Origin of the sequence: Desulfonatronum lacustre DSM 10312, assembly GCF_000519265.1 — a bacterium.
Taxonomy (GTDB): domain Bacteria; phylum Desulfobacterota; class Desulfovibrionia; order Desulfovibrionales; family Desulfonatronaceae; genus Desulfonatronum; species Desulfonatronum lacustre.
Window position 1 is genome coordinate 2,133,712 of sequence record NZ_KI912608.1, and the last position, 461,373, is coordinate 2,595,084.

General features: G+C 59.9%; 403 protein-coding genes, 12 tRNA genes and 1 pseudogene (2 of these 416 cut by a window edge). 239 read left to right on the forward strand and 177 right to left on the reverse strand.

Annotated elements, in window-relative coordinates; translation table 11 throughout:
- From dxs to DESLA_RS0110140, 5 genes are all read left to right on the forward strand, one after another.
- On the forward strand, window positions 1-993 hold the end of the coding sequence (dxs, locus tag DESLA_RS19905; protein WP_245590037.1) for a 1-deoxy-D-xylulose-5-phosphate synthase. 1,056 nt of this gene lie to the left of the window's left edge; 993 of the gene's 2,049 nt are visible here — the last part of the coding sequence; its start codon lies beyond the left edge, outside the window; it ends in the stop codon at window positions 991-993.
- Window positions 994-1,006: 13 nt separating this feature from the next.
- On the forward strand, window positions 1,007-1,207 hold the full coding sequence (locus DESLA_RS0110125; protein ID WP_028572353.1) for a DUF2905 family protein: 201 nt from the start codon (window positions 1,007-1,009) through the stop codon (window positions 1,205-1,207).
- A gap of 55 nt (window positions 1,208-1,262) precedes the next feature.
- On the forward strand, window positions 1,263-2,849 hold the full coding sequence (gene zwf, locus DESLA_RS19910) for a glucose-6-phosphate dehydrogenase (RefSeq protein ID WP_245590038.1): 1,587 nt from the start codon (window positions 1,263-1,265) through the stop codon (window positions 2,847-2,849).
- 221 nt (window positions 2,850-3,070) lie between these two features.
- Window positions 3,071-4,084 carry a DUF933 domain-containing protein gene (locus DESLA_RS0110135; RefSeq protein WP_028572354.1) on the forward strand — a complete coding sequence of 338 codons (1,014 nt, stop codon included), beginning with the start codon at window positions 3,071-3,073 and terminating at the stop codon, window positions 4,082-4,084.
- Between the two features lie 213 nt (window positions 4,085-4,297).
- Entirely contained in the window at window positions 4,298-5,074 is a 777-nt protein-coding gene (locus DESLA_RS0110140) for an RNA methyltransferase (RefSeq protein WP_051434579.1), read from the forward strand.
- A gap of 53 nt (window positions 5,075-5,127) precedes the next feature.
- Here DESLA_RS0110140 and DESLA_RS0110145 read toward each other — a convergent pair whose 3' ends face one another.
- A complete protein-coding gene (locus tag DESLA_RS0110145) occupies window positions 5,128-5,682 on the reverse strand; it encodes a C40 family peptidase (RefSeq protein ID WP_051434580.1) in 555 nt (184 codons plus the stop codon).
- Between the two features lie 115 nt (window positions 5,683-5,797).
- On the opposite strand from DESLA_RS0110145, the gene DESLA_RS0110150 reads away from it, so the two are divergent.
- The gene (locus DESLA_RS0110150; RefSeq protein WP_156932926.1) at window positions 5,798-6,241 is read left to right on the forward strand and encodes an NfeD family protein; all 444 of its coding nucleotides are present in this window, start codon (window positions 5,798-5,800) and stop codon (window positions 6,239-6,241) included.
- A 27-nt stretch (window positions 6,242-6,268) separates the two neighbouring features.
- Here the strand turns inward: DESLA_RS0110150 and DESLA_RS0110155 are convergent, their stop codons facing one another.
- The 12 genes from DESLA_RS0110155 to DESLA_RS0110205 all read right to left on the reverse strand — a co-directional run bounded on the left by DESLA_RS0110155 (window position 6,269) and on the right by DESLA_RS0110205 (window position 17,820).
- Window positions 6,269-6,712, reverse strand: a complete 444-nt coding sequence (locus DESLA_RS0110155; RefSeq protein ID WP_028572358.1) for a hypothetical protein — start codon at window positions 6,710-6,712, stop codon at window positions 6,269-6,271.
- A 212-nt stretch (window positions 6,713-6,924) separates the two neighbouring features.
- Window positions 6,925-9,138, reverse strand: coding sequence for a polyribonucleotide nucleotidyltransferase (pnp, locus tag DESLA_RS0110160; protein ID WP_028572359.1), 2,214 nt, complete (start codon window positions 9,136-9,138; stop codon window positions 6,925-6,927).
- An 88-nt stretch (window positions 9,139-9,226) separates the two neighbouring features.
- Entirely contained in the window at window positions 9,227-9,496 is a 270-nt protein-coding gene (gene rpsO / locus DESLA_RS0110165; protein ID WP_028572360.1) for a 30S ribosomal protein S15, read from the reverse strand.
- 82 nt (window positions 9,497-9,578) lie between these two features.
- Window positions 9,579-10,523: a tRNA pseudouridine(55) synthase TruB gene (gene truB / locus DESLA_RS0110170; RefSeq protein WP_035261676.1), complete on the reverse strand. Its 945-nt coding sequence runs from the start codon at window positions 10,521-10,523 to the stop codon at window positions 9,579-9,581.
- 32 nt (window positions 10,524-10,555) lie between these two features.
- Window positions 10,556-11,560, reverse strand: coding sequence for a DHH family phosphoesterase (locus DESLA_RS0110175; protein WP_035262985.1), 1,005 nt, complete (start codon window positions 11,558-11,560; stop codon window positions 10,556-10,558).
- Complete coding sequence (gene rbfA / locus DESLA_RS0110180) at window positions 11,550-11,885, reverse strand: 30S ribosome-binding factor RbfA (protein WP_035261678.1); 336 nt, start codon at window positions 11,883-11,885, stop codon at window positions 11,550-11,552. Before rbfA ends, DESLA_RS0110175 begins: the two co-directional genes overlap by 11 nt.
- The gene (locus tag DESLA_RS19915; protein WP_051434581.1) at window positions 11,885-12,223 is read right to left on the reverse strand and encodes a DUF503 domain-containing protein; all 339 of its coding nucleotides are present in this window, start codon (window positions 12,221-12,223) and stop codon (window positions 11,885-11,887) included. The genes rbfA and DESLA_RS19915 overlap by 1 nt, the downstream gene beginning before the upstream one ends.
- Before the next feature lie 13 nt (window positions 12,224-12,236).
- On the reverse strand, window positions 12,237-15,221 hold the full coding sequence (gene infB, locus DESLA_RS0110190) for a translation initiation factor IF-2 (RefSeq protein WP_028572364.1): 2,985 nt from the start codon (window positions 15,219-15,221) through the stop codon (window positions 12,237-12,239).
- Entirely contained in the window at window positions 15,211-15,639 is a 429-nt protein-coding gene (locus DESLA_RS22435) for a YlxR family protein (RefSeq protein ID WP_337833218.1), read from the reverse strand. The genes infB and DESLA_RS22435 overlap by 11 nt, the downstream gene beginning before the upstream one ends.
- Entirely contained in the window at window positions 15,521-16,999 is a 1,479-nt protein-coding gene (gene nusA, locus DESLA_RS19920; protein ID WP_084032009.1) for a transcription termination factor NusA, read from the reverse strand. The genes DESLA_RS22435 and nusA overlap by 119 nt, the downstream gene beginning before the upstream one ends.
- Window positions 17,000-17,150: 151 nt before the next feature.
- A complete protein-coding gene (gene rimP, locus DESLA_RS0110200; RefSeq protein WP_245590039.1) occupies window positions 17,151-17,570 on the reverse strand; it encodes a ribosome maturation factor RimP in 420 nt (139 codons plus the stop codon).
- A 174-nt stretch (window positions 17,571-17,744) separates the two neighbouring features.
- Window positions 17,745-17,820, reverse strand: a tRNA-Gly gene (locus tag DESLA_RS0110205).
- Window positions 17,821-17,928: 108 nt separating this feature from the next.
- Here DESLA_RS0110205 and flgF point away from each other — a divergent pair.
- From flgF to fliW, 11 genes are all read left to right on the forward strand, one after another.
- Window positions 17,929-18,705: a flagellar basal-body rod protein FlgF gene (gene flgF / locus DESLA_RS0110210; RefSeq protein ID WP_028572366.1), complete on the forward strand. Its 777-nt coding sequence runs from the start codon at window positions 17,929-17,931 to the stop codon at window positions 18,703-18,705.
- Window positions 18,706-18,740: 35 nt separating this feature from the next.
- Window positions 18,741-19,523, forward strand: coding sequence for a flagellar basal-body rod protein FlgG (gene flgG / locus DESLA_RS0110215; protein WP_028572367.1), 783 nt, complete (start codon window positions 18,741-18,743; stop codon window positions 19,521-19,523).
- 36 nt (window positions 19,524-19,559) lie between these two features.
- Entirely contained in the window at window positions 19,560-20,543 is a 984-nt protein-coding gene (flgA, locus tag DESLA_RS19925) for a flagellar basal body P-ring formation chaperone FlgA (RefSeq protein ID WP_051434582.1), read from the forward strand.
- Window positions 20,544-20,614: 71 nt separating this feature from the next.
- The gene (locus DESLA_RS0110225) at window positions 20,615-21,355 is read left to right on the forward strand and encodes a flagellar basal body L-ring protein FlgH (protein ID WP_245590040.1); all 741 of its coding nucleotides are present in this window, start codon (window positions 20,615-20,617) and stop codon (window positions 21,353-21,355) included.
- Between the two features lie 185 nt (window positions 21,356-21,540).
- Window positions 21,541-22,662: a flagellar basal body P-ring protein FlgI gene (locus DESLA_RS0110230; RefSeq protein WP_028572369.1), complete on the forward strand. Its 1,122-nt coding sequence runs from the start codon at window positions 21,541-21,543 to the stop codon at window positions 22,660-22,662.
- Window positions 22,663-23,865, forward strand: a complete 1,203-nt coding sequence (locus tag DESLA_RS21770) for a peptidoglycan DD-metalloendopeptidase family protein (protein WP_051434583.1) — start codon at window positions 22,663-22,665, stop codon at window positions 23,863-23,865. It begins immediately after the preceding gene.
- A 68-nt stretch (window positions 23,866-23,933) separates the two neighbouring features.
- Entirely contained in the window at window positions 23,934-24,413 is a 480-nt protein-coding gene (locus DESLA_RS0110240) for a flagellar protein FlgN (RefSeq protein WP_028572370.1), read from the forward strand.
- 9 nt (window positions 24,414-24,422) lie between these two features.
- Window positions 24,423-26,522, forward strand: coding sequence for a flagellar hook-associated protein FlgK (flgK, locus tag DESLA_RS0110245; RefSeq protein ID WP_028572371.1), 2,100 nt, complete (start codon window positions 24,423-24,425; stop codon window positions 26,520-26,522).
- 28 nt (window positions 26,523-26,550) lie between these two features.
- Window positions 26,551-28,056: a flagellar hook-associated protein FlgL gene (flgL, locus tag DESLA_RS0110250; protein ID WP_028572372.1), complete on the forward strand. Its 1,506-nt coding sequence runs from the start codon at window positions 26,551-26,553 to the stop codon at window positions 28,054-28,056.
- A gap of 25 nt (window positions 28,057-28,081) precedes the next feature.
- The gene (gene csrA, locus DESLA_RS0110255; RefSeq protein WP_028572373.1) at window positions 28,082-28,321 is read left to right on the forward strand and encodes a carbon storage regulator CsrA; all 240 of its coding nucleotides are present in this window, start codon (window positions 28,082-28,084) and stop codon (window positions 28,319-28,321) included.
- Window positions 28,297-28,776, forward strand: coding sequence for a flagellar assembly protein FliW (gene fliW / locus DESLA_RS19935; protein ID WP_035261682.1), 480 nt, complete (start codon window positions 28,297-28,299; stop codon window positions 28,774-28,776). Before csrA ends, fliW begins: the two co-directional genes overlap by 25 nt.
- A gap of 10 nt (window positions 28,777-28,786) precedes the next feature.
- On the opposite strand, the gene flgM is transcribed toward fliW, so the two are convergent.
- The 16 genes from flgM to DESLA_RS19950 all read right to left on the reverse strand — a co-directional run bounded on the left by flgM (window position 28,787) and on the right by DESLA_RS19950 (window position 47,741).
- The gene (gene flgM / locus DESLA_RS19940) at window positions 28,787-29,092 is read right to left on the reverse strand and encodes a flagellar biosynthesis anti-sigma factor FlgM (RefSeq protein ID WP_051434585.1); all 306 of its coding nucleotides are present in this window, start codon (window positions 29,090-29,092) and stop codon (window positions 28,787-28,789) included.
- A 77-nt stretch (window positions 29,093-29,169) separates the two neighbouring features.
- On the reverse strand, window positions 29,170-29,586 hold the full coding sequence (locus tag DESLA_RS0110270) for a DVU0524 family FlgM-associated protein (RefSeq protein WP_028572374.1): 417 nt from the start codon (window positions 29,584-29,586) through the stop codon (window positions 29,170-29,172).
- A gap of 97 nt (window positions 29,587-29,683) precedes the next feature.
- Window positions 29,684-30,826, reverse strand: a complete 1,143-nt coding sequence (locus DESLA_RS0110275; protein WP_035263007.1) for a L,D-transpeptidase family protein — start codon at window positions 30,824-30,826, stop codon at window positions 29,684-29,686.
- A gap of 255 nt (window positions 30,827-31,081) precedes the next feature.
- Window positions 31,082-32,404 carry a L,D-transpeptidase Cds6 family protein gene (locus DESLA_RS0110280; RefSeq protein ID WP_028572376.1) on the reverse strand — a complete coding sequence of 441 codons (1,323 nt, stop codon included), beginning with the start codon at window positions 32,402-32,404 and terminating at the stop codon, window positions 31,082-31,084.
- On the reverse strand, window positions 32,404-33,924 hold the full coding sequence (gene malQ, locus DESLA_RS0110285; RefSeq protein WP_245590041.1) for a 4-alpha-glucanotransferase: 1,521 nt from the start codon (window positions 33,922-33,924) through the stop codon (window positions 32,404-32,406). Before malQ ends, DESLA_RS0110280 begins: the two co-directional genes overlap by 1 nt.
- Before the next feature lie 4 nt (window positions 33,925-33,928).
- Window positions 33,929-35,935 (reverse strand): 1,4-alpha-glucan branching protein GlgB, encoded by a 2,007-nt coding sequence (glgB, locus tag DESLA_RS19945; RefSeq protein ID WP_084032013.1) that lies wholly within the window; start codon window positions 35,933-35,935, stop codon window positions 33,929-33,931.
- Window positions 35,932-39,264 carry a maltose alpha-D-glucosyltransferase gene (gene treS / locus DESLA_RS0110295; protein ID WP_028572378.1) on the reverse strand — a complete coding sequence of 1,111 codons (3,333 nt, stop codon included), beginning with the start codon at window positions 39,262-39,264 and terminating at the stop codon, window positions 35,932-35,934. Before treS ends, glgB begins: the two co-directional genes overlap by 4 nt.
- Window positions 39,265-39,513: 249 nt before the next feature.
- Window positions 39,514-40,737, reverse strand: a complete 1,224-nt coding sequence (locus DESLA_RS0110300) for an SPOR domain-containing protein (RefSeq protein ID WP_028572379.1) — start codon at window positions 40,735-40,737, stop codon at window positions 39,514-39,516.
- Between the two features lie 263 nt (window positions 40,738-41,000).
- Window positions 41,001-41,885 carry an ATP phosphoribosyltransferase gene (gene hisG / locus DESLA_RS0110305; protein WP_028572380.1) on the reverse strand — a complete coding sequence of 295 codons (885 nt, stop codon included), beginning with the start codon at window positions 41,883-41,885 and terminating at the stop codon, window positions 41,001-41,003.
- On the reverse strand, window positions 41,886-42,257 hold the full coding sequence (gene hisI, locus DESLA_RS0110310) for a phosphoribosyl-AMP cyclohydrolase (RefSeq protein ID WP_035261686.1): 372 nt from the start codon (window positions 42,255-42,257) through the stop codon (window positions 41,886-41,888).
- 272 nt (window positions 42,258-42,529) lie between these two features.
- Window positions 42,530-43,657 carry a 23S rRNA (adenine(2503)-C(2))-methyltransferase RlmN gene (gene rlmN / locus DESLA_RS0110315; protein ID WP_028572382.1) on the reverse strand — a complete coding sequence of 376 codons (1,128 nt, stop codon included), beginning with the start codon at window positions 43,655-43,657 and terminating at the stop codon, window positions 42,530-42,532.
- Window positions 43,654-43,854, reverse strand: a complete 201-nt coding sequence (locus DESLA_RS0110320) for a DUF2283 domain-containing protein (RefSeq protein ID WP_028572383.1) — start codon at window positions 43,852-43,854, stop codon at window positions 43,654-43,656. Before DESLA_RS0110320 ends, rlmN begins: the two co-directional genes overlap by 4 nt.
- 5 nt (window positions 43,855-43,859) lie before the next feature.
- Window positions 43,860-44,114, reverse strand: coding sequence for a hypothetical protein (locus DESLA_RS0110325; RefSeq protein ID WP_435050750.1), 255 nt, complete (start codon window positions 44,112-44,114; stop codon window positions 43,860-43,862).
- Entirely contained in the window at window positions 44,111-45,442 is a 1,332-nt protein-coding gene (locus DESLA_RS0110330) for an HD domain-containing protein (RefSeq protein WP_028572385.1), read from the reverse strand. Before DESLA_RS0110330 ends, DESLA_RS0110325 begins: the two co-directional genes overlap by 4 nt.
- Window positions 45,443-45,467: 25 nt before the next feature.
- Entirely contained in the window at window positions 45,468-46,736 is a 1,269-nt protein-coding gene (locus DESLA_RS0110335) for a dihydroorotase (RefSeq protein ID WP_028572386.1), read from the reverse strand.
- Between the two features lie 3 nt (window positions 46,737-46,739).
- Complete coding sequence (locus DESLA_RS19950; protein ID WP_084032212.1) at window positions 46,740-47,741, reverse strand: aspartate carbamoyltransferase catalytic subunit; 1,002 nt, start codon at window positions 47,739-47,741, stop codon at window positions 46,740-46,742.
- A 302-nt stretch (window positions 47,742-48,043) separates the two neighbouring features.
- Here DESLA_RS19950 and DESLA_RS0110345 point away from each other — a divergent pair, with 302 nt between their 5' ends.
- The gene (locus DESLA_RS0110345; protein ID WP_035261689.1) at window positions 48,044-50,668 is read left to right on the forward strand and encodes a PEP/pyruvate-binding domain-containing protein; all 2,625 of its coding nucleotides are present in this window, start codon (window positions 48,044-48,046) and stop codon (window positions 50,666-50,668) included.
- A gap of 201 nt (window positions 50,669-50,869) precedes the next feature.
- On the opposite strand, the gene DESLA_RS0110355 is transcribed toward DESLA_RS0110345, so the two are convergent.
- The 3 genes from DESLA_RS0110355 to DESLA_RS0110365 form a co-directional block, all read right to left on the reverse strand.
- A complete protein-coding gene (locus tag DESLA_RS0110355) occupies window positions 50,870-51,781 on the reverse strand; it encodes a dihydroorotate dehydrogenase (protein ID WP_028572388.1) in 912 nt (303 codons plus the stop codon).
- The gene (locus DESLA_RS19955; protein ID WP_169732617.1) at window positions 51,778-52,683 is read right to left on the reverse strand and encodes an iron-sulfur cluster-binding protein; all 906 of its coding nucleotides are present in this window, start codon (window positions 52,681-52,683) and stop codon (window positions 51,778-51,780) included. Before DESLA_RS19955 ends, DESLA_RS0110355 begins: the two co-directional genes overlap by 4 nt.
- Window positions 52,684-52,869: 186 nt before the next feature.
- Window positions 52,870-53,130 (reverse strand): DUF493 family protein, encoded by a 261-nt coding sequence (locus tag DESLA_RS0110365; protein WP_028572389.1) that lies wholly within the window; start codon window positions 53,128-53,130, stop codon window positions 52,870-52,872.
- A gap of 507 nt (window positions 53,131-53,637) precedes the next feature.
- On the opposite strand from DESLA_RS0110365, the gene DESLA_RS0110370 reads away from it, so the two are divergent.
- The 6 genes from DESLA_RS0110370 to DESLA_RS0110395 all read left to right on the forward strand — a co-directional run bounded on the left by DESLA_RS0110370 (window position 53,638) and on the right by DESLA_RS0110395 (window position 60,622).
- Window positions 53,638-54,630, forward strand: coding sequence for a TRAP transporter substrate-binding protein (locus tag DESLA_RS0110370; protein ID WP_028572390.1), 993 nt, complete (start codon window positions 53,638-53,640; stop codon window positions 54,628-54,630).
- Window positions 54,617-55,276 (forward strand): TRAP transporter small permease, encoded by a 660-nt coding sequence (locus tag DESLA_RS19960; RefSeq protein ID WP_084032014.1) that lies wholly within the window; start codon window positions 54,617-54,619, stop codon window positions 55,274-55,276. The genes DESLA_RS0110370 and DESLA_RS19960 overlap by 14 nt, the downstream gene beginning before the upstream one ends.
- Entirely contained in the window at window positions 55,264-56,538 is a 1,275-nt protein-coding gene (locus DESLA_RS0110380; RefSeq protein WP_245590042.1) for a TRAP transporter large permease, read from the forward strand. The genes DESLA_RS19960 and DESLA_RS0110380 overlap by 13 nt, the downstream gene beginning before the upstream one ends.
- Window positions 56,539-56,631: 93 nt before the next feature.
- Window positions 56,632-57,765 (forward strand): glycerate kinase family protein, encoded by a 1,134-nt coding sequence (locus DESLA_RS0110385; protein WP_028572392.1) that lies wholly within the window; start codon window positions 56,632-56,634, stop codon window positions 57,763-57,765.
- Between the two features lie 147 nt (window positions 57,766-57,912).
- Window positions 57,913-59,739 carry a triose-phosphate isomerase gene (locus tag DESLA_RS0110390; protein WP_028572393.1) on the forward strand — a complete coding sequence of 609 codons (1,827 nt, stop codon included), beginning with the start codon at window positions 57,913-57,915 and terminating at the stop codon, window positions 59,737-59,739.
- Window positions 59,726-60,622: a septal ring lytic transglycosylase RlpA family protein gene (locus tag DESLA_RS0110395; protein ID WP_245590043.1), complete on the forward strand. Its 897-nt coding sequence runs from the start codon at window positions 59,726-59,728 to the stop codon at window positions 60,620-60,622. Before DESLA_RS0110390 ends, DESLA_RS0110395 begins: the two co-directional genes overlap by 14 nt.
- Here the strand turns inward: DESLA_RS0110395 and DESLA_RS0110400 are convergent.
- A complete protein-coding gene (locus DESLA_RS0110400) occupies window positions 60,609-60,899 on the reverse strand; it encodes an integration host factor subunit alpha (RefSeq protein WP_028572395.1) in 291 nt (96 codons plus the stop codon). The genes DESLA_RS0110395 and DESLA_RS0110400 overlap by 14 nt on opposite strands.
- 118 nt (window positions 60,900-61,017) lie before the next feature.
- Window positions 61,018-61,434, reverse strand: coding sequence for an HIT family protein (locus DESLA_RS0110405; RefSeq protein WP_028572396.1), 417 nt, complete (start codon window positions 61,432-61,434; stop codon window positions 61,018-61,020).
- Window positions 61,435-61,639: 205 nt separating this feature from the next.
- On the opposite strand from DESLA_RS0110405, the gene DESLA_RS0110410 reads away from it, so the two are divergent.
- From DESLA_RS0110410 to DESLA_RS0110495, 18 genes and pseudogenes are all read left to right on the forward strand, one after another.
- Complete coding sequence (locus tag DESLA_RS0110410; protein WP_035261693.1) at window positions 61,640-62,707, forward strand: elongator complex protein 3; 1,068 nt, start codon at window positions 61,640-61,642, stop codon at window positions 62,705-62,707.
- Window positions 62,708-63,013: 306 nt separating this feature from the next.
- Window positions 63,014-63,148 carry a 50S ribosomal protein L34 gene (gene rpmH / locus DESLA_RS0110415; protein WP_028572398.1) on the forward strand — a complete coding sequence of 45 codons (135 nt, stop codon included), beginning with the start codon at window positions 63,014-63,016 and terminating at the stop codon, window positions 63,146-63,148.
- Between the two features lie 65 nt (window positions 63,149-63,213).
- Window positions 63,214-63,522: pseudogene (rnpA, locus tag DESLA_RS23690) on the forward strand (ribonuclease P protein component); the annotation flags it as partial.
- A gap of 58 nt (window positions 63,523-63,580) precedes the next feature.
- A complete protein-coding gene (gene yidD / locus DESLA_RS19965) occupies window positions 63,581-63,868 on the forward strand; it encodes a membrane protein insertion efficiency factor YidD (RefSeq protein WP_051434587.1) in 288 nt (95 codons plus the stop codon).
- Window positions 63,869-63,871: 3 nt separating this feature from the next.
- Window positions 63,872-65,566, forward strand: a complete 1,695-nt coding sequence (yidC, locus tag DESLA_RS0110430) for a membrane protein insertase YidC (RefSeq protein WP_028572400.1) — start codon at window positions 63,872-63,874, stop codon at window positions 65,564-65,566.
- A gap of 75 nt (window positions 65,567-65,641) precedes the next feature.
- Window positions 65,642-66,331, forward strand: coding sequence for an RNA-binding cell elongation regulator Jag/EloR (gene jag / locus DESLA_RS19970; RefSeq protein ID WP_051434883.1), 690 nt, complete (start codon window positions 65,642-65,644; stop codon window positions 66,329-66,331).
- Window positions 66,328-67,806 (forward strand): tRNA uridine-5-carboxymethylaminomethyl(34) synthesis GTPase MnmE, encoded by a 1,479-nt coding sequence (mnmE, locus tag DESLA_RS0110440; protein WP_028572401.1) that lies wholly within the window; start codon window positions 66,328-66,330, stop codon window positions 67,804-67,806. Before jag ends, mnmE begins: the two co-directional genes overlap by 4 nt.
- On the forward strand, window positions 67,763-68,278 hold the full coding sequence (locus tag DESLA_RS22445; RefSeq protein ID WP_084032015.1) for a SoxR reducing system RseC family protein: 516 nt from the start codon (window positions 67,763-67,765) through the stop codon (window positions 68,276-68,278). The genes mnmE and DESLA_RS22445 overlap by 44 nt, the downstream gene beginning before the upstream one ends.
- Before the next feature lie 319 nt (window positions 68,279-68,597).
- Window positions 68,598-68,870, forward strand: a complete 273-nt coding sequence (locus DESLA_RS22905) for a hypothetical protein (protein WP_156932928.1) — start codon at window positions 68,598-68,600, stop codon at window positions 68,868-68,870.
- Window positions 68,871-68,889: 19 nt separating this feature from the next.
- Entirely contained in the window at window positions 68,890-70,647 is a 1,758-nt protein-coding gene (gene hmcA, locus DESLA_RS0110450; protein WP_028572403.1) for a sulfate respiration complex hexadecaheme cytochrome HmcA, read from the forward strand.
- 23 nt (window positions 70,648-70,670) lie between these two features.
- Window positions 70,671-71,765 carry a sulfate respiration complex iron-sulfur protein HmcB gene (hmcB, locus tag DESLA_RS0110455; RefSeq protein WP_028572404.1) on the forward strand — a complete coding sequence of 365 codons (1,095 nt, stop codon included), beginning with the start codon at window positions 70,671-70,673 and terminating at the stop codon, window positions 71,763-71,765.
- Window positions 71,762-72,934 (forward strand): sulfate respiration complex protein HmcC, encoded by a 1,173-nt coding sequence (hmcC, locus tag DESLA_RS0110460; protein ID WP_028572405.1) that lies wholly within the window; start codon window positions 71,762-71,764, stop codon window positions 72,932-72,934. The genes hmcB and hmcC overlap by 4 nt, the downstream gene beginning before the upstream one ends.
- Before the next feature lie 20 nt (window positions 72,935-72,954).
- Window positions 72,955-73,131, forward strand: coding sequence for a sulfate respiration complex protein HmcD (gene hmcD / locus DESLA_RS23205; protein WP_337833219.1), 177 nt, complete (start codon window positions 72,955-72,957; stop codon window positions 73,129-73,131).
- 153 nt (window positions 73,132-73,284) lie between these two features.
- Window positions 73,285-73,962, forward strand: coding sequence for a sulfate respiration complex protein HmcE (hmcE, locus tag DESLA_RS0110470; protein ID WP_028572406.1), 678 nt, complete (start codon window positions 73,285-73,287; stop codon window positions 73,960-73,962).
- Window positions 73,963-74,001: 39 nt separating this feature from the next.
- On the forward strand, window positions 74,002-75,408 hold the full coding sequence (gene hmcF / locus DESLA_RS0110475) for a sulfate respiration complex iron-sulfur protein HmcF (RefSeq protein ID WP_028572407.1): 1,407 nt from the start codon (window positions 74,002-74,004) through the stop codon (window positions 75,406-75,408).
- A 42-nt stretch (window positions 75,409-75,450) separates the two neighbouring features.
- A complete protein-coding gene (locus DESLA_RS0110480; protein ID WP_028572408.1) occupies window positions 75,451-76,350 on the forward strand; it encodes a universal stress protein in 900 nt (299 codons plus the stop codon).
- 168 nt (window positions 76,351-76,518) lie between these two features.
- Complete coding sequence (gene divK, locus DESLA_RS0110485; RefSeq protein ID WP_028572409.1) at window positions 76,519-76,872, forward strand: DVU0259 family response regulator domain-containing protein; 354 nt, start codon at window positions 76,519-76,521, stop codon at window positions 76,870-76,872.
- Between the two features lie 343 nt (window positions 76,873-77,215).
- Window positions 77,216-79,165: a hybrid sensor histidine kinase/response regulator gene (locus DESLA_RS0110495; RefSeq protein ID WP_035261696.1), complete on the forward strand. Its 1,950-nt coding sequence runs from the start codon at window positions 77,216-77,218 to the stop codon at window positions 79,163-79,165.
- A gap of 42 nt (window positions 79,166-79,207) precedes the next feature.
- Here the strand turns inward: DESLA_RS0110495 and DESLA_RS19975 are convergent, their stop codons facing one another.
- The 6 genes from DESLA_RS19975 to DESLA_RS0110530 form a co-directional block, all read right to left on the reverse strand.
- The gene (locus DESLA_RS19975) at window positions 79,208-79,600 is read right to left on the reverse strand and encodes a response regulator (protein WP_051434590.1); all 393 of its coding nucleotides are present in this window, start codon (window positions 79,598-79,600) and stop codon (window positions 79,208-79,210) included.
- A gap of 138 nt (window positions 79,601-79,738) precedes the next feature.
- On the reverse strand, window positions 79,739-80,122 hold the full coding sequence (locus tag DESLA_RS0110505) for a NifB/NifX family molybdenum-iron cluster-binding protein (protein ID WP_028572411.1): 384 nt from the start codon (window positions 80,120-80,122) through the stop codon (window positions 79,739-79,741).
- A gap of 67 nt (window positions 80,123-80,189) precedes the next feature.
- A complete protein-coding gene (locus tag DESLA_RS0110510) occupies window positions 80,190-81,077 on the reverse strand; it encodes an ATP-binding protein (RefSeq protein WP_028572412.1) in 888 nt (295 codons plus the stop codon).
- Window positions 81,070-81,987, reverse strand: coding sequence for a nucleotide-binding protein (locus DESLA_RS0110515; protein ID WP_028572413.1), 918 nt, complete (start codon window positions 81,985-81,987; stop codon window positions 81,070-81,072). Before DESLA_RS0110515 ends, DESLA_RS0110510 begins: the two co-directional genes overlap by 8 nt.
- Window positions 81,984-82,853, reverse strand: coding sequence for a NifB/NifX family molybdenum-iron cluster-binding protein (locus DESLA_RS23445; protein ID WP_245590044.1), 870 nt, complete (start codon window positions 82,851-82,853; stop codon window positions 81,984-81,986). Before DESLA_RS23445 ends, DESLA_RS0110515 begins: the two co-directional genes overlap by 4 nt.
- A gap of 708 nt (window positions 82,854-83,561) precedes the next feature.
- Window positions 83,562-84,875: a sigma-54 interaction domain-containing protein gene (locus tag DESLA_RS0110530; protein ID WP_028572415.1), complete on the reverse strand. Its 1,314-nt coding sequence runs from the start codon at window positions 84,873-84,875 to the stop codon at window positions 83,562-83,564.
- 507 nt (window positions 84,876-85,382) lie between these two features.
- On the opposite strand from DESLA_RS0110530, the gene DESLA_RS0110535 reads away from it, so the two are divergent.
- From DESLA_RS0110535 to tmcB, 7 genes are all read left to right on the forward strand, one after another.
- A complete protein-coding gene (locus tag DESLA_RS0110535; protein WP_028572416.1) occupies window positions 85,383-86,312 on the forward strand; it encodes a universal stress protein in 930 nt (309 codons plus the stop codon).
- Window positions 86,313-86,315: 3 nt separating this feature from the next.
- Window positions 86,316-88,031, forward strand: coding sequence for an FAD-dependent oxidoreductase (locus tag DESLA_RS0110540; RefSeq protein ID WP_028572417.1), 1,716 nt, complete (start codon window positions 86,316-86,318; stop codon window positions 88,029-88,031).
- 629 nt (window positions 88,032-88,660) lie between these two features.
- Complete coding sequence (locus DESLA_RS19985; protein WP_245590045.1) at window positions 88,661-91,042, forward strand: PAS domain S-box protein; 2,382 nt, start codon at window positions 88,661-88,663, stop codon at window positions 91,040-91,042.
- Between the two features lie 140 nt (window positions 91,043-91,182).
- Window positions 91,183-91,584, forward strand: coding sequence for a cytochrome c3 family protein (locus tag DESLA_RS19990; protein ID WP_035261699.1), 402 nt, complete (start codon window positions 91,183-91,185; stop codon window positions 91,582-91,584).
- A 106-nt stretch (window positions 91,585-91,690) separates the two neighbouring features.
- Window positions 91,691-92,965 (forward strand): electron transfer complex subunit TmcD, encoded by a 1,275-nt coding sequence (gene tmcD, locus DESLA_RS0110560; RefSeq protein WP_028572418.1) that lies wholly within the window; start codon window positions 91,691-91,693, stop codon window positions 92,963-92,965.
- Window positions 92,966-92,969: 4 nt separating this feature from the next.
- The gene (gene tmcC, locus DESLA_RS0110565; RefSeq protein WP_028572419.1) at window positions 92,970-93,629 is read left to right on the forward strand and encodes a TmcC family electron transfer complex membrane anchor subunit; all 660 of its coding nucleotides are present in this window, start codon (window positions 92,970-92,972) and stop codon (window positions 93,627-93,629) included.
- A gap of 18 nt (window positions 93,630-93,647) precedes the next feature.
- Complete coding sequence (gene tmcB / locus DESLA_RS0110570) at window positions 93,648-94,967, forward strand: electron transfer complex ferredoxin TmcB (RefSeq protein WP_028572420.1); 1,320 nt, start codon at window positions 93,648-93,650, stop codon at window positions 94,965-94,967.
- A 262-nt stretch (window positions 94,968-95,229) separates the two neighbouring features.
- Here tmcB and DESLA_RS23590 read toward each other — a convergent pair whose 3' ends face one another.
- Window positions 95,230-96,474, reverse strand: a complete 1,245-nt coding sequence (locus DESLA_RS23590; RefSeq protein ID WP_337833220.1) for a (Fe-S)-binding protein — start codon at window positions 96,472-96,474, stop codon at window positions 95,230-95,232.
- A 25-nt stretch (window positions 96,475-96,499) separates the two neighbouring features.
- Window positions 96,500-97,156, reverse strand: a complete 657-nt coding sequence (locus DESLA_RS0110585) for a hypothetical protein (protein WP_028572423.1) — start codon at window positions 97,154-97,156, stop codon at window positions 96,500-96,502.
- A 303-nt stretch (window positions 97,157-97,459) separates the two neighbouring features.
- On the opposite strand from DESLA_RS0110585, the gene DESLA_RS19995 reads away from it, so the two are divergent.
- From DESLA_RS19995 to DESLA_RS20010, 7 genes are all read left to right on the forward strand, one after another.
- Window positions 97,460-97,936, forward strand: coding sequence for an RrF2 family transcriptional regulator (locus tag DESLA_RS19995; protein WP_051434591.1), 477 nt, complete (start codon window positions 97,460-97,462; stop codon window positions 97,934-97,936).
- A gap of 509 nt (window positions 97,937-98,445) precedes the next feature.
- On the forward strand, window positions 98,446-98,922 hold the full coding sequence (locus tag DESLA_RS20000) for an RrF2 family transcriptional regulator (RefSeq protein ID WP_084032018.1): 477 nt from the start codon (window positions 98,446-98,448) through the stop codon (window positions 98,920-98,922).
- A 131-nt stretch (window positions 98,923-99,053) separates the two neighbouring features.
- Window positions 99,054-100,292, forward strand: a complete 1,239-nt coding sequence (gene sqr / locus DESLA_RS0110600) for a type III sulfide quinone reductase, selenoprotein subtype (RefSeq protein ID WP_028572424.1) — start codon at window positions 99,054-99,056, stop codon at window positions 100,290-100,292.
- Window positions 100,293-100,310: 18 nt separating this feature from the next.
- Window positions 100,311-100,958: a DUF1641 domain-containing protein gene (locus tag DESLA_RS0110605; RefSeq protein ID WP_028572425.1), complete on the forward strand. Its 648-nt coding sequence runs from the start codon at window positions 100,311-100,313 to the stop codon at window positions 100,956-100,958.
- A 78-nt stretch (window positions 100,959-101,036) separates the two neighbouring features.
- Complete coding sequence (locus DESLA_RS0110610) at window positions 101,037-101,390, forward strand: response regulator (protein WP_028572426.1); 354 nt, start codon at window positions 101,037-101,039, stop codon at window positions 101,388-101,390.
- Window positions 101,391-101,459: 69 nt separating this feature from the next.
- The gene (locus DESLA_RS20005; RefSeq protein ID WP_051434593.1) at window positions 101,460-103,454 is read left to right on the forward strand and encodes a hybrid sensor histidine kinase/response regulator; all 1,995 of its coding nucleotides are present in this window, start codon (window positions 101,460-101,462) and stop codon (window positions 103,452-103,454) included.
- Window positions 103,435-105,303 (forward strand): PAS domain-containing sensor histidine kinase, encoded by a 1,869-nt coding sequence (locus DESLA_RS20010; RefSeq protein ID WP_051434594.1) that lies wholly within the window; start codon window positions 103,435-103,437, stop codon window positions 105,301-105,303. Before DESLA_RS20005 ends, DESLA_RS20010 begins: the two co-directional genes overlap by 20 nt.
- A 32-nt stretch (window positions 105,304-105,335) precedes the next feature.
- Here the strand turns inward: DESLA_RS20010 and DESLA_RS0110625 are convergent, their stop codons facing one another.
- The 5 genes from DESLA_RS0110625 to DESLA_RS0110645 form a co-directional block, all read right to left on the reverse strand.
- Entirely contained in the window at window positions 105,336-106,814 is a 1,479-nt protein-coding gene (locus DESLA_RS0110625) for a dihydrolipoyl dehydrogenase family protein (protein ID WP_028572427.1), read from the reverse strand.
- A 22-nt stretch (window positions 106,815-106,836) separates the two neighbouring features.
- Window positions 106,837-107,544 (reverse strand): TVP38/TMEM64 family protein, encoded by a 708-nt coding sequence (locus tag DESLA_RS0110630; RefSeq protein ID WP_028572428.1) that lies wholly within the window; start codon window positions 107,542-107,544, stop codon window positions 106,837-106,839.
- Window positions 107,545-107,635: 91 nt separating this feature from the next.
- Window positions 107,636-108,631, reverse strand: a complete 996-nt coding sequence (arsS, locus tag DESLA_RS0110635; protein ID WP_211239048.1) for an arsenosugar biosynthesis radical SAM (seleno)protein ArsS — start codon at window positions 108,629-108,631, stop codon at window positions 107,636-107,638.
- Window positions 108,632-108,651: 20 nt separating this feature from the next.
- Window positions 108,652-108,984 (reverse strand): arsenosugar biosynthesis-associated peroxidase-like protein, encoded by a 333-nt coding sequence (locus DESLA_RS0110640; protein ID WP_028572430.1) that lies wholly within the window; start codon window positions 108,982-108,984, stop codon window positions 108,652-108,654.
- Window positions 108,985-109,023: 39 nt separating this feature from the next.
- The gene (locus DESLA_RS0110645) at window positions 109,024-109,842 is read right to left on the reverse strand and encodes a DUF547 domain-containing protein (RefSeq protein ID WP_211239049.1); all 819 of its coding nucleotides are present in this window, start codon (window positions 109,840-109,842) and stop codon (window positions 109,024-109,026) included.
- A 198-nt stretch (window positions 109,843-110,040) separates the two neighbouring features.
- Here DESLA_RS0110645 and DESLA_RS22910 point away from each other — a divergent pair, with 198 nt between their 5' ends.
- Window positions 110,041-110,280 carry a hypothetical protein gene (locus DESLA_RS22910; protein WP_156932930.1) on the forward strand — a complete coding sequence of 80 codons (240 nt, stop codon included), beginning with the start codon at window positions 110,041-110,043 and terminating at the stop codon, window positions 110,278-110,280.
- Here the strand turns inward: DESLA_RS22910 and DESLA_RS0110650 are convergent.
- Window positions 110,261-112,345 carry a molybdopterin-dependent oxidoreductase gene (locus tag DESLA_RS0110650; protein ID WP_028572432.1) on the reverse strand — a complete coding sequence of 695 codons (2,085 nt, stop codon included), beginning with the start codon at window positions 112,343-112,345 and terminating at the stop codon, window positions 110,261-110,263. The genes DESLA_RS22910 and DESLA_RS0110650 overlap by 20 nt on opposite strands.
- Window positions 112,346-113,257: 912 nt before the next feature.
- Between DESLA_RS0110650 and DESLA_RS0110665 the strand changes: the two genes are divergently transcribed.
- The 8 genes from DESLA_RS0110665 (at window position 113,258) to DESLA_RS20025 (ending at window position 123,024) form a co-directional block, all read left to right on the forward strand.
- The gene (locus DESLA_RS0110665) at window positions 113,258-113,782 is read left to right on the forward strand and encodes a 4Fe-4S dicluster domain-containing protein (RefSeq protein ID WP_028572433.1); all 525 of its coding nucleotides are present in this window, start codon (window positions 113,258-113,260) and stop codon (window positions 113,780-113,782) included.
- Window positions 113,783-113,843: 61 nt separating this feature from the next.
- Window positions 113,844-115,013: a sulfite exporter TauE/SafE family protein gene (locus tag DESLA_RS0110670; RefSeq protein WP_028572434.1), complete on the forward strand. Its 1,170-nt coding sequence runs from the start codon at window positions 113,844-113,846 to the stop codon at window positions 115,011-115,013.
- 81 nt (window positions 115,014-115,094) lie between these two features.
- Complete coding sequence (locus tag DESLA_RS20015) at window positions 115,095-115,715, forward strand: hypothetical protein (RefSeq protein WP_051434595.1); 621 nt, start codon at window positions 115,095-115,097, stop codon at window positions 115,713-115,715.
- An 86-nt stretch (window positions 115,716-115,801) separates the two neighbouring features.
- The gene (locus tag DESLA_RS0110680) at window positions 115,802-116,725 is read left to right on the forward strand and encodes a phosphate/phosphite/phosphonate ABC transporter substrate-binding protein (RefSeq protein WP_028572435.1); all 924 of its coding nucleotides are present in this window, start codon (window positions 115,802-115,804) and stop codon (window positions 116,723-116,725) included.
- Between the two features lie 96 nt (window positions 116,726-116,821).
- Window positions 116,822-118,915: an ATP-binding protein gene (locus tag DESLA_RS0110685; protein WP_028572436.1), complete on the forward strand. Its 2,094-nt coding sequence runs from the start codon at window positions 116,822-116,824 to the stop codon at window positions 118,913-118,915.
- Entirely contained in the window at window positions 118,915-119,277 is a 363-nt protein-coding gene (locus DESLA_RS0110690; RefSeq protein ID WP_028572437.1) for a response regulator, read from the forward strand. The genes DESLA_RS0110685 and DESLA_RS0110690 overlap by 1 nt, the downstream gene beginning before the upstream one ends.
- 13 nt (window positions 119,278-119,290) lie before the next feature.
- Window positions 119,291-121,882 (forward strand): PEP/pyruvate-binding domain-containing protein, encoded by a 2,592-nt coding sequence (locus DESLA_RS20020; RefSeq protein WP_051434596.1) that lies wholly within the window; start codon window positions 119,291-119,293, stop codon window positions 121,880-121,882.
- On the forward strand, window positions 121,879-123,024 hold the full coding sequence (locus DESLA_RS20025) for a protein-tyrosine phosphatase family protein (RefSeq protein ID WP_084032214.1): 1,146 nt from the start codon (window positions 121,879-121,881) through the stop codon (window positions 123,022-123,024). The genes DESLA_RS20020 and DESLA_RS20025 overlap by 4 nt, the downstream gene beginning before the upstream one ends.
- A gap of 211 nt (window positions 123,025-123,235) precedes the next feature.
- On the opposite strand, the gene mtgA is transcribed toward DESLA_RS20025, so the two are convergent.
- On the reverse strand, window positions 123,236-124,090 hold the full coding sequence (gene mtgA / locus DESLA_RS0110705) for a monofunctional biosynthetic peptidoglycan transglycosylase (RefSeq protein ID WP_245590046.1): 855 nt from the start codon (window positions 124,088-124,090) through the stop codon (window positions 123,236-123,238).
- Between the two features lie 309 nt (window positions 124,091-124,399).
- On the opposite strand from mtgA, the gene rdgC reads away from it, so the two are divergent.
- Entirely contained in the window at window positions 124,400-125,521 is a 1,122-nt protein-coding gene (gene rdgC / locus DESLA_RS0110710) for a recombination-associated protein RdgC (protein ID WP_028572439.1), read from the forward strand.
- Window positions 125,522-125,663: 142 nt separating this feature from the next.
- On the opposite strand, the gene DESLA_RS0110715 is transcribed toward rdgC, so the two are convergent.
- The 4 genes from DESLA_RS0110715 to DESLA_RS0110730 form a co-directional block, all read right to left on the reverse strand.
- Window positions 125,664-125,739 (reverse strand) — tRNA-Thr (locus DESLA_RS0110715).
- Window positions 125,740-125,866: 127 nt separating this feature from the next.
- Window positions 125,867-126,325 (reverse strand): hypothetical protein, encoded by a 459-nt coding sequence (locus DESLA_RS0110720; RefSeq protein WP_028572440.1) that lies wholly within the window; start codon window positions 126,323-126,325, stop codon window positions 125,867-125,869.
- A 79-nt stretch (window positions 126,326-126,404) separates the two neighbouring features.
- Entirely contained in the window at window positions 126,405-127,277 is an 873-nt protein-coding gene (locus DESLA_RS20030) for a menaquinone biosynthesis protein (RefSeq protein WP_051434597.1), read from the reverse strand.
- A 68-nt stretch (window positions 127,278-127,345) separates the two neighbouring features.
- Window positions 127,346-128,017, reverse strand: coding sequence for an adenylate kinase (locus DESLA_RS0110730; RefSeq protein ID WP_028572441.1), 672 nt, complete (start codon window positions 128,015-128,017; stop codon window positions 127,346-127,348).
- Between the two features lie 188 nt (window positions 128,018-128,205).
- On the opposite strand from DESLA_RS0110730, the gene DESLA_RS20035 reads away from it, so the two are divergent.
- From DESLA_RS20035 to DESLA_RS0110755, 5 genes are all read left to right on the forward strand, one after another.
- Entirely contained in the window at window positions 128,206-131,145 is a 2,940-nt protein-coding gene (locus tag DESLA_RS20035; protein WP_035261705.1) for an insulinase family protein, read from the forward strand.
- A 171-nt stretch (window positions 131,146-131,316) separates the two neighbouring features.
- On the forward strand, window positions 131,317-131,712 hold the full coding sequence (locus DESLA_RS0110740) for a cytochrome c3 family protein (RefSeq protein ID WP_028572442.1): 396 nt from the start codon (window positions 131,317-131,319) through the stop codon (window positions 131,710-131,712).
- Window positions 131,713-131,848: 136 nt separating this feature from the next.
- The gene (locus tag DESLA_RS0110745; protein ID WP_156932932.1) at window positions 131,849-133,573 is read left to right on the forward strand and encodes a coiled-coil domain-containing protein; all 1,725 of its coding nucleotides are present in this window, start codon (window positions 131,849-131,851) and stop codon (window positions 133,571-133,573) included.
- A 116-nt stretch (window positions 133,574-133,689) separates the two neighbouring features.
- Window positions 133,690-133,884 carry a hypothetical protein gene (locus DESLA_RS0110750; RefSeq protein ID WP_028572444.1) on the forward strand — a complete coding sequence of 65 codons (195 nt, stop codon included), beginning with the start codon at window positions 133,690-133,692 and terminating at the stop codon, window positions 133,882-133,884.
- 19 nt (window positions 133,885-133,903) lie between these two features.
- On the forward strand, window positions 133,904-134,653 hold the full coding sequence (locus DESLA_RS0110755) for a ubiquinone/menaquinone biosynthesis methyltransferase (RefSeq protein ID WP_028572445.1): 750 nt from the start codon (window positions 133,904-133,906) through the stop codon (window positions 134,651-134,653).
- On the opposite strand, the gene DESLA_RS0110760 is transcribed toward DESLA_RS0110755, so the two are convergent.
- Window positions 134,650-134,841 carry a DUF2065 domain-containing protein gene (locus DESLA_RS0110760; protein ID WP_337833221.1) on the reverse strand — a complete coding sequence of 64 codons (192 nt, stop codon included), beginning with the start codon at window positions 134,839-134,841 and terminating at the stop codon, window positions 134,650-134,652. The genes DESLA_RS0110755 and DESLA_RS0110760 overlap by 4 nt on opposite strands.
- 101 nt (window positions 134,842-134,942) lie before the next feature.
- Between DESLA_RS0110760 and mqnB the strand changes: the two genes are divergently transcribed.
- From mqnB to lon, 7 genes are all read left to right on the forward strand, one after another.
- Window positions 134,943-135,737, forward strand: coding sequence for a futalosine hydrolase (gene mqnB / locus DESLA_RS0110765; protein WP_035261708.1), 795 nt, complete (start codon window positions 134,943-134,945; stop codon window positions 135,735-135,737).
- A complete protein-coding gene (locus tag DESLA_RS20040) occupies window positions 135,725-136,549 on the forward strand; it encodes a 1,4-dihydroxy-6-naphtoate synthase (RefSeq protein ID WP_035261711.1) in 825 nt (274 codons plus the stop codon). The genes mqnB and DESLA_RS20040 overlap by 13 nt, the downstream gene beginning before the upstream one ends.
- Before the next feature lie 396 nt (window positions 136,550-136,945).
- Window positions 136,946-137,029 (forward strand) — tRNA-Leu (locus DESLA_RS0110775).
- A 226-nt stretch (window positions 137,030-137,255) separates the two neighbouring features.
- Window positions 137,256-138,602 carry a trigger factor gene (gene tig, locus DESLA_RS0110780; protein WP_028572448.1) on the forward strand — a complete coding sequence of 449 codons (1,347 nt, stop codon included), beginning with the start codon at window positions 137,256-137,258 and terminating at the stop codon, window positions 138,600-138,602.
- Window positions 138,603-138,807: 205 nt separating this feature from the next.
- A complete protein-coding gene (clpP, locus tag DESLA_RS0110785; protein WP_028572449.1) occupies window positions 138,808-139,404 on the forward strand; it encodes an ATP-dependent Clp endopeptidase proteolytic subunit ClpP in 597 nt (198 codons plus the stop codon).
- A gap of 8 nt (window positions 139,405-139,412) precedes the next feature.
- Window positions 139,413-140,660: an ATP-dependent Clp protease ATP-binding subunit ClpX gene (gene clpX / locus DESLA_RS0110790; protein ID WP_028572450.1), complete on the forward strand. Its 1,248-nt coding sequence runs from the start codon at window positions 139,413-139,415 to the stop codon at window positions 140,658-140,660.
- 34 nt (window positions 140,661-140,694) lie between these two features.
- On the forward strand, window positions 140,695-143,157 hold the full coding sequence (gene lon / locus DESLA_RS0110795; protein ID WP_051434598.1) for an endopeptidase La: 2,463 nt from the start codon (window positions 140,695-140,697) through the stop codon (window positions 143,155-143,157).
- 487 nt (window positions 143,158-143,644) lie between these two features.
- On the opposite strand, the gene DESLA_RS0110800 is transcribed toward lon, so the two are convergent.
- Window positions 143,645-143,720, reverse strand: a tRNA-Lys gene (locus DESLA_RS0110800).
- Window positions 143,721-143,862: 142 nt separating this feature from the next.
- On the opposite strand from DESLA_RS0110800, the gene DESLA_RS20045 reads away from it, so the two are divergent.
- Window positions 143,863-145,755: a protein-disulfide reductase DsbD family protein gene (locus DESLA_RS20045; protein ID WP_169732619.1), complete on the forward strand. Its 1,893-nt coding sequence runs from the start codon at window positions 143,863-143,865 to the stop codon at window positions 145,753-145,755.
- A gap of 43 nt (window positions 145,756-145,798) precedes the next feature.
- Here the strand turns inward: DESLA_RS20045 and DESLA_RS0110810 are convergent, their stop codons facing one another.
- Window positions 145,799-146,872, reverse strand: a complete 1,074-nt coding sequence (locus tag DESLA_RS0110810) for a glycosyltransferase (RefSeq protein ID WP_028572452.1) — start codon at window positions 146,870-146,872, stop codon at window positions 145,799-145,801.
- Between the two features lie 143 nt (window positions 146,873-147,015).
- Here DESLA_RS0110810 and DESLA_RS21780 point away from each other — a divergent pair, with 143 nt between their 5' ends.
- The 3 genes from DESLA_RS21780 to DESLA_RS0110830 all read left to right on the forward strand — a co-directional run bounded on the left by DESLA_RS21780 (window position 147,016) and on the right by DESLA_RS0110830 (window position 151,403).
- Window positions 147,016-148,461 carry an ATP-binding protein gene (locus DESLA_RS21780; protein ID WP_156932933.1) on the forward strand — a complete coding sequence of 482 codons (1,446 nt, stop codon included), beginning with the start codon at window positions 147,016-147,018 and terminating at the stop codon, window positions 148,459-148,461.
- An 88-nt stretch (window positions 148,462-148,549) separates the two neighbouring features.
- Window positions 148,550-149,176, forward strand: a complete 627-nt coding sequence (locus DESLA_RS0110825; RefSeq protein WP_028572453.1) for an XTP/dITP diphosphatase — start codon at window positions 148,550-148,552, stop codon at window positions 149,174-149,176.
- Window positions 149,177-149,594: 418 nt separating this feature from the next.
- A complete protein-coding gene (locus tag DESLA_RS0110830; RefSeq protein ID WP_028572454.1) occupies window positions 149,595-151,403 on the forward strand; it encodes an N-acetylmuramoyl-L-alanine amidase in 1,809 nt (602 codons plus the stop codon).
- 281 nt (window positions 151,404-151,684) lie between these two features.
- Here the strand turns inward: DESLA_RS0110830 and DESLA_RS0110835 are convergent, their stop codons facing one another.
- From DESLA_RS0110835 to DESLA_RS20055, 3 genes are all read right to left on the reverse strand, one after another.
- Window positions 151,685-152,848, reverse strand: coding sequence for an NAD(P)/FAD-dependent oxidoreductase (locus DESLA_RS0110835; protein WP_028572455.1), 1,164 nt, complete (start codon window positions 152,846-152,848; stop codon window positions 151,685-151,687).
- Window positions 152,849-152,871: 23 nt separating this feature from the next.
- Complete coding sequence (locus DESLA_RS0110840) at window positions 152,872-154,260, reverse strand: deoxyribodipyrimidine photo-lyase (protein WP_028572456.1); 1,389 nt, start codon at window positions 154,258-154,260, stop codon at window positions 152,872-152,874.
- Window positions 154,261-154,578: 318 nt separating this feature from the next.
- Window positions 154,579-155,328 carry a polysaccharide deacetylase family protein gene (locus DESLA_RS20055; protein ID WP_051434601.1) on the reverse strand — a complete coding sequence of 250 codons (750 nt, stop codon included), beginning with the start codon at window positions 155,326-155,328 and terminating at the stop codon, window positions 154,579-154,581.
- A 42-nt stretch (window positions 155,329-155,370) separates the two neighbouring features.
- Here DESLA_RS20055 and DESLA_RS0110855 point away from each other — a divergent pair, with 42 nt between their 5' ends.
- Window positions 155,371-156,579, forward strand: coding sequence for a glycosyltransferase family 4 protein (locus tag DESLA_RS0110855; RefSeq protein WP_156932934.1), 1,209 nt, complete (start codon window positions 155,371-155,373; stop codon window positions 156,577-156,579).
- Here DESLA_RS0110855 and DESLA_RS0110860 read toward each other — a convergent pair.
- Window positions 156,530-158,581 (reverse strand): SpoIIE family protein phosphatase, encoded by a 2,052-nt coding sequence (locus tag DESLA_RS0110860; protein WP_028572458.1) that lies wholly within the window; start codon window positions 158,579-158,581, stop codon window positions 156,530-156,532. The two genes, DESLA_RS0110855 and DESLA_RS0110860, sit on opposite strands and share 50 nt — an antisense overlap.
- Before the next feature lie 92 nt (window positions 158,582-158,673).
- On the opposite strand from DESLA_RS0110860, the gene alr reads away from it, so the two are divergent.
- The 3 genes from alr to DESLA_RS0110875 are packed head-to-tail and all read left to right on the forward strand — an operon-like array spanning window position 158,674 to window position 163,776.
- Window positions 158,674-159,828 (forward strand): alanine racemase, encoded by a 1,155-nt coding sequence (gene alr / locus DESLA_RS0110865; protein ID WP_156932935.1) that lies wholly within the window; start codon window positions 158,674-158,676, stop codon window positions 159,826-159,828.
- Window positions 159,829-159,835: 7 nt separating this feature from the next.
- Complete coding sequence (locus DESLA_RS0110870) at window positions 159,836-162,241, forward strand: MFS transporter (protein ID WP_028572460.1); 2,406 nt, start codon at window positions 159,836-159,838, stop codon at window positions 162,239-162,241.
- Window positions 162,238-163,776, forward strand: coding sequence for a glutamate-cysteine ligase family protein (locus DESLA_RS0110875; protein ID WP_051434602.1), 1,539 nt, complete (start codon window positions 162,238-162,240; stop codon window positions 163,774-163,776). The genes DESLA_RS0110870 and DESLA_RS0110875 overlap by 4 nt, the downstream gene beginning before the upstream one ends.
- 161 nt (window positions 163,777-163,937) lie before the next feature.
- On the opposite strand, the gene DESLA_RS0110880 is transcribed toward DESLA_RS0110875, so the two are convergent.
- The 4 genes from DESLA_RS0110880 to DESLA_RS0110895 all read right to left on the reverse strand — a co-directional run bounded on the left by DESLA_RS0110880 (window position 163,938) and on the right by DESLA_RS0110895 (window position 167,784).
- Complete coding sequence (locus tag DESLA_RS0110880) at window positions 163,938-165,101, reverse strand: ABC transporter substrate-binding protein (protein WP_028572462.1); 1,164 nt, start codon at window positions 165,099-165,101, stop codon at window positions 163,938-163,940.
- Between the two features lie 180 nt (window positions 165,102-165,281).
- Window positions 165,282-166,019 (reverse strand): acetolactate decarboxylase, encoded by a 738-nt coding sequence (budA, locus tag DESLA_RS0110885; RefSeq protein ID WP_028572463.1) that lies wholly within the window; start codon window positions 166,017-166,019, stop codon window positions 165,282-165,284.
- Between the two features lie 65 nt (window positions 166,020-166,084).
- On the reverse strand, window positions 166,085-167,056 hold the full coding sequence (locus tag DESLA_RS0110890; RefSeq protein ID WP_028572464.1) for a UDP-glucuronic acid decarboxylase family protein: 972 nt from the start codon (window positions 167,054-167,056) through the stop codon (window positions 166,085-166,087).
- A 53-nt stretch (window positions 167,057-167,109) separates the two neighbouring features.
- Window positions 167,110-167,784, reverse strand: coding sequence for a TMEM165/GDT1 family protein (locus tag DESLA_RS0110895; RefSeq protein WP_211239050.1), 675 nt, complete (start codon window positions 167,782-167,784; stop codon window positions 167,110-167,112).
- A gap of 211 nt (window positions 167,785-167,995) precedes the next feature.
- Here DESLA_RS0110895 and DESLA_RS0110900 point away from each other — a divergent pair, with 211 nt between their 5' ends.
- Together DESLA_RS0110900 and DESLA_RS0110905 are read left to right on the forward strand one after the other, a co-directional pair.
- A complete protein-coding gene (locus DESLA_RS0110900; protein WP_028573522.1) occupies window positions 167,996-168,271 on the forward strand; it encodes an AbrB/MazE/SpoVT family DNA-binding domain-containing protein in 276 nt (91 codons plus the stop codon).
- Window positions 168,255-168,584 (forward strand): type II toxin-antitoxin system PemK/MazF family toxin, encoded by a 330-nt coding sequence (locus DESLA_RS0110905; RefSeq protein ID WP_051434603.1) that lies wholly within the window; start codon window positions 168,255-168,257, stop codon window positions 168,582-168,584. Before DESLA_RS0110900 ends, DESLA_RS0110905 begins: the two co-directional genes overlap by 17 nt.
- A 78-nt stretch (window positions 168,585-168,662) precedes the next feature.
- Here the strand turns inward: DESLA_RS0110905 and DESLA_RS0110910 are convergent, their stop codons facing one another.
- Window positions 168,663-169,295, reverse strand: coding sequence for a peroxiredoxin (locus DESLA_RS0110910; protein WP_051434604.1), 633 nt, complete (start codon window positions 169,293-169,295; stop codon window positions 168,663-168,665).
- A gap of 321 nt (window positions 169,296-169,616) precedes the next feature.
- Between DESLA_RS0110910 and DESLA_RS20060 the strand changes: the two genes are divergently transcribed.
- Entirely contained in the window at window positions 169,617-170,789 is a 1,173-nt protein-coding gene (locus tag DESLA_RS20060) for a glucokinase (RefSeq protein WP_051434605.1), read from the forward strand.
- On the opposite strand, the gene DESLA_RS20065 is transcribed toward DESLA_RS20060, so the two are convergent.
- The 6 genes from DESLA_RS20065 to ald all read right to left on the reverse strand — a co-directional run bounded on the left by DESLA_RS20065 (window position 170,790) and on the right by ald (window position 176,872).
- Window positions 170,790-171,218 (reverse strand): thioredoxin family protein, encoded by a 429-nt coding sequence (locus tag DESLA_RS20065; RefSeq protein ID WP_051434606.1) that lies wholly within the window; start codon window positions 171,216-171,218, stop codon window positions 170,790-170,792. It lies immediately after the preceding gene.
- 62 nt (window positions 171,219-171,280) lie between these two features.
- The gene (locus tag DESLA_RS0110925) at window positions 171,281-172,663 is read right to left on the reverse strand and encodes a sigma-54-dependent transcriptional regulator (RefSeq protein WP_035261718.1); all 1,383 of its coding nucleotides are present in this window, start codon (window positions 172,661-172,663) and stop codon (window positions 171,281-171,283) included.
- Between the two features lie 39 nt (window positions 172,664-172,702).
- Window positions 172,703-173,845, reverse strand: coding sequence for a tetratricopeptide repeat protein (locus DESLA_RS0110930; protein ID WP_028572469.1), 1,143 nt, complete (start codon window positions 173,843-173,845; stop codon window positions 172,703-172,705).
- Between the two features lie 256 nt (window positions 173,846-174,101).
- Window positions 174,102-174,758 carry an outer membrane lipoprotein periplasmic chaperone LolA gene (lolA, locus tag DESLA_RS0110935; protein ID WP_028572470.1) on the reverse strand — a complete coding sequence of 219 codons (657 nt, stop codon included), beginning with the start codon at window positions 174,756-174,758 and terminating at the stop codon, window positions 174,102-174,104.
- A gap of 46 nt (window positions 174,759-174,804) precedes the next feature.
- Window positions 174,805-175,368, reverse strand: coding sequence for a bifunctional pyr operon transcriptional regulator/uracil phosphoribosyltransferase PyrR (gene pyrR / locus DESLA_RS0110940; RefSeq protein WP_035261721.1), 564 nt, complete (start codon window positions 175,366-175,368; stop codon window positions 174,805-174,807).
- Window positions 175,369-175,774: 406 nt separating this feature from the next.
- Window positions 175,775-176,872, reverse strand: coding sequence for an alanine dehydrogenase (gene ald / locus DESLA_RS0110945; protein ID WP_028572472.1), 1,098 nt, complete (start codon window positions 176,870-176,872; stop codon window positions 175,775-175,777).
- Between the two features lie 261 nt (window positions 176,873-177,133).
- Here ald and DESLA_RS20070 point away from each other — a divergent pair, with 261 nt between their 5' ends.
- Both DESLA_RS20070 and DESLA_RS23325 read left to right on the forward strand, forming a co-directional pair.
- Window positions 177,134-179,719: a heavy metal translocating P-type ATPase gene (locus DESLA_RS20070; protein WP_084032022.1), complete on the forward strand. Its 2,586-nt coding sequence runs from the start codon at window positions 177,134-177,136 to the stop codon at window positions 179,717-179,719.
- 88 nt (window positions 179,720-179,807) lie between these two features.
- Window positions 179,808-180,116, forward strand: coding sequence for an IscA/HesB family protein (locus DESLA_RS23325; RefSeq protein WP_084032023.1), 309 nt, complete (start codon window positions 179,808-179,810; stop codon window positions 180,114-180,116).
- Window positions 180,117-180,150: 34 nt separating this feature from the next.
- On the opposite strand, the gene DESLA_RS22915 is transcribed toward DESLA_RS23325, so the two are convergent.
- Complete coding sequence (locus DESLA_RS22915; RefSeq protein ID WP_028572474.1) at window positions 180,151-180,459, reverse strand: hypothetical protein; 309 nt, start codon at window positions 180,457-180,459, stop codon at window positions 180,151-180,153.
- Window positions 180,460-180,508: 49 nt separating this feature from the next.
- Between DESLA_RS22915 and DESLA_RS20080 the strand changes: the two genes are divergently transcribed.
- Together DESLA_RS20080 and DESLA_RS0110975 are read left to right on the forward strand one after the other, a co-directional pair.
- Entirely contained in the window at window positions 180,509-180,868 is a 360-nt protein-coding gene (locus DESLA_RS20080) for a hypothetical protein (protein WP_035261724.1), read from the forward strand.
- 89 nt (window positions 180,869-180,957) lie between these two features.
- Window positions 180,958-183,612 carry a TIGR03960 family B12-binding radical SAM protein gene (locus tag DESLA_RS0110975; RefSeq protein ID WP_028572475.1) on the forward strand — a complete coding sequence of 885 codons (2,655 nt, stop codon included), beginning with the start codon at window positions 180,958-180,960 and terminating at the stop codon, window positions 183,610-183,612.
- Window positions 183,613-183,815: 203 nt separating this feature from the next.
- Here the strand turns inward: DESLA_RS0110975 and DESLA_RS0110980 are convergent, their stop codons facing one another.
- Together DESLA_RS0110980 and DESLA_RS21785 are read right to left on the reverse strand one after the other, a co-directional pair.
- On the reverse strand, window positions 183,816-185,360 hold the full coding sequence (locus DESLA_RS0110980) for a sensor histidine kinase (protein ID WP_156932936.1): 1,545 nt from the start codon (window positions 185,358-185,360) through the stop codon (window positions 183,816-183,818).
- Between the two features lie 56 nt (window positions 185,361-185,416).
- Window positions 185,417-187,639, reverse strand: coding sequence for a PAS domain S-box protein (locus DESLA_RS21785; RefSeq protein ID WP_211239051.1), 2,223 nt, complete (start codon window positions 187,637-187,639; stop codon window positions 185,417-185,419).
- Window positions 187,640-188,251: 612 nt separating this feature from the next.
- Here DESLA_RS21785 and rplM point away from each other — a divergent pair.
- The 4 genes from rplM (at window position 188,252) to DESLA_RS21790 (ending at window position 192,626) form a co-directional block, all read left to right on the forward strand.
- Entirely contained in the window at window positions 188,252-188,680 is a 429-nt protein-coding gene (gene rplM, locus DESLA_RS0110995) for a 50S ribosomal protein L13 (RefSeq protein WP_028572479.1), read from the forward strand.
- A 12-nt stretch (window positions 188,681-188,692) separates the two neighbouring features.
- A complete protein-coding gene (gene rpsI, locus DESLA_RS0111000) occupies window positions 188,693-189,085 on the forward strand; it encodes a 30S ribosomal protein S9 (protein WP_028572480.1) in 393 nt (130 codons plus the stop codon).
- 401 nt (window positions 189,086-189,486) lie between these two features.
- The gene (locus DESLA_RS20090; protein WP_051434607.1) at window positions 189,487-190,452 is read left to right on the forward strand and encodes a DUF58 domain-containing protein; all 966 of its coding nucleotides are present in this window, start codon (window positions 189,487-189,489) and stop codon (window positions 190,450-190,452) included.
- The gene (locus DESLA_RS21790; RefSeq protein WP_051434608.1) at window positions 190,449-192,626 is read left to right on the forward strand and encodes a transglutaminase TgpA family protein; all 2,178 of its coding nucleotides are present in this window, start codon (window positions 190,449-190,451) and stop codon (window positions 192,624-192,626) included. Before DESLA_RS20090 ends, DESLA_RS21790 begins: the two co-directional genes overlap by 4 nt.
- 61 nt (window positions 192,627-192,687) lie before the next feature.
- Here DESLA_RS21790 and DESLA_RS0111015 read toward each other — a convergent pair whose 3' ends face one another.
- The 4 genes from DESLA_RS0111015 to DESLA_RS0111030 all read right to left on the reverse strand — a co-directional run bounded on the left by DESLA_RS0111015 (window position 192,688) and on the right by DESLA_RS0111030 (window position 195,638).
- A complete protein-coding gene (locus DESLA_RS0111015; RefSeq protein WP_028572481.1) occupies window positions 192,688-193,458 on the reverse strand; it encodes a purine nucleoside phosphorylase YfiH/LACC1 family protein in 771 nt (256 codons plus the stop codon).
- Entirely contained in the window at window positions 193,455-194,036 is a 582-nt protein-coding gene (locus DESLA_RS0111020) for a 5-formyltetrahydrofolate cyclo-ligase (RefSeq protein WP_035261727.1), read from the reverse strand. Before DESLA_RS0111020 ends, DESLA_RS0111015 begins: the two co-directional genes overlap by 4 nt.
- Complete coding sequence (ahcY, locus tag DESLA_RS0111025) at window positions 194,036-195,343, reverse strand: adenosylhomocysteinase (RefSeq protein WP_028572483.1); 1,308 nt, start codon at window positions 195,341-195,343, stop codon at window positions 194,036-194,038. The genes DESLA_RS0111020 and ahcY overlap by 1 nt, the downstream gene beginning before the upstream one ends.
- A gap of 219 nt (window positions 195,344-195,562) precedes the next feature.
- Window positions 195,563-195,638 (reverse strand) — tRNA-His (locus DESLA_RS0111030).
- A gap of 316 nt (window positions 195,639-195,954) precedes the next feature.
- On the opposite strand from DESLA_RS0111030, the gene murA reads away from it, so the two are divergent.
- The 8 genes from murA (at window position 195,955) to DESLA_RS0111070 (ending at window position 203,491) form a co-directional block, all read left to right on the forward strand.
- On the forward strand, window positions 195,955-197,208 hold the full coding sequence (gene murA, locus DESLA_RS0111035) for a UDP-N-acetylglucosamine 1-carboxyvinyltransferase (protein WP_028572484.1): 1,254 nt from the start codon (window positions 195,955-195,957) through the stop codon (window positions 197,206-197,208).
- A 68-nt stretch (window positions 197,209-197,276) separates the two neighbouring features.
- Window positions 197,277-197,353 (forward strand) — tRNA-Arg (locus DESLA_RS0111040).
- A gap of 198 nt (window positions 197,354-197,551) precedes the next feature.
- The gene (locus tag DESLA_RS0111045) at window positions 197,552-198,085 is read left to right on the forward strand and encodes a hypothetical protein (RefSeq protein WP_028572485.1); all 534 of its coding nucleotides are present in this window, start codon (window positions 197,552-197,554) and stop codon (window positions 198,083-198,085) included.
- Between the two features lie 19 nt (window positions 198,086-198,104).
- Window positions 198,105-198,986, forward strand: a complete 882-nt coding sequence (locus DESLA_RS20100) for a patatin-like phospholipase family protein (protein WP_051434609.1) — start codon at window positions 198,105-198,107, stop codon at window positions 198,984-198,986.
- A 42-nt stretch (window positions 198,987-199,028) separates the two neighbouring features.
- A complete protein-coding gene (gene mutL, locus DESLA_RS0111055) occupies window positions 199,029-200,999 on the forward strand; it encodes a DNA mismatch repair endonuclease MutL (RefSeq protein WP_028572486.1) in 1,971 nt (656 codons plus the stop codon).
- Between the two features lie 187 nt (window positions 201,000-201,186).
- Window positions 201,187-202,599: an RtcB family protein gene (locus tag DESLA_RS0111060; protein ID WP_337833222.1), complete on the forward strand. Its 1,413-nt coding sequence runs from the start codon at window positions 201,187-201,189 to the stop codon at window positions 202,597-202,599.
- Between the two features lie 81 nt (window positions 202,600-202,680).
- A tRNA-Pro gene (locus DESLA_RS0111065) sits at window positions 202,681-202,757 on the forward strand.
- 185 nt (window positions 202,758-202,942) lie between these two features.
- Window positions 202,943-203,491, forward strand: a complete 549-nt coding sequence (locus tag DESLA_RS0111070; RefSeq protein WP_028572488.1) for a type I restriction enzyme HsdR N-terminal domain-containing protein — start codon at window positions 202,943-202,945, stop codon at window positions 203,489-203,491.
- 99 nt (window positions 203,492-203,590) lie between these two features.
- Here DESLA_RS0111070 and DESLA_RS0111075 read toward each other — a convergent pair whose 3' ends face one another.
- From DESLA_RS0111075 to DESLA_RS0111085, 3 genes are all read right to left on the reverse strand, one after another.
- On the reverse strand, window positions 203,591-204,025 hold the full coding sequence (locus tag DESLA_RS0111075) for a PIN domain-containing protein (RefSeq protein WP_028572489.1): 435 nt from the start codon (window positions 204,023-204,025) through the stop codon (window positions 203,591-203,593).
- On the reverse strand, window positions 204,015-204,245 hold the full coding sequence (locus tag DESLA_RS0111080; protein WP_028572490.1) for a hypothetical protein: 231 nt from the start codon (window positions 204,243-204,245) through the stop codon (window positions 204,015-204,017). Before DESLA_RS0111080 ends, DESLA_RS0111075 begins: the two co-directional genes overlap by 11 nt.
- Window positions 204,246-204,449: 204 nt before the next feature.
- On the reverse strand, window positions 204,450-205,151 hold the full coding sequence (locus DESLA_RS0111085; RefSeq protein WP_028572491.1) for a zinc dependent phospholipase C family protein: 702 nt from the start codon (window positions 205,149-205,151) through the stop codon (window positions 204,450-204,452).
- A gap of 250 nt (window positions 205,152-205,401) precedes the next feature.
- Here DESLA_RS0111085 and DESLA_RS0111090 point away from each other — a divergent pair, with 250 nt between their 5' ends.
- The 4 genes from DESLA_RS0111090 to DESLA_RS0111105 all read left to right on the forward strand — a co-directional run bounded on the left by DESLA_RS0111090 (window position 205,402) and on the right by DESLA_RS0111105 (window position 210,544).
- Window positions 205,402-206,400, forward strand: coding sequence for a DnaJ C-terminal domain-containing protein (locus DESLA_RS0111090; RefSeq protein WP_028572492.1), 999 nt, complete (start codon window positions 205,402-205,404; stop codon window positions 206,398-206,400).
- 24 nt (window positions 206,401-206,424) lie between these two features.
- A complete protein-coding gene (locus DESLA_RS0111095) occupies window positions 206,425-206,742 on the forward strand; it encodes a chaperone modulator CbpM (RefSeq protein ID WP_028572493.1) in 318 nt (105 codons plus the stop codon).
- Window positions 206,743-206,808: 66 nt separating this feature from the next.
- Entirely contained in the window at window positions 206,809-209,415 is a 2,607-nt protein-coding gene (clpB, locus tag DESLA_RS0111100; RefSeq protein WP_028572494.1) for an ATP-dependent chaperone ClpB, read from the forward strand.
- Complete coding sequence (locus tag DESLA_RS0111105; protein ID WP_084032025.1) at window positions 209,408-210,544, forward strand: DUF1786 domain-containing protein; 1,137 nt, start codon at window positions 209,408-209,410, stop codon at window positions 210,542-210,544. Before clpB ends, DESLA_RS0111105 begins: the two co-directional genes overlap by 8 nt.
- Here the strand turns inward: DESLA_RS0111105 and DESLA_RS0111110 are convergent, their stop codons facing one another.
- From DESLA_RS0111110 to DESLA_RS0111120, 3 genes are all read right to left on the reverse strand, one after another.
- Entirely contained in the window at window positions 210,545-210,937 is a 393-nt protein-coding gene (locus tag DESLA_RS0111110; protein ID WP_028572496.1) for a PAAR-like domain-containing protein, read from the reverse strand.
- A 145-nt stretch (window positions 210,938-211,082) separates the two neighbouring features.
- A complete protein-coding gene (gene xth, locus DESLA_RS0111115) occupies window positions 211,083-211,847 on the reverse strand; it encodes an exodeoxyribonuclease III (protein ID WP_028572497.1) in 765 nt (254 codons plus the stop codon).
- A 9-nt stretch (window positions 211,848-211,856) separates the two neighbouring features.
- Window positions 211,857-212,540 (reverse strand): metallophosphoesterase, encoded by a 684-nt coding sequence (locus DESLA_RS0111120; protein ID WP_028572498.1) that lies wholly within the window; start codon window positions 212,538-212,540, stop codon window positions 211,857-211,859.
- A 195-nt stretch (window positions 212,541-212,735) separates the two neighbouring features.
- On the opposite strand from DESLA_RS0111120, the gene DESLA_RS0111125 reads away from it, so the two are divergent.
- The 3 genes from DESLA_RS0111125 to rsgA all read left to right on the forward strand — a co-directional run bounded on the left by DESLA_RS0111125 (window position 212,736) and on the right by rsgA (window position 215,107).
- Window positions 212,736-213,137, forward strand: coding sequence for a VOC family protein (locus DESLA_RS0111125; RefSeq protein ID WP_028572499.1), 402 nt, complete (start codon window positions 212,736-212,738; stop codon window positions 213,135-213,137).
- Between the two features lie 495 nt (window positions 213,138-213,632).
- A complete protein-coding gene (locus DESLA_RS20105) occupies window positions 213,633-214,040 on the forward strand; it encodes an RNHCP domain-containing protein (protein ID WP_051434610.1) in 408 nt (135 codons plus the stop codon).
- A complete protein-coding gene (gene rsgA, locus DESLA_RS0111135; RefSeq protein WP_028572500.1) occupies window positions 214,037-215,107 on the forward strand; it encodes a ribosome small subunit-dependent GTPase A in 1,071 nt (356 codons plus the stop codon). Before DESLA_RS20105 ends, rsgA begins: the two co-directional genes overlap by 4 nt.
- A 47-nt stretch (window positions 215,108-215,154) precedes the next feature.
- Here the strand turns inward: rsgA and cls are convergent, their stop codons facing one another.
- Window positions 215,155-216,609: a cardiolipin synthase gene (gene cls, locus DESLA_RS0111140; RefSeq protein ID WP_028572501.1), complete on the reverse strand. Its 1,455-nt coding sequence runs from the start codon at window positions 216,607-216,609 to the stop codon at window positions 215,155-215,157.
- 175 nt (window positions 216,610-216,784) lie between these two features.
- Here cls and DESLA_RS0111145 point away from each other — a divergent pair, with 175 nt between their 5' ends.
- Entirely contained in the window at window positions 216,785-218,146 is a 1,362-nt protein-coding gene (locus DESLA_RS0111145) for a glutamine synthetase family protein (protein ID WP_245590047.1), read from the forward strand.
- Window positions 218,147-218,212: 66 nt separating this feature from the next.
- Here the strand turns inward: DESLA_RS0111145 and DESLA_RS0111150 are convergent, their stop codons facing one another.
- The 5 genes from DESLA_RS0111150 to yajC all read right to left on the reverse strand — a co-directional run bounded on the left by DESLA_RS0111150 (window position 218,213) and on the right by yajC (window position 224,044).
- Window positions 218,213-219,286, reverse strand: a complete 1,074-nt coding sequence (locus DESLA_RS0111150) for a KamA family radical SAM protein (RefSeq protein ID WP_035263079.1) — start codon at window positions 219,284-219,286, stop codon at window positions 218,213-218,215.
- Window positions 219,287-219,622: 336 nt separating this feature from the next.
- The gene (locus tag DESLA_RS20110) at window positions 219,623-220,669 is read right to left on the reverse strand and encodes an ADP-ribosylglycohydrolase family protein (RefSeq protein ID WP_051434611.1); all 1,047 of its coding nucleotides are present in this window, start codon (window positions 220,667-220,669) and stop codon (window positions 219,623-219,625) included.
- 209 nt (window positions 220,670-220,878) lie between these two features.
- Window positions 220,879-221,964: a protein translocase subunit SecF gene (gene secF, locus DESLA_RS0111165; RefSeq protein ID WP_028572504.1), complete on the reverse strand. Its 1,086-nt coding sequence runs from the start codon at window positions 221,962-221,964 to the stop codon at window positions 220,879-220,881.
- Between the two features lie 15 nt (window positions 221,965-221,979).
- Window positions 221,980-223,581: a protein translocase subunit SecD gene (gene secD, locus DESLA_RS0111170; RefSeq protein WP_028572505.1), complete on the reverse strand. Its 1,602-nt coding sequence runs from the start codon at window positions 223,579-223,581 to the stop codon at window positions 221,980-221,982.
- Window positions 223,582-223,696: 115 nt separating this feature from the next.
- Window positions 223,697-224,044 (reverse strand): preprotein translocase subunit YajC, encoded by a 348-nt coding sequence (gene yajC / locus DESLA_RS0111175; protein ID WP_028572506.1) that lies wholly within the window; start codon window positions 224,042-224,044, stop codon window positions 223,697-223,699.
- Between the two features lie 673 nt (window positions 224,045-224,717).
- Between yajC and DESLA_RS0111180 the strand changes: the two genes are divergently transcribed.
- Window positions 224,718-225,056 (forward strand): P-II family nitrogen regulator, encoded by a 339-nt coding sequence (locus tag DESLA_RS0111180; RefSeq protein ID WP_028572507.1) that lies wholly within the window; start codon window positions 224,718-224,720, stop codon window positions 225,054-225,056.
- A 71-nt stretch (window positions 225,057-225,127) separates the two neighbouring features.
- Window positions 225,128-226,381 carry an ammonium transporter gene (locus tag DESLA_RS0111185; RefSeq protein WP_035261734.1) on the forward strand — a complete coding sequence of 418 codons (1,254 nt, stop codon included), beginning with the start codon at window positions 225,128-225,130 and terminating at the stop codon, window positions 226,379-226,381.
- A gap of 89 nt (window positions 226,382-226,470) precedes the next feature.
- On the opposite strand, the gene DESLA_RS20115 is transcribed toward DESLA_RS0111185, so the two are convergent.
- From DESLA_RS20115 to DESLA_RS0111235, 10 genes are all read right to left on the reverse strand, one after another.
- The gene (locus tag DESLA_RS20115; RefSeq protein WP_169732620.1) at window positions 226,471-227,826 is read right to left on the reverse strand and encodes a beta-barrel assembly-enhancing protease; all 1,356 of its coding nucleotides are present in this window, start codon (window positions 227,824-227,826) and stop codon (window positions 226,471-226,473) included.
- Window positions 227,827-228,038: 212 nt separating this feature from the next.
- On the reverse strand, window positions 228,039-229,286 hold the full coding sequence (gene rho / locus DESLA_RS0111195; protein ID WP_028572509.1) for a transcription termination factor Rho: 1,248 nt from the start codon (window positions 229,284-229,286) through the stop codon (window positions 228,039-228,041).
- A 675-nt stretch (window positions 229,287-229,961) separates the two neighbouring features.
- A complete protein-coding gene (locus tag DESLA_RS0111200) occupies window positions 229,962-230,504 on the reverse strand; it encodes a CarD family transcriptional regulator (protein ID WP_028572510.1) in 543 nt (180 codons plus the stop codon).
- 83 nt (window positions 230,505-230,587) lie between these two features.
- Window positions 230,588-231,244 carry an aminoacyl-tRNA hydrolase gene (gene pth, locus DESLA_RS20120; RefSeq protein WP_051434612.1) on the reverse strand — a complete coding sequence of 219 codons (657 nt, stop codon included), beginning with the start codon at window positions 231,242-231,244 and terminating at the stop codon, window positions 230,588-230,590.
- A 183-nt stretch (window positions 231,245-231,427) separates the two neighbouring features.
- Entirely contained in the window at window positions 231,428-232,039 is a 612-nt protein-coding gene (locus DESLA_RS0111210) for a 50S ribosomal protein L25/general stress protein Ctc (RefSeq protein WP_028572511.1), read from the reverse strand.
- A gap of 25 nt (window positions 232,040-232,064) precedes the next feature.
- On the reverse strand, window positions 232,065-233,018 hold the full coding sequence (locus DESLA_RS0111215) for a ribose-phosphate pyrophosphokinase (protein WP_028572512.1): 954 nt from the start codon (window positions 233,016-233,018) through the stop codon (window positions 232,065-232,067).
- 21 nt (window positions 233,019-233,039) lie between these two features.
- Window positions 233,040-233,114, reverse strand: a tRNA-Gln gene (locus DESLA_RS0111220).
- 27 nt (window positions 233,115-233,141) lie between these two features.
- On the reverse strand, window positions 233,142-234,020 hold the full coding sequence (ispE, locus tag DESLA_RS0111225) for a 4-(cytidine 5'-diphospho)-2-C-methyl-D-erythritol kinase (RefSeq protein ID WP_028572513.1): 879 nt from the start codon (window positions 234,018-234,020) through the stop codon (window positions 233,142-233,144).
- Between the two features lie 96 nt (window positions 234,021-234,116).
- Window positions 234,117-235,535 carry a DegQ family serine endoprotease gene (locus DESLA_RS0111230; RefSeq protein ID WP_337833223.1) on the reverse strand — a complete coding sequence of 473 codons (1,419 nt, stop codon included), beginning with the start codon at window positions 235,533-235,535 and terminating at the stop codon, window positions 234,117-234,119.
- 137 nt (window positions 235,536-235,672) lie between these two features.
- Window positions 235,673-236,332 (reverse strand): Ig-like domain-containing protein, encoded by a 660-nt coding sequence (locus DESLA_RS0111235; RefSeq protein WP_028572515.1) that lies wholly within the window; start codon window positions 236,330-236,332, stop codon window positions 235,673-235,675.
- Window positions 236,333-236,478: 146 nt separating this feature from the next.
- On the opposite strand from DESLA_RS0111235, the gene DESLA_RS0111240 reads away from it, so the two are divergent.
- The 7 genes from DESLA_RS0111240 to DESLA_RS20135 all read left to right on the forward strand — a co-directional run bounded on the left by DESLA_RS0111240 (window position 236,479) and on the right by DESLA_RS20135 (window position 244,012).
- Window positions 236,479-237,726 carry an ABC transporter substrate-binding protein gene (locus tag DESLA_RS0111240; RefSeq protein WP_028572516.1) on the forward strand — a complete coding sequence of 416 codons (1,248 nt, stop codon included), beginning with the start codon at window positions 236,479-236,481 and terminating at the stop codon, window positions 237,724-237,726.
- A gap of 5 nt (window positions 237,727-237,731) precedes the next feature.
- Window positions 237,732-239,759 (forward strand): ATP-binding protein, encoded by a 2,028-nt coding sequence (locus DESLA_RS0111245; protein WP_337833224.1) that lies wholly within the window; start codon window positions 237,732-237,734, stop codon window positions 239,757-239,759.
- Window positions 239,760-239,773: 14 nt separating this feature from the next.
- On the forward strand, window positions 239,774-240,502 hold the full coding sequence (locus DESLA_RS0111250) for a response regulator (RefSeq protein WP_028572518.1): 729 nt from the start codon (window positions 239,774-239,776) through the stop codon (window positions 240,500-240,502).
- 33 nt (window positions 240,503-240,535) lie between these two features.
- A complete protein-coding gene (locus DESLA_RS20125) occupies window positions 240,536-241,099 on the forward strand; it encodes a TlpA family protein disulfide reductase (protein WP_028572519.1) in 564 nt (187 codons plus the stop codon).
- A 72-nt stretch (window positions 241,100-241,171) separates the two neighbouring features.
- On the forward strand, window positions 241,172-242,932 hold the full coding sequence (locus DESLA_RS21795) for a rhodanese-like domain-containing protein (protein WP_084032027.1): 1,761 nt from the start codon (window positions 241,172-241,174) through the stop codon (window positions 242,930-242,932).
- Window positions 242,929-243,408 (forward strand): MauE/DoxX family redox-associated membrane protein, encoded by a 480-nt coding sequence (locus tag DESLA_RS0111265; RefSeq protein WP_028572520.1) that lies wholly within the window; start codon window positions 242,929-242,931, stop codon window positions 243,406-243,408. The genes DESLA_RS21795 and DESLA_RS0111265 overlap by 4 nt, the downstream gene beginning before the upstream one ends.
- 286 nt (window positions 243,409-243,694) lie before the next feature.
- The gene (locus DESLA_RS20135; RefSeq protein ID WP_156932937.1) at window positions 243,695-244,012 is read left to right on the forward strand and encodes a hypothetical protein; all 318 of its coding nucleotides are present in this window, start codon (window positions 243,695-243,697) and stop codon (window positions 244,010-244,012) included.
- 216 nt (window positions 244,013-244,228) lie between these two features.
- Here the strand turns inward: DESLA_RS20135 and DESLA_RS0111280 are convergent, their stop codons facing one another.
- The 5 genes from DESLA_RS0111280 to DESLA_RS23545 all read right to left on the reverse strand — a co-directional run bounded on the left by DESLA_RS0111280 (window position 244,229) and on the right by DESLA_RS23545 (window position 249,608).
- The gene (locus DESLA_RS0111280; protein WP_028572522.1) at window positions 244,229-244,954 is read right to left on the reverse strand and encodes a 4Fe-4S dicluster domain-containing protein; all 726 of its coding nucleotides are present in this window, start codon (window positions 244,952-244,954) and stop codon (window positions 244,229-244,231) included.
- Between the two features lie 13 nt (window positions 244,955-244,967).
- Window positions 244,968-248,006: a formate dehydrogenase-N subunit alpha gene (gene fdnG / locus DESLA_RS0111285; RefSeq protein WP_084032028.1), complete on the reverse strand. Its 3,039-nt coding sequence runs from the start codon at window positions 248,004-248,006 to the stop codon at window positions 244,968-244,970.
- A 37-nt stretch (window positions 248,007-248,043) separates the two neighbouring features.
- Window positions 248,044-248,271 carry a hypothetical protein gene (locus DESLA_RS0111295; RefSeq protein ID WP_028572525.1) on the reverse strand — a complete coding sequence of 76 codons (228 nt, stop codon included), beginning with the start codon at window positions 248,269-248,271 and terminating at the stop codon, window positions 248,044-248,046.
- Window positions 248,272-248,357: 86 nt separating this feature from the next.
- Entirely contained in the window at window positions 248,358-249,215 is an 858-nt protein-coding gene (locus DESLA_RS20140) for a transposase (RefSeq protein ID WP_035261743.1), read from the reverse strand.
- Window positions 249,216-249,485: 270 nt separating this feature from the next.
- Window positions 249,486-249,608: a hypothetical protein gene (locus DESLA_RS23545; protein WP_281172408.1), complete on the reverse strand. Its 123-nt coding sequence runs from the start codon at window positions 249,606-249,608 to the stop codon at window positions 249,486-249,488.
- On the opposite strand from DESLA_RS23545, the gene DESLA_RS0111305 reads away from it, so the two are divergent.
- The 8 genes from DESLA_RS0111305 to cmk all read left to right on the forward strand — a co-directional run bounded on the left by DESLA_RS0111305 (window position 249,598) and on the right by cmk (window position 256,911).
- A complete protein-coding gene (locus DESLA_RS0111305) occupies window positions 249,598-250,062 on the forward strand; it encodes a universal stress protein (RefSeq protein ID WP_028572526.1) in 465 nt (154 codons plus the stop codon). The genes DESLA_RS23545 and DESLA_RS0111305 overlap by 11 nt on opposite strands.
- 54 nt (window positions 250,063-250,116) lie before the next feature.
- Entirely contained in the window at window positions 250,117-251,175 is a 1,059-nt protein-coding gene (gene pilM / locus DESLA_RS0111310; RefSeq protein ID WP_028572527.1) for a type IV pilus assembly protein PilM, read from the forward strand.
- Complete coding sequence (locus tag DESLA_RS0111315) at window positions 251,172-251,756, forward strand: PilN domain-containing protein (protein WP_028572528.1); 585 nt, start codon at window positions 251,172-251,174, stop codon at window positions 251,754-251,756. The genes pilM and DESLA_RS0111315 overlap by 4 nt, the downstream gene beginning before the upstream one ends.
- The gene (locus DESLA_RS0111320) at window positions 251,749-252,390 is read left to right on the forward strand and encodes a type IV pilus inner membrane component PilO (RefSeq protein WP_028572529.1); all 642 of its coding nucleotides are present in this window, start codon (window positions 251,749-251,751) and stop codon (window positions 252,388-252,390) included. The genes DESLA_RS0111315 and DESLA_RS0111320 overlap by 8 nt, the downstream gene beginning before the upstream one ends.
- Window positions 252,391-252,416: 26 nt before the next feature.
- On the forward strand, window positions 252,417-253,052 hold the full coding sequence (locus DESLA_RS21800; protein WP_084032029.1) for a pilus assembly protein PilP: 636 nt from the start codon (window positions 252,417-252,419) through the stop codon (window positions 253,050-253,052).
- Between the two features lie 235 nt (window positions 253,053-253,287).
- Window positions 253,288-254,958 carry a type IV pilus secretin PilQ gene (locus DESLA_RS0111330; protein ID WP_169732621.1) on the forward strand — a complete coding sequence of 557 codons (1,671 nt, stop codon included), beginning with the start codon at window positions 253,288-253,290 and terminating at the stop codon, window positions 254,956-254,958.
- A gap of 137 nt (window positions 254,959-255,095) precedes the next feature.
- A complete protein-coding gene (hisC, locus tag DESLA_RS0111335) occupies window positions 255,096-256,208 on the forward strand; it encodes a histidinol-phosphate transaminase (protein ID WP_035261745.1) in 1,113 nt (370 codons plus the stop codon).
- Entirely contained in the window at window positions 256,201-256,911 is a 711-nt protein-coding gene (gene cmk, locus DESLA_RS0111340; protein ID WP_051434614.1) for a (d)CMP kinase, read from the forward strand. Before hisC ends, cmk begins: the two co-directional genes overlap by 8 nt.
- Here cmk and DESLA_RS0111345 read toward each other — a convergent pair.
- From DESLA_RS0111345 to DESLA_RS0111355, 3 genes are read right to left on the reverse strand one after another with little or no spacing between them, the layout of a single operon-like run.
- Window positions 256,908-257,108: a hypothetical protein gene (locus tag DESLA_RS0111345; protein WP_028572534.1), complete on the reverse strand. Its 201-nt coding sequence runs from the start codon at window positions 257,106-257,108 to the stop codon at window positions 256,908-256,910. The two genes, cmk and DESLA_RS0111345, sit on opposite strands and share 4 nt — an antisense overlap.
- Window positions 257,089-257,886: a nucleoside triphosphate pyrophosphohydrolase gene (mazG, locus tag DESLA_RS0111350; protein ID WP_028572535.1), complete on the reverse strand. Its 798-nt coding sequence runs from the start codon at window positions 257,884-257,886 to the stop codon at window positions 257,089-257,091. The genes DESLA_RS0111345 and mazG overlap by 20 nt, the downstream gene beginning before the upstream one ends.
- Window positions 257,883-258,464, reverse strand: coding sequence for a CvpA family protein (locus DESLA_RS0111355; RefSeq protein ID WP_169732622.1), 582 nt, complete (start codon window positions 258,462-258,464; stop codon window positions 257,883-257,885). The genes mazG and DESLA_RS0111355 overlap by 4 nt, the downstream gene beginning before the upstream one ends.
- A 397-nt stretch (window positions 258,465-258,861) precedes the next feature.
- Between DESLA_RS0111355 and DESLA_RS0111360 the strand changes: the two genes are divergently transcribed.
- From DESLA_RS0111360 to DESLA_RS0111485, 24 genes are all read left to right on the forward strand, one after another.
- A complete protein-coding gene (locus DESLA_RS0111360; protein ID WP_028572537.1) occupies window positions 258,862-260,796 on the forward strand; it encodes a DUF294 nucleotidyltransferase-like domain-containing protein in 1,935 nt (644 codons plus the stop codon).
- 24 nt (window positions 260,797-260,820) lie between these two features.
- Window positions 260,821-261,555: a 3'-5' exonuclease gene (locus tag DESLA_RS0111365; RefSeq protein WP_084032216.1), complete on the forward strand. Its 735-nt coding sequence runs from the start codon at window positions 260,821-260,823 to the stop codon at window positions 261,553-261,555.
- A 165-nt stretch (window positions 261,556-261,720) separates the two neighbouring features.
- On the forward strand, window positions 261,721-261,972 hold the full coding sequence (locus DESLA_RS0111370) for a DUF4212 domain-containing protein (protein ID WP_028572539.1): 252 nt from the start codon (window positions 261,721-261,723) through the stop codon (window positions 261,970-261,972).
- A 72-nt stretch (window positions 261,973-262,044) separates the two neighbouring features.
- Window positions 262,045-263,820, forward strand: a complete 1,776-nt coding sequence (locus DESLA_RS0111375) for a sodium:solute symporter family protein (RefSeq protein WP_028572540.1) — start codon at window positions 262,045-262,047, stop codon at window positions 263,818-263,820.
- 206 nt (window positions 263,821-264,026) lie between these two features.
- Window positions 264,027-266,360, forward strand: coding sequence for a PAS domain-containing hybrid sensor histidine kinase/response regulator (locus DESLA_RS21805; protein WP_169732623.1), 2,334 nt, complete (start codon window positions 264,027-264,029; stop codon window positions 266,358-266,360).
- Between the two features lie 441 nt (window positions 266,361-266,801).
- Complete coding sequence (locus tag DESLA_RS20155; protein ID WP_245590049.1) at window positions 266,802-268,853, forward strand: vWA domain-containing protein; 2,052 nt, start codon at window positions 266,802-266,804, stop codon at window positions 268,851-268,853.
- A 116-nt stretch (window positions 268,854-268,969) separates the two neighbouring features.
- Complete coding sequence (locus DESLA_RS0111390) at window positions 268,970-269,722, forward strand: ABC transporter ATP-binding protein (RefSeq protein ID WP_028572541.1); 753 nt, start codon at window positions 268,970-268,972, stop codon at window positions 269,720-269,722.
- A 30-nt stretch (window positions 269,723-269,752) separates the two neighbouring features.
- The gene (locus DESLA_RS0111395; protein WP_156932938.1) at window positions 269,753-271,582 is read left to right on the forward strand and encodes an ABC transporter permease; all 1,830 of its coding nucleotides are present in this window, start codon (window positions 269,753-269,755) and stop codon (window positions 271,580-271,582) included.
- 28 nt (window positions 271,583-271,610) lie between these two features.
- On the forward strand, window positions 271,611-273,230 hold the full coding sequence (locus tag DESLA_RS0111400) for an SUMF1/EgtB/PvdO family nonheme iron enzyme (RefSeq protein ID WP_035261748.1): 1,620 nt from the start codon (window positions 271,611-271,613) through the stop codon (window positions 273,228-273,230).
- Between the two features lie 108 nt (window positions 273,231-273,338).
- Complete coding sequence (locus DESLA_RS0111405; protein ID WP_028572544.1) at window positions 273,339-274,004, forward strand: YMGG-like glycine zipper-containing protein; 666 nt, start codon at window positions 273,339-273,341, stop codon at window positions 274,002-274,004.
- Window positions 274,005-274,057: 53 nt separating this feature from the next.
- Window positions 274,058-274,630, forward strand: a complete 573-nt coding sequence (locus DESLA_RS0111410; protein ID WP_028572545.1) for a hypothetical protein — start codon at window positions 274,058-274,060, stop codon at window positions 274,628-274,630.
- 9 nt (window positions 274,631-274,639) lie between these two features.
- Window positions 274,640-276,049 (forward strand): S41 family peptidase, encoded by a 1,410-nt coding sequence (locus tag DESLA_RS20160; RefSeq protein WP_051434617.1) that lies wholly within the window; start codon window positions 274,640-274,642, stop codon window positions 276,047-276,049.
- Window positions 276,050-276,395: 346 nt separating this feature from the next.
- A complete protein-coding gene (locus DESLA_RS0111420; RefSeq protein ID WP_156932939.1) occupies window positions 276,396-277,112 on the forward strand; it encodes a hypothetical protein in 717 nt (238 codons plus the stop codon).
- A gap of 141 nt (window positions 277,113-277,253) precedes the next feature.
- Window positions 277,254-279,905 (forward strand): nuclear transport factor 2 family protein, encoded by a 2,652-nt coding sequence (locus DESLA_RS0111425; protein WP_156932940.1) that lies wholly within the window; start codon window positions 277,254-277,256, stop codon window positions 279,903-279,905.
- 416 nt (window positions 279,906-280,321) lie between these two features.
- On the forward strand, window positions 280,322-281,473 hold the full coding sequence (locus DESLA_RS21810; RefSeq protein WP_051434618.1) for a PD40 domain-containing protein: 1,152 nt from the start codon (window positions 280,322-280,324) through the stop codon (window positions 281,471-281,473).
- A gap of 155 nt (window positions 281,474-281,628) precedes the next feature.
- Entirely contained in the window at window positions 281,629-283,623 is a 1,995-nt protein-coding gene (locus tag DESLA_RS0111440) for a beta propeller repeat protein (RefSeq protein WP_156932942.1), read from the forward strand.
- A gap of 69 nt (window positions 283,624-283,692) precedes the next feature.
- The gene (locus tag DESLA_RS0111445; protein WP_028572549.1) at window positions 283,693-285,012 is read left to right on the forward strand and encodes a hypothetical protein; all 1,320 of its coding nucleotides are present in this window, start codon (window positions 283,693-283,695) and stop codon (window positions 285,010-285,012) included.
- 113 nt (window positions 285,013-285,125) lie between these two features.
- Window positions 285,126-286,577: a hypothetical protein gene (locus DESLA_RS0111455; RefSeq protein WP_028572550.1), complete on the forward strand. Its 1,452-nt coding sequence runs from the start codon at window positions 285,126-285,128 to the stop codon at window positions 286,575-286,577.
- Window positions 286,574-292,639 (forward strand): Ig-like domain-containing protein, encoded by a 6,066-nt coding sequence (locus tag DESLA_RS0111460; RefSeq protein ID WP_028572551.1) that lies wholly within the window; start codon window positions 286,574-286,576, stop codon window positions 292,637-292,639. Before DESLA_RS0111455 ends, DESLA_RS0111460 begins: the two co-directional genes overlap by 4 nt.
- A gap of 105 nt (window positions 292,640-292,744) precedes the next feature.
- Window positions 292,745-294,745: a TolB family protein gene (locus DESLA_RS0111465; protein ID WP_028572552.1), complete on the forward strand. Its 2,001-nt coding sequence runs from the start codon at window positions 292,745-292,747 to the stop codon at window positions 294,743-294,745.
- Window positions 294,746-294,866: 121 nt separating this feature from the next.
- Window positions 294,867-296,549, forward strand: a complete 1,683-nt coding sequence (locus DESLA_RS0111470; RefSeq protein WP_156932944.1) for a hypothetical protein — start codon at window positions 294,867-294,869, stop codon at window positions 296,547-296,549.
- Window positions 296,546-298,024, forward strand: a complete 1,479-nt coding sequence (locus DESLA_RS20170; RefSeq protein ID WP_051434619.1) for a radical SAM/SPASM domain-containing protein — start codon at window positions 296,546-296,548, stop codon at window positions 298,022-298,024. The genes DESLA_RS0111470 and DESLA_RS20170 overlap by 4 nt, the downstream gene beginning before the upstream one ends.
- A 31-nt stretch (window positions 298,025-298,055) precedes the next feature.
- A complete protein-coding gene (locus DESLA_RS0111480) occupies window positions 298,056-299,072 on the forward strand; it encodes a hypothetical protein (RefSeq protein ID WP_156932945.1) in 1,017 nt (338 codons plus the stop codon).
- Between the two features lie 39 nt (window positions 299,073-299,111).
- On the forward strand, window positions 299,112-300,464 hold the full coding sequence (locus DESLA_RS0111485) for a M48 family metalloprotease (protein WP_028572555.1): 1,353 nt from the start codon (window positions 299,112-299,114) through the stop codon (window positions 300,462-300,464).
- 346 nt (window positions 300,465-300,810) lie between these two features.
- Here the strand turns inward: DESLA_RS0111485 and amrB are convergent, their stop codons facing one another.
- On the reverse strand, window positions 300,811-301,614 hold the full coding sequence (gene amrB, locus DESLA_RS0111490) for an AmmeMemoRadiSam system protein B (RefSeq protein WP_028572556.1): 804 nt from the start codon (window positions 301,612-301,614) through the stop codon (window positions 300,811-300,813).
- Window positions 301,615-301,971: 357 nt separating this feature from the next.
- On the opposite strand from amrB, the gene groES reads away from it, so the two are divergent.
- The 3 genes from groES (at window position 301,972) to DESLA_RS0111505 (ending at window position 305,198) form a co-directional block, all read left to right on the forward strand.
- Complete coding sequence (groES, locus tag DESLA_RS0111495; RefSeq protein WP_028572557.1) at window positions 301,972-302,262, forward strand: co-chaperone GroES; 291 nt, start codon at window positions 301,972-301,974, stop codon at window positions 302,260-302,262.
- Between the two features lie 71 nt (window positions 302,263-302,333).
- Entirely contained in the window at window positions 302,334-303,980 is a 1,647-nt protein-coding gene (groL, locus tag DESLA_RS0111500; RefSeq protein WP_028572558.1) for a chaperonin GroEL, read from the forward strand.
- A 207-nt stretch (window positions 303,981-304,187) separates the two neighbouring features.
- A complete protein-coding gene (locus DESLA_RS0111505) occupies window positions 304,188-305,198 on the forward strand; it encodes a GGDEF domain-containing protein (RefSeq protein ID WP_051434620.1) in 1,011 nt (336 codons plus the stop codon).
- Window positions 305,199-305,217: 19 nt separating this feature from the next.
- Here the strand turns inward: DESLA_RS0111505 and hflX are convergent, their stop codons facing one another.
- The 3 genes from hflX to DESLA_RS0111520 form a co-directional block, all read right to left on the reverse strand.
- The gene (gene hflX, locus DESLA_RS0111510; RefSeq protein ID WP_245590050.1) at window positions 305,218-306,738 is read right to left on the reverse strand and encodes a GTPase HflX; all 1,521 of its coding nucleotides are present in this window, start codon (window positions 306,736-306,738) and stop codon (window positions 305,218-305,220) included.
- A gap of 125 nt (window positions 306,739-306,863) precedes the next feature.
- Window positions 306,864-307,475: an IMP cyclohydrolase gene (locus DESLA_RS0111515; protein ID WP_028572561.1), complete on the reverse strand. Its 612-nt coding sequence runs from the start codon at window positions 307,473-307,475 to the stop codon at window positions 306,864-306,866.
- A gap of 208 nt (window positions 307,476-307,683) precedes the next feature.
- Complete coding sequence (locus DESLA_RS0111520; protein WP_028572562.1) at window positions 307,684-308,247, reverse strand: tetratricopeptide repeat protein; 564 nt, start codon at window positions 308,245-308,247, stop codon at window positions 307,684-307,686.
- Between the two features lie 260 nt (window positions 308,248-308,507).
- Here DESLA_RS0111520 and flgB point away from each other — a divergent pair, with 260 nt between their 5' ends.
- The 11 genes from flgB (at window position 308,508) to DESLA_RS0111580 (ending at window position 318,419) form a co-directional block, all read left to right on the forward strand.
- The gene (flgB, locus tag DESLA_RS0111525) at window positions 308,508-308,918 is read left to right on the forward strand and encodes a flagellar basal body rod protein FlgB (protein WP_028572563.1); all 411 of its coding nucleotides are present in this window, start codon (window positions 308,508-308,510) and stop codon (window positions 308,916-308,918) included.
- A complete protein-coding gene (gene flgC, locus DESLA_RS0111530) occupies window positions 308,918-309,355 on the forward strand; it encodes a flagellar basal body rod protein FlgC (RefSeq protein WP_028572564.1) in 438 nt (145 codons plus the stop codon). Before flgB ends, flgC begins: the two co-directional genes overlap by 1 nt.
- Window positions 309,356-309,391: 36 nt before the next feature.
- Window positions 309,392-309,697, forward strand: coding sequence for a flagellar hook-basal body complex protein FliE (gene fliE, locus DESLA_RS0111535; RefSeq protein ID WP_028572565.1), 306 nt, complete (start codon window positions 309,392-309,394; stop codon window positions 309,695-309,697).
- Between the two features lie 130 nt (window positions 309,698-309,827).
- A complete protein-coding gene (fliF, locus tag DESLA_RS0111545) occupies window positions 309,828-311,429 on the forward strand; it encodes a flagellar basal-body MS-ring/collar protein FliF (protein WP_028572566.1) in 1,602 nt (533 codons plus the stop codon).
- A 1-nt stretch (window position 311,430) separates the two neighbouring features.
- Window positions 311,431-312,432, forward strand: a complete 1,002-nt coding sequence (gene fliG, locus DESLA_RS0111550) for a flagellar motor switch protein FliG (RefSeq protein WP_035261753.1) — start codon at window positions 311,431-311,433, stop codon at window positions 312,430-312,432.
- Window positions 312,419-313,141 (forward strand): FliH/SctL family protein, encoded by a 723-nt coding sequence (locus DESLA_RS0111555; protein ID WP_028572568.1) that lies wholly within the window; start codon window positions 312,419-312,421, stop codon window positions 313,139-313,141. The genes fliG and DESLA_RS0111555 overlap by 14 nt, the downstream gene beginning before the upstream one ends.
- Window positions 313,141-314,466, forward strand: a complete 1,326-nt coding sequence (locus DESLA_RS0111560; RefSeq protein ID WP_028572569.1) for a FliI/YscN family ATPase — start codon at window positions 313,141-313,143, stop codon at window positions 314,464-314,466. Before DESLA_RS0111555 ends, DESLA_RS0111560 begins: the two co-directional genes overlap by 1 nt.
- Window positions 314,463-316,052, forward strand: a complete 1,590-nt coding sequence (locus DESLA_RS20175; protein ID WP_084032033.1) for a cobyrinic acid a,c-diamide synthase CobB — start codon at window positions 314,463-314,465, stop codon at window positions 316,050-316,052. The genes DESLA_RS0111560 and DESLA_RS20175 overlap by 4 nt, the downstream gene beginning before the upstream one ends.
- Window positions 316,053-316,054: 2 nt before the next feature.
- Window positions 316,055-316,714, forward strand: a complete 660-nt coding sequence (locus DESLA_RS0111570) for a precorrin-8X methylmutase (RefSeq protein WP_028572570.1) — start codon at window positions 316,055-316,057, stop codon at window positions 316,712-316,714.
- A 69-nt stretch (window positions 316,715-316,783) separates the two neighbouring features.
- The gene (locus DESLA_RS20180) at window positions 316,784-317,932 is read left to right on the forward strand and encodes a cobalt-precorrin-5B (C(1))-methyltransferase (protein WP_035261757.1); all 1,149 of its coding nucleotides are present in this window, start codon (window positions 316,784-316,786) and stop codon (window positions 317,930-317,932) included.
- Window positions 317,933-317,984: 52 nt separating this feature from the next.
- A complete protein-coding gene (locus tag DESLA_RS0111580; RefSeq protein ID WP_028572571.1) occupies window positions 317,985-318,419 on the forward strand; it encodes an MOSC domain-containing protein in 435 nt (144 codons plus the stop codon).
- Between the two features lie 146 nt (window positions 318,420-318,565).
- Here the strand turns inward: DESLA_RS0111580 and DESLA_RS0111585 are convergent.
- The 14 genes from DESLA_RS0111585 to DESLA_RS20190 all read right to left on the reverse strand — a co-directional run bounded on the left by DESLA_RS0111585 (window position 318,566) and on the right by DESLA_RS20190 (window position 327,514).
- Window positions 318,566-318,643: transfer RNA gene (locus DESLA_RS0111585), tRNA-Glu, on the reverse strand.
- 13 nt (window positions 318,644-318,656) lie between these two features.
- A tRNA-Gln gene (locus DESLA_RS0111590) sits at window positions 318,657-318,730 on the reverse strand.
- Window positions 318,731-318,834: 104 nt separating this feature from the next.
- On the reverse strand, window positions 318,835-319,182 hold the full coding sequence (locus DESLA_RS0111595) for a hypothetical protein (RefSeq protein ID WP_028572572.1): 348 nt from the start codon (window positions 319,180-319,182) through the stop codon (window positions 318,835-318,837).
- A gap of 19 nt (window positions 319,183-319,201) precedes the next feature.
- Entirely contained in the window at window positions 319,202-319,777 is a 576-nt protein-coding gene (locus tag DESLA_RS21815; RefSeq protein ID WP_051434621.1) for a DciA family protein, read from the reverse strand.
- Window positions 319,778-319,843: 66 nt separating this feature from the next.
- A complete protein-coding gene (gene metK, locus DESLA_RS0111605; RefSeq protein WP_028572573.1) occupies window positions 319,844-321,013 on the reverse strand; it encodes a methionine adenosyltransferase in 1,170 nt (389 codons plus the stop codon).
- Window positions 321,014-321,026: 13 nt separating this feature from the next.
- A complete protein-coding gene (locus DESLA_RS0111610; RefSeq protein WP_051434622.1) occupies window positions 321,027-321,680 on the reverse strand; it encodes a DUF502 domain-containing protein in 654 nt (217 codons plus the stop codon).
- 26 nt (window positions 321,681-321,706) lie between these two features.
- Window positions 321,707-322,045, reverse strand: coding sequence for an aspartate 1-decarboxylase (panD, locus tag DESLA_RS0111615; protein WP_245590051.1), 339 nt, complete (start codon window positions 322,043-322,045; stop codon window positions 321,707-321,709).
- 28 nt (window positions 322,046-322,073) lie between these two features.
- The gene (gene panC, locus DESLA_RS0111620; protein ID WP_028572576.1) at window positions 322,074-322,925 is read right to left on the reverse strand and encodes a pantoate--beta-alanine ligase; all 852 of its coding nucleotides are present in this window, start codon (window positions 322,923-322,925) and stop codon (window positions 322,074-322,076) included.
- A 72-nt stretch (window positions 322,926-322,997) separates the two neighbouring features.
- Entirely contained in the window at window positions 322,998-323,780 is a 783-nt protein-coding gene (gene truA, locus DESLA_RS0111625) for a tRNA pseudouridine(38-40) synthase TruA (RefSeq protein WP_245590052.1), read from the reverse strand.
- 4 nt (window positions 323,781-323,784) lie between these two features.
- Entirely contained in the window at window positions 323,785-324,441 is a 657-nt protein-coding gene (locus tag DESLA_RS22920; RefSeq protein ID WP_028572578.1) for a MotE family protein, read from the reverse strand.
- Entirely contained in the window at window positions 324,401-324,844 is a 444-nt protein-coding gene (gene fliJ / locus DESLA_RS0111635; RefSeq protein WP_028572579.1) for a flagellar export protein FliJ, read from the reverse strand. The genes DESLA_RS22920 and fliJ overlap by 41 nt, the downstream gene beginning before the upstream one ends.
- Window positions 324,845-324,847: 3 nt before the next feature.
- Window positions 324,848-325,588 (reverse strand): adenosylcobinamide-GDP ribazoletransferase, encoded by a 741-nt coding sequence (locus DESLA_RS0111640; protein ID WP_051434623.1) that lies wholly within the window; start codon window positions 325,586-325,588, stop codon window positions 324,848-324,850.
- Window positions 325,589-325,646: 58 nt separating this feature from the next.
- Complete coding sequence (locus DESLA_RS0111645) at window positions 325,647-326,552, reverse strand: NAD(P)-dependent oxidoreductase (protein ID WP_028572581.1); 906 nt, start codon at window positions 326,550-326,552, stop codon at window positions 325,647-325,649.
- 86 nt (window positions 326,553-326,638) lie between these two features.
- On the reverse strand, window positions 326,639-327,514 hold the full coding sequence (locus DESLA_RS20190; protein WP_051434624.1) for an Mrp/NBP35 family ATP-binding protein: 876 nt from the start codon (window positions 327,512-327,514) through the stop codon (window positions 326,639-326,641).
- 219 nt (window positions 327,515-327,733) lie between these two features.
- Here DESLA_RS20190 and DESLA_RS0111655 point away from each other — a divergent pair, with 219 nt between their 5' ends.
- Complete coding sequence (locus DESLA_RS0111655; protein WP_028572582.1) at window positions 327,734-328,825, forward strand: NAD(P)H-dependent flavin oxidoreductase; 1,092 nt, start codon at window positions 327,734-327,736, stop codon at window positions 328,823-328,825.
- 218 nt (window positions 328,826-329,043) lie between these two features.
- Here DESLA_RS0111655 and DESLA_RS22925 read toward each other — a convergent pair whose 3' ends face one another.
- On the reverse strand, window positions 329,044-329,202 hold the full coding sequence (locus DESLA_RS22925; protein ID WP_156932946.1) for a hypothetical protein: 159 nt from the start codon (window positions 329,200-329,202) through the stop codon (window positions 329,044-329,046).
- Here DESLA_RS22925 and mgtE point away from each other — a divergent pair.
- Window positions 329,201-330,577: a magnesium transporter gene (mgtE, locus tag DESLA_RS0111660; protein ID WP_028572583.1), complete on the forward strand. Its 1,377-nt coding sequence runs from the start codon at window positions 329,201-329,203 to the stop codon at window positions 330,575-330,577. The two genes, DESLA_RS22925 and mgtE, sit on opposite strands and share 2 nt — an antisense overlap.
- 111 nt (window positions 330,578-330,688) lie before the next feature.
- Here the strand turns inward: mgtE and DESLA_RS0111665 are convergent, their stop codons facing one another.
- Window positions 330,689-332,455 carry an ABC transporter ATP-binding protein gene (locus DESLA_RS0111665; protein WP_028572584.1) on the reverse strand — a complete coding sequence of 589 codons (1,767 nt, stop codon included), beginning with the start codon at window positions 332,453-332,455 and terminating at the stop codon, window positions 330,689-330,691.
- A 48-nt stretch (window positions 332,456-332,503) separates the two neighbouring features.
- Between DESLA_RS0111665 and DESLA_RS0111670 the strand changes: the two genes are divergently transcribed.
- Entirely contained in the window at window positions 332,504-333,610 is a 1,107-nt protein-coding gene (locus tag DESLA_RS0111670; protein WP_028572585.1) for a glycosyltransferase family 9 protein, read from the forward strand.
- Here DESLA_RS0111670 and DESLA_RS0111675 read toward each other — a convergent pair.
- From DESLA_RS0111675 to mutT, 6 genes are all read right to left on the reverse strand, one after another.
- Window positions 333,582-334,916, reverse strand: a complete 1,335-nt coding sequence (locus tag DESLA_RS0111675; protein WP_028572586.1) for a 3-deoxy-D-manno-octulosonic acid transferase — start codon at window positions 334,914-334,916, stop codon at window positions 333,582-333,584. The genes DESLA_RS0111670 and DESLA_RS0111675 overlap by 29 nt on opposite strands.
- 75 nt (window positions 334,917-334,991) lie before the next feature.
- Window positions 334,992-335,936, reverse strand: a complete 945-nt coding sequence (locus tag DESLA_RS0111680; protein ID WP_028572587.1) for an aminotransferase class IV — start codon at window positions 335,934-335,936, stop codon at window positions 334,992-334,994.
- Between the two features lie 299 nt (window positions 335,937-336,235).
- A complete protein-coding gene (locus tag DESLA_RS0111685) occupies window positions 336,236-337,261 on the reverse strand; it encodes an aspartate-semialdehyde dehydrogenase (protein ID WP_028572588.1) in 1,026 nt (341 codons plus the stop codon).
- 194 nt (window positions 337,262-337,455) lie between these two features.
- A complete protein-coding gene (gene metF, locus DESLA_RS0111690) occupies window positions 337,456-338,331 on the reverse strand; it encodes a methylenetetrahydrofolate reductase [NAD(P)H] (protein WP_028572589.1) in 876 nt (291 codons plus the stop codon).
- 65 nt (window positions 338,332-338,396) lie between these two features.
- Window positions 338,397-339,602, reverse strand: a complete 1,206-nt coding sequence (locus DESLA_RS0111695) for a type II secretion system F family protein (protein ID WP_028572590.1) — start codon at window positions 339,600-339,602, stop codon at window positions 338,397-338,399.
- A gap of 46 nt (window positions 339,603-339,648) precedes the next feature.
- Window positions 339,649-340,068, reverse strand: coding sequence for an 8-oxo-dGTP diphosphatase MutT (mutT, locus tag DESLA_RS0111700; RefSeq protein ID WP_035261764.1), 420 nt, complete (start codon window positions 340,066-340,068; stop codon window positions 339,649-339,651).
- Between the two features lie 119 nt (window positions 340,069-340,187).
- On the opposite strand from mutT, the gene DESLA_RS0111705 reads away from it, so the two are divergent.
- Window positions 340,188-340,264: transfer RNA gene (locus DESLA_RS0111705), tRNA-Arg, on the forward strand.
- Window positions 340,265-340,371: 107 nt separating this feature from the next.
- Complete coding sequence (locus DESLA_RS20195; protein ID WP_051434625.1) at window positions 340,372-340,575, forward strand: hypothetical protein; 204 nt, start codon at window positions 340,372-340,374, stop codon at window positions 340,573-340,575.
- A 145-nt stretch (window positions 340,576-340,720) separates the two neighbouring features.
- Here the strand turns inward: DESLA_RS20195 and DESLA_RS0111715 are convergent.
- The 7 genes from DESLA_RS0111715 to DESLA_RS0111750 form a co-directional block, all read right to left on the reverse strand.
- Window positions 340,721-340,812, reverse strand: a tRNA-Ser gene (locus DESLA_RS0111715).
- Between the two features lie 304 nt (window positions 340,813-341,116).
- Window positions 341,117-341,542 (reverse strand): Holliday junction resolvase RuvX, encoded by a 426-nt coding sequence (gene ruvX, locus DESLA_RS0111725; RefSeq protein WP_028572592.1) that lies wholly within the window; start codon window positions 341,540-341,542, stop codon window positions 341,117-341,119.
- Between the two features lie 16 nt (window positions 341,543-341,558).
- A complete protein-coding gene (locus tag DESLA_RS0111730; RefSeq protein ID WP_028572593.1) occupies window positions 341,559-342,965 on the reverse strand; it encodes an NAD(P)-dependent malic enzyme in 1,407 nt (468 codons plus the stop codon).
- 44 nt (window positions 342,966-343,009) lie between these two features.
- Window positions 343,010-346,603, reverse strand: coding sequence for an FAD-binding and (Fe-S)-binding domain-containing protein (locus tag DESLA_RS0111735; RefSeq protein ID WP_028572594.1), 3,594 nt, complete (start codon window positions 346,601-346,603; stop codon window positions 343,010-343,012).
- Window positions 346,604-346,710: 107 nt separating this feature from the next.
- Window positions 346,711-349,053 carry a carbamoyltransferase HypF gene (gene hypF / locus DESLA_RS0111740; protein ID WP_028572595.1) on the reverse strand — a complete coding sequence of 781 codons (2,343 nt, stop codon included), beginning with the start codon at window positions 349,051-349,053 and terminating at the stop codon, window positions 346,711-346,713.
- A gap of 136 nt (window positions 349,054-349,189) precedes the next feature.
- Window positions 349,190-349,672, reverse strand: a complete 483-nt coding sequence (locus tag DESLA_RS0111745) for a chemotaxis protein CheW (RefSeq protein ID WP_028572596.1) — start codon at window positions 349,670-349,672, stop codon at window positions 349,190-349,192.
- 76 nt (window positions 349,673-349,748) lie between these two features.
- On the reverse strand, window positions 349,749-351,776 hold the full coding sequence (locus DESLA_RS0111750) for a methyl-accepting chemotaxis protein (RefSeq protein ID WP_028572597.1): 2,028 nt from the start codon (window positions 351,774-351,776) through the stop codon (window positions 349,749-349,751).
- 388 nt (window positions 351,777-352,164) lie between these two features.
- Between DESLA_RS0111750 and rpsU the strand changes: the two genes are divergently transcribed.
- The 6 genes from rpsU (at window position 352,165) to DESLA_RS0111780 (ending at window position 359,505) form a co-directional block, all read left to right on the forward strand.
- Complete coding sequence (gene rpsU, locus DESLA_RS0111755; RefSeq protein ID WP_028572598.1) at window positions 352,165-352,368, forward strand: 30S ribosomal protein S21; 204 nt, start codon at window positions 352,165-352,167, stop codon at window positions 352,366-352,368.
- Complete coding sequence (locus DESLA_RS0111760) at window positions 352,365-352,811, forward strand: GatB/YqeY domain-containing protein (protein ID WP_028572599.1); 447 nt, start codon at window positions 352,365-352,367, stop codon at window positions 352,809-352,811. The genes rpsU and DESLA_RS0111760 overlap by 4 nt, the downstream gene beginning before the upstream one ends.
- Before the next feature lie 23 nt (window positions 352,812-352,834).
- On the forward strand, window positions 352,835-355,180 hold the full coding sequence (locus tag DESLA_RS0111765; RefSeq protein WP_028572600.1) for an endonuclease MutS2: 2,346 nt from the start codon (window positions 352,835-352,837) through the stop codon (window positions 355,178-355,180).
- A 65-nt stretch (window positions 355,181-355,245) separates the two neighbouring features.
- Window positions 355,246-357,042, forward strand: coding sequence for a DNA primase (gene dnaG, locus DESLA_RS0111770; RefSeq protein WP_028572601.1), 1,797 nt, complete (start codon window positions 355,246-355,248; stop codon window positions 357,040-357,042).
- Window positions 357,042-358,808, forward strand: coding sequence for an RNA polymerase sigma factor RpoD (gene rpoD / locus DESLA_RS0111775; RefSeq protein WP_028572602.1), 1,767 nt, complete (start codon window positions 357,042-357,044; stop codon window positions 358,806-358,808). Before dnaG ends, rpoD begins: the two co-directional genes overlap by 1 nt.
- A 31-nt stretch (window positions 358,809-358,839) precedes the next feature.
- On the forward strand, window positions 358,840-359,505 hold the full coding sequence (locus DESLA_RS0111780; RefSeq protein WP_028572603.1) for a thermonuclease family protein: 666 nt from the start codon (window positions 358,840-358,842) through the stop codon (window positions 359,503-359,505).
- 64 nt (window positions 359,506-359,569) lie between these two features.
- Here DESLA_RS0111780 and DESLA_RS0111785 read toward each other — a convergent pair whose 3' ends face one another.
- The 3 genes from DESLA_RS0111785 to DESLA_RS0111795 are packed head-to-tail and all read right to left on the reverse strand — an operon-like array spanning window position 359,570 to window position 362,456.
- Window positions 359,570-360,010 carry a host attachment protein gene (locus DESLA_RS0111785; RefSeq protein WP_028572604.1) on the reverse strand — a complete coding sequence of 147 codons (441 nt, stop codon included), beginning with the start codon at window positions 360,008-360,010 and terminating at the stop codon, window positions 359,570-359,572.
- Between the two features lie 59 nt (window positions 360,011-360,069).
- On the reverse strand, window positions 360,070-361,866 hold the full coding sequence (locus DESLA_RS21820; RefSeq protein ID WP_051434626.1) for a sensor histidine kinase: 1,797 nt from the start codon (window positions 361,864-361,866) through the stop codon (window positions 360,070-360,072).
- The gene (locus DESLA_RS0111795; protein WP_169732624.1) at window positions 361,863-362,456 is read right to left on the reverse strand and encodes a ferritin-like domain-containing protein; all 594 of its coding nucleotides are present in this window, start codon (window positions 362,454-362,456) and stop codon (window positions 361,863-361,865) included. The genes DESLA_RS21820 and DESLA_RS0111795 overlap by 4 nt, the downstream gene beginning before the upstream one ends.
- Before the next feature lie 107 nt (window positions 362,457-362,563).
- Here DESLA_RS0111795 and DESLA_RS0111800 point away from each other — a divergent pair, with 107 nt between their 5' ends.
- The 13 genes from DESLA_RS0111800 (at window position 362,564) to recR (ending at window position 377,978) form a co-directional block, all read left to right on the forward strand.
- Complete coding sequence (locus DESLA_RS0111800) at window positions 362,564-363,583, forward strand: Lcl C-terminal domain-containing protein (RefSeq protein ID WP_028572606.1); 1,020 nt, start codon at window positions 362,564-362,566, stop codon at window positions 363,581-363,583.
- Between the two features lie 188 nt (window positions 363,584-363,771).
- Window positions 363,772-364,239 carry an NADH-quinone oxidoreductase subunit NuoE gene (nuoE, locus tag DESLA_RS0111805; RefSeq protein WP_028572607.1) on the forward strand — a complete coding sequence of 156 codons (468 nt, stop codon included), beginning with the start codon at window positions 363,772-363,774 and terminating at the stop codon, window positions 364,237-364,239.
- The gene (gene nuoF, locus DESLA_RS0111810) at window positions 364,236-366,104 is read left to right on the forward strand and encodes an NADH-quinone oxidoreductase subunit NuoF (RefSeq protein ID WP_028572608.1); all 1,869 of its coding nucleotides are present in this window, start codon (window positions 364,236-364,238) and stop codon (window positions 366,102-366,104) included. Before nuoE ends, nuoF begins: the two co-directional genes overlap by 4 nt.
- A 57-nt stretch (window positions 366,105-366,161) precedes the next feature.
- Window positions 366,162-366,410, forward strand: a complete 249-nt coding sequence (locus DESLA_RS0111815) for a type II toxin-antitoxin system HicB family antitoxin (protein WP_028572609.1) — start codon at window positions 366,162-366,164, stop codon at window positions 366,408-366,410.
- Window positions 366,410-366,628, forward strand: a complete 219-nt coding sequence (locus DESLA_RS22460) for a type II toxin-antitoxin system HicA family toxin (RefSeq protein ID WP_084032039.1) — start codon at window positions 366,410-366,412, stop codon at window positions 366,626-366,628. The genes DESLA_RS0111815 and DESLA_RS22460 overlap by 1 nt, the downstream gene beginning before the upstream one ends.
- A gap of 88 nt (window positions 366,629-366,716) precedes the next feature.
- Window positions 366,717-369,242: a sulfide/dihydroorotate dehydrogenase-like FAD/NAD-binding protein gene (locus tag DESLA_RS21825; RefSeq protein WP_051434627.1), complete on the forward strand. Its 2,526-nt coding sequence runs from the start codon at window positions 366,717-366,719 to the stop codon at window positions 369,240-369,242.
- Between the two features lie 51 nt (window positions 369,243-369,293).
- Window positions 369,294-370,754 carry an NADPH-dependent glutamate synthase gene (gene gltA / locus DESLA_RS0111830; RefSeq protein WP_051434628.1) on the forward strand — a complete coding sequence of 487 codons (1,461 nt, stop codon included), beginning with the start codon at window positions 369,294-369,296 and terminating at the stop codon, window positions 370,752-370,754.
- A gap of 36 nt (window positions 370,755-370,790) precedes the next feature.
- A complete protein-coding gene (gene gatB, locus DESLA_RS0111835) occupies window positions 370,791-372,221 on the forward strand; it encodes an Asp-tRNA(Asn)/Glu-tRNA(Gln) amidotransferase subunit GatB (protein ID WP_028572611.1) in 1,431 nt (476 codons plus the stop codon).
- 39 nt (window positions 372,222-372,260) lie between these two features.
- Window positions 372,261-373,292 carry an S-methyl-5-thioribose-1-phosphate isomerase gene (gene mtnA / locus DESLA_RS0111840; RefSeq protein WP_028572612.1) on the forward strand — a complete coding sequence of 344 codons (1,032 nt, stop codon included), beginning with the start codon at window positions 372,261-372,263 and terminating at the stop codon, window positions 373,290-373,292.
- A gap of 15 nt (window positions 373,293-373,307) precedes the next feature.
- Window positions 373,308-374,759 carry a ribosome biogenesis GTPase Der gene (gene der / locus DESLA_RS0111845; protein WP_028572613.1) on the forward strand — a complete coding sequence of 484 codons (1,452 nt, stop codon included), beginning with the start codon at window positions 373,308-373,310 and terminating at the stop codon, window positions 374,757-374,759.
- 302 nt (window positions 374,760-375,061) lie between these two features.
- Window positions 375,062-376,951 carry a DNA polymerase III subunit gamma/tau gene (gene dnaX, locus DESLA_RS0111855; RefSeq protein WP_028572614.1) on the forward strand — a complete coding sequence of 630 codons (1,890 nt, stop codon included), beginning with the start codon at window positions 375,062-375,064 and terminating at the stop codon, window positions 376,949-376,951.
- A gap of 97 nt (window positions 376,952-377,048) precedes the next feature.
- Entirely contained in the window at window positions 377,049-377,360 is a 312-nt protein-coding gene (locus DESLA_RS0111860; RefSeq protein WP_028572615.1) for a YbaB/EbfC family nucleoid-associated protein, read from the forward strand.
- A gap of 12 nt (window positions 377,361-377,372) precedes the next feature.
- Entirely contained in the window at window positions 377,373-377,978 is a 606-nt protein-coding gene (gene recR, locus DESLA_RS0111865; protein ID WP_028572616.1) for a recombination mediator RecR, read from the forward strand.
- Between the two features lie 176 nt (window positions 377,979-378,154).
- Here recR and DESLA_RS20210 read toward each other — a convergent pair whose 3' ends face one another.
- Window positions 378,155-379,618 carry a M23 family metallopeptidase gene (locus DESLA_RS20210; protein WP_169732625.1) on the reverse strand — a complete coding sequence of 488 codons (1,464 nt, stop codon included), beginning with the start codon at window positions 379,616-379,618 and terminating at the stop codon, window positions 378,155-378,157.
- Window positions 379,619-379,958: 340 nt separating this feature from the next.
- Between DESLA_RS20210 and DESLA_RS0111875 the strand changes: the two genes are divergently transcribed.
- Entirely contained in the window at window positions 379,959-380,912 is a 954-nt protein-coding gene (locus DESLA_RS0111875) for a membrane protein (protein ID WP_028572617.1), read from the forward strand.
- A 20-nt stretch (window positions 380,913-380,932) separates the two neighbouring features.
- Here the strand turns inward: DESLA_RS0111875 and DESLA_RS0111880 are convergent, their stop codons facing one another.
- From DESLA_RS0111880 to DESLA_RS20230, 5 genes are all read right to left on the reverse strand, one after another.
- Window positions 380,933-381,151 (reverse strand): hypothetical protein, encoded by a 219-nt coding sequence (locus tag DESLA_RS0111880; protein WP_028572618.1) that lies wholly within the window; start codon window positions 381,149-381,151, stop codon window positions 380,933-380,935.
- A complete protein-coding gene (locus DESLA_RS20215) occupies window positions 381,151-382,344 on the reverse strand; it encodes a response regulator (protein ID WP_051434630.1) in 1,194 nt (397 codons plus the stop codon). Before DESLA_RS20215 ends, DESLA_RS0111880 begins: the two co-directional genes overlap by 1 nt.
- A gap of 236 nt (window positions 382,345-382,580) precedes the next feature.
- Entirely contained in the window at window positions 382,581-383,321 is a 741-nt protein-coding gene (locus tag DESLA_RS20220) for a TIGR04282 family arsenosugar biosynthesis glycosyltransferase (protein WP_051434631.1), read from the reverse strand.
- Window positions 383,318-384,049, reverse strand: a complete 732-nt coding sequence (locus DESLA_RS20225; protein WP_051434632.1) for a TIGR04283 family arsenosugar biosynthesis glycosyltransferase — start codon at window positions 384,047-384,049, stop codon at window positions 383,318-383,320. Before DESLA_RS20225 ends, DESLA_RS20220 begins: the two co-directional genes overlap by 4 nt.
- A gap of 3 nt (window positions 384,050-384,052) precedes the next feature.
- The gene (locus tag DESLA_RS20230) at window positions 384,053-386,539 is read right to left on the reverse strand and encodes a Lon protease family protein (RefSeq protein ID WP_084032041.1); all 2,487 of its coding nucleotides are present in this window, start codon (window positions 386,537-386,539) and stop codon (window positions 384,053-384,055) included.
- Between the two features lie 427 nt (window positions 386,540-386,966).
- On the opposite strand from DESLA_RS20230, the gene DESLA_RS0111905 reads away from it, so the two are divergent.
- The 22 genes from DESLA_RS0111905 to DESLA_RS0112010 all read left to right on the forward strand — a co-directional run bounded on the left by DESLA_RS0111905 (window position 386,967) and on the right by DESLA_RS0112010 (window position 405,334).
- The gene (locus DESLA_RS0111905; protein ID WP_028572619.1) at window positions 386,967-387,242 is read left to right on the forward strand and encodes an AtpZ/AtpI family protein; all 276 of its coding nucleotides are present in this window, start codon (window positions 386,967-386,969) and stop codon (window positions 387,240-387,242) included.
- A complete protein-coding gene (locus DESLA_RS0111910; RefSeq protein ID WP_035261769.1) occupies window positions 387,208-387,639 on the forward strand; it encodes an ATP synthase subunit I in 432 nt (143 codons plus the stop codon). Before DESLA_RS0111905 ends, DESLA_RS0111910 begins: the two co-directional genes overlap by 35 nt.
- A 5-nt stretch (window positions 387,640-387,644) precedes the next feature.
- Window positions 387,645-388,337, forward strand: coding sequence for a F0F1 ATP synthase subunit A (atpB, locus tag DESLA_RS0111915; protein WP_028572621.1), 693 nt, complete (start codon window positions 387,645-387,647; stop codon window positions 388,335-388,337).
- 69 nt (window positions 388,338-388,406) lie between these two features.
- Complete coding sequence (gene atpE, locus DESLA_RS0111920; RefSeq protein WP_028572622.1) at window positions 388,407-388,730, forward strand: ATP synthase F0 subunit C; 324 nt, start codon at window positions 388,407-388,409, stop codon at window positions 388,728-388,730.
- A 108-nt stretch (window positions 388,731-388,838) separates the two neighbouring features.
- Window positions 388,839-389,498 carry a redox-sensing transcriptional repressor Rex gene (locus tag DESLA_RS20235; RefSeq protein WP_051434633.1) on the forward strand — a complete coding sequence of 220 codons (660 nt, stop codon included), beginning with the start codon at window positions 388,839-388,841 and terminating at the stop codon, window positions 389,496-389,498.
- Entirely contained in the window at window positions 389,498-389,995 is a 498-nt protein-coding gene (gene rfaE2 / locus DESLA_RS0111930; protein ID WP_035261772.1) for a D-glycero-beta-D-manno-heptose 1-phosphate adenylyltransferase, read from the forward strand. The genes DESLA_RS20235 and rfaE2 overlap by 1 nt, the downstream gene beginning before the upstream one ends.
- A 145-nt stretch (window positions 389,996-390,140) precedes the next feature.
- A complete protein-coding gene (locus tag DESLA_RS0111935) occupies window positions 390,141-391,487 on the forward strand; it encodes a TrpB-like pyridoxal phosphate-dependent enzyme (protein ID WP_028572624.1) in 1,347 nt (448 codons plus the stop codon).
- A gap of 773 nt (window positions 391,488-392,260) precedes the next feature.
- A complete protein-coding gene (locus DESLA_RS0111940; RefSeq protein WP_028572625.1) occupies window positions 392,261-393,277 on the forward strand; it encodes a DUF3089 domain-containing protein in 1,017 nt (338 codons plus the stop codon).
- Window positions 393,278-393,417: 140 nt separating this feature from the next.
- Window positions 393,418-394,587: an ATP-binding protein gene (locus tag DESLA_RS0111945; RefSeq protein WP_028572626.1), complete on the forward strand. Its 1,170-nt coding sequence runs from the start codon at window positions 393,418-393,420 to the stop codon at window positions 394,585-394,587.
- A gap of 25 nt (window positions 394,588-394,612) precedes the next feature.
- Window positions 394,613-394,711, forward strand: a complete 99-nt coding sequence (locus DESLA_RS23695; protein ID WP_084032221.1) for a chromate resistance protein ChrB domain-containing protein — start codon at window positions 394,613-394,615, stop codon at window positions 394,709-394,711.
- A gap of 45 nt (window positions 394,712-394,756) precedes the next feature.
- A complete protein-coding gene (locus DESLA_RS0111950; RefSeq protein WP_035261774.1) occupies window positions 394,757-395,209 on the forward strand; it encodes a pyridoxamine 5'-phosphate oxidase family protein in 453 nt (150 codons plus the stop codon).
- 633 nt (window positions 395,210-395,842) lie between these two features.
- Entirely contained in the window at window positions 395,843-396,580 is a 738-nt protein-coding gene (locus tag DESLA_RS0111960) for a hypothetical protein (protein WP_211239052.1), read from the forward strand.
- Window positions 396,580-397,800: a class I SAM-dependent methyltransferase gene (locus DESLA_RS0111965; protein ID WP_028572629.1), complete on the forward strand. Its 1,221-nt coding sequence runs from the start codon at window positions 396,580-396,582 to the stop codon at window positions 397,798-397,800. The genes DESLA_RS0111960 and DESLA_RS0111965 overlap by 1 nt, the downstream gene beginning before the upstream one ends.
- Before the next feature lie 81 nt (window positions 397,801-397,881).
- Window positions 397,882-398,247 carry an SH3 domain-containing protein gene (locus DESLA_RS0111970; RefSeq protein WP_028572630.1) on the forward strand — a complete coding sequence of 122 codons (366 nt, stop codon included), beginning with the start codon at window positions 397,882-397,884 and terminating at the stop codon, window positions 398,245-398,247.
- 152 nt (window positions 398,248-398,399) lie between these two features.
- The gene (locus tag DESLA_RS0111975; RefSeq protein ID WP_084032042.1) at window positions 398,400-399,485 is read left to right on the forward strand and encodes a YiiX/YebB-like N1pC/P60 family cysteine hydrolase; all 1,086 of its coding nucleotides are present in this window, start codon (window positions 398,400-398,402) and stop codon (window positions 399,483-399,485) included.
- A gap of 224 nt (window positions 399,486-399,709) precedes the next feature.
- Window positions 399,710-400,399, forward strand: a complete 690-nt coding sequence (locus DESLA_RS20240) for a DNA alkylation repair protein (protein WP_211239053.1) — start codon at window positions 399,710-399,712, stop codon at window positions 400,397-400,399.
- A 389-nt stretch (window positions 400,400-400,788) separates the two neighbouring features.
- Complete coding sequence (locus tag DESLA_RS22930; RefSeq protein ID WP_156932949.1) at window positions 400,789-400,953, forward strand: hypothetical protein; 165 nt, start codon at window positions 400,789-400,791, stop codon at window positions 400,951-400,953.
- 351 nt (window positions 400,954-401,304) lie between these two features.
- Window positions 401,305-401,667: a hypothetical protein gene (locus DESLA_RS0111990; RefSeq protein WP_156932950.1), complete on the forward strand. Its 363-nt coding sequence runs from the start codon at window positions 401,305-401,307 to the stop codon at window positions 401,665-401,667.
- A 328-nt stretch (window positions 401,668-401,995) separates the two neighbouring features.
- Window positions 401,996-402,844, forward strand: a complete 849-nt coding sequence (gene dinD / locus DESLA_RS0111995; RefSeq protein WP_028572633.1) for a DNA damage-inducible protein D — start codon at window positions 401,996-401,998, stop codon at window positions 402,842-402,844.
- A 69-nt stretch (window positions 402,845-402,913) separates the two neighbouring features.
- Window positions 402,914-403,087 carry a hypothetical protein gene (locus DESLA_RS22935; RefSeq protein WP_156932951.1) on the forward strand — a complete coding sequence of 58 codons (174 nt, stop codon included), beginning with the start codon at window positions 402,914-402,916 and terminating at the stop codon, window positions 403,085-403,087.
- Window positions 403,088-403,177: 90 nt separating this feature from the next.
- Window positions 403,178-403,792, forward strand: a complete 615-nt coding sequence (locus tag DESLA_RS0112005; RefSeq protein ID WP_028572634.1) for a LysE family translocator — start codon at window positions 403,178-403,180, stop codon at window positions 403,790-403,792.
- Between the two features lie 135 nt (window positions 403,793-403,927).
- Complete coding sequence (locus DESLA_RS0112010) at window positions 403,928-405,334, forward strand: heterodisulfide reductase-related iron-sulfur binding cluster (RefSeq protein WP_028572635.1); 1,407 nt, start codon at window positions 403,928-403,930, stop codon at window positions 405,332-405,334.
- 28 nt (window positions 405,335-405,362) lie between these two features.
- Here DESLA_RS0112010 and DESLA_RS20245 read toward each other — a convergent pair whose 3' ends face one another.
- Together DESLA_RS20245 and DESLA_RS0112020 are read right to left on the reverse strand one after the other, a co-directional pair.
- Window positions 405,363-407,567 (reverse strand): sigma-54-dependent Fis family transcriptional regulator, encoded by a 2,205-nt coding sequence (locus DESLA_RS20245; RefSeq protein WP_051434634.1) that lies wholly within the window; start codon window positions 407,565-407,567, stop codon window positions 405,363-405,365.
- Complete coding sequence (locus tag DESLA_RS0112020; RefSeq protein WP_051434635.1) at window positions 407,564-408,520, reverse strand: substrate-binding domain-containing protein; 957 nt, start codon at window positions 408,518-408,520, stop codon at window positions 407,564-407,566. The genes DESLA_RS20245 and DESLA_RS0112020 overlap by 4 nt, the downstream gene beginning before the upstream one ends.
- A gap of 337 nt (window positions 408,521-408,857) precedes the next feature.
- Between DESLA_RS0112020 and ispG the strand changes: the two genes are divergently transcribed.
- From ispG to DESLA_RS0112040, 4 genes are all read left to right on the forward strand, one after another.
- Window positions 408,858-409,979 (forward strand): flavodoxin-dependent (E)-4-hydroxy-3-methylbut-2-enyl-diphosphate synthase, encoded by a 1,122-nt coding sequence (gene ispG / locus DESLA_RS0112025; RefSeq protein WP_028572637.1) that lies wholly within the window; start codon window positions 408,858-408,860, stop codon window positions 409,977-409,979.
- 14 nt (window positions 409,980-409,993) lie between these two features.
- Window positions 409,994-411,724, forward strand: a complete 1,731-nt coding sequence (locus DESLA_RS0112030) for a proline--tRNA ligase (protein WP_028572638.1) — start codon at window positions 409,994-409,996, stop codon at window positions 411,722-411,724.
- A gap of 189 nt (window positions 411,725-411,913) precedes the next feature.
- Complete coding sequence (gene xseA, locus DESLA_RS0112035) at window positions 411,914-413,266, forward strand: exodeoxyribonuclease VII large subunit (protein WP_028572639.1); 1,353 nt, start codon at window positions 411,914-411,916, stop codon at window positions 413,264-413,266.
- The gene (locus DESLA_RS0112040; protein WP_051434636.1) at window positions 413,266-414,165 is read left to right on the forward strand and encodes a M23 family metallopeptidase; all 900 of its coding nucleotides are present in this window, start codon (window positions 413,266-413,268) and stop codon (window positions 414,163-414,165) included. The genes xseA and DESLA_RS0112040 overlap by 1 nt, the downstream gene beginning before the upstream one ends.
- Before the next feature lie 24 nt (window positions 414,166-414,189).
- Here DESLA_RS0112040 and DESLA_RS0112045 read toward each other — a convergent pair whose 3' ends face one another.
- The 3 genes from DESLA_RS0112045 to DESLA_RS0112055 are packed head-to-tail and all read right to left on the reverse strand — an operon-like array spanning window position 414,190 to window position 417,064.
- On the reverse strand, window positions 414,190-415,539 hold the full coding sequence (locus tag DESLA_RS0112045) for a protein kinase domain-containing protein (protein ID WP_028572641.1): 1,350 nt from the start codon (window positions 415,537-415,539) through the stop codon (window positions 414,190-414,192).
- A 2-nt stretch (window positions 415,540-415,541) separates the two neighbouring features.
- Window positions 415,542-416,270, reverse strand: coding sequence for a metallophosphoesterase family protein (locus DESLA_RS0112050; protein WP_028572642.1), 729 nt, complete (start codon window positions 416,268-416,270; stop codon window positions 415,542-415,544).
- A gap of 32 nt (window positions 416,271-416,302) precedes the next feature.
- Window positions 416,303-417,064 (reverse strand): SDR family NAD(P)-dependent oxidoreductase, encoded by a 762-nt coding sequence (locus tag DESLA_RS0112055; protein WP_028572643.1) that lies wholly within the window; start codon window positions 417,062-417,064, stop codon window positions 416,303-416,305.
- Between DESLA_RS0112055 and DESLA_RS0112060 the strand changes: the two genes are divergently transcribed.
- The 5 genes from DESLA_RS0112060 (at window position 417,063) to DESLA_RS0112080 (ending at window position 420,598) form a co-directional block, all read left to right on the forward strand.
- A complete protein-coding gene (locus tag DESLA_RS0112060) occupies window positions 417,063-417,305 on the forward strand; it encodes a hypothetical protein (RefSeq protein ID WP_028572644.1) in 243 nt (80 codons plus the stop codon). The two genes, DESLA_RS0112055 and DESLA_RS0112060, sit on opposite strands and share 2 nt — an antisense overlap.
- 47 nt (window positions 417,306-417,352) lie before the next feature.
- Window positions 417,353-418,315 (forward strand): cation diffusion facilitator family transporter, encoded by a 963-nt coding sequence (locus tag DESLA_RS20250; RefSeq protein WP_035261779.1) that lies wholly within the window; start codon window positions 417,353-417,355, stop codon window positions 418,313-418,315.
- Window positions 418,316-418,520: 205 nt separating this feature from the next.
- Window positions 418,521-418,712 carry a hypothetical protein gene (locus DESLA_RS20255; RefSeq protein WP_035261782.1) on the forward strand — a complete coding sequence of 64 codons (192 nt, stop codon included), beginning with the start codon at window positions 418,521-418,523 and terminating at the stop codon, window positions 418,710-418,712.
- 12 nt (window positions 418,713-418,724) lie between these two features.
- Window positions 418,725-419,612 carry a DMT family transporter gene (locus DESLA_RS0112075; protein ID WP_028572645.1) on the forward strand — a complete coding sequence of 296 codons (888 nt, stop codon included), beginning with the start codon at window positions 418,725-418,727 and terminating at the stop codon, window positions 419,610-419,612.
- A gap of 107 nt (window positions 419,613-419,719) precedes the next feature.
- On the forward strand, window positions 419,720-420,598 hold the full coding sequence (locus tag DESLA_RS0112080; protein ID WP_028572646.1) for a pirin family protein: 879 nt from the start codon (window positions 419,720-419,722) through the stop codon (window positions 420,596-420,598).
- A gap of 287 nt (window positions 420,599-420,885) precedes the next feature.
- Here DESLA_RS0112080 and DESLA_RS22940 read toward each other — a convergent pair whose 3' ends face one another.
- Both DESLA_RS22940 and sqr (DESLA_RS0112090) read right to left on the reverse strand, forming a co-directional pair.
- Window positions 420,886-421,494, reverse strand: coding sequence for a hypothetical protein (locus DESLA_RS22940; RefSeq protein WP_028572647.1), 609 nt, complete (start codon window positions 421,492-421,494; stop codon window positions 420,886-420,888).
- Between the two features lie 12 nt (window positions 421,495-421,506).
- Complete coding sequence (sqr, locus tag DESLA_RS0112090; RefSeq protein ID WP_028572648.1) at window positions 421,507-422,766, reverse strand: type III sulfide quinone reductase, selenoprotein subtype; 1,260 nt, start codon at window positions 422,764-422,766, stop codon at window positions 421,507-421,509.
- 808 nt (window positions 422,767-423,574) lie between these two features.
- Here sqr (DESLA_RS0112090) and DESLA_RS0112100 point away from each other — a divergent pair.
- From DESLA_RS0112100 to DESLA_RS0112140, 8 genes are all read left to right on the forward strand, one after another.
- Window positions 423,575-426,139, forward strand: a complete 2,565-nt coding sequence (locus tag DESLA_RS0112100) for a molybdopterin-dependent oxidoreductase (protein ID WP_156932952.1) — start codon at window positions 423,575-423,577, stop codon at window positions 426,137-426,139.
- Between the two features lie 12 nt (window positions 426,140-426,151).
- Complete coding sequence (locus DESLA_RS0112105; protein ID WP_028572650.1) at window positions 426,152-426,904, forward strand: 4Fe-4S dicluster domain-containing protein; 753 nt, start codon at window positions 426,152-426,154, stop codon at window positions 426,902-426,904.
- A gap of 18 nt (window positions 426,905-426,922) precedes the next feature.
- Window positions 426,923-428,038: an NrfD/PsrC family molybdoenzyme membrane anchor subunit gene (nrfD, locus tag DESLA_RS0112110; protein WP_028572651.1), complete on the forward strand. Its 1,116-nt coding sequence runs from the start codon at window positions 426,923-426,925 to the stop codon at window positions 428,036-428,038.
- 315 nt (window positions 428,039-428,353) lie between these two features.
- Window positions 428,354-429,040: a TorD/DmsD family molecular chaperone gene (locus DESLA_RS0112120; protein ID WP_028572653.1), complete on the forward strand. Its 687-nt coding sequence runs from the start codon at window positions 428,354-428,356 to the stop codon at window positions 429,038-429,040.
- 44 nt (window positions 429,041-429,084) lie between these two features.
- Window positions 429,085-430,275, forward strand: a complete 1,191-nt coding sequence (locus tag DESLA_RS23330; RefSeq protein WP_051434637.1) for a cytochrome c biogenesis protein CcdA — start codon at window positions 429,085-429,087, stop codon at window positions 430,273-430,275.
- Between the two features lie 25 nt (window positions 430,276-430,300).
- Complete coding sequence (locus tag DESLA_RS0112130) at window positions 430,301-430,660, forward strand: hypothetical protein (protein ID WP_156932953.1); 360 nt, start codon at window positions 430,301-430,303, stop codon at window positions 430,658-430,660.
- A gap of 59 nt (window positions 430,661-430,719) precedes the next feature.
- On the forward strand, window positions 430,720-431,550 hold the full coding sequence (locus DESLA_RS20260) for a phosphate ABC transporter substrate-binding protein (RefSeq protein ID WP_169732626.1): 831 nt from the start codon (window positions 430,720-430,722) through the stop codon (window positions 431,548-431,550).
- A gap of 86 nt (window positions 431,551-431,636) precedes the next feature.
- Window positions 431,637-432,086, forward strand: coding sequence for a hypothetical protein (locus DESLA_RS0112140; RefSeq protein ID WP_028572656.1), 450 nt, complete (start codon window positions 431,637-431,639; stop codon window positions 432,084-432,086).
- Window positions 432,087-432,109: 23 nt separating this feature from the next.
- On the opposite strand, the gene DESLA_RS0112145 is transcribed toward DESLA_RS0112140, so the two are convergent.
- The 9 genes from DESLA_RS0112145 to DESLA_RS0112185 form a co-directional block, all read right to left on the reverse strand.
- Complete coding sequence (locus DESLA_RS0112145; RefSeq protein WP_028572657.1) at window positions 432,110-432,538, reverse strand: arsenate reductase ArsC; 429 nt, start codon at window positions 432,536-432,538, stop codon at window positions 432,110-432,112.
- Between the two features lie 27 nt (window positions 432,539-432,565).
- Window positions 432,566-433,867 (reverse strand): permease, encoded by a 1,302-nt coding sequence (locus DESLA_RS0112150; RefSeq protein WP_028572658.1) that lies wholly within the window; start codon window positions 433,865-433,867, stop codon window positions 432,566-432,568.
- A 275-nt stretch (window positions 433,868-434,142) separates the two neighbouring features.
- The gene (locus DESLA_RS20265) at window positions 434,143-434,625 is read right to left on the reverse strand and encodes a thioredoxin family protein (RefSeq protein ID WP_028572659.1); all 483 of its coding nucleotides are present in this window, start codon (window positions 434,623-434,625) and stop codon (window positions 434,143-434,145) included.
- Between the two features lie 81 nt (window positions 434,626-434,706).
- A complete protein-coding gene (locus tag DESLA_RS0112160; protein WP_028572660.1) occupies window positions 434,707-435,411 on the reverse strand; it encodes a cytochrome c biogenesis CcdA family protein in 705 nt (234 codons plus the stop codon).
- A gap of 93 nt (window positions 435,412-435,504) precedes the next feature.
- On the reverse strand, window positions 435,505-435,942 hold the full coding sequence (locus DESLA_RS0112165) for a thioredoxin family protein (RefSeq protein WP_245590053.1): 438 nt from the start codon (window positions 435,940-435,942) through the stop codon (window positions 435,505-435,507).
- Window position 435,943: 1 nt separating this feature from the next.
- The gene (locus tag DESLA_RS0112170; RefSeq protein ID WP_028572662.1) at window positions 435,944-436,177 is read right to left on the reverse strand and encodes a thioredoxin family protein; all 234 of its coding nucleotides are present in this window, start codon (window positions 436,175-436,177) and stop codon (window positions 435,944-435,946) included.
- Window positions 436,178-436,256: 79 nt separating this feature from the next.
- Window positions 436,257-436,601 (reverse strand): ArsR/SmtB family transcription factor, encoded by a 345-nt coding sequence (locus DESLA_RS0112175; RefSeq protein ID WP_028572663.1) that lies wholly within the window; start codon window positions 436,599-436,601, stop codon window positions 436,257-436,259.
- A gap of 156 nt (window positions 436,602-436,757) precedes the next feature.
- Entirely contained in the window at window positions 436,758-437,861 is a 1,104-nt protein-coding gene (gene arsB / locus DESLA_RS0112180; protein ID WP_028572664.1) for an ACR3 family arsenite efflux transporter, read from the reverse strand.
- A 28-nt stretch (window positions 437,862-437,889) separates the two neighbouring features.
- On the reverse strand, window positions 437,890-438,261 hold the full coding sequence (locus DESLA_RS0112185; RefSeq protein ID WP_028572665.1) for an ArsR/SmtB family transcription factor: 372 nt from the start codon (window positions 438,259-438,261) through the stop codon (window positions 437,890-437,892).
- Window positions 438,262-438,915: 654 nt separating this feature from the next.
- Here DESLA_RS0112185 and DESLA_RS20270 point away from each other — a divergent pair.
- From DESLA_RS20270 to DESLA_RS0112200, 3 genes are all read left to right on the forward strand, one after another.
- Window positions 438,916-440,040 carry an NAD-dependent epimerase/dehydratase family protein gene (locus DESLA_RS20270; protein ID WP_035261788.1) on the forward strand — a complete coding sequence of 375 codons (1,125 nt, stop codon included), beginning with the start codon at window positions 438,916-438,918 and terminating at the stop codon, window positions 440,038-440,040.
- Between the two features lie 238 nt (window positions 440,041-440,278).
- Window positions 440,279-441,709, forward strand: a complete 1,431-nt coding sequence (locus tag DESLA_RS20275; protein ID WP_051434639.1) for an alkaline phosphatase family protein — start codon at window positions 440,279-440,281, stop codon at window positions 441,707-441,709.
- Between the two features lie 16 nt (window positions 441,710-441,725).
- Window positions 441,726-443,897, forward strand: a complete 2,172-nt coding sequence (locus DESLA_RS0112200; protein ID WP_028572666.1) for an ATP-dependent helicase — start codon at window positions 441,726-441,728, stop codon at window positions 443,895-443,897.
- Window positions 443,898-443,909: 12 nt separating this feature from the next.
- Here DESLA_RS0112200 and DESLA_RS20280 read toward each other — a convergent pair whose 3' ends face one another.
- The 9 genes from DESLA_RS20280 to thiL all read right to left on the reverse strand — a co-directional run bounded on the left by DESLA_RS20280 (window position 443,910) and on the right by thiL (window position 453,600).
- A complete protein-coding gene (locus tag DESLA_RS20280; protein ID WP_245590054.1) occupies window positions 443,910-444,725 on the reverse strand; it encodes a class I SAM-dependent methyltransferase in 816 nt (271 codons plus the stop codon).
- A gap of 149 nt (window positions 444,726-444,874) precedes the next feature.
- A complete protein-coding gene (gene ilvD / locus DESLA_RS0112210) occupies window positions 444,875-446,542 on the reverse strand; it encodes a dihydroxy-acid dehydratase (RefSeq protein ID WP_028572667.1) in 1,668 nt (555 codons plus the stop codon).
- Between the two features lie 55 nt (window positions 446,543-446,597).
- Window positions 446,598-446,996, reverse strand: a complete 399-nt coding sequence (locus DESLA_RS0112215; RefSeq protein ID WP_028572668.1) for a type II toxin-antitoxin system VapC family toxin — start codon at window positions 446,994-446,996, stop codon at window positions 446,598-446,600.
- Window positions 446,993-447,232 carry a type II toxin-antitoxin system Phd/YefM family antitoxin gene (locus DESLA_RS0112220; RefSeq protein WP_028572669.1) on the reverse strand — a complete coding sequence of 80 codons (240 nt, stop codon included), beginning with the start codon at window positions 447,230-447,232 and terminating at the stop codon, window positions 446,993-446,995. The genes DESLA_RS0112215 and DESLA_RS0112220 overlap by 4 nt, the downstream gene beginning before the upstream one ends.
- 82 nt (window positions 447,233-447,314) lie before the next feature.
- Complete coding sequence (locus DESLA_RS0112225; RefSeq protein ID WP_028572670.1) at window positions 447,315-448,193, reverse strand: cell division protein FtsX; 879 nt, start codon at window positions 448,191-448,193, stop codon at window positions 447,315-447,317.
- A 20-nt stretch (window positions 448,194-448,213) separates the two neighbouring features.
- The gene (gene ftsE / locus DESLA_RS0112230; protein WP_028572671.1) at window positions 448,214-448,894 is read right to left on the reverse strand and encodes a cell division ATP-binding protein FtsE; all 681 of its coding nucleotides are present in this window, start codon (window positions 448,892-448,894) and stop codon (window positions 448,214-448,216) included.
- 13 nt (window positions 448,895-448,907) lie between these two features.
- Complete coding sequence (locus tag DESLA_RS0112235; RefSeq protein WP_245590055.1) at window positions 448,908-451,172, reverse strand: vitamin B12-dependent ribonucleotide reductase; 2,265 nt, start codon at window positions 451,170-451,172, stop codon at window positions 448,908-448,910.
- A gap of 133 nt (window positions 451,173-451,305) precedes the next feature.
- Window positions 451,306-452,469 (reverse strand): ABC transporter substrate-binding protein, encoded by a 1,164-nt coding sequence (locus DESLA_RS0112240; RefSeq protein ID WP_028572673.1) that lies wholly within the window; start codon window positions 452,467-452,469, stop codon window positions 451,306-451,308.
- A gap of 111 nt (window positions 452,470-452,580) precedes the next feature.
- Window positions 452,581-453,600: a thiamine-phosphate kinase gene (thiL, locus tag DESLA_RS0112245; RefSeq protein WP_051434892.1), complete on the reverse strand. Its 1,020-nt coding sequence runs from the start codon at window positions 453,598-453,600 to the stop codon at window positions 452,581-452,583.
- Between the two features lie 244 nt (window positions 453,601-453,844).
- On the opposite strand from thiL, the gene DESLA_RS20285 reads away from it, so the two are divergent.
- The 4 genes from DESLA_RS20285 to DESLA_RS20290 all read left to right on the forward strand — a co-directional run bounded on the left by DESLA_RS20285 (window position 453,845) and on the right by DESLA_RS20290 (window position 459,876).
- On the forward strand, window positions 453,845-456,577 hold the full coding sequence (locus DESLA_RS20285; RefSeq protein WP_051434640.1) for a UPF0182 family membrane protein: 2,733 nt from the start codon (window positions 453,845-453,847) through the stop codon (window positions 456,575-456,577).
- A gap of 69 nt (window positions 456,578-456,646) precedes the next feature.
- Window positions 456,647-456,874 (forward strand): hypothetical protein, encoded by a 228-nt coding sequence (locus DESLA_RS0112255; protein ID WP_245590056.1) that lies wholly within the window; start codon window positions 456,647-456,649, stop codon window positions 456,872-456,874.
- Between the two features lie 584 nt (window positions 456,875-457,458).
- Window positions 457,459-457,980, forward strand: a complete 522-nt coding sequence (locus tag DESLA_RS22475; protein ID WP_084032046.1) for a Spy/CpxP family protein refolding chaperone — start codon at window positions 457,459-457,461, stop codon at window positions 457,978-457,980.
- Window positions 457,981-458,061: 81 nt separating this feature from the next.
- The gene (locus DESLA_RS20290; protein ID WP_169732627.1) at window positions 458,062-459,876 is read left to right on the forward strand and encodes a two-component system sensor histidine kinase NtrB; all 1,815 of its coding nucleotides are present in this window, start codon (window positions 458,062-458,064) and stop codon (window positions 459,874-459,876) included.
- A gap of 23 nt (window positions 459,877-459,899) precedes the next feature.
- Here DESLA_RS20290 and DESLA_RS0112280 read toward each other — a convergent pair whose 3' ends face one another.
- Window positions 459,900-461,132: a M24 family metallopeptidase gene (locus tag DESLA_RS0112280; protein ID WP_028572677.1), complete on the reverse strand. Its 1,233-nt coding sequence runs from the start codon at window positions 461,130-461,132 to the stop codon at window positions 459,900-459,902.
- A gap of 23 nt (window positions 461,133-461,155) precedes the next feature.
- Window positions 461,156-461,373 carry the 3' end of a cyclic dehypoxanthinyl futalosine synthase gene (gene mqnC, locus DESLA_RS0112285; RefSeq protein ID WP_035261793.1) on the reverse strand. 811 nt of this gene lie beyond the right edge of the window, so the window shows 218 of its 1,029 coding nt (coding positions 812-1,029); the start codon falls outside the window, past its right edge; it ends in the stop codon at window positions 461,156-461,158.

Here is a 461,373-nt window from a genome sequence, read left to right on the forward strand (position 1 = left end):
ACCGGCGAAGCCAAGAAGATTTCCGCCTGCCTGCCGCCCTACACGGAAATCTTCGGACGAACCCTGGTGGACCTGGCCGCGAAAAACGACAAGATCGTGGCCATCACCGCGGCCATGCCCGAAGGCACCGGGCTGAACTATTTCGCGGACGCCTATCCGGACCGTTTCTTCGACGTGGGCATCTGCGAGCAGCACGCCGTGACCATGGCCGCCGGACTGGCCTCCCAGGGCTACAGGCCGGTGGTGGCGGTCTACTCCACTTTTCTCCAACGCTCCTACGACCAGGTGGTCCACGACGTCTGCCTTCAGAACCTGCCGGTAACCCTTTGCCTGGACCGGGCCGGACTGGTGGGCGAGGACGGAGCGACCCACCACGGCACCTTCGATATTTCCTTTCTGCGCCACATCCCCAACCTGCTGTTCATGGCCCCCAAGGACGAGGCGGAACTGCAACGCATGCTGGTCACGGCCCTGAATCACCCCGGCCCGGCCGCCATTCGCTACCCTCGCGGCGTGGGCGTGGGCGCACCGTCTCAGGACGACCCCTCACCGCTGTCCCCGGGCCAGGGCGAAACCCTGCGCGACGGAGGAGAGGCGGTGGTCGTGGCCCTGGGCAGCCGGGTGCATCCCGCACTGGAAGCCGCCGGGGAATTGGCCAAAGAAACGGGTCGCGAGGTCGCCGTGTTCAACGCCCGGTTCATCAAGCCGCTGCCCAAAGCCCAATTGCTGGAACTGGCTCGAACTCACTCCCGGATGCTGATCGTGGAGGAAAACGTGGTGGCCGGCGGCTTCGGGTCCGCGGTGCTGGAACTGTTCGCGGCCCAAGGCATGCTCCGCGGCCAGCGCATTCGCTTGCTGGGCATCCCGGACGTCTTCGTGGAGCACGGTCCGCAGCGAATGCTGCGCAAGCAACTCGGCCTGGACAAAACCGGGATCAAGGATGCGCTGGGCGAGCTCTTTGCCGCGGCACCTCTGAGTCAAAAGGATAGCTGACTCGACGGGGCGCATGTCCAAATTCCTGATCCTGATCACCGTCTTTCTCATCGTCACCGGCTTGTTCCGGCCGCTCCTCCGAAAACTCCGCCTGGGCAGACTTCCCGGCGATTTTCTGATTCAGCGAGGCAATTTTCGGCTCTACCTGCCCGTGACCAGTTCCATCCTGGTCGGCCTGGGCCTGACCGTTCTGATTTGGCTGTTTCGTCACTGACCGATCCCCGGCCCCACGCCGCGTCCCCGCCCCAATTCCTAACAGGAGCACTCCGATGACCAAGCAAGACCTTCGGGATCTGTTCGTCCAGACCTCCGTTCAGCCGGATTCCCGGTCAACCGTCGCCATGCCCGACCCCAGCCCCGGCACCGGTCGCCACCTGCCCCCATGCATCATCGTCGTGTTCGGGGCATCCGGCGACCTGGCCATGCGCAAGCTTTTTCCCGCCTTATACCACCTCCACGGCGGAGGCCACCTGCCGGACCATTTCGCCATTGTCGGATGCAGCCGGACCGAATTCGACGATCCCGGATTTCGCGACCAAGTCCGAAAATCCCTGCCATCTCCGGACAATGGCGACCAGGAGCGCCGCGACGCCTTTTTGCGATCCATCTGCTACCAGCAACTGCAATACGACAATCCGGACGACTACATGGCCCTGAGTCGCCGTCTCGAATCAGTGAGTAGCCTTTTCGGTACCCAGGGCAACACGCTGTTCTACCTGGCCGTTCCTCCGCAACTCTACCCAGAGATATCCACCCGGCTCGGTGAGAGCGGCTTGGCCCAGGAAAAAGACAGGACCCATGAATGGTCCAGGGTGGTCCTGGAAAAGCCCTTTGGCCACGACCTGGAATCGGCCAAAACGCTCAACGACGTGCTGCACCGACATTTCGATGAACACCAGATATTTCGCATCGATCACTACCTGGCCAAGGAAACCGTGCAGAACGTGCTCATGTTCCGGTTTGCCAACACCATTTTCGAGCCGCTCTGGAACCGCAACTACATCGAATACGTGGGCATCACCGCGGCGGAAACCCTGGGCGTGGAGAAACGGGCCGGGTACTACGAGCAGGCCGGGGTGCTCCGGGACATGTTCCAGAACCACATGATGCAACTGCTTTCCCTGGTGGCCATGGAACCGCCGGCCCGTTTCCAGGACGAGCCGGTCCGCGACGACAAGACCAAGGTCTTTCGCTCGTTGCGGCCTTTTGAACTCCAGGGCAAATTCAGCGACCTGGTCCTGGGCCAGTACGCCGCGGGTCGAATCGACGACAAAGACGTACCCGGGTACCGGGACGAGGAGAACGTCGCCCCGGACTCCCTCACCCCCACCTACGCCTTGCTGCGCTCCTATATCGACAACTGGCGCTGGCAGGGCGTGCCGTTCTACATCTGCTCCGGCAAGCGCCTGGCCAAAAAATTGAGCCGGATCATCATCCAGTTCAAGGACGTCCCCCACGCCATGTTCCGGCACATTCTCGGCGAGCAAATTTCCTCCAATCGTCTGATCCTGGGCATCCAGCCGGACGAAGTGATCAACCTCACCTTCCAGGCCAAGATTCCAGGAATGAACAACATCCTGCGTACCGTGACCATGAATTTTGACTACAACCAGGAGGGTAAGACCGTCATCAAGGACGCCTATGAAAAGGTGCTCATGGACTGCCTGCTGGGCGACCAGATGCTGTTCTGGCGTCAGGACGCGGTCCGGCTCTGCTGGGCCTACCTCACCCCGATCCTGGAACTGTGCGAGTCCTGCGGAGACCGGGCCAAACACCTCAACTTCTACCCGGCCGGCGGATGGGGACCGGAAGAGGTCGCCACGCTGTATCCTGATTATCTCAAAGACCACGCCTGACATATCGAAATCGAAAAAAGCAACTGTCGCCACCATGCATTGGATCCAGCCCGCTCAAGACCGATTTCGATCACGATTTCGATTTCGATCGCCATGAGGTACCGAGCCGGTCCGGATCCATGGGGCAATCCTGCCCTGGGCCGCGACGACGGAGCGGTCTTTGACAATCCACCCGGATGCCCCTAAGCCGCATCTGCATCGCAACCATTTGGGAGTCATCCATGAAAACTGCATTGATCGGATTTGCCGGGGCGGGCAAGAGCGAACTGTTCGCGGCCCTGGCCGGAGCGGCGGCCGTGCCCTCCGGGCGGGCCATGGTCAAGGTTCCTGAACCGCGCCTGAGGCCCCTGACCGAACTGTATAAACCACCCAAGATCACGTTTACGGAAATCGAACTGCTGGACCTACCCGGCGCGGCCGGGGCCAAGGGCGGGGGCCTGGGGGACCGGGTGCTCAACGAAGTCCGACCCTACGACTGCCTGCTCGCGGTCCTGGACGGCTTCTCCGGCGCGGCCGAGCCCCTGGACCAGCTTCAGGCCATGGAGGCGGACTTTCTGATCGCCGACTTGGCCGTCGTCGAAAAACGCCTGGAACGCATCGCCCAGGACAAGAAAAAGACCAAGCTTCTTCACGATCCGGAAGAGGAAGCGGCTCTGCTACAGGCCAAGGAACACCTGGACCGGGAGCGCCCCTTGCGGGAGAACGAGGCTCTGCTGGCCCTGCCCAAACTGCGCGGCTTCCGCTTCCTGTCGGCCAAGCCCGTGCTCTGGGCCTGGAACGTGGGTGAAGACAGGCTGGCCGACGTCACGGTCCCGGAAGCCGGTCCCGGAATGGTGCATATCGCCGTTTCCGCCCGCCTGGAAAGAGAGTTGGCCGAGTTGCAGGACGATGAGGAACGCCAGGCTTTCATGCAGGACCTGGGCATGAATCGCTCGGCCCTGGATCTGGTGGTCGGGGGAGTATACAACTTGCTCGGCTTGATCACCTTTCTTACTGCCGGAGAGAAGGAAGTCCGGGCCTGGCCCTTGCGGGCCGGCCAGCCGGCCCAGGAAGCCGCGGGCGTGATCCATTCGGACATCCAACGCGGCTTCATCCGGGCCGAAGTGCTGGGCTGGGAGGATTTCCTGGCCTGCAAGACCTTCAAAACCGCCAAGGAACGCGGCCTGCTGCGCCTGGAGGGCAAGGAATACGTCGTTCGGGACGGGGACATCATCGAGTTCCGGTTCAACGTCTAATACCAATTCCACTTCGTCAATGCGTTTTTCGCTTGAGAAAATGCAGTTATCGGGGTCGGCGTCGGGATCGGTATCGGGATCGATACTGTTTGTTCGCCAACAATCCTCATTCGACTCCGATACCGATTCCGATACCGACCCCGAATGAGAAGCTTTGAATTAGAAATGGACTAAGCCGATTGCCGGGATCAAATGCACCAGGAATCGCCTTCCATGCCTCTCGACCACGATCCCGCGGCGGCCCTGCTCCGTCAGCGCCTGGCCGTGGTCCTGTTTCGCCCCAAGTTCGCTGAAAACGTGGGCTCCACGGCCAGGGCCTGCCTGAACATGGGCTGTGAGCGGATTCTGTTGGCGGCGCCTCGGGACTACGCCCAGGAGCGGGCCAGGCCGCTGGCCACGGTCCACGCCGAGCCGCTCCTGGATCAGGCCCGGATCTTCGCGGACCTCCCCTCGGCACTGGCCCCGTTCACCCAGGTCTACGGCACCACGGCCCGCCTGGGCGGTCGGCGCGCGACCCTGCTCTCCCCGGCCCAGGCCGCCCGCCAAATCGTCGGACAAATTTTGGAAGGCCATGACGTGGCCCTGCTCTTCGGACCGGAAGACCGCGGGCTGACCAACGCCGAGATCGACCGCTGCTCCCACCTGATCTCCATTCCCACGGCCACGGCCACCGTCTCCTTGAACCTGGCCCAGGCCGTTTTGCTGATCCTCTACGAATGCCTGCAAGCCGCCCGAGGCGCACCGTCACCGATCCCCAAGCCCCTCCAAGCCGACTTCGTCGACCACGCCGAGCAGGAAGCATTATTCGCGGCCCTGCGACATCTCCTGACGGCGATCGACTTCCTCCCCAAGACGAACCCGAATTATGGGATGCTCAGGCTGCGCCGGCTCTGGCATCGTCTGGGAATGCGACGGAGCGAGTATGCCTTGCTGATGGGAATCTGCCGTCAGATGCAGTGGGCCTTGGGAAACAAAAAGAAAGAAGGGTGAAGACGGAGGGAGAGAGAAGAGAGAACTCGTGGAGCAAAAAGGACGTGACGACTTCAGAGAACCCGGCGTACGGCAATCAAACGTTGTTGCCAGTAGCTGGCGAACAGGCTTTCCTCCCGAACCCGTTGGCCCGGTCTAGGACTGTGGACGAAGGTGCCTCGTCCCGTGGCGATGCCCACGTGGTACGATCCCCGCATGCCAATGCGAAAAAAAACCAAATCTCCAGCCTGAAGCTGTCTCAAGGGAACCGAAACACCGGACCGCGCCTGCTCCCGCGCCGTGCGAGGCAATTCCACGCCATGCTTGCCAAAGATCCAGACCACGAGCCCGGAACAGTCAAACCCGCTGGTGGGGGACGTTCCTCCTCGGACATAGGGCCGCCCGTTCTTGCTCAAGGCGGTCTGGACCACGGACTCGGCCACGCTGCCGGGAATAGCGGGGCGGGGCGGCGGATGTCTGGCCCCGCAACCAGCCAGGGTGGCCAGGAAGGCAAGCGGCAAAAGCAGGACCGCGAGCCTTTGAAGACTCGTCCTGATATTCAGGCGGACCAGGAGAGTGAAAGCTCCCGACGCCGCGAAAGCGTTCTTGGAAATGGCGGAATTCCTCATGCGTTGGGGCGTTGTTTACGGCATATCCCAATTCAAGGCAAACCCGCGAGAACCGACTTGAGTTTGCCGCGTTCGTCTTCTATCTTCCCCTACTTTGGCCGAAAAAGCTTCGGCCTTGCCAAACCCGGTCAAACGTCGCGCCACCATGGAACACTGCCGCAGCAATCCCGCCTGGAGCAGAAAAACGCTGCTCCGATACGCTTTGTTCCAGGTTCCGGGCATCATCCTGGTCGGGGTCTTCTTGTGGGTGCTGCACGCGCTCCTGGGCGTCTCCGCAAGGATTGCCTGGGTGCTCCTGCTGCTCTGGTTGGTCAAGGACGCCCTGATGTTCTTTTTCGTCTGGCCGGCCTACCAGGGGAGTGAAGGCGATGGATGGTATTCCCTGGTCGGTTTGCGGGGCGAAGTCCGTCGTCCGCTCCGGCCCGAGGGCTATATTCGCATCCGCGGAGTGCTCTGGAAGGCCAGGGCCGAGGACCAAACCGCGCAGATCCCTCCAGGAACGCAGGTTGACGTGGTAGGCCGGGACGGCATTCAACTGATTGTCCGTCCCAGGCCGTGAATCTCTCCCTCGCCGATCACGCCACGACTATTCCGGTACGCACCACTCGGCTTCCCGCGCGTCCGCGAAGGCCAACACCCGCTCTTCACGCAGAAAATAGCAATACTCCACCGGCACGTAGGCCTGCCGCTCCGCATCCTTGAGGCTCATCCGCACCAGACCGACAAACCCCGCCAGGTTCACTTCCTGGACCGGGGCCACGCCTTCCGAAGGGGGGCGGACCACGATATTGCGCAGAACCAAGTCTCCGGGATAGGTGTCCGCGATATGCTCGATGACGATGTCGCGAAAAGCCGCGGGGAACGGACCGGGGTCCGCATGGTCCGGGTCAGCGGTCAGGGAAACGTGTCGCGTTCCGGATTGCGATTCAGGCTGATATCCGGGCTGTGTTCCGGGGGCACAGGCCAAAAGCCCTCCAAGCAGGATGGACAGGAGTACGGAGACGGATGCGACGAAGCGAAAAGCGGACATGGGAACCTCCGGAAGCGATACGGTTGAAGGTGGCGTGAAGACTCCGCCCCAGGCCGGCGTCAGGCCGAGGTCCTCGCGCCGACGCGGCATATTGCCCAATACGCAACACTTTCAACAAGAGCAATCGTCCACCAATGAAAAAAGGCGCATAACGCGCCTTTTTTCGATCCTGAACGGTGCTTGCACCGTCAAGCTTTCGTTCAATCAAGCTGCTACCGACGACCGCGATCGCCACGACCCCGATCATCCCGGCCCCGGCCGCCGTCGCGGCGTGGGCCGCCGGAAGGCCGGGCCGCGGAGGACATGTCGAAGACCTCGCCGCGCTCTTCCATGATCACGGCCTTGCGGGACAGGCGGACCCGACCCGAAGATTCCACCTCGATCACCTTGACCTTCAGTTCCTGACCGAGTTGGACCACGTCCGCCACTTCCTCCACCCGCGACGTATCCAGTTGGGAAACGTGCACCAGGCCTTCCACTCCGGGCAGGATCTCCACCACCGCGCCGAATTCGATGATCTTCTTGACCCGACCGGTGTAGTCCTTGCCGATTTCCGGAACCTGATTGTAGAACGTGACCATTTCCACGGCCATGTCCAAGGCGTCCTTGGTCGGAGCGAAAATGGATATCTTTCCGGAATCGTCGATATCCACGGAAGCCCCCGTGGCCGCGGTGATCGCCTTGACGGTCTTGCCGCCGGGGCCGATGACCTCGCGGATCTTTTCCGGGTTGATGTGCACCACGCTGAGTTGCGGGGCGTAGGGCGAAAGCTCCGTCCGGGGCTTGTCCAGCACGCCGTTCATTTCCTTGAGAATATGCAGCCGGGCATCACGAGCCTGCTCCAAGGCCCTGCTGAGCACGTCCGTGGGAATTCCGGCGATCTTGATGTCCATCTGGATCGCTGTGATGCCCTCGGCGGTCCCGGCGACCTTGAAGTCCATGTCTCCGAGATGGTCCTCGGCACCAAGGATGTCCGTCAGGACCAGGTAATCCTCGCCTTCCTTGATCAGGCCCATGGCGATCCCGGCCACGGGTGCCGAAATAGGCACGCCCGCATCCATCAACGAAAGGGATGCGCCGCAGACAGTGGCCATGGACGAAGAACCGTTGCTCTCCATGACCTCGGAAACGATGCGCAGAGTGAACGGGTAATCCTCGGGCTGGGGCAGGACCGGGGTCAGGGCACGCTCGGCCAGTTGTCCATGGCCGATCTCCCGACGGCTGGGGCCGCGCAGCATCCGGGCCTCGCCAACACAATAGGGCGGGAAATTGTAGTGCAGCATGAACCGCTTGGTGCTCCCCCCGGCCAGAGTGTCCAGGCGCTGCTCGTCCCGGGTGCTGCCCATGGTGGCCACGGCCAGAGCCTTGGTTTCACCGCGGGTAAACAGGGCCGAACCGTGGGTTCTGGGCAACAGACCGACCTGGATGTCGATGGGCCGAACCGTGGTCAGATCCCGACCATCCAGGCGGATGTGCTCGCGGTGAATCCGGGCGCGCATCACCTCTTTCTCCAGGACTTCCATGATTTCGTCCACCTGGGAGCCCACGGCCTGGATGTCCACGCCTTTTTCCACCAGGGCTTGGATCACTTCCTGATGCACGGCCTTCTGGGCTTCCTTACGCGCGGCCTTCACCGGAATCTGCAGAGCGGTTTCCAGTTTGCCCTGGGCCAAATCGCGGACCATGGTGGTCAGGTCCGGATCAATGATGGTCAGTTTGGGCGCGATCTTGGGCTTGCCGATCGCGTCCCGCATCTCGTCCTGCAGGTCCAGCAGGGGAATGACCTGCTGCTGACCCCACTCCAGGGCCTTGGCGATCAGGGATTCCGGAACAAAGGTCGCCCCGGCTTCCACCATGACCACGGCGTCGCGGGAAGCGGCCATGACCAGATTCAAGGTGCTTTCCGTCAAATCCTTGAAGCTGGGATTCAGCACGAACTCACCGTTGATGCAGCCGACCCTGATTCCGGCGATGGGCCCCAGGAAGGGAATCCGGGAGATGTGCAGGGCCGCGGAAGCGCCGGTGAGCGCCAGGACGTCCGGGTCGTTGTCCGGGTCTGCCGATAAAACCGTGGCGATGACCTGGATTTCCATGGGAAATTTTTTCGGGAACATGGGCCGGATGGGTCGGTCGATGACTCGGGATACCAGAGTTTCCCGGTCGCTGGGACGGCCGATCTCTCTCCGGAAAAAGTTTCCGGGGATCTGGCCCGCGGCATACGACATTTCCTGATAATTCACGGTCAAGGGCAGGAACGAAACTTCCCGGTCCAGGGCCTGGGCCACGGCCGTGACCAGCACGACGGTGTCGCCGCACTGCACCCAGACGGCGCCGTCGGCCTGATTGGCCATTCTTCCGGTTTCAATGATGAATTCCTTGCCGTTCAGGTTCGTCGACAGGCGTGTGCAGTTCATGAGATCATTCATAATACGTAGACATATCCTTGGCTGAAAAGAAGTGAACGGAGCCCCGGCAAGGCGATGGCCGCCGGGGCTCCAAAGGCATGCGCGAAAACTACTTGCGCAGTTTGAGTCGTTCGATCAGATCGCGGTAACGCTGCACGTCCTTCTTCTTGAGGTAGTTCAGCAGTCCCCTGCGCTTCCCGACCAGCTTCAACAGCCCGGTCCGGGAGTGAAAGTCCTTTTTGTGGGTCTTGAAATGCCCGGTCAATTCGTTGATGCGGTGGGTCAACAGGGCCACCTGCACCTCGGGCGAACCAGTGTCGCCCTCCTTCAACCGGTACTCCTCGATCACTTTGGCTTTATCTTCGATACTCATGACCACAGCGGATTCCTCCTTGTTTGTTCCCTTCGGGAAATGATTCGGGTCCCGGAAAACGACTCGCGTTCGGCTCCGGGTCCTGGGGCTAAAACAAGCCGCGCAGGATGGTCCATTGCAACAAGCCGTCCGCTTCGCGCGACTCGACCAAGGCCAGAGGCTGTTCCCGGTCATCCAGAAACAAGGCCCTCGTGCCCGGAGCCGGAGGCTGTTCGCCCTGCGGGCCATTGCCGGAAAAATTCCAGGGCAATCTTCCGCCATGACGGACGATCCGGGCCTGCTCCGGAGAAAGGATATGTTGCGAAAAATGCGGCAAGGCATCCCGCAACGCGATCACTTTCCCCGAAAACGACTCCGGCTCCTCCAACACGGCCTGGAGGCCGTGGGCCTGGTCAAGGGCGAAGGGATGGCTGCGCTCCCGGATCAACTCTTCCAGCACGGCCCCGCAGTGCAGGCGTTTCCCCAGGCTGTGGACCAGGGAACGGATATAGGTGCCGGCGGAACACTCCACCCGGAAGCGCACCAGGGGAAGGTCCATGGAAAGAACCTCCGCCTGAAAAATTTGAATCGGTTTTCGTTTCACCGGGACGTCCCGCCCGGATCGACTCAGGGCATACAACGGCTTGCCCTGGTGTTTGGCCGCGGAATAGGGAGGCACCTCCTGCTCGGTGAGCCGCTCCCACTCCAGAACGGCGGCGCGTATTCGCGGGGCGTCCGCCTCCGCGGGGTCAATGGAGTTCAAAACCTTTCCCAAAATGTCGTAGGTATCGGTTTCAACGCCCAAACGCAACACGCCCTGGTACAGCTTGCGACCCTCCGTCAGATAGGAGGCGATTTTCGTGGCCTGGCCCAGAAGGACCAGCAAGACTCCCTGGGCCAACGGATCCAGGGTCCCGGCATGACCGATCTTCCGCTGCCCCAGGGTGCGCTTGATCCGTTCCAGGCACTGCGTGGACGAGGGCCCGGACGGCTTGTTCAGGACCAGCACGCCGTGGGCTTGGTCCGGTTTTCGCGTCAAGGTCTCGGAATCCATTCGTTGGACAGGTTCCATACGAGGCGGAGACGTCACAATGCGGCGGAAGGATTTTTATCCGCCAAGGCGAAATACTGACGGACCATCCGCACCAGAAGTGCTTCCGCGTCCTCCAGGGGATGATGCAATTCGCCGCCGGAGGCGTTCTTGTGTCCACCACCGCCCACGGAGGAAGCGATTTCCTCCACATCCGTGTCACCGGAGGAACGAAGGCTGAATTTGATCTTGCGGGGCTCGTCTTCGCGCAGGCTGACCGCGATTTGCACCCCCTTGACCCGCCGGATGTAGTCCACCATGTCGTCGCAATCCTCGATGGTGGCTTGTCGCTCGTCGCGAAAGGTCTTGGGAATGGAAAGCACCCCGATTCGCCCGTCATCGAACAATCTGGCCCGACTCAGGACGTCGCCCATCAGCTTCAATCGGTTTAACCGCCACTGGTTTTGCAACAGGGCGTTGAACCGTCCTGGATTCAGCCCTTGTCGGATAATGGTCGCCGCCAGCTCCAGCACCTTGGGTCCGGTATTTTCGTAGCTGAAGGATCCCGTGTCCGTGGTCAAAGCAAGGTAAACGGCTTCACCCAGAGGACCGCTCAGGGGGATGTCCAATTCCTGAGCCAGGTAACCGATCATCTCCCCTACGGAGGACCGATCCGGCTCCACCAGGTTCACCGCGCCGAAATCCCGGTTGCTGACATGGTGGTCGATGTTGATCGTGCGCTCCAGAGGCAGGCGGCCGGCCAAGTCCTTGCCCACACGCTTGACGTCGCCGCAGTCCAGCAGAACATACCATCGCGGTTCCCAGTCCGGATAAACCTGTTGCAAGGGCTGGGAGAAGCGCAACCAGGAGAACCGATCCGGCACCGGGGACTCGTTGTACAGCCAGTACGTTTTGCCCAGTGCCTTCAGCAGCCATCCCAGGGCCACTGTGGAGCCCAGGGCATCGCCATCCGGATTGTTGTGCCCGGCCACCAGAAAATTGTCGCCTTCGCGCAACAGGCGCAACACACGGGCCCAACTGTCCGCCGTACTACCTTTCATGGTGACCGTCATAAACCATGTCCTCCAGAAAGATGTCCCGTTCGAAGCGCAGATCCGGGGTGGAGCGCAGATTCAGGCGTTTGCCCAGCAAGGTGCGCAGATATCCCTTGGCCTTGCCCAGGGAGACGGCGATTTCCTCCAGCCGGACCGGATCATCGGTACAGGTATAGAACACCTTGGCGATGCTTAGGTCTGAGTTGAGCCGTACCCCGCTGATGGTGACCAGTTCCAGCCGGGGGTCCTGGATCTCCTCCTGGAGCAACTGAGCCAGTTCCCTCTGGATCATGTCCGCGAGGCGAATTGATCGCCGGGACGGACCGCGCATTACCATGAGCCTCCTTCCAGCAGGTCCGCGCGGATATCTCCGGGGTCCTGCGTTGATCGAAATATTTCCGTGTTGCCCTGGACGAATTCCACCGGCGCGGCAGCCTCGGCCAGGGACATGGCCTTGTGCAGCCGACTTTCAACCCGGGCCGCGTCGTTGGAAATCGTGACAGCCCCAAGGATCAGCCGTTCATGCTCGTCCATGGCCTCCACTTCGGACACGGCGAGATTGAACTTGTTGCGCAGCTTTTGTTTCAGACTCTGGGCCACCTTGCGCTTGCCCTTGAGGGAGTCGTTCCCATGCAGCCGGAACTCCAACCGCAGGACGCCGATGATCATGGGGCGGACATGCTCACAGCGTCGCCGCTTCCGAGACTTCCTCAAAAGCCTCGATCACGTCGCCGACCTTGATGTCGTTGAAGTTGGCCAGCCCCACGCCGCATTCAAAGCCCTTGAGCACTTCCTTGGCGTCTTCCTTAAAGCGCCTCAGCGAGCTGAGTTTGCCGGTGTAGATCACCACGCCCTCGCGCAGCAGACGAATCTTGGCGTTGCGCAGCAGCTTGCCGTCCATCACCGCGCACCCGGCCACCATGCCGATCTTGGGCACGCTGAAGGTCTGGCGAACTTCGGCCTGCCCCAGGTAGGACTCCCGGATAATCGGCGAGAGCATTCCGGTCATGGCGTCACGGATGTCGTTCACCAGGTTGTAGATGATGTCGTAAAAGCGGATTTCCACGCTCTCGGACTCGGCCACTTCCTTGACCTTGGCCACGGGCCGGACGTTGAAGCCGATCACGATGGCCGAAGAGGCCGCGGCCAGCATGACGTCGGATTCGGTGATGGCCCCGGCGCCGGAGTGGACGATCCGCACCCGGACCTCGTCCGTGGACAGCTTGAGCAGGGACTCGGAGACCGCCTCGGCGGACCCCTGCACATCGGTCTTGATGACCAGATTCAGGAACTTGGCCTCGCCGGCCGCCTTGGAGGCCAGGAAGCTGTCCAGGGTGACCTTGGTGGCCTTGGCCAGGGCCTTTTCGCGCTCCTTGGTCATGCGGGACTGGGCGATCCGGCGGGCGATTTTTTCATCCGCCACCACCACGAATTCGTCCCCGGATTCCCCCAGACCGTCAAAGCCTTGCACTTCCACCGGAAAGGCCGGACCGGCTTCCTTGATCTTCTTGCCCTTGTCGTCGAACATGGCCCGGACCTTGCCCTGGTACAGGCCGCAGACAAAGACGTCGCCGTCGCGCAGGGTCCCTTCCTGGATCAACACCGTGGCCACCGGCCCGCGGCCCTTGTCCAGACGGGCTTCCACGATCCGCCCCCGGGCTCGCTTGGTCGGATTGGCTTTGAGATCCAGAACCTCGGCCTGGAGCAGAACCATTTCCAGCAGTTCGTCCAGACCGATGCGCTGTTTGGCCGAGACGTTGGCGAAAATCGTGTCTCCGCCCCAGGCTTCGGCCAGCAGCCCCATTTCGCTCAACTCGCGGATCACCCGTTCCGGGTTGGCGTCTTCCTTGTCGATCTTGTTCACGGCCACGACGATGGGCACCCCGGCGGCCTTGGCATGGTTCACGGCTTCCTTGGTCTGTTCCATCACGCCGTCGTCCGCGGCCACCACCAGGATGACCAGGTCCGTGACCTGAGCTCCACGGGCACGCATGGCCGTGAAGGCTTCGTGACCGGGCGTGTCCAGAAAGGTCACCGCGCCGCGATTGGTCTCCACGTGATACGCGCCGATATGCTGGGTGATCCCCCCGGCCTCGCCCTTGGTCACGTTGGACTCGCGGATGGCGTCCAACAGAGAGGTCTTGCCGTGGTCCACGTGGCCCATGATGGTCACAACCGGAGAACGCGCCACGAGATCTTCCGGCTTGTCCTCTTCACGGATGTGCGTGAACCCTTCTTCCATGAACCCGACCTGCTCCACCTCGTAGCCGAACTCCGCGGCCACCAAGGTCGCCGTATCCATGTCGATGGATTGGTTGATGGTGGTCATCACGCCCATGGAAAACAGGGTCTTGATGATCTCCTGGGCCTTGAGCCCCATCTGCTTGGCCATCTCCGAAACCCGGATGGCCTCTTCCATGCGGATTTTACGCTTGGCGGCCTTGATCGGCTGGGTTCCGGCCTGACCGGCCTGACCTTCGGCTTCGTGACGAAACTTAGGGCGCGACCGCTTGGCCCGGAACTTGCCGCCGGTCCGATCCTGAACCGGAGTGGTTTTCTTCTTTTTCCAGGACGGATCACCGCGGTCCTGTTCTCCGAGCACCGTAGGCTGGGTGATCTCCACAGTGCGTTTGCCCTTTTTCTTCTTCTTCCGATCCGAGGCGCTATCGCCCTGCGCACCGGCGTCCGCCCCGGCCCGGGCAGGCGCTTCCGCAGCGCCGGGCGTCCGAACCGGAGTGGGGGTGTACGGCTTGCTTTCGGGCTTATAGGAAAAGTCCGGCTTGGCTTCCGGCTTGGAAATGATCCGCACCTGCGGTCCGCTCTGGATCAACGGCTCGCGCTTCCGCGGTTTCCGCTTCTTCGCCTTTTCACCGACGGCTTCCGATGCAGCCGCATCGGACTCTTCGCCGGTGGCCGCCTCGGCGGGAGCCGCGGCTTCCACGTCCTCAGTTTTTGCATCACCCGTCGCATCCTCGCCGGATACGAATCCGTCGTCGGACGTGACGCCCTCCGTCCGTGTATCCACCGTACCGGAAACATCCGACACATCCGGCATATCCGACACATCCGGCACATCCGGCATATCCGACACATCCGGCACATCCTGCGCGGCTGGAGTATCCGACGCAACACGCGCCGCCGTCTCTTCGGAGGCAGGTGTGGAAGGGGCATCCGCCCCGACTTCTTCTGCGCCTGGTTCTTTCATGTCCGGGGCGACAGGCTCTTCGGATGTGCCGATAATCCGTGCCGGGGGAGCGTCCACGGTCTTTTTTCCAGCCCGACGCTGAGCCGGCGCAGCGGCCTCGGTCGCATCCTCAGCTTTCTCCGCCGCTCCCTTGACCGCATCCTGCTCCAAACCATCCGTTCTCTCGGGAGCCGGGACATCCTCGGGCTGATCTCCGGAGGCGTCCGAAGCTTCCTGGGCGTCCGGCTTGGCGACCTTCCGTCGCCGCCGCAAAATGACCCCGGGTTGGATCTCCCGCTGCTGAACATCGACAGGGGCGTCCTTGCGCTGCATTCTCTCTCGAACCTGGGCGGCCTCCTCTTCGGAGATGCTGCTGACATGGCTTTTCACCGGGATGTCCAGCTCGCGCAAGACTTGCAGCAATTCCTTATTGCTGACCCCAAGTTCAGAAGACAATTCCATAATGCGTATCTTATTGGCCATGCATTTCTCCCTTGCACCGCTTCCGACGTTTCCCTGTCGACGTCAATTTATCTAAACATAATAAATGATTGCATACATAAAACCCCCGCCCGGGCAATTGCTGGCGGAGATCAACAAGAGCCCCTTGATCCGAGTTGCGCACGAAACGGCGCAACTCGATCTTGGGAGCTTTCCGGCGGCAGACGACGCACGTCCGTAGGGGCACGTGCCCGACGCGTTTTTCCGGCTGGTCTGCCAATGGGTCTCCCAAAGATTCTCCTAAAAGTTCTCCGGAAGAGCCGTTGGCCGCCCCTTGCGACTCATTCTCGATCACGCTCCGCCTCGGGATCCGCGCTTGGGTCCGTCTCCCCGACGAAAGCGACTTCAGCCCCTTCGATGAAAGCTGCTTCAGTCTCTTCGTTCGCATCAGCGGATTCATCCGCATCTTCCCCGGACTCGCCTTCGGATTCTGCCTCATCGAGATCAGGATCAGCAACCGCCTCCGAAACGGAGTCGGCGGCCTCTTCGTCGCTCTCGCGGTCCTCGCTCTCATCGTCTTCAGGACGTTCGATCAAGCCAAGGAAATTGATGGCCGAACGGACATCGGCGACCTTGGCCTCGTCCAGTCCCTGAATCGTCAACAACTGCTCGTCGTCGGCCTCGGCCACGGCCGTGGGGCTGTTGAAGCCGGCGGCCAAAAAGGCTTCCAGAGGCACTTCGGCCACGCTGACCAATTGCTCCAGGCCCTGCCGATCCTTGTACATGGTCCCGTAGCGACTCTCCGTAAAAATATCGATCTTCCAACCCAACAGTTTGGCGGCCAACTTGACGTTCTGTCCCTTGCGCCCGATGGCCAGGGTAAGCTGATCGTCCGGGACCACGACTTCCAGGACGCCGTCCTCCTCGTCCACGGTAATCCGGGAAATCCTGGCCGGGGACAAGGCGTTCACGGCGTAGGTGGTGATCTCCGGGCTCCAGACGATGATGTCGATCCGCTCGCCGCGCAGTTCCTGGACGATATTCTGGATTCGCGAACCGCGGACCCCGACGCAGGCGCCCACCGGATCCACGTCGCGATCCGTGGACATCACCGCCACCTTGGCTCGGCTACCCGGGTCCCTGGCCACGCCCATGATCCGCACGAAGCCATCTCCCACTTCCGGCACTTCGCGATGAAACAACACGGTCAGGTAATCCGGGTGCGACCGGGAAACAATGATCTGCGGGCCGCGCCCTTCCTTGCGCACGTCGAAAAGCAGGGCCTGAATTTGATCCCCGCGCCGGAACCGCTCCTTGGGAATCTGCTCTTCCTTGGGCAACAAGGCCTCGGTTCGGCCGAGGTTGATGATCCAGCCGGAACGATCCCGGCGCTGGATGGACCCGCTGACGATCTCCCGCTTGCGGTCCTTATATTCCTCGTAAATGATTTCCTGCTCCGCCTCACGCATCCGCTGGATGATGACCTGCTTGGCGGACTGGGCGGCGATCCGGCCCAGGTCTTCCACTTTCAGTTCAAAACCGAGTTCGTCATCCAGCTGAACATTAGGGTCGTGATGCTTGGCGTCCTCAAGCAGAATCTCGCTGACCGGATCGACGACCTCTTCCACCACCCGCTTGAACTGATAGACGTCGAAGCCGCCCTTGTCCTCGTTGAAGGAGACCTCGATATCCACATCTTCGCCCAACTTTTTGGTCACCGAGGACCGCACGGCCCGTTCCAGGGTGTCAATGAGAAGATCCTTGTGGATTCCTCTGTCTTTACTGATTTGCTCAATGGCCTTGCGCAGTTCGGCGCTCATCTCATCCTCCAGGATAATATCAGGGCCGGGGCCGTTTCGCGCCTCCGGCCGACAACAATTATCATTGTTTTCGGCAATCCTTCATATGTGTCGAAACCCTGCGCCGATTCACAAAGCCCTCTCCGTACCGGAGTCGTCCGGCGGGTTCGGGTCAAAACGCATGGATCAAATGAATCTTCTTTATTTGGTCCCAATCCAACGCAATCGGTGCGCCGTTTTCCACAAGCGTGACCATCGGGCCGTCCACCGCGGACAGTTCGCCGCGACAGGTTTTGCGTCCTTCCAGCGGTTCATGGAGCTGGGCCTGGACGGTCCGCCCAAGGTAGCCTTGGAGTTGCTCCGGCTTGAAGAACCGACGCTCCAGGCCGGGCGAGGAGACCTCCAGGTTAAAAGCGCCGGGAAGTCGCTCGTCGATTTCCAGAGCAGGGCCAAGCTGGCGGCTGACCATGGCGCACTGATCAATGGTCGCTCCGCTCTCCGCATCGATATAGATGCGGATCAACGCCTTGCGGCCCAGGGGCAGATACTCCAACCCCCAAAGTTCCAGGCCGAGGCCGTGAACAACGGGCAAAACCAATAACTCCAGATGGCGAAGGATTTCTTCCGACCGAGCGCGGGAAGAAGGGGGAGAAGTCTGCATGGCTGTCTAAAAATCCCAAAAAAAAAGTGGACCACATGGCCCACCCCGTTCGTCGTCTCTGCTGCGCGGCCGGGCCGCTACCGATCAGGATGCTGCGAATAAAGATGGAGCGGGCGACGGGAGTCGAACCCGCGACACCAAGCTTGGGAAGCTTGTACTCTACCAGCTGAGCTACGCCCGCCCGCGAAACGCAATCGTTCATATGCTCAAGGGCCCAGAACTTGTCAAGCATCCAGACCAGAAAAAATGGCTTGGAATTTGCTTGCATCCAAAACCAGGAGGAATCGCGATGCAGACCAGTATGTATAACGCCCTGTTCGGCGCCCTGACCCAGGAACACCGCTTGGCAAATACCGCCAACAATTTGGCGAACGTGAACACCACGGGCTACAAGCGTGAAACCATGGCCTTTCGGGACGTCTTCATCCGTTTCGGCCACGGCATGCTGGACCCCATTTCCGCCATCAACGAAAAATCGCTGCTTCCTGTCCCGGACGAAATGGCCCAGAACCGGATCGCCCTGACCCACATCGACTTTGCTCAAGGATCGGCCAAGGAGACCGGCAATCCGTTGGACGCGGCGCTTCAAGGCGAAGGCTTCTTCAAAGTCCGCACCCTGGAGGGAGATTTCTACACCCGCAACGGCAACTTCCGCCTGACCCCGGGCGGCGAGTTGGTCACGGGGCAAGGCTTCCCCGTGCTCGTGGACGGCGGCCCCGTGAACCTGGAGCCCAACGCCCGGATCGTCATCGGTCCCGATGGAGCAATCCAGGCCAATGGCGAGCCCGTAGGCAATTTTGACCTGGTGACCTTTGAAAATCCACAGGTATTGGAAAAACTGGGCCAAAACATGTTCCGACTCCGTCCCGGAGTCCAGGCCGCCGAACTGCCCGCGGACAACGCCACCGTGATGCAGGGCTACCTGGAAGGGGCGAATGTGGAAGTGGTCAGCGAAATGGTCAACATGATCGAGGCCCACCGCAGTTTCGAAGCCTACCAGAAGGTGATGCACACGGCCCAGGAAGCGGACCAGAAGGTCATCCGGGAAGTGGCTTCACCCCGATAGCAATAATACACTGAAATAGATGGAGGAAAACCTCAATGATGCGCTCTCTATGGACGGCGGCCTCGGGCATGATGGCCATGCAGATGAACATCGACGTCACGTCCAACAACCTGGCCAACGTCAGCACCACGGGCTTCAAAAAAAGCCGGGCCGAATTCGAAGATTTAATGTACCAGACCATGAAGATCGCCGGGGCGGCCAATGCCGCCGGAGACCGGATTCCCACCGGGCTTCAGGTGGGCATGGGGGTTCGCCCCGTGACCGTGCACAAGGAATTCACCACCGGGTCTTTCCAGAACACCGGCAACCCCTTGGATCTGGCCATTGAAGGCGACGGGTTCTTCCAGGTGGATGTGAACGGCGAGTTCGCCTACACCCGGGCCGGGGCCTTCAAATTGACCAACGAAGGTCAGGTGGTCACGGCCAACGGCTACGCCCTCCAGCCGGAGTTCATCGTGCCCCAGGATACCCAGAACATCGTGGTCACGGAAAACGGACGCATCGTGGCCATGGACAGATTCGGCGAGGAGTTGGCCGGTGCGGACATCCCCTTGTTCACCTTCGTCAACCCGCCCGGCCTGAACAGCATCGGTCGAAATATGTTTCTGCCCACCGAAGCATCAGGAGATCCCATTGAGGGGGTTCCCGGCGAGGAAAACGTCGGTACTATTGCCCAGGGTTTTCTGGAAGGCTCCAACGTGGACATGGTCGAGGAGATGGTTCGGCTGATCACCGGCCAGCGGGCCTATGAAATCAACTCCAAGGCCATCCAGACCTCCGACCAGATGCTCCAGACCGCCACGCAGCTTAAGCGGTAGTTTTAGTGGGAAGGTAAACAGATGAGAAGGCAGGCCATGCAAACTTCTCTCACTCGTCTCTTTCTGGCTCTTGTGCTCTTGACTGCGGCCGGCCTGAGCGTCCTTGCCGAACCCAGCGCGGCCCAGCGCGGCTACTGGCATTACATGATCCAGCCCGTGGCCGCGGTCCAGGGCGAGGTGGTCCGGTTCGGGGACATCGCCGTGCCGTTGACGGATCATGGCCGCGCCCAATGGACGAACCTCGCCGACCGGCCCATGTGGCCCGCTCCGGACAGCGGCAAAACCATGACCTTCTCCCAGGACCGACTGGCCGGAATGCTTCGGCAGTACGTCGGTCACGCCGCCGCCTCCACGCGCATTCCCGGCCAGGTCGTGATCCAGGGTGGGGGGCAGGTGGTGCTGGAGGAAGAGCTGCGGTCCCGCGTCGTCACTTTTTTGACCCCAAAAGTCCGCCAACTGGGAGAAGAAATCACCGTTCGCGACTTTCGCCTTCCGAGCCATATTTTTCTGCCCCACATCCAGGACACCCTGGAGCTGGAACTGGCCGCGGACCCGCAACCCGGACGCAACAGTCTGCGCTTTTTGGTCCGCTCCGTGGACGAGCGAATCACCCGCCGTCTCACCGGCACGGTCTTTCTGGACGTCTGGCAAACCGTGCCCACGGCAGGTCGCCCGTTGAACCGGGGAAATCCGCTGGCCCTGGACGACGTCACCTTTCAGCGCAAGAACCTGGCCTATTTGCGGGAACAGGTCTGGGACGGGACCGGCGGACCATGGCAGATTCGCTCCCCGGTGGGCATGGACCAGGTCATCTACCTGTCCGCCCTGGACCCCTTGCCCGCCGTACGCCGCGGAGAAGTGATCACGCTGGTCTATGAGGGCGAGCTGGTCCGGTTGCAGATCCAGGTCCAGGCGCTCCAGGACGGAGCCATTGGGGAAACCATCACGGTGCGGAATTTGCAGAACAACAATGAAGTCCTGGCCCGGATCCGAGATCACGAAACCGTGATGGTCAGGTAAGCCGATGCGTGACCGTGCGACGCTCCCGAGCCGAAGAACCGACCAAAGCAAGCAAACACGAGGATAATGCGATGACCGACAAAATACTCTCCATACGCCCAGCCGTAGCCGTGCTCATGCCCCTGGCAATGCTCCTCGGGCTGAGCGGGTTTGCCTGCGCCCCGGCCAGCACTCAAAGCATGCCGAGCCCGATCCTGACCCAAACCGTGGACTACCCCCAACCGGCCGAACTCAATCCCGGTTCGCTGTTCAACCCGGCCAGCGCGGAGCTGCTCTTCGCGGACAATCGGGCCAGGCGGGTGGGAGACATCGTCCGGATCAAGGTCGTGGAGGAAAGCAAGGCCACGAACAAGGCCACCACGGACACGTCCAGAGAGTCCGACATCGGCATGGGCATTGAGCACCTTTTGGACCAGCGGCTGATCAACGCGGGACTGCCGGTCTTGGGCATTGAGCGAGGCCAGTTTGGAGAAACTCCGCTGATCAGCGCCAGGACCTCCAACTCGTTCAAAGGCGACGGGGAAACCAAACGGGAATCCACCATCACGGCCACGGTCGGCGCACGGGTGGTCAAGACGCTTCCCAACGGCCTGATGCAGGTGGAGGGCGCCCGGGAAACCCGAGTGAACAACGAAACCCAGATCGTCGTGGTTCGGGGGCTGGTCCGGTCCACGGACATTGATCCGGACAACACCATCCTCTCCACCCACATGGCCGACGCGACCATCGAATTCTACGGCATGGGTGTTCTGGCGGACAAACAACGGCCCGGATGGCTGACCCGGATCCTGGACAATGTCTGGCCGTTTTAAGGAAAAGTATACGAAATCAGTATTTAATCGTTGTCGAAATCGCAATCGAAATCGAACTAAAATATTGATTTCAACGCATTGAAATGTCTTTTTGCAACATCGATTTCGATCACGATTTCGACCTGATCCCGATACGTGCGAGCAGGACAAGACCTTTGCCCCGGCGGCAATCCGGAGGAAATAGTATGTGGAAGAGGTATTTCAAGGCTTCAGCCGTGCTGGTTCTCGCCATGGGCTTCTTGTTCGCGCTGATGGGAACGAATCCGGCCCAGGCCAGCGTCCGGATCAAGGACATCGCCACCGTGGCCGGCGACCGCAGCAACCAATTGGTGGGTTACGGCCTAGTTGTCGGTCTGTCGGGTACCGGCGACCGCCGAGGCGCGGAGTTCACCATCCAGTCCATGTCCAACATGCTGGAACGGATGGGGGTGCGGGTGGATCGCTCCAGGTTGCGGGTGCGTAACGTGGCCGCGGTGATGGTCACCACCCAAATGCCGGTTTCGTCCCGGGCCGGTTCCAGCCTGGACGTGTCCGTGTCCTCGGTGGGCGACGCCACCAGTCTTCTGGGCGGCGTCCTGCTGATGACCCCGCTGCGCGGCGTGGACGGCCAGACCTACGCCCTGGCCCAGGGCCCCTTGCTCCTGGGCGGATTCAGCGCCGGCGGCGACGCGGCCCAGGCCCAGAAAAACATCACCACCGTGGGTCTGATCCCCAACGGAGCCACGGTGGAACGCTCCGTTCCCTTCCAGTTCAACCAACAGGACAACGTGGTCCTGCATCTTCAGACCAAAGACTTTTCCACCGCGGTCCAGGTTGTGGACCGGATCAACGCCAACTTCGGCACCCCTTTGGCCCGGGCCATGGATGTCTCCACCATCGAAGTGGACGTCCCGGACATGTACCAGGGCAATCTGGTTCCCTTCATCGCGGCCCTGGAGGGTCTGCCCATCACCCCGGACTCACGGGCCCGGGTCGTGGTGGATGAGAAGACCGGCACCGTGGTCGTGGGCCAGAACGTCCGTTTGTCCAAAGTCGCCGTGGCCCACGGGAATCTGCATATCGTCGTGGCCGAACGCCCGGAAGTGGTCCAGCCTCAACCCTTCTCCCTGGGTCAGACCGCCGTGGTCCCCCGCACCGAACTGGGCATTCGCGAGGAAGACCGCCGCCTGACTCTCCTTGAAGGGGCCACGCTGCAAGACCTGGTCAACGGCCTCAACGCCATCGGCGCGACGCCCCGCGACCTGATCTCCATCCTGCGCACCCTGAAGTCCGCCGGAGCGCTGCACGCGGACGTGGAGGTGATCTAAATGATCGGCCTGCCGGATACGAACACCCTGCTGCTCGGTCACGGGCAGAACGATGTTCACCGGCGTTTCGACGCGCTCCGGGGACTGCGCTCCGGTGAATCGACCGAAGATTCCCAACGGACCTCCCAAAAAGGCGACCCGCAAGACGCGGCGACCGCCAAGCACGAGAGCAAACTGCGGGAGGCCAGCCAGGACTTCGAGGCCATGTTTCTGCATCAGTTGATCAAGCAGATGCGGGCCACGGTCCCCCACCATGACCCCCTGCGAGGCAAAGGCGAGGAGTTCTGGCAGTCCCATTTCGACATGGAAATGGCCTCGGTTCTGGCCCGAAGCGGGGGGATGGGTCTCGGCGACATGATCTTCGAGCAGCTCCGACAGACCCAGGTCCAGGCCACCAAGGACAGCGACCCGGTGGGCAAGCCCATGCCCTTGACCATCCTTGCCCCGCCCCAAAAACCAACTTTGGCCGCCGACGCAACCGCCTCGGAAACCGATCCGGAACCCTCCCTGTCCGCGACCTATCCCCAGGTGGCTTCACTCCAGGGGCCGTTCGCGGCTCCCGAAGCCACGGGTCGACCCCAAGGCTCTTCCTTTGACGCCGTAAGCATTCCCGGGACCACCAGCACCATGAATATGGTTCGCTCCCTGGCCCGGTCCATTGAGGAACGCGGCGGGGTGGTTCCGGAACATCCTGGGTCCGTAAACGGTCCGAGCCGAACCGGGTCCGTCGACGGCCCGAGCCTGACCGGGAACATCGATTCGCCCTCTCCGATCCTGCCCCCCATGCACTGGCCCCTTGAAGGCCGGGTCAGCTCCGGGTTCGGCTGGCGTCAGGACCCGTTCACCGGGGAGCAAGCCTGGCACTCCGGCGTGGACATGGCCGCCTCCAAGGGGACGCCCATCGGCGCGGCCTGGGACGGTCGGGTGGTCTTCGTGGGTCAACGCGGCGGCTACGGAAATATGGTGGTTCTGGAGCATGCCGGAGGATGGCGCTCTTACTACGCCCACAACGACCGGAACACGGTCAAGGTTGGAGACAAAATCCAGGCTGGGCAGCAGATCGCCACGGTGGGCTCCACCGGTCGCTCCACCGGCCCCCACCTGCATTTCGAAGTCCGCCAGGGCACCACGGCCTGGAATCCGAAACAAATCCAGGACCGCCTGGAAGCCGGATTGCACATCGGTAAGCAGGACTCGGCCTAGTTTTTGAATATGTCGACAGTATGCCGGACACCCCGGAAAAATTTGCATCCAACCCCGCGAGGTCGATCATGTCCCGAGCCATACTGCAAAATCTGCATCGTCAAAAACAAGCGCTTTTTCTCCTGTCCCACCTCCTGGACGAGGAGTTCCAACACCTGAGCAAGAGCGATCCCCAAGCCGTAGCCTCGGTGGAATTTTCCATTCAGGAACTGCTGCGCCAGATCGCCGAGGAACGCCGGGGACTCAAGAGCGCCATCCACCAGATCGACCCCGCCCTGCCGGGCATTCGCGACCTACCGTTGATTCTGGATGAGTCCACCCGAGACCAGGTCCGGGACACCCTTCGTCAAATCGACGTTCAGGAACAGGACTGCGCCCGGAAAGCCGCCCAGAACGCCGTGATCACCCGCGGCCTGATGGACCAGAACCAGGCCCTCCTGGATTACCTGACCAACGAAATCCGGCCCAAAAACGGACACACCTACTCCCAACGCGGCAGATGGCTGCACCCCGGCGACACGGGTGCCCTGCTCAAAGGCAGACTGTAGGATATTCCCATGACCGTCGGCGTAAACTCCCTCCTGAACACCGGCAAGGGCGCGCTCCTGGCCTTCCAGTCCGCCATTCACGTCACCGGCGAGAACATCGCCAACGTGAATACTCCGGGTTACAGTCGGCGCTCCGTCCGTCTGGAGGAAAACCCGAGCATCGATTATCGCCCAGGGCAAATCGGAACGGGCGTGACCGCCAAGGAAGTCATCCGCCATTACGACTACTTTATTGAGCGCCAGTACCTGGACAAGTCCTCCACCATGCACCGCTGGGATTCCCTGCACACGAACCTGCGTCAGGTGGAACTGCTGTTCAATGAGTCCATCGGCGACGGCCTGAACGACGTGATGGCCAAGTTCTGGGCGGACTGGCAGAACGTCTCCCTGCGCCCGGACGACATGGCCTCTCGTGGCCAGCTCACCAGCACGGCTCAAAACATGACCCAGATCATCAATCAGTTGGAACGCGATCTGGGTCTATTTCAGCGCCAGATGGACGACTTCATCCGTCAGGACGTGAACCGGGCCAATGAATTGCTCCGGGAAATCGCCGAAATCAACAGCAGGATCACGGTCCACGACATCCCCGGACAGAACAACGCCAACGCCCTCCTGGACAAACGCGACTCCATGGTCCGCGAACTCGCCGGCCTCCTGGACATCCAGACCCAGGACAAGGGCAACGGCGAATTCTTCGTCATGACCACGGCGGGTCATACGCTGGTGGACGGGCAGAATTTCTTTGCGTTGAAGTTTGAGGGGGCGCAAGCATTTCAATCTCTTGCGGCAGGTTCAACGAGTAGTATTAATTTTTCTGGTACATCAGAACGGGAGTACCTTGTCGAAGTGCTGACGGATGGTCACGCAAATGGCAGTTTGCCTGGGGCGGCGACCTATCGGGTGTCATTGGATGGCGGTGTCACTTGGCTCAAGGATGACAATGGAGGTCAACGCGAGTTCATCACCCAGTTGCAAGATAACAAGGTAACGATCGAAGGTCTTGATATCTGGTTTGATGCCGGAAATTTAACCGCGGGGGACAAGTTCACCATCGTGCCCAAAAGCGGGCTGTATTGGTACGAAAATACGTCTTCAAAAATGAACATCACTCCCCAGATCCATTTTAACGGGGAGGACAACCGCCGAAGAATCACCGGCGGCTCTCTGACCGGCTATTTCAACTTCCGAGACGACTATATCGGCAACTTCCGGGAAAAACTGGACTCGCTCGCCTCGACCATGGCCTGGGAAGTAAACCGGATTCATAGCCAAGGGGCGGGGCTTGAAAAATTTGGCCAAGTTCTGGGAACGTATGGTGTTGCTGATAACGACGAGCCACTGAGCAGTTTGTCTTCTGGTTTGTTCTATGGGGATAAGTTGCAAGACGGAAGCTTGACGATTTGGGTATTTGGTTCTGGAAGTTCAGGTACTGCCTACAACATCGATTTTTCATCCATCAACCCTCCAGGCCTGACGAATTTTGATCCAACACAGCATACTCTTCAGGATGTCCAAAGTGCCATTAACAACAGCTTGACAGGAACTGGCGTAAATGCATCAATTGTCGATAATCGCTTACAGCTTACGGCTGCTACCCCCCCCGGCAACACTTTTGCCTTCGGCTCCGACTCCACCGGCCTCCTGGCGGCCTTGGGCATTAACACGTTCTTCGACGGTACGGACGCGCGCGGCTTAAGCATAAACCAGGATGTTTTCAACAATCTTTCGCTGATCAATGTCGGGCACGTCAATGGAGCCGGCGAAATCAACACCGGGGACAATGAAACGGCCAAGGCCGTCGCGGCCCTTCAATACGAAAAAGTCAATTTCAGAACAAGCTTCCAGGGAAAAACCTCGCAAACCCTGCAAAGCTTTTACGGTTCCCTGGTCGGCGACGTCGGGGCGGCCACGAGCAACGCCAATTTCAACCATAGTTTCAACAAGGCCCTGGCCGACGATCTGCGAAACCGCCAGGAAGAAATTTCCGGCGTGAACCTGGACGAGGAAATGAGCAGCCTGATCAAGTTCCAACATTCCTACAGCGCCGCAGCCAAGCTCATTTCCACGGCGGACCAGATGTTTCAGACCATCTTGGCCATGAAATAGGCGCAACGTCGGCAAGGAGCGACTCCCCATGCGTGTCAGCCATCGAAATATCTACGCAAACGTCCTCAGTTACATGAACCGGTCGCTTTCGGGCTTGGTCGAGTTGAACCTGCAGGCATCCAGCCAGAAAAAGATCAACCGACCCTCGGATGACCCCATCGGCATGTCCCGTGTGCTCTCCTACCGGGATTCCATGGCCTCCATGGCCCAGTATCGGAAGAACATCGATACGGCCCAGGGCTGGAACGGCCTGGCCGACGAAAACCTGATTCAGGTCAACGTGGTCATTAGCCGACTCAAGGAGCTTGCCCAACAAGCCGCGACGGGCACGTTGTCGGGGGACAATCGGGAACAGATCTCCTTTGAGGCCCGCCAGCTTTACAGCCAGCTGATCACCCTTTCCAACGCATCATATGAAGGCAAATACATCTACTCCGGCCATAAAACCGACACGCTGGCGTTTCGGGAGGCTTTGTTCGCTCAGAGCAATGATGGCAGTATCGCATCAAATCACATTCGCGAAATCGCTGGTGGATCAACCTCAACAGTTCTGGTGCAATTCCTTGATGACGGAACAGTTGGAGCAGCCGATCTCGATTACCGATACTCCAAAGATGGCGGGAAAACTTGGCTTGAAGGCACCCTCCCTCAGTCTGTAGCCCCAGGTGACGCAGTTGTGATGGATCTTGGCGGTGTCCAGGTGACGTTAACCCCCGGCTCTGTGGTGACGGGCACGGCCCCAGACAATCCGAACGACACCAACGGCACTTGGCTGTGGGTCCGGCCGACCGCCGTTTACCAGGGAGATGACGAAAACAGCATCGCGGTGGAACACTTCGGCCCCACGGCAACGGCAGACCTTGATCCTGAGGCAACCGGTGTTTTCAAGAAAAACGTCAATGTCCGGGTTGACTCCGTTGCCGGTGGCAACGTCAATTATTCCTACAGCACGGACGGCGGACGCAGTTGGGTGGAGGGGAATACGGCTCCTGCGAACGGTAGCCCATCCCTCCCGGTTCCCGGTGGTTTTCTGAACCTTGACGACGATCCGACTGGAGGCGACCAATTCGTCATCCGCCCCAACCGTGCCTTGATGCATGTCGAAATATCCCAGAACGAAACCATCCAGATCAACAACATCGGCATGGATGTCTTCGGCGGGCTGTACAACGGTCAGCCGGTGGAGCTGCGCGGCAAGATGTCCAGCAATCTTTTTGAAACCGTCGGGAAACTGGTTGGATATCTGGAGACGAACACCCAGCAGGGTGCTCAGGAAGCCCTGGACGATCTGACCGACGTACAGAGTCACATCTCCACCTATCTGGCCGGAGTGGGAGCGCGGCGGAATCGGTTGGATATCACGGACAACATTTTGTACGGATTGCAGTTGAATGCATCCGAGCGCAAAAGCAGCATCGAAGACGTGGACGTGGCCGAGTTGATGACCCAGATGCACATGCAACAGATCACCTACGAAGCCGTGTTGAAATCCTCCACCACCATCATGCGCATGAGCCTGGTCAACATGATGTAACCACCATGGCACGGATCAACGAACCATGCTTATTTTGACCCGAAAAGCGGGGGAAAGCCTGTACCTGGGCGACGACATCAAGGTCACCGTGCTCAGGGTCCAGGGCAATCAGGTCAAGCTGGGGTTCGACATCCCCAGGGATCTGACCGTGCATCGGGAGGAGGTCTATTTGCGGATCAAGGAAGAAAATCTGATGGCCGCGCGGGCCACGGAGCAAGACTTTTTCATGGCGACGGAATTATGGTCCAGAAAAAAGAAAGAGTAATTCATTCCCGGGTCGGGCCGCTGCATGTAGAGCAGGATCGCCTGATCCTGTTCCCGAAGGGGTTGGTGGGTTTTGAAGCGCAACGGGATTTCGCCCTGGTCCGATTGCGGGAGGACTCGGCCTTCTTTTTGTTGCAGAGCTGTACGGATCCGCAACTGGGCTTGATGGTCGCCGACCCCTACGTGTACGTGCCGGATTACCGGATCAAGATCAGCACGGTGGAGCAAGAACTGTTGCGGTTGAGGAACATTCGCGAGGCCGTGGTCCTGGTCACGGTGACCATCCCGCCGGGCAAGCCGGAAGACGCGATCTTGAACCTGGTCGGCCCCTTGGTCATCAACATTCGCCTCCGCCGGGGGATGCAGGTCCCGCAGAACCAGTTGCGGCACCCTCCGAGGCTGCATCTGGCCGGCGGCGGTCAAACAGGCGAAGGACCGCCATGCGAACCTTCATAAGCGTCAGGCGTCAAACCGACCGTTCCCAGAGGCCGCTTTCCTGTTCCACCAGTTTTTCGGCGGTCCTGCGACTGTTCATCTCGTAGGTATTGGTCTCCACCTGATGCCTGAGCTGCTCGACCCGCTCCGTGCGCACCCCGGAACCGGCTTGGGCAGCGGTCATCGCGGCGCGTAGGGTCTGGGCACCGGCGGAGAGGGTGACCCGGTCGCTCTGCTGAGTCGAGGCTCCCGAAGCAGGCCCGCCACGGGTTGGCTTGTTGCCGACATCCCGATTTTCCGCGGGACGAAAGGTATCAATGAGATTTTTGATTTGCATTTTTTGCCTCCTTGCTCTCTAACCGTATATCGGCAAAATCCTGTCGGACTTTAGGCGCGGGCATCGGTCAGGGCCCACTACAGCATCGTCTCGCTGACTTTGTCCAGGGTAATGCGCCAGAAGCGTTCAAGAATAGTGGTTTTTTCCTCACCGGTGACCTCGACCCGTTCTTCACCGTTCTTGCGCAGAATCTGCATTTCGGGCTCCAGAGGAAGATACCGAAACTCCATGTCAAAGCCGAACTCCCGTTGCAGATCCCGTTTGATGTCCAGGACTACGGGATTGTTGCTCCCGGAGACCATCAGGCTGTCCATGATCTCGGTGGCGATCTTCTCCACCAACTGCTTGCGACGGGCATCCTGGGACAAATTGATCACGTCCCCCGGCGAAGCCCGCTGGAGCAGCATGCGATATCGCGCCATTCGCCGCCCCTGGTCCAGGTGCTGGTCGTAGACGCGAAGCATGTTTTGAACTTGGAACGGCCGAATGGTCACAATGGATTACTCCTCATGACTCTTATCGGCGGACTTCTGAAAAACTTTATATCTAGAAGCACCTGAAATATTTTGAATTGCGAAACTCAATCCCTGCTCAGTACGTTCCTTCGTAGATGATGCGCCACTGGCCGTCGGCTTCGTGCCTCCAAAACTGACGTTTGCGGGAAGAGGACTGAAAATTATCGCTCCAATAATCCTGGAAAAAAGTGGCCACCATGACTCCAGGAGCTTCAGGGTATTCAAAGAGGTTGACGTTGGTCAGATGGACCCGAATTTCGCTTTTTCCGGCGTTGACCCTCCGCTTGTGTCGCGCCCAGGCGGCATGGTTCTGGGACCCGCTTCGAAAATCCCGTGAGTAATGCGTCAAATAAGCGTCGGTATTCAGACTTTCCCAATCTGAACGCCACGCTTCCAGCATGTCCAGCATTTCCTCGCGGGTCATGTCCAAGTCCCCCGGATCAGCCCAGGACACTCGCCGGGCGATGACCACGGGGACATTACCGTGCTTGAGCAACGGAGCCAGGGCTTCCAGGTCCTTGTTGTGCATGGTCACGCACCCGTCGCTGTCCTGGGGCGGACGACTGAACGTCCCAGTGGGATTTCCGTGCAGCCAAATTCCGTGCCCGGTCTTACCCAATCGACGGTCCAGCGGATTGGGATAATCCAGAGTGAAGGCCCCCCAGCCATACAAATTGGGAAGACGGCTTCCTGGAATATGCTCCTGAATGAAATACACGCCCAAAGGCGTCCGTCGGTCGCCTTCCCGGTGCTTCTCCGGGCCCTCCTTGCCTCCGGACACGTAATAGTCGTCCACAATGCGCAACCCGTCGCCTATATTCGCCAAGACGTACATCCGGGACAGTTCCAGATCCACGACCAAGGCGTACGGCTCGCTCTCACCCAGGGCGACCAGGTTGGACGGCAACAGCGCGCCGTTATTCGGCCGTTGCTGGTAGTACAGCCATCGCCGACGGACTTCATCCGCCAGCCCGGCCAGTTCCTCGTCAGGAACAACCCCCGCTCCGAGCCCGCGCAACGCCCCGGCCCGAGCCGCCAAAACATCGGCATAGACCAGTTGGGCCAGACGGAAGTCCGGATTGTCCCGAATCAGGTCCTCCAGCAGGACCTGGGCCTGGTCCAGGCGCTCACGCTGCACGTTCTCCAAGGCGTTGAGCAGAAACACCTCTGGTTCTCGGGTAATGCTCAACCCATGCCCCTTGGCCAGAAGTTCCTCCACGTTCGCCTCGGCCGGCCGACTTGGAAGGAATAGCAAGCAACAGGTCAGAGCCAGGAGCGCAACCCCGAGGGAAACGACTCGGCGTGCAAGCTCATGAACGACGAAGGCGGATCCTTGCAAGGCCATGGTTTCTTATCCGTAAGTGAAGGTTTAACATGAGCAGTCTGTGCCTTGGAGAGCAAACTCACGCGAAGCCGCGAAGAATGATTACATCTCTCCTTCGCGTGAGATACTTTACCGTACTACCTCACGATATCATGATCGCGGCAGCAGGCGCTCCCTGGTGATCCGCCACTGGCCGCCTTCCTTGCGCAATTGCAATTCCTTGGACACCTCATCGTTGATCACGTTGGATCGGTAGCGTTGGGCAAAGCGAACCTGAGCCGCGTTCTCGTCCAGAATGGTGACGACGATATTGGAAAGGGTCACATTGATAAAGGGCGGAGCAGCCACCCGTGTCCGGCGCTGTTCTCGCCATTGCGCCAGACTGAGCCCGCGTTCGGGCTGAAAATTTCCGCTGTAAAAAGACAGGTATGCTTCTACGTTCTGGCTCGCCCAGGCATTAGCCCAGTTCAGCACCACGTCGGTGATGGCCGCCTTGACGGTATCGGGGCTGGGACGCGGCGCGGGGGCTTCAGAGGCCGGTGGCGCGGGAGGGGTTACGGACGGAGGAGCTGGGGCCGTCGGAGCCGGGACGGGTTCAGGTGCCGGAACGATCACCTGCTCCGGAGTCGCCGGCCGGGGTGCGACGGGTTCGGGAGCCGGTTCGACAACAGGTTCGCTGACCGGCTCAGGTACGGGCTCAAGTACAGGCTCAGTGCTCGGCTCGGGAGCCTCAGGGACAACGAATTCGGCTGCCGACGCAGGGCTGGACTGTGGACTGGTGGTCGGCGTGATTTCCGGGGTGGCTTCTGGTGCGGCTTCCGACGCGGCTTTTGGCGCGGCCGCGATTGGCTCCGGGGAAGGTCCAGGGGCCGCCGGAGAGGGGAGAAGTGGTGGAGACTCCACCACTGATGCGGGACCATGAGGGGCGACTGAGGCCACGTAAAGGGTCGCCGCGGGCAGCGGCATGTCCGGGGTACCGGACAGTTCTTCCAACGGGTCGAGACGCACGAGAATCCTTTCGTCGTCCTTGCCCAGGACCCGGCGGTACGCGCTGCTGGCCATGGCCGAATAAATCCGGCTCAGATTTTGATGAGCCGTGGCATAGCTGGGATGCGTCTCCAGGGCCCGTTGCAGGGTGTCCTTGGCCTCCTCGAACCGCCCCGCGGCCGCCAGCAGACCAGCCAAATTGTTGTAGGGCTCGGGCAGTTCCGGATGACGTTCAATCAGATCGTGGTAGACCTCCATGGCTTCGGAGAACCGCCCCAGGCGTTCTAGAATGACACCTTTCAAAAACAATCCTTGAGTATCCTTAGGATGGCGTTGGAGGTGGCCCTGGATGGCCTGGTAGGCGTCGGCGACTCGCTCTTCGGCAAAAAATTCCTGGGCCGTTTCCAGACCGGAAGGAGCCGAGAACAGGGGAGTGGCACTCCAAAACAGAACACATAACGCGGCCAGACAGGAAATATACTTCATCAGGATTCGGAGCCTCTTCCATACAAGGTCGTCATGTCCAGGAGCTTTTTGCGAACCCCGCCTTCCAAGTCGCTCAACACCTCCGGGGGCATCCGCCAGGACCAGTTGCCGTTGGCTACGCCGGGCACGTTCATTTTTGACGCTGCTCCCAAACCCAGAATGTCTTGCAGTGGAAAGATGGCCACGTCCGCCACGGACTGCATGCCCATGCGCACGAAGGCGGTGGCCACGATTTCCGAGGTACAGGAAGCGCCGAGATAGGCGTCCACACGGGCCAGGGTCTCCGCATCGGCCTCTTCCTCGAACCAACCGCGCACCGTGTTGTTGTCGTGGGTACCGGTATAGACGTAACAGTTTTGAACGTGGTTGTGCGGAGCATACGGATTCGTGGGCAGGTCCGGACCAAAGGCGAAGAGCAGGATCTTCATCCCCGGCAGCTTAAATTCCCGCATCACGTCGCGCACCGCGTCGTCGATGGTTCCCAAATCCTCGGCAATCAGCGGCAAAGGATCAAAGGCTTCGGCAAGGGTCCGGAAAAAAGCCTGGGCCGGAACCTCGGCCCACTGGCCGTGCATGGCGGTCTCGTGTCCGGCCGGAACCTCCCAGCAGGCCACGAAGCCCCGAAAATGGTCCAGACGAACCAAGTCGAACAACTCCACGTTGCGCCGGATGCGCCGCACCCACCAGGCGAAATCGCCCCGCTCCATCCGCTGCCAATCATAGACCGGATTGCCCCAGAGCTGACCGGTCTCGCTGAAGTAGTCCGGAGGCACCCCGGCCAGAACACGGGGCCGAAGCTGATCATCAAGCTTGAACAGCTCCGGATTGGCCCAGACGTCCACGCTGTCCTCGTTCACATAGATGGGCACGTCGCCGATCAGTTCCACGCATCTGTCGCGGCATGATGCCCGCAAGGCCCGCCACTGCTGAAAGAAAACGAACTGCTGGAAACAGATCAGGTCTATCTCGTTTTGAAGCGTGTTGCGGTAGCCGTCCAATGCCAAGGCATCTCGTCGCCGCGCATCCTCCGGCCATTCCGTCCAGGGGCGACCCTGGAAGTGGGCTTTCAAGGCTCGAAACAGAGCGAAATCCTCCAACCAGACACCCTGTTCGGCGCGAAATGCCGCAACGGCCCGTTGGATTTCGGGTCGCACGCCCGCATCGGCAAACGCCTTGGCCAGCAACACCTCCCGAATTTCACGGGCCGTGGCGTACTTGACCCGGTCCACGGGAATCTCGGCGATGTTTCGAAGATCGTCCGGGCGAAGCAAGCCGTCCCGGACCATGTCCTCCGGGCTGATCAGCAGAGGGTTTCCGGCAAAGGCCGAGTCGCTGCTGTAAGGAGAGTTGCCGTGCACCGGAGACGTGGGGTTCAAGGGCAGCATCTGCCAGTAGCGCTGTCCGGAGGCCGCCAGAAAGTCCGCGAAATTCCTGGCCTCCGGCCCCAAGTCGCCCACGCCGTACCGCGAAGGCAGAGACGTAACGTGCAGCAGGATGCCGCTGGATCGGTTTCGGATCATCTGGTCAGCTCAGCTTCTTGAGAAAAAAATCCACGGTGGGCGACTCCGGAATCTCGGCGTAAAGTTCGTTCCGGCACACCACGTCCCCGTCGTCGGGACCGTCGCTCTTGAAAAACACCACGCCCAGCGGCGGCAACGTCAAAGCCAAAGAGGAGTACTGGCCATGGCTGGGCAGGGGAGAGGCTTCCACGCCGCCCATGTTGCCCATGCCGCCGCCTCCGTATTCCTGAGCGTCGCTGTTCATGATCTCCCGCCAGAACCCGCCCCGAGGCACCCCGACCCGGTAGTTTTCCCGGGGCACCGGGGTGTAGTTGGCCACCACCAGGATCAGATCCTGGGTGCAGGCGCCTCGACGCAGGAAGCTGATCACGCTCTGATCCGCGTCGTTGCAATCCACCCAGGAAAACCCGTTCTGGTCGAAATCCAGTTCATACAAGGCCGGCTCGGCCCGGTAAAGATGATTCAAGTCCTGCACCCAACGCCGCAAGCCATCGTGTTCCGGTTGGTGCAGCAAATGCCACTGCAGGCTCTGCTCGTGGGCCCATTCGGACCACTGCCCGAATTCCGCGCCCATGAACAGCAGCTTCTTGCCGGGATGACCGAACATATACCCGAACAAAAGCCGCAGGTTGGCTCGTTTTTGCCAATCATCCCCAGGCATTTTGTTCAGCAGCGATCCCTTTCCATAGACCACTTCGTCGTGGGACATGGGCAGGATGAAGTTCTCGGCAAAGGAATACCAGATGCTGAAAGTCAGCTGGTTGTGATGGTGCCTGCGATGCACCGGGTCCAGAGACAAATAGTCCAGGGTATCGTGCATCCAGCCCATGTTCCACTTCATGCCGAACCCCAAGCCTCCAGCATCCGTGGGCCGGGAGACCATGGGCCAGGCCGTGGATTCCTCCGCAGCGGTCTGGGTATCCGGAAAGTTGGTGTACACGGCCTCGTTCAGGGCGCGCAAAAACTCGATGGCTTCGATGTTCTCCCGCCCGCCGTACCGGTTGGGAATCCATTCCCCGTTCTCACGGGAGTAGTCCAGGTAGAGCATGGAGGCCACGGCGTCCACCCGCAGCCCGTCAATATGATACTTGTCCAGCCAGAACAGGGCCGAACTGATCAGGAAGGAGCGCACTTCATTGCGACCGTAGTTGAAGATATAACTGTTCCAGTCCGGGTGGTAGCCCTGACGGGGGTCGGAATGTTCAAAAAGATGGGTGCCGTCGAAATAGGCCAGGCCGTGTCCGTCTCCGGGAAAATGCGAGGGCACCCAGTCCAGGATCACGCCGATTCCGTTCTGGTGGAGTTGGTCCACGAGGTACATGAAGTCCTGGGGCGGACCGAACCGGGAGGTCGGCGCGAAATACCCCAGGGTCTGGTAGCCCCAGGAGCCGTAGAAGGGATGCTCCATCACCGGCAGAAATTCCACGTGGGTGAAGCCCATCTCCCGGACGTACCCGGTCAACCGGGTGGCCAATTCGCGGTAGGTCAGATAACGGTTGGACTCCTCGGGCACCCGTTGCCAGGATCCCAGGTGGACCTCGTAGACGGATTGGGGCGCGTGCAGGGCGTTGCGCAGCCCGCGTTCACGCATCCACTGATCATCGTGCCACTGGTACTTCAAGTCCCAGACCACGGAGGACGTGTTCGGGGGAATCTCGGTGTGCCGGGCGAAGGGGTCGGCCCGGTCCGTGCTGTACAGATGATGCCGGGATCGAATGTGGTACTTGTAGAGCTGCCACGGATGGACATCCGGGATGAACCCCTCCCAGATGCCGGAGCCGTCCCAGCGTGGGTGCAGCACGTGGGCATCGTGATTCCAGTCGTTGAAGTCCCCGATCACGCTGACCCGCTCGGCATTGGGAGCCCATACCGCGAACAAGGCTCCCCAACGTCCGTCCACTTCCATAGGGTGGGAGCCGAGTTTGTCGTAAAGCCGGAAATGTCGGCCTTCCTTGAAGAGATAGCTATCCGTTTCCGTAAACAGGCTGACGCCGGGAATGACGTGGTTCATGTCGGCACCTCCATGAGGTTTTTCAAGCCCTTGAGCGGGAGATCCACCCAGTCCAGGCGATTGTTCAGTTCGTAGCCCAATTCGTAGACCGCCTTGTCCAGGACGAAGATCTCCAGCAGGCTTTTGATCTCTTCGTCCTTGTCCGGCAGAAAAACGTGTCCCCGGGCCAGTTCCAGGTAGCTTTTCAGGAACATCCCGGAAACCGCCGAAGACCAGGCGTCGATCCACGGGGCCAACACGGCCGCGTCGGTCTTGCGCAGGGAGATCTGGTCGCGCAGGACCATTTGGGCCAGATAATCGAACGAGCGCAACATCCCGGCCACGTCCCGCAGGGCCGAGCGCTTCAAACGTCGCTCACTCAAGGCCCGGGCCGGTTCGCCCTCAAAGTCGATGATCACGAAGTCCTTGCCGGTGTACAGGGCCTGGGCCAGGTGATAGTCCCCGTGAATCCGGATTTTTGAGGCTTGAATCTTATGCCGGTGAATGGTCCTGAACCGCTCCAGGACGGCCTTCTCCGTTTCCAGAACCTCACGGGCCAAAACGCTCTGCTCTTCATCAAGCCGCTTTAAATTCTTGCGCAGCAAGCCAAAGACCGTTTTCAGCTGATTCTGCAGGCTCTGAAACACCGAGCGTTGATACAGATAGGAAAACGGTTCCGGGGCGAAGGCCGGATCATCGGCCCGCGAGGCCAGGGCGATGTGCAGTTCCGCGGTACGCCGGCCCAGCAGAGCGGTCATTTCCAGATAGGGACCGATCAAATCGGTCACCGCTTCCGGAGTGCTGCCATGGGCCGCATCCCAGTACCCGCACGGACACTCAGGGGCCGCCGACTCTGCGCCTAGAGACAATACCGCCTCCACGTACCGTTCCAGAGCGTCCTGACTGTACTTCCAGGCGTCGCCATGGCTGGGAACGAACTGCTGAAGCACGCCCAAAACGGAATCCTCGTGCCCGTTTTGATGATACGTCAAAGATCCGACATACAGCGGAATATTTCGGAACGATGTCCGTTCCGTGAGAAACCGACACAACTCCAGCTCCGGCTGGGGCCCGCGCTCCAAGCGACGATAAATTTTGAGGATCAGTTCGGAGCCGTAGATCATGGAGGAATTGCTCTGCTCGGATCGAGACAGTTGCGGTTCCAAACGCAAAATGTCGCGCTGGCGCAAATCCCGACCAGGCCAGGCATGCAGTTCGCCCCGGCGGCCCCGAAGGTGTTGGCGTTTGCTCAGAAACTTGATTAATCGTTTGCCAAAATCCGGAGCGTACACGGCCTCGAACAGCACGCCCTGCTCTTCTCCCTGCCGGGTTGTCCTGACGATCCGGCTGAGCACGTGGGCCGTCTCTTCGGCCGCGATGTCCCGCGCGTTGTCGCCCCAGGCCATGGTCAAGGGCAGCACGTACCGTTCCTCCGACCCTTCCACGTAGTCCACGGTCAGAATCAGAATCAGGGACACCTGGTCCGAATTGTTGAACTCCAGGACGTCGTCGATGGCGACTTGCTGGATCGTACGCGCCTTGCCTCGGAACCAACGGCGCTTGGGCAAAAACCTGGGTAGGATGTCCTTTTCCAGGCGCTCCCCCACCTCGCCGTTCCAGATGTCCTGTTCCACGGAGCGGATGGTCAGCTGAGGCAGATCCCGGACCTCTCCGCCCAGGCCGGGCTGCTCGGCCCGGATCATCTGGAAGAAGTAGTAGCCGTAGGATCCCAGGGTCAGCGTATAGCCGCCCTCCCCGACCGGACGGAAGCGGTTGCGGCTGAAGACCTCCTCGGGAATCCAGTCCGCATAGCCACCCAGGTCCAGATCCACGGACTGACAATGCCGGGAAAGGTTGGCCACGACCAGGAGATGTTCGTCCTCATGGCGGCGTAAAAAAGCCAGGACCTTGGGATTTTCCGGGCGCAGAAACTCCATGTCCCCCCGCCCGAAGGCCCGGAAACGCTTGTACATGGAGATAAACCGCTTGTTCCACCACAGCAGCGAGGCTTGGTTCTGGGCCTGGGTCTCCACGTTGATGGCCTCGAAATGATACTCCGGGTCGATGACCACCGGCAGGTAGAGACGCTGCGGGTTGGCCCGGGAAAAGCCGGCGTTGCGGTCCGAACTCCACTGCATGGGCGTGCGCACCCCGTCCCGATCCCCCAAGTAGTAGTTGTCGCCCATGCCCAGCTCGTCTCCGTAATAGAGAACGACGGAGCCGGGCATGGCGAAGAGAATCGCGTTGAGCAGATTGATCTTCTTGCGGTCGTTCTCCAGCAGCGGAGCCAGTCGACGACGGATGCCCAGGTTGATCCGCGCCCGGGGATCACGGGCATACATCCGGTACATGTAGTCCCGCTCCTCGTCGGTAACCATTTCCAGGGTCAACTCGTCATGATTGCGCAGGAAAAAGGCCCATTGACAGTTGTCCGGGATGTCCGGGGTCTGCTCGAAAATATCGATGATCGGATGGGACTCCTCCATGTGCAGGGCCATGAACAGCCGGGGCATCAATGGGAAGTGGAAGGCCATCTGACAGGAATCGCCGTCGCCGAAATAGGCGCAGGCGTCCTCGGGCCACTGATTGGCCTCGGCCAGGAGCATCCGGTTCGGATACTTGGCGTCGATGTGCGCCCGCAGGTCCTTCAAATACTGATGCGTTTCAGGCAAATTCTCGCAGTTGGTCCCTTCGCGCTCGAACAGATAGGGCACGGCATCCAGCCGCATCCCGTCCACGCCCATCTTCAGCCAGTAGTCGATCACCCGGAACAGGGCCTTGCCCACCTGGGGGTTGTCGAAATTTAAGTCCGGCTGGTGAGAGTAGAAGCGGTGCCAGTAGTAGGATTTGGCCACCGGGTCCCAGGACCAGTTGGACGTCTCGAAATCCTTGAAGATGATCCGGGCGTCCTGGTACTTGTCCGGCGTATCGCTCCAGACGTAAAAATTGCGCCAAGAGGACCCGGGCGGAGCATTGCGTGCCCGCTGGAACCAGGGATGCTGATCCGAAGTGTGGTTAAGCACCAACTCGGTGATCACCCGCAGGCCACGCTTGTGCGCCTCGCGCAAAAAGACCTTGAAATCCTTGATGGTCCCGTACTGGGGGTGAACGCTGAAATAGTCGGCGATGTCGTAGCCGTCGTCGCGCAACGGAGAGGGATAAAAGGGCAGCAGCCAGATGGCCGTGATTCCCAAATCAGCCAGATAGTCCAGCTTCTGGGTCAATCCCGGCAAGTCGCCGATCCCGTCCGAGTTGCTGTCGAAAAACGCCTTGATGTGGACTTCGTAGATAATGGCGTCCTTATACCAGAGGGGATCGTCGACCAGTTTGGCCTGCTTGATTTGGGGCATGGGAAACCTCCGCGCGAATATGCCGGGAAGAATTAAAGAGGAAAACGAATCGTGACGAACCGGGAGATCACGACGTCGTCCATCAGCCGCGATTCTGGCTGTCAGACTCCATCATAAATACCGAAAAAGCATCCTCTTTTCCAGAAGAGATTCATCACACTGAAATCAATCAACTTTACGGCTGATCTTCGAAAAAAGACAGGACATCGGAAAAGAAGAGCAGAGGAAAGGATGACGGCTTGTGACCGCTCAAGGCGCGTCCAGCGGCAGATATCGCCCCATGCCGACGCGGGTCACCACGGCGTCGACGTTTTCCAGGCTCAAAAACTCCCGCGACCGGCGTTGCGCCGCATCCAGATCAAGAAATGCGTCAATGTACACCAAAACCCATTGGCGACCCGCGTGCGCCACTTCGACGATACCAGCCGGATACCCCTTGGCCGCGTAACCGTCGCGCAACGCTTTTGCCTTGTCTTGGTCAAGAAACCCACCAACTTGGACGATGTACATCGAGTCCGCGAGTGTTTCCGGGGAGATGGCCGAAGGCGTCGCCGAAGTTGAAGGTGAGCTTGGGGCGGGCGTTGGAGACGTCGGAGACGTCGTCAATTCCGTCGTTGAGTCGGCTATTTCCGTGCCTCGCCCTTCTTGACCGCCGTCATCCTCAAGTCCGTGCCCGGTCATCCTTCCCAGAGACCGCAGGTAGCCTTCGGCCGTTTTCGCTTCCGGACCGTCCGGAGCGGCCTCGATCACCAGCAGCAGCCATTTATCGGCTTCCTGGTCGCGACCGGCGAGCAGCAGATATTCAGCCAGGGTCAGGATCATCCGGACATTGGCCGTATCCGCTTCAACGCCCCGCCGCAAAAGATCGACGGCTGCTTCCAGGTTCCCTTGCCCCACCTCGATCTCCGCGGCCAGAAGATAAGCTCGACCAAAGCGCCAGTTCAGATCCATGGCCCTGTCGGCGTACCGCCTGGCCGCGATCGGATCGTCACGTTCCAGATGCAGCAACGCCAGGTTCAGGGCCGCGATTTCCGGAGTCTGGTAGGTGGGTATTTCAAGTGCGCGAAGAAAGGCGAACTCCGCTGCCGTAAAATCGTCCTGGGCAAGATGCGCCAAGCCCAGGTTGTTCCACCCCTCGGCATGGTTGGGGTCCAGAGCCACGGTCCGTTCCAGGGCCTCCACCGCGGCGGGCCAATTTCCCAGCATGAACTGGGTGTATCCCAGGGTGAACTGGTAGCGGGGAGAGTCCGAGGCGGCCCGCTGGATTCGCAGCAACTCCCGCAGACTCATCCGAGGCTCGTCGCTGCGCAAATAGGCGTCGGCCAGGTCCAGGCGAATCCGGATTTCGCGGGGGCTGAGCCCACGCCCTTCTTCGCCTTGGGAGGGTGCAGAAGTCCCGGTACCGGCGCAGCCCGACACCATCAGGCCCAGGCAAATGATAAAAAAGACGCACGCCCATTTCCACGTCAACAATACCCATCGCCGTGGCGATGGAGTAGGAAAGGACGTGCGCCGTTTATTCACGATACTTCTCCCGGGGTTCCCGGCTGATAACGGAAAGAAGATCTTAAACCAATTCCACTTCGGTAATGCGTTATTCGTTTGAGAAAAACAGTTATCGGTGTCGGCGCTTCGCTATCGGTATCGGTATCGAATTCAGAATGTTAGTGACCAAACCGTATCGATCCCGATCCCGATTCCGACACCGAAAGCGAATCATTGAGTTGGAAACGGTCTTAGATCACCTTGTTCAAGGAATACTCGATAATCCCTTCCGCGCCTCGCTGGACCAGGTCCGGGATCAGGTCGCGGACCACGTTTTCCTCGACCACGATTTCCACGGACATCCAGTCGCTGTTCAGCAGATGAGCCACGGTGGGCGAGGTCAGGCTGGGCAGCACGGACATGATATCGTCAACCCGGGCCTGGGGCACGTTCATCTTCAGACCCACCAGCTTCTCGGCCCGCAACGCGCCCTTGAGCAGCATGTCGATCTGCTCGATTTTGGCCCGCTTGACCGGATTGGCCCAGGCGGCCTTGTTGGCGATGAGCTGGGTGTTGGTCTGCATCATTTCGGCGATGATCCGCAGCCCGTGGGCCTTGATGGTCGAGCCGGTCTCGGTGACCTCCACGATGGCGTCCGCCAGGCCCTCGACGACCTTGGCCTCGGTGGCCCCCCAGGAAAATTCCACCTCCACCGGAATGCCGGCGGCCTGAAAGTAGCGCTTGGTGAAATTCACCAGTTCCGTGGAAATCTTCTTCCCGGCCAGATCTTCGGGCCGACGATAGGGGGAGTCCCCGGCCACGGCCAGAATCCAGCGGGCCGGGCGGGAGCTGACCTTGGAGTAGACCAGATCCGAAACCACATGCACGTCGGACTCGTACTCCATGACCCAGTCCTTGCCGGTCAATCCGGCGTCCAGGGTTCCGGCCTCCACGTAGCGGGCCATTTCCTGGGCTCGGCAGATGCTGCAATTGATGGCCGGATCATTGATCTCCGGAAAGTAGTTCCGGGAGTGCAGATGAATTTTCCATCCGGATCGGGCGAACAGACTGATGGTGGCGTCCTGCAGGGAGCCCTTGGGGATGCCCAGCTTGAGTTGGTCGTTGGGTGTCGTCATTTATTTATATACCTCCTTGGGATCGAAAATCAGCGGCGCGCAGGTCGTCCACGCGCCGTTCTCCATGGTCCGGTAAAAGCAGGTTCGATAGCCCTCGTGACAGGCCGCCCCGCCCACCTGCTCCACCAGAAGCAGGATCGTGTCCGCATCGCAGTCGATCCGAACGGACCGGACTTTCTGCACGTGTCCGGACGTCCCGCCCTTGTGCCACAACTTTCTCCGGGACCGGCTGTAAAAATGGGCCTCCCCGGTGGCCAGGGTTTGCTCCCAGGCCTCTTCGTTCATGTACGCCACCATCAGGACTTCCAAGCTCGCGGCGTCCTGGACAATGGTCGGCACAAGCCCGTCGCACTTCGCAAAATCAGGTTTCACAGGGCAACTCCTCCGCAATTGTCCGAATAATGAAAAAGGTGTGGAATGCTGAAACTCGCGGCATAATTTGAAAAAAGTTGTAACCACTCAGTACATTTTATGTCCGATCTTGCACCGCCAATCGGTGTCGGGGTCGGTATCGGAGTCGGAATCGAAACAGGAAGAATTGAGAACGCATCCCAGCGTTTTCGATCCCGATCCCGATTCCGACACCGACAACAGAATTTCTCTGTGCTGTGTAGTTGCAAAAAGTATAAGACTTTTTTCAACCGTCATTCCAGGGCGGCGACATCCGCCCGCAACTGGCCACAAGCGGCAGAAATATCTTGCCCCTTGCTTTTACGCAAGGTTGCGGGGAGGCCCTTGGATTTGAGGAGGTTTTCGAAGGCCAGGACACGATTCATGTCCGGGGCGGCGTAGGGCAGTTCCGACGAGGGATGAAAGGGGATCAGATTGACCTTGGCCTTGACCTTGTTCAGCAGCCGAACCAGTTCCCGAGCATGGCCCAGGTCGTCGTTCACCCCTCCCAGCAGGACGTACTCAATGGTGATTTTCTGTCTGGGTTGCAGCGGGTAAGCCGCCAGCTCGGCAATCAGGTCGTCCAGGACAAACCGCGCGGCCCTGGGCATGATCCGGGCCCGCAGATCCTGGGTCGGAGCATGCAGGGACACGGCCAGGGAAGCCAGCCCAGAGGCCCCAAACTCCGAAAGCATGCCCGGCACCCCCACCGTGGACACGGTAATCCGCCGCTTGGAAAAATCCAGCCCCAGGGGATGATGCAGCGATTCCAGAGCCCGACGCAGATTCTCCCAGTTCAGCAGCGGCTCGCCCATGCCCATGAACACGAGATTGCGCAGCGCCAAGCCCTGGGTCTGGCCCAGGATCTGGCCTGTGGCCAATTCCTGGGTCTGGTCCGGGGTCTGGTCCTGGGTCTGGCCCTGGGTCTGGCCCTGGGTCAGCCCGGCGACATGCTCCCGGGCCACGAGGATCTGGCCCAGGATTTCCGCCATGGTCAGGTTGCGGACCAATCCCATCCGGCCGGTGGCGCAAAAGGTACAGCCCAATGCGCAACCGACCTGGGTGGAGAGACACAAAGTGAAGTGGTCCTTCTCCGGGATCAGGACGGTTTCAATGTGTTGGCCATCCGCCAGGGCCAGCAAAAACTTGGTCGTCCCATCCCTGCTGGCTTGGACGTGAACCACCTCCGGCCAAAGCACGTCCGCCGTCTGGCCAAGACGCTCACGCAGTTCCTTGGAGATATTGGTCATCCGACCAAAATCCCGCTCCCGCTTCTGCCACAGCCACTGCCAAAGCTGCCGCGCCCGAAACGGAGCCTCTCCCAAACCGGAACAAAACTGTTCAAGTTCGGAGTACGTGAAGTCGAGAAGATTGAGTTTCAATGGACAGGAGCCAGCTGAAAGGAAAACTCGTTCACATTGGTTTGCTGCTTGGCATGTTCCACCGTCATGCTGACGATATTGCCCACTGCGTCGATTTCAACCAAAGTATTTTCATTGAGATCATAAGATTCCACGATTTCACTACTGCTGAAAATCAACAGCAGGGTGTCCGTATCCGGAAAGTATTTCGCCTGCATGGTGTTTATCCCTGAAACCTGCGGTCAAAAAATGCGTTGTGAATCGTCACCCCATCCTCAAGGAGAATGACACGGAGAAACCGACCTTCCGCTTCTGGAATTCGTTTCCATCTCCGAATTCGGCCATCTTGTTGAACCACTTCGGCGTCCGGATTCGCAACCGTTTCAAAAATCCAATCCAGATTGATACAACAACGATCAGGACGGTTTCGCGTGTAAAGAAAATATTGGGTGAACCGAGCCTCCAGCATATCGGTCACTGCAACTTTTCCTTCTCCCGGTAATTGCGCACGAACTCCACGGCTTCCGGAACCGAGGTCACCTCGCCGGAAATCTGGGCCTGGAGCAGGGCTTCTCGGATCACGCCCACGGCGGGTCCCGGCTTGATCTCGGCGAAGTCCATGATCTCGTGGCCATTGAGCAGGGGTTCCAGAGCTTCTTCCGGAATTTCCGCCCGCTCCAGCATTTTCATGTTGTGGTTGAACTCCTTGTACGCGCCGTTACGGGCCTTGACGTCCGCCCTGGCGATTTCAATCAACCGCGGATAGTCGTCCACGGCGGTGAACCGGCGGATGCCCTTGTCCGTGAGCATGAAATGGAACCGCATGTGGTTGCGTACCAGGTGGCAGATCTTGTCAATCTCCTCGGGAGAAAACCGCAATCGATTAAGAATCTTGCGGGCCACCTTGGCCCCCACCCGATGATGCTGGTAGAATGTCCACTGACCGCCCACGTATTCCGCCGTGTACAGCTTGCCCACGTCGTGAAACAAGCACCCCATGGTTCCATACCAGTCGTAGGGCAACTCTTCCGGGTATCGGCGCATCAGTTCAATGGTGTGATCCAGAACGACTTCCTCGCCCTCCTCCGGATTCTTGATCTGCTTGACCCGGCTCAAGGCCGCGATTTCCGGAATCAGGCCGTGCAGGATGGTGCTTTCGTAGAGCAGCTTCACGAAGTGCCACATGTTCTCCGCTTCCACCTTGCGCCACTCGTCCATGATGTCCGAAACCGAAACATAGTCCAGAATGCGTCGGGCGGACCGGACGATGGTCATCCAGGAGTTGGGCTCAATGGGTAGATGAAAGTTGGCCGCGAAGCGCAACGCGCGCACGCCGCGCAGATAGTTCTGTTTCAGCGTCTCGTCCGGGATGCCCTGGAACCGGATTTCACCGACTCCGATGTCCGCGAAGCCGTCATACAGCTCCTTGGCCTTGGGCATGTACGGACAGGCCAATTGCAGCGGCAGGCCGCCCTCGGTCTTCTCCAGGGCCTTGATCATCCCCGGAGTGAACCGGGCCACGCATTCTTCGGGATAGGACCCGTCCTCGACATCCGCGGGATAAACACGGATCAGGACGTCGCCCTCCTTCAAGGTTCCGGTGACGTCCGGGGTCGTACCGGGTTCGAAAAGAGGGAACAGCTTATTCAGATCCTCGAAGTCCGCGTCCGTGCTGATGTCGATCTCCCGTTCCGCCTCGCCTTCCAGTATCTTTTCCTGCAACCGGGCATTGATCACGTAGGCGTCAAACCCGTTGCGCATGATGGTTTTGCAGATGCCAACGGCATCTTTCAGTGGTTGCGCCATATCAACTCCTTACGATGCATCGACGTCATGAAAACAAAATTTTGCCGGCAATCCCGTGCGCCACGACTCGCCCCGGCAGTGTTTGCCCGAGGCATGGGGTGTTTTTGCCCTTGGAGCGCAGCGTTTCCGGGGTGACCGTCCATTCCAGGTCCGGGTTGAAGAGAATGAAGTCCGCGGGATCGCCGGGTTGAAAACGGTTCACCGGCAGGGAAAACAGCGCTCCGGGTCGCGCGGACCATAGCGCGCAAAGGTCTTGCGGCGACAACACGCCTTCGCGAACCAGCTTCCAACTCAGGGACAGAGCCGTATCCAGCCCGCTGATCCCGTTGGGAGCCTCGTCCATGGGGACTTCCTTCTCGTGGTCCGCGTGGGGCGCGTGGTCCGTGACCAGGATGTCGATCACCCCTTCCCTCACGGCCTGGCGCAGGGTCAGCACGTCGTCGTCGGTGCGCAGGGGGGGATTGACCTTGGCCAGTGTATTGTACCCCTGGACCATTTCCTCGGTCCAGAGAAGGTAATGCGGGCAGGTCTCGGCGCTGACCCGCACCCCGCGGACCTTGGCCCAGCGGATCAGCTCCACGGATTGCCGACAACTGATATGGGCCAGATGGATCGGCAGGTCCAGGTATTCGGCCAGCAGGATGTCCCGGGCCACCTGCATGCTCTCGGCCACCACCGGTTGCCCCTTGAGGCCCAGCAGGCCGCTGAACCGGCCTTCGTTCATACTCGCCCCTTCGGCCAGGACCGGGTCTTCGCAGTGATCGATCACCACCAGCCCCAGATCCGACGCGTACTCCATGGCCCGACGAAACAGGTCCGGATTGGCCACCGGCATGCCGTCGTTGGAAAAGGCCACGCATCCGGCCTCGGCCAGTTCCGCCAGCGGGGCCAGTTCCAGTCCGGCCAAACCTTTGGTCAACGCTCCGACGGGATGCAGGCGTGGTCCCAATGGATGGGCCGCGGCGGCCCTGTCGCGCATGAATGAAGTAACCGCCGCGGAGTCGTTGACCGGGCTGGTGTTGGCCATGGCCAACACGGCGGAAAACCCGCCTCGGACAGCGGCCTCCAGGCCGGAAGCGATGTCTTCCTTGTATTCGAACCCGGGCTCGCGCAGATGGACATGGGCGTCGATCAGTCCGGGCAGAAGCAGCGCTCCGCCGCCATGCAGCTGTTCGCCTTCCGAGGACGGTTCGTCCGGCGGCGCCAGGCGTTGTATCACGCCTTGTCCGATCCACAGGCTGACCAGTTCGTCCTGCCAGAGCACATTGCGCACGATGAGATCCGGTCCGGGCATGGCCTAGTCCTCCTGAAGCAACGGGGATTGAGGTTGACGGGATTCGGTCTGGTCGCTGCGCACGTCTCCCTGGTCCGGAGCGTCTTTGCGGGTCAGAAAGAGAAACAATAGGGCCATGCGGGTGGCCACGCCGGCGGAGACCTGATCCAGAATCAAACTGTTTTCCGCGTCCGCCAGGGCCGCGTCGATTTCCACTCCCCGGTTCATGGGGCCGGGATGCATCACCAGCACTCCGGGATTGGCCTTGTTCAGATGCCCTGCTCCCAGGCCGTAAGTCCTGGCATACTCGCGCAAATCGGGCAAAAGCCCGGCCTTCTGGCGCTCCAGCTGCAACCGCAGACAGATGACCGCGTCCACGCCCTTGCACGCCTCGGTCAGATCTGCGAACACCTCCACCGGCCACTGGCGAACCCCGGCGGGCAACAGGGTCCGTGGAGCGCAGATCCGAACCCGGGCTCCCAGGGCCGTGAACAGCAGCACGTCGGACCGGGCCACGCGACTGTGAGCAATGTCCCCGACGATGAGCACGGTCTTCCCGGTCATGTCGTCCCCCCAGACCTCGCTCAGGGTGAACCCGTCCAGCAGAGCTTGCGTGGGATGGGCATGCCAGCCGTCACCGGCGTTGATCACCGAGCAGGACAGCCGCCGGGCCAGAAATTCACCGGCCCCGCTTTGATGGTGCCGCAGGACCAGGGCGTCCGGATGCATGGCCTGGAGGGTCAGGGCCGAATCCTTGAGGTTCTCGCCCTTGCGCAGGCTGCTGGACGAAGCGGCCAGGGAATAAGTGTCCGCGGAGAGTCGTTTTCCCGCGATGTCGAAGGAGGTTTTGGTCCGCGTGCTCGGTTCGACGAAAAACAGGATGACGCTCTTGCCCTTGAGCGTCGGCACTTTTTTCACCGGACGGGTATTGATCTCGGCGAAACGGCGGGCCATCTGAAACACGTAGAGGATTTCAGCCGCGGTCAATTGCGAAATGCAGAGCAGGTCCTTGTGGGGCCAAAGCATGGGTGCACCGTTGGTGGAGATGTGTTTGGCGGGATGAAGAAAAGCCGGCAACCCCGATCGGTCGCCCGCGTCGATCCCCCTCCTAGCGGAAAACGGCTTCGGCTTCCAGTACATTTTTCGGCATTTCATCTTCCAGGCCCATTCTTTTCGCTCCTCAAGCCTTGCGGACCATGGCTGTTGTCATTCTCGCGGTTCCGGCGTAAAAAATTCATGTTTAGGAGTTCCGCAACCGGCGCCTCCACGTTTCCCCTCATTATATTCCTTCACCTCTTTCCTCCTCCAGTGAGAGACGGACACATTCCATGCCTTCCTTGCTTGACCAGTTGATCGCCAAAAGCAAAATCACCATGCGCATCGCACCGGAAGAATTGGCTTTTCAACGCAAATACCTGTTCTTCAAAAAGCTGCTCGGCCACAACAACAAGTCCCTGCAGTTGATCAACGCCCTGGAGAATCTGCTCTACGACTCCCAGCCCTTCACCTTCGACGAGGTCCTCTGCCAGTGCGAGGAACTGGTGGGCGTGGTCTACGAGCTGGCCGAGGATCTGAACGCACTTTCCGGCGGCAAATATTCGGAACTGTTCAGCGCGGCTGAGCGGATCGGCATCCAGGTCCTGCGGGGATTGACCAGGCAGCGCAAGCTGGAAAAAACCTGTCTCGTGCTTCCGCTGGTCAGGCTGAGCCACGAAAATGTGGGGCAGGTCGGCGGCAAGGCGGCCAACCTGGGCGAAGTGTCCAACCGTGTCGGGTTGCCCACGCCCAAGGGGTTCGCGGTCTCGGCCTATGCCTGTCACGATTTTTTCCGCTCCGCGGGGCTGTACGAGGCCATCCGCGGCGAACTGAAAGGCGTGGACATCCAGGACACCACGCAACTCACCAAAGCCTGCTCCGCGGTGCAGCAGCTGATCATGGCCGCCCCGCTGCCCGAGGACCTGGAATGTCGCATCTTCTACGAGGCCAAGGAGCTGTTTCAGGAGTTCGGACCGCAAACCCGCCTCGCCATGCGCAGCAGCGCCACGGGCGAGGACTCGGAATCCTCCTTCGCCGGTCAGCACTCCACGATCCTCAACGTCACCCAGGACACCATTCTCGGTGCCTACAAGGAAGTCGTGGCCAGCATGTACAATCCCCGCGCGGTCTTTTACCGCCGCAGCGTGGGCTACCGGGACCAGGACATGGTCATGTGCGTGCTCTGCCTGAACATGGTCGACGCCCGTGTCAGCGGGGTGATGTACACCCAGGACCCCAACGAACCGGAAAGCCAAAACCTGATCATCAGCGCGGCTTGGGGCCTGGGCGTGAGCGTGGTGGACGGCTCCATGCCCACGGATTTGTGGCGGGTGAATTCTCAGGTGAATTCTCAGGTGAACTCTCAGGTGAACTCTCGGGTGAATTCCGAGGAGGGTGAGCCGGAATACGTCGGGGCGCACAAGGCCAGGCGCATCGCCATGAACCCCGAAGGTGGAATCCATGACGTCCCGGTGGAAGAGCATCTTCAAGGCCAACCCTGCCTGAGCGGCGACGAGGTTCACGCTTTGGCCGAGTACGGGCGAATGCTGGAAAAGCACTATAAACGCCCCTTGGACATCGAATGGGCCATGGACCAGGCCGGCAAACTCTTCATTCTGCAGGCCCGGCCCCTGAACCTGATGCTGCCGGAGCAGGACCCTCGCGCCTGTGCCAAGGAGGCGGCCGCGGCCCTGGAAGGGCACGACGTCCTGCTGTGCGGCGGCACCACGGCCTCCGCCGGCACGGCTGGCGGTCCGGCCTTTGTTCTGAAGACAGAGCACAGCCTGACCGCCGTACCCGAAGGAGCGATTCTGGTCACCCCACAGACTTCAACCCTGTACGTGCCGCTGATGGGCAAAATCCGGGGAATCATCACCGACGTGGGCAGCGTCACCGGGCACATGGCCTCCGTGGCCCGGGAGTTCGGCGTTCCGACCCTGGTGGGCACGGACAACGCCACCAGCGTCATTCCCCACGGCGAGGAAATTACCTTGGACGCCTCCCGCCGGACCGTCTACGCCGGGCGGGTCATGACCCTGATCCAGGCCAGGCCGCGCACCAACCTGATGAAAGGCAGTCCGCTGTTCCGGCTGGTCAAGGACACGTTGAAAAAAATCGTCCCCTTGAATCTGATCGATCCCAAGCGCGACGACTTCCGCCCCGACGGCTGCCTGACCCTGCACGATGTGGTCCGCTTCGCCCACGAAAAGGCCATGGTGGAAATGTTCCGCATCGACGACGAGATCCGGGAAGACACCCATCTCGCGGTCAAATTGAAGACGTCCTTGCCGCTGAACACCTACATCCTCGACCTGGGCGGCGGATTCAAAGCCCCGCCCGAGGGCGGAGCCGTGGACCGGGAGAACATCGCGTCCAGGCCGTTCCTGGCCCTGCTCCGGGGCATGGAGCATCCCGGCGTGCATTGGGTGGGACCGGCGGGAGTCCAGCTCTCCGGATTCGCCGCGCTCATCGCCGAGACGATCCTGAACGACCCGGACCACGGAAGCCCGAGGGGAGGGCCGAACTACGCCATCATTTCCGACGACTACCTGCACTACAACGCCCGCCTGGGCTACCATTTCGTGACCATCGACACCTACTGCGGCCAGCAGGTCAACGACAATTACATCACCTTCTCGTTCAAGGGCGGAGCCGCGGACGTGTCGCGCCGAACCAAGCGCGCGATGCTGATCGCGGCCATCCTGAAGCGCCTGGGGCTGCGGGTCGAACAGACGGGGGACATGGTGCGCGGGGAAATCAAAAAATACGATCATCCCCGGATGGAGGAAAAACTGGATTTTCTCGGACGACTCCTGGGCTCGGTCCGTCTCCTGGACATGGTCCTCTCCGACGAGGCCCAGATTCCCTGGTACGTGGAGCAGTTCTTCAAGGGAAATTATTCCTTCGAGCAGTGTTGACGGTCTTCGGACCGTCTCCATCATACCTTTATCTCTTCAAAATCGAGATCGAAATCGAAATCGAAATCGAAAAACACCGATCATCACTCCGTGATCACGCCATCTTCTTTGATATGGCGTTCGATTTCGATGACGATTTCGATTTCGATTTCGATTCGGACAGCACGTGAGGATCGAGAACAAATCCGTCTTCGGACCGCCTCACGCCCGCAACGCACCCCGAAACTCCTCCCACGACGTCACGCCCAGGTCGTCCAGCAGTTTCGGCAGGTCGGCCGCGATGCGGAAGGCCGTGTCCGGACGCAGGAAATTGGCCGTGCCGATCTGTACGGCCCACGCCCCCACCAGGATGTACTCCAGCACGTCCTCGGCCGAGGCGATCCCCCCCAAGCCGATGATCGGCAGGTCCACGGCCCGGCTGACCTGATGCACGCAGCGCAGCCCCACGGGCTTGATCGCCGGTCCGGACAGGCCGCCGATGACGTTGGCCAGTCGGGGCATGCGGGTGCGGACGTCCACGGCCATGCCCGAGAGGGTGTTGATCAGGGCCAGGATGTCCGCCCCTCCGTCCGCCGCGGCCTTGGCAACGGACGTGATGTCCGTGACATTGGGCGAGAGCTTGACGATCACCGGCTTGGTCCCGGCCTTCTCCTTGACCGCCCGGGTTACCCTGGCCGCCTGCCCCGGGTCCTGGCCGAAAAGTATCCCGCCGGCCTGGACGTTGGGGCAGGAGATGTTCACCTCCAGGGCCGCGACGCCCTCCTGTCCGGCCAGGTATTCCGCCAGCCGGGCGAAGTCCTCGACGTCGCAGGCGTACAGATTGGCGATGACCGGCACTTCGGCCCAGGGCAGCAGAGGCAGTTTTTCGGCCACGAAACGGTGCGCCCCGATATTCTGCAAACCGATGGCGTTGAGCATGCCGCAGGGCGTTTCAGCGATCCGGGGCATGGGATTGCCCGCACGGGGCTCCCAGGAAAGGCCCTTGACCACGATCCCGCCCAGTTCGGTCAGGTCGCCGTAGGGCGCGAACTCCACGCCGTACCCGAAGGTTCCGGACGCGGTCAGCACCGGATTCTTCAACCGCAGCCCGGCCAGTTCCACCGCGGGGTTCATACCTTCCCTCCAAGGTCTGCTTGGTTACCGCCCAGGTCCACGCCCAGACGCAGTTCATGGGCCCAGAACACCGGCCCCTGGGTGCAGACCTTCACGGGCAAGGCCTGATTCGTCGTCTCGGTCACGCACCCCAAACACGCCCCCACCCCGCAGGCCATGCGGTTTTCCAGAGAAAGTTGGGCCCTGGCCCGGTGCTTCACGGCCAGGGACTGGACGGCTTGCAGAAACGGATGCGGCCCGCAAGCCAGAATCAGCCCGTCCGTTCCGGCATATTCCGCGATCCGGCGCTCCAGGTCGCCCACAAAGCAGGCCAACTCCTCGGCGCAGGTCTGGCGCGAAGCCTCCACGGCCATTCCCTGCGGCAACAAGTCCAGGGGATATTCGCCGACCTCCGGTCGATGGCCGAAAAAAAGCCGCAGCGTATCCGGCCGGGGATGACGCCGGGCGTAGCCGATGAACGGCGCCAGTCCGATGCCTCCGGCCAACAGCAATGTGGGCGTCTCCGGCTCCACGACGAATCCCCGGCCCAGCGGCCCCCAGACCACGATCCGGTCCCCGCGGCGCAAGACGCTCATGGCCCTGGTCCCCCGGCCGACCACCTGGAAAAAAATGCGCAGCACGCCCCGCTCCAGCATGCAGATGGAAAAGGGCCGGGCCCACAAAGGCTCGAAGGCCCAGGAAACCGGCCGCAGCATCACGAACTGCCCGGGCGTCCATCCACCCTCACCGGGAAAATCCGCCGGCGGCTCCAAGTCCAGCAACCAGTGCGAATGATCCGGTCCATCTTTCGAAGGTGATGCGAGGTCGGCCTTCAAACCGGTTCGGCGCAGCTCCAAAACCGTGAACTCGCGGCAAACCGGGGAAGAGGCGGCGTCCGCCGCCATGAGTGTGTCGTCTGGCATAGTATACTGACTCGAAGTTGAACGTTGCTGGGGTATGAGAAAGATAAAGCTGATGCGCTGGAGAAACAACTCCGTTCCAAGCACGAGCAAACTCATCGCGGGCCATTATAGCTATAACTCTCTCCCGTCCCCTGACTCCCGCCTCCCGCCTCCTGACTTCTGAATCCTGACTCCTGACTTCTCTCCCTACAGCGCGATGATCCCCTCAATCCCCGCCACGGCCTCGTATACAGCGATCACCATGTCACTGGAGGACATGACCATGTTCGCCGTGACGCTCAGATAACTGCCCCGGCTCGATTCCCGAACCGAAACCTCCGGGCAGGAGCTGAAAACGGCCAGCAGTTCCTCCGCCCTGGCCTTGGGGACGATGAATTTAAAGGTATACACCGAGGGCCATTGGCACTGCTCGTCCAACAGTTTCTGGAATTGTACGAAATCCTTCATTGCTGCTCACGGGTTGAGTGGGATGTAGTCTACACCGTGCATGGAAGTGGCTCGCCACGAGGCACGCCGCTCGGCACGTAGCCAGTCATAGTTTTTCCGGCCCTGAGAAGCAATTGTGTCTTCGCCTGCGCAAAAGCTGCCCGTCCCACTTGGAAGCCTGCTGGGACAGTTGCCACGGCTTTTTCCCATGCCCGAAGCCTTCCATCCCGGTGATGCGCAGGGGGTTGGAAGAAGTTGTTTTGGACATCAGGTTGACAAATAATGGATGTTCGGCTTAGCGGAGCCGAGCACGACGAGCCAAAGATTACAAGGGGTTCTGACTATATCCCGATTCGAATAACTCCATGAACAATCGCCAATCCCATCGACGACTCCGACCAAAACCGGATACATCGAACGCCCATTGATTAAAACATACGGTGATTCAGAGTGGGTGTATGGCCATACACCGTATGTGCTGGGCAGTTGCAAATCACAACACTTGAACCACAACCTCGGAGGAAAGAAATGAAAAGATTTTTTTTCGGACTGCTGATCATCGCCCTGTTGCTGGGCGGCGGACTCGGAATCGGCGGCGACGCCCAGGCGGCCCAGAAGATGAACATCCGTCTGGCCCACGTGGTCAACGAGCAGGACGGGTTTCACATCGCGGCCCTGAAGTTCAAGGAAATCGTGGAGGAGCGCACCGGCGGCAACGTCACCGTGGCCCTGTTCCCCAACGCCCAGCTCGGAGACGAGCGGACCCTTCTGGAAGGAATGCAGATGGGAACCGTGGACATGGGCATCATCACCAACGGTCCGGTGGCCAACTTCGTCGAGGAAATCGCGGTCTTTGAGCTGCCTTTTCTGTTTCCCTCCCCGGAAGCGGCTTACGGTGTGCTGGACGGGCCCATCGGCCGGGAACTGTTGGACAAGCTGGAACGGGTCAACCTGAAGGGTTTGGCCTATGCCGAGCGCGGTTTCCGCAACCTGACTAATTCCGTCCGCCCGGTAACCACCCCCGATGATATGGCGGGCTTGAAGATCCGGGTCATGGAGAACCCGGTCTACATCGACACCTTCACCACCCTGGGGGCCAACGCCGTGCCCATGGCCTGGACCGAAGCCCTGACCGCCATGCGTCAGCGGACCATCGACGGCCAGGAAAACCCGGTCAACGTGATCCATTCCTTCAAGCTCAACGAGCAACAGACCCACCTGTCCATGACCCGCCACACCTATGCCCCGGCAATTTTCGTCATGGGCCTGGCCAAATGGCGCGGCCTGAGTCCTGAGGTCCAGGAAATCTTCCTGGAGGCCGCCCAGACCGCCGCGGAACATGAGCGCCGGGTGAACGCGGAAATGGAAGCCGGTCAGCTCCAGGAACTGGCCGACGCGGGCATGCAGATCGTCATGGAGCCGGACACCGCCGCCTTCCAGGCCAAGGTTGAACCGGTTTACACCAAGTACGGCGAGCGGTTCGGCGCATACCTGCAGCGCATACTGGATGCCATCCAATAACCATTCCGGACGGATACCTCCGTCCCTGATTCCAGAAAAACTGGTCCACGGCGTCGGCAGGGCCTCAAGCCTGGTCGACGCCGTGGTCGGCGTCCTGGCTTTCAGCGCCATGGCGACCATGCTGGTGGTGATCACCCTGCAGATCGTCTTCCGGGTCTTTTTCCAGGCCCTGCCCTGGTCCGAGGAGCTTTCCCGGTATTTGCTGGTCTGGACCACCTTTCTCGGGGCCACCATGGCCTACCGCCGCGGCGTGCATATCGCCGTGACCTTCCTGGTGAATTCCCTGCCCGCGCTTCTGGGCAGGATGGTGCGTATCGTCGGCATTCTGGCCTCCCTGATCTTTTTCGGGACGGCCCTGTTCTACGCGGTGCGCTACATGCAGCTGCAATCCTTTCAGGTCACGGCCTCCCTGCGCCTGCCCATGCCCTATGTCTACGCCGTGATGCCCGCGGCCTTCGGGGTGATGATCCTCCACGGCCTGCACGCCCTGCTTCTGGAAATGTTCCCGGAACATCGCCCGCCCACCGTGACGCCGGTCGTGGACGTGACCATCCGTCATGAACCAAACCCGGTGATTCCTCCGGCCGAGCCTTCCGCCCCGGCCACCAAACGGACTTCCGGCTCCTGCCGCGGGTGCGGCGACTGACCATGGGCCTGCTGCTCTTCGGCTCGTTCCTGGCCCTGCTGTTCCTCGGCGTGCCCGTGGCCATCGCCATTGCCCTGGCCTCAATGTTCGTCCTGATCCAGGACGGCATCCCCCTGATGCTCATCGTCCAGCGCATGTTCGCCGGGACGGACAGCTTCCCGCTGGTGGCCGTGCCCTTCTTCATCCTGGCCGGAGACATCATGGCCAAGGGCCAGGTCTCGGCCCGGCTGGTGGATTTCGCCGACGCCCTGCTGGGATTCGTCCGGGGCGGGCTGTCCATCGTCGCGGTGCTGGCCGGGATGTTCTTCGCGGCCATTTCCGGTTCCGGGGCCGCCACCACCGCGGCCATCGGTTCCACCCTGGTCCCGGAACTCAAGCGCAAGGGCTACGACACGGCCTGCTCCGCCTCGCTCATCGCCGCCGCGGGAACCATCGGCGTGGTCATTCCGCCCTCCGTGCCCATGATCCTCTACGCGGTCATGGCCCAGGAGTCCGTGAGCCGGCTGTTCCTGAACGGCTTCCTGCCCGGGGTGCTCATGGGTGGGGTGCTCATCGCCATCGCCGTGCGCCAGGCCTGTGCCCGTTCCTATCCGCACGGAGCGCCCTTTTCCGCGCGCAACATCCTGCGGACCTTTTTTCGCGCCGTCTGGGGGCTGATCACCCCGGTGATCATTCTCGGCGGGATATTTTCCGGGCTGTTCACCCCGTCCGAGGCCGCGGTGGTGGCCGTGAACTACGCCCTGTTCGCCTCCCTGGTGATCTATCGGGATCTGTCCCTGAAGGACGTCTACCGGATCATGTGCCGGTCGATCATGACCACCGGGGTGATCATGTTCCTCATCGCCACCTCCGCGATCATGAGCTGGGTCCTGGCCAACTACGGCATCCCGGCCCTGATCGCCGAAACCGTGCTGGGCCTGTCCACGAATCTCTACGTGATCCTGTTCCTGATCACCCTGGTCATCCTGCTGACCGGAATTTTCGTGGAAACCGCCTCAGCCCTGATCATCCTCACCCCGGTCTTTCTGCCCCTGATCCGCCAGTTGGAGGTCAGCCTGATCCACTTCGGCCTGATCATGGTCATGGGCCTGGCCATCGGGATGATCACCCCGCCCGTGGCCATCAATCTCTACGTGGCCTCGTCCATCACCGGCCTGTCCATGGAACGGATCACCCGCTCCATCATCCCCTACATGCTCGGCCTGCTCGCTGTGCTCTGGCTGGTGGTCTACCTGCCGCTGTTCCTGCCCGTGCTGTTCTGAGGAAGGCTTTCCACAGGCAGGAAAGACATCCCCGAACGTCAACCGTTCACGGGTCAATCAAATCCCCCGTGACGTTTCCCTCCAGGAGTCTCCATGAAAATCGTCGTCGCTCCCAACGCCTTCAAAGGCTGTTTGTCCGGAACCGAGGCCGCGGAAGCGATCATCGCGGGCATCAAGCGGGTGCCCAAACCGTATCGCATCGCGAAAATGCCCATTGCCGACGGAGGGGACGGCCTTTTGGACGTCCTTTCCCAGCGACTCCCCGGAGCCATGGAAACCATGGACGTCCACGACCCGTTGTTTCGAAGCGCCCGGTCCGACTTCTTTTGGTCCCCCGGCGGACGGACCGCCCTGATCGAAATGGCCAAGGCCTCGGGCCTGGCCATGGTGGCCGAGAAGGAACGCGATCCGGACAAGACCACGTCCTACGGAACCGGGGAATTGATCCGCCGAGCTTTGGACCTGGGGGCCGAGACCATCTACCTGGGCATCGGCGGCAGCGCCACCGTGGACGGAGGCATGGGCATCGCCGCCGCGCTGGGAGTGCGGTTTCTCGATCAGGATCAAAAGGAACTGCCCCCGGTCGGCGCGTCCCTGGCCCGGATTCGGACCATTGACCGTTCCCGGACCGACCCGCGTCTGGAGCAGGTCCGGATTGAAATCATCTGCGATGTGGACAACCCCCTGCTCGGCCCCAACGGGGCCGCCCTGGTCTACGGCCCGCAAAAAGGCGCCACCCCCGAACAGGCTCTGGCCCTGGACGCCGGAATGGCCAACCTGGCCGACATCGTCGAGCGGGACGCGGGCAAGGACGTCAGGGCCGTTTCGGGCGCCGGAGCAGCGGGCGGAGTCGGCGGAGCCATGTACGGACTGTTCGACGCGAAAATCCGTCCCGGCATCGACGTGGTCCTGGACCTTCTGGACATGGAATCCCATGTCCAAGAGGCCAAGTTGGTCATCACCGGGGAAGGGCAAATCGATTACCAGACGGCCTACGGCAAGGCCCCCGCCGGCATCGCCAAACTGGCGAAAAAACACGGCGTCCCCTGTGTCGCCCTGGCCGGAAGCATCGGCAAGGTCACGGACGAACTCTACGACGCGGGCATTACCGCGATCATTTCCATCTGCTGCGGACCGGTCTCCCTTCACGACGCCATGTGCAACGGCAAGACCCTCCTGGCGGACTCGGCGGAACAAGTCATGCGCATTTACGCCGACTTCATCTGATAGAGTTGACGGACTTGGCGGCCTTCATCTCAGCCCACGAGCCGCCCGAGCGACTTGCCTTTTCTCGTTTCTTTAGCGAATAAGGCGGAAGAGCGGAAGGAAAACCACACTCCCGCGTCACGGACAAAACTCGCAAGGAGCAATCACATGAGCTTGATGCATCTCAACCGATCCCGGGGTCATTTTGAAATCGACCACCGCGACGAACCCGAATTGTTTCGGGACATCTACCCTTACAAAAATATCTGCCGGACCAGCTTCGACGATTCTTTTTCCATGCCCCGCCCGGCGGACCCGATGTATATTACCGACACCACCTTCCGCGACGGGCAGCAGGCCAGGCCACCCTACACCCTGGAGCAGATCAGCCATATTTTTGATTTGCTGCACAAGCTGGGCGGGCACAGCGGGCTGATCCGCCAAAGCGAGTTCTTTTTGTACTCGGAAAAAGACCGCAAGGCCGTGGAACAATGCCTGGCCAAGGGCTATCGATATCCCGAGATCACCGGCTGGATCCGGGCCAACGAGGACGACCTGAAGTTGGTCAAGGACATGGGGCTCAAGGAAACCGGCATGCTGACCTCGGTTTCGGACTACCACATTTTTCTGAAGCTGGGCAAAGACCGAAAAAAGACGGCCGAGGACTACCTCCGTGTCGTGGAAAAGGCCTTGGAATGGGGGATCATTCCCCGTTGCCACTTTGAAGATATCACCCGGGCGGACATCTACGGCTTCTGCATCCCCCTGGCCCAGAAACTGATGGCCCTGTCCAAGGACAGCGGCCTGCCGGTAAAGATCCGGCTCTGCGACACCATGGGGTATGCCGTGCCTTACCCGGGCGCATCCCTGCCCCGCTGCACGGCCAAAATCGTCCGGGCCTTCACCGACGATGCAGAGGTTCCGGGCCACTGGCTGGAGTGGCACGGGCACAACGATTTCCACAAGGCCCTGGTGAACACGGTCACGGCCTGGCTCTACGGCTGCTCCGGGGCCAACGCCACCCTGCTCGGCTTCGGGGAGCGCACCGGCAACGCCCCGGTGGAGGCCCTGGCCATTGAGTACATTTCCCTGACCGGCGAGGACGACGCCGCGGCCACCCAGACCATCGCCGAGATCGCGGACTATTTTGAGAACGTCCTGGGCTACGCCATCCCGGACAACTACCCCTTCGTGGGCAAGGACTTCAACGCCACCAAGGCCGGGGTGCACGTGGACGGTCTGCTCAAGAACGAGGAAATCTACAACATTTTCGACACCCGCCAGATCCTGGGCAAGCCGGTCTCCATCATCATCACGGACAAGTCCGGCCGAGCCGGAGTAGCCTACTGGATCAACAACCGCTTCGGGCTGAGCGGCGCCCAGCAGGTGGACAAGCGTCATCCGGCCGTGGGCAAGATCCACAACCGGATCGTCAAGGCCTACGAGGACGGCCGGACCACCTCCTTTTCCAACCAGGAGATGTGGAACCTGGTCAAGCGCCACCTGCCGCAACTGTTCTCCTCCGAATTCGACCAGCTCAAGAAGACGGCCCATACCCTGTCCTCCAGGATCATGCGCAAGCTGTCGGAGAACAAGGAAATCCAGTCTCTGGACTCCAAACGCGTCCGGGCCGCCATCGACACCGTGCTGGAGAAATATCCTTTTATTCAGTACCTCTACATAGTGGACACCAAAGGCCGCCTGATCACCGGCAGCATCGCCCACATGGAGGACAAAGCCAAATACAAGGCCTACGACCCGGGCAAGGACCTCTCGGACCGGGAATGGTTCATCGCCCCGGTGCAGACCGGGAAGCTCAACATCACAGACTTTTATCGGTCATTCATTACCGGCAAACTCTGCCTGACCGTCTCCATGCCGGTATTTGACGCCAACGACGACATCCAAGCCATCCTGGGCGCGGACATCCGCTTCGAGGAACTGCTCAAACGCCGAACTGAATTGGAAGAGGAAGAAGGGGATGCACCAGTCTGATTTTCTCCCTGCTTGTCCGTCGGTCGCCCCGGAAGGGTCGACCGACGTTGCCGTGGGCGTTGCCTTGGGACGGGTTCGTGCCCCATGGCTGGGAACAGCCCGAGACGTGCCCCGGACGATGCATTGGATGATGTTGGGGATGGTGCTCGGGATTCTGCTGGGGATGGTGCTACTGGTCGGGTGTGCATCCACGTCATCTCCACCCCATGGTGAGCCGCGCCCTGCGGTCAGTCGTCCAACCTCGCCCCAGGTCCCAACTCCACCCCAGACCCCAGCTCCGCCCACGGCCAGACCCTACACCGTGCTCGGCCAGACCTATCACCCCCTGACCTCGGCGGACGGGTTCTCGGAAGAGGGCGTCGCCTCCTGGTACGGGCCGCAGTTTCACGCCAAGCGCACTGCCAGCGGCGAGGTCTACAATATGTACGACCTCACGGCGGCGCACCGAATTTTGCCCATGCAGACCAAGATTCGGGTCACCAATCTGGAAAACGGGAAGACCATTGTCTTACGGGTCAACGATCGCGGACCTTTTGTCGGGAACCGAATCGTAGACCTCTCTTACAAGGCGGCACAGGAATTGGACGTGATCCGTCCGGGAACGGCCAAGGTACGGGTGGAGGCTTTGGGCAGGTGGCCGGGCGGAATTCCCGGCAGGTTCTTCGTGCAGGTCGGGTCGTTCAGCCAGCGGGAAAACGCCGCCCGCCTGATGCAGGAAATGCGCGGCAGGGGATACTCGGGCAGCAGAGTGGTCCAGGCCGAGATTGAGGGCCAGACCTTCTGGCGGGTTCAGGTGGGCGAATTCGGCAACCTGGATAAGGCCGAAGCCGCCAGGAGCCAAATCGCCCGCCAAACACCGGGAGCGTTCGTTATTGCGGATTGATTTCGGCGCGGAACTTCTTGGAAAGCCGAAAAACAACCACCTTGCGCGGGTCCAGGGTAATGGTCTCGCTGGTTTGCGGGTTGCGTCCCTTGCGGGCCTTTTTCGGGTAGGCCTCGAACTTGCCGAAGCCGCTGATCAGCAACGCATGATCCCGCTTCACGGCGGTCTTCATGATCGACAGCAGGGACTCCACCACTTTTTTCACTTCGCCCCGGCTTCGATCCACCTTGTCGTAAATGGTGTCCACGATTTCCGCTTTGGTCAGTGTTCTGCTCATGGTTGCTCTCCGGTGGTTCTCATCTTGGTTGCAGGGTTAATGGAATATTCGGGTTCGCCGTGCCTACTTGGCCGGCGTGGCCGATCAGCGCTGAAGATCACGCCGCATGGATCAACGTTTACCTGGCCAACGCCGCCCGAATGGACGCGGCGGCGGACTGCATCGCTTCCGGACTGGGGTACGCAGCTTGCGGCCAAAGCTGCAAACCGTCGCCCTCATACCGGGGGATCAAATGGAAGTGGGCATGGTCCACCAGCTGTCCGGCGGCCCGGTAGTTGTTCATCATCACGTTCAGGCCGTCGGCGTTCATGGCCGCGCGGATCGCTCCGGCAACCGTCTGCATCGCCTCCAGCAACTCATTGCCCAAATCCGAAGGCAGATCCCACAGCGTGGCGTGATGCGCCTTGGGTATAATCAGGGCATGGCCTGGATGAACCGGGGAAATATCCAGAAAGGCCATGGTGTTCGGCGTGGTGAGGATCGTCGCGGAAGGAATCGCGCCCCGGACGATCTCGCAAAAGATGCATGTGGACATGTCGGGCCCTCAGTTTTGGGTTGCGCGGCAAGCGGTTTCAAGAGCGCCTGGCCGGTGTCCGGGAGGTTCCCACAGGACTGCCCGAGGCAGGTCTTTCCGCCTCGCGAAAAAAAATCACGGCCATCGGGCATGACCGAAGCCGCTCCTGATCTACCTGAGACCGTTTACTTTTTCAACTCCTTTCCAATCTATCCCCGACAAAACAATGAACAGGCTGCGCCTTTTCCATCCGGAACCCGTCCGAAGACGTCCTCGGATCATCCCGGTTTTCCTGCCTTACCACGGCTGTCCGCATCGCTGCCTCTACTGCGCTCAGCACCTGCAGACCGGCATGAGCAACGGCGTGGAAACCGCCACAGGAGAGCCTGCACTGACAGAAATCCACGCCAAAATGCGCCAAAGCCTGGAACTCCTGACGGCAGGCGGTACAAAAGATCAAGGCGTTGCCTTTTACGGAGGGACGTTCACGGCCCTTCCCGTGATCTGGCAGGAGCGATTCCTGAAGACCGTGCAGCCGCATCAAGCAGCCGGGACCATCACCCATGTCCGCTGTTCCACCCGTCCGGACAGCATCAATGCGAAGCACCTGCTTTGGCTGCGCGAAATCGGCCTGGACATGGTGGAACTGGGAGTTCAAAGCTTCGAGCCGGACGTCCTGCGCCAATCCCGACGAGGCTATAGCGCCGAAACCGCCGTGGAGGCCTGCCTCACGGTTCGCAAGTCCGGCTTGGAGATGGGCGTCCAACTGATGCCCGGCCTGCCTGGTTCGACCATTTCCGGCTGGTTCCGGGACGTCGATCAAACCCGCGCTTTGGCCCCCGACGCCGTCCGCATTTATCCCTGCCTCGTGCTGCGCGGCACCCCGCTCAGCCAAGCCCACCGCGCGGGCTCCTATCGCCCCTGGTCCTTGTCCCGGACGGTCTGGGCCGTGAGCCGGGCCCTGAATTCCTTCTGGAGACAGGGCATCTCGGTGATCCGAATCGGGCTCGCCCCGGAGGGGGCGCTGACCCCGGCCATTCAGGGCGGCCCCTGGCATCCGGCAATGGGGCACATGGCCAAATCCCACGCCCTGCGGTCATGGCTCATCCAAGCCCTGACCGCACTGCCCGGAGCCCCACGGCAAATATACATTCCAAGACGTTTCGCCGCCGAATTCTGGGGGCACGGACGGGAACACGCCCGCACATGGCAACGCCTGGGCTTGCCCCCGTCCAATGTCCGGACGTGGAATCGTCCATATTTTCTGGTTGCATCCCTCGCGGACCGCCCTTAGAAGTAATTCCGGCTTTTCCTGCTTGCCGACCAATGCCTTGACTCCACGGACGCCTCTTTGTAAGGAGTCGAATTCGACAGTTGACGACGTGCGTCGCAATTTCGGATGGAAGCATGAGACTGCTCGGCATCCGACGTACCGGCTCGGCCTAGCCTCCGAAATATTCGACGAGATACTGGCGAGATATTGGCGAGATACCGACGAGATTCCGGGCCTGACTCGAGGACGGCACGATCTTTCTCGTTTTGATCACGACGCAGTTCAAAGCTACTTATTTGCATCCCATGCAGGACGAAGGAGAGTACCATGAAACGGACATATCAGCCGAGCAATACCCGGCGCAAGCGCACCCACGGTTTTCTGACGCGCATGAAGACGAAAAACGGCCGAGCCATTATCCGCCGCCGTCGCGCCAAAGGCCGCCAACGCTTGGGCGTTTAACGCTCAGGCCCGCGGATAAGCTCAGGGTACGCGCGGAATTCACGCAATGTTACACCAAAGGCAGGAAATACCACTCCCGGTATTTCCTCCTTTTTTTTCTGCCGGACACCGCGCCTTGTCCCGCCCGGGGGCCGCGACTGGGCATCGCCGCGAGCCGTAAAATCGGCACGGCGGTTCGCCGAAATCGGATCAAACGTTTGATTCGCGAAGCCTTCCGCCTTGGGCGTGAACAGTTCCCGGACAATACTGATGTCGTCGTGGTCGTGAAACGAGGCATCGACATTCCCCGGCTCAAGCTTGCCGATATCCAGAAGGACTTCCGAGGCGTCATGCAACGGGTTCGTCGGGAAACCGGCGTTCCTCCGCGGGAATGAGCCCCGCCCTGGACGGCCCTCAGGGTCACGCCCCAACCTCGACCTCGCGTTCGTCACCATGCGTTACTTGCTGATTCTGCTGATCCGAGGGTATCAACTCATCGTCTCCCCTCTTTTCCCTCCCAGCTGCCGCTTTATTCCCTCGTGTTCGGAATACGCCAAGCAAGCGCTGGAAACGCACGGCCTTGTGCGGGGGACCATGCTCAGCGCATGGCGCCTGCTGCGCTGCCAGCCCTTTTGCGCCGGCGGGCTGGACCCGGTTCCTGAACCCCGGTCCACCACATCCAGACCCGCCGCTGCTCCGTTCCCGGCGGCCGCCGCCAACCTCAACCCCCCCAATTCCTGAATCATGGATCACAAAAGAGCTTTCCTGGCAATCACCGTTTCCTTGTTGTTTCTGGTCCTCTGGAGCTGGATGTTCTCTCCGCCTCCCCAACAGCCCACGCCGCAGCAGGAATCCACCGAATCCCGTCCTGAAACCAGACCGGTCCCGGAAATCCAGCCCATCGACCCGGCCCTGGCTCCTCAAACCATCGCCCCGCAAGACCAAACTGGTGAGCGATTGGAAGCAGGACCGGATGTCCGATCCGAAACTCCGCTGGATCCAGGATTCATTGCCTCCCCGGCGACCCGAGGACAGCGGATCACGGTTCGCAGCCCGCTGTTCGAAGCGGTCTTCAACTCCGAGGGCGGGGTGCTGGAACAGTTCAAGCTGCGTCAGTACCGCCAGACCATAGAGCCGAACGCCCCGTTCGTGGATTTGGTCGATTCTCCTGATCCGCGCAAACGCCCCCTTGGTTTGCTCTGGAACGACCAGCCCACATGGATGCAGGGGGAGTGGACCGTCACGGGAGACAACCTGAATCTTGCCCATGGCGAGCGCGGCTCCCTGTCGTTTACCGGCCGCTTCGGGCAACTGGAACTGGTCCGCACCTTCAGCTTCACCGGAGACACCTACCTGATTGAGGAGCATCTCCAGGTCCGCAACCACTCACCAAATCAGATCGGTGCCACCCTGGGCTTTACCATGGCCAGCGAACCCTTGAGCGCCATCCAGGACCGCTACACCCCGACCCAGGTTATGTATTACGACATCAACGGGTTGGAAAAAGAGCGCAAGGACAAGAACCTGCTGCCGGGCGTCCGTTCCGACACGGGCGTCCTCTGGGGCGCGGTCCAGAGCAATTACTTTTTAGCTGCCGTGATCCCCGGCTTTTCCGACCCGGTGTTCAAGGCGCGTCTTGAAGACGGCATGCACCGCCTAGTCATGGAAACCAGAAACTTTTTTCTGGACTCCCAACTGGAAATGCAGTTTCGGTCCACCTACTACTTCGGTCCGCGGGAACGGGAAGCCCTCTCCGTGGCCCCGGCCAATCTGCTTGAAGCTCTGCATTACGGCTGGTTCGACCTCATCGCCAGCCCGTTGATCCAGGTACTGAACTTCTTCCACGGGTACGTCCACAACTACGGTCTGGCCATCATCCTGCTGACACTGGTCATCAAACTGATTTTCTTCCCGTTGTCCCAGAAGAGCTACAAGTCCATGCAGCAGATGAAGAAGCTGCAACCCATGATGCTCAAGCTGCGCGAGAAGCATAAAGATGATCGCCAGAAGATGAACGAAGAGATGATGCAGCTCTACAAGACCTACAAGGTCAACCCCCTGGGAGGCTGTCTGCCCATAGCCGTGCAGATTCCGGTGTTTATCGCTCTGTATCAGGCCCTGATGGGGGCCATCGAGTTGCGCCACGCTCCGTTCATCACCCATGTTCCGTTCACGGACATCATCTGGCTGGCCGACCTTTCGGCCCGTGACCCCTACTACGTCACCCCGATCATCATGGGGGCGACCATGTTCCTGCAACAAAAGCTGACCCCCGCCCCCGGGGACCCCATGCAGGCCAAGATCATGCTGTTTTTGCCGATCATTTTTACCTTTTTGTTCTTAACTTTCCCGTCGGGTTTGGTCCTCTACTGGCTGGTAAACAACGTCCTCTCCATCGCCCAGCAGTGGTGGGTGATGCGCGAACCCGCCAAGTCGTAGACCGCAAACCGTCGCCGGTTCGTCCATCGGTCGCGGCCCAGCCGTCCACCGATGATGAAGGAGACCAACGTCAACATGAGTGAACCAAAGGAATTTCAAAGCAAAAGTGTCGATGAGGCCATTGAGGAGGCTTGTTCGTTTTTTTCCTGTGTCCGGGATGAATTGGAAATAACGATATTGGAAGGCGGTTCAGCCGGCATCTTCGGCTTGGTGGGCGCAAAAAAGGCCCGGATCAAAGCCCAGCCGCGGGTCCGGCTGTCGGAGCTGGAAACCATGATCCGCGCGATCACGGAACGGATCACCGCCGCCATCGTGGACAACCCTCGGGTCGTGGTGGAGCATCAGTCCGATCTAATTAAGGCCACCATTCAAACCTCCGACGACATGGACCGGCTCTTGGGACGCGACGGGCAGGTGCTCGGAGCGGTGGAATACGTCGTCAACCGGATCGTCGCCCGCCGCTGGCCCAGCGCCGTACGGATCATGCTGGACGCCGACGGATTCCGGGAGCGCCAGGACCAAGAACTCAGCGCCCTGGCCGTGACCTTGGCCGAAAAAGCCAAGTCCACGCAATCGCCGCAAAGCACCAAGCCATTGCCCTCTTACCAGCGCCGCATCGTCCACGTGGCCCTGCAAGCGGTCACGGACATCCAGACAAAAAGCAAGGGCGATGGACCGTTGAAACGCGTCCTGATTATTCCCAAGGCCCCTCCTTCCCAGGACGAAGTCGCCAACGCCGAGACCCCGCCTCCACAAAATTCATGACCGCTTCGGCCCAGGAGGCCACGTCCACCATCGCCGCCGTGGCCACGCCTCCGGGCCACGGCGCGGTGGGCATCATCCGCGTCAGCGGCCCCCGAGCCAAGGCAGCGGTCCTGACCCGCTTCGCATCGACCCGTCCGAAGTTCACCGACTTTCGCCCCTATCGCCTGCACCACGGCCACATTCTGGGCGAGGACGGACGTATCCTGGACGAGGTCCTGGCGGCATTCATGCCCGGTCCGGGATCGTTTACCGGTGAGGACGTGGTGGAGATTCACTGCCATGGGGCTCCGGTAGTGCTGCAAAACGTCCTGGAGTCCATCCTGGCTCAGGGAGTCCTTCCCGCCGGTCCGGGCGAATTCACCCAACGCGCTTTCCTCAACGGCCGCATGGACCTGACCCAGGCCGAAGCCGTGGCCGAAATCATCGCCGCCACGTCTCCATCGGCCTCCCTCCTGGCCCAAACCAAGCTTTCCGGAGCCCTGAGCGCCTGGCTCCACGGCTTGCGATCCAGTTTGGAGGAACTCCGAGCCCAACTGTGTCTTGCGGTGGATTTTCCGGAAGAGGACCTGGAATGCCTCGCGCCGGAAGATTTTTCTCGCGCCGTGGAGCACATCCAAGACCAAATCCGCGCCGTCCTGGACAACTGCCGACGCAACCGCATCTGGAACGACGGAGCCCTCTGCGTTCTTTCCGGGGCCGTGAACGCGGGCAAATCCAGCCTGCTCAACCTGCTTCTGGGCCGGGAGCGGGCTCTTGTCAGCGCCACCCCCGGAACGACCCGGGACTATCTTGAGGAACGCCTTTTCCTTCAGGGGCTTGAGGTTCGGCTGGTGGACACCGCCGGCGCGCGCCACGACGCCGACGACGTGGAGCGAGCAGGTTTGTCCTTGGCACGCGGACTTCAGAAGACGGCGGACCTGATCCTTTTTGTGGTGGACAACGCGACTCCGGGAGAGGAGCCCGCCGCGGGCTCCCAGGCCGCTTTCCACTCGGAGTCGAGTTTGATGCGGCACCCGACATCCGGCCCAAAGCGAACACCAACCGGAGACGAACCGATCCTCGAAACCTTCCCCGTCGCCAAGACCCTGGTTGTGGCCAACAAGGCCGACCTTCCCCGACCAGACCCTGAACCCGTCGTCTCGCTGGCCGAACTCGGCTATCTCGTGGTACACATCTCGGCCAAGACCGGCCAAGGACTGGACGCGCTGCAGGACGCCATGCGCTCCATGCTCACGAGCAAAGCCCCGACGCCTCGGCCGGACACCCTGACTCCAAATCTGCGCCAGTCGTCGGCCTTGGAACAGGCGGACCGGGAACTGGCGCTCCTTCGAGCCGACATCCATGCGGGACTGCCCTACGACCTGCTCGGGGTACGGCTGGAATCCGTCAGCGTCATCCTCGCTGAAATAACCGGAGAAATCACCTCATCGGATGTCCTGGACTCCATCTTCAGCAAATTCTGCATCGGAAAGTGACGCCGTCTCGAAAGCGCGTCGCCCCTGCGCGGGACGCTCCGGAATCGTCCTCTCTCGACAAGGCCGGATGGCTCGGGTTCAGATGCGTGAATCACGGGGTTGCGCCGCCTGCACCTGCTCCAATCCCCATGTTCAGGGCCATCCCTCTTCAACGAGAACCTTGACCGTCGCCAACATCGTCGACGCCGACGTCGGTCGGCATGTCCGTGTCGTCGACTCGCCCCAAGCCGCCGTGGCCGCTCCCGCCGTTTTATTCGGCATCCCCTTGCTGGGCGTGCTCTGCGGCGCTCTCGGAGCGTATTGGGTCGCACCGTTTCCCACAGAGGATCTCAACGCCCTGATCGGGGCCGCGGCCGGATTGGCTTTTGGAATCGCCGCGGCCCGGATAGCCGCGAGCTCCAGGTTTGCCGGCCCTGACCACTTTCCTCAGGCCGTCGAGATCCTTTCCGATCTCACGAATCCCTCTCTCTGACCCAATCCCGCCTACCAGCCCATCTCGGGGTTACAAGCCCCGCGCCCAAGCCAGAAGGTCTGGCCTCGCCGCCCGTTGCAACGAAGGACAACCAAAGGCGACCCTGAAAGCTGCCTTTAATTGATAAAGAAAATCATACATATAGACATTGAATTCTTACGCTCTATTTTTCACAATCCGCTCCCACGCCTTGACAACACGCCCCGGCTCATCTAGCAAGTCCTACTTAAAAACCCGCCTTTCAGAGAGGTTTTTCGGGTATCCGAAGCCACCCCCGTGTTCACCTGCAAGCTGTCCAACCTCCACACGGGCGGTTCACATGGAACGCGATGAATACGGCGGGGAGGCCGGGGGAGCCGTTGCTCATAATTTTATTGTCGAAATCCCCTCAAACCGGGAGGGGTTTTTGTCTTTTTCGGCCCAAGGGGTTCAGAACCTCGTTCCGCTGATTCCGGCTCGAGGAGCGGCGTTATTCACGGCAAAGGAGCGTACATGTGAAACAGTGAACATAAACATCAAACATATTAAAGTACCCGTCATCCGGCAAAGGCGTTTTTTTCACCACCGCAAGCAACTCCGCTCGATAAATTGAGAAAAAGGGAGCGATTTTCATGGCATACAGGAAACTAGTACTGGGCTTGTCCGGGTGCCTGTTCGTTTTAGTTTGCGTGCTTTTTCTACAGGCCGACGTGATGAGCATGATCAGCTCTTCCGGAAAGGATTCCGGCAGGGCCGATCTGATCATGATCCAGGCCACAGCCAAGCAGACCACGAAGCAGGCCTCCGCCGTTCAGTTTTTACACGATGCGCATACCGAAGCCCTGGCGGAACAGGACAAGGATTGCGCGGCCTGTCACATCAAGGACGACGAAGGCACGATCTCCTACAAGTATATGCGCTTCGAGGACCCCGCCGCGAATCAATTGAAAGACCTGTATCACGACAACTGTACGGCCTGTCACGCGGAGAACGCCAAGGCGCGAATGGCCAATCCCGGCCCCCAGATCGGCGAATGCCGCAAGTGCCACGTGGAACCCGCGGCCCACACCCAGGCTTGGGTTTCCGGCAGCATGGACAACATGCTGCACTATATCCACTGGGACTCGAACCTGATCGCCAAGGACGAAGGCAAGGACACCAACTGTGGACAATGTCACCACGAATATGACGAGGACAAACAAGAACTCGTCTACATCCAGTTCGCCGAGGAAGGGTGCCGTTCCTGCCACACCGCCGAACCCAAGGAGCCCGTCAAGGCCAATCTTTCCGAAGCCTTCCACGGCCAGTGCGTGACCTGTCACCTGGAAAACAAGGAAGCTCAAGCCGAGCGTAACGGCCCCCTGGACTGCGCCTCCTGTCACGGCGGGCCGCAGCGCCTGGAAATGCAGGCCAAATTCGCCGACAAACTGGAAGAGCTGGACGGTGTGTTGCCCCGCCTGCCCCGCAATCAGCCCGACGCCGTGCTGCTGGCGGCCAAGCTGCCCGAATTGCCCGAGGACGCCACCCGGCCGACCTTGATGTATCCCGTGCCCTTCAACCATGAACTGCACGAACAGGCCACGGACGCCTGCCGGGACTGCCACCATGAAACCCTGAAGAGTTCCTGCACGGATTGTCATACCCTGCAAGGCTCTGAGGAGGGCGGCTACATCACCCTGGAGCGGGCCATGCACGCCCCGGACAGCAAGTCCAGCTGCGTGGGCTGCCATAACGAAATGAAGCAGGATCCCACCTGCGCCGGCTGCCACACCGCCATGCCTCGCGGCGCCGAGCCCCCGGCTTCCAGTTGCGCCCTGTGTCACGTCAACCCGGACGTCCTCGCCCAGCGTCCCGCCGGGCATCAGTCAACGGATTACGCGGACTACACCGAAATGCTCATTCCGGCCCAAGCCGACGGCAGACAGCCCGCCGGAGAGCCGGTGATCGTTCCCGAGGACAAGGAAGGCCGCGCCGCTCTGGCTCAACAACTCATCGACCAGCGTCCCAAGGAAGCCCTGCTCATCGCCGAGGAAGACATTCCAGACGTGGTCAAGATCGACGTCCTGGCCGACGAGTACCAGCCGGCGGAGCTGCCTCACCGTAAGATCGTCATGAGCATGATGGAGAGGATGAAGGACGACTCCCTGGCCACCACCTTTCACGCGACGCCGGTGACCATGTGTCAGGGCTGCCACCACAACAGCCCTCTCTCCAAGACCCCGCCGAGCTGCCAATCCTGCCACGACCAGCGGTCCCAGGAAGGACGTCTTGGCCGACCGGGACTTTTGGCCGCCTACCACATCCAGTGCATGTCCTGCCACGCGGAGATGGGCCTGGAAAAGCCGGCGGCCACGGACTGCGCCTCCTGCCACAAACAGAAAGAGAACTGACAGCTCGTAAGGAGAACCGACATATGAAACGCAGATCATTCCTCGGATTGATGGGCGCGGCCGGGGCCGGGCTGGCGGCTCCGGCCGTCGCTCCGGTCGCCGCCCGGGCCGCGGCCAAGGATTTCAGAGGCTATCACGACACCCCGGGCGTGCTGTTCGACGGGACGCGGTGCATCGGCTGCCGCAAGTGCGAATTAGCCTGCAACCAGGTCAACAACCTTCCCGAACCGGAAGTGCCCTTCGACAACCTGGAAATCCTGAACACCCGCCGACGCACGGACTCGGCCACCTTCACCGTGGTCAACAAGTTCGACACCCCAGGCGGTCCCGTGTATCGGAAGAACCAGTGCAACCACTGTCTGGAACCGGCCTGCGCCTCCTCGTGCTTTGTCAGCGCGTTCCAGAAAAAATCAGACAGCGCAGTGGACTACGACGAAACCGTCTGCGTCGGCTGCCGGTACTGCATGATCGCCTGCCCCTTTGAAATTCCGACCTACGAATACCACAAGGCCTTCACCCCCCGGGTGATGAAGTGCACGCTGTGCGGTCCGCAGATGCGCTCCGGCGAACTGCGCCTGCCGGGTTGCGTGCAGGCTTGTCCCATGGAGGCCATGATCTACGGCCCCCGCCATGAACTGATCAACCTGGCCCGCCGTCGATTCGCCGCCTTCCCGGGCCGCTATGTGGAGCAGATATACGGGGAGCATGAAATGGGCGGCACCAGCTGGATGTACATCTCCGGAGTGCCCTTCACCCAGGTCGGCTTGCGCGAGGACCTGGGCACCAAGTCCGCTCCGGAACTCACCGCCGGCGCCCTGGCCGCGGTCCCCGTGGTGGTGGGCGTCTGGCCCGTGCTGCTTGGCGGAATCTACGCCATCAACAAGCGCAAGGAAAAAATCGCGGCCCAGGAACAGCAAGAGGCCGTGGCCGCCGCCCTGGCCAAAGCCAAGGCCGAGGCCGAGGAAAATCTGACCACCTCCCTGAGCAAGGCCGAGGAAGCCGCCAACCGCCGCCTGGACAACGAGGTCAAGAAGGCCGTCAAGGAAGCCCTGGCCAAGAAGGAAGAAGAACTCAAAGCGGCTGACGCGACCAAAACGGACGAGGAGGAGGGCAAATGAGCACCGTGACCAATGACGACTTCAAGTCATATTTGACGCCATTCAATATCGTAACGGGCCTGATCATCATCGCGGGCCTGATCGTCACCGTGATCCGCTTCACCGGCGGGCTCGGGGCCGTGACCAACCTGGACGACAACTACCCCTGGGGCATCTGGATCAGCTTCGATCTGCTCTGCGGCGTCGCCCTGGCGGCCGGCGGCTACACCACAGCCGCGGCCTGCTACGTCTTCGGCTTCAAGAAATACCATTCCGCGGTCCGCCCCGCGGTTCTGACCGCCTTCCTGGGCTACGCCCTGGTGGTCATGGCCCTGCACTACGACGTTGGTCGTCCCTGGCGGCTGCCCTACCCGATCTTCGTCCAGCAGGGCACGACATCCCTGCTCTTCGAAGTAGGTCTGTGCGTGTTCCTGTACCTGACCGTCCTGTTCATGGAGTTCCTGCCCACCCTGTTCGAATGGACCGGGTGGCGGAAGCTGCGGGACGCCCTGGTCAAAATGACCCTGGTGCTGGTCATCTTCGGCGTGGTCCTCTCCACGCTGCACCAGTCCTCGTTGGGAGCTTTGTACACTATCGCCCCGTCCAAGCTGCATCCCTTGTGGTACTCGGCTTATCTCCCGGTTTTCTTCTTCGTCTCCAGCATCGCGGCCGGGTTGTCCATGGTCATTTTTGAAGGTTCACTGTCCCACAAGTACCTGCACCGGATGATGGACGAGGAATACAACAGGAACCACAACGATGTTGTTCTCGGTTTTGCCAAGGGCTGCTCCTGGGTGTTGTTCGGCTACTTTGCCTTGAAGATGGTCGGCCTGACCTACGACAACAACTGGCACTACCTGGCCAGTGGCTTTGGCGCATGGTTCCTGGTGGAAATGCTCTGCTTCGTCGCCCTGCCGGCCTTCCTGTACGCCGTGGGCGCGCGGGACAAGAACTTCGCCCTGATCAAGTGGACGGCGATCCTGACCGTTCTGGGCATTGTCCTGAACCGGTTCAACGTTTCCCTGGTCGCCTTCAACTACCACCTGCCCTCGGAGGCCAAATACTTCCCTGCCTTCATGGAGATCATCATCTCCGTGTTCATCGTCACCGTGGGCGTGGTTGTGTTCCGATTCGTCTCCACCAGGATGCCCGTCTTTTTCGAGCACCCTGATTACAAAGGCCAACACTGAGCATAAGGGAGGCTATACCAATGGAATTCAACTCATTGCACGAGTTTTTCATGCATACCAAGACCATGACCTACCTGCTCATGGGCGGCATCCTGGTCGGCGCCGTACTCTGGTGGCAGTTTTTGATGGGCGAAAAGAAGCCCATCGACAACCCACACCGGACCGGTGAGGGACATGGCAATGGCCATGGTCATTAGCAAAGCGGCAAATCGGCGGAGCGGATATCCGGTACGAGAACGTGCCGGATACCTCCGAAACGAGCCCAATTGCTCATGATCCCAACCCTCTGGATCGACGGACGAAACACTGTCCGACTTGCAACAACATAAGTGATGCTCGAGGAGACGCATATGTATAATTTCTTGACTGGACCCATGGTCTGGATCACGTTTCTGGTCGTGGTCGTTGGATTGACGTACCATGTGGTGACGTACATCCGCGGCCTGGACTGGCGACTGGACCGCGTGGGCTATCGGCCCAACATGCAGCACGGCCTGAAAGGGGCCGCCAGATCCATCTTTTTCTGGATCCTGCCCTGGGGCTCCCACGGTTGGCGGGCCAAGCCGCTGTTCACCCTGCTCTTTTTCAGCTTTCACATCGGCCTGCTGTTCACGCCGATTTTTCTCGAAGCGCACAACATCATGCTCAAGGACAGCTGGGGCATCCGCCTGCCGGGTATTTCCGCCGGTCTGGCCGACTTTCTGTCCTGGGTCGTGGTCATCGGCGGCATCTTCCTGATCCTGCGCCGGATCGCCTATCCCGAGGTTAGGATTCTCACCTCGGCCTACGACTACATGCTGATCGTCATCGCCGTGTCCCCCTTCCTGACCGGCCTGATCGCCCGATACAACGTGGGCAACTACGACTTCTGGCTGCTCATCCACATCATTACCGGCCACGTCTGGCTGCTCAGCCTGGTCTTCACCAAGCTGAACCACGTGGTCCTCTTCTTCCTGTCCCGCGCGCAACTGGGCATGGACTACGGCATCAAGCGCGGCGGGATGAAAGGCACCCAGATGACCTGGTAGGCGTCTGAGAAACACAAGCTCAACGAGAGGGAGAATACAATGCCCGAAGGAATTCTTTGCAACAAGCAGCCCATTGTCACGGACGAGCAGCTCAAGCTGACGCTCGGGGACAAGAGTGGCAAGCAATACTACGCGGAAATGGAACAACTGGAGGTGGATACGGACAAGCTCTGGTCCACGATCCAAAACACCATGAAATCCCGACTGAAAACATGGTTGAACATCTGCGCCAAATGCGGACTCTGCGCGGACAGCTGTTTTCTCTATGAATGCAACGACAGGGATCCTCGCCAGGTCCCTTCGGCTAAAATCCACGCCACCTTGGGTGAGATCGTCAAGCGCAAGGGCAAGGTGGACAACGCTTTCATGCGCAAATGCATGGACATCGCCTGGAGCTGGTGTACCTGCTGCAACCGTTGCGGCCAGTTCTGCCCCCACGGCATCGACATGGGCGTGATGTTCTCCTACACGCGCGGCCTGCTCTTTTCCCAGGGATTCGTGCCTTGGGAACTGAAAATAGGTTCCGGGATGCACCGGGTGTACAAGGCCCAGATGGACGTGACCACCGAAGACTGGGTGGACACCTGCGAATGGATGGCTGACGAGAACTCCGAGGAGTGGCCGGGCCTGGAAATTCCCGTGGACAAGGAAGACGCGGACATCATGTACACCCTCAATGCCCGCGAAGCCAAACACTATCCGGAAGACATCGCTGAAGCTGCGATTTTATTCCATGTGGCCGGTGAAAACTGGACTGTACCTTCGGAAGGGTGGGAGCAAACCTCCCTGACAATTTTCGCCGGGGACTGGGAAGGCTGCAAGCAACAAGTTCTGCATGTCTATGACGCCATCGAACGTCTGCGCCCCAAGCGGGTCGTGGGCACGGAATGCGGCCACGCCCACCGGGCCACGGTCATCGAAGGGCCCTATTGGGCCGGACGCGAAGATGGCCAACCCCCCAGACCCTACATCCATTATGTGGAATGGCTTGCGGAAATGCTGCGCACCGGGCGAATCAAAATCGACCCGGCCAAACGGATCAAAGAACCGGTCACACTCCAGGACTCTTGCAATTACGTCCGCAATCAGGGTCTGAAAAACATCACCCGGGAAATCATGAGCTATCTTGTTGAACCCGGCTATTTCGTCGAAATGGCGCCGAACAAGGAATACAACTATTGTTGCGGCGGCGGCGGCGGATTTAACGGCATCGGCAAGTATCGCCCCCAGCGAAACATTGCTCTGCTTAAAAAGAGGGAGCAGATTTTAGCCACAGGGTGCAAGCTCGTGGTCGCGCCCTGCCACAATTGCTGGGACGCCATCCGCGACCTGGAGGAAGAATATCCCATAGGCATCCGCTGGAGCTTCCTCAAGCCGTTGGTGATCAAGATGATGATCGTCCCGGATCACCTCAAGCCCCAGGACGAGGAAGGCGAAGAGGAATAATCCGCCTTGTCGCACCAACAGTCAGCACATACGAGGTATCTCATGAAGAAAAAGATTCTTTTGGCGACAACCGGCTCTCCGGCAAGTTTCGGGGCCGCGCGGGTGGCCTTTGAGATGGCCAAGCGCTACGATGCGGAACTGCTGCTCTTTCACGTCGCCGGCGTACCGAAAAAAGGCTTTTCCTACCAGGAGGTCAACGACGTCCGCTCCCAGGAGACCGTTCAGGTCGACGACGACTACATGGCCTGGGTTGAGGAAGAACTGAAGAACACCTACGCCAAGCAGCTTGAGGAATGCAAAAACGCGCGCATCATCCTGGCCACGGGTCTGCCGCACCGGGAAATCCTCCGGGCGGCCCGCGACGAGGACGTGGATATGATCATCATGGGCGCGCACTCCGGGGACTCCAGCGACATCTACTCCAAGGGCTACCCCGGCAGCACCCTGCAACGCGTGGCCAAGGCGGCCAAGTGCCCGGTGATGACCGTGCACCGCGAATCCGCGTCGTATATGGGCGGTTTCTCCCATATCGTCTTTGCCACAGACTTTTCCAAGCAGTCGGAAAGCGCCTTCAAGTACGCCCTGTCCATGGCCAAGGAGTTCGACTGCGAAATGACCCTGTTCCATGCCCTGGACATCACCAGCAAGGTATTGGCTCAGAGTGACATCGAGGACAAACTGATCACGCTTCGCAAACGACTGCGAGACGTGTACGGACCCAAGATGGGAGATTTCAAGAACTTTGAAGTTGACGTCTGGGAAGGCAATCCCTACGTGGAAATCGTCAAGATCGCCCGTGAGCGCATGGCCGATTTGATCGTCCTGGCCCACAACACCAGGGAACTGGACCCGGAACAGGCCCGCATGGGGTCGACCCTGGAACAGGTGCTCCTGCGGGCCAACTGCCCAGTGGTCAGCGTCAACAGACCGGACAAGGTTTAGGCAAGTCGCGAGCATTGCGTCCACCGCCCGATGTCTCCGAACCCGGGCGGTGGAATTGTAAAGCGGCGCATGCGAGACGAAAAAACTTCGCATGCATGCCAAGTTCTCGTTGATTTCGGCAACCTCAAGGATTGGAAGTTCATTCCGAATCTCACCAGGAGGTGTACTGTGGCGAAGAAAATCATGGTCGTCGACGACGACAAGGAAATCACCTCGTACCTGACCCAATTGTTCAAGGACAACGGCTATGAAACGGTAGAAGCCAACGACGGCTCTGAAGCCCACGACATCGTGGCCAAGGAAAAGCCGGACCTGATCACCCTTGACCTGGAAATGCCCAATGAATGGGGTCCGCGCTTTTACCGCAAACTGACCCAGAACCCGGAACTGAAAAAAATCCCGATCATCGTGATCAGCGGCCTGCCGTCCAACCAGTATGCGATCCAAAAGGCCGTCGCCAGCCTGACCAAGCCTTTCGACCGCGACGAGCTGATGAAGATCGTCAAACAGACCATCGGCTGAGCCGGCCCCTCGAATATCCGTCCACCCTTATCCCGCTCGCGGGGCAAGGGTGGACGTTTTCACTTTCTTCGCTTTCCAATACCGCCCGCCTATCATCCACGGGGTGTTTTTTCGCCATGCGTGGATTGCCTTTTCCGTCCGTCCCTTTTACTCCTTTTTTTCCACCACTGGAGCTGTATCAGTACATTCCGTGCGTGGTCTCATTCCGATTCCGGATCCCTGTCTTCACGGGCATGACTGACTCGGAAACAAAAGGGTCGGTATGGCAAGAAAAAACCGTCCTTTTAGCCTGGGATGCGCTGCATGGCCCGCTTTACGTCTTCATCTTCATAATGGAGCAAACATGATCACGGACAAGAAATTACTCCTCGTCGACGACGAGGAGGGAATCAGACGGTTTCTGGGACTGACCCTGGAAGACATGGGGTACGAGGTCAAAACCGCCGAGAACGGAAGCATCGCTCTGGACGTAATGCAAGATTTTCAACCGTCCATCGTGCTTACCGACATCAAGATGCCGGTCATGGACGGGATCGAGTTAATGCGGCGGGTCAAAAAAGATTACCCCGACGTGGAAGTGGTGATCATCACCGGCCACGGGGATCTGGAACTGGCCATCGAGGCCCTGAAGCACGAAGCCGCGGACTTCATCACCAAGCCGATCAACGACGACGTGCTGGAAATCTCCCTGAACCGCGTTCGGGAGAAAATCGTGATGAAACGCCAGTTACGGAACTACACGGAAAACCTCGAACGGCTCGTGGAAGAAAAAACCCAGCACATCGTCAAGCTGGAACGCCAGACCGCCGCCGGCCAGATGGTGGAAAAATTCAGTGATTTTTTATCCGGAATCACCACCGAGGTGGAGAACCGAACCGGGCTCTTCAACGAACTGCCCTGCCTCGTTTCCCTGCACAACAAGGACCTGCGGGTCGTGGCCTGCAACAGCCTGTTCAGGGAGCGCATCGGTGATTGCAACGGCATGAACACGCCCCAGATGTACGCCCAGGAGGCCTTTGCCGAATCCGAATGCCCCGTCCAGGCGACCTTCCTGTCGGGAAACGGTCAACGCCTCAAGGCAACGCTGGCCGGAAAGGACGGAACGCCGATCCCGGTCACGGCGCATACCTCCCCGGTCCTGGACAAGGGCGGGGAGGTCGGGCTGGTCCTGAGCATTGCCGTGGACATGACGGAACTCAGCCGCCTCCGGGACGAACTGCTGGCCACCCAGCGCAAATACCAGCGCCTTTTCGACGAGGTGCCCTGCTACATTACGGTGCAGAACACGGACTTCACCGTGGCGGAGACCAACCGCCGTTTCAAGGAAAAGTTCAACGAGGCCGAGGGGTTGCTGTGTTATCAAGAAAAAAAGGGCCGCGAAGCGCCCTGCGCGGACTGCCTGATGCAGCAAACGCTCCAGGACGGTGAGTCGCATCAGATGGAAACCGTGGTCACCACCAAGGACGGCGAACAGCTCAACGTGCTGGCGATTTCCTCGCCCATTCGCAACGCCCAGGGTGATATTCATCAGGTCATTGAAATGTACACGGACATCACCGAAATTCGCCGCCTCCAGGACCATCTGACCTCCCTGGGCATCATGCTCGGCTCCATGTCCCACGGGGTCAAAGGGCTGCTCACGGCTTTGGACGGCGGCATGTACCGCCTGGAATCCGGACTGAAAAACGACCAGCCCGACCAGATTGCGGACGCCATGAACACCTTGAAGAACATCATCGGCAAGGTCCGCAAGCTGGTGCTGGATATCCTGTACTACGCCAAGTCCAGGGATCTGGATGTCCAAGAACTCGACGCGGCGAAATTCCTGGCCGACACGGCCGCACTGATCCGCCTGCGAGCGGACAAGGCCGACGTTCGGTTCGCCTTTCATGCCGAAAAAAAACTCGGCACCTTTGAGATCGACGCCGCCGCCCTGTCCGCGGCCCTGGTCAATTTCCTGGAAAACGCGGTGGATGCCTGCGAGGGAGTTGAAGACGAGCAACGCCAGGTCGAGTTTTCAGCCTCGGGAACCCCGGATCACGTCGTCATCACGGTCAAGGACCATGGCCAGGGCATGGACAAGGAAACCCGCGACAAAATCTTCACCCTCTTCTTCTCTTCCAAGGGCAGCAAGGGTACCGGCCTGGGCCTGTTTATCTCCAACCAGACCATCGAAAAACACGGCGGCTCCATCACCGTGGAATCCGAACCCGGCAAGGGCAGCACCTTCACCATCACCCTGCCTCGAAAACAACCTGCGCCCTGCCCCGACCGACAGTCGCCGAGAAGCTGACAGCTTCCCAGCTCTGGAACATACGGAGGATACATTCACATCCTAGCCGGAAACAGCGCCAACGCCCACCATGAACCGTTTCATGCGTCGAGCCAAAGCCACTCCGTCCTCAAAACTGGGTTCCACGGGCAGTGGCGCGAAGATTCCCAGCCCTTCACCGGCTTCATGAAAAGCGTCGACGTCCAGGTCAGTGATTACGATGCAATTCACCGCCGCGTTCACCGACATCAATTTACGCACCAGATGCAAAGGCTCGCCTTCGGGCAGTCCCTGGTCCAAGATCAGGAATCCCGGCGGCATGACCTTCACCGCGGCCAGGACGTTGGTCCCGTTGTTGGTGAACAATAACTCCACATTCTCCATCTCTTGCCGCAACGCTTCGCAAAAGCGGGCGAATATATCCTCTGAACGGTTGGTGGCTATCAGTATTTGCATGCAATTCCTTCCTTGATCCCGATACCTCGCGACGAGACGATTTAAAACTACTTCCTGAAAAAGATGATCCGACGCTTCCCGTGCAAAGAGCGACTCAAGGAAACACCGGATTATCGGCGTGGCAATGTGGAAGATCGGCTAGTGCTGCACTCCCCCGCCGCACGTATTCTCGGTGCTGAAGGTCGGCAGGGAATCCATCAGAAAAGCTTGCACCGCATGCCCCACGGAAGGTGCGCCGGCTCCGTGGACGACCCGCACTCCAGCCTGCTGGAATCCCATTAGCGGACGCAGCCCCATGCCACCGGCAATGAGCACCTTCACGCCGTTGCGGGCCAGGTGGTTGACCGGGGCCATGCACCCACCCTGCTGGTGAGGAACATTGGGCAGTGTGCGCACGTCCACGATCTCCCCGTTTTTGGCTTCCACGATGGTGTACAGATCGCAATGGCCGAAATGCATCCCGACGGCGGCATCCAGGCCGCCGGGGGTTTCGGACGGGACGGCGATAATCAACGTGTCCATGGTGACATCTCCTTATTCATATCGAAGCGGTTAGCAATTTTAAATCCAATATGTTGCGTTGCAACAGTCAAGCGAGACGCAACGGCCCAACGGGATACGCGACAATCTTTGCCCATATCCCACGCAATTCGTCGCCAAAGGGAGAGGCCGGCATTTCCGTGATGCACTTGCCCAGAATCATGGCCTTGGTCATCTGCTCATCGTAGGGCAGCATGCCCAACAGGCCATGCCCCTGCTCGCGGCAGTACGCGCCGATCTCCCGGCTGTTCTCGGGATTCAGGTCAAACTTATTCACGATTACAGCCACGGGGATGCGGAAATGGAGGCACAGGTCGGCCACACGCTCCAGGTCGTGCCGTCCGGACGGGGTCGGCTCAGTGACCACCACCGCCAGATTCGCCCCGGAAAGCGAGCTGATGACCGGACACCCGATTCCCGGCGTTCCGTCGCACAGGATCAAGGACAATCCCTGTTTTTTCGCATGCTGTCGGGCCTCCTTCTTAAGCAGGGCCACGAGCCGTCCGGAATTTTCTTCCCCTGGAAACAACTGTGCATGGATCATCGGCCCGAAACGCATGGTCGAGGAAAACCACTGTCCACAATGCTTTTCCACAAAATCCACGGCCTGATCCGGACAGAAATGGACACAGACCTTGCAGCCTTCGCACCGCAGGGAGTCGACCACATACCTCCCCTGGTCTTCGCGCACGGCCCCGAAGCGGCAGAACTCGGCGCATACCCCACATTTCGTGCATCGCTCTTGATCGATGACTGCTTCGTTCCCGGAGCGAAACGCATGCTCTTCCTCGACAACCGGGGCCAACAACATGTGCAGGTCCGGCGCGTCCACATCCAGGTCGCAGACCATGGCGTTGTCCGCCAAATGCGCGAACGCTGCCGTGATGCTGGTCTTGCCCGTGCCGCCCTTGCCGCTGATCACAACGATTTCACGCACGGCCCACCTCCTGGGATGCACTGACAGCGGCCCGCATGCGCTCTTTCAACTCCTGAAAAAGCCCTCTCAGTTCAGGCAGCTCCCTGGCGACGATCTCCCCCCGCGAATAGGCTTTGGCCGCGAGGATGCTGTTGGGAATGTGGGCCCAGATCGGAATGCCGGCGGCCCGACAGTAATCGTCCACGCCTTGGTCCCCGATCCCGACCCGGTTGATCACCGCGCCCATGGGCTTGTTCAGCCCGGAAAAGGCCTCCACGGCCAGACGAAAATCATACAGGCCGAAGGGCGTTGGCTCGGTGACCAGCAGGATCGCGTCGGCGTCCATCACGGCGTGCATCGCCGGACAACTCACCCCTGGAGGGGCGTCAATCAGCACGTCGCCCAGTACGTCACCCTCTACGCCGCCCTCTGCGACTTCAGGCATCCCAGCATGACTCGCTTGCTCCTTTACCAGCTGCTTGACCTGCTGCATCAGTGGCGGACTCATGGCTTCCCCCACCCGCAACCGGCCCATCACAAAACGTCCGAACTCCGTTTGGCCATCAACGATCCGGCCCAGCTCCCGTCCGCCCGGACTGAGAGCGCCCTCGGGACAGATTCTCAGACACCCGCCGCAACCGTGGCACATTTCCGGATAGAACAGCATGGTTTTGCCCATGATTGCCAAGGCCTTGTATTGGCAAAACGTAGCGCACTCGCCGCACAGGGTGCACGTGTCCGGATTATGGACCGGAACCTCCAGCATGGCCGCTGACTCTCTCGTTATTTCGGGATTCAGGAAAAGGTGCAGATTCGGTTCTTCCACGTCCAGATCCACGAGAGTCAGCGGTCCCTCCCAGATGGCGGCCAGGGAGGCGGTGACCGTGGTTTTTCCCGTCCCCCCCTTGCCGCTGGCAACAGCGAAGATCACCGCCGCGCTCCCCGGCCGCGTCCTTGGCCGCTCCCTTGGCCACTGCCTCGACCTGTCCCGCCATGCGCCTGGGAGTTGGGCGCATCGGCCACGGTCAGTTCGCCGCGCTTGAACCGTTCCACGGCCTGCCCCACGGTTACGCCCTCCACATTTTGGATGATCTGGATTCCCGCGGCGGACAAAGCTTGAAAGGCTTTGGGCCCGACAAACCCACTGATCACCAATTCCACGTCGGCGTTGGCAAGATTTTGCGCCGCCTGGATCCCCGCGCCTTGGGCCATGACCTGGGACGCGCCATTGTCGATGTAGCTGGAAGCGTCTCCGGCCGCCGGGTCCACGATGACGAAGCCCGCCGCCCTGCCGAACCGTGGATCCACCATGTCGTCCAGGCGCGGGCCCTCACTGGAAACAGCAATCCGTTTCATTTTCATTGTACAAGCTCCTTTTGTAGTTCGTCGCCGTCCCCGCCGTGCGGCACAGTCAAGCCGTCCAAGGCCGGGCATTTTGAAAGACCGAATACGGCCCGAAAACCAGGCTTGCGCCACCTCATCCGTCCTGCCGCGAATCCACGGCTCCACCTGTATCCCGGCGAAATGCAGGACTTCCCTGTCCGGGCATGCCAAGCCGCCGCAGAGCAACCATTCGACATCCAGTTGCACCAGGGTCCGCGCAAAACCCATCACGCCAAGGTCCCGCACCGTACTCGGCAATACGTGAATTTCCGGCTCACGGTTCGGTTCCGGATGCACCTGTTCCGGAGTGCCGCGCATCACCGCTTCGGGCTGTTCATGATAGAGATGAAGCGATGTGGCCGTATCCAGTAATGTTGCGATACGGTTTCCGTAGCAGGCCAAACACACTCGCATCGCCGATTCTCCGAAATGCTTCGGGGGGGAAGAAAATCGGTAACTACTCAGTACATTTGTGTCCGATCTTGCTCCGGCAATCGGTGTCGGGGTCGGTATCGGAGTCGGTATCGAAACAGGAAGAATTTAGAACGCATCCCAGCGTTTTCGATCCCGATCCCGATCCCGATTCCGATTCCGATTCCGGCAACAGAATGACGCTGTGCGGAGTAGTTACGAAAATCGCACCATTTATTCCTTCACTTGGCATATTGCATGCCAAGCAAAAATAATCATTCGTTCCAGCCTGTAAGACGAAATCAGACGAACCGGCGCAAAGCGATGGACGTATAATTCGCCCGAATCACGGCGTGAAAAGAAGTTGGACGCCGGGCTCAAGGTTCCGAACCCGGCACGACGGAAAATGAGGAAAGGGAGGATATAACAGGGAGAGGTCGAGGCGAATCTCCAAATATTGTATCTACTCAGCGAATTTTGCGTCCGATCTTGCTCCGGCAATCGGGGTCGGTATCGGAATCGGTATCGGAACAGGACTAAATCAGAACATATCCCAGCGTTTTCGATCCCGATCCCGATCCCGATTCCGACCCCGGCAACAGAATGACTCTGTGCCGAGTAGTTACGAATAAAAAACCTGGATTCCCTCCTTCGCGGGAATCCAGGCCATGGTTACCTCATTTTTTTTTTAACGGTTACGAAATTCAATCGTCACCGACGCAGCAACCGCCGCAGGGTATCCTTGGACACATCCAGTTCGCGGCAGGCGGCCATGACCCGGCCGTTGTTGCGGGCCAGCGCCTGGGCCGCGGCCTGTTGTTTGATTTCATCCATGGTGCCGCGCAAGGCCATGGTCGGCGTGGCCGGAGTGTCGGGGCACAGACCATCGGGCAGATGCTCCGGCTTGATCAAGCCGCCGGGACAAAGGATGAACGCGTATTCAATGATGTTTTCCAACTCCCGGACATTGCCCGGGAACGGATGACGCACCAGCAGACGCATCACTTCTTCCGTCACTCCCTGAATGTCCTTGCCGGTCAATACGTTCTGGCGCTTAACCACATGCCGGACCAGCAGCGGGACGTCCTCCGGTCGCTCCCGCAAGGGCGGCAGGACCAGGCGAACCACGTTCAAACGGTAATAAAGATCCCCCCGGAACTCCTGGCGGGCGACCATATCCTCGAGATCCTTGTTGGTGGCCGCGACGACCCGGACGTTCACCGGCACGCCGCGTACCGCGCCCAAAGGCTCAACCACCTTTTCCTGCAAGACGCGCAAAATCTTGACCTGCAGGGCCAGGGGCATGTCGCCGATTTCGTCGAGAAACAGCGTCCCGCCGTCGGCAGCCTGGAACCTGCCCGGCTTGTCCCGCTTGGCGTCCGTAAAAGCCCCGGCCTTGTGGCCGAACAGTTCGCTTTCCAGCAACTGCTCCGGCAGAGCCCCGCAATTCACGGCCACGAACGGTTCGCCGTTGCGGCCGCTCAGATTGTGGATCGCCCGGGCCACCAACTCCTTGCCCGTTCCCGACTCGCCGAGCAAGAGCACCGTGGATCCGCTGGTCGCGATCTGAGGCAGGATGCTCAAGGTCCGCTGAAACACCGGGCTTCTGCTGATGATATCCTCCACCCGGTACAACCCGTCCAGCTTCTTCTGAATCTGACGCAGCGCCGAAAGGTCGCGAAACGTCTCCACCCCGCCCACGATTTTGCCGCGCCGGTCCCGCAACGGAGCGGCGTTGATGCTGATGGGCACCCTGGTTCCATCGCTGCGCACGAAATACAATGACCGATTGGCACGGCTTTCGCCGGCCTCCAGAGAGGCCTTCAGGGCACAGGCTCCGTCGCAGATGCTGGATCGAAAAACTTCCCAGCACTTCCGCCCCAAGGCCTCGTCCTTCAACACCCCGGTAATGGCGCAGGCCGCTCGGTTGAAAAAGGTGATGTTCCAGTCCTTGTCCACGGTGAACACCCCGTCGGCCAGGCTGTCCATGATATGTTCACAGGAAATGTCGTGTAAAAAATGCATAATCGCCTCACTCGATAAGGAATCTCCCCCACCGGGAGAATATTGCGTCCAGCATAACATATCGGGCAAATTTTACGCCCAAACCATTTCTATGAAAAAACCCGAAAGTGTCAACCCATCAAAAATACAGGCAACTCCCAGGCGGCATGAAAGCTGCTTAGGCAATGTCAGACGGATAGCAACCAAAGGAGGTCGTTTATGCCGAATCAAGATGGAACAGGCCCCATAGGCCAAGGGAAAAACAAAGGCGGCGATAAAAGTGGTGGTTGGGGCCGTGGACCATGCCGCCAAGGTGAACAGGAAGCCAGTGGGCAAGGTTGCGGACGCAAGAGAGGGCGTTCTTCAGGCGGTACCCGGCGTGGCCCTTCGAGCACGTCTCCGGGTGCTGCGTCCAAACCGGCTGCATGAACCATCGGCTCGGGGCAGGACCAACTGCTCCGAGGCGGAGCGGCAAAACCGCCCCAAATACCGATACAATAAATGTGAACAGTTCCGCGGGAGGCGCAAATGTTCAAGCTGGTACTCCTGGCCCTGACGGACAAGGCCGACGGTACGTCCGCCCTCCGGTTGGCGACCGCAATCGCAGCCCGACACAAGTCGGGCTTCATGGTCCAGCATGTCAGCGCTCCACATGAGCGTGAGCAAAGTTGCGTGCTCCAGCTTTCCGATGAGCGGGAACTCTCGGCCCGACGGGCCGAAATCGAGGCATTCTGCCGGGCGAACATGCCCGAGAGATTGACGGCGGACGTGATGCTCGGCTCCGGCTTTGTCCATGTGGAGGTTCTCAAGACCATCCGCCTCATGGAGCCGGACCTCGTGGTCATCGGCGACCAGGGCGACGCCGAGCACTGCAGACGGGAGCTTTCCGCCTCGACCATGGACACCGCTCTGCTCATCGCCTGGGAAGCCGCCTGTCCGGTGCTCGTTCTTCCGCCGGGAATGCCGACGGCTTCGAATCGATCCTTGTCTGGAACGTTCCGCCGCATCGTCGCCGCGACCGACCTTCGGGATGGGAAACAGGACTCCCTGACCATGGCGGCGAGCATCATTGAGGCGGATGCCGGAACCCTGTTCGCGTTCCATGCCCTGCCGCTGGACGACGCCGCGCCCGACCGGGCCGTCCTGGCCAACGCACTGCACCAAGCCGCAAACCGGTTGGCTTATCTTGGCCGAAATCTGGGCCTGCCCGCTGAAACGGAATTCGTCGTTCGCGAGGGCGATCCGTCCGTGGAAATCCTGAAGTACGCTCGGGAAAACGAGGCCGACCTGATCGTCCTGGCTTCGGACTGTTACGCCGGCCCCCAGGACTCTTCCCAAAAGAAACCCGATACCTCGTCCCAAGTCATCGCCGGAGCGCGTTGCCCGGTGATGCTCGTTGGTCCGGACGCACCGGCCGCTCATTTTCGAAAACCACGTCAGACTGGGAGGAAGGCGTAAGCCATGCCACAACACATCGTCATCATCGGGGCTGTGGCCTTGGGCTCCAAAGCCGCCGCCCGCTTCAAGCGCCTGGAACCGGAAAGCCGGGTCACGCTCGTGGATCGAGACAAACGCATCGCCTACAGCGGCTGCGGCATCCCCTTCTATGTTTCCGGCGAGGTCAACGACGTCCCGGAACTGGAAAGTACGTCATTTCATGTCCTTCGGGACACTGAATATTTCCGAAAAAGCAAAGGCGTAGACGTGCGCACCGAAACAGAGGCCGTGGCCATAGACCGCGAGGCCAAGACCGTGACGCTTGCCCACGTACCCACGGGACGCCGCGAGGTGCTGGCCTACGATCAGCTGGTGCTGGCCACGGGCAGCAAACCGGTGGTTCCGCCCTTTCCGGGAAGAGATTTGGCCGGTGTACATACCGTGCATAACCTGGACTCCGCCGAAAGCATCCGCTCCCTCGTTTCCAGTGGAAGCGTGAAGCGGGCCGTGGTGGTTGGCGCGGGATTCATCGGCCTGGAAATGGCCGTGGCCCTGGTCGATCTCTGGGGGGTGGAGACCACGGTCATCGAACTCCGAGAGCAGATCCTGCCCGGCGTGATCGGGGGCAATTTGTCCCTCACGGCCCTGCGGCACATGCGGGACAAGGGCGTACGGTTCCAACTGGGCGACCAGGTGCTCAGCCTGGAGGGCGACGACCAGGGCCGGGTAACCCGTGTACGCACCAAAGACGACGAGATCCCGGCGGACCTGGTCATCGTTGCCGTGGGCGTTCGACCCAATACGGAACTGGCCCGTGCCTCGGGTTTGGCCGTCTCTGAGCGCGGTGGAATCACGGTGGACGAGTACCTGCGGACTTCCGATCCGCACATTTACGCCGGAGGAGACTGCGTGGAACTGCGCCACCTGCTGACCAACGCCAACGTCTTCCTGCCCATGGGCTCATTGGCCAATCGCCAAGGCCGGGTGATCGGCGACAACCTGGCCGGCGGCGCGACCCTTTTTTCCGGCGTGGTGGGCTCCTGGTGCGTCAAGCTGTTCGACCTCGCCGCCGCGGGTACCGGTCTGACATTGCAGGCCGCTCGGTCCGCGGGCTTCGATGCCCTGAGTGTCCACGTCAGTCAACTGGATCGGGCTCACTTCCACCCTGACAAAGGGGTGATGAACCTGGACTTGGTTGTGGAGCGCCAAACGGGTCGCGTCCTGGGAATGCAGGGAACGGCGGACAAAGGCGATGCCTTGGTGGGCAAGGTGAACGTGGTCGCCGGGTTGCTGCCTTCGGGCCTGAGGGTAGAGGCCTTGAGCAACTTGGAAGCGGCCTACTCACCGCCATTTTCCGCCGCGCTGGATATTCTGAACGTGCTGGGCAACGCGGCGGAGAACATCCTCGCGGGACGGAACATGGCCATTCAAGCGGATGAGTTCGCGGCCCTCTGGAAGCAGCGGGAAAGAAACACGCATTTCTTCCTGGACTGCCGCGAACCATCCGACGCCAAGGAAGAAGCCCTGGCCCATCCTGAGCACTGGGTCAACATTCCCCAGGGAGATCTGGCCGAAAACCTGGACAAGCTGCCGCGAGACAAGGGCATCGTCGTCATCTGCGGCACCGGGGCGCGCTCCTATGAAGCGCTCATAACCCTGGGTCACGAAGGTTTTCAGAATGTGGTCAGCGTGGAAGGCGGCACAAGCGCCGTCAATGCCATGGGATTCAGCGTTTCCTGATCCAGAAGATCATGGTTTCGGGCATGACGCCGTCAAGGGAGATCAGTCGGATTTCCTTGGGGGGATTGCCCGAAACCTTTTTATGCGTTTCTTTACAGAAATTATTTCCATTCACTTTCTATTCCTGCATTTTTCCTTTTCGCAACCATCAAACCCTTGACCATCCTCCTCTTGCAGTCCCCTGAAAGAGAAGTTTTCCGCCTGGTTATCAAAAGAGAACGTTCCGATTTCTCCCTCTTGCATTACTTTAGAAAGTATGTGTATTATGTCACAAACTAAAAAACACAAAAAAGTACGCGCATATACGACAAATGCAGTCCAGATTGGATCATTCCATGTATAAATCCGCTCAAAAAGAACGTGGAAGAGAGAAAATAAGAGTAACTACTCAGTACATTTTGTGTCCGATCTTGCTCCGGCAATCGGTGTCGGGGTCGGTATCGGAGTCGGAATCGAAACAGGAAGAATTCAGAACGCATCCCAGCGTTTTCGATCCCGATCCTGATCCCGATTCCGACCCCGGCAACAAAATTACTCTGTGCTGAGTAGTTACCGCGATTCCTCCTTAAAACAATGAATCAACAAATGCTACTGATTTTATCAACATTGCTTCGCGTCAAGGAATGTCCATGAAAATTCGAAGCATGTTCCAGAATTTGACGTTCAAGATGCTTCTCTCCGGCGGAGTAACGTTCTTCATTTGCGCCGGTCTCTGGACCGCTTTCAATATCGTCTACCTGCGCGACTTCATCCTGCGCAGCGTTAAATCCGACATCGTCATCCTTTCGGACACCATTCTTCTCGGCTTGGACTATGCCATGCTCCTGGACTCCGAGGACGACATCAAGCAGATCATCAACAACATCAGCCGACAGGAAGACATCAAGGCCATCCGTCTCTTGGATAAGAAAGGCCGGATCGCCTATTCCAGCAAAAGCGAAGAGGTCGGGACCTACCTGGACATGCGTGACGCGTCCTGTTGGACGTGCCATGCCCAATCGCCGCCCCCGGCGACCATGAGTCAGGAGAAACGCAGCAGAATCATCGAGGCCGATGAGGCAACCATCGTCGGCACCATCACTCCTGTTCCGAACAAGCCCGGGTGCTACGGCCCGCCGTGCCACGTACATTCCGAGGACGAGCAACTGCTCGGCCTGCTGGACATGGAGGTGAGCACGGAGATTAAAGGCACGAAACTGCGCGATTTTGAACGCGCCAACATGCTCATTTCCTTGCTGGTCTTTCTGGCCACCTTTCTGGTCCTGTTCCTGAACTACCACATCCTCATCTTCAAGCCCATCCGTCGGCTGATCAACGTGACCAGGGACATCTGCTCCGGAGAGGACTACACGGGCATCAACATCAAGCAGGCCGACGAAATCGGAGTCCTGGCCGACTCGTACAACACCATGTGCCGCAAGGTGGCGGAGAAGGAAACGCTCCTGGTCGCCCAGCGCGAGGAATATCGAAATCTTTTCCAGAATGTTCCCTGCCTGCTCAGCGTCGTGGACAAGGACTACAAAGTCATCCGCCACAACATGAAGTACGAGGATCACTTCGGCAGCAATATCAGAGATCGGCATTGCTTCGAGATCAACAAGGGCCGCACGGAGCGATGCACGGTCTGTCCCGTGGAAAAGACCTTTTTATACGATTCTCCCCATGTCAGTGAGGAAGTCGGGCTTTCCAAGGAAGGCAAAACCATCCACTGGATCGTCTATACGGCTCCGGTCAAGGACGCCGGGGGCAACACCGTGGCGGCCATGGAAATGATGCTGGATATCACGGCGCGCAAGGAACTCGAATTCAAACTGGCCGCCTCCGAGTTGTTCTACCATTCCATTTTCGAGGCCATTCCCAGTGCGCTGTTCGTTCTCAACGCCCAAAATCTGTCCATCATGAACTGCAACGACGCGGTCCTCAAAATGTACGGATACAAGCCCGAGGAATTATTGAGCAAGCCATTTACGTCGTTGTTCAAGGAAGAAGAGCGAGAGTATTGGACGCGGAACCTGCGAACCACCCATGAAATCAACCAGACATCGCAGCTCACCAAGGACGGTCGAAGCATCTTCGTCTCCATGCGCATTTCTTTGTCCACGTTCGAAGCCTACGAAGTGTTGATCGTCTCGTGCAGCGACATCACCAAGCGCCTGGAGGCGGAACAGCAGTTCATCCATGCCAGCAAAATGACCACCCTGGGCGAAATGGCCACCGGGGTGGCCCATGAACTCAACCAGCCGTTGACGATTCTCAAATCCATCAGCGGATTTTTGGCCAGAAAGGTCGGCAAGGGCCACGAGATCGACATGGCGATGTTGGAGGAGATATCCCAGAGCATCAGCACCCATGTGGATCGGGCCGGAAAAATCATCTCCCACATGCGCGAATTCGGCCGCAAGTCGGAACTCAAGACCATGCCCGTCCAGATCAACGACGTCATCAAGCGCGGATTCGAGTTCTTCAGCCAACAACTCAATGTCCGCAATATTTTCGTCGACTGGCGACTGCAAGAGGACCTGCCCCTGATCATCGCTGAACCGAATCGCCTGGAACAGGTCGTCATCAATCTTCTGGTCAACGCCCGGGACGCCATTGAAGAACGCTGGAACGGCAAGGACGTCAAAGCCGGCGACAAGACCATCACCATCGTCACCGACTCCACGGACGCCGTCGTGATCATCAAAATCTGCGACACGGGCTCGGGACTGCCGCAGAACATGAATGAAAAAATTTTCGAGCCGTTTTTCACGACCAAGGAGGTGGGCAAGGGTACGGGCCTGGGGCTTTCCATCTCCTACGGCATCATCCAGGACTACAATGGAACCATTGTCGCCGAGAACCGGAAAACCGGCGGCGCCTGCTTCACCATCACCTTTCCCGTGGCCGATGAAGAAAACTGTCTGTGGGTGGACGACCGGTGCGTCTGCTCTCGAGCGGAACTCAATGGAAGAGGAGATCTCCGACAAGAGGACAAGCCTGAAGACCGCAACAAGGAGGACCATGCCTGAAAACGCTTCGAAACGACCGACAAGAGGGAGACTCAGTGATGTGGCCCTCACCGGCCTTGGGCAACGTGCACCAGTCTGGAGACGACGGTGAACGTCATCAACAACCAGGACACAATACAACCGTAACAACGGAGGAGTGCATGCAAAGCAGAGTTCTTTTCATCTGTTGCCTTGCCCTGAGCGTCTTCATCGCCGGGACTATCGTCGCTCAAGAGGATCGATACTTCATCGAAAGCAAGGACTTTGAAAACCGGCAACGCCCCGGCGTGGAGTTCAACCATCTGTTACACTATGAAATCATCGACTGCATGGACTGTCATCATGATTACGTCTACGTCAACGAGAAAAAAGAAAACTATTGGGACATGTTTTCCGGCAAAAACCATTGCTCCGACTGTCATACGGTGAGTGGAGAGGACGAGACGGGCGTTGGATTGATGCAGGCCTTTCACGAGCAGTGCGTCGGCTGTCACCAGGAATACCTCCGTCAGGACAAGACAACCGGATATATCATGTGCGGGGAATGTCACGTCAGGCCATAAACACGGATCATGACGTTACGGTCCGACAGCATCCCGCCGAACGGCGGTGACGCCCGAGCATTTCCCGAACTTCGGCATTCCAACAGAAACAAAGTGAGGAGTGATTATGCAAGATGCTGCATCATCCTGGGATTGGCAGCCGGGTGAGCGGGTCATTCTGGATTCGACCACCTGCGGAGTTGCGCACCAGTGGCAGGAGGAGCCCTACGTCGCTCCGGACGGCGAGAGTCTCGCCGCCGTGGTCCGCCTGGAAGACGACACGTTTTCCATGTGCGTAAACGGCAAAACCTGGGAGTCCGCTTTTGAAAAATTGTGGAAGCCCGGATTCTCCCCTGACGGACGCCTTGTGGTCATCGCCCAGCAGGACGGCGAATGGACTCTGGCCGTGGACGGAGAGCCTTGGGAGGAATTCTACGCGTATCTCTGGCATCCCTGCTTTTCAGCGGACGGCTCGGTCATCGCCGCGGCCATCCAGAACGACGGTCAATACGGCATGAGCGTGAACGGCGCGGTCTGGGCGAACCTGTTCGACAACGCCAACGAGTACGCCGTCAGCGCCGACGGGCAAGGCACGGCCGCCGTGATCCAGACCGAGGCCATGGCCGCCGCGGACCTGGTCGCCTTCCGTCGCGGGGTCTACACCGTGGCCGTGAACGGGGAGGCCTGGAAAAAAACGTTCATGAACGTCTGGACCCCGACCTTCGATTCCCAGGGCCGGAAAGTGGCCGCCCAGGTTCGCCTGAACCTTTATGAATACTCCATTGCCGTGGACGACGCGGTCTGGGGGCAAACCTACAACTGCGTTTGGGAACCACGCTTCAACCCGGCCACCGGCGCGGTGGTCGCCCCGGTGCGCATCGCCGGAGCCTGGGGCATGGCCCAGGACGGCAAGACCATCTGGGAACCGAACTTTTTTCAGTGCTGGCACCAGCAGTTCAGCGCGGACGGCAAAACCCTGGCCGCCATCGTGGCTCCCACCTTCGGCGCGTTCACCGTGGCCGTGAACGCCAAGCCCTGGTCCGCCACGTTTCCCGTTCTCTTGGATCTGACCCTGTCCGCGGACGGCAAACGGGCCGCGGTCCTGGCCAACAACAACAATATCGACTGGCGGATAGTCGTGGACGGCAGCCCATGGAGCGGAACCTACGACATGGCCTGGAAGCCGGTCTTCAGCGCCGACGGAACCCATGTCGCCGCCAAGGTGGAAAAAGCGGGCCGACATGCCGTGTTCGTGGACGGCAAGGCCTACAAGCGGGACTTTGACCGCGTCTGGGCCCCCGTCTTCAGCCCCGACGGCTCCAAGGTGCTCATCCGGGCCGTGGACAAGGGCGCGTTCGTGCGCATCGTCGCCACACTTTCGGACTTCTCGTCAAGGGGGTAGCCATATGTACGGCCTATACAACTTCGTCACCGGACCCCTGGTCTGGGCGTCCTTCGCCATCTTCATTCTCGGGTCCATCTATCGCCTGGTTTCCATGTACGCCCTGGCCAAAAAGAAGGACGCCGTCTCCCTGGCCTACATGGACTGGAAATTCTCTTTCCGATCCATCTTCAACTGGTTGATTCCCTTCAACGCCCTGGGCTGGAAAAAGAACCCGGTCCTGACCGTGGTCACGTACGTGTTCCACATCTGCCTGCTGGCCACGCCCATCCTGCTCTCGGCTCACATCATCCTGATCGAGGAATCCTGGGGCGTCAGCTGGTGGACTCTTTCCGATTCCACCGCGGACATCATGACCATCCTGGTCATCGTTGCCTGCGCGTTTTTCGCCGGACGCCGCCTGTACCAGAAGGACGTCCGCTTTCTGACCACCGGCCAGGACTGGCTTATTCTGACCATCGCGGCCCTGCCCTTCATTACCGGCTTTCTGGCCTATCACCAGCTCTTCAACTACCAGGTGCTGATCATCGCCCACGTGCTGGCCGGCAACATCATGATCGCCGCGATTCCGTTCACCCGCCTCAGCCACATGTTCTTCTCGGTGTTCACCCGCGCTTACATGGGCTCCGAGTTCGGCGGGATCCGCAAAGCCAAAGACTGGTAGGACCACAAGGAGAAACATATGGGCATTCAAGACAGACTGATCGAGGACGTGGGGCTCCGCGAAGGGGTTTCGCGTCTGACCGAAGACAAGATCCAGAAGACCGTCAACGCGGTGATTCAGGGCGAGACCGGGGCGCGACTCAAGGCCTACGCCGAGATCTGCCTGCGTTGCGGGATGTGCACCGAGGCCTGTCACTTCTATCTTTCCCACGACCAGGACCCCTCCTACGCCCCGGCGGCCAAGGTCAAACAGACCATCGGCACGCTGCTGGCCAACAGCGGGAGGGTCAGTCCGGATCAAATCTACAACATGGCTCAGATCGCCTACTCGGAATGCAACCTTTGTCGGCGCTGCGTTCATTTCTGTCCCGTGGGCGTGGACACGGCCTACATGATGATCACCATGCGCCGGATCTGTCACAAGCTGGGGGTCACCCCGCAGTACATTCAGGACACGGCCCACAGCCATTCCGCCACCTTCAACCAGATGTGGGTCAAGGACGATGAATGGACCGACACCTTGCAGTGGCAGGAGGACGAGGCCCGGGACGAGTTTCCGGATCTGCGCATTCCCTTGGACAAGGAAGGCGCGGACGTCTACTACTCGGTCATCGCTCCGGAGCCGAAATTCCGAACCCAGCTCATCTACCAGGCCGCGGCCATCCTGCACACGGCCAAAATCGACTGGACCATGCCCGCGGAGCCGGGCTGGGACAACTCGGACATGTGCATGTTCACCGGAGACTTCGAGATGATGGGTCGGCTGAAACGCAAGCACTTCGAGTCCGCCCAGAAGCTGAAGGTCAAGCGGATCGTCATGGGCGAATGCGGCCATGCCTTCCGCTCGGTTTACGACGTGGGCAACCGCTGGGCCGGATGGAAGCACTACCCCGTGCCCGTGGTCCACTCCGTGGAGTTTTTCTGGGAACTGCTGACTCAGGGCAAGATCAAGCTGGTCTCCAAATACCCCGGCCCGGTCACCCTCCAGGACCCCTGCAACATCGTCCGCGGCCGGGGGCTGGGCGACAAACTGCGGGAAGTGATCCGCATCCTGGTGGACGGCGAGATCGTGGAGACGGCCTCCAACCGGGAGCACAATCTGTGCTGCTCCGCCGGCGGCGGGGTGATCAACTGCGGCCCGCCCTTCAAGAACGCTCGGGTCGCGGCCTGCAAGGCCAAGGCGGACCAACTCCGGGCCACCGGCGTCAAGACCATCATCGCCCCCTGCCACAACTGCCACGGCGGCCTGGACGACACGGTGCATAAGTACGAGCTGGGCATGGAGATCAAGTTCCTGGGAGACATCATCTACCAATGCATGGAACGCCCGGAGACGTAAGGAAGCAGCAAAATTATCCTGATGAGTGTGGTAGTTATTCCCGTGACGCGTTTGACCTTCCGTAGGGGCGGCCCTTGCGGCCGCCCTGGATGGGCGTGACAATGCGGGGGGTAGCAGTAATTTCCTCACATTCCATGAAATCGCGTCGACAAAACACCGAACAGGACGTCAACCTTCAACCAAAAAGCGCACGGCCCGGCAAGCTATCAGCTTGCCGGGCCGTGCGCTTATGTAAGCGATCCTCGAGCCTTTCCGCGAACGATCAATCCGCCTCGGGCACGTCAACCGCCTCCGCCAGATAGGCGCTGAACAGCTCGACCTTGGCGTCCAGGTCATAGTTTTTGCAGGTTTCGTGAATTCCGTCCTCGCAGTTGTGGCAGGCCACCACGACCACCTGAGCCCCCGTGGCCCGGATGCAGTCGGCCTTGGCCTTGAGCGCGGCGATCTTGGCCTGCTTGTATTCCGGCATCAGCCCCTGACCGCCGCCGTTGCCGCAGCAGTACGTCGCGTTGCCGTGGGGGTGCATCTCCCGAAAGTCCGCGGCCACCACGGACATCAAATCCCTGGATTGCTGGAACATGCCAGCGTTGCGGATAAAATTGCAGGAATCCTGAAACGTGACCGGAGCTTCATGAAAACCGGATTTCAGCTTGAGCGTTCCGGCATGCAGGCACTCCGCCCAGACCTTGATCGGCGGCATGGCCTCGAAGGAAAATTTTCTGCCCAACCAGTATGGCGCCTCGAACCCGAGGGCCTTCATGGAGTGCCCTCACTCCGCGGTGATCACCGCCTTGGCCTTGAGTTTTTCGGCCGTGTCCGCCACGTTGGCTGCCAGCCTGGACGCCTTGGCCACGTCCCCGGCGAAAAGCCCGAGGTTGGTCGAGTCCCAGGCCTTGGAGGACAGGGTGAAATCGATCCCAGTGGCGTTGTAAAGCTTGAGATAGTTGAAGAGATTTTGCGGATAGAACTTGATGTCCCGCGGATGAAAGGTCAACAGGTAGTCCGCGCCCTCTTTGTCCATGGGCGCCCGAGCCCCGGGCATTTCCTCCTGAAGCTCCTCCAGTTGCCACTCCACGGTTTCCAGAAAATCTTCCTCGGTCACCCCGAGGTTGTTGCCGAATTCCAGGGCGTTCTCCAGCCCCTTGGCCAGACCGGGCGGAGTCAGACCCATGGCCACGGCCACGCCCCGTGCCGCGTGGACCAGGGAGGCGATGCCGATGCCGTGCGGGCAGTACATGGTGCAGCGCTGGCACATGGTGCAGGTGCCGTAGCAGACGTCGCGCAACGCTTCGAGCACAGCGGCGTCCACTCGACCGCGCCTCTTGTACAGGTTCAGCAGCGGCTTGATGCGGTAAGCCGGAACATGCTCCGGCCTGGGATTGGATGCGTAGTAATGGCACCCCTCCGCGCACATCCCGCACCGGGAACAAATGGACAGCCACATTTCCAGCCGTGCTCCGGCCTTGTCGGCCAGGACGCGGGAAAGGGCCCGAGAATCGATGCTCATGGATTGCTCCTCATGTAGATGAAGGTCACCATGCCCCCACCCGACGTTTTCCGAAATCGCTGCCCGTGGCCGCGCGGGAGACAAAAAAGAGCGCCATGTGCGAAAGCTTGGTGAACGGAATGAGCATCAGGAGAGTGTTGGCGCTAAGCACATGCAAAGTCAGCATCAGCGGATAATCGCCCCACTGCCGGTGCGCGGCCAGCCCGGTGGCCAGGGGCAGGGCGACCAGCAACAGGATCAGCAGATCCTTGGGTTCCGTCAGCCCGCGCAACGCCGGATGGAATAACCGTTTCGCGGCCAAAAACGCCAGGGCGGCCAGGGCGATGATGGTCAATCCATCGGCCCAGACATCGGGGATCGTCGGCCAGGACACGCCCCAGCTTTGCTCCAGCATGATCACGTGGGCCGAGAGAAAAAAGGCCACCACGAGCAGGGGGATATGCAGCGCGAATCCGGCTGCCGTGGACCAGGGGCTGCTTTTAGCTGTCCGGTTCAGCGGCAGAAGATAATGCGCCAGTGAGCCCACGGCCCAGACTGTCTGAAAATCCGAAGGCAGGCCTTTGCTCGCGGCAACGGCCTTGCGGCGATAGCGGATCAGACGATAGCTCAGGCCCGCGATACATACCGTAAACGCCAGCCAGACCATCGGTCCCGCGGCAAAATTGTAGACGACATAAATCAAGGTTTTCCTCCAACACCGTCGCGAACGTGACAGGCTCCGCACATCATCGGGTGCCGTCAGGGCATCCGATCCGTATCGGGAAAGGCGTCCGTTTGGCCGGTGGCACGTTATCGAAGACCCATTGGGGTGTCCAGTATGCCTGCGTGAGCTTTCAAGTGGTGTTTCCTGAACGCGGAATAATTCCTTGACTTGCCTGGATTCGGAACCTACACCCGAAACCAGTGTCAAGAACGAAGGTCCCTGCGAGATGGAGACTTCCGTATCCAGTTCCCGACAAACGTCGCGACGAATGGGAGATGCATCATGAAACTGTCCGCCCGCTCACGCTATGCCACCCGCATCCTGCTCGACTTGGCCGAGCACACCGAGGACAGGCCGCTATGTGCGTCCGCGATCTCCGAAAGCACGGACATTTCAGTGCCGTTCATCGAGCAAATTCTCCGCCCCCTGAAAAAAGCCGGGTATATCAAAAGCGTTCGCGGGGCCTACGGGGGGCATATCTTTCTCAAGGAACCTTCCTGCATCACCCTCGGCGACATCGTGCGCGCCATGGAAGGCGAAATCAACATCAGCCAGTGCTGTTCGACCCCGGAGTCCTGCGAGCGCAGCGGCGATTGCCGCACCCGGTTTGCCTGGGGCCATATATCGCGGACCATCGAGCGTGAACTGGACGCCATTACCTTGGCGGACCTGATGTTCAATCCGGAACAGATCGCCGTAAAGTCCGGGACGTCTTCCCCACCTCGAGTTCACTGTCCTGAGGACGCCCAACCGAACTGATCCCCGCAAAGGATTCCTTGTTGGCGCATGGACGCGCCCCACGTCACCATCCCCCCGGATATCCGACCCGGTGAGTCACCCGGGCTTGGCCTGCCAGCCTTTCCTCCGTTGTCGACGCCTTCCGCTGTTGAGCCGATCTGTGCCCGAGCGCTGCGGCCGAGAGCGGTCCAACCGAAAACAGCCGACTTTGAACGTTTGAAGGTTCAAACCAGACCTTGACAGGCTTTCGCATTCGGCCTATGAGCCCTCATCATTTGTCGACGTTTTTACTTCATATTAATTTAGTCTAGATTAAATCGGTTGCCTTTCTCCTGACAAACACCATCGCTCACGGCATCAGGACGTGGTGTTTTCATCTCCTTAGGCCCTTGCTGACTTTATCAAATGGGACAAGGTTTCACGCCAATAGCGTGCGAAAAAACACGACACAATCAATCTAAATTAAACCTATCGATTATACCGGGATTCGCCGCTTTCTCAATCCGGCGAACAACCAGAAGAGACACGACATGCAACTCTCCTCGCGAACACGCCATGGCGCACGCCTGCTGATGAATCTGGCCCACTTTTCCCAAAAAGGCCCTCTCCGGGCGAGCCACATCTCCAATAATATCGGAATCTCCGTCAAATATCTGGAAAAAATCATCAAGCCCTTGCGCCAAGCCGGATTGATCAAGGGATTGCGCGGCCCGGGCGGCGGTTACTTTCTCGGTCGGGCTCCCGAAGACATTACGCTCGGTGAAATTGTCCAGGCCTTAGACGGCGGGCCGCACTTGTCCTGCTGCGCCGACCCGGACGCCTGCTTGCCATCGGATTTCTGCGGCTCCCCAGCCCTTTGGGCCGACCTTACCAGCACGCTCCAAGGCAAGCTGAACTCCATCACCCTGAGCGGGATGATGCGCCAGGATTCCATTTTCAAATCCGCGCCGGCGGCACGGAAAACCAAGGCGGACGTGCACCGACGCGACACGGCCCAAGCGGCCTGAACAACCGCCAAAGCAACTGCCGACACACCGAGGCGATAACGCATTCACAAGTCGTTTTCGACTTTTTGAACACGGACCGTTCCACGGGGATCCATCAAAAATCATAAACCTTTCAACAGGAGATGCTCGTCATGAAAAAATTGCTCATTCTTGGTTCCGGCTCCGGTGGAACCATGGTTGCCACGAAGATGCGCGAAAAGCTTCCGGAAAAGGAGTGGGAGATCACGGTCATCGACCGCGATTGGGAACACCACTACCAGGCCGGATGGCTCTTCGTCCCCTTCGGCGTCTATACCCTGGACGATTGCAAGAAGCCCAAGGCCGACTTCATTCCCAAGGGCGTCAAGCTGGTCATGGATTCCATCGAGTCCATCGACCCGGCGAAAAAGGTCGTCACATGCAAGAACGGCAAGTACACCTACGACTGGGTGGTCGTGGCCACGGGGTGTCGCATCGCGCCGGAAGAAGTTGAAGGCATGATGGACGACTGGGGCGGAAACATCCAGAACTTCTACACTCCGGACGGCGCGGTGGCTCTGTTCAAGAAGTGGAAGAACATGAAGGAAGGGCGCATCGTCCATCATATTTCCGAGATGCCCATCAAATGTCCGGTAGCCCCGTTGGAGTTCGTCTACCTCGCCGACTGGTTCTTCACCATCAACGGCGTGCGTGAGAACATCGAAATCGAGCTGGTCACCCCCCTCACCGGCGCCTTCACCAAGCCCGTGGCCGCACAGATCCTGGGCAAGGTCTGCGAGGACAAGAACATCAAGGTCACGCCGAACTTCGTGGTGGACAACGTCAACGTGGGTAAGAAGGCCATTGAATCCGTCTCCGGCGAAGAAGTGCCCTACGACCTGCTGGTGGCCATTCCCCCAAACTTCGGCCAGCAGGTGATCATTGATTCAGGTATGGGCGACGCCATGGGCTACGTGGATACGGACAAGCACACGTTGAAGGCCAAGAACTTCGAAAACATGTACGTCATCGGCGACGCCACCAACGTACCCACCTCCAAGGCCGGCAGCGTGGCCCACTACCAGTCCGACATCGTGGTGGATAACCTGATCCGGGAAATGGAAGGCGAGGAACCGCGTCCGGACTTTGACGGCCACTCCACCTGCTTCATCGTCTCCGGGTACGAGCAGGCCTATCTGATCGACTTCAACTACGAGGTCCAGCCGCTTCCGGGCAAGTACCCCTTCCCCGGGGTCGGCCCGTTCTCCCTGCTCGGCGAATCGCACATGAACTACTGGGGCAAGATGATGTTCAAGTGGGTCTATTTCGACCTGATGCTCAAGGGCAGTGAACTGCCCCTGGAGCCGCAGATGTTCATGGCCGGAAAAATGCGCCACTTGGCCAAAGCCTAAGGCGGGAGGTTGATGCATATGTCCAAAGAAGACCTCATCCTCAAACGCCTTGACGAGATCGAGGCGAAGGTGGCCTTGGTGCATGATCGCGCCGTGGCCGCCCAGAACCTCAGGCATGAGCTGCAGCCCATCATGAACGACGCGTTCAAGGTCATGCTCCACGAGTTGGGCGATATCGAGACCGGCTTCCAACTGGAAGATCTCTTCGATATGGTCAAAACCACCATGCGCAACGTCAAGAACCTGACCTACATGATGAAGCAGATGGAAAACATCATCGATCTCTGGCACACTTCCGAACCCTTGTTAAAGCACACGGTACCCAAGGCCATCGCCTATCTCGACGACTTGGAACAAAAGGGCGTCTTCCGCACCTACCAGGCCATGCTCTCCTTGCGTGCCAAGGTGGCCCAGGAATACGGCCCCGAACAGATCGAGGAAATGGGCGACGCCTTCGTGTTCCTGATCGGCATGTTGAACAAGTTCAAGGATCCCAAAGTCCGGGAGATGATCGAAAAGGCTTCCGACGCGTTCACCTCCATGGACCTGAAAGACTGCGAACCTTGCGGCATGTTCGGCATGATGAAGGCCATGTCCAGTCCGGAAGCCAAACAAGGCCTGGGCGTGATGCTCGAAATGACCAAGACCCTTGGCAAGCTGAAATAGACGTTTCGCGGCCACGGACCAGGACGCTTGGTCCGTGGCCTTCCTTGCTTCACGACACCCGTCATAAAGGAGTATCCCGTGGCCAAGAAAATTCTGATTGTCGACGACGACCCGGAAATTCTGGACTATCTGAGCGAACTCTTCGAGGATAACGGCTACCAGACCGTAACCGCCATCAACGGCGTCGAAGGGTTGGACAAAGTCCGCGCCGAGCAGCCGGACCTGATTACCCTGGACATGGACATGCCCGAAAAGGGCGGAACCAATTTCTATGCCGGACTGCGCAAAGACCAGGCAATCCGGGATATCCCGGTGATCGTGGTCAGCGGCGTGGGTCCGCGCCCGCCGGTGCTGACCAAGGACGTCCCGACCATCTCCAAGCCCATCGACAACGCCAAGCTGCTCCAGCTTGTCGCCGAGATGGTTCAGTAATCTCGCTTTGCGCCGCGACCGATCCACGTCCAGTCGGATCGGTCGCGGCCTTTCAGCCGCCTCAGTCCCGTGAGTGAATCACTTCTCCCTTCCGGTCCGTCATCCGAGACCTTGTCCGTCCTGATCGTGGACGACGAGCAGGATATCCGCGAAATGCTGGAGATCCTGCTCCAGGAACTCGGATTCACGACCCATCTCGCCGCCGACGGGGTCAAGGCCTTGGAAGCGTTTAACCGCCACCAGCCCCATATCGTGCTCACGGACATCAAGATGCCCGGCAAGGACGGCATCGGCGTGCTCCGGGAGATCAAGGCCGCGCGCCCGGAAACCGAGGTAATCATGATTTCCGGCCACGGCGACATGCATCTGGCCATTCAAAGCCTCAAGCACGACGCCGCGGACTTCATCACCAAGCCCATCGACGAAGAGCTGCTGGAAATCGCCCTGGGCAAGGTTTCGGAACGGATTGGCCTGCGGCGTCAGGTACGCGAACATACGGAAAATCTGGAAGCCCTGGTCCGCGAAAAATCCGCGGCCCTGGTGGAAATGGAGCGTAAGCTGGCCGCGACGCAGATCATGGAAGGCATGGGCCGGGCCTTGACCATCCTGGCCGGAGACCCTGCTTCCGGAGACTATTTTCCGGAATTGCCGTTCCATGTCGCCATTCATGACGGCAACTGCCAAGTCGTGACCACCAACGAAGGCTATCGCGACCGCTTCGGCGACCGCTCCGGGCTGGCCAGTTGCGGCGCGTACGAACGTTGCGGCGAGTCGGGATGGAAAAGTCCGGTGCGCGAGGCCGCCGAGGCCCGGGCCAGCATCCATCGCCACGAGACCATGGTTGCCACGGACGGAACCGTGGTGCCGGTGATGACCCATGTCTCTCCGGTCATCGGCGCGGCGGGCGAACTGGAACTGTTGCTGGAAATCGCCGTGGACGTCTCGGAAATACGCCGCCTCCAGAAAGAACTGTCCCGCACCCAGCGCAAATTCGAATATTTCTTCAACATGGTGCCCTGCGCCATCAGCGTCCAGGACCGCGAACTGCGCGTCGTGGAGGCCAACGCCACCTTTCGCCGGGACTTCGGCGACCCCGCGGGCCGGGCCTGCCACGAACTGTACAAGCACCGCGACGCTCCCTGCGACGACTGTCCGGTCCTGGCCAGTTTCGCCGACAACGCCCCGCACCAGTACGAAACCGTGGTCGCCACCCGCGGCGGCGAGCAGCGCAACATTCTGGTCTGGACCGCGCCCCTGGCCGATAGTGACGGCACGGTGAACCACGTCCTGGAAGTTTCCACGGACATCACCCAGATTCGCCAATTGCAGGACCATCTCGCTTCCCTGGGCATCATGCTCGGCTCCATGTCCCACGGCGTCAAAGGCCTGCTCATGGCCATCGACGGCGGGGCCTATCGGGTGGACAAGGGTCTGGAAAAGGGTGACTTGCCACGTGTCGCCGCGGGTTGGAAAACCGTTCGCCACAGACTGGACCACATGCGCCGGACCGTGATGGACATTTTGTATTACTCCAAGTCCCGCGAACCAAACCTCGCCCCGCACCCTCTGCACGGCGTGGCCGAACATTTGGCCGAAACCGTTTCCGCCAAGGCGAGCAAGTCGGAGATCATCTTTCTAACGGACTTTTCCCAAGCGGACGGCCAAATCCTGATCGACGACGTCGCGTTTTACTCGGCCATGGCCAATATTCTGGAAAACGCCGTGGACGCCTGCCTGTTCAACCGTGACGCGGCGGAACACCGAATCGGTTTTCACGTCGCTCGAGCCGACGGCCACGCCGTCTTCACCATCCGGGACAACGGCATCGGCATGGACCGGGAGACCATGGACAACATGTTCACCCTGTTCTTCTCCTCCAAGGGCGCTCTGGGCACGGGCATCGGCATGTTCGTCTCCCATGAGATCATCACCGGGCACGGCGGAACCATCACCGTGGACTCCGCCCCGGGAAAAGGAACCACGTTCCGAATCACGCTTCCCCTGGCTCAACCTTCGGTTTCCGAGGACGAGCCGACCAGCGACCATGCCTCACCCCTCTCCTGACCGCCCCCTCCCGCCTTTTTTTCGCTCCCTGACGTTCAAACTCTGCCTGGCCATGGGGCTTGGGATGGCGGCGCTCATGGGTGCCTTTTTCCTTATCGCGCTCGGCCAAGCCGAGCCGACGGAGCCTTGGGTCTCGGCCGGCCGGGACCTGCTCAAAGTCCTGCCCATATTCCTCCTTATTCTGACCGGATTCGGATTTCTGGTCGCCCATCGCCTGACTCGACCTTTGGCCGCGTTGCAAGAGGCGCTGGAGGCCAAAGCCCTCGGTTCCGCGTGGGCGGAGCTGGACGAAGCCAAGGCGGGGGAACTGCGTGACATGACGAAGACGGTCAACCTCATCGCCGCTTCGGTCCGCCAACGTCGCTTGGCTTTGGACGAACAACTGAACATGTATCAAAGCCTGTTTCACAACGTCCCTTGTCTGATTACGGTTCACGACCGTGAATACAGGCTGCTTCGATACAACAAAATGTTCAGGGAATTGTTCGACGCCAAACCCATGGAGCATTGCTACAAGGTCTATAAAAGCCGGATCACGCAATGCGAGAACTGCCCGGTTGAGCGGACCTTCAACGACGGAAAGTCACATACCACGGAGGAAAAAGGATTTTACAAGGACGGCACTCCGGCGCACTGGATCGTCCGCACCGCTCCCATCCGGGATGCCGACGGCGAAATCACCGCCGTGATGGAGATGTGCCTGGACATTACCGACCGGAAGCTCTTGGAGCAAAAACTCAGAAAATCGGAGAAAAAGTACTCCACCATTTTTGACAATATCCCCGTGGCCGTCTTTGAACTCAACGCCGAAACCCTGGACGTGCGCAACTGCAACCGCGGCATGTCCCAGCTCTACGGCTACTGCAAGGGAGAAGTGATCGGCAAATCCTTCTCCATGCTCTTCGCGCTGAACTCCACGGACGCCCACCTCACGGCCCTGCGCAACTCCGGGCACATCCCCCAGGCCAAGCACATGGACAAGGACGGCCAGGAGTTTTTCGTCTCCATCGACACTTCACGGACCGCCCTGGAGGGCAAGGAACTCCTTCTCGCCGTGGTTTCCGACGTCACGGACCGCATCAGGGCCGAACAGCAGGTCATCCAGTCCAGCAAGATGGCCACCTTGGGCGAGATGGCCGCCGGGGTGGCCCATGAACTGAATCAACCCCTGGCCGTCCTGAAGATGGTCGCCAACTTTTTTACCCGCCAGACGAACAAAGGCCTGACTCCGAATCAAGACCAACTGCGCCAGATGACCGCCAAGATCATCAACAACGTGGACCGAGCCACCAAGATCATCGAGCACATGCGCGAGTTCGGCCACAAGCCCAACCTGGAAAGCACCGACGTTCAGGTCAACGACGTCCTGCGCCGAGCCTGCGACTTTTTCAGCGAGCAGCTCAAAATCCGGGACATCACCGTCATATGGGAACTGGACGCGGACCAGCCGCCTGTACTGGCCGACCCGAACAGGCTGGAACAGGTGTTCATCAACCTGCTGGTCAACGCCCGGGACGCCATTGAGGACAAATGCTCCGGCAAGGACTGCGCTGAATCCGACCGGATGATCACCCTGCGGACAAGATCCAACGCCCGACACGTGGTCGCTGAGGTCTTGGACACCGGACCGGGCGTACCCAAAAACGTCATTGGACGGATCTTCGAACCGTTCTTCTCCACCAAGGAAGTCGGTCGCGGAACCGGCCTCGGCCTATCCATCTGCTACGACATCATCACGGACTATGACGGCACCATCCATGTCTTCTCCAAACCAGGCCACGGCGCCCGCTTCGTCGTCACCCTGCCCATCGCCGGAACCACGCGCAATGGCTCCAAGACATCCGCATAACTGGGTGTTGAAGCGACTGCGCCCAAATCTTATCAGGGTCCGCTCTGATCGCCGCAGGCCCGGCCCTTGAAACCGAAGAAAAACTTCAGGGTCTTTTTGACGCCGTCCGAGAAAATTTTCTCGCTCAGATGCTTTCCGGCGACCCGCTTGTTGATCTCGGCCAGAGTCGGATAGGGGTGAACCGCTCCGGCCAGGGTGCTCAGCTTGACCTTGCCGCCCAGCACCGCGACCCATTCGGCCAAAAGCTCCCCGGCATGCGGCCCGACAATCTGCACGCCCAAGGGCTTGTTCTTCCTGTCCAGCAGCAGCTTGATCCGCCCTTCCCGCTCCTCCTCGGCCAGACCGCGGTCGTTCTCAGCGAACTCCTCGGTCCAGACCGTATACTCCAGCCCCTGTTGACGAGCCTGCTTCTCGTTCATCCCAATGCTGGCGAATTCCGGGTCCGTGTAGGTGCAGGCCGGCATCCAGGTGTAGTCCGCCTTGCGCGGCAGATGAAATACGGCGTTGGTCACCACCACCCCGCCCTCATATCCCGCGGCATGGGTGAACTGGTACGCTCCGGTCACGTCCCCGCAGGCAAAGATGTGCTTCTGGGAAGTGCGCAACCGGGCGTCCACCTGGACACCCTTGCGGTCAAACACAACTCCCGCGTTCTCCAGCCCCAGGCCGTCCACGCTCACGCTCCGCCCCAGGGCCACCAGCAGGGCCGTTCCCCGCAACGACATTTCAACGCCCTCGCCGTTCTTGAAAAAAATCTCACGTTCCCGGCCCAAATCCTGGACCCGCAGCATTTCGGTCCCCAAGTGAAACGTCACGCCTTCCTGTTCCATGACGCCCTGGACCAGCCCGGCCATGTCCGCGTCCTCCCTGGACAAAATCTGCGGGCTGCGCTGGATCACGTCCACCTTGGACCCCAGGCGGGCAAAAGCCTGGGCCATCTCCACGGCAATGGGCCCGCCGCCGATGATCACCAGGGAGGACGGCAGTTCGTCCAGAAAAAAAATCTCCCGGTTCGTCAGACAGGGCGTACGGTCCAGCCCCTCCAACTTAGGCAAGGCCGCGGTGGAACCGGTGGCCACGACCCAGGTCTTGGCCGAGACGGTCCGGACATCCCCGGCATTGGTCTCGATACGCGCCTGGTGCTCATCCACGAACACGGCCCGGCCGAACTCCACCTCCGCACCGAGTTTGCAAAACCGCTCCGGGGAGTCATGGGGCTGGATCGCGGCGATGACCCGCTGGATGCGGTCCCGAACCTGGCGAAAATCCACCTCCGGCACCGCGACCTCGGGCAGACCGTACCGGGCCGCCTGGCGCATCTGGTGGTAGACCTTGGCCGACTTGATCAACGTCTTGCTGGGCACGCATCCATAGTGCAGGCAATCCCCGCCCATGGCCGACTCCTTTTCCACGATCAAAACCCTGGCTCCGGCCTGAGCCGCCCCAGCGGCCACGGTCAACCCGGCGGCCCCGGCCCCGATCACGGCGATGTCATAGTCGTATTGCGGCATGGCGTCTCCTTGTTGCCGGAATTTATGTGACGATTTTCGGCTTATTCCGCCTGGTCCGGTACCAGACCATGATCTTTTTCGTGGCCAGGGGAAAAAGGCCCAACAGGACGAAGGACAGGATCAGCCCCGGCGAGAGTATCCCTCCCAGGGAATCGATCCGCCCCAGTTCCCGACCGGCGTTGACGTAGACCAGGGTGCCGGGGAGCATGCCGACCTGGGAGACCCAGAAGAAAGTGCGCAGCTTCATCCGGGTCAGGCCCATGACCAGATTGATTATCCAGAATGGAAAAATGGGAACAAGGCGCAACGTGAACAGATAAAACGCCCCTTCCTTCTCTATGCCCTGGTTGACCGCAACCAGACGTTGTCCGAACCGGCGCTGGACCCAGTCCTGAAGAACGAAGCGGGAAACGAAACAGGCCAGCGTGGCCCCGATGGTGCTGGCAAAGGAGACCACCACCGTCCCCACCAGCAGACCGAACAAGGCCCCCCCTGCCAGGGTCATGATCGCGGCCCCGGGCAGAGACAGGGCGGTGACCAGAATGTAGACCCCCATGTACACGGCGATCACCGTGGCGGTCTGTTCCGCGTACAGGGTCTGAAACCGCTGCTGGGAATCCTTGATGTAGTCCAGGGAAAGAAACTGCCCCAGGTCAAAGAGGAAAAACGCCCCAACCAGGGCGGACAGGGCAAGAATAAGGAAGATTTTCTGGATGGATTTTGATTGCATCTGGTTGCCGCAATTGTTGTGCGTTTCAAATGTGGACTGCTGTGTGTGGGCGACCGACCGGCCGCCTCTACGTTGCTGCGATGCTCCCCCCTCAGGTGAACCCGGCGCCCGCGGTACAGGCGTAGCAATACTCGGCCGTGGCTATGGGCGTGCCGGGAAGGGGCGGGCCGCTCATTGTCGCGACGTGCCGTCTTGTCCCGTCCAGGGGAATGGCCTTGGCCAGATGAAAGTCGCAGTCGTGCAGATCTCCTTTCCAGTCCACGGAAACCAGGCTCCGGCACATCAGACCGGCCACGGCCTCGGGATTGAAGGTCTCGGTCAGGCGAGTCATGTACTGTTCGTAATTGCCTGAAGCCTCAAGCCATGTCCGAAACCGGCCCAACGGCACATTGGCAAAGGTGTACAGGTTGTTGAAAACAATACCCCACTTGCGTTGCAAATCCCGGCGAAAACGCTCCTCTGTCCGACCCTGGTCCGGCGGCATGAACGCCCCGGCCGGGTTGGACACCAGGTTCAACTCCAGCCCGGTTCCGGACTGTCCGTAACCCAAAGTGTTCAGCCATTGCAGCGTGCGCACGCTGGCGTCCATCACCCCGCCGCCGCGCTGGGCGTCGGTCTGGGAAGCGTGGGTCGCCGGGAGGGAGCAGACGAGAACGATCTTCAAATCGCGGCAGAGCAGGCCGAGATGTTCCCGGGCCGAGTCCCTGATGGCGGTTAAATTGGAACGGAGCATGACTCTTGGAACCGCTTCGGCCAGACGGGTCAAAAGGTGATCGATCTCGGGGACCATTTCCGGTGCGCCACCGGTCACGTCGGCCGACTGGAATCCGCCCCGCTCCGCGTAGTCAGCGACCTGATCCATGGTTTCCCGGTCCATGATCTCCGTGCGTTTCGGCCCGGCCTCCAGGTGACAGTGCCGACAGGCCTGGTTGCAGAGCAAACCGGTGTTGATCTGCAGGGTGTGGGTCTGCTCACGTTCCAGGCGCAATCCATGCCGGGCAAGGGTTTGGGCAAAACCGACACAGGTCGAAGGGCAGAGCGCTGACCGGGCTTCCTGCATGAGACAATCCCGCGGTTCCAACGTCATGTCCAAATCACCCGGAATGCCTACAAGGAAAGCTTGTCCGCCGCGTTGCGCATCTGCAAGCCATGGACGAGCGAGGCCCCCCCGCGGATCGCCGCGGCCACATGCACGGCCTCGGTCATTTCCGCCGTATTCGAACCCTGCTCCAGGCATTCCTTGGCATAGGCGTCGATGCAGTAAGGGCACTGCACGGCATGGGCCACGGCCAGGGCGATGAGGCTCTTTTCCCGGACCGTGAGCTCCCCCTCGGCCATGACCGCGCCGTAGTACTCGAAGAATTTCTTGGCCAGTTCCGGGGCGTCCTTGCCGATTTCCGAAAAGCGCGGCAGATCTTTGGGATCATAGTAGGATTGCATTCCCAGCTCCTTGGAGTTTGTTAGTGCGAAGAGATTGATTCACTCGTTAAGGTCCCAATCGTAATCATACGAGATGCGACCGCTGTAGCCGCGCAATGTCGCGGCCAGGGGGGGCTCGGCGTATTGGGCGATATGCTCCAGAATCTCCTGGTCGTTTTCCCCGAAATCCTCCGAAAACCAGTCATAAATGGAGGAAAGACGCAGATGTCGGCCCGTTGCGTCAACTCCCCTGGGATGGTTGATGTATTCCCGGGCCGCGGCCTCCAGCATGGATTCCAGGTTCTCGGCGGTAAAAGCCCTTGGTTGCAGGTTCGGGCAGCCGATGCTGGCGCAGTTCACGGCGTAGTGGATGCGCGGGTCTTGCCAGATCGGGCGCAGGATGCGGTGCTCGATGTCGTTCAGGGTCAGGGATTCCCCCTCGACTTCCACCAGGGGCGCGTCCCAGGGTCCGCGGGTGAAAAAACCGGGGGAAACGTTGATCCGCCGTATACTGACGACCGGATAGTGTTCCAGGACCACCTCCAAGGTCAAGGCGTTGTAGAAATTGATCCAGTAGGCCATCTGCTCGTCGCGGTTCAACGCGGACACAGTCGTTCCCTGGAGGCTTTCGATATATGCCTGCAAGGCTTTTCGGTCCGCCGGGGTTACGTCGGCGTACCGGACCATGTTCACCCCTGATGGGTGGTCGGTCACGAGATAGGCGGCCAGAAACGCGTCCCATGCTCCGTGGTCCACCTGTTGCGAAGACACGGACTCGTATGTCTCCCAGCGCGGCCAGAGGTCGGCCTTGGGCGCGGCCCAGGCCATTTCGGCGGCCAAGAGCAGGCCGATGACGATCATGATTTTGATCACGTTCATTTGTATACTGCTTTTGGTTGAGTGTTAAATATTTATGGAAACTATTCAGCACATCCTGGGCAAAGCCTCATTCCGGCACTGGATACCCGCCTTCGCGGGTATGACTGATTTAGAGACGGCATTGAAAAACACGTCATTCCCACGAAGGCTGGAATCCAGCGCCTGGGTACTGCCAAGCGCGAAATATGCTGAGTAGTTATGAAAAAACAATCTTTGTCGTTCAGGACAAGCGAGATCATTTCAGCCGTGGCAAGGAAAAGCAACACCCGCCCCGTGACAGCGCGTGCGTCGATGATTTATCGGGCGACTCCGCCGACGCTCTTTTCAGGACAATATGAAAAACAAAACGGCGGCCTACTGGATGTAGGCCGCCGTTTTGTTTTTCATTCATCTCCGCGCTTAGACGCTGATCAGCTGCTCAAACCTTGCGCACCGTGACGAAGTGCTCCTGCATGGCGATGGCCCCGCCGGCCGGATCCCATTTTTCAATGCCGCCGGGCATCAGCATGTGGTCCGCCACGCCCTTGCCTTTGGCCCGGCTTTCCACCGGGAGGGTATGCCCGAACCCGTGGACCATGAACACGGCTTCGGGGTGAATGAACTCGGTCAAAAAGGTCTTGATCTTTCCGGAATAGCCGTTGGCCGCAACTTCCACGGTCTGGCCGTCGGCGATGCCCATGGCCTTGGCCGTCTCGTCGTTCATCCAGAGCACGTTCTCCGACATCTGGCCAGCCAGGATCGCGTTGTTCACGGTATGGCCCTGGGTATGCACCCCGCAGCGGCCAAAGGTGATCCGGAACTGGCCGTCACCCGGCTTTTCCGGGCTGACGTAGGGCTTGAGCGAGGGCAGGCCCTGCTTTTCCCATTTCTGGTTGATCATCTCGATCTTTTTGGACGGCGTCTTGAAGGCGTACTCGTCCGGGGTGAAGTACTTGGGCTTGTCGGCCAAGGAGACCGAGCCCTTGGCCTGGAAGTCCTCGATCTTCACTCCGGTTCCGTCCAGTTGATAGGCCCAGATGTCTTCGATGGAGTCGAAGGCCAGCTTGTCCATGCCCAAACGCTTGGCCAATCCGCACAGGATTTCCCAGTCCGCCTTGGTTTCGAAACGTGGCGCAACAGCGCGATGCCGGACGAACATGGACGGCTTCAGACCACCCTTTCCGGCCAGGATGCTTTCCCGCTCCAGGTAGGTGGACAGCGGCAGAACCACGTCCGAATACCAAGCCGTGTCCGACCAGCTAAAGGTCACGGAAACCATCAGATCCAGCTTGTCAAAGACCTTTTTCAAGGCCTCGGGGTCGGGGTAGGCCATCAGCGGGTCGTGGCGATAGGCGATGTAGGCCTTGACCGGGTAGGGATCCTCGGACTCGATGGCCTTGAAGGCCAGATGCAGCAGTCCGGGACCGGCGTCGAAATGCGGGTATTTCCAGCCCACTCCGTCCGCGCGCTTTTCTTCGGGTTTTGGATAGAGGTCGACCAGCTTTTTCAAGCCTTTGCGATCGACATCCTTGGGCGTGGCGGCGATGGGCAGCCCACCCTTGGCTCCGATGGAGCCCAACAGGGCGTTGATGATGTAGGCCGTGCGGGACATGTAGAAGGAATCCGAATAGCGGGCGTTCATCCAGCCGGGATGCCAGATCACGGACGAGCCGGCCGCGGCCAGTTCCCGGACAAAGACGCGCAGTTCCTTGGCAGCAACCCCGGTTTCGGTCTCGGCCCATTCCGGAGTGTACTGGGCGGTGAAGGCCCGAAGCGCGTCCAGATCTTGGATGAATCGGGAGGCGTACTCCGCATCGAAGAGCTGCTTGTTCAAAATTTCGTGAATAACCGCCAGGTTGAACGCATAGTCCGTGCCGGGCCGAACCATGAAAAACCGGGTGGCTTTGCTGGCGGTAACAGTGGCCCGGATGTCAATGACCGTGAGTTTGCATCCGTTGTCCAAGGCGTCCAGGGTATCATTGACCTCCTTGACATTGATGGCCTCGAACAGATTCCGGGTTTGCAGCACGATATGCTTGGCGTTCTTGTAGTCATAGACCACGGCCTTGCGGCCGAAGCCGAACACGGACAGAGCGGCGTGCTGGACGTTGCGGGCGCAAGCTGAATCGTGGTTGCAGTAGTTGGGGGAGCCCAGGCCGCGCATAAAGGCTTGGTGCAGATCAATGAACGGGCCGCCCCGATCGCTCCAGAGCACGCCCTTCCCGCCGTGAACGTCCGTCACGGTCTTGATCTTCTCCGCGACATAGTCCAGGGCCTCGTCCCAGGTCGCCCGTTTCCACTTGCCCTCGCCACGCTCGCCTTGACGGATCATGGGAAACTGCGGGCGCTCTGCGTCGTTGAGCAAGGCCAGCCCCGCTCCGCCCCGTGCGCACAAGGCTCCCTGCAAGCCCGGCGCATGGGGATTACCCTGGATATATGTACATTCGCCGTCTTCCACGTCCACCTGGATGGGACAACGCACCGTGCACATCCCGCAGACACTGAAAACTTTTTCCCTGGCCATTCGTTCCTCCCTGACTATTTTATAATCCCATGAACCTTGCACCGGGAACGGCGCGACGTAACAATGGACAATAAGTCGAAAAAACAATCCGTACTATTTAAGTACAAAATAAATAATATCACAAATCGACTCGCCAACGCAATATGGTTTCTTAAAAACCACTTAAAATATTTTTTTCACAAACTGACACCCCCTTGACATCGATTTCCAAAATATGCTTAACACTGCTTACTCCAGAAACAACAAAATTTTAGACTATTAACGCATTAATATTATTTACATTCATATAAACACTCCCACCAAGCTCATACATTGAAGACATTTCTTGTTATTTTCTTTTTTCTTATTCCATAAACAAGAAGTGGACATCGCCATATTTTTGTGCATGATGGCTTGCTTTTTTAGTTGTGTAAGATTTTGATACGTTATTTTTTAAAGTGTATTTTGTCCAAAAAAATTTCTTCAACATAAACATACTCTTTTATAAAAAGGCTCATCATGGTTTTTACTTGGTTTGACTTCGCCATATTGCTCTTTTTTATCGCCGGAACTCTGTTTGCCGCCGTTCCGTTGCTTGTATCCCGCCTCATCGCACCCCGTTACAAAGGCGGCGACCTGCCCTTTCCCTATGAATGCGGCTTACCGCCCCACGGTTCCGCATGGACCAGATTCGGGGTCAACCACCTACGAGGATCAGTACGCCACCACCGAGGACGTGGACAAACCGTCCAGAACCGCAACGCCTGTTTCGTCCTCAACCCCTCCTGACGGCAGGACAATCTGATGCGGACATTGGCCTACGTCGCCTTCGGCGTCCACCTTGGAGCCCAAATCCTTGGCACCTCACTCTCGCGGCAGTTCTGTCGCGGATTATCGTAAAAGACTCTTAACCCTTTTGAAGGAGATGTCCTCGTGAGTAAATATTTCATCAAGACCAACCAGAACCGCTGCATCGACTGCAGGGCCTGCGAGATTCACTGCCAGGCCAAGAACGAGCTGCCGCCCGGAGTTCGGTTCGGCAAGATGATCAACGCCGGACCGGTCATGAAGAAAGGGCTACCCAGGATCATGAACATGTTCATCCCCTGCTTTCATTGCGATCCGGCCTGGTGCATCCTGTCCTGCCCCACAGGAGCCATGACCAGGCGAGGCCAGGACGGTATTGTTTATGTTCAAACAAATCTCTGCGTCGGGTGCAAGGCCTGCATCCAGGCCTGTCCCTGGAATGTCCCGGCCCTGAACAAAGACACGAAAAAGGCCTTCAAGTGCGATTTGTGCATGGATCGACTGGATCAAGGCTTGAAGCCAGCCTGTGTAAGCGGATGTACGGCGCATGCCTTGGAACTTTTGCCAGCCGCGGAGATTTCCTTCAAAAAAACCGAGGCGACTGCAGTCGGGTTGCTTCTTCAGAAGCATCGATCATTGCCCAGGCAGTAAGGCGAGGCAGGGCAATACGCAGGATTTCGTGAACAGTGTAACATGCAGGGGGAGGTATGGAATGCACGGAAAAACATTTTTGATTGCAGCGTTACTGCTGACATTTGGGACGATCATGATAGCATCCGAATCGGGCTGGGCCCAGGTGTCCAACCTCCAGGAGGCCATTGACGCAGCTCCCAGAGGCACGGAACGGGGCGAAATCGATCCCGCCGCGCCCCTCGGCTATCTCGGCATTCCGGGCGGTCCTCAGATCAATCTGATCCTGGCCTTCATCTGGGCCATCTGGGTCGGCTGGATTTTCTCCACCGTGGGCGCCTTCGGCGGGATCATGGCCGGCGTCGGACACATCACGGTCTACGGGCTGGGCAACTATGCCGGTACGTTCCGGCAGACCGCCCCGACCATCAACAGGGCCGTCACGGACTCCATCCGTGTTTCCAACCAATTCATGGTCGGAACCAGCGCTCTGATCTCCTCCATCAACTACTACAAGATGGGCCGGCTCGTGTTGCCGGTGGCCGCGGCCTTGGCCATCGGGTCCATCGCGGGAAGCTATCTGATTCCCTTGCTGACGGCCGGTAAAGTATCCTTCCGCGATTATGTCGGGTATTTCGGAATCTTCGTCTTGTTCCTGGGCTGCTATATGCTCTACGAAACCACGCCGCGCGGCGCGGCCGGCAAGAAAAAGGCCAAGCAGGCCGCGGACGCTTTTGAATCCACGATGAAAAAGAAACGATCCGGCGAAAAAGTGGACACCAGCGAACTGGGCGTGAAGATGACCAAGTTTTCTCTCGGCAAGATCGCGTTCACCTTCTACGGCGTCGAATTCTCCTTCAACCCCTTGTTTCCGGTTCTCGGCGGCTTCGTCATCGCGGCCATCGCGGCCTTCCTGGGCGTGGGCGGCGGGTTCATGCTCGTGCCCTTCCTGACCAGCGTCACCGGCCTGCCCATGTACCTCTCCGCCGGCACGTCCGCCCTGGCCGTGCTCATCGGGATGATCACCAGCATCCTGAGCTATCTGCAGCAGGGCGTTCTTGTTCACTGGCCGCTCATCGGCACCCAGCTGGTGGGCATTGTCGTCGGCTCCATGGTCGGTCCGTACACTTCCCAGTACATCCCGGACAAATGGCTGAAACGCGTGTTCATCGTCCTGGCCTTCTACGTCGGTCTGGACTTCATGGCCCGCGGCTTTCTGGGCAAGAACATCATGACCATGTTCTTCGGCTAGATCGACAACCTTCTTGGAGAAAAAGGCTGGCGGCTACCGCCAGCCTTTTTTTTCCCTTCAATCTGGGATATGTAATCCTGTATGCAAGAAATTCACGAAATCCTCGGCTCCATCCATCTCTGGCTGGATGCCTTCCTCATCTCCGCCTTTCGCCTCCTTTCCAATCCCGTCAGCGGTTTTTTCTTCGGCACATTTATTTTGACCGTCTGGTGTACCCTGGTCGGCGAGCTGACTTCTCTCGGGGTCGGGCGCATGAACCGTAAGTATATCAAGAAATTGGAACAGGAGTCCATCCGCCTGCACAACCTTTCCGTGAAGGCGATCATTCACAAGGACAAGGAGAGCTACCGGGCCTGCAACAAGATGGCCAATGAAGCCTGGGGCAAGTACTTTTTCGCCACCATTTCCCAGGGCGCGGCTTCGGTCTGGCCCGTGCCCTTCGCCCTGGCCTGGATGCACACCCGGTTCGCGGCCGTTGAATTCGAACTGGCCTATCCTATCCCCTTGCTTCCCGATGTCGTGGGCTACTCGGCCGTGTTCATCCCCATGTACATCCTGGTCCGGATCTGCTTTGCCAAGCTCAAACCCTGGCTGCCTTTTTTCCATGGCGACGACGCGCCCAAACTGCGCCGTCCAGGGCAGGAAGAGGAAAAAATGATTACCTGGGCGGATGTGGACAAGCACAAGGGGTTGCCGGGTTGATCGCTTCGCCGACGTGCTCCCGCAACCGTCCTCCCTATCCCAAGGTTCCGCTGTCGCAGCGGCCACGTTCCGCCGGAGGCCCCGTAATGCCCAGACATCAGCTGATGATCCTGCCCGTCTTGTTGTTTCTTTTCTTCCTGACGGCGTGTGGCGATCAGCCAGAACCCGTCAAAGTAGACTTGACCTTGCGCGAGGAACAGGCATCCGGAGAGCGCCAGCCGGTAATCACCTATGCCTACCTGCCCCAGTTCTCGCATACCGTTTCCTTCGAGCGGCATCACAAGCTGGTCCAGCATCTCTCTGAAACCACGGGACTGAACATCCAGCAGATCTTTCCTGAAACCTTCCATGAGCACATGCTCATGGTCGCCCAGGGCAAGATCGACATTTCCTACGCCAACCCCTTTGTCTACGCCCTGACAGCGGAGCATTCCGGAGCCAAGGTCTTTGCAAAAATCGTGGAGCCCAGCGGCGAAGCGACCTTTGGGGGGCTGATCATCGCCCGGGCGGACAACCCGGACATCCGCACCCTGCAAGACTGTCGAGGCAAACGCTGGATCGCCGTGGACCAGTTCTCAGCAGGAGGTTATCTGTTCGGCCTCGGTCATTTCATGGATAACGGTATCCGGCCCGAGGACTTTGCGGAAATCGTCTTCGCTCCCGGACCGGGCGGCAAACAGGAAAGCGTCATCCTCGGCATCTACGCCGGGCGCTACGACGTGGGCACGGTTCGTGAGGGTGCGTTGGAACTGCTGCAGGACAAGATCGACCTGGACCAGATCACCATTCTGGCCCGCACCCCGCGCTACCCGGGCTGGAGCTTTGCGGCCCGGGCCGGATTGGCTGACGAGGTCGTCCGGGACATCAAGGAGGCCATGTTCGCCCTGGACATCGCCGACCCGGAACACCGCCTGATCCTTGAAAGCGCGGCCATGCGCGGCATCCTCCCGGCCGCTCCCGAAGATTTCGACGCCGTGCGCGAGCTGGTCCGGCGGGCCGGGCTGGAATAGCCGCCGACGGGGGCGCCCTCAGTCCGTTGAAAAACGCCCAATTGCTGCGTCGCTGCAATTGTTTTTGCCAACAAAGGACTTTTCCAGCACTCAGCCATGCACGCCGTTCTCCAGTACCTTTCCCGCCTTTCCTTCCAGACCAAGATCAATCTCGGCCTGGCCCTGATCATCGTCTGTTTCGGCTTTCTCCTGGGGGCCATCAACTACGCGGTCAGTTCCAGGGCCGTGCTTCGGGAAGCCCTGCTCCGGGGTGAAGTGCTCTCCGTGAACCTCTCGGCCCGCTCCACGGAGTCCATCCTGTCCATGAATTTCCTGCGACTGACCAACCTGGTGACCGAAATGGTGGACAGGGACGACCAAAAGGACCTGGTCTACGCCTTCATCGTCGACCGCCACGGCCAGGTCATGGCCCACACCTTTCGCGACGGGTTTCCCGTGGCCCTGCTCCAGGTCAATCAGGTGGAGGACCACCGGCCCTTCGCCATGCGCTTTCTGGATACCGGGCGGGAACGGCTGTACGACTTCGCCGCGCCGGTGATGGTCGGAACCTCGCGGCTGGGCACGGTGCGCATTGCCTTGTCCCACACCACCATCAAGGCGGCCATCGACCGCCTGATGTGGATCAACCTGGCCGCCACCGCCGGGGCGACCCTGCTGGCCCTGATCGGCGGAAGCTTCTTCGCCCGCACCGTGACCCGACGGATCAACGCATTGCGCCACTCCGCGGAGCAAGTGGTCAAGGGCAACCTGGATGTGCAGATCAGCCCCGCTCCGGGCAGGAACTGCTGGGAAATCATGAACTGCAAGGAGCAGCGTTGCCCGGCCCACGAAGACCGTCTGCGCCGTTGCTGGTACCTCGCCGGAACCTTTTGTCCGGACTGCTCCCCGGGCAGCTTTCCGGAAAAGCTCGACGACTGCCGGAACTGTCCGGTCTACCGCCGCAACGCCGGCGACGAGATCCAGAGCCTGGCCGAATCCTTTGACTTCATGGCCCTGACCTTGAAGAACCACATCGAGGAACTCCGCCGTTCCGAGCGCAACCTGGCCCGACAAAAACAGCTGTTGAACACCATTCTGGACGTCACTCCGGACATGGTCACCCTCCAGGACGAAGAGCTGACCTATCTCGCCGTAAACAAGGCCTTTTGTCGCCATGTGGGCCGGGAGGAGTCCGAGATCATCGGCAGTACGGACTTCGACATCTTCAGCGACGAGCAGGCGGACCGAAATTTTCACGAAGACATGCAGATCCTGCTCACCAGCCATCCCCTGTCCAAGGAAATCATGACCCGGGGGAGCAAGGGCAAAAAATGGCACCATGTGGTCAAGGTTCCGGTGGTGGAGAACGACAGGATCATCGGACTCCTGACCACGGCCCGGGACATCACCGTGGTCAAGCAATACCAGGAAAAACTGATCCATTCCCAGAAAATGGAGGACCTGGGACGGCTGGCCGGAGGCGTGGCCCATGAAATCAACACCCCGCTGAGCATCATCCTCGGCTACTCCCAATTGCTGCTCAAGGATTTCCCCACCGACGCCCCCGTGGCCCAGGACATCGGGATCATCGAAAAACAAGCCCAGGTCTGCCGCAAGATCGTGGCCGACCTGCTCAGTTTCTCCCGAACCACGGAACAGGCCGCCCAGCCCATGGACATCAACGACTCGCTGCGGGAGGTGTCCGCGTTGGTGGAGCACATCTTCAGGCAGAACCGGATCGTCATCAATCTGCGTCTGGACGACCGCATCCCCCCCATTTCCGGGGACAAGGAGCGCCTGAAACAAGTCTGGATAAATCTGTTCAACAACGCGGCGGACGCCATCGGGATGGACGGATGCATTTCCGTCACCTCCAAGCTCTGCGCCCATCGTCGCCGGTTGGTGGTGGCCGTGGCCGACACCGGCGGCGGGGTGGCCGAAGACGACCTGGACAAGATCTTCGAGCCGTTTTTCACCACCAAGCCCGTGGACAAGGGCACGGGCCTGGGACTGTCCGTAACCTTCGGCATCATCAAGGATCATGGCGGCCGGATCAGCGCCATCAGCCCGGTGCCCAGCGAATATGTGGACGTCTCCCCGAACTGCTCCGGCTATTCCGGACCGGGAACGGTCTTTTTCGTGGAGCTGCCCCTGGAAGGCAACGAACTCCCCCCGGACGAGTGCATTGAAATTCCCAAAAAGGAGGCATGATGGCCGAAATTCTGGTTTTGGACGACGTCTTGGACGTGGGCGTGATGCTGCGCCGCATCCTGACCCGCAAGGGCCATCAGGTTCATGTGTTCAGCGACGAGGAGCCTGCCTTGGAGCATGCCCGCAAAAACCCGGTGGACATGGCCATCCTGGACATCAAGCTGAAGAAGATGAGCGGCGTGGAAGTCCTGGATGAGCTGAAAAAAATCAACCCGAAGATCCGGGTGATGATGCTCACCGGCTACCCCACCCTGGAAACGGCCAAGGAAGCCTTGCAACTGGGAGCGGACGAATACTGCGTCAAGCCCATCGACATCGACGAGTTGGAAGAGAAAACCGCCGAGATTCTGGGCAAGGGGTGAGGGGGGCACCACCATGGCTCTTGCATCCATCAAGCGCTGGGCTGAACGGGTCTTTACCCCGGATGAGGCGGTGCGCCGCCAATTCAGTCTGTTTCGCGAGTTGCTGCATGAAGACAAGCTCTGCCTGAAAGCCATTGCCCGCCTGGAAGAAATCGGCCGGGAACCGATTTTGGTCGACTGGTCACGGGTGGAACTGCTGACGCGTCACCTTCTGGACGGTATGGACCGACTGGCGGACCGACTCCAGGGCATGGCCCCGGACGGCTACCCGGGCCTTGCTCCGGCTTGCGGGCGCATCCGCGAGGAGATTGAAATTCTGCTTGGCCGGGAAGACTGGCGACCGGAAGGACCGTACGTGCTGCATCTCGAAAAAGGCCCCGCCACGGAGGGCGACCACGAAGTCATGGGCGGCAAGGCCCGTGGGCTGGCCCGGATCATCGCCCAAACTGAAATTCCGGTGCCCCCGTCCCTGGTGGTTACCACCAACGCCTACCAGCGCTTTCTGGAGTCCAACGGGCTACGAGAGATGATTCGCAAGAAGCTCCTGACCCTGGACTTTCGCCGACCCGAACGCCTGGAGCGGATCGCGGCCCGGATCCGGGAAGTTATCCTCCAGGGCGACGTTCCCGAGGACATGACAGAGGAGATCGAAACGGCCCTGGACCGGCTCAGCGCCCAGGCCAAAGCCCTGTCCGGAAGCACCGGCAAGACGCCGGTGGAACTGCTACTCGCCGTACGTAGCAGCGCCTTGGCCGAGGACGGCGACGCCTCCTTCGCCGGGCAGTACGCCACGCGACTCAACGTCTCCCGTCGGGATTTCTGGTCCGCTTACAAGGACGTCCTGGCCGGAAAGTTCACTTCCAAAGCCCTGACCTATCGCCTGCACTACGGACTGAGCGACGCCCAGACGGCCATGGCCGCGCTGGTTCTGCCGATGGTCGAGGCCAAAGCCAGCGGCGTGGTCTACAGCCGCGACCCGCTGGACCTGTGCAAGGGCGCCTGTCTGGTGATCTCCGCCGTGGCCGGGGCGGGAAGCAGATTGGTGGACGGCAGCGCGGTTCCGGACACCTTTCTGGTCTCCCGCCAGGATCCGGCCCGTTTTCTGGCCAAGCAGGCCGCTCCGGAACAGGACGACCGCCCCCTGCCCACCTTGCGACGCGACGAACTCTGCCTGGACGACGCCTCCGCCACGACCCTGGCCCGGTGGGGCTTGGAACTGGAGCAGGTCTTCGGTTGTCCCCAGGACATCGAATGGGCCCAGGATCACTCCGGCAACCTGATGATCCTTCAATCCCGCCCGATCCACGTCACAGCCACGGGGGAAGACAACGACAGCGCTCCGTCGGGAGTCATGGACGAGGCGGACCGCGCCACCCCCCAGCCCTCGGACCACGTGGCCTCGATCCTGGACCTGGGCACTCCGGCCAGCACCGGGGTCGCTTCGGGCCGGATACACCGCATCACTTCGGAAGCGGACCTGGACGCCGTGCCCCAGGGGGCCGTGGTCCTTGCTCCGGGCATTCCGCCCTCCCTGGTCCAAATCGTCCACAAGGCGGCCGGCGTGATCGCCGAGCAGGGCGGCAAAGCCAGCCATTTCGCCTCCGTGGCCCGGGAGTTCGGCCTGCCGGTGATCGTCGGTATCGGCAGCGGGGCCGCGATCCTGGAACAGGACCGCCTGGTGACCATGGACGCCCACCGCGGCGTGGTCTACGACGGCGAAGTCCGGGAGCTGCTTCAATGGCAACAAAAGCAGCGGGCCAAGCCGCCCACACCCTTCCAGCGACGGATGGCCCCGCTGCTCAAGCTGATCGCGTCCCTGAATCTGACCGATCCGGAGGCCGATACCTTCACCCCGGAGCACTGCCGCAGCGTGCACGACGTGGTCCGGTTCGTTCATGAGCACGGCACCCGGGAAATGTTCTCCCTGATGGACGTCAAGGGCCGGGGCATGCGCCGAGCTAAGCCGCTGGAAAGCGAGATTCCCATCGTCATGCACGTCCTGGACCTGGGCGACGGGCTTCACGCCGGGGCCGAGAACGAGCGCGCCCTGACCCTGGAGCACGTCCATAGCGGGCCGATGCTGGCCGTGTGGGCCGGACTGACGGACAAAGACGTGGCCTGGTCCGAAGGGCTACTGCATCTGGACTGGGAACGCTTCGATCAGGTCAGCGGCGGCATCTTCAGCCTCAAGTCCTCCCTTTTAAGCAGCTATGCCCTGCTGGCCCGCCACTACGCCCACCTGCTACTGCGCTTCGGCTACCATTTCGCCGTGCTGGACTGCCTGGCCGGAGAACGGGCCGAGGAAAACTACATCCAGTTCCGGTTCAAGGGCGGAGGCGGAGCCGACGATAAAAAAGCCTGGCGCCTGGAGATGATCCGGGCCGTGCTCCGGGCCTTTGACTTCCAGGTCCGAATCCGGGAAGACCTCCTGGAAGCCAAATGCACCCGCCAGGACCAGCGCCGCACCGAGCTGCGGCTGAACATCCTGGGGTACCTCCTGGGACGCACCCCTCTGCTGGACATGGCCCTGGAAAGCCGCGAACATGCGCTACGCTTGGCTGAGGAGATGCGGACCAAATGGAGCCGGCCCGAGGAGCGATCATGAGCGAGACAGGAGCATACCCCCTCTACTGGGTCACCCCGAACCTAGCCACCGGACCGGCTCCCATGTCCTACGACCACCTGGACCATCTCCGGGCCGAAGGCGTGGATGCTATTCTGAATCTGTGCGCCGAATACTGCGACCTGCACGACATCGAATTCAAGCAGGGCTTCGAGGTCCACTATCTGCCCATCGAGGACGAGGAAGCACCCCAACTCCAGGCATTGGAAGAAGCCCTGGCCTGGCTGGACGAGGCCATCTACCTGGGCAAGAAGGTCTACGTCCATTGCCGCCACGGCATTGGGCGGACCGGAACCGTCATCTCGGCCTACCTCCTGCGGCGAGGCCTGGGCAGCAAGCTGGTCAAGCAGAAGATCAAAAAGCTGCGCTCCCAGCCGGCCAATTTCGATCAATGGTGGCTGGTGCGCAAAATCGGCAAGAAGGAAGGCCGACTGACCATCCGGGAACCCTCTCTGGAATGGAAGTCCCTGGTGGACCTGAGCCCGTTCTTCGCGGACCATGAAGCCCTGCTTTTCGAGATCGACAATCGCCTGCGGGAGCAGGGCGTCGACGCCCTCTGCGGGGCCGACCATGCCGTGTGCTGTTCACGCTGCGACGTGGAGGTATCCCTGGTCGAAGCGGCCCATCTGACACACCATTTGAACCGGAAAATGCATAGCGCCCAACGGTTGGAGGTCATCAAGCAGTGCGGAGAGATTTCCAGGGCCTGTCGCGCCCTTCGCAAGCGCTCCAGAGAGCAAGGCGAGATCGACACACGGCTCAGCGCTCCGCAAGGTCACATCTGTCCGCTGTCCAGAGACGAACGCTGCCTGATTTTTTCCTCTCGCCCGCTGTCTTGCCGGTTTTCCGACCTGCCGGAAACCTCCTCCGAAACCGCGTTCATCAAGCACTGCCAAGACCGTACCGAGGAATTGTCCCAGGGGCTGTTCCTGGCCCTGGCCGGAAAATTTCCCCACCGCAAACACGTCTCCTTTCCTCTGATCGACGTGGTTTCCGGGAGGTTCATCCAGTCTTTTTTTCATCTGTTGTCCGGCCAGAACGCAGTGCCTGATGCCGGAACGAGCCAGACTGGAAGGATTGAACAGCCTCTTCCAGGCAGCACGCTCACGAGCCAGGGGGAATAGAAATTAGGCGACGTTCATTTCCCTGATCTACCTGATCTACCTGATCTACCTGATCAGAGCACCCATCAAGGAGCTACTCGGCCCACAGCAATTCCACGTCCAACGTCCAAGAACCCGGAATTGCTGGAGTAAGCAGAAAATCTGTATCAATCCAGCTCTAGATTTACAGAGCGCACAGTTTTCAGCCATCATGACATCCCTTCCTCAACGTTCAGAGATGCTTCAGGTAGGACGCACCGAGATTGTTCATCTGCCTCTCAATTTGCCGGGTTCTTTGCTGCATGTACCCGGAAGGGGCAACAATGCTGAACCTTTTTGGATTGGGCAACACGGCGGCCATGAGCGCAGCCTCTCTCCTGGTCAGCTGAGAAGGCTCCTTACCGAGGAATATTACTGCCGCTGATTGCACCCCATAGACGCCGTCCCCAAACTCCGCGATGTTGAGATATATTTCCAGAATCCGTCTCTTGGACCAGAGCATCTCCATCAATAACGCAAACCAAGCTTCAAAACCTTTGCGCACAAAACTTTGGCCTTCCCACAGAAAAAGATTCTTGGCTGCCTGCTGTGTTATAGTGCTGGCTCCACGAATTCGCCCTTTGGTTCGCCTTTCTTCCAGAGCGTCACTAATGGATTGAAAATCAAACCCTCTGTGGTGTGGAAACTTCTGGTCCTCAGACGCAACCACGGCAAGGCCCATGTGCGGCGATATGAACTCCCAGTCTACCCATTGGTAATGGATTCGTGCAGACTTGTCCTGCTGAAACAAGCCGTCCAATTGTCTTTTGACCATGAACGCACTGGTTGGGGGAGGAACAAAGCGAAGAATTCCTATCAGGAAAACTGAAACAATCACCAAGGTAAAAACCGTAAACGCAACCATTCGTACGATAAATTTAGCGAGAATTAGCCGCTTCTTCGCTTTTGAGCTTGTTTTTCTTGATTTATTTCTTTTAAACATTTTCAAAACTTGATTATTTGTCGATTGCTGCAGCTCACCGAATCGCCAGCCAAGCCGTGAACGTCTTCCGGAGCCAGGGATTATCAAAACCAGGACGAGCCGCATGGCGTTCCTTGACCTTCAGCCAGCCGTCTTCTAGGGAAAGCTCGCTTGTTACCACCCTGATGCGCATGTCGTTTCCGTGAAACCATAACGTTGAAAAACTCCCAATTGCTGCGTCGCGGCAAAAAGTTCAAACTCTCACGTATCAATAAATACGCTTCGACCTTGATTCGATTGCCAGGATGGCAAATCGATAATGTGGCGAAGCCACAGCCCGTAGGGGCCGGACACAGGACGTGTCCGAATAGCTTTTTCTTGAACGGACTGCCGACAAAGGACGTTTTCAACACTCAGATAAAGGAGAAATATTTCATGGGATTTTTCAGTTCCTCTTCGCAAATATCGCGTTTTGCCCTGCCTAGCCTGGATGTCGCTGACTTCAAGGAAAGGCTGACCGCCTTCGCTTTCCAGGATATCGAGAAATCAGCCGAAGAGCTTTCCGTCGGCTGGACCTCCATCGATGACATGGACGATACGACGTTCGCCCTGACCCCGATTCAGAAGGGGGTGCTGTACACCTGGGCCTTGCGCATCGATACGCGCAAAGTCAAGCCCGCTGTGTTGAGCCGTCTGGCCAAGAAACGCATCACGGAAGAAGCCGACCGGGAGGGCAAGGCCGTGCCCAAGGACCGGCGTCAGGAGATCAAGGAACAGACCAAGCTGCACCTGCTGATGAAGACCCAGCCCGAGGCCCGGACCATCGACGTGCTCTACGCTCCGCAGGAAGAGGTGGTCTATTTCTTCTCCAACAACAAGTTCGCGGTGGAAACCTTCACCGAGCTTTTCGAGCAAACCTTCGGCGTGGAACTGGAACGCCTGACTCCAGCCTGGCTGGCCAGACGCCTGGCGGGTCAAAAACGGGCCGAAGAGGTGTTCGAGGCTGGCATCGACGCCTATGACGCCCCTTTGCCGACCACAGTCCCCTCGTTGTTCCTGGCCCACTTGTTGCGCACAGCCGTGGATGGCGGGTCCATCAACGGGGTGCACCTGGAGTCCGGCGGGAAAGTGGCTTTGGAAAAGCTCGTCGGCGACGGTCTGGAAAAATGCACGGTCTCCGGCTGGCAGGGCGACCCCATGGATGAACTGCTCATCGCCATGGCCGACGCCAAGCGCATCTCAGCGGCCAACCTGACCCTGAACGACGAAAACACCCAGGAATCCTGGTCGGCCAGCGTGAGCGCAAACTTCGAGATGAACGTCAAAACGCCCAAGGTCGATGTTCAGGACAAGGAAGACCTGGACGGAGTATTTCTGGAAAAATTCTTCCTGGTCGAACGGTTCTTTCAGATGTGGGACGACCTGTACAAGGAGTTTCTCGCTGCCTGGACCCCGGCCCTGGAAAGAGAGATCGCTGCATGGGCAAATCGATTAGCGCCGGGCAAGCAGGATGAAGGTAAGGAAGTAGGAGCAACTCCGGACACCCGTGCAGTATAGGGCACAGCGTCGGCCATCGTCGGAAAGCCGAGTACGCCGGAGGTGAAGTGGACCCCATTCTTTGGACAGGAGTTGGACAAAATACTTCCAGCATTAAAAAAGGGTTTGCGATTTTCATCGCAAACCCTTGATTTTTTTTTCCTGGAGCCGACGAGGAGATTTGAACTCCTGGCCTGCTGATTACGAATCAGCTGCTCTACCAACTGAGCTACGTCGGCGTTGGTGGTGGCGGTATATTCAAAAAGCCGACAAGTCGCGACCGGCAATATGCTCCTTGCCGGTTTCTTTCATCTTTTCCCGGAAGCCAGCCGGCGCTCACCGGGATGGCCGCACCGAAGCGGCGGATTACAGTTCGGCTTGGACTTCCTCAAGCATTTTCTGGATCTCTTGCAGCTTGGACTGCTGAGCCTGCGTTTCCACCTGGGTGCTCAGGTAGTTGATCTTATTCGCGGACTCGGTGAGCATGCTGGAGAGAACCACGCGCTTGGCTTCCTTGGGCAGGTCCTTCAGGCTCTCAACCAGGGCTTCCATTTCGCCTTCCAAGTCGGCCATCTGGCCCTGAACCGCGACCAACTCTTGCTTCACGCCTTGAACTTCATCCAGCTTTTCGGTCACGCCGGTGATGCTCTGCTGCTGGGAGAAATAGAGAATGACCATCAGGACGACGGCCAACAGGGCGACGAACAGGGCGGCCTTGCCCAGATCACTGCCGGTTTTCATTTCGAAAGCTTCTTCGTCGATAGGTTTGTAACCAGCCTTGGGGGCTTCGGCTGTTGAAGCGGCTTGATGTTCCGCGGCACTCATTGAGATCCTCCTTATTCCATTGTTGATGAGACGGGGTCCGTAACCGTTTTGCGCTCAGTACTCAAAGATTGGTCGTTTATCAAGCAGCCAAGGCGAAATCACTCTTGCTCGGGCGGCTCCAGGTCAATCCGGGGACCGCGGGAATCATGCCCAGGCGGCGAACGAAATCGCCGAACAACACCAGTCCGGCCTGCTCTTTCGGGCCGAACGTATAGCGAATGCACTGCCAATATTCCTGTAAATCCTTCACGGTCAGCCAGTCCGGCCGTTCCAGCCGGGCGGCCAGCGGAAAAGGGTCGTCCCGAAATTCCCGAGACGCCGCGTAGAGCGCCTCGGCGGCGCACGTTAAAAGATGTTCGACACTGGGTGACAGATTGCGCCGAACCATCCAGACTCCGAAAACAAAGGGGAGGTTCGTGAACGCTCGCCACGCCTGACCGAGATCGATCAAATGCCATCCTCGCGGCGGATCGCAATGCAGCCGCAAGGCGAAGTCTCCTATTTCCAGAAACGGCATACCCTTGTCCAGCTCTTGACCGGGGTGCCGCTCGACCCATTCCGGCTCCGGCCATTGCCAGTGAAACCGCCATAAAACCCGCAGCAACGCCGTGGAACTTGCCGATGCGGAGGAAAGCCCCACCCGGAGCCCGGATGCCAAACGTTTCGGCATTTCCGAAACCGGAAACGGGCAGGCCAGCAGGACGCTGCGGACCGGCCCGTCGGAACTGATACTCAAGTCGGGCAGCAAGGTGTATCTGTCCGCCCGGGACAAGTATTCAAAAGAGGAAGAGGGCGCGACGTCAAGTCTTGCTTCAGCCAGGGCCTTGTTCAGGTCCGCGGGATGTCCGGCCACGATCCGGGTCAGGGCCTGTGTTTCGGGATCCAGGCGCTGCTGAAGCCCGTGAAACAGGGGCCAGACGTTCAGGTAGTCGATCCGTCCGATGCGGAGCATGGCCTTCTTCCTCTCGCCGTCGGCCCCGCCCCGCAGCGGGCGAAGGCCGAGGCCGACGGGAGATCGGGCTAGGGCAGTTGGGACAGCAGGGTGTCCTTGATGGAGTCGATGCTGCCTTCGCCGTTGAGTTCAATGTAGTTGGTCTGCCCCTTGGCGGCCAAATCCTTGTAGAAATACGCCGCGGCCAGGGTGCCGGTGGTGGTGTCGTAGTAGATGTCGTGCCGTTTGTTGATGGCGCCTTCATCCTGGTCGTCGGCCCGGGCCTTCAGGTCGCCGCCGCAGACGCGACACTTGTCGCCGTCGGGTTTAATGGCGTCGATGAAGATGTTGTTGGGGTGGTTGGGATCGTTGGCGCAGAGGCGACGGCCCATGATCCGGTTCTTGGCCGTTTCGCGGGGAAGCAGGATCTCCACGACGTAGTCCAGCTTCATGCCGGCCTGTTGCAGGGCTTCCCAGAGCTTCTGGGCCTGGACCATGTTCCGGGGAAAGCCGTCCAGCAACCAGCCGTCTTTGCCCTGGGTCTTCAGGGTCTCCAGGACCATGGGAATGGTCACGTCGTCCGGGACCAGGTCGCCGCGGTCGATAAATTCCTTGGCCTTCTTGCCCAGGTCCGTGCCCTTTCCGATGTGCTCCCGGAAAATGCCGCCGGATTCGATGTGCGCCAGACTGTACTTCGATTTGATCAGGGACCCCTGGGTGCCCTTTCCACTGCCGTTGGGACCAAACATCAAAATATTCACGCCACAATCCTCCTTGTGATAAAAGTTACAAGGCGATACCTTGACCTCCGTCAGCTGTCAATGTCAATGAACCGGGTCGCCAAACTTACCCCATTGATTGATTTTTCTTTTTCGCGATTACGAATCCATCTTGCGGACATGCTTCTCGTCCGTCGCCAATCCATACCGTTCCAGGGAGAATACCAACCATGCCCCACGATTTCACGTTGCTCAAGGAAACCTTCATCACCGAACTTCAGTCCCGGGCCTTTCTGTATCGCCACGACCGAACCGGGGCCAGACTGTTGTCCCTGGTCAATAACGACGAGAACAAGGTTTTCGGGATCAGTTTTCGGACCCCGCCGGCCGACTCCACCGGGGTGGCGCATATCCTGGAGCATTCCGTGTTGTGCGGGTCGCGCAAATACCCCGTGAAGGAGCCGTTCGTCGAGCTGCTCAAAGGCTCGCTGCAAACTTTTTTGAACGCCTTCACCTATCCGGACAAAACCTGTTATCCCGTTGCCAGCCAGAACAGCAAGGATTTTTACAACCTGATCGACGTCTATCTGGACGCGGTCTTTCATCCCCGTCTGACCCCGGAGGTCTTCGGCCAGGAGGGCTGGCATTACGAAGTGGACGCGGACGGAGCCTTGTCCATCCAGGGCGTGGTCTATAATGAAATGAAGGGCGCCTACGCCTCCCCCGACGGCCTGCTGTCCGAATACTCCCAGCAATCACTTTTTCCGGACACCACCTACGGACTGGATTCCGGAGGCAACCCGGAACGCATCCCGGAGTTGACCTTCGAGCAATTTCTCGACTTCCATCGGCGCTACTATCATCCTTCCAACGCGTTCATTTATTTTTCCGGTGACGACGACCCAGAGCAGCGGCTGGCCCTGATCAGCGAAGCCTTGCGCGAGTTCGACCGCCTGGAGGTGGATTCCCACGTTCAGCGCCAAGCTCCATTTACCGCGCCGACCCGTCAAACCCGTGGATATCCGGTCAGCGCCGGGGAAAAGAGCGACGGTCAGGCCATGCTCACCCTGAACTGGGTGGTGGGAGACGCCCTGGACGTGCGCGACGCCTTGGCCTGGCAGATTCTGGAATTCCTGCTGGTGGAGATGCCCTCCTCGCCCTTGCGCAAGGCATTGATCGACTCCGGCCTGGGCGATGATCTGGCCGGGGTCGGTCTGGAGGCGGAGCTGCGCCAGCTTTATTTTTCCACGGGTCTGCGAGGGATGCGGGTGGAGGACGCCGACCGGGTGGAGAGCCTGATCCGGGAGACACTGGCAGAGCTGGTTCGCGACGGCGTCCCCGCGGATCTGATCGAGGCGGCCCTGAACAGCGTGGAGTTCCGGTTGCGCGAGCGCAACAGCGGACGCTTTCCACGTGGCTTGGCGGTCATGCTTCAGGCCTTGATCCTCTGGCTGCACGACGCCGACCCCCTGGAAGGGCTGGCCTTTGAAGCGGATCTGAAGCGGCTGAAGGAGGATCTCCTGTCCGGGAAACGCATCTTCGAGACCATGATCCAGGACCGACTGCTGGACAATCCGCACCATGGCATCGTGCTCCTGACGCCGGACCCCGCACTGGGCGAAAGAATGCGCCGGGACGAGGAAGCGCGGCTGGCCGAGGCCCGGGCCTGCCTGGACGCGGCGGGTTTGGAGGCTGTTCGGCGACAAACGGAAAAGCTCAAAGCCTGGCAGGAAACTCCGGATTCGCCGAGGAGTTTGGCGACCATTCCGGGGCTGACCCGGGCCGATCTGGACCACTCCGGCAAGCACATTCCGCGGGCCGACCTGGACTGGGACGGCTGCCGCGTCCTGTTTCACGACCAGTTCACCACCCGCATCGTCCACCTGGAACTGGGGCTGGATCTGCGTCGTTTGTCCCCGGAAGACCTGCCCCACGCCGCCCTGCTGGGCAAGGTTCTGGTGGAGATCGGCACGGAAAAGGAAGATTACGCCGCCCTGGCCACCCGGATCAGTCGCAAAACCGGCGGGATCTGGCCGGAGTTGTTCACCTCGTCGAAACGCGCCGCGGATGACGATGATCCCGCGGCGTGGCTTTTCCTGCGAGGCAAGGCCATGGACCACGGGGTGGATGAGCTGCTGGCCATTTTCACCGATATGCTGCTGGCGCCGGCCCTGGATGACCGTCGCCGCTTCACCCAGCTCATCCTGGAAGAAAAGGCCGGATTTGAGAGAATGCTCATCCCTCGCGGCCATACCCTGGTCAACACCCGACTGCGGGCCGGTTTTTCCCTCGCGGACCAGGCCGGGGAGCAGATGAACGGCATTTCCTATCTCTTCTTTCTTCGGAAGTTGATCCAGGAAGTCGAAACCGACTGGGAACGGGTCCAAGACCGGTTGCGATCCGTTTTGGGTCGCCTGTTGGACAGGACCTCGATGGTGGTCAACGTGACCACGGAACAGGAGCTTTTCACCGCCATGGAGCCGAAGCTCAAGAGCTTTTTGGACGGTCTACCAAGCCGCGCAACCGTCGAATCACTCAATTCCGCCTGGAAGCTTCTGCCGGCTGAGAAAGGCGAGGCCCTGACCATCCCCGCGCCGGTGAACTACGTGGGCAAGGGAGCACGGGCTCCCAAGGATCTGCCTTGTTCCCTGGGCGCGCTGATGGTGGTGACCCGGTACCTGCGTACAGCGTGGCTCTGGGACCGGATTCGGGTCAAAGGCGGGGCTTACGGCGCGTTTTGCATTTTCGACGCCTTGAGTCGCGGGCTGACCATGGTTTCCTATCGGGACCCAAATATCGTCAAAACCTTGGAGGCCTTCGACACAACGGCCGGCTATCTGCGCACGAACCCCATCGGCGAGGACGAGTTGAACAAGGCCGTGGTCGGGGCCATCGGCGATCTGGACGCTCACCTGCTGCCGGACGCCAAAGGCCATGTCTCTCTGCGCCGCTTTCTGACCAACCAGGACGACGCGTTCCGCCAACGGGTCCGCGAGGAAATCCTGGCTTGCTCCGCGGCGGATTTTCGGGCCGTGGCCGACGTCCTGGACGCCTTCGGCGAACAGGGCCGGGTGGTGGTCATGGGCGGGGAGACGGCCCTCAACGAGGCGGCCGCCTCGCAAACAGGCCGCGACCTGCTCCAGGATTTGCGTACGACCAGTGTCCTCTGATTACGGCATGAGTGGTTCAGCAAGAATGAAGACGTGTTCAATGATTACCCGAGAGACGAGGCACGATCATGCGCCGCCGGTTTTCCACCTTGACTTCATCCGGAGTCCTGCCATAATGCTTTCAGGCAAGTTCTTTTTTACACAATCCCACGAAAAAGGAGGTGAATCACGATGAAAAAGTCTATCATTTCGATTTTGGCCGCGGTTGCTCTGGTGTTCGCATTTGTTCTGCCGAACCTGAACGCCGCCGACGTACCTGGCGACGACTACATGATCCCCAAGCCTGGCGGAGATTATGAGCCGAAGCAACAGTCCATTCCCTTCCCGCACTCCGTGCATGCGGACATTGATTGCTACGACTGTCACCACACCGGAGACGTCAATGAAGGCTGTATGGACGCCGGCTGTCACGACCTGATCTACCCGGAGACGCCCGAAGAGCGCAGAGACATTCTCTACTTTGAGAAGGCCTATCACGATTCGTGCATTGGTTGTCACCGCGACCTGCGTCAGCAGGAACTGCCCACCGGTCCAGTGGCCTGCACCGGTTGTCACCCCAGGGACTAATCGTTTTCCCTGACGGCTTCCGCAATTCAGGAGGGGCCGCGGTCAGCCGCGGTCCCTCTTGTTTTTTGCGGTGGTCATGGTTTATGCAGACGCTGTCCAAGACGCAACGACCGTCACTTTTGCCAAGGAAGGGACCATGCCCAGTGCCGCCAAAGACGAAATCATCGACCTGACCGACATCGTTGAAGAGGGTCACCCCGAAACGCCGAACCTCAAGACCGCCAAGCCTTCCGCCGCGACGGACGAAACCCTGGACGATCTGGATCTGGAAAGGGAAATCGACCAGATTTTCGCGGACCTTGGCCCCCCCGAGAAGGATGGTCAGGGTGGCGCGTCAGGCAAGAAAGGCGAACCGGACTCGGATACGCTGGACCTGGACGACCTGTTCGAGGACAAGGGCGACCAAGCCCCGGAGGCTTCGGACCAGACTGACGGCATGTCCGCTGGTGAAGATTCGGCCCTGGATTTCGGGGAGGATTTCGAAAAATTATTCGATGAGGACGCCCAACCGAAACAAAAGAACGAACGGGATTCAGACGCGTCCACCGAGGCTGCGCCGCAATCGACGGATGAACCGGACTGGTTGGCGGAACTGGACGGTCTGGGTCTGGACGAGGCCAAGCCCGAAACGGCGAGTGCCCCGACGGCCACTTCAGTTGATGTCTCGCCGGATCTCTCGGATGCCGCGACCGCTGACTCCGAAATGAAGGCTGAAACAGACCTTCAGGACGTGCCGGAAACAGATCCGGAGTCAGGCTTGGAACCGGAAACCGCCCTGGAAACGGACCTGGGCACGACCGATGAAGTCCTTGAAGACGTTGCCTCCATTACCGAGAAAACCGCAAACCAGGACCCCGCCTTGGACGAGGCCTCCACGCCCAAGGCAGCCTCGCCTGAATCCGTTTTACAGCGTCTGCAAGAATTTGAAGATCGTTTGGCCGCTTTGGAAAATCGGGAGTCGCCCCAAGTCGACGTCCCTGAACCTGATCTGGACGGCCTGCTGGTCCAAATGGACCAGCGAATAGACGAACGTGTCGGGTCGCGGGTGGACTCCGTGCAACGGACGGTGGACGGCATGGCGGAACAAACGGAGACCGCCGTCGCCAAACTCGTCGACGCCGAACTGGCCAAACTTTCCGAGTCCATGTCCGCTGAGGTCGAGCAGCGACTGAAAGAACGCCTTGAAGAGAGCTTTGCGGAGCACTTGGAAAAACGGCTGGAAGAATACAAGGCGTCCATCCAGGAAGACATCGCACAAAAGCTTGCGTCCTCATTGGATGAACTGAAACAAGACGACGGCGATCAACCGGAAGACCCGCGAATAGCCGAACTCGCCGCGGGCCAGGATGCGCTCAGGGAACGGATTGAGGAATTGGCCCAGAGTCAGGTCGCTGCCTCCGCCCCGGAGGAAAATCCGGACGAATCACTTGCTTCCACGCTTCAGGAGCGGGAAGACCATCTCGAAGCGCGCCTTTTGGAGACGATCCGTCAAGAAATGGGGAGCATGCGCGAGGACTGGGACGGGCAGAAGAACGCCCTGGCCAAGGACCTGGAAAACTCCTTGAACTACTGGGCCAAACTCCAAGACAAGTTCAAGGCGTTACAGGGTGAATGGCAAGCCCTGCGTCAGGAACAGGAATCGCCCCGGACCGGCGAGCAGGAAGCGGACGTCGCCGCGTTCCCGGATGGATGGCGGGATGAACTGGCCGCGCTGCTGGACGAGCGTTTGGGATCCTTGCGGACGGAGCTGCGAAGAGAACTGACGGACGAGATGGACAAGGCCGTCCCGCTGGCCGCCGCGCGGATCATCCGTGAAGAAATCCAGGCCATGAGCCGGGAAGAGGAAGAGGCTGAACAATAGTTAAAATACGGGAGGGCCATCCGGTTTTTCCGTTTTTAACCCGCCCGGTCATTGATCATGGTGGTCAAGGCCATTTCCCCAGGGCGGGTTTTTTCTTTGCCGTGGAGGTCGCGAGGATGGATCAGACGCAAAAGCAGGCCCTGCAGGTGACCAAGGAAATCGTGGTCAAGTTCATCGAAACGAATCGGATTTCTCCGAACACCTTTCCGGAGCTGTTCGGGGACATTTACCGCTCCGTTCTCGGCACTATTCGCAACGAGGCCGGGACCGGTACGCCGGAAGGCGACGACGACCCGGAGGCGGCAACGTGACGTCCATGGCGGCACCGGCATGAACCCGGACCACAAGGATCATGGACGCCGCGTCGTCGGCCTGTTCGGACGCATCGCGCCTTGGTACGATTTTCTGAATCACTTCCTGAGCCTGGGGTGCGACGTCGTCTGGCGCAAACGTCTCAGACGCTGCGTCCGGGTTCACCGGACCAACCGGGTCCTGGATTTGGCCGCCGGCACCCTGGACGTATCCCGGGAAATCGTCCGCCATATGCCGGACGTGGACGTCGTGGCCATGGATTTCTCCGAGCCCATGCTGCGTCGCGGACAGCGCAAGATTCGCGGTAAGGGAGAAGAAGGAGGCAGCCTTTCACGCCCACGCATCCAGCCGGTGGTGGCGGATGGACGGGCTCTGCCCGCCCGGGACGAATGCGTGGACTGCGTGACCATCGCCTTCGGAATCCGCAACATTCGCCCCAGGGAAGCGGCGTATCGGGAAGTGCTCCGAGTGCTCACGCCGGGAGGGCGATTCTGTATTCTGGAGTTCGGGGCAGGCCGTCAAAAAATCCTTCGCGGATTCTACAACCTTTACCTGCACCGCGTCCTGCCCCTGATCGGACGGATATTCTCCGGTGACCCCCAGGCCTACCGCTACCTCGCCGAATCGATCCAGGAATTTCCGGACGCCGGGACGTTGTGCGGGGAACTGCTTCAGGCAGGGTTTGCCCGAGCCTACTCCGTGCCCATGACCTTCGGGATCGTACAGCTGCACATCGCCGAGAAAGCCGGGACGGAGCGTGAAGTCTAAAAAAACTTTCGGGCCAGGGCAAAAAAAAACAAACCGGCGATAATCGCCGCCAAGCCCATTTTGCGCAGCGTGGACGGCGGTCGTTCGGAGAGAAACCGCAAATACTCGGGCATCTTTTCGGACCACAGAAAATAGGGGATGCCTTCCATGATCAAGGCCAGGCCGAGAGCCGCCAACAACAGTTGCATGTCAAACGTCATCAGCGGCTGATATCGCTTCCCCTGGGACTTTGTCCAGAACGGCATGAGCCCCCCATTTCCCACAACGGGACATCAACAGGTCGCCCTGCATGCAATCCCCGTCATTCGCCACCAAACGCATCCTGATCGTGGCCACGGCCACGGTCATGGAGATGCGGGCCGCTTTTCCGGGTCTTTCCCGACACGTGCCGGTGGAGCATGCATGGAGCCGGCTGGGCGTTTCCAAAGGGGGACTTCAGGGACGGCCCTGTGGTGAACTGATCCTGCTGGTTACCGGGGTTGGACCGGTGAACGCCGGAATCTCCCTGGGGCGTCTGCTGGGCAGCCTGTCGACCGGTTCATCGGGAAACGCATCTGAACCCGTTGGCGTGCTGAACCTGGGCGTGGCCGGGGCCTTTTCCCTGGAACGGCTGCCTCTGGGAACGACCGTGGTGACGACAAAGGAAATCTGGCCGGAGTACGGCCTGTTGACCGCTTCCGAGCTTGACCCCAGGGGCATCGGATTGGCCCAGGGCAAAGCCGACGGCGAGCCGGTCTGGGATCGACTGCGACTCACGCCGGAAAGCTGTGCCCGCCAAATGGGACTGGATATTTCCGGCCTGACCAAAGCGGTCGGCCTGACGGTGGCCGGAGTGTCCGGCACGCCGGAGCGGGCCGAGGCCCTGCGGACCCGATACGCCTGCGACATCGAAACCATGGAAGGGTTCGCCCTGGCCTGGACCTGTTCTCTCATCCGGGTGCCCTTCGTGCAGGTGCGAACCATCTCCAACCTGGTGGGTTCCAGGGATGCCGCGCACTGGGACCTGAACGGCGCCAAGCAACGCTTGGCCCTGGTTGCATCCGCACTGCTCGGCGATATTGAGGGAACTCCATGTCCGAACTGATCACGCCGCCCTTGCCCCTGACCGTGGCCGTTTCTCCGTGTCCCAACGACACGTTCATCTTCGGCGCTTGGGTGCTCGGCCAATGCGCCCCCTTGCCGGACCGAACCGCGTCCTTCATCTGGGAGGACGTGCAGGTGCTCAACGAGGCCGCTGTTCGAAGAGAATACGACGTGATCAAGGTTTCCGCTGCCCAGGCCTTGGAACTGCTGGACGATTACGTCCTGCTCCCGGCGGGAGGAGCGTTCAGCAAGGTGCATGGACCGAAGCTGGTGACCTCCCCTCCCACCTCATCCTCATCTCCTTCAGGCGCTCCGCGGACCATCGCCGTGCCGGGCCTGGGAACCACGGCCGCGGCTCTGTTGCGCCGAGCCTGGACCGAACCGGTGGAGTTGATTCCGGTGCGCTATGACCGAATCGTGGACATGGTGCTGCGCGGCGAGGTGGATGCCGGGCTTTTGATCCATGAAAGCGCCCTGCTGCTGGACAGGTACGGGCTGTCCTGCATCCTGGATCTCGGCCGCTGGTGGGACGAACGAACGAACGGCCTGCCCCTGCCCCTGGGGTGCATCCTTGGACGGCGGACTCTGGGCATTGAGACGTTGGAGTGGATCACTGGGCGGATTCAGGCCAGCCTGAGCCATGCGTCCCACGCCCCGGACTCCATCTGGCCCCTGGTCCGTGCCCTGGCTCAGGAAATGGACGACGAAGTGCTCCGGACCCATATCCGAACGTATGTCAATCATTACAGCCGGGATATGGACGAGGAAGGCGCGCGCGCCTTGGAATACCTGAATGGGATGATCCATGCATAAACGTGGACGTTATCAGTCCGTTGAAAAACTCCCAATTGCTGCGTCGCTGCAAAAAGTTCAAACTCTCACGTATGAATAAATACGCTTCGACCTTGAACTTTTTTTGCTCCTTGCACTTGGGGTTTTTGAACGGACTGCCGGATAAGGACTTTTTCAACACTCAGTTATCGAAATCGAATCGAAATTGGAATTGATGTCCAAACAAGCCTGTTGTCAGGCCTTGTGACGAGTTTACTTCTAGCCGATTTTGATCACGATTTCGATACCGATCCGAATAGCCCGTGAGAATCGAGAACGAATTCGCCCTGGTCGCCGCGTACCGCGCTGTTGACACGTCGTCCTCCTCCTGACTACTTTCCCCCCGGAAACAGCTCTTTCTCTTTATTTCCACGATACGCGAGGGTGGCGGAACTGGTAGACGCACCAGACTTAGGATCTGGCGGCTTGTCCGTGGGGGTTCGAGTCCCCCCTCTCGCACCACTTCAACCGGCCGTGTCGCGCCGCGCAATGCGGCCTCGGCTCGGCGGCCTTCTCATTCATTGCGGTTTTTTAATAAAAACGATATACTTTTCCACTTTTTACCTTGAGAGAATTCCGTGCGGCGGCCTTTCCGCCACGAGCGGACCTCTCTCGCGATTGCGCCGCTTCGGCCAGGTCGAGCGGCCTCGCCTTTTTTCGTCAATAACTCCAAGGAGGAATCGTTCATATGCAGCATGAAGTGCTCGAGCCGACACCGGTCAAACGCACCGTGAAAATCGTCACCCCGCCGGAAGAGGTCAATTCGGCCTTGGCCGTGGCCATTGCCCTGTATCGCAAGGACGCCGTGATCAAGGGCTTCCGCAAGGGCAAGGTGCCCTCGTCCGTCATTGAGGGCATGTTCAAAAAGAAGATCTACGAAGAGGCCACCAACGACCTGATCAACTGCCACATCAACGAGGTGATCAACGAGATGCAGGTCAAGCCGCTCTCGAGAATCGACGTGGATGCCGGCGAATTGGTCAGGGACCAGCCCTTTGAATACACCATCAGTTTTGAAGTGGCCCCGGAGTTTGAACTGCCGTCCTACGAAGGCGTCGCCGTGGAAGAGGAAAAAGCCCAGGCCAGCGAGCACGACACGCAATTGGTCGTGGACCGGATTCGGCGGAACATGGCGGAAATCGTCCCCCTGGAAGAGGATCGTCCCGCTCAGGACGGAGACGTGGTGGTCGTGGATTTTTACGCATCCCTGGACGGCAGAACCCTCGACGACTTCAAGGCCGAGAATTTTCAACTGGAGTTGGGTCAGGGACAGGCGCTGCCGGAGTTCGAAGCCCTGATCCAGGGCATCCGTCCCGGCCAAGGCACGGAATCGGATATCTCCTTTCCGGAGGACTTCCTCAACGACGCGCTGGCCGGAAAAACCGTGACCATGAACGTGAAACTCCAGGAGATCAAACAGAAGAAGCTCCCGGAAGTGGACGCGGAACTGGCCAAGAAAGCCGGCAATTTCGATTCCGTGGAGCAGCTGCGTGAGGCCATCGAGAAATCGTACGTCGAATCTCGAAAACGCGTGAACAAAGCCGCCGCGCAAAAGAAGATCCTGGACGACCTGACCTCGCAGGTGGATTTTGCCTTGCCCGAGTCCATGGTTACCGAGCACATCGATCGAATGGTCGAAGAAATGCAGCATCGTCTGGAACGGATGGGCAAGCGCATCGAGGCCCTGGGCAAGCCCATGGAGGAAATCCGGGAACAGTTCCGGTCCAAGGCGGAAGATCTCGTCAAATCCCAGCTGTTTCTTTTGGCCGTGGCCACCAAGGAGAACCTGCGCGTTTCGCCCATGGAAATCGATGCCTTCTTCCGAGACATGGCCCAGCAGACCGGGCAGGACGCTCAGGGATTGAAGCATTTTCACGAGCAGAACAACCTGATGCCGGCCGTCAGCGACCGCATCCTGGCGGACAAGGCCATCGAATTGATCTACTCCAAGGCCCGGATCACGGAGGTCGACCCCCAACGGGCCGAGGAATCCGACTCTGAAAACGCCGAATCCCAAACCGAAGCAATGTCGTGACCCCTTGCGCCATGCCGCGAGGAACGTCGGCAAGCCCGCTCCCCCCGAAACATTCCGGGGCGGCGGGCTTGCCTTTGTCGTTTTGATTGCTACCTACAGAATCGCGTAAGAACGACCGCGTCCCACCTCTTCACGGGTCCGCGACCTCTCGCCGGCCGCGGGCTTCGCTGTCGGCCACTCAACTCCAGGAGGAAACACCATGCCCATGGGCGTGCCCATCGTCATAGAAACCACGGGGCGGACGGAACGGGCCTACGACCTGTATTCGCGTCTGCTCAAGGACAGGATTTTGATCCTGGGAACGGCCATTGACGATTACGTCGCCAACTTAGTTTGTTCCCAGCTTCTTTTTCTGGAATCCGAGAACCCGGAAAAAGAAATCAACATGTACATCAATTCCCCCGGGGGCTCCGTCACCGCCGGTTTGGCCATCTACGACACCATGCAGTACATATCCTCCCCGGTGGCCACGCTTTGCCTCGGACAGGCCGCCAGCATGGGTGCGTTGCTGCTCACCGCCGGAGCCAAGGGAATGCGCTACGCCCTGCCTAACAGCCGAATCCTGATCCACCAACCCATGGGCGGTTTCCAGGGCCAGGCCACGGACATCGACATTCAGGCCAGGGAAATCATCCGCCTGAAGGAAAAACTCAGCGAAATCCTGGCCTCGCACACCGGCGCGGACCTGGCAAAGGTCCGCCACGATACGGAGCGGGACTATTTCATGAGTGCGCAGGAAGCAGTGGACTACGGGCTGATCGACAAGATTCTCTCCTCCAGATCGCAACTGAAGTCATCGTAGAGGTTTGTATGGCCAAAAAGAAATCCAATCAGCCGCATTTGGGATGCTCGTTTTGCGGTAAGAGTCAGGACCAAGTTCGTCGGCTGATCGCCGGACCGGACGTGTACATCTGCGACGAATGCGTCATCCTGTGCGAGGAAATCATCAACCAGGACGACATGGAAACGGAGCTGCAGGACGGACGACTGCTGACTCCGGAGGAACTGCACAGGAAGCTGGACGAATTCGTAATCGGACAGCAGCAGGCCAAGAAAATCCTCTCCGTGGCCGTGCACAATCACTATAAGCGGGTCTTCTACGCCCCGCAGATGACCGACGGCGTAGAGTTGGACAAAAGCAACATCCTGTTGATGGGCCCCACGGGCTCGGGCAAGACCTTGCTGGCCAAAACCCTGGCTCGGATCTTGAAAGTTCCCTTTGCCATCGCCGACGCCACCACCCTGACCGAAGCCGGATACGTGGGCGAGGACGTGGAAAACATTCTGGTGCAGCTGCTCCAGAACGCGGACTTCGACATCGAAACGGCCTCCAAGGGGATCATCTACATCGACGAGATCGACAAGGTCTCCCGCCGCTCCGACAGTCCCTCCATCACCCGGGACGTCTCCGGCGAAGGTGTCCAGCAGGCCCTGCTGAAGATCATCGAGGGCACGGAGGCCAACATCCCCCCAAAGGGCGGACGCAAGCATCCTCAGCAGGAATACATCCGGATGAACACCTCCAACATCCTGTTCATCGTTGGCGGGGCGTTCATCGGTCTGGAACGGATCATTCAGCAACGCACCCAATCCAAGTGCATGGGCTTCGGAGCCGCCCTGACGTCGCCCAATAACGAGGATGCCTGCTCCTTCCTGGACCAAGTCCAGCCCATGGATCTGATCAAGTTCGGCTTTATCCCCGAACTGGTGGGACGGCTGCCCATTCTTGCCTCGCTCAAGGACCTGACGGAGGACGACCTGGTCCGCATCCTGACCGAGCCGAAGAACGCCCTGATCAAGCAATACCAAAAATTGTTCGAGATGGAGAACGTCCGCTTGCGCTTTACCCAGGACTCCCTGCGGGGCATCGCCCGCCAGGCCATTGAGCGCAAGACCGGGGCCCGAGGGCTGCGCAACGTGCTGGAGACCATCATGCTGAACATCTCCTACCGGCTGCCGTCGCTGACCGGCGTCAAGGAGTGCGTGGTCAACCAGTCCGTGGTGGAGAACGAATCCGAACCGCTGTTGATTTACGAGCAGGAAGTCAAGACCGCCTGAGCGCAAGGCCGCGTGCCTTTGCAAAGGATAGCCCATGCCGGAGAAGAAAGAGAAAAAAAACCAGATCGGCGTCGCGCCGGAAATTCATCTGCCGTTGATGACCTTGCGGGAAGTGGTCATGTTCCCGCGGGCCATCATGCCGTTGTTCGTCGGACGTGAGACGTCCATTCGGGCCATTGAGCGCGCACTGAACAAGTTCGACAAGCAGATCTACCTGGTCACCCAAAAACATCCCGAGGCCGAGGACCCGTCCCCCGACGACCTGTACGACCTAGGCACGGTCAGCCGGATTCTGCAGTTGCTCCGGCTTCCGGACGGGACCATCAAGGTGCTGTTCGAGGGACTTTACCGAGCCACGTGGTCCAAGGAGTACGGCATCCAGGAGATTGAGCCCGGATACCCCATGGTCCTGGCCCACGGAATGGTCGGCGAGGACGCGGCCACACCGGAGGCCCTGGCCTTGATCCGAGCGGTCCAGGACTCCCTCCAGGACTACGCCAAGATCAATAAGAAGCTGGCTCCGGAAACCATGGCCGCCATCAACTCCCTGAATACTCCGGGGCGACTGGCGGACAGCCTGATGCCGCACTTGAAAGTTCCCTTCGCGGACAAACAGGCGGCCCTGGAACAGCCCAATCCCCAGGTTCGCCTGGAAAACGCCTACGAGTTGCTGCTCAAGGACATTGAGCTGACGTCCCTGGAAAAAAAGGTCAAAAGCCGAGTCAAGCAGCAGATGGAGCGCAACCACCGGGATTTCTACCTCAACGAGCAGATCAAGGCCATCCAGAAGGAAATGGGGCGGGGCGAGGAGGAGGCCGGCCAGGAACTCGAAGAATTGGCCAAACAACTTGAAGCCCTGGATCTGCCCAACGAGGCTCGGGAAAAATGCGCCAAGGAAATCAAAAAACTACGGCAGATGTCGCCGCAGTCCGCGGAATTCACCGTGGTCCGCAACTACGTGGATTGGATACTGAACCTGCCTTGGAACGCCATCCAACCCACCTCCCTGGACCTCAAGGCCGCCCAGACCATCCTGGACGAGGACCATTTCGCCCTGGACAAGCCCAAGGAGCGGATTCTGGAATACCTGGCCGTGCAGACCCTGGTGGAGAAGATCAAGGGCCCGATCCTCTGCCTGGTCGGGCCTCCCGGCGTGGGCAAGACCTCTTTGGCCAAATCCGTGGCCCGGGCCATGGGTCGGGAGTTCGTGCGCATCTCCTTGGGCGGTGTCCGGGACGAGGCCGAGATTCGCGGCCACCGGCGGACCTACATCGGAGCCCTGCCGGGCAAGATCATCCAGTCCCTGCGGCGGGTGAAATTCAATAACCCGGTGTTCTGCCTGGACGAAGTGGACAAGATGAGCACGGATTTCCGAGGCGATCCGTCCGCCGCGCTTCTGGAAGTGTTGGACCCGGAACAGAACGACGCCTTCAGCGATCACTATCTGGATCTGGATTACGATCTGTCCAAGATCTTCTTCATCACCACGGCCAACACCCTGCACTCCATTCCCGGCCCCTTGCGGGACCGCATGGAGATCATCCGCCTGCCCGGCTACCTGGAAGTGGAAAAGACACGCATCGCCAAGGACTTTTTAACGCCCCGCCTGCTGACCAAGCACGGCCTGACCGCTTCGGACATGACCTTTTCCGAGGGCGCGGTTCTGGAGATCATCCGCCGCTACACCCGAGAGGCCGGAGTGCGCAACCTGGAGCGGGAAATGGCCTCCATCTGTCGCAAGGTGGCCCGCAAGGTGGTGGAGGAAGGACGGGCCGACAAGCCCGTGGCCGTGAGCAAGACCATGGTCGCCACGTACCTGGGCGTGGCGAAGTTTCGCTACGGCGAGCGGGAGGAGCGGTCCCAGCCCGGTGTGGCCACGGGACTGGCCTGGACCGAAATGGGAGGTGAACTGCTTCTGGTGGAGGTCTCCCTGATGCCGGGCACCGGCAAGGTGGAGATCACCGGCAAGCTGGGCGACGTGATGCAGGAGTCGGCCCGGGCCGCCTGGAGCTATGTCCGCTCCCGCTCGGACCTGTTCGGACTGCGCCCGGACTTTTACAAGGAAATCGACATCCACATCCACGTTCCGGAAGGCGCCACGCCCAAGGACGGCCCCTCCGCCGGAATCACCCTGGCCACCAGCGTGATCTCGGCCCTGCTCAACCTGCCGGTGCGCAACGACCTGGCCATGACCGGGGAAATCACCCTGCGCGGCCGCGTACTGCCCATCGGCGGAGTCCGGGAAAAACTTCTGGCCGCGCACCGCGGGTTGATCGCCAAGGTGATCATCCCGGCGGACAACGCCAAGGATCTCAAAGAAGTCCCGGCAAACATCCTCAAGGACCTGGAAATCATCACCGTGGAACACATGGACGAAGTCCTCTGCCACGCCCTGACCGTGGGCGTGCGCGAAGACATTTTCTGCGTCCCCCCCACGGACATTCTGCCCCTGTCCCGCCGACTGCTCAAAGAGGAACATCAGCCCAGGACGCAGTAAACGAGGCAAGCGATACCCGCCACAGGAACAACAAAGAAGCGGCAAAGCTGATCAAAAAAGGGGTTGGATGATGCGATCATCCAACCCCTTTGAATTTTCTGGCAATGTTGGCACTGCCGGCGAAATTGGCGCAACACCCGCGACCAAGTGGCACAATACTGATACAACGCAAACATGACTGATCACGTAACGCCTTTGTTTGTGAGGAAAAACAGGCGTTTTCCGATTCCTACTCATCCGTCGAATAAGCATTTTTTAGACAAAAGGGAGGAAGGGCAGGCGTTTGACGGGCATTTTTTTCGCCTTGTCTTGCACCCTTCCGTCATGGCATAGGAAAGCAGGACAAAAGCGGAAAAACCTTTTACCCGAAAAACACGGGACAACCCTTTGCCCGAAAAAAGTGGGATAGCAGCGAGGAAAAAATGACCATTCCAAAGAAGCGCACAAAAAAAGGCTTACGATTTTCATCGTAAGCCTTTGATTGTTCTGGTGGGTCACCAAGGAATCGAACCTTGAACCTCCGGATTAAGAGTCCGCTGCTCTGCCAGTTGAGCTAGTGACCCAGGGACGTGCCGCTCGCGGCAAGACAGCACCTATAGACCTCACTCATGTACCTTGTCAAGGCGGATTTGAATGAAGCGTATTTTTTTGAGGCATCAAGCGGAAAGTATGGAACGAGGCAGGTTCGTTTCGGGACGGGCATGGTTGTTTGGTTCTTACCTGCTGTTGATCGGTCTTGGGATCGCCCTAGGGGCCGGGATCGGCCCTTGGGAGCGATTGGCTCGCGGTGACGCGGCTCCGGCACCGTATTCGTCCAGGCTGGAGACGTATGTGCTGGATGAGGATTTTGGCCTATTGCCCGCGGGCGCGACGGTGGGGGTGTATTGGGTGACTCCGGCACCGGGCTGGTACGCTTACGGGCACGAGCCCGGTGCCACCGGCATGCCAACCACGTTGCAGGCCATGCTCGCGCCGGGCGAGGAATATCTGCGCGTGCTGTATCCTCCGGGCGTCGTGATCGAGGACAGCCTGGAGCCCGGTGTGATGGTGGAGGCCTTCAAGGAGGCCACTCCGCTTTTCGTCGTTTTACCCGGCGAGGAGGTTTTGCGGGAACGCGACGTTCTTCATGTCCACCTGCGGATGTTGTTGTGCTCGGATCGCAGTTGCTGGCCCATTGATCTGCGCGAAGATCATGAGGTCGCGGACCTTCTGAAGCGAACGCGTCACGTTTCGGAGGATGAACCGGACTGGACCGAACGGCTGTTGACGGCGGCCCCTGGAGCCACGACGACCCCGTTCGTTCGGCCCGGTTCCGCAAGCGCTCCGGTCACGGAGTCGGCGCTCATCGAATTCGCTCCGGAGCGGCTTGAACCCGTTTCCTTTCAGCCCGGGTTGGAGGTTCGCGGCTTGGGCAAAGCCTTGCTGCTGGCCCTACTCGGGGGATTGATCCTGAACTTGACTCCCTGCGTGCTGCCCGTGGTCAGCCTGAAGCTGCGCGGTCTGATTCCGGATGCGTCCTCCGGGGATATGGAAAGCCAGCGCAAGGCGTTCCGGGATCACAACCAGCTCTTCGCCTTGGGCATTTTGACGTTTTTCATGATTCTGGCGTTTCTGCTCTCCCTGACCGGGATGGTCTGGGGCCAGATATTTCAAAGCCCGACCACGGTCATCGTCCTGGCCACGCTTTTACTGGCTTTGAGCCTGAGTCTGTTCGGCGTCTTCAATCTTCCGGTGATCGATCTGAAGATGGGTCGCAAGGGGGAATCCTCCCTGTCCAGCGAGGGACAGGCGTATTTCACGGGGATGTTGGCCACGCTTTTGGCCACTCCGTGCAGTGGGCCGTTTTTGGGCGGAGTCCTGGCCTGGACCCTGGTCCAGCCGCCGCTGGTGGTGGCCGGGGTGTTCTTCTGCGTGGGTCTGGGCATGGCCACGCCATACTTCGTAGTCAGTTTCTTTCCCAATCTGGTCCGCTTCCTGCCCAGACCCGGCAACTGGACGCTCTACCTGGAAAAGGCCCTGGGGTTTTTGCTTCTGGCCACCTGCATTTACCTGTTGACCTTTCTGCCCGGTGAATTCCTGTTCCCCGTGCTTATCTTGTTCTGGGCCACGGGCATGGCCTCCTGGATTTGGGGTGGATGGACGAATCTGTCGCATTCGGCCTTACGACGCTGGTCGATACGGGCCGGGGCCTTGGTTCTGGTGCTGGCCGCGGGAGGCTGGGCCTTGACCGCCAAGCCCGTGTCCAGCGATTGGGAGCCGTTTTCCTCGGAATTGTACGTCCAGGCTCTGGGCACGGACCGGATGCTCGTGGAATTTACCGCGGAATGGTGCCCGAATTGCAAGTTTCTGGAAAAAACCGTGCTCACTCCGGGCAATCTCGCCCCGTTTCAGGACAAGTACGGCCTGCGCCTGGTCAAAGTGGACCTGACCCATGACAATCCGGACGGAATGGCCCTGTTGCGCGGCCTGGGCAGCCAAAGCATCCCCCTGGTGGCAATCTTTGATCACGGCGAATCGGCGGAGCGTCCGATGATTCTCCGGGATCTCTTCACCTTGGGACAACTGGAGCAGGCCCTGGAGTCGGCCTTTGACCCGTAATGAGGAGCGACGACCTGGTCGGGGTTGGGTGAAGCGCCCGGCCTTACGCCGCCAACAGATAGTCGCGACCCGGAAGGTATCCCCGCCCGCGCAGGAAGTGCTCGATGTCTTCGGCCCCGCCGTGCCCGGCGACGTAGGAAACCAGAAAGGCCCGTCCCGGAGAAGGAGCCTCGTCGCGGTGGATGACGGGACGACCGGCCACGCGACGATTGATCTTGCACGGATCGATGTCCAGCCAGGCGGTGATCTCCACGCCGTGATCCAAAAGCATTTCCGCCCGACGGCGAGTGATTCGGCCCGCGCCCATGACCATGATGCGGGGATGATGCGGATTATGCTTCGCCAGCCATTTTGCCAGATAAGCGGCCTTGACGGCGTAGAATTCCCGGACGCCGTAGCGAGGGTGGGTCCGGGAAAGGCGATGCGGAGGGTCGTTCCAGACGTAAAACGTCTCGGGTAGCTTGGCCATGCGCACGCCGAGGCTCAGCCAGCGCAGCCAGAGTTCATAGTCTTCGGGAAACGGCCCGTCCCGATAGACGCCGAACCGGTGAACCAGTTCCTTGCGGAACAGTACGGTGGGATGGACCAGGGGGGATTCGCGGAACCGGCCCAAGCTGATCCGTTCCTGGGTCAGCAGAGTGTTGGTCCAGTCCAAATGTCGTTTGTACCCTCCGGCATGTTCCGCGCTCCCGCCGAACGCGGCCCGGCAGGCGACGAGGCCGACGTCCGGATTTTGCCGCAGGAAGTCGACCTGTTTTTGGAGTCGCTCCGGATGGCTTACGTCATCGGCGTCCATGCGCGCAATGTACTCGCCGCCCGCGGCGGTCAGCCCGTGATTCAGGGCCTGAACGATCCCTCCGTGCTTGATTCCCAGCACCCGCACGCGACGGTCGTTCCGGGCATATTCCTGAAGGACGGCTCGGGTGGCGGACGTTTCCGGCGCATCAGGAGGTTCGGGGCCGCCTGGGGTTCCGCGAGGGCCGTCCTCTGGACGGTCGTCGGAACCGTCGTCCACCGCGATAATTTCCAGGTCCGTGAAGGATTGACGCAGCAGACTGTCCAGCGCATCCGGCAAGGTAGCGGCGGCGTTGTGGACGGGCAGAAGAACGGAAATCATGGCAATTCTTGAATTCTTGGCAAAATGGCGTAAAGGTCCGAAGGACATGCCGGTGGTTGAAACAAAGGTCAAGCCCGATTATGCCGGGAATATCCGAATATAATTTTGGGTAAAGTCCGGACAAGAATCCCAAGGAGCCCGCCGTGAGACGACCTCGAATCTCCCTCGGGGTGAAAATTCTGGGATTGATTTCCCTGGTGACCTGTTTGGTGTTTTTCGGCCTTTTCGCGGCCAATTACTACTGGAAACAAAAGATCACCATTCACCAGATCGACCGCCTGGGCCTGCGCGTTTCCGAATTGCTGAGCATGGCCATCGACGGCCCGATGCGCCGAGGCGACAATCCCGGGACCCATGAGCAATTTCGTATAGCCTCGGATTTGTACGAGGACATCCGGATCTACCTGACGGATTTCCGCGGCAACATCACGTATTCCACGGAACCCGAAACCCTGAGACGCGACCTGCTTGACCTGTACGACCATTCTGAGGTCCGTGACATGCTCGACGTCAGTCTGACCGAGGGGATGGACTCGGGCATGCTTTTGGAACTGCGGGATCGTCCCTACTACCTGCGCGTCAGGAGCATCACCAACAGTCCGGAATGCCACCATTGTCACGGCGCAAGTCAACCGACCCTCGGCGCGTTGTTCGAGTTTCAAGACATGCACGAGGACTTCTCCCAGCTCCGGACCATGCAGATGTACGGCGGGCTGATGGCTTTCGGCGGGCTGGCGGCGCTGTTGGCCTGCGTTTTGTTTTATTTGCGCACGCACCTGCTGGACCGCATCGGCAAGCTGTCCCGGGTCAGTCAGGCGATTCGCCGGGGAAATTATTCCGAGGACTTCGGCATTCAGGGCTCGGATGAACTCAGCGAATTGGGGCACAACCTTTCCACCATGGTCCACCGGCTGCAGGCCGCGGAGAAATACGCCGCCATCGGCGAGTTTTCCACGTACATCGCCCATGAAATCCGCAACCCGCTTTTCGCCATCGGCGGCTTTGCCAATACCCTGGTTCGAGCGCCGGGGCTGGACGACACCAGTATGCAAAAGCTCAGGATCATCCTCAGCGAATCCAAGCGGCTGGACGACATCTTACGGACATTCATCAATTTTTCGCGTCCCCTGGAACTGACCATGAGCCCGGTGCGGATCGACATGTTGGTAAAAGAGGTGGCGCGCTCCCTGGACGCATCCATCCTTGCCCCGAACATCCGTGCTCGACTGGATCTGACCGAAACGACCCCCTCCATTGTCACGGATCCGGAAATGGTCCGGCAGTGTCTGAAAAATTTGATCAAAAACGCCGTATCCACCATGCCTTCCGGCGGTGAACTGCGGATTTCCGTCCGAGAAGGCCGGGACAACGTTGTCTTGGAGGTCGCCGACACTGGGCACGGCCTGCCCAGCGATGTTCTGGATCATCCCTTCAATCCGTTCACTAGCCTGGAATTGGCGATGACCCGGAAGATCGTGATCGACCTGGGTGGAGAACTGCACCTGGAAAGCAGTCGGGAGACGGGAACCACGGCCACGTTGCGTCTGCCCAAGATCCGAAGCGCGGAGGCGGGAGTGAAAGGGGCCTGAGTCAGGAGACCGTGGGCGGTGGGGGGTGTCAAGAGTTGGGGCGGAGATTGTGAATGGAACGTGAAAATACCGTGAGAGGGGAAGAGAGTTGGAACTGATCATTGCCACGAAAAATAAGGGCAAAGCCACAGAAATCGCTGCATTGTTGGAGAAATTCGACGTGCGGGTGCTGACCATGGACGCCTTTCCGGAAATTGGCGAAATTCCGGAAACAGGCGAGACGTTCGAGGAGAACGCCTTGATAAAGGCTAGGGCCGTGGCCCGGTTGACAGGACTGACGTCCTTGGCGGACGACTCCGGTCTGGAAGTGGACGCCCTGGCGGATGCGCCGGGTGTGTATTCAGCCCGGTTCAGTGGCCCTGACGCCACGGATGAGACGAACAACGCCCTGTTGTTGTCCCGGCTGGAAGGAATTCCCTGGGAGGACCGAGGGGCTCGTTTCGTCAGCGTGATCGCGGTCCATGCCCCGGTGATGGGCGGCAAGGAATTGCTGGCCAGAGGGACATGGTCCGGCAGGATCGCGATCTCCCCTCAAGGCCGGAACGGCTTTGGCTATGATCCGCTGTTTTTCGACGAGGAACTCAGCCTGACGTCCGCCCAACTGGAACCGACCGAAAAAAACAAACGCAGCCACAGGGCCGCGGCCCTGCGCCGCTTGGCCGACGCCTGGCCAGACTTCATCCGCGCAATTCAGGGCAAGGGCTCGAAGGGCTAGCAGGAGGCCCCAGGGCAGATTTGCACTCTGTAACATCTTCATAATACGAGAACATTAGACAGCTTGATGTTCAAAGTGCATCCCCATGGGGCACCAGCATACGTCGAAATTAAAATCGCTCTCTAAATCGGAAAGTTGTCAGAAACCGATTTCAATCATGATTTCGATTTGGATACCGACCAGATAACGTGTATGAGCCGAAATCAAATTAGCCCTGCAGGAGGCCCGGTAACCCCTTGACTTCAGGGCTAATGATGGTCACTTTGAAGTGCGCGACTGCCATTGGCGGTCCTTCCCGGCATCTTTGCAGCTTTTCTTGCCGCCATTCCGAGTCCCGGTCCTGCAACGATTCGTTGTCGCGGCCCGTTTCACAACCCCGATCTTACATCAGAATCTCTTCAGACACGCCGAGGCGCCCATGCCGATACGCCATCTCTGGATACTGTTTTTCGTTTTATTCTTGTCGTGTGGTGGGCCGCTGCCAACCTTCGGCCATGCCAGCGCCGAGCGCGACTACACCAGCGCTTGGAACGAATTTCAGCGCCTGCTCAAGGAGCCGGGCCAAGCCCAGAACCGCAACGCGTGGCTGGCCGCGCGCAACATGTTCAACAGCGCTTTTCAAAAAGCCCCGGAAGGACCCGAGGCGCCCAAGGCATTATTCTATCTTGGTCGGGTCCACGAGGAAATGGGGTTGCGCTTCGGTCAGGCTTCGGATTTTTCTCAGGCCGCGGACTACTATGGGCGGGTCGCCCTGCGGTTCGCCAACCATACCTGGGCGGACGACGCCCTGCTGCGCAAGGCCAAAATTCATCTGGAACACCTGAATGATTCGGCCCAAGCGTACATCGACCTGCTGTCCATCGTCCACAATCACTCCAAGGGCGACATGGCCCCGCAAGCTCAGGCCATGCTCCGCGAGTTGGACTCGACATTCCTGGCCAAGGTCAACGCATCCGGGGCCGGGCCGGGCAGCGCGGTCGCGGCCACGGTCCCCACCTCTTCCTCCGCCCGGACGACCGAGCCCGCAGTCCAGGCATCCTTGAGCGGCCCGGTTACTTCGCCTTCGCGCTCCGCCGGTCCGGACCCCGACGGCGCACGCTTGACCCAGGTACGCTACTGGAGCAGCGACGAGTACACCCGTGTGGTGTTGGATGTGAATTCCGAGGTCGCCTACAGCCATCGCCTGCTCAACCCCGATCCGGATCTGGGGACGCCTCATCGGCTGCTGATCGACCTGCAAGGGACGGTTCTGGGGCCGGAAGCCCCGGCCCAACTCCATGTGGCCGACGGTATTTTGCGTCAAGTGCGTACCGGTCAGAATCAGCCCCAGGTCAGCCGGGTGGTGCTGGACATTCAGCGCCTGGAGGACTTTCGCGTCTTTACCCTGGAAGGCCCGTTCCGGATCGTGGTCGACATCAGCGGGGCCAAATCCAAAGTCTTGGCTGGCGCGCGGGCTCCGCAAGCGTCTGCCGCAGGTCAACCTCGTCCGCAAGTCTCCCCCCGCTCTGAAGACGTGACGGGCAGTCTGATCGAACAGCTGGGGCTGACGGTCAGCACGATCATGATCGACCCCGGACATGGAGGAAAAGATCCAGGAGCCGTGGCTCACGGATTAAAGGAAAAAGACATCAATCTCCGCATGTCCAGAATTCTGGGACGGATGCTGGAGGAAAAAGGATTTCGGGTCCTGTACACCCGGACCACGGACGTTTTCATTCCCTTGGAGGAGCGCACGGCCATGGCCAACGCCCAAAAGGCGGACCTGTTCCTGTCCATCCACGCCAACGCTCATCCGAACCCGAACATGAAGGGATTCGAAATTTATTCACTGAACTTGGCCAGGAACCAGGATGCCGTGCGGGTGGCGGCCAGGGAGAACGCGGTGTCCTCAAAAAAAATCAGCGATTTGCAGCTGATTTTGACGGATCTGATGCTCAATTCCAAGATTACCGAGTCGCGGGAACTGGCCACCAAGATTCACGGAAACACCATCAATGGCATGCGCCGCACCCATCCCAAACTCGCGGACCGAGGCATACGGGAAGCCCCGTTCTATGTGCTGATGGGTGCCAAAATGCCGGCGGTGCTGATTGAAATGGGCTACTTGACCAACCGGGAAGAAGCCCGGCTCCTGAATACCGACGCCTATCTGCGGACCCTGGCCACGAACCTTCTACAAGGGGTCCTGGCTTACCGCGATCACATTGAGCGGCACGCGAAATTGTAGTTCGTGGAACCTCCGCCAAACCCGCTATTGCTTTTCCTGAAACAACGAAAAGGCCCTGCGGCGTGTTCATCACACCGCAGGGCTTTTTTTTGCGAAGTTGAAATATTGGTAACGACTCAGCTCATCCGGGTCAATGCGGCCTGGATAGCGGTAACGCGCCCGCCTTCGCGGTATGACTGACTCGGGAACGGCATTGAAAAAAACGTCTTTCCCGCGAAAGCGGGAATCCAGCCTCGGGATGAGGCTCTACCCAAGCTGTCCTGAATAGTTACAAATATTGTTCAGTGCGTTTCGGAGGGAGCGTTTGGGAGGAACTTCTTGATGAATTTTCGGTCGATAAAGTCCTTGATCCAAAAGGGCGCGCGTCCGCCGAAGGCGACGCCGCTTTTGTACAGGATGCCTTGCCCCCCACCGATGTTGAAGATCAACAGGTAGGCTCCACCCGGATCAAAGGCTTTCAGAGAACGTCCTTCCAGGTGGGCCTGGAGGTTGTGCAGCAGCACGGGATTCTGACGCACGGCATAGACGCCCACCTTGTCCAGCGGTCTGGGCACAAAGGTTATGCAGTCGCCTCCGCCGAAAATGTCCGGGTGGGAAAGGCTTTGCAGGCATTGGTCAACCAGCAGTCCGCCGTCCTCGCTCACCTCCAGGCCGGACGCCCGAAAGACCGGCGAAGGCCGGACCCCCAGGGCCAAAAAAATCACGTCCTGGACATACCGCTTTCCGTTTTCCAGATGGATTTCTCCGGATTGCACGGACCGCACGTAGCTCCCCTCCACGACCTCGATTCCCCGTTTGCGCAGGACCTTTCCGGCCAGACGGCAAACTCTTTCCGGCATGTTCCTGAGCAGTTTGCCACCGGTAAACAGTTGCACGACGCAGCCGTTGCCCCCGTTTTCCCTGCCCGCGGACCAGGCGTTGCCGGCGATTTCCAGGGCCGCCGGACCGCCGCCGCACACTCCCACCCGGATCGAATGATCACGGGTCAGTTCATGGACGCGTTGGCGGGCTTTCCAGAGTTGTTCAATGGGTTTGGCCGGGAAAACGGACCGTGATGCAACGGCCGCCCCCGGTCCATTCGCCCCATCCTGATTGTCGCAAGCGACCACCCCCTGAGGGACGAAGCTGCCCAGGTTGCAGCTCAGCACGTCATAGGGCTCTTCGTGGCCGGAATCCAGAATCACCACGTGACGGGCCGGGTCAATGCGCGCGACCTTGTCTTGGATAAAGACTCCGCCCCGACTTTCCACCATGTCGCGCACCGGAAAACTGATTTCCTCCGGCTGGTAGGTCCCTCCGAGCATGCCCGGCCCCATGCCGGAGTAGTAGTGGCGCTCTCCGGGACCGATGGCGGTTACCTGATGACCTTTGGCCACCAGCTCCGGAATGGCGGCCATCACGGCCATGTGCGCGTGGCCGGCTCCGGCCAGGAGAAGTTTGGGCATGGCTCAAGGTGCTCGTCGGTTCTTCACGGGATCACGGTTTCATTCTCAGGAGAAAACCGGCGGATGTATTCCGGAACATCGAACTTACGGGCGCAGCCGGTAGCGCTCATGTAGCGGATCTGTCCGAAAATCGACCGCTCGAACCAGGGCCGATCATGCACGCCTCCGATGCTCCAGGCAATACCGGCGTAACCGTTGGGATCCCGTCCGTCCAGTTCGTAGGTGTCGTTGAGCAGGATGGCGATCTTCACGGCCTCCTCCGGGGACGGGGTCCACTCCAGGATTTTCTTGGCCCAGTACATGCGCATGTAGCCGTGCATCTTTCCGGTCTCGGTCATTTCCCGCTGGGCCGCGTTCCAGAGCGGATCATGGGTGGCACCGGTTTCGAAAGTATGAAGATCGTAGATGTAATCCCGCTTGTCCGCGCGATGCTTGTCCAAGGTTTTCCGGGCCCAGTCCGGAAAACCTTCCACCCGGTCATAGGCTTGGTTATACCAGCAAAAATTGTCCGCCAATTCCCGGCGGACGATCAGTTCCTCCAGAAAGGCTTCTCTGGACTCGGTGGATGCCGATGAGCGCAACACCTCCCACGCGACGCGCTGGGCCGATATCTGGCCGAAATGCAGGTAAGGGGACAGGTTGGAGAGCACCGGAGCGTTGGGGTCGTTACGTTGGGAGTACGCGTCCAGACGATGCTCCAGAAATTTCCGGAACACCTCCTCCCCACCGCGTTCGCCCGGGCGGAGCCAATCCACTTCCGCCACGTCGCTGTTCACCTGGAGACGCTTTCTGACAGCGCCCCAGTCCGTGGCCTTGTTGAAGGCATCCGCCGAGGGTGGCGCGGGGAAGGCGGGAACCTCGGGAAACGGCGTCAGAAACTCATCCAGCTTGCGGTGAATCTTGGGACGGAGGGTCCGGGCCGCGTACTCCTGCTTTGGGGAGACCTCCCGGCAGGGCACGATGTTATGGGCATCCACTTCAAAGAACGGAATGGTCAGATTCGCCAGTACGTCCTGTTTCCAAGCCCGTTTGACACGCAACGGATCGAAATCCGTGACCAGGACACGGGCATTGAACCCACGAAGCATGTCCAGCAGAATCAGAGGAACATCCCCCAGCCGGAGTACGAAAGGGATACCGCGGCGGCGCAGGTTCGCTTCCACCTCGGTTAGGCCGTTGAGCATGAATCCGTACTGGCGAATGGTCGCCCCCAGAAAGGAAGGCGACAGGCAAAAGACCACGACCAGCGGGACCTCGCGCTCCAGGGCCAGGTTCGCGGCGAAGAGCAAGGCCCAATTGTCCCGGACCCGCTGATCCCGGCTCATCCAGTAGACGACCGGGCCGCCTGGGGTCTCGGTGATCTGGTTGAGCCCCGTGACGCGGGCGGGATGGACTCTTTGAGTCCGGCTCATGATTCAATGCCTCCAAGCTTGATTCAAGAAGTGCGCCCCACGCAAGCAAAGCCAACGCCTCACCCTGGGTTCGTCGCCGGTAACAAAGGTTGAGCCCACAAGCCTTGAGGAGGTTGTCAGATCCTTCCCCGAGGTTGATTAATCGTAACTACTCAGCACAGAGGAATTCTGTTGCCGGGGTCGGAATCGGGATCGGGATCGGGATCGAAAACGCTGGGATGCGTTCTAAATTCTTCCTGTTCGATTCCGACTCCGATACCGACCCCGACACCGATTGCCGGAGCAAGATCGGACACAAAATGTACTGAGTAGTTACGATTAATCAATCTCTTTGCCACGCATCAGCCGCGAAAGTCGTTTCAGTGGATTCATCGGCCTGCGAACCCCGAACCTCTTGATCAGGAATGGGTCTTGGCCGTGACCGTTCACTCCCGGATCCAAGGTGACTGCGGTCTGGTATCCCGCCTGCCGGACACATTCGACAATCTGAGGCGTAACCTCTCCATATGGATAACAAAAGGACAGTACCGGGACCTGAAAAGTATCTTCAAGCATCTTGCGCGAGCCGTCAATTTCCTGCATGGCTTGGCGGCGCGGGATTGCGGGCAGATGGGGATGGGTCATGGTGTGCGAGCCGATCCTGAAGCCTTGGTCCAGCCACTCCCGGATCTGTTCTTTGTTCATCAAGGAACCGACGACTTCCCCATGGACAGTATCCCAAACATTGGTCTTGCCGAGCATCCCGGCCACGATATAGAGCATGGCCGGGGCCTGATGCCGTTTGAGAATCGGGGCGGCATTCTCCAAAACATTGGAATAGCCGTCGTCAAAGGTCAGGACGGCGTTTTTTTGGGCATTGTCCGGGGCAAACGAGGCAGGCAGGTCCACAAAAGAAAATCCTGCGGTCCTCAGTTCCGCGAGCTGACGGTTGAGTACTCTCGGACTGACGTAAAGTCCTCGGATACGGGCTTTCCATGGACAAGAGCGGATCTGATGATAGGTCAGAACCGGAACGCCGTTTTGAAAAACATCGCGCATCCGGTTGAGTGAGGTATAGTTTTTGTTCATGGGCCATGCCCAGGGATTGGGCATTCAAAGAGGTTAAAGATTGTGCGTATTTTACATGTGAATGCCGGACGTAACTGGGGGGGCAAGGAATCCCGGTTGCTTACGGAAATGGAGTGGTTGGTCCATAACGGCCATGAAGTTCTTTTGGTCTGTGAACCGGACTCTCAGCTTTACATCGTCGGCCGCGGCAGGGGCCTGCCCGTGCGGGCTTTGCGGATGCGCAAACGGCATAATATTGGGGCGGCGTTAAGTCTGCGTCGTATTGCCCGGATGTTCGACCCGGATGTTGTCAACATTCATACCGGCGTGGACGCCTATCTGTGCGCTTCCATGAAACTATGCGGTCGGCCCACTGTGCGCATGCAGAACATTCATGTCAGCGGCCGCCAAAAAGTTTCCACGCGCTTGAGCTATCGCCTTTTCTGCCACCGGATCATCTGTCCAACCACGATTCTCCAACGCACCCTGATTTCCGAGTTTGGCTTCGCCCCGGACAGGATCGACATCATCCCGGACGGCGTTGATGTTGTAAAATTTCATCCTGATTATGACAGGCAGCGGTTTCGGGATGCATTACAGATCAAGGACGATCAAATACTGGTGGGGATGGTCTCCATGCTGCGCCCTGAAAAAGGGCATCATCTTTTTCTGCAAGCCGCAAAAATGATCCTGGCCAAAAGAACCGACTGCAGGTTTGTCATGGTCGGCTCGCCCACCAATGATGCACGCTCGGTTCTCGCGGAAATTCAGGAGACCATTCGACAATGCTGCGGCAGCCTTGATCCGACCAATCCGATCGTGCATCTGGACTTTCGCGAGGATATTCCAGAAGTTCTCTGCGCCCTGGACATCTTTGTCCAACCTTCACGCTATGAAGCTCAGGGCTTGGCCATTGCCGAAGCCATGGCCTGCCGAACAGCGGTCGTGGCGACAAATGTCGGCGGCATTCCGGAACGGGTCCGGCACGACCAAACAGGTCTGCTGACCGAACCGGCCAACCCGGATGATCTCGCGGGGCAAATTGAACTCCTTGCGGACAATCCCAGCCTGCGGGCCAAGCTGGCGGAAAATGGTCATACCCTGCTCCGTGAGCAAGGAACCCTGGACCAGACCATGCAAAAGACTCTGGCATCGTATGCCCAAGCCGCCAGACAGGTTCGGGGGGGGACACCGCATACCGAAATGATCAGGTTGCAAGATCTTACCCCTGCCCACCTCCCGGTCCGGCGAAGCGCAGGCAGAGCGCGGTGATGTCGTCGGATTGCTGGGCCGCGCCCACATGCAGGGCCACGTCCTCCAACACGACCTGGATGGTCTGTTCCGCGGAGACAATGGGAGCGGCCTCCATCGTGGTCAGCAGGCGCTCGTCCGAATACACGGCCAGTTCCTCGTCCATGGCCTCGGTGATCCCGTCCGTGTACAGAAAAATCATCTCGCCAGGGGCCAGGTCAATTTCCAAGGTATTGTAGGGGATGTCCTCCACGGCACCGACCATGGGACCGCTCCGGCCTTCCAGAAAGCGCACCCCGTCATGGTTTTTAATCACCGGCTTGTTGTGCCCGCCATTGGCGAAAAGCAACCGCCCGGTGCGGGTGTTCAGAACGCCAACGAACAGGGTCACGAACATGGAATTGGGATTATCCGGGGCCAGGTCGTTGTTCATGATTTCCATGATTGGGCCGGGATCGCGATCCCTGGCACCAGCGGTGCGCAGCAGGGTTCGGGTGATGGCCATGAACAGGGCCGCGGGCACGCCCTTGCCCGAGACGTCGCCCACGGCAAAACAAATGTGGTCCTCGTCCATGAAGAAGAAATCGTAGAGATCCCCGCCGACTTCCTTGGCGGACTTCAGCGTGGCGAACAGATCGAACTCCCGGCGCTCGGGAAAGGGTGGAAAAGTCTTGGGCAGCAGCCCGAGCTGGATTTCCCGGGCCACGTTCAGCTCGCCTTCGATCCGCTCGTTGGCCGCCGTGGTTTCGATGAGCGACCTGATGTTCTCGCGCAGCGACCCTTCCATGAACATCAAGGCCGTGGCCAGACGCCCCACTTCGTCCTTGTGTCGTTGAGGCAAATGGCGAATGGCCGCGGATTGGTCCTGAACCTCCTGGGCCGTGAAATCGGTTTCCGGCAGGGCCTTGGCGTAGTCCGCCAGGGCGTTCAACGGCTTGGCGATCCGCCCGGCCAACACCAACCCTAACACCAGCCCGGCCAGAAGCACTGCCAGGATGATCCCGGACAACCTGGCCACGAGGTTCCGGGCCGGCGCCTCCACCTCGTCCACGTAGGTCAGGGCCGCGACATACCAGCCCAAGGCCCGGAAATAGCCGCAAAAGACTTCCTGCTCGCGGATATGGCCCGCGGCGTCCGCAGCTTGCGGTACAAAGCGCATGGATAAGCGATCCCTGGCCGCAGCCAAGCCCTTCAGCTCATCCAACAGCGGCTTGCCGGTCAGGGCGTTGATGGCCGTGCCCGGATCTAAGTTGTTATCCTCCGGCCCGATGAGCACTTCGCCCTGGGCGTTGAACAGGATCACGGAACCCGACTGGGCAATCCGGATCTTGCTGAAATTGGCCCGCAGGTTGTTCAGCAGTTCCTCCAACTTGCGCTCACCTTCCTGCTCCAACTCATCGATGTCCACGGCAGCGCCGATGATCCAATCCGTGGGGGGATAATGGACAAACCACCCGAATTTCTTTATCGGCTGGCCGTGCCCGGTCCAGGTCCAATAAAACATGCTGGAAATCTCGCCCAGACGCCGCGCTTCCGAGTTCACGGCTTCAGCCATCGGACTGCCCTTGATATCCCGGAGCAGGTTCAAGTCACCGCCTCGGGCGTCCGGATCCGAGTGAGCCAGAAGTGTGCCTTGGGCATCGAAAACGATGAACTCCCCCTCCTCGGCCAGACGAGGGCGGCTCAACCAGTCCAGGGCTCGGGATTCAGCCCTGGCGCGGGCTTCCCCCGACAGGTCGGACATGGTAAATATCTCGTCCAGCGTGGTTCGTGCGACCATGGTCAAGCCGCGCAGGGCGCGGCGGTGGGCGTTGACCGCGTCCACCCGGCTGCGCACCAGATCCCGGTATCCGCTTTGGATGTTCAGTTCCACCAGTTCCAGCACGTTGCGGGCGCTGCGCTGTTCCGCCTCGAACATGGCCTGCTTCACGTCCCGGTCGGTGAAGTAGAGGACGAACACGGCCACCAGGGCCAGAATGACGCTGACCAGCAAGAAAATTTTCGTTTTCAGGGAATGAAACACTGTTGTCTCCGTACGCTCGCAACGCGGGGTTGATTGAGGGCCGATACAACATGAACGTCCAACAACACAAGCGGCCGTCCTAGCCGACCCTCTTGCCCACCACTCCCATGCCCCAGCCTGCTTCCTGCCCGGACCTGACCGCCGTCATTCACCTGGACCGCCTACGGTCCAACGTGGCGCTGGTCCGCGCCCGGGTTCCGGCCCATGTCCAACTGATGGCCGTGGTCAAATGCGACGCGTACGGCCACGGCGCAATACCCATCGCCCGGGCGCTCAAGCAGTGCGCGGTTGATCAGCTGGTAGTCGGCTCGATCACGGAAGGCATTGCCCTGCGCCAGGCCGGTCTCTCCGGCCCGATCCTCGTTTTCAGCGATCCCTTGCACCCGGACTTGCAGGACGCATTGACGCATGAGCTGACCCTGACCGTGGCGGATGAGCCGTTCGCGGCCCGGCTGGCCCGGTTGCGGGCCCGTCCCGGCCAGGTCGTCGCGGTGCATCTCAAGGTGGATACCGGCCTGTTCCGGTTCGGGGTCGACCCGGGCCGGGCCGGGCCGGTGATGGCCGACCTCGCAAAAATGCCCCATGTTCGGGTCGAGGGCGTGTACAGCCATCTGTCCTCCACCTTTCACGACGACGCAGCGAGCAACGCATCCACCCGATGCCAGATCAAGGCCTTCGAGGTGGTCTGTGAACACTTGGAGGAGCAAGGCCTGCTGCCGCAGATGGTCCACCTTGGAAGCTCCACCGGCCTGCTGGGCTTTCCCGACGAACTTTGTTCCACCCGGTTCAACGCCCTGCGGGTGGGCACGCTGTTCTACGGCTTCCTGGAGCGGTCCAACACCTGGACGAACCGCCCCCGGCCCATTGCCGAGCTGACCACGCGGATCTTGCAGGTCCGCGCGGTCCGGGCCGGCGTCCACGTCGGATATCATCGCGCCCACCGGATGGCCCACGACGGACGGATAGCGGTGATCCACGGCGGCTATACCCAGGGCCTGCACGGCGATCTGGCCGGGAATTTCCAGCCTTTGGTCCAGGGTCGGCCCGCCATGCTGCTCGGCAAACCGGCCCTGGCCCAATCCCTGCTTGACGTCAGCCATGCCCCCCGGGTTCAACCCGGCGACGAAGTGCTCCTGGCCGGGGAAGCGGTGAACATGCGCACCGTCGGCCAAGCCTTGGGCCGATCTACCTGGGAACTGCTCGCCCCGATGCTCCAGGCCGCCCGCAAAATCTATCCGCAATCCTGAACCGGCCATGCGCGACACCCAAAAAATCACCCTCATCGCGATCCTGATCCTGCTCCTGTCCCAGGCTTTCATGATCGTGCTGGTGGCCAATTCCTTCGAAAAAATCCACGTGGCCTCGGAACTGGCCCGATACGTCGTGCCCCAGAAGGATTTTAAGCGCCAGGTGGAGGGCGCGTTGCGCTTCGGCAAGCCCCTGGACAACCTGCTGGGCATGGACAAGCTGCTGGCCCGATCCGCGGAGAGTTACGACGATCTGACGAATATCGCGGTCTATTCCGCGCACGGCGATTTTTTGTACAGCCTGCGTCCCATTGATCAGTTCCCGGCGTTTCCGGATCTCCCCCCAGGCGCACAAAGCAAGACCATTTCCCTGGCCGATCCCCTGCTGGATGCCCGGGAAACCCCGGAAGCCTATCAAATTGCCATGCCCCTCTTTGGGCCGGGACAATCCTGGATGGGTGGCGAAAGCCCTTCTGTTTTGGCCGGAACCGTTGTCTTCGCCTTTTCCAAGCAAAACATCCGCGATGGCGTGCGGCTGTTTTGGCAGCAGCGCCTATTCTACGGACTGGCCATCTCCGCCGCCGCGGCCCTGGCCCTGTTCCTGCTCCTGCGCCAGATCCGGGGGGGGGATATGACCGCCCTGCGCCGGAAGATTTTCGTCCGCGTGCTGCTGGTCACGATTCTGGCCCAGCTCGCCTTTTCCGGCCTGAGCGCCCACCAATTCCACCATAACCATGTCCGCGTGCTGACGGAACGGGTTCAGGCCCAACTGGACCTGTTGCGCCAGGAGGTGGAGCGGGTTCTGGCTCGGGGGATCACCCTGGAACGGGTTAGCCGGATGGACGAATACCTGTTGGAAATTCTGGAGAACAATCCGGAAGTGACGAGGTTGGTTCTGCACGACGCGCAAGGTGCTCCCCTGGCCCAGGCCCAGGACCAGGCCGCAGAGGAAACGGGACGTCCATCGTGGTTTTTGTCCGCCGCCGACTTGACCATCGTCCTGCCCGTGACGGGACCGACCCCGGACATCCAGGTTGGCAGCCTTCGCGCCACGTTAAACGCCAACGTCCTGCTCGCCGTGCTTTGGAAAATCCTGGTGGACTCGCTGACCGTGGCCCTGATCGCCTCGCTGTTCATCGTGGAGCAGATCTATTTTATGGTCAGCCGGATCAAGGAACGTCCCGAAGAAAACCGCCCCCTCAACACGGAACGGGAGAACCTGGACACCCTGTTACTGGCCCGATTCGCGGCCTTCGCGTTCCTGTTCGCCTTTGCCCTGCCCGTCTCCTTCGTGCCGCTGCAAATGCGCGAGCTGTACACTCCGATGTGGGGCCTGCCCAGGGACATGGTTCTCGGGCTGCCCATTTCCCTGGAAATGCTTTGCGCCCTGCTGGCCTCCCTGATTGCCGGGGCGACAGCGGACAGCCGGGGCTGGCGGCCACCGTTCCTGGCCGGGGTGCTGGTCACGGCCGCGGGGCTCTTTTTCTGCTCCCAGGCCGAAACCGGCCTGCAGTATATTCTGGCCCGCGGGGTCTGCGGCCTGGGCTACGGCCTGTCCTGGATGTCCCTGCAAACCTTTCTCTTCACCCAATCCACCCCCTCCACCCGGGCCCAGGGGAGTTCCCATTTCGTGGCCGGGATTTTTTCCGGACATATCTGCGGTACGGCCCTGGGCGGAATCTTGGCGGAACGGATGGGCTTCAACGCGGTGTTTCTGGTCGGGGCGATGCTGATGACCTGTTCGCTGGTCCTCTTTTACCTGTTCATGCGCCGGATTCCGGACCAGGTCGGACAGGGCCCCACGGTTCTGGTCAAACCGCGGGCCCTGCTGCGCTACCTGACCAACCGGAACACCTTTGCCCTGATTTTTTGCTGCGTGATCCCCTTTTCCATTTGCCAAGTGGGGCTGCTCTTCTTCGCCACGCCGCTGTATCTGGACCAACTGGGCGTGAACCAGTCGGACATTGGCCGGGTGTTGATGATCTATGGTCTGTCCGTGGTCTACTTGGCCCCCCAGATCAGCAAGATCGTGGACCGCCAGGAACGGAAAATGCCGTTCATCGCCGTGGGCGGCCTGATCGGGGGGCTGGGCCTGGCCCTGCTCTTCGTGCACCAGGGCTTCATGGCGGTGATGGCGGCCATTTTCCTGCTCGGCGTGGCCAGCAGCATCGGCTCCTCGGCCCAGACCGCCTTTGCCCTGAAATCGCGCGCCACCCAGGAGCTGGGCCCGGGCAAGGCCATGGCCATCCAGCGGGCCATGGACAAGCTCGGTCAGATGCTGGGCCCGCTTCTGCTGGGTCTGCTCATGTCCGGCGTCAGCATTGCCCAGGGGCTCGTGGTCCTGGGCCTGGGCTACATGCTCCTGTCCGGGCTATTCCTCGTGCTGGCCCGGGAGCGGGAGTCCGATGGATGATGGACGGGAAGAGTGAGCCCATGGCCGCAACGGGAACTGACCATTTCAGTCTGGGCGTGGAGCTGGAAATGCCCACGGCTGATGCCTCCACCGGCGCGACCCATCCGGTGCGCGGCTTTTTCGCCAACCTGGCCCACATCCTCGCGGACCAGGGCCTGACCCAGGGCCTGGCCACGCAGCCCCTGCACGGCAACGGGCGGGAATACGGCTTGCGCAGCCCGCGCGGCGTGCACTCCATAGACAACGGTTTCAACAATCTGGAAAGCTCCCTGGGCCCCGTGGCCGCCGGAGAAAGCAGCCTCGACACCCTGGCCGTGATGATCCGCCGGGAAATCCGGGACGTCAGCGCGGCCCTGGCCCGGGAAGGGGCCATGCTGGTCAATTTCAGCGAGCATCCCGACGTGGTGGTGGACGAGGACTTCTACTTCGCGCACCGGGCGCCCAAGGCCCTCTACGACTACCAGATTCTGCACCGCGGTTGGAACCATATGTCCGGGTTCGACGCCAAGGCCCAGAACAGCCCCAGCACGGGGCTGGATTTCAGCCAGGCCGTCAGCGGCCTGAATTGCCTGATCGCCCTGGCCCCGGCCTTCATCGCCCTGTATGCCAATAGTCCGTTCGAAGCCGGCGTCCTCACCCCGAACAAGGAAAACCGGCTGACCATCTGGCCGCGCCAGTTGGATTGCTCCCGAATGCCCGGCGACCGCAAGCTGCATCGAGCACCCGTTCGGCCCTTTCGGAATATGGCGGACTATCTGACGTGGATGTTCGGCCCGGACACCCAGATGTGGTTCGCCGAACATCGTGGCCAGGGCAAAAGCATCAGCCAGGCCTTGCTCGCGCCCGGCGATCCGCCCCTGCTGGATTTTTTGCGCGGCGGTCCGCGCTGGGTCGTGCCCTATGGACCGGGAAACGCCAAAATCGTGACGCCTTCCATCCGCCACCTGGAAGACCACCAGTTCACCCAGTACGGCGACTGCCGGTTGCGGTACGCTTTTGCCGACCCACCGCCGGAACTGGAGCGTTTCCTGGCCCTGCTCGACGAACAGCCAGACCAACTGGAGACCTTTTTTCAGGACCACACGGCGTACTGCTACCTGGAAGGCCGCGCCGCCGGGGCCACCTTCGCGGACCAGGAACTGCTGGACCTGGCCGGAGAGGAGGTCGGCGCCTCGGCAGCCGTATCGCCCAGTGCGCTGCAATATGGATTGTTGCGGGATTTGGACCGGACCAAACGGCTGGTGGCCGGCCATGCCTGGTCGGAGTGGATCGGCCTGCGGGAGCAGGCCGTGCGCAGTGCCCTGGACGGAGAGTTTGGAGGGATCACGCTGCGCCGGGTCTGCGCGGCTGTCCTGGAAATCGCCGGCAACGCCTTGGCCGCGGACCAAGCCTGGACCCTGGCCTATCCGCTCTGGGTGTTGCGGACCGGAAAAACCGGAGCGGACCGGGCCCTGGCCCGATTTGCGCGAAGCAGCGGCCCGCCGACACAGCGCCTGCGCGAGCTGATTCTGACCCGCCGGGTGATTCCGGTCTGATTCCCTCAGCCTCAACCCCGACAAACGCTGTCCACAGGTAGCAGGGGCGACCGGCCGGTCGCCCCTACGGGCGTGGGCATGAACAACCGTACCCGGAAGCGTCAAGCAGTATTCCTGGAAACAAGTGAACCATCCCACGTTGTCGGTGGTCGTTGGCGGGTCTACTCCCCGCCCACCGGCTCGATCTGGTCGTAGACCTCGTCCGCGGCGGCCAGGATGTCGAAGGGCGGGTCAAAGCCGATCTTTTCCGCCGTTCGCAGATTGATGGCGATCTTGGGTGGGGCGTTCCAGCGTTGCGGCAGGTCACGGGGCTTGGCGCCATTGAAGATCTTGGCCACTGTTTCGGCATGAAATCGACCGACATACGCGAAACCGGCCTGGGCAATACTCAGCAGAGCGCCGTGCCTGACAAACTCCGAACCGGCCATGGCGAACGTGGCCACGTTGTGCTCCAGGAGCGGGGGAAGCAGGCTGGGCAGGTTGGGCAGTCCCTCGCCCCGGTGAACCGTGATGTACAGGGCCTCCACCTGGGGAGCCAACTCTTCGTAGCAGGCCCGAACTTCCGCGGAGGCCTGTTCCAAGGTGACGTCATTGTTTCGGGCAAAACAGTGGTGCAAGGAGAAGCCGCGCTCTTTGGCCACCAATTCGGCCTCGTCCAGGGCCGCGAAGGTCCGGCCTTCCACGCTGTCCTCGTAGACCAGCCCCATGCTGGTAAAGCCGATGATGTCGTGGAACAGCCGCAACTGCCGGGCGTAGCGTTCCGGTTCGACCTTGGCGTGGAGATGATCAAAGCCGGAATCGTCCATGCTCTGGATGATCCCAGAGGCCAGGGGGTTACTGGTGGAGGCGACCACCGTGGCCGTGGTGTGCTGGTCATTGGCCAGATCCAGTCCGGCCCAGGTGCCCAAGGCCAGGATCAAGTCCAGATCCTTGTCCCGTTCCAACCGTCCGAGCAACTCGGCCTTGGTGGCTTGACGCAAATCAACATTGAACTCAGAGGTATAAAAAGCGTCCTTGACGAATTCCAGGTAATCGGACTGGATGTTGTCCGCCACCCACTCCCAGGTCCGCCGATGATCCGGATCGTACTCCGTCGGCAACGACGCGGCCTTGATCCAGCCCAGATCCATCAGCCCAGCGACGATCCTCAGAAAAATCACCTCATAATCCGGAAAGGCTCCTCCCTCCAGATAACCGATCCGCCACTTTTGCCCGTTATTGTCCCGAGGCGCGGTGTCCGCGTCCTGGGCCCAAGACGCGGACGTCGCGAACGTTAAAAGGCAGATCATGCCGATGCAAACAAGAATTCTCCAAACTCGTCGCATATTCCTACCTCCGGATGCGTAGAGGTGAAGGGGAAAACAGAGGGATGGCCGAATTGCCAGCCCTTGTCGCGTCAATCCGTCATCGAAATCGCTATCGAGATCGAAATCGTTTTCTGACAAGCTTTCGATTTCGATTTCGATAGCGATTTCGATCCGGAAAGCGTCAGAGTGTCTTTGTCATCAACCCTGCTCGGTTTCCGCCTGGTGCAAGGCCTGGGTGGTGTCCCGGCTCAGGTCCGCGGTCAGGTAGTCCAGGGTCACGGGCAGGTCCATGCGCAGGCTGCGCAGGATCTGAATCCCGATACGGGCGCGCACGGCCCGGCATTGGAGGAGGTGCCCGCCGCGCTGGCGGTCCTCGGAAATGAAGTGCAGGTGCACTCCGGGCACGCTCAGGGAGGACATGAACCTCGGAGTGAAGAATCCGGCCAGAGTTCCGGAGAGATTGCTCATCTCAAAGGTGGGTTGATCCCTGGTCGCCTCGGTCAGGGGCCGATACTGGTCCTGCTTGGGCACGGACCGGGTGCGCACGAACTCGAAATCTCCGTCCACCCGCAGGGCGTACATCATGTTCGGAGAAGGAAACTCGTTTTCCAGCAGGGCCAACAGGGTCTCCAGATCCGTGAAGCCGGAGTCGATCTCCTCAAAGGTCAGTTCCCGGAAAAAACAGACGCAGGCAAAGGGCGTCAAGACGTCGTCCCCAGGCCTGTGCACCCGACCGTCTCCGGTGATCTGGAACGCCGAGCCGCCCAAGAGGACGAGTTCCCCGTCCAGATCGTTGAACGTCCCCAGCCCGAAATCTCCATGTTCCCTGAGCTGGCCCAGGGTGGTGTTCTGGCGGTAGATCCCTTCCACCAGGGCGTTCACCGGAGCGGAAAGGTACAGGGTGTCCCGTTCCGGTTCTCGAGAGTGTTCCGTCATGCTGACCTCCAGCGAGTCGTCGTCCGTCTATCCCGATTCGTCTAGCCTCGATCCGTCTAACCCGTCTAGCCAAGGATGCCCGCCGGACCGAATTTCTTGATCAGATGCTCGAAGAAGTCCACGGTCTTGACCAATCCGTCCTCGAGCTTGACCCGTGGTTCCCAACCCAGCCGCTGCTTGGCCAGACTGATGTCCGGCCTACGGCGTTCCGGGTCGTCTTTGGGCAGCGGCTTGTACACGATCTCCGACGCGGACCCGGTCATGGCCACCACTTTCTCGGCCAGTTCCTTGATGGTGAATTCCCCGGGATTGCCCAGATTGACCGGGCCGGTGAATTCGTCCGGAGAGTCCATCAGCCTTAGAAATCCGTCGATCAGATCCTCCACGTAACAGAATGACCGAGTCTGCGAGCCGTCGCCGTAAATGGTGATGGGCCTGCCCAACAGGGCCTGGACGATGAAGTTGGAGACCACCCGACCGTCGTTGGGATGCATCCTCGGCCCGTACGTGTTGAAGATCCGGGCCACCTTGATCCGCAGCTTGTGCTGGCGGTGGTAATCGAAAAACAGGGTCTCGGCGCAGCGCTTGCCTTCGTCGTAACAGGAACGGGGCCCGGTGGGATTGACGTTGCCCCAGTAACTCTCCGGCTGCGGGTGCACGGTGGGATTGCCGTAGACCTCGGAGGTGGAGGCCTGCATGATTTTGGCCCGGGTCCGCTTGGCCAGCCCGAGCATGTTGATGGCTCCATGGACCGATGTCTTCGTCGTTTGCACCGGATCGTGCTGGTAATGGATGGGAGACGCCGGGCAGGCCAGGTTGTAGATTTCATCCACTTCCACGAACAGCGGAAAAGTCACGTCATGGCGCATGATCTCGAAGTGCTTGTTGTCCAGCAAATGCTCCACGTTCATCCGGGACCCGGTGAAATAATTGTCCAGGCACAGCACCATGCAACCGCGCTCCAGCAACCGTTCACACAGCCACGACCCCAAAAAACCCGCCCCACCGGTAACCAGAACACGTTTGTGAATATGCATCGAATCGTCCCTCTCCTGAAGTAAAATTGAGCGGCCACGGCCTTCCGTAGGTGCTACGAAATCGCTTGCCAAGTCTGAAAGGCCGCGAAGAGCGCCAAGATGATGAAAAATATCCCGCTGACGCGGTGCAGCAGTTTCATGGGAATGCGTTGCAGTACGGTACAACCGGCCCAGATCCCCAGGGCGGAGGTGAGGATCAAGGCCGTCGTGGCTCCGGCCCAAACGGCCAGGGGAATACTCGTACTGCTCAAACCGACCACGGCCAACTGCGTCTTGTCGCCGAACTCGGCCACGAAGATCAGGGCAAAAGTGGCCAGGAAAATGCCGTGCCCGCTTGGCGGACTCGCGCATTCCCGGTCAGGCTCCTCCTCGGCCCGCATGCTCTGGATGCCGAAGACCAGAAACAACACTGCCACAATGGCATAGACCATCACCTCCGGAATCCAATTGGCCAGGGCCGCTCCGAAAACCACCGCCAGGGTGTTCAAGACCACAAAGGCCAATGCACTGCCGACCATCACCGGAAAAGCCCGGTGCCGGGCGGCCATGACCATACAGACCAACTGGCTCTTGTCGCCGATCTCCGCGGCGAAGATCAACAGAAAACTGGTTCCCGAGGCAATCAGAAAGTCGATCCCGCCAACGCCCAGCCCCGTGGCGGCCAAAACCGCAAGAACGTGCTCCATGGCTTCCTTGTTTATGACCAAGACCGTCGGCACGCGCCCCATTTGAAACATCCACGCCGACCAGATCATTCCCCCGCGTTTCCGCGTCACCTCTAGCAGGGTGCACGGATGAAGGGCAAGCCGTCGGAGATGGTGTCGTGGGGATCACGACCGTTCCAATTGACACGACCGAAATATAGTAATTACAGTAATTATATTTCTATTGAAATGAAGCGGAACAGCATCTCGAACACGGCACAAAGGAGCACGACGCATGGAGCATCACGCCCGCTCACACCCCATCAAGCTCGTTCCCATCGGCAACTCGAAAGGCGTCAGGATACCGAGCAAACTCATCAAGAAATACGGTTTTCTAAGTACCCTCGTGCTGGAGGAAACTGAAAAAGGATTGCTCTTACGCGGAGAAAGGGACGGCAAGCTTAGTTGGGAGGACACATTCCAGACCATGGCCGAAGAAAAGGAGTCTTGGGACGATTTCGAGGCCACACTGCTGGACGGGTTGGAAAATGGCGATGACGACAATTTCTAGATACGAAATTTACCTTGCCGACCTCAACCCCACTATCGGAGGAGAGATCAAAAAGGTCCGCCCGGTGGTCATCGTCAGCCGGGACGAAATGAACCGACACCTGGAAACCGTGGTCGTCTGCCCACTGACCACGCGCCTGCATCCTCGCTGGCGCTCTCGCCTTCAGGTCGAATGCGCGGGGAAAAGCTCCGAAATCGCTGTGGATCAAATTCGAACCATCAGCAAGCAGCGGCTGATCCGGAAAATCGACCAGATCTCCGACGCCCAGGCAGCCCAACTGCGCACCCTGATCACGGAAATGTACGCCGAGTGACCCACGTAAAAAAAGAACGGGTCAACGTCACAAGGACGCCGACCCGTTCAATGGCCATTCCAGGGAAGGGATGACCGTCTATTCATTCAAGGATTCGTACACCTTGCCCACCAGCTTTTCCGACGGCGTCAGGGTCTTTTCGCCCTTGGTCCATTTCGCGGGGCAGGCTTCCGCCGGATGGTCCAGGAGGTAGATGTTGGCCTCCATCTTCCGCAGCAGCTCGTCCGAGTTCCGCCCCACGTTGTAGAAATTGATCTCCGAAGAGACCAAAACCCCTTCCGGATTGATGATGAACGTCCCGCGCAGATCCAACCCGGTATGGCAGTCGTAGACCCCGAAATAGCGGGACACCGCGCCGTTGGGGTCCGCGGCCATGATGTACTTCACCTTCTCCAGCAGCTTCTCGCTGTTCCTCCAGGCCAAGTGTGAGAACTTGGTGTCCGTGGACACGGCGACCACCTCGCAACCCATCTGCTCCAGGGCCGCGTATTTGTCCGCCAAGTCGGCCAATTCCGTGGGGCAGACAAAGGTGAAGTCCGCCGGGTAGAAAAAGAGCACTACCCATTTTCCGGCCTTGTTCAGTTCCTTCAAGCTTACGGTCCCGAAAGACCCCTCTTTCGGGTCGTAGGTTTCCATGGTGAAATTGCAAACCTTCTTTCCAATTTTCACATGTTCCACCGGTTCATGATGCGGTTTGACGTCACATCCCATAACAAGTTCCTCCCTTGGTTGAGTAGGTTGAATGTCGCAACTGGCAGAGACGAGCTCTTTATTAAGAGGAATGATTCACATTGTCAAGAATAAAATTTGACTCAACCGAGACGTTCCCGCGCCACAAATTGCCGTCATCGCGTCCCGCAGGGGAAAACGGCCTTCCTTGCAGGCTGATAACGCATCTCCGCCTCGCCCAACCGAAGGCCCTGACTCTCGGAATCAGCCGCTTTTTGGTTGCCGTTATCCCAGGCGTGGTGTTATTGGTAGCCGTTCCGATCTACAACCGTCTCGCCCAGATTGATTCACAAGGGAGGAAACATGTCCGAAACAGGAAAGAGCAAAGGCCATTACGCGGGGCTTTTTGGGGATCAAAGCTCCCGATGTTGCGCCGTGGTGTTTGGTGAATCGGAGCAAACACCTCCAGCCCCCCTGTATCTGGCAGCGGACATCGGAGGGACCACCAGTCGGTTCGCGCTGTTTGAGGACCTCGGCGACACCATGCGGCTCCGAAGCGTGGAACGGATCCCCACCTCGGAGGCGAAATCTTTCAGTGATCTATTGCGATTGCTCAAGGACGGCCCCCTGGGGCCGGAGTTGTCGCACTGTCGGGCCGGGGCTCTGGCCGTGGCCGGAGCGGTGCAAGGCGGGGTCCAGGCCGACCCGCCGAACATCCCCTGGGCCATCGACGTCCGCTCCACGAACCTGTCCGGCCTCCCGGACACGCTGATCCTGCTCAACGATTTCGCGGCCCAGGCTTATGCCTGCAAGACCGCGGCCCTGGATGAGGCCGTCACGATCAACGCCGGTCGGCGGAATGAACGGGGCATGGTGGGGGTGATCGGCGCGGGGACCGGGCTGGGCCATGGGATGCTGGCCCCGTTGCCTGAGCAGGGTTTGAGGGACTTTCCTGGGAGGAGCTTTCTGGCATGGCCTTCGGAGGCGGGACACGCCGCTTTCGCGTTCGTGAACCGAGAGGAGGCGGCCTTCGAAGACTTCGTGCGCCGCGAACTGGGGCTGGAGTATGTTTATGGGGATGTGGTCGTTTCCGGCCAAGGCTTGGCCTTGCTGCACCGCTTCCACTTCGGCCAGGACCTCAGGCCGGAGCAGGCTGCCGCCGCCATGGACGAAACATCGCCCGTGATGAGCTGGTTTGCCCGGTTCTACGGCCGGGCCTGCCGCCACTTTGCCCTGAATATTCTGGCCACCGGCGGAATCGTGGTCACCGGCGGGGTGGCGGCCAAAAATCCCGGCCTGATGCGACACCCGGAGTTTTTTCGCGAATTCACGGACAACCCCAACTACCGGGCTCTGCTCCAGGACATCCCGGTCGTCCTGAATACCAACCAGGACAGCGGACTGTGGGGCGCGGCCCTGGCAGCCAAGCTCGCGGCCCGGAGGCGGCCGACACCCTCAGCGACGCCGCCTGAACCGCACGGCAATCACGAGACAGGGAGAACGTGCGCTGAAGGGCGGCTCGTCGCCGACGGATGATCAGCCCGTCAAGCCAAGGCTCGAAAATCGGGACAGGATGTCCGCCTTGGACATATAGCCCTCGTAACGCAGAACCTCCCGTCCGTCCTGGTCAAAAAAGATCAGGGTCGGCAGGACGCGGATGGTCCCGAAGGAGCGCCCGATGTCCGGACGAAGGCCCACGTCGAAGGTGTAGATGCGAAACGCTTCGCCGTGCCCTCTCTCCAACTCCGCCAAAATGGGGATCATCCGTTTGCAGTGAATGCAGTTTTCGGTTTTCAGGTTCACCAGTCGCGGCAATTCTCCCGGCACCCCGGGCAGGGCCGGGGCCGGATCGATTTCCGGTCCGGTCAATTGGGACTGGGTGGTGGTGTAGTGTTGGATCAGCCCCACGGAAGCGAACAGGGCCATGAGGATGACGATGATTCCGGCTTTGCTGTAGGAGGTCATAATGTAAAGGTATGAGGGTTGGGGGTGAAACGGGGTCGGTTGCCGTTCTGCGCCAAAAGTCTTCAGTCCGCTGTCTTGAGGCCGAGACCACGGAGCTTTTTGTACAGATAGGTGCGCTCCATGCCGATGGTTTCCGCCAGCCGGGTGACGCTGCCGTTGCAGCTGTTCAGCTTGTCCTCCAGAAACTTGGCCTCGAACTGGGCCCGGGCCGCCTTGAAGTCCACCGGCCAGTCGTCGTCCGGATCAAAAGGTCCGCGACCGTTGCCCGCGCCGTGGCTCGTGACCAGCATCTCCGGCGGCAGCATCTCCGGCAGGATGGTTTGACCGGGATACATGATGCACATCCGCTCCAGAAAGTTCTTCAGCTCACGGACATTGCCCGGCCAGGGGTAACGTTGCAGCGCGGTCATGGTCTCCGGGGGAAAACGCAGAGCCTTAAAGCCCTGGGTCCGGATCAGGCCGCCCATGAAATCGGCCAGGAGCAGCGGAATGTCCGCGACCCGCGCCCGCAGGGGCGGGACATACAGCGGAAACACCTTCAGCCGGTAGTAGAGATCCTCCCGAAACCGTCCGGCGCGAATCTCCTCGGGCAGGTTCTTGTTCGTGGCCGCGATCACCCGGACATCCACCTGGATGGTCTTCCGCCCTCCGACCCGTTCAAAACGCTGCTCCTGCAGGATGCGCAGAATCTTGGCCTGGGTCTTCAGGCTCATGTCCCCGATTTCGTCCAGGAACAAGGTGCCGCCGTGGGCCAACTCGAACTTGCCCACCTGAGCCCGATCCGCGCTGGTGAAGGCGCCTTTTTCATGACCGAACAGCTCACTTTCGATCAATTCCTCGGGAATGGCCGCGCAGTTCACCTCCACCAGGAGCTTGTTCACCCTGTGACTGAGCTGATGCAGGGACCGGGCTACGATTTCCTTGCCGGTGCCGTTCTCGCCGGTGATCAGCACCCAGGCCTCGGTGGGCGCGACCTGACGAACCTGCTGCTGCAACTGCTGGACCCGGGGCGTCTCCCCGGTCAATTCCTGGACCCGAGTGTCCCGGATCTGACTGCGCAGAACCATGTTTTCCTGGCGCAGTTCCTTGAATTCCACGGCCTTGGCCGTGGTCACCAGGACCTTTTCCAGGGAGAGCGGCTTTTCGATGAAGTCGAAAGCGCCTTTCTTGATGGCCATGACCGCGGTTTCAATATTGCCGTGGCCCGAGATCATGATCATCGGCAGATGCGGCAACGCCCCGTGAACCCGATCCAGCACCTCCAGGCCGTCCATGCCCGGCAACCAGATGTCCAGAAAGCACAGATCCGGGTCGGCTTCGGCAAGCACCTCCAGACCTTGTTCCCCGCTGGCCGCCTCCCGGACCTCGTGGCCCTCGTCCTCCAGGATGCCCCGCAACGTGGTGCGAATGTCCTCTTCGTCGTCAACTATGACGATCTGGGCCATGGCCGTCCTCACGGGGTAAAAGGAAAATCGGAAGAACCATCACGGACAGTAGCCTTCCTTACGGGCAAAATCCAGGGTCGTGCAGCGGCCCAACGCGCAGGCCGCGCGCAGATCGTCGCATCCTTGGGCCAGTTGACCGAGTTGCAGAAGGACCACCCCGCGGTTGTTCAGGGCCCCGTAATTGTCCGGTTCCAGGCGGATCACCCGGGTGTAATCGTCGATGGCCTGGGAATACTGCTCCAATTCCTGGTGCGCCAGGCCGCGTCCCAAAAGGGCCTGGGGATGATCGGGCTCCCGGCTCAAGGTCTGGGTAAAGTCGGCCACGGCCCGTTGATGATCCGCAGCCAAAGCGTACAACGAGGCTCGGTGAAAGTGAATCAGCGCATCTCCAGGGGCCAAGCGTAAGGCAGTGTTGAAATCGTCCAGGGCGGAACGCAGATCGCCCTGAGCGCCGTAGGTCAGCCCTCGCTCCATGTAGGCCGGAGCGGTGGGCTCAAGGCGAATGGCCCGCGTCAAATCGGTCAAAGCCGGGTCCAGCCGCCCCAGTTCCCGCAAACTCTTCCCTCGCCCAAACAGGGCTTCGGCGGACTCCGGCGCCAACGACGCGGCCACGTCGAAATCGGCCAGGGCCTGTTGGTGATTGTCCCGTTCCAGATACAGCCGCCCCCGGTACAGGCGGCCTTCCAGATGGTTCGGGGAGGCCCGCAACAACCGGCTCAGCTCCTCCAGAGCGCGGTTGAGGTCTCCGGCTTCCAGACGGGCCCGAGCCAGTCCGAACAAAGCCTCTTCATTCTCCGGAGCCAATTGGACCGCCTGCTCGTAATCAGCCGTGGACCTAGCCCAATTGCCCATCCGGGCGTAGGCTTCTCCGCGCAGCTTCAGGACCGTGGGATCGCCCGGGGCCAAGCGCAGGGCTTGGTCCAAGTCCACGATGGCCCGTGGGAAGGATCGATTGGACATGTGCCGCTGAGCCCGGGCGATGTACAGCGCGGCGTTATGCGGATCATCGCTGATGGCCTGGTCCAATTCGTCCAGGGTCATGTTTGCGGCCGCGTCCGGAATGGCCGTGAAGGCCCGGTCCACGACCGGCGGAGCCAGCAGGAAAAGGCAGGCTGCCAGGACAAGAAAGAGGGAACGAAAAGGAGGGCGAAAAAAGAGTAGCGAAGATGTACCTTGATGCATGGAAAAACTCAGGAGCGTTTCCGAGGGTTCGACAAAAGAAGAACTTGCCGTAGCGAGAGGAAAAATGCAAACCCGCGCGCCCCTCGGACAGGGCAGATTTGTTCTCGATCCTCACCCGCTATCTCAATCGGCATCGAAATCGAAATCGTGATCGAAATCGACGGAGTGGTGCACAGTGCTTTCCGATTTCGATCGCGATTTCGATAGCGATTTCGATTTTTGATGAGAACGGATTTGCCCTGGCCGCCCGGAAATATTACCGTACCAGAACCCCTTTCGGCGGCGTGAAATCAAACAGCGTGGGCTCCAAGTCCGGATCGAGACGCAGGTTGTGCAAGGTAACCTGGTTGATATTGCCGTAAAAATCCACGGCCAGGACCTGCTGCAACAAGAACGTTTCCGGATCGACCCGGATCGTGGCCTCCACCAGGCTGGGCTCCGGAACACGGGGCCGGAGACGGATCACCGTGGCGGCTGTATCCTCGGCCAAGTCCACCTCGGTCAGAAAATCGTCGTCCAGGCGGGCCTGCCCGGAGAGGATCTTCAGCACCGTGGCCGAACCGAGGACGTCCTCCACGGCGTAGCGATACGCGATTTCCTCGTCCTCGAAATAGTTCCAGACCACTTCGGAACCGACGATGAGCAGTTCCGGTTCCGGACTGACGGTTTCCCAACGGATCAGCCCGGGATGCCGGAAATACAGGACTCCCCGACGCTCCTCGCTCTCCCGGCTGGCGGCCACCGTCAGTTCCTGGGTAAACTCGGCCTGGAACGATTGGATGGATTCATACCGACGCTGAATTTTTTCAACGATCCCCTCCTCCGCTTGGGCCGCCGGGGCCGCGCCCACCGCACCCCAAAAAATGGCCGCCAGTCCGACAATCCCTACGAAAGCTCGAAAAAAATGGCCCATGACTCTCTCCCCTGATGTCGACTTCCGCTCCGAGCTCGGAGCGTTATCACTTCATCTCGCTCAAAAAAACCACGTCCTCTCCATCCTGCTCCTTGACGTACACGTCCACCTGTTCCTGCTGGGAGGTGTTCACCTTTTTCCCGACATAGTCCGCGTGGATGGGCAGTTCCCGGTGACCGCGGTCCACCAGGACCAGCAGTTCCACTCGTTTCGGACGTCCATAGTCCAAAATGGCTTCCAGAGCCGCGCGAATGGTTCGCCCCGTGAACAGGACATCGTCCACCAGGATGATTTCCCGGTCGTCCACGGGAAACGGGATCCAGGTTTTGTGAATCTGCGGCTGGCCGTCCAGATTGGTCCAGTCGTCGCGGTACAGATTGATGTCCAGACTGCCAAAGGGAATTTCCCGCCCAAAGCGCTGCTCCAGGACGGATTTCAGCCGCTTGGCCAGCTCCACTCCGCGGCGTTGAATCCCGACCAGGGCCAGGTTCGCGCCCTCGCCGTGCCGTTCGATGACCTCGTAGGCCAATCGTTCCATGGTCCTTCGGATTTCCTCGGCGTGCAGCAGGGTCTTTTTCTCAACTGGTGCGCCTTGTTTCGCTGTCCTCATAAGGAGCCTCCTTCATCGTCCATCCGCCAAACCAACTGACGGCTTTTATCCGTATTCAGCTTAGCACTACAGCGACACTTGGGTTGGTAAACATGACCTGGATGCCCGCCTTCGCGGGCATGACGAGCTGAATAAAGCAGACCTATTGAAGTCATTCCCGCGAAGGCGGGAATCCAGGTGCGCACTCACTTTCATCCTAGGCCTGACCTATTTGGGCAGATACAAAGTGTCGCTGTAGTGTTAGGGAGTTGGCTGATCCCAATTTACCATTCTTGCCGAGTTTTCTGCTCCACGAGAGTGGAAGAAGGCATGCAAAGCGGTGGGACAGGCATCTTGCCTGTCCGTGCAGGCAGGATGCCTGCGCCACCCTCTTCACAAACGGTCATTCAGTACCAGCCATAATCCCTTAAAATTCCGTCCATTCATGCCCACAGGCCTCGGCCACGGCCTTGTAGACCACCTTTCCGCGAACCACGTTCAAGCCCCGGCGCAGGGCCGGATCTTCCTGGCAGGCTCGGGGCCACCCCTTGTCCGCCAATTGCAGGGCGTAGCGCAGGGTCGCGTTGGTCAGGGATTCCGAGGCTGTCCGGGAATACGCCCCGGGCATGTTGGCCACGCAGTAAAGGTTGACGCCGTTGCCCACTCGAAAGCAAGGATTGTCGTGGGTGGTGGGCCGGGACAGTTCCGTGGACCCTCCCTGGTCGATGGCGATGTCCATGATCACCGAGCCGGGTTTCATGGCCTCGATGATTTGCCTGGTGATCAGCTTGGGCGCGGAAGCGCCGGGAATGAGCACGCAGCTGATGACCACGTCCGCCTTGACCACCTGGTCTTCGATATTCAGGGCGTTGGAGAACAGGGTTTTGATTTTCTGATCCAGATGGTGGTACAGTCGATAAATTTTGGCCATGTCCACGTCCAGGACCAGCACGTCAGCTCCCAGCCCCACGGCCATCTGAGCCGCGCCCGCGCCGGAGATGCCCGCGCCGATGATCACCACCCGGGCCGGCAACGTGCCGGTAACTCCGCCCAGAAACACGCCGCCGCCGCCGTTATAGTGGCAAAGCATTTCCGTGGCCTTGGTCACGGACATCCGCCCGGCGATCTCGGACATGGGCGCCAGCAGCGGCAGGCTTTTGTCCGGCAACTGCACGGTTTCATAGGCAATGGCCACGCAACCGGACCGGACCAGGGCGTCGGTTAAGGTCTTGTTCGCGGCCAAATGCAGATAGGTGAACAAAGTCAGGTCTTCGCGCAGGTACCTGTATTCCTGGCTGAGCGGCTCCTTGACCTTGATCACCAGTTCCTGGCTCCAGGCCTCTTCCGCGGTTCCCATCCGCGCCCCTTGGGAGACGTAGACGTCGTCCAGGGCCCCGCAGCCGTCTCCGGCCCCGGATTCCACAACCACCTCATGCCCGTGCTCCACCAGGGCCTTGACCCCGGAGGGAAACAACCCCACGCGGCGCTCCTGCGCCTTGATCTCCCTCGGTACTCCGATCCGCATATGGTTTCTCCTTGCAAGATGGCGTCCAAATGTATCGACGATCAGTACGCATCGAAATCGGTCTTGGGCGAAAAATTTTCAATGCATGGTCAGGGTGAGCTTTTTTCGATGTCGATTTCGATAGCGATTTCGATTGATTCCATGGTCGTTGTGAAAAGCCGGTTCACAACAGCGGAGAAAAATCGTACCGTACAAACCAAGCGACCGCGAGTTTTCGTGTCCCGCCCCACGCCCCCCTCTACCATCAAACCCGGAAGCGCCATGAACACTCCCCAGTCCAACGTCCATGCCCGGCACCCTAGTCAGCCCGAAACCCGCCGCAAATCCGAATACGCCGTTCAGGGCATGACCTGCGCGGCCTGTGTGCGTCGCGTGGAAAATGCCGCTTCCGGGGTGGCAGGGGTCCGTTCCGTCTCCGTGAACCTGGCCACCGAAACCATGTCCGTGGAGTGGGACCCGAACGCTTCACGTTCCGAGGACCGTGAGGACCGCCTGCTTCAGGCCGTCCGGGATGCGGGATACGACCTGCGCGCTGACGCCGAGACCGACGCGTCCGCCGACCTTTCGGGCGGTCAGGTGGAGCTGGGTATTCGGGGCATGACCTGCGCGGCCTGCGTGCGTCGCGTGGAGCAGGCCATTGCCGGATTGGAAGGCGTGGATTCGGCCGAGGTCAATCTCGCATCTGAAACGGCTCAGGTACGCTTCCAACCCGAAAAGGTCAATCTTCCGGCCATTCTGGAGGCCGTCCGTGACGCGGGGTACGAGGCCTTTACCCAAGACTCCGGGCAGGGAGGGCCGCGGGAATCGCTGATGGACGCGCAGCGCCGGGAAATGCTCAAGCGGCTGGCAACCCTGCGTTCCAAGCTGATCCTGGCCATGGCCTTCGCCGTCCCGATCTTCATCATTTCCATGGGTGAAATGGTCGGCCTGCCCATGCCGGGGTTGCTCAGCCCGCACCATTCTCCGCTGACCTTCGCCCTGGCCCAGTTTCTGCTCACCCTGCCCGTGGTCTGGGCCGGTCGGGAATTTTACCTGCGCGGCTTTCCCAACCTCTGGAAGCGGGCCCCGAACATGGATTCCCTGATCGCCGTGGGCACCGGCGCGGCGGTGGTCTACAGCACCTGGAACCTTCTGGAGATCGCCCTGGGACACGAACCCATGGCCAGGGCCATGGACCTGTACTTCGAATCCGCGGCCGTGATCATCGCCCTGGTCACGCTGGGCAAGTACCTGGAAAACCGCTCCAAGGTGCGCACCTCGGATGCCATCCGGCAACTCATGGCCCTCACGCCGAGCACAGCCACCCGAGTTCGTGACGGCCGGCGGGAAAGCATTCCCGTGGAACGGATCCAGCCCCAGGACCTGCTCCTGGTCAAACCCGGGGAGCGTATTCCCGTGGACGGCAAGCTCACCGAGGGCCAGACCAGCGTGGACGAGTCCATGCTCACCGGGGAAAGCTTGCCCGTGTCCAAAAAGGAGGGCGATCCGCTGATCGGCGGCACCCTGAACGCCCACGGCTCCATCTACATGGTCGCCGAGCGGGTCGGCCGGGACACGGTCCTGGCCAGGATCATCCGATTGGTCCAGGAAGCCCAAGGCTCCAAGGCCCCCATCGCCAGCATGGTGGACCGCCTCAGCCTGTACTTCGTGCCCATCGTGATCTGCGTGGCCGTGCTCTCCGGCCTGGGCTGGTATTTTTTGGCCGGGGAAGCCTTCACCTTCGCCCTGCGAATCTTCATCGCGGTGCTGGTCATCGCCTGTCCCTGCGCCATGGGGCTGGCCACGCCCACGGCGATCATGGTCGGTACCGGACGCGGAGCCCAGCTCGGCGTGCTGATCAAGGGCGGGGAAGCTCTGGAAATGGCCCGCGGCGTAAAGACCGTGGTCCTGGACAAGACCGGCACTCTGACCGAAGGCCGCCCGGCAGTGACCGACATCCTCATCCTGTCCGGCCAGGCCCTGTCTGAAAACGAGCTGCTGCGTCTGGCCGCCGGAGCTGAAGCCCGCTCCGAACACCCCCTGGCCGCGGCTATTGTCCAGTCGGCCCGTGAACGCGGCCTGGAAGAGCCTCGGGCCGATGACTTCGCCTATATTCCCGGACAGGGTATCCGGGCCCGGGTGGAAGGCCGTGTTGTGCTCCTGGGCAACAGTCGGCTCCTGGAGACCGACCAGGTTCAAGGTTGGGACTCCGCACAACTTCGGGAGATGCGCGACAAGCTGTCCGGTCAGGGCAAGACGCCCCTGCTCATGGCCGTGGACGGTGTCGCGGCCGGAATTCTGGCCGTGGCCGACCGGATCAAGCCCGAGGCCGGGGAAGTGGTCGCCAAGCTGAAGGGCATGGGCCTGCGGGTGGTCATGCTCACCGGCGACAACCTACGCACAGCCCAGGCCGTGGCGGCCCAGGCCGGAATCGACGACGTCCGGGCCGAGGTCCTGCCGGAGAACAAGGCTGAAACCGTGGCTGAACTCCAAGCACAGGGGATCAAGGTGGCCATGGTCGGAGACGGGATCAACGACGCTCCGGCCCTGGCCAAGGCCGATCTGGGCGTCGCCATGGGCACGGGCATCGACGTGGCCATGGAATCCGGGGACATGGTCCTGATGAGCGGCAATCTGCACGGCCTGACCACCGCCCTGACCCTCAGCCGGGCCGTTGTTCGGAACATCAAGCAGAACCTGTTCTGGGCCTTCGCCTACAACGTCATGGGCATCCCCATCGCCGCCGGCCTGCTCTACGCCTTCGGCGGCCCGACCCTCAGCCCGATGATCGCCGGAGCGGCCATGGCCATGAGTTCGGTTTCCGTGGTCACCAACGCCCTGCGTCTGCGTCTTTTTCAGCCGTCCTGATCCCTGCCGGGACCCTTGGAATTTGACAAAACGTGTTCACGTATTTAATTATGGTGGACTTGACGAACTATTTCACTTGGAGGTTACAATGTTTGAATTGACACCGTCCGCGAAGCAGCAGCTGGACAGCTATTTTCAGGGCAAGGACAGCTCGCCCATCCGCGTGTACATGGCCCCCGGCTGAGGCGGTCCGAAACTTGCTCTTGCTCTGGATGAGCAGAGGGATTCCGACAGTGTGCACGCGATCGAAGGCTACACTTTTGTCGTCGATCAAGATTTGATCAAGAATGCCGGCGGCATCAAGGTCGACATGACCCCTTACGGGTTCGCCGTCAGCTCGACCGTGAGCATGGGCGGCGGAGGCGGAGGCTGCTCAGGTAGTTGTTCTTCCTGCTAGCAGTGCCTTCGGGCCGCGAGGCCCTGGCAACGACTCACGACAACGCGGGTGGAGCCTTTCGGCTCCACCCGCGTTCACTTTTCCCCCCAAGGTGTGTTGGCGTCTTCATCGAAATCGAAATCGAAATCGCGATCGAAATCGAAACCTCATCCATGAAGATGACGTCATCACAGGGTGATGAACAGTATTTTCCGATTTCGATTTCGATTCCGATTTCGATTTCGATTCCGATTTCGATTTCGATTCCGATTTCGATTTCGATCGCGATTTGGATTTTGATAAGAACGAATCCCCCCCCCTGTTGATCTTCCGCCCTTCCTTGACAGCGGCGTATCCAGTCCATAGGTTATTTTGTTTTTTACATCTTTATTTCACGGAAAGGAGAGCAATTCATGGCTTACGATATCCGATTGGTGAAGCTGATCACCGGCGACCTGGCCCTTGGCAAGTGGGAGGAAAGCGAACACAAAATCAAGGACATCGCCGTCATCCAGACCATGCCCACCCAGAGCGGCGGCGTCCAGATGATGCTCCTGCCCTTCGGCTACCCCTTTGAGAACGAGATCACCGGCGAAATTTCCATGGACCACATCATTTACGTCTACAAGACCTTCCCGGACGAGCTGAAAACCAAATACATGGAAGCCAGCAGCAACCTGACCCTGTCCTCTCCCGGCGACCTGCAACGCCTGAAGAACATGGGCGGTCCCGGTGGAGCTCCCGGCGGGAAAGGCATTTCCCTGATCAAATAGCGTCCCTTCCGGCTTCGGACCCCTTCTTCGACAAAGGGCGGCGGTGCTCCATATCCCGCCGCCCTTTGTTCGTTCATGAGACCCACCCCATGCGAGACCTGCTCCCCCTGCTTCCCCGCCCCAGCCAGTACCTGGGCACCGAGCCCAATGCCGTGCACAAGGACCCTTCCCGCGTGCGGGTGCGCGCGGCCCTGGCCTTTCCGGACCTGTACGAGGTGGGCATGTCCTACCTGGGCGGGCGCATCCTTTACCATGCGGTGAACGCTCATCCGGAGTTCTGGGCCGAACGGGCCTTTGCCCCGCCTCTGGAAGCGGCCCATATCCTGCGGGACTCGGGAACGCCTTTGAGCACCCTGGAATCCGGCACCCCCCTGCGGGACATGGACGTCCTCGCCTTCAGCCTGACCCACGAGTTGTGCTATACCAACGTTCTGTACATGCTGGACCTGGCAGGCATCCCGTTTCGCTCCCAGGACCGGGACGAGAGTCATCCCCTGATCCTCGGCGGCGGCGGAGTTGTTTTCAACGCCGAACCCATGGCTCCGTTTTTCGACCTGTTCCTGGCCGGGGACGGGGAAGAGGCCCTGCCGGAAATCCTGGCTCTGATCGACCGTTGCAAGACCCAAGGCCTCTCCAAGGCCGAATTTCTTCAGGCGGCCCGGGACGTCACCGGCTGCTACGTGCCGTCGTTTTTCGCTCCCGGACCTGAAGACGTCGCAAGCACTCCCGCTGCGCTCCGGCCCCTTTACGCCGACTACGCCCAGGTGGAGAAACGCATCCTGCCGGACCTGAGCGCCGCGGACTTTCCCACGAACCAGGTTGTTCCCTTCGGGCCGGTGGTCCATGACCGTCTGAGCATCGAGATCGCCCGGGGCTGCACCCGGGGCTGTCGATTCTGCCAAGCCGGGATGATTTATCGTCCGGTCCGGGAACGCCGCCTGGACGAGTTGGACCGGATCATCCAGCAGGCCCTTGGACGGACCGGGTTCGACGAGCTCTCCTTTCTCTCCCTGAGCACCGGGGACTTTTCCTGCCTGGACGCCCTGTTTCAGCGCAGCCATGCCCGGTGCCGGGATCGGCAGGTCTCGGTCTCCCTGCCCTCGCTCCGGGTGGGCTCGGTCAGCGGCCAGGTCATGGACATGATCGCCGGGATCCGCCGCACCGGCATCACCCTGGCCCCGGAAGCCGGGAGTCAGCGCCTGCGGGACGTGATCAACAAAAACATCACCGAACAGGCCCTGCTGGACCATACCCGCGAACTCTTCGCCCGGGGCTGGTCCGCGGTGAAGCTCTACTTCATGATCGGCCTGCCCACGGAAACGGACGAGGATTTACAGGCCATCGTGAACCTCTGCCTGAAAGTGGCGGCCACGGCCGGGGAGCGGGCCAAGCGCTTGCAAATCACGGCCTCCATCTCTCCCTTCGTGCCCAAGCCCCAGACCCCGTTCCAGTGGGAGGAGCAGCTCTCCTTCGAGGAAACCCGGCGGCGTCTGAATCGGCTCAGGGACCTCTTTCGTCCGCACAAGCGGCTGGTGATGCGCTGGCATATGCCGGAAATGAGTTACCTGGAGGGCGTCTTTTCCCGCGGGGACCGAGCTCTGGCAAACGTGGTGGAACGGGCTTTCGCCAAGGGTGCGCTCTTTTCCAGTTGGGCCGATTCCCTGAGCCTGGAGTCCTGGCTGGAGGCCATGCGGGAATGCGGCCTGGACCCGGACTGGTATCTGCGGGCCAGAGACCCGGAGCAGCCGCTGCCCTGGGACCACGTTTCCAGCGGTATCCGCCGCTCCTTTCTGCTGCGGGAGCGCCGCCTGGCCCTGGAGGGCCGAACCACGCCGGACTGCCGCAACGGCAAATGCCTGGGCTGCGGCGTCTGCACTACGACCAAGGTCAAGACCGCGCTGCGCCGCCAGACCGGCCTGGACATTCGGCCTCGGGTGAATCAGGACGAGCACGCCGAAAGCTTGGCCCCGTGGCTGGGGAATGGAAAGGATGGGGGAGATGGGACGGATGCGGAGGACGGCCGGAGCCGGTTGGTTCCGGCCCGGCAGCCCGAGGAGGACGTGGGCCGGACACCAGAGCAAGTCCCTGAAGACCTGGGGGCCAAAGCCAACGCCCTGCGCATCGCCTACCGCAAGCTCGGCCCGGCGGTGTATTTCAGTCAACTGGAACTGACCCGGCTTTTCGAGCGCTGCATGCGCCGGGCCGGGGTGGCCATGAGCTTCTCTCAGGGCTTCCATCCCATGCCCCGGATGTCCTTTGGCCGGGCTCTGCCCGTGGGCGTGGGCAGTGTTCGCGAGGAAATGGTCGTGGTGCTGCGCGCACCCATGACCGCCGCCGAACTGTGCGCCCGGCTGGCTCCGGAAGTGCCCAAGGGGCTGGAGATTCGCGGCGTGGAGGACGCTCCGCTCAAAGGCCGGGCCGACCAGCCGGCTTTTGAGGAATACCTGCTCCACCTCCTGGACCGCGAATCATCCTCAAGGGCTGAAGCAACGGCCATATGGCGGTCGTTCCTCTCCGCTGACCAGTTCCCCTTTGCCAAGAAGACCAAGCGCGGCTCACGAGAAATCAACCTCCGAGCCCTGTTCCGGTCCATTCGCTTCCTGGGCGAAAACCGTCTCCGGCTGCTCTTCGACTTCCGGGAAGACTACCTCAACCCCTGGGCCGCCATCACCGCCGTGACCCCGGAACTCTCCTTCCAGACCGCCCGACTGACCAAGATCCAGGGGTTGACCGTCGAGCCTTGAAAAATCCCTAATACCATTTCCAATTCAAAGCTTCTCTTTCGGTATCGGTATCGGTATCGGCATCGGGGTCGAATTAGGATTATTGGCGAACAAACAGTATCTATCCCGATCCCGATCCCGATCCCGATACCGACGCCGATCCCGATAACTGCATTTTCTCAAGCGAATAACGCATTGCCGAAGTAGAATTGGTATAACTATAACTATGCCTCCCTGATTTTGTCTTGCGAAAGCGTGAAGAAAAAGGTCGAGCCGAGACCAGGCGCGCTTTCAGCCCAGATCCGGCCGCCGTGCCGCTCCACGAATTCCTTGCAGAGCAACAGCCCGAGACCGCTGCCGCTCTCTCCTTCGGTTCCGCGGTTTCTCGTCTTTCTGGTCATGGAAAAAATGCCTTCCATGGTTTCCCGGTCCATGCCCACACCGGAATCTTGAACAGCGACGGTGACGTCGGCATTCGCTTCCACCGCGCGGATGTTCACCGTTCCCCCACGCTCCGTGAACTTGAGGGCATTGGAGAGCAGGTTGCGGATCACCGTGTTGAGCATGGCCTGGTCCGCGGAAACGACCAACTTCGAGGCCACCGTGTTGCTCAGGACGACCTCTTTTTGGATGGCCCACGGACGGAGAAGCCCTATGTTGGCGGCGATCACCTCGCGCAAAACGCACGGGACCGGCTCGAATGCCGTCAACCCTCGCTGCATCCGTGACCAGTCCAACAAATTCTCCAGCAACGCGAAAAGATCGCCCACGGTCTTGCCCATGATCTTCGCGATATTCCGCAGCTCTTTCGGGGACAGACCGCCGTCGTCCCGGCCCATCATCTCGGCCAATCCCAGCAGGCCGGACAAGGGAGACCTGAGATCATGGGCGATGATGGAGAAAAATTTATCCTTGTCCGCCAGAAGAGCCTTCAATTCCTCTCGGCTCTTTTCCAAGGCCTGCTCGACTCGACGCTGTTCGCTGACGTCCTGAAAGATGCAGTGCGTTCTCTGGAACCGGCCCTGGGCGTCTTTTTGGATCTTGCCGTTGAAAAAGACGAGAATGGTCGAGCCGTCCTTCTTGACCATCTCGAATTCAACCCCGAGGATTTCGCCGATAGCCTTGAATTTTGGAAAATTGGTTTTGAAGTGATCGACCCAGTCCGGATGCAGGACGTCTCCGAAGTTTTTCCCGATCAGCTCCTCGCGGGAATAGCCGAGGACATGCAGGAAGGATTGGTTGACGTCCAGGAAGTTGCCCTTCTCGTCCAAGGACTGGTAGGGCATGGGAGCGTTCTGGAACAACAGCCGGAAGCGTTCCTCGCTTTCCAGCCGCGCTTGTTCGGCCAGCTTGCGCTGGGAGATGTCCGTGGAGAAGCCTTGGTAGCGAACGGCGCCCGAATTTGGGTCCACGATGATCCGGGCATTCAAGGAGACCCAGAACATGGAGCCGTCGCGGCGCAGCCGACGGCTTTCATAATTGAGCACCTCGCCGTTTTGTTCGAGAAGGCGCAGAAGCAGTTCACGGTCCGCCGGATCGACGTACACCTGGGTCGCGATATCCCGGATCAACGTCAGCATCTCTTCCGGACTCTCGTAGCCGTACATCCGGGCCATGGCCGGGTTGAGCGAAACGTACCGGCCCTCGGGCACGGAGGTGAAAATGCCGATAGGGGCGTGCATCAGGGTGTCATGGCACTCCTGAAGTCCGATCCGACAAGCTCCACCTTCGGCCTGCATCGTCGTAACGAACGACTCCGTGACCTTCACTCTTCCTCCTCCGACGAACCCCCCGACTCCATGAAACGCCGTGCCGATTCGGCTTCCTATTCCAGGCGTCGCAAAAGATCCCAGAGGCTGGTAATATCCTGCAGCGCCCCTTCCACCCGCACGATAACTCCGGATTCGTCACGCACCGCTTCGCCCCTCGTACGAATCCAGATCCGCTGTCCTTGCCTGGTCACAAACTCCATCATTTCGTCAAAGGACGTTCCTTCCCGGACGCACTTGCCGAATGTCTCCGCGATCTTTTCCCGCCAGACGCCGGGATAGAAATCCATGGCCTCTTCCACGGTGGGGGCGTAGCCTTCGGGCATGCCGTGGATCGCGGCGGCCTGTCCGGAGAGAGTGACCTTGTTCGTCGCCAAGTCCACGGACCATGCGCCGAACCGGGCGACCCGCTCCGCCGCGGACATGAGTAACCGATTATCCAGCAGCTTCCGCTCCATCGCGACCTTTTCGGTGATGTCCCGCCCCGTGCCGAAGATATAGCCCTCAAGATGCTGGCAATGCCACTCGATGGTCCTCCATTCGCTATTGCGTGCGCGGTATCGCTCAATGAAGGAAAAGATATGCTTTTTTTCAGGGAGTTCCATGAAGAGCCGCTTTACGGACTCCACATCCTCAGGATGAAGAAAGTTCAAGTACCGCAATCCCATGAAGTCATCCGGCGGCCACCCGAGAATCCGTTCCCAGGCTTGGTTCAGCCTGATGATTGAACCATCCTCTGTGCAGACGATCATGAGATCCAGCGACTCCATGAAAAAAGCGTCCAGCTCGCGGGTTTTGCGTTCAAGAGCCGCTTCCGCGTTCTTCAGCTCCGTGAGGTTGATAAGCATGATCAAGGCCTCCTTGTACTGGCCTTGGTCAGTGAAGATGGGCGACGCGGAAATCAGAACCCAAATCTCTCGTCCGGTCTCGTGAATCAACCTTGTGGTGTAGCGGATGTCCTTTCCGGAACGGAGATTGGCAATTTCAGCATGCGTACGCTCCAATTCCTCCGGATGAAGGTGATCGAGGGCCTTGGTCCCGACCAGGTCTTCAACGCCGTGGCCCACCAACTCGCCGATCTTCGCGTTGCCAAAGGTGATCCGCTGTTCCGCGTCAACAAGAACAATGCCTTCGTTGGCCGTTTCCAACATCTGCTGCAGCAAACGCTCGCGCGCTCCGAGACGTTCATGAATCTCCATGAAATAGGTCAGATCATGGACCGTGACCACTACGCCGGCCACGTCTCCGTTCTTCCGGCAGGGAGTAAAAATCACGTGAACGTATCTGCGCCTGCCGCCCCTGTAGATTCGCCACTCGTGAAAGGAGCCCTGCTCTTCACCGGCAAGCGCTTTTTCGGCTCTGGACCGCATCGCGCCCCCAAAGTCCTCCCTGCCCCAATAGTCGATCAGGTATTCGGACCATTGCCTGCCCTCGATTTCATCGGCGGAAAGCCCCGCCAGTTTTTCATATTGTCTGTTGACCGCGATGATTACCCCATCGGCGTCGATAAACGCCTGGGCGTCGTGGGAGCTATCCACCATCTGTTCGAAGATGCGCAGTCCTTTCTCGGCCTGTCTCCGTTGCTCGGCCTCCAGCTTGAACTTGCCCGCTACCTCGGAAATATCCTGGTTTTTTTGGAGCACATATGCTTCCAGCTCGCCCTGGCGCAGCGTGACCGTCTGATTCAAGGCCACGCAATCCGTGACGTCCTGAACGACCAGTTGCGGTATCGGCGGGTCTTGCAGGCTTGGCCGGAACGTGTCCGGATTGAGCATCAACGTGCGCTCCTGGTCATGCCTGGTCACGATCTCGACCAGCATGCCGGAATCCGCTTGCCCATGACGCGTCGCCTCCAGAAAGCGAGCTACGGCTTCTTGCCGGGACGGACGGACATGCTTCAGGAATCGTTTGACCGTGGGGCTGACGGAAAAAGGCGCGTATCCGAGCAAGGCGTACAAAGACTCGGACCAGAACGGCTTCAGGCTCGGCCCGCCCAGAGCCCAGGTCGCCAAGCGGATCGCGAAACACGGCTTTGCATAAGAGTTGGATGTCGGGACCTGAAAGGAGGCGTCCAAAGTTTTGGTGGGCGAGGGAATCTGCTCGAAATGCAGGAAAAAATCCAAAGGCGTCGTGCCCAAGGTCTGGGCAAGGTTCGGAATGAGCGGAAAGGATGGAACGGCCTCACCTCGCTCGATCCGCCCGATATGCTTGACGCTCAGCCCGACCTTCCCGGCCAGTTCCGCCTGGGTCATGCCTTTCAGCAGACGAAGGTATCTCACGCGGCTGCCGAACGAATGCGCCAACCTCTCGACGTTGTTCATCTCGTCTCCCGCCTCGCCATCCGCGACTCTGAAAGAACGGATTCGGCGAACTGTTCCAATATACGCGCTTCACGCACCCGCTTCGCCTTGCTTTTGAACATGCCCAGCATACCGCTCAGGGAGGGGGGTAGCACGAAGAGATCATCATGCGGTTCCCTGGGCTTTTCCCGCAGGGCGCGCAAGCAAAAGACAGCGACAACCGCAATCCATGATCAAAGTGTCCACCCGGCGCATTGGAATACCTGAGATACATTTTTTCCGATTCTTCGTGATTCCTACCAAATAACAAATCACAATGAAACAACCTGAAATGTCCTTTTTCAAAGGATTTCTGATTGGCGCAATATGTATCAAACTGCCGATGGCAGAATCCAAACAAGATTCCGCGTGGACACAAACACGCTCAGGCGGGGGCTACCGTTGGAATTCCAGGCAAAGGCAGGAAGACCTTCAAGCAGATCCGATGACATCGGGCGAAGGTTGCGCTTTTTGCCGACTTCCGGCTTGACAGACTTCACCCTCTCCGCTTATAGGCTTCCTCTTTCAGTTCTGAACGAGGAGACGGAGCGCATGAAGACATATTCCCCGACAGCGGCGGAGCTGAACCGCGAATGGTACGTGGTCGACGCCGAAGACAAGATTTTGGGCCGCCTGGCGAGCACCATCGCCATGCGCCTGCGTGGAAAACATAAGCCTGAATTCGTCCCGCATATGGACAACGGTGATTTTATCGTCGTGGTCAATGCTGAGAAGGTCAAGGTTACGGGCGCAAAGCTGGATCAGAAGATGTACAATCGCCATTCCGGCTACATGGGCGGCCTGAAGCAGACCAAGCTGCGGACCATGCTCCAGAAAAAACCCGAGCACGTCCTGCAGCACGCGGTCAAGGGCATGCTGCCCAAGAATCGTCTGGGGCGCGCGTTGCTGAAAAAGCTGAAGGTATACCCCGGCACCGAGCATCCCCATGCGGCACAACAGCCGAAACAATTGGATTTTTAAGAGAGGTCGCGCATGAGCAGTGAATTCTTCTACGGAACCGGACGCCGGAAATCCGCCGTTGCCAGGACCCGCATCTATCCCGGAAGCGGACAAATCTTGGTGAACAATCGGCCCTTTGACGAATACTTTCCCCGGGCCACTCTGCGGATGATCGTGCGCCAGCCCTTGAACCTGACCAAAACCCTGGGCAAATTCGACATCAAGGCCACCGTGGACGGCGGCGGCGTTGCCGGACAGGCCGAGGCCCTGCGCCACGGCATTTCCCGCGCCCTGCTGGCCTTTGACTTAGAACTGCGGCCGACCCTGAAGCGCGCCGGCCTGCTGACCCGGGACGCCCGGATCAAGGAACGCAAAAAATACGGCCTGCGTTCCGCCCGAGCCCGGTTCCAGTACTCCAAGCGGTAATATCCGCCCTTTTCGACATTGCTTTTCAGGCGGATCTCTCCAGAGAGGTCCGCCTTTTTTGTTTTCTGCCTGTAACTACTCAGTACATTTTGTGTCCGCTCTTGCTCCGGCAATCGGTATCGGGGTCGGCGCTTCGCTATCGGAGTCGGAATCGAAACATGAAGAATTTAGAACGCATCCCAGCGTTTTCGATCCCGATTCCGATCCCGATTCCGATTCCGACCCCGGCAGCAGAATTACTCTCTGTGCTGAGTAGTTACACATTTTTTTACTTTCTCGGCATAAAATATCGTCCTTTCAGAACTCAAGCCAATTCTATGCCCAAACCCGGTGGTTAAAACCACCGGCTCTACGATTTCTCCCTTCCAGGGAGGATAAAACAAAATGCCACACGACCCTCCATGAAAAACAGACGGAGTGACCACCTCCCAGTACGGCTGGGGACCAACCGCATCTACATTCTGCCCACCAAAACCGGAACGACCTTTTTCATCCTGCTGGTCGTCCTGCTGCTGATCTCCATCAACTACAACAATCCGCCGGGCTATCTCCTGACTTTCCTGCTGACCGGCATCGCCCTGGTCGGTATTTTTCACACCCATCGCGGTCTCTCCGGGCTGCTGATCAGCCACGGTGCGGCATCGCCGGTTTTTGCGGGCGGCCGAGCGGAATTTCCGGTCGCGGTCACCAACCCGAGCCGGTGGCCGCGTCACGGGATTCAGGTCGGTTGGGCCCGGGTCGATACCGGACCACTCAAAGACGTCCCCGCCGCCGAAGAGCAGATATTTCTTCCGTCCTTGCCCGCGGCCACCCGAGGAGCATTGCGGCCAAAGCGGATCGTTGTCGCCACGGTTTTCCCCCTGGGCCTGTTCCGGGCCTGGTCCTGGGTCGCCCTGCCATTGCGCTGCGTGGTGTACCCGGCCCCGGATCCGAGGGCTTCCGTCTTTGATCAACAAAGCGCTTCCCTGGACCAAGGCGAGGACCGTCCACGGGCGGGAAACACCCTGGAAGGCGAGGAATACCATGGCTTGCGTGCATATCAGATGGGCGACCCCTTGCGTCGGATCGCCTGGAAGGCCGTAGCCAGGGGCACGGAGCTGGTATCCAAGGAGTTCGCCGACGACGCCCGCCAGGAGGATATCGTGCTGGACTGGAACGCCCTGCCCGGCGAGGAGACCGAGGCCAAGCTGTCCCTACTCTGCCGTCTGGTGCTGGACGCGGAGGCCGCCGGGCAGGGCTACAGTCTGCGGATTCCCGGCCAACGCATCCCCGTGGGCAACGGACCGCGCCAGATGCACGCCTGCCTGACGGCCCTGGCGCTGTTCGCCATGCCTGATTCAGAGCCAGTCGACGAGGTCCGGCGATGATGATCCGTGCCTCGCGAACCCTCCTGCGTGATCCCCTCGGCTCCTGGGTTTGGATTCTCGGGCCGGCCTTCCTGGCCGCGTTGCCGCATTTCGCCAGATATCCGGCGTGGATCGGATTGACCTGCGTCGGCTTATGGAGCCTGTGGCTCTCCACCTTGCAACGCCCAGGATTGACGCCGTCCAGAATGATCCGGTTCGCCTTGACTCTGGGCTGCGTCGGCGGCGTCTACTTCAGCTTCGGCTACTTGCTGGGGCCGGAACCCGGTACGGCCCTGCTCCTGCTCCTGCTGGCCCTGAAGCCCTTTGAGGCCAAGGGACGCCGGGATCAGATCCAGATTCTGTTCATGACGTACCTGCTGGTGCTGCTCCAGTTTCTGCACAGCCAAAGCCTGCTGGTGGCGGGATACATGATTTTGGTCGTGCTGATCGCCACGGCGGCCCTGGTTGGCGTCGCCCACCCGGCCAGCCAGACCGATCCGCGATTTCGGCTGCGCCAGGCAAGCGTCCTGCTGCTCCAGGCCCTGCCGGTAATGCTGATCCTGTTCGTGCTCTTTCCCCGCCTGCCCGGCTCACTTTGGGGCCTGTTCCAGACCCCGCGAACCGGGCTGACCGGGCTCAGCGACACCATGAGCCCGGGAGACATCAGCGAACTGCTGCAATCCTCGGAAGTGGTCTTCCGGGTCACCTTTGACGATCAACCGCCGGCGGTCGGCCGGATGTATTGGCGAGCCCTGGTGCTCTGGGAAACGGACGGGCGGACGTGGCGGGTCGGCGAATCCGACCGAGAATCCGGCCGGGAGTCCGGACAGTGGCAGGTCCGGCCCCTGGGCGAGCCCGTGGAATACGTCCTGACCATGGAAGCCCATGGCCAGCGGTGGCTTCCGGTCCTGGAAATGCCGCTGCAAGGCAACCAGGGAAGGCAACGTGGAACATCGTCGGACGCCTTGCCCGAGACGCCCCCCGAGACGCCCCCTGGCACGATGCCTGCCACGGACCCGGACACGTCACTCCCAGCGACTCCGGCGTCCCTTCCAGCCCCTCAGGGGCTCACGGTTCAAGAACTCGAACCGGCTCCGGATTATCGGCTGGTGATATCCGAAGAGCTGCGTCGCCGCGCCCGGTTTCAGCTCCAGGCGGCCCTGGAATTCGAGACGGACGCCCCGACGTCGGGAGAGCATCTTCGTGCCCTGGAGCTTCCGCCCTCCGGCAACGAGAGGGCCAGGGAACTCGCACGAAGTTGGGCCACGACGACCATGGACGAGCGGACCGTGGTGGACCAAGCCTTGGATTTCTTCCGCGACGAGACCTTTGACTACACCCTGCGTCCGCCCTTGCTGCGCGAGGAGGCCGTGGACGACTTTCTGTTCCGGACCCGGAGCGGGTATTGCGAGCACTATGCATCGGCCTTCACCTTCCTGATGCGCGCCGCCGGCATTCCGGCCCGGGTGGTCGTCGGCTATCAGGGCGGGGACCGCAATCCCTTGGGAGACTACTTCGTGATCCGGCAGTATCACGCCCACGCCTGGAGCGAAGTCTGGTTGGAGGAAACCGGCTGGACCCGTGTGGATCCGACCACGGTGCTCGCACCGGAACGGATCGATGTGGGTGCCGGGGCCCTGGTGCCGAATATCGACATGCCCAGAGTGCTTTCCAGCCGGGAAATGGGGTGGGTGATCAGCGCCTGGCGCGGCCTGACCCAGGGCTGGGACGCGGCCAATACGGTTTGGAATCAATGGGTCCTGGATTTCGGCTTCGAGCGGCAGCGCCGTTTTCTGGAGCGTTTCGGCCTGGCCGGAACAACCCGTCTGGAACGCCTCGGCCACCTGGCCCTGGCCCTGAGCCTGAGCTTTGTCGCCGCGGCCCTGGTCTACGGTTTGATCCTGCTCCGCTCACGCCCGCCCGAGGACGTCCTGGACACAACCTACGCCAGGTTCTGCCGCCGTCTGGCCAAAATCGGCATCCCCCGCTTTCCTCAGGAAGGGCCAAGAGATTACGCCCTTCGAGCCGCCGGGCTGCGCCCGGACCTGGCCGAATCAATCATGGCCGTCAGCGAGGGCTACATCCGATTGCGCTACGGGGCGTCCCCGTCGTTTGCCTCGGACACGGCCTCTCTCAAGGCCCAACAGGACGAATTGATCCGGATGGTTCGCGCATTTCGCCCCAAGCCGAACTGACCAGAACCGCGAGAGATGAGGTCGGAATATGCGCCCTGCCGTGCTACCTGACGGCACTGGATCAGGCGATCCGGATCAATCCGACCTGACGGCCGGTTGTCTTGTCGCGGCGGTAGGAGAAGAAGGTTTCAGGCAGGCCGGCGGTGCAGAGGTCCAGGCCGAAGACGTGGGCCGGGCGGAGGCCGGCGGCCAGGAGTTGATCCCGGGTCAGCCGCCAGAGGTCCACGGTTTTGGCTTCGGAGTCGAAGTAGTCGAGGAATGCGTCGCCCCATTCCAATTCAAAGTTGACGAACTCACTGGCGCCGGGTCCCAGACTGGGGCCGCGCACGGCCAGAACGTCTTCGGGACGAAGGTTGTAGGCCCGGCAAAACGCGGCTACGCCTTTTTGGGGGAAGCCCTGGCGGTTGCCGCGCCAACCGCAGTGCAGGGCCGCCACGTGCCGTCCGCCCCGATGGGCCAGGAGGATGGGCTGGCAGTCCGCGATTTTCACGATCAGGGCCAGACCGGGGCGGGAGGTGGCCGAGCCGTCGGCCTCCAGGGTGGGGCGCGGGGAGACGGCGTCATCACCCGTTCCCGCATCCGTTCCCGCACTTGGCGGGCCTGGTTCGATGATCATTTCCACGCCGTGGACCTGCCTGGTCTCGAACCAGTGGCCGAAGTCCAGCCTACGTTGCAGAATCTGACGGTTGGCCAGGACCCTGGCGTCCTCGTCCCCCACTTCAAGGGAGAAATTGGCCTCGGCGTAGGGCCCTTGGCTCACGCCGCCCAGCCGGGTGGTGAAGGCCGCCTGGATGTTCGGCAGGCCGGGAAAGGAAAAGGGGATGATGGTCATCGCGGGGGGCGGATGGTTTCCCGCTCCGTGCAGACCACGCGCACGGGCTGGTCGTGGGCTTCCCGGGGCAGGTGGTCCAGCAGGGTGTCGTGGAAGGTCGGGCCGATGGTCAGGATGTGTGGATCGAGCCGGGAAAGCAGGCGGTCATAGTAGCCGCCGCCGAAGCCCAGCCGGTATCCGTCGCGGTCAAAGGCCAGGGCCGGGACCAGCACGGCGTCCGCGTCGTGCGGAGCGCACTGGGTGCAAACCCGGCGGTCCGGCTCAAGGATGTCGTAGCGGCCGGGCAGCAGTTCGTCTTTGGACCGAAATTCCAGGAAATCCATATCCCCGAAGCGTTCCGGGCAACAGCAAGGGGCCAGGGTGCGGACACCCCGGCCCCAAAGTTCCTGGATCAGCGGCCACGTGTCCACTTCGCCCGGCAGGGGCAGATAGACCAGGACGGTCCGCGCCCCGCCGAGTATCCGGGCCCACTCGGGCAGGCCGCGAACCCGGTGGAGAATCAGCTCGTGGACCGCCGGGGCCGCGGCCGACGCCTCGCGCCGGGCCCGCAACCCGCGGCGCAACGCGGCCTTGTCCATTAGTAGCGATAGTATTCCGGTTTGTAGGGGCCGTCCTGGGATACACCCAGGTAGTCGGCCTGGGCCGTGGTCAGGGTGGTCAGGCCCACGCCCAGCTTGCCCAGGTGCAGCCGGGCCACCTTTTCGTCCAGCAGCTTGGGCAGGACGTAGACCTTGTTCTCGTATTTGTCGGGGTTGGTCCACAGTTCGATCTGGGCGATGACCTGGTTGGTGAAGGAGGCGGACATCACGAAGGAAGGGTGGCCCGTGGCGCAGCCCAGGTTGACCAGCCGGCCTTCGGCCAGGAGGATAATCCGCTTGCCGTCCGGGAAGACAATGTGGTCCACCTGGGGCTTGATGTTGATCCAGTTCAATTCGCGGATTCCGGCCACATCGATTTCCAGGTCGAAGTGACCGATGTTGCAGACAATGGCCTGGTCCTTCATCACGTCCATGTGCGCCCGGGTGACCACGTCCCGGCAGCCCGTGGCCGTGACGAAGATGTCGGCCAGAGGCGCGGCCTCTTCCATGGTCAGCACCTGGTAGCCTTCCATGGCCGCCTGCAGGGCGATGATCGGGTCGACCTCCGTGATCAGTACCCGGGCCCCCAGGCCGCGCATGGCCTGGGCGCAGCCCTTGCCCACGTCCCCGTATCCGGCCACCACCACGACCTTGCCGGCCACCATCACGTCCGTGGCCCGCTTGATCCCGTCGGCCAAGGACTCCCGGCAACCGTAGAGGTTGTCGAACTTGCTCTTGGTCACGGAGTCGTTGACGTTGAAGGCCGGGCACATCAACGTGCCGGCTTTTTCCATCTGGTAGAGGCGGTGCACGCCGGTGGTGGTTTCCTCGGACAGGCCGCGCACGCCTTTCATCAGTTCCGGGCGTTTCTCATGCAGCACCTGGGTCAGGTCGCCGCCGTCGTCCAGGAGCATGTTCGGGGTCCAGCCGTCCGGGCCCTGGATGGTCTGATCCACGCACCACCAGTATTCCTCCTCGGTCTCGCCCTTCCAGGCAAAGACCGGAATCCCGGCGGCGGCGATGGCCGCGGCGGCATGGTCCTGGGTGGAGAAGATGTTGCAGGAACTCCACCGGACCTCGGCGCCCAGGTGGATCAGGGTTTCGATGAGCACCGCGGTCTGGATGGTCATGTGCAGGCAGCCGGCAATGCGTGCGCCCGTCAGGGGCTTGGACGGACCGAACTCTTCGCGCAGGGCCATCAGCCCGGGCATCTCGGTTTCCGCGATCTCGATCTCCTGGCGGCCCCATTGGGCCAGGGACATGTCGCGAACCTTGCAGTCCGTGGTAGTATCAGGAATTCTGGTCATTGGTCGTACTCCTTTGCGCTTGACGAAAAAATGAAGATGAAACAAGGGGCGGGCCCCATCGGGACCGTTTGAGCCTGGCCTGGCTTGATCGAGCTTGGACCGGATCGGGCGGGACGGTCGTGTTTGAAAAAAACGAGAAAAACCTATATCCCCCCACGGGTCAAGCGCGGGCAAGCAAAAAGGGGTCAACCCGTGTCCGGATTGACCCCTTGAATTGCATGGGGTGGATGACGCGACTTGAACGCGCGGCCGCCTGGGCCACAACCAGGTGCTCTACCTACTGAGCTACACCCACCGTGTAAGAGACAACTTTTAAGCGAAACATCGTCTTCTCGTCAAGGGGATGCGTCGTCACACCCAGGGCCATTTTGTTCTCTGCAAAATCTCTATAATTTCAGAGCGGTAGATTGCAGCATGTTCAAAGGGAACCCCCAGGGTGGGCCAGCAATCATCGGAATCGAAATCGCTATCGAAATCGGAAAGTTACCAGAAATCGATTTCGATCACGATTTCGATTTCGATACCGATTCAGTGCGCCCGTAGTGCGAGAACAAATCTGTCCTGTCGTCACACCCCATACCTTAACCATAAAGAATACTCCGGAGGATATTTTGGATAAACTGATCATCGAAGGGAACGTCCCCCTGCATGGGCGAATACGGATCAGTGGGTCGAAAAACGCGGCCCTGCCCATTTTACTGGCCTGCATCCTGGCCGAGGGCCCGATCCGCCTGCGCAACGTTCCCAAGCTCAAGGACATCGCCACGACCCTCCAACTGCTGCGCCTTCTGGGCTGCGAGGCAGAGCAGAACGGCGAGACCGTGGTCACCTGCGTGGGGGAGAATCTGATTCCCGAGGCTCCGTACGAATTGGTACGGACCATGCGTGCCTCGGTGCTCTGCCTGGGGCCGCTGCTGGCCCGGCTGGGCAAGGCCGTGGTAGCCCTGCCCGGCGGCTGCGCCATCGGCTCCCGACCAGTGGACCTGCACCTGCGCGGCCTGGAGCGAATGGGCGCCACCTTCGACCTGGAGGCCGGAAACATCATCGGCCGCTGCGACCGGCTCAAGGGAGCGCACATTCATTTCGATTTCCCCACGGTGGGGGGTACGGAAAACCTGCTCATGGCCGCCAGCCTGGCCGAAGGCGAAACCATCCTGGAAAACGCGGCCCGGGAGCCCGAGGTGACCAATCTGGCCGATTTCCTGAACGCCTGCGGCGCGAAGATCCAGGGCCAAGGCACCAGCATCATCCGCGTCCAGGGGGTGGAACGGCTTACCGGTGCCGAATTCAGCGTCATGCCGGACCGGATCGAAGCCGGAACCTTCCTGGTGGCTGCGGTGATCACGGACGGAGAACTCTATCTGGAGAACTGCTCCATGGCCGACCTGGACGCCGTGGTCTACAAGCTGCGGGAAATGGGGGTCTGGCTCCAGGAAGGCAAGACCGGCGTCCTGGCCAAGCGCGGGGCCGATCTGGTGGGAGTGGACGTGATGACCCAGCCTTTTCCCGGCTTTCCCACGGACATGCAGGCCCAGATTATGACCCTAATGGGCTTGGCCGAGGGTTCGGGCACGATCAAGGAAACCATCTTCGAGAACCGTTTCATGCACGTTCAGGAATTGGTCCGGATGGGTGCGCGGATCAAGGTCTCCGGCCAGAACGCCCTGGTCCGGGGCGTGGACCACTACATCGGGGCCCCGGTCATGGCCTCGGACCTGCGGGCCAGCGCCTCCCTGGTCCTGGCCGGTCTCGCGGCCAAGGGCACCACGGAAGTCCGCCGGATCTATCACCTGGACCGAGGCTACGAGGATCTGGAAGCCAAACTGTCCCAGGTAGGGGCACGAATTCGTCGCGTGGCCCAGTAAGCTTATCCCGCGCCCACGTTCGCAACGTCTTGACGTCGTGTTCCTCGGGCGTTAGGAAATCAGGTTCCGCTCCCGTAGCTCAGGTGGATAGAGCGATCGCCTCCTAAGCGATAGGCCGCAGGTTCGAATCCTACCGGGAGCACCATATTTTTCTTAAAAGCCACCGTCGTCACGACGGTGGCTTTTTTGCGGCGACTGCATCCCGGCCACAACGCACGGCTAGACATCTTGACCGTCCAAACGGTTTGCAAGTACCGATTCGGATCGACGCGCAAGCGGTTGGGGATGAAGCATCCTTTCGCCGCCTGTCTCCAGACTCCATTCAAACCCATAAGGAGAGGCCATGACCGCTTCCCCCATTTTCTCCGAAATTCCAAACTTTTATCGCATCATTCCGCTGAAGCAACTCCGGAAAACCCCAGGAGTTTCCTTTGACAACGTGCCCATGGAATTCCTGCCCCGGATCGACGCCATCGACCGGGTGCTGCACGCTCGGAGCGCGGTTTCTCCCGGTCCGGTGGGAGAGGTGGCCCGGCCCTGGTACATGCATCTTTCTCAGGACGACAACCTGATCGTTTTGTACGGGACCCGGCATGTGGACATATACATCCAGGATCATGGGATGCGCAGCTTCACCGTAACGCCGACCCAAATTCTGCAGGACGGCGCGGTGCTGTTCAACGGACCGGCCATGCTGGTCTGGCCGCGTTTCGTGTTCCATCGGATCACCAGCGGCCCGGAAGGGTCGGCCTCGTTGAATTTCGCGGTGCATTACGAAGGGCTGGACATGCGCACCAACTTCAACATCTACGATCTGGACACCGAGACCGGCGAACACCGCGTGATCCGCGAAGGCTTTCGCGATCAGAACAGTTGATCCGAAAAGAGCGCGTTTCATGACCGGAGACTCCGCTTCTTCCCCTCCGCGCACCCCACGCGCCCCATGCAATTTAGACGACCTGCGTTCCGCCGGACTGGGTCTGGTCTTGGGCGGAGGAGCAGCCCGAGGGTTCGCCCATATCGGATTTCTTCAGGAGCTGAGCCGGGCTGGGTTGCGTCCGGCTTGTCTCGCCGGTTCGAGCATCGGCGCGTTCATCGGCGCGGCCTACGCCGGCGGGGATTGGCCGCGCTTCGTGGACCGGGCCCTGACGTTGCAACGGCTGGACCTGCTGCGCATGATCGATCCCGTTTTGGCGAAGTGCGGGCTGATGGACGGGGACAAGGTTCTGGAATTTCTGGCCGGTTTCCTGCGCGTCAAGAACCTGGAGGAGTGCGATCCGCCACTGGCCGTCAACGCCACGGACGCGACAACCGGCGAGGAAGTGGTCATCTCCTCCGGCCCGATCATCCCGGCCGTGCGGGCCAGCATCGCCCTGCCGGGCATGTTCACTCCGGGCAGGGTCGGAGACCGGCTCCTGCTGGACGGAGGGCTGATCAACCCTTTGCCGGTCAACATCTGCCGCGGGATGGGGGCCGAGGTGGTGGTGGCCGTGGACCTCAACGCCCATGTCCTCGAAACCGGAGGGTGCTCGGCCGATCTCGCCGCCGCGGGCCGCAAGCCCAGCCTGTTTTCCGTGCTGATTCACAGCATCTACATCATGCAGCGGACCGTAAACCTGATGCGCCTGGAAAAAGAGCCGCCCGACTTCCTGATTCAGCCGGAACTCCGCGACTTCCGGTTGCTGGATTTTTTCAAGGGCCCGGCCTGTTCGAACGCCGGAGCCCGGGCGGCCCGCGCCTTTCTTCACGATTTGGAATGTCCTGTTCAGATCGGATGACCCCCGAGAACAAAGCGGACCAACCACGCGCCACACCGACATATGCCTGAATACAATCCGTCCATTCGTATCCTGCCCCCGGAACTGCAAAACCAGATCGCCGCCGGCGAAGTGGTGGAGCGTCCGGCCAGCGTGCTTAAGGAGCTTCTGGAAAACAGCCTGGATGCCGGCGCGACACGGATTCAGGTCGTGGTGGATCGCGGCGGTCAGGGATTGATCCAAGTCCAGGACGACGGGTTCGGCATCGCGCCGGACCAGTTGGAACTGGCCGTGACCCGGCACGCCACCAGCAAAATCCTGAGCAGCGAAGACCTGTTCTCCCTGCACAGCTTTGGATTTCGGGGCGAGGCCCTGCCCAGCATCGCTTCGGTCTCTCGCCTGCGTCTGACCTCCCTGGCCAGGGGGGACGAAACAGCCACATTCATCGACGTGGACGCCGGGCGCATCGTCGGCAACGGTCCGGCCGCCCTGCCCGAAGGTACCCGGGTGGAGGTCCGAGACCTGTTCGTCAACGTCCCGGCCAGACTGAAATTCCTCAAGACCACCACCACCGAGGGCAAGCGCTGTCAGGACATCTTTTGCCGGTTGGCCCTGGCCCATCTCGGGGTGCATTTCGACTATACGGTAGGTGGGCGGGCGGCGTTGAATTTGCCTCCCACGGGCGATCTTCGGCAGCGCCTGGCCGCGATTTGGCCGCCCGCGGTCACGGACAGCCTATTGGAAGTGGACCTGGTTCGCGACGGTCAGCGTCTGCGCGGAATGGTCGGTGCGCCGGGCACGGCCCAGGGCCAAGCGGACCGGATGCTGCTGTACGTCAACCAGCGTCCGGTGCAGGACAAGCTCCTGCTGCGCGCGGTCCGGGACGCCTACCAGGGGCGGCTGCTGTCACGGGAGTATCCCCAAACGGCCCTGTTCCTGGAGATTCCACCGGAAGAGGTGGACGTCAACGTCCACCCGGCCAAGTCCGAGGTCCGGTTCCGCGACCAGCAGGGAATTTTTTCCCTGGTCCGGGCCGCCGTGTCCCAGGCTCTGGAACGCTCCGAACCCAAAACCTTCTCCTTGGGCCCCGCCTCCACCGAGCCGCCTGAAGGAGGGAATTCCGCTGGCCGCCTCGCTGATGGTCTCGCGAGAGTCCAACACGACCCTTTCTCTCCAGGAAGACCACCCACCCAGGAAACCACCTATCCGGACGATCCGCGCCCGGGTAATCGTCCCAAGTTTTCCACCCTCCGCGAATACCAGCGACTTTTTCCCGCGGACTCCCGGCCTTCCTCAGTCCCGGTCGCGTCAGTGGAAACAGCGGGTGGCAACGGAGAAACGGCTGGTCCGTTTTTTCAGCCCGCCACCCCTGATCCGATCTCCAAAACACCAGACTCGACCGAATCCGCCCCGGGGGATGTTCACTATCTGGGGCAGGTGCTGAACACCTATCTGGTTCTGGCCACGGCCGAAGGCCTGCTGCTGGTGGACCAGCACGCGGCCCATGAGCGGGTTCTATTTCAGCGCTTGCGTCATTCCGCCCGTCCTGTGCCCCGTGACCTGCTGGTCTCCCTGGAACTGTCCCTGCACCCGGCTCAGCAGGAATCTTTGGAACAGCTCTGGACGACCTTGCCGGAAATCGGGTTTCGCTTGGAGAATCCCCGGCCCGGCCTGCTGCTTGTTCGCGGTCTGCCCGAACATATGGCCACCGGCGCGGCCAAGGAATTCCTCCTGGATCTGCTCAACGACCAGCCCGTTGACCTTGATTTAGGCCGCGACCAGGGCCAAGGACAAGAAGCGAATCTGAAGACGGAAGCGGCCCTCTCCCTTTCCCAAAAGCTGGAGCCGATCTGGCACCTGATGGCCTGCAAGAGCGCCATCACCGCCGGCCAAAAGCTGGATCGCTCAGAAGCGTTGCACCTCTTGGACGCCTGGCTGACTTGCCCGGACCGCTCTTTTTGCCCACATGGACGCCCCATTACGGTCCGTCTGGGGGCCAATGAACTGGAGAAGCTGTTCAAGCGCAAGGGGTAATACCATTTCAAATTCAAAGCTTCTCTTTCGGTCTCGGTATCGGCATCGGAATCGGGGTCGAATTCGGATTGTTGGCGAACAAACAGTATCGATCTCGATCCCGACACCGACCCCGATAACTGTATTTTTTCAAGCGAATAACGCATTGCCGAAGTAGAATCGGTATATGACAATGGACCTCAAGTCATTGACCCGAATTTCCCCCTGGGTGTGGGAGCTGCCGCGAAGCGGGCCGATGCGCGTTCCGGCCCGGATCGTCGGTGACCGCGCCCTGGTCGCGGACATGGACGAGACCGTGGCCCGGCAATTGGCCAACGTGGCCGCCCTGCCCGGCATTGTCGAGGCGGCCCTGGCCATGCCGGACGCCCACAGCGGGTTCGGGTTTCCCATCGGCGGCGTGGCGGCCTTTGACCCGGACCAGGACGGGGTGATCTGCATGGGGGGAGTGGGCTACGACATTGCCTGCGGGGTCCGGGTTCTGCATACGGGCATGCACCGGGATGGGATCCAGCCGCACCTGGAGGCATTGCTGCATGCGTTGCAGCTTCTGGTCCCCGCCGGAGTGGGCCAGGGAGGCGACATGTCCCTCACGGCCCGTGAGCTGGACCGGGTGTTGACCCAGGGAGCCCGGTGGGCGGTGAGCCGGGGATACGGAGAACAAGGGGAGCTGGAGCGGCTGGAAGACGGAGGGACCATGCCCGGCGCGGACCCGGATCAGGTCTCCGTCGCTGCCCGCCAACGCGAAAAACGTCAGCTCGGCACCCTGGGCGCGGGGAATCACTACCTGGAAATCCAGGTCGTGGAGGAGGTCTTGGAACCGAACGCGGCTCAGGTCCTCGGCGTGGCCCCGGGCGATGTGCTGCTCTCCGTGCACTGCGGCTCCCGGGGGCTGGGGCACCAGATCGGCACGGATTTTGTCCGTGTCCTGGGCCAGGCGGCCCGCAAGTACGGCATCCCCGTGCCGGAGAAAGAGCTGGTTTCCGCCCCGATCCGTTCCCCGGAAGGCGAACGCTATTTCTCGGCCATGGCCTGCGGCGCCAACTACGCCATGGCCAACCGCCAGATGATCGTCCACCTGATCCGGGACGCCTTTGCCCGGGTTCTTCCCCAGGCCGTCTTGCGCACGCTGCTCGAGATCAACCACAACACCTGCCGCAAGGAACGCCACCCGGTCCAGGCAGCCACGAAAAGCTTGTTCGTGCACCGCAAGGGCGCCACCCGAGCCTTTGGCCCCGGCGATTCCCAAGTCCCGCCACCGTTTCAGACCATCGGCCAACCCGTGCTGGTGGGCGGAAGCATGGGCACGGCATCCTATATTCTGGTCGGTCGGGAAACCAGCCGGACCACCTTTGCCTCCACCTGCCACGGGGCGGGCCGGGCCCTGAGCCGGTCTCAGGCCCTGAAGCTGGCCAAAGGCCGGGACGTTCTGGACTCCCTGGCCTCCCAGGGCATCCTGATCCGGACCAACCACCTCAAGGGCCTGGCCGAAGAATCCCCCGCGGCCTACAAAGACATCCATCAGGTGGTCGAAGCCACGGCCCAGGCCGGCCTGACCGCCAAAGTCGCCCGCCTTGCTCCCCTGGCCTGCCTCAAGGGCTGAGGAATCCGTTTCGGTACAAGCTTTTTTTGTCACCGCTGATTGACAGTTCAAGGAAGTATGGCGTAAAGATACTTTCTTTGACGGGATGTAGCGCAGACTGGGAGCGCACCTGAATGGGGTTCAGGGGGTCGGAGGTTCAAATCCTCTCATCCCGACCAGAAATTTCAAAGGGTTACGGTGCAAACCGTAACCCTTTTTTGCGTTAAATTCCTGCCACTTTTAGAGCTGGCTTACCAAATAGTACCCTGGTGGATGAGTTGACCTCTCTTTTCTTGCTCCTTAACACTTGTTTTTTGAAGGGACTGTCAAAGGACTTTTTCAACACTCAAATAAGGAGCACTCCGTGCATGAAGTAAGCCTCGGCCAAAGTATTCAAGACTATCTCACCGGAGAAGAATTGGAACTGACCACCTACGAAGACCTGCGCCAGGGATTGGCCCGGCTACTGGTGGAGGAAAAAGGCTACCCCAAGGCCAATCTGTCCCCCAGAGTTCCCATCCAGTTCCTGGTGGACGGCAACCCCTTTTCCCGCAATGTGGACATCCTCGTTCGCAACGAGCACGGCGATCCGGCCCTCGCTCTGCTCTTCTGCTCCGGCACCCCCGAGACCTACACGCGGGAAGCGGTGTACGCCGCCAGGCTGCTGCCCGAAGCTCCCGCCCCCCTGGTCATCGTCACGGACAGCAAGGACGCCAGACTCCTGAGCGCCGCCAGCGGCAAGGTCCTGGCCAGCGGCTTCACCGCCATTCCCTCCTGGGAGGAACTGCAAGACCTCCTCGCCCAGCACCCGGCCCCTCAACTGGACCCGACCCGCCTGGCCCGGGAACAGCGAGTCTTCTACATGTACAGCGGATTCCTGGAAGGGTGTTGCGGTCAGTCATGCCCTGCCTGAGACGTCTTTGCGCCAGAGATCAAGGCCGGAGCAAGAGGCTGAAGACCAATTCACGTCGAATCCAACCAGAGCATGTCCCTTGGATGGGTTACGGGGCGATCATGTCTTGTTTTGACCGACGAACGGATTGTGAACGAGTACTCCTTCAATGGATTGCCCGGCATTGAGATCTTCGCTGATGACGATATCGGCTCCGGACTTGGAAGCGGAAACGATGATCATGGCATCCCAGAACGAGAGGCTGTTTCTTTCTTGAACCTCGGATGCGCGGAGCACGTCCTGGACTTCCGGTGTCATGACTTCCCAAGCGCAGTAGTTTTCAATGAGGCCGCGAGCAATGGAAGGCGTCAAGGGCTGCGGGATTTTCCTGGTGATGTTGACATAGAACTCCTGCAAGACCTGGATACTGAGTACACCCTGTCCGGTATCCCAAAGTTCCGCTACAAGCGAGGCGGCCACGGCATGACGCCGCCCCGCGTCCAGGTCGTGGGCGTAGATCAGGATGTTGGTGTCCAGGAACCGCTTACCGGGCATGGAGATCTTCCCTTGAAGCAGGACGTCCGCCAAAATGGTAGCCTTGGCGCAGGGAGGCCAGCGCCCTGTTTTTGCACTGTTCGTATTGCTTTTCCTGCTCCACGATTTCCCTGAGTTGGCTGCTGAGCATCCCGCTGATGGACATGGATTTCCGGGCGGCAAGGACTCTCAATTCAGACAACAGATCTTTTTCCAGGGCCAGCGTAATATTCTGTTTCATCAGCAACCCCCATTTTTCACGTAAATTCGTGCCACACGCATAACACGTGAAACAATGAGAAGACAAGGCACGTCCTGACACTCATTAAAAATAAGACCGGGGGCGGACTGATCGCTGATCATCCGCCCCATTTGGAGCGCGGGCTTTTTGGAAAGGCGGAAAAAGGCGACGGGCCTGAAGAAACGGAAGGAAAGGGACGGCCGATCAGTGCTTGACGGCCATGGGATTTTCCTGGAGCACCAGGGATTTTTCGCCGTCTCGGAGCAGACTGATCATTCTGGCCAGGGAATTGTCATGAAGTTCGTGGATGTACTCCTGGTCCACCCGAATCTTGCGGCGGACGTTGAGCAGAGAGAGGAAGACGAGGCTTTTGTAGATTTTTCGGTTGGTTTTGAACGAAAAGATATAGCTGTCCAGGGAGCTTTCCAGAAAACGGTCGTTGCGCCGCTGCACGGCCCGGCTGAAGCTCACGGACTGCAACCAGTAGGCACGGTGAATCATGGCGTCGGCCTGCATCTCCAGCCAAGCATGGGACTGATCCTGCTGCTCTTCCACCAGAATCCCGTGGGCCACGGTATCGGCGGCCAAGTGACAGAGGTAGCCGTAGGCAAAGGCCTTTTCCGAGTCGTTCTGGGCCTGATCCAGAAACCGCTTCCCCGTAGTCCAGCTGTGCGGGCTCTTGTCCTCGGGCAGATAGCTCTTGCCCAAAATCATGTCCGCCATCAGATTTCCGTATAAAAAGTCTTGACGATATTTCGTCATGAGCCCAAATATTGCGCTTGGGATGATCGAGGCGTAGGCGAAGAGTTCGCTAGCCACGTAGATGTGGGTCAGTGGGCCCCAGGCCCAGGCCGTGGAAGGAACGACGAGCAGTCCGATAAGGACGAGCAGACATTTGATGAGCATGAAGATTCGGTTTCCTCTGAAGTTGAATCCGGGTTCTCTAGCCGAACCCGCCCGAGACCGCAAGACGCGATATTTTTTGCGCCCACTTTTTCTCGTGCAGCGCATCAAGTATACTCGTTTCATGCAAAGTCCAGGGTGTCGCCTGAACCATTTTAAGTCAAAAACTTGACAGAAAACATTTTCTTCCTATCTTGGGCATTCATTTCCACATCTTGCCACTTTGATTCTTGCGCAAGGAGAATAATCGACCATGAGTGTTTCTTTCAAAGACTATTACCAACTTCTGGGCGTTTCCAAGACCGCGTCCCAGGACGAGCTTTCCAAGGCCTTCAAAAAAATGGCCCGGAAATATCATCCGGACCTGAATCCGGACAACGCCGATGCGGAGAAAAAATTCAAGGAACTCAACGAAGCCTATGAAGTGCTCAAGGATCCGGAGAAGAGAAAATTGTACGATTCCCTGGGCCCAAACTGGCAGCACGGCCAGAATTTCCAGCCGCCGCCGGGCTTCGATTCCAGCCGCTTCCGTTCGTACTCGTCAGGCGGTCCCTCTGGAGGTCCGCAATTCGAGGGCGGTTTCGGCGGGTTCAGCGACTTTTTCGAGACCATCTTCGGGGGCCAGTTTCGCGGAGAACAAAGCTATCAGGGCGACCCCTTCGGTTCCGGCGGGTTCGGCCCCCGGCAGACCAAAGGTCGGGACGTGGAGGTCGGCATGGAGCTGCCCCTGGAGGACGCTTTTTCCGGCGGCGCCAGAGCCATTTCCTTTCAGGAGCAGGTGATCGGTCCGGACGGGATGCCGCGCATGGAAACCAAGTCCTTGCAGGTGAACATCCCGGCCGGAATCAAGAACGGTTCCCGGATTCGGCTGGCCGGGCAAGGTTCGCCGGGAATGCGCGGCGGTCCCAATGGGGATCTGTATCTGAAGATCAAGATCGCCCCGCACCCCAAGTTCAAGCTGGAAGGCAACTCCATTGTCTACGACCTGCTCCTGGCGCCCTGGGAAGCAGCCCTGGGCAGCAAGGCCCGGGTTCCAACCCTGGCCGGGGCCGTGGAAATGAACATCCCCGCCGGGACCGGCAGCGGAAAAAAACTGCGCCTGCGCGGCAAGGGCCTGGGCAAGGGCGACCAGCAAGGCGACCAACTGATCCGCGTGATGATCACGGTCCCTGAAAAACCCAGCGACCAGGAGCGCGAATTGTGGGAGCAACTGGCCCGGACGTCCACGTTTCAGCCCCGACATGACGACTGATCAGTTCACAGGGAGCAAAAATCCATGGCACTAAGCATCAAAATACTGAACGAGGAACTGCCCGCGACATCGGAACTGGTGATTTGGTCCCGGTTCATTGAGTTGACCGGAATCCACCCGACCAGACTGGGCGAGCTGGTGGAACTGGGCTGGCTCTGCCCCAACAGGACCCAGGAGGACTGCTACCTGTTCCACCCCCGGGACGTGTACAAGGTCAGCAAGCTGGAGCGAATCTGCACCGACTTCGAACTTCCGGCCCTGGCCGGGACGATCATTATCGACCTGCTGGAACGCATTGAGGACCTGGAACTGCAGGTCCGGGATCTACGCCGCTTGCTGTAGCCCCCATGCCCCCATCAATCCCATAACTCCCATACGTTCCATTCCACCTCCAAGGAGGACCCGCATATGGACATGAACAAATTCACCCAAAAATCCCAGGAAGCCCTGGCCGAAGCCCAAGCCGCGGCCATCCGTTTCGGACATCAGCAAATCGACGTGGAGCATCTGCTCCTGGCCCTGGTCAACCAGGAAAACGGCTTGGCGCCTCGCCTGTTGGATCGGGCCGGGGTCAAGCCGCAAAATTACGTGCAGGCCCTGGAAAGTGAGATCGGCAAGCTGCCCAAGATCAGCGGTCCCGGAGCCCAGCCCGGCCAGGTGGTGGTGACCCCGCGTCTGAACGGCGTCCTGCTCAAGTCCCAGGATCAGGCCAAGAAGATGCAGGACGAATACGTCAGCGTGGAGCACGTCCTGCTGGCCATCCTGGAGGAGCCCTCCTCCACGGCCGCCGGGCGGGTGAACAAGCAGTTCAGCCTGACCCCGGACCGCATCCTGGCCGTGCTCACCGAAGTCCGCGGCAACCAGCGGGTCACCTCGGCCAATCCGGAAGACACCTACGAGGCCCTGCAGAAATACGGTCGCGACCTGGTGGAGGAGGCCCGCAAGGGCAAGCTGGACCCGGTCATCGGTCGGGACCAGGAAATCCGCCGCTGCATCCGGGTCCTGTCCCGGCGGACCAAGAACAACCCCGTTCTGGTGGGCGAGGCCGGGGTGGGCAAGACGGCCATCGTTGAGGGCCTGGCCCAGCGTATCCTGAAGCAGGACGTGCCCGAGGGCCTCAAGGACAAGACCGTCTTCTCCCTGGACATGGGCGCGCTCATAGCAGGGGCCAAGTACCGGGGCGAGTTCGAGGAACGGCTCAAGGCCGTGCTCAAGGAAGTCCAGCAGTCCGAGGGCCGGATTCTGCTGTTCATCGACGAAATCCACACCATTGTCGGCGCGGGCAAGGCCGAGGGGGCCATGGACGCCGGCAACCTGCTCAAGCCCATGCTGGCCCGGGGCGAACTGCACTGCATCGGGGCCACCACCCTGGACGAATACCGCAAGCACATCGAGAAGGACCCGGCCCTGGAGCGCCGCTTCCAGCCCGTGCTGGTGGAAGAGCCCAGCGTGGAAGACACCATCTCCATCCTGCGCGGCCTGCGGGAGCGCTTCGAGGTCCACCACGGGGTGCGGATCAACGACAGCGCCATTGTCGAAGCCGCGGTGCTCTCTCACCGCTACATCACGGACCGCCAGCTCCCGGACAAGGCCATTGATCTGATCGACGAGGCCGGGGCCATGCTGCGCACGGAAATCGACTCCCTGCCCTCGGAGCTGGACGAGATCAACCGCAAGGTCCTGCAACTGGAGATCGAGCGCGAAGCCCTGAAGCGGGAGACGGACGAAAGCTCAAGGGACCGTCTGGAAAAGCTGGAAAAGGAACTGGCCGATCTCAAGGAATCTCAGGGTACTCTGCTGGCCCAGTGGGAAAAGGAAAAGCAGACCATCGACGAGCTGCGCAACGTCAAGGAAACGATTGAAAAGGTCCGCCTGGAAATCGAGGAGGCCGAACGGGCCTATGATCTGAACCGGGTGGCTGAATTACGCTACGGCAAACTGGCCCAACTGGAAAAGATGCTCGCCGATCAGGACGACAAGATGACCGCGGATTCCGGCGGGGCGCGAATGGTCAAGGAAGAAGTCGGCCCCGACGACGTGGCCGAGATCGTCTCCCGCTGGACCGGGATTCCGGTTTCGCGGCTCCTGGAAGGGGAGCGGGAAAAGCTGCTCCGCCTGGGCGATACCCTGCACGAGCGGGTGGTGGGCCAGGACGAAGCGGTCACGGCCGTGGCCGACGCCGTGCTCCGGGCCCGGGCCGGGCTGAAGGACCCCAACCGGCCCATCGGCTCGTTCATCTTCCTCGGCCCCACCGGCGTGGGCAAGACCGAGCTGTGCAAGACCCTGGCCCAGGCCCTGTTCGACACCGAGGAGAACATGGTCCGCCTGGACATGTCCGAGTACATGGAAAAGCACACCGTGGCCCGACTGATCGGCGCGCCCCCCGGATACATCGGCTACGACGAGGGCGGCCAGCTCACCGAGGCCGTGCGCCGCAAGCCCTACAGCGTGGTCCTCTTCGACGAGGTGGAAAAGGCCCACCAGGATGTGTTCAACGCCCTGCTGCAGATCCTGGACGACGGACGGCTGACCGACAGCCAGGGTCGGACCGTGGACTTCAAGAACACGATCATCATCATGACCTCCAACCTGGGCTCCCAGTACCTGCTGGAAGGCATCACCCCCGAGGGCGAGCTGCGGCCCGGCACACGGGAGCAGGTCATGGGCACCCTGCGCTCCCATTTCCGGCCCGAGTTCCTGAACCGGGTGGACGAGGTGGTCCTGTTCAAGCCGCTGCTCCTGGAACAGATCAAGCAGATCATCGACCTGCTGCTCCAGGGGCTGCGCGGACGGTTGGCGGACCGCAAGATCGAGCTGGAGATGGCCGACCAGGCCCGGGAATTCATCGCCCGGGAGGCCTACGACCCGATCTACGGGGCCCGCCCCTTGCGGCGCTATCTCCAGGCCCGGCTGGAAACCCCGCTGGCCAAGGCGATCATCTCCGGCAAGATTCTGGACGGCCAGAAGATTCGCATCGACGTGGGCGACGACGGGTTGGTGTTGAACAATGGGTGAGGTGACGGGAAGAATTCAGAATTCAGGAGTCAGGAGTCAGGAGTCGGAAGGGGGGAGCCGGAAGGAGTGCGCAGCGCGGGAGTTTGAAGAGGGGCCGCGCTCGGTTCTGTGTCTGGACATCGGCAGCGGGACCCAGGATGTGTTGCTGCACATCCCCGGCGAGCAGCCGGAGAACTGCCCCAAGTTCGTGCTGCCCTCCCCGGCCCGGGTTGTGGCCGGTCGGATCGCGGCCCTGACCGCGGCCCGCCGGGCCGTCTGGCTCTACGGGGACAACATGGGCGGCGGCTTCTTCCGGACCGCCAAGGCCCATCTGGAGCAGGGTCTGCCCCTGGCCGCCCATCCGGAAGCGGCTTTTTCCCTGGGGGACAATCCGGATCGGGTCCGGGCCCTGGGCGTCGACCTGACCGAAACCTGCCCGCCCGGCCACGTCCCGTTGCACTTGGCCGACTTTGATCCAGGCTTCTGGCGGACTTTCCTGGCCGCCGCCGGGCTGGACTACCCGGACCTGATTTTAGCTGCGGCCCAGGATCACGGCTACCACCCGGATTCCAGCAATCGCGTCGGCCGGTTCCAACTCTGGCACGACTTCCTGCTCCAGGCCCACGGCCGGCCCGAGGCCCTGGTTTTCGCCGACCCGCCCGTGCAGCTGACCCGTCTGCGCACCCTGAAAGCCCGCATTGGCGCCGGACTGGTGGCGGACACCGGCGCCGCCGCGGTGCTGGGCGCGCTCTTCGAGCCCGAGGTCCGAGAGCGTCAGCAAACTGAAGGCGTGTGCGTGATCAACGTGGGCAACAGCCATGTCCTGGGCTTTCTGCTTTTCCAGGATCAAATCCTCGGCGTCTACGAGCAGCACTCCAACCGGAGCCGGGATGACGTCCTGGCCGACCTGGACCTGTTCCGCCACGGCCTGCTGACCCACCAACAGGTCATGGACCAGTTCGGCCACGGTTGCCTGACCCTGGACCTGCCGCCGGAAGCCGGAGCCTTCGCCCCCACCTACGTCCTCGGCCCCCGCCGCGCCCTGCTCCGGGACACCGGAGCCGTGTTCCTCGCCCCGGGCGGGGACATGATGCTGGCCGGGTGTTTCGGGTTGCTGCAAGGCTGGGAGTTCACGCGCCAGGGCCGCTGATCAGGACAGAATCATCACCTTGCCCTGACTGGGTTCCAACACCCGCCCTACTCCATTGCCGCCGTTGAGCACCGCGGCGTCGTTCAGGCGCACGGCCGGACTGCCCTCGATCATCACCTTGGCGCTGCCCGTGCTGAACGAAGCCGGCCCCTTGACCTCCCCGGAAATCACTCCCCCGGCGACCCCTTGTTCATTCCCCGCGCTCGGCCCGCAGGACGAGTTCCGGTGCAGGGCCGGCATCCCGGCGACCAACAGCTTTTGGGCCTTGGGCTTTCCCTGGGCCGGGGACACGGTGTTGGCATAGACTTCCGGGGTGGTCCCGGCTGTAGAAGGCGTCCCACAAACATCCAAATCCCCGCCGATCCGACCGGCGTTGGTGGTTACGGCAAACATCAGCGCTCCGTGGTTATGAATTCCAGTGCAACAATGCAAAACTGACGCATCCTTCCGATTCGGTGCTCGGCCACGTTCAGCACGGGCGATGTCAAGGTGATGATTTTGCCCTGAACCGCGCAAGGTGATGAAAAAGGTGAGCCGACTACAATGCCAACTCCAGCCCCACCGGACAATGATCCGACCCCAGGACCTCAGGTTCGATCCAAGCGCGGCGGACGTTGGGCTTGAGTTCCTCGGAGACGAAGAAGTAGTCGATACGCCATCCGGCGTTGCGGCTTCGGGCGCCGAAACGGTAGGTCCACCATGTGTATTGGTCCGGCTGGTCGTTGAACATCCGAAAGGTGTCCACGTATCCGGCGGCGATGAAGGAATCGATCCAGGCCCGCTCGATGGGCAGAAAGCCGGAAGTCTCGGCATTGGCCTTGGGGTTTTTCAGGTCGATTTCCCGATGTGCGGTGTTGAAGTCCCCACAGACCACGATGGGTTTGGAGCGACGCAACTCCTGGACATGGTCCAGAAAGGCTTCGTAAAAGCCCAGCTTGTAGTCCAGCCGCTCCCGGCTCATCTGGCCGTTGGGGAAGTAGATGTTGAAATAATGAAACTCCGGAAAATCCAGCCGAAGCACCCGCCCTTCTCCGTGAAAGCGCTCATCGGGCAGTTCCTCGGCCACGGCCAGGGGCTCCCTTTTGCTGAAGCAGGCCACCCCGGAATAGCCTTTCCTGGTCCGACTGGGATTCCAATAGTCCAGATAACCGGAAACCCGCCGGTCCTCATCGGCGAGTTGATCCGGCGTGGCCTTGATCTCCTGCAGGCCCACCACGTCGGCGTCGGCCCGGCGGAACCATTCCCAATAGCCTTTGTTCAGCACGGCCCGAAAGCCGTTTACGTTCCATGAGTACAGTTTCATGGTCCCTCGCTATAACCGCGCCTTGCCGGTCATCCGCAACTCGCCCCGCAGGCCGGACTCCGTCAACCGGATCAGGGCGTATCCGCCCCCGGCCAGGGGGCCGGGATTGATTACCTGGGTCTTGCCGATGCGATCCTCGGCCCGGGCTTCGTGGATATGCCCGGTCAGGCAAACCTCCGGCTGAATCGTCTCAATGAAGGCGCGCACTGCTCTGCTGCCCACGGACGTCCTGCCGCCGACCTTGTCCGCGGCAGTGTTGAAGGGCGGATTGTGGGCCACCAGGAGCAGGTGCGGCAGGTCCTTGACCGGCTCATGGGCCTGGACCAGCCAAAGGCCCAATTGCTCGTCGGAGACTTCACCCGGCGTACCGAAGGGCGTGGGGGTGGAGTAGCCCACGCCCATCAAGCCGACCCCGTTTCCCAGGTCCAGGCCGCGGGCATGGATGTTCATTCCCTGGAGATTCAGAAAATCCTCGACTTCCGGATAGTCCATGTTGCCGATCTGGGCGAAAATTCTGGGATTGATGCGCTGGATATCCCGAAGTATCCGCTCGGCGGCGTTCTTGCGGCCACGATTGGTCAGATCTCCGCTGACAAGGACCGCCGCGGCGTCGGCCAGTTCCGGGATCAGGCGAATGTTCGCGGTCTGTTCATGAATGTCGCCGAATCCGATCCAAAAAGGGAGTGTGCTCACGGTCTTCCTCCGTGGGGGTGAAGAGTTGTGTCTCAAAGCATCGTGCATATTGATATCCTGTTTCCTTTTCGTTTTGAAGAGCGGATTCACGGCACGAGCCATCGACTTCTAACACCAACCTCTTCAGGTCTTGATGGTTCGAACCGGATTCCGTAATGGACACGGAACCATCACCCAAAACACGGGAGGAGAAACATGAGCGACAGGTTTACAACGAATGGAGCGTTCAGCTGGAGCGAGCTGCTGACCAGCGACGTGGAGGGAGCCAAGAAATTTTATGGGGATTTGCTTGGCTGGGAGATCGAGGACATGCCCATGGAAGGCATGGATTACACCGTGGTCAAGGCCGGAGGAGAGGAAGTGGGTGGGATCATGGCCATGCCGCCTCAGGCGCCGGAGGGCATGCCGCCGCACTGGGGGACCTACGTTACGGTAACGGACGTGGACGCCGTGGCCCGCAAAGCCCCGGAACTCGGAGGGCGGGTGCTCCTCCCGCCCACGGACATCCCCGGCGTTGGCCGGTTCAGCGTTATCCAAGATCCTCAAGGAGCGGTCCTGTCCGTAATCACTTATACATTCCAAGCTGTTGGCAAATGATTTGCCAGTGAGTTGTCGGCGCGGGACACTTCGGCGGGAACGACTCCAGGTGGACGACTTGCCCTTGTGAAGATACTCCTCGCCGCCGACCGAACAGAAGGCAAGGCGTGATTAAACGGCGCGATCTCCAAGGTCGTGCCGTTTTTTTATTTGGGATATGGTTGGGGTTGTCGTGCTCTCGTCGAATTTTCGATCATTCCCTCTTGACAGACCGCCGAATCACATGAAATAGAGCGCGGCTGTTTTTCAACACCATTCCATAAAGGTTTTGCATGTCCGTGTTTGTCGTTGAGAGTGGCGCAAGTGTAGGAGCGGCGTAGGCGTCGAGTTCCGGCTTTTCGGTACTTGATTTCCTTCGTCCGGTCCCGTCCATCCCCCGTCCCTGGAGCGCTCGGGCTGAGGTCCGTGCAGGCGTCCTCCGATTCGATCCGCCTCCTCGGCTGTTCGAAGGCGCGTCGCCTTATCCAAACAACGACAAGACACAGGACAATTCCAATGCGAACCAGATCCGACATGCGCGGTCGGGGCGGCGCTTTGCCGTCTCCCAACGCCTTTCTTTGCGGTCACTGCAGCCGCACCGTGCCCGGGGAAGCTCCCGGCACCCAGCATCGAAATCATTGCCCCCACTGCCTCTGGAGTCTTCACGTCGACCTGCGTACCGGCGACCGGAGAAGCGGCTGTCACGGACGAATGGAACCCGTCGGCGTTGCCGTGCGCTATGATGGCGACTGGGCCTTGTTGCATCGCTGCCAATCCTGCGGGTTGATCCGCATGAACCGCATCGCCGGCGACGACAACCCGCTGGCCCTGCTTTCCTTGGCCGTGCGTCCCTTGAGCAAGCCTCCGTTCCCCATGGACCAGTTGCCGCGACTGATACCCGGCACCGAGGAGGTGCGACCATGAACCTCCATTCCTTGGGCTGGACCTCCAGCTTGACTGATGCCTTTGCTTCCAGACCGCGGCCCGGACTCGTTCCGGCGCGGGTCAGTCGGGAAGACCGGGGGGTGTACACCCTTTTGTACGAGCATGGACGCTTTCAGGCTGAAGTGAGCGGAAAACTCAGGCACCGAACCGCGGCCCGCGCCGATTATCCGGCCGTGGGCGATTGGGTGGTCACGGAACCGGGAGATGCATCCTCTCGGGGCGTGATCCACGAACTTCTGCCCAGAAGGTCGGCTTTTATCCGGCGCATGGTCGGCGGGCAAAGCCAGGGACAGGTGGTCGCGGCCAACGCAGACATCGCCTTTCTGGTCAGCGGGCTGGACCGGGAATTCAATCCCCGACGCATCGAGCGTTATTTGACCTTGGCCTGGGAGTCCGGGGCCGATCCGGTCGTTCTTCTGAACAAGGCGGATCTTCACGCCCAGCCGGAACTGGCCCGGCTCCAAGCCGAAGCCATTGCACCGGGTGTTGCCGTGTTCTTGATCAGCGCCGCAACGGGAGGCGGCTTGCGTGACCTACTGACGCTCCTCGGTCCTGGGCGGACCGGCGTGTTGCTGGGCTCCTCCGGAGTGGGCAAATCGTCGATCATCAACGCCCTCATCGGCCGGGAAGCCCGGAAGACCTCAGTCGTGCGCGAGGCGGACGGCAGGGGCCGACACACGACCACGCACAGGCAACTCATGGTCCTGCCGACGGGTGCGATGCTCATCGACACGCCCGGCCTGCGGGAGATTCAACTTCTGGCCGATGAAAAAGCCCTGGACCGGTCCTTTGAGGACATCGACGAACTGGCGGCTTCATGCCGTTTCCGGGATTGCTCACATAACGGTGAGCCGGACTGCGCCGTGCAGCATGCTCTTGCGGAGGGATTGCTGGAAATGGATCGATACGAGAGCTGGCTGCGTCAATGCAAGGAAACCAGGTTTCATCAACGAGAGCAGGATGTCCTGCTGAGGATTCAGGAAAAGAAGCGCTGGAAAACCATCCAGAAGACGGTTCGGGAGGTATATCGATATAAAGGGAGATGATGAACGGATCAGCGTCTTGCCCCGGCGTTTTTCACCGGGGCAAGACGCTAAAGCAGATTGGACGCCAGGCGCATGGCCGAGTTGCGGAACACGGCGAGTCTGGAGAGGGAGCGCAGGCGGGCCGGGGTGTATTCCTCGCAGGACTCCAGGTCCTGCTCGAAGATGGCGTCGTGGCGTCGGGCCAGATCCTCGTTCAGGAACCAGACCATCAGCTCCTTGTGCAGTTCCAGGCTGCGCATGTCGATGTTCATGGTCCCGATGGCCAGCAGGTTGCCGTCGATGGTCATGGTCTTGGCGTGCAGGAAGCCTTGCATGTAGTAATAGATCCGGCCGCCGGCCTCCAGGAGCGGGCCGAAGTAGGTTTGGGCCGCGTACCAGGCGGTGCGTTTGTCCGGCAGGCCGGTCATCATCAGGCGAACGTCCACTCCGGCCAGGGCCGCGTTGACCATGGTTTCGTAGATCTGTTCGTCGGGCACGAAATAGGGCGACTGAATCCAGATCCGCTTGCGGGCGTGGCCCATGGCCAGCACGTGAGCCCGGCGGGCGGTTTGCCACTTGTCCTCCACGCTGGTGGCCGTGATTTGGACCGGAACACACGTTCCGGGCATGGGATACTGTTCCGGAAAGAAACGCGTTGAGAACAGGTTTTCCCGGCTGGCCTCGGACCAGCGCAAGGCGAAGAGCTTCTGGAGTTCGGCCACCGCCGGGCCGCAAAAGCGAACATGAGTGTCCCGCCAAGCCGGAAAGCGCCGGCCTCCGTCGATGTATTCCTGGCCGACGTTGATCCCGCCGGTGTATCCGCGTACTCCGTCAATGACCACGATCTTGCGGTGGTTGCGGTAATTGGCCCTGTTGAGCTGCCGGACATCGAAGCGGACCTTGGCCCCGGCCTTGGCCAGCCGGTTCAGTTCGGTCTTGCGGTAGGGCAGATTGCCGATGAAATCGTTGAGCATCCGCACTTCCACCCCGGCCCGCAGTCGCTCCAGGAGGATGGCGCACAGTTCCGCGGTCAGCCGATCCCGCTCCCAGATGAAATACTGGATATTGATGGTCTCCTTGGCCTGGGCCAGATCTTCCTTCAAAAGCGCGAACTTTTCCGCGCCGCTGGGCAGGATGCGCACGTCACAAGCCGGCAGGGGCGGGGTGAACTCGGTTTGCTCGATGAGCTGGACCAGCCGGGAGTAACCTCGTTCTTCGGCCCACTCCCGACCGGTTTCCGCCATGTCCGCGTGCCTGGCATGAACGGAGCGCATGGTCGGACCGGCCATGGCCCGGTGCCGTTCGTGCAATCCTCGCTGCTCGGCGAGCTTGCGCCAGTTGCGGCCGAAAAAATAGTACAGAGCCAAGCCCAAAAGAGGCAGAAAAGAGAGCAATACCAGCCAGGCCAGGGTTTTGGTCGGATCGCGCTGGTCATTGATCAGGACCACCAGAACCGTCAGCCAATACAAAAAAAAGGCAGCCCCGAGCAGAGCGGGCCAGTTCTCCATGAATTGCCATTCCATTCAGCACTCCGGGGTTCGAGAACTTAGGGACTCTGGGGGCAGGGCGTGGAGCATGAAATCAGCCGTGGGTTATTGAGAAACGAAGTTTTTTTCACTAGGTCTGGGATGCATCACAGGACACGGAGACATGGTTACTCCGTTATGTCATCGGTAACCCGAGATCAAGGAGGACGGCGTGCGGCAGGAAGATGATGGAACGCGAACCGATTCGGAAACGGTTCCGGATTTGGCCCGAGAAACGACCGCGGCGTGGAAGGACGAGGAGGTGGAGTTCATTAAAATTTTTTTCACGGACCTGAACGGACGGCTTCGGACCTTGACCATCAATCCGGAGTTCATGGACCAGATCGTGGAAAAAGGTGTCGGCTTTGACGGCAGTTCCATTGCCGGAATCACCACGGTGGACGACAGCGACCGACTGTTGCTCCCTGTACCGGAGAGTTACCGCGTACTGGAGTTCAACAGTGAGCGGATCGGCTTCTGTATCGCCCGGATACTGAATTTGATGGGCGGGCGGTCTCTCTCCGATCCGCGGGCCGTCCTGGAGCGGACCCTGGAGCGGGCCATGGACGAATTCGGCGTGCGCTTTCAGGTGGCTCCGGAGTACGAGTTCTTTCTCCTCAAAAGCGACGACTTCACCAAAAACATTCATTCGGACAAGGCAGGCTATTTCCACTCCGATCCCCACGACAAGGGCGGCTTCGTGCGCAACCAGATCATCCGCACCCTTAAGCGCTGCGGCATCCGCCATGAAAAGACCCATCACGAGGTCACGGCCTCCCAGCACGAGATCAATCTGGAACACACGGACGCCCTGTCCGCCGCGGACAGGACCCTGCTCTTCAACTATGTCGCCGAACGGGTGGCCGCGGAAGAGGGCATGCACATGACGTTGATGCCCAAGCCCTTTGACGGCCAGAACCGCAGCGCTTTCCACCTGCATATCTCCATGTGGGATCAGAACGGAGTAAACCTGTTCCACGATGCCCAGGGCGAGCACCGGCTGAGCAGCCTTGCCCGGCAATTCATCTCCGGGATTCTGAAGTACGCCCGTCAGACGTCCATCATCATGGCTTCCACGTACAATTCCTACAAAGCCTATGTGGCCGAACGCGAAGCGCCCATGGTCGTGGGCTGGGGGATCAAGAACCGCAGCTCCATGGTCCGCCTGCCCCACTGCGCCAGCCCGGAAAGCACCCGCCTGGAACTGCGTAGTCCGGACCCGTCGGGCAACGTGTATCTCCAGATGGCGACTTTGATCGAAATGGGGTTACAGGGGCTCCGGGAAGGGGCAGAGTGCGGACCGCCGGACGTGGGCAGCGTTTATCGTGGTCTTTGGGATTGCCGGGTATGGGACGAACGCTTTCTGCCCCGGAGCATGTACGAGGCCTTGGTGGAGGCGGAGCGCAGCGAATTCTTGCGCAACCTTCTGGGCGAGAGCATCTACAAGCACTATATGTGCTTGAAAATCGCCAGTTGGGAAGAGCACCGCACCCACGTCACGCCGCGGGAGCTGGGGAATTACTTGAGCTGTTAAACGAGAAAGCCAAGGGCCCGGAGGAAGCCTCCGGGCCCTTGGCCGGAAACGGAATGAGCGTAGTGGCTATTCCGGGATATTCGGCCACTGGGTGGTTTTGCCCTGGTAGTTGCGCAGGGTGTATTCCTTTTCGTCCTTCCCCTGAATGTAATAGTCGGGCATCAGCGGTATTTTGCCGATATTCGTGGCGATGACGTACATGGGCTGGGCCAGGCCGGTGGTGTGGCCGCGGATGGCGTCCCGGATCAGTTCAGCGCCTTTTTCCACCGGGGTTCGGAAGTGATCGATGCCCGGCGCGGGCTCGCAATAAAAGACGTAGTAAGGCCGGATACGCACGGTCAGCAACTTTTGATGCAGTTCGCGGAAAGTGGCCGGATCATCGTTGATCCCCTTGAGCAGCACCGCCTGGTTGCCCACATTCACCCCGCAGGTGAGCAGGTCGTAAACGGCCTGTGCGGTTTGCTCGGTGATTTCCTTGGGGTGGTTGCACTGGGTGTTGATCCAGATGGGCACCCGATGGCGGCCGGCGAGGACCTTCTTCAGCCCTTCGGTGACCCGTTGCGGCAGGACGATGGGGGTCCGCGTTCCGAAGCGGATCATCTGCAAGTGCGGCATTTCGCGAAGCTTGCGGATCAAGTAGTCTAGTTTCTCATCTGAAAACAGGAAAGGATCTCCCCCGGTGATCAACACGTCCCGCACTTCCGGGTGCTCCCGAATCCACGTCAACCCCTCCTCGACGTCGAAGCGCAGTTGCAGGTCCCGGTCCACGACCAGCTCCTTGCGGAAGCAATGTCGGCAATAGATGGCACAGGCATCGGAAACGGTGAAAGCGACCCGATCCACGTATTGTCTGGCGATGCAGTCCGGCCGAACTTCCGAAGTGTCCCTGTTTTCCTTCCAGATCAAATAATTGGGAACGCCGTAAGTGTTCTCCCGTTCCTGGATGCTGGGTACCACCTGTCTGCGGATCGGACAGTCGGGGTCGTCCCGGTCCATCAACGCGGCGAAGTAGGGGGTGGTTCCCCAGCGGGTCGGCATTTCCGTGATGGCCCGTTCTTCCCGATCCGTGACGGTGATGTAGTTCTTGAGTTTGTCCAACGTGTTGACGTGATTTCGCATCTGTTCCTGCCACAAATCCATGATGAACCTCCGATCGATGCTCATTTTTCCGCGTACCCGGTCGCTGGAGCGTTCGGGTCCGGGATGCAAAGCCCTCGTTGTGCCGAAAAAACGATGCGGCATCAAGGGGTTTTCATTTTTCGGTCAAAAGTCGGTCAAAAGCAGCTCAAAAAAGGACTGAAGCGCTCCGCTCGCCTCAGACTCACGCTCTCACCTGAAAAACGATCCTTCCTGGATGAGAAAAGCGCTTGCGTGAGCAGAGTTGCTGGAAACGGCTTCACAAAAAACGGGGGCAGAAGCTGTAGACAGCTTCTGCCCCCGTTGATTCCACGATGGAGGACGCGACGTTGACTGCTGCTAGGCGAGGACTCGGGCGTCGTCGGTCAGGTAGGTCATGAATCGAGTCGGAGGGGCCAGCAAACCGTCGATCCAACGCTCTGGCCAGGCCCGTTCTCCATGCATGGCCCCTAACAGGGCACCGAGCACGGCACCCCGGTAGCAGTTGTCGCCGCCAAGATTGGTGTTCACGATCAGGGCCTGCTCCGGATCATCCTGATATTTCCAAGCCAGATAAAACGCCAGCGGAAGGGATTGCTGGACGTAACAGGCCGTGCTGAAGACATTGAGGGCCACGTCCACATCGTCGCGATCCGCCAGGTCTTCAAAGGAATGGTCGGTGAAAAAGCGCGACTTCTCCGGAAGTTCCTGTTCCAGGGCTTGGCGGATGTCCATGCCGTCCAGAACGGATTGCAGGGTCAGGCTGAAAGCAGAGAAGGCGTCGCTCATGAGCGGGCCGGGGTGGGTCAATTCCAGGTGACGTTGGCCGAGCAGGAGGCCCCTGTTCGGCTGGTCGTGGAAGAAAAGCAGGATCGGAACCGGCAGACACAGTCCGCCGATGTGTTTCTCTTCCGGCGCGGCCGCCGTCATGCCTTTCCTGTGCAAGACCCAGGCCTTGAAAAACTCCCGGTGAGACTCTTCAATATAGGTATCGTGATGTTTGCCGGGGGTGGTCATGAACGCGACATATTTGGCGAGATAGCGGTCAGGATCGTAGCCTTCGGACTCCAAGAGGTGCTCCATGAGCAACCGGCTCAGCTTGATGTTCAGGGTGTTTTCACCGGCCTGCAGGAATTGATGATAATGTACGCCCCGTTCGCCCCAGAACATGGCTTGATTGTGCAGGATGTCCGCCTCCGGACCGGCCGGGCGGTAGCGGGAGCGCCAGAGAATGCTGTCCGGATGGGGGTTGCGGGGTTGCTGGTAGTCCCGGACGAGGCCGTAGTCCTTGTGCAAGGAAAGCCGATCATAATACCAGTGCACGGGCATGGCCAGGGCGTCCGCGATCAGAAATCCATAGAGCGCCCCGGAGAGGCGGGAGCTGATTTCCGGTGTATGTTTGAGCATGGCTGCGTCCTTGTTTGAAGGGTGACGGGCGACTTCTTCCGTTCAGTAATAAGTCCTGATCAGCCATGGTCAATTGTCTATGGCGATTACGACGAACTTCCGAGTATCCTCTGAGGGGTTCCCTTCCTCCAAACAAAAGCGGCCCGGCGGATATCCGCCGGGCCGCTCGCAAAAGCCAAGATGAAAGTCGATTTAATGTGTTTTTCCGGTCACACCGCGACGGTGTCGGTCGCCCGTTCGGCCTCCAGGTCCACGTCCGCGATCTTGGACAGGCCCAGCAGGATCGGGCTGGCGATGAAGATGGAGGAGAAGGTCCCCACGGCGATGCCGATGAGCAGGGCCAGGGCGAAGTCGTGGATCACGCCGCCGCCCAGCAAGACCAGGCAGAGCACGACCATCAGGGTGGTTCCGGAGGTAAGGATGGTCCGGCTCAGAGTCTGATTGATGCTCAGGTTGATCACCTTGGGCAGGGTCATGTCCACCTTGTCGCGGATATTCTCCCGGATGCGATCGTAGACGATGATCGTATCGTTGAGGGAATAGCCGATGATGGTCAAAAAGGCGGCGATGATGGCCAGGTCCAGATCCTTGTTCAGCAGGGAAAACATTCCCAGGGTGATGAACACGTCGTGGACCAGGGCGACCACCGCTCCCAGGGCGTAGGAGAGCTTGAGCTTCCAGCACAGGCCGATGGTGATCAGTAGCGCAGCTACCACCAGCAGTTCCATGGGCAGGCCAAGCCAGCGCAGGGCCGCGATACCCCCGGTCAGGCCGGCGGCCATGATCACGGCTGGGAACCAGCGTTGTTCGAATCTGCCTGAGATGTAGATCGCTATCAGCAAAATGGCGTAGAACAGCGCTTCCATGGCCTGGGCGCGGAGATCAGCGCCAACTCGTGGGCCGACCATTTCCAGGCGCTGGATGTCGAATCCGACGCCAGCCAAATTCTGATCCAGACTGTTTTGGATATCCCGGCGGACCTCGTCGGAAACAAGATCCGAGGACGAGGTCCGCACGAGGAACTCATTGTCCTGGGCCGTGCCGAAGCGCTGTACCCCAAGACCGGGGAGGTCGGCATCCCGGAGGGCCTGCTGGACGCGGCTCAGCTCCACCGGTTGGTCGAACTTAATCTGAATGATCATGCCGCCGGAAAAGTCGATACCTAGTTGGGGCCCGCCCTTGACGACCAGGGAAAGGAGGCCGGCCAGAATCAGCAAGCCGGATATGAGGAAGGCCCCATACCGCATTTTCAAAAAGTTGATCCGGGTGTCCGGACGAATGATTTGCAGTCCCATGCTGTCACCTGTTCCTTATATGCTCAACGGCGTACCGGGCTTGCGCCATTTCAGCCAGAAATCGAAGAATATCCGCGAGACGAAAATCGCGGTGAACATGGACGCCAAAATACCCAGGGACAAGGTCACGGCAAAGCCCCGGATCGGCCCGGTGCCGAACTGATACAGGACGATGGCCGCGATGATGGTGGTGATGTTGGCGTCCAGAATGGCCTTCAGCGCACGGCTGTAGCCTTCGTCGATGGCAATGGCAGGGGTAAGACCGCGTCGTATTTCTTCCCGAATGCGCTCGAAGATCAGCACGTTGGCGTCCACGGCAATACCGATGGTCAGGATGATGCCCGCGATGCCGGGCAGGGTCAGGGTGGCCCCGAAAGCCGCCAACCCGGCCATGACCAGCAAAATGTTCAAACACAGGACCGCGTTGGCTACGATTCCGGACATGCTGTAATAGACAAGCATGAAAACAAGGATCAGCGCCCCGCCGATCAGGGCCGCTTGCAGGCCGCGCTCAATGGATTCCCGACCCAGGGAGGGGCCTACGGTGCGCTCTTCCATGATGTGCACCGGGGCGGGCAGTGCCCCGGCCCGGAGCACCAGCGCCAGGTCAGTGGCTTCCTCGGTGGTGAAGCGCCCGGTAATGCTGGCCCGCCCTCCGGCGATGCGCTCCTGGATCACCGGCGCGGAATGGACGTTGCCGTCCAGGACGATGGCCAGCCGTCGGCCGGTGTTCTCTCCGGTGATCCGTTCGAACAGCCTGGATCCGCGCGCATTGAAGTTCAGCCCGACGTAAGCCTGGTTGAACTGATCGAAGCTGACCCGGGCATCGGTGATGAATTCCCCGGTCATCAGGGTGTCCCGCTTGATGACGATGGGGGTTTGGGAAACCGAGCCGTCCGGGTTGCGGGTGTGCATGGAGGCCAGTTCCGCATCCGGGGGCAAAATGCCGCGCAAGGCGCGGTCGATGTCCGCCTGGTCGTCCACCAGCTTAAATTCCAGATGGGCGGTTTGTCCGATGATGGCCACGGCCCGTTCCGGATCCTGAAGGCCGGGCAGTTGAACCTGGATACGTCCGTCTGCTTGGCGGCGGATGTCCGGTTCGGCCACGCCGAACTGGTCGATGCGGTTACGGATGGTCTTGATGGCCTGCTCCACGAGCAGATCCTCGACATGGGCCCGGTATTGCTGGGTCATGCCCACGGCATAGCGAATCTGCCCCGCTTCCTGTGTTTCCTTGGAGAGGATCTGCAGGTTGTCGAAGCGGTTGCGGAGCATCCGCTCCAGGTCATCCTGTTGTGCGCCGCGGGCCAGCGTGAATTCCAGTTTCACGTCGTTCACCACTTGCGGCCGGAGGATGAAAATGCCTTCATCCTGGGCCTCGGAGCGGATGTCCTGGCCGAATTGGGCCATGGTGTTGGCCACGCCCCTGGGAATGTCGACGCCCAACGTCAAATGCATCCCGCCCCGCAGGTCCAGACCGAGCCGGATCTCGCTTTCCGGCAGGACTTTCCCCAAGAACGTACCCTGGAGGTTGGTCAGGGCGGGCAAAGCATACAGGCCGCCCAACAAAAGGCCGATCACGGCCAGGACGATCCGTATTCGCAAGCTCATCTTCATGGCTGTTCCTCAGAGTGGTTCCAAGCAGGCAGGCGAGCGTTCCCGGCGCGGAAAGCGCACGAAACCGGTCCGGCGCGTCGCCGCGGAGACGCTCTCTACGAGTTGTAGGGAAGTGTTATTTGGGGTCCCGACTGACCGGTTTGACGTCCGTCTCGGCGAGGCCGGCGATGTAGTTGCGGTTGGCCTGGATCTTGACGTTGTCGGCGATTTCAAGGGTCAGCATGTCGTCATTGATGGAGTGGATGCGTCCGTAAAGACCTCCGGCGGTCAGGACGCGGTCGCCTTTCTTGAGGTTGGTGAGGACTTCGCGGTGCTGCTTGGCTTTTTTCTGTTGGGGACGGATAAGCAGAAAGTAAAAGATCGCGAACATGACGATCAACGGAACGAACGCGGTGATCGGATTGCCCTGGGCTTCGGCCCCGGAGGTTCCCATGGCGTAGGCCAAGCTTGGTTCAAAAATCATCGTGCACTCCTTAAGGTTCTTGTGTGGATAAAATTCGCTTCCGTGTTTTCCAGCGAAGCTTTTTTTTCGCGCGTATCAGACGTTGATGTCGGACGTTGATATCAGTCGCTGAATTGGTCTGCCGCGTGCCTGAACGGGCAAATCCCTACATGACATCATGGCGGATGTACAGGGCTTTTGTATCGCGTGGAAACACGGCACCTCCGAAGATGAGCGGACCGATCCTGAACGCGAGCGCGCTCCAGTGTTTTTTACTACAATTATGTAAAGACATCTCGGCGTCTTTTTTCGTCACTCCGGGATGCGCTTGAGGAAATTTCTCGGGTTCGCGTCGCGTTTGCGATCCCAGAGCGCTTCATCGAGACAAAAGGTTTTCAGGTACCATCCTTGATTTCCGCGACCCAAAGAGACAGGGGAAAATACAAAAACGTCATGCTGTGCCCCTGGATGGCCAAAAAAACATCTTTGAATTAACAAAAATGTTGCACACGGAACACGATCAATCGCGAGCGCAAAGAATATTTCATTATATTCCAGCAAAATAACATCCTTGGTCCGCGCTTTGCTTTGCTTCCGAACATGATGAATTCAGTGGCTGTTTACGGAGTTTGCTCTTTGCATGTGTCATGCGGTTTTTGTAAATCTTTATCATACGTAAGGGAGGCACTTGATTATGAAATGGATCACAGCAGTCATCAAGCCGTTCAAGCTGGACGATGTCCGGACCGCGCTCATGGAAATCGGCGTTCAGGGATTGACCGTGACCGAGGTTAAAGGGTTCGGGCGACAGAAGGGGCACACGGAAGTGTATCGCGGGGCGGAGTATGTCGTGGACTTCCGGCCAAAGCTCAAATTGGAAGCGGCGATTGCCGACGATCAGGTGGACAAGGTGATTCAGACCATTCAGAAAGCCGCCCATACCGGAAAGATCGGCGACGGAAAGGTTTTTGTCTTTGACCTGGAAAAATGCCTTCGGATCCGGACCGGGGAAACCGGAACGGAAGCCCTGTAATCAGTAGAAGCGGGAATCGATTCGTCGCTACGTAACGCTCTTTCTCAAAATGGAGGGAATATACCGTGGAAATGTTGCTTGAAGTCAGTTACGCTCTGGATACCTTCTATTTCCTGATGTCCGGGATGCTGGTCATGTGGATGGCCGCCGGGTTCACCATGCTGGAGTCCGGGCTGGTCCGCTCCAAAAACACCGTGGAAATCTTGACCAAAAATATCGGCCTCTACTCCATCGCCTGCATCATGTACATGCTTGTGGGCTACAACATCATGTATGGAGACTCTTCCAGTTCGATCATCCCCGGCTTGAGTTTTCTGGTTGGCGGAGACAATTCCGTCGCCGATGTCGTCGCTGGTGGCGAGGACGCCCCATACTATTCGAACATCGCCGACTTTTTCTTTCAGGTCGTCTTCGTGGCCACGGCCATGTCGATCATTTCCGGCGCCGTGGCCGAGCGGATGAAGCTCTGGTCGTTCTTCGTCTTCGCCGTGGTCCTGACGGGCTTCATCTATCCCATCCAGGGGTACTGGAGTTGGGGTGGTGGTTTTCTCGACGGGCTGGGATACTCGGATTACGCCGGATCAGGCATTGTGCATATGGCCGGTGCGAGCGCCGCCTTGGCCGCGGTCCTGCTGCTCGGGGCCCGTAAGGGGAAATACGGTCCGGACGGGCAGATCAACCCGATCCCCGGCGCGAACATGCCTTTGGCGACCTTGGGGACGTTCATCCTCTGGATGGGGTGGTTCGGGTTCAACGGCGGTTCCGAGTTGAAGGTGTCCGACGTGGAGTCGGCCAATGCCGTGGCCATGGTCTTCGCGAATACAAATTTGGCCGCCGCTGCTGGGGTCATCGCCGGACTCATCACTGCACGGGCGCTTTTCGGTAAAGCGGACCTGACCATGGGACTGAACGGAGCCCTGGCCGGTCTGGTGGCCATCACCGCGGGGCCGGACACGCCCTCCATGCTCCTGGCGACCATTATCGGCGCTGTCGGCGGCGTCATCGTCGTCTTCTCCATCGTCGCCTTGGACAAATTGCGCATCGACGATCCGGTGGGCGCGATTTCCGTACACGGCGTGGTCGGCATCTGGGGGCTGCTCGCGGTGCTTCTGTCCAACGAGGACGCGACCCTGGTGGGCCAGTTGGCCGGCATCGTGTGCATCTTCGGGTTCGTTTTCGTCACCAGCTTGATCCTCTGGATGATCCTGAAGGCGACCATGGGGATCCGCGTGGACGAGGAAATGGAATATCAGGGCATGGACCTGGCCGAATGCGGTCTCGAAGCCTACCCGGAGTTCACCGGATCGGGGGGCTCCCGAAAGTAACCTCCAAGCTTTTCAACCTCCTCGAAAAAACGGACGGGCGGCAAAGGTGCCGCCCGTCCGTTTTCTATTTTCAGTCCCCTCAAGGCGTCTTACAAAAACTCTTCACGTTCCTTGAACACCTCGCGAAGTTTGCTTAGTTCGGCTTCATCCCGGGTATGTGAATGCTCCTGAGCCCGCGTCAGATGAAACTGGTATTGCCGTTTGTCTCTGGAATAGAGAGCGGCATAGGCGAGATGGAGATGCGCGGAAAAAAGACGCCCTTCCTGTCCAAGGACTCTGCCCAACAAGGCATGAACCGCGGACTGCTCGGGAAGCTGAGCCAGGATGCGTTCCAAAAGAGGAATGGCTTCGGTGGGTTGGCCAAGGGCGATTCGCGCTCTGGCGTAATGATAGAGCGCCATTTGGTCCTTGGGGTTGCGCAGAACCGCATCCTGGAGGTGGCGAACCGCGACGTCGAAATCCCCCTGGCGCAGAAAAAAGTCACCTGCCTCCCGCAGGACCAGGGAGTCTCCGGAAGCACAGGCCAAGGCCTGTTCAAAAGCGGATCGAGCTTCAAGGATTTGGTTGCCCCGATCCAGAGCAATGGCTTTTCCGAGGGTGTTCAGGCAGGGATCAAGCCTGTCCTCATGAAAAAAGGCCAAGGCTTTGTCCGGTTCCGTATAGCGGGCCATGACCAGCATCCGGGCCCGCTGGTAGGCGGTGTTGCGCTCCTGGCGGTTCCGGACTTCCGGGGGCATTCTGTCCACGCGATCCTTGAGATAGGAAATCCGCTCTTCAACTCCAGGGTGGGTGCTCAGATACAAAGGGAACGAGCCGCCGAGCCAGCGCAGCTTCCGGATGGTTTCAAAGGATTGGACCATGCCTTGTGGTGGAAATCCGGCGGCCACGAGATAGTTCATCCCAACCTGGTCGGCTTCCCTTTCATCCTCTCGACTGTAGGCGAGCATGGCACTGTGCCCAGCGGCCACCGACCCGTAAACCATGGCGGACTGGGCGTCTCCTCCCAGAAAAACTCCGGCCAGAATTCCGAGCAAGGACGCAAGATTGACGAGTTGGGCCTTTTCAATGCGGCTGGCGATGTGGCGTTGGGAAACGTGGGCCAGTTCGTGGGCCACGACCCCGGCGAACTCCGATTCATTGTCCAGGTGTTGCAAAAGGCCTGTATGGACGAAGATGTGGCCCCCGGGCCCGGCAAAGGCGTTGAGCGCACCATGCCGGATCACCCCGACCTGAATGGGGAACGGCTGTGGCGGCATATGGACCCGTAACTGCTCCACGACGCTTTCGACATAGGTGAGGACTTCCGGATCCTCGACCAGGGGCATGCGGGACCTGATCAGAATGTTGAATTTACGGCCCAGTTCGATTTCATCGGAGATGGTAAACCGGCCCAGGGACAATTGGGCGGAAGCCGTTGGGGGCCGTATCGCGGAAAAGGCCAGCACCAGCAGGACGACGATTCCGAGGAATGCGACATAGATAGGCTCGAGCCGACGGATTGTTCTCGGAAACGGCCGAATTGCCGGGCGTCGGGTTTGGGCCGATCGGAGTCGAGGGGAGAGCAACGGAGGCATCCTCCGAATATAGTCATGAAAAGGCAGCGTGCAAGACGACCGGCGTCGCCCTTGGCGATGTTTCGCCGGAACTTCGCTGAGGACTATTTGTTCATCATGTCCAAAAACTCGCGGTTGCCTTTGCTGCCGCGCATCTTGCCCAGCAGAAAGTCCATGGAATCGTGGGTATTCATGGGAGAAAGCACCTTGCGCAAAATCCAGACGCGATTCAGGACGTCCTCGCTGAGCAGGAGTTCCTCCTTGCGGGTCCCGGAGCGGTTGATGTCGATGGCCGGAAACATGCGTTTGTCGGCCAGATGCCTGTCCAGATAGATCTCCATGTTACCGGTTCCCTTGAACTCCTCGAAGATGACCTCGTCCATGCGCGACCCGGTGTCGATCAATGCCGTGGCAATGATGCTCAGGCTTCCGCCTTGCTCAATGTTTCGCGCCGCGCCGAAAAATCGTTTCGGGCGCTGGAGGGCGTTGGCGTCCAGGCCGCCGGACAGGACGCGACCGGAAGAGGGGGTGACCGTGTTGTACGCGCGTCCCAGGCGGGTGATGCTGTCGAGGAGAATCACGACGTCGTACTTGCGCTCCACCAAGCGCTTGGCTTTTTCCAGAACCATTTCGGCAACCTGCACATGCCTGGTCGGGGGCTCGTCGAAGGTGGAGCTGACGACCTCCGCGTTGACGGTCCGCGCCATGTCCGTGACCTCTTCCGGACGTTCGTCGATCAACAGCACGATCAGGTAGATGTCCGGATGGTTGGTGCTGATGGAGTTGGCGATGGTTTGCAGCAGAACGGTTTTCCCGGTTCGCGGCGGCGCGACGATCAGTCCGCGTTGTCCCATGCCGATGGGCGTGAGCAGATCAATGATCCGCGAAGCGTAGTTTTCCTTGCCGTTTTCGATGACAAAGCGCTTGTCCGGGTAAATGGGAGTCAAGTTGTCGAACAGGACCAGTTGCTTGGACTTTTCCGGTGGGGCGAAGCCGATTTCCTTGACCTTGAGCAAGGCGAAATATCGCTCGCCGTCTTTGGGGGGGCGGATTTGTCCGGAGATGACGTCGCCGGTACGCAAACCGAATCGTCGAATTTGGGATGGAGATATGTAGATGTCGTCCGGCCCGGGCATGTAGCTGTACATCTGCGAACGAAGAAAGCCGAACCCGTCGGGAAGAATCTCCAATACGCCTTCTCCGAATATGGAGCCGTTTTGTGATGAGCAGGCTTGCAGAAGCGCGAAAATAAGCTCCTGTTTCCGCAAGTTGCTCGGGTTCTCCACCTTGAACTGGTTCGCCAGTTCAGTCAACTCATACATGGACTTGGTTTTCAATTCGGACAAGTTCATAATTCGTACCTTCGCTCTAATCTCCCGCAAGAAGTTTCAGTAAAACGGCATTGCTGATCTATTCAAAAGAAGAACAAAAATATGATTGGACATGGAATGAGTCATGTCGCAACACGATTGAAGAACCGATGTTAAATCAAAACACCGGAAAAAAGAAATGGCCTAAAACAAGGAAGAGTGGTGTGTCGAAAATAGGCAACGTTATGTGATATGCAAAAAAGCGGATATGCTACGCTAGTATAGTAAGTCGTGTGAAATCGACGTTTGACGTCGCACGGCGTCCCGGAATATTGCGCCGGAGAAACTAAGTATGAAGATGGTCATGCGTGGATGGAAGATGGCCTTATATGGAAAAAGAAATTTTGACAAGCGGTCGGTGCAATAGAGAGAAGCGATGAGTCGAAATTTGCGTGGATGGAATGGAATGAAAATGAAAAACCGAGACAGTTCGACACCAATGACGCGTTCTTTTTAACTTACCGAACAACAGCTCGATTTGGCAAGATTTTTTCGAAGCTCCAGCGAGGTGCTTTGCTTGGTGGAAGAAATCGCTGCTTTAGATTGTTGCTGATGATCAAGACCCGGCTCATGCCGGGATCAGGCCGGGAAATTTAATCTTCGTGAGGAAAAACGGCCTTGGCCGTGAGTCGAGTCGAAGAGCAAGCCGACGAGGTCTCACTTTTCCTCCTGCTCCGGCTCGGTGCTTTGATCCTCTTCAGCGGGCTTGAGAATGTCTTCAAAAAAAGAATAGATTTTGGTGCGGATGTCGGCCGGAGTGCTGTCCAGACAAAAAGCCAGTTCCGTGGTAATTAAATGCAAAGCTTGTTCCAGTAGGCGTCGCTCTCCGAAGGACAGCTCCTTGTCCTTGCCGATCAGGATCAGTTCCTTGAGGACATAGGCAACATCCCGGAGGTTTTCACTTTTTAGTTTTTCCGAGTATTCGCGGTATCTTCGGTTCCAGTTTTGACCCGTGTATCCGGTAAAGTCGGATCGGTCCCGGATATATCCCAACATATCTTCGCCCTGCTCGCTGGTGCATAAGGCGCGAAGGCCGACGTTCACGGCGTTGTGCACGGGAACCATGACCATGACATTGTTGTTCAAGATACGAATAATGTACAGGTTCGTCGGACAACCACCGATTTCCTGACTTTCGATTTTCTCGATTTTTCCAACACCTTGTGCCGGGTAAACTACCAAGTCGTTAACCGAGAACACGTTCACCACTCCTGATATGAGGTACTGATCGAGCATAATCCCCTAATGACTTTTTTCACAATATCCTGAAGTCGACGAAGAGTCTATAATTTTCTCTCATGAGAAATCAAAGGGGGGTCGGTCGGTTTGGCTCGAAGCTCGGCTTTCCGTTGACTGCCGTGTAATTCTTGCATTCCCGCGGCCAACCCGTTGGTGCAAAACATCGTGACCGCCGTGACCGCCGTGGCCAGTGTCCCGGAAAGGGCGGCCAGCCCTTCTCCGTGAAAGGGGCGCAAGACATAACCCGCCGGATCATGACCGGACGGAGGACGGCCTATGCCGACGCGCAGCCTGGGGAAAGCGTTTGTTCCCAAGGATTGAACGATGGACAGTATCCCCTTGTGCCCGGCGGCGCCTCCTCCCATTTTGAAGCGCAGGACGCCGGGAGGGAGGTCAAGTTCATCATGAACCACGAGGATTTGCTCCGCGGGGATGCGGTACCATCGGGCCAGCGGTCCAACGGCGTCTCCGCTGCGATTCATGTAGGTCAAGGGTTTGACGGCCAACCAGGTTGAGCCGTTGCTCTCTCCTCGATGGAGTTCACACTTTCCCACTGGAGCCTTTACGGCTTGCCAAACGTTTGGAGAAGCGGAAAAAAGAGCATCCAGGGCCAAAAAACCCATGTTGTGCGGAGTGCGCTCGTATTCCGGGCCGGGATTGCCCAGACCAACAATGAGCCCGCGAAAGCCTCGGCTTTGCATGTGGAGCTAAGGAAAAAGAAGAAAAGGAGTTCGAACGGCGTTACCCGGGGGTGCCGCGGAGCCATACGAAATTCGTACGCCGTGACGATGAATTGCCGGGAAAGCGGAGGGCGGCGACGCCCGGAGAGAAAAAATCTCCGCCTTGGCCAAAGGTTTAAGAAGTTCGGCCAAGGCGGGAGAAGATTACTCGCCCTTTTCCGCTTCCCCTTCCTCGGTCTCGGAATCGCCGGCCGAGGGGCTGACGACGCCGACCACCGCGAAGTTGTCTTCAAATACGAACTCCACGTTATCGGGGAGCTTCAGGTCCTGAACATGCACGTTGTGGTTGATTTCCAACGCCGTGACGTCGATGACGATTTTCTTCGGAATGGACATAGGGAGACCGACGACCTCAAGTTCGTCCCGAAAAATTTCCAGCATGCCGCCGAGAACGACGCCTTTGGGCTTGCCGGTGACTTCAACGGGGATGTAGACATTGATCTTCTTGGTCAAGTCCACTCCGAAAAAATCGACATGGGTGATGGCACCCTTGACGGGATGGTACTGAATATCACGGATGATCGCCGGATGTCGCTGGGCTTCACCGTCTTGTTTGATTTCCAGTTGAAAGACCTGCGAGAGCCCGACCTTGTTGTACAGTTTTTGAAGCGGTGTCCGCTCAGCGGAAAAAAGCACGTTCGCTCCTTGGGCATTGTAAAAAATGCCCGGGACAGAAGCCTTGTTGCGCAGCCTGCGACATTGCCCCGTACCGGTTTCAGAGCGGACATCGACGCTAAGGGTTGATTGATTGGACATGCCTGTATCTCCTTAAGGGAATTGATTAGACAAAGAGGACGCTGACCGAGGATTCGGTGTGGATGTTGTGCACCGCCTTGGCCAGGATGCTGGCCACGGACAGCGCATGGATCTTGTCGCAGGCTAGGGCCTCGCTTTTCAAGGGAATCGTGTCCGTAACGTAAACTTGGTTGAAGGCCGAATCCTGCAAGCGCTTCACGGCGGGACCGGAAAGAACGCCATGCGTGGCGCAAGCCACGACGCTTTTTGCCCCCTTGTCCATGAGCACTTTGGCTGCCTGGACCATGGTCCCGGCGGTGTCGATCATGTCGTCGAGCACCACCGCGACCTTGTTTTCCACGTCGCCGATGACGTTCATGGCTTCAGCCTGATTGGGGCAGACCCGGCGTTTATCGATGATGGCCAAGCTCGCGCAAAGGCGTTTGGCATAGGCCCGGGCACGCTCCGTACCGCCGGCATCGGGTGAAACGATAACCAAGTCTTCGGGAACGTCGGTCAATTTCTTGATATTGTCGAGCAGAATCGGGGCCGCGTAGAGATTGTCCACGGGAATGTTGAAAAAACCCTGAATCTGTCCGGCATGAAGATCAATGGTCAACAGGCGATGCACACCGGCGACGGTCAGAAAGTCGGCCACGAGCTTCGCGCTGATAGGCGCACGGGGGACCACCTTGCGATCTTGCCGGGCGTAGCCGTAATACGGAATCACGGCGGTGACCCGCTTGGCACTGGCTCGCTTCAGAGCGTCCAGCACAAGGCACAGTTCCATCAGGTTGTAGTTGACGGGGGCACAGGTGGGCTGCACGACGAAGACATCGTCTCCGCGGACATTGTCGCCGATCTCGACGCGAATCTCTCCGTCGCTGAATGTTTCAACCAGGCAAGGCGTCAATCTGGTACCCAGGTGATCGCAGATGGCCTTGGCCAGGGGAGGGTTCGCGGAACCGGAGAGGATTTTCAGTTCGCCATGGAGAGCCATGAAGAGATTCCTTGAATTAAATGGCTGGGGTGGGAGGATTCGAACCTCCGAGTGCGGATTCCAAAGACCCGTGCCTTACCGCTTGGCGACACCCCAATTGATCAATTTGCCGAGTTTCGAGGGCTAGAGAGGATAGACGTACGTAGGAATGTCCCACTCCCGGACGCGGCCGGCCGCTTTCTCCGCTTGGGCGGATGCGCGGAACACGGCGAACAAGCTTGCTCCACTTCCACTCATGACCGCGCCGCCGGCGCCGCAGGACAAAAGCATTTCTTTAACGAGCCGCAATCGTGGATGCGCCGCGAACACCGGCAACTCAAAGCTGTTGCGAAAGACGGAAATTGGCAAAGCGGGGAACATATCCTGAGCGATTTGCGGTGTCAAGGGAAAGGGGGGCGATGTTTTTTCCAGGCAAGTCTCGTCCCAGGCCTTGTAGGCCCAGGCTGTGGAAACATGGACCCGGGGGCAGGCCAATACCACGGTCAGCCCGTCAAAAGGAAGGCAAACCGGAGTCAAGCGATCGCCTCGTCCGGTGGCCCATGCCGGGCGGTTAAGCAAAAAAAACGGGACATCCGCTCCAAGATTGCCCGCCAAGGAAATGAGGTCGGCGTCATTCAAGCGCAAAGCACCGGCTCTGTCGTTCAGGAATTTCAGGAAGGCCGCCGCGTCGCTGCTGCCGCCCCCGAGTCCGGCACCCATGGGGATGTCTTTTTGCAGGTGAACGTTCACGTCCGGTCGAAAACCCGTCGTTCTACCGAAATACTCATAGCACCTGGCGAGGATGTTCTCTTCGTGAGGCACCGCATCCTCGGAGCAGGTCAGCGTCAGTCCGGTACCGGAGGCGCTGGGGGTGACGGTCAAAACGTCGTGCGGGGTCGGCAGCGGCAGGAACAGCGTCGCCAAGTCGTGGTATCCATCGTCTCGAAGCCCGAGGATTTCCAAAAAAATATTGACTTTGCAGCCCGCGAGCAGTTTCGTCGGCAAAAAATGAGGCGTGGACATGATCGTTGCCGCATAGTCGATCCACGGAGAAATCACAATAAAAAAGGGCGGCGTTTCGAAGCGCCGCCCTTTTGAGGTTGCTTGAAGCGAGAGAGTCTATTCCAGGGGAATGGTCCGGAAGATGGTTTGGGCCTGTCGGCGGATAAGCAGCATGACCACGCCCTTTTCCGTGGCGTCTTCACGCAGGACCCGTTGAAAGTCGTCTACGGAGTTGACGGGCTGTTGGTTGGCTTCCATGACGATGTCGCCGGCGCGAACATCGGCTCGGGCGGCTTCGGATTCGACCTCCACGGCGGTGACCAGCAGGCCTTGCGGACGGGTCATGCCCATGGCCCTGGCTTCACGCTCGTCGATGGGGCGCAAGGAGACCCCCAGGGATGTTTCCTGGTCCTCCGCCCTGGGGGACGGCGCACCGCGTTGGGCCAGACGCTCCGCATCCCTGGTGCCCAGGGTGACAGTAAAGGACTGCTTTTCGCCTTGGCGCATCACCTCGACCTTGACCGATTCACCGGGAGTCTGCTGGGCCACGACCCGCAAAAGAGAGCCGGAGTCCACCACCGCCTGTCCGTTGATGGAAACCACCACGTCCCCGGAGCGCAGTCCCGCCTTGGCGGCGGGTTCGTCCGGGATCACCTCGGCGATCAATGCGCCTCGGGTGGACGTCAGCCCCAGGGCTCTGGCCGAGTTATCGTCTAGATCCTGAATGGTCACGCCCAACCATCCACGCTGAACCATCTTGTTTTCCTGCAACTGGGCGATGATTCCGCGGGCCATGGTGCTGGGGATGGCGAAGCCGATGCCCTGCCCCGAGGCGACGATGGCCGTGTTGATTCCGATCACCCGCCCCTGCATGTCCAGCAACGGACCGCCGCTGTTGCCGGGGTTGATGGAGGCGTCGGTCTGGATAAAGTCGTCGTAGGGACCGGAGCCGATGATTCGGCCCTTGGCGCTGACGATCCCGGCGGTCACCGTATGGGCCAAGCCGAAAGGGTTTCCGATGGCCACGACCCACTGACCGACCTTGGCCTGGTCCGAATCTCCGAACTCCAATACGGGCAAGGGCCGATCCGCCTCAATCTTCAGCAGGGCCAAGTCCGTTTCCGCGTCTCGTCCGACGACCTCGGCTTGGTAGGAGGTGTCGTTATCCAGCAAGTTGACAGTGATCTCCGAGGCGTCGCGGATCACATGATTGTTGGTCACGATGAAGCCGTCTGCAGAGATGATGAAGCCGGAACCCAGCGACTGAGAACGCCTGGTCGGAGCCTGATCACCGAAAAACCTCTCGAATTGCTCAAAAAAATCATCAAAAGGTCCTCCGCGACGCTGAAACGGAGAGAAAAATTGTCGCAAACTGTCATCTCCGGAAACAATGCGCACGGAACTGATGTTCACCACCGCCGGAGCTGATTTTTCGGCCAAGTCGGTGAATTCGGGGAGCCGGGCGTGAGCGAAGGTGACGCTCCATAGCAACAATAAGGCAAAAACCGATAGCAGCTTCTTAATGAAAGGTAGCACGAATTATTCCTCCTCAGGTGAAATCATGGTTTATTATTGTATTACTGTGGGGTGGGTTCAGCCCGGAAGAACATGTAAAACTACATGCTACGGCAAAAAAAACAAAGTGCTTGATTCCAACAAATCCAACACGGGTATCAATTTCTGGGTCCAACACTTGTGGATACAGAAATTCCCCCTGCCGTGGCCCAAACCCTGGCACCTTGAGTAGAGTCTGCCAGAGTGAGAATGGTCTCCGCAATACCAGCGCTATTTGTCGTCACTCCTGTGAGACCAAGGTCGCCATTGTTTGTGCTGAAAAGAACATTTATTCCCGGTGCCGGGAATCCACGAGTGTCTGTGACCGTGGCCCGAATTCGCCAAGCTTGAGAGACCCCCCCACCAGACTGGCTAAAGGCCTCCAGTCGAATATCACCAATAACCACTCCATCGCCGACCTTGATGGTCGTCGTGGCCCGTGCGCCGCTGGCAAAGGAGGCCTCCACGATATCCGTGCCGCTTTTTGAACCAGCGTGAAAAATAGCTCGGGCTTGGTTGTTGGCGTCTAGTCGGTCGTTGACCACGTCCAAGTGGGAACCACTTTCATTGTGTCGAATCGTAAAGGTTACCTTTTCGCCGAGGGCGTCGCCGGTCACACTGTTCGTGGCCTCAGCGGTGAGGGTGGTCCTGCCGCCCACGGGGACATCCGCGGGATCTGAACTCAGTGTCACCGAAGTAACCGTGCTTCCTCCGCCGCAGGAAATCAGAAGCAGGGTGACGAAAACGAGAAAGTACGCGCGGAATGAACGTATAATCATGATCGTGCCTCTCGAAGGTTATTGTCAGACATATGGTGAATGGGTTACAGGGTTACTAAGTTAAGAGAAAATTTGCCCCGCGGCAAGCGACTCGCTCATTTTGCCAATTATATCGAGAGTGAATTGCCAACATCTTCAAGGAGATCATGTTCGTGAGAATTCACCATATTCTTGTCATGGTTGCCGTGACCGGCCTTCTCCTCTCCTGTTCCCAAAGCGTCCATGACGACTCGCCCCTGAACGATGTTCCTGGTGTGAACGAATCGGAAATTTTGATCGGCTCGTCGTTGGCGCTCAGCGGGCATGCCGGTTTTTTGGGAACACAGACCCTGAACGGGGCGTTGTCCTACATCAATCATGTCAACGAGCAGGGCGGGGTGCATGGACGCAAGATTCGGGTGATCGCCTATGATGACGGATATGATCCGCCAAGATGCCTTGCGAACACGCAGAAGCTGATCGTTGACGACCAAGTTTTCGCGCTCTTCAGTTACGTCGGCACTCCGACCACTGTCAAGATTCTCCCATTGATCGAGCAAGCTCAAATACCCCTCCTGGGAATCTTCAGCGGGGCGAACGCGTTTCGGGAACCGTTCAATCGGAATATCGTAAATATTCGGGCCTCGTACTATCAAGAAACTCAGGAAGTCGTTCGCCATTTTGTCGAAGACCTCGGCCTGACCAGGATCGCCGTATTTTATCAATATGACGCGTATGGTTTCGATGGATTGAAAGGAACCGAGCTGGCCCTGCGGGCGTATGATTTGGCGCCGGTGGCCAGGGGCAGTTACACCCGCGGCACCCAGGACATTGATGAGGGCTTGGAGGCCATCATGGAATCCCAGGCCGAGGCCGTGATCATGGTCGGAACCTACGACGCCTGCGCGAAGTTCATCAAGCAGGCCCGTTCTCGCGGGTTCTCTCCACTATTTCACAACGTTTCGTTCGTGGGATCCGAGGAATTGGCCCGCATCCTGGGCAAGGACGGAGACGGGGTCATCATCTCTCAGGTGGTTCCTCCTCCGGACTCGCTGGAATCGCAAGCCTTGCTGTGGGGCGTGGTGGAGTATCTGGAGCGGCACAAACGTGCCTTTCCGGAGGATCAGCCCAACCTTGTGGCCCTGGAAGGCTACATCAACGCCAAGGTCTTGGTGGAGGGGCTGCGACGGGCTGGACGCAACCTGAGCAGGGCGCGCTTCATCGACGCCATTCAATCCATCCAGAACTATTCCCTGGGCATCGCCAACACCCTGTCTTTCGGGCCGACGAACCATCAAGGGTTGGAGCGGGTTTACTTCACGATCATCCAGAATGGACGGCTGGTGATCTTGACCGATTGGAACCGGCTCACGGCGGAAGTACGGCATGATCCGTCGGCGACTTGTTCGGAATAGACCCCATGCCGGATACGAAACGGTTCGGATCGACCCCGAGGAGCATGATGAGTTCCTTGCGAGAAGCCAGCCTCAAGAACAAGATATTTTTCTCCACCCTGGCCATGGTGTTGGTCATCAGCGCGGCCATCGCCCTGTTGGCGAGGTGGATTCTGATCTCCAGCCTGGTCAATGAACTGACCGGTCGCGGCATCGCCATCGCTCAAAGCATTGCGGACCAGGGCCGCGGCTACGTGTTGACCCGGGACCACCCGAATCTGGTCAGTCTGATCTTTGACGCGGCCCAACTCGGCGAGCGGCGGATGCTCGTGGAATACATCTTTATCCTGGACGATGAGCGAAACGTCCTGTCGCATACCTTCATCCGTCCGTTTCCGGAACCGTTGATTTCCGCCAACCCCATTCCAGCGGACAAGCAGTACAGCGTGACCAAGTTGATCATCGACGACGCCTCGGTCTACGACATCGCCGTGCCGATTTGGGAAGGCATCTACCCCATCGGCACCGTTCACGTCGGTTTGAAGCAAAAACACATCGACCAGTTAATCGGCAAGTTGCGCATTACATTCCTTGGCTTTATATGCGCAATTTTCCTTATTATTTTTCTTGTCAGCCATAAACTCTCCAAGTACGTGACCAGATCGTTGACCCAGTTGACCAAACTGGCCGACGAGATCACCCGGGGCAACCTGGACATGAAACCCTTGGGACTGGAGGATGCGGACAAGGAGGAGCACTGTCCGGCCTACTACAACATGGACCTGCCCTGTTGGTACGTGGACAAGACCCTGGGCCGGGTCAGCCCCGACTACACCCCGGAGAAACCCGCCTACTGCACGGATTGCGTGGTCAAAAAGAAAAAGTCCGGCGACGAGGTGGAACAGCTGGCGGATTCCTTCAAGCACATGGTTCGCAGCATCAAGCTCTACCGCAACCGAGTCCGGGAGTCCGAGGAAAAATACCGCTCCCTCTTCCGAAGCGGTCCGGCCCCGATTTTCGTGCTCAGCACCCGCACATTCCGAATTTTGGACGCCAACCCCAGCGCCTTGAGCACGTATGACTATTCCAAGGAGGAGATGCTGAAGACGTCGTTTCTGGAGCTGGCGCCGGAGTTCAAGAATCGGTTTACCGCCTATTTCCAGGACAATCCTGGCGCTGAAAGCTTCATCTATCCCAAGGCCATGCATTTCAAGAAAGGGGAAGTGCCCTTTTACGTGAACGTGGTGGCCTGCAAAACGCGCTACCTGGAACGCGACGCGATCATCGTATCCACCTCGGACATCACGGAAATGCTGGAAAAAGACGCCCAGTTGATCCAGGCCAGCAAAATGACCAGCCTGGGCCAGCTTTCCGCGGGGATCGCCCATGAACTGAATCAACCGTTGAACATGATCAAGATGGGCAGCGAATTCCTGGACATGGCGGTGAATGAGCAAATGCCGCTTTCCAACGAAAGTTTGTGCGAAATCAGCAATGAAATGAGCGCCCAAGTAGACCGGGCAACGGAGATCATCAATCATTTAAGGGAATTCGGCCGTAAGTCGGACTTCTCCAAGGAGCCCATCGACATCAACAAGCCGGTGCGCGGAGTGATGTCCATCATGGCCCATCAGTTGAGCCTGCAAAACATCGTTGTTACCCTCGACCTGGGCGAGAACCTTCCACCGGTGTCGGCTCATGTGAATCGTTTGGAACAGGTCTTGTTCAATCTGGTCACCAATGCCAGGGATGCGATTCAAAGCCGCTACAAGACCCTGGAAGAGGAAGGACGCCGGGAGATCGTGATCCGCTCCTTCCTGGATCAAGACCGGGTTTGTCTGACCGTGTCGGATACCGGGTGCGGAATGAGTCCGTCCGTGGCGGAAAAGATTTTCGATCCGTTTTTCACTACAAAACAGACGGGGATGGGCATGGGGCTTGGGCTGTCCATTTCTTACGGCATCATCAAGGATTATGATGGGACTATCGACATTAAGAGTGAGGAGGGTGAAGGTACGACCTTCGTGCTTTCGTTTCCCGTTACTCAGGAATGAATGGAGGCTGGCTGATGCGCAAAATACTCGTTATCGACGATGAAAAGCCGACCCTGTCCATGTTTCGCCTGTTTTTGAACGCCTACGGATTTACGGTGTTCACCGCGGAGAACGGCGAGGATGGGTTGGTCGTTTTCCAAAAAGAGCAACCGTCCATCGTGATTACGGACATCAAAATGCCCGGGATGGACGGCCTGGAGGTCCTCAAGCGCATCAAGGAGATCAATCCCCTGGCTGAAGTGATCATCATCACCGGACACGGGGACCTGGATCTGGCCATCCGTGCGCTGAACATGAACGCCACGGACTTCATCAACAAGCCGATTCAGAAAGCCGCCCTGGACCAAGCCTTGCGACGCGCCGAGGAACGGCTGACCATGGCCGAAAACGAGGAAAGGGAGATTTCCTGGGTCCAGGAGGACGATATGGCCTGCATCGACATCCGCGGCAACGTCAACGCCGCCTCCGAGCCGGTGCTATTGGAGGCTTACGGTCACATCTCGGCCTGGAACGTCCCCAAAATTCTTTTTCGCTTCAACGAGAACGCCTCGATCAACGGCGCCGGCATCGCCGTTCTGATCCAGCTCCTGACGGAGAGCAAGCAGCGCGGCCAATCCGTGATCCTCACCGGTCTGGCCGAGAATTTTCGCAAGGTGTTCGAAATGGTCGGGGTGACCAAACTGGCCCGGATCGTTCAGGATGAAGCCGAGGCGCGCTCCGTGTTGAGCGGCATGCCGGCTTGAAACCACTTTCACGTAATCGTCGGAGAAACAAATATGCGCGGATTTACAGGCAGATACTTGGTTCTGGTATGGTTGTCGCTGGCGTTGCTCGTCGGCCAGGCTTTCGCCGCAGGACCTCTGGGCGTCGGTGAACGACATCCGGAGATTTTGGCCTTTACGTTCCCCGCTCCGGAGGTCCCGGACCATCGAATTTACCTGAGCCTCGAGGAGGAACAGGACAGCTTGGCTTTGGCGGACATGGAGCGGGACCTCTTTCTGATTGAGATCGTCGGCGTTTACTGTCCTATCTGCCATAACCAGGCTCCGGACATCCTGCGCCTGTACCAACGAGTTCAGCGCGACGCGGAAATGGCGGGCAAGGTAGCCATGGTCGCCGTGGCCGTCGGAGCCACGCCGATGGAAATCGCGCACCTTCACCGGACATGGCGCTTTCCCTTTCCCATTCTTCAGGATGGGGACTATGCCTTGCACAAACTGATCGGTGAACCGGACACCCCGTACACCTTTATCCTGGATCGTGACGGCTCCGTCCTCTACACTCACCTGGGCCGCACGGATATCGACAGTCTCTTCAATCGGCTCAAACAGTTACCCTGAATCTTGTTTTCCTGATTCCAGACCACCGATTTCCCCAGCGTCTCGCGCCGGGGATTCGGTCGAGGATACGACATGGATCAGCGCCGGGCTCCGAACCCCTCAGCGGGACCGCCTTTACAGCCCCCTGTAGAGGCTTCCAGAGAGTCATCCGGAGAGCGTCGTGCCTTTCATCTGGACGCCTTGTTCGAGACGGTCAGCGAACTGAGTCGGTTGACCGACCCGAAGGAGGTCATGGAGACTTTCGTCCTGATGAGCATGGGGGCTCTGGGAACGGCTCAGGGCTTGCTCGTTGCCCAGGATCGCCGTTCAGGCCGGCAGCATCTCGTCTTGCGCGGACTGCCCGAGTCCGACAAGGAACGGCTGCCCGATGCAGTTCAGTCCGTATCCGCCAAAATCCACAACGAAGGCGAGATGCTGTCCCGGCAGGTTCTGGTCGTGGTGATCAACGAGTCCCCCGAAAAGCCCGGTCTGCCCGAGCCGTTGCGCGTCGTGGTGGAGTGGTACCTGGACGAGCATCGTTTCGGAGTCTTGGGCTATGGCCCCAAGGTCAACGGCTCGGCCTACGACCACCAGGATGAAGATTTCGTGCTGCAACTGGTCACGGCCTTTATGGACGCCCTGGCCTCCGCAAGCGTGAATGAGACCATCCGCGGCCTGAACGAAGAACTGCAAGCGAGAAACACCGAGCTTCAGGGGGCGTTGCTGGCTTCCCAGGACATCCAGACCCGCCTGGATCGCCGTTACTTTCACTTCAAGTCCATCTGCGACACCACTCGGGAACTCAGCGGAAACCTCCACGCCAAGACCCTGCTCTCCTCATTTCTCCTGTCGGTCATGGGCACGTTCAGCGCCCAACAGGGGTTCATCGTGCTGTGGGATCGACGTGACAACCGGATCGAAATCGTGACTCGAGGGTTCGGCGACGATACTTCTCCGGTCTTTGATGCCCAGCGCTTGGATGCCGTCTTCCGTTCCCTGCTGCATCCTCCGTTTGTCCCGGCCCAGGGAGAAAAGCACTATCAGGTGCTGACCCAAGACGAACTCCAGGCCTTGGAATTGGCCGAGACGTCGCAAGTCGGCGCCGCGTTCCTGTTGGATGACAATTGGTATGGGCTCGCGGGAATCGGAAACAGTCTTGCCCGGTCCGAGGACGATCAAGGGGAGCGGGAATTGTTGCCCGCCCTGCTCCAGGGCTTTCTGGTCAGCCTGGGCAATGCCCTGGCCTTTGAAACCATCCAAAAACTGAACAGCGACCTGTTGCGCAAAAACGCCGAACTGCGCCAAACATTGGACGAACTGCAACAAAGCCGCCAGACCATCAGCCTGCTGGAGGCGACCGCCAATCGCTTCAGCTCCTTGCTGCGCTCCGAAACCCTGCGCATTAAACGGGTAAGCCTGTTCGATTGTCTGGCTTTGGCCTTGGTCAGTCTGGTCCTGGCCTTGGTCTTCAACGCCTCCAGTCCCGGCGGCATTTCGCTGTTGCCCGAAACCTGGGGTCAGCCTCGGCCCGATTATATCGACGTGGCCTGGGCCAAGCTCAAGCATGAGTCACAAGGCGCGCTGTTTTTAGACGCTCGGCCCACGGAGTTTTACAATCAGTCGCGTATCGTCGGCGCGGAGAATCTGCCTTTGAACCTGTTCGACTTCGTCTATTCCATGCGCTTCGCCATGCTGGATCCGGAAAAGGACGTTGTCGTCTACGGCCGCAACATCAGTAGAAGATATGACGAACAGGTGGCGGCCAAGCTCAAGGAGCGCGGCATGGTCAATGTGCGGGTCATGGAAGGTGGCCTGCGGCAATGGCAACGCAACGGGCTTCCGGTGGAGCCATGACGAAAAATCCGCTGGTCAGACTACTGACCCATGAGTACGTGGCCCTGGCACTGCGATTGTATATCGGCGGGCTGTTCATCTACGCGAGCATGTACAAGATCAGCTATACCGCTGAATTCGCGGAAACCATCGCCAGCTATCAGTTGGTCCCCTACTGGGCGGTGAACGTGCTGTCCGTGTTCATGCCCTGGTTCGAACTGGTTTGCGGCGTCTTATTGATCATCGGTTTCCGGGCCAAATCCGCTGTGGTGCTGATCGGCGGAATGCTGGTCATGTTCACCATTGCCGTGGTGGTCAACCTGCTGCGCGATTCGCCCATCCCCTGTGGTTGCTTCAGCAGTGTCGAGGACCCGATATCCTGGTGGACGGTGGTCCGCGACCTGATCTGGGTGGCCATGACCGTCCACATCTACTACTTCGACAAGATTTTGCACCTGGAGAACCATTTCACCTCCAGGATTGAAAAAATTGCCTGATCCAGGCACTTCAGCGACATTTTGGGGATCATCCAAAATCTCGATAATTTCAGAGTGGCAGATTGCAGTATATTCAAGAGAAACCTCCAGTGTGGGCCAGCAGGCATCGAAATCGCTATCGAAATCGGAATCGAAATCGGAATCAGAAAGTTACCAGAAATCGATTTCGATCACGATTTCGATTTCGATTCAAAGCGCCCGTAGAGCGGGAACAATTCTGCCCATCCCCCTGCCCTCTGACTTCTGACTTCTGACCTCTGACTTTTGTCTTCCGGCGAGGTGTTCCATGCTCAGATTACTTTGTCTCGGTGTAACAAGCTTGGCTTTTTTCCTGATCACTGCCTGCTCCGACCCGTCGCACCTGGTGGGCAAGTATCAAAGCCCTTCCGAGGCGGAGCATTTTGTGTTGCTGGACTTGCAGCCCAATGGTCAGGGGACCTGGGAGACGAATTTCGACGTGGTATCGTTTCGCTGGAAGCAGCGCGGGGGTGAGATTTGGCTGCATACCCGAACCGGAGGCGTGATCACCGGGGACATCGTGGAGGCGACCCGGCTAAAAGTTGACATTCCCGGCGTCGGGGTGATCGTGCTGGAGAGGCAATAAAAAGCGTAACTACTCAGCACCGAGTAGTGCCGTTGCCGGTGTCGGTATCGGGATCGAAAACGCTGGGATGCGTTCCCATTTTTTTCTGTTCCGACTTCGATACCGATACCGATTGCCGGAGCAAGAGCGGACGCATAATGTGCTGAGCAGATACTAAAAAAGCGACCGGGGCCCACGGGGCCCCGGTCAAGACGAAGGAGGGTGAGAGAAAAGAGACTATCCGAAAATCCGTCTGGCCGGCGAGACTGCCTTGGCCAGAGCGGCTTTACGGCTGAGTACAGGGATGTCCGCGGATGCCACGGCATACCTGAAGTACTCCCGAGGATTGTCCTCGGTAAGGAAAATCACCCGGACGTCGTTGGGATCGGTCAGCGCGGCGTTGGGTTTGTACTTCTTGACTTCTTCCAGCCGCTTTTTAGCGATTTCCAGGATTTCATCCGAATCCCCGAACTGCATGGTTCCGGTGGGACAGCTCAGCACACAGGCCGGGAGCAAACCGTTCTGAACCCGGTCGATGCACATGTCGCACTTGGTTTGGATTTTGGTTTCCTCACTCCAGCGAGGGATGTCGTACGGACAGGATTCCCTGATCTGCTGGCCGTCCAGGTTCTTGGTCCGTTCCGTGAACAGGACCGCCCCGGTCTCCTGATCATGCAGAATGGCCTGATCGTCGTCATAGTCGCCGACCATCTTGCAGGGTGGATAGACGCAGTGCCGGCACTGATCCGGAAAAAAGTACCACTGCTTGAACTTCTCACCGTCCATGGCCTCGGTCATTCGTACCAGCTTATAGGTGATGAAGGACAGGTCCTTGGGGTTCTGAAACGAGCCCCAGTTTCTGGTTTCTTCCGCCGGGAGTTTCTTCCACTGCTTGCAGGCCACTTGGCAGCCCCGGCAGGCCGTGCACTTGGTCAGATCGACAAAGAAGCTTTTACCTTGCATATCGCACTCCTCCTTAGGCCTTGCGGATGTTGACCATGAATGTCTTGGTCTCGGGAATGAAGGTGTTCGGGTCGCCTACGGACGGCGTCAGCAGGTTGGCCGAATCGCCTCCATCACGAGGATGCACCCATCCGTAGTGCCATGTGGTGCCGACCATGTGAATGGTCTGGCCCATGGATTTTATCGGCTGTAGGCGAGGCGTGACGATGGCCACGGCTTCGATCTTGCCGCGCATGTTTTCCACGATGACCTTGTCACCGCTTTCAATGCCGCGCAGCTTGCCCAGCTCGGGATCAATTTCCACGAAGTTCTGCGGCATGCATTCCAACAGCCAGGGCGTCCAGCGGGTCATGACCCCGGACTGCCAGTGTTCGGTGACCCGATAGGTCGTGCCCACGAAGGGATACCGCGGATCGCAAACCGCGCGTTTGATCGCTTCACCGGCGAACTCCAGGGCCGTGGGATTGTGCAGACGGCTGGAGAAGGGATGCTCCTCAAAAGGACATTCCATGGCTTCGAAGTGCTCGGGGAAAGGACCGTCGGCCATCCCCGGACCGAACAACCGGCCGTAGCCTTCCGCGGTCATGATGAAGGGATGCCGCTCGCTTGGTGCCCATCCTCCATCCGGCACATCGCCGACCCACTTGCTGCCGTCCCAGGCGATGACAGCCTTATGCGGCGCATAGGGCTTGCCTTGCGGATCGCAAGAGGCCCGGTTGTACACGATGCGGCGGTTCAGGGGCCAAGCCCAAGACCATGCCGGGAAGATGCCGATGTTGGCCTGCATTTCAGTCTGGGTCTTGTCGCGGCGGGCCATCATGTTGCCGGCTTCGGTGTAGCAACCGCTGTAGACCCAGTTGCCGCAGGCCGTAGAACCGTCGGCCTGGAGAGCGGTGAAGTTGGGCACCTGGGTTCCGGCCTTGTGGGTGGTGTCCCCAATCTTCACGTCCTTGACGAAGTAGCCGTTGAGCAGCTTGGCCACTCGATGCGGATCGAAATCGTGCGGGAACTTCTTGTCCGGATTGGTAACGCCAGCGGTGTTGAAGTTCATGATCGGATCCGGGAAAGCACCGCCTTCTTTTTCATACAGAGCGCGGACCCTGCGCACCAACTCCAGGGCCATGTCGCCATCCGGGATGCAATCGCCCATGGGCTTGGGACCGGCATAGCGCCACTGCACCCAGCGTCCGGAGTTGGAAATGGAGCCTTCCTTTTCGCACCAGACAGCCGGAGGCAAAACAAAGACCTCGGTCTTGACCTTGGCCGGGTCCATGTTCGGGCCTCTCCAGAAGGAGGCGGTTTCATTGTCGAACAGGTTGACCACTACCAGCCAGTCCAACTGGGCCAGAGCGTTTCTGGTCTTGTTGGAGTCCGCACCGCAGGCCGCCGGGTTCTGGCCCCAGGCAAAATAGCCTTTGAACTTGCCCTGAAGCATGTGGTCGAAGAGCACCAACCAGGAAGCGTTCTGGCCAGCGTCCAGCTTGGGCATGTAGTTATAGCTTTCGTTCGGGTCCTTGTCCGGATACATGGCCTTGAGCAGGCTGGCCACGTACTTGGGTCTGTTCTGCCACCAGTTGGCGCTCTTGGGGTCGTTGGACACCGGAGTCGTGGCCTTCTGGTAGTCTTCGAAAGTGGCCATGGCAGCCCGGGGTGTGGGGTTATAGCCGGGAATAATGTGGAACAGCAGAGCCTGGTCAGTGGAACCCTGAACGTTGGACTCGCCGCGCAGGGCGTTCACCCCGCCACCGGCCATGCCCATGTTGCCCAACAGGAGCTGGATCATGGCCATGGTTCGGATGATCTGTGCGCCGGTGGTGTGCTGGGTCCAGCCCATGGCGTACATGATGGTCCCGGACTTGTCCGGAGCGCCGGTGGCCGCAAAGGTTTTGTACAGGGCCAGAAGCTGGTCCTGGGGTGTACCCGAGGTTTTTTCGATCCGGTCCAGATCGTAGCGCTCGTAGTGCTTTTTCATCAACTGGAAGACGCAGTTGGGATCCTTCAGGCTGGGATCCTTTTTGGGGATTCCCTGCTCGTCCATCTGGAAGGTCCAGGTGGCCTTGTCGTAGGAAGCCGTCTCGGGATTGAAGCCGGTGAACAGGCCGTCCTCGAAACCGAAATCGGGATTCACCAGGAAGGCGGCGTTGGTATAGTTGACGACGTAGTCCTTGAAGTACAGTTCGTTGTCGATGATGTACTTGATCATCCCACCCAGGATCGGGATGTCCGTTCCCGAACGCATGGTCACATAGAGGTCGGACTTGGAGGAGGTCCTGTTGAAACGAGGATCCACGTTGACCAGGGTCGCGCCTTTTTCCTTGGCCTTCATGACCCATTTGAAAGAAACGGGATGGTTTTCCGCCGGGTTGGCGCCCATCATCAAAATGCAATCACTGTTCATCAGGTCGATGTAGTGATTGGTCATCACACCGCGTCCGAACGACTCTCCCAGAGCCGCTACAGTGGCGCTGTGTCAGATCCGGGCTTGGTGTTCTATGTACACCAAGCCGAAGCAACGCATTAAGGAGGAGATGTACCAGCATTCCTCGTTGTCTAGAGCCGCTGAACCGGTATGGGCGATGCCGTCGGTGCGGTTGACCACTTGGCCTTGGGCGTTCTTGGCGACGAACGTGGCGTCACGGGCGTCCTTGACCTTGCGGGCGATCTGGTCCAGAGCCCAGTCCCAGGTCTTTTCCTCGAATTTGTCGGAGTTGGGAGCGCGGTAGAGAACCTTGGTCATCCTGTCGTTGTTTTCGACGAGCTGCCACAGGGAAGCACCCTTGGCGCACAAGGAGCCTTCGTTGATGGGATGGTCCGGGTCGCCTTCGATGTTTACGGCCCGGTCTTTGTAGGGACCGCTCTGGGCCGTATGCACGATCAGCCCACAGCCCACGGAACAGTAGCAACAGATTGAGGTTGTTTCCTTGGCCTCCTTCAACTGGAGCAATTGCGCCTTAGCCACGGTGGGCTTGAGGTCGAACCCCAAGCCACCGAAGGCCAGCGCCGAGCCGGCCACGGCTGAAAATTTAAGAAAATTCCTGCGGTTAATCTGCATACGGCCTCCTTAGCCTAAAGACGGTTGATGAAAAAACTCACTGACCGCGGATCTCTCGTGCCTGCATGACCAACAGATCGTATCCAGAGGCCCGGGGGATGCCCGTCTCGCGCTCGCTTCCCGGACGGCACCCAAGCCGGGTGCTCCGGAACGCCAAGAGCATGGCCTTCCGGACACGGCCCAGAATTTGGGTCGCGAACGGCCTGATCCGGAATCCCAGCCCGACGAAGGGAAGGTTTTCCGCAAAGGAAACAAGTTGGGACATGGCGATCTCCATGAGGCTTTTTCTAGATTCGATCTGTTAGGTACCTCTTTGAAAGAAATCGCAAAAGCGGTCAATAAAAAAGCTGATTACCCAAATTTTGGCACAAACCGGCAGAGCAGCCCAGCGGTTTCAGTGAAGATGTCCGCGTTGCGATGATTGTAGCGAAACTCCAGTTCCTTGACGTACAGGGGGAATTTTTCCGGAGAGAGGCCGCGGTAACGGCGGATCTTGTCCAGGAGGTAGGTGAGGAAGTCGGGGGAAGATCCGGGAGAGGGTGTTTGCGAAGGGAGGGTGAATTCCAGAAAACGGGGCGGAGGGGCTGTGGTGCAGAAGAGCAGGGCATGGTAGCGTTGGTACGGCGCGCTGAAGTAGGTCTTGCCCCAGTGCCCCAGTTCCAGACCGAAACTCTGGTGAAAGTGGAAGACCGTTTCAGGCCGCAGGCCGAGGACGAGGTCCACGAAGGCCACTCCGGAATGCTCAATGACCCCGAAAACCGGCGTGGAAAGCTTTGTGGATGGAACAACTCTCAGAACCCGACCGGAGGTGTTCAGCTCAATGCTCCGCTCCGGGCCGAAAAAATCCTTGGCGTCGATGGCGCTGGCCGCGATGGCGCAGCGGATGGTGGTCACGGCCTTGTACACCGTGTTATAGGCCAGATCCACCTCCTTGCTCATGGCCAGTACGGTCAGGTCCATTTCAAACAGCTTGATGATCCGTAGCCAATTCCGGCAGCTCAGGTCGCAGTTGTTGACCCAGCGTCCGCTGAAGTCATGGTAGGTGTAGGAACACTGAGCGCATCGGCGTCGGCGGTCGGTCAGAGGGTAGTTCTTACGTTGCCTGCAGCGCGGGCAGAACCGCTGGTGGTTTTTCCAGCAAAATTTCAGCAGATAGCGACGAGCCGTGGATTCGCTTTTTATGTAGTGTTCATAGTCGATTAACCGCATGATGAGGCGACACCCGATAGTTCTGAGTCAAAGCAATATGTTTTGAAGGCGATTTGGCTTCTATCGTTTTTTTCTCCTTTGGGCCATCCCCTTTTACCCGAAAAGCAGCCTCAGGTAGAGGGTTCGGCAAGCGGGTTCGAAAAGAACATCCAGAAGGGCGTCGTCGTGTGCTCTGGGGTAACACTTGGGTGATAATCAGGAAAATCAAATCCTTGGAGAATCGGCATCGCTCCCATGAATCAATAAGGAAGCGCTCCCCATCCTTGCCATTTATTTAACACTTTGGCAGAACCATAAAGACATGGCATTGAAGAAGCGGCGATTGTCGCCGATTTTTGCTTGAGGTTGTTGCACTTCACCCAATCCGCGGGAGGATATGACGATGGTGGACATGAAAAAAATTCTCTGCGCCATTGATTTTTCGGAAGTCAGCCCCATGGTTTCGGAGTACGCGCATTCCCTGGCCAAGGCCTTTGGAGCGGAGGTGATTCTGCTGTACTCGGCCCCGTCACTGAACCAGTACGTCAGCTTTCACGTCCCGCCCAACTCCATTGAAACGTTCGTCGGGGAAATCGTCTCCGGAGCGGAACAGAGCATGGAGTCCTTTATTTCGCAGTACCTGCCGGACGTCAACGTAACCGGGCGCGTGGTCAGCGGATATGCCGCGGAAGAGATCGTGAAATGCGCCGACGAGGAAAGCGTGGACATGATCGTCATGGGCACCCACGGTCGCAAGGGGATCGACCGGATACTCTTCGGCTCGGTGGCGGAGAAGGTCGTCAAAAGCGCCAACTGCCCCGTCCTGACCCTGCGGCCCTTCTGTCCCGTGGACTTCCCCGGGAAATGACCGCCTTGATTCCCAGGCTGATCATCGCCGACATCAGCGCACGGAGTTCCGCCATTGGCTATTACCATTGAACTGCGTAAAAAAAGCCCCCCCCCTGGGGTAGACCTGGGCAGCGGCTGGATGAAGGTCGTCGCCCTGAGCTTGCGACGACGTAAGCCGATCTTGAACCGGATCGGCCGCATTCCCCTGGCCGTCGGCGACATGGACAAGGGCGAAAAGGCGGCTGACCGGCTGGCCGAGCTATGGCGGCATCTGGGCATCCGGGAGAAAGGCGTGATCTCGGCCATGACCGGACATGCCGTGATCGTCAAGAAGGTCAACGTGGCTTCCGAGGCCGCGGCGAACATGGAAAGTTTTCTGGCCAAGGAAGCCAAGCAGTACATCCCGTTCGACCTGCAGGACGTGTATATCGACCACCAAAACCTCGGTCCCGGAGTCAAGGAGGGGACGGTGGACGTGCTCTTAGTGGCCAGCAAGAAACGGGAAGTGGAGGACCGGTTGAGCATCCTGACCCGGGCCGGTCTGGAGGTCCGGGTGATGGACGTGGACGCCTTCGCTCTGAACAACTGTTTTGAATTCAACTATCCGGAACTGATCGACCGTCCCCAGTACATTTTGGACATCGGCGGCCAACTAAGCGTGTTTTGCGTGGTCTGGAACAAGCAATTGGTCTTTCACCGCGAATTGAGTTTCGGTGGCCTTCAGCTGACCGACCGGCTGGCGAAATTGATGAACCGGTCCAGGGCGGAGTGCGAAAAATTGAAAATCAACGGCCCGGGCGACTTGCCGTCCACGGAACAGGCCGTGATCGTGGATGAACTGGAGGACGCGGTGGTCTCCTGGGCGGGCGAGGTGCGGCGCCTGATTGGATTTTATCTCGGTTCGGTACCGGAAGCCAAACCCGCTGAAACCCTGTATCTGTGCGGAGGAGGCAGTCTGTTGGCTGGGCTGCCCGGTCGGATGGGGCGAGAGTTGGAACTGGACGTTCGCCACCTCGACCCCTGGCGCAAGCTGGAGCCGGACCCGGCCCGGTTCGACGCGGCCTATCTACGTTCCGTGGGGCCGCAATACGCCGTGGCCGCCGGGCTGGCCCTGCGGGAGGCGGTCCCATGATCCGCATCAACCTCCTCCCCCCGGAAAAACGACCGCGGATTTCCACCCTGCGCCTGGACCTTGGCGCTTTGATACTGGCCTTCGTCCTCGTCGGGGGCGCGATTTTATTGACCCATCTATGGATCAGCTCCGAAGTCCGGGAACTGGAACGCGTTCATGAAGCCAGGGAAGCCGAAAACTTGGCCTTGATGGCCGAGGTGGCCCGGGTCCGGCGAATGGAGAACGAGCTGAAGTCCATTGAGTCAAAAATCCGAATCATCACGGATATCCGAAGTATCCAGACCCTGCCGGTACGCTATGTGGACGCATTGATTTCCCTGCTGCCGGAAGAGCGGATCTGGTTCGAGACCTTTCACCTGGAAAAGAACGGGGTTTTGCAACTGCGGGGCGTGGCCATGGACAACCAATCCTTTGCCGCCTATGTGGAAATACTCCGGACCTCGGCCTTTGTCCGCGGCGTGGTGACGGAGCGAACCTTGCGCCGGGAGGTGCAGGGCCTGTCGCTGGTGGAGTTTCATTTTCGGGTCTCCTTCGGTCCCCCACCGGCCGACTACTTCCTGGAGAGGGCCGAGCATGGATAGTCGCGCCGTGGTCAAGCGGCTGGAGAACCTGAACAAGCTGCATAAGCTGGCGATTCTCGTCGTTTTGATCGTCGTCGTTGTGGGCGGCTACGCATTTTTTTCGCTCATGCCCAATCTTGAGCGCAAGGCCATGCTGCAAGAGGATATCCGGAACCTGGAAACCTCCATCGCAGCCAATCGCCGACTGGCCGCCAGGCTGCCGGAATTGGAGGAGGAAATGGAGGCCCGGGAGTACGAGTTGCTCCTGGCCAAGATGCTGCTGCCCGAGGACGCCCAGGAACGTGAACGACTTTTGGCCGCCATTGAGCGGCTGGGCATGGATGTGGGGGTCGAGTTCATGCTCTTCCAGCCCGGCGACGAGGTTCAGCACGATTTCTATGCCTCCCGCGAGGTCCAGTTGCGGATGCGCGGCGAGTTCCATAACCTGATCACCTTTTTTGACCGCATGGCCCGATTGGACCGACTGGTCAGTCTGGATCGCCTTCGTTTGCAGCCCACCGCCGCGGCCGGGACCGGCCCGGTCATCCTGAACGCCGAAAGCACCATCCAGGTCTACCGGGCCCTGACCGAGCAGGAAATCAAGGCCGCGCAGGAACAGCAAAGCCAGCAGCAGCAAACCAGGCGGCGCAGATAGTCCGGCGCTCTTCGCCGAGGAATTCCATGACGCCCACGCAGCAGGACGCATCCCGGATAAGCCGGCAAGCCGGTGCGCGGAGAAGATTTCCACGCAACCGGGTGGGCATTTTGTTCTTTTCCTCTGGACTGTTTCCGTGCTTTTTTCCGGCGCTGATGCTTTTTTTTCAGCTTGTTTCGCCACGCACCGGCTGGACGGTCGAAGAGGATGACAACGGGGTGGAGGAGATGTTCATGGGCACCACCCTGGAACTTCCGGACTGGCTGCGTACCCCGGACGGCTACGTCTTCCGTCCGGAAGGCAAGCCGGATCCGTTTCGCCCGTTCGTCCGCCCTGCCCCGCCGGAAGAGTCGTTTCGGGCCCAAGCTCCGGCCAGGGCGTTGACCCCGTTGGAACGCGTCGAGGCGACCCAGTTGCGGGTGATCGGCATTGTCTGGGCCGTGGATCGTCCCGACCAGGCTCTGGCCATGGTCGAAATGCCCGACGGCAAGGGATTCGTGCTCCGGCCCGGAGTGGGCGTGGGACGGTACGGCGGTAAAGTCCGCCGGATCACTGCCAACGAGGTGATCATCGAGGAACATGGCCTGGACATCGCCGGTCGCGAACAGGTCAGGGAAGTGATCCTCAAGCTGCATCCAAGCGAGGGAGATGATCATGGGTAGCGCCCTGAAAGCGATAAAGATTCGAGCGAGAGGACGGCGGACGAACCGACTACCGATCCTTTTTTGCGGCGCGATCATGTTCGTGCTGGTGACGGTTTATGGGGGCACTTCCATCGGTGCCGAGGCAATCGCCCCGGAACCCGTACCCGAGGAAAGAGTGTCGTCCGAAGCAAATGTGACGCAACCGGTCGAGGATTTCCTCGGAGAATCAAGGACGGTTGATTCACGGCCCGACATGCGCCAGGCGACGTTTTTCCAGGCCGACGACGTCGTGGGCATCCGTCTGGAAGCGACCGGCGAACTGACGTGGCGATCCGTTTCAGCTCGTCCGGGCCAAATTCGGATACTGTTTCCCAGTGCCGTCATACCGGCGACGGCTGCCCGACTGCACCAGCTTCACGCCTTCGGACATCCGGTGAAAACAGGGTTGCTGCGGAATACGGCCAGCGGCGGGGAGTTGATATTGACCGCCACCGACCCGATAGTCATCGAGCCCGAGGAGGTGCCGGAAGGGCTGATCCTGCGTTTCGTGGACGCCCAGGCCCGAACGGAAGATGCCAAGCTTTCCGCCATGCCGACGGTTCGTCCGGAGCCACGGGAGCATCCGGTCCAGGATGCGTTGGAAACGCGCTTTCCCGAGGAAGAAGCGCTGTTTCCGGGAATGCGCGAAGAGTACGTCGGGACGCCGATTTCCATTGATCTGCAAAACGCCGAAGTGGAGCACGTGCTGCGGCTCATCGGCGAGGTGGCCGGGTATAATCTGATCCTGGACGCCGGAGTCGGCGGTCGGATCTCCATGAAACTGGACAATGTGCCCTGGGATCAGGTCCTGGACCTCGTTCTTGTCCAGCGCAATCTGGGAATGGTGGTCCGGGGCAACATCCTGCGCATCAGCACGGCCCAGCAGTTGGAGAGCGAACGGGAACAACGCCGCCGCGCCCGGGAGTCCGCCATGCAGGCCCAGGAGACCATCGAACGCCTGGAACCGTTGCAGACGGCCTACATTCAGATCAATTACGCCACCGCGGCGGAGATGGACGCCAGGACGCGACCCTTTCTGAGCGACAGGGGCAGGCTCAGCTTTGACCCACGGACCAACACGCTCATCCTGACCGACTCTCCGTTGCGAATTCGGCAGATTCAGGGAATCATCGACAGACTGGACCAGCCCGAACGACAAGTGATGATCGAGGCCAGGGTCGTTTATGCCTCGGACGAGTTTCAGCGCGCCATCGGACTCCGCTGGGGAGGCGGTATTGAAGGCGTCACGACGGAGTACTACCGAGGCGTCTATGGCGCGGCAGGCGGCGGAGTCCCGATCAACCAGGGCGGCGTCGGGCAGACCGGATACCTGGTCAATACGCCGATAGCCATGCCCCCCACGTTTGGAATCGGAGGCTTCATCTCCAAGCTCATGGGGCCGGATATGTTTACCCTGGACGTCCAGTTGCAGCTTGGAGAGCTGCAGGGCGAGTCCAGGACCGTCTCCAGCCCGCGCATCGTGACGTTGAACAACTCACGGGCGGTGATCAAGCAAGGCACGCGGGTGCGGGTCAACGTGCTTGACGACGCCGGCAATCCTCAGCCTGCTTTTGAAGACGCGGTTCTCGAACTGTCCGTCACGCCACAAATTACTCCCGACGACCAACTCATTCTTGATCTTGTCGTCAAGGACGACGTGCCAATTGGGGAAAATATCGACACCAAATCCGCCGAGGCAAAGTTGATCGTCAACAACGGAGAGACAATCGTCCTGGGGGGGGTGTTCAAGGCGGCCGAAGGCCAACGCGAGAACCGCGTGCCGGGGCTGGCGAACATTCCAGGGTTAGGGGTTCTTTTCAAAAGCAGGATCACTGAAGAAAGAAAGGAAGAGCTGCTTATATTTATCCGGCCCAGTATCCTGTAAAGCCACTGAAAGTGGCTGGGCCTCGTAGAGTGGAAAGCGTGCCTGACAAGTTCCGGTTCGCCTGTAGCCTTGGGTCTGGGGAGATGTGCTCTCCCTGGTCCCGAGGCTTTTGTCATCACCGATCGTGAGGATTCATCGTGCAACAGCACCCCTTTCTCCGTCCTGAAATTCAAGGTTTCAGTCCCTACACTCCAGGGCTTTCCATTGATGAAATCCGTGAGCAATACGGTTTGCAGCGGGTGATCAAGCTGGCCAGCAACGAGAATCCGCTGGGCGTTTCGCCGCTGGTTCAAAAGGCTTTGCAAGATCACGCCGACGGAGTGTTTCGGTATCCCCGGTCGGGCAGCCCGGAGTTGCGGGCGGCTTTGGCGGCGCATCTGGACGTGCCGGAGGAGTGGATCGTGGCCGGCAACGGTTCGGACGAGATCATCGACCTGTTGATCCGGGTCGCGGTCCGGCCGGGTCGTGATCACATCCTGATCTTCGAGCCCAGCTTCAGCATGTACCGCTTGCTGGCCAGGCTCAGCGGCGTGGAGATCCGCACCGTTCCCCTGGGCGAGGAGTTTCATTTCCCCTGGGACAAGTTGTTGCACGCGGCGACCGAGCAAACCGCCCTGGTTTTCGTGACCACCCCGGACAATCCCACGGGGTACGCCCCCCCGGTTCAGGAACTGGAAACCCTCGCCCGCCGACTCCCGTCGCGGACGTTGCTGGTGGTGGACGAAGCCTACATGGATTTCGCCTCGCCCATGGACCAGTACTCCTTGCTGTCTCGGCTGCGCGATTTTCCCAACGTGGTCGTGCTGCGGACATTTTCCAAGCTCTACGGGCTGGCGGGGCTGCGGCTGGGATACGGGGTCATGCCGCCCTGGCTGGCGGATGCGTTGATCCGGGTCAAGCCGCCCTTCAGCGTGAACATCCTCGCGGAAAACGCCGGTCTGGCCGCCTTGCGCGACGTTCATTTCGTCCAGGCCTCCCTGGAATGCGTCCAGGCCGGAAGGGCCTGGCTGACGACGGAATTGACCCGGCTCGGTTGCCGCGTCTTTCCTTCGCAGGCCAATTTCCTGCTGTTCAAGCCAGGGCACGACGCTTTGTCCGCCTTGGACGTCTTCCAGAAACTCCTGGAGCAAGGGGTGATCATCCGGCCCCTGAAGAGTTACGGAATGGAGGAATATCTGCGGGTGACCGTTGGAACGGGAGAGGAGAATCGAATTTTCCTCCGGGAACTGGAGGCCGTGCTCCATGGCTGAACATCATCCCGCGCGGACATCAAAAGATCTTCTTGAACAGCCTTTGGTCGTCACCCTGGACGGGCCGGCCGGATCGGGCAAGACCACCGTGGCCAGGATGGTCGCCGATGGGCTGGGCATTGCCTACCTGGACAGCGGAGCCATGTTTCGGGCTTTTGCCCTGCGCCTGGGAGCGCAAAGCTGGACCTGGAGCGAGGAGGTTCTGCGGGAACGCCTGGCCGGGTTGGAATTCACCCTGCGGGGACAAGGCGGTCAGGCCGCGCTATTCCTGAATGGAGAACCACTGGGCGAGGAAATCCGGCGCGAGGAGGTCGGGATGTGGGCCTCAAATCTGGCCAAGGTGGGCATGGTTCGGGAAATCCTCAAGCAGGCCCAGCAGCGCCTGGGAGCCGGAACCTCCCTGGTGGCCGAAGGCCGGGACATGGGCAGCGTGGTCTTCCCCCGGGCCCGGTACAAATTTTTTCTGGACGCGGCGCCCGAGGAGCGGGCCAGACGGCGCTGGCTGCAACTCAAGGAGATGGGCGTCGAGGAGGACCTGGACGCCCTGATCGCCAATCTGCGCCACCGCGACGATCAGGACCGCAACCGATCCATCGCTCCGCTCAAGCCCGCGGACGACGCCGTGATCATCGATACGGCGGGCTTGACTCCGGGGGAGGTCGGCGGCGTGGTCGTCGAAAAGGTGCTGCGCGACTCGGGCTAATCCGCCCCGGTCTTATCCATCCGGTGATCCATGGCCTCGCTGAGGCGCTGGGCCACATCTTCGCGGCGCAGGTCGATCTTTTCCTGGACCCGGCACCGGAAGAGGACTTTTTTCAGATCCTTGGCGAGCTGTTCCAGTTCTTCCACGGACAGTTCAGCGCAGAGGCTGAGGATTTGGTCAATCTTGGCTTGGCTCATGGCGTTGTTTCACCTCGTTCCACAGGGCGTTCCAGGAATCCAGGTCCAGCCCTTCCAGGTCGATCCCTTTGGTTTCGGCCAACTGGGCCAGCTTGTCGAAGCGGTTCAGGAATTTGCGGTTGGCCCGGTCCAGGGCTTCGTTGGCCTTTAGTCCATGCCGTCGTCCGTATTCCACCAGGGTGAAGAGGTAGTCCCCGTATTCGTCCAGGGCTTTTTCGGCTGAATTGCCGTCTTCGCCCTGGACGGTGTGCCATTCTTGCCATTCCTGGTTCAGTTGTTCCCGCACACCGTCCGTATCCGACCAGGTAAAGCCCAGCCGTGCGGCCTTGGAATTGATGCGGTAGGCCCGCAACAGGGGTGGCAGCGTCGACGGGATGCCTTCAAAAGGGCCGCGGTCGGCCTTTTCCTTCTTTTTTTCCTTTTCCCAGTTGGCCCAGAGGGCGTCCAGGTTCGCGAAAGAGGCGTCGGCAAAGACGTGGGGATGGCGTCGGACCATCTTGGCCGCGGCCTGGTCCAGGACGTCTTCCAGGGTAAAGCGTCCGTCCCGTTCCATCAGCCGGGTCACGAAAAGCAGCAGGAACCAGACATCGCCCAGTTCCTCGCGGACGTCGTCCGGTTTGTTCGAGCGGATGGCGTCCACCAGTTCATGCACTTCCTCAACCAGATAGTCGGCCAGGGTCGGCGGGGTCTGCTCCCGGTCCCAGGGGCAGCCTTCAGGGCCGAGCAGTCGTTCCAGTACGTCCCGCAGGCGCAACAGCGCGGTTTGATCGCCGGTCATGGCCGCTGACCTCCCTGGTCGCCGGACAACCGTTCCTGAACGTTTTCGCGCCAGGTCTGGCGCAAGGGCTGGCTCTTTTCCTCGAATTCAAGGCGCATCTCTCTGGGCAGCAGATCCGCCAGGATGGCCGCGAAGCGATTGACCTGGGGGGCCATCCGGGATGAGGCCAGAATCTCGGCCTTTGGCGAAAGAAACGTGGTCAGAACCAGGACCAGAAGAACGCAGATCAGTCCGCCTTTCAACAGTCCAATCACGCCTCCGGCAAAGCGATCCACCCAGCCCAGCAGGACGACCTTCAACAGGTGCCGCAGGACCGCGGCGACCATCAGGACGCCCACCAAGCCGGTGCAGAAGACCAGGGCGTAGCTGATCAACTGGGCCGTGCCGCGATCCGGGAGAATGCTCTCCACCAGGGGCAGGAGCATGGTGTGGTATTTGTTGGCCAGGAAGAATCCGACGATCAGGCCGGCGACGGAGGAAATCTCACCGATGAATCCGCGAAACAGGCCGCGGATCAGGGTGAATCCCAGGGTGACCAGAATCAGGATGTCCAGGGTGTTCAAATCAGCTATAGGCATGAGGGTGTCCAGAGATAGGCGTGAGGGTGAGCCCGGGAAGGGCTTTCGTGATGGATACGGGACGTGAACGGCTCGTATCATCTGACGAACGACGTTTGGAATCTGCCATGTTTCGCGGGTACGGGCAACACCGGCGGCTCGTGTCGCGGTCAGGGTTCCGGATGATTCGTGAAAGGCGGAATACCCAGGTTCAGCGGTTAGGGTGAGCGGAGCGGAAGGCCGGTCTTTCGGCCCTGTGCTTGTTGACGGTTTTTTTTCCGCCTTTGACCTAAAAACGAATGCCTTGGCAAAAAGCACCAAGTAAACAAAAACTGACCGGAAAGAACCTGATTTGAAGAGCAGCGTCGGGGAGCGCCCTCCACGGCGTACCGGTCGAGAATCCCAGGAGATTATGGAAATGTTCACCGTCAAGGCACCACAAAGTCACTCGCTCAATCCCGGCGTTGTCCTGGAATTTCTGCAACGGACCCTGCCGTTTAACGAACTGAGCCCTGGTGCCCTGGAAGAACTGGCCGAGGACGCGGCGTTGGATTTTTTCCCCAAGGGGACCGTGGTCCTGACGCAAGGGGTCACGGATATCGTCCATCTGTACCTGATCCAAAAAGGCGGCGTGAAGCTCTATTTACAGGACGAATCCGGAGAGGTGACCCTGAAGGATTTTCGCGGCGAAGGCGGCGTGTTCGGGGCCTTGGGCATCATCCGCGGCGCCAAGGCCAGCATGACCGTGGAGGCGCTGGAAGATACGTTCTGCTTCTTGTTGAACAAGCAGACATTCTTGAACCTGGTCAAGAACGATCCTCGCTTGGCCCAGTACTACCTGAAATCTTTTTCCGAAAATTACATCCACAAGTCCTTTTCCGAGCTGCGCCGACAGCGGCTGACGCCCAAAGGCGAGGGCTCCTTGATCCTGTTCAGCGTCCCTGTTTCGGACATGATCAAGCGCGACGTGGAGGCCGCTCCTGGAACCTATTCCGTACAAAAGGCCGCGGAGTACATGGCCCGGCACCGGATCGGCTCCCTGCTGGTGGAGGACGCCAAGGGCATTGTCCGCGGGATCATCACGGACAAGGATTTGCGCTCCAAGGTGGTGGCCAAGGGGCTGGAATACCGTACGCCGCTTCGGGAGATCATGAGTTCCCCGGTGCGGACTATCCCGGCGGACGCGGTCTGCTTTGACGCCCTGCTGGCCATGATGACCCACCAGATCCATCACTTGGCCGTGGAGGACGGGGGCAAGATCGTCGGCGTGATCACCAGCCATGACATCATGGTGCTCCAAGGCCAGTCGCCGTTGTATCTGTTCCGGGAAATCCTGGCTCAACAGACCTTCGAGGGCATACACGAGGTTTCCAGGCATGTCCCCCAGGTGGTCCGGCCGCTGATCGAGGAAGGCGGGAAGGCCAACAACATCACCCGGGTGATCACGGTGCTCAACGACCTGATCCTGGATCGCCTGTTGACCATGCTTCAGGAGCAACTCGGTCCGCCGCCGTTGCCGTTTTGTTGGATGCTCATGGGCAGCGAGGGCCGCAAGGAGCAGACCTTTCGCACGGACCAGGACAATGCTCTGATTTACGCTGATCCCCGGGACGACCAGGAAGCCCAGCGGGCCGATGCGTACTTTACCAAGTTCGCGGAAGAAGCCATCGAACATCTGGTCAAGTGCGGCTTCCCCCGGTGCTTGGGGGACATCATGGCCTCCAATCCCAAGTGGCGTTTGCCGTATTCAGGTTGGCGGGCCAACTTCGACCGCTGGGTCAGCGTGCCCGAGCCCCAGGAAGTGCTGCACTCCACGATCTTTTTCGATTTTCGGGCCGGTTACGGCGACAAGGCCCTGGCCGAGCGGCTGCGCGACCATCTGACCAAGACCGTGCAGGGCAAGGAGCTGTTTTTTCGCCATTTGGCCCAGGACTGCTTCACCTCCCGCCCGCCGCTCTCGTTTTTCCGCAACTTCATCGTGGAGCGCGACGGGGAGCACAAAAACCGACTGGACCTCAAAGCCAGAGGCCTTGTTCCCTTCTGGGATTTCGCCAGGCTGATGGCCCTGCGCCACGGCAGCCAGGAGACGAACACCCTGCGCAGACTCAAGGCTGTGGCCGACGGCGGGCATATCCCCGAGGAGCTCTACCGCAAAGCCCGAGAGGCCTACGAGTTTCTGATGCAACTCCGGCTGGTGCATCAACTGAAGTTGCTGGAGGGGGGCAAGACCCCGAACAACTTCGTCGATCCGGCGGAACTGACCGACCTGGAAAAACAAACCCTGAAAGGCGCGTTTTCGGTAATCACCAGCCTGCAAAACTTCTTGAAGTCGGCCTTCATGCTCAACGTCTAACCTGCCGTAATGCATATGCTGACCATGACTCATCCATTGCAAAGCCTCTTCTCCTGGTGGCCCTTCTTGCCCTGGAGCCGCCGGGACGAACACGCCCTGCTCAAGGCCAACCGCGAGTACTTTACCGCTTTCAGCCAGGACAAACCCCTGACGGAGTACGAGTTCGTGGTCTTTGACACGGAATTGACCGGCTTGAACGAGCGACGGGACGAGGTCGTATCCATCGGCGCGGTGCGGATCCGGGAAATGCGCATTGATCTGCAGAACTGCTTTTACACCTGTATTCAGCCGAATCAATACGTTCCCAAAAGCAGCACCCTGATTCACCGGATCACCCCTTGCCAGACCGAAGAGGCTCCCAAGCTGGAGACCGTACTTCCGGAGTTCGTCTCGTTCTGCGGGCAGGCCCTGCTGGTGGGGCACAACATCGGGCTGGACATCGGGTTCATGAACCGGGCCTTGAAGAAGCATTTGGGCGGGGCCCTGCACAACCCCTGCCTGGATACCATGCGACTGGCCATGCTGTACAAGGAGTCGCAGTGGGAGAACTACTACGACCGCTACAACCTCAACGTTTCCTATACGCTGACCGACCTGAGCAAGGAGTACGGCCTGCCCCTGTTCGACGAGCACAACGCCCTGCAGGACGCCATGCAGACCGCGTACTTGTTTTTGTTCTTCGTGCACAAACTGCACGGAGGGAAAATCAAGACCCTGCGGGATTTGTTCCTGGCCGGGAGGAGCTGGCGCTGGGTATAGATCAGCATCGAAATCGAAATCGAAATCGTGATCAAAGTCGGTGCTTGTATTATATCAATTTAGCAGAGAACAAATTTGCCCTGGCGGCACCCTGCAAAGGGATGGACAATAGGGTCCATTCCAAGCAGTTTTTGTATAGACAACCTGAATCCTTGGGAGGGGAGCATGAAGACACGAATGGATGAGTACTGGGGGAAGAACTTGCGATTGATCGCCATTCTTCTGGGGATTTGGGCCGTCGTAGGCTATGTGTTCGGGATCCTTCTGGTGAACCCGCTGAACAATTTCAGTCTGGGTGGATTCCCGCTGGGCTTTTGGTTCGCCCAGCAGGGGTCGATTTACGTCTTCGTCGTGCTGATTTTCGTCTACTGCTATCTGATGAACAAGATGGACAAGGAATACGACGTACAAGAGTAGCGGTATTCATTGGCATTCATGTCCATGATCCGGCATCGCCGGTGCGTCATGGGCGAACACGAGGAGCATCCCATGTCGATCTTAGCCTGGACCTATATCATGGTCTTCATAACATTCGGATTGTATTTAACCATTGCCTGGCGCTGCCGCGTGCAGGACACCAAGGGGTTTTACGTTGCCGGCGGCGGGGTGCCGCCCCTGGCCAACGGCCTGGCCACGGCCGCGGACTGGATGAGCGCGGCCTCGTTCATTTCCATGGCCGGGATGATCTCCTTTCTGGGTTACACCGGCGCGGTGTATCTGATGGGCTGGACCGGCGGCTACGTGCTCTTGGCCTTGCTTTTGGCCCCGTATCTGCGCAAATTCGGCAAGTTCACGGTGCCGGACTTCGTGGGCGACCGCTACTACTCCAGCACGGCCCGGCTGGTGGCCCTGATCTGCGCCATCTTCGTCTCCATCACCTACGTTGTCGGCCAGATGCGCGGCGTGGGCATCGTGTTCAGCCGGTTTCTGGAAGTGGACGTGAACACCGGGGTGTTCATCGGCATGGCCATCGTTTTTTTCTACGCGGCCCTGGGCGGAATGAAGGGCATCACCTGGACCCAGGTGGCCCAGTACTGCGTTTTAATCACGGCCTTCGTGATCACCGCCGTGTCCTTGTCCATAAAAGTCACGGGCAATCCCATCCCCCAACTGGGGTTTGGCTCGACCATCGCCGAGGGCCAGTACGCCGGGCAGTACCTGCTCACGGCCCTGGACAGTATTGCCACGGACCTGGGATTTCGTGAGTATACCTCGGCCTTTGGCCCGGGGAACATGAACATGCTCTCGGTGATCTGCATCACCATGGCCCTGATGGTCGGCACCGCCGGCCTGCCCCACGTGATCATCCGCTTCTACACCGTGCCCAGCGTGAAGGCCGCCCGGATCAGCGCGGGTTACGCCTTGCTGTTCATCGCCATCCTGTACACCACCGCCCCGGCCGTGGCCGCCTTTGCCCGGTACAACATCATCGACAGCCTGAACGAGCAACCTTATGCCGATGCCCCGACCTGGTTCACCAACTGGGAACAGACCGGATTGGTGGCCTGGGTGGATAAGAACGACGACGGGATCATGCAGTTTAGAGCCGGGGCGCCTTTTGTTGGAATCCCTCGGTTCACCGGAGAAACCGGGCCGCAAGGTCAGCGGTTGGTGGCCAACGACCCCACGGACAATCCCAACGAGCTGTACATCGACCGGGACATCATCGTGTTGGCCAACCCGGAAATCGCCAACCTGCCGAACTGGGTCATCGCGCTGGTGGCGGCCGGAGGTCTGGCCGCGGCATTGTCCACGGCCTCGGGATTGCTGATCGTTATTTCCTCCTCGGTGTCCCATGATCTCTACTACCGGATGATCAACCGCCAGGCCACGGAAAAACAGCGCATGCTGGTCAGCCGGATCATGATCGGCGTGGCCGTGGTCATTGCCGGGTACTTCGGCATCAATCCACCAGGATTCGTGGCCCAGATCGTGGCCTTTGCCTTCGGTCTGGCCGCCTCGTCCTTCTTCCCGGTGATCATCATGGGCATCTTCTCCAAGCGGATGAACAAGGAAGGAGCCATCGCCGGGATGACCGCGGGCATCGGGTTCACCATGTTCTACATCATCCAGACCCGCTTCTTCGGCGTTGACCCCTGGTTCTTCGGGATCACCGCGGAAGGCATCGGGACCATAGGCATGCTCTTGAACTTCGCCGTGGCCCAGATCGTCTCCTCCATGACCAAGGCGCCGCCCCAGGAGATCCAGGACCTCGTGGAATCCATCCGCTCGCCGCGCGGCGCCGGAGCGGCCGTGGATCACTAATTGACGCGATCCCTCGCGCTTGAAGCAACAGCCCCCTTCCCGCATTCCACGCGGGAAGGGGGCTGTTTTTTTGGTTGATCCGCAGAGCTTTCCAGCTTTTCTTCTTGCGGGGGACCGTTGATTTTGGCATGAGTTGAAACCAGGAATGGAAGTGTCCACCCTTTTGCACACCTCGCCACTGATCCCCTTCAGCCATGGGGCCGCTCATGCCGGAACAGAACACCCAAAACGACAGCGATCCGCTTCCTGGCTTTGATCTCCAGGACATCTTCGACAACGCCCCCATCGGCATTTTTACGTCCACGCCCGAGGGACGCTTCATTTCGGCCAACCCCTCCATAGCCAGAATACAGGGATATGATTCACCAGAAGAGCTGATTGAATCGGTCACGGACATCGCCGCACAGGTGTATGCCGACCCGGAAGACCGGAAGGAATTCATCCGTTTGCTGGAAGAGCACGGCGAGGTGGTCAATCATGAATGTCGGTTCCGTCGTCGTGACGGGACGGCGTACTGGGTATCCAGCAGCGTTCGGACTTTGAGAAATTCCGAAGGGCGTATTGTTGCTTATCAAGGATTCACCACGGATATTTCCGAGCGTAAACGGATCGAGCGACACTATCAGGACCTTTTGGAGAACATCAACGACGTCGTTTTTTTTGTGGATTTGGACGGGCGGATCACCTACCTCAGTCCTTCCGCAAAGAATTTCATGGGGGAAAAGGCTGTTGACCTTCTTGGTCGTAACTTTCGTGAACTCATCGATCCCAGAGATATCCCCCTGATTGAGCACGCTTGGGAAAATGTTCTGCGAGGCCGGTTGGAGCCCGATCAATACAGGCTCTGCCTGGAACCAGGCGAAACTTTATGGGTGCGCACCTCAAGCCGTCCGATGGTGAAAGATGGCGTGGTCGTCGGCATTGTCGGCGTGCTCACGGACATCACGGAGCAGAAACGGGCCGAGGATGCGCTACGCGAGAGTGAAGCACGTTTCCGAAGTTTGTTGGAACATATCCCCACTGTTGCGGTTCAGGGGTATGGAATGGATGGCGTGACGCTCTTTTGGAACAAGGCGTCAGAGAAATTCTATGGATATTCACAGGATGAAGCCATAGGGAAAAATCTTGTCGACCTGATCATTCCGGATGACATGCGAGCGAATGTTGTTCAGGAAATCAAATCCATGTCCGAAACCAGAAGGCCTCTTCCATCCGCGGAGCTTCATCTCAGGCGCAAGGACGGGTCACGCATCCCGGTTTATTCCAGTCACGCCATTATCCAGAGACCTGGCCAACCTCCTGAGATGTTCTGCATTGATGTCGACCTGACTGAGTTGAAACTGGCCGAGGGAGCCTTGCTGGCAGCCAAGAAACAAGCCGAAGCCGCCAGCAAGGCCAAGTCCGAATTCCTGGCCAACATGTCCCACGAAATCCGCACCCCGCTCAACGGGATCATGGGCATGATGCAGCTTTTGGAGACCACCACTCTGGACGCCGACCAACGACAGTACGTCCAATTGTGCACGTCCTCGGCCAACCGACTAACCCGGCTGCTCTCCGACATCCTGGACCTGTCCAGGGTCGAAGCGGGTAAGTTGACCATCCACGAGGCCGAGTTCGTCGTCCAGGAGCTTGCCGATTCCGTGTCCGGCCTGTTTACCTTCAATGCCAGAGGCAAGGGCGTGGCCTTGGAGTGCAGCGTTGATCCGGCTGTTCCCTCCAGACTCATTGGTGATGAGGCGCGGGTCCGTCAGATTCTCTTCAACCTTGTTGGCAACTCATTGAAGTTTACGGATAAAGGACATGTCCGAGTTGAGATGACTTCATTGGCATCGGATAAGAATGACAGCGCCAATGTGCTTTTCACCGTCACGGATACGGGCATCGGCATTCCTGAATATGAGGTGAAAAACCTCTTTGATTCCTTCTTTCAGGTGGACGGTTCCTATACCCGAAATTTTCAGGGAGCCGGTCTCGGCCTGGCCATTGTGAAGCGCCTCGTGGACTTGCTGGGCGGGAAGGTTACCGTGAAAAGCGACGTCGGCAAAGGCACCTCCATGCGTGTGCTCCTCCCGTTCAAACTACCTGGCGGCATGGGCATCCCTGGTCAGGGCGAGATGACGGGCCAACATCATGAAGCCAAGCACAGACTGCGCATTCTCTTGGTCGAGGACGAACCGTCAAACGCCCTGCCGATCCGCAAACTATTGGAAAAAGCTGGCCATACTGTGACGCTGGCCAAGGATGGGCAACAGGCTTTGGACTTGTTCAAAGATCAGGATTTCGACCTTATCCTGATGGACATCCAGATGCCGGTGATGAACGGAGTCGAAGCCACCAAGGGCATTCGCTCATCCACCGACCTCGGTCCCAAGAAAGACATCCCCATCATCGCCCTGACCGCCTATGCCATGTTTGGAGATAAGGAAAAATTCTTGGAGGCCGGGATGGACGATTATTTGGCCAAACCGGTGCGGATGGAGGATTTGGAAAAAGTGCTGGAGAAACACTTACGCACAATCCAAAACATGGAGGAGTAAATGAGTCGAGCCTGAAAAGCCATTATCGCCAATAGAGCGCACCATGTGCGGCGGATGGCTTTTGGTATCGAAAACAGCCAGAGCATAAAAAGAGCAAAATCTAACTTTCTCGATTAAGAGATTACTGCGAAAAGACACGAGAGGCCAAAACGAGTCATTCCCGCGTAGCCTGTTCTCTTTAAGACGGTAGTATTTCCGCAAGAATTGTCCGACAACAAAACAACAGGGAGGTGTATCTTGTACGTTGCACAAAAATCATGGTTTCTTTTTCGGATGGTATGCTGCCGTGAATCTTTTTTTGTCGCGACTTGTTTTTTGGGGGCTGTTTTTTGGGCTTGTTCGGTGCTGATCATTGATGCAGGCGGGAAAGAAGCGAAGGCTTGGGCTCTTCATGCCCAACTCTCTGAGCTGGAAGGCGCTCATGGCCATCCTGGCGGCAATTTGTCGGATCTGGAAGGATCATATGGGCATCCGGCAGCGGATCAAACCGTACAAGAGAGGGCTTCGGCCCATGGTCCCATCCCACCGGTTGAGGACGGCATTGATTGTTCAGGTGGCGGGGTCTGCCTGGAAACGGAAACCCAGCTTTCGCTGCGTGTTCTTCCGCGTCCCTTTTCTCATATCTACGCCCTGCCACAGGCTGATGCGGACGGGATCGTTTCCGCCAACATCCCGGCGTTCCGACCATTGTATGTCTTTGAGCGCAAGGACCTGGATCTGCGTGACGCCCCTGCTCCCAAGGGATGGTACCGTGTTGGACCGTCCAGCAAAGAGTCCATTGGTTGGATGCAGGCCCAGGACGTGATGGAATGGCGTCAGGCCCTACTGGTGTCCTATACCCATCCCGGTGGACTGCTCGAAGGCCGCAATCCGGTGCTGATGTTTCACGATGCGCAGCCTTTGCGGGACCTGCTGGATTCCTTCGACATGGGGGACCAGGCCAAAACATTGTATCAGCGCATTGATGCCGACGACATCCCGGAAGAGATCATCAGCATGGAACCGAAACGATTCGTGGATATTACCGAACAGTTTTACATCCTCCCGATTTTGCAGTGGGAGCAGACCCAGATCATGGGTGACGACGTGCGCCTTCTGCAACTTGCCGCGGCGGTGCCAAGCCAACGCGGAGCCGATACATTGGCGGACGATGCCTACCGCGACCAGGCGGCGAAGGATCGTGGATCCGGCGAGGGCGCACGATTGGAAGACATTCAGGTGGATATCGTGTTCGTCATCGACACGACCCGCAGCATGCAGCCGTTCATCGACATGACCAAGGTCGCCGTATCCAACATGGTCCGTTCTTTCTCCGAGGATACGTCCGAGCGTTTTCGGTTTGGACTGGTCGGCTTCCGAGATGATATCAAGACGATCCCATACCTGGAGTACACGGCCAAGAATTTTACTCCTCAATTGGTCGAGGGCCCGACCATGGTCCGATTGATGGAGGAAGAGTTCAGGGCAACGGAGGTGGGCAGTCTGGATTATGCCGAAGAAGTTTTTGCGGGAGTGGATTTGGCACTGCGTTCAGATTGGCGGAAAGACGCGCTGAAAATCATTATTCTCATTGGCGATGCCAGCTCTCACCCCAAAGGTCATCTCCAAAACGTCACCGGCAAGGATGAAAGCGACTTGCGCCTGGAAGCCGACGACGCTCGCGTGCATCTCACCGCGATTCACTTGAAGTTTCCACCAGCCGCTGAAGACCATCCCATCTCTGAACCTCAGTTTTTGAAGCTCTCCCAGGTTCGAGGTCTGAATGATTCCTCCTACATCGCGATCAACGCTTCAAAAGAGGATGAATACCAGGCCATGGTGGATGATACGGTTCGCGAAATTAATGCGCTTCTCAACAAGGCCGTTGGAGTGGATACAGCGACTGAGCCGGAAATGTCACCAACCCTGACTCCCGAGCAGGCCGCTGCCGCGCAACAGGGACGCGAGGCGATCACCAAGGTTTGGGAAGCGGCTCTGGTGGAATACATCGGCAAAGCCGCCACCCCGCCCAAGGATATCACGGCCTGGGTGCTGGACCGTGATCTGGTGCATACCGCGGACCGTGCCCTGGACGTACGGATCTTGATTACCAGGGATCAACTGAGTTCTCTGGCTCTGGCCCTGGATCAGGTGGTTCAGGCCTTGATGCGTGCTGAAATCACCCAAGCCCGCTTTTTCGAGTCTCTGCAGAGCGTTGCCGGCCAGACCATGAAACGTCCGGAGGATTTGGCCCAGGCCGAGCAGTTGGCTGATTCAGGACTTTTGCCCTCGTTCATCAGTTCATTGCCGTATCAAAGCGACATTCTGGCCTTAAGCGACGAGATGTTTGCCGGCATGACGGCCGACCAGCGTTCCCAGCTGGAATGGAACATCCTCGCCAAACTGGAACAGTACCGGGCCATCAACGAACAGGTGGACGCCTGGTTTCGCCTGAACGACACCGATCCGGATCAGGATTTGGTATACCCGCTCCACCTGGATTACCTGCCCTGACGATTAGGCGGATATCCGGGATCTTTTGCCGATCCGTTTCGGCGGGGGCTCGCAGACTGCGCGTTCCCGCCGAAACGGAGCATGTTGATGTGAATCGTTGACCGAAGGTTGTCGGCATGAATGAAACGGTTTTTTCGCCGCCCCTGCTTCTGATGGATGACGTACGCAAGCGACGGGAACAGCCCGGCAGCGTTTTCGAGCTGCATGTCCCGTTGCTTCAGGTCCGGCCGGGAGAAATGGTCGCCTTGATCGGAGATAGCGGGTGCGGCAAAAGCACATTGCTGGACATGATTGCCCTGGTCATGCAGCCGACGCGCTCAACGCGTTTTACATTGTGTTTCGGCTCCGGAGTCGACAAATGGGATGTCCAGGCATTGTGGAAGAAGAATGACGAGTCGAACCTGGCTGCCTTGCGCAGGTCGTATATGGGATATGTCCTGCAGACTGGAGGGCTGCTGTCTTTCCTCAAGGTCAGGGACAACGTGCTCCTGCCTGCCAGGATCAAAGGCGACATCGACTGTTCAAAACGACTCCCGGATATCGCCCATCGACTGGGCGTGCATGACTGTCTGGACCGCATGCCCACGTCCCTGTCCATCGGGCAGCGTCAACGTGTTGCCATCCTGCGAGCCCTTGTCCACGGCCCCCCCCTGGTCCTGGCCGACGAGCCCACCGCGGCCGTGGACAAACCGCGAGCCCAATTGATCATGCGGGATTTGCAGGCCCTGGCCCGGGAGAATCAAGTTGCCGTGGTGGTGGTGACCCACGACACGGAGCTGATCGCCGACGCGGACCGCATTTATACCTTCACTCTGAGCCAGGTCGCTCAGGGTGAGATCCATTCACATTGCCGGCCGAGGGATAACTGAGGGATAACCGGGGGACAACTGATGTCGGACATGGCATCTTCATCGCGCCCGTTGCGGGCCGTACCCGCCCTGGCCGCGGCAAACCTGCGCCACGAATGGGTGCTGACCACATGCCTCGTCATTGCCTTGGCCGCGGTTATCGCGCCGCTTTTGGTGTTGTTGGGCTTGCGACATGGAACCATTGAGACCCTGCGCGGACGATTGGTGGAGGACCCGGTCTATCGCGAAGTGCGTCCAAGCCAGACATTGACCTTGGACGCCCACTGGTTCGACAGGGTCCGGGAATGGCCGGAAGTTAAATTTCTCACACCCACTGTTTTGCCGCTCTCTTCCGTTGTTCACGTGTCCCATCCGCAAACCGGGAAACTGGAACTGTTCGATCTCATTCCCACCGCCCTCGGCGACCCGCTTTTGCTGGAGAACAATGCGCCGATCCCAGAAGAAGGCGAATGCGTCCTGACTGCGGAGGCTGCCTCGCGTCTGGGGATCAGTCGGGATGATTGGCTTGATGTGCGGGTAACCCGGACCCGTGCCGGAAGAAGCGAGATGACCCAGGACAGGCTGCGCGTGGCCGGGGTGCTCGCCCCGCGAGCCGGATCATTGCCCCGGGTTTATGCGACCTTGGCCTTTGTGCAGGACGTGGAGGGCTACAAGGAGGGCTACGGCGCTCCGGAACGGGGCTGGCCCGGAGACACCCCCGAACCCTACCTGAGTTTCGACGGCGTGGCGGTTTACCTCCCGGATGCGATAGATCCGATCACCCGCACCGGATTGGCCATCAATACCGGATTTGCCCGCGTTGACGCCTTGACCCCGGAACAGGCGGCGGCCAAGGTCGGCATCTCTTTGCCCGAGACTTGGCAGGCCCTTGACCTCCATGCCCCCGGGGCCACGGTGACCCCATCAAGCATTCGCGCACTGGCCCAAAAACTCCGGGGAAGAGACAGTATTCTCTTGCCCTATGTGCAGGGTATTGTTCTGGATATGGATGGATTCGGCACAGTGCCCCCGGTGGGCCTGTCCCTGGATTCCCGACAAGCTGCCAAGCTCGGCCTGTCTGCTTTGCCCTGGGGGGCTTTCACCGGTGCAGGCGAAAACGGCAATCGTCTAACCCAAGCACTGACACCTACTGAATCCAAAACCGTCTTCACGGTACGCAGCGAAGGCGTGGCCGCCATGGATTTTTCACTGCAACCCATGGGGCTCAGCCCACTGGACCGGGTCGTGGTTCCCGCGGAACTGTTGGGAGTATTGCGTACCGCCCAATTGCGCGGGGTGCTTTATCAGCCCGAAAATGGCGGGTTCATCATGGCCCGGGGCGGATTCCGCGGTTTTCGATTGTACACAGGCAGCATCGACGACGTACCTGCCGTATACCGGCGATTGCAGAACGAGGGCATTGAAAGCATCGCGCAGGTCGAGACCATAGAACGAATTCAAGTGCTGGATACGGGACTGGGCCGGTTGTTCTGGCTCATCGCCACCCTGAGCGTCGGCGGCGGAACGGCCGTCCTGCTCTCCAGTCTGTACGCCGCGGTGGAACGACTCAAGCGTGATTTGGGGATTCTGCGACTGGTGGGTTTTTCCAGAAATCATGTTTTTTTCTTTCCCCTGGTCCAGGCCATGATCATCGCGATTTTGGGACTGGCCGTGGGCATGGGTGCCTCTTTTGTCCTGGCCTCGGTGATCAACCAATCTTTTGCCCGGGAACTGGGCCCGGGAGAACAGTTCTGCCGCCTCCCGGCGGAATATCTCCTGATCGCAATTCCGGCCACGTTGACCCTGGCCCTGATCAGTTCACTGGTTGCCGCCAAGCGTGCGACACAGATCGATCCCGCGGAGGCCATTCGTGAAAACTAGACTGACAGTATTTCTTTGGACCTGTTTCATGATGCTGATGCCGGTTTCGGCAGTGGGAGAAGTGAAGCCCGGTCCGAGCAATCCCAAGCCTGACCCCGAGGACGTCGTTCTCCCCATGCCCAATGACGATCTGATGGTTTTCCGGGCCGTGCGGGTGCCGGGCAAAGGTTTCTGGGGCAGCCGGGAGCAGGTGGTTCAGATCGGCGACGCCGGCGGCAGCGTGTTCGAGGGGTTACAGCGAACCCAAGTCAGTGGATCTTTTGCGGATCCGGACAAAGAAGGCAGGGTGATCTATCTGGCCAAGTACGAGTTGACCAAAGGTCAATACGTTTCCGTGATGGGCATGGATGCGTTTTTGGCCGTCAGCGGCGATCCGGAAGATCAAAACATTCCCCAACTGCAGGGGCGCTCCCGCCAGGAAGCCCTGATGATGCCGCTTGCGTTTGTCAGCTACTTTGATGTGCTCCAGTTTATTCGAGAATACAATCAGTGGCTGTTTGCGCCAGGACATCCAGAACGGCTGAAAAATATGCCCGGTATTGATGACGTGCCGGGCTTCCTGCGCCTGCCCACCGAAGAGGAATGGGAATATACGGCCCGCGGCGGCCTGGCGGCCATCCAGGAAGGAACCTTTGAGGACGGTTTGCCGTTCAACCCTCGAGAGCTCAATGAATACGCATGGCACCTGGGCAATGCCAGACACAAGGCTCGGCCCATCGGCTTGCGCAAGCCTTGTCGGCTGGGTTTCTACGACCTTTTCGGCAATGTTCAGGAAATGACCGCCGGCCTTTTCCGGCCGGAGGTGTTCCAGGGACAACCCGGAGGCGTGGCTGTTCGAGGGGGAAGTGTCTCCACGCCGCAAGGAGATTTACGTTCCGCCTCACGTGCCGAGTTGGACATTTACGGATGGGATCAGGACCGTGGGCTGGTTGTTGAGCGACGTTCCTTCAACACTGGTGCTCGACTGGCCATCGGCGCCAATGTGGTGGTCAATTCGGCAGTTCGCGCGCGCATCGAACAGGAATATGAAAACTACAAGGCCGAAGCCCGGCGATCCATGCCCGTGGGGCGGACTTTGGATAATCTGGTGACCCAGGCTGCCGTTCAACTGGGATCCGTGGACCCTATCCTGGAGCGGCTCATGGAGCAAAATCCCGATCTGCGGGATGCCTTGCTGACCGTGCAAAGCTCCATGGACAAGGCACGGGAACGTCTGGACCTGGCCCAGCGCGAATCCGCCCGCAGCGTGGCCCAGGATGCTTCACGCAATGGCGTGAACCTCAGCGTCTATCTGACCAGACTGGAACGCCTGCGTCAGGCCCGAGAAAAGGCCTTGAAACTGCTGGAACATTCCTCCCGATATCAGGATCAGGTTGCCGCGGTGGAGAATTCGATTCGCGATATTGAAGGCGCCCTCCAAGAACAATTACGCGGTTATCGAGAGAAAATCGCCCTGCTGGGGGAATACGAGCCGCTGTATTTCGACCATGCCTTCGCTACGCTGAAAGAGACGGAGTTGTCCTCCAGGGAAAGGACGGTCTTGGAACTGGTTGGTTTGCACGCGCGTGAATTTGCTGAAGTCCGCAGAGCCGATACCGAAACCTGGCTTGCGGCATTTGAGGAACGGTTTGGGGATTTCAAGGATTAGTCGATGTGCGATAATTGCGTCTAATGGTTGAGCACCGGTGGTTGACGGCCGACATGAGCGCCGAAAACTGTTTTGAATAATTGCATGTCTGCTTGCAAAGGAGGGATTATGTTCAGGAGAGTGATTGCGATCCTTGTGTTGTTGTGCCTTGTGGTTGGAGGATGTGCGTCGACAAGCGACCAGACCAAGACAAAAGCCGGCGGAACAGCCCTTGGTGCCGTGCTCGGCGGAGTCCTGGGATACGCCATCGGCGGCACGGAAGGGGCTGCTATTGGGGCGATTGTTGGTGGAGGCGCTGGATTTGTGGCCGGCAATGTGGTCGCCAAGCGCAAGGCCCAGTATGCCAGCACGGAAGAATTTCTGGATGCGGAGATCATCCGGGTGGCGGAGTTCAACGAAACCACGCGCACCTACAATGCCAGGCTCCGAGAGGATATTCATGCCCTGACCACGGAATCGGAGCAGCTCAGGGCGAATTATTCCGGAAAGAAGTCTCAAAAAAAGGAGATTGAGAAGAAACGCGCCGAGCTGCAAAAGCGGATGCAAAGCGCTGAAGAGCTGCAAAAAAATTTGAATCAAGAGTTGGAGGTACAGACGGCCATTCTTGAGGAGGAGCGCAAGAGCCAGGAGCAGGCAGCGAAACAAAAAAATGAACAGGAAGGGGCTCAGATCGCCAAGCTCGAAAAAGAGGTTGAGGAACTCCGCGCCAATATCGCCCAGTTGCAAGAAGGAAGCGTGCAATTGGCCGGCATCGACGAACGTTTGTCCATCTGAGGAAAGCAGATTTGCTGGTCCGTAACAGGAGATTCCAGCCTGGAGGAGGATAAATGCAACGGACATCGAGATGGGGGATGTGGTGCACGATTGTCAGCCTTTTTTTCCTGGGAGGTTGCGCCGCATCGCCTGATCCCCGTGAAGGTGGATTTTTCGGAGGGATACATGGTCTGTCTTCCGGAAAGTACGAACAGCGCGTCAAAGAACGGGAAGAGCGGCTGGAACGAATGCGGGCACTGCAGGAAGAAATGCGCGCTGAAGGTCGGGAATTAGAGATGACAAAGGCTGATTTGGAGCAGGCAATGCAGGATGAGCAACAGGAGTTGACCGCTCTGGACCAGGACGTCAGGGCCATGGAGGCCGACCTTGCCACGCTTGCCGCAGGTGATGCGCAACAGGCCAAGCAGATTGAGGAGATCCGGCGGCGTTTGCACACCCTCCAGGCTGAGATGAACCGGCAACAAACGGCCCTGAACGCTCATCAAGCAGACGTGGACTCGCTGGAGGGCAAGGGCACGGAACCCGGCGAGGCTGCTCTTCGGCTCCGTCAACTCACGGAACAGCGCAATGCGCTGCGTCGGGAGTATGAATTGCTGCTCGACTTGTCACTTGATTTGGCGCGTTGACGGTGAAGCATGGGGGGGACGGGATGGCTTCGATTCCTGGTTCCGGCTTGGCTGTCCATGCTGCTCCTGATTGCTCCGGAACAGGTCCTGAACGCCGGCGAACCTCCCCTGGAGGAAATTCGTCGTGCGTTTCGTGAACATCTGCCTGGGGGGCCCAACGAGGAACTTCTGCGTGGCTTGAACAGGGAAAACCTGGATGCGGTCCTGCGGGAACTGGATCCCCATGCCCGTTTTTTCCCCGCAGGTCAGGGGCTGGATTCCGATCTGGAAGTGAAGGCCGGGGCCGGCATTGGCGCGGAACTTTTTTTTCGTGACGAATCGACACATCTTTCCGCGTATCCGGGAGGCCCACTGGCCCTCGCCGGCTTTGTGGACAGAGTTGTGCTGCTGGCCGTGGACGATGTTCCGGTTCATGGCTTGGCTGCGGGGGACACGGCCAAGTTGCTCCGGGGCGCGTCCGGCAGCCGCGTCCGGCTGACGGTTGCACCAGTTTCCAACGGCCAAACAAGTCAGGCGGCACTTTTGCGGGAAGTCTTTCATCCGTTGGCCGTTGCACCAATCCAGATCGACGACATCGTGGTTCTTCAACTGCGCCGATTTGAGGCCGGAAAGACCTGCGCGGCCCTGCGGGCCAGCATCGAATTTCTCGGCTCGCGACAAAATCCTTTGTTTCTCGATCTTCGTGAATCCACTGGAGGAGATGTTTACGAGGCCATGGACTGTGCGGCGTTGTTTGTTCCCGAGGGACAGGTGTTGGGCGGTTTGCGGCGTAGCGGAAGCAGCGGGGTCATGTTCCGCTCTCCCGGCGGGAAAAAATATGCTCTTTCCGTAGTTATTCTCATCGGACCGGATACCGCCAGTGCGGCCGAGACTTTTGCGGGAGCGCTTCAGCATCACGACCGTGCCGTTTTGGTCGGCCGACAAACCTACGGCAAATGTTCCACGCAAACTGAACGGCATCTTTCGGATGGTTCCCTGTTGCGCCTGACCAACGGCGTCGTTCTCAGGCCGGATGGAACAACGTGTCAGGGAGAGGGGTTGCTGCCGGATGTATCCATTCATGACGACCAACTTTTCGATACCGAAGCAATGATCCGTCACGCTCTGGAGGGTAAATTGCCAAAGCAAACAATCCCTCTCTCGGATGATCGCGAGATGCTGCGGCGACTGCACACGGAGAATCGGTTGACCGTGCGAGCCTTGCGGGCCTGGGACCGGTTGCCGTCCAAATACATGCGGCTGATGCTGGATATGTTGGCCTTGGATCAGGATCTTCTCGGTGCGGATGCGCTTCAGGTCCGGACATGGGCCGAGGAAGCAACTACCGACGAAACAAGCTCCATGGCTCCCTTTGCCGCTGAATTGAATGAGTTGGCCGCGTTCATGATGGAAGGCGGCTGGGACAGGCCCGATTTCTGACGTATTTACTCAGCAGATTTTCATGACAAGACATGGAGTGTTCCGGCTTGTCTCGATTTTTTGGCATCGCCTGTCTGACTGAACCAGGATTCGTTCATCGAACCATTGCCGGACGCCTGAAGTGCCAACTATTTTTTATTCGGGCAATGGTTCGATGTTACGAAGCCGGTGAAGGAGTTGCGAGGCCGAAAAATCGAGACAAGCCGGAACGCAACTGAGTAGTTATTTTCCAATCATTTCATGGTCGCAAGATGCTATCTCAACGTCTCGTGTCACCAAATTTTTGTCATTCTTTCTGATGCGATGGAATAATCGCAAAATCCTTCAGCCTTCGGAGGACAACGACGTGACGAATTGGCAACTGATTTCCAGAGCAGCTGTACTCGTGGTGTCGGCTCTTGTGTTACTCCTGGGGATGGCGCACGCCAATGAACAAGTTCCCGGTCAAAAACCGATGCTGGTCATTGATGACGCCTTTCAATTCAATCCTGGAGCATGGGCCGACTATCAGATGCATGACAAGGCCAAGCAGGAAAGCTACCGGATGAAATTTGCGACGTTGACCCGGGAATCAAGACAGGGGCGGCCCCATATCTGGATGGAGATCGATATTGCCATGCCGGGTCAGCCCCGGGTGGTGACCAAAATTCTGGCCGAGGAAACAAAGGCCGGACCCGGCGATCCGCAGGAGGTCATCGTGCAGATGGATGGACACAAGCCGTTTACCGTGCCCCAGAGTTTTCTCAAGGGCGACGACCAGGAGGTCGGTCAGATGCAGGGCTACGGCAATGTGAAAAAGCTGGAGAACAGGCAGTTGACCGTCAATGGGCGCTCATTTTCCGTTTGGCACATTCAGGCGGAGGCTGACGACGGCACTGAGATGACGGCCGAAGTCAGCGAGGAACTCCCGCCACTTGGCATTTTCAAGGCGGAAACACCGGAAATGACCATGACGCTCTTGGATTGGGGCATGGGTGCCCAAACAGCCATTCAAGGAACGCCCATGAACTTCTGGATGTGGATCATTGATCAGATCGGTTCGGCGCTTTCGAACAGCAATTAGCTCCGACAAGGCTTCGATGGATGGAGAATCCGGGCGGCTCCTTGCAATTTTATTCACCATGCTTGCACTGTCCGGGCAAGGCTGTTTCGTCTTGCTTGAGATTAGCCACTGGTCATAGGGAGAAGGTCTATGGATGTGAGGATGAACGACGGAAAAAAGATGCAAAAGCTTTATCAACTGCTTTTCGGGCTCGGCGTTCTACTGATGAGTGTTGGTTTCTTCCCGGATACGCCGCATGCTCAACAAGAACCAACTCAAATAGCTCAGGAACTCCGTGAATTGGCGCAGCAGGGCATGCTGACGGTACGAGCGCTGCGAGCCTGGGGAATGTTGCCGGATCATTTCGTTTCCCTAGCCTTGGCTCTGCAAGCGCACCAGGTGGACCTACTCGGCGCCGATGTGACTCAGGTCCGGGAAATCGCGGACTTGGCCGCCGCGGATGATGCCTTGGCAACGTATGCACCTGATCTGCGGGAGCTGGCCGTATTCATGGCGCAGGTCACGGATACGCCGGACCAGGATACGCCAATGGCGGCCGTTGAACGACTGGTTGCCGCACAGGCCACGGGAGACCCCGACGCGGTCCGGGCTGTTTTGGCCACACGGCACCTGGATGCGCAGGCACGACAAGATCTGCAAAAAGTGGTGGAGCGTGTAGCGCCAATGCTTCAGCTGAAAGATATCAAGCTCAATGCGGTTGCTGTCGGCGTGAACGAAGATGTTGGTCGCGCCCTGGTGCGCTATGAATACGCGGTGATTGTATCGGCTGAAAACGAGACCATTTCGCAGCGTGGGGCGAATATGGCCCTTGTCCTGCGCGAAGGTGGTGTCTGGAAGGTGGCCCAAACCTGGGCGGACGAACTGCTGACCATGGAGGTTATGGCCGATGAGCTGGTACCCGTGGTTAATGGTTGGACAAAAAAACAGCCCGATTTAGTCCATTTTGCGTACCAATCCGGACTGTCGGCTTCAGATTCAGGTTTTTATAAAGTAGCCCAGGGAGGTGGAGGTGGTTCGTTTGGCAGCCCCGATCCTTTGTCCTTGGAAAGAGGCTTGACCGATTTACGTACTGCCAACCAAGTGATCAACCAGACCGTCAGAACGCAGGTCTGGGACGACCGACAATTACTGCTCGATTCCGCCGGTTCCGCAGCAGGAGCCGTGCCCATTGTTGGAGATTTGTATTCCAATTGGTTTACAATAATGGGTACGCTGAAAACGATTCAAAATCTGCCTCAAACCGTCCGAGACGGCCATGTCCAGGCGACCATGCTGGATGTCGCCTTGATTTCCTGGGCTCCAGTCCAGGTTGTTGCCGAATTTGTCCCCGGGGTTGACCACCTGACGGATGCTGTTGCCGCCGGTGTTTCCCAGATGCGCTACAACTCCATCCAGCGTGACAACTACCTCTCCATTCGTCTGAAAATGTTGAACATGGACTTCAGTGACCTGGCAAAGCATTTGTTGTCTGTTCCGACAGCGGAATATGCGGCACTAGTCGAATCGGAAAAACCAAAAGAGATTATTTCAGGCAGTCGATATGAATGGCATGGAGACCACTACGCACCGCATACAATGCGGATCGTCAATGATGCTCTTGTCTTGAACGATCCACGTCTGGTATTCGAAGTAGGGGCGCAATGGGTCGTCAAGCAAAGTGAAAGTCAGGCCATGCATGATGCTTTTTTGCATATGGGAGCACGCCGGACAAGCATTGCTGCATCCGACTCCGTCGCTGTACTGATGTTGCGCTTCACACCGCAGGTCGTGGAGAGCATTGCTAAGGGGGATGAGGTTCTTCGTGGCTTTCACCTGCGGTCATTTTCGGGCAGGCCGTATGTCGTCTACGAGTTGAGCTGCAATCGCGGCGTCCAGGAAATAGCCGTGACGCTGCGAGATGGTTCCGTGACAGCACCGGTAACCATCGAGAACCTGGTTTTCAATGCCATCAAGGCAGTAGCGGTTGAATTTGCTGATGGACGGCGGACGGAGGAGGTTTCTATACCAGAAGGAGAAACGCTGGAGCGGCTTCGTTTCGTGCCGATTTGGGCCGAAGATGCACCAGATGGCCTGGCTCTTTCCAGCCTTGTCGGCCATCCATGTCTTACCTTTCAGGAACTTGATGATCATCCGGAACCCGTCATCCAAGACCGGATGCGTGGGACTTGGCCGAATGCGGATCTTGATTTCACGGCACTGCGCACAGGCGAGGAGCGTGTGCTTGTGCAGTGGCCGGGTGGCGAGGCTTATGGTTCATTGGAAAGCATCCTCGTTTTTCGTGGAGAGGAGAATTCAGGTTTTCATCGAGGTGAACTTGTTTTTTCCATCATGTTGGATGAGCAAGAGATTATTGAGATGCGACCCAAAACCTATGACGGTCCGGGCTGCAACATTCCACTGACTCCTCCATCCGATAGCGGGGTGGAGATCAGGCTGAGACTTGAAGTCAGCCCGGACGGACACGTAACGGGAGAAATGGACGCGATAAATTTCCATTGGATATCTGATGTCTCTGCTTCCGCGACAGGTGTATTCAAGAATGGCAGGCTAACCATCGACGGAATATGGGAGGCTGAAACGCATACCCGGGTTTCTCATATCAATGCATTGCATTATGGAACGTTCATAATTGATGTTGAACTTGAAGAAACAGATTTCAAATATTTCAATTTGAAAGACCTTGGAAGCAATGCAACGGTCAGCACAGAATGGAATTCTCAAAGTGGGGGTATAAAAAGCGGAAAATGTGAATATGAAACAGTGAATATCCGTTATCATCGGCTGTCTTTTTAAAAAAACACGCGGGTGCCGAGAATTGCTGGAAGATTACAATCAAGGCAAGCCCGACCAGCCCAGTGTTTACGATCAGAATATGCTGAATAGTTTCGTCACTGTTATCTTTTCTTTATAACTGAAACAGCAACGTATGCGTCTGTCCCGTGCCCGCTTCCCTGATCTGCAGCCGCAGCTGGCTGGCTGTTCCGGCCTCGTTGGGAAAGAAGAGGAAGCCGCGGGCCAGGTCGCCGCTTTGGATGGCCTTGTTTTCCAGTTTGCTTGGTGGCCAGGTCGCGGGATATCTGCCGTCCGGGAATAATGCTGCCGGAGCAGAGATGTTCTTTACATCTACAAAGGTCCAAGCGTAATTGCAACGAATCGGTTAAACGGTTGCTATTCGTCGATCATTTCCTTTTGCAACCAGGAGCATGAGCATGGATTGTGCCGAACAGTCAAATAAGAGATTGCCGGAGCGGTTCCTGTTGATTGCCGGGGGGACTGTGGTGATTCTTTTGGCATTGGGCGGCTGCCTGATGCAGTGGATGTACGGCGACATCCCCAACCGTCTGGTAATGGATCCCCATATCTACGCCCTGAACGGGTCGAACAGCCGATACGACGACTTCAATGCCGTGGCCGCTCCGCCGTCCCTGACCATGGACGCTCTGATCGTCTTCTCCAGCAACGCCCGGACGCATGGCGAGCGGTTCAGCATGGAGACGGGGCGGTTCGAACTTGTGCAAAATCCCTACTCCCAGAGCAAGGACAAACGACCTCCTCCTGCGCGGATTGAAGCACAACGCACCGGCCCTTTTCCGCTTATCCCCCCCGCCTCCGGCAACCTGCGCGGCCCCACGCCGCTGGTTTCCTCGACCATTGCCGAACGAGATTACGCTGCACCTCAATTCTCTTATCACATGACCCTGGAACTGACCCAGGACAAGGCACCGTTGCCCTGGAACGGTAAGGGGGTTTTGCCGAACGGCGGGGTCTGGATGTTTGACTCGGATCAAACAGGACACCGCAACCTGTATTTTGTGGACGACGCGGGCCTGGTCAGGCCATTTTTCGGCAACGATCCCCAATCTGACGACGCCTATGCCACGTATGATTTCGAACGTCACGAACTCTACTTCAGTTCCAATCGCTCCGGACGATTCCAGCTCTACCGCTATCGCAACCACTCCAGGAACACCCGCTTTTCCGAATGGCTGGACAATCCGGCCTTGGCCTCGGTCATAGAGCCGGCAGAAGAATTTTTCGCCGACGCCGACTCGATGGCTCCGTTCGTGGAGGGCAATTTGCTGGTTTTTGCCTCCAATCGTACCGGCACCCATGGCGGATTTGACCTCTACGCTTCCATTTACAGCGACAGCCGCTGGTCAGCACCGCGGAACATGCAAGACTTGATGCCCAAAGGCGTAGCCCTGAACACCCCAGCCAACGAGTTCCGGCCTTCGCTCCTGACCATACGTTTGAAGAACTACCATGAACTGAGTGTGCTGCTTTTTTCCTCGGATCGTCCGGGAGGACAGGGCGGCTATGACTTGTATGTCACGGCCCTGCCCCAGAGCAAGGAATGGTGAGCTTAAGCGGCTCTCGTCGAAGGTGGCGAAACGAGTGACACCGCGGAAAACCGCTTTTTAACAGGTGCTGTATGTTGATTTCCCGTAATACGATCCTTGAAACATTTCTTGTCCTGGTTCTGGTGGTTGCCGCGGTGATGCCGGTTGGGCGTTGTATGGCTTCCGAATCTGACCCGGAACCCGCAGCGGATGCCCCGCGAATCATGCAGATTCTGGCCCTGCCCGACGGCCGGATAGCGGCGTTGAGTCCGGAAAAAGGCGGGCTTTATGTCTCCGAGCCCGGTGGGCGGAAGTGGCGCAAATGGCCCGACGTTCCGGAGGTCTTCATCCACCATCTGGCCTTGAGCCCTGACCGGGTCCTGTATCTGACCACGCCGGGCGGGTTGTTGCGTTGGGAGGGGGTTGACCGGACCTGGGAGCAGGTGGCGGAAGGATCGGTCTCCCGGATTTTTTTCGGCCCGCCAGGGACGGACTCTTTGTCGGACTCCGTGTCGGCCACGGCTTTGTTCAAATTGTGGGGCCAAGGGATTTTTGGCGGTCCGGCCCAGGCCTTGTCCGCCACGCGCATTCAGGCGGAGCGGGCTGCCCGGGAAAAGACCGGAGCGGACCGCGCGGCCTTGCAGCAAAAGGTCGATGAGCTGGGCCGAGAAATGCGCGCCCTGGCATCTCCGGACGAATCACGCGAGCTGAGTTCGGAAGAGGCGCGGGAACAACTCGAGGCCCTGGGCCGGGAGTCCGAGGGCAATCCCTGGGTCTCCCTGAGCCAGGGGCTTCCCGATGACCCGGTTCAATCCGCCCTGCTCCGGGCAGGGGATGACTGGTTTGCCGCGACATTCGGCCGAGGGGTGTTTCGTTCCCGTTCCGCGGGCGCGTCCTGGGAGCCGGCTTCCCAGGGGCTGGCCAGCCCCTGGGTCCTGACCCTGGCTGTGAGCCCTTGGGGCGAACTGTACGCCGGGACCTACGGCGGGGGGTTGTACCGCTGGAATGACGAGACTGCCTTGTGGAGCATGGCGGACCCTCTGTTCGCGGGAACGGACGTCCAGGAGCTGGCCTTCGGCCAAGGTGGAGAAGTATTGGCCGCCAGCGCGGGGCGTGGCCTGTTTCTCTCCCTGGACCACGGTCGATCCTGGCATCGGGTGGACGCCGATCTTCCCGGAGCCGACGCGCAAAGCGTCGCCGTGGGGACCGACGGATCGCTCTGGGTCGGGTTCTGGGACCAGGGGCTCTTTGTCTCCAACGATCGAGGGGCTTCCTGGCGGCCCAGGCCGTTTGCCTATGTCGTGCATGTGGCGGACCTCGCCTTTTCCCGTGACGGCGTCGGATATGCCGTCCTGGCTGGATTGGGCCTGTTTCGGACTTTGGATGGCGGCCGCCAATGGACGCCGCTGCGCATTCCGGTCCGGCCGGCCCGGGATCTGCGGCTGGCCGTGACGGCTGACGGACGGCTGTTTCTCGGTTCCCTCCGGGAAGGATTATGGACGTCCGGCTCGCGAGGCGAAACCTGGGACCGAAACGTGGATGGCCTGACGGGCGAAGGGGTGCGGGCGGTCGTGGTCAGTCCCGCTGGAGCGGTCCTGGCCATCCCTTCCGATGCTTCAGGGCTTTACGAGCGCTCCGAATCCGGCCAGTGGCGGCTGCTTCCGCTGATCGACGAAGACGGATTGCCCTACAGTGTCTGGGAAATCATCTTTCTTCCGGATGGTCGGGGCGTTGCCGCGGGATACATGGAAATGCTGCTCTCCGAAGATGGCGGCAAAACCTGGCAAAGAAAGCATTTCGGCCAACCCTTTCGGGCCCTGGCCGTGGACGTTTCAGGCACGATCTACAGCCAGCGGATGATGAACACCTTTGCCCTGCGCCGGGGTACGGACAAGTGGGAAGAGGCGCCAGACATTCCTCGTGACGCGTACCGATTTTTTCGCGCACTGGGCCAGGGACGATGGGTCGCGGCCCGTCAGGAAATCGGGGTTGATTTTCTCCTGGGCGAGGGCGTTTCCCTGGCTGTTGCCGACCGTGGGCTGATGAACCGGCACGTGCTGTCCCTGGACGTTGCGCCGGACGGAGCCGTGTTTGCGGGGTTACAAGATGGAATGATGGTCACCCGGGACAGAGGCAAGTCCTGGCAGCCGGTCGTGGTGGTCCAAGAGTAGGGGCGGTTCGCGAACCGCCCCAGCCTGAACGAACCGCCCCCTACCAAGGAATCGAAGGATCAAAAAATCATGAACCTGACATTGCGACGCATTCTGGCCGCGTACGCCTTGGTGGCCGTGGCCATGGCCTGGTGGTTTCCCGCACCCCTGTTGATCCGCGTTGAGCTGATGGACTGGGGCAAACGGTACGAAGCCCGCTATACGCCTCCTAAAAACATGTGGGGAGCCATGGAAATGGGCAAGGCCCTGATCCAATCCGGAACCGCTCCCGTACCGTTGACCAGGTTCATCGACCAGGAGATCAGGGACGCGGTCTTTCCGGCCGCTGATCCGGCCTGGAGCGAGGTGGTCGCGGGCCTGGAACAGGATATGGCCCATGGTCGGCGACCATTGCGCTATGCCCGACCGTCCGACAGCCCCTTCCAGGAGCTGGACGGCAACCTGCGGTTCGTGGAGTGGCGGGACGAACAGGGCATCCGACATCTGGAATACCGCTCTGTCGCTGCCAGGGAATTTGAGGATCAGCCGATTCCGAACACGGTTCGCTTTCCGTTTCGGGAGTACGGGCTTGTTCTGCTCATTGGCGGCCTGGGCCTTGGATACTGGGGGATAAGGGGAAATGGCGGAGACGATCTGATCGCCACGAGCACCGCGGCCATGGGCGTGCGCTGGTCGGCATTTTGCGCGGCTCTCTTTTCAGGCATGATTCTTTGGCCGTTTATTCATCAAACCGTGGGCACGGACTACAGTTTTGCCTCCATTCTCATGGGCGGCCTGTTTTTTTTCGCAGCCCTGATCGGGGTCTGGCTCTTCCGCAGACAACTTGCCATGGTCAAGGCCTTGATCCAGGACGGCAAGGCCCTGGCTCATTTTACCTATTCTTCCGAGGAATGGCTTCGCTTCGCGCACTGGGACCATGCGGAGAGCGCCTCGGAAAAGCGCTTCCTGTTTCTGCTGATCTTCGCCATCACCTTGGTGATCGGCCTGGGATTCATGGCCGTGATGCGCGATGAGGCCTCTGTCTGGGTGTTCGGCGTGCTGATGGGCTTCATGGCCCTGCTCGGGATATTGGTCCTGGTGGTCCCCAGGCTCAGCTATCGTCGCAATCTGCGTCGGCCAGGGCAGGTCTTCATCGGTTCCCAGGGCATCTACCTGAACGGTTCGGTCCATTCCTGGAACACCTGGGGCACCCGGTTCGAGTCCGCGGAATATCTCGAAGAACCGTTGCCCCATATCCTGCTCGTCTATTCCCAGCTCCAGGTGGCGGGGAAGTCCTTGCAAAGCTATCGCCAATACATCCCGCTACGCATTCCGATACCAATGGGACAAGAAATGCAGGGGCATAATGTGGTGGAGCGGTTGAATGCCTTGCGACCGGCAGATGGATAAATTTCCAACACGCTCATAGCCCTGACGAGAAAACAACAGCTATTAAGAGAGGCATGCCAATGACCAGTTTGTCAGCAGTGGTTTCTTCCTTCCGGATCATGAGGATTATTTCCTTGTCCATTGGCCTGTTATTCCTGGTTCCGAAGATTCTTTGCGCCGAGTTCGTACCGCATCAGGAGTCTGGGGCTGGGGAAGTTATGACCATGGAGACTGCGGAAGGCATCTTGAAAGAGGCGCTAAACCGAAAATTGATCGATATGGGCATTGAGAATGCCGGACCCAAGATCGCGTTGATTCCGGCCACGGATATCGGCGGTGCTGCGGGGGCGTATATTGAAGGAGATTTTGACGGTCTTGAACGCTGGATGAAAACCATTGTCGCAAAAACTCTTGTCGCCGCAGGGACAGGAATAGCCGTTGGAACCGGCACTGTTGCCGCTACGCCGGTCGTGGTGGGCATAGTGACAGCAACAGTGACCCAAATTGCAATCGACAGATACTATTTTCTGCAGGATCTTGAGGAAGTTGAGAAAAGGAGAAAGATGGCGGAATACTATCAGAAAAGTCTTACCGAATTTCAAATTTCGGAAATGAACTTTTATGAAAAGTATCTTCAGGACATTCAAGCAGAAATCGACGGTAAAGACATGTATTTTGCTTTGGCCAAATACAAAGACTATATGGATCATTTGCAATTGATCCATGATCATTTGCAAACCGACTACAATACCGTTGAAGAACGCCTGCGTGCCCGCCTCGAAGAGTATCCTCAGGCTGGAATATTTCTGCCTGGCATGACTGAGTCGCATAAGACGTTTCGAATTTCTTCCGAGAAAAGCCATATCTATAAAAAAACCATGTTCATTAAAAGCCTGATGGAAAAAGCCAAACGAAGTTTTCCGCAATTCGCTAAAAACGATCCTGTTCGGGTTTCCATCAATGACCCTGAAGATGGAAAAGTAACTGGACCGGACGATTGCAGCTCTTTTTCACACAATTTTCAGGCGAAAATAGATCTTCATCGTCAAATAAGTCAAGAATTTGGCACAAATGCAGCGCAATATTTCGAACATTACGAAGACGATTTGAAAGAAAGACTTCTGTCAAATGATATCCATGGATTTCTTTCAAGAAAATTGAGCAACAATACGTATGAGAATGTCCTGCGAAACAGCTATTATTATTACGAATGCCAGATTGATGGAACAGCTGAGGGGAGCAGCCACAATGGCGTAGTCCGGATGGGAGATATGATCGATTTCGGATGGTATATGGATCCAAAAAACAAAGATCAACATAACATTTCGATTAAATTGTATCTTGTTACTGATGAAAGCGTGGATCGATCCATTTTATGGAACAGTGACGCCTGGTCCGGCATGAAAAAAACCTTGATCTCGGAGGATTCCATCAACATTACGGTGGATTGCAAGGAAATGAAGGAAAAAAGCTATGTCACGTCACGCCATCGACAAAGCGACTGGTATTGCACCAACCGTCCCGTGATCCAGGCGCCGGTGACGTTGCCGCCGATCATTTCAATCACGGAGGAGAATCAGCAATGACCAGACTCGGCCTTGCTCGAAGAAATCTCGGATCAGTCAGGGTTGCTCCTCGGTTTGCAGGACTTTTCATCGGCCTTTTTCTGGCCGTTTTGGCGCTGAACCTCATACTTCCCGGACGGCTGGAGGCAGGGTTTTCCGGTCCTTTGGCCGTCCAGATAACGGCTTCGGGCAGTGAGGGAAATGCAACTCCGCTGGCAGGGGTGACGGTGTATCTCGGCGGGCGTCATGCCGCCACTGGTGCGGAGGGCGTGGCGGTTTTCACCGGACTGCCGACCGGGGCGTACGCACTGTCCGTGCACCATCCTGGTTTTGACCGCGTGGCACGGCAGGTCGAGATACCGGGAGGACAGCGCCAGCCCATTCCCGTGCAGCTTGAATCGACGCAAACCCAGGAATGGACGGCGCAAGTGCTCATGGACGGGTTGGATATTCCCGTTGCCGGAGCCCGGGTGGATTTGATCCCCAAGGACGTGAACGCCGTTCTGTCTGGGCCGGTGCGCATGGTCAGCGACTGGGAGGGCGCGTTGAGCGCTGTTGCCGTGCCCCACGGCAGATACGGTCTGGAAATCCAGGCCATGGGATTCGAGCCGCTGCGCCAGGAACTGACCATTGGCGAAGCTCTCGAAACGCCTGCCTTCCTCCTGCGCCGACTGTCCGAATCCGCCCGCCTGTCCGTGCAGGTGACGGACAGCGGCGGAAAACCTCTGCCCGACGCGGAGGTGGTCCTGGCCGAGGTCTGGCCCAGCGGCGTTCTGGCCACGGGGCGGACCGACATGAGTGGAGCAGTTGTCTTTGACAACTTGCGGGTCGGTCCGATCAACCGGCCCGATGCCGAGGGGCGGATGGTCGTGTCCCGCCGCACCCTGACCGTGCGGGCCGAGGCCCAGGGGCATGTTCCGGCAGTGGTCCGGGCAAGCCTGGCCGGTGAGCCGCAAGAGGTGCGCATTGCTCTGACGCCGGAGGTCGGGCGCGAACTGCGAGAGCCCGGCCCTAACGGGTCCGAGCCTTTGGAACTCGGGGTGCCTGTCTCCTTTGCCATTTCCCGGATCGGCCAGAAATATCAATTCCTGCTTCGCCTGCCGGAACCGGCCCTGCTCAAGCTGAACATTGCCCAGGGCGGGCCCATTGGGACGCATCTTCGCTTGTACGACGGCCAGGGACAATTGCTCCAGGAACGCGGCGCCTATGCCGGGCACGCCAATGGCTTTGAACGGGCCGTGGCCGCGGGCAGCTACCATGTGGAAATTTCTGAACGGGGAGGCAACAACGCTTCGGAAACACCGCTGACATTTACGGCGTCCAGCGAGCCGGCCGTTGATCCTCTGGAACCCAATGACAGCGATGACGCCGCGTCCTTGCTGCAGCCGGGCGAACAGATGGTCGGCCTGATCTGGCCGCGCGGCGACCGGGACGTATTTCGGATTCAGGTGGAACGTCCTGGCTTTCTGCGCATCCATGACCAGGGCATTGCCTTGGAGCGGCATGTCATTGTCCGCGATGCAGCGGGAAAGATGCTCGGCGAACGGGGCGTCTACACCAACATGCCCATTAATCTGGTCGTGCAGGTTGCTCCGGGCTTGCATTTCGTGGAGGTTCGGGAGTGGGGCGACAATGGCGAGTCCCTGACCCCGTACAGGATGAGCGTGGATCTGTTGCCGGACGACGGCGTGGATGATCCGCCGCTGGGCAGTGGCAGCGTGGCCGCGGTGCGGACCCTGGATATTGAGTCCCTGGTGGGAAGTACGATTTTGCCCATTGGCGACATCGACGTGTTCAGTCTTGCCGTTCCCGGCGCCGGACGCCTGCATCTGCAGAGCAGCGGCAAGATGGAGCGCCACGTGCAGCTTTTTGACAGGTCCGGCAAGCTGCTTGCCGAACGCGGCGCGTACAGCAATGGTCTCCTGACATTTTCCTGGTTCGTGGATGGACCGGAGACGTTTTTCGTGGCCATCCGCGAATGGGGCGACAATAATTGGTCGCCCAGCGCGTATGTCCTTTCCGCATGGCTGGAGCCGGCTGATGAACTCGATTTTCTTCAGCGCAACGACGACATTGCCCGGGCTTTGCCCCTTGGCTTGGGGGAGACCATTCACGGCAGTTATTTTCCCATGGGGGATCGAGACGTCTTTGCCGTGGAAACCGATTTTCCGGGTTATCTGCGGGTCAGTGCCCAGTCTCCCCTGGAAACCCATCTGCGTATTCTGGACGCGGACGACGCACTGGTCGCCGAGCGCGGGGCGTACAGCGGCAAAACGGCTGAATTGGCCCCGCCTGTCCAGGCCGGACGCTATTTCGTGATGGTCGGCGAGTGGGGCGACAACAACGCCTCGGTGGAGCCGTACATCCTGTCCGTGGCCCTGGACCGGGTGGAGCCCGACGAAACCTGGCCCTTGGCGGATGATCCGCCCCGCCGTCTGGCGGACGGAGAGGCCCGGGCCTTCAGCATCGATCACCGTGGGGACCGGGACCGCTTCCTGTTCGACATGCCCGTTGCCGGTGACGTGACCTTGAGTGTGGCCGCACCCTTGGAAACGTTGATCCGAGTCTTTGACGACCGCACCGGCGAACGGTTGAAGGAGTGGGGACGGTATGCGCCGACCCGGTTCAATGAGGTTTTGCCCGTCCAAGGACCGACCCGGTTGCGGGTGGAACTGACCGAATGGGGCGACAACAGTGCCAGTCTGGAACCCGGCTTCATCATGCTGGACACCCGCAACCGGTCCCTTGTCGCGGATATGGTCCGGGCCCAGGTAGACCCCTTGCGTCCGCAACGGGTCGTGTTTCAGCGTCACCGGACCGAATACACCGACGCGCCGCAACGCTGCGGCATGGACCTGAACGGCGACGGCCGCGAAGATGTCCGCCTGGATGGCGAGGAACCGGTTTCCGGCGACTTTCCGGAACAGGGGCTGTACGTGGTGGAGGCCGTCTGTTCCGGAACGGACGGCCAGCGCTCCCGGCAGCGCTTCTGGGTCCAGGCCACCGGCCCTCGGGACCGGGCCGGAATGCTGGTCACGGTGAACAATCTGTCCGAGGGCCAGGTCGTCTCCGCGCCGCTGACCCCCCAGGCCCAGGCCGTCAGCTTTGATGGACTGCCCATCTCCCGTGTGGAATTTTTCCTGGACGGCAAGTCTCTCGGCAGTGACGGCCAGCCGCCCTACGAGGCTGCCGTGAACTGGCCGGGACTTTCCGGTGGGCAGCATGTCCTGACCGTTGTGGCCAGGGAACGGGGCGGCAATGAGGCCAAACTGGAACGCAGCTTTGTGCTTTCCGACTACTTCGATCTGACTCCGCCCAACGGGGCCATGCTCACCGGGGAAACGGTTACGGTCAGTTGGCAGGCGCCCACGTTCGGTCCGGCCCGGGTGCGTTACCGGCCCCAGGGCGGGGATGATGAGGACTGGACCGAGATCACGGGGCAATCCGCAAGGCAGCGGGTGGTTCGTCTGCCGGGTCTGGAGACCGGGGTGACCTACGAGTTCCAGCCCTTGGGCGGACCTGATCCAGCGGTTGACCCCGGCCCGATCCGCGTTCTGACCCGGGTCAAGGGGTTGGCTTTCGGCCGCGCCCAGTACGCCGCGAACATCCGGCGCGACTATGATCAGCGGGTGGGTGTGAGCGTGCGCAACAATGGTGACGAACCGCTGATGGTCCGCCTGGAGAGCGGCCAGCCCGAAGACCCGTTGATGCTGGCCAGTTTCGTGGGCACAGGCTCGGAAGACAGGCCTTTTGCCTTGGCGGCCGGGGAAGAGCGGGAATTCCAGTTCGCCATCAGCGCGCAAAACGTGAACACCGAAGAGCATCGCATTCCGATCCGTATTGTCTCTGAAACCGGCCTGAGCGACGAGAGCGAGATTGTCGTGCATGTCCGGCTGCCGCACGTTGAGCTGGAGTGGTCGGACCTTGGCCCGTCACCGGGCGGCATGGGGCGTACTCTGCGGTTGACGAATCTCGGTGATGCCCTCACCGATCTGTCCGTGCAGCCCGCCAAAGCTCATGCCGTGGTTCTGTCGCCCACGGTGCGGCATGGTTTGCTGCCCCGCGGCGCACGAATGGATTTCGTGGTCACACCACGTTTCTACGATGGTTTTACCGGGGTAAAGACGGAAATCCTGGCTCTTGGTCTGGACAAGACCTTTGCATTCCCTTTTGCGATGCAGCTTGAGCCCGGGCAGGCAATGCACCGGGTCTGGCTGTTGCCGGGGATTGATCCCGACGATCCCATGGCTCGTAATATTGAGGCGGACTTGCCGGAACGGATCGACCGCGCCAGGGCTGTTGGCCTGGACGAACTGGACTGGCAAAACCTGGGGACGGGCAGCGACACAACCGGTGATGGCCGACCCGACCGTTGGGTGTTGGTCAGGGATGGTATCGAATGGACCGGAACGGACGGCGACGGCGACGGAATTGTGGACCATGCAGCCGCGGATGTGGATCGGAACGGAATGAGTGAATTTGCCGCCCTGCGACGCGGTGATCGCTGGCAGCCGACCAATGTGGTGGAGGCTTGGTTGGAGATGACTTTCGCCTTGCGCGGCGCCCGCGACAGCTACAAGCCCCATGACGTGGAGGTGGTCCTCAACGACGTGGTCATCGGCGTGCTCAAGGACATGTTGCCGGAAGGCAACTTCAGCTTCCGCATTCCCCCCAATGCCCTACGCTTCGACGAGTCCGGCCTGCCCGGGGACAATCGGGTCGGCCTGCGCACCACCCATCTGCGTGGGGGGCACTATGCCGTGAACAGCGACTTTCGCTTCAAGTTCCGGCTCACCGCGACTCCGGCCTGGACGGTGGGCGCGTCCGTCGAGGAAGCGAGAATGCAGGCCGTGGCCATGAGCGGAGTATCCTTGACGGCGCCCGATCTGAGCCTGTCCGCGGCGCAACTTGAGATCCTTGGACCTGCCGAACCCAATGCCGGGGATGAGATGCGCCTGCGTTTCCCGGTGCGCAATCTTGGAGCATCCACGGCAACCGACGTGGCAGTGGCGCTGCTGCGCATCCTGCCCGGAGGCAGCCGCGAAGAACTGGCTCGGACCACGGTCCCGGAGGTGGGACTGGATCAGCCAAGCTACGGCGCCATGGACTGGCGAATTCGCGGTGGGCTGAACAACCTCGCCCTGGTCGTCGATCCGGAGAACATGTTTGATGATCCTGATTTGGCGAACAACGAAGCCTTGTTTACCCTCACCGCCGCCGGCGACGACACGCCCCCCGTGCTGCGCATCCTCCAACCCACGGTCGGCGTGGTGCAAGACACCGTGGTGATGCTGGAGTTGGAGGTTGACGACGAAGCCGGACCGGTTTCCCCGCTGGTGTCCATTGATCGCGGGCTCTGGACCGAATTGCCGGCCACCCGTGGTCGGCTCGGTGTTCCGTTGCTGCTCCAGCCGGGCGCGCATACCATCGATGTCCGTGTCGTGGACGGGTCGGGGAACGAAGCTTCTCAGACCTTGGAGTTGACCATCGAGCGGACGTTGCCCGTTGCCCGACTGATTTCGCCGGTGGACGGCGCAACGGTCAGCGAATCCATCCTTTCGGTTGATGTTCAGGTCCCCGGAGATGTCGGTCTTGTGGCGGCACGGACCGCAGGTGGTCCGTGGCACAAGGCGAGTCTGCTCGGAGACGTGGCTCAGGTCGAATTGCCTCTGCGGTTTGGTTCGCAAACGCTTGAAGTCATGGTCGCGGATCGCCATGGAGCCATGCGTCTTCTCAGCGCCGGGATAACCCGCACCACCCAGCCCACAGCGGATGAACGGCTGTCCGGTCCGGCGGCTTCGGATCAAGGGCTACTCTGGCCCCATGGGCATCCCAATCTGGAGATCGATCTGTTCCAGGCGTCCAGCGGGGTCCTGCGTCGACTGGCCATGAATCCGGAACAGGAAGCGATCCGACTCTGGGAAGAAGCCCGCCGCCGCCAGGTTCAGGGAGACTATGCCGGGGCGTTGACCCTCTACCGGGACAGTCTGATGCTCAAACCGGACCCGCAAACCGAAGACCGGGTCAAACGCCTGGAGGCCTATCTGGGAATTCGCCGCATCAATCCGGTGCTGCCGAAGTAGGGCTCGGCAACCATACATATGATCACTTTACAAACCAGGAGAGGGCAGATGGTGCAGGGGTTGATGAACCGGCTTGCCGTAGCTGTTAAAAAGGGAGGAAGGGGAATGCGTATTCTGATCGGTCTGTTGGCGGTAATCATGGTTGGTGGATTGCATGCCGCCGGAGCGACCCGGGCCTTTGGCGCAGTGGAACAGCAAAGCCAAGCCGGAGTTGAAATAGCCCACGGTCCGGATGGCTTGCTGGAACTGGAGCAGCAGGGTCAGGTCACTGTGCGGGCCTTACGAGCCTGGGGACGACTGCCTGATCATTTTTTGCAACTGGGACAACGGTTGCGTCAGGATCACGGACTGGATCTGTTGGCGGCGAACCTGGAGCAGATCAAGGCCTGGATTGCCCAGGCTGAAGCAGGAGATGCCGGGCTGGCCCCGTTTAAACAAGAGTTGTCCGATCTGGCGGCGTTCATGCAAGGCGGGGAGTATCTTGACTGGCAGGATGTTCAGGACATGGCCACGGTTGCCCAGGGTTCTGTCGTGCGCCAGGATGGACGACGATGGGTCAGATCGGAAAGTCAGGGGCTCAATCCGGCCGAACCTCAAGTTCATGAATCATCGACTGAAATACCTGATGTCATGGTTGAAGAAACACCAATACGGTCAACAGCGGCAGTGGGGCCGGAAAGTCCAGAGGTCGACGGTTTGGGAGATGTCTCTCCGGATGGAGCCGACCTTGTTGAGGGCCGGGAAAAGCCGGTGGCCGGTCCTGGCGCTGATCCGAATTGGGAGTGGCCCATGGCCGCACCGGAGAGCATGAATTTCGAGTTGCCGGAACGCGCCTTGGCGAAACAAGAAATTCGGATGTCCGACGACATGCGCCACATGGCCTGGCTGGAGGGGGAGGAGGGACAAAGGCGCGTTCTGCTGAACGGCAATCCAGGCAAATGGTATGACTACATTGGAGGAGGCTATTCCCTGCACTTCTCATCCAACGGCGAAACGTTCTGTTTCGAGGCGGAGCTGGGAGAAATGGAGATCCCAGTATGCAATGGAGTTGAAGGACCCATTTTTGAAGATATTGAAGCTGTAACCATCAGCGAAGATGGAACTCGGACCCTTGTTGCCGGACGGGTGAGCAAGGGCGTGTACCGGTTGTTCCTGAATGGCGAACTGATTCGCGAAACAGATGCGGAGATTCGCAGACCCATCCTGTCCGCAGACGGCACAGTCGCTTGGTCGGAGAAAAACCGAGACAACGGTTCAGAAAAGATGATGACCTCACAGGGTCGCGAAGATCAGCCTTACCAGACCATCTATGATCGGAAATTTACAGCGGAAAGCAGTGACCTGCTGTATATCGCGGTAAAGGAAGACAGCCTGCGTTTTCTCGTACGCAATGGCGAAGAACTGCAGCCGACCATGGGCTCGGGATACAAGTTTTCAGCGACGCCGGACGGGGCTCATTACGCCTATGTCAGCCCCTGCGAAGAATTTCTGTCCTGCATGGTCATCAACGGACGGGTCGGTCCACCTTACGATAATATTTGGGATCCTGCCTTACTCAGCGAGGATGGAACACGTTCGGCGTATGTCGCCAAAACCGAAGATAGCGCAGCATTGGTGCTGAATGAGTCGGAATTTCGACATGGTTTCGGCAATCTGAAGAACATTGTCGGCCTGACCTTCAGCCCGGATGGTCGGCGCTGGGCAGCAGGACTGCAACTCGCGGACGACGAGTATGTTTTGATGGTGGATGGAGAGGAAATCGCCCGCCGGGCCGGACAGCCCCGGCAACTCGTGTTCAGTCCGGATGGAACCAAGGTTGCCTGGCTGGAAAAGCAGGGCCGGTTCTGGCGAGTTCTTTTGGATGGCGTCGAGGGGCCCGGGGACAGGGAAATCTTTGACCAGGCGCCTCCCCAGTTCAGTCCGGACAGCCGACACCTGGTCTATTTTCATCGCGATAAGGAAAGGATGCACATCGCCGTATTCAACGGCCCGGAGCGCAGCCACGAAATGATTCCGCCCTATGCCGTCTTTTCCGAGCACGGAGCCATGTACATGGCCGGGGAGGGGCATCGCTTCCAGCGCATGATCCTCCCTTTGGACGAGTGATGGACCTGCATCAATGGGGACATGCAACGAAATTTCCGTGGAACTTTCTGATTTTTCCGAGCGCCGGTTGGATTCTTGTTGCTTAATTTTAAACCACCTTCAAAACTGAAACGAGGTGTACATGGCACGGCCAATTCTATCCATGTCCATAATGTTGTGTCTGCTTTTTGCCGGATTATGCTGGACCTCGCCTGTCTCGGCCCAGGGCCGCAAGGGCGATGTCTACTTCGTGGAAACGGATGTGGATCTGAACCGTGACGGCTCGGCGGTGGTAGCCTATACCGTGCAGTGGCGGGTGGTGGGGGACCGGTTGCGGGGGTTTGTGTTTTCCGGGAATGACCGCTTGCGGGTGGGCCCGTTCAGTGAGAAATCCCATGCCGTGGACGATGATGGGAACCGGTATGATCTGGAAATCAACCGGATGCAGCCGGGTGCGTATGAAATCCTGCTGGCCCGTGGGCAGGGGGTCCGTTCAGGGCATGTGACCTATCGATTCTGGTTTCCGACAAATTTTGCCGCGGCCGGATATGTTGCGCCGACCACGGCCGAGGACGGGCGGGAACTGGTGGTCTTCAACTGGTCGCCGGTGCAGTGGGACGAGGCGGAGCGCCAGCGTCATTACACCCTGCGGGTGCATACCCCGCACCAACTGCCGGCGGATGTCATTGATCCGCGGGCGTATGTTCTGGAAAATGATTTCGTCCTCACCGAGCCCTGGGTCAACGACCGCTACCGGATCGACTACCAGCGCGGCGAGCATGGCCGACTGGTGCTGCTCTTTCACCGGGACTCGCCGGGCAACAAGTATCATTTGCGGGTCCAATATTACCTGCCGGCGGATTGGTTTGATTTGGCCGGGGCGGCGCCGCTCCCCCAAGCTTCAGCAACGCAACGCACCGACCCGGTTCGGACGCCGACAGGATTGGCTGTCGCGGAAAAGAGCTTCCGTTCTCTGCTGAACGGCAGCCCAAATCTGCTTTTTCTGCTCGGCGCTGCGGGACTTTTGGCCTTGTTCTACGTCCTGATGATCGGAAAGCAACGTTCCATGGTCAAAGCCCATCGCGGCCTGGATGAAATCCGCTGGGAAGGATTGGACTGGACCCCGCCCAAACTGGTGCTGGCCAACTTCCGGATCAAGGGCAAGGTTTGCAAGGAGCTCACTCCATTGGAAGCCGCATTTTACCTGGAAGTTCCCTTCCGGCAGATCCTCAGCGCAATGTTTCACTCACTGCGGCGCGAAGGCTATCTTGAAGTGATTGCCGAGAGCCCAACCCTCAAGGCCAGGGTCCTGCGCCCGCCTGAAAACCAGATGGACATCTACGAGCGGATGTTCATCCACGCGTTTGCCAACGACGGAGAGTTGTCCCAGCAAGAGCTGGAGGAAATCATGAACATGGCCGTGCGGGCCATCCAGCAAAAGGCCTGGGATTGCGACGTGCAGGCCACCCAGGACTACTGGCGGGAACGTATCGCCGAGTACGACCGGGAAGAGCGCGAAACCGCCGGCCGCCGGAACAATCGAGACGATTCCCAATACAATCGCTGGTACTGGTGGTATCACAACAGTCACGGCTATTATGGTCGGCGGTATGCCTATGAGGACGACCCCTGGCGGCACGAATCCGTGATGCCCATGGACAGCGACCACCTCCAGCGCAGCTTCATCAACACCTCCCCGGCCTTTGACATGAACGTCTGCCACGACGCCTGTCATTCGGCCTGTCACTCGGCATGCCATTCCGCCTGTCACTCGGCCTGTCATTCCGCCTGCCATTCGGCCTGCGTCAGCGGAGGGTCGCGGTGATCGGGTTGCGCCGCTTTTTCGGCGGACGCCGTACGCCCCCTGTGCCGCCTGCGTTGGGGTGGGTGGATGAATTCATCACCAATGTCCGGCCCTTCGTGGTGGTCCGCCTGGAGGACAATCTGCTCATCCGGATGCCCAACCAGGCCCATCGCCTGAATCCGACGGGGGCACAGGTGCTGCACTTTTTGCTGTCCGGCGGAAAAATTGGCGAGCTCGTCGCGCGGATCGGCGAACAACAGCTGGACCGGTTGCGTGATGTGGCCCTGTTTCTCCATGCAATCCGGCGCTGTCTTTCCGGTGACCTGCGCGAGGACAATGCCGGATGCGCCGTGGAAATCGCACCTTTGGAAACGGTATTCAGCGCCTTGCCGGTGTTGTCCGAGATGGCCCTGACCCGACGATGCAATCTGCGCTGCGTCTTTTGCTATGCCGGTTGTGCCGGGGCTTGCGGAAAAGTGAATGCCGCGGGAAATCCGCAAGAAAAGGGTGCTGATACTTTGGAGATGAGCACACGCGAAGTGAAGACCATCCTGGAACGAATTCGCAACCAGGCCCATGTACCGTCGGTCAGCTTCACCGGCGGGGAGCCGACCCTGCGTCCTGATCTGCCGGAGTTGATTCGCCACGCGTCCCGAGAACTGAGCATGCGCGTCAACCTGATCTCCAACGGCACGCTGATCACGCCCGGACTGGCGAACGAACTGGCCGACGCCGGGCTGGCCTCGGCCCAGATCAGCATCGAGGGACCGGACGGGGCCAGTCATGACGCCATCACCCAGGTTCCGGGCTCCTTTGTCCGGTCCTGCCGGGCGGTGGAGCGGCTGCGCGATGTCGGGATCACGGTGCATTGCAATACGACCATCAATCGCCGCAATCTGGAAGTGGTGACGGACATGCCTGTATTCGTGCGCGATGTCCTGCATGGCGAACGGTTCAGCATGAACATGGTCATTCCGGCCGGAAGCGCGAGTCAAAATGAGAATCCGGATCAGCAGTCCAACCCGTCGATCCTAGTACGCTATACGGAAATGGCCTCCGTGGTCCTGGCCGTGCAACAGGCCGCCGCGGCTGCGGGAGTGGAGTTCATGTGGTATTCGCCCACGCCGCTCTGCCTGTTCAATCCGATTCTGGCTGAGCTGGGCAACAAGGGCTGCAGTGCCTGCGACGGGCTGCTCTCGGTGGATTCCTTCGGCCGGATTCTGCCCTGTTCCTCCTGCGAAGATCCCATGGGCAATCTGCTGGATGAAGATTTTCAGACCATCTGGGAGCGGTCCGGCTCGACAACCTATCGCAACAAAGGCCTGGCGCATCCATCCTGTCGGCAGTGCGACCACTTTCCGTTCTGCCACGGCGCCTGTCCCTTGTACTGGCAGCATTTCGGCTTTGCGGAACTGGAGGATGCCCGCGGGTTTACCGCATGTCCCGCGCCCCGCATCCCGCTTGAACGACCTGTCGGCCGCACTGTCTCTTCTTGAACAACCTTCACGCCCAAGAGAGGTTTGATCCATGACCACTGCCAGTCCGCCCCGGGATCTTTCCGCAGGTTCGTCCCTGTTTACCCTTTCCGCCCAGGAGCAAGGCATTGTTGTTTTTCACTTTCGACCATCCATGCCTTATGGGAAACGCTTGGCTGTTTCCTTTGCCATGGTCGTTGCCGGATTGGTGATCCAAGCCTTGACCGGAATGTTCTGGGTTGGAGCACCTGTATTGTTTGCCGGCTCCCTGCTGCTCTGCGTCCGGGGGTATCACAACCGGGTGGAAAGCGGCAGTTTCAATCCGGATGCTGCGTGGGAAAACGTGGACATCCAGCGCTTACGGGACTTGCAGGAGATCGACAAAAAAATGCTGCGCTGGAACCGCTCCTTCATGGACGTGACCAATTCCTGGGGCGTTATCACCCTGATTCTCGTGGCAGGACCAGCTCTTTACAGCCTGGTTCATCACCTGGAATTCGGTCATGGAGTCTTTGCGCCAAGTGTCGAGATGCTGCTGTTCAATGCGCTGATCCTGCTTACGCCGCACTGGGTAACGGGTACTCGGAGAATTTTGCGTCTGCCCAAGCTGATGGTCAAGGTGGAGAGTTTGCAGTCCCTTCTGGAGAATGCCGAGAAACTGGTCGGACCGGATCAGGTCACGGTGATAATGTTGCTCAAGGGCAAGACCAAGATCCCCGATGATGTCAAATTGCGGATTCAGATTCCCGATGCACCCAAGGATTTTCTGGGCATGTACGTCCAGGTAGTGACCAATGACGTGAAGGGAACGAGTTATCCGTACGTGTATGTTGTTCTGGTTGCCAAACAGGGGTATGGCTTGGAGGCGGCCACGGCCGGGATTGCCCCGCCCAAGGGAATTATCAAGGAATACCAGGAACAGGACGATGTGGAGATCATAGTTCTGCGCCAGCAAACCACCAAAACCAGCGGCTACCATACCAAACCCTCCAAGGCCTCGGTAATTTTCACCAACGGGCTGAACATGGCCAAGGCAGCGGTGAGCGGAGAGAATGGAACGGTATTGTAATTGTTGTGGGCGAGTATCAGCAAGGAAAAGGAGAACCTCGTGCATCATCCGGCAAATCGAATCAGCACACGGTCCATGAACAGGCGGGATTTTCTCTGGTTGGCCACGGCTTCCACCGCCGGATTGGCCACGGGTTGCGCTATCAATCCGGTCACCGGGGAACAGCAATTGATGTTTTTGTCCGAAGAGAGCGAAATTCAACTGGACCGGGAGAATTCCCCACATCAGTTTTCCGCGGATTACGGCGCGGTGCAGGATCAGCGCTTGAACCAGTATCTGGCCACGGTGGGACAGAGCATGACCGGAAACACCCATCGGGCGCACATGCCATACTCGTTTCGCTGTGTGAACGCCACCTACGTCAATGCCTATGTGTTTCCCGCCGGCAGCGTGGCCACGACCCGCGGGATCATGCTGGAAATGAAAGACGAGGGCGAGTTGGCCGGGTTGCTGGGACACGAACTGGGGCACGTCAATGCCCGGCATACGGCTTCGCGGATGTCCGTGGGCATTTTGACGAGTCTGGTGTTGATGGGAGCCTCAATGGCTTTGGCGTCCCAGGATGAAACTCTGGGTGCCATTGCCGCGGGCCTGGGCGGGGTTGCCGCCGGAGCCTTGCTGGCTCACTACAGCCGAAGCGATGAGCGTCAGGCCGACGACCTGGGCATGGAGTACATGACCAAATCCGGCTATAGCCCGGAAGGTATGGTCGGGCTGATGGACGTGCTGCGCCGGATGCAAAAGAATAAACCGTCGGCCATTGAGATGATGTTTTCGACCCATCCCATGAGTGAAGAGCGCTATCAAACCGCGGTTCAGAACTCCAGTACCACGTACACATCAGCCCGGGAGTACCCCGTGTACCGGGAGCGCTACATGGACCACACCGCCGGCCTGCGCAAAATCAAGGGGGCCATCGAAAAGATGCAGGAAGGCGAGAAGCAGATGAACCAGGAGCAGTTTCCCAAGGCGGAAACAGCTTTGAGCGACGCCCTAAAACAGGCGCCGGAGGATTATGCGGGGTTGGTGCTGATGTCCAAGTGTCAATTGGCCCTGGAACAGCCCAAGCGAGCTGAATTTTTCGCGGAAAAGGCCAGGCGGGTCTATCCGGCCGAGGCCCAGGCCCAGCATTTGAGCGGCGTGGCCAAGCTGAACCTGAAGCAGTTTGATGCTGCGTATGCGCAATTCGACCGTTATGAGAAGATGCTTCCCGGCAACCCCAACACGGTCTTTTTGAAAGGGGTTACCTCGGAGAGCATGGGAAGGAAAGGCCGCGCCGCGGAGGAATACCAACGCTTCCTAGGCAGTGTGAACACCGGGGACAAGGCCCAATACGCTTATGGTCGGCTGGTGGAATGGGGCTACGTCTCTCCACCGGCACAGCAGCAATAGATCGCAGTTTCTTTCTCGTTTTCAGCCAAATTTCAGTTGCAAGGCCTCTTGCCGGTCAAAAGCAGGGTTGCAGGAAGTCAAGCTGGGCGAAAGCAGCCTGAGCCCCCTGAATGAATAGCCCCCGCGATCACACGGCGCATAGCAGACAGGGCAGAGCTTCGCGGGGCATCCTTATGGGGCGGTTTCCGAAAAATACGTTCCTCTTTTTTGTCCACCGTTGCCTCTGGAAGAGGGACGGGGCTTCAGAATTTCTTCGCGGCCGCTTGCACTGCGACCTGCCGCCGTTTGATGAGACAGGTCGCGTTTTCATCAGATAGCAGGCCGGTTTATCAAAACCGGCATCATTCTACTCCACCACCACCCCGGCGTAGCCCACCACCTGGGAAAAGTCCCCGGTCGCGTCGCCGGAGGTGGCGTAGGCGATCAGGCGGGCCTGGGTCGCTCCAAGTGCGTTGGCCGCGGCCAGCCCCAGGGTCATGGGCAGCATCCCGCACATGGAGATCCGCTGATCGCGCACTGTGGCGTAGAGCTTTTCCGGGTCGCGTTCCAGGGCGGCTTGCAGGGCCAGGCCGTCCAGTTCCTTGGCCCGCTGGGCGGAAACGAAGTGACTCATGTCCGAACTGACGAGGATCAGTACTGGTTTGGGCCACTTTGCGAGCACCTCGGCCAGTTCCTGAGCCGTGCGCAACAACACGTCCAGGCGCGGTTCGGCCACGGCCAGCGGGACGATCCTCGTTTGGGGTTGGACGGCCCAGAGAAAAGGCAGGAGGACCTCCAGGGAGTGCTCCTGGAGATGGGCCTGGTGGTCCGCTTGAATTGCGGGAGCAGCCTCCAGGATGTGTCCGGCCAGCCTTTCGTCCACGTCCAGGTGCGCGCCGGGCAGCAGCCAGCGACCATCGGGCCACAAGGCCAAGGGCTGTCCGAGTCCGGTATGGTTCGGGCCCAGCAGGAGCACGGTTTCCGTCGGGATCACTTCAGACAGGGTCTTGCCGGCCACGGACCCGGAGTACGCGTATCCGGCGTGGGGCAACATGGCCAGCAGGGCTTTGCGCGGCGTGGATTCCGGAGGGAGATGGCTGCGGACTTCCGCCTCCCAGGCCTGTCTGGTGCCGGGATAAAACCGCCCGGCGACAACGGGGTTGCGGTCCATGACGATTCCTCCGATCAAGATTTAGGATGGCGGGTTCAGAGCGGTTGAAAAACACCAAGACAGTCGGGCAGCAAGGCCCAAATCCTACGCCAAAACCCCAACGCTGCCCAGGCGTGACGGTGAAGAATTTTGCTGCATTTTTATCAAGATGACGCATTCAATAGCTTAAATTTAAATTATTTGGATATCATCTTTAAATTCAACCTTTAACTTCTAATTCAATACAAATAGCCCATAATCTTGATATTCAGCTCAAAAACAGGCTTGCCTTTCCTGAGCATCTCATGAATAAGTCGCCTTGCTAGCACTCACCGTCTTCGAGTGCTAGCAAAACAAACCAATTCGGAGGAGAAAAAAATGAAACTGAAGCCATTGAATGATCGTGTTCTGGTAAAGCGGCTCGAGGGCGAGGAAGTGACCAAGGGAGGGATCATCATCCCTGATTCCGCCAAGGAAAAGCCGATGAAGGGCGAAGTGGTCGCCGTGGGCCCCGGCAAGGTGGGCGACGACGGCAAGCGCGCCGAGATGGCCGTGGCCGCCGGAAACAAGGTGCTCTTCAACAAGTACGCCGGCACCGAGATGAAGGTCGACGGCGAAGAGTTCCTGGTGATGCGCGAGGACGACATCCTGGCCATCATTGAAGACTAGGCCTTTCGCATCGCGATTCGACCAGGCACATCAACGACACCAACGAATTTTAGGACGCAAGGAGAATAACCATGGCTGCTAAAGAACTGCTTTTTGACACCAAGGCGCGTGAACGACTGAAGAAAGGCATAGACACCCTGGCCAACGCCGTAAAGGTAACTCTGGGACCCAAGGGCCGCAACGTGGTCATCGAGAAATCTTTCGGTTCCCCGATCATCACCAAGGACGGCGTAACCGTTGCCAAGGAAATCGAGCTGACCGACAAGTTCGAGAACATGGGCGCCCAGATGGTCAAGGAAGTGGCCAGCAAGACCAGCGACGTGGCCGGCGACGGCACCACCACCGCTACCATCCTGGCCCAGGCCATCTACACCGACGGCGTGAAGCTGGTAACCGCCGGCCGTAACCCCATGGCCATCAAGCGCGGCATCGACAAGGCCGTGGAGGCCGTGACGGCTGATCTGGTCAACCAGACCAAGCCCACCCGCGACCAGAAGGAAATCGCCCAGGTCGGCACCATTTCCGCCAACAACGACCCGACCATCGGCAATATTATCGCCGAGGCCATGAACAAGGTCGGCAAGGAAGGCGTGATCACCGTTGAGGAAGCCAAGGGCCTGGAGACCACCCTGGAAGTGGTGGAGGGCATGCAGTTCGACCGCGGCTACCTCTCCCCCTACTTTGTGACCGATCCGGAAAAGATGCTTTGCGAATTGGACGAGCCGCTGATCCTGATCTGCGAAAAGAAGATCTCCAGCATGAAGGACATGCTGCCCGTTCTGGAGCAGGTGGCCAAGATGTCCAAGCCCCTGTTGATCATCTCCGAGGACGTGGAAGGCGAAGCCCTGGCCACCCTGGTGGTGAACAAGCTGCGCGGCACCCTGCAGGTTTCCGCGGTCAAGGCCCCCGGCTTCGGTGAGCGCCGCAAGGCCATGCTCCAGGATATCGCCATCCTGACCGGCGGTCAGATGGTTTCCGAAGACCTGGGCATCAAGTTGGAGAACATCTCCCTGAACGACCTGGGCAAGGCCAAGCGCATCGTGATCAACAAGGAAAACACCACGATCATCGACGGTGCCGGCGATCCTGAGCAGATCAAGGCCCGGGTGCGCCAGATCCGCAGCGAAATCGAAGAGACCACCTCCGATTACGACCGTGAAAAGCTGCAAGAGCGGCTGGCCAAGATCGTCGGCGGCGTGGCCGTGATCAACGTGGGCGCGGCCACCGAAACCGAGATGAAGGAAAAGAAGGCCCGGGTCGAGGACGCCCTGAACGCCACCCGTGCCGCGGTTGAGGAAGGCATCGTGCCCGGCGGCGGCGTGGCCCTGGTTCGTGCCGTGAAGAGCCTGGATGCCATCAAGACCGTGGACGACGACGAGGCCGCCGGTGTGGCCCTGGTCCGTCGGGCCATTGAGGAGCCGCTGCGGATGATCTCCGCCAATGCCGGCTTCGAAGGCTCCATCGTGGTGGAGAAGGTTAAGGACGGCAAGGACGGCTTCGGCTTCAACGCCGCCACCGGCGTCTACGAAGACCTGATCGCCGCCGGCGTCATTGATCCCAAAAAGGTGACCCGCATTGCGCTGCAGAACGCCGCTTCCGTGGCTGGCCTGCTGCTGACCACCGAATGCGCCGTGGCCGAAAAGCCTGAGCCCAAGAAGGACATGCCCATGCCCGGCGGCGGAATGGGTGGAATGGGTGGAATGGGCGGAATGTACTAAACGCCTGTCCACGAGAACGGACACTGCTTCTCAGCAAAAGGCCGGACATTTTTGTCCGGCCTTTTGTTTTTGGTGCGACAAGCAGGTCTTGCGCGCTTGCGCGAATTGCCGGGTTTGCTTTAACACGGTTTCAGGGCAAGGGTATGCGCGGGTCTAGTTGCCTGGTTTTCGAGAACGACATGAATCGTATGGGCAAGGGGTGGTCGGATGAAACGGTGTTTTGAAGATCTCTGCGGAACCATGGATCGGCTGGGGGTGCCCCGGGAGTCCAAATGGCGCGGCTTGATACTGTATATGCGCAGCATCAGGGACTACGATTTTTTGACCCCGACACAACGCGAGCGAACCCAGGAACTGGTCATGGAGGTGCTGCGCAAGAAGGACTTTTCCGATGAAGCCTTCCGCAGACTGGTCCGGGACAACGAGGGGATCATCAACGACCAGTGGCGGGAAAGACTGACCGAGGCCCTGCAGGATACCGCGCAGTTGATCAAACAATTTCAAGATCTGTTGGCGCATAGGAAAAACGACGTCCAGGAATTGAGCGCGATGACCCTGGAAACCATTCAGCGCGAACAACCCCTGGACGAAATGGTGCGTGGTATTCAGGGCGGCTTTCAGAAGATCGAGGGCCTGTTGCAACAGGATTTGGAAACCATCGTCTCCATGGGACTGACCGACGATTTGACCAAGCTGAACAACCGTCGGGCCCTGGACGCCTTTCTGAGCCGGGCCATTACCGAGGCCGTGGCTTCCGGAAAACCCTTGTCCCTTATTTTCATGGACATCGATCACTTCAAGAAATTTAACGACGACTACGGCCATCTGGTGGGGGATCAAGCCCTGGTCACGGTGGCCGCGATGATCCGATCCTTCGTCGAGTTCCAGGCCAAATTGAATTCGCGCGAATTTTTTCCGGCCCGTTTCGGAGGAGAAGAGTTCGCCCTGGTTCTGCCCGAGATTTCCGGGGAGGAGGCCGTGGCGCTGGCGGAGACGATCCGCAAGAAGATCGAGAACTACAATTTTCTGGTTCGCGACGCCGATGGCGAGGTGCTCTCGGCTGGAATCAAGATCACCATCAGCGCCGGAGTCGCGGAACTGCATGCCGGGTGCGGGCTGTGCCCAGGTATTTCCTCCCTGCTCGACGTCGCGGACAAGGCTTTGTATCAGGCCAAAAGCAGCGGCAGGAACAGGGTCGAGTTGTACTCGAAGGACTAGGCCGGAAAAGAACTCTCCCCTACACCACCGACGTCGGCAGGGCGGCCATGATCCGTTGGACCAAGTGCTCCAGCCCCTCGCCGGACGCCACGGAGATCCCTACGCCTTCCGGAAAAAGTCGGCCAAGTTCAAGCCGATCTTCCGCGGCGAGCAGGTCGAGTTTGTTGAGCACCAGCAAAGCCGGAATTTCGTGCAGCCCCATGTCCGTCAAAATGACACGGACGTCCCTGACCTGGCGCTCCAGCTCCGGATGAGAGGCGTCGGCCACGTGCAGAAACAGGTCCGCCTCGTCCAACTCTTCCAACGTGGCCCGGAAGGCCTCCTTGAGTTCCGGCGGCAGACGGCGGATGAACCCCACGGTATCCGTGAGAATTACTTCCCGGTGTTCCGGAAAACGGACCCGGCGGCTTGTTGGGTCCAGGGTGGCGAAGAGCTTGTTTTCGGCCAGCACCTCGCTGGACGTCAGCACGTTCAACAAGCTGGACTTGCCCGTGTTGGTATAACCGACCATGGCCACGACGGGCAGCCCCACCTTTTGCCGCCTGGTCCGGGTGGCTTCCCTCCGGCGGCGAAGCACATCCAATTCCTGCTTGATTTTGGCGATCCGCTGGCGGACCTTGCGCCGATCCAACTCCAGCTTCGTCTCCCCCGGTCCTCGTCCCCCGATCCCTCCGGCCAAACGGCTCATGGCCCTGTCCTGCCGGACCAGCCTCGGCATGGCATAGCGCAACTGGGCCATCTCCACTTGCAGTTTTCCGGCCCTGGTCTTGGCGTGCTGGGCGAAAATGTCCAGAATCAGCTGGGTCCGGTCCAGAACCTTGCGCTCGCTGAGCTGGGTCAGGTTGCGGATCTGGGTGGGACTTAAATCCTGATCGAAAAGCAGCAGACCGGCATTGGCCCGCAGGGCTTGAACCTCCAGTTCAGCCAGCTTGCCCTTGCCCAGAATGTGCTTGGGATTTTGGCGCGTCACCCGCTGGATCACCAGGCCGACCACGTTGATTCCGGCGGTCCGGGCCAGTTCCGTCAGTTCCTGGAGGTTGCGCTCCTGCTCGGCCCGGGAGAGCGTGTCCACGCTGACCAGCAGGGCCCGGTCCCCGGGCCGTCCGGCGTCCGGGGAGGCGTCCTGGGCGGCGATGGTCCTTCCCAGTTCCTCTTCAATGGCTTCGGTTTGCTCCACGAAATCGACGTGCACCTGGTCCCAGGAGACGGGTTTGGAAACGCGGTACGGTCCCTGGTCCGACACACCGGGCAGCAGGTGAGCCCAGGACAGCACGCTGGGCAGGCCCGAGGGGTCCAGGCCCAGGGCGGCGATGGAGTCCAGACGCAGAAAGATCAGGTCCATCAGATCTTCTTCGTTCAGGGAGTCTTGATTCAGGTGGGTGTGCAGCAGGCGCAGCCCGCGCAGACGACCCGGCCCGTGGCGGCCGGGAGGGAGTTCAGGGATGAGAATGCCGTGAGCGTCGCCCACGACGATGATTTTCGGACGACCCTGGCGATCAATGAGCAGTCCGATCTGGCGGCCCAGGTCCGTGCTGAGCATGGCCAACTCCCGGGCCTGTTCCAGGGTGTAGCCGCCCAGCGCGGGGTAGCGCCGTTGGTGGAGACGGGTCAGGGCCTTGATCTGGCTCGGCTTGAGTCCGGCGGTGTTGCCGTGAACTTGGGCGGCTATGTCGCGACCTCTCCGAAGTCTTTTTCCAGATAGCCCGCGATCATCGCGTCATAGGCGGAGGTCAGACGGAAGGTCTTGGCCGCGGTTTCGCGGCGCAGGGCCAAGCTGACATGATAGTGCTGGGAGCCCAGTTCGGCCATGATCCTGGGATAGTCGTCAGGGCCGGGAACCACCAGCACGCTGTGAAAGTTTTTCGCCGCGGCGCGGAGCATGGTCGGACCGCCGATGTCGATCTGTTCGACGCAGGCCCTCAGGGCCAGATTTTTCGCCAAAGCTTTGGCGAAATCGTACAAGTTGACGCAGATCAGGTCCAAGGGCAGCAGGTTGCGTTGGGTCAGGGTCCGAAGGTGTTCGGGATTGTCCTTGTCCGCCAGCAACGGGCCATGGATGTGCGGGTGCAGGGTCTTCACCCGCCCGTCGAGGATTTCGGGGAACCCGGTGACCTCACTGACGGCACGGACCGGAAGTCCGGCGTCCAGGAGCGTCTTGCGCGTCCCTCCGGTGGAAATGAGCCGGACCCCGCCCTGGTGCAGAAACGTCGCGAACTCCGCCAAGCCGGTTTTGTCCGTGACGCTGAGCAGGGCCTGTCTGATGGGCAATAATTGCATACCGTCCTCCCTGGCTTCGGACATGCCACAAGCCCGAAATCTTGGCAAGACGGCGCCTTGGCCCTGTATATGGGGAAATCCTTTCCTCTGGACGATCCGTCCGGACCGGGACTGAAGCCCGACCCGGACGATTTCGGTCACGACAGAGGAGAAATCACGGGATGCGCAGTGGTCTTTGGCAAAGGGAGTTTTTCAACGTCACTGGTTGCTACTGGGCCAGTTCCATCAGGAGTTCTTTCGCCGGATCATAGGAGGGATCGCTCTCCAGGGCCCGTTCAAGTTGTTCGCGAGCCTTACCCACCTGACCAAGCTTGACCAGGATACCTGCCAACGTGAACCGGATTTCAGCCTTGTCCGGATTGAGTTCCAGGAAGTTCTCCAAAGGGGCGAGGATCGCGTCCAGACGGTTCAGGCCGTGGCCGGCCTGAACGAGACCGTAGAGGGCCACCAAATTTTCCGGATTGTGTTCCAGGGCTTGGGAGAAATGGGTAAAGGCGCTGTCCAGGGCGCCGGTTTCCATTTCCACCAGGGCCATTCCGGCCAGGGACTTGTCGTTGGCTTCGATTTCCGAGGCTCGACGATACAGGCTGAGGGCGTTTTCCAGGTGTCCGCGCTGCACCGCCACCGTGGCCAGGCCCAAGTAGGGATCCGGATGGGTTCCGTTGGAATTGGCGGCCTTCTCATAATATTGCTCGGCCTTGTCCAGTTCACCCATGAACAAATAGCATTCCCCGAGTTCCTTGTTGATTTCGTAGTCGAGATGGCTGGTCATGATGGTCTCTCCTCTGAGTTGTTTGATCCGTATTGACGTCTGTTCGACTGACGTCCGACCTTTGTTGCGGAAGCTTTGCATCCTTCATGCCAATAATTCGCTGCAATCCTTGCCGCGCTTGATCGGCCCGCCTTCATCCGATCCTCTGTGTATCGTTGGAACGGGAGTTGCTTATATCCATGGCAATCAACCGCGCCCCATCGGGCTTGTTTTCGGGGTGATAATTACAAACATCCCGAAAATACAGGAGGAATGGAATCATGAAAAGCCTGTTTGGATCTCATATTCATCTCCAGGGAAAGGTCCTGGACATGCGCCTGGAACGTCAAAATGTCGTCGCTGGGAACCTGGCGAACATCAAGACTCCCGGCTACAAGGCCCGGAGTCTGGAGTTCGAGGAGGATTTGCAACGGGCTCTGGGCCTGGACGCCCGGGGGAAGATGACCCGGACCAGTCCCGACCATTTGCCGGCGGAGTTCGATGCCCGAAAATTTTCCGCGGACTTCATCAAGGATCTCAAGCCTCGGGTGGTGCAGGGCGAGGACGCCGTGGACCTGGACAAGGAAATGACCACCATGGCCAAGAACACTCTGCTCTACAACACCCTGATCACCACGCTGCAAAAGAACTTCGAAGGACTGAAAACCGTCATTACCGAGGGAGGCAGATAATGGACTTCATGACCGCCCTGGAGATCGGCGCGTCGGGTCTGAGCGCCGAGCGGACGCACCTGAACGTCATCTCCATGAATCTGGCCAACGTGAACACGACGCGAACCCCGGAAGGCGGACCGTATCGTCGCAAGAGCGTCGTCTTTCAATCCACGCCCCTGGATTCTCCCTTTACCAAGGCCATGCGTTCCGAGTTGGAGCGGGAAGTCAAGGGCGTGAAGGTTTCCGGCGTGGTCACGGACCAGCGGCCCTTCAAACGGGTTTACGACCCCGGACATCCAGACGCGGATGGGCAGGGCTACGTCAGCTTGCCGGACATCAACGTGGTCGAAGAGATGGCCAACATGATGACCGCTCTGCGCACCTACGAAGCCAACGCGGCCACGATCTCCTCGGCCAAGACCATGTTCAACAAGGCCCTGGAGTTGGGCCGATAACCTTCTTTTCGCTGACGCGAACTCACGGAGGACGTTATGTCCATATCCCCCATTGCCTTGAAGGCCTACAACCAAGCATCGCAAATGGCGCGGCCCGAGACCATCAAGCCGCATGAAGAGGTCCGCTCGTTCACCGATACGTTGAAGGGTTCGCTGGCCGAGGTGAACAACCTCCGTCATGAGTCCATCGGGATGATCGAATCCTTTGCCTCCGGCTCGAATCAGAACGTGCACGAGTTGATGATCTCCATGCAGAAAGCCAGCTTGTCCATGAGCATGACCTCCGCCGTGCGCAACAAGATCATGGAAGCCTATAAGGAAGTGCTGCGGATGCCTTTCTAATGTTTGAGGGTTCAGCGTTTACGGTTCATGGTTGGGGCAAGCGGCTCCGACCTTTGATCCATGCTCATTCCCTTCCAACCTCTTCCCGAGAATCTTCAGCCAACCTTCAACAATCACGTCGGAGCCAGCCATGCCTCCTTTTCTGGAAAATCTGAAAGCCAAGGCCCTGCAAATCTGGAGCGATTCCAGCGCATCTCAGCGCATCATGGTCGGCGGTTTGGCGGCGACCCTGGTTTTGGTCTTTTTCCTGCTCATGTACTGGATCGGTCGCCCGGATTACGCGGTTTTGTACGACCGCCTGACTCCCGAGGACGCCAGTCGGGTGAGCACCATCCTGCAGACCGGCAAGGAACCGTACCGGCTGGCGGACAACGGGCAGACCATTCTGGTCCCGGCGGATCGGGTTCATGAACTGCGGTTGCGTGTCGCCGGGGAGGGAGCGCTGCGCGGTCCGGGGTTGGGGTTCGAGTTGTTCGACGACGTCAAACTCGGCCAGACCGACTTCATCCAACGCATCAACTACCAGCGGGCCCTGCAAGGCGAGCTGTCCAGAACGATTTCCGAATTTCCGGAGGTGGAAAGCACCCGGATTCATTTGGTCATTCCGCATCGCAGCCTGTTCATCGAAGAGCAGAGTCCGCCGTCCGCGGCCGTGATTCTGACCATGAAACAGGGCTCCAGGCTGGACAACCGCCAGGTCCAGAGCGTGGTCAACCTGGTTACATCCTCGGTGGAAGGATTGACTCAGGATCACATCACCGTGTCCGACACCACCGGGCAGGTCCTGTACCAGCCCAAGAGTTCGGACACTTTGGAAGGTATGACCAACACTCAGTTGGAGTACAAGCTGCAACTGGAACAGAACCTGGAACGGCGCATCAGCCAAATGTTGATTCCGCTGTTCGGCCACGACCAAGTCATCGCCAAGGTGAACACGGAACTGGATTTCAGTCGACGGACCATCGTTAGAGAGTTGTTCGACCCGGACAGCGCCGTGGTCCGCAGCGAACAGAAAAGTGACGAAACCAGCATCGGACAGTCCAACCTGGAAGCCGGGGTTCCCGAACCGCAGTTTCAGGGGGACGGCTTCGCCGGCCAGGGTACCTATCAGGAAAGCGCTCGTTCCCAGTCCACGACCAATTTTGAAATCAACCGCGAAGAACAGCAGATCGTCATGCCTCTGGGCGAGTTGCAGCGATTGAGCGTGGCGGTTATCGTCGATGGAACATACGAGCCGGTGGCCGAGGGCCAAGGACATGTCTTCGTGCCGCGCAGCGCCCAGGAACTGCAACGGATCGAACAGCTGGTCCGCAACGCCATCGGCTTTGATGGGGCCCGGGGCGACAGCGTGGAGGTCTCCAGTATTTCCTTCGGCGCTCCGGAAATGATCCCGCCGCCGAGCCTGGCGGACGTCATTCTGGATTACGGTCGGCAGTTCGGCAAACCGATCCTGAATTTCCTGCTGGTCCTGCTTTTTCTGCTCCTGGTGGTCCGCCCCGTGGTGATGGCCATGATCCGTCCGCGTGTCGCCGAGCAAGACGAGGGCGCGATGGATGAATTGGAAGGGACGGAAGCGATGGCTCTGGAAGGTGCCGAGGCTCAAGAGTCCGAGGGTATGTTGGCTCAGCGCCGCCTGGAAGAGCTGAAGCAGGCCACCGCGGAGCTGTTTCAGAAGAACATGGAGCAGAGCGTCCAAGTTCTGAAGATCTGGCTGAAAGAGGAGAACGCCTGAAGTGGCAGATAAAATATCCGGTACGCAGAAGACGGCCATCCTGCTGTTGGCCTTGGGAGACAAGTGCGCCGTGGACGTGTTCAAACGCCTGGATCGTCGCGAGATCACCCAGGTGAGCAAGGCCATGGTGGAGATGGATTCGGTCCCCAAGGAGATGGTCGAGGAGGTGCTCAAGGAGTTCAACCAGGTCCTGGCCCTGGGCGAAAACATGCTGGTCGGCAGCCCGGACCGGGTGCGCAAGATGCTCCAGGGGCTGGACAGCGAAACGGCCAAATTCGTCTTGGACTCCTTGGAACTGGACACCGGGCCGGGGCCGTTCAAGGCTTTGGAAAGCATCAGCCCGAAGTTGCTGGCCCAGATTCTGCGCAACGAACACCCTCAGACACTGGCCTTGATTCTGGGTCACCTGGAGTCGGAGCAGGCCGCCGGGCTGCTCCAGAACATGACCGCCGGGGTCCGGGCCGAAGTGCTGATCCGCTTGGCCCGCCTGGAGGCCGTTCCCGCGGACATGCTGGAGGACGTGGGCAAGGTGCTGGATCGGCAACTGATCGCCATGGGCGGTCGCGAAGGCCGGAAAGTCGGCGGAGTGTCGTCGGTGGCCGAGATCCTCAACGCAGTGGAACGCGCCACGGAAGAGGAAGTGTTGGCGGACATCGAAGAGGAATCCACTCAGCTGGCCGAGGAAATCCGACAGCTCATGTTCGTGTTCGAGGATATCAAGACCCTGGACGACCGTGGCATTCGGGAACTGCTCAAGGAGGTCAGCAACGACGAACTGACCCTGGCCTTGAAGGGTGCCAGCGAAGAATTGCGGGCCAAATTCTTTTCCAACCTGTCCGAACGCGCGGCCACCATGATCAAGGAAGATCTGGAAATCATGGGACCGGTCAAGCTGTCCGAGGTGGAAACGGCCCAGATGAACGTGGTCAAGGTGGTTCGTCGGCTGGAAGCCGAGGGCCGGATCATCATCACGGGCAAGGGAGGCGGCGATGTCCTTCTCTAATCCTGATGGCGTCCGATCCGGAGGGAAAATCCTCATCGGTCCCCGCTCCGTGGGGTTGTCCGAATTGACTCTGGCCGGCGGGCGTCAAGCCGCCTGGAGCATGGAGGCCGAAGAGGAATACTTGGTCCGGGTCCGGGCCAAGGCCCAGGTCATGGCCAAGGATATCCTGGCCCAGGCCATGGAAGAGGCAAAGCAAATCAAGGTCCAGGCCAGGGACGAAGGCTTTCGCGAGGGCCAAGCCAAGGCCGATACCCAGTTGAAGCAAGTCCTGGAACAGGCCGCCGGGCAGTGCGCCGCGGTGATCAGCTCCATTGAAGAACAGGGCCGAGCCGTGTGGCAAACTCACCGCGGCGACCTGGTGATGCTCTTGCACGTCATGGTGGAAAAAGCCATCGCCGTGGAGCTGGACGTGCATCGCCGGGAGAGCATGGCCAATCTGCTGGACCAGGCCGTGGACATGATCGACGCCAAGCGCAAGGTGATCATTGCCGTCAATCCGCAAGACCGCGGACTGATCGAAGACCTCTTGACCTTGGGAAAATCGGACGGCGACCGTCTGACGGCCTGGAAAGTCAAGGATGATCCACGAATCGAACCCGGCGGGCTGATCCTGGAGTGCGATCACGGGATGGTGGACAACACCGTCGCGTCACGCAAAGCCGGCCTGCGTGAAATTCTGGACCAACTGACCCTGGAGGAAAACGGCTGATGGGGCTTTGTCCGCAAAGTTGCGCCAACGTGCTCCGAGAGACGGACCCGGCCCGAACCTTCGGCAAGGTTTCCAAGGTCGTCGGCCTGCTGGTGGAAGGCCGGGGCATGAAGGCTTCCCTGGGATCGTTCTGCCGCCTGCTCTCGGACGACGACCCGGAAGGCATTCCCGCCGAGGTGGTCGGATTCCGTAACGGTTCGGTGCTGTTCATGCCCTACGGCGAAATGCGGGGCATCCGGCCCGGCAATCTGATTCAGAATTCCAACACTCCGCCTCTGTTCCCCGTGGGCAAGCGGATGTTGGGTCGGGTCCTGGACGCCTTCGGCCAACCCATGGATTCGGGCCCCGTGCTGCAACCATCCCAGTACTATCCTCTGCACGCCGAACCGCTCAACCCCCTGAAACGCCCTCGGATTCACGCTCCGCTGGACACCGGGGTCCAGGCCATCAACGGCCTGCTGACCCTGGGAAAGGGCCAGCGGGTGGGGATCATGGCCGGTTCCGGGGTGGGCAAGAGCACCATGATGGGCATGATCGCTCGCTACACCAAGGCGGATGTGAACGTCATCGCCCTGGTGGGCGAGCGGGGACGCGAAGTTTTGGATTTCATGGAAAAAGATTTGGGACCGGAGGGCTTGGCCCGCTCGGTGCTGATCGTGGCCACCTCGGAACAGGGGCCGCTGGTCCGGATGCGGGCCGCGTTCGCGGCCACGGCCGTGGCCGAATATTTCCGGGACAAGGGCCAGGACGTGATCCTGATGATGGACTCCGTGACCCGGTTCGCCATGGCCGCCCGCGAGGTGGGTCTGGCCGCCGGGGAACCGCCCACCACCAGAGGGTACACGCCCACGGTGTTCGCCATGCTGCCCCGGCTCCTGGAGCGGGCCGGAAACAGCGAGCAGGGCAGCATCACCGGGATTTACACCGTGTTGGTGGAAGGCGATGATTTTACCGAACCCGTGGCCGACGCGGTCCGCTCCATCCTGGACGGCCACATCGTGCTCACCCGGGAGCTGGCCGATCAGGGCCATTACCCGGCCATTGACGTGCTCAAAAGCGTCAGCAGGTTGCGCGCGGACGTCACCCCGCCGGAAGTCCTTCAGGCCGGCCGGGAGGTAATTCGCTCCCTGGCCACGTTCAAAAAGGTGGAGGATATGGTGAATATCGGGGCCTATGCCAAGGGCAGCAGTCAGGAAATTGACATGGCACTGCAACGCATCGGCCCGATCCAGAACTACCTCCGCCAACAGGTGGACGAGTGTCGCCCCCTTGAGGACAGTTTTTCCGGGCTGTTCGCTTTGTTGGACAAGGACGCCGGGAAGTGACGCCATGTCGTGAAGCCGACCGGGACAACGGACCGTTCGGCAAGGCCAGGGGACTGGTGGTGGCCGGAACCCACAGCGGATGCGGCAAAACCCTGGCCACGCTGGGGCTGGCGGCCGCTTTCCGGGAACGAGGGCTCCGGGTCCAGGGATTCAAGGTCGGGCCGGACTTCATTGATCCCACGCATTTGGCCGCGGTCAGCGGCCGTTTCGTCCACAATCTGGATGGCTGGATTCTGAGCCGAGACGTGGTTCTGGAGCTGTTCCACCGGTACGCCCGGGACGTGGACGTCTGCCTGGTGGAAGGGGTGATGGGCCTGTTCGACGGCGCATCCGGCTCGGAGGAGAGCGGTTCCACGGCCCAGATGGCCAAATGGCTGGGCTTGCCCGTGGTTCTTGTGGTGGACGCCCGGTCCCAGGCCCGCTCCGCCGCGGCCCTGGTGCGCGGCTTTCGGGACTTTGATCCGGAACTGCGACTGGCCGGGGTGATCTTTACCCAGGTGGGCGGGCCAAGCCATGAAGCCTTGCTCCGCGAAGCCATGGCCGCGTACCTGCCGGAGCTGCCTTGCCTTGGTCTTTTGCCTCGCCGACCGGATCTGGTCCTGCCCTCCCGGCACCTCGGGTTGGTCATGGCCGCTGATTTGGGCCGGTCCCCGACGGAAAAGTCGTCCGAAGACGCGACGGGGGGGACATCAGGGGGGATATCGAGGGCAGAAAATCAGGGTCGGGAACAAACCACGTTCTGGGACTCCCAGCGTCGGGAAAGCTTGGCCGCCTGGGCCGAACAAGGACTGGATTTGGATCGAATCCAGCGAATCAGCGCACAGCCGGGCTTCGCGAACCCTGCTTCAGCAGGCCGGGCGACCGAATCGGCGTCGCCACTCAGGATCTGCCCCAAGGTGGCCCCCAGAGTGGTCTCCGGAGTGCCTCACGGAGTGACCATCGGCGTGGCCAGAGATCCGGCCTTCTGTTTTTATTACCAGGAAAACTTGCGATTACTGGAACGGGCCGGGGCGCGGCTGGTCTTTTTTTCTCCCCTCACGGACGAGCGGTTACCAGAAGGCGTGGCCGGATTGTACCTGGGAGGTGGTTACCCGGAACTCTATTCCGACGGGCTGGCCGCGAACCATGCCCTGCGCGAGGCGATTCGAACGGCCGCCCAGGAAGGGATGCCCGTTTATGCCGAATGCGGGGGCATGATGTACCTGCTTTCCGAGCTGGAGGACGTGGACGGGAAGCGTTTTCCCATGGTCGGCCTTTTACCGGGTCGGGCCAAGATGCTTTCCCGATTCCAGGCCCTGGGCTACAGGAAGGTGGAACTGCTTGCCGATAGCGTTTTGGGGCCCGTAGGGACCGTGCTGCGCGGCCATGAGTTTCATTATTCCAAGCTGGAAGGGCTTTCGGAAAACGCCTGCGAGCCGGCCTTTCGGGTCGCGGATCGCCGGGATCGGGAGAGCCTGGCTGGTTTTCGACACAGCAACGTGATGGCCTCGTACGTCCACCTGCATTTCGGCTCTCATCCACCGGCCGCCGCCGCGTTCACGCGGGCCTGCGAGCGCTTTGCGGCCAACCGCAACCAAAGGATTTGATCATGACCGAGTTGGAGCCGATCCCCCTGAATTCCGCCGGGCTGGATATCGAGACCGAGTCCATGCGGATCATCGATGCCGAAGTTCCGCCTCCGAGGCCCTTTGGCGACGCCGAGTGGCCGGTTGTCCGGCGGATGATCCACGCCAGCGCGGACTTTGAACTCTTGGACCTGGTTCGGTTTCACCCCCGGGCCGTGACGGCCGGGCTGGAAGCCTTGCGCCGAGGTTGTCCGGTGATCACGGACACCCGCATGGCCCAGGCGGGCCTGTCTCCAAGGCTGTACGCTCCCCTCGGGTGCGAGGTGCATTGCCTGATCAGCGACCCTGAAACCCTGGAACAATCCCGGCTTACCGGCTCCACCCGCGCCGCCGCGGCGGTGGACGTGGCGGCCCAGCTCTTCCAAGAGGCCATATGGGTGGTGGGCAACGCCCCCACGGCTCTGCTCCGTCTTCTGGAGTTGATACAAGGCAAAGCCGTGATCCCGAGCCTGGTCATCGGCATGCCGGTGGGGTTCGTCCAAGCCGAGGAATCCAAACAAGCCCTGCTGGAATCCGAAGGGATCCCCTTCATCCTGATTCGCGGCCGCAAAGGCGGTTCGGCCCTGGCCGCCGCGGCTCTGAACGCCCTGGCCGGGATGGCCCTTGCCGATGTTCCGGTGTAGGGGCGACCGGCCGGTCGCCCCTACGGTCGTTGACACGGAAAACCGTACACAGAATCCTTCCATCCCGACATGAACCATCGCGCCAAGGTACGAATCGGCTTCACCACCGGGTCTTCGGCCACGGCCGCGACCAAGGCCGGGGTGTTGTTTCTGGTGCGCGGGGTGAGGCCCAAGCGCGTCGACATTCCCTGCCCGGAGGGGCATGTCCGGCTGGTAATCCCGCTGGAAAGCCTGGAGGTGGAGACATCGCCCGCCGGCGAGCGTGCAGTCCTGGTCACGGTGCGCAAGCAGGCCGGAGACGACCCGGACGCCACCCACGACGCGGTCATTTCGGCTCGCGTCCATTTGGAACCGTGGCCTCGGCCCGAGGTGGTGGTCCGGGGAGGAAAAGGGGTGGGCATGGTCACCAGGCCCGGATTGCCCGTGTCCGTGGGCCGGGCGGCCATCAATCCGGGGCCGCTGCGGCAGATCCAACGGGCTTTATTGGAAACACTGGAGCAGCTTGGATGCGTCGCCAGAGTCCACGTGCTGGTGGAGGTCCCTCGGGGCGAGGAACTGGCGGCCAAGACCCTGAACCCCAGATTGGGCATTGTCGGCGGGATTTCCATCCTCGGGACCCGGGGCACGGTGAAGGCCTTCAGCCATGCGGCGTGGAAAGAGACGATCATCCAGTGTCTGGACGTGGCTCGGGCCGAAGGCCTGGACACCGTGGCCCTGAGCACCGGGGGGAAGGGGCAGCGCTTTCTGGAGGCCGCCTTCCCCCGACTTCCCCGAACCGCCTTCATTCAAGCAGGGGATCATCCAGGATTCGCCATGCGCCAGGCTGCCCGACGCGGGATGCGCAAGGTGATCTGGGGGGGCTTCTGGGGCAAGCTGCTTAAAATGGCCCAGGGACGACCGCAAACCCATGCCCGACTTTTTGCCGTGGACCTGCCTGCCTTGGCCGAACTGGCGGCGAGCTTGGGCATGGAATCGGATGCAACCGAGAAAATCGCTCGGGCCAACACGGCCAGAGAAGCCCTGGACATCCTGCGCAGCAGGGATCGCTTCGCCGCAGTGACGTCGGAAGCCCTTGTTCGAGCTCTTGATCACTGCCGCATTTGGGGTCGACAATTGGTGGACGTGGAATTGATTTTATTGGACTATGATGGTCAGATATTGCACAGGGCGGAACACAAGGCCTCCAACTCGACGGAGAGCCGTTCGACTTCCGCCTGAGCCTCGAATCCCGACAACGACACCCGACAACGACATCGGAGGAAATCAAACCATGGGAAAAATTATCGCGGTCTGCACCAGCCCCAAGAAGGGCCAGCGGAAAAAGAATATTGATCAGGGAGAACTCGTGGCCGAGCATGGCCTGCAAGGCGACGCCCACGCCGGGCCCTGGCATCGGCAGGTCAGTCTGCTGGCCATGGAAAGCATCAAAAAAATGCAGGCCGCCGGCCTGAAGGTCGGCCCGGGAGACTTCGCGGAAAACCTGACCACCGAAGGCATCGACCTACCCAGCCTGCCCCTGGGCACCAAGCTGCGCATCGGCCCGCAAGCCCTGGGCGAGGTCACCCAAATCGGCAAGGAATGTCACACCCGATGCGCCATTTTTCACCAGGCTGGAGATTGCGTGATGCCCAAAGAAGGCATTTTCATCCAGGTCCTGACCGGAGGGACCGTCCGAGTGGGGGACGTGGTGGAAGTGGACAACTGAGGAGGAAGAGACGCCTTTCGCCACTATCTTGAAAAACGAGAACAGCAGGGTCACGCTTTCCGAAAACAGCAGACATGGAATAACCGGCCTGAAGGTCGGAAAGAAAAAGGGTTGCAAGCACAAGCTTGCAACCCTTTAATTTTAATTGGCGTCCCCAAGGGGATTCGAACCCCTGTTACCGGCGTGAAAGGCCGATGTCCTGGACCAGGCTAGACGATGGGGACACTGGGTATGATGTGGCTGGGGGACTAGGATTTGAACCTAGGTTGACGGAGTCAGAGTCCGTAGTCCTGCCGCTAGACGATCCCCCAGCGCAAAGTCCGTACAACTATGCAAAAGGGGGCCGTTTGTCAACATTTTTTGCGAAAAAAACCTTTTTTCCACTCAAGACCGAAAAGAAATATTTCGGAATCCGCTATGCAGCAGCCGCCAAACGGCGAGTCCGCTTTTTCAACAGATTAATTTTGCGGCGCAAGCGATTCCGGTCCTTGCGCTGGGTGCCGGGCAGTTGATCTTTTTCAGTGCGCAGCGTACGCACCTGACGCTTCAACGACCAAATCTGGTCCTTATACGGAGAAGGCCCCTTGTTCTCTTCGTCCGTACTGAAACCAAGAGCTTCGCGCACGGCGACCACGAGGGCGTCTTTATCCATTCCGCTGGCCCCGGTAATCTGGGGAATCTGAGAAATGCACAATTCACGAAGTTCCTTGGCGGTCATCTTGTCCAAGGGTTTTTTCAAAACAATATTCTTTTCCTCACTCATTCCTTTCTCCTTGACTATCTCACTCGGGGCGGTCGTCCACCCGGTTCGTTGTTGCCGCGCACGGTTCGCTTTTGTTGCGCGATTTCACCTGTTCAAGCGATCGAACATATTTCCGGTAGCAACGCTCGAGCGCTGGGACGGCGGAAAACCGTTTAACCGGGTGGTTCGTTCCTTCCAGCCTCACGCCTGCTTGCACATAGATTTCCGGCGAAAAGCGCGAAGCGGTCTTTTTCCCTTCCCGCAGAGCGGTTCCCATTGCATCCGCTACCGCGACCAAGGAAGATCGGCCACCTAGCAGATCAAGACGGACTTTGTCAAAGACTTTTTCTCCCAAGGCGGCATTGACGGCTCGCAGAATCGTCGGCGCGTGGAAATGCATCTCCTGCATTACCATGGGGTCCTCAACGCCCAGCAGCAGCGTGGTCTTGTTGCGACCCAAGGGCTTGGCCATATCCGCGATTTCGGGACCGACCACAATGGGCCAGGACGACCAGATTTCGGCAAGCCGCCATTGGAATCGGCGCTCCGCCCTGTTCCAAAAATCATGGAGGATGTCGCGCGCTTGGTACGTCATGTCAAAAAGGCCGCAAAACAAACGTCACGCGCCGTTGTACCTCCCGCCCGGCATGCCGAAGGTTGGCGGCGCGTGACGTCGATCATGCTAGATCTTGGCCGCGGTGCGCAGATCGGCCACGGCGTCCGTGGTTTCCCAGGTGAAGTCCACGTCTTCACGGCCAAAGTGGCCATAGATCGAGGCCTTCTTGTAGACGGGCCGCTGCAGATCCAGGCGCTTGCTGATGTAGAACGGGCGCAGGTCGAAAACCTCGCGTACGGCCTTGGTCAGCACTTCGTCGGAAACCACGCCGGTGCCCCAGGAGGTGACCAGGGTGGAGATGGGCTCGGCCACGCCGATGGCGTAGGCCACCTGCACTTCGCAGCGGTCGGCCAAGCCCGCGGCGACCACGTTCTTGGCGATGTAGCGGGCCATGTAGGCTCCGGAACGGTCCACCTTGGACGGGTCCTTGCCGGAAAATGCTCCGCCGCCGTGGTTGCCCATGCCGCCGTAGGTGTCCTGGATGATCTTACGTCCGGTCAGCCCGCAGTCGGCCAAGGGGCCGCCCAGGACGAAGCGTCCGGTGGTGTTGATGAAAATCCGCGTTTTCTCGTCGAGCATTTCCTCGGGCAAGCTCTTGAAGATGACTTCCTTCTTGATGGCCTCCACCAGGTCCGCGTAGGCGATATTCTCGTTATGCTGGCAGGCGATGACCACATTGTCGACCCGCTTGGGCTTGCCCTGCTCGTATTGGATGCAGACCTCGGTTTTGCCGTCGGGGCGCAGAAAGTCGAGAATGTTGTTCTTGCGAACATAGGCCAGGCGGCGGGAAAGTTTGTGGGAATAGAATATTGGAGCAGGCATCAGGGTCGCGGTCTCGTTCACGGCGAAACCGAACATCATGCCCTGGTCTCCGGCTCCTTGTTCCTCGGGCTTGGTTCGGTCCACGCCCATGGCGATATCCACGGACTGTTTGTCGATGGAGGAAATCACGGCACAGGTGTCCGCGTCGAAGCCCATCTCGGAACTCGTGTAGCCGATCTCCCGGACGGTTTCCCTGACGATTTTGGGCAAATCCGCGTAGGCGTTGGTGGAAATCTCACCGGCGATGAAGGCTAGGCCCGTGGTCACCAGAGTTTCGCAGGCCACACGGGCCGTGGGATCCTGAGCGATGATGCAGTCCAGGACCGCATCGGAGATCTGGTCCGCGACCTTGTCCGGATGACCTTCCGTGACGGACTCCGAGGTGAAGAGATAGGAACTGGTATTCCCGTGCATGCGTCTTTCCTCCTTAATGGATGTTTTTTTTGTCCGGGCTGATGATGCCGCCGGAAACCAGCAACTTGAAGGCGTCTTCCACGCCCATCTCCATGGGGATCACGGAGTGCTCAGGGACCATCAGAAAAAAACCGGATGTAGGGTTGGGTGTAGTAGGAACAAAAACATTTAAAACATTGAGACTAGTCTTGCGTTGGGTCTCGCCGGTGGCGACACCGGTAACGAACCCCAAAGCATAACTGCCTTCCTTGGGAAACTCAACCAGGACGACCCGCTGAAAATCCTGGGGGGAACGGTTGAAGATGGTCTCCACCAGCTGCTTGACCGCCAGATAGAGCTTGTTGACCAAGGGAATGGCTTCGATGATCCGGTCCCAGACGCTGACCAGCTTGCGGCCCAGATAGTTACGGACCAGAAATCCGGTGGTCAGGACGACAACGAACACCAGGATCAAGCCCAAGCCGGGAATACGGAACGGCAGAAAATTTTCTGGCCGCAGAGGTGGAGGAAGAAAGCGCAAGAATCCATCCACCCAGTTGAACAGAAGGCGCAGGAAGAAGAACGTGGCCAGGACCGGGGTCAAAAACAGGATCCCGGCCAGAAGGTTCGTCTTGATGAAGTGCTTCAGCCTGGACAACGGGCCGCGAGGGGGGGCGTCTCTGAGCATCACTGATGGTCTCCACCTGGGCCTGATCAACCGGCCTGCTCGACGATCCGGTTCGCCGCGTCCACAAGCACGACCTTAGGCTGCAAATCCGCGTATTCATCCAGGGTGAGCCAAGCATAGGCGACGATGATCACCATGTGGCCCGCGGCTCCCTTCAGTGCGGCGGCTCCATTCAGGCACATTTGACCCGGTTCGCCAAGAATGGCGTACGTCCGCAGCCGCTCGCCGTTGGTCAGGTTGTACACGTCCACCCGTTCATGCGGAAGAATGCCCGAGGCCTCCAAAAGATTCGGGCAAATGGACAAGCTACCTTCATAATCCACCCGCGCCTCGGTGACCGTGGCTCGATGGATTTTTCCGATCATGAAACAGCGACGCACCATGGAATCCCCATTATTTTCTTGAAATCAAAATGTTATCAATCAGTCTCGCGTTGGCGAAGCGCACGGCCACCGCGACCAGGACCGGGCCGGTCACTTCTTCCACGGGATAGAGCTGATCCGGATCCACCACGGCCATGTACTCAACATGGCCCAAAGGTATTTCCCGGGCATATATTTCGCCCAGGGCGGCCAGCAGTAGGGTTGCGTCGGCCTCTCCCTCTCCGACCAGCCGCGCTACATACAACAGGCCGCGATGGATGGCCGGAGCCTGGGCCCGCTCCTCGGGGCCAAGATTGACGTTGCGCGAACTCATGGCCAGACCGTCGGACTCACGCACCGTCGGCCTGCCGTGTATCTCCACGGGAAGATGCAAGTCTCTTGTGATTCGCCGGATGACGGCCAACTGCTGCCAATCCTTTTCTCCGAAAACGGCCAAGGCCGGGTTGGTCAGCACGAACAGCTTGGCAACCACCGTGGCCACGCCTCGAAAATGCGTCGGCCGCTGCACCGCGCACAATCCGCGGCACAGGGACGGCGCTTCCACCCAGGTGGCATAACCTTCCGGGAACATGGCCTCGGCCTCGGGCATAAACAGGACGTCCACGCCCGTTTCCTCGGCCAGTCGGGCGTCGCGTTCCGGATCACGCGGATAGAGCTTCAAGTCTTCTCGCGGCCCGAATTGGGTCGGATTGACGAACAGACTGACCAGAAGCGCGTCAGCGTGTTCCCTGGCCCAGCGCATCAAGGCCAGATGTCCTTCATGAAAAAAGCCCATGGTCGGCACCAGGGCCAAACGTTCGCCGGCGCAGCGCCTCTGCATGGTCCAGGATTGGATCTCGTCCGGCTGGGTGATGATTTTCATACGCTCCTCCACCATAGTGGTTGCTTGTCGCGACAAACCGTCTGCAGACGCGGCGTCCAACAATACCCGGATTCAAAAAACCTCGCCAGACCCGTCCCGGTAGTCCACCCGCTCCAGGCACAGCCCACGAGCCGGAGCCGTTGCCGGAGCCGATTCACGGCACCCTTGCGCGAGAATGTTCATGACCTGGTCCGTGGTCAATCGGCCCTTGCCGACCATGACCAGACAGCCCATAAGGTTGCGGACCATCTGCTTCAAAAAGCCGTCGGCGGTGAACAACCAAACGCTTTCTTGCGGATATATTCCAGCCCGGACATGAATGTCTTGCACCGTGCGCACCGGGCTGCGGACCGGAGTGCCTCGATTTTGAAACGCGGACCAGTCCCTGCGGCCAAGCAGTTTCAAAGCTGATTGCGCCATGGCGTCCCGGTCCAGTTCGCCGACCTGCCAAACACAGGCCCTGCGCTGGGGCAACAGCCATCGCGGTTCGTGCCAGAGGGTATAAGTGTAGGTTTTATGGATCGCGTCGAAACGAGCGTGGAAGGTTTCGAAAACTTGCTCCAGGCGGACAATGGTCACGTCCGGGGGCAAAAGCGCGTTTAAAGCACGCTGCCACGGGAGATCGCGGCGGTTTGCGGGCACGTCCACATGGGCGACCTGCCCCAGGGCGTGAACTCCCGCGTCCGTCCGTCCCGCCCCATGGACCCGGACGGGGCGACCGGCCAGTCGCTCCAAGGCGGCCTCCAGGCATCCCTGGACCGTACGGGCACCGTCCTGAAGCTGCCAGCCGTGGAATCCGGTCCCGATGTAGGCGACCTGGAACTTCAGGCGGATCGCGGAATCAATCGTCGTCACCGGATTATTGCAAAGGGAGTTGCATCCTGGTCAGGGCTTCGGTCAAGCGAGCGGCCTTTTCCGCGTCCACGAAGGAGAGCACCTCGCCGGCGTTGCGACCGCGCATCCCGGACAAAATCTTGACGGCCACGGGTTCTTCCAACGCCTCCAGGGCCTTGGCCGCCTCACGAGGCTTCATGTTGGAGTAGACGTCCACAAGATGTTTCATCTTGCGATCCTTGAGCACATCCGCTTCCTCAAGCATGCCCTGAATCCGGGACTCCAACGCCTGGAGGCGATTCAGCTTGGCGTCGAGTTCGTTTTCCAAAGCGCGCAAGGTCTGCTCCTGTCGTTGAACCTCCTCCTGACGTCGCCGCAGATTTTGCCACTCCTCGGAGAGGTCGCCCTGGGCCGCCATTTGTCGTGGTGCCCCGGCGTTTTGGCCCGGTGCGTCGGCCTGGGCCACGTCCCACGCTCCGGGGATCTCCGCGGCCGGGCCTTCTTGGGCGTGGGCCGGTTTCGTAGTGGCCAGGACGGCCTCGGCCACGACGCTTCCCGGATGATCCGAAACGTCGGTTCCGCTCCAGACGGCCAGGAAGATCAGCTTGCACAAGCTGAGTACGGCCACGGCGGCCAGAAGATTAGAAATCTTTATATTGATGCCGAATGGTTGCCATTTCATCGAGGTCCTTTTGCTCGTTGCTTTTTTCTTGCGCATGGAATTCCAGGGCTTTTTTGTTTCGAAGTCGTTCCAGAATCTTGGCGTCCTTGGATCGTTGGATCAGTTCGCCCCGACATGAGGCGACCCGGTTCGCCAGGTTTTGCAGTCGATACTCTTCACGCTGCACATCCTGCAAAAGGCGTTCCCTATAGGTGCTCCACAGCCAGAACTCGTCGGGCGTCAGCAGGTGACGGCTTTCCAAACGAGCGCCCGCTTCGTCCTGTTTGGCGCGGAGCTGTTCGACTCTCCGGGCCTGGGTCTGATAGTCCCGCTGAGCCGCCGCAAGCTCCAACCGGGCATTGTCCACAAGTTGACGCCGGTAGTCCAGAACGTTTTCCAGGGAAAAATGAAACGGCTTGGGCATGATTCATGTACCGGCGAGTATCCATCCGAGAAAAACGCCCAGCTCGCACCAGACGATTCCGGCTCCCAGGAAGTCGCCGTTGACGCCGCCCCGGAGTCGAGCCAGGCGGATCAAAAACAGCAGGCCCGCGCAGCCCAGCAGGCCGCTGAACAAGAGTGCCTTCCAGGGCACGAACGCGATTCCCAGGGCCAAGGCCGTCCCGACGGCCCAGGCCAAACGCCGGCCCGTGGCCGCGGCCAGAAAAATCCCGGCCAGGCCTGGTCGACCCAGCTCACGGGTCCGCCAAGCCAGGCCCACGGCCGCGGTCCGCCCCAGGACCGGAGCCCAGATCAGCACTCCCCACGCTCCATGGGCGAATATTTCCGGCAACAGGATCACGTACCCCGTCAGCCCCATGAACAGCCCCATGCCGCCGAAGGCTCCCATCCGGCTGTCCTTGAGCACCTCCCAGAAGCGCTCCCCCCGGGCCCCACTGCCCCAGGCGTCGCACAGGTCGACCCAGCCGTCCCAGTGCAAGCCGCGAGTCAAAACCATGGTCAGCCCCAACCACAGCCAAGCCTGAACCCATGGGCGGCCCTCGCCCAGGCCGAGCATGAAGGGCAGCGTCGCGACAAAGCCAAGGTACAGCCCGACAAGAGGGAACCAACGCACCCCGCGACCCAGGGTTTCGGCGTCGGCGATCCGGGCCGGAGCCAGCCGGGTCAGAAACCCGGCGGCCAGGATGAATTCATGCCATATTCGCAAGCAACGCCTCGCGGGTCTGATAATAAACAAACATTCGCAACCACTAAGAAGGACGCGACTACGGCTTCATGGCTTTCAGGGCCTGATACAGGGCCTGGGTTCCGTCGCGGCCGTGACCCAGGGCCGAGGCTTCCTTGTACAGCCGTTCCACCAGGTCCAGTCCGGGCAAATGGATGCCCATGCGCCGGGACTCGTCCAGGGCGATGCCCATGTCCTTGATGAAATGGTCGATCATGAATCCCGGGGCATAGTCGCTCTTGAGAATGCGTGGGGCCAGATTTTCCAGGCTCCAGCAGTTGGCCGCGCCTTTGGTCACGGATTCCAGGACCTTGGTGGGCTCCAATCCGGCCGCCGCCGCGTAGATCAGACTTTCACAAACTCCGATCATGGTCCCCGCGATGACGATCTGGTTGCACATCTTCGTGTGCTGACCAGCCCCGGCCGGTCCCTGATGGACGATGTTCACGCCCATCAGTTTGAGCAGGGGAAGCACGGCCTGAAAAGTCGTTTCGTCCCCGCCGACCATGATGGACAGCTTGGCGTTGCGCGCGCCCACGTCCCCTCCGGAAACCGGAGCATCCAGGGCGGTGGCTTGGCGTTGCCGCGCGGCTTCGGCGATTTCCACGGCCAGGCTGGGACTGGTGGTGGTCATGTCCACGCAGGCCCGGCCCGGTCGCAAACCGGCCACCAGCCCTCGTTCCCCGAAATACACTTCCCGGACATCCGGAGGGAAGCCGACTATGGTGAACACCACGTCCGCGGCTTCGGCCACGGCCTTGGGCGAGTCGGCCCAGTCCGCGCCGTTATCCAGCAAGATTTGGGCTTTGGCCTTGGTCCGGGTGAACACCACGGCCTTATATCCGGCGTCCAGAAGATGCCCGCACATGGACAACCCCATCACCCCGGTCCCGATCCATCCAATCCTCGTAGTTTCCGGCGTCACGACACTCATGTCGTTAGTCATCGTTTTCCTCCTTGGCTTATTGCATTGGACATCGCATTGTCCGTGGGCCGCGTCAGCGATTCTCACGCGACGAACACGGCCAAGCGTCAAACCTGAAGCGGCTTCTCCGTCGGGCTTCCGGCCATGGCCAGGATGGGTGCGATGATCCGGGTCATGGCTTGAGCCGTGGGGCCGTCGGAGTGGACGCGCAAAAAGGCGAATCCTTCGTCCCCGGCCCGGGCCACTTCCGGGTCCAGGGGGATTTTTCCCAGAAACGGCACTCCGGCCTCTCCGGCCAAGGCCTCGCCCCCGCCGCTACCGAATATATTTTCCACCTGGCCGCATTTGGAACAGACGTGACCACTCATATTTTCCACGATGCCCAGCACCGGATTGCCCAACTCGGCGCAGAAGGTCACGGAGCGGCGGACGTCGTCCACGGCCACTCCCTGAGGGGTGGTCACGATCAAGGCCTTGGCCTCCGGTCCCAGAAGCTGCAAGACGGAAAGCGGCTCGTCTCCGGTCCCCGGAGGGCAGTCCACCACCAGATAATCCAGATCGCCCCAGGCGACGTCGCGCAGAAACTGCTTGATCACGCCCATCTTGGCCGGTCCGCGCCAGATCACGGCCTCGCTGGCGCTGGACAGGAGAAACCCCAGGGACATGACCCACAGATTCGGTCCGGCGCTGAGCGGTTCCAGCCGCCCGGCATCCAGCCGGGCCCGTTCTCCGCCCAGGCTGAGGAGCCGAGGCAGACTTGGTCCGTGGACGTCCACGTCCAACAGCCCGGTCTTCATGCCGGCCATGGCCAGGGCCTGGGCCAGGTTCACGGCCACCGTGCTCTTGCCCACGCCGCCCTTGCCGGACAGGACGACGATTTTGTTCTTGATCCTGGCCAAAGCAGTGCACAGGGCCTGCTCTTCCTCGTTTTTCCCGCCGCATCCCTGCTTGTCCGAGCAGGATTCGCACGCATGGTTGCTCATAATCTCAAATCTCCTCAATGGTTGGTTTGCAAAACAATCTGAAGCAAGCGTCTCAGGCAAGCGTACCCGGCCCGGACGAACAAGGCCGGACGAATTGCCGACGACTCGAGAATGGTATAAGAACACGCGCAAAACAAGAGACAAACGCGGTTCAGCCACTAACCCCGATTCGTCGACAGGGGAAGGCCCGGTCCGCCTAATTTGGAGGTCAAACACATCATGACGTTTCCCAGTTTACGTTTTGGCGACATGGTTGCCAAGGTTCCCATCGTCCAAGGCGGCATGGGCGTGGGCATATCCCTGTCCGGCCTCTCCTCCGCCGTGGCCAATCAAGGCGGAGTCGGCGTGATTTCCGCGGCCATGATCGGCATGAGTGAGCCGGATCTGGCCAAAAATTACGCCGAGGCCAACATCCGCGCCCTGCAGCGGGAAATCCGCAAGGCCAAGGAAATGACCAAAGGCATCCTCGGCGTGAACATCATGGTCGCGCTGAGCAATTTTGCCGACCTGGTTCGAACTTCCATCCAGGAGAAGATCGACGTCATCTTTTCCGGCGCCGGCCTGCCCTTCGACCTGCCCAAGTATCTCACCGAGGACTCGCAAACCAAGCTGGTGCCCATCGTTTCCTCGGGTCGGGCCGCGGCCATCATGTGCAGAAAATGGCTCTCCAAGTTCAACTATCTTCCGGACGGCTTCGTGGTCGAAGGGCCTCTGGCCGGCGGACACTTGGGCTTTAAGGCCGAGCAGTTGGACGATCCGGAATACCAGCTTGAAACCTTGGTCCCTCAAGTGATCGACGCGGTCAAGCCCTTTGAGCAGGAACACGGACGGGCCATTCCGGTGATCGCCGCGGGCGGCATCTTCAGCGGGGCGGACATCTGCAAGTATCTGCGTATGGGAGCCGCCGGGGTCCAACTGGGAACCCGCTTCGTGGCCACCCACGAGTGCGACGCGGACTTGGCCTTCAAACAGGCCTTTGTCGACGCCAAGGAGGGCGACGTCACCGTGATCAAAAGCCCGGTGGGGATGCCCGGTCGGGCCCTGAAGAACCAGTTCCTGGCCGATGTGGAGGAAGGCAAACGCAAGCCGTACAAATGCCCCTACCACTGCATCGTCACCTGCGACGTCAAGAAAAGCCCGTATTGCATCGCCCAGGCTCTGTCCAACGCCAAAAAAGGGCGTTTGAATCTCGGCTTCGCCTTCGCGGGACAAACGGCGCACCGGGTGAAAGAGCTGCTTTCGGTCAAGGAATTGATGGAATCCCTGGAGGCCGAGTACGACGCCGCCTGCGCGGCCCCCGCGTCGGCGTAGTCTCATCGGTTGTCGAGAACACGAAAAAAGACGAGGCGTCGTGGCCTCGTCTTTTTTCGTGTCTCTTGAATTCACGCCTGAAACCAGTTACGAACCATCTGCTTGGTTATGGCGTTTTTTTTCGCCTTTTTTCGGGCCGGTTTCAAAACGCCCGTTTCCGATTACCTCAAGACGGAGTCTATACGAATGGACGAAGGTGGCAGTAGCACCCGACAATCTCAACCTCCCTCGGCCTTGCCCGCGAGTCGGCACGGCGCACCGCTTTTCGGGGAAACCACGCAGTAGCAGCGCGTAGTCCGTTCCCGAGGAGTCCCTTCTTCGGCGCGCCCCTGCTCACGACCACGGGCCACAGGACCACGGGTCAGGACGCGCTCCATGAAAGATCCACAAATCATCTCGACGCTGAACGAGTACCTGGAGGCCGGAAATCCCAAGGCGCTCCGGGATTTCACGGCATCCCTGCACCCGGCCGACCTGGCCGATTCCCTGGATGAGCTGTCCACGAAGGACGCGGCCCAGGTCCTGGAGATCCTCTTTCCGCACCACAGCGCGGAAGTTCTGGGACAACTGGACGCGGACCTGCAGGTGGACATCGTGCTCCGCCTGTCCGACAAGCGGCTGGCGGAAATCATCACCAACATGTTCTCCGACGAACGGGTGGACCTGATCCAGCTCCTCCCGGAAGAACGTCGCCAGAACGTCCTGCGGCTGCTGGCCAGGGCGGAGCGGGAGGACATTATCCGTCTGGGCGCTTACGAAGAGGGAACCGCCGGGGCGATCATGACCTCGGACTACGCGGTGCTCAAGCCGTCCCTCACCGCGCGGCAGGCCCTGGACAAGCTGCGCCTGGAAGCCCCGGACAAGGAGACCATCTACTACACCTACGTCATCGACGAGGAGCGTCGCTTGATCGGCCTGGTCTCGCTACGGGACCTGATCATGGCGCCGCCGGAGAAGCAAGTCGAGGACGTAATGCGCCGAGACCCGGTCACCGCCCATGTCGACGACGACCAGGAAGACGTGGCCAAAACCATGGCCAAGTACGACATCCTGGCCGTGCCGGTGGTCGACGAAAAGGACGCATTGATCGGAATCATCACCTTTGACGACGTCCACGACGTCATTGAGGAAGAGGCCTCCGAGGACTTCCACCGTATGGGCTCCATCGCCGAAGGGTTCGGTCCGTCGGCCTCGGACCTGAGCGGGTTCAAGCCCGCGGACCTCTACTACCTTTTCTTGAAGCGCGTCCCCTGGCTCCTGGCCCTGGTTTTCGTGAACATATTTTCCGGGGCCGGCATCGCCTATTTCGAGCACACCATCCAGGCCGTGGTGTCCCTGGTCTTTTTCCTGCCCCTGCTCATCGGCAGCGGCGGGAACGCCGGATCGCAATCCGCAACGCTGATGGTCCGCGCCCTGGCCACTGGGGAAGTCCACATGAAGGACTGGTTCAAGCTGCTCAGCCGGGAAATCCTCATCGCCCTGGCCATCGGGCTGTGCATGGGCATGGCGGTGTCCATGATCGGGATATTCCGGGTCGGGCCGGACGTGACCGTGGTCGTGGCCCTGAGCATGGTCACCATCGTCCTCATGGGCTGCCTGATGGGCATGTCCCTGCCCTTCCTGCTGACCCGCCTGCGACTGGACCCGGCCACGGCCAGCGCCCCGCTGATCGCCTCCCTGGCCGACATTTTCGGAATTTTAATTTATTTCGGCATCGCCACCTGGTATCTCGGTCTGCAACATGTCGTATAAAGCCAAGGGAGCAGCGCCTTCGGATTCTGAAACTCCGCAAAACACTCTCGACGACCAAGAGAAAAAAAAGGATTTCGCGGATAGGGATGGGAAAAATCAAGCATTCATCGCCTACGCCATATACTGCTGATCATAGAGCTTCTTGTAGACGTTGGACGTGATGTAGAGCTTTTCGTGGTCCCCGGTGGCTTTGATCCGACCGTTTTGGAACAGGAAGATTCGTGACGCCAGCCGGATGGTGCTGAAGCGGTGGGCGATGATCAGCACGGTCTTGTCCTGGATCAATCCGGACAGGGCCTGCTGGATCATTTCCTCGCTGGTTGCGTCCAGGGCCGAGGTGGCCTCGTCCAGGATCAGGATCGGGGCGTTGCGCAGGAAAGCCCGGGCCAGGGCCAGGCGTTGCTTCTGGCCGCCGGAAAGGCGCATGCCTTTTTCGCCGACCACGGTTTCGTACCCGTGGGGCAGTTCCTGGATGAATTCGTGGGCGAACGCCCGCTGCGCGGCGTATTCCACGGCCTCGGGCGGGGCGTCCTGGTTGCCGGCCAGAATGTTGGAGCGCACCGTGTCGTTGAACAGCACCGGGTCCTGGGGCACGATGGCCATGGCCCGGCGCAAGTCTTCCTTGCGCACGTCGCGCACGTCCAGGCCGTCAACATGGATCGCACCCGCGGAAACGTCGTAGAACCGGGGAATCAGGTTCGCGAAGGTGGTCTTGCCCGCCCCGCTGGGCCCCACCAGGGCCACCACCTCGCCGGGAGCAATGGTCGCGTTGACGTCCTGGAGCACCGGGATGCCCTGCTCATAGGCGAAAAAGACCCGCTCGAAACGGATTTCCCCGCGCACCTGGCCCAGTGACAGGCTCTGAGGAATTTCGGGATCTGGGACCGTGTCCTCGGTGTTCAGAATATACTCCAGGCGCTCCAGGGAGGCTTCGCCCTTGCGGATTTCATTATGGATCCGCCCCAGTTTTTTGACCGGCTCGTAAGCCATGTACAGCGCGAAAATCAAGGGGAGGATCGTCTCCAGGCTGACCCCTCTGGAGGCCGCATAAAACACGGCCCCGGCCACCCCGACGGCGGCCACCACTTCGATGGTCGGGGAAAGAATGTTCGAATACTTGACCACCTTCATGGCCCAGTGGAACAGACTCTGAGCGGCTTGCTCGAACTTGCGGATTTCCCGCTTTTCCAGGCCGAAGGCCCGGACTTCCTTGGTCGCCGTGAGGTTTTCGTTCAGGATGGTGGTCAGGTCCGCGGTCTGGGCCAAAAACCGGTGCGCCCGGTGGAGCAGTTTCTTGCCGATGATCCGGATGGGCAGGATGCAAATCGGCACCAGTAGCAAGGCCAGCAGCACGAAGAGCAGGTCCTGCTGCTTCATGGACAGGTAGACCACCGCGCCCAGGGCTCCGACAAAGGTCAGCGGCTGCTTGATCAGGTCGTTGGCCACGGTGGTCACCACCCCCTGCAACTGCCCGGTATCGTTGACCACCCGAGCCAGAAGGTCGCCGCTTTTGTTCTTCTGATAAAAGGCCAGCGGCAGTTCCTGCAGTTTGCTGAAGACCCGCACCCGCAGCGCTTCCAACACCTTCCCGCCGCAGTAGTGGATCAGATAGACGTTCAGGAAGCCGCTGGCCGCGCGGATCAGAAAGACGACGGGAATGAGCGCGGTCACCGCCAGCAGCATGGCCGTGGATGGCGGTTCCGGACCGAAAATGACCGGAAAAACCCGGTCGGCCATGAAGGGTAGCCCGAAGCCGCTGGCTATGCCGAAGATTACCCCGAAAAAGATGGCCGCGGCGAAATGCAGCCGCACCGCGCCCAGCAGGGCGAAATAGGGCAGAAAACGTTTGAACAATCCTTCGCTTTGCTTTACTCGCATCGTAGCGCGTCACCCCCTGCAAGTACTCCATCGGTATATAGTATCGTCATGCATTCTCCCACGGTTCTGATCATCAAGCCTTCGTCCCTCGGGGACATCGTTCACGGACTACTCGTCGCCCAAATGATCAAGGTCGGATTTCCGGAGGCCCGGATCGACTGGGTCTGCCGGGACGTTTTCGCGCCGCTGGTGGCGGCTTGTCCGGTGGTGGACGACGTCCTGCTCTTCCAGCGCCATGGCGGGCCAACGGGGTTTCTGCGCTTGATCCGCGCCGTGCGCAAACGGCGCTATTCCCATGTCCTGGACATGCAGGGCCTGGCCCGTAGCGGACTGATCGCCTTGGCGGCCCGGGCCGACGTGGTCGTCGGTCGCGACGACGCCCGTGAAGGGGCGAGGATCGCTTACCATCGGCGCACGCCCTTGCCAACCGCCGGCCGCGACGCCCACGCCGTGGACGTCTTGGCCGAGTTTCTGCCTCTTTTGGGCTTGCCCAGGAATGTCGTCGCCCGGCTGCCTTTCCGGTCGCCCTCCCGATCGCCTTTCCGGTTATTTGGACGTTTGCCGGAAATGCCGCCCGGAACCCTTCGCGACAACGTTCACGCAGACCGCCCCGGATCGCCAGAGCTTTCCACGAAAAGCCCGACGCCAGGCCAGACCTCAAACCAGACTTCGGGCCCGATCCTGCTGTTTCCCGAAAGCAGTCGGCCCGAAAAAAATTGGCCGGGCTATGCGGCGCTGACCAAGTTGCTGCTCGACGCCCTACCCGACGCTTTCGCGGCCTGGGCCGGAGCCCATGCCGTGCCAAGTCCCTCCGGTCTCGCGGGCTTTTCGGAATCGAACACTCCGCGTTTTCTGAACATGACCGGGCAAACCTCCCTTTCCGAATTACCCTGGCTCATCGCCCAGGCCCGTCTGGTGGTCGGCAACGACAGCGGGCCGCTGCACCTGGCCGCGGCCATGGGCGTGCCGACCCTGGCCCTGTTCGGTCCCACGGCCCCGGCCAAGTACCGCCCGTATCCCGGAGACGACCGACGCAATCGTGTCCTGTGCGCGCCTGGTGGCGACATGGGGTTGCTTCGGCCCGAGGTGGCCTTGGGGGCGGTGCTGGAGGCCATCCGGATACAACTCAGCGATTTGGCTCAAGAAAGCGGGTGATCGCGTCCACGGTCCGCCGCGTGGCTCCCTTCCCGGCTCGGTGCCAGTTCCTGGCCGCCCGGCCCATGTCTCGCCGCGCGGTCTGATCGCGCAACAGCATCGCCACAGTGTCGAACACTTCCGTTTCATCCCGGACGACCTGGCCGGCCTTTGCCGCGAGCATGGAATCGACCACGGCCCGGAAATTCTGCATGTTCGGGCCGAACAGCACGGGTTTGCCCAAGGCCGCGGCCTCGATGGGGTTCTGACCTCCCTGGTGCGGGGCCATGCTTTTGCCCACGAAGACCACATCCGCGGCCTGGAGCAAAACGACCATCTCTCCGGTGGTGTCGGCCACGGCCACATTCACCGGACCTTCGGCCAAACCGGAAGAGCGAAAGTGCGCGGCGACGGCCTCCTTGATCAGCAAACCCCTCAGCTCGGCCCGACGTTCGGCGTGTCGGGGGATCAGCAGGAGCTTGCACGGCAGCCCGTGGTCCGTGAGCTTGCAGGCCACCCGGAGAAGCATTTCTTCTTCCCCCGGCCAGGTGGAGGCTCCAGCTAAAACCAGAGGGCGTGCCGGGTCTTCGCAGTCCGCACGATCCCCCCCCGCCTCCAGACCCAGGCCCAGGTCCGTACGCAACTGCTCCAATTCCGCGGAAACCAGGATCGGGGCCGGGGTCATATCCAGTTTGAGGTTTCCGCTGGTCACGATGCGATCTTCCGTGATCCCCAGTCGCGCGAAGCGCCGCCCGTCCTCCTCCGAGGCGGTCACAATCCGTGACAGCATGGCGAAGGGTTCGCGCAGCGGACGCGGCAAAGCGTGCCAGCGGCGAAAGGACCGCTCCGAGAGCCGGGCATTGATCAACACCGTGGGGACTCCCCGGAGCCGGGCTTGATGCAGGTGCTCCGGCCAGATTTCCCCCTCCATCAGCAGGCACAGGTCCGGCTGAAGTCGACTCCAGGTCCGTCGGCTGATCGGCCAGAAATCCACCGGAAAATAGCCGAGGTAGGTCAAATACGGCTCGTACTTGCGTTCCGCCAGAGCGTAGCCCGTGCTGGTGGTGGTGGTCATCACGATTTGAATCGCCGGATGCTCCTCGCGCAACAACTCCAGCAGCGGCCCCAGAGCTTGCAGCTCACCGACGCTGACGGCATGAATCCATACCCGGCGCACTCCGGCAGGCTGGGGCGGCAGTACCGGCACCCGCCCCAGGCGCTGGCCGAAGTGCCGGGCATAGCCGCCCCGGCGAAGCATCCGCGGCAGGTAGAACGGCAGGGCCGCCAGCAGGGCAACGGGGAAAAGCAGGCGATAGAGCAGGAGCATGCGCCGTTTCAACGCAACCAAGACGGCTTGGTCAGGAGATTGCCTCGGACCGCGTGAGACTTGGGACAGGCTCGGCTACAGGACAATGCCGTTATCCTGGAGATCCTGGATCAGAAACCGGCGCATTTTTTTGCTCACCGGCCCCGGCCGCACGTCATGGATGGGCTTCTTGTTGAAGCGGATCACGCTCAGGGCGTCGATGGTCGTGCCCAGAAGGATCACCTCCCGCGCCAGGTAGACGTCGTCCTCCGTGACCTGGCGGAAGACCACCGGCATTTCGTCCTTGACCGCATCCAGGGCGCGCATCAGAGTCGTCCCGGTCAGAGCGTTGTTCAGCTCCGGAACCACCAGGCGTCCCTGGGCGTCCACGAGGCAGACGTTTTCCACGGCCCCTTCGGCCAGGAATCCGTCGTCGTCAAAGCACAGGGAATAGTCGCAGCCCGATTGCACGGCTTCGCGCTTCATCAGCACGTTGGGCAGATAGTTGACGCTCTTGATCTTGGCCATCAGGCCGCGCTTGGCGGGCATGGAGCAGCGCGAGGCCGTGACGCCTTTTTCATAGGCGGACTCGGGCCGCGGATGCAGGGCATAGGCCACGATGTACAGGCCGGCCTTGGGGCATTCCCGGGCGTCGATGCCGAATCCTCCGGGCCCGCGTCCCAGGAGGATGCGCACCATCCCCTGGTCCGTATTCGCGGCCCGGGCCACGTCCACGATCATGGTCTTCAGGTCCTCCCAGGGGCAGGGCGGCTCCAGAAAAATCGACCGGGCCGAAAACATCAGCCGGTCCACGTGCGGATCAAGCTGGTAGAGCTTGCGCTCCACGAATTTCATGGTCTCAAAAACCCCGTCTCCCCGGTGGACCATGTGGTCGTCCAGGGGCAGCACCATCAGCCGCGGGTCCGTGCCGATCACGCCGACCCGGTGATCGTAAAAGGCCGTAACTTCGCCGATCCCCGGCCTGGGGGCCTGGAGCAGCCGCTCCAGATAGGCATCTGAATCGTTAACGACGGTAAGCATCATCCTACTCCGAATTCGTCCCATACAATGTCATGCGGCCCGAAAGTCGGGCCGCGAAAAACGAGAACCAGTTAGTGAGTGTTGAAAAAGTCCTAACTCGACAGTCCGTTCAAAAACCCCAAGTGCAAGGAGCAAAAAAAGCTACCGGGACACGTCCTGTGTCCGGCCCTTGCGGGCTGTGGCTGCGCCACATTTTCGATTTGCCGTCCTGGCAATCGAATCAAGGTCGAAGCGTATTTACTGATACGTGAGAGTTTGAACTTTTTGCAGCGACGCAGCAATTGGGAGTTTTTCAACTGCTAAACCCTGATCAGGTCCCGCTCCACCAGCGCCTCCGCGATCTGCACGGCGTTCAGGGCCGCGCCTTTGCGCAGGTTGTCCGCCACGACCCACAGATTCAGTCCGTTGGCAATGGATTCGTCCTCGCGGATGCGGCCGACGAAAGTCAAGTCCTCCCCCGCGGCGTGGATGGGCATGGGATAGATTTTCTCCCTGGGATTGTCCAAGACCTGCACGCCCGGAGCCTGAGCCAGGATCACCCGGGCCTCGGCCGGAGTGATCTTCTTTTCGGTCTCCACGTTCACGGACTCGCTGTGACCATAGAACACCGGCACCCGGACCGTGGTGGCGGTCAGCCGGATGGTCTCGTCGCCCATGATCTTTTGGGTCTCCAGGACCATCTTCATTTCTTCCTTGGTGTAATCGTTGTCCAGGAAGACGTCGATGTGCGGGAGGCAATTGAAAGCGATCTGGTATGGGTACACCTCGGCCTCGGGTTCCTGCATGTTGAACATCTGGCGAACCTGGGTCTCCATTTCCTTGATGGCCTTCTGGCCGGTCCCGGAAACGGCCTGGTAGGTGGAGACCACCACCCGCTTGATTTTGCCGACGTCGTGCAGGGGCTTGAGCACCACGACCATCTGGATGGTCGAACAGTTGGGATTGGCGATGATTCCCTTATGCCGGGCCAAATCGTCCGGGTTCACCTCCGGAACCACCAAAGGGACCTCCGGATCCATGCGCCAGGCGCTGGAATTGTCCACCACCACGCACCCGGATCGGACGGCGATGGGCGCATACTTTTCCGACGTCCCCCCCCCAGCGGAAAAGAGCGCCAAGTCCAGCTCGTGAAAAGAATTTTCGTCAAGTTCTTCCACGGTCAATTGGCCGCCCATGAACGGGATTTCCTGGCCAGCGGACCGGGAGGAAGCCAGGGCACGAACACTGGTCGCCGGAAATTCCCGCTGTTCCAGCGTCTTGAGCATTTCCCTGCCCACGGCTCCCGTGGCGCCCACCACGCCGACTCGCAACTGCTTGGCATGCATATCGTGTTGCTCCTTGTTGTATTGTATTCAGTTTTGCGATCAACAGGCCACGAATAGACGTGCTCGCAATCGCAATCGAAATCGATGGTCTCACAACGCGGTTCTTGTTTTTCTTGCTTTCGATTTCGATTTCGATAGCGATTTCGATTTCGACCTTGATTCCAATGCTCCGTTACGAATTGCGACGAACGCTGTCAGCGCCGGACCTGCTCCATAATCCGCAGGCATCCGTCGGATCGGTTCATGGTGTACAAATGAACCCCCGGCGCGCCGTTGTCCAGGAGATCCTGGATCTGGGCAGCGGCATGGGCCATGCCCACTTCCTGAACCGCCGCGTCTCCGCCTCGGGCGTCCGCCTGCTCCAGATCCCGCAGGAAAGCTGGCGGCAGGGTCGCGCCGCACATGGAGGTGATCCGCTGAATGAACTTCAAGCTGAAAATGGGCATGATCCCCGGCAGGATGGGCTTGGCGATCCCGGCTTCACGGGCTCGCTGAACGAACTTCCAATAGCTGGCGTTGTCGAAGAAAAGTTGAGTCACGGCGAAGTCTCCGCCCAGATCCAGCTTCATTTTCAGGAAATCCAGATCCTCCTTCAGGCCGACGGCTTCGGGATGTCCCTCCGGGTACCCGGCCACCCCGACGCCCATGCCCGGATATTCCGCGGCGATAAACCGGACCAGGTCCGAGGCGTGACTGAATCCGTCGTCCGATGGGACGAACGCGGTCTCTCCCTGGGGCGGGTCGCCGCGCAAGGCCATCACGTTGGTTACCTCGGCCCGGCTCAGATCGTCCAGAAACGAGCGCAGAACCTGGGTGGAGGCCCCGACGCAGGTCAGATGGGCCATGGGCTCCATGCTGAAATCCCGTTTCAAGGTGGTCACGATCTCCAACGTGGCGGCCTGGGTGCTGCCGCCGGCTCCGTAGGTCACGGAGACGAACAGCGGGTCCAGGGCTCGCAGCCGCTGGGCCGTATCAAAAAACTTCGGCCACAAGGCCCGGTCCTTGGGAGGAAAAAATTCCAGGGAAATTCTCGACCGTTCGGGTCGTTCCAGCAAATCCTTGATTTTCACGATTGTACTCCAGTCTGTTTCAGCACGTGATCAGTGATTGAAAACTTCGGCTTACCCGCCAGCAGCTACATGATGGTCTCGCCGATCTGAAAAATGGGCAAATACATGCTCACCACCAGTCCCCCCACCACGACCCCCAGAAAGACGATCATCATCGGCTCCAGCAGCGAGGTCAATGTTTCCACGGCCACATCCACCTCGTTGTCGTAAAAGTCGGCGATCTTGGCCAGCATATGGTCCAGGTTCCCCGTGGTTTCTCCAATGGAAATCATCTGGACCACCATGGGCGGAAAAACGCCCGTGGCTTCCAGGGGGTCGGCCAGGGTTTGGCCCTCGGCGATACTTTTCTTGGCTTCCAGGACACCGCGCTCCACGGTCTTGTTCCCGGAAGTCCTGGCCACGATGTCCAAGGCCCCAAGGATGGGTACCCCGCTGGAAACCATGGTACTCAGAGTGCGTCCGAATCTGGCCACGGCCACCTTGCGCAGCAGCGGTCCGAACACGGGCAGGGTCAGGACCCAGAAGTCCACCATGATCTTGACCCGCTCGACTCGATACAGCCGTTTGAAGATGATCGCAAAGGCCACGGCCCCCAGGAATATGTACAGCAGATTGTCCTGGGCGAAACGACTCATGTTGATCACGATCTGGGTCGGCAGCGGGAGCGCCGCGCCGAAATCCGCGAACATGGTTTCAAAGGTCGGGATGACGAATATCAGAATGATAGCGATGACGGCCACGGCCACGGTGACCACCACGGCCGGATAGACCATGGCCGACTTGACCTTGGCCTTGAGTCTGGCCGCTTTTTCCAGATAGTCCGCCAAGCGCAACAGGATCACGTCCAGAACGCCCCCGGCCTCGCCGGCGTTGACCATGTTGGCGTAGAGGTCCGTGAAGACCTTGGGATGCTTGCGCATGGCGTCGAACAGGGAACTGCCGCCCTCGATGTCATTGCGGACCGTGTAGAGCACCCGCCGCAACAGCTTGTTTTCCGTCTGTTCGCACATGATCTGCAAGGACTGCAAGATGGGCACCCCGGCGTTGATCATGGTGGAGAACTGACGGCTGAAAATGACCATGTCCCTGTCGGTGATCCTCCCCTCAAGGAAGGTGCCCTCCAGCAGATCCTTGGGTTTGGGCTTGACCTTGAGCTGGGTGAATCCCCGCCGACGCAAGGCGTTTTCTGCCATTTCCAAGGTCGGGGCGTCGAAGTCGCCTTTGACCCTCCGACCCAGCTTGTTGCGACCTTTGTACAGAAATATGGCCATTCCAGCGCTCCTGATCAGTACCCGGCAGCCCGGGCACAGTCCTGTGTCAGCTCCGCGGTCCGAACATCGCGGCCAACTCCGCCACGACACCCAGGTCGGCCGGCAAAAACGGCAACGCGTTTTCCGCCGGCGTCACCCAGGCCATGCTTTGGCCTTCACGGGGGAGGGGCTCCCCCTGAAACGCGTTTACCATGTAAAAAAATACGTGCACATGCAAATCCGGGTACCGGTGGACTCTATCCCGCCAAAGGCGGGAATCCGCGACACAAATTCCCAATTCCTCACGCAACTCCCGCGCCAATGCCTGATCCGGCGTCTCCCCGGCTTCGATCTTGCCTCCGGGAAACTCCCAGTATCCGGCCATATGCTTGCCTTCCGGTCGCCGCACGGCCAAGTACCGGTCACCGTGCCAGACAATTCCCGCCACGACCCGCAAGGGAGCCGCCTCTTCCTTCCATACCGTCATGAATTCCACCGATTAGCCCAAAAGACCGCATTTGACCAGAACGACCAAACCCAACTCTCAACTTCACCAATCAAAACATCTCTTGACGCCCCAACCAGGACAACCTAAACAACTCCCATGCGCCCGTAGCTCAGCCGGATAGAGCGTCGGACTTCGAATCCGCAGGCCGGGAGTTCGAATCTCTCCGGGCGCACCAAAGAAAATTAAGGGTTTAGGCATAACGCCTAAGCCCTTTTTTGTTTTTTTGTCAAAAGATTGCCAAAAAACGGCTTAAAAACCCGCCTAGCGAGCCAGAAAAAAAAGTTGGGTCTGGAAAGCTGCATCCGGAACTTTTCCAAGGGCAAGGAAGCGAACTTCGTCGTCCTGTATCCGACCTGCACGCCTTTGATGCGGTATCGCATGGACCGAACCACGTCGCTGCGTGAAAAACTCTTGGTGCTGATGATGCTGGGAAATGACCGTGCCGTCAAAACCTACCTGGAGGGCGAACCGGCCATGGCGAAGTAGATTTCAAGAGTGTCCGAACGGAAAGAAAGCCGGGGCATTGCGAAACGACTTGCCCGGACAAATTCTGGAGCGCTTGGCGAGGCACCTGGGGGCCATTTGGCCAAAAAAAAAAGCCCCCGTTTCCGGGGGCTGACGTCAGCGGTAATGGCGGAGAGGGAGAGATTCGAACTCTCGGTACGGGGTTAGCGCACACACGATTTCCAATCGTGCTCCTTCGGCCAGCTCGGACACCTCTCCTGCTTGAAAAAAGAGATTACCTAAAGAATTGTTCGGAACTTGGCAAGTGTTTTTTGACTCGAATATTGCAACATGGTTCCTGAAGCCGCTTAGCGCCCGTCAATACTGCTTTCGTCGCTTTTTGGACTTCCCTTGCGCCGGCTCCGGATTCTTCGGCTGCGTACCGCAGCCCTTGTTGGCCGGACCTCAGCCGGAGAAGCCGCCGCCTTTGCGCATGATGAACGCGAAGACGACTACCACCAGGATGATGAATATCGAGGACAGAATGGTTTCCATGACGCCTCCTTGTCTTTTCCGATCGGGTTCAAGGGAGTTTGGACTGTCTGGAGCTTTCCAGGTAGTCGTTAAGGATGACCACGGCAGCCTGCTGGTCGAGCACGGCCTTGACCTTACGGCCGCGACGGCCCCCGTCGCGCAGGTTGCGCTCAGCCTCCACCGAGCTGAAGGCTTCGTTCTGGAATACCACCGGGACGTCCGTCCGACGACGCAGGCTTTCAGCGAAATTGCGGACCTGGCGGGTGGTTTCCGTTTCCTGGCCGTTCAGGGCCTGGGGTAGTCCAAGCACGATGGTCCGGACGCTTTCCTCGACCACGATGGCCAACAAGTCGGCAAACAGCCGTTCACGGGTGGTCCGCTCCAGGGTCGCATAGGGGTGGGCCAAAAGCCCCAGGCCGTCGCTCAGGGCCAGACCCACCCGCTTTGTACCATAGTCGACGCCCAGCACACGCATGCCCAAGCCCGATTCCTTAGATCCTGGCAACTCCGGAATCCCGGGCCGCCTGCTCCACCCGTTCGGCCACGGCGTCGGCCACCCCCGGATGGAAGGCGCTGGGAATGATCACGCCCTGGGCCAGTTGTTCGTCGTCCACGCAATCCGCGATGGCCTGGGCCGCGGCCAGCTTCATGGCCTCGTTGATGTCCGAGGCCCGGCAGTCCAGAGCGCCCCGGAAGATGCCGGGGAAGCAGAGCACGTTGTTGATCTGGTTTGGGTAGTCCGAGCGACCGGTGGCGATCAGGCAATCCAGGTCCGCTATTTCCTCGGGCAGGATCTCCGGAATGGGGTTTGCCATGGCGAAGATGATCGGCTTGGGGGCCATCTTCAGCACGTCCTCCCGTTTCAACGTATCGGGTCCGGATACGCCCACGAAAATGTCCGCGCCCTTGATCACGTCGGCCAGAGAGCCTTGTTCGTTGTTCGGGTTGAAAATCCGGGCGCACTCTTCCTTGACCGGGTTCATGCCTTTGGTCCGGCCGCGATAGACCACGCCCGTGCGGTCGCAGGGAATGATGTTTTTCACCCCGGCCTCGGCGAACATTTTGGCGCAGGCCACTCCGGCGGCCCCGAACCCGTTGACCACCATTTTGAGATCCTCAATCTTCTTGCCGGTCAGCTTCAGGGCGTTGAGCAGGGCAGCCAAGGCCACCACGGCGGTACCGTGCTGGTCGTCGTGGAACACCGGGATGTCCAAGCGCTTCTTCAGTTCCTGCTCCACGATGAAGCAATTGGGCGCGGCCACGTCTTCCAGGTTGATTCCGCCGAAGGTCGGAGCGACCTTTTCCACGAAGTCGATCAGTTCTTCCGGGGTCGTGGTCTTCACGCACAGCGGGAAAGCGTCCACCCGGCCAAAGGCCTTGAACAGCACGGCCTTGCCTTCCATCACGGGCATGGCCGCCAGGGGCCCGATGTTCCCCAGCCCCAGAACCGCGGTGCCGTCGGAAACCACGGCCACGCAGTTCTGACGGATAGTCAGGTCAAAGGCCCGCTCCGGGTCTTTGTGGATTGCCTGGCAGACACGGGCCACGCCGGGCGTATAGGCCATGGCCAGCTCGTCCGCGTTGTCCACCGATAACGTGGGCGCGATTTCCAGCTTGCCGCCGTCGTGAATGGCCATGGTCGTGTCCGTGGCCCAGGAATCCAGCACGCAGGGCAGGGCCTGCACCGCGGCGACCACCTTTTCCCCGTGTTCCACGGACGTGGCGTAGAACTCCAACGAAATTTCCTCGGCCTCCCCGTCTTCGCCCACACGGAAAAATTGGACCAAGCGCGCGCCTTCACGGCCCAAGGTCTCCAACAGCAGAACGCGATTCTCCTGCTTCTTCTCCAGCCGGATATCCATGGTAAAACTGTAACTTGCGGAAAAATGGGTGCTCATGGTGAGTAAGGCTCCTCTTGCTAAATGGTTATTATGATACCGTCTCACCGCTCCGGAACAAACCGGGCCTGAGTGATGCGTTTGACGGCGTTCTTTTCCCAGTCCGGGCCGCCGAGCAGGGAGGCGAGGTATTCGACGGTGTGCCGGACCTCCCGGGGGCGTCCCAGTTCGTTCAGGCATCTGGTCAGCCCGATGCGGCAGGACGGGCATCCGACGAGGATCGGCTCTGGGGAATCCACCTGACTGATGTCCGTGCGCAACTGGTCGATCTTGCGCCGGCGCAGCTTGTTGTAGATGGCCGGGGAGGTCATGGCCCCCAGACCGCTCTCTCCGCAGCAGTGCGGGCTGACGCGGACCTTGGCGTCCAGGAGCTTGCTCAGGGATTCGGCATAGGTTCTGGCCGCCTTGACGCCCTCCACCCCGGACCATTCGGCGTGACACGCGGCGTGATAAAGCAGTTCGCGCGAACCACCGGCCTGGAGAGATTGGATCAGCGATCTGTTCTGTTTTTGGGCCTGCTTGTGTCCCTGTTTCTGACTTATGCGTTGAAGGAGAAACTGCAAGGCGTCCTGGTGCTCCAGGGCCGGGCCCGAGGACGAAGCCAGATTGTAGTCGCGCAGCCCTTCCCGACAGGAGCCGCAGGCCGTGATCACGTGGGAAACCGTGAAGCCTTGGGCTCTGACCCTGTTCAGCAGGCGGTTCAACGCGGCGATGTTTCGTTCCCGGTTGGCCCCGAAGGCCTGTTCGCCGCCGCTGGCCAACAGCGGATACCCGCAGCACAGATGAGCTTCGGGCAGGATAACCTGACAATCCGCGTCCAGGAGCAAGGAGATGGTGGCCAGGCCGATGGAACGGAAAAACAGTCCGGCGCCGCATCCGGGAAAATAGAGTACGGTTTCCTTGTTCGGGATCGAGCCGCCGTTGCCGGCCGGGAGAAAGACGCTGCCCTTGGCCAGGTTCAGGCTCTCGGACAGGTTCTTCATCTCCATGCTCGGCCCCTTGCCCTGGAGCAGCGGGCTCTCGGCCCGTCGACGCCACTTCGAGGGGATCAGCCCCACGGCGGTGTTCTGGATGGCCTGGCCCACGGCCAGAAACTTGGCCGCTCGGGGCAAACGACACGCCGGGTCCTTGGCCAGGTAGTCCAGGATGCGGTTCTTGAACGGATGGCCGTCCGCCCCCTTGCCTTTGAGATAGCCGCGCAAATCCAGAATCACATCCGGGGTGTTGATCTTCACCGGACAGGCGGACATGCATTTGCCGCAGCCCGTACAGTGCTCCATCAACCGTCCCAGTTCCTTGAGCAAACGCTGATCCGGCTGTCCGGACTGGAGCTGGGTGTAGAACACCGCCTCGATCATCGCCCCCATACTGATGTTCTTGTTCCGGGGATGGAACAAAAGCCCCTTTTCCGGGAGATACATGGGGCAGACCTGCTTGCACTTGCCGCACCGGGAGCAGGTCTGGATGCTGGTCAGCAGCTTGATCAGCCGCGCCCGCTCCGGCAGGCCGCTTTGGCGCAGATCCTGAATCAGACGGTTAAAGGAAAAGGTGAACGGCTGGACCAGCTGCTCCCGGCTGGTCAGCTTGCCGGGGTTGATGATGTTCCCGGGATCGACCTTGGCCTTGTAAGCCTTGAGGGCCTTAATCTTTTCCTCGGGCAGAAAGGCGATCTTGGTAATCCCGATGCCGTGCTCCCCGGACACCGCGCCCTTGAGTTCCAGGACCTTTTTGAAAACCTCGCCGGCCGCTTCCTCGGCCTGGTGCAGCATGTGCGGGTCGTTGGAGTTCACCGGGATGTTCACATGGCAGTTGCCGTCCCCGGCGTGCATGTGGTTGGCCACGATGACCCGGGTCCCGCGCATCCGGGAGAGGATGGCGTCCAGCTGGGCTTGCCGTCGGGGATAGCGGTTGCGCAGATCCTGAAAAAAGAACTGGGTCTGGATCTCGAACTCCTGGTCGGAAAGCTCCTTGGCCGAGATCTCGCCGCGCAGGATCCGGGCGCAGTAGTCCAGTTCCATCTCCACGAACTCGTCGCTGTCCGGCAGCCCGTCCAGGCCGCCCACTTCCTGAAGCGCCTTGCGATACGCCTTGGCCAGGTAGCGCAGGTTCAGTTGCTCCAGAAAGTCGGAAAACTCCGGAATCACCTTCAAAGGGATGACGATGTCCTCGTTGATCTTGAATCCGCTGGTCCGGCGGGTGATGGCGCTCAGGCGGTGTCGATCCTCCCAGAACACCTCGGCCTGTCGGGCGTCCATGGCCGTAAACACCTCCACGTTTTCGTACGGACCGACAATGTCCACCACCATGTCCACGGCCTCGTCCAGAGCCGCTTCGTCGTCGGAATCCATCTGGATCAGCAGCACGGAGATGGGGTCGCCCTCGTAGCGGGAGGATTTTTTCTGGTACTCGATGGCCTGGACGTACTTCGGCCCGAACTCCTCCAAGGCGGACATTTTGACCAGGTCGCCCTGCTCCCGGATGGTGTCGCGCATGCCCACCAGGTCATTGATCACCAGCATGGCCGGGTGCATGCTCCGTCCGAAAAATTCCAGGCATAAGGTCCGGGAGAAGGCCGGCTGGGGATACAGGGTGAAGCAGGCCTCGGTGATCACCCCGTCCACGCCTTCCTTCTGAATGCCCGGCAGCCCGCCCAAAAATTTATTGGACACGTCCTTGCCCAGATCCGCGCCCCGGATGTCCCCGCCGTGCAGGGCAATGGATTCCGTGACCCGGCCCTGGTCGTCCAGGATTTCGAACACCGCGGTTTCCTGAGGTAGAATCTTGTGCCGGGGATGATCCTTGCGGCGCACCTCGATGCGCTCTCCATTGGGCAGGACCATCACGTAGCTGAGAAGGTTGTCCAGGGTGGTCCCGTACTCAAAGGCAAAGGGCCCGCCGGCGTTCTCGGAAATGTTTCCGCCCAGGGACGAGGCGGCCTTGGAGGCCGGGTCCACGGTGAACAGCAACCCCTGGGCCGCCGCGGCCTGAATCGCGTTCAGGGTGATCATCCCGCTCTGGGCGCACAGGACCTTTTCCTGAACATCAATGTTCAAGACGGCCTTCATCCGACTCAGGCTGAGAATCACCGTCCTTCGACCGGCCGGAATGGCCCCTCCGGTCAGGCCGGAGCCGCCCCCCCGGGGCACGAGACTGAACTCCAGCTCATTGGCCAACCGGATGATGCACTGAACCTGTTCCGTGTTTTCCGGAGCCAGAACGAGCAAGGGCAGTTCCAAGCGCAGGTCCGTGGCGTCGGTGGAACACTCCACCAGGGCGTTGGGATGATTGTTGACGCACTCCTCCGGCAGGCACTGCCGGAGGCGCTTGATCAGGTTCTGCTTGAACGTCTGCTCCGCTTCGTAGTCCCGCCAAAAATGCTCCACGGCCTCTTGCAGTGCCGTGGCGTACTCCGGAGCCAGAGACGGGACGATGACCGCCAACTGGTTGTCCACGCTGCGACGGACCATTTCCTGGGGGATGAACGGGTTGTAGCGCAGCAGAAACAGCTCGGCGGCCAGGTCCACGGCCAGGGTGCGCACGGTTTCCGGCCAGGACTCGACCTGGTCCTGGGTCAGATTGAAAACTCGGGGCAGAAGACGGATATGGGGGACGGAAAGATGGGGTCCGCGCTGGGTCATGATGGGTACCAACTTGAAAAAGGCGAAAAAGAAGAAATGTTAGTCAAGACGCCATGGAAACACAAGGCGGCCTTTTTCGCGATTCAAAGCAAGAAAGTACGGCGTGATCAGCCGCGCTGGAGCAGGATTTTGCCGTACATGGTCTGGCCCAGGGAGATGCAGCCGTCGTTGGGGGGGAGGTGGGCGTGGACCAGAGGGGTCAGGCCGCGCCGGGACAGGGCCTCGGGCAGCAGCGTGCTCAGGGTGGCGTTCTGCATCACCCCTCCGCTCAGGCCCACGGTGCGCGTACCGGATTGCTCGGCCAGCAGGGCGGCCAACTCGGCCAGCCCCTGGATCAGGCCCAGATGAAAGCGCCGGCTGATAGCCCCTATCGGCACCCCGGTCTCCCAGTCCGCATGGACCTGACGAAACAGCAGCAGGGTGTCCAGCCGCACCGGATCACGGTCGGCCAGCACCGGGCAGACGTAAGGCGTGGCCTGATCGTCGAGGTCTTGAACCCGCTCCAGGATAATCGCGGCCTGTCCTTCATAGGCCATGACGTGCTTCAGGCCGAGCAGGCCGGCCACGGCGTCGAACAGGCGACCGCAACTGGTGGTCGTCGGGCAGTTAATCCCCTTTTTGAGCATGGCCCCGACAAAGGCGTCAGCCTGGGAGTATTCGTCCAGCCAGGGCCAGGGGCGATTTCCAGGGGCCGTGACCCCGATGCTCCACAGGTAACTCCTGGCCATGCGCCAGGGTTCCCGGGCCGCGGCCTCGCCGCCGGGCTGGGCCACCGGCGTGAAGTGGCCCGCGCGGTTGAACTCTCCGCTTTGCGGGTCCACCAACAGGGCCTCGCCGCCCCAGATGGTCCGATCCGTGCCCAGCCCGGCCCCGTCCAGGGCCAGCCCCAGACTTGGCTCCTCGTGCCGATTCTCGGCCAGGACCGAGAGGATATGGGCCACATGGTGCTGCACCTGGGCCAGGGGCATTCCTTGCCGCTCGCTCAGCTCCTTGCCATGGCCGGTGCTCATGTAGTCCGGATGCAGGTCCGCGACCAGCATTTCGGGCTGGACCCGCAGAATGGATCGCAGGTGGCTGATGGTGTCCTGATAAAAGGAAAACGTTTCCAGGTTGGTCAAATCCCCGATATGCTGACTGACAAAGGCCTGATCCCCCTTGGTCAGACAGACCGTGGCCTTGAGTTCCGGCCCCAGCCCCAGCACGCACGGACCGCCGCGGTTCAAAAAAATCGGCGACGGCGTGTATCCCCTGGCCCTCCGGAGCATTTCAGGCCGCCCTGTCTCCCGGTTCACGCGCAGCACCGAATCGTCGCAACGGATCAGGATGTCCCGGTCGTGGAGCAGGAACAGATCGGCCAAGGGCGCAAGACGTTCCAGGGCTTCCCGGTTGCCCAGGGCGATGGGTTCGCTGCTCAGATTGCCGGAGGTCGCCACCAGGATCGGGAGCCGCTTTGGCCCGGCCGCTTCCCGAAACGCGTCCAGCAGGACATGATGCAGGGGCGTGTAGGGAAGCATCAGCCCAAGGCGATCCGTGTCCGGGGCCAGATGCTTTGAGAGCGCCGGCCCAGCGACGGAGGTCAGGCGCTGTAAGAGTACAATGGGCCGTTGGGCGGACAACAGAAGCTCCCGCTCCACCGGGTCCGCCTCCACCACCCTGAGGGCGGTTTCCAGGTCCGGAGCCACCACGGCCAGCGGTTTTTCCCAGCGCTGCTTGCGCCGTCGCAACTCGGCCACGGCTAAATCGTCCCCTGCGTCGCAGACCAGGTGGAATCCGCCCAGGCCCTTCACGGCCAAGATTTTTCCTTCGGCCAGGGCCGTGGCCGCCGCGCTCATTGCCGAGCCTCCCTCGGCCAATCGTTCCCCGGACGGCGAACTCAGCCAGACTCGCGGCCCGCAAACCGGACAGCAATTTGGCTGGGCGTGAAACCGGCGATCCAATGGGTCTTCGTACTCCCGCAGGCAGTCAGGACACTGCGGGAAACAGGCCATGGAGGTCATGGGCCGATCGTAAGGGATGCTCCGGGTGATGGTCAGGCGCGGCCCGCAGTTGGTGCAGTTGATGAAGGGATAGCGATAACGGCGATCTCGCGAGTCGAACAGTTCCCGCAAACAATCCGCGCAGGTGGCCGTGTCCGGGCTGATGAGCACCTGGTGGCCATCTCCGGCCGTACTTTCCAGGATACGGAAGGCCGCTTCGTCCGGCTGAGGTGCGATCCGTTCGGTATGCAACGAGGTGATCCGGGCCAAGGGCGGCAGGGCTTGCCGGAGTCGGTCGCTGAAGGAGGAAGTCGCGGCGTCCGGTCCCTGGACCTCAATGATCACTCCCTCGGGAGCGTTGCGGACGAATCCGGTCAACCCGGCCCCCAGGGCCAGCTTGTACACCGTGGGCCGAAAGCCCACGCCCTGGACCTGGCCGGTGACCACGAGACGATGACGCGTTAAGGAATGCATGGGTGCGGGTGGGGCGATTTTGGCGGTCCGGCCCGAAAAAACATCCTTCAGGACGAGATCAAAAATGCCCCGAGGCGGAACAAACCGCCTCGGGGCACGGGGGAGGGAAAGAAAAGTCGGTGAAGATGGCGGCGTCCTACAATCCGGAGAGCATGTTCTGCTCGCCTTTGCTCAGCAGCCGGTCCAGGTCCAGCAGGATCAGCAGGCGGTCGGCCAGCTTGCCCACCCCGCTGATGTATTCGGACTCGATGCCGGAAATGATCGGTGGCGGCGGTTCCACGGTGTTCGCCGGAATGCGCAGCACCTCGGACACCGAATCCACCACGAAGCCGATGATGACGGAGTTGATCTCGATGACGATGATCCGGGTGTGCTTGTCGTGGTCCTGGGCGGCCATACCGAAGCGTTTGCGCAGGTCGATGATCGGGATGACCTTGCCGCGCAGATTGATCACACCCTCCACGAAATCCGGGGCCTTGGGCACCCGGGTGATGCCCATCATCCGGATAATTTCCTGGACCTTGAGGATCTCCACCCCGAATTCTTCGTCGCCGATGTGAAAGGTGACCAGTTGGAGCAGGGCGCTGTCCTTTTCCTGCCGGGCATAATGTTCTTGCATACGATTTCTCCCTAAGCGGTGAACGGCTCAGTGACTGTTCGGAACTATCTATCAGCTGAAAAGCAGACCGGCAACACTAAACGTTCTTCAGTTCCCGAACAAGGTTTTGCAGCTCCTGGGCCTGCCTGGCCACTTCGGAGATGGCCTGGGCCGACTGGTTCATGACCTCGCTGGTTTCCGAAGCGATCCGGTTGATGTCCTCCACTCCACGGTTGATCTCCTCGCTGGTGGCGGACTGCTGTTCCGCGGCCGTGGCAATGGATCGGACCTGATCCGCGGCCTGCTCGGCCAAGACCAGAATTTCCTTCAGGGCTTCGCCAGACTTGTTGGCCAATTGGGTGGCTTCCTCTATGGCGACCACGGACTGGTCCATGCCCTGAATGTTGTTCCGGGTACCCTGCTGAATGGCGGAGATGGCCTCGCCCACTTCCTTGGTGGCGTTCATGGTCTTCTCGGCCAGCTTACGCACCTCGTCGGCCACCACGGCGAACCCTCGGCCCGCGTCTCCGGCACGGGCCGCCTCAATGGCCGCGTTCAGGGCCAGCAGGTTGGTCTGGTCCGCGATATCCTCGATCACGTTCATGATCCGCCCGATCTGTTCGGCTTGCCGGCCCAGGTCATTCAGGTTCTCCTTCATTGCTCCGGCCTGCCGCTGGACCTTGTTAATAGCGTTGACTGAGGCGCTGACCACGTCCGCGCCGTTCACCGCCTTGGTCCGGGCCATATCCGAGGCCTCGGCGGCCTGGGAGGCGTTCTTGGCCACTTCCAGGACAGTGGCGTTCATCTCCTCCATGGCCGTGGCCGTCTCCCCGGTCCGGGCGCGCTGCTCCTCGGATCCGCGGCTGGCCTGCTCCACCTGGGCGGCAAGCTGCTCGGAGGCAGACGTCATTTGTTCCACCACGCCTTCAATGCTCCCTGCGGCCTGAAGCATGCCGTTTCGTTTGGCCTGCTCGGCCTGGCGTTTGGCTTCCTCGGCCTCCTGGGTGGCCAGGTTGCATTCATGGGCCTTGCGATCGGCTTCCTCGGCTTTGTCGTCGGCCTCTTGGATCTTGGCCTTCAAGTTGGCCACCATGGTTTTCAAGGCCTGGGCCAATGTGCCGATTTCGTCCTTGCTCTTGATGTCCAGCTGCTCATCCAGTCGACCTTGGGCCACCAAGGTAGCAAAACTGGTGGCGCGTCCGATGGGGCCGGACAAGGTCCGGGCGAAAACCGCGCCGACGGCGATCATCACCGCGCCGATAATCACGCTGACCAGCAAAATGGACGTCAAAATGCTGCTTTGAGCCTGCTCGATGACGCTGCGCTCGACCCCGATGAAAAACATGCCGCCCACGTTACCCGTCGCGTCGATCAGTGGCCAATAGGCCGTATCGTAGTTTCGCCCCAGAATCAGATTTCGGTCGAAAAATGTCTGTTGTTGGCGCAGCACCGTGGAAATCACGTTCTGATTGTCCATCTTCGTGCCCACGACCCGCTGTCCGTCGCGCATGATGGTCGTGGCCAGCCGAGTGTCGCCCTCGAAAATCGTGGCTTCCACGCCGAAGCGCTGTTTCAGCTCATCGACGAACTGAAAGTTTCCAAGGTCGAATCCCGGCGTGACCACGCCGATGATCCGGTCTCCCATCTTTACCGGATACCCGGCACGAAGCGAAAATTTGATCACCGTACCCTGCTCGATACCCACGCTGGGCTGCCCCCGCAGAGCTTTTTGGACGTTAACCTGCCCGGCAACACTGTCTCCGACATTTTCTGAATGCCCCCTGGACACAACCACGCCGCGGGCGTCGGAAAAGGTCAGAAAGTCTATCCCGGTTTGTTCAATCACGTCTCGGGCCAGGGCGCGCAGGAAGCCGGTGTTGTGCTCATCAATGGCGTGCTGCACCTCGAAATTGGCGGCCAAGAGCATGCCCACGGTTCCGAGCAGCACCTCCCAATCCTTGATCTCCGCCTCCACGGCCCCCTTGAACCCGCCGAGTTCCTCCAGAGCTTTTTCGTCGAATCCTTTGGTGACATAGTGGTTCGTGGTCAAAAACAGGACCCCACTGGTCAGGAGAACCGCCAGGACGATGATGCCGATCAGCTTACCAAAAATTGGAATACGCATCTTTTCAAGCCCTCCCAGGCTGCAAAACAAGATGGAAACGTTAGGAACCGATTATCGGCCGGTTTTGAAATATCTTTAACCCCAGGAACGGCGCGAGACGTGCCGTCCCAGCCGTTGCCGACAATTCTTGCCAGAACGACCCCAAAAAGCACAACTAAACATTGTGAATAATATCACAACGCCACAATCCTGTAAACACAACAGAGTAAACTGAACGGCTTGCCTCCCAAACCAGCCGTTGGGATCAGCGAAAGTCGTTTTGTTTGTACACGAACTGAAATATTTTGCTTGCCACCCTCCCTGCTTTTGGATATAATCACACTCTTTTTGAAAGTTTCTCTCACGAACGCAAATCCTAACCGTCGTGAGTCCGGGAGGTGAAGACAACTTGCCAGGAATTGTTTTGAGTGAAAACGATCACTTTGATTTTGCCTTGCGTAAATTCAAGAAACAGGTGGAAAAGGCCGGCATCCTTTCCGAGCTGAAAAAGCGGCAGCACTACGAAAAGCCCAGCGTTCAGAAGAAGAAGAAGGAAGCCGCCGCCCGCAAGCGCGCCGTCAAGAAATCCCGAAAAATAAACACTTCACGATGAGCCTTCAAGAGCGGATCGAACGCGATTTCATCGCCGCTTACAAAAACAAGGACACCGACTTGGTGGCCGTCTTGCGCATGCTCAAGACGGTCGCCAAGAATCGTCAGGTGGACCTCCAGCGCCCCCTGACCGACGACGAAGTCCTCGACCTCGTGCTCAAGCAGATCAAGCAGCGCCAGGAATCCATCGACATGTACTCCAAGGCCGGCCGGGACGAACTGGCCGCCAAGGAGGCCGCGGAACTGGAACTGTTGCGCGCCTACCAACCCCAGCCCCTCTCCGCCGACGAACTGACGGCGCTGATCAAGACCGTGGTCGTTGAACAGGGGGCCACGTCCGTCAAGGACATGGGACGGGTCATTCAGGCGATCATGAACACCCACAAAGGGCGGGTGGACGGCAAGGCCGTCAGCGAACTGGTGCGGAACCGCCTTTCTTCCTAAAACACGCCCGGTTCCATTCTGCGATGGAATCCCGAACACTTCTTCTTCTCGAATTTCCCAAGATCCTTGAGGCGCTGGCCGCCTGTTGCCGTTCCGAATCCGGGGCCCGAGCCGCGAGCGCGGTAACCCCGGCTTCGACTCTGGAAGATGTCTCCCGTCGCCAATCCCGCCTGCGCCAAGCCTTGGCCTGGGTCGGCGAAACACGGGTCGACTGCCCGGGCTTTCCGGACGTGAGCGGGGTATGGGCCTATGTCCAACCCCAGAGCCAGATATCCCGCGTTCTGGACCTGGACGCCCTGTGGGCCTTGGGCCGGTTTTTGGCAGCGGCCAAGGAACTCCGGGGGGGGCTGCTCGCCACGGATGGGCCGACGAATGCTCCGAAGGACGCGCCGCGTTGGCCGGACCTGCGCCTGGAGGCCGAATCCCTCTCCTGGCCGGAACTCACCGCCGCTGCCCTGAAACGCTGTGTCGGCGACGACGGTCGGCTCAAGGACGAAAGCTCTCCGGAACTCTGGTCCGTGCGCCAGGAAATCCGCCGGATTCATCAGCAATGCACCAAACGGGTCAAGGACTTCGTCACGGATCAGGGTATCGGCCATTATCTGCAGGACGACTTCATGACCATCTCCTCGGACCGCTACGTCCTGCCGTTGAAAAGCAATTTCAAGGGCAAGGTGGCCGGGATCATCCATGATTATTCCCAGACCGGGGAGACCTGCTACATCGAACCGATGTTTCTGGTGGAGGTCAACAACAAGCTCCAGGAGCTGAAACAGGAGGAGCGGGAAGCCGAGAACCGCATCCTGGCTCAGCTCACCGGATTGGTCCGCCAGGAACTGGATCGGTTGCGGCCCCTCTTCCAATGGCTGACGGACATGGATCTGCTCCTGGCCGCGGTCCATTTGGCCCACCGGATGGAGGCCCGGCCCGTGGAGATTGCCCCGGACGGCGAACTGGATCTCAAGCAGGCCCGGCATCCGCTGCTGCTCCTCGCCGGCCATGCGGCCAAGCCCGTGGACATCCAGCTCAAGGGCGACCAACGGGTCCTGATCATCAGCGGCGGCAACGCCGGCGGCAAGACCGTGGCCCTGAAAACCGCCGGCCTGCTGGCCGTGATGGCCTTTTCCGGGCTGGCCGTAACCGCGGTCGAGGGCGGAACCCTGCCGCTGTGGCGGGACATCCACGTGTTCATGGGCGACGAACAGAGCCTGGAAGGTCAGTTGAGCACGTTCTCCGCCCAGATCAGCCACGTGGCCGCGGTCTGGGAGCGCATCGACGCCCGCAGCCTCGTTCTCCTGGACGAGTTCGGGGCCGGGACCGACCCCAGCCAGGGCGCGGCTCTGGCCCAGGCCGTGGTGGACGGCCTGCTGGACAAAGGCGCCTGGGCCGCTGTGGCCACCCACTTTCCGTCCCTCAAGGCCTACTCCCTGACCCGGGACGGCGTGCGCTCGGCCTCGGTGCTCTTTGATCCCAAAACCAACAAGCCCCTGTACACCCTGGCCTACGACCAGGTGGGCGCCAGCCAGGCCATGGAAGTGGCCCGGGAGTACGGCCTGCCCGCTTCGATCCTGGCCAAGGCCGAACAGTACCTGCTGCTGGACGGGGCGGACACCACCCGACTGGTGGAGCGCCTCAACGCCCTGGCCGTGGAGCGGGAGAAGGAACTGGCCGAACTCGCTGAACTGCGCGCGGATCTGCGTCAACGCAAGGCCAGGCTGCGGGCCGAATTCGACCGGGACAAGACGGCCCTGCTCCAGGACATCAAAAAACAATCCCAGGACGTGCTGGCCAGGCTGCGCGAGGAAAAAATCTCGCGCCGCCAAGCCTTGCGCGAATTGGCCGAAACCCGCAAGCACCTGGAGACAAATTCACGGGCCGACGCGTCCGAGAACCAGTCCCCCGCCACCTGGGAAGACTACCAGGTCGGCGACCAGGTCGCGTACCCGGCCTGGAACAAAACCGGGACGGTCCAGGAAAAGGACGAGCGCAAGCAGACCTTGAAGGTCGAGTTGGGAGGTGTGTCCCTCTGGCTATCCCATCGGGACGTTGCGCCGCATGGTCGCCAAGAGGAGTCTTCCCCTCCCGGCCCCGTCGCTGCAACCTTGCGCTCCGCCCAGGTCGCTCCGGCTCCCCTGCGCCTGGATCTGCGCGGCCAACGGGCCGACGAGGCCCTCAGCGAACTGGCCGCCTTTCTGGACCGATCCTTGCTACGCGGTTCGGAGCAGGTGGAGGTCATCCATGGCCGCGGCACCGGGGCCCTGCGTCGGGAAGTGCATCAATTTCTCAAGAGCCACCCGGTAGTCTCCGCGTATGCCGTGGCCAATGAGGACCAGGGCGGTGATGGGGTGACCGTGGTCACTTTGCGGTAAGACGGGCGACTTCCGGCAACGACAATTTGATGGGAAGGCGTGCCGGAAAAGAACAAGGAGAGGCCATGGACAGGACCGCCGTGCAACGGGTCAAGTCCCGGCTCGATTTCGTGGAACTGGCCCAGCGCTATCTGGAACTGCGCCCGAATGGAGAACGCTGGAGCGGCCCCTGCCCGTTTCATCAGGAGACCAAGCCCTCGTTTCACGTCAATCCGGGCCAGGGATTCTACTATTGTTTCGGGTGCCAGGCTTCGGGGGACGTGATCGATTTTTACGCCCGGATCAACGGTCTGGACTTCAAGCAGGCATTGACCCAGCTGGCCAAGGAAACCGGGGTGGAGTTGGACTTCGGCCCGGTGAGCCCCCAGGAGCGCAAGGACCTGGAGGAGCGGGACACGGCCCTGCGGATGACCGCCCTGGCTGCGGAGCACTTCCGACGCAACCTGGATTCTCCGGCGGGCGCACCGGCTCGGGACTATCTGCTGCGGCGCGGCGTCAGCCCGGAAATGCTGGAAGCGTTTCAGGTCGGCTGGAGCCGGGCGGACTGGCACGGGCTGGAGGAATTTTTCCTGACCCAGAGCTTCACCCGGGACCAGGCCGTAGATTGCGGACTGCTGGTGCGCAACGACCGGGGCAAGGTCTATGACCGTTTTCGGGACCGGATCATGTTTCCGATCCACGACCTGACCGGCCGGATCATCGCCTTCGGCGGACGGGCCATTGACAGCGACGAACCGAAATATATCAACAGCAGTGAATCGCCGATCTACACCAAGGGCCAACATTTGTACGGGCTGCACCAGGCCCGAAAGACAATTGTCCGGGACAAGCGGGCTCTGTTGACCGAAGGCTACCTGGACGTCATCGCCCTGCACCAATTCGGCTTCAGCGGAGCCGTGGGCGTGCTGGGCACGGCACTGACTCCGGAGCAGGTCAAGCGCCTTGGCGGGTTTTGTTCTCGGGTGGATTTGCTTTTTGACGGCGATCAGGCCGGACAAAAGGCCGCGCTGCGAGCCGCGGAGATGTTCCTCGCTCAGGGACTGGCCTGCCATGTGGCCACCCTGCCCCAGGGCGAGGACGTGGACAGTCTTTTGCACGCCCAAGGCCCCGAGGCCCTGCGGGCCGTGTTGGACGCGGGACGCGACGGCCTGGACTTCTGCGTCCGGACCGTTTCCGGAACCTACGCTCCCAGGGAGATCATGGACTGGGTGCGCCGCTTTCTGGAAAACGTCGCGGCGGACGACCTGCGCGGGTTCTACCTGCCCCGGCTGGCCGCCGGACTGGGCATGTCCGAGGCCGAGTTGCGCCGAGGCCGCCCCGCGCGTCCGACGCAACCAGCATCCCAGGCCGCGTCCAATGTCGCTCAGTCTGGAGTAAACCGGCCCTCAACGAACCAGTCCGGCACGCCCCGGTTGACGACCCGTGATCGCCAACTGCTCGCCTTTGCCGTAAGCTGCCCGGAGTACCGCCCTGAGCTGGCGGCTTCCGGGCTGGACGCCGTGCTGGAGGATGCCTGGGCCAGGACGCTCTGGGACAAGTTGCGCGCCTTAGACGCTTCCGACGCTTTTGACGCTTCCAACGTCGCCCGCGAAGCCCACGCGAACGCATCCGGGTACGACTACTCCGTCCTGGAAGAGTCCGAGCGTCGACTTTGCTATCAGCTCCTGGCCGAAGCCCCCCAGCGGGACCAGGCCGAAAGAGCCGCGTTTTGGGCCGAAGTCCAGGAATTTATGACGAAAAATCAATTCAAGAAACGACAACAAGAGATGCTGCAAGCCTTGCGTGACGCCCAAGCCCGGGGCGACCAACAACGCGTGTCCGCGCTTCTTCAAGCTTATCAAGATCTCGCCATGGAGGCATAATGAGCAATATCAAGGAAATCCAACAGATCAAGACGCTGATCGCCGAAGGAACCAAGAAGGGGTTTCTGACCTTCGAAGAGCTGAACAAAGCCCTGCCCTCGGAGATCAGCAACCCGGAACAGATTGAAGAAGTCATTAATATTTTCGACCAGTTGGACATCACAATCATTGATGCCGGCAAAGTGACCAAGGGCATCCTGACGGAAGAAATCGATGATGCACCAGCCACGGAAACGACCGGGGTCCAGTTCGCGGAAGGCGAGGACGCCGAATACGCCCCTCGCGGCTCTGATCCGGTGCGCATGTACCTGCGGGAGATGGGCGCGGTCCCGCTGCTGGACCGGGAAGGCGAGGTGCATATCGCCAAGAAGATCGAGGTCGGCGAACTGGAAGTGCTCTACGCATTGGTGGAAGTCCCGGTGGTCATCGAGGAGTTGGTCAAGATCGGTGAAGACCTCAAGCAGGGCCGGATCAAGCTCAAGGACGTGGTCAAGACCATCGAGGAGGACGACCCGTCCGAGGACCAGATGAACCAGCGCCAACGGGTGTTGTTCCTGCTGGAGGAAATCCGGGGCATGTTCAAGAAGAAGCGCAAGGTTTACCAAAAGCTGGACCAGTGCGCCCGCTTGGATCGTCGGGTGCATGGGATGCAGATGGAAATCGTGGCCTTCAAGGAGGAAATCGTCGCCTCTTTGCGGGACATCAAACTGGAAAAGACCCTCATCGACCGGCTGATTGAGACCGTGGAGGATTTTGTCCGGCAGATGCACAACTGCCAGCGGGACATCTCCGCCTACATCCTGTCCGTGGGCAAGAATCAGAGCGAAATCAAGGACATCTTCGACCGGCTGGATAAGCGCGAAATCAGTCCCGTGGCCGCGGCCGACTCCCTGAACATGACCATGGACGAACTGTTTTCCTTCAAGGAGATGCTGGCCGGAAAAATGGAAATCCTGGAACGGCTGCGGGAACAGTGTCAGCATACCGTCCAGGACTTGGAAGAAGTGCTCTGGCGGGCCAAGCGCGGCAACATCGCGGCCCTGGCCGCCAAGCAGGAGCTGATCCGCTCCAACCTGCGCCTGGTGGTGAGCATCGCCAAGAAGTACACCAACCGCGGCCTCCAATTTCTGGACTTGATCCAGGAGGGCAACATCGGGCTGATGAAGGCCGTGGACAAGTTCGAGTACCAGCGTGGCTACAAGTTCTCCACCTACGCCACCTGGTGGATTCGTCAGGCCATCACCCGAGCCATCGCGGATCAGGCCCGGACCATCCGCATCCCGGTGCATATGATCGAGACCATCAACAAACTGATCCGCACCTCCCGCTACCTGGTCCAGGAGCTGGGCCGCGACCCTTCTCCCGAGGAAATCGCCGAGCGCATGGACTACCCCCTGGACAAGGTCAAGAAGGTGCTCAAAATCGCCAAGGAGCCCATTTCCCTGGAAACGCCCATCGGCGAGGAAGAGGACAGCAGTCTGGGCGACTTCATTGAGGACAAGAAGGCCCTGGCCCCGGCCGAGGAGGTGGTCAACGCCAAGCTCTCCGAGCAGATCGCGGAAATCCTGTCTGAGCTGACCCCGCGCGAAGAGCAGGTGCTGCGCAAACGCTTCGGAATCGGTGAGCCCTCGGACCACACCCTGGAAGAGGTGGGCAAGTTGTTCAACGTCACCCGGGAGCGCATCCGGCAGATTGAGGCCAAGGCCCTGCGCAAACTCCGCCACCCCGGCCGCAGCAACGTGCTGCGCTCATTTTATGATGGCTGATCAACGACAATCCGCCTCCAGGAGGCCCGTCATGACCTCGTCCTCCCCGATCCTCCACGCCGCCAGGGCCATGCTTGTCGCCCTGCTCTGCCTGCTTTGGACCGTATCCGTCTCGGCTTCCGAGGTTCAGGTTAAATGGGTTCCGGACGGGGATACCATTCACCTGCAGGACGGTAACCGGGTGCGTCTGTTGGGTATCGACGCCCCGGAGATGGGACGGGACGGCGGGCCGGATCAGTATTACGCCCGGGAGTCCCGGGACTATCTGCGCCGCCTGATCGATGGCCGATCGGTTCGCCTGGAAACCGATGGTCAGGAACCGGACCGATATGGCCGCCTCCTGGCCTATGTCTTTTTGCCGGACGGAAGGATGGCCAACGAGGTGCTCGTGGAGGAGGGACTGGCCTTTTTCTACCCGCACTCCCACCAGGACCGGGAGTTCCAACGGCGCATGCTCGAAGCCCAGAAACGGGCCATCATGGCCCGCAAGGGCTTCTGGCCGCGCATTCTTTCCCTACCCCAACCGCCGACAGGTTGGATGGGCAACCGCCGCAGCAAGCGCTTTCACCACCCGGAAAGTCACTACGCCGCGCGAATCAGCCCCAAAAACCGTGTAGCTTTGTTCTCCCTGGAACAGGCCTTTCTCGAAGGCTACGCCCCGGCCCGAACCAGCTCGCCCTGGCCGGACGCGGACTGAGGCAGGGATTCTCGGCATGAAGAGATCCATGCGCAAAATGTCGTTTTGCGCATGGATCTGATTTCTATTTGTCCAGTTCCGCGTTCAGATGCTTCTGGATCTCAGGAATCGTCTGGGCGGAGATGTTTTTGGGCACTTCGAGGAAGACGGCGCCGGCCACGGACTTGGTCATTTGATCGCGCAGCATTCCCAGAAACGCCGGTGCGGCGAAGACCCCGAGCTGCTCGAACCGGCGGTCGCCATACGCCTTTTCCAGCACGTCGGCCACGATCCGGGAGAAGATCAGGGCTTCCTGTTTTTTGGGATCAGAGGACGGCTCCAGCCCGTGACGACCCTGTCCTCCTCCGTCCAGGGACAACCCCGGACGGTCCCTGCTCATTTCCTGCTCCGGGAGACGGCTTTCCGGGTGCGTCAAGGTTTCCAACTCCTCAAGCTTTCCGCCCACCGGAGCATTGAAAATTCGGGCCTTGCTGCTGTCGGCGACAACGATCCAGCGTTTCTTCATCGTCTCCTCCTTCTGGTTGTCGGGGTGTGAAAACTCTTTGCGCCAAGCCGCCTCCCTGCTCATGCTGAACAGGCGCTCGGCGGAATCAGGGGAAGCTCCACCGTGACTCGCGTCCCCTGTTCTTCGTTGGTGCTGAACGTGATGCGTCCTCCGTGGATTCGGGCGATGAGCATGGCGCTGTAGGTTCCCAGGCCGGTGCCTCGCGGCTTGCCGGCGGTGACATAGCGGTCGAAAAAATGTTCCCGGATCTCCTCCGGAACCACGCCCATGTTGTGCGTCTCCAGGGTCCAGGCCGCATCCGCGCGCTGAACACGCAGGGCGACCGAGGTGCCCCGAGGGGCGGCCTCCACGGCGTTATTCAGCAAATTGAGCAACATGGAATGGACATGACGTTTTTCGGCGACCATTTCCAGGGACACGTGCCAATCCAACGGATCGTCCCCCAGCAAGAAAGCCGTCTTGACACCGCGTTGTTCGCGCAACGGACGGGTTTCTTCATCGAGCATCCGGATCATGGCCGTCAGGTTGAACCGTTCAGGCCGCAACACGTACCGTCCCTCTTCCATGTTAAACAAATCCATGGAGTTGGTCAGCATTTCCAGCATCCGCCGACCGGACTCGATAATGTGCTCCGAGTACGTGCGGACCAACTCCGGATCGTTCTCATCCATCATCAATTGCGCTACGCCGAGGATCCCGACCAAGGGCGTCCTGAGGTCATGGTGCACGATCCGCTCGACATCTTTGCGCAGGTTGGCCACCCGGTTCTGCTCCGTAACGTCCCGCTGCATGAAGACCAACTGATGAACTTCTTCGTTTTCGTTGACCACGGGCCAGGCCGCGACCTCCAGGAACATCGCCCGGCCCGAAACCCCGCTGAACTTCACCTGAACCGGTTGCGAGCCTCCGGTATCCCGGAAGGCTCCGATGGGGCATTCGTGTCCGTTTCCGCTCCACCTTCCGGCATGGAGAAGGACTTCCCGGATGTCGGCCCCGATCAGATCGGCCCGGCTCCTTTCGTAAAACACCTCAAAGGCCTCGTTCACGTCCAGAACGGATTGGGTCGATACTTCCACCAGGGCGATGGCTTCGGGAATGCCGCTCAGGATGGTCCGGCCGAGCATTTCGGACCGCCGCAACGCGGCGGTCCGCTCCTGGACTAGGTCTTCCAAATGGGATTGATATTTCTCCAAGGCCTGAATGTTCGCCGCCAAGGCTTGATCGCGACGGTGCAGGGCGGAAGCCAGGACGCCGATCTCATCGGACCGCCGCTCACCGGGATACTCCGGCGAAACGTCCCGGAATTCCGTCTCCACCCGCTCCGTCAACCGGGAAAGGTCCAGCAGGTAATGGCCGCTGATCCGCCAGACGAGATAAATGAAAAGCGGAACAAAGCCGATGAACAGCAGCACCCCGACGCCCAAAACGTACAACATGCCGGTTCGGATCGGCTGGCTGGAAAAGGCCACGTCGATCCTGCCGGTCACGGCCCCCTCCACGGCGATGGGCTCACTGAGCACCGCGCCGTTCATCGTACCGCGCTCCAGGAGGGCATGGCCGTTTTGGTCCAGAATCCGCGCTCCGATGATGCCCTCGTACTCCATTACCATGTCCAGCTGACGCTGGAGCCCAAGATAGTCCATGGACAGCAGGGAGGGTGCCAGGGCAACCGAGGCCAGGCGCATGTGGGAGCGGATGCTCGCTTCATGGCTGCGGGCCAGATAGGCGGTTCCGGTCCAGAAACCGATCCCCACGCCGACGGCGGTCATCACGGCCGCGATCAGGGCGATCCGGAGCGCAAGGCGCGTACGCAGGGAAAAATCGGAAAACCGAGGGATCATATCGGCGACGTTCAAACCTTCTCCAGAAGGTCGTTGAAAATATTGCGATGCAGGATTTCCGCGTCCCGGATAGCCGCTACCGCCGTGCGCAACGCCGGGTCCAGATCGTGCTCCAAAATCTCCGAATACAATTCCACGGCGCTCTGCTCCGCGGCGATGTCCAGCAGCACCAACTGGCGAGGCCCATTTCCGGTTCGGGGCGGCCAGACCGCCAGGGTGGGCGTGACGCCCCTGGCGATCAGGGCGTTGACCAAGGTTACGGCGTGATCGACCTCGTCGGCGATGATCTCCTGAAAAGTTTTGGAAAATATGGGATTGACCCAATGGGACAGCAGCCCGGCGTGGTTGGCGTACTGGATCACGGCGCCGTGTTCGTGCTGCAAGGCCATGACCATCAATTCCTCGGCCTGGCTCAGCCCGGAAGCCGTGCCGCGATCCTGGGCCGCTGCCTCGCCCCGGGACCAACGCAGAGCCGGGGCGGCCAAAATCAACCCCGCCGCGCCGATTCCGGCCCGGAGCAGCTGCCTACGGTTGCCAGCCATGCGCACTGAGTGGCAGGATGCGGAATCAGCACTGTTTCCGGCATTGGTTTGGATATCGGTCATGCGGAAATCCTCCATATGCGGATAATTGATCACATTCGAGCAAAGGGTGCAAGTCCGACCTTCCGTCGTTTGCACCCCAAGGGCGACAACGCAAAGGACAGCCGAACATGATTCTTCAAACGGGCCAACTTCATTGCTATGATGAACGAGGCAAGGCGTTGGATTGCGGTCAAACCTTGCAAGATGGCCGGTTCCGGCATGGGCTGGCCTGGCCGGAACCGCGGTTTGAGGCGGACGACCAAGTGGTCCTGGATCAACTGACCGGGCTGGTCTGGCCCCGCGACGCCAATCTCGGCGAGTTCCCGATGACCTGGGCCGAGGCCATGGATTTCGTGGTGGAAATGAACCGCGAACAGGCCCTGGGCTTCGCCGACTGGCGACTGCCCAACCGCCGCGAGCTGCGCAGCCTGGTAAGCTACCAGGCCAAGCGTCCGGCCCTGCCCCAAGAACATCCCTTTCGCGACGTCGTACTCGGCTGGTACTGGACCTCCACCTCCGCGGCCGTCAATCCGGCCTACGCCTGGTACGTGCACATGGAGGGCGCTCGGATGTTCTACGGCCGCAAAGACCAATATTACCTCACCTGGCCGGTGCGGGCAGGGAATCCCGCCTGTTTTTTCCGCACCGGGCAGAGCCGCTGCCATGACCAATACGGACGGGAGACGGACTGCGCGGGTTCCCTGCAGGACGGGGCGATCCGGTTCGGCACGGCTTGGCCGACGCCGCGCTTCTCGGCCCACGAGGAAACGGTTCGGGATGAACTGACCGGACTATATTGGCTCCCGCGAGCCGACCTGATCGGACGCCCCGTTGCCTGGGTCGAGGCCTTGGAAGCCGTGGAGCGTCTTCGGAAACAACGATTCGGCGGGCGGGACGACTGGCGATTGCCCAACATCAACGAGTTGGAGTCCCTGGTGGACTGCTCCACGCATGACCCGGCCCTGCCCGGCGATCACCCCTTCACTCATGCCGGAGAAGGCTACTGGTCCTCCACGACCAGCTTTTTTGAAACGGACTGGGCCTGGGTGCTCTATCTGCGCAAGGGCGCTCTGGGCGTCGGGTTCAAGACCAACCCGGACTTTCTGGTCTGGCCCGTGGCCGGAGCACCCGAAATGCCAGAACAATGAGCCGAAAACCCTAGAAACGAATGGTTGAGAAAATACGGGCCGACGGGTAATGTATTAAGTTTGACCATCGGTGAAGGACGGCCGCGGATCGAGTCCGCCTCTTTTTCGAACTTCCTTTTGGTCGCCAATCCTTTTTCATGCGACAACGCGAAATTCTTGCGAGCCCCCCTGGGGACGGCGGAGACAATATGACGACGACCGAGGACATGACCACCTCTTTGCGAACCATTCTGGAAAAATACGAAACGAGCCGGGACAACCTGATTCCCCTGCTCCAAGATATTCAGGAACATCTGAACTATCTGGCTCCGGAGGCCGTCGCCATGGTGGCCGAACACCTCGACCTTTCCGAAAACGACGTCTACGGCGTGGCCACGTTCTACGCCCAATTCCGGTTCCATCCGCCGGGACGCCACCGGATCAAGATCTGCCAAGGCACGGCCTGCCACGTGCGCGGCGGCGGCATGGTCCTGGACGCGATATCCCGGAAGATCGGCATCGTCCCCGGTGAAACCACTCCGGACGGGAACATCAGCCTGGAGCGAGTGGCCTGTTTCGGTTCCTGCGCCCTTCCGCCGGTAATGGTGGTTGACGATACGGTCTATGGTCGGATGACCCCCCGGAAATCGGAAAAATTGATTGAGGACCTGAAATGAGCTTCGCCGAAATCCAGCAACAAGCCCGCCGAAACTGGGAACGATTTCAAAGCGGCGAAACGCCTCGGGTGCTGGTGGGCGCGGCCACCTGCGGCCGGGCCGCCGGGGCCATGGACGTGATCCGGGCCTTTCGCGAAACCCAAGCCGCGGATCCGGCCTTGGCTTCCGTGGAGATTCAGGAAGTGGGCTGTCTGGGCATGTGCTACGCCGAACCCCTGGTGGAAATCCGCGGGCCGGCGGCAGACCGAGTGCTTTACGAAAACGTGACCCCGGCCATGGTTCCCGATCTGGTTCAGGAACATCTGCGCCAGGGCCGTCCGATTTCGAAAAACGCCCTTTGCCGGATGCCGGACGGACAACAAGGCAAGCTTCAGGACGAAATCCCATTGTTCACCGACCTGCCCATGATCCGCCATCAGCTCCGGGTGGTGGTCCGCAACTGCGGGTTCATCGATCCCTCGGATATCGACCATTATATCGCCCGGGGCGGGTATTCCGGTATTGCCCGGGCCATGGAAACGGGGCCGGACGCGGTCATCGAGGACGTCAAGCTTTCCGGCCTGCGCGGCCGGGGCGGGGCCGGCTTTCCCACGGGCCTGAAGTGGAGCTTCGCCCGCAAGGCCCAGGGGGACGTGAAGTACGTGATCTGCAACGCGGACGAAGGCGACCCCGGCGCGTTCATGGACCGCTCCGTGCTGGAAGGCGACCCGCACGCCGTGCTGGAAGGGCTGCTCATCGCCGGTTACGCCATCGGCGCGAACCAGGGCTACGTCTACTGCCGGGCCGAATACCCCTTGGCCCTGGAACGGTTGCGCACGGCCATCGACCAGATGCGGGACAAGGGCTTTTTGGGCGAGAACATTCTCGGTTCCGGCTTCGCCTTTGACGTGACCATCAAGATGGGCGCCGGGGCCTTTGTCTGCGGCGAAGAGACGTCCCTGATGCAAAGTATCGAGGGACGCCGAGGCATGCCCCGTTCCCGCCCGCCCTTCCCGGCCAACGCCGGATTGTTCGGCAAGCCCACGAACATCAACAACGTGGAGACCCTGGCCGCGGTTTCGGCGATCCTGGAAAAGGGCGGCGCGTGGTATGCCGCGATCGGCACGGAAAAGAGCAAAGGCACCAAGACCTTCTCCCTGGCTGGAAAAATCACCCGCACCGGGCTGATCGAGGTGCCCATGGGCATCAGCCTGCGCACCATCATTGAGGACATCGGGGGCGGGGTCCTGGACGGCAAAAAATTCAAGGCCGTGCAGACCGGAGGCCCCTCCGGAGGGTGCGTGTCCGCCAAACACTACGACCTGCCCGTGGACTACGAACACTTGGCCCAGGTGGGGTCGATCATGGGTTCCGGCGGGATGATCGTCATTGACGAGGAATCGTGCATGGTGGACGTGGCCAAGTATTTTCTGGGCTTCACCGAAAACGAGTCCTGCGGCAAGTGCGTACCCTGCCGCATGGGCACCCAGCATCTGCTGCGCCTGCTCACCGCGATCACCGAAGGCCGCGGCGCGGAGGACGACCTGGAAACGGTCCGCAAGATCGGCGACACCATGAAAAAGGCCTCCCTCTGCGGCCTGGGCCAGACCGCCCCCAATCCGGCTCTGACCACGCTCAACGCCTTCATGGACGAATACCTGGTCCACATCCGGGACCACAAATGCCCAGCCGGAGTCTGCAAGGCCCTGATCAGCTTTTCCATCGATCCCAAAGCCTGCACCGGCTGCATGGCCTGCGCCAAGGTCTGCCCCGTGGAGGCCGTCTCCGGAACCAAAAAGCAGCCCCACGCCATTGATCAGCAGATATGCATCCGCTGCGGCGCCTGCCGCAGTGCCTGCAAGTTCGGCGCGGTGCGGGTGGAGTAGTTGGACAACGTCCTTACCGAATCAATTTGAAGCGCATCCCTCCGGGAGGCCATGATCATGCTGATGGAATATTATCAGGAAGCCCTCAATCACGCCCAATATGAGATCATTGAGGATGACCTGCCCTACTACGGAGAAATCCCCCAACTCCCAGGCGTCTGGGCGTCGGGGAACAGCCTCGAGGAATGTCGTCGCAACCTGGCTTCCGCCCTGGATGATTGGCTCTTGATCAGTATAGCCAAAGGATTGCCCATTCCGGTGCTCAGTGGATGCTCGCTATCGTACCCGGAACGAGTGACCGCCTGATGGTTCGCCTGGCTCCAATTTCTCGTCGTGAATTCATCCGGAGAATGCTCGCACTTGGATTTGACGGCCCTTTCGCGGGTGGCAATCACGAATTTTTGATTCGTGATGAACGGAGGCTGATTCTTCCCAATCCGCATCAAGGAGAAATCAGTGTCGCCCTGTTGACGAGGCTGCTGCGTCAGGCAGGTGTAACTCGTGAACAATGGGAACGGGCGTGAGTTTTGGATTTGATGAAAATGCCATGCCGACCATGCAAGAGCCGAGGAAAATCAAAATGATTCACGCAGGCAAGGAGAATACGAGACTGTGATCAACCTGACCATTGACGGCAAGCCCGTGGCCGTGGAGCCCGGAGCCACCGTGCTGGATGCGGCGCGGCTGGCAGGGGTGGCCGTTCCGACCATCTGCGACCACAAGGACTTGAGCCCTTACGGGGCCTGTCGGATGTGCATCGTGGAAATCGAGGGCGTGCGCGGCTTCCCGACGTCCTGCACCACGCCGGCGGCCGAGGGCATGCAGGTACGGACATCGACCCCGGAGTTGATAACCCTGCGCAAACGGACCCTTGAGCTGATGCTCTCCGGGCACCCCAACAGTTGCCTGGTCTGTCCGCACCGGGAGGCCTGCGAGACCATGCGTCCCAAGGCCACCAAGGCCGGGAGAAGCACGCGCTGCGGGTTTTGCAGCAACAAGGAGGAATGCGACATCCGGACCATGGCCCTGGAAGCCGGGAGCCGCGATCTGAACCTGCCCACGCTCTACGCCGCGCACAACCTGGAACGCGACGACCCGTTCATGGACCGGGACTACAACCTGTGCATCCTCTGCGCCCGGTGCTGGCGGATCTGCGAAAAGATCCACGGCAAGCCGGCCATCAGCATCATCAACCGGGGCAAGGACGCCCGGGTGGGCACGGCCTTTCACAAAAGCCACGTCCATTCCGGCTGCACCTTCTGCGGGTCCTGCATCGACATCTGTCCCACGGGAACCCTCACGGACCGCTTCGCCCGCTGGTACGGCAAACCGGACGCCAAGACGCCCTCCGCCTGCCTGCTCTGCCCCGAAGGCTGTTCCCTCGTCGCCCAGACCCATTCCGGAAAGCTGGTGGCCGCGACCATGACCGCGTTCCAGCCCGAGGCCAGCCTGTGCGCTTTGGGCCGGTTCGGCTACGCCCAGATCGTCAACGCCCCGACCCGCCTGCTCCGACCGGCCATCCGGGAAAACGGGGACGCCTTCACCGTGGACTGGGACACCGCCCTGGATACCGCGGCCGACGGCTTGAAACGTCATACCGGTCGAGTCGGCGTCCTGATCAGCGCGGCTACGTCACGGGAGGAACAATACCTCTACGCCCGGCTCGCCGCCGGACTCGACGGCCGCTTCGCCGTGGTCCCGGCCCTGCCCGCCGGACGGGACGCGTCTCCGCCGAAGTGGCTGGCGGAGTGGCTGGCGGACATCCAGAGCGGCAAGATTTCGGCCCTGGTCCTGGGAGGGGATTTCCTGGACCGAGAACAGGCGGACGGCCTGGATTTTCTGGTGGTCGTCGACAGCCTGCCCGTCCGGGTCCAGGACAAGGCCAACGTCGTGCTGCCCGCGGCCCTGCTCGCGGAAAGCGCCGGAACCCTGCGCACCGCGGCCGGAGAGATCAAGCCTTTGGCCCGTGTCAGCCGGGCTCCGGGCCAGGCCAGGCCGGAATGGGAGATCGCCCGGGACATCGGTCTCCGGCTGGCCCTCCAGGGATTCCAGTTCACCACGCTGGACCAGGTCACGGCGCTGATCCAGGACGACGCCCCGCCCGCGCCGTTTCCGGGCAATCCTCGCCAGGATGTCTTCTCTTTGCCGGCCACGTACCGCGGCCACCTCTTGGCGGACATTGTCCCGGCCCTGACCGCCTTCGGCCTGCCGACCACGCACAGTCCGTCGCTGGACGACCAACCCACCGAAGGCTTCGAGCTGCTGGAAATCCGTGAATTGGTCCCGAACATGCATCTGCTCCGGATCCACGCCCCCCAGGTGGCTGCCCACGCCAAGCCCGGCCAGTTCGTGATCCTGATGGCCAGGGAAACCTCGGAACGCACGCCCTTCACCCTGGCGGACTGGGACGCGAAGGCCGGGAGCATCACCCTGATCATCGAGGAAGTGGGCCGGTCCAGCCGGGAACTGATCTCGTTGTCCCAAGGCGCGCGGCTGGCCCATGTCAGCGGTCCGCTGGGCCAAGCCTTTCCCATCGAGCACAAAGGCACGGTGGTGCTGGGCGGCGGATGCTACGGCATCGGGGCCATCCTGCCCCTGGCCCGGGCCCTGAAAGAAGCCGGGAACCGGGTGATCAGCGTCATCGAAGGCTCCAGCGCCTATTTGCTCTACTGGGAGGACGAGGTGCGCGCCGTGAGCGACGAACTGCGCATCGCCACCAAGGACGGCACACGAGGGACCTACGGAGGCGTGCAGGAGGTCTTCCAGAATATTCGGGAGCAGGAAAGGGCGCGAAACACGTCCATCGACATGATCGTCGCCGTGGGGTGCACCTTCATGATGCGCATGGTCTCCGAGCTGACCAAGCCCTGGGCCGTGCCCACCTTCGTGGCCCTGAACCCGATCATGGTCGACGGCACGGGCATGTGCGGGGCCTGCCGGGTCTCCATCCACGACGAAACCAAGTTCGCCTGCATCGACGGCCCGTTCTTCGACGCCCACGGGGTGGACTGGGACGAACTGGCCTGCCGCCGCGGCGCCTACGCCCGGGAAGAGGTTGAAGCCCTGCCCCAGACCGTGGACCTGAACGCCCTGATGTTTCCGGAAACCACCAAACAAGGGTGCGGGTGCGGACGATAAGTTGTCCCGCCCCACTTGAAATTGTCCTTTCTATTTGCTGTGAGTGAGCTGATGCACGCTGAACACGATATTGAGTCCCCCAGGGACAGCATTGATCCGAAGCGGGCCAAGCGCCCCAAAATTCCCCGCCAACCCATGCCCGAGCAGGACCCGCGACGGCGGCGGTTCAATTTCGAGGAGGTGCCTCGGGGCTATTCCAAGGAGACCGCCAGGCTGGAGGCGTCCCGGTGCTTGCAGTGCAAGAAGGCAGGCTGCATCAAAGGCTGCCCGGTGAACATCAACATTCCGGCCTTCATTGATCTGATCGCCAAGGGGCGTTTTGCCGAAGCCGCGGACAAGCTCAAGGAGCAAAACGCCCTGCCCGCGGTCTGCGGTCGGGTCTGCCCTCAGGAGAGCCAGTGCGAGGCCGGCTGCATCCTGGGCAAGAAAGGCGATCCCGTGGCCATCGGCCGGCTGGAACGCTTTGCCGCGGACTACGCCCGGAATCACGGCCATGAGCCGCCGGTCTGCGCCGCGACGTCCACCGGCAAGCGGGTGGCCGTGGTCGGGGCCGGTCCGGCGGGGATCACCGTGGCCGGAGACTTGATCCGCTGGGGGCACGAGGTGGTGCTGTTCGAGGCCCTGCATCTGGCCGGCGGGGTGTTGATGTACGGCATTCCTCAATTCCGCCTGCCCAAGGAAATCGTCCAGTACGAGATCAACACCCTGAAGAAGAGCGGCGTGGAAATCCGCACGGACATGGCCATCGGCATGACCCAGACCGTTGACCAGCTTCTGGAAAGCGGGTTCGACGCCGTGTTCGTGGGCACGGGGGCCGGGCTGCCCATGTTTCTGAACATTCCCGGCGAGAACGCCATCGGCGTGTTCTCGGCCAACGAATTTCTGACCCGGATCAACCTGATGAAGGCCTATGATTTCCCCAAGTACGCCACGGCCCCGATCCGACCCAAGCGGGCCGTCACCGTGGGCGGGGGCAACGTGGCCATGGATTCGGCCCGCACGGCCCTGCGTCTGGGCGCGGAATCGGTGATCGTCTATCGTCGCAGTCTTGAGGAAATGCCGGCCCGGGCCGAAGAGGTGCATCACGCCCAGGAGGAAGGCGTGGAGTTCCACTTGCTCACCGCGCCCAAACGGATCCTCACGGACGCTCGCAATCGGGTCACGGGCCTGGAATGCCTGCGCATGGAGCTGGGCGAGCCCGACGCCACCGGACGCCGCCGTCCCATGCCTGTGGAGGACAGCGAGTTCGTGGTGGCCGCGGACACGATCATCGTGGCCGTGGGCAACCAGCCCAACCCCCTGGTCCCCAGAACATCCTCGGGCATCGAGGTGGGCAGGCGCGGGACCATCGTGGCGGACCCGGAAACCATGGCCACCTCCAAGCCGGGCGTCTTCGCCGGCGGGGACATCGTCTCCGGCGCGGCCACAGTGATCAGCGCCATGGGGCAGGGCAAACAGGCGGCCCGGGCCATGCACAGTTACTTGACCGGTGAAGAGCCGCCCTGCGTATAATCGTAACGAACCATAGAACGACAAAGGAGACGCGTCGTGTCCGCGTATGAAGCCGTAATCGGCCTGGAGGTGCATGCCCAATTGCGCACCCGGACCAAAATTTTCTGCTCGTGTTCGACCCAGTTCGGTCGGGAGCCCAATTCCAATGTCTGCCCGGTCTGCTCGGGCATGCCCGGGGTGCTGCCGGTGCTCAACCGAAGGGCCGTGGAGTACGCGGCCAAGATGGGGCTTGCCGTGGATTGCACCGTCAACCCGCGCTCGGTGTTCGCCCGCAAGAACTATTTCTACCCGGACCTGCCCAAGGCGTATCAGATATCCCAATACGAACAGCCCCTGGCCGAACACGGTCGGTTGCGGATCACCGCCAACGGGACGGAAAAGACCATCGGCATCACCCGGATTCACATGGAAGAGGACGCCGGCAAGTCCATCCATTCCACCACGGAGAACAAAAGCTTCGTGGACCTGAACCGCACCGGGGTGCCGCTCATCGAGATCGTCAGTGAACCGGATCTGCGGAGCGCGGACGAGGCGGTGGCCTATCTCAAGGCCCTGCGCTCGATCCTTGTCTACCTGGAGATCTGCGACGGGAACATGGAAGAAGGCAGTTTCCGCTGCGACGCCAACGTGTCCATCCGGCCCAAGGGGGCTACAAAACTGGGCACCCGAGCCGAATTGAAGAACCTCAATTCCTTCCGCCACGTGCACAAGGCCATTGACTACGAGATTTCCCGCCAGGCCGTCCTGCTGGAGGACGGCGAGCGGGTGGTCCAGGAGACCCGGCTGTACGACGTGGACAAGGGGGTCACCGTGTCCATGCGCGGCAAGGAAGAGGCTCACGACTACCGGTATTTCCCGGACCCCGACCTGGTTCCGCTGCGGATCTCCCCGGAACTGCTGGCCGACCTGAAGCGCTCCATCCCGGAACTGCCCCAGGCCCGGGAAGCCCGGTTCATCGCCGAGTACGGCCTGCCCGATGCCGCGGCCCAGACCCTGACCGCGGAGAAAGACCTGGCGGACTACTTCGAAGCCGCGGTCCGGCTGTATCCGGAGCCGCAAAAGATCAGCAACTGGATACTCTCCGACCTGTTGCGGGAACTGAACCAAGCCAAGACTGCCGCGGCCGACTCGCCTTTGACCCCGACACACCTGGCCGAACTGCTGGGCATGATCGACTCCGGCCAGATCAGCACGCGCATCGCCAAACAGATCTTTCCGGACGTCTTCGCCTCCAAAGAGTCCCCGCGCGAGATCGTTGAGCGCAAAGGGCTGGCCCAGATTTCAGACACCGGCGCCCTGGAAGCCGTGGTGGATTCCATCCTGTCCGCCAACCCCAAGGAGGTCGAGGCCTTCAAAAACGGCAAGACCAAACTGATGGGCTTCTTCGTCGGCCAGGTCATGCGCCAGACCAAGGGCCAGGCCAATCCGGACCTGGTAAACAAGCTGATTTTGGAGAAGCTGCAATAACGCTCTTCCGACAAACACACCGATTCTCACGAGAACACAATGCACCCGCACATCCAATTCAAGCCCGAAGCCAATGAACTGCACCTGCTGGATCAGCGACTCCTGCCGCTGACCGAGGAGTGGTTCGTCTGCCGGAACATGGCCGACATTATTACCGCTCTCAAGGAAATGGTCATCCGCGGCGCTCCGGCCATCGGCGTGACCGCGGCTTACGGCTGCTGCATCGCGGCCGGCAACATCGACCCGACCTCCCCGTCATGGAGCGCGGACCTGGACGCCCAGCTGGGAGACCTGGCCCGGGCCAGGCCCACGGCGGTGAACCTGACCTGGGCCGTGGCCCTGATGCGCCAAACCTGGCAAGACCATCCGGACTTGGGACTGGAGGCCCTGCGTACGGCTTGGCTCATCCAGGCCGTGGAACTGCACCGTCGCGACGAGGCCGTGAACCGGGAAATGGGCCGACACGGCGCGGCCCTGCTCCGGGACGGCGACACGGTGATGACCCACTGCAACGCCGGGGCCCTGGCCACCGGGGCCTACGGCACGGCCCTGGGCGTGATTCGGGCAGCCGTGGAAGCCGGCAAGAACATCTCCGTGCTGGCCAACGAGACCCGGCCCTTTTTGCAAGGCGCCCGGCTGACCGCCTACGAGCTGGCCCAGGACGGCATCCCGGTGACCGTGTGCTGCGACAACGCCGTGGGCCTGCTGATGGCCAAGGGCATGGTCCAGGCCGTGGTCGTGGGCGCGGACCGGGTGGCGGCCAACGGTGACGCGGCCAACAAGATTGGGACGTACACCGTCGCGGTGCTGGCCCAACGGCACGGGGTTCCGTTTTATGTCGCGGTTCCGTTTTCAACCATCGACTTCGCCACGCCCACCGGCATGGACATTCCCATCGAAGAGCGCACGCCCCGTGAGGTGACCCATATCCAGGACCGCCGCATCACTCCCAAGGGCGTTCCGGTGCTCAATTTCGCCTTCGACGTCACCCCCGCCGAGCTGATCACCGGCTTGATCACGGAAAAAGGCGTGATCAAGCCCTCGGATCTGCATCGACACGCATCAACCTAAGGATTCCCAAACCCCATGAATCAAGAACTGCCCGTCGTGGCCCTGATCGGTCGGCCCAATGTCGGCAAATCATCTCTTTTCAATCGACTGTTACGCTCTTCCAAGGCCCTGACCCACGATATCCCCGGCGTGACCCGGGACAGGATATACGGAGAGGTGCTGCGCGGCGCGAAACCCTACGCCCTGGTGGACACCGGCGGCCTGGAGCCGGAATCCAACGAGAACATCAAGCAGGCCGTGCTGGGCCAGGCCCGGGAGGCCCTGCTGGAAGCGACTCTGGTGCTGATGGTCGTGGATGGCCGGGAAGGACCGAACGCCCTGGATGAACAGGTGGCCGGGCTGTTGCGCGCGGCCAACAAACCGGTGCTGTTGATCGTCAACAAGGTGGACGGCGCGGAGAAGGAAGACCTGTTCACCGCGGACTTTCACCGGTTCGGTTTCCCCCTTCTCGCCGTGTCCGCGGCCCATGGTTACGGCCTGAATCATCTCCGGGAGACGATCGTGGATCGGCTGCCGACCCCGATTGCCCCGGAAAGTGGGCCAGGGGACGCGCCAAAAGAAGCGCCCAAGGAAGCCTATGACGAGCAAGAGGAGCCAGACGATCAGGACGAGCCGACAGGGGATGAGGCAACAGAGGATGAGCAGGAGAAGGGCGATTCCAAGGTCGGCGGGTTGCGGCTGGCGTTGCTCGGCCGGCCCAACGTGGGCAAGTCCTCCCTGATCAACGCCCTGATCGGCTACCACCGGGTGATCGTCTCCAACGAAGCCGGAACGACCCGGGACAGCGTGGACGTGACCTGGCAGGCCGGGGACAAGACGTACACCCTGGTGGATACGGCCGGAGTGCGCAAGCGCACCCGCATCCAGGACAGCCTGGAACGCTTCAGCGTCCTCAAGTCTCTGCGCAGCAGCAAAAAAGCCCAGATCACCCTGCTGGTCCTGGACGCCGTGGAGGGCCTGACCGGGCAGGATAAGAAGCTGTTTTCTTTTTTGGACCGTGAAAAAACCCCATTGATCGCGGTGATCAACAAAATCGACCTGATCCCCCGCAATGCGCTGAACGCCCTGAAGAAACAGTTTAAGGATGAATTGTCCTTTGCCGGACACGTCCCCCTGGTTTTCACCTCCACCATGACCCGGGCAGGGCTCGGCGGCCTGCTGCCCCTGGCGGAACGAACCTGGGATCAGTGCCAGACCCGGATTTCCACGGGCCAGTTGAACCGCATCCTCGGCGACGCCACCCAAAAACACCAACCCGCCGTGGTCAATCGCCGACGGGCCAAATTCTTCTACGTCACCCAAAGCGACGTGGCCCCGCCGACATTCGTTTTTTTCGTCAATGACCCGGAATTGGTCAAACCGGCGTACTCCCGATACCTGGAAAACCAAATCCGCAAACGGTTCAACCTGAACCTGACTCCGCTGCAACTCTATTTCCGCTCCAGCCATGAACAGAATCGAAAGTAGTCAGGATACCCCATGTCGCTGATCAACGTGATTATCCCGGTCCTGATCGCGGCCGCCGCCTTCGGCCTGCTGCTGCGCAAAAAGGGCTCGCGCTGCCTGCCCTGACTGTACATCTACGTCCCGCTGGGAGCGGGGCTGCTGACCTATTACGTGCTGTCCGGACGGTTTTGAAATCCGGTGGAATTGTCAGGGAATCGGGAATTGATTAGAAGTTCTTTTCGCCTTTTTCGACTGCCGCTTTCCTTTTCGAATCCGCCGTTGGATCGCTTTTGCACCAACCCGCCTGAACAGCGTTCATCCCCATGTCCCACGTCCAACTCACCGCCAAGCACCGCCCCCAAACCTTCGCCCAGGTCGCCGGGCAGGAGGAAATTCGGGCCATTTTATCCCGGGCCGCTGCCCAGGACCGCGTGGCCGCGGCCTATTTGTTCAGCGGCACCCGGGGCGTGGGCAAGACCACCCTGGCTCGGATTTTCGCCAAGGCGTTGAACTGCGAGACCGCCCCCACGGCCGAGCCTTGCAACAAGTGCCACCACTGCCGCCAGATCACCATCGGCTCCGCGCCGGACGTGGCCGAGATCGACGGGGCTTCCAACCGAGGCATTGAGCAGGCCCGCAGGCTCAAGGAAGACGTGGGCTACGCTCCCTTGGAGTGCCGCTACAAGGTGATCATCATCGACGAAGCGCACATGCTGACCAAGGAGGCCTTCAACGCCCTGCTCAAAACCATGGAGGAGCCTCCGCCCCGGGTGACCTTCATCATGGCCACCACCGAGCCGCACAAGTTTCCGGCCACGATCATCAGCCGCAGCCAACACTATGTTTTCAAGATGCTTTCCCAGGCCGGGCTGCAAACCCACCTGGAGCGCATCCTGGAACTGGAAGGCCGGGAATACGAGCCGGCCGCAACCGCATTGCTGGCCCGACGGGCCGCGGGCAGTGTCCGGGACGGCATGTCCCTTCTGGAACAGGTGCTGACCATCAGCGACCAGGCCTTGCGCCTGGAGGACGTCCGGCAAACCCTGGGACTGGCCGGCGGGGAGCTGTTTCAGCGACTGATCCAGGCCATGCGCGAGCAGGACTGCCTCGCCGTGCACGACGTGCTCGGGGACCTGCTGCGTGACGGGTTGGATCTGGGCTTTTTTCTGCGGGAGCTGGCCGGGTTGTGGCGCAATCTCTTTCTGTTGCGCCAAGCCGGAGACAAGGCCTTGCCTTTACTGGAGCTGCCCGAGGAAGAAGGACGGGCGTGGCTGGGCGTGGCCGCCGACCTTTCTCCCACCTACATCCACGCGGCTTGGCAGATCACCCTGGAAGCCCAACGTAAGGTGCTGACCAGCCTGGAGCCGGCCCAGGCCCTGGAAATGCTGCTCCTGAACCTGACCTATCTGCCCGCGCTGGTGCCCTTGGACGGCGTGTTTTCAAGCGAGCCGCCGCAAACCGGCCCGGTTCGACCCGTAGCCTTTCCCCCTAGCCAGCCCAAAGCCCCATCCGACAAATCATCCGGGCAAGGACTCGGCGTCGGTCCGGAACCGATCCCGGCGGATCGAGGAACGTCCCCCAGGCAGTCCTGGCGGGAGCGCTCCCAACAGTCCCCCAGGAAAATGTCCCAAACCGTTGAGGGACCGACGACAGCCGAAACACGCCCAGGGGCCGTGGAAGGCTCGGAGCAACAACTCGGACTCGACGGCGAATATCCTCCGCCCGCTCCCCTCTCCGCCGCGGCCCGAAACGTCCACGAGCCGCGATCTCAGCTCGATCCGTCCATGGAGACAGCGAATGGGACTCCGCCGCCGTCCTCGCCGAAAACGGCGGATTTGACGTCTTCAGCCAAGACCTTGGAAAATTTTCTCGCGCACTATGACCGACTGTGCAGCGCGGACCAGGCCCGCTATCCAAAACTGCGCCAGATTGAATACGCCATGACGGAGCAGGGGCTGACGCTGCGCTGCCGACACATGATCCAGTACAACTTGCTCAGCGACCCCAATAAGCTTCGTATCCTGGAAGATGTGGCCCGGGAATATTTCGGACGCCCCCTCCAACTGGAGCTTGTGCCGCCGCAAAATGGCGGTCAAAGACAGGGTTCGCCGTCCACCACGGCGTTTGCTCCGGACAAGCATCCACTGGTGGCTGAGTTCGTCGAACAGTTCAAGGCAAAAGTGGTTTCCGTGGAGCCACGACAAACTCATTAACCATTCTTCCGAGCCCGCGTGAAACGTTGTCGGAGCGCGCCGCCTTCGAATCAGCGAAGTGCCTCGGAAGCAACCCCTGAAGGAGCGTTTCATCATGATGAAAGGAATGGGCGACCTGGTCCGCCAGGCGCAGGTGATGCAGAACAAGATTTCCAAACTGCAAGAGGAAGTGGGCCGCAGGACCGTCGAGGCGGCGGCCGGCGGCGGGATGGTCACGGTCACGGCCAACGGGGCTCAGGAAGTCCTGGCCATCAAGATCGACCCGGCCGTGGTCAACCCCGAGGATGTGGACATGTTGCAGGATCTGGTTCTGGCCGCGGTGAACGAGGCCATGAAAAAGGCCGGCGACATGATGAAGGAAGAGATGGCCCAGGTAACCGGCGGGATCAAGATCCCCGGAATGTTCTAGGGGAAGTCCGACGTGCGGGAGTTGCCCCAGACCTTGCGGGATGTGGTGGACCAGTTGGCCGCCTTGCCGGGACTCGGTCCGAAATCAGCGCTCCGTGTGGCCCTGACCCTGCTGAAATGGCCCAAGGAGCGAACAGCCGACCTGGGGCGCAGCATTCTGGAGTTGCGGGACAAGCTCTGCTTGTGCGGCTCCTGTGCCGGCATTTCGGACCAGGACCCCTGCTCGATCTGTTCCGACCCCGGTCGATCCTCCGAGCTGCTCTGCCTGGTGGCCGAGTGGGATTCCATGCTGATCATGGAGCAGTCCGGCGGGTATCGGGGCAAGTACCTCGTCCTGGGGGGGCTCTTGTCGCCCCTGGACGGCGTGAAGCCGGAAAGCCTTGAAATGGGCCGCCTCCGCGAACGATTGTCCGAGAATCAGGTTCAAGAACTCATCCTGGCCCTGGGCACGACCCTGGAATCCGAATCCACGGGTTCCTACGTCAAAAACCTCGTTGAACGAGACTTTCCCGGCGTTCAGGTGACCCGTCTGGCCCAGGGCATCCCTCTGGGCACGGACTTGAAATTCATCGACAAGGAAACCTTACGCCAATCCATTACCTACCGCCAAACGCTGTAGGTTTCGTAACTATTCAGCACAAAGTAATGCTGTTGTCGGGGTCGGAACAAGAGCGGAAACAGAATGTGCTGAGTAGATGCTGGATTTCAAAAACAAAAGGCCCGCTTTTTCGCGGGCCTTTTGTTTTTGAAATCTTTCAGAGCCATGCCGGGGTTTGAGCGTTCTCCCGAGCTGTTTCACTCCACCCGCGACTCCGAATCGGGTTGAACCGCGCCGGCCACGATTTTACCGGTCAAGGCTGCGTACTGGGCTTGGACCTGTTCGGTCATGGCCTTGAACAGTGCCAAGTCCTGTCCCTCCAAGGTTCGTCCAGGAGGCGACTCCACCGAGGCCGGATTCACATGCTGGCCGCGAAGAAGAACTTCGTAATGCAGGTGCGGCCCGGTGGACATGCCCGTGGAGCCGACATAGCCGATCACCTGGCCCTGCTTGACCCGAGTGCCGCGACTGATCCCGCGTCCCAACCGGCTCATGTGCGCGTACAGCGTCGTGTATTCATTGGGATGCCGGAGTTCCACGGTGATCCCGTAGTTCCCCTTGCGTCCGGCATGGGTGACCACGCCGTCCCCGGCGGCCATGATCGGAGTTCCGGTGGGCGCGGCGAAGTCCAGGCCGCGATGCATCCGGCTGTAGCCGAGAATCGGATGTCGGCGCATGCCGTATCCGGAGCTGAGCCGTGCTCCGTCGATGGGAGTCAGCATCAGGGTCTTGCGGACGCTCTGCCCGCGCTCATTGAAATAATCCGTTTCCCCATCCAGGGCCGTAAAACGAAAAATCCTCAAGGCCCGTCCGCCGGTTTCCAGCGTGGCGTAAAGCAGCGGTCCTTCGCGTACCGCTTGGCCGCTTTCGTCCAATTCGCGCTGGAACAAGGCCTCAAAACGATCGCCGGGTTGGATGTCGCGCTGAAAATCGACATCAAACGAAAGGGCTCGGATCATTTGAATCAACACGGGGCTGGGCATGCCCGCCCCCACGGCGGCGTTGTACAGGCTGGAGGTGATCTCCCCCTGGGCCGCGAAGGGAGCGACCTGCAATTCCCACTGCTCTTCCTTGGCCAAAAATTCTTCGTCGCTCTCGCGCAGGACCATCACATTGCGGTCCACGTCCACCTTCATCCGCAGCCCGGCGAAAAAACCATCCTCTTCGTCCTCGGCTCCGGGAACGAAGGTCAGAACCACTTCATGTCCGGGCTTGAGCGAGCGGGGATTGTAGACCTCCTGCAGCGCGGAAACCGCGGCATGGGCCTCGGATCGGGCCAGACCGGCGTCCAGAAGAATACCCATCAGCGTGTCGCCCCGGGCCACCCGGACGATCTTCTCCAGGACGCTGTCGGTTTCTTCGACGACGGGTTCGACCTCCGCGACGACTTCTTCAGACGAGGCAAGGCCTGCCGTGTCGGTGGAAACGAACTTTTCCGACTTGCCAGCCCCTTTCCGCTCCAAGGCGACCAGTTCGATATTTTTCAATCCGTCGAGAGAGGATGAAAGGATGGGGGCCTGCCCATCCGTAATCTGGGAAAAGGCCAGCATGGCCAGCTTGGGCAAGGCCAAAAGCAGGGCGATCGCGAAAAAAATCCGTCTCCATCGAATTCCCTTTGGTGAAGACGGACGCGATCGAGGTATGTAGGTATTGCGTTTCATAAATGCCTCCGGCATGAAAACGTTCGCCCGCGACCATCTGGTCATGGGCACGCGGAAAAGAACGTCATGTCGACTTTCACTCGCGAAGGAACGGCAAAACTTTCAAGGCTTTGCCCCGTATGCGGAAGAAACGACAACCCGCTGAACGCCGAGGTAATATGGAAGTTTGGAAGAACCGCTCCGAGACAACGTACTGCCTAACCGCAATCCCCCCTCCGTGGCAAGTCTTGACATGACATTTCGGGCAATTAAGGAGCCGTGTCGCTGAAGAGGCCAAAAACAGGCGAAATAATGGCCCAAAACATCTTGAAAATCAACCTCACTGGAAGCAAAAATACCCATGGACGTCGTGGAAATTTGGACGGCCTTGATCCGGCCTCTACTCAAGCTAACCATGTTCATCAGCTTAGGCCTGCTTGTCGGCCAGCTGATCGAGGCCCTGAACTGGACCAGGGTGGTGGCCGCCGGCGTCACGCCCTTGCTGCGCCTGGGGCGGCTTTCGGACATTGCCGGAGCCAGTTTCTCCTTGGCATTTTTTTCAGGCATTTCAGCGAACTCTATGCTCGCGGACGCTTACGAACAGGGCCGGATCAGTCGTCGTGAACTGATCATGAGCAACCTGTTCAACAGCCTGCCCACGTACTTTCTTCACCTGCCCAGCGTTTTTTTCATCCTGGTCCCGCTGATCGGCGCCGCGGCAGGGGTCTATCTGGGGTTGACCATCGGGTCGGCCATGTTGCGGACCGTGTTCATTCTGCTGTTTTCCCGATTCTTCCTGCCCCCGCCCACAGAGCGATGCGTTTCCTGCCGACTGGATGAAAAAGGCCCGGTTTCATTCAAGGATGCCATTAAGCGCACGGTCCAGCGATTCAAAAAACGCATCCTTCGGGTTCTGTCCATCACCGTGCCGATTTACGTCTGCTTTTTCCTGCTCAATCGCTGGGGCGCGTTTAGAGCGGTGGAAGAATTTATGGCCCAAAACCTGGGATGGCTGTCCTGGCTTTCACCGCAGGCCGTGAGTGTCGTGATTTTCCAGATGGCCGCCGAGTTTTCCGCCGGGGCCGCCGCCGCCGGAGCGTTGCTCTCAGCGGGAAGTCTGAGCCAGAAAGAGGTCGTGCTCGCCCTCCTGGTGGGCAACATCCTCTCCTCGCCCATGCGGGCCGTGCGGCACCAGTTCCCGTACTACGCCGGAATCTTCAAACCGGCCCTGGCCGCGAAACTGATCTTCTGGAACCAGGGATTGCGGATAATCAGCCTGATCCTCGTGGGCGCGGCCTATTCCGTATTGGTCTGAGCCGTCGTCTTTTGCTTTGCTCAGGTGTCGATCAGGTTCTGCCCTTTCAAAGAGAGCCGCTCGTTCAGGGAGTCGATCCGCTCCTGAAGAGACGCCCGCCGAACCGGACTGGCTTCCTGATACAACTGCTTGAGCAAGTAGTTGCGGCAGTGGAACAGGGTGTGCCGTTCATCCGGCCGGTGGACCATCTTGCCGCAAACCGGACAGGCGCGAATATCGGATTGGCGAAGTGGAGACATCAGTCGTTCGCGATTTTATCGAGTGTTTTGTTATCAGCCGCCACTGGAGCGTTTTTGTCGTCGTTCCATTCCACCTTGGTGAAGAGCCGATACAAGTCCTGGGCCTCGGAATGGTCTTTATTCAACTGTAAACATTTGCGAATACTGAGCAAGGCGTCATCAAACCGCTTCGCGAACATTTGGGCCTTGGCCAGATTGTAATAGATGTTCTCGTCTTTCGGAGATAACTTGAGAGCGTTGATATAGGCATGAACCGCCTCGACGTACATTCTCTTGTGACGCAGTTCAATACCCAGGGTGTTGTAGGCGTTGGGGGCGTGAATGTCGTACTTGGTGATCTTGGCGAAAATACGTTTGACCTCGGCGAACTGATCCAGGCGGGCGTATTCATCAGCGGCTTTTTGCAGATAGATCTGATAATTCTTCATGTCCTCCCGACCACGATACGCTTCGGCAAGACCTTCGTACGCCTTGATAAACAAATTGTTTAATCGGAGAGCATTGTTGAAGGCGACAATAGCCTTGCCGAACTTGCGATCCAGCAGATACTGCATGCCCATGTCGAAATACTTCCGGGCTTCATCGTTCTCGTCGTTGGTGTTTCCGGCGACGATCTCCTCGAATTCCTGGATGGCCGCATCGTAGTCGCCCTTCGCAAGGCTTTCCTGGCCTTGCGACAACAGCTCTTCGCTCACCTGGATAGCGTCTGCCTCCGGCTTGACTTTGGCATGGCGTATGAGCGTCTCCAGCGTATAAGGACGGATGATGAAACCCGTACACCCTGCCGTGATGGCGTCGATGACGAAACCTTCGTCGGAAACATCCGAAATGACGATCATGTTCAGAGGGGTGCCGCGCAGGTATTTCCGAATCTGAAAGATCAACTCGTGCAGAGGACAGCCGGAGACCGAAGAATCGAGGATGATTGTCTGAATGGAGTTGTGCCGGATGAAGTCCAGAACCGCTCCTGCCGAGGTCAGCCGACAGCTCATAACCAGCCCGATCTTACGCAAGTTTTCCCGATCATGCTCATAATTTACGTCACTGGACGTGGCGATGACGTATGCGGGCAGCAGGCTTCCAGGCGCGCCGCCGGACGGAACCGTGGGCATCGAAACCGACGGCTTGGTCGGCTGAGCCGACGATCTGCTCATGGCCGGAGAGGAAGGTGAGGACGGGGTGGACTTTTGCATCGACGGAACCAAGCACGCTCCAGATGTTTAGGCGTTTCGTTCTCCGTAGCCGGGGCGCACTCTGAAATCAAGAGGCACTCGCGTCCCACGCAGGGCCATTTTGTTCTCTGGAAAATATCCATACTTTCAGAGTGGTAGATTGCAGGGTGTTCAAAGGGAACCTCCATGGGTGGGCCAGCAATCATCGAAGTCGAAATCGCCATCGAAATCGGAATGTTGCCAGAAATCGATTTCGATCAAGATTTCGATTTCGATTTCGATACCGATCCAGAGCGCCCGTGGTTCGAAAACAAAATTGCCCTGGCGTCCCTCGACGCCAAACATATTCGAGTGGCCGCGTCGTGGGGCAGCAGATTTCGCTGGACGAGTTGCCGCAGACCCGCTTCATCGTCCACATCGGACCAGGGTCCCAAAAGACGCGGCTCCAGGCCGCTTCGAAGCAGGGCCGCCCGGCACTCGGCAAGAACCCTCGGCGTACTCCAGGGGACGGTGGTGAACAGGCCGGGTCGAAAAGCCCGCCGAGCCCACCCGAGCAGATAAAAACCGCCGTCCCGGGCCGGGCCGAGGACGACCTCACGGCGGTCCAAAATCCGGAACGCCTCGACCAGCAGGCTTCCGGGCAAATCCGGCAGGTCGCTTCCGATGAGCACCACCCGGTCGTGTCCCGCCTCGAAGGCCCGGAAAAAAGCGTCGTCCATTCTCGCGCCGAGGTCAGGTCCGACCTGGGGCTGGAACCAGCGCTCACTTCCCAGCCACGCCGCGAAATCCGCCCGCATGTCCCAGGGGGCAATGCTCAGCAGAACGCGTCCCTCCAAGGCGTCCACGGTACGCAAGACGTCCTGGACAAAGCACCGATACAAGGCAGCGGCGTTCTCCGCTCCCAATGTCGCGACCAAGCGGGTCTTCACCCGCCCGGGTTGCGGATGCTTGATCATCACGACCACGCAGTCCGAAAGGGCGGCTGTTGAAAGGTTCATGAGGGCGGGAAAGGGCGCGCGCCTGAATCGAGGGACTCGGCGGTGGGATAAAATCGCCGCAACCTCGCGGGAGACGCGCCGAAGTGATAGAGGAGCCGAACGCCCCAGTTACGCAGGGTGCAGTTCCAGACACCTTCCTGTTCCCAGCGCCGGGCCGAAGTAAGCGCGGCCTCGCGAAGCAGAACCACGGGCCATCTCTTGCGCCGAACCCGGCGCATCAGTTCCAGATCCTCCATCAAGGGAATGTCCGCGTATCCGCCCAGTTCCTCAAAGGCCGCACGACGCAAAAAAATGGCCTGGTCGCCATATGGAACCCTGGTCAGCCTGGTGCGCAGATTCGCCGCGGCGGCGATCAAGCCCAGGGCCGGACGGGGCGAGTCGATGGCCAGCCTGAAGGCCCCGCCCACGAGCCGGAGATTTCGGAGTGCCTGAAAAATCAGCGTATCAGCGCCGGGCGGCAGACGGGTGTCCGCGTGCAGGAAGAGCAGCACGTCGCCGCGCGCCTGGGCGGCCCCGGCGTTCATCTGCCGCGCCCGCCCTGCATCCGAGCCGATCCGGATCACGTCCCGGCCTTGCAGGGCGACCAGGGTGCGCTGCTCCGAATCGCCGTCCACGACCAGGATTTCCGCCGTTTCCCTCAGGGCGCGGGAGGTTAAATGGTCCACCAGGGACGTGATGCCCCGCTCCTCCCGAAAGGCGGGAATGATCACGGACAGCCGGACGTTCACGAATTATCCCCGAGGTCGCCGTCCTTTGACTTCGGCGGAGAGCGGCGCCGCAATGGCCTTCTTCGCCTTGGGCGACGCCCGACGCGGCTTTCGCGACGAGGAATCCCGTGTGGCCAACTCTTCCAGTTCCTTGAGCCGGTCATCCGCGAAGCGGTACAAGCTGCCCGCGGAGAAGGAACCGTTTTTCAGCCGCCGCCCGGCCGGCAGCCCGGTCAGAATCTCCAAAGCCTCTTCAATGCAGCAGACCGGATAAATATGGAATCGTCCTTCCTCCACGGCCTGGATCACGTCCTGTTTGAGCATCAGGTGAACCACGTTGTCCTCGGGCAGAATCACTCCCTGGCTGCCGGTCAGACCGCGACGGCGGCAGACCTCGAAAAAACCCTCCACCTTGCGCGTCACCCCGCCCACGGCCATGATCGCCCCGGATTGACTGACTGCGCCGGTGAAAGCCAGGGCCAGGTTGTTCGGACGACCGGAAAGGGCCGAGATCAGCGCGGCCAGTTCCGCGCCCGAAGCGGAGTCGCCGTCCACCTGGGCGTAACTTTGCTCGAAACAGAGGCTGGCGGTGAGGACCACGGGCTTGTTCTGGGCAAAGAGCTTGAGCAGGTAACTTTTGAGAATCATCATGCCCTTGGTGTGGATCGGTCCGCCGAGTTCGGCTTCCCGCTCCAGGTCGATGATCCCGCCGTGTCCGACGCCGACGCTGCACGAAATCTGATGCGGCAGCCCCATCTCGTAGTCCCCCAGGAACGAGACGGACAGACCGTTGGCCTGGCCCACGGCGCTGCCGGTGGTGGCAACCTTGATCAACTGCCGGTCGTACTCGGACAAAAATTCCTCTTCGTACAGATTGGCCCGGTAGTTGCGGGCCTCCCAGGCTTCCTCCAGGGTTCGCCTGTCGACCATGGCGGCTTGGCGCATGGTTCCCATGGCCGAGGCCTCGATCATCAGTTCGCGGACGATGGGCAAACGCAGGGACAACTTCTTTTGGTCCTCGGCCAGCCTGGAAGCGAAGTCCACCAGCCAGGCCAGGGCGTCCCGGTCGAACGGCAGCAGTTCGTCCTCCCGGATCATCCGGCCCATGGTCTGAACGTACTTGTGAATGGAATCCGCGTCCCGGGTCACGGTGTCCTGAATCTGCCCCTTGATCTTGAACAGCTTGGGGAACCGGTCGTCGTAGGCCAGGAGCAGGTCGTAGGCCTCGTCCGTGCCCACGAGAATCACCTTCACGTCCAGGGCGATGGGTTCCGGAGTGATGGTCTTGGTACGGATCGTTTCGTGATGATCACCCGGGTCTTCGATGCGAATCTGCATGGAGCGCAGTGCCCGCAAAAGACCTTCCCAGGCCTGGGGATGCTGGAGAACGTCTTCGATGTGCAGGACCAGAAACCCGCCGTTGGCCCGGTGCAAGGCGCCGGGCTTGAGCAGGGAAAAGTCGGTGAACAGGGCCCCCCATTCAGCCTCGCGCTCGATGCAGCCCAGAAGGTTGAAGAACGTAGGATTGTCCTCGACGATGATCGGCGCTCCGCTTAAACGGCTGTTGTCCACGAACAGATTGACCATATACCGATCGAAAAAGCCTTCGTTGGAGGCCATGGCTTCCGGCCCTCCGCCCTGGGGCCCCGGCTCCTTCGGCTTGAACTGATCCAGGTTGTCCAGCAGGTCCCCTCGCAATGCCGTCAAGAAGGCATGGAGGCGTTCGTGCTCGACATGTTGAGCGATGAAAGGCTCCAGGGCTTCGACCAGCACCTGTTCCAGCACGTCTCGCTCCAAATTGCGTTCCGCCTCCCGCAAATCCTGCTCACGGGCGTTGATCTGGCGCAGCAGGCCGAGCATCGCGTCCAAGGTTTGATCGCCTTCGTTGCGCAGCTTCAACCGCACCCCCGATTCCAGCTTCTCCACGTCGCCGCTGTTCAAAACCTTCCCGTCCACGACGGGAAACAGGTTGACGTTGCCCTGCTCGTCGAAGGAGAGGTTGAACCCGTGTCCGTCGGCCTGTTCCTCCATCTGGAGAATCAACTCCTCCTTGGAGTTTTGGAACTGGCGGACCAGTTTTTCCTTTTGCCGTAAATACTGGTCCTGGCTGAAACGGTTCGGCACCTCGTCACGGATGCGATGCACCACGGCGGTCAGCTCGGTCTTGAACGTCTTGGCCGCGCCGGGGGCCAGGGAGACGGCCAGAGGACGATCCGGATCCTCGAAGTTGAAGACGTAGACCCAATCCGGCGGGGTCGGCCGTTGCGCGGCGCGCGGGGTCAGGTAGTTCTGAACGAGATAGGTCCGCCCGAGTTGCGGCTCACCGACAACGAAGATATTGTATTCCTTTTTGGGGATGTTCAGGCCCAACTCCAGGGCGTGCAAGGCCCTGGGCTGCATGGGCGGAGCCGGGTCCTCGCGGGGGATCTGGGTGCTGTCGGCGTAGCCGATGTGCTCGGGGTCGAGCCGCGCGCGCAGACTTTGGGAAGGCAATGCTTTAGGTATGGACATGACGAATTCCGGTTTCCTCCAAACGATTCCAGTGATTTCTATTGTTTTCAGGGAATACCCGCGCTCCCCGGCGAACGGTGGCGGACGGGACGACATTCGGCCGTCCGTCGCCTCGGCCACTGCGCCGTGTCGGGCAAGAAGGATTCCTATTCGCTTCCAGGAAACTTGTCATCCCGCCACGAGGCCCGCCGCCCACGGGGCAGGCCATTGAAAGCCGGCGACACGAAGAGATGCTTTCACGAAGGCGGCCACGTTGTTTTTTTTCGCCGACCTCGTTGACTTGCTCCGGAGCGCTGTGATAGACGCCGTGGGCATGTGAATGTTTGCACGAAGAGACGGGGCGGACGAAAAATTTTTCCTTCCGAAGCGGAATCGTATCGATCCGGCGAAAACGCACGACACTCACACCAAAGAGCCGAACATAAAGATGTTTTTTCGATCCAAGTCCAAGTACAAAGACCTGATGCAGCCGTTCTCCCAGGCCGGTCTTTTGGGCATCCACCTCGTCGCGTCGACGTTCGTGGGTGCGCTCATCGGGTGGTACCTGGACAAATGGTTGGACACCAAACCCACGCTGTTTCTGCTTTTCTTGGTTTTCGGGATCATCGCCGGCTTCAAGAACATGTACATGGAAACCAAGAAAATTCAGAGGGAGTTGGACAAGCAGGATGCGGCCGCTCGACAGAACAAACCACAAGATTGAGGCCTTTTTACGGCGCAATGGTTTCTACCTGGACGACGTACGCATTCTGATTCGCAATCAGCTGTATTTTCTGTTTTTAGGGTGCGCCCTGATGGCCTTCTCCGGGCTGGCCCCATGGGCTCTGGCCTTTGGCGCGGGGTGCGCGCTCAGCACGATGAACTTCTGGATGCTGGCAAAAGGGTTGCAATCCATCGTTCATCGCCCTGACGGCGCCGTCGCCGTCTCGCTGATTCGATTCTACGGACGACTTGCGTTGACCGGCGTGACGCTGTTCGGATTGATCGCCTGGGCGGGCCTGCCCCTGGCGGCCCTGATCGTCGGGCTTTCGACGGTCGTTGTGAATATTCTGTTCTGGGGCGTGTTCCGGTTTCACCGGCAAAAAGTGAAGGAGGCTTGACCAAAATGGCTGGAGACATTCAATACGTTCTAATTTTGAAAGAAGGCCTGGATGCGGTGGGGATAAACTTTCCCAAGGAGTACATTCACATCGTGTACTCGTGGGTCATTATCGCCGTGCTGATTTTTCTGGGCTGGCTTGCCACCAGGAGGCTCACCCTCGTCCCGGGAAAAAGTCAAAACGTCTGGGAGACACTGATCGGCGGCATGGAAGATTTCGTCGTCCAGAACATGGGCGAGGCAGGCCGCAAGGTGTTCCCCGTGCTCTTTACCCTGTTCATCTACATCCTCTTCATGAACCTCACCGGCCTGATCCCCGGCGCGGACGCCCCCACGGCCAACATCAACACCAACGTGGGCATGGCCATCTTCGTCTTCCTTTACTACAACTACTGGGGTTTCAAACTCCACGGCCTGCACTATATCAAGCACTTCACCGGCCCGTTCTGGTGGCTGGCGCCCATGATGCTGCCCATTGAAATTATCAGCCACTTGGCCCGCCCGCTTTCGCTCACCCTGCGACTTTTCGGAAACATCCGCGGCGAGGAAATCGTCATCGCCCTGATGTTTTTCCTGGCACCCGTACTCGGTTCCCTGCCCATCTTCATGCTCTTCGTGTTGATGAAGACCATGCAGGCCTTCATCTTCTTCATGCTCTCCCTGATGTACCTCAAGGGAGCCTTTGAAGAAGCCCACTAAACACCTCTCGGGGGAAATGGTCATTTGACCAACAACTATAACACTCTCTTTTAAGGAGGACGTAGTCCAATGCGCAAACTGTTTTTGATCGCCCTGAACACCGTGGCCCTGATGGGTTTGGCTTCCGTTGCCTTTGCCGCCGATGTGGCTCCCGGCACCATCTCCATGATCGCCATGGCCACCGCCCTGGGTATGGCCATTGCCGCCTTCGGCTGCGGTATCGCTCAAGGTATGGGCCTGAAGGCGGCCTGCGAAGGCACCGCCCGCAACCCCGAAGCCAGCGGCAAGATCACCGTGACCCTGCTCTTGGGTATGGCCTTCATCGAGTCCCTGGCCATTTACGCCCTGGTCGTGAACCTGATTCTGCTGTTCGCCAACCCCTTCATCGGCTAACACGGCACATTTCTTCACTCGAAGAACAAAAAAGACCGCTCTCGACAAGAGGGCGGTCTTTTTTGGCCGCAAACATGTTCCTATTTTCACAACTCGTCACACATACCTGTGAAAAGCAAACACATCCCCAGGGCCACGATCCAGCGCCTGGCCGTGTATCTCCAGGTACTCGAGGCGCTGAACGACGAGGAGATCGAAGTCGTCTCCTCCGAGGCGCTTGCTCGCGCTTGTGACGTCAACCCGTCCCAAATCCGCAAAGATCTTGCCTATTTCGGAGAATTCGGCGTCCGCGGTGTCGGCTATTACGTCGGCAAGCTGATCCAGTCCATCAAAGTTTCCCTCGGCACGGACCGCATTTGGCGTACCGCCCTGATCGGCGTCGGCAACCTCGGGCGTTCCCTGCTTCGCTACAAAGGCTTTCCGAAGCGTGGATTCCAAATAGTAGCCGCCTTTGACTGCGATCCGTTCAAGATAGGGGAAACCATCGCCGGTTTGGAAGTGATGTGTCCGCGACGGATGAAAGAAAACGTCAAGGACATGCGCATTGAGATCGGCATCATCACCACACCTACGGATCGCGCCCAGCGCGCCGCCAACTACCTCGTAGAATCGAACATCCACTGTATTCTGAACTTTTCAGCGGCCCGCATTCATGTGCCGGACTATGTCTTCGTGGAATACGTCGACTTTTTCCACCACCTCTACGCCCTGACCTTCAAGTTGAATACCAGCGCCGTCCAACGATTCGAGGCTTTTTCCAAAAATTGATGCCCCCATCGGAACTCACTCACCCCAAAATTCAGTCTTTGGAAGCGTTTTGTAACCGCGCCAGCGCCCATCCACGCCCCCTCGTCTTCACCAACGGCTGTTTCGACATCCTGCACGCCGGCCATGTCCACCTGCTTCGCCGCGCCCGCGCCCACGGCGACATGTTGGTCGTCGGCTTGAACAGCGACGCGTCCATCACCGGACTGAAGGGTCCTTCGCGACCCGTCACGCCGCTTAAACAGCGCGCCTACGTCCTGGCCGGCCTGGAGTGCGTGGACGCCGTGATCGCTTTCGATGAGGACACTCCGCTGGAGCTGATCAAGGCCATTCAGCCCGACGTGCTCATCAAGGGCGGCGATTGGGCCAAGGATCGCATCGTCGGCGCGGCGGAGGTCGCATCCTGGGGCGGCGAGGTTTTCAGCCTCGATCTGTTGCCGGGCTTTTCCACCACGGCCATCGTGGAACGTATTCTTCGGCTTTCTCCTCCGCTCCGCTGATCAACACGCCTCGTCACCATCCGAGCGCATCCCCGGCGCATGTTGACAGTTTCACGCCTTCCGGCCAAAAAACCCCATCGGCTTTCACGGCCTCACGGCGACTCGCCGCCCCTATAAACTATCGACCCAGCAGGAGACCCACTTCATGGATTATCGCATCAACTTGCCCGAGAAGGACATGCCCCGCCAGTGGTACAACGTGCTGCCCGACCTTTCCCCGCCCCTGGCGCCACCGCTCGACCCCGCTACCCAACAGCCCCTGGGGCCGGAAAAGCTGGCCGCCATTTTTCCCATGTCCGTCATCGAGCAGGAGATGTCTTCGCAACGCTGGATCGACATCCCGGAGCCGGTCTGGGACATCTATCGCCTGTTTCGGCCCACCCCCCTGGTTCGGGCGCACCGCCTGGAAAAGGCCCTGGGAACCAAGGCCAAGATCTACTACAAAAACGAGTCCCTTTCCCCGGCCGGCTCCCACAAGCCGAACACGGCTATTGCCCAGGCCTACTACAACAAGCAGGAAGGCGTGCGGCGTCTGACCACCGAAACCGGGGCCGGGCAGTGGGGCACGGCGCTGTCCTTCGCTTGCAAGATGTTCGGACTGGAATGCACCGTGTACATGGTCCGATGCAGCTACGAGCAGAAGCCGTACCGGGGCGTGTTGATCCGATCCTATGGGGCCGAGGTTTTTCCCTCGCCTTCGAACAAGACCAATGCGGGAAGGGCCGTGCTGGCCGAGAATCCCGATTCCGGCGGCAGCCTGGGTCTGGCCATTTCCGAGGCCGTGGAAGACGCGGCTACCCATGACGACGCCAAGTACTCCCTGGGCAGCGTGCTCAACCACGTATTGCTCCACCAAACCATCGTCGGCCTGGAAACCCAGAAACAACTGGCCCTGGCTGGAGAAAAACCTGATGTCCTGGTTGGTTGCGTAGGCGGAGGCAGTAATTTCGGCGGTCTTGTCCTACCGTTTGTGCCGGAAAAGATGCACGGCAAGGGCCCGCGCTTCGTGGCCGTGGAACCCAAAGCCTGCCCGACCCTGACCAAGGGCGAATTCCGCTACGACTACGGCGACATGGCCAAGATGACCCCGTTGCTGAAAATGCACACCTTGGGCTCGGGCTACTTCCCGCCGCCCATTCATGCCGGAGGCCTGCGCTACCACGGCGATGCGCCCATCGTCTCTCACCTGGTTGACCAGGGTATGGTGGAGCCTCGCGCCTATTATCAAAACGACGTCTTCGATGCGGCAAAGCTGTTCCTGCAAACCGAAGGCTTCCTGCCCGCGCCCGAAACCTCCCACGCCATCAAGGCAGCCATGGACGTGGCCAAGGAAAGCGACCCTGATACCGTCATCGTCTTTCTCTATTCCGGACACGGCCTGCTTGATCTCGGAGCCTACGACGCCTTCAACCAGGGCAAGCTCAAGGACGACGAGTTCGCCGAATGCGACCTCCAGAAAGCCTTGGCTACGTGTCCGAAGATCAACGTATGACCTTTTACCGTCGCAGGCCGCCTGCGGATCGAGATCGAAATTTCTTTCCGTGAGCGAACCAGATAGCGGCAAACTGCCATCAGGCGGTTTGCCGCTGCCTTTATGAGTCGAACGCTGGAAACGTCTTTCAGATTACCGAATTGAGAATAATTTCTTTTGCCTGTCCCTACCCACGGTTGCCTTCCCTACTAGAAATTTTCCGCAACTGATTGTTGAAAAAGTCCTTTGTCGGCTGTCCGATAAGGGGAGAAAGGTGGATTCGCTGAAAGAGAATTCTTTCGGCGAAAAAGAGGGAATCGCATTTCGGGTTTCTGACCGATGACGAATTGGCCGACATGGAACACGCCGTCCGCAAGGATATGCGGGGAACTGAGTTTAACTGAGTTTTAAAAGTCCTTATCCACAGTCCGTTCAAAAAACATCATTGCAGAACATGTCAATGAAAACGAGACACCGTTGGTCATAAAATTACTGTAGCGTTTGTTGCAGGCTTGGCGGAAGAGCTTGTGGCAGAAGAGTTCGTGAAGTAAGCAAGATTGGGTCATGTACTCTGAAAGAGCCTGTATCGGCTTATAATGATGTTTTTGAGGGCAAAATGAGGCTTCTAAGCTCTGAAAACATACTGATTTGGGACATTTATCCTGATATTTGAGCATGATGGCTAGGTCCGACCCTAAAGCCTCTAGGGACAGGCGATGTGAATCCGCGCGGCAAGTTGTACGTACGTAACGTCAAAAAACAATTCTATTCTATCGGAACCGGAGCACTGAGTCATGAACCTGATTAACATTAAATTCTTGACGATTGCAGTCTTGGTAAGCCTATTCCTTGCCGCATGCGGAGGTGGCGGAGATAGTTCTCCGGTTCATGTTCGAACCGATTACTCACAGGACACGCATTGGTTGTCGATTCCTGTTGTATCCCATAACGTGGATGTTTTTTATCTTTATCCGACGGCTTGGCAAAAGATTCATGACAGCGATCCGAACATTTGTGACATCGACAATCCATCCATGCTGGCCGGTTCCGCCTCCGTCTATGCGCGACAGGCGACCGCCTTTGAAACCTTTGCCAATGTTTATGCGCCTTACTATCGGCAAGCGGATGCGGCCTATGCTTTAACGCTGCCCTTGCCTGAGCATGACGCCCTGATAGCTGGCATACCGACAAGGGATGCCGTTGCGGCCTTCGACTACTACATCAGGCACTTCAATGCCGGACGGCCGTTTATTTTAGCCGGTCATTCGCAGGGGGCTAACGTCTTGATTAATCTTTTGACCGGATATCTGAAAGATCATCCGAAGGTTTACCAGAGAATGGTTGCCGCCTACGTAATCGGCTATCCCGTAACGGCTCAAAATATGGCGGACCATCCGCATTTGAAATTCGCTGAAGGCCCGGACGACACGGGGGTTATCATTTCTTACAACACTCAGGCGCCTGATGTTGTGCCGGGCGTCAATCCGGTCTTATCCGGACTGATCGGCCTTGTGATTAACCCCATCAGCTGGACGAGAACCGAGACGCTCGCCACCAGGGACGAGGGGCTGGGATCGATCATGCCAAATCCTTCGACCCTGATATTTGAACCGGTGCCACAATACGCCGACGCCCGTGTCGATATTGCAAATGGTGTGCTGATCTGTACGACGGCCGATGAAGACGTTCTGTATGAATTAACGCGGCATGGATTCCCCAGGGGTGTATACCATAGCTTTGATTACCCATTTTACTACTTTAATATTCGCACCAACGCTCAAAACAGAGTGAACAAATACTTAGGCAATTAGAGAAAGCATTTTATGAAACCTAGTATATTAACAGGTTGCCGGGTGTACAGATGACTTGCAGCGACGCAGCAATTGGGGATTTTTCAATAGACTGATAAAACTACCTTGCAAATTCACCACGTGATGGATAGATTGCAAGCATGATTCCGCGACGCATCCTTCCTTTCATCCAGTCGGCTCTGAAACGTCAAGCCGCGGTGGCCCTGATCGGGCCGCGTCAGGTGGGGAAAACCACCCTGGCCTTGGCCATCGGCAATGACCTTCCATCACTGTATCTTGACCTCGAAGATCCCGGAGATCGTCAGAAGTTGGCGGAGCCGGTTCTTTTTCTGAGCAGGTATGAGGACCGTCTGGTCATCCTTGACGAGATCCACCGTGTGCCGGAACTGTTTCAGTCCTTGCGAGGCATTATCGACCAGGGACGAAACCGTGGCCGGCGAGTCGGCCGGTTTCTGCTTCTCGGCTCCGCTTCCATTGAGCTGCTCAGGCAGTCGGGTGAAAGCCTTGCCGGTCGGATCGCATACGTGGATATGGGGCCGTTCGACGTGCTGGAGGTTGCGGATGTTCCGTCGAAACAGTTCGACCTCTGGATTCGTGGCGGTTTCCCGGACAGTTTTCTCGCTGAAGACGACCCGACAAGCCTGGCCCTGCGCAAGGATTTCATCCGGACCTACCTGGAGCGGGATGTTCCGATGTTCGGTCCGCGCCTGCCCGCGGAAACGATGCAACGATTATGGACCATGCTTGCGCATGGGCAAGGCACGCTCCTGAACGCCTCCCGCATTGCGGCGAGCCTTGGGGTAAGCGCCCAAACCGTAACGCGGTATATCGACCTGCTCGTGGACCTGCTGCTGGTGCGCAGGCTGTCGCCCTTCCATGCCAATCTGGGCAAGCGACTCGTCAAATCACCGAAAATCTATGTGCGCGACAGCGGCCTGCTGCACGCACTACTGGACATCTCAGACCATAATGAACTTGCCGGGCATCCCGTGGCCGGCGCGAGCTGGGAGGGATTTGTGATCGAGAATCTCCTGGCCGCGGCCCCGGTTCGGACCAGGGCGAACTTCTTTCGTACGGCAGCGGGCGCCGAAATCGACCTGCTGCTGAGATTTCCCGGAGGCGAACTCTGGGCCGTCGAAATCAAGAACAGCCTGTCCCCCAGGCTTGAAAAAGGATTCCATCTCGCCCTCGCGGACGTGAACCCTTCCCGGGCATTCGTCGTCTATCCGGGGGAAGAACGGTATCCGATCAGTGAAACCACGGAAGTCGTCAGCCTCCATGAAATGTGCATGGTCCTGGCGGGAAGGTAAGTTGGAATGAACGGTTGCGGGCCGCATCGCATCGGCCTGGCTGATCCGGCGGTTCATTGACCCCGCGGCCGGTTTCCGCTTTGACGCCAAGCCGGGCAGGGATGACGCGCTGCGGGCGGTTTAAACAGCTTCGGCTCTCCCTCGCAACCGCATCAAAGTGAGAAAACCAATGAGACGTAAAGATCGCGCAACAACCATTGAGGAGGCAAGAATCCTCCTGGAAACGGCGCAATACGGCGTACTCTCCATGGCATCCCTGGACGGTTCGCCCCACGGCATCCCTTTGAATTTCGCCTTTGATGGCGATTGCATCTTCTTCCATTGCGCTTTGGAGGGAAAGAAGATCGATTTGCTCTCCGTGAACGGGAAGGTCTCGTTTTGCGTGGTCGGCAAGACAGAGGTGCTGCCTGAGAAGTTCGGTACAAAATACGAAAGCGTAGTTGCCGCGGGGATCGTGGAAGAGCTTTTCGACGAGGAAAAAAGGGCAGGACTGGTCTTGCTCGTCAGGAAATATTCGCCCGACTACTTCACGCAGGGACTTGAATACATTGACGGATTCTTCGACAAGACCAAGGTTTTCAGGGTCCGCCTGGAGTCGATCACGGGCAAGGCCCGCAGATGACGGGCACCCGGCGCAGGTGGAGCCGGGATGCGGAAAGTGACCAATAATCGATGCCGATCATGATTTCGATACCGATCCGGAGCGCCCGTGGTTCGAGCACAAATTTGCCCTGATCAATGATCCAGATACGATTGCCTCCATTCCAAAAGTAGTTTAGTGCTTTCAACAGTTAGCACTATATGGGGCTTCCGAAGCCAGTACCGGAATTTGACGATGGCTTCCCGATATGCGTGATGACGATCAGGAGGGACACTTGGCCTTCAAGGCCTTCGTCAAAAATGATCACGGATGCGTCCATCATTTCCTCCGAGGTTGGCTTTATGCCCCGCACTTGTGATGATTATACGGCTGCCGCATAAAGCTGACTTCAGGAGAAGGCATAAAGCTGACTTCGGAGTCATGAAGGATTTGACAGACTTTTCTCAATAAGCTGAAATAACGTGGCAAATGCGGAAAATTTTTTCAAAAATTGCTTGCCGAATCAGCTGGTGTTAAGGTCGGGAATTTGGAGGGGCGGATTTTTGCGAGTTCCGTATAATAACACTGTTAGCCTGAAGTAAAAATTCAGATTTAAGTGAGATCAATATGGAAGAGCAGTACTTAGAAATATTCCTGGAGCCAATTCGGAAGTGCATGGATTACAAGCCTAAACTAGGGAATGCCTCAGGGAATGGTGTAGACCTGCAGGGTTTCCAGGAGCTTTATGGAGCAGATCCTTTTTACGCATGGATAGGGCTTAACAGTGACTTAATGTACGCGGCGCACAAGGCGGCCGGTGGGATGACATCTATTTATCGTCAAATAGGGATTGGCTGCGAGCGGCTGTTCCGAAAGATTATTATAGATATGACAGCATATTCTGACCCTAGGCTAGCTGAGTGGTCTTATACAGCTCAAACTAGAGCGGGAGGAAATAAAAAACTGAGCCTAGATGGCAGACTTGAACTTTCGGAAATTGCAAGTGATGAGTTAAAGGGTAGAGTCGATAACTGGCTCAGGCAATACTGCGACGAACTTGGTGTTGAACATCCAAAATACGGCGTGGTTTTCGAGGTTCGACAAGGGTATAAGAGTAAAGATAGCAAACGCCAAAATGGCGATATTGATAACGCAGCCGTGGCTTGGTCAAAAGGATACTTTCCAGTTTTCGCTATTTTCTCGTCACAAATTGATAGAGATATCGTTCTTAGGTATAGGAATAGCAGCTGTGGCATCTTGGTGGGCCAAGTTAACGATAATCCAAATATTTCCTTGTTCGCATTTTTTGATCAGATCCTTGGGTTTGATTTGGCTGGGTTCTTTGAAAGGAATTCAGATTACTTGAAAGGCGAAATAGAAAACGTGTTAGAACATCTACTGAGTGCAGAGTAATGACAGAAGTGGCTCAAAGGTCAGATTATACATTTAAGTTCAACAAGAATATCGGCCGTCATGGCTGGCTTAGACTAACGCCAGCATATTCGGTTAAGTTGGTGGAGGAGCTTGTTGAAGAAACTCCGCGCAACGCAATGATATTAGATCCATTTTCCGGAACAGGGACTACAGGTGTCTGTGCCGCTGAATCAGGAATGCATTCTCACCTTTTCGACATAAATCCGTTTCTTATTTGGTTTGGTAATGCCAAGTGTGCAAAGTTCAATAAATCTGATTTAGATAAGACCAGGGGCCGGGTTTATAAGTTACTTTCAAGCCTTCAGCTCCAAGCAAATGAAGAAAACTGGGTTCCGCCAATTCATAACATTGAGCGGTGGTGGTGTGGTCATACACTTCCAATACTGTCGGGGCTTAGGGCTCTTATTGTAAAGGAGTTTGGAGAGCCCGGTGAATGCAAATATGCAAATCTAGTGTGGATTTCTTTCTGTCGGCTAATCATAGAGACGTCTTCAGCAGCATTTAATCATGTCTCTATGTCATTTAAATGTGGTGTGACTAGGTTTGAGGTAAAGCAGATTGAAAAGATTTTCTGTGATGTATTGGAGCTTATTTTAGAGAGCGCCAAGTACGAGTTCCCGGGTACAGTTTCAGTTTTTTATGCTGACTCTCGCGAAATGCCAAGTATCGACGACTGCACATATGACCATGTCATAACATCGCCGCCTTATCCTAATAGAATGAGCTATATAAGGGAGCTTCGTCCATATATGTATTGGACAAAGTTCCTTAATGAGGCGAAAGAGGCTGGGCAGCTCGACTGGAAGGCAATTGGTGGCACTTGGGGTACCGCAACCAGCAAGCTAAAAGAATGGTGTGCAGACAACGTTATCTTGCCAGAAGAGTTGTATATAACGTGCGAAAAGATCAGCCGGTGTGAGAATAAAAATGCAGACTTAATGGGAAGGTATGTGCATAAATACTTTCATGATATGCATCTACACTTTGCGGCGCTTAGGCAAAGGTTAAGCGTGGATGCGAAAGTAGATTACATAGTTGGAAACTCCACCTTCTACGGCGTACATGTTAATTCGGAGTCTTTGTTTGAAGAGTCACTTCGTATGCTTGGTTATCAAGAAATTCATTCAAGAGTGGTAAGAAAACGCAACAGCAAAAAAGAGCTATTCGAGTTTTGCGTCACTGCCAGATGGTATGGCTAACAAAGCGCTGCACTCGGACAAAGTTTCCGCTGCGCTTCAACTTTGCCGGTGAGCGCGGCGTAGCCAAAATATGGGAGTCCCATGAGCCCTAATAAATATATCGTTGTCAGCTCACATGAGAGTGAGTTCCCTAAGCCCATCACCTTTAAAAAAGGTGATCCTCTTCTTGTAGGTGAAGAATACGAAGGGTCTGAGGGTTGGGATAACTGGTTCCTCTGCACTACACCTGGGCAAGAGCCCGGCTGGGTTCCTGGTCAGATTATCGAGCGTATCGAGAACTCACACGCTAGAGCACTTGATGACTACACGGCAAAAGAGCTAAATGTTCTGGAAGGAGAGCTACTCATTGGTTCAAGGGTTTTGAATGGCTGGCTATGGTGTGAAAAATCGGCCAGTACAGAATCAGGGTGGGTGCCATTAGAGAACCTTAAAGAGGTTGCGGAGTGAATTCGTGGCTAACAAGGCCATCAAATTTGCTCCCTGCTGTCGCCGGACGCTCGTTCCTCGCGCCGTTTATGGCGGCGTTAGCATGCACTATGTCGGTAGTTCAGTACGCATGAATAGATTTCATATTACACCATCAACGTCAGGTAAATATTATGTATAGCTTAAGAACTAATATAGGTACCGGAGATATAGTGTTAATTAGGGGGCCAGCTAAACACAGCAAGATAATATCTAAAGTCACCAAAGGCCATTTTTCACATGCCTATCTAGCTCTAGGTGAGTCACAGATGATAGAGGCAATAGGTAGCGGTGTTCAATATACTAGCTGCTTGAGGTTTGCTGTAGAAGATAAATCAAATATAGCAGTTTTAAGGCCATTGTTCAAAGACGACTCTCAAGCTCATGAAGTGCGTTCAAATATAAGGGATATTGCGAAGGGACACCAAAGCAGAGGCTATGATTTTATTGGTGCGATCCTAGCAGTATTGGAAAGAAAGAAGACAAAAAAATCAGAGAAATATTTTTGCTCTCAACTCGTCGCTAGTATTTTTCGGGAGGCTGGCTTTCCCTTGTTTGAGAAGGAAGACCACCTTGTCACACCAAATGACTTTTTAAGATGCTCGCTCCTTTTTGATATCACAAATGATTCAGTAGGCCAAGTGCCAGATTATCTCGCCAAGCGGAAGATTAAGAACGGAATACGAATACCACTTCTCGACAAAGGAGGGGAAACAACATCTGAAAACGCTTTATTACTTAGAAAGCTTCTTAAGAAATCAAAGAATATCTTTTTACAGCATGGTCTAAAACCGCCAAACAAAATGTATGATCTTGTTGATGCTATAACCGATCCGGCGAATTTAAGCTTTGCGGCAGAGCTCGATAGCAAGATCACAAAATTATACGACGAACTAAACATTAATAGTCATCTAGCATCACAGTGTACAGGTGCGCTAGGCGATATGGAAGAGTTATGGAAAGAACTGAACGAATATGGCCAGCCATTCGCAATAGACGAGATGAAGTGGATTATCGACAGATTAAATTTATTGAAGCTCCGATTAACTGATTTAAGGGAATACGAGCATATGTATGCGTTAGTTTACGAGACAAACAAACTTAGTTATGCTTGTAGGCAACGGGATTACTATAGGATCATTATAAAAAATGTAATAGAGGTAGCGGCTGACTTAAATAATAGAATTGACTTAATAAAAAAGTATCTGGATGAATGCTAACAAGGGCATGCACACGGACACCGAACCACGCGGGGCACATATGGTGACTTCCAGTGTGGCTCCTTGGCCGCGTGGTTCGGTGCCGGTGATGCCCGGCGTTCCCGCGACGCTTCCGCGTCGCGGGAACGGGCCGGGGCTGACTGCGTCCAGTCGGTTGCCCTCGCAGCGGAAGCCGCGTCGAGAATGTTTACTTATACGTCAGGACATCTTGAATAGGAGCATGCATGCTTCAAGAAGCCCGCGACACACTCCGCGAGTTCGCCAGCGAAACGGACGCGAAGCATCTGCAACGGTTTTTCAAGACCAGTCCCGGTGAATACGGAGAAGGAGACCGGTTCCTCGGCGTCCGTGTCCCCGCCACCCGCAAGGTCGCCCGGATGTTCCGGGCAATGCCCCTGGCCGACGCGCAAACCCTCCTGACCTCGGAAATACACGAGGAACGTCTCCTGGCCCTGCTGATTCTGATCGGTCGGTATCAGCGCGGGACCGCCGACCAGAAGCGGGAAATCTTCGATCTGTATCTCGCCAACACGCGCCATATCAACAACTGGGACCTCGTCGACGTCTCAGCCGAGCACGTGGTCGGCGCCCATCTTTGGGACAAAAGCCGCGCCCCGCTCTCCAACCTGGCCCGCTCCGCCGACCTCTGGGAACGGCGCATCGCGGTCATGGCCACCTTTCACTTCATCAAGATGAACCAGTTCGACGAGACGCTGCGGATCGCCGAACTCCTCCTTTCCGACTCCCACGACCTGATCCACAAGGCCGTGGGCTGGATGCTCCGGGAAATCGGCAAGCGGGATCTGGACGTGGAAGAGGATTTCCTGCGACGCCACCACCTGCACATGCCCAGAACCATGCTCCGGACGCCATCGAGAAATTTCCCGAGGACAAACGACGCCGGTATTTGCTGAAAGGGCGGGGTGATGGCAGGTGTTGACCGCATCGCCACTTGGACTGCGCATCGCATTGAGTAAAATTACTCAATAAAAAAAACGCAAAATCATTCGCGCATTGTGGCCTGAATCCGGCTTCAATCCTTCACCATGATCATCAGTCTGTTGCACCATGTCGATATCTTTTTTACAAGATTTCAGCCAAGTTCAACGCTCGCCGAAATAATTTGGGTTCATCCGGCTGGAGCGTACTTATGAAAAATGAACCGCCCGCTTCGCTCAAGGCCCGGAGCACGCCAAGAAAATATTTTTTAACCTTCCGCTGGAATGATGCGGAAGCCAAAAGATTTCACGCCTGACGGCGATGATTCTTCCTCCCGACAGGGAGGGTCCGTGCGGGCAGGCGGTTGCTGGCCATCGAGATCAAAAGCGGTCGCCGCCGCGACGCCCTGCCCGGCATGGCCGCCTTCGTCGAAGCCTTCCAGCCGGACCGCACCCTGCTGGTCGGCGGCGACGGTATCAAGCTGGAAGCCTTTCTGTCGCGTTCGGTTATGGAGTGGGTGCAGGCGTGAGGGCTTTGGGTGCCACCGTGCAACTCGTCGAGGGCGTCGCGGCGTGGCAATATCTTTCTTGCAAGGGGTCCACCATACTCTGCGACGTCTAATAAAAATCTCGCCGCCCATTGCACGTGAGGTCAGCTTTGTGCATGTTTATTTCGTGTACTCTTCCAGTGCTGTAGTATATTGCTGACTTTGAGGGGGAGTAAAAAAAGCTAGCCTCTGGCGCGGGAGAGGGCGGTGGAGATGATAATGGATTTGCATACGGGATGTTGCGAATAGGAATGATTCAGCTTGATAAAAGGCTTGAGTGATCGTGAGATAAGATGGTGAGAAATCTTGTTATACCTATGGAGAGTGACGTCTGTGTTTGAAGTGTTGCGATATGATTGGAGGATTTATCGTTTGCTTCGTCGCATTGCCAAACAACGAGTTGGCATGATCATGCCTGGAAATGTCTGGGTGATTGAGTACGCGGCACCGATTAATGAAGAAAGTATGCCAATGGTTCAAACCTGCATACTGCGAGGGTGGATTGAAGTACTGCATCAGGGGGTGAATCATTGTCGTCTAAATGAGAACGATTCGTTGCCTGAGAACCTGCAATTTAAGGAAACGCAAGATGTCTGGCGACTGACAGACGCCGGTTGGGCTGCGATCTATCGCGCTCATCAACTATCGCTTCTTGGATTGGCACTATCGCTATTCGGAGTCATAGTTGCGCTCTAGCCTAAGTTTCCTGATTATGCGTTGAATGGGAAAAAGGGCGTATCGTGCGCCGAGGTATCACCGGCTGGACCGGACTTCGGCCAGTCCTTCCGCAAGCGAGCTTGCTCCAGCACAGGCCAAAGCCGATCAGGCTCGAGACATTATCCGGACGGGCGAAAGGACCTCATAGCCATTCTTCCCCCAATTGACGCCAATAAACTGATAAGATGGGCTAAATTTCTTCAAATTGGCACCTTAGAGGCGCATAGGCGCACAAAGATTTCCATTTGAAAAAGCAGGCGGACGGGAGATTTCGAGGTTGAAGGTGCATGACAAAGGACGGCGGCAAATGAAAAATGACCTGATTCACGCCATGACCGAGAGCTTCGAGGGTCACGCCCAAGAGACGGATACCGGCGTGGAGTACTGGCTGGCCCGTGACCTGCAGCACCTCTTGGGCTACGGCAAATGGGACAATTTCCAGAGCGTGATCTCCAAGGCCAAGACCGCCTGCGAGATATCTGGCCATGCCATCGGGGACCATTTTGCCGACGTCGGGAAAATGGTCGATCTGGGTTCAGGTAGTCGGCGCGAGATCGACGACGTAATGCTCACCCGCTACGCCTGCTACCTCGTCGCCCAGAACGGCGACCCGAGGAAGCCGGAAATCGCCTTTGCCCAAACCTATTTCGCCATACAGACCCGCAAAGCCGAGCTGATCGAACAGCGTCTGCTGGAGGCGGAACGGGTACAGGCCCGCCGCAAACTGTCGGACACTGAAAAGGAACTCTCCCAGGTCATCTTCGAGCAGACCGGGGGCAACCAGGACTTCGCCCTGATCCGCAGCAAAGGCGACACCGCACTGTTCGGCAAAAACACCAAGGCGATGAAGGCGCAATGGCGGGTACCGGACAACCGTCCCCTGGCCGACTTCGCGCCCACCATCATCCTCAAGGCCAAGGACTTTGCCACCGAAATCACCATCCACAACGCCCGCGCGCACCAAATGATCAACGAGCCCGCCATTTCCCACGAACACGTCACCAACAACGAGGCCGTGCGCCAGACTCTGCTCAGCCGCGGCATCCGCCCGGAAAGCCTGCCGCCTGCCGAGGACGTGAAAAAGGTGGAGCGCCGACTGGCCTCGGCGGAAAAGAAGACTCTGCAAAACCCGGACAGGCTGCCTGGCGATGAGTGAACAAGAGAGTCAGAAGAAGATAGAACTGGTGCTTGGCTTGCGGTTTCCTGAGTTTCGGGATGCGGGGGGGTGGCAGGAAAGAGCTTTATCGAGTGTTGCCCGCATTACCCATCGGCCGAAGCCGAGCCGGAAATCGACCTGGCCGCCGTTCACGCGCAACTGACCGACATCGACAAGCGCATTGCCCAAGCCGCCGAGACCCATAACCGGCACCTGAGGGAGCTTGGCTTGCCGCCTTTGTAGAGGGCATCATCAAGGCGCCGGACAACATTTTTGCTACCCCCCAAGGTTCCCGGTAATCCTGGTCGGTAGACCTCAAGGACACCACTTCGCATGTTTACCACTGAATTCCTCATCACATCGCTGATCGTCATCCTCATCCCCGGAACCGGCGTCGTGTTCACGGTATCCACGGGGCTTGCGCACGGGGGCCGGGCCGCTTTCTTCGCCTCGGTGGGTTGTACCCTGGGCATCGTGCCCCACCTGCTGGCAACCGTGTTCGGCCTGGCCGCGGTCATGCATACCAGTGCGTTGGCGTTCCAGGTGCTCAAGTACGCCGGAGTCGCCTACCTGCTGTACCTTGCCGTGGCCACATGGCGCGACCGATCGGACCTGGCCGCGCAGCCCGTTGGAGCAAAGGGCGGATCGCTGGGCCTGGTCGTCAAGGCGTTTCTCCTGAATATCCTCAATCCCAAGTTGACCATCTTCTTCCTGGCGTTTCTGCCGCAGTTCATCACCGCCGAAGCCGGCGCGCCCCTTTTGCAGTTGTTCGGCCTCAGCGCCGTGTTCATGGCGATGACCTTCGGGGTTTTCGTGGTGTACGGGCTGCTGGCTCATGCGTTTCGCCGCACGGTCATCGAATCGCCGCGCGTCCAAGCCTGGCTGCGTCGTGGCTTCGCGGCGGCGTTCGCCGGGCTTGGAGCGCAGTTGGCGGTGTCCGAGCGGTGAGGTCTGGCCCTCAATAAGCCGCGCGAGCCGAAAGTTTCGGAAGGGAAACACGGGAGGGAGGGTGACGACGGGTGATGTCGACCAGACCGTGGCAATTCCAAACTAATTGTACATACATAGGAAAAAAGTACACCCATGTCCCGGGACGTACCGGAAAAGCTGATCCAGAACGTCATCACGGCCTGCGGCTCCTGTGAGGATTGTCGGCATTTCATCGAGGACGCTTGCCTGTTCCTGCCGGAATTGTTTCGTCTGCACGACCGCAAGCGCGAGCAGGGAGGAGGCATCACCGCCGCGGAGGCGCGGCGTCTGGCCGATTTGTGCAATCTTTGCGGGCTGTGTCCCTGCGTGGATATCCGGCGCGGGATCATGGCGGGCAAGGCTGCTTACGGCCGACGGGACGGACTGCCCTTCGGAACGCGGATGCTGCAGGACGTGGGTCGGATCGGGAAGCTGTGCGGCGCGTTTCCACGCTTGAGCGGCCTGGCGACCTCCCTCCCGGCGACCTCGGCCCTGATCAAGCGCGTCCTGGATATTCACCCGGATCGGCCCCTGCCCGCCGTGCCTCGGGAGAATTTCGACGGCTGGGTCCGCCGTCGACAGGTCCCTCCAAAACACAAACCGGGCCACGCCGTGCGCAAGGCGGTCTACTTTCCGGGCTGCACGGCCCGCTATCTGTTCCCGGAGGTGGCCCGGGCCGCGGTGGAGGTTCTGGAAGCCTGCGGCGTGGAAGTGCTTTCGGCCGTGAACGACCCGGACGGGGCGTGCTGCGGCATGCCCCCGCTGTTGGAAGGGGACCGGGACATGGCCCTGGGACTGGTCTCGCGCAATCTGCGCTGGATGGCCGAGCATGTGGCCGCTGGATTCGATCTGGTCTGCTCCTGCCCGACCTGCGGCTATTTTTTCAAGCAGCTCCTGCGCGAAGGGGCCTACTACTCGGACGCCTATCAGGACCAGACCGGCGGTGACGGGCAAGCGCTGCGCATCCCCGTGGGCATGGGTGTCAGCGGCCCCCGGGAGGGGAACATGGTGGTTCTGCGCCGGGCCACCTACGGTTCGATTCTCCAGGACAAGGGCCAATTTTCGAGTCTCGATCCGCTCCAGCGCATCGCGGTGGGCGAGCACGCCTTTGATCTTGGAGAGTATCTGGCGTCCCTGTCCGGAGAGGGCCGCTTTCCGCCGATGACCCGGGCCGCTTCCAGGCGGGTGGTCTACTACCCGCCCTGCCACCTTCGGGAACAGAAGATCGGGTATCCTTTTCTGGAACTGCTGCGCAACGTGCCCGGACTCGACGTCGCCCCGCTCACCGGAACCCTGAACTGCTGCGGCATGGCCGGAATCATGGGCTACAAAAAGCCGTTCCACCAGCCCAGCCTGCAACTGGGCGCGCCGCTGATGGACAAAATCCGAGCGCACCGGCCTGAAGCCATCCTCACCGAATGCCTGAGCTGCCGTCTGCAATTCCAACACATGGACGACATCCCGGTCAGCCATCCGGTGGAGGTGCTGCGGGATTCGCTCCCCGACGCCGATCCGGGTTAACCGACCTGGTTCACCGGCTCCGTGAAGGTTACGCCGCTTCCGGAACGGTAATCCCCAGCCTTTTCATCTTGGCGTAGAGCGTACTGCGGCCGATGGCCAGGCGTTGGGCGGCCAGCTTTTTGTTCCAGGAGCAGGATTCCAGGGCTTGCAGGATGATCGCCCGCTCCTGTTCCTCCAGCGTGGGCGCGGCGCTTTGGAACGGCTCCGGGCCGGCCTTGAGCCGGGTCGGCAATTCCTCCGGGGTGATGACCCTGGACTTGGCCAGAACCGTGGCCTGCTCCACCACGTTTTCCAGTTCCCGGACATTGCCCGGCCAGGGATAGTCCAGCAGCAGACGCATGGCCCTGGGACTGATCTCGGTGATCTCCTTGTGCTGCTCCGCGCTGAAACGGCGCAGGAAATGAGCGGCCAGCAGGGCCACGTCGTTGCCGCGCTCCCGCAGGGGCGGAAGCTGAATGGGGATCACGTCCAGGCGGTAGTAAAGATCCTCCCGAAACCGCCCGGCCTTGACCTCCTCCAGTAAATTCTTGTTCGTGGCCGCGACGATGCGTACGTCCACGGTCACGGTCCGATCCCCGCCGACCCGTTCGAAGCGTTGGGTCTGGAGCACGCGCAGCAGCTTGACCTGGGCCGAGGCGCTGATTTCGCCGATCTCGTCCAGAAACACGGTCCCGCCGTCGGCCTGCTCGAACCGCCCCGGACGCTGCTTCAGGGCCCCGGTGAACGCGCCCCGTTCGTGGCCGAACAGCTCGCTTTCCAGCAGGGTAGCCGGATAGGCCGAACAGTTGATGACCACGAAGGGTTTGTCCTGGCGCGGACTAAGGTCGTGGATCGCCCTGGCCACCAACTCCTTACCCGTGCCGGACTCTCCCTGGACCAGGACCGTGGCGTCCGTGGCCGCCACGTCCTCAATCAGCCGGAAAATCAGGGTCAGTTTGGTGTCGCGGCCGATGATGCCCATGAATCCGGCCCGTGCGTCCTGCCGAACCTGGAATTTTTCCGCCTCCACTTCCTGTTGCACGGCGCGGCGCAGCGTTCCCGCGGCCTGGGACAGGACAAGGCTGGCCAATTCCAGGTCCCGGGGCCGACAGGCGCACTTTTTCACGCAGCCCACGATCATCGCCCCGCACAGGCTGTCCTCGTGATACAGGGGCAGAATGGATTGGCCCGGAAGCCTTGCCTGGGCCTCGGAAATCATCGGCGGTCGGAACACCGGAGTCTCGGGCTGGTGGATCGGTTCCATGCCCTGAAGCAGGGCCACTGCCGCGGCCGCGGCCTCTGGGTCCGTAACCTTGCGGGCTTCCTCCGTGGTAAGCATGAAGAACATCTCCCTGTCCGGGCTGAAGACCAGGACGTTGGCTTCCTTGCAGTGGAGAATCTCCTGTGTCCGCCGGATCAGATACCCCGCGACCTCCGGCAGGGAAGCCAGGGCCGAGACGTTCCGGACGATCTCGCAGGAAGCCCGGAGTTGACTTTGGGCCTGTTCCAGCTTGGCCGCCTGATCCTCCAAACGCCGGGTGTATTCGTCGATCCGGCTGGTCATGGTGTTGAAGGCCTCGGCCAGGACCGCGATTTCCTTTTGCCCTTTGATGGGCAGCGGCGGCTGACTCCGGCCCGGCGCATACGCCTGGGCCGCCTGGACCAAGGCCAGCAAGGGCCGGGTCATCCGGTTCAGGAACAACATCCCCCCGGCCAGGGCCGGCACAAGGGTCAGCAAGGCCAGGATGCCGATGGACGCCCAGAGATCACGCACCTCGCCGCGCAGATGCTCCTCGGAAACGCCCAAGCGCAATATCCCGGCATGACCGTCGAAGATGGGCAGGGCCATGTCCAGATGCCGTCGCCCGGTTTCGGAGACGATGCGTTGCAGGGCCGTTTCCTCTCCGGAAAGCTGCTCCGGGAGGTTGAAGGCCAGGAGATCCTCGGGAACTTCCGAACCAAAGGTCGAGGCCAATACCCGGCCTTCGCGGACGACGAACAGGTAGGTCAGGGAAGGGTGGGCGACGCGATGGCGTTCCAGCATGTTGCGCAGGCTGACCAGGTCGTTGACCAGGACCAGGTCGGCCGCTTCCGCGGCCAAGGCGCGGCCCACGTTTTCGGCCTGGGCGGCCAGGGTCTGCTCCAGGCTCTGAGCGTAGCGGTGCGAAGCCAGCAAGGCCACCAACAGCGTGCTCAACGCCATGAGTCCGGTCACGGCGACCAACAGCGTTCCCTTGAGGGAGCGGAGCTTCATGGGTTTTCCGGCTCCCGCGCCATGCGCACCGTGTCATGCAGTTCCTGGATGGATGCGTACCAGGCGTCATCGGCGCGGACGAACCGTTCGATGAGCAGTTCATCCAAAATGACCGCGCCTTCGGGGTCCTGGTGCATGGTCAGGAGCAGTTCCCGGATGCGCCGGGCCAGGTCTTCGGACATGGACTTGGCCACCACCACGGGGGGAATGCCGAAGGGCTCGGAACGCTTGATGATCCGGGTTTGGGACGTGTGGACGGGGTTTTTCCGGGCGTAGTAGTCCCAGATCAGGTTGTCCACCGCGGCGCCGTCCACCAGCCTCTGGGCCACGGCCTGGATGGAATTATCGTGGCTGTAGGTATAGATCACGTCCCGAAAAAACGTCTCCGGCCGTTCGCTCATCAGGGCCAGCCAATACGTCGGGACCAGCCGACCGGTATTGGAGTCCGGGTCCGTAAAGGCGAAGGTCTTGCCGCGCAGGTCCTCCAGGGACTGAAACGGGCTGTCCCGGTTGACGATCAGGTAGGAATAGTAATGGTGGTCCCCCTGGACGATCGGGGTGGCCAGGAGGTCGAACCCGTGCTCGTCCCGGCCCAGGGCGTAAGGGCCGGAGCAAATAAAGGCCAGGTCCAGTTCCTGAAGTCCCAGAAGCTCGTTCACCTCGGCGTAGGTTTTGCGCTGGACGAATTCCAGCTCCATGTCCAGCTTCGTGCTGATGTAGGCCAGGAGTTGGAGATAGATTTCATGGGTCTCCTTGGGCGAGATCATGGCCCCCACGGCCATGCGCAATACCGGGCGATCCGTCGGCTGATCCGGCGGGGAAGCAACGGTCACGGTCTTGGTGAAGTCCACGGACCGGACATCCTCGCCGCGCTCGCAGCCGAGGACCAGGATAAACGCCACAAGGAGCAGGCAGTATCGCATCATTAAGTCAAGCCGTGGTTTGTTGAGCATGGACTTCTCCCGGACAACGCCCAAGGGACATCAAGGTTTCACCTTTCATGAGGTTGCGAAGGCAAGCAAACATGCCTGGAAATGTCAACACCCGCCTCAGGCGTTGGAACGACAGCCTATTTTGAAAATAATATCGATTTCGATAGCGATTTCGATTTCGATTGGTGCTCTTCACCGATTGGCAACCGGTGCCTGAACAGGAGTCTCAGGGTGGCAGTCAAAGATGAAGAGCAAAGGTTTACCTCCGGGCGAACTCCGCGTAGATAAACGGTTTTCGCCAAGCATGACGGTACACTGGTCGGACAGCAACCGACAATCCAGGGAGTTTCCCCCCACGATGACCACCTCGCCCTCTGATCTCACCCCCCGCCGCCGTCCCACCCGGACCATCTCTCTGGGCAAAGTGGCCATGGGCGGTGCGCATCCGGTTCGGGTCCAGAGCATGACCAACACGGACACCCGGGACGCGGAAGCGACCTTGGCCCAGGTCGCCCGGCTGGCCGAGGCCGGGTGCGAGTTCGTGCGTCTGGCCGTGCCGGACGAGACGTCCGCCGCGGTTTTGCCGCAAATCCAGGCCGCCGCCCCGGTGCCGCTGATCGCGGACATCCACTTCGACCACCGTCTGGCCCTGAGGGCCTTGGAAGCCGGGCTGCAGGGGCTGCGCATCAACCCCGGGAACATCGGCGCCAAGGCCAACGTGGACCGGGTGGTGGACGCGGCCAAGGCTCACGGAGCCTGCATCCGGATCGGCGTCAACGGCGGCTCCTTGGAAAAGGAGCTGCTGCGCCAATACGGCGGGGCCACGCCCGAGGCCATGGTTGCCAGCGCCCTGGGCCACGCGGCCCTGCTGGAGCAGCGCGGCTTCGACAATTTCAAGATCTCCCTGAAATCCTCCTCTGTCCCCCGGACCGTGGCCGCTTATCGCCTTCTGGCTGAAAAGCTGGACTGCCCGCTGCACATCGGGATCACCGAGGCCGGGACCCTGCTTCGGGGCGCGGTCAAATCCGGCGTCGGCCTGGGCATCCTGCTCTGGGAAGGCCTGGGCGACACCCTGCGGGTCTCCCTGACCGCGGACCCGGTCCTGGAAGTCCGCGCGGCCTGGGAAATCCTGCGCAGCCTGGGCCTGCGCCAACGCGGCCCGGAGATCATCTCCTGCCCCACCTGCGGACGGACCGAAATCGATCTCCAGGACCTGGCCGAAGAGGTGGAACGCCGCCTGGACGGCGTGACCGAAGTCTTCACCGTGGCCGTGATGGGCTGCGTGGTCAACGGACCCGGCGAGGCCAGGGAAGCGGACATCGGCCTGGCCGGAGGCCGGGACTGCGGCCTGATCTTCCGCCGCGGCGAAATCCTGCGCAAGGTTCGCGGCCGGGACGATCTGCTGCCGGAATTTCTGCGTGAACTGGATGCGTTTTTGGCGGAGCGGAGGGCGACTCGAACCCTGAATCCTGAACCTTGAAAAGGAATCTCATCATGCGCTGGAACAACTACTACCTGCCGACCCTGAAGGAACACCCGGCCGAGGCCGAGGTGGTCAGTCATCGTTTGTTGATGCGCGCGGGCATGATCCGCAAGCTGACCTCCGGGATTTACACTTATCTGCCCCTGGGGCTGCGCTGTCTGGACAAGGTGGCCCGGATCGTGCGCGAGGAGATGAACCGGGCCGGGGCCCTGGAGGTGTTCATGCCCATGGTCCAGCCGGCGGACCTCTGGAAGGAGTCGGGACGCTGGGTTGTGTACGGCAAGGAGTTGCTGCGCATTCAGGATCGGCACGGTCGGGACTACTGCCTGGGGCCGACCCATGAGGAAGTCATCACGGACCTGATTCGCGGGGAAATCCGCTCCTATCGGCAGTTGCCCGTGAACCTGTACCAGATCCAGACCAAGTACCGGGACGAGATCCGACCCCGGTTCGGGCTGATGCGTGGACGGGAATTCATCATGAAGGACGCCTATTCCTTCGACCGGGACGACGCGGGCGCGGACAAGAGCTACCGGGCCATGTACGAGGCCTACATGCGCATCTTCACCCGCTTCGGAATGACCTTCCGGGCCGTGGAGGCGGACTCCGGGGCCATCGGCGGGAGCTTTTCCCACGAATTCATGGTCCTGGCCAACACCGGGGAGGACACCATCGCCGTGTGCACGGCCTGCGAGTTCGCCGCGAACCTGGAAAAGGCCGAGGCCGTGGTCCGGGGCGAAGGCGATGACGGGGAATGCCCGCCTACGGAACCGGTTTCCACGCCGGGCAAGCACACCGTGGAAGAGGTCACGGCGTTTCTGGGGGTCGGCCCCCAGGCCATTCTGAAGACCCTGCTTTACGAGGCCGATGGCCGCCCCGTGGCCGCCCTGGTGCGCGGGGACCGGGAGCTGAACGAAATCAAGTTGAAGAACGTCCTGAACGCCAATGAACTGAACCTGGCCACGCCGGAGCAGGTCCAGGCCTGGACCGGTGCGCCGGTGGGCTTTGCCGGGCCGGTGGATCTGCATGTGGACGCCATCTGGGCGGACCGGGAAGTGGGCCTGCGTCGGGACTGGATCGTCGGGGCCAACAAGGCCGACGCGCACTTGCGGCATGTGGACCTGACCCGGGACGCCGCCATTGCCGGGTACGTGGATCTGCGCCAGGTCACGGCCCAGGATCCCTGCCCGCGCTGCGACGCGGCCCTGGAACTGCCCAAGGGCATCGAAGTGGGCCACGTGTTCAAGCTGGGCACCAAGTACAGCGAGGCCATGGGCGCGCGGTACCTGGACGAGAACGGCAAGGAGCAGCTGATCATCATGGGTTGCTACGGCATCGGCGTCAGCCGGATCATGGCCGCCTGCCTGGAGCAGAACCACGACGACAACGGCGCCCTGTTCCCGCCGCCCATCGCGCCCTTTCAAATCGAGCTGATCCTCCTGGGCGGCAAGAACCCGGAACTGGTGCAACAGGCCGTGGACCTGCACGACCGCCTGGAAGCCCTGGGCTTCGAGGTGCTCCTGGACGACCGGGATGAACGGCCCGGCGTGAAGTTCAAGGACGCCGACCTCATTGGCATCCCCGGCCAGCTCATCCTGGGCGAAAAAGGCGCGGCCCGGGGCGTCCTGGAAGCCAAGAACCGCAAGACCGGAGAACGCACCGAACTGGCTCTGGACGACCTGGATAATCAGGTCCGGTTGTGGTGGCGGGGGATTCTTGAAGATTGGGGAATTGCAGGCTGAAGAAGCCCAGTGCGGCTGAGGGAGTTGGCTGGTCTCGACTTACTGTTTTTGCCACGCCCCCGTTTTATGCTCCGCGAGAGTGGCAGGTAGCGTGTCAAAATGGTGGGACAGGCATCTTGCCTGTCCGTGTGCAGGCAGGATGCCTGCACTACCCAATTCACAAACGGTAATTATGGAACAACCTGAACCATGCCCCACATTTTCTCCGTCCGCGAACTGACCCTGGCCGTGAAGGCCACGTTGGAGGGGGAGTTTCCGCTGGTTTGGGTGCGGGGGCAGGTCTCCAACCTGGCCCGGCCGGGGTCCGGGCACATCTACTTCACCCTGAAGGACAACGAGGCCACGCTGGCCTCGGTCTGGTTCAAGTCCCAGCAGTGGCAGCCCGCGGCGGTCCGGGATGTCCTGGCCGATGGTCAGGAGGTGGTCTGCGTCGGGCGGTTGACCGTGTACGCGCCGCGGGGTGCCTACCAGCTCGTGGTGGAGATGGTTCAGGATCAGGGTTTGGGAACGCTGTACGTGGCCTTCGAGGCCCTGAAGAAGCGGCTGGCCTCGGAAGGATATTTTGATCCGGCCCGCAAGCGCCCTTTGCCGTCGCATCCCAGGCGGATCGCGGTGATCACGGCCCTTGGCGGCGCGGCCTTGCGGGACTTTCTGTGCCTGGCCGACGAACGCGGCTTCGGCGCGTCCATCCGCGTGCATCCGGTCCTGGTCCAGGGCGACCAGGCTCCCGGTCAGATTATCCAGGCCTTGCAAGAGGCCAATATCCAGGCCTGGGCCGAAGTGATCGTGCTGATCCGGGGCGGCGGCTCCCTGGAAGACCTGTGGGCCTTCAACAACGAGGACCTGGCCAGGGCGGTCTTCATCTCCGAAATCCCGGTGCTTGCGGGCATCGGCCACGAGGTGGACACGACCATCGCGGACCTGACCGCGGACGTCCGCGCCGCCACGCCCAGCCATGCGGCCCAGCTCCTGTGGCCGGAGCGACGAGAGCTGGCCCAGACCGTGGACGAACTGGAAAACCGGCTGCAAACCGCGGCCCGGGAGCTGCTGCGTCGGAAAGAAGCGCTGCTGATCGGACAGGAAAAAGCCTTGTCCTGGCTTTCTCCCAAAGTTCGAGTGCAGCGGGCCCTGGAGCGATTGGCCGGGCTGGAGCGCGATCTGCTTCGCAGCGGCCGGGCCATGCTCCGGGAGCGCCGGTCCGCCCTGGCCCAGGCGGCTTCGGACCTGACCAGAACCATGGACGCCCGCTTCTGGGCCGCCAGGCAGGCGGTGTTGGACCAGCGGCAACACGAACTCCTCGCCGCCGGCCGGGAAGCCGTTCGTGTCCGGGATCACGAGTTGGCCAAGCTGGAAACCGTCATGAGCGGTCTGAATCCGGAGCGGCCTTTGGAAAAGGGATTTTGTCTGGTCCAGTCGGAACGGACCGGAAACTTCGTGCGGGACGCCCGTGACGTGGGCCAGGGCGATCTGTTGCGGATCGTACCCCGATCCGGGACCATCGACGCGCGGGTGGAAGAGATACGGACGGAACGGGGAGAATAATGCGACGGTACGGAATCAAGCGGTTGGGCGCGGGTTGGGTGGTGGCCCTTGGAATGCTGTTGTTCGCTCTGGCGGCGGTCACGGCCCATGCGCAAGGACACGTCCACACCCAGGTCCACATCCAGGCCCCGGACCGGGTGGGCGTGGGCATGCCGTTTTTGGTCCGGTTTTCCGGGCCGGAGGATTTTCAAAGCGTAAGCCTGCGCTGGCTGGACAACGACCTCGGCCTCGTCGCCACGAAAGGCGAACAGGGCCGGGAAGCGGCGGTCTTGCTGGGCGTTGATCTGGAGACTCCGCCGGGAACGTATCGGCTTACAGGGACCGTTTCCACGGCTGAAGGGCAGCACGTGTTTGCCCATGACGTTTTGGTCCACGTCCGAGAATTTCCGGAACAGCGACTGCGGGTGTCCCGGGAGATGGTCTCTCCGGACGCCTCGCTGATGCCCCGGATCGAACAGGAACGTAGAGCCGCCCGGGCCGCTTTGGAGCGGGTCACGCCCATGCGATATTGGGAACAGCCCTTTGTCCGACCGGTCCAGGGCAGCGTGTCCAGCGCCTTTGGCCTGCGCCGGTTTTTCAACGACCAGCCCCGGGCCCCGCATCGCGGGGTGGACCTGCGCGGCGCGGAGGGCACGTCGGTGCGGGCCTTCAGCAACGGCGAGGTGGTTTTGGCGGGCGATCACTATTTCGCGGGCCGCTCCATCTATATCGACCACGGCCTGGGCGTGGTCACCCAGTACATCCATCTGTCTGAAATCCTGGTTCAGGAGGGGGACAGGGTCGTCGCCGGGCAGGTCATCGGCAAGGTGGGGGCCACGGGACGGGTCACCGGGCCGCATCTGCATTTCGGACTAAGCGTCCTGGGCATGTGGGTGGACCCTCTGCCGCTGCTGGAATAGCTCGGAGGAGATCAAAAGCGATGGTCAGTCCGGAACCGTGCTGACCGCCCGGACAAAGGCCGGACAGGTAAAATCCTGCCAGCCCAGGTAGCCGGACTCCACATCCACGATCCAGGCCGCGATGAAGGTTCGCCGGTCCGCGCTCCAAAGCCGGAGCTGGCGGCGATCGAACAGGGGTTGCAGACAGAAGTCGTCCAACGGGGCGTCCGGTTCCAGCAAGGTGAGCAGTTCGTCTACCGTGGGCAGCCGCCAGGTGGACCGCCCGGCCCAGCGCTCCCGGTTGAGCCGACGGACGTGTTCCCGCGCCGCGCCCCACTCCAGGGGCTCCGCGGACCCGGACCGCTGCCAAAGTCGGCCCGCGTCCGGATCGGAAACCGTCTCCCGCTCGACCACGTATCGCTTCGCCTTTGGGCGGACCGGCCGCCACAAGGCGTCCACCATGAACATCTCCCGGGCGTCGTGCCCGCCGACCTTGCGCGGTTGCTCGCGCGGTTTTTCATCGCGCGCGCCCCGGCGAGCCGTCCGGGCATGTTCCTCCCAGCGCATTCGACAGACGGCCTCCCGGTGTATTCTCCAGTACCGCGCCATGGCGTCCAAGCCCTCCAGGACCTCAGCGGCACCGGCAGGGCGCTCGGCCGGTTTCGAGGCCAGCATGCGGCCCAGAAATCCGCCCCCTTTCGCGCCGAATTCCCGGATTATCGGCGACCAATCCAAATTTTCCCCGGGCAGCCCTCCGGAAATCATCCGGTACAGGACCACGCCCAAGGCGTACCAGTCGGCGCGCTGGTCCACGCTCTCCGGATCACGCTCCTGCTCCGGCGGAGCGTAGAACGGGCTGCCGACCATCAGCTGGCTCGGGCGGACCTCCCTCTCGCCGCGCAGTTTGGACAGGCCGAAGTCCGCCAATTTGACCCGTTTCCGGCCGTCCAGGAGCAGATTCGCCGGTTTCACGTCCCGATGCACAAGACCTTGGCCATGCAGGGCCTCCAGGGCCGACGCCGTTTGTCGGGCCACCTCCAGGGCCAGGTCCGGGCGCAGGGGACGGCTCGGCTCCTCCACCAGCGGGCTTTCGCCGATCCACTCGCCCACCGTGCGACAATGGTATTCCAAAAGCATATACCACCGCGCGCCCTCAAGTCGTTGTCCCAGCAGCCGGACCACGTGGGGATGGTCCGTGCGGGCCAGGACCCCGGCTTCAAATTGGAACCGCCGCTGGATTTCCTCCAAGCCCAGCAGGTCCGCCAGGTGCGGATGGGGGCGCAGCAGCTTCAAGGCGCAAATCCGGCCGTCCAGCGCGGACCGGACCTTGAGCACCCGGCTCATCCCGCCCTGGCCCAACAGACCCAGAATCTCGTGGCCGTCCATGAAACGCATGCTTACTCCCGCAAACGCCGCGCGTTGACTTCCGGAAACTCCAGGGCCTCGATCTTGGCAATGGTCAACGCGGCGTCATACGGCACGGCGCGCACGTCCAGCAACGCCCGGTCGGAGTCCCAGAGCACGTACTTGGCCGCGAGGGTTCCGTCCCGGGGCTGCCCCACGCTGCCCACGTTGATGATGAAGCGTCGTCCCTCGTCCAGGCGGAATGTCCCGGGTTCGATTTCGTCCAGCGTGGCTTCATGGCCGTCCCAAGATGCCAGATGGAGCATGTGGGTGTGGCCCACGAAGCAGACCTTCTGAGAAAAGGCGGCAAACAGCTCGGGCAGGGTCTCTGGTTCGTATTCGAAAAAATAGTCGAAAGGATCGTCCGGAGGGCAACCGTGCACAGCGAGAAACGTTTCCCGCTGGATGGCCATGGGCCATGTGCCCAGCACCGCGATGGTTTTCGGACTGAGCAGTCCCAGGGTGATCTCCAGGGATTTTCGGGTCGTGGGATTGAACCAGTCGCGTTTTTCCGGGAACAGCACTCCTTGTTCGTGGTTGCCCTGAATGCAGGAAATGCCTTCCCGGCGCAGCAGATGGACCACGGCATTGGGGTCCGGTCCATAGCCCACGGCGTCGCCGAGATTGATCACGGCGTCCGGGCATTGGGTTCGCAGATCTGCCAGGACCGCCAGCAAGGCCTCCTGGTTGGCATGGATGTCCGAGAGCACCGCCAAACGCATAACCGCCGCCTTTCGTTCCCGCGTCTGCGGACTTACAGGTCCCGCACGTCCCAGGTCCTGCCGTGCAGGCGGCGCGGGTTCCCGGCAAGCAATCGGACCAACCCGGCGGCGGACTGTTCCGGGGTCATCAATCGCCCCTCCTCCTTCCAGGGTCGGAACACGGACTGGAGCTGGCTCGCCGCGCCGCCCTCGGATTCCCGGGCCTGAGCCTGCATCCGGGTTTCCACGATCCCCGGCCGGTAGACAAAAGTGGTGATTGTCGGGGCCTCGGCGGCCAGCTGGCGGGCCAGATGCTCTTCCGCGGCCTTGGCCGCGCAATAGGCCGCGATGCCCGGCTGGGTCTTTTCCGCGGCGCCGGAGCCGAAGAAAACCGCCAGCCCCTCGCCTTGTTCCAGAAGAAGCGGCAGGCAGCCGCGAATCAGTTGATGGGCGGCCATGACGTTGGCCTGGAACACGGTCAGAAAGTCCGTGTCCGACAACTCCCAGACGTACGGTCCCGGATGCAGGATTCCGGCGGCGTGGACGAATCCCCAAAAATTCCCAATTGTTCGAGCCCCTTCTACCATGGCGACAACGGTCTCGGCCTTGGAGGCGTCGCCGGCCACGACCTCCACCACGGCCTTGGACTCCCCGCCCCGTCCGGCGCACAACTCCCGCGTCTCCCGCAGCGGGTCCGTGCTCCGGGCGTTGATCACCAGATTCACCCCTTCCTTGGCCAGGGCCACGGCCAAGGCCCGCCCGATGCCCATGGACGCGCCGGTGAGCAGCAAGGTTTTTCCGTGCAGTTCGTGCATGATGTTCACCCTTCCTTGGCTTGTCGCTGATACTCTTTCACTGGTTCCCAAGCTGAAGCGTGGGAATGAGCGGAAAGGCTCGTCTCCAGAGGGAGTACCCGCATCAATCGAAATCGAAATCGAAATCGAAATCGTGATCGAAATCGGAAATTCATCAGAAATCGATTTCGATAGCGATTTCGATAGCGATACCGATTGGGGCAGCCCCGAGGCCCGAGAACAACTCCGTCCTGCCCTCTGAACGGTGTCCATTAGACAGCACCCGCGCTCGTCCTGTAAAGACCTCGCATGTCCCTGCTGCAAACCCCCGCCCGCTACGCCCTGGTGTCCGTGGCCGCCTCCCTGGTGACCATGGCCCTCAAGTTCGGCGCGTTTTGGATGACCGGCTCGGTGAGCATCTTTTCCGATGCCGCGGAGTCCGTGATCAACCTCGTGGCCGGGTTGATCGCCTTCATCGCGCTGCTCATCGCGGCCCGTCCGGCGGACAAGCAGCACACCTACGGCCACGACAAGGTGGAGTACTTTGCCAGCGGTGTCGAGGGGACCCTGATCCTCGTGGCCGCGGCGACCATCTTCATCACCTCGGTCCAGCGCCTGTTCGCCCCGGTCCCCCTGGACAGCCTGGGCTGGGGCATTGCGGTTCTGGTCCTGGCCGCGGCCATCAACCTGGGCGCGGCCAGGGTTCTGATGCACGGCGCGCGCAAGCACGACAGCATCACCCTGGAGGCCGACGCCAAGCATCTGATGACCGACGTCTGGACCTCGCTGGCCGTGGTCGTGGGTATCGGAGTGATCATCCTCGCCCCGGAGGAATGGCTCTTTCTCGATCCCCTGATCGCCATGGCCGTGGCCGTGAACATTTTGCGCGCCGGCGTGGACCTGCTGCGCCGCTCCTGGAACGGGTTGATGGATCAAACCTTGCCGGCCGAGGAAATCCAAATCATCACCGAGGCCCTGCAAGCCCAGGCCCCGGACGCTCCGTTCCACGGTCTGCGCTCCCGCAAGTCCGGCTCCCGGCGGTTCATCGACGTGCACCTGCTGCTGCCCGGAGAGTGCAGCGTTCAGGAAGCCCACGAACTCTGCGACAGGATCGAACACCTGGTCGAGTCGCGGCTGAACAACACCAGTCTGACCATTCACGTGGAGCCCGTGGAGGACGACGCCTCCTGGGACGGACACTGCATCGGCGGTGTGGCCAACGACGGCTCGGACCAGCAGGCGCGACTTCCCAACAATCTACAGCCGTCGTAACTGCTCAGTACGGAGTAGTGCCGTTGCCGGGATCAGAATCGGAGTCGGAGTCGGGATCGAAAAGGATGGGGTGCGTTCTATTTTTTTCCGTTCCGATACCGATACCGATAGCGACCCCGACCCCGACCCCGATTTGCCGGAGCAAGAAGGGACACAAGATGTGCTGAGGAGATACCAGCTTTCAGACGAAAACAAGGAGGATGACATGGAACTCAACAGGATGATTCATCTTTCAGGCGTCCTCGGCGTGCTCGGACTGCTTGGCTTCTTCAAGCCCATGTTCAGCGCCTTTGCCGCCTTCGCCGCGTTTGGGGCCTGGGGAGCGCCAGGTCCGCTACGCTATATGGGCTACCTGGGATTTTTGGGCTTCATCGGCCTGCTCGGCTTTTTCCGTTGACCCGCGATTGCGATGCTCTGGGCCGTACTGGCATTGGGCACGGCCTTTTTCGAGGCGATCAAGGACGCGCTGAGCAAGGGGCAGCTGATCCTGGGAGACGAATATCTTCTGGCGTGGTCCTACTGCGTTTTCGCCCTGCCCCTAACCGGGGCGTACCTCTGGTGGGAGGGTATTCCGGCCATCGGAAGCGACTTCGGCTGGGCCCTTGCGGCCGGGGTTGCCCTGAACCTGGTCGCCGTGACCCTCTACATGCGGGCGATCAAGGCTTCGGAGTTGTCCCTGACCCTGCCCATGCTCACCTTCACCCCGCTGTTCATGCTGATCACCTCGCCGCTGATCCTGGGCGAATTTCCTGATCGCTGGGGCGGACTGGGCATGCTCCTGATCATTTCCGGGGCCTACCTGTTGAACCTCAGACCAACCTCTGCAAGCCTCGGAGCCAACAGCGGGATAAGTTTGCTGGCCCCTTTTCGGGCTCTGTGGAACGATCCCGGCCCCCGTGTCATGCTCCTGGTGGCCTTCATCTGGAGCTTCACCGCCAACATCGACAAGGTCGGCGTGATCAACTCCTCGCCGGCGTTCTGGCTGTTCTGCTTTTTCATGGCCATGAGTCTGGGCCTTTCGCCGGTGGTCCTGATCAAGTCCCGCCGTCCATTTCTCCGGCTGCGGCAAAATTTCCGGGCGCTTTTCCTGGTCGGGCTGTTCGGCTCCCTGGCCCTGGTGCTCCAGATGTGGGCCTTGACCCTGACCCTGGCGGCCTACGTGGTTTCCATCAAACGGATGAGCGTGGTCTTCGGGGTTCTTTTCGGTCACGTCATGTTCGGCGAAAAAGACCTCACCCGCAAACTTCTCTGCGCGGCCCTGATGGTCGCCGGAGTGGGGTTGATAGCCTTGAACTGACGGGAACCTGATTCAAGACTTGCCACCCAGGGTGAGAGTGCCCATTTTATATTCTTGGGGGTAAGGACTTGAAAGGCCATCCCACCGTCATTCCAGGAGGTTCAAAAATGCGCAGATCCATCGAGCAGGTATTTTTCGGAGAGCCGATCACCGAAGGGGCGGGCGTGAAGCTGCACCGCACTTTTGGGTATTATGAGGCGGAGTTGTTCGACCCGTTTCTGATGCTGGACGATTTCCGTTCAGACCGGCCCGAGGACTACCTGAAAGGCTTTCCCTGGCATCCGCACCGGGGAATCGAAACCATCACCTACGTGCTCAAGGGCGATGTGGAACATGGCGACAGCCTGGGCAACACCGGAATCACCTCTTCGGGAGACGTCCAGTGGATGACCGCCGGAAGCGGGATCATTCACCAGGAAATGCCCAAGGGCGACGCCCACGGTTCCATGCACGGATTCCAGCTCTGGGCCAACCTTCCGGCGGATCAAAAGATGATCGAGCCGCAATACAGGGATATCACGGCCGCGGACATCCCGGAGGTTGAAACCGAAAACGGCGTGCGGATCAAGATCATCGCCGGAACCGTGGGCGCTGTTTCCGGCCCGGTGGACGACGTGGTGGTGGCCCCGGAATACCTGGACTGCACCATCCCGCCGAACACGGAATTCGTCCATCCCACCCGGCGCGGCTTCACGGCCTTCATCTACGTGATCGGCGGAGCGGGCACCGTGAACGGAACGGCCGTGGCCAACCGGCAGGTGGTGTTGTTCGGCGACGGGGACGAACTGGCGGTGGTCGCCGGGGAAGAGCCCCTGCGGATGCTCCTTCTGACCGGCAGGCCCCTGGACGAACCCATTGCCTGGCGCGGCCCCATCGTCATGAAGACCAGGCAGGAACTGGAACAGGCGTTCCAGGATCTGCGCGACGAAACCTTCATCAAGCATCCCCCGCTCCACGTGGCGCACCATCTGGCAGACGGTCGCTGACGGCATTCGGAACGGTACGGTTTACGGTTCCAGTGCGAGCCCTCGCCAAAGGCAAACCACGCATCACCCCGCGGATTGCGCGGACGGGTAAAAGCTAAGAGGGCCCCTAGTGGATTCGCCAAGTCGGGCTTGCCTTGCTGGTGGCCAGGGATACCGGGCTGCCGTTTTTCTATCGCGAATACGAGGGCAACTGCCATGATTCCAAGGTGTTTCAGTGCGTTGCAGCCTACTCCCGTGCCCCCGCCGGCGCTTCGCGCGCCGGGGAGAGCACGGGGGGGGCCGGTCGATCATTTCAGGAGCAGCAACAGCAGCATGCCCACGGGCACGATCCAGGCTACCGCGAGGGCGGGGATGAGGATTTTTTGGAAGCGGATCAGTTGGCGGGTTTGTTTGATCATTTCGGGGTCGGCCAGGTCCGCGAGCAGACCGACGATCTCCGGGGCGGATTTTTCCAGGCGATCCAGGGTATCCTTGGGCATGGTCTCGTACATCTTGGCCATAATGTCCGCGGACTGCTGGGCGGATCGGAAATAGCCCTTTTGTTCCCATTCCGTGGCTTTTTCAATGTAGTCCATCATCAAGCCGCGCAGGGTGTCGTAGGATTCCTTGCCCAACTCGGCCACTGCCTCCAGCTGACGCATGGCGTAGTTGATGTTGTGGATGTTCTTCAGAAACAGGATCAGCATCTGGCGCAGTTCTCGGCCGTCCACCTTCACGTTTTCCAATTCCAGCTCTTCCTGCAGGGAGAACATCGCGGCATTGCCCACGATGTTCAGATCCCGGGCCAGATCCTGGGTCATCTCGTTGCGCAGCATCATCTCCCTGGCCATCCTGGAGACATCGTCCAGCTTCCGCTCTAAAGACGCCAGTGTTTCCACGTGTTGTTCCATGGTCATGGTCCACCTCCTCTAGGCCGTGATGGAGCCGGGCATTTCCTTGCCGGCCATGGTCATGAACGGGGAAACCGGAAGGTCCTTGCCCTTGAGCAGGAGATGCCAGTAGGCCCAGCGAAACATCATCTTGCCGTAGTGGTTCATCTTGGTCTCCTTGAGCAGGGTGAAGGGCCCGGCTCCGGGCAGGGGGAATTTTCCGGGCAGCGGCTCCTGGGTGTAGTTGAAGTCAATGAGCAGGGCCTTGCCGAATCCGGACTCGATGAAGCAGTTGGAATGTCCGTCGAACTTGGGCAGCGGCTCCAGGCCGTCCAGGTGACGCAGGATGTTCTCGATCAGGATTTCGCTTTCAAAGTGGGCCACGGAACCGGCCTTGGACGTGGGCACGTTGGTGGCGTCGCCGATGACGAAGATGTCCTGGAAGTTCTTGCTTTGCAGGGTGTGATTGTCCGTGGGCACCCAGCCCAGGGGATCGCCCATGTCTGAATCGATGATGAACTGGGCGCCCTTCATGGTCGGGATGGACACCAGCAGATCGAAGTCGATTTCCCGCTTGTCGTGGGAGACGATGCGCTTGTTCTCGTTGTCCACGTGGCTCAGGGCGAAATCCGGCATGATCTTGATGTTTTTCTCCTCACAGACGTACTTCAAGGTCTGGGAAGCCAGGGGCTTGGTGAACGGACCGCTGAGCGGGGTGGCGAAGACGATTTCCACCTTGTCCCGGATGCCTCGCTCATGGAAGTACCAGTCTGAAAGCATCACGAATTCCGGCGGAGCCACCGGACATTTCACCGGCATTTCTGCCACGTTGAGCACGAGTCTGCCGCCCTTGAAGGAGCGCATGGCCTGTTGCAGCTTCAGGGCTCCGTCCAGGGTGTAAAAGTCGAAGATGGACTTTTGCCAGTTCGGCCCCAGCAGACCCTCGTTTTCCGTGGGATCGCAGCGCGAACCGCTGGCGATGATCAGCAGGTCGTAGTCAATGGTTCCCTTCTTCATCACCACCTTCCTGGCATCAGGATCGACCTTCTCGATCTTGGAGACGATGAATTTGACCTCAGAGGGCAGGAACACGTCCCGGGGCTTGAGCACGTCCTCCTTGGACCGGTACATGCTGAAGGGGAGGAACAGCAGACCGGGCTGATAGAGGTGGACGCGGTCCTCATCCACGATGGTTACGCTGATCTTGTTCTGATCGATTTCCGTACGCAGGTTTTCGCACAACCGATTGGCCATCATTGTGCCGGCGGTCCCGGCTCCGAGAATGACGATTTTCCGCATGAGCGCACCTCTCCTTGGTGGTTGAGGGTGATAGGGAAAAGCTGGCCGCGGCGGCGACAAGGCCGGACGCGGGCAGTGGATCGCTTCTTCGCGGAATGGAGGGGCTTCCGGCGGGACTGGATACGTGAATGAGTGAGGACACCGTATAGTAGCCAGCACTTCATTAATCAGATGAATTCCAGGAATGTCGGAACCATAATAGTACTAGCAAACTTCATACCCGTATTCATCACGGCGGCAAGCCTTGGCCGCCCATGGTCGATGAAGGGCGGCCTGTGAGTGGCTTGGGGCTCAAAAACGAGCATTCGCTCCAAGGATGACGTTTTGGTTTTGCCGGAAAGCATTCCTCTGGAAATTTCGAGGGTATCTCCACACCGAGCGCCAAGTTGCGACCCGTGCGGAAGCTGCGAAACTCAGTCAGTCCAGGACTCTTTCTCGCCATGCAGTCCAGAAACAGATCACGATAGTATTTTGGAATCGTTTAATTTTCTTGGCGCCATCTAGAATGTGTCCAAATACGGGACACAAAATCATAGTTTTCAAGTCGGAATTTCTAAAAAAACTGGAGCATCCCGATGTACTGATAATATTTAGTTCATATTTTCAGATTCTTGGGTGCAGTCCGGGGCTTTGCTCATCGCATGGCATGGGAATTGCCATATCTTGCCGGATAATATGGTGTTGCCGTGAAAACTGCATGAACAATACATGCAAAGTGTTCGCCGGACCGTGACCAGACGCGACTCCAGGAAGCCCACGCTCCGGCAATTTGAGGATGACCCCCATCCGAGAACCTCAAGGAGGAGCCATGAGACAATTGGAGATTGACGGAATGGACGGCAAAGGCGGAGCCGCGGTCAGCAGGCGATCGTTCGTCAAGGGCGCCGCCGCGGCGTGCGCCGGGTTGGCCGCGGGCGGGCCCGCGCTGCGCGCCCTGGTCCCGGACACGGCCCATGCCGGAGGCGCTTTGGCCGAGGGCAAATGGGTCAGCAGCTGTTGCGTGGGCTGTACGTCCTGGTGTTCCAAACAAGTTTACGTGATCAACGGGCGGGCCGTGAAGATTCGCGGCAACCCGCATTCCAAGACCAACGGCATCAACTCCTGCCCTCGGGCGCACCTGGCCCTGCAGCAGGTTTACGACCCGGACCGGGTCAAGACGCCCATGAAGCGGACCAATCCCAAAAAAGGTCGGTATGAAGATCCCGGTTTCGTGCCCATCTCCTGGGACGAGGCCCTGGACATATTGGCGGACAAGATCATGGAACTGCGGGCCAACGACGAAACCCACAAGTTCATGCTCATGCGCGGGCGGTACACCGCGCTGAACGACCTCTTCTACGATCGGTTGCCGAAAATCATCGGTTCTCCGAACAACATCTCTCACAGCTCCATCTGCGCCGAGGCCGAGAAGATGCGCTACTTCCAGGAAGGGCAGTGGGCCTACATGCAGTACGACATCCCCAACACCCGCTACGTGCTGATCTGGGGCGCGGACCCGCTGGTGGCCAACCGCGGCGTCTCCTCGTACCTGAACAGTTGGGGCCGGGCCCTGGACAACGCGAGGATCGCCTCGGTGGAACCGCGGCTTTCCGGTACGGGCAGCAAGTGCGACGAATGGTTGCCGGTCAAGCCGGGCTACGACGGCGCTCTGGCCTCGGCCATGGCCCATACCATCCTGGTGGAGGGAATGTGGTACAAACCTTTTGTCGGCGACTTCTTCGACGGCGAGAACAAGTTCATCCCCGGACAGGAGATCAATGAGTTCACCTTTCTGGAGGAACATACCCACGGTCTGGCGAAGTGGTGGAACCTGTATCTGAAGGACGCCACCCCGGAATGGGCCGAACCGCTCTGCGGCATTCCGGCGGACCAGATCAGGCGCGTGGCTCTGGGCTTCGCCGCGGCGGCTCCGAACTGCATTTCCTGGGTCGGCGGCGGTCCGGCCATGCAACCCCGTGGAACGTACGGCTGTCTGGCGGCCAACGCCTTGAACGGTCTGGTGGGCGGCTGCGACAACCTGGGCGGTGTCCTTACCTACAATTCCCGCAGTTACCAAGGGTTTCCCTCACCTAACGATTTCATGGACGAAATGGCCCAAACCAATTCAAAGAAAGAAAAGATCGACCAGCGTGGTCGCTTGGAATGGCCCAATCTGGCCAGTGGACGGTCCGGAGGCGGCGTGAACACCAACAACGTGGCTGACGCGATCATCAACGAGGACCCCAACGAGATCAAAGTGGCCATGGGCTATTTCAATAATTTTGCCTTTTCCTGCCCAGGCACCGGACGCTGGGATCAAGCCCTGTCCAAGATCGACTTTTTCGCCCACATGACCACCCATGCTTCGGAAATGAGTTTTTACGCGGATATCGTGTTGCCGGTGAACCATTGCATGTTCGAGTCTTGGGGAACTTTGGACAATTCCAGCAACGGGTATCGGTCCGTGAGCCTGATGCAGCCGGCCATTGAGCGGCTCTGGGACACCAAGAGCATGGAAACGGAAATTCCCTGGCTGCTGGGCGAGAAATTGGCCCAGCGCGGGTTCGACAACCTGTTGCGCTACTATCAAGCCGTCGTGGACCCGGAAACCGGTAAAGCGCCCACCAATGAAAAGGAATTCGAACTGTACGCCATCAAGCACCGGATGCAGCATTTCTGGGACCCGGCCCAGAGCAAGGGGGGCGACAAATTCTCCGGTTGGGAAGAGTTCGTGGAAGTCGGGGTCTGGAACTCCGATCCCTATGCGTATCGGGCCCGGTGGAGCAACATGGGCACCAAAACCGGGAAGTTCGAATTCTACAGCGAGACCCTGAAGGATTCGTTGGAGAAGCACGCCGAGCGGCACAACACCACCGTGGACCACGTTCTGGAGGTTTGCAACTACGAGGCCCGGGGCGAAATGGCCTTCATCCCCCACCATGAGGAACCCTACGAATGGGGCGACTCAGGTGAATATCCCTTCAAGTTCGTGGATTACAAGGCCCGCCTGAACCGGGAAGGTCGGAGTTCCAATTGCCCCTGGTATCTCCAGCTCAAGGACCTGGACCCTGGGGACAAGTCCTATGAGGACGTGGCCAAGCTGAATCCCATTGACGGCGAACGCCTGGGCATCAAGTCCGGGGACAAGATCCGACTGACCACGCCCACGGGCAGCATCGTCTGCACCGCCTCCCTCTGGGAAGGCGCCAAACCCGGCACCGTGGCCAAATGTTTCGGTCAGGGACACTGGGCCTATGGTCGCTACGCGGCCAAGGTCTTCGGCAAGGAGGCCCTGGGAGCGAACAACAACGACATCATCCCGGTGGACTATGACCGGTTGAGCGGTTCCACGGCCTACTACGGCCACATCCGGCTGAAAGTCGAAAAGGTCTAGGAGGATAGATATATGGCACGATATGCTATGGTCATAGATTTGCAGCAGTGTACGGGTTGCGGCGGGTGCATCATCGCCTGCATGAACGAGAACAACCTGCCCGAGGGGGTGCGTTGGTCCGGGAAGATGACCGAGACCTTGGGCAGATATCCTTTTGTCCGCTACCACTACCGGCCAACGCTGTGCAATCACTGCGAGAACGCGCCGTGCGTACGCGGCTGCCCGACCAAGGCCCTGCATAAGGCCGAGGGCGGGATCACGGCTCATGATCCCAACAAGTGCATCGGCTGCCGGTACTGCATGGTCAACTGCCCCTATGGGGTGATCCATTACAACTGGCGCAAACCGCATGCCGAGTGGGAAGACACTACGGCCGTAATTCCCGGCGGCACGTCGACTCCCGTGGAAACGGTCCGTCGAGCCGGGGCCAAGGGCTGGCCGATCCAGAATCCGGACCCCGACGCCACGTACGCCTCGATCCGGCCCACCGGCGTGGTGGAGAAATGCACTTTTTGCCACCACCGGGTGGTCAACGGCGAGTTGCCTTATTGCGTGGAGGCCTGTCCGGCCAATGCCCGAATTTTCGGCGACCTGGACGACCCCCGAAGCAAGGTCAACCAACTCCTGGGCATGTTTCGGGCCGAGCGACTGCGCGAGGAATTGGGCACCCGGCCCCGGGTCTACTACATCCGAGAGTTCTGTCCCTGCGCTTACGAACCGGGCAAGGGCATGGTCCAGGCTGACGTCCAAAACGCAATCGCATAATCCACGCGGAGGTGAACTATGAGTAAGGTATGGTTTGGTCTGTTGGGCGTCGGTTTGCTGTTCGGCCTGTTCAGCGCCCTGACCGTGGTCTCCCGTGGGCTGGGGGTCTACAACGCCAACGACGTGACCTTCTGGGTCCTGCCCATGTCCGGGTATCTGTTCTTCGCCCTGACTGCGGCCGGATTGACGTTTCTGTCTTCCCTGCCCTCGGTGTTCGGGATGAAGCAGTACTACCCCATTGCCAAGCGGGCCTCGCTGCTGGCCGGGGCGGCCCTGGTGGTTGGCGTGATGTGCAAGGGTCTGGATCTGGGCCCGCTGTCCACGCTGCTGAACACCGTGTACCTGGCATTGTCCCCCAACCTGTATTCGCCCGTCTGGTGGATGGCCGTGCTCTACGGAATCTACATCGCCATCGTGGCCTTAAAGTTCTTCACCATTCACAAAGGCCGATGGCATTCCACGGGCGGAAAGACCGCCGGGTTGTTGGCCCTGCTGTTGATGTTCATGTCCTACACCGCCCTGAGCATCGTCTTCGGGACCGCGGACGCCCGCCCGGCCTTTTTCGGGCATTTTACGGCCCTGTACTTCGCGGTGACCGCCGTGACCTGCGGCATGGCCGTGATCGTCCTGGCCACTTTCGTGCATTTCGCCGTTACCGGCGGCATGCCCAAGGAGCAGGAGCCGCTTTTCAACAACATCATCAAGCTGTTCACCGTGTTGCTGGCGGTTTCCCTTTTCGTCTTCATCCTGCGCGCCGTGATCGGTTACACATCCCTGCAGGAAGCCTTTGACGGGTTCCGGCACATCGCCTCAACGGCCATCTATCAGATCGAATTGTGGGTCGGCCTGCTCATTCCGCTGCTGCTGATGCTCATCCCCGCGATCCGGGCCTCCACGGCAGGCAGAATCCTGGCTTCGGCCATGGTCCTGGTGGGCATGTTCTTCGGCAGGCTGGTGATGCTTCTCTCGGCCCAGGTCAAACCCATCGGCGTATTGGCGGAAAACAGGCCGGAATTTGTCTCCTACTTTCCGAGCATGTACGAATTCGGGATCATCATCCTGGCATTCTCCCTGTCCATGCTGATCTATTCCATTGGAGTCAAATACTGGAACCTCGAAGCCACCCCGGAGTAGGCTCCTCCTGGGTACGGCCCGCGCCCGGACATCGGGTTCGGGCGCGGGCCGTGTTTTCTATTTTCAGGACGGGGCGGCAATTCCTTCAATCCCGCAAAGAACCCGGAAAGAGCTGGATTACAAGGGATAACGACATCGAAATCGAAATCGCTATCGAAATCGAAATCGAAATCGAAACAAACCTGTTGTCGTTATACATTGAGACAAGCCTTTTGAAGACCGATTTCGATCCCGATTTCGATTTCGATAGCGATCCAATAGCTGAGAGGATCGAGAACATATCTGTTGTAAAAAAAGCACCCACGGAGACCATTCATGCCCGACCCGAACATCATCGCCCGGTTGGAGACCTATAAAGCCTTGGCCGGGTGCTTCTTTCCCCCGGACGACCACTTGCCGCAAAACGTGGAAAATCTGGCGGCTCATGCACCGACCTGGGTCACGGGAATTCAGGATTCGGCCTTGACCATGCTGGAAAGTCTGCCCGGCGACGAGCAGGGCCGCGAGGCGCTCAGGGTGGAGCATGCCAAGCTTTTTTTCGGGCCTTTTGAAGTCCTGGCTCCGCCCTTTGGGTCGGTCTATTTCCATGTGAACAAGATGCTCTCCCACGAAAGCATCGACGACGCGGCGGAGCGCTACCGGGAAGCCGGGGTGACCAGCGCTCCGGACGGCGGGAACCCGCCGGATCATATCACCGCGGAACTGGAGTTCATGTACTACCTTCTGTTTCAGGAACACGCCGCCCTGTGTCGGGACGACGTTACGGTCGCCCGAGAATGGCGGGATCGCAGGACGGACTTCTTCCCCATCCATCTGGGAGCCTGGGGGCCGCTGTTCGCCGACCGGGTGATATCCTTCGCGCAATCGCCGTTTTACAAACACCTGGGGCTTGTCGCCAGGGATATTTTGAAGACGGAGTTCCTCCTGACGACCGGCACAGTGGAGGCGGAACGGGTCGGGAGGTCGACGGGAGCCATGGCTGCACCGAGCATGCCCGGATAAACCGAGCATGCCCGGATAAAGCGTCAACCTCCGAAGGAGGAACAATGTCGGACACCATCCCGAGGAGCGCTCTGATCCTGCTGGGAAGCATCTGGATGATCGCGGCGCTGTCGCTTCTTCCCCGCACCGTCGTCACGCCGGCCCATGCCGCCCTGTCCGATTATCAGCGGATAATCTCACTGCCCAAACCGGCGCCCTCCGACATTCTTTCCGGAACGCAAGACCTGCCCGTGCTGGTAAATACCGGCATCGAATCCTGTCCGCCCTGCCAGCGCATGGCCTCTTCGCTGCTGGAACTGCACCGCGACTACGGCCATGTTTTTCTGACCTTCTACTACGATACCCAGAAAGAACCGCGGGCCCTGACGCTATTTCAATCCCCGACCGTGCCGACCCAGATATTCTATGCCGCGGACGGGACCGAACTGCACCGCAACGAGGGCTTTCTGTCCAAACACCATATTTTGGAACAGTGGCGCGAGTTGGGAGTGGTCGTCCAACCCGTCGGAAGAGTAGCTTCGATCCGGGACCGACTCTCCTTCGAGAACATGCTGTCCTCGTTGACTTTGGCGGTCCGGGGGGCCGCGCCCACGGCCATGCTGGCCGCGTTTTTCTGGGGCGTGTTGAGCATCGTGCTCAGCCCCTGTCACCTGGCGGGCATCCCCCTGATCGTCGGCTACATCAACGGTCGAAAGGTCGAGACCTCCGGCCGGGCCATGTCCTTGTCCCTGCTTTTCGGCCTGGGCATTCTGGGGAGCATCGTGGTGGTAGGGATCGTCACGGCCACGGCCGGTCGGTTGCTGGGCGACCTGGGCCCGTTGCCCTACTATATTTTGAGCGGAGTGTTCATCCTTTTCGGACTGAACCTGACCGGACTGGTGCCCATGGGATGCCTGGTTCCGGAGAAGCTGCTCTCCGATATGCCCCGGAAAAGAGGGGCCTTGGCCCTGGGGTTGATTCTGGGCATCGGCCTGGGGCCGTGCACCTTCGTGTACATGGCCCCCATCCTGGGCTTGACCATGGCCATGGCCGCCACGGACCTGTTCTACGGCCTGCTGCTGCTCCTGCTTTTCGCGGTGGGCCACTGCCTGTTCCTGATGCTGGCCGGGATGTCGCCGCGGTTCATCCAGTTTTTCCTGCGCTGGAACGAGCGCTCCCTGAGCGCTTCCGTGTTGAAGAAGATTTGCGGAGCGCTGCTGATTCTGGGCGGAGCCTACTTGGCGTTTACGATATGACGCGGGCGACACATACGGAGGAAAGATGAGTCGTACAGCCGTTATGCTGCATGACAACGCCGAGGAAGTCTCCCGGGTGGAGCGCTTGTTGGCCGGTCATCGCCTGCGTTTGTTGCGCTGCGAGCAGGTCGATGAACTGGAGCAGCTTCTGACGACCTGCCGGGAATGCTTGGTGCTGCTCAACCTGGAGATCAACGGGGTGGACAACGAGCTGCTGCGCCGCGTGAGCAAGGCCTGTGATCAGGTCCAAATCATCGGCATTTCCAGACGACCCTATCATCCTGAACTGGAGCAGGCCTTGCGCTCACATCTTCGGGCCGTGATCGCCCGGCCCATTGACGACGACGAACTGACTCTGTGCCTGCGAGGAGCCATGGATTTATGAGACGCGGACTTGATGTACACGCGATGTCCCGAACGGGAAATCGTTTGGCGGGAAAACGTTTGGTTTGGGCGCTGGTCTGTCTGCTGTTTGTTGCGGCAACGCCGGCATTCAGCCAGAACAGCGAGGCGTTGCGGATCTCCGGAGCGACAACGATCCAGCCCTTGGTGGAGCAATTGGCCGAGGAGTTCCGGGAGGGCACCGGACGGACGGTCAGGGTCCAGGGAGGCGGCAGTCTGACCGGGGTTGTGGACGCCATGGAAGGAACGTCCCAGATCGGCATGGTTTCGCGGGCTTTGTCGGAAGAGGAAAAGGAGCGATTGGAGTACGTGACCATCGGCTTGGACGTCCTGGTGGTCATCGTCAACAGCCGCAATCCGCTGCGTGAGGTGGACAAGCAAACCGTGATCGACCTGTTCACGGGCCGGATCACGAACTGGAGCGAGCTGACGGCATGGGATCGTGAAGTGGTCCTGGTGAACAAGGAAATGGGCCGCAGCACTTTGGAACTCTTTGAAGAGTACAGCGGTGTCCACCACCGGGGCAGCCCCACGGAGGGCCCCAACGGACGGGTCGCGCCGCAAGCCTATGAAATCGCCTCCAACCTGGACGGAGCCACCCTGGTGGGTGGGATTCCCGGAGCCGTGGGCTACATGTCCCTGGGCACGTCGCTCTATCTGCTGGACAAGGGCATGCCCATCAAGATTCTCGTCCTGAACGGCCATGACCCGACCACGGAAAACGTCATCTCCAGCGGATATCCCATCGTCCGGGAACTGAACCTGGTCTATCTGAAAAGCAACGAGCCGGACGTGAGGGCGTTTCTGGACTTCTGTCTCGGTCCGCGCGGTCGGGAAGTGGTCCGGGAGTTCAGATACCTTCTCGTTGATTAGGGAGGGCCGGAAATATGCGAAACGTTACCCGTACAGCCAAAGTATATCGGAAAACGAGCGGTGTTGGGCGTGGAATATTTGCATCCTTGTCGGCGCTCCTGCTCGCCATGACCCTGCTCGGGGCCGGCTGCACCCAACAAGACGGCGCGGAGCAGGAGAAGCTGGACCAGGAACAGTTGGCCATGCTCCTGCAGTTCGAGCGCAAAGTCATCCAGGTCCAGCAGGCCGTCAAAAGCGGAATCCTGACCGATGACTCGGCCTACCTCGTCATGGCGGCCCAAGTCTCCCTGGAGGTCTTCGACCTGCTGGACCAGATCAAGGCCGCTTTCCCGGACGCGGCGGCCCTGGAGAAATCCTACCAGGACTTCTACGCCAAGCTGCTGACCATCGTCACCCTCTTCTTCGAAAACCGCCTGGAACGCGGCCGAGCCACGCTCATGGAACTGGAGGAAAGCCACGTCTTCATCTACGGCAAACTGCGGGCCATCATGAGCACGGCCACCGGCGACGGTTGCGTACCGTGTTTTTCGCAATAGGCGTGGTGGGCGCGGCTTGTGACTCAGCCGAGGGCTTCCGGCAAAGTCCGCACGTAGTCCCGGATTTCGTCGCGCACCCGGCGGTAGTGGTCCAGGGCCTCTTCCTCGGATTGGGCGGTCTCCGCGAGTTTGGGAGGGTCGTCGAAGCCGACGTGGAGTCGCTTCGTCTTGGCGGGGAAAAAGGGGCAGGTTTCCTGGGCGTGGCCGCACAGGGTGATCACGTAGTCGAATTCCTGTTCCGGCAGTTCGTCCACGGTCTTGGAACGAAATCCACTGATATCCACCCCGGCCTCGGCCATGACCCGCACGGCGTGCGGATTGAGCCCGTGCTTCTCGATGCCCGCGGAAAAGGCATCGACCACGTCGCCCTTGAGGTGCTTGGTCCAGCCTTCGGCCATCTGGCTGCGACAGGAATTGCCGGTGCAGAGAAAGAGAATCTTGACCTTGGACATGATTTCCTCCGTTGGTTTACGGTTCGGCTATCCCCAGAAGTGTCCGTAGATCATCCCGCTGATGGTGGCCATGACCACCACCAGGCAGACGAAGACCACGGTCTTCCGGGTGCCCATGATGCTCCGGATGACCAGCATATTCGGCAGGCTCAGAGCCGGACCGGCCAGAAGCAGGGCCAGGGCCGGGCCCTTGCCCATACCGCTGCCCAGGAGTCCTTCCAGAATGGGCACCTCGGTCAGGGTGGCGAAGTACATGAACGCGCCGACGAATGAGGCGAAAAAGTTCGCTCCCAGCGAGTTGCCGCCCACGGACGCGCTGACCCATTCCGAGGGAATCAGGCCTTCGTTGCCTGGACGCCCCAGGAGCAGTCCGGCCACGAAAACGCCGATCAGCAGCAGGGGCAGAATCTGCTTGGCGAAGATCCAGGACGATGAGAACCACTGCCCCAGCTCGTCTTCACGGGTGCTGATCACCGCGGACAGGCCGATGAATCCGGCCACGAAGGCGATGGTCGGCTCCTGGGGAAAAGCCAGGGCCAGGGCCGCGGTGGGCAGGGCGACCAGGGCCATGCGCGACCAGGGCAGGCCGAACCACAGCGGGAGAATCACGGCCAGGACAGCGGCGAAGATCGCCGTCAGCATCCATTTGTGTTCCGCCACCGTCCGCCAGACGCCTTCGGCCGCTTCGGGCGCGCCCCAGTTGGCGAACACCAGAATGCCGATCATGCTCAGGAAGTACAGGCCGGTCCGGCCCAGTCCGCGCGTGGGTTCTTCCTCGGGCATTTGCGCGGCCTGAGCAGCCTTGTCCGCCTCTTCCCGGCGATAGATCAGGTGCATGATCAGACCGATGACCACGGCGAAGCCGATCGCGCCAACGGCCCGGGCAATCCCCATTTCCGGCCCCAGGACCCTGGCCGTGAGCACGATGGCCAAGATGTTGATGGCCGGGCCGGAATACAGGAACGCCGTGGCCGGGCCGATGCCTGCGCCCATCCGGTAGATGCCCGCGAACAGGGGCAGGATGGTGCAGGAGCAGACCGCCAGGATTGAGCCGGAGCAGGAGGCCACGCCGTAGGCGCAGGCCTTGTTGGCTTGGGGCCCCAGGTACTTGAGCACGGAGTTCTGGCTGACGAACACGCCGATGGCCCCGGCGATGAAAAAGGCCGGGATCAGACAAAGCAGCACGTGCTCCTGGGCGTACCAGCGGGCCAGTTGCAAGGCCTCGTGAACCGCGTTGTCGAACCTCGGCAGGCCCACCGGCAGATAGTACATGACCAGAAAGACCGTCACGATGACGGCCAAAGGCTTCCATTCGGATTTCCAATTCATGATAGGGCCTTTTGTTGTTCAAGAAATTGGGTATCTACTCAGCACATTTTGTATCCGCCCTTGCTCCGGCAATCGGAGTCGGGGTCGCTATCGGAATCGGAATCGGAACAGGAAAAATTTTAAACGCACCCCAGCGTTTCGATCCCGATCCCGATTCCGATTCCGATTCCGATTCCGACCCCGGCAACAGAATTCCTCTGTGCTGAGTAGTTACAAAATTGGACGCTGCGATCAACGTAAAAAGACTGGATTCCCGCCTACGCGGGAATGACGTTCTACCCCGCCGTCGCCAAACTGACGCCCAATTGCCTCCAACGCATCAGAATATCCTGCTTGGACATGAACCCCTCGTGGCGGAAGAGTTCCTTGCCCTCGGCATCGAAAAAAATCTGAGTGGGAATCATCCGGACGCTGAACTGGCGGCCCGCTTCCGGGTTTTTCCAGACGTCGATGAAATGCGTGGTGAAGGCTTCGGCATATTCGACCTTCAATTCCTGAAGGATCGGGGCCATGAGCTTGCAAGGAATGCAGTTGTCCGCGCCCAGGTCCACCAAGCGCGGCAGGTCCGAGGGGATGCCGGGAAGCAGGCTCGGGTCAACGCCGTTACCGGCGACATGGGCGGCGGATTCCCCGAATGTTTGCAAAGCCACGGCGGCCGTGTCGTCGAGCTGCCCGCTTTGGTGCTGATGGATCAAGACGATGGTCCCGAGAACGGCGATCAGAACGACCACGATGCCGATAAGGGTTTTTGAATTCATGGGGCTTTCCTAGAGGGGGATGGATGATTGGTTGGTTGGGGATGCTCGCGATGCTGAACGCGGGATTGCAAAGTGGTGGCGTTAGATATCCAGAAACGGCAAGGCGATGAAGTACAATCCCAGCAGGCCGATCAGCGTGCCGGCTCCGCGCTTGAACCACAGGCCGCCTGTGGCCATGGACCGGCTTTCCAAAATCCGGCGGACCAGGGCCGTGGAGCTGCCGGCAATGACGATGGGGATGCAGTGGCCGATGCCGAAGAGGATGATCAGCATCAGGCCGTTGGCCAGTTGGTCCTGGATGGTGATGATGGCCAGGATCGGGGCGATGAAGCCGAAGGTGCAGGAGCCGGAGAGCACCCCGTAGGCCAGGCCCAGAATTAACGCTCCAGACTTGCCGGAGACCTTGAGCTTGCTCATCAGGCCGGTGGACATGGAGCATCTGGATACGCCGAGCATGTCCAAAGCGACCCAAATCAGGATCAGCCCCACCAGGATGGTCCACCAGGGGCCGATATCGCCCAGCATCCTTCCCAAAAGCGCGGTGACAATGCCCACCAAGGCAATGGTCACGAACAGGCCGAAAGAGAAAAGCCCGGCGTAGACAGCTGCTGCACGGCCTTCGATGAGCTTGTTCTGTCCCCCCACGTAGCCGACGATGAGCGGAATGGAGGCCAGGTGACAAGGGCTGAAGAACACGCTGACCATGCCCCATAAAAAGCTTCCGGCCATGGCAAAGCCAGTTCCGCTGGTGATCCACATGTTCAGGGTAATGAAAAACTGGTCCATACAGATCCTATCTGAGTGCTGAAAAATCCCTATTTTGCTGTTCGTTCAAAAGCGCCAAAAGCAGGGAGCAATTCGGAGTTTTTCAACGGACGGCTATTCAACGCCGAGCTTGGCCAATTCGGCCTCAATGGACTTTTTGTCCATGAATCCGATATGGCGTTTGGCCTCGTTGCCGTTTTTATCGTAGAAGATCAGCGTGGGGATGACCTGAATGGCGTATTGGTCGATCAGTTCATAGTGGCGGTGCAGATCGATGAACACGATGGCCGCCCGGCCCTCGTACTCCCGCTGCAGTTCCTCCCGGATGGGAACCATCATCCGACAGGGAACGCAGTTTCTGGCTCCGAAATTGGCCACGGTGACCATGCCGGGCACGGGGGCTTCGGGCGGGTCGTTGGGCGTTTCCTCGGCCCAGGCGGCAAAGGCAAGACCGACCAGCAAAACCGCAAGACCGAACCGCAAGGCCCAGGCTCCGGAACCGACGGCTTTCATTCGCGGCTGAAAGCGCTCAGGCTGAGATGGAAGGCGCATATTACCCGTTGATCCAGGCCAGCACGTCCTTCTTGCCCGGCACCTTGCCCACGGCCTTGACCTGATCGTCCACGATCACGGCGGGGGTGCTGAACACGCCGTACTTCATGAATTCCTGCATATCCGTGATCTTTTCCACCTCAACGGCCTTGCCGGACTCGGCCACGGCTTCCCTGACGATCCGTTCCACTTCCGAACACTTGGCGCAACCTGGCCCCAATACCTTGATTTTCATAAAACCCTCCTCATCTGATTATATAAAGCCGATTCTCAGCTGCCTGCTCAATCCCGATTCCCGCTCTGACTCCTGATTTCTAACTCCTGACTTCTGGCTCCTGACTTCTGACTCCTTCGCACAAGACACAGGCGTGCTCCTCGACCCTCCGGGCGTTGAAACGGTCCACGCAGGATAAAAAGCCTTTCACGCACTCCATTCGAAGTGAGTAATAGACGTTGGTTCCGCGCTTCTCGCAGCCCACGACGCCCGCTTCCCTGAGCACGGACAAATGCTTGGACACGGTGGACACATCCGCGCCCACCAACTCCCGGAGTTCGCAAACGCACCGCTCCCCTTCCAGCAGGGCGTCCACCAGCAGAATCCGGCTGGGGTGGCCCAGAGCCTTGAAAATTTTGGATCGAAATTCGTGTTTATTCCGCATGCCCCGCCCTTTGCATGTTTATTTGGCCAAATAGGCAAGTTTGTGCTCGGCGTCAATAGCCAGCCCGCGAGTACATTCTTGGAGAGGTGTAAGGCGTCATTATAGTCCCGCCCGGCTTGCTTGGAGCTGGGCGGAAGCCTGAGTTCTCGATACGGGCTATTTGACGTCCACCGGTTTGCAGGTCACGTGGCAGACGCCGGTGGGAGTTTGCATTGCAAAGGGGAAGTACTTGCGCTTGAAATACAGGGCCACGTGGACCAGCCCGATGAGCACCGGCACTTCCACCAGGGGCCCGATGACCGCGGCAAAAGCCACCCCGGAATGGATGCCGAACACGGCGATGGCCACGGCGATGGCCAGTTCGAAGTTGTTGGAGGCCGCGGTGAAGCTCAGCGACGTGGACTGTTCATAGGTGGCCTTGAATTTCATGGACAGAAAAAAGGAAACAACGAACATGACCACGAAGTAGATCAGCAGCGGAATGGCCACGCGGACCACGTCCATGGGCAGTTCAACAATGTACTCGCCCTTGAGGGAAAACATCACCACGATGGTGAACAGCAGGGCTATCAGGGTAAAAGGACTGATGAAGGGAATGAATTTTTCCTGGTACCATTGTTCGCCCTTGGCCCGTACCCCGTACAACCGGGAGAAGATGCCCCCGGCAAAGGGAATGCCCAGATAGATCAGCACGCTGACGGCGATTTCCTTCATGGTGATGTCCACCAGGGCGCCCTCAATGCCCAGCCAGCTTGGAAACACGGTCAGGAAGAGGTAGGCGTAGACCGAGAAGAGCAGGATCTGAAAGACCGAATTGAAGGCCACCAGCCCGGCGCAGTATTCCCGGTCGCCCTTGGCCAGGTCGTTCCAGACGATGACCATGGCGATGCACCGGGCCAGGCCGATCAGGATCAGACCGACCATGTACTCGTGATGGTCCGAAAGAAAGGCCACGGCCAGCAGAAACATCAAAATCGGCCCGATGATCCAGTTCTGGACCAGGGACAGCACCAGCACCCGGGTATGACGGAAGACCAGGTGCATCTTGTCGTACTGAACCTTGGCCAGGGGCGGGTACATCATCACGATCAGGCCGATGGCAATGGGGATGTTCGTATTTCCGATCTGGAAGAGATTGAGGATGTCCGGGATGGCCGGGAAGAGATACCCGGCCCCCACGCCAACGAGCATGGCCAGGAAGATCCAGAGGGTCAGGTACCGGTCCAGAACGGACATTTGTTTGGCAACGGACTCGGTCATTGCGCTCTCCTTGAAACACGTTGAACAATTACGCGGAACATTCCGCACCCTCGCGTTGGCGACGGCACAGGTCATCGGGGTCGCAGGCCAGGATGGCCTTCAAGTTGTCTCTGTCCGCCAGAACCCCAGGTGAGGCGGCCAGCGATTCCCGAAGCCATGCTCGGAGTAGTTCAGGAAATTCATCGGAGAGACGATAAAAAACCCATCGCCCCTGCTTGCGGCTTTGAACCAGACGGGCAGCCTGCAGAATGCTCATGTGCCTGGATACTGTTGCTCCGGCCAAGCCAAGCATCTCAATCAACTGGCAGACGCACAGTTCGTCATGTTCCATGAGCGCCGCAATGACTCGCATCCTGTTCCCGTCGGCCATTGCCTTGGCCATAGCCAGTGTGTTTTCCATACGCCTCAAGAATGTATATATAGCTAAACGACGAAATGGCTTTTTTAATAAGTCAATTGATGGCTGTCAAGCCACGGATCCGGTTATCCAGGGACGAGTCCGCATAGATCGAAATCAAAAAAGGTGAAGTCGATAGCCACCGCGACCGCGACTCCACGCATTGACCTTGCCGCTGTCGCGGAACTATCTTGCTTGTAATTGTACCAGTTTTCAGGACGGTGCTGAGTGCGTGAGCAAACTGGCCAGGACCTGGGGGGCAGTAGGGACAGTGATTAAGGCCGTAAGCTTCCACCTTTAAAGTTTGCAATTTGGCTGAATAGCCAAACAAAAAACAAACTGTCAAATCTCCGGCAACAGGCCGGGGTAACCTGGGGTACCCAGTTTTTTATCTGGCTTTGCGGAGTAGTTGCAAGTATATCCAACAAGACAGGTGACCGCTGTTTTAGCAGAATTGCACTTTTATCGAATGAATACTCCCGTCCAATGAGATTTCCTTCGCCTGGAGCCGTATTTTCGACATGTTCTCGGTTCGTTTCGTCTGTTGCCTCACCATTTTCGGATGATAGCGAAAAACAGTTGCTTGATCTTGGAGCACGGATGAAGGCTCATTGTCGGCTGAAAATATGATGTTGATCTCAAGCACAGGAGTCTGGCATGGTCAAGGAAAATCACGATTGTCCGGATAATATCGTAAAATACGGTCTACTGGTGGGTGGTTCCGGCTTGATCGGTGGGGGGATTCTTCATTACTTCAAGACCCATGTGGACGGCGGGTTTGAACTGATGGGCCCCAACAGCAAACAATTGAGTTTGCGCAACCCCGAGGATATCCGCCACCATGTTCGCCGTCACAGGCCTGAATTCATCATCAACTGCGCCATCGCCGCGCTCGATTCCAACCCCCTGCTTGCCTACCAGACCAACTACCTGGGTGCTCTGTACCTGGCCCGAGCGGCATTGGAACAGGGCATCCCTTATATTCATTTCAGTTCCGCCGCCGTATTGCCGCCCGGTGAGAACCTCACCGAAGCGGATCGCCTGGAACTGACCGCGGAGCTGCCCAACTACCCCAAATCAAAGCTGCTGGCGGAATTGGCCCTGGCGGAGATGCACCGGAAATACGGGCTGGACTATACCACTATCCGCCTGGGTGTGGTTTACGGAGCCCATGACCACAAGATTCAAGGATTTCATCGGATGATGTTCGCCATCGCCGACCAGATCATGCCCCTGCTCTTCACCAACAGGCGGGCCGCCCATTCCTATACCAACGCCGCGAAGATTCCGCCCTTTGTTCATCATGTCCTCAGCCACCGGGAGGAGTTCGGCGGGAAAACCTGGCATTTCGTGGATCCCGACGCGGTTTTGCTGAGCAAACTGATCCTGACCATCAAGTCTTATCTCCAGGTGAAGAGGCCGTGGAAATTTTTTTTACCTTACCCCGTGGCCCATTTCGGGGCGGGGATCATCCACTTGTTGATCCGCCTGATGGGCCGCATCGGCATCGAAGCCAGGATGCCCGCGGAACTGCTCTTCATGGAACAGTTCTATCAGACCCAGACCCTGTCCTGCCGCCGCCTCCAGGAATCCAGCTTCGTCGACCCCAAGCCCGAGGCCACGGTATTCACCGAGCTGCCTCATTTGCTGGAGTACTACCTGACCCGCTGGGAAGCCCTCAACCTGATCACCTCCTTCAACAAAGACTTTTTCGACTGCGGACGTGAAAGTGAGGACTTCGTGCGTGATCCGGCCCGGTTGCTGGAGAGATTGGAGCGCTAAGCCGCATTACGAATCGGCTTCAGCCGGGGGTGCGGAGCCGGGAACGGGAAGAGTGTCCGAACACTCAGAAACGCCGACCCAATGCCTTCTTTGCGGAGCTTGGATTTTTCACCATAAAAAGCCGTGTATTGGCAAGCCAATCCCGATGAGGAGATGGCCGACCGCGGAGCCGTGTGCGGGAGAACCGTACGCAAGGTGAATGGACGGGTGGTGAAAAGAACTGTAGAAGGCCGCCACGATGCCTGAAGCAACGCCCCTCAATCCACGCCAGAAATCCGGCCCGGTATCCCGATCTCCGCATCGCCCGAGGCTGGTCGTCCTCGGCCTGGACGGGCTGCCGTACTCCACGGCCTGCCGCCTGTGCCAAGCCGGACATTTGCCCAATCTGGCCCGGATCGCCCTGACGCCTCAAGCCAGGCCTATCCGGGCTGAACTGCCGGAACTCTCCCCGGTGAATTGGACCTCCTTTTTCACCGCCGCCGGGCCGGAGGAGCACGGCATTTTCGGCTTCACTACGCTTGATCCCCAGGACTATGCCATCCGGTTTGCGGATTTTTCCCAGGTCCGGACCCGGACCCTGTTCGACCGGCTGGGCGACCACGGCCTGACCAGCCGGGTGGTCAACCTGCCCAATACCTATCCGGCCCGGCCCATCAAGGGCATGCTGGTCTCCGGTTTCGTGGCCCACGATATGAACCGGGCGGTTTTCCCGCCCTTTCTGGCCCACCCGTTGCGCTCCTCCGGGTACGTGCTGGAAGCGGACACCACCCGGAGCGGACCGGACCCGGGCTACCTGCTGGAAGAGCTTGACCGCGCCCTGCGCGGCAGGCGGGCCGCCCTGAACCTGCTCTGGCCCGACCTGGCCTGGGATCTGTTCGTTTTCGTGCTCACGGAAACCGACCGCCTGGGCCACTTCCTTTTTCCGGCCCTGGAAAACCCCGCGCACCCCTGGCACGGGCCCAGCCTGGATTTCCTGGGCCGTTGGGACGAACTGGTGGGGGACGTGCTGGAGCGCTTTGCCGCGCTTCCGGAACCCAAGCGGCTGCTGGTCCTGGCGGACCACGGCTTCACCAGCCTGACCATGGAGGTGGACCTGAACGCCTGGCTGCGGGAACAAGGCCTGCTGGTCACTGACGGCCCACCACGCCACGAACTGGACGCCGGGATCATCTCCACCCAAAGCCGGGCCTTTGCCCTGGACCCTGGCCGGATTTATCTGCATACTTCCCGCTTTGGCCGTGGCCGGGTCACGCCGGACGAGGCCGCGAGCCTGGAAGAACGGATCAGGGCCGGACTGACGCGCCTGGAGTGGCAGGGCCGTCCGGTGATCCGCGACGTCCTGTCCTGGCGTGATATCTATCCGGAACGCACTCCGGAACGAACTTTGGACATTTCGGCGCGAGAAACTTCCCCGTCCGGCCCGGCGATTCCGGACCTGGTCTGCGTCCCGCACCGAGGCTTCTCCCTCCGGGCCAAGTTCGACCAGGCCCGCGTCTTCGGCAAAGAGGACCGCCAGGGCTGCCATACGCCGGACGACGCGTTTTTCTACGATTCCGAGACAGCCATCGCCGAATCCGATACTCACTCCGGCCCCATACGGGTCCGGGACGTGGGCAGGCTGGTTCTGGAACACTTCGGCGTGGACCGCAAACTGATTCTTTCCCGGTGACCACGGGACGCCAACCATGACCATCGACTTTCAAAAGCAACTTAATCCGGCCCAGTGGCAGGCCGTGCACTCCAGCCAGGGGCCGCTGTTGGTCATCGCCGGCGCGGGCAGCGGCAAGACCCGGACCATCGCCTACCGCCTGGCCTATCTGGTCCGGCAGGGCGTGGCTCCGGAGAACATCCTGCTGCTCACCTTCACCCGCAAGGCGGCCCAGGAGATGCTCCACCGGGCCGCCCGGCTGATCGAACGGGAACTGGGGGGCGTGGCCGGAGGCACCTTTCACTCCTTCGCCAGCTCGGTCCTGCGTCGCTACGCCCCGGCCCTGGGCTATCCGGACCGGTTCACGATCATGGACTCCCCGGACATGCGCGAGGTCCTCGGCCAGGTCCGCAATGATCTGAACCTGGGCAAGGGCGACAAGGCCTTTCCCAAGAAAGCGACCATTCTCGGGCTGATCAGCAAATCCCGGAACAAGGAAATGGACATCGCCCAACTTCTGGAGCAGGAGTCTCCGCATCTGCTGCCCTATGCCGGGGACGTCCAGCTCATCGCCGAGGCCTACGCCGCGTTCAAGCCGCGCCACGGGCTGATGGACTACGACGACCTGCTTTACAATCTGGAACGCCTGCTTCGGGAGCGGGAGGATCTGGCCGAATTCCTGCGCATGCGCCACGGCCATGTGATGGTGGACGAGTTTCAGGACACCAACAGGGTCCAGGCCCGGCTGGTCCAACTGCTGGCCGGGGACGGGCGCGGGATGATGGTCGTGGGCGACGACGCCCAGTCCATTTACGCCTTTCGCGGGGCCGAGGTGCGCAACATTCTCGCCTTCCCCAAGACCTATCCGGACACGACCATCGTCCGCCTGGAAGAGAACTACCGCTCGGCCCAGCCCATTCTGGACCTGACCAACGCCCTGCTCAAGAACGCAACCACCAGATTCGAGAAGAACCTCTTCTCCCGGCGCGCCGAGGGCCCCAAGCCCCAACTGATCCACACCATCAGCGACCAGACCCAGGCCAAGGCCGTGGTGGACAAGATTCTGGAATTGTCCCGGGAATGCCGGCTGCGGGACATCGCCGTGCTCTTCCGGGCCGGCTTCCAATCCTATCCCGTGGAGATGCTCCTGAACAGGATCGGCCTGCGGTTTCGCAAGTTCGGGGGGCTGAAGTTCACCGAGGCCGCGCACATCAAGGACGTGCTGGCCTATTTGCGCCTGATCGCCAATCCGGCGGACCTGCCCGCCTGGCAGCGGGCCGTGGTCCACGTCAAGGGCCTGGGCCCCAAGACCTGCACCGGGTTCTGCAAGGCCCTGCTGGAAGGCGACCAGAAAAAAGTCGCTCAGGTGGAAAAGAAATTTCCGGACGTGGCCGCGGCCTTCGCCCTGATCAACGACCTGCGCCGGGAAAAGCCCGCGCCGGACGCGGCCCTGGAACGGATCCTGGAATTCTACCGTCCCCTGTTCCAGGAGCGCTACCCGGACGACTATCCTCGCCGCCAGGCCGGGCTGGACCAGCTCCTGCAGATAGCAGCGGGCTTCGAGGAGCTGGACGCCTTTCTGGCCGAACTGACCCTGGAAAGCCCGGAGGAAGGCGGCGAAGTGGATTCCGAGCAGGAGGATTACGTGGTGTTGTCCACGGTCCATTCGGCCAAGGGGCTGGAATGGAAGTCCGTGCTGATCATCGACCTGGTCAATGGCCGCTTCCCGTCCCGGCATGCCCTGGACAAGGCCGACGATCTGGAAGAGGAACGCCGCCTGCTCTACGTGGCCTGCACCCGGGCCCGGGATTATCTCGGACTGTTCGTGCCCTCCTCAGTCTACAACCGCTTCCAGGGCGGCAGCGAACCGGCCATGCCGAGCCTCTTCGTCAGCGAACTGCCTCTGGAATGCTATGAAGAATGGCGCGAAGACTATCTCGGAACCCTCAAACCCCGCGACGCGGCCAAGGCTGGTCGGCCCACGTCCCGCTCCCCCGCGTCCAAAACGCTCCCGCCGCCCAAGCCGTCCGGCAGCCTCCCTCACCCCCTCCATGCCCCCAAAGACCCAAAAACCTTCGGCTACTGCCGACACAAGATCTTCGGTCGCGGCAAAATCGTCGAATTCCTCCCCCCCAACCGCTACCGCGTCAATTTCACCGGCTTCGGCCTGAAAACCATCATGGCCGACTTCCTGACCATGGAGGATTGAGCCGGGAACAACCTATCCGTTCTCCTTGTTCCGGTTCGCGCCGGAAGAAGCCGGCTGCTCCATGGGCCGCAGCTTGGCCTTTTCCTTCCAGGCCATGATGGGGGTCAGCGGTGCATCGCCCACCAGGTCGCAGCGCACCCCGGCATACGCGCCGACAAAAGGCGGCCAGAGACGGCAATTCAACTTGCGCCAGCAAGATTTGGCCGACCACGTCCGCTGCGGTCCGATGAGCACGGATTGCGCGATCATGGGCCGCGGCCCGGCCTGCTCCTGGAGCAGGGACCTGATTTCCCACCAGGAAAACCAGCGGACATTGCGGAGAAACCCGTTCTTTTTCCGCCGCAGGCCGCTGCGTCGGGCCAGGGCGTACAGAGAGTGCTTGTTCAGAAAGGTGACCAGGACGGCCTTCCGGGCCACGCGCAGGGCCTCTTGCAGCACCGGTTCCGGATCAGGACAGAACTCCAACAAGGTCAGCAGAGCCACCACGTCGAATTCCTTGTCCCGAAACGGCAAATGTTCCGCCTGCCCCAGATGCAATTCGGCCCGGTTCCCCAGGCGTTCCCGGGCCAACTCCAGCATGGCCGGGGAAGCATCCAGCCCGGAGACGTCGAACCCGCTCTCCCAAAAAAACTGCAAAAACCGCCCCGGCCCGCATCCCACCTCCAGCAGCTTCTGTTGCCTTCTGATCCAGGGCGCCATGAAATGCTGCAACAACCGCTTTTCCTGGGCCAGAGCAAAGGTTCCGGCCTCGGTCTCGTGCCACCGGTCGTAAACTGCGGCCTGTTCTTTGTTGATGCGCTCGGTAATGGGAGGCTCCTTTCGGCTCACGCAGTTTATTGAGGATTACGCAAATTCCGCATCAAACGTCGAAAAGTCGTTAGTCTGAATCCACGACCCTTCTGCAAATAGTGACGACGTGCTTTCGGAAAATTTATCGTGGCGTACCAGAGCATGTTCCTGGCGTGCGTCGTGACGGGTTATCCGGTGAACACCGCTCCTTGGGCCGCGCTGGCCGCGAGGCGGGCATAGCGGCGGAGGAAGGGGGAGGTGATTTCGCGTTGTCGGGGTTTCCATGCCGCGCGGCGGGCCGTGAGTTCCTTCTCATCTACCAGCAGGTTCAGCTTTCTGCCGGGGATGTTGATTTCGATGCGGTCGCCTTCCTGAACCAGCCCGATGGGACCGCCTTCCACCGCTTCCGGGGAGACGTGGCCGATGGCCGCGCCCCGGGTGCCGCCGCTGAATCGGCCGTCGGTGATCAGGGCCACGTCCTTGTCCAGGCCCATCCCGGCGATGGCCGAGGTGGGGGTGAGCATTTCGCGCATTCCGGGGCCGCCTTTGGGGCCCTCGTTGCGGATGATCAGCGCGTCGCCGGGGTTGATCCGGCCTTCGAGGATGGCCGCCACGGCTTCTTCCTCGCCCTCGAAGACCCGGGCCGTGGAGGTGCGGACCAGCATTTCCGGGGCCACGGCGGATTGTTTGACCACCGCGCCGTCCGGAGCCAGGGAGCCTTTAAGGATAGCGATGCCGCCCTCGGGGCTGTAGGGCGCGGTAATGGGGCGGATGACCTGGTTGTCAAGCACGGTCGCGCCCAGGGTCCGGAGGTTGTCCCCGAGGCTGGCGCCGGTGACGGTCTGGACCGAAAGGTCCAGCAGGTCGGCCTTGGCCAGTTCGGCCAGGACAGCGGGGATGCCTCCAGCCCGGTGCAGATCCTCGATGTGGTCGCTGCCGGCGGGAGAGAGTCGACACAGGTTCGGCGTGGAGCGGCTGAGTTCATCAAAGATGCCCAGGTTCAGGTCCAGATTCGCCTCGGCGAAGATGGCCGGCAGGTGGAGCACGGTGTTGGTGGAGCAGCCCAGGGCCATGTCCGCGGTCACGGCGTTGCGCACCGCCGCCGGGGTGACGATGTCCCGGGGGCGGATGTTTTGGGCGAGCAGTTCCATGACCTGGGCCCCGGCCTGTTTGGCCAGCCGGATACGGGCCGCGGTCACGGCCGGAATGGTTCCGTTGCCGGGCAGGGCCAGGCCGATGGCCTCGGACAGACAGTTCATGGAGTTGGCCGTGAACATCCCCGAGCAGGACCCGCAGCCTGGACAGGCGCAGGTTTCCAGTTCGTCCAGTTCTTCCTGGGTCATCTGACCCTTGCGCACCTTGCCCACGCCCTCGAACACGGAAATCAGGTCCACGGCCTTGCCCTGCCACGCTCCGGCCAGCATGGGCCCCCCGCTGACCAGGATGGCCGGGATGTTCAGCCGGAGCATGGCCATGAGCATGGCTGGAACCACCTTGTCGCAGTTGGGGATGCAGACCAGGGCGTCGAAGGGATGGCCCATGGCCATGGCCTCGATGGAGTCGGCGATGATTTCCCGGCTGGGCAGACTGTAGTGCATGCCCGGATGATTCATGGCCAGGCCGTCGCAGATCCCGATCACCGGAAACTCCATGGGCGTGCCCCCGGCGGAGCGGATGCCGTCCTTGACTGCCCGGGAGATGGTGTGCAGGTGGATGTGGCCTGGAACCACTTCGTTGGCCGAGTTGACCACGCCGATCAGCGGGCGGCGCATTTCGTCCCTGGTCATGCCCAGGGCGTGCAAGAGGGAGCGGTGAGGGGCTTTTTCCAGGCCTTTGGTCATGGTTTCACTGCGCATGGTTGTTCCTTGAGAATAAACTCGGTTGCGTTGATTTTCTTAAGATAAGCGTGATTTAAGCCAGCTTCAAGCCGAAGGCCGTGTATGCCTTGATGGCGGAGTCGGCCGTGATCAGTGTCATGTTATTGCGGATGCATTGCCAGATCAGCAGCCGATCGAAGGGGTCCTTATGGGCTTCAACAAAGGGAAGTCGATAGGCCGAAGCCATGTCCTCTCCGTCCGATTCCAGCAGATGGAACCCGGCTTTGCAAGCGGCGGTCAACATCTCTTCCGGCGAGACGCCGACCAAATCCAGCTTACCCAGGGAATACTTCAGGGAGATTTCCCAAAAACTGATCGAACTGACGAATTTCGCCGAATCAGAGTCCGTCAGGACCTGCCGGTGCTCTTGCCGGATTTTCTCCGGATCGAGCAGGCTCCAGATGATGTAGTGGGTGTCCACGAGGTAGTTCATGACCCGCAAAGCTCTTCCGAGGTCATGGCAAAATCGTCCTTGATGGTGTAGGATGCCTTTCCCCGCAACGTGCCGAGTTCGATCCGGTTCTTTTTCTTGTATTTGGAATAGGGAATGATCACGGCAAGATGTTCTCGTTTTTTCCCGTAGGAAATCACGATTTCCTCACCCTGCTGAACGGCCTTGATGACTTCGGAGAAATGCGTTTTGAGTTCGCCAACGGCCATGCTTTTCATGTGGAGGACCCTAGAGCCCGCGTTTTAATCTTGTCAAGTTGACACCACGTCGCGGGGGAGCGGGTAGAAGTCCACAGGGAGGCTATTTCTCTCTTAACGCCACCCAACTGCTCAGAAAGCCCATGACCACGAGGACGGCCAGAAAAGCCAGGGTCTGGGAGGACGGCAGGTAGTCCAGGCGCAACCAGAGGGGGGGAAAGTGGAGCAGGTCCCGCAGGCTGAGCTGGACGCCCTTGAGCATCAGCAGGGCCAGGATGCCGCCCAACAGGCCGAGCACGGCGCCGGAGACGAGCATGGGCAGTTGGATGTACCACCGGGCCGCGCCGACCAAGCGCAGGATTTCCACTTCGTTGCGGCGATGCAGTTGGGAGAGCTTGATGGTGTTGCCGACAACCAAGGCCAGGACCACTCCGAGAAAGAGGATCAGCGGCCAGATCACCTGATTGCTGAATCGGGCCCAGCCCCGGGCCAGGTCCAATTGCAGAGGATTGAAGCTGACCTTCTCCACGCCTTCCAGAGATTCCAGGTGCAGGTAAGTAGCCTTGGCCCAGGTCTGCTGGTCGTCGTCCAAGACCGAGAAGGTCAACAGAGCCGTGGCCGGAAGGGGATTGTGGCCTTGCAGCCAGACGAAGTCCCCGGTCCCGCCGAGTCGCTGCATGAGCAGGTCCAGGGCCTGGTCTCCGGAAAAAGTCTTGATCTCCGCGAGGTGCTCCAGCTCCCGCAAGGCGTCCCACTGGGTCCGGACCTGTTCCTGTTCGGCCTCCGGCTGCCAGTAGATCTGAAACTGGATGTCCCCGCCGGCGCGTTGCAGCTCCAGATCCAGATTATGCAGCACGAGCAGGAACAGCCCGCCCAGAAAGGCGACCAGGGTCACGGCAGCCAGAGTGAGTACCTGGATCCAGGGATGACGACGGATATCCGTCACTCCCTGGAGCATCAGCTTGAACACGATACGGAACATCAGCGTTCACTCCGGACGGTTCATGTGGGAGCGTCCATGTCCCAGTTGGTCCAGTTCACGGCCCCGTCCTCAAGGTGCAGAATCTTGGCGTCCGGCACGCAGGCCAGGATTTCCTGGTTGTGGGTGGCCAGGACGATGGTCGTGCCGTGGGCGTGAAACTGGAGGAAGATGCTCATCAGGCGCATGGCCAGTTCCCGGTCCAGATTGCCGGTGGGCTCGTCGGCCAGGAGCAATTGCGGCCCCACTACCACGGCCCGGGCGATGGCCACCCGCTGTTGTTCGCCGCCGGAGAGTTGGGCGCAGGGGACGTGCATCTTGTTTTCCAGGTCCAGGCCCCGGAGGACCGCCCGGACCCGCCGTTCGGTGTGGGTGCGGGGCATGTTCCGCACTTCCAGGGCCAGGGCCACGTTGGCGAACACGGTGCGTTCCGGCAGGATTTTGAAGTCCTGAAACACAACGCTTACCTCTCGACGGAGGAGGTGAATCCGCCGGGCCTTGAGGGCATGAAGATCAAACCCGGCCACGCTCCCCTGGCCTCGCTTCAGCGGTATCGCGCCGTGGAGCAGGCGGAGCAGGGTGGTCTTGCCCGCGCCGCTGGGCCCCACCAGGAACAGGAAATCGCCCTTGCGAACCTCCAGAGAGATGTTCTTCAGAGCCCACTGGGTCCCGAAGCTGTAAGAAACGTGGCGCAGGCTGATCATCACGTTCGCGGGGTCATCCGCACTTGGTGTAGCCGCAACCCTGGCAGACGAAGCAGCCTTCCTGGAAGATCAGCTCCTTGCCGCAGTCCGGACATTCCGGCTTGACCAGTTGGTTGCTCATCTCCGCCTTGCGTCCCTGAAGGTAGCGACTCTCCAGGACCCAGGACACGGCGTCCGGGATGGACAGCAGCATGTCCTTTTTCTGAAAGACCGGATGCTCGCCGCCGATGCCCTTGAGCTGACTGACGATGTCCTCAACGCCCACTCCGGATCGTAGGGCCAGGGAAACCAAGCGGCCGATGGCCTCGGCCTTGGCCGTGATCGACCTTCCGGACTTGCCGATGGTGGTGAAGACCTCGAAAGGGCGGCCATCCACCTCGTTCACCGTGAGGTACAGAAACCCGTAGCCGGTCTTGACCTTCTGGGTGAAGCCGTAGACCACGTCCGGCCTATCCCGGACCACGCGTTGGGACTTTTCCGGCTCCTTGGGCTTGCCGCCGTCGCCGGTGCAAAGCACCTGGGTGCTTTTGCAGCCGTCCCGGTAGACCGTGACCCCCTTGCAGCCCATTTCATAAGCCATCCAGTAGATCTTCCAGATGTCCTCCTGGGTGGCCGCGTGGGGCAGATTCACGGTCTTGGACACCGCGTTGTCCGTGAACTTCTGAAATGCGGCCTGCATCTTCAGGTGCCAGATCGGCTCGATGTCGTGGGCCGTGACGAAGACCTTGCGGACATCCTCCGGCAGATAGTCGATATGGTGAATGGTTCCCTTGGCCGCAACTTCTTCCATCAGTTTGGGGCTGAAGCATTCGGCCTCGTGCAGGGCCTGCTCGAACCAGGGATTGGCCTCCAGGAGCCGTTCTCCGTCCATGACCTGGCGCACGAAACTCAGGGCGAAGAGCGGCTCCACCCCGGAGGAGCAACCGGCCAGGATGGACAGGGTGCCCGTGGGCGCGATGGTCGTGGTGGTGGCGTTGCGAAACGGCCCTTGATTGTGCTCGGCAAAGGTAGAGTCTTCGAAGCCCGGGAAGGGTCCGCGTTCCTCGGCCAGCTTCTTGGAAGCGCTCTGGGACTCGAACTGGACGAAGTGCATGATTTTTTCGGCCAAGTTTAAGGCTTCCTGGCTGTTGTAGGGAATGTGCAGCCGGTACAACAGATCGGCCCAGCCCATCACCCCAAGCCCGATTTTGCGGTTCATCCGGACGGTCTCGGTGATCTTCTCCAACGGATAGCGCGAGGCGTCGATGACGTTATCCAGGAAGCGGACGCAAAGATGAATGTCCCGCTTCAAATCGTCCCAAAGGATGTCGTCCTTGTCGGAATTCTGGACGTACCTGGAAAGATTGATGGAACCCAGGTTGCATGCCTCGTAGGGGAGCAACGGCTGCTCGCCGCAGGGATTCGTGCTCTCGATTTCGCCCTGTTTGGGCGTGGGGTTGTCGCGGTTGATGCGGTCCAGGAAGATGATCCCGGGGTCCCCGCTTTCCCAGGCCTTCTGGACCAGCAGGCCGAAGACTTCGCGGGCCTTGAGTCGGGCCTTGGCCTGTTTGGTGTGCGGTGCGACGAGGTCGTACTCCTCGTCCTTTTCCACGGCCTGCATGAACACCTCGGTCAGTCCGATGGATAGATTGAAGTTGTTCAGATCCCCGTCCCGCTCCTTGGCCCGGATGAAATCCAGAACGTCCGGATGGTCCACCCGGAGGATGCCCATGTTCGCGCCGCGACGGGTGCCGCCCTGTTTGACCTGCTCCGTGGCCGTGTTGAAGATCCGTAGAAAGGAGATCGGTCCGGAAGCGATGCCGCCGGTGGAGCCGACCCGGCTTTTCTGGGGCCGCAAGCGGGAAAAGGAAAAGCCCGTGCCCCCGCCGGATTTGTGGATCAGGGCCGCGTACTTGATGGCGTCGAAAATCTCCTCCATGGAGTCGCCCACCGGGAGCACGAAACAAGCTGCCAGTTGACCAAGGTCCGTGCCCGCGTTCATCAGGGTCGGGGAGTTGGGCAGGAAGCGGTACGTGGTCATCAGTTCGTAGAACCGGCGGGCCAGCTCGTCCACGGAATACGGGGAAGCCGGGTACTTGGCCTCTTCCGCGGCAATGGCCGAGGCCACGCGCCAATAGAGTTCCTGGGGGGTTTCCAGGATTTCCCCCTGGCCGCCCTTGCGCAGATAGCGCTTGTTCAAAACGACTTCGGCGTTGGGCGGCAGAACGGGTTGGGGAAGGTCGTCGGGAACCGTCGTCGGTTCCGATACAATACCGGCGGCAATGGAGGTTGACGTCACAAGCGGTCTCCTGATGCAAAAGCCTGATCACCGCTCTTCACGGCGATCAGGCGCGGGTTAAGATAAGGGAAGTCATGGAATAAGCCGGAGAGGAGACAACCTCTCCGAACAGCCGAGGCCGTGCCGTACAGGGTTACTGCATCACCCAGCGGTCCTGATCCACCTTGACGATGATCAGGGAGTCGGTGTCCAGGCCGTTGTGGTCTTCCTCGGACAGGGTGAAGATGCCGCTGACCCCGACGAACCCGGAGGTCCGGCGAATGGCGTCCCGGATGGCCGCCGGATCGTCCGGCCCGACCTCGCGCAGGGCTTTGGCGATGAGCATGATCGCGTCCCAGGCGTAACCGGAGTGGGTGTTGATCGGGTACTGGCGTTCAAAATCGTAAACGTCGCGATAGAGCCGGATGAATTCCGTGACCACGGCCTTCTGCGGGTCGTCGTCCGGAAGTTGGTCAGCGGCCATCAGCTTGGTGGAGGGCATGTAGGTGCCATCGGCCGCGTCGCCGGCCAGTTCCAGGTACTTTGGGTCCGGAATCCCGTGGCAATGCATCAGGGGAACGGTCAGGCCCAGCTGCTGGACGTTCTTGCTGACCAGAGCCGCAGCCGGGCCGATGGTCCAGCAGATGATGAACTCTGGGTTCGTGGCCCGAATTTTGACCAACTGGGTGGTCATGTCCGTGTCCGTTGGGGCGAATTGCTCGTTGGCCGTGATGGTGATCCCGAACTCCTCGGCCAGGCTGGTCAGCCAAGTCAGCCCGTCGCGGCCGAAGCCGTCGCTGGCCGTAAGCAGGCCGACCCGGGTCACCCCTTGGCTTTGCAGGTATTTGTAAACCCGGCTCACGGCCACGGAGGAGCGTTGCGGGCTTTTGAAGATCCAGTCGAAGTCTCCGAAACGGCCGCCCATGATCACCGGGTCTCCGCCCACGGTCATTACGGTGGGCATTTGGCGCTGATGCAGGTAGGCCTTGACCGCCATGCCGGTGTCCGTGCGGGTCGGTCCGACCAGGGCCGTGACCCGCTCCCGCTCCACCAGTCGGCGGGCGGCCAGCAGGGCCTTCTGGGGATCGCTCTCCGTATCCGCGACGACCAGCTCCAGAGGGCGACCGTTGATGCCCCCGGCCTGGTTGATCTGGTCCACGGCCATTTCCGCCACCAGCTTGGTGGGGGTTCCGATGAACGCTGCCGGTCCGGAGAGGGCGAAGAACGCGCCGATCTTGATGGGCTGTCCGGCTGGAGCAAGACCGGAAACGCAGAGCAGGGCCAAGGTCGCTACAAAAGCAATCACTTGTTTTTTCATGGAAAAACCTCCATTTAGGGCATGAATGACAAACCAGAATTATCTAATTGATCGTTTTGGGAAAGTACACCTTCAAAAGAGGCGATTCAGCGGGAAACGGTCCAATGCCGATTACTGGAAAAAATGATCAAAACCTTGAGATTCCATTTGTTTTCCATTCAAATGGATTCCTGGTTTCTCCGTCACGTCCCCCAAACGCCGCACGGCGGGATTTTTTTCTCGCAGCATGTCCCAATCCCGTGCAGCGGCCACGCCCAATAACGCATAATCCTCTCCCCCCAGCACGGCCCATTCAGCCGCATCCACTCCGTTTTTCCGGGTAAACAACAGCAATTCAGGGTGCAGCGCCTCCGGTGACAGGGTCAGGGCGCACCCCAGGTTCGACCCAAGAAAGCGCGGCAAATCCCTGGCCAGGCCGTCGGAGACGTCCATCATGCCACGCACTTCGGGCGTCCGGCTCAACGCCGTGGCCGTCGAGACATGCATGACGGGTCGCAAATGAGCCTGGACCGCGACGGGGTACTCCGCCGGAGTCGAGCCGTTCTTGGACGTCTTTGGAATCACGCCGCCTTCGAGAAGGACCAAGCCCAGCCTGGCCAGGCCTATTTCGCCCACCAGGAAAAGCACGTCTCCGGGCCGGGCCTGAACCCGGCGCAGAAACCTGCCGCCCTCGGGCCGTTCCCCCCAGATGGTCACGGCCACGCCCAGATACGGCGCCACGGAAAGATCCCCTCCGGCCAGATACAGGTCATGTTCCGCGGCCAGCTCGGCCATTCCGTGAAAAAAGGCTTTCCAGAATCCACGCTCCAAGTGTTTGGGGGCCATCAGGTTCAGGACGAACCCCAGGGGCTTGGCCCCCATGGCCGCGATGTCGCTGATGTTCACGGCCAGGGCCTTGTAGCCGATGTCTTCCGGTGCGAAGTAGGCCATCCGGAAATGGGCGTCCTCCAAAAACAAATCCGATGACACGCACAGAGATTCCCGGCAGTCGATCACGGCGCAATCATCGCCCCGGCCAAGGAGCAGTCGGTGGTGGGAACTGGGGAAACAGCGATCGATCAGAGCCAGATAGGCGTCTTCGGAGCGAAGGCCGTCGGGATGGGGCGGGTCAGAAGGGATTGCGGTGAGCATGCAGTGATAGGGGGCTTGATGTGGGCAAAATTTGGTTCGTCGATCCGCTACGTTCTTTTCGCTCGAAGCGCTCCAAAAAGCAACGAGCGCATTCTCTGTTTCCATATCCAAACAGTTGACCTTTTGTTCACAAGAAGGAATAAAGGATTTTTTCCGCTGTTCGCGGATTCGCGTCCAAGCCTCGCGGCTTTTCATACGTGATTTTGGCCCCAAATTTCATCCCCCTGTCAAGGAGGTTGTCTCGATGCTGTTTTCTTTTGGTCCCGGTCCCCAAGGCCCATACGACCCGCGGGATCCGTTTCCGCAGTTCAAGGTCGAAGAGATGGACTTTTCCAAATTCCATCGTTTCCTGCGGTTGGGCCTGCTTGGTTTGGCGGTGATCATCCTGTGGTCCGGACTGAACTGGGCCCAGGGCTTTTACACCGACTGGCTCTGGTACAGCTCCCTGGACCACCAAGGTGTGCTTTGGAAGGTCGTGACCACAAAAATCTGGCTGTACCTGGGAGCGGTGCTCGTCTTTCTGGCCCTGGCCGTTCCCAATCTCGTCGCGGTGGTGCGGACAACCGGGCGGATGTTCCCCCGGGGCGGGCACAGGTTGCCGCCGCAGATCTACGATTCCGCCCGAAGCGTCCTGATCTGGCTAGCCGGGGGCGTGGTGGCCCTGGGGGCATTCCTGCTGGCCTCCGGACCGGCAGGAGAGTGGAACGTCGTCCTGCGCTACCTGCACCAGGTGCCTTTCGGCGAGGCCGACCCGATCTTCAACAACGACTATTCCTTTTACATCTTCGCCCTGCCGGCCCTGGAATTCTTCCGTTCCTGGCTGGTGGGCCTGACCGTCCTCGTGGCGATCATCGTCGCGGCCTTCTATTACATGAACAGCATCCTGCGCGGCGAGGCCTTTGCCTTCCGGGGCCCGATCCTCTCGCATCTGGCCGTTCTGGGCGCGTTCCTTTTCGTGCTCATCGCCGCGGGTCATTGGCTCTCCAGGTACGACCTGCTCTATTCGACCATGGGCGCGGTCTATGGGGTGGGCTATACGGACAATTTGTTCAACCTGCCCTCCAGAGCGTTCATGACCGTGGTGGCTCTGATCGCGGCCGGGGCGCTCCTGGCCGCGGCCAAGACCGGGCGCAAGGAATTGGCAGTCTGGTCCGTGGGTGCATGGTTCGGTCTGAACATCGTCCTGGGCAGCTTGGTCCCCGGACTGATCCAACGCCTGGTGGTGGAACCCAGCGAGCTGGCCCGGGAAACCACCTACCTGGCCAACAACATCAGCCATACCCGCCATGCCTTCGGGCTGGAGCGGGTCCATTCCATGACCCACCCGGCCCTGGGCGAGGTGGACCACGCCACTGTGGATGCCAATCAGGGCACGATCCAGAACATCCGGCTTTGGGATGAAGGCCCGTTGCTCCAGAGTTACAACCAGATTCAGTTCTTCCGCCTGTACTACGATTTCCTGGCCGTGCACACGGACCGCTACCGGGTTGGCGACGAGCTGCGCCAGGTCATGTTGGCCACCCGTGAGCTGTCCGCTGAAAAATTGCCCTCCGAGGCCCAGCGATGGGTCAACCGGCACCTCCAGTTCACCCATGGCTACGGTGTGGCCATGACCCCGGTGACCGAGGTCCAGGCCGGCGGGCGTCCGGACTTTTTCATCCGCGATCTGCCGCCCAGGGGAGAGATTCCCCTGGATCGTCCGGAGGTCTACTACGGTCTGAAGAGCCTGGACTACCTGATCGTGAACAGCCGGATGCAGGAGTTCAACTATCCCGGCCAGGAAGGACCGGTCTACACCCACTATCAGGGCGACGGCGGGGTCCAGCTTGGTTCCTTCTTCCGTCGTCTGATGTACGCGTGGCAATTCAAGGACGTGAATATTCTGATCTCCGGAGAGGTGACTTCCGAAAGCCGGATCCAGTACCGGCGCACCGTGCCGGAACGCTTCTCCACCGTGACCCCTTTCCTGCTGCGCGACCGCGAAGCCTACACCGTGGTGGCCGATGGTCGGCTGTTCTGGATCCAGGATGCCTACACCACCACCAGCCGCTATCCCTATTCCACGCCCTGGGAGCGACGGTTCAACTACATCCGTAACAGCGTCAAGGCCGTGGTGGACGCCTATCACGGGACCCTCACCTACTACGTGTTCGACGAGAGCGATCCCCTGATCCGCACCTACCAGGCCATGTTCCCCGAGTTGTTCAAATCCATGACCGAGATGCCGGAGTACCTCCGGGCCCATGTCCGGTATCCCCAGGATCTGTTCACGGTCCAGACCCAGATGCTCCTGCAGTACCACATGGAAGACCCGGTGGTCTTCTACAACAAGGAAGACCAGTGGTCCGTGCCCGTGCAACACTCTTTCGGTCGGACGGAAGCCCTGAAGCCCTACTACATCGTGGCCCGGCTGCCCGGCGAGGAGAAGGAGGAGTTCCTGCTCATCCAGCCCTTCACGCCCATCAACCGGCACAATCTGGTGGGCTGGATGGCGGCGCGCAGCGACGGGGAGAACTACGGCGACCTGACCCTGTTCCGCTTCCCCACGGGTCGGCATGTGGACGGCCCCAGCCAGGTGAAGGCGCGCATCGACAACGACGCGGTCATCTCCGAGCAGTTCACCCTGTGGGGCCAGGTCGGCTCCGAGGTCTTACGGGGCATTCTGCTGGTCATCCCCATCGGGGATTCCATCCTCTACGCCGAACCGGTTTTTCTGATTCCGGATACCATCGATTTCCCGGAACTGCGGCGGATCATTCTGGCAGACTCCCGGCAGGTGGTCATGCATCAGACCCTGGACGCCTCCATCAGCGCCCTGGTGGGCGACCTCCCGTCCGTGGCCCCGGTGGTGGAGACCGTGGAGGAAGAGGACGCGGCGAGGCCGCTGCTTCAGCTTCCGGACTTCAACCAGGGCCTGCGCGATGCCGTGGACAAGCTCCAGGAAGTGGTGGACCAACTGCGTCGGTTGATGCAGTAACCAAAGACGTGACAAAGGTGGAGCGTTTCCCTGAATAGCACATGGTTTCATTCCAAAGGAGGCAATGACATGATGCATCTCACATCGGTATTCCGGCACATCAAGCACTCGTCCGGGATGGAAACAATCCATGCCGCTGCGGAAAAGGTCAAAAAACATTGGGAGGAACTGGCGTTGGATCAAGGATTGGATCCGGCGCAAAACGTCGAACTCCAGGAGAGCGACAAGGAAATCCGCGTCATGATCAGTGAACAGCTCTCCGCTGTTTACTCCGAAGAACCCGGCTCCTGGCGCTAGAAGACAAACAGCCCCCGTGCCCGTCGCAGCAGAGCACAGCAACGGGCACGGGTCATTCTTTTGTCCGATGCAGCATGTTTTTTTCCAGAATAACGCGCCCAGGGTTTTATTAACGGGCATTTTTTCAAAAAATTTACGTAACGACTCAGCCCATCCGATCAAACACCGCCGACCGTCCGGGGTGACCTCGAAGGTGTTTCCACCCGACCATGTCCAGTCCGGGCAGCCCGATCTTCGGTCCAGGGCCAGGACCATGCCCTGCTCCAGAGAGGTCTCGAAACCCGATGAAAACCAGGGGCACCAATGCAGAACAGGCTGAAATGATAGGCGTTGCCGTTCGCTTCGTGCAGCGGAATATGAGCATTGCGTGGATATCCCCGAAGGTGGCAATGAAGGGCGCTCCTTTGCGCGAATTGTTGCACATGTGTGCAACGCGGTTGTGCAAATAATTGCGCAGTGAGTTTTGGTTTAGATTGAAAATTCGGCGGGTCATTTGAAATCATTCGCTTTCTGTCTTTGGCACACCCTTTGTATAAAGTAAAAGCATCCATTCACCACAACCACTCAACGTGAGGAGGCAATGTATGCGACGTTTATTTTCCATTAGTGCGGTACTTCTTGTTTTGGCTCTGATCTCCGTGCCCGTCCTGGCGCAGCACCAGCACGGCGCCGATCAACCCGGCAAGCCAGAGGGGCAGGCGCAACAGCACCAGCGTGGGACCGGACATCCGGTGCTCGGCAATCTTTCCGAGGAGCAGCAAGGAGCAATGGTCGCGCTGTTCGAGGAGCATCGCAAGGCCATGATGCAGCACAACCTTCAGTTGCGCGCCAAGCAGGCCGAACTGGACGTGCTCCTGGCCGCCCCGGAATTCCAGCGGGCCCAGGTTGAAACCGTGACGGCCGAAATCATCACCCTGAAGGGCGAGGCCATGACGCTCAGGAACGATTTGCGACGCAAGGTTTTCGAGGAAACCGGGCACCTGATGCAGGGCGGCATGGGCGGCAGAGGCCACGGCATGTCGGACCGCGGCAAGATGTCGGGCAAGCAAGGCCGGATGGGAAACTGCCCGATGATGTCCGGACACGGAGCACAACCGGCTGAATAACATCTCAAAAACAAAATGCCGCCCGGCCAGTCGGGCGGCATTTTTGTTTCCATCCATTCCTCTCATTCCAGAACATTTCCCATGCACATCCTGCCGGCCATTGACCGCGAAAAGCGCTTCCTTCTGCCTCTGCTGGCCATCTTTCTGCTCGGCATGAGCCTGACCTTTCTCACCTGGCAGAACCTGCGTCAGCAGCATTTGGCCGTGGAGCAGCACATAGTGCTCGCGGCCAAGACCGTCGCCATGGGCATCGAAGGCAATCTGGGCTGGAGGATGCGCGGTGGCCCCAGGATGGGCATGCCCGGAAGCGGGAGGCCGACCCCGGAGCAACTCCTGGACGAATTGCTGACCTCGCCGGATCTGGTATTCGTCGGCGTCGTGGGACCCACTGGCCGGCTGATCCTTTCCTCCGACGAGACCGACGCCTTCCCGCCTGTTCCCCAGGCCGCTCTGGACGTGCTGCGCGAACAGCGCCAATGGCATGAATTCACGAAATACAACGATCAGGAAGTCCTGCTCTACGTCCATCAGATCAGAGCGCCCGTGGCCCGGCACATGCACGAACAGTTTCCGGATCGCGGCCATCCCGTTCGCGGGCATGCCTTTTATCTCGTGCTCGGCCTGGACATGAGCGAACACCTGGGCATGTATCACGACGCCCGGCGGGCCGCCCTCTGGCAGGGCGGCTACGTGCTGGCCACGGTGGTTTTGCTGTGGATCGGCGCGATGAAGCTGTTGCAGCGCCGGGAACAAAGCGCCAAAGTCAAGGAGCTGGAGCAGTTTCAGGCCAAGCTGGTGGACAACCTGCCGGACGGCCTGCTGACCGTGGACGCCGAAGGCGTGATCCGCGGGGCCAATCCCTCGGCCGTGGCCTTGCTGGGGGGAGACGGTCCGTTGCCGGGTCGCCGATGGATTGATCTCGCCCTCAACCAACAGTCAAACCCGCAGTCGAACCGGCTCGACGAACAGCGAACGGAACCAGGAGTCGAGCCGGAACCGGAATCAGGTCCCGCGTCAGGCCCTCCGGGCATGTACTGGCGGAATTTTTCCTTCGCGGATCGCCATCTGGAAATTCTGGCCGTGCCCCTGCGGGCGGATCAGCGGAAGCTGGGTGAACGTCTGGTGCTGGTCCGGGATCGAACCGAGATCAAGAAGCTGGAAGACAGCCTGCAGGAGTCCGAACGTCTGGCGGCCATCGGCAGGCTGGCCGCGGCCGTGGCCCATGAGATCCGGAATCCGCTCAGCGCTCTGCGGGGGTTCGCCCAGTTTTTCGCCGGCAAGCTGGCCGGTCGCGAACCTGAGGAAACCTACGCCCGGACCATGGTTGCCGAGGCCGACCGCCTGAACCGGGTGATCACGGATCTGCTCTTCCTGGCCAAGCCCAAGCCGCCTCAGAAGAGCGAGATACGACTGCCCGAATTGCTGGAGAGCGTCGAGTCCCTGCTGCGCTCCGACCTCCACCGGCACGGGATTGAACTGCGTCCGCGTTTCGTCGAGGAACACGCGGTCTGGGCCGATCCGGATCTACTCAAGCAGTGCCTGCTCAACCTGCTCATGAACGCGATCCAGGCCGTCGCCGGGAGCGAGGATACGACACCAGGCGTGATCGAGGTCGACGCTGAACGGGCAAACGGAGGAATATGGATCGTCGTCCGGGACAACGGCCCGGGCATGGACCCGCAACAACGACAACGCGCCCTGGAGCCGTTCTACACCACGCGCAAAGACGGTTCCGGATTGGGGCTGGCCATTGTGCACAAAATCGTGCGCGACCACGGGGGGCGGCTGGAAATCTCCTCCGCGCCCGGCCAAGGGGCTCGGGTCAGCATGTTTTTTCCGCAAGATGCGGTGCCGGGGCTGGAGTCGGAGCAGGCTCCGGCTGTGGAAACCGCCTAAACCGCCTTATTCGGCGCATTCGTTCAGTCCGCGGCCACGCACACCATGGAAAAATCGTTCCCGGTCAAACACCGCCCACCGTCCGAGGTGACTTCAAAGGTGTTCTCCACCCCGACCATGCCCAGCCCGGGCAGGCCGATCTTCGGCTCCAGGGCCAGAACCATGCCCTGTTCCAGCGGGGTCTCGAAACCCTTGGCCAGGGCCGGCCATTCGTCAATGGCCAGGCCGATGCCGTGGCCCAGAAAGCGGACCTTGTTCCCGCCCAGGGCCATGAAACCCTGGCTCCAGCCCTCCTGTTCGGCCCAGTCCCAGCAATGCTGGAACAACCGGCTGGGAACGGCTCCGGGCCGCAGGTTCTCGGCCAGCCATCCCTGGACCGCGACGCAGAAGTCGTGGGCGCGCCGCGCCTGCTCCGGGATATCCTCGCACGCTCCGGCCCAATAAACCTGGGTCTTGTCCGTCTGGTAGCCTTCCAGGGCGAAACCCACGTCCAAGGTCAACGGTTCCCCGGCATTCCAGACCGTTCCGGCATACCCCATATGGGACACGGCGGGATGCTGACCGCGCAGTCCCACTGGTCCGTCGAACACGCTGGGATAATTGGCGCTGTCCCCGGCGGAGACGTGGCCCAGGAAAATTTCCTCCCCGTGGTTCTGCATCCGCAACAGCCCATGGTGCCCCTGGCTGAAGAACACCTCCCAGATCCGGATCGAAATCTCCCGCTCGGTCATGCCCGGGGCAATCCGCTCCGGCAGCAACTCCCGCAGGCAGCGATCATGGCGAGCGCCCGCCAGGCGCATCTTGGCCAGTTCCCAAGGGGTCTTCACGGCCCTGGTCTGGTGCAGCACGCTATCGGCGGAACGCAGGTCATATCCGCTCAAATGCTTGGCCAATCCCTGCCCCAAGGCCCAGGTCAACCCGGACATCTCCACGCCGACCATCTCGGACAAGGGCGAACCGGCCTCCTTGGCCAGGTCGGAGAGCTCACGAAAGGAACGGTACGTGGCCACGTGCTCTACCCCGGATTCCAATCGAACCCGCTCAATGCCCTTCCGGACCAGCAACATCGGCCGCCCTTCCACCGGCAGCCAGAATACTCCATTGGTCCAGGATCCGGTGAAGTAATAAATATTCATCCGCGAAAACACGAGCACGCCACCCGCATCGGGCAACTGGGTCCGCAACAAGGACCGACACCGCTCCCAACGCCGGGCCAGCTCTTCTTCCGGGATGCGTTCCAAGGCTTCAAAATTCATTTTTACCTCTCGTTAGATCGGCCTTACGCCGGTGAGTAATCCATCCTCCGGCGCATGGGGGTGAACCCCGCGCCCTCGACAATGGCCCGCAGATCCTCCTCGGGGAGCAGAAAACGGACCCCGGCGGCGGCGACGACGTTTTCCTCGATCATGGTCGACCCCATGTCGTCCGCGCCCCAGTGCAGGGCCATCTGGCCCACCAGAGGGCCTTGGGTGACCCAGGAAGCCTGGATGTGCGGGA

Bases quoted from the DNA above. Each gene is read 5' to 3' on its own strand.
- DESLA_RS0112220 (WP_028572669.1), bottom strand. From the start codon at position 447,232: ATGAAAAGCATGGCCGTTGGCGAACTCAAAACGCATTTCTCCGAAGTC.
- groL (WP_028572558.1), top strand. From the start codon at position 302,334: ATGGCTGCTAAAGAACTGCTTTTTGACACCAAGGCGCGTGAACGACTG.
- DESLA_RS0111315 (WP_028572528.1), top strand. From the start codon at position 251,172: ATGATCCGCATCAACCTCCTCCCCCCGGAAAAACGACCGCGGATTTCC.
- DESLA_RS0111730 (WP_028572593.1), bottom strand. From the start codon at position 342,965: ATGAGCACCCATTTTTCCGCAAGTTACAGTTTTACCATGGATATCCGG.
- clpP (WP_028572449.1), top strand. From the start codon at position 138,808: ATGGGCGTGCCCATCGTCATAGAAACCACGGGGCGGACGGAACGGGCC.
- DESLA_RS0111480 (WP_156932945.1), top strand. From the start codon at position 298,056: ATGACCACTGCCAGTCCGCCCCGGGATCTTTCCGCAGGTTCGTCCCTG.
- pnp (WP_028572359.1), bottom strand. From the start codon at position 9,138: ATGAATGATCTCATGAACTGCACACGCCTGTCGACGAACCTGAACGGC.
- DESLA_RS0110870 (WP_028572460.1), top strand. From the start codon at position 159,836: ATGCGCGACACCCAAAAAATCACCCTCATCGCGATCCTGATCCTGCTC.
- DESLA_RS0110495 (WP_035261696.1), top strand. From the start codon at position 77,216: ATGATCACGGACAAGAAATTACTCCTCGTCGACGACGAGGAGGGAATC.
- treS (WP_028572378.1), bottom strand. From the start codon at position 39,264: ATGCCCCAAATCAAGCAGGCCAAACTGGTCGACGATCCCCTCTGGTAT.
- secD (WP_028572505.1), bottom strand. From the start codon at position 223,581: ATGAAGATGAGCTTGCGAATACGGATCGTCCTGGCCGTGATCGGCCTT.
- lon (WP_051434598.1), top strand. From the start codon at position 140,695: ATGCCGGAGAAGAAAGAGAAAAAAAACCAGATCGGCGTCGCGCCGGAA.
- DESLA_RS0111750 (WP_028572597.1), bottom strand. From the start codon at position 351,776: ATGCGTATTCCAATTTTTGGTAAGCTGATCGGCATCATCGTCCTGGCG.
- DESLA_RS0111965 (WP_028572629.1), top strand. From the start codon at position 396,580: ATGACAGAAGTGGCTCAAAGGTCAGATTATACATTTAAGTTCAACAAG.
- DESLA_RS0111610 (WP_051434622.1), bottom strand. From the start codon at position 321,680: ATGCTCAGAGACGCCCCCCCTCGCGGCCCGTTGTCCAGGCTGAAGCAC.
- DESLA_RS0111320 (WP_028572529.1), top strand. From the start codon at position 251,749: ATGGATAGTCGCGCCGTGGTCAAGCGGCTGGAGAACCTGAACAAGCTG.
- yidD (WP_051434587.1), top strand. From the start codon at position 63,581: ATGCGTTACTTGCTGATTCTGCTGATCCGAGGGTATCAACTCATCGTC.
- clpX (WP_028572450.1), top strand. From the start codon at position 139,413: ATGGCCAAAAAGAAATCCAATCAGCCGCATTTGGGATGCTCGTTTTGC.
- DESLA_RS0111375 (WP_028572540.1), top strand. From the start codon at position 262,045: ATGTCGATCTTAGCCTGGACCTATATCATGGTCTTCATAACATTCGGA.
- DESLA_RS0110640 (WP_028572430.1), bottom strand. From the start codon at position 108,984: ATGCAATCCTACTATGATCCCAAAGATCTGCCGCGCTTTTCGGAAATC.
- ftsE (WP_028572671.1), bottom strand. From the start codon at position 448,894: ATGATCAGCCTGCGCCACGTTTCTTACAGCTTCGGGACCCAGTGGGCT.
- ilvD (WP_028572667.1), bottom strand. From the start codon at position 446,542: ATGCGCAGTGAAACCATGACCAAAGGCCTGGAAAAAGCCCCTCACCGC.
- DESLA_RS20230 (WP_084032041.1), bottom strand. From the start codon at position 386,539: ATGTCCATACCTAAAGCATTGCCTTCCCAAAGTCTGCGCGCGCGGCTC.
- DESLA_RS0110670 (WP_028572434.1), top strand. From the start codon at position 113,844: ATGCACGGAAAAACATTTTTGATTGCAGCGTTACTGCTGACATTTGGG.
- DESLA_RS0110925 (WP_035261718.1), bottom strand. From the start codon at position 172,663: ATGGCCCAGATCGTCATAGTTGACGACGAAGAGGACATTCGCACCACG.
- DESLA_RS0111800 (WP_028572606.1), top strand. From the start codon at position 362,564: ATGATTCTTCAAACGGGCCAACTTCATTGCTATGATGAACGAGGCAAG.
- DESLA_RS0110680 (WP_028572435.1), top strand. From the start codon at position 115,802: ATGCCCAGACATCAGCTGATGATCCTGCCCGTCTTGTTGTTTCTTTTC.
- glgB (WP_084032013.1), bottom strand. From the start codon at position 35,935: ATGAACCACGTCATTCCCGGCGTCAGCCTGTTTACGGAAACGGATAGC.
- DESLA_RS0111685 (WP_028572588.1), bottom strand. From the start codon at position 337,261: ATGCATGCCAAGCAGTTGCGAGTCGGCGTGGTGGGCGCCACGGGAGCC.
- DESLA_RS22940 (WP_028572647.1), bottom strand. From the start codon at position 421,494: ATGACCATGGAACAACACGTGGAAACACTGGCGTCTTTAGAGCGGAAG.
- der (WP_028572613.1), top strand. From the start codon at position 373,308: ATGAATCAAGAACTGCCCGTCGTGGCCCTGATCGGTCGGCCCAATGTC.
- DESLA_RS19950 (WP_084032212.1), bottom strand. From the start codon at position 47,741: ATGCTTTGGCCCCACAAGGACCTGCTCTGCATTTCGCAATTGACCGCG.
- ahcY (WP_028572483.1), bottom strand. From the start codon at position 195,343: ATGACCAGAATTCCTGATACTACCACGGACTGCAAGGTTCGCGACATG.
- DESLA_RS0112160 (WP_028572660.1), bottom strand. From the start codon at position 435,411: ATGGACCAGTTTTTCATTACCCTGAACATGTGGATCACCAGCGGAACT.
- DESLA_RS0111105 (WP_084032025.1), top strand. From the start codon at position 209,408: ATGGGTGAGGTGACGGGAAGAATTCAGAATTCAGGAGTCAGGAGTCAG.
- DESLA_RS20105 (WP_051434610.1), top strand. From the start codon at position 213,633: ATGCGAACCAGATCCGACATGCGCGGTCGGGGCGGCGCTTTGCCGTCT.
- DESLA_RS20220 (WP_051434631.1), bottom strand. From the start codon at position 383,321: ATGAACCTTTCAACAGCCGCCCTTTCGGACTGCGTGGTCGTGATGATC.
- cmk (WP_051434614.1), top strand. From the start codon at position 256,201: ATGGCTGAACATCATCCCGCGCGGACATCAAAAGATCTTCTTGAACAG.
- DESLA_RS0111875 (WP_028572617.1), top strand. From the start codon at position 379,959: ATGGACGTCGTGGAAATTTGGACGGCCTTGATCCGGCCTCTACTCAAG.
- DESLA_RS0111295 (WP_028572525.1), bottom strand. From the start codon at position 248,271: ATGTCCCAACTTGTTTCCTTTGCGGAAAACCTTCCCTTCGTCGGGCTG.
- DESLA_RS0111940 (WP_028572625.1), top strand. From the start codon at position 392,261: ATGAACCTGATTAACATTAAATTCTTGACGATTGCAGTCTTGGTAAGC.
- panC (WP_028572576.1), bottom strand. From the start codon at position 322,925: ATGAAAATCATCACCCAGCCGGACGAGATCCAATCCTGGACCATGCAG.
- DESLA_RS0110280 (WP_028572376.1), bottom strand. From the start codon at position 32,404: ATGAAGTATATTTCCTGTCTGGCCGCGTTATGTGTTCTGTTTTGGAGT.
- fliE (WP_028572565.1), top strand. From the start codon at position 309,392: ATGTCCATATCCCCCATTGCCTTGAAGGCCTACAACCAAGCATCGCAA.
- DESLA_RS0111075 (WP_028572489.1), bottom strand. From the start codon at position 204,025: ATGCCCGGTAAGCGGTTCCTGGACACCAACATCCTGATCTACGCCCAC.
- mqnB (WP_035261708.1), top strand. From the start codon at position 134,943: ATGCAATCCCCGTCATTCGCCACCAAACGCATCCTGATCGTGGCCACG.
- DESLA_RS20125 (WP_028572519.1), top strand. From the start codon at position 240,536: ATGCGCGGATTTACAGGCAGATACTTGGTTCTGGTATGGTTGTCGCTG.
- DESLA_RS0112215 (WP_028572668.1), bottom strand. From the start codon at position 446,996: ATGAACTACCTCGTGGACACCCACTACATCATCTGGAGCCTGCTCGAT.
- nuoF (WP_028572608.1), top strand. From the start codon at position 364,236: ATGAGCTTCGCCGAAATCCAGCAACAAGCCCGCCGAAACTGGGAACGA.
- rsgA (WP_028572500.1), top strand. From the start codon at position 214,037: ATGAACCTCCATTCCTTGGGCTGGACCTCCAGCTTGACTGATGCCTTT.
- DESLA_RS0110400 (WP_028572395.1), bottom strand. From the start codon at position 60,899: ATGAGCAGAACACTGACCAAAGCGGAAATCGTGGACACCATTTACGAC.
- DESLA_RS19955 (WP_169732617.1), bottom strand. From the start codon at position 52,683: ATGCCAGACGACACACTCATGGCGGCGGACGCCGCCTCTTCCCCGGTT.
- DESLA_RS0111505 (WP_051434620.1), top strand. From the start codon at position 304,188: ATGAAACGGTGTTTTGAAGATCTCTGCGGAACCATGGATCGGCTGGGG.
- DESLA_RS0110895 (WP_211239050.1), bottom strand. From the start codon at position 167,784: ATGGGGCGCGTGCCGACGGTCTTGGTCATAAACAAGGAAGCCATGGAG.
- mtgA (WP_245590046.1), bottom strand. From the start codon at position 124,090: ATGCGGCTCGTCCTGGTTTTGATAATCCCTGGCTCCGGAAGACGTTCA.
- DESLA_RS0111975 (WP_084032042.1), top strand. From the start codon at position 398,400: ATGTATAGCTTAAGAACTAATATAGGTACCGGAGATATAGTGTTAATT.
- DESLA_RS0110890 (WP_028572464.1), bottom strand. From the start codon at position 167,056: ATGCATATTCACAAACGTGTTCTGGTTACCGGTGGGGCGGGTTTTTTG.
- DESLA_RS0111020 (WP_035261727.1), bottom strand. From the start codon at position 194,036: ATGGACAAGGCCGCGTTGCGCCGCGGGTTGCGGGCCCGGCGCGAGGCG.
- flgG (WP_028572367.1), top strand. From the start codon at position 18,741: ATGATGCGCTCTCTATGGACGGCGGCCTCGGGCATGATGGCCATGCAG.
- hmcC (WP_028572405.1), top strand. From the start codon at position 71,762: ATGAGCACCGTGACCAATGACGACTTCAAGTCATATTTGACGCCATTC.
- DESLA_RS0110875 (WP_051434602.1), top strand. From the start codon at position 162,238: ATGATGGACGGGAAGAGTGAGCCCATGGCCGCAACGGGAACTGACCAT.
- secF (WP_028572504.1), bottom strand. From the start codon at position 221,964: ATGGGACTGCAAATCATTCGTCCGGACACCCGGATCAACTTTTTGAAA.
- DESLA_RS0110335 (WP_028572386.1), bottom strand. From the start codon at position 46,736: ATGCCCGGACCGGATCTCATCGTGCGCAATGTGCTCTGGCAGGACGAA.
- DESLA_RS0111960 (WP_211239052.1), top strand. From the start codon at position 395,843: ATGGATTACAAGCCTAAACTAGGGAATGCCTCAGGGAATGGTGTAGAC.
- DESLA_RS0110230 (WP_028572369.1), top strand. From the start codon at position 21,541: ATGTGGAAGAGGTATTTCAAGGCTTCAGCCGTGCTGGTTCTCGCCATG.
- DESLA_RS0111950 (WP_035261774.1), top strand. From the start codon at position 394,757: ATGAGACGTAAAGATCGCGCAACAACCATTGAGGAGGCAAGAATCCTC.
- DESLA_RS0111245 (WP_337833224.1), top strand. From the start codon at position 237,732: ATGCCGGATACGAAACGGTTCGGATCGACCCCGAGGAGCATGATGAGT.
- DESLA_RS0112100 (WP_156932952.1), top strand. From the start codon at position 423,575: ATGAGACAATTGGAGATTGACGGAATGGACGGCAAAGGCGGAGCCGCG.
- DESLA_RS0110750 (WP_028572444.1), top strand. From the start codon at position 133,690: ATGGATCAGACGCAAAAGCAGGCCCTGCAGGTGACCAAGGAAATCGTG.
- DESLA_RS20000 (WP_084032018.1), top strand. From the start codon at position 98,446: ATGCAACTCTCCTCGCGAACACGCCATGGCGCACGCCTGCTGATGAAT.
- hmcD (WP_337833219.1), top strand. From the start codon at position 72,955: ATGGAATTCAACTCATTGCACGAGTTTTTCATGCATACCAAGACCATG.
- DESLA_RS0111090 (WP_028572492.1), top strand. From the start codon at position 205,402: ATGAGTGTTTCTTTCAAAGACTATTACCAACTTCTGGGCGTTTCCAAG.
- DESLA_RS20090 (WP_051434607.1), top strand. From the start codon at position 189,487: ATGAAAAACAGACGGAGTGACCACCTCCCAGTACGGCTGGGGACCAAC.
- DESLA_RS0111670 (WP_028572585.1), top strand. From the start codon at position 332,504: ATGCATTCTCCCACGGTTCTGATCATCAAGCCTTCGTCCCTCGGGGAC.
- DESLA_RS20030 (WP_051434597.1), bottom strand. From the start codon at position 127,277: ATGCTCCGCATCGGACGGATCGACTACCTGAACGTCTGGCCCCTGTTT.
- rpmH (WP_028572398.1), top strand. From the start codon at position 63,014: ATGAAACGGACATATCAGCCGAGCAATACCCGGCGCAAGCGCACCCAC.
- DESLA_RS21810 (WP_051434618.1), top strand. From the start codon at position 280,322: ATGGATTGTGCCGAACAGTCAAATAAGAGATTGCCGGAGCGGTTCCTG.
- DESLA_RS22910 (WP_156932930.1), top strand. From the start codon at position 110,041: ATGAAAAAACAATCTTTGTCGTTCAGGACAAGCGAGATCATTTCAGCC.
- ispG (WP_028572637.1), top strand. From the start codon at position 408,858: ATGACCACCTCGCCCTCTGATCTCACCCCCCGCCGCCGTCCCACCCGG.
- DESLA_RS0111365 (WP_084032216.1), top strand. From the start codon at position 260,821: ATGACTCATCCATTGCAAAGCCTCTTCTCCTGGTGGCCCTTCTTGCCC.
- hmcF (WP_028572407.1), top strand. From the start codon at position 74,002: ATGCCCGAAGGAATTCTTTGCAACAAGCAGCCCATTGTCACGGACGAG.
- pth (WP_051434612.1), bottom strand. From the start codon at position 231,244: ATGCAAAGCCGAGGCTTTCGCGGGCTCATTGTTGGTCTGGGCAATCCC.
- jag (WP_051434883.1), top strand. From the start codon at position 65,642: ATGAGTGAACCAAAGGAATTTCAAAGCAAAAGTGTCGATGAGGCCATT.
- DESLA_RS21770 (WP_051434583.1), top strand. From the start codon at position 22,663: ATGATCGGCCTGCCGGATACGAACACCCTGCTGCTCGGTCACGGGCAG.
- DESLA_RS20285 (WP_051434640.1), top strand. From the start codon at position 453,845: ATGCTGTTTTCTTTTGGTCCCGGTCCCCAAGGCCCATACGACCCGCGG.
- DESLA_RS20215 (WP_051434630.1), bottom strand. From the start codon at position 382,344: ATGCAAAAGTCCACCCCGTCCTCACCTTCCTCTCCGGCCATGAGCAGA.
- DESLA_RS0112130 (WP_156932953.1), top strand. From the start codon at position 430,301: ATGAGTCGTACAGCCGTTATGCTGCATGACAACGCCGAGGAAGTCTCC.
- DESLA_RS0110535 (WP_028572416.1), top strand. From the start codon at position 85,383: ATGTTCAAGCTGGTACTCCTGGCCCTGACGGACAAGGCCGACGGTACG.
- DESLA_RS0111910 (WP_035261769.1), top strand. From the start codon at position 387,208: ATGCGGCCGCTCGACAGAACAAACCACAAGATTGAGGCCTTTTTACGG.
- DESLA_RS0111185 (WP_035261734.1), top strand. From the start codon at position 225,128: ATGTTGCTTGAAGTCAGTTACGCTCTGGATACCTTCTATTTCCTGATG.
- DESLA_RS0111935 (WP_028572624.1), top strand. From the start codon at position 390,141: ATGGATTATCGCATCAACTTGCCCGAGAAGGACATGCCCCGCCAGTGG.
- DESLA_RS0111085 (WP_028572491.1), bottom strand. From the start codon at position 205,151: ATGCTCATCAAATGTCTGCTCGTCCTTATCGGACTGCTCGTCGTTCCT.
- DESLA_RS0111970 (WP_028572630.1), top strand. From the start codon at position 397,882: ATGAGCCCTAATAAATATATCGTTGTCAGCTCACATGAGAGTGAGTTC.
- DESLA_RS0111390 (WP_028572541.1), top strand. From the start codon at position 268,970: ATGAATGAAACGGTTTTTTCGCCGCCCCTGCTTCTGATGGATGACGTA.
- DESLA_RS0112175 (WP_028572663.1), bottom strand. From the start codon at position 436,601: ATGCGGAATAAACACGAATTTCGATCCAAAATTTTCAAGGCTCTGGGC.
- DESLA_RS0110745 (WP_156932932.1), top strand. From the start codon at position 131,849: ATGCCCAGTGCCGCCAAAGACGAAATCATCGACCTGACCGACATCGTT.
- DESLA_RS0110320 (WP_028572383.1), bottom strand. From the start codon at position 43,854: ATGCAGGCGAAATACTTTCCGGATACGGACACCCTGCTGTTGATTTTC.
- csrA (WP_028572373.1), top strand. From the start codon at position 28,082: ATGCTTATTTTGACCCGAAAAGCGGGGGAAAGCCTGTACCTGGGCGAC.
- DESLA_RS0111395 (WP_156932938.1), top strand. From the start codon at position 269,753: ATGGCATCTTCATCGCGCCCGTTGCGGGCCGTACCCGCCCTGGCCGCG.
- DESLA_RS0111110 (WP_028572496.1), bottom strand. From the start codon at position 210,937: ATGTTTGCCGTAACCACCAACGCCGGTCGGATCGGCGGGGATTTGGAT.
- DESLA_RS0111045 (WP_028572485.1), top strand. From the start codon at position 197,552: ATGACCGCTTCCCCCATTTTCTCCGAAATTCCAAACTTTTATCGCATC.
- DESLA_RS19975 (WP_051434590.1), bottom strand. From the start codon at position 79,600: ATGCAAATACTGATAGCCACCAACCGTTCAGAGGATATATTCGCCCGC.
- DESLA_RS0111860 (WP_028572615.1), top strand. From the start codon at position 377,049: ATGAAAGGAATGGGCGACCTGGTCCGCCAGGCGCAGGTGATGCAGAAC.
- DESLA_RS23445 (WP_245590044.1), bottom strand. From the start codon at position 82,853: ATGCGAGTGTGTTTGGCCTGCTACGGAAACCGTATCGCAACATTACTG.
- DESLA_RS0111745 (WP_028572596.1), bottom strand. From the start codon at position 349,672: ATGCAAGAACATTATGCCCGGCAGGAAAAGGACAGCGCCCTGCTCCAA.
- zwf (WP_245590038.1), top strand. From the start codon at position 1,263: ATGACCAAGCAAGACCTTCGGGATCTGTTCGTCCAGACCTCCGTTCAG.
- pyrR (WP_035261721.1), bottom strand. From the start codon at position 175,368: ATGAGGACAGCGAAACAAGGCGCACCAGTTGAGAAAAAGACCCTGCTG.
- DESLA_RS0112185 (WP_028572665.1), bottom strand. From the start codon at position 438,261: ATGGAAAACACACTGGCTATGGCCAAGGCAATGGCCGACGGGAACAGG.
- tmcB (WP_028572420.1), top strand. From the start codon at position 93,648: ATGGGCATTCAAGACAGACTGATCGAGGACGTGGGGCTCCGCGAAGGG.
- fliW (WP_035261682.1), top strand. From the start codon at position 28,297: ATGGTCCAGAAAAAAGAAAGAGTAATTCATTCCCGGGTCGGGCCGCTG.
- nusA (WP_084032009.1), bottom strand. From the start codon at position 16,999: ATGAGCGCCGAACTGCGCAAGGCCATTGAGCAAATCAGTAAAGACAGA.
- mgtE (WP_028572583.1), top strand. From the start codon at position 329,201: ATGAAAGATCCACAAATCATCTCGACGCTGAACGAGTACCTGGAGGCC.
- DESLA_RS0110830 (WP_028572454.1), top strand. From the start codon at position 149,595: ATGCCGATACGCCATCTCTGGATACTGTTTTTCGTTTTATTCTTGTCG.
- DESLA_RS0110530 (WP_028572415.1), bottom strand. From the start codon at position 84,875: ATGCATTTTTTACACGACATTTCCTGTGAACATATCATGGACAGCCTG.
- DESLA_RS0110720 (WP_028572440.1), bottom strand. From the start codon at position 126,325: ATGAGTGCCGCGGAACATCAAGCCGCTTCAACAGCCGAAGCCCCCAAG.
- DESLA_RS0110910 (WP_051434604.1), bottom strand. From the start codon at position 169,295: ATGGGATGTGACGTCAAACCGCATCATGAACCGGTGGAACATGTGAAA.
- DESLA_RS20160 (WP_051434617.1), top strand. From the start codon at position 274,640: ATGGGGGGGACGGGATGGCTTCGATTCCTGGTTCCGGCTTGGCTGTCC.
- DESLA_RS0111405 (WP_028572544.1), top strand. From the start codon at position 273,339: ATGTTCAGGAGAGTGATTGCGATCCTTGTGTTGTTGTGCCTTGTGGTT.
- DESLA_RS22915 (WP_028572474.1), bottom strand. From the start codon at position 180,459: ATGGACTGGATACGCCGCTGTCAAGGAAGGGCGGAAGATCAACAGGGG.
- DESLA_RS0110395 (WP_245590043.1), top strand. From the start codon at position 59,726: ATGCACCAGTCTGATTTTCTCCCTGCTTGTCCGTCGGTCGCCCCGGAA.
- arsS (WP_211239048.1), bottom strand. From the start codon at position 108,631: ATGACGTTGGAACCGCGGGATTGTCTCATGCAGGAAGCCCGGTCAGCG.
- fliJ (WP_028572579.1), bottom strand. From the start codon at position 324,844: ATGCCCAAGCCGTTTCATTTTTCCCTGGAAAACGTTCTGGACTACCGG.
- flgA (WP_051434582.1), top strand. From the start codon at position 19,560: ATGCAAACTTCTCTCACTCGTCTCTTTCTGGCTCTTGTGCTCTTGACT.
- DESLA_RS0111735 (WP_028572594.1), bottom strand. From the start codon at position 346,603: ATGACCCAGCGCGGACCCCATCTTTCCGTCCCCCATATCCGTCTTCTG.
- DESLA_RS0111815 (WP_028572609.1), top strand. From the start codon at position 366,162: ATGCTGATGGAATATTATCAGGAAGCCCTCAATCACGCCCAATATGAG.
- DESLA_RS0112255 (WP_245590056.1), top strand. From the start codon at position 456,647: ATGATGCATCTCACATCGGTATTCCGGCACATCAAGCACTCGTCCGGG.
- DESLA_RS0112280 (WP_028572677.1), bottom strand. From the start codon at position 461,132: ATGAATTTTGAAGCCTTGGAACGCATCCCGGAAGAAGAGCTGGCCCGG.
- mtnA (WP_028572612.1), top strand. From the start codon at position 372,261: ATGCACCCGCACATCCAATTCAAGCCCGAAGCCAATGAACTGCACCTG.
- DESLA_RS0111400 (WP_035261748.1), top strand. From the start codon at position 271,611: ATGATGCTGATGCCGGTTTCGGCAGTGGGAGAAGTGAAGCCCGGTCCG.
- tmcC (WP_028572419.1), top strand. From the start codon at position 92,970: ATGTACGGCCTATACAACTTCGTCACCGGACCCCTGGTCTGGGCGTCC.
- DESLA_RS0111795 (WP_169732624.1), bottom strand. From the start codon at position 362,456: ATGACCGATATCCAAACCAATGCCGGAAACAGTGCTGATTCCGCATCC.
- rho (WP_028572509.1), bottom strand. From the start codon at position 229,286: ATGAACTTGTCCGAATTGAAAACCAAGTCCATGTATGAGTTGACTGAA.
- DESLA_RS0111570 (WP_028572570.1), top strand. From the start codon at position 316,055: ATGACCGAGTTGGAGCCGATCCCCCTGAATTCCGCCGGGCTGGATATC.
- thiL (WP_051434892.1), bottom strand. From the start codon at position 453,600: ATGCTCACCGCAATCCCTTCTGACCCGCCCCATCCCGACGGCCTTCGC.
- DESLA_RS0110625 (WP_028572427.1), bottom strand. From the start codon at position 106,814: ATGCCGCAATACGACTATGACATCGCCGTGATCGGGGCCGGGGCCGCC.
- DESLA_RS20140 (WP_035261743.1), bottom strand. From the start codon at position 249,215: ATGCGGTTAATCGACTATGAACACTACATAAAAAGCGAATCCACGGCT.
- DESLA_RS0110505 (WP_028572411.1), bottom strand. From the start codon at position 80,122: ATGGACACGTTGATTATCGCCGTCCCGTCCGAAACCCCCGGCGGCCTG.
- nrfD (WP_028572651.1), top strand. From the start codon at position 426,923: ATGAGTAAGGTATGGTTTGGTCTGTTGGGCGTCGGTTTGCTGTTCGGC.
- DESLA_RS0111695 (WP_028572590.1), bottom strand. From the start codon at position 339,602: ATGGCCATATTTCTGTACAAAGGTCGCAACAAGCTGGGTCGGAGGGTC.
- DESLA_RS20255 (WP_035261782.1), top strand. From the start codon at position 418,521: ATGGAACTCAACAGGATGATTCATCTTTCAGGCGTCCTCGGCGTGCTC.
- infB (WP_028572364.1), bottom strand. From the start codon at position 15,221: ATGGCCAATAAGATACGCATTATGGAATTGTCTTCTGAACTTGGGGTC.
- DESLA_RS0110630 (WP_028572428.1), bottom strand. From the start codon at position 107,544: ATGCAATCAAAATCCATCCAGAAAATCTTCCTTATTCTTGCCCTGTCC.
- amrB (WP_028572556.1), bottom strand. From the start codon at position 301,614: ATGGACCGCAACCCCGTTGTCGCCGGGCGGTTTTATCCCGGCACCAGA.
- DESLA_RS0112020 (WP_051434635.1), bottom strand. From the start codon at position 408,520: ATGCTCAACAAACCACGGCTTGACTTAATGATGCGATACTGCCTGCTC.
- DESLA_RS0110900 (WP_028573522.1), top strand. From the start codon at position 167,996: ATGGAGCATCACGCCCGCTCACACCCCATCAAGCTCGTTCCCATCGGC.
- DESLA_RS0112075 (WP_028572645.1), top strand. From the start codon at position 418,725: ATGCTCTGGGCCGTACTGGCATTGGGCACGGCCTTTTTCGAGGCGATC.
- DESLA_RS0110240 (WP_028572370.1), top strand. From the start codon at position 23,934: ATGTCCCGAGCCATACTGCAAAATCTGCATCGTCAAAAACAAGCGCTT.
- DESLA_RS0112055 (WP_028572643.1), bottom strand. From the start codon at position 417,064: ATGCACGAACTGCACGGAAAAACCTTGCTGCTCACCGGCGCGTCCATG.
- DESLA_RS0112045 (WP_028572641.1), bottom strand. From the start codon at position 415,539: ATGCGTTTCATGGACGGCCACGAGATTCTGGGTCTGTTGGGCCAGGGC.
- mutT (WP_035261764.1), bottom strand. From the start codon at position 340,068: ATGACGGTATGGAAGGAAGAGGCGGCTCCCTTGCGGGTCGTGGCGGGA.
- DESLA_RS20110 (WP_051434611.1), bottom strand. From the start codon at position 220,669: ATGCTCAAACATACACCGGAAATCAGCTCCCGCCTCTCCGGGGCGCTC.
- DESLA_RS0112225 (WP_028572670.1), bottom strand. From the start codon at position 448,193: ATGTTCCGTATCGTGTTCAAGCTGATGCTCCAGGGAGTGACGGATATC.
- DESLA_RS0112080 (WP_028572646.1), top strand. From the start codon at position 419,720: ATGCGCAGATCCATCGAGCAGGTATTTTTCGGAGAGCCGATCACCGAA.
- DESLA_RS0111460 (WP_028572551.1), top strand. From the start codon at position 286,574: ATGACCAGACTCGGCCTTGCTCGAAGAAATCTCGGATCAGTCAGGGTT.
- DESLA_RS0111360 (WP_028572537.1), top strand. From the start codon at position 258,862: ATGTTCACCGTCAAGGCACCACAAAGTCACTCGCTCAATCCCGGCGTT.
- DESLA_RS20210 (WP_169732625.1), bottom strand. From the start codon at position 379,618: ATGAAACGCAATACCTACATACCTCGATCGCGTCCGTCTTCACCAAAG.
- DESLA_RS20040 (WP_035261711.1), top strand. From the start codon at position 135,725: ATGTCCGAACTGATCACGCCGCCCTTGCCCCTGACCGTGGCCGTTTCT.
- DESLA_RS0110365 (WP_028572389.1), bottom strand. From the start codon at position 53,130: ATGAAGGATTTCGTACAATTCCAGAAACTGTTGGACGAGCAGTGCCAA.
- DESLA_RS20035 (WP_035261705.1), top strand. From the start codon at position 128,206: ATGCCCCACGATTTCACGTTGCTCAAGGAAACCTTCATCACCGAACTT.
- DESLA_RS0111345 (WP_028572534.1), bottom strand. From the start codon at position 257,108: ATGAGCCAAGCCAAGATTGACCAAATCCTCAGCCTCTGCGCTGAACTG.
- DESLA_RS0111560 (WP_028572569.1), top strand. From the start codon at position 313,141: ATGGGGCTTTGTCCGCAAAGTTGCGCCAACGTGCTCCGAGAGACGGAC.
- DESLA_RS0111210 (WP_028572511.1), bottom strand. From the start codon at position 232,039: ATGTCCAATCAATCAACCCTTAGCGTCGATGTCCGCTCTGAAACCGGT.
- rdgC (WP_028572439.1), top strand. From the start codon at position 124,400: ATGGGATTTTTCAGTTCCTCTTCGCAAATATCGCGTTTTGCCCTGCCT.
- DESLA_RS0111945 (WP_028572626.1), top strand. From the start codon at position 393,418: ATGATTCCGCGACGCATCCTTCCTTTCATCCAGTCGGCTCTGAAACGT.
- DESLA_RS0111595 (WP_028572572.1), bottom strand. From the start codon at position 319,182: ATGAGTGAGGAAAAGAATATTGTTTTGAAAAAACCCTTGGACAAGATG.
- DESLA_RS20065 (WP_051434606.1), bottom strand. From the start codon at position 171,218: ATGACCTCCTACAGCAAAGCCGGAATCATCGTCATCCTCATGGCCCTG.
- rpsI (WP_028572480.1), top strand. From the start codon at position 188,693: ATGAGCAGTGAATTCTTCTACGGAACCGGACGCCGGAAATCCGCCGTT.
- arsB (WP_028572664.1), bottom strand. From the start codon at position 437,861: ATGACCGAGTCCGTTGCCAAACAAATGTCCGTTCTGGACCGGTACCTG.
- mnmE (WP_028572401.1), top strand. From the start codon at position 66,328: ATGACCGCTTCGGCCCAGGAGGCCACGTCCACCATCGCCGCCGTGGCC.
- truB (WP_035261676.1), bottom strand. From the start codon at position 10,523: ATGGATTCCGAGACCTTGACGCGAAAACCGGACCAAGCCCACGGCGTG.
- DESLA_RS0112120 (WP_028572653.1), top strand. From the start codon at position 428,354: ATGCCCGACCCGAACATCATCGCCCGGTTGGAGACCTATAAAGCCTTG.
- DESLA_RS0110145 (WP_051434580.1), bottom strand. From the start codon at position 5,682: ATGAGGAATTCCGCCATTTCCAAGAACGCTTTCGCGGCGTCGGGAGCT.
- DESLA_RS0112010 (WP_028572635.1), top strand. From the start codon at position 403,928: ATGTCCCGGGACGTACCGGAAAAGCTGATCCAGAACGTCATCACGGCC.
- DESLA_RS0110140 (WP_051434579.1), top strand. From the start codon at position 4,298: ATGCCTCTCGACCACGATCCCGCGGCGGCCCTGCTCCGTCAGCGCCTG.
- DESLA_RS0112145 (WP_028572657.1), bottom strand. From the start codon at position 432,538: ATGTCCAAGGTCAAGATTCTCTTTCTCTGCACCGGCAATTCCTGTCGC.
- DESLA_RS20055 (WP_051434601.1), bottom strand. From the start codon at position 155,328: ATGAACAAAAACTATACCTCACTCAACCGGATGCGCGATGTTTTTCAA.
- hflX (WP_245590050.1), bottom strand. From the start codon at position 306,738: ATGCTCAGCACGGACCTGGGCCGCCAGATCGGACTGCTCATTGATCGC.
- DESLA_RS20250 (WP_035261779.1), top strand. From the start codon at position 417,353: ATGTCCCTGCTGCAAACCCCCGCCCGCTACGCCCTGGTGTCCGTGGCC.
- DESLA_RS0112150 (WP_028572658.1), bottom strand. From the start codon at position 433,867: ATGAATTGGAAATCCGAATGGAAGCCTTTGGCCGTCATCGTGACGGTC.
- DESLA_RS19990 (WP_035261699.1), top strand. From the start codon at position 91,183: ATGCAAAGCAGAGTTCTTTTCATCTGTTGCCTTGCCCTGAGCGTCTTC.
- DESLA_RS0111680 (WP_028572587.1), bottom strand. From the start codon at position 335,936: ATGCTTACCGTCGTTAACGATTCAGATGCCTATCTGGAGCGGCTGCTC.
- ispE (WP_028572513.1), bottom strand. From the start codon at position 234,020: ATGTCCACGCCTCATTTTTTGCCGACGAAACTGCTCGCGGGCTGCAAA.
- DESLA_RS0110650 (WP_028572432.1), bottom strand. From the start codon at position 112,345: ATGGCCAGGGAAAAAGTTTTCAGTGTCTGCGGGATGTGCACGGTGCGT.
- DESLA_RS0111250 (WP_028572518.1), top strand. From the start codon at position 239,774: ATGCGCAAAATACTCGTTATCGACGATGAAAAGCCGACCCTGTCCATG.
- DESLA_RS0111760 (WP_028572599.1), top strand. From the start codon at position 352,365: ATGAGCCTTCAAGAGCGGATCGAACGCGATTTCATCGCCGCTTACAAA.
- DESLA_RS0111330 (WP_169732621.1), top strand. From the start codon at position 253,288: ATGCGCCAGGCGACGTTTTTCCAGGCCGACGACGTCGTGGGCATCCGT.
- DESLA_RS0110880 (WP_028572462.1), bottom strand. From the start codon at position 165,101: ATGCGACGAGTTTGGAGAATTCTTGTTTGCATCGGCATGATCTGCCTT.
- DESLA_RS0110175 (WP_035262985.1), bottom strand. From the start codon at position 11,560: ATGAAAGGTAGTACGGCGGACAGTTGGGCCCGTGTGTTGCGCCTGTTG.
- DESLA_RS23330 (WP_051434637.1), top strand. From the start codon at position 429,085: ATGTCGGACACCATCCCGAGGAGCGCTCTGATCCTGCTGGGAAGCATC.
- sqr (WP_028572424.1), top strand. From the start codon at position 99,054: ATGAAAAAATTGCTCATTCTTGGTTCCGGCTCCGGTGGAACCATGGTT.
- DESLA_RS19985 (WP_245590045.1), top strand. From the start codon at position 88,661: ATGAAAATTCGAAGCATGTTCCAGAATTTGACGTTCAAGATGCTTCTC.
- DESLA_RS21795 (WP_084032027.1), top strand. From the start codon at position 241,172: ATGGATCAGCGCCGGGCTCCGAACCCCTCAGCGGGACCGCCTTTACAG.
- cls (WP_028572501.1), bottom strand. From the start codon at position 216,609: ATGGAATGGCAATTCATGGAGAACTGGCCCGCTCTGCTCGGGGCTGCC.
- DESLA_RS20100 (WP_051434609.1), top strand. From the start codon at position 198,105: ATGACCGGAGACTCCGCTTCTTCCCCTCCGCGCACCCCACGCGCCCCA.
- DESLA_RS0110540 (WP_028572417.1), top strand. From the start codon at position 86,316: ATGCCACAACACATCGTCATCATCGGGGCTGTGGCCTTGGGCTCCAAA.
- rpoD (WP_028572602.1), top strand. From the start codon at position 357,042: ATGAGCAATATCAAGGAAATCCAACAGATCAAGACGCTGATCGCCGAA.
- DESLA_RS0110685 (WP_028572436.1), top strand. From the start codon at position 116,822: ATGCACGCCGTTCTCCAGTACCTTTCCCGCCTTTCCTTCCAGACCAAG.
- DESLA_RS21800 (WP_084032029.1), top strand. From the start codon at position 252,417: ATGACGCCCACGCAGCAGGACGCATCCCGGATAAGCCGGCAAGCCGGT.
- DESLA_RS0111125 (WP_028572499.1), top strand. From the start codon at position 212,736: ATGAGCGACAGGTTTACAACGAATGGAGCGTTCAGCTGGAGCGAGCTG.
- flgB (WP_028572563.1), top strand. From the start codon at position 308,508: ATGAAAAGCCTGTTTGGATCTCATATTCATCTCCAGGGAAAGGTCCTG.
- rplM (WP_028572479.1), top strand. From the start codon at position 188,252: ATGAAGACATATTCCCCGACAGCGGCGGAGCTGAACCGCGAATGGTAC.
- DESLA_RS0112040 (WP_051434636.1), top strand. From the start codon at position 413,266: ATGCGACGGTACGGAATCAAGCGGTTGGGCGCGGGTTGGGTGGTGGCC.
- DESLA_RS20190 (WP_051434624.1), bottom strand. From the start codon at position 327,514: ATGAGCAACCATGCGTGCGAATCCTGCTCGGACAAGCAGGGATGCGGC.
- DESLA_RS0111445 (WP_028572549.1), top strand. From the start codon at position 283,693: ATGAACCTGACATTGCGACGCATTCTGGCCGCGTACGCCTTGGTGGCC.
- DESLA_RS20135 (WP_156932937.1), top strand. From the start codon at position 243,695: ATGCTCAGATTACTTTGTCTCGGTGTAACAAGCTTGGCTTTTTTCCTG.
- mazG (WP_028572535.1), bottom strand. From the start codon at position 257,886: ATGACCGGCGATCAAACCGCGCTGTTGCGCCTGCGGGACGTACTGGAA.
- DESLA_RS22445 (WP_084032015.1), top strand. From the start codon at position 67,763: ATGTCCTGGACTCCATCTTCAGCAAATTCTGCATCGGAAAGTGACGCC.
- dinD (WP_028572633.1), top strand. From the start codon at position 401,996: ATGAAAAATGACCTGATTCACGCCATGACCGAGAGCTTCGAGGGTCAC.
- DESLA_RS20025 (WP_084032214.1), top strand. From the start codon at position 121,879: ATGAGCGAGACAGGAGCATACCCCCTCTACTGGGTCACCCCGAACCTA.
- DESLA_RS0111355 (WP_169732622.1), bottom strand. From the start codon at position 258,464: ATGCCTATAGCTGATTTGAACACCCTGGACATCCTGATTCTGGTCACC.
- DESLA_RS0112060 (WP_028572644.1), top strand. From the start codon at position 417,063: ATGATGTTCACCCTTCCTTGGCTTGTCGCTGATACTCTTTCACTGGTT.
- DESLA_RS0110390 (WP_028572393.1), top strand. From the start codon at position 57,913: ATGAGCTTGATGCATCTCAACCGATCCCGGGGTCATTTTGAAATCGAC.
- DESLA_RS0110905 (WP_051434603.1), top strand. From the start codon at position 168,255: ATGACGACAATTTCTAGATACGAAATTTACCTTGCCGACCTCAACCCC.
- DESLA_RS0111280 (WP_028572522.1), bottom strand. From the start codon at position 244,954: ATGCAAGGTAAAAGCTTCTTTGTCGATCTGACCAAGTGCACGGCCTGC.
- DESLA_RS0110840 (WP_028572456.1), bottom strand. From the start codon at position 154,260: ATGAGCCGGACTCAAAGAGTCCATCCCGCCCGCGTCACGGGGCTCAAC.
- xth (WP_028572497.1), bottom strand. From the start codon at position 211,847: ATGAAACTGTACTCATGGAACGTAAACGGCTTTCGGGCCGTGCTGAAC.
- DESLA_RS22435 (WP_337833218.1), bottom strand. From the start codon at position 15,639: ATGAATCCGCTGATGCGAACGAAGAGACTGAAGCAGCTTTCATCGAAG.
- DESLA_RS20245 (WP_051434634.1), bottom strand. From the start codon at position 407,567: ATGAAGCTCCGCTCCCTCAAGGGAACGCTGTTGGTCGCCGTGACCGGA.
- DESLA_RS0110385 (WP_028572392.1), top strand. From the start codon at position 56,632: ATGAAAATCGTCGTCGCTCCCAACGCCTTCAAAGGCTGTTTGTCCGGA.
- DESLA_RS0110225 (WP_245590040.1), top strand. From the start codon at position 20,615: ATGACCGACAAAATACTCTCCATACGCCCAGCCGTAGCCGTGCTCATG.
- DESLA_RS20070 (WP_084032022.1), top strand. From the start codon at position 177,134: ATGAACACTCCCCAGTCCAACGTCCATGCCCGGCACCCTAGTCAGCCC.
- DESLA_RS0111520 (WP_028572562.1), bottom strand. From the start codon at position 308,247: ATGACCAGCCATCTCGACTACGAAATCAACAAGGAACTCGGGGAATGC.
- DESLA_RS0111235 (WP_028572515.1), bottom strand. From the start codon at position 236,332: ATGATTATACGTTCATTCCGCGCGTACTTTCTCGTTTTCGTCACCCTG.
- DESLA_RS0111080 (WP_028572490.1), bottom strand. From the start codon at position 204,245: ATGAAACAGAATATTACGCTGGCCCTGGAAAAAGATCTGTTGTCTGAA.
- hmcA (WP_028572403.1), top strand. From the start codon at position 68,890: ATGGCATACAGGAAACTAGTACTGGGCTTGTCCGGGTGCCTGTTCGTT.
- DESLA_RS0111880 (WP_028572618.1), bottom strand. From the start codon at position 381,151: ATGTCTCCACTTCGCCAATCCGATATTCGCGCCTGTCCGGTTTGCGGC.
- DESLA_RS0111555 (WP_028572568.1), top strand. From the start codon at position 312,419: ATGTCCTTCTCTAATCCTGATGGCGTCCGATCCGGAGGGAAAATCCTC.
- DESLA_RS0110930 (WP_028572469.1), bottom strand. From the start codon at position 173,845: ATGCATCAAGGTACATCTTCGCTACTCTTTTTTCGCCCTCCTTTTCGT.
- flgK (WP_028572371.1), top strand. From the start codon at position 24,423: ATGACCGTCGGCGTAAACTCCCTCCTGAACACCGGCAAGGGCGCGCTC.
- ald (WP_028572472.1), bottom strand. From the start codon at position 176,872: ATGCGGATCGGAGTACCGAGGGAGATCAAGGCGCAGGAGCGCCGCGTG.
- DESLA_RS0112005 (WP_028572634.1), top strand. From the start codon at position 403,178: ATGTTTACCACTGAATTCCTCATCACATCGCTGATCGTCATCCTCATC.
- yajC (WP_028572506.1), bottom strand. From the start codon at position 224,044: ATGATTTTTGAACCAAGCTTGGCCTACGCCATGGGAACCTCCGGGGCC.
- DESLA_RS20270 (WP_035261788.1), top strand. From the start codon at position 438,916: ATGGTCAAGGAAAATCACGATTGTCCGGATAATATCGTAAAATACGGT.
- budA (WP_028572463.1), bottom strand. From the start codon at position 166,019: ATGACGGAACACTCTCGAGAACCGGAACGGGACACCCTGTACCTTTCC.
- hypF (WP_028572595.1), bottom strand. From the start codon at position 349,053: ATGCATTCCTTAACGCGTCATCGTCTCGTGGTCACCGGCCAGGTCCAG.
- DESLA_RS0110835 (WP_028572455.1), bottom strand. From the start codon at position 152,848: ATGCCCAAACTTCTCCTGGCCGGAGCCGGCCACGCGCACATGGCCGTG.
- DESLA_RS0111440 (WP_156932942.1), top strand. From the start codon at position 281,629: ATGGCTTCCGAATCTGACCCGGAACCCGCAGCGGATGCCCCGCGAATC.
- fliF (WP_028572566.1), top strand. From the start codon at position 309,828: ATGCCTCCTTTTCTGGAAAATCTGAAAGCCAAGGCCCTGCAAATCTGG.
- DESLA_RS0110125 (WP_028572353.1), top strand. From the start codon at position 1,007: ATGTCCAAATTCCTGATCCTGATCACCGTCTTTCTCATCGTCACCGGC.
- DESLA_RS0111015 (WP_028572481.1), bottom strand. From the start codon at position 193,458: ATGACCATCATCCCCTTTTCCTTTCCCGGCCTGCCGAACATCCAGGCG.
- rfaE2 (WP_035261772.1), top strand. From the start codon at position 389,498: ATGCCCCCATCGGAACTCACTCACCCCAAAATTCAGTCTTTGGAAGCG.
- hmcB (WP_028572404.1), top strand. From the start codon at position 70,671: ATGAAACGCAGATCATTCCTCGGATTGATGGGCGCGGCCGGGGCCGGG.
- DESLA_RS0111410 (WP_028572545.1), top strand. From the start codon at position 274,058: ATGCAACGGACATCGAGATGGGGGATGTGGTGCACGATTGTCAGCCTT.
- DESLA_RS20275 (WP_051434639.1), top strand. From the start codon at position 440,279: ATGCCTGAAGCAACGCCCCTCAATCCACGCCAGAAATCCGGCCCGGTA.
- flgL (WP_028572372.1), top strand. From the start codon at position 26,551: ATGCGTGTCAGCCATCGAAATATCTACGCAAACGTCCTCAGTTACATG.
- DESLA_RS22905 (WP_156932928.1), top strand. From the start codon at position 68,598: ATGGAACGCGATGAATACGGCGGGGAGGCCGGGGGAGCCGTTGCTCAT.
- gltA (WP_051434628.1), top strand. From the start codon at position 369,294: ATGCACGCTGAACACGATATTGAGTCCCCCAGGGACAGCATTGATCCG.
- DESLA_RS21790 (WP_051434608.1), top strand. From the start codon at position 190,449: ATGATGATCCGTGCCTCGCGAACCCTCCTGCGTGATCCCCTCGGCTCC.
- flgF (WP_028572366.1), top strand. From the start codon at position 17,929: ATGCAGACCAGTATGTATAACGCCCTGTTCGGCGCCCTGACCCAGGAA.
- dnaG (WP_028572601.1), top strand. From the start codon at position 355,246: ATGGACAGGACCGCCGTGCAACGGGTCAAGTCCCGGCTCGATTTCGTG.
- DESLA_RS20240 (WP_211239053.1), top strand. From the start codon at position 399,710: ATGCTTCAAGAAGCCCGCGACACACTCCGCGAGTTCGCCAGCGAAACG.
- hisG (WP_028572380.1), bottom strand. From the start codon at position 41,885: ATGACGACACCCAACGACCAACTCAAGCTGGGCATCCCCAAGGGCTCC.
- DESLA_RS20010 (WP_051434594.1), top strand. From the start codon at position 103,435: ATGCCTCACCCCTCTCCTGACCGCCCCCTCCCGCCTTTTTTTCGCTCC.
- DESLA_RS0111580 (WP_028572571.1), top strand. From the start codon at position 317,985: ATGGGAAAAATTATCGCGGTCTGCACCAGCCCCAAGAAGGGCCAGCGG.
- DESLA_RS0110645 (WP_211239049.1), bottom strand. From the start codon at position 109,842: ATGAACGTGATCAAAATCATGATCGTCATCGGCCTGCTCTTGGCCGCC.
- DESLA_RS0111265 (WP_028572520.1), top strand. From the start codon at position 242,929: ATGACGAAAAATCCGCTGGTCAGACTACTGACCCATGAGTACGTGGCC.
- DESLA_RS0111665 (WP_028572584.1), bottom strand. From the start codon at position 332,455: ATGCGAGTAAAGCAAAGCGAAGGATTGTTCAAACGTTTTCTGCCCTAT.
- tig (WP_028572448.1), top strand. From the start codon at position 137,256: ATGCAGCATGAAGTGCTCGAGCCGACACCGGTCAAACGCACCGTGAAA.
- DESLA_RS22920 (WP_028572578.1), bottom strand. From the start codon at position 324,441: ATGAAATGGCAACCATTCGGCATCAATATAAAGATTTCTAATCTTCTG.
- flgM (WP_051434585.1), bottom strand. From the start codon at position 29,092: ATGCAAATCAAAAATCTCATTGATACCTTTCGTCCCGCGGAAAATCGG.
- DESLA_RS0111240 (WP_028572516.1), top strand. From the start codon at position 236,479: ATGTTCGTGAGAATTCACCATATTCTTGTCATGGTTGCCGTGACCGGC.
- DESLA_RS0110755 (WP_028572445.1), top strand. From the start codon at position 133,904: ATGAACCCGGACCACAAGGATCATGGACGCCGCGTCGTCGGCCTGTTC.
- DESLA_RS0112240 (WP_028572673.1), bottom strand. From the start codon at position 452,469: ATGAAAAAACAAGTGATTGCTTTTGTAGCGACCTTGGCCCTGCTCTGC.
- mutL (WP_028572486.1), top strand. From the start codon at position 199,029: ATGCCTGAATACAATCCGTCCATTCGTATCCTGCCCCCGGAACTGCAA.
- DESLA_RS0111655 (WP_028572582.1), top strand. From the start codon at position 327,734: ATGACGTTTCCCAGTTTACGTTTTGGCGACATGGTTGCCAAGGTTCCC.
- DESLA_RS0110810 (WP_028572452.1), bottom strand. From the start codon at position 146,872: ATGATTTCCGTTCTTCTGCCCGTCCACAACGCCGCCGCTACCTTGCCG.
- DESLA_RS0111675 (WP_028572586.1), bottom strand. From the start codon at position 334,916: ATGCTCCTGCTCTATCGCCTGCTTTTCCCCGTTGCCCTGCTGGCGGCC.
- DESLA_RS0112200 (WP_028572666.1), top strand. From the start codon at position 441,726: ATGACCATCGACTTTCAAAAGCAACTTAATCCGGCCCAGTGGCAGGCC.
- sqr (WP_028572648.1), bottom strand. From the start codon at position 422,766: ATGCGGAAAATCGTCATTCTCGGAGCCGGGACCGCCGGCACAATGATG.
- panD (WP_245590051.1), bottom strand. From the start codon at position 322,045: ATGATCGGAAAAATCCATCGAGCCACGGTCACCGAGGCGCGGGTGGAT.
- flgC (WP_028572564.1), top strand. From the start codon at position 308,918: ATGGACTTCATGACCGCCCTGGAGATCGGCGCGTCGGGTCTGAGCGCC.
- DESLA_RS0110405 (WP_028572396.1), bottom strand. From the start codon at position 61,434: ATGTCCACATGCATCTTTTGCGAGATCGTCCGGGGCGCGATTCCTTCC.
- DESLA_RS20265 (WP_028572659.1), bottom strand. From the start codon at position 434,625: ATGAATTCAAAAACCCTTATCGGCATCGTGGTCGTTCTGATCGCCGTT.
- groES (WP_028572557.1), top strand. From the start codon at position 301,972: ATGAAACTGAAGCCATTGAATGATCGTGTTCTGGTAAAGCGGCTCGAG.
- DESLA_RS22925 (WP_156932946.1), bottom strand. From the start codon at position 329,202: ATGGAGCGCGTCCTGACCCGTGGTCCTGTGGCCCGTGGTCGTGAGCAG.
- clpB (WP_028572494.1), top strand. From the start codon at position 206,809: ATGGACATGAACAAATTCACCCAAAAATCCCAGGAAGCCCTGGCCGAA.
- DESLA_RS20180 (WP_035261757.1), top strand. From the start codon at position 316,784: ATGAACCATCGCGCCAAGGTACGAATCGGCTTCACCACCGGGTCTTCG.
- DESLA_RS0112165 (WP_245590053.1), bottom strand. From the start codon at position 435,942: ATGCGCCTTCCATCTCAGCCTGAGCGCTTTCAGCCGCGAATGAAAGCC.
- malQ (WP_245590041.1), bottom strand. From the start codon at position 33,924: ATGATCCGAAACCGATCCAGCGGCATCCTGCTGCACGTTACGTCTCTG.
- DESLA_RS19915 (WP_051434581.1), bottom strand. From the start codon at position 12,223: ATGATCATCGGCGTCCTGCGGTTGGAGTTCCGGCTGCATGGGAACGAC.
- DESLA_RS0110480 (WP_028572408.1), top strand. From the start codon at position 75,451: ATGAAGAAAAAGATTCTTTTGGCGACAACCGGCTCTCCGGCAAGTTTC.
- DESLA_RS0111215 (WP_028572512.1), bottom strand. From the start codon at position 233,018: ATGGCTCTCCATGGCGAACTGAAAATCCTCTCCGGTTCCGCGAACCCT.
- DESLA_RS0110410 (WP_035261693.1), top strand. From the start codon at position 61,640: ATGAACAGGCTGCGCCTTTTCCATCCGGAACCCGTCCGAAGACGTCCT.
- nuoE (WP_028572607.1), top strand. From the start codon at position 363,772: ATGACGACGACCGAGGACATGACCACCTCTTTGCGAACCATTCTGGAA.
- DESLA_RS0112030 (WP_028572638.1), top strand. From the start codon at position 409,994: ATGCGCTGGAACAACTACTACCTGCCGACCCTGAAGGAACACCCGGCC.
- DESLA_RS0111305 (WP_028572526.1), top strand. From the start codon at position 249,598: ATGGTGGACATGAAAAAAATTCTCTGCGCCATTGATTTTTCGGAAGTC.
- DESLA_RS20015 (WP_051434595.1), top strand. From the start codon at position 115,095: ATGCAAGAAATTCACGAAATCCTCGGCTCCATCCATCTCTGGCTGGAT.
- DESLA_RS21805 (WP_169732623.1), top strand. From the start codon at position 264,027: ATGCCGGAACAGAACACCCAAAACGACAGCGATCCGCTTCCTGGCTTT.
- DESLA_RS0111180 (WP_028572507.1), top strand. From the start codon at position 224,718: ATGAAATGGATCACAGCAGTCATCAAGCCGTTCAAGCTGGACGATGTC.
- DESLA_RS20290 (WP_169732627.1), top strand. From the start codon at position 458,062: ATGCACATCCTGCCGGCCATTGACCGCGAAAAGCGCTTCCTTCTGCCT.
- yidC (WP_028572400.1), top strand. From the start codon at position 63,872: ATGGATCACAAAAGAGCTTTCCTGGCAATCACCGTTTCCTTGTTGTTT.
- DESLA_RS0111470 (WP_156932944.1), top strand. From the start codon at position 294,867: ATGGCACGGCCAATTCTATCCATGTCCATAATGTTGTGTCTGCTTTTT.
- tmcD (WP_028572418.1), top strand. From the start codon at position 91,691: ATGCAAGATGCTGCATCATCCTGGGATTGGCAGCCGGGTGAGCGGGTC.
- DESLA_RS0111905 (WP_028572619.1), top strand. From the start codon at position 386,967: ATGTTTTTTCGATCCAAGTCCAAGTACAAAGACCTGATGCAGCCGTTC.
- DESLA_RS0111785 (WP_028572604.1), bottom strand. From the start codon at position 360,010: ATGAAGAAACGCTGGATCGTTGTCGCCGACAGCAGCAAGGCCCGAATT.
- DESLA_RS20060 (WP_051434605.1), top strand. From the start codon at position 169,617: ATGTCCGAAACAGGAAAGAGCAAAGGCCATTACGCGGGGCTTTTTGGG.
- DESLA_RS0111515 (WP_028572561.1), bottom strand. From the start codon at position 307,475: ATGCAATTATTGCCCATCAGACAGGCCCTGCTCAGCGTCACGGACAAA.
- DESLA_RS0110135 (WP_028572354.1), top strand. From the start codon at position 3,071: ATGAAAACTGCATTGATCGGATTTGCCGGGGCGGGCAAGAGCGAACTG.
- DESLA_RS0111425 (WP_156932940.1), top strand. From the start codon at position 277,254: ATGAACGACGGAAAAAAGATGCAAAAGCTTTATCAACTGCTTTTCGGG.
- rbfA (WP_035261678.1), bottom strand. From the start codon at position 11,885: ATGCGCGGTCCGTCCCGGCGATCAATTCGCCTCGCGGACATGATCCAG.
- DESLA_RS0111370 (WP_028572539.1), top strand. From the start codon at position 261,721: ATGAAGACACGAATGGATGAGTACTGGGGGAAGAACTTGCGATTGATC.
- DESLA_RS0111465 (WP_028572552.1), top strand. From the start codon at position 292,745: ATGCGTATTCTGATCGGTCTGTTGGCGGTAATCATGGTTGGTGGATTG.
- DESLA_RS22475 (WP_084032046.1), top strand. From the start codon at position 457,459: ATGCGACGTTTATTTTCCATTAGTGCGGTACTTCTTGTTTTGGCTCTG.
- DESLA_RS0110760 (WP_337833221.1), bottom strand. From the start codon at position 134,841: ATGCAACTGTTGTTGGCGGCTCTCGGCCTGGCCTTGATCATGGAAGGC.
- DESLA_RS0111780 (WP_028572603.1), top strand. From the start codon at position 358,840: ATGACCTCGTCCTCCCCGATCCTCCACGCCGCCAGGGCCATGCTTGTC.
- DESLA_RS20020 (WP_051434596.1), top strand. From the start codon at position 119,291: ATGGCTCTTGCATCCATCAAGCGCTGGGCTGAACGGGTCTTTACCCCG.
- DESLA_RS0112050 (WP_028572642.1), bottom strand. From the start codon at position 416,270: ATGCGTTTGGCGGTGCTCTCGGACATCCATGCCAACCAGGAGGCCTTG.
- hmcE (WP_028572406.1), top strand. From the start codon at position 73,285: ATGTATAATTTCTTGACTGGACCCATGGTCTGGATCACGTTTCTGGTC.
- atpE (WP_028572622.1), top strand. From the start codon at position 388,407: ATGCGCAAACTGTTTTTGATCGCCCTGAACACCGTGGCCCTGATGGGT.
- dnaX (WP_028572614.1), top strand. From the start codon at position 375,062: ATGTCCCACGTCCAACTCACCGCCAAGCACCGCCCCCAAACCTTCGCC.
- DESLA_RS0110330 (WP_028572385.1), bottom strand. From the start codon at position 45,442: ATGGCGCAACCACTGAAAGATGCCGTTGGCATCTGCAAAACCATCATG.
- DESLA_RS0110605 (WP_028572425.1), top strand. From the start codon at position 100,311: ATGTCCAAAGAAGACCTCATCCTCAAACGCCTTGACGAGATCGAGGCG.
- DESLA_RS0111765 (WP_028572600.1), top strand. From the start codon at position 352,835: ATGGAATCCCGAACACTTCTTCTTCTCGAATTTCCCAAGATCCTTGAG.
- metK (WP_028572573.1), bottom strand. From the start codon at position 321,013: ATGCACGGGAATACCAGTTCCTATCTCTTCACCTCGGAGTCCGTCACG.
- DESLA_RS0111645 (WP_028572581.1), bottom strand. From the start codon at position 326,552: ATGACTAACGACATGAGTGTCGTGACGCCGGAAACTACGAGGATTGGA.
- DESLA_RS0110740 (WP_028572442.1), top strand. From the start codon at position 131,317: ATGAAAAAGTCTATCATTTCGATTTTGGCCGCGGTTGCTCTGGTGTTC.
- DESLA_RS0110355 (WP_028572388.1), bottom strand. From the start codon at position 51,781: ATGAACCCCGCGGTGGAACTGGCCGGGCTGCGGTTGAAGAATCCGGTG.
- DESLA_RS0111150 (WP_035263079.1), bottom strand. From the start codon at position 219,286: ATGGATTTGTGGCAGGAACAGATGCGAAATCACGTCAACACGTTGGAC.
- DESLA_RS0110370 (WP_028572390.1), top strand. From the start codon at position 53,638: ATGAAAAGATTTTTTTTCGGACTGCTGATCATCGCCCTGTTGCTGGGC.
- DESLA_RS22460 (WP_084032039.1), top strand. From the start codon at position 366,410: ATGGTTCGCCTGGCTCCAATTTCTCGTCGTGAATTCATCCGGAGAATG.
- DESLA_RS23545 (WP_281172408.1), bottom strand. From the start codon at position 249,608: ATGTCCACCATCGTCATATCCTCCCGCGGATTGGGTGAAGTGCAACAA.
- DESLA_RS0110690 (WP_028572437.1), top strand. From the start codon at position 118,915: ATGGCCGAAATTCTGGTTTTGGACGACGTCTTGGACGTGGGCGTGATG.
- DESLA_RS19960 (WP_084032014.1), top strand. From the start codon at position 54,617: ATGCCATCCAATAACCATTCCGGACGGATACCTCCGTCCCTGATTCCA.
- DESLA_RS0111095 (WP_028572493.1), top strand. From the start codon at position 206,425: ATGGCACTAAGCATCAAAATACTGAACGAGGAACTGCCCGCGACATCG.
- ruvX (WP_028572592.1), bottom strand. From the start codon at position 341,542: ATGCGTGTGCTGGGCGTCGACTATGGTACAAAGCGGGTGGGTCTGGCC.
- xseA (WP_028572639.1), top strand. From the start codon at position 411,914: ATGCCCCACATTTTCTCCGTCCGCGAACTGACCCTGGCCGTGAAGGCC.
- DESLA_RS20080 (WP_035261724.1), top strand. From the start codon at position 180,509: ATGGCTTACGATATCCGATTGGTGAAGCTGATCACCGGCGACCTGGCC.
- lolA (WP_028572470.1), bottom strand. From the start codon at position 174,758: ATGGGCCATTTTTTTCGAGCTTTCGTAGGGATTGTCGGACTGGCGGCC.
- DESLA_RS0110345 (WP_035261689.1), top strand. From the start codon at position 48,044: ATGCCTTCCTTGCTTGACCAGTTGATCGCCAAAAGCAAAATCACCATG.
- atpB (WP_028572621.1), top strand. From the start codon at position 387,645: ATGGCTGGAGACATTCAATACGTTCTAATTTTGAAAGAAGGCCTGGAT.
- DESLA_RS19995 (WP_051434591.1), top strand. From the start codon at position 97,460: ATGAAACTGTCCGCCCGCTCACGCTATGCCACCCGCATCCTGCTCGAC.
- DESLA_RS0110975 (WP_028572475.1), top strand. From the start codon at position 180,958: ATGCGAGACCTGCTCCCCCTGCTTCCCCGCCCCAGCCAGTACCTGGGC.
- DESLA_RS0112170 (WP_028572662.1), bottom strand. From the start codon at position 436,177: ATGAAAATCAAGGTATTGGGGCCAGGTTGCGCCAAGTGTTCGGAAGTG.
- DESLA_RS0110155 (WP_028572358.1), bottom strand. From the start codon at position 6,712: ATGTCCGCTTTTCGCTTCGTCGCATCCGTCTCCGTACTCCTGTCCATC.
- DESLA_RS0112105 (WP_028572650.1), top strand. From the start codon at position 426,152: ATGGCACGATATGCTATGGTCATAGATTTGCAGCAGTGTACGGGTTGC.